This is a genomic window from Burkholderia sp. 9775_39 (assembly GCF_015712225.1).
Taxonomy (GTDB): domain Bacteria; phylum Pseudomonadota; class Gammaproteobacteria; order Burkholderiales; family Burkholderiaceae; genus Burkholderia; species Burkholderia cenocepacia.
Map to the genome: position 1 here is coordinate 227567 of NZ_JACCQC010000001.1, position 420991 is coordinate 648557.

The 420991-nt window shown below is 67.9% G+C and carries 378 protein-coding genes, 6 pseudogenes and 2 riboswitches; of the genes and pseudogenes, 186 read left to right on the plus strand and 198 right to left on the minus strand.

Annotation, left to right across the window (positions count from 1 at the left end; genetic code table 11):
* Positions 1–16: 16 nt before the first annotated feature.
* The 3 genes from H0X90_RS00955 to H0X90_RS00965 are packed head-to-tail and all read right to left on the minus strand — an operon-like array spanning position 17 to position 2866.
* Positions 17–1453 (minus strand): NAD(P)/FAD-dependent oxidoreductase, encoded by a 1437-nt coding sequence (locus tag H0X90_RS00955; protein WP_034203935.1) that lies wholly within the window; start codon positions 1451–1453, stop codon positions 17–19.
* Entirely contained in the window at positions 1450–1749 is a 300-nt protein-coding gene (locus H0X90_RS00960) for a (2Fe-2S)-binding protein (RefSeq protein ID WP_006485198.1), read from the minus strand. Before H0X90_RS00960 ends, H0X90_RS00955 begins: the two co-directional genes overlap by 4 nt.
* Positions 1742–2866 carry an FAD-binding oxidoreductase gene (locus tag H0X90_RS00965; protein ID WP_006497970.1) on the minus strand — a complete coding sequence of 375 codons (1125 nt, stop codon included), beginning with the start codon at positions 2864–2866 and terminating at the stop codon, positions 1742–1744. Before H0X90_RS00965 ends, H0X90_RS00960 begins: the two co-directional genes overlap by 8 nt.
* Before the next feature lie 149 nt (positions 2867–3015).
* On the opposite strand from H0X90_RS00965, the gene H0X90_RS00970 reads away from it, so the two are divergent.
* Positions 3016–3930, plus strand: a complete 915-nt coding sequence (locus H0X90_RS00970) for a LysR substrate-binding domain-containing protein (protein ID WP_006497971.1) — start codon at positions 3016–3018, stop codon at positions 3928–3930.
* Positions 3931–3997: 67 nt separating this feature from the next.
* Here H0X90_RS00970 and shc read toward each other — a convergent pair whose 3' ends face one another.
* Positions 3998–6037, minus strand: coding sequence for a squalene--hopene cyclase (shc, locus tag H0X90_RS00975; protein ID WP_060213216.1), 2040 nt, complete (start codon positions 6035–6037; stop codon positions 3998–4000).
* Positions 6038–6089: 52 nt separating this feature from the next.
* Between shc and H0X90_RS00980 the strand changes: the two genes are divergently transcribed.
* Positions 6090–6776, plus strand: a complete 687-nt coding sequence (locus H0X90_RS00980) for a TetR/AcrR family transcriptional regulator (RefSeq protein WP_077190590.1) — start codon at positions 6090–6092, stop codon at positions 6774–6776.
* A gap of 198 nt (positions 6777–6974) precedes the next feature.
* Here H0X90_RS00980 and H0X90_RS00985 read toward each other — a convergent pair whose 3' ends face one another.
* Entirely contained in the window at positions 6975–7883 is a 909-nt protein-coding gene (locus tag H0X90_RS00985) for a LysR family transcriptional regulator (RefSeq protein WP_006497974.1), read from the minus strand.
* A gap of 130 nt (positions 7884–8013) precedes the next feature.
* On the opposite strand from H0X90_RS00985, the gene H0X90_RS00990 reads away from it, so the two are divergent.
* From H0X90_RS00990 to H0X90_RS36150, 5 genes and pseudogenes are all read left to right on the plus strand, one after another.
* Positions 8014–8424 carry a cupin domain-containing protein gene (locus H0X90_RS00990; protein WP_006497975.1) on the plus strand — a complete coding sequence of 137 codons (411 nt, stop codon included), beginning with the start codon at positions 8014–8016 and terminating at the stop codon, positions 8422–8424.
* A gap of 149 nt (positions 8425–8573) precedes the next feature.
* Complete coding sequence (locus tag H0X90_RS00995) at positions 8574–9347, plus strand: carboxymuconolactone decarboxylase family protein (protein ID WP_338157075.1); 774 nt, start codon at positions 8574–8576, stop codon at positions 9345–9347.
* Positions 9348–9375: 28 nt separating this feature from the next.
* On the plus strand, positions 9376–10113 hold the full coding sequence (locus tag H0X90_RS01000; RefSeq protein ID WP_048988565.1) for an SDR family oxidoreductase: 738 nt from the start codon (positions 9376–9378) through the stop codon (positions 10111–10113).
* 48 nt (positions 10114–10161) lie between these two features.
* Positions 10162–10389, plus strand: coding sequence for a tautomerase family protein (locus H0X90_RS01005; RefSeq protein ID WP_006483372.1), 228 nt, complete (start codon positions 10162–10164; stop codon positions 10387–10389).
* Positions 10390–10489: 100 nt separating this feature from the next.
* Positions 10490–10635: pseudogene (locus H0X90_RS36150) on the plus strand (LysR family transcriptional regulator); the annotation flags it as partial.
* Positions 10636–10676: 41 nt separating this feature from the next.
* Here the strand turns inward: H0X90_RS36150 and H0X90_RS01010 are convergent.
* Genes H0X90_RS01010 through H0X90_RS01020 form a run of 3 tightly spaced genes read right to left on the minus strand, consistent with a single transcriptional unit; the run spans position 10677 to position 12929 of the window.
* Positions 10677–11042, minus strand: coding sequence for a hypothetical protein (locus H0X90_RS01010; RefSeq protein ID WP_077190592.1), 366 nt, complete (start codon positions 11040–11042; stop codon positions 10677–10679).
* Positions 11039–11986 (minus strand): alpha/beta hydrolase, encoded by a 948-nt coding sequence (locus tag H0X90_RS01015; RefSeq protein ID WP_077190594.1) that lies wholly within the window; start codon positions 11984–11986, stop codon positions 11039–11041. Before H0X90_RS01015 ends, H0X90_RS01010 begins: the two co-directional genes overlap by 4 nt.
* A gap of 49 nt (positions 11987–12035) precedes the next feature.
* Positions 12036–12929 carry a LysR substrate-binding domain-containing protein gene (locus tag H0X90_RS01020; protein WP_006491561.1) on the minus strand — a complete coding sequence of 298 codons (894 nt, stop codon included), beginning with the start codon at positions 12927–12929 and terminating at the stop codon, positions 12036–12038.
* A gap of 167 nt (positions 12930–13096) precedes the next feature.
* On the opposite strand from H0X90_RS01020, the gene H0X90_RS01025 reads away from it, so the two are divergent.
* The 5 genes from H0X90_RS01025 to H0X90_RS01045 all read left to right on the plus strand — a co-directional run bounded on the left by H0X90_RS01025 (position 13097) and on the right by H0X90_RS01045 (position 17079).
* Positions 13097–13627 (plus strand): hypothetical protein, encoded by a 531-nt coding sequence (locus tag H0X90_RS01025; RefSeq protein WP_006497978.1) that lies wholly within the window; start codon positions 13097–13099, stop codon positions 13625–13627.
* Entirely contained in the window at positions 13620–13946 is a 327-nt protein-coding gene (locus H0X90_RS01030; RefSeq protein ID WP_077190597.1) for a hypothetical protein, read from the plus strand. The genes H0X90_RS01025 and H0X90_RS01030 overlap by 8 nt, the downstream gene beginning before the upstream one ends.
* A gap of 18 nt (positions 13947–13964) precedes the next feature.
* On the plus strand, positions 13965–14810 hold the full coding sequence (locus tag H0X90_RS01035) for an MBL fold metallo-hydrolase (protein ID WP_048988567.1): 846 nt from the start codon (positions 13965–13967) through the stop codon (positions 14808–14810).
* 257 nt (positions 14811–15067) lie between these two features.
* A complete protein-coding gene (locus H0X90_RS01040) occupies positions 15068–15322 on the plus strand; it encodes a glyoxalase (RefSeq protein ID WP_227739754.1) in 255 nt (84 codons plus the stop codon).
* 191 nt (positions 15323–15513) lie between these two features.
* Positions 15514–17079, plus strand: coding sequence for a methyl-accepting chemotaxis protein (locus H0X90_RS01045; protein WP_034203940.1), 1566 nt, complete (start codon positions 15514–15516; stop codon positions 17077–17079).
* Positions 17080–17088: 9 nt separating this feature from the next.
* Here the strand turns inward: H0X90_RS01045 and H0X90_RS01050 are convergent, their stop codons facing one another.
* A complete protein-coding gene (locus H0X90_RS01050) occupies positions 17089–17496 on the minus strand; it encodes a DUF3224 domain-containing protein (RefSeq protein ID WP_034203941.1) in 408 nt (135 codons plus the stop codon).
* Positions 17497–17735: 239 nt separating this feature from the next.
* On the opposite strand from H0X90_RS01050, the pseudogene H0X90_RS01055 reads away from it, so the two are divergent.
* Both H0X90_RS01055 and H0X90_RS01060 read left to right on the plus strand, forming a co-directional pair.
* A pseudogene (locus tag H0X90_RS01055) lies at positions 17736–18651 on the plus strand (acetoacetate decarboxylase).
* A 43-nt stretch (positions 18652–18694) separates the two neighbouring features.
* On the plus strand, positions 18695–19945 hold the full coding sequence (locus H0X90_RS01060; protein WP_034203942.1) for a trans-acting enoyl reductase family protein: 1251 nt from the start codon (positions 18695–18697) through the stop codon (positions 19943–19945).
* A gap of 82 nt (positions 19946–20027) precedes the next feature.
* Here the strand turns inward: H0X90_RS01060 and H0X90_RS01065 are convergent, their stop codons facing one another.
* Positions 20028–20906, minus strand: coding sequence for a LysR substrate-binding domain-containing protein (locus H0X90_RS01065; protein ID WP_062885954.1), 879 nt, complete (start codon positions 20904–20906; stop codon positions 20028–20030).
* Between the two features lie 132 nt (positions 20907–21038).
* Between H0X90_RS01065 and H0X90_RS01070 the strand changes: the two genes are divergently transcribed.
* Positions 21039–21668 carry an FMN-dependent NADH-azoreductase gene (locus H0X90_RS01070; RefSeq protein ID WP_077190599.1) on the plus strand — a complete coding sequence of 210 codons (630 nt, stop codon included), beginning with the start codon at positions 21039–21041 and terminating at the stop codon, positions 21666–21668.
* A 34-nt stretch (positions 21669–21702) separates the two neighbouring features.
* On the opposite strand, the gene H0X90_RS01075 is transcribed toward H0X90_RS01070, so the two are convergent.
* Positions 21703–22320, minus strand: coding sequence for a LysE family translocator (locus tag H0X90_RS01075; RefSeq protein WP_034203945.1), 618 nt, complete (start codon positions 22318–22320; stop codon positions 21703–21705).
* A 67-nt stretch (positions 22321–22387) separates the two neighbouring features.
* Between H0X90_RS01075 and H0X90_RS01080 the strand changes: the two genes are divergently transcribed.
* Entirely contained in the window at positions 22388–23311 is a 924-nt protein-coding gene (locus H0X90_RS01080) for a LysR family transcriptional regulator (protein ID WP_069352167.1), read from the plus strand.
* Between the two features lie 899 nt (positions 23312–24210).
* Complete coding sequence (locus H0X90_RS01085; protein ID WP_006483368.1) at positions 24211–24543, plus strand: cupin domain-containing protein; 333 nt, start codon at positions 24211–24213, stop codon at positions 24541–24543.
* A gap of 172 nt (positions 24544–24715) precedes the next feature.
* Here the strand turns inward: H0X90_RS01085 and H0X90_RS01090 are convergent, their stop codons facing one another.
* Positions 24716–25015, minus strand: a complete 300-nt coding sequence (locus tag H0X90_RS01090; RefSeq protein ID WP_006483375.1) for an H-NS family nucleoid-associated regulatory protein — start codon at positions 25013–25015, stop codon at positions 24716–24718.
* Positions 25016–25243: 228 nt separating this feature from the next.
* Between H0X90_RS01090 and H0X90_RS01095 the strand changes: the two genes are divergently transcribed.
* Positions 25244–25732 (plus strand): RidA family protein, encoded by a 489-nt coding sequence (locus tag H0X90_RS01095; RefSeq protein WP_006483369.1) that lies wholly within the window; start codon positions 25244–25246, stop codon positions 25730–25732.
* Between the two features lie 41 nt (positions 25733–25773).
* On the opposite strand, the gene H0X90_RS01100 is transcribed toward H0X90_RS01095, so the two are convergent.
* Together H0X90_RS01100 and H0X90_RS01105 are read right to left on the minus strand one after the other, a co-directional pair.
* Positions 25774–26763, minus strand: coding sequence for an AraC family transcriptional regulator (locus H0X90_RS01100; protein WP_058903851.1), 990 nt, complete (start codon positions 26761–26763; stop codon positions 25774–25776).
* Positions 26760–27818 carry an NAD-dependent epimerase/dehydratase family protein gene (locus tag H0X90_RS01105; RefSeq protein ID WP_171984172.1) on the minus strand — a complete coding sequence of 353 codons (1059 nt, stop codon included), beginning with the start codon at positions 27816–27818 and terminating at the stop codon, positions 26760–26762. Before H0X90_RS01105 ends, H0X90_RS01100 begins: the two co-directional genes overlap by 4 nt.
* Before the next feature lie 155 nt (positions 27819–27973).
* On the opposite strand from H0X90_RS01105, the gene H0X90_RS01110 reads away from it, so the two are divergent.
* The 3 genes from H0X90_RS01110 (at position 27974) to H0X90_RS01120 (ending at position 30308) form a co-directional block, all read left to right on the plus strand.
* Positions 27974–28177: a hypothetical protein gene (locus H0X90_RS01110; RefSeq protein WP_077190603.1), complete on the plus strand. Its 204-nt coding sequence runs from the start codon at positions 27974–27976 to the stop codon at positions 28175–28177.
* Between the two features lie 405 nt (positions 28178–28582).
* Complete coding sequence (locus H0X90_RS01115; protein WP_006483379.1) at positions 28583–28834, plus strand: hypothetical protein; 252 nt, start codon at positions 28583–28585, stop codon at positions 28832–28834.
* Positions 28835–29222: 388 nt separating this feature from the next.
* Positions 29223–30308 carry a helix-turn-helix transcriptional regulator gene (locus H0X90_RS01120; protein ID WP_226244988.1) on the plus strand — a complete coding sequence of 362 codons (1086 nt, stop codon included), beginning with the start codon at positions 29223–29225 and terminating at the stop codon, positions 30306–30308.
* Between the two features lie 35 nt (positions 30309–30343).
* Here H0X90_RS01120 and H0X90_RS01125 read toward each other — a convergent pair whose 3' ends face one another.
* Together H0X90_RS01125 and H0X90_RS01130 are read right to left on the minus strand one after the other, a co-directional pair.
* Complete coding sequence (locus H0X90_RS01125; RefSeq protein WP_006483370.1) at positions 30344–30538, minus strand: hypothetical protein; 195 nt, start codon at positions 30536–30538, stop codon at positions 30344–30346.
* A gap of 90 nt (positions 30539–30628) precedes the next feature.
* Positions 30629–32794 carry a glycoside hydrolase family 28 protein gene (locus H0X90_RS01130; RefSeq protein WP_077190607.1) on the minus strand — a complete coding sequence of 722 codons (2166 nt, stop codon included), beginning with the start codon at positions 32792–32794 and terminating at the stop codon, positions 30629–30631.
* A gap of 582 nt (positions 32795–33376) precedes the next feature.
* On the opposite strand from H0X90_RS01130, the gene H0X90_RS01135 reads away from it, so the two are divergent.
* The 3 genes from H0X90_RS01135 to H0X90_RS01145 are packed head-to-tail and all read left to right on the plus strand — an operon-like array spanning position 33377 to position 36289.
* On the plus strand, positions 33377–34363 hold the full coding sequence (locus tag H0X90_RS01135; protein WP_006481984.1) for a TRAP transporter substrate-binding protein: 987 nt from the start codon (positions 33377–33379) through the stop codon (positions 34361–34363).
* Entirely contained in the window at positions 34360–34932 is a 573-nt protein-coding gene (locus H0X90_RS01140) for a TRAP transporter small permease (protein ID WP_012493692.1), read from the plus strand. The genes H0X90_RS01135 and H0X90_RS01140 overlap by 4 nt, the downstream gene beginning before the upstream one ends.
* A gap of 4 nt (positions 34933–34936) precedes the next feature.
* Complete coding sequence (locus H0X90_RS01145; RefSeq protein ID WP_006482542.1) at positions 34937–36289, plus strand: TRAP transporter large permease; 1353 nt, start codon at positions 34937–34939, stop codon at positions 36287–36289.
* Positions 36290–36398: 109 nt separating this feature from the next.
* Here the strand turns inward: H0X90_RS01145 and H0X90_RS01150 are convergent, their stop codons facing one another.
* Genes H0X90_RS01150 through H0X90_RS01260 form a run of 23 tightly spaced genes read right to left on the minus strand, consistent with a single transcriptional unit; the run spans position 36399 to position 60105 of the window.
* The gene (locus H0X90_RS01150; protein WP_006482540.1) at positions 36399–36641 is read right to left on the minus strand and encodes a hypothetical protein; all 243 of its coding nucleotides are present in this window, start codon (positions 36639–36641) and stop codon (positions 36399–36401) included.
* Between the two features lie 32 nt (positions 36642–36673).
* Complete coding sequence (locus tag H0X90_RS01155; protein WP_077056948.1) at positions 36674–38092, minus strand: FAD-binding oxidoreductase; 1419 nt, start codon at positions 38090–38092, stop codon at positions 36674–36676.
* 2 nt (positions 38093–38094) lie between these two features.
* Positions 38095–38637: a hypothetical protein gene (locus H0X90_RS01160; protein WP_006491295.1), complete on the minus strand. Its 543-nt coding sequence runs from the start codon at positions 38635–38637 to the stop codon at positions 38095–38097.
* Between the two features lie 37 nt (positions 38638–38674).
* On the minus strand, positions 38675–39754 hold the full coding sequence (locus H0X90_RS01165; protein ID WP_006497999.1) for an ABC transporter permease: 1080 nt from the start codon (positions 39752–39754) through the stop codon (positions 38675–38677).
* Positions 39747–40760, minus strand: a complete 1014-nt coding sequence (locus tag H0X90_RS01170) for an ATP-binding cassette domain-containing protein (RefSeq protein WP_077190622.1) — start codon at positions 40758–40760, stop codon at positions 39747–39749. The genes H0X90_RS01165 and H0X90_RS01170 overlap by 8 nt, the downstream gene beginning before the upstream one ends.
* 11 nt (positions 40761–40771) lie before the next feature.
* Positions 40772–41845: a TauD/TfdA family dioxygenase gene (locus H0X90_RS01175; RefSeq protein ID WP_006498001.1), complete on the minus strand. Its 1074-nt coding sequence runs from the start codon at positions 41843–41845 to the stop codon at positions 40772–40774.
* 3 nt (positions 41846–41848) lie between these two features.
* Positions 41849–42511, minus strand: coding sequence for a class I SAM-dependent methyltransferase (locus H0X90_RS01180; RefSeq protein ID WP_006490905.1), 663 nt, complete (start codon positions 42509–42511; stop codon positions 41849–41851).
* A gap of 29 nt (positions 42512–42540) precedes the next feature.
* Positions 42541–43785: a citrate/2-methylcitrate synthase gene (locus tag H0X90_RS01185; RefSeq protein ID WP_077190609.1), complete on the minus strand. Its 1245-nt coding sequence runs from the start codon at positions 43783–43785 to the stop codon at positions 42541–42543.
* Between the two features lies 1 nt (position 43786).
* Positions 43787–45637 carry an acyl-CoA dehydrogenase gene (locus H0X90_RS01190; RefSeq protein WP_059721435.1) on the minus strand — a complete coding sequence of 617 codons (1851 nt, stop codon included), beginning with the start codon at positions 45635–45637 and terminating at the stop codon, positions 43787–43789.
* On the minus strand, positions 45637–46728 hold the full coding sequence (locus H0X90_RS01195) for a hypothetical protein (protein WP_077190610.1): 1092 nt from the start codon (positions 46726–46728) through the stop codon (positions 45637–45639). The genes H0X90_RS01190 and H0X90_RS01195 overlap by 1 nt, the downstream gene beginning before the upstream one ends.
* Positions 46725–48308 carry an acyl-CoA ligase (AMP-forming), exosortase A system-associated gene (locus H0X90_RS01200; RefSeq protein WP_062885959.1) on the minus strand — a complete coding sequence of 528 codons (1584 nt, stop codon included), beginning with the start codon at positions 48306–48308 and terminating at the stop codon, positions 46725–46727. Before H0X90_RS01200 ends, H0X90_RS01195 begins: the two co-directional genes overlap by 4 nt.
* 16 nt (positions 48309–48324) lie before the next feature.
* A complete protein-coding gene (locus H0X90_RS01205; protein WP_077190612.1) occupies positions 48325–49500 on the minus strand; it encodes a PLP-dependent decarboxylase in 1176 nt (391 codons plus the stop codon).
* Positions 49490–50473, minus strand: coding sequence for a 3-oxoacyl-ACP synthase (locus tag H0X90_RS01210; protein WP_077190614.1), 984 nt, complete (start codon positions 50471–50473; stop codon positions 49490–49492). The genes H0X90_RS01205 and H0X90_RS01210 overlap by 11 nt, the downstream gene beginning before the upstream one ends.
* A gap of 3 nt (positions 50474–50476) precedes the next feature.
* A complete protein-coding gene (locus tag H0X90_RS01215; protein ID WP_048988596.1) occupies positions 50477–51460 on the minus strand; it encodes a ferritin-like domain-containing protein in 984 nt (327 codons plus the stop codon).
* Between the two features lies 1 nt (position 51461).
* The gene (locus tag H0X90_RS01220; RefSeq protein WP_006498010.1) at positions 51462–52091 is read right to left on the minus strand and encodes a hypothetical protein; all 630 of its coding nucleotides are present in this window, start codon (positions 52089–52091) and stop codon (positions 51462–51464) included.
* A gap of 1 nt (position 52092) precedes the next feature.
* The gene (locus H0X90_RS01225) at positions 52093–52968 is read right to left on the minus strand and encodes a hypothetical protein (RefSeq protein WP_077190615.1); all 876 of its coding nucleotides are present in this window, start codon (positions 52966–52968) and stop codon (positions 52093–52095) included.
* Between the two features lie 7 nt (positions 52969–52975).
* Complete coding sequence (locus tag H0X90_RS01230; RefSeq protein WP_006481176.1) at positions 52976–53230, minus strand: acyl carrier protein; 255 nt, start codon at positions 53228–53230, stop codon at positions 52976–52978.
* 58 nt (positions 53231–53288) lie between these two features.
* Complete coding sequence (locus H0X90_RS01235) at positions 53289–54374, minus strand: hypothetical protein (protein ID WP_077190616.1); 1086 nt, start codon at positions 54372–54374, stop codon at positions 53289–53291.
* A gap of 13 nt (positions 54375–54387) precedes the next feature.
* Positions 54388–55716: a hypothetical protein gene (locus tag H0X90_RS01240; RefSeq protein ID WP_077190617.1), complete on the minus strand. Its 1329-nt coding sequence runs from the start codon at positions 55714–55716 to the stop codon at positions 54388–54390.
* Positions 55706–56449, minus strand: a complete 744-nt coding sequence (locus H0X90_RS01245; RefSeq protein WP_006482245.1) for an outer membrane lipoprotein-sorting protein — start codon at positions 56447–56449, stop codon at positions 55706–55708. Before H0X90_RS01245 ends, H0X90_RS01240 begins: the two co-directional genes overlap by 11 nt.
* Positions 56446–57663, minus strand: coding sequence for an ABC transporter permease (locus H0X90_RS01250; RefSeq protein ID WP_048988606.1), 1218 nt, complete (start codon positions 57661–57663; stop codon positions 56446–56448). The genes H0X90_RS01245 and H0X90_RS01250 overlap by 4 nt, the downstream gene beginning before the upstream one ends.
* Positions 57635–58345 carry an ABC transporter ATP-binding protein gene (locus H0X90_RS01255; protein ID WP_006498016.1) on the minus strand — a complete coding sequence of 237 codons (711 nt, stop codon included), beginning with the start codon at positions 58343–58345 and terminating at the stop codon, positions 57635–57637. Before H0X90_RS01255 ends, H0X90_RS01250 begins: the two co-directional genes overlap by 29 nt.
* Entirely contained in the window at positions 58342–60105 is a 1764-nt protein-coding gene (locus tag H0X90_RS01260; protein ID WP_006498017.1) for a fatty acyl-AMP ligase, read from the minus strand. Before H0X90_RS01260 ends, H0X90_RS01255 begins: the two co-directional genes overlap by 4 nt.
* Before the next feature lie 380 nt (positions 60106–60485).
* On the opposite strand from H0X90_RS01260, the gene H0X90_RS01265 reads away from it, so the two are divergent.
* The 4 genes from H0X90_RS01265 (at position 60486) to H0X90_RS01280 (ending at position 64902) form a co-directional block, all read left to right on the plus strand.
* Positions 60486–61433: a fatty acid desaturase gene (locus tag H0X90_RS01265; protein WP_006498019.1), complete on the plus strand. Its 948-nt coding sequence runs from the start codon at positions 60486–60488 to the stop codon at positions 61431–61433.
* 23 nt (positions 61434–61456) lie between these two features.
* The gene (locus tag H0X90_RS01270) at positions 61457–62317 is read left to right on the plus strand and encodes a diiron oxygenase (RefSeq protein ID WP_034178508.1); all 861 of its coding nucleotides are present in this window, start codon (positions 61457–61459) and stop codon (positions 62315–62317) included.
* Positions 62318–62936: 619 nt separating this feature from the next.
* Positions 62937–63929 (plus strand): LysR substrate-binding domain-containing protein, encoded by a 993-nt coding sequence (locus tag H0X90_RS01275; RefSeq protein WP_006482230.1) that lies wholly within the window; start codon positions 62937–62939, stop codon positions 63927–63929.
* 148 nt (positions 63930–64077) lie between these two features.
* Positions 64078–64902, plus strand: a complete 825-nt coding sequence (locus H0X90_RS01280; RefSeq protein ID WP_034203970.1) for an alpha/beta fold hydrolase — start codon at positions 64078–64080, stop codon at positions 64900–64902.
* A gap of 55 nt (positions 64903–64957) precedes the next feature.
* Here the strand turns inward: H0X90_RS01280 and proP are convergent, their stop codons facing one another.
* The 3 genes from proP to H0X90_RS01295 form a co-directional block, all read right to left on the minus strand.
* Complete coding sequence (gene proP / locus H0X90_RS01285; RefSeq protein ID WP_077189524.1) at positions 64958–66427, minus strand: glycine betaine/L-proline transporter ProP; 1470 nt, start codon at positions 66425–66427, stop codon at positions 64958–64960.
* A 273-nt stretch (positions 66428–66700) separates the two neighbouring features.
* Entirely contained in the window at positions 66701–67729 is a 1029-nt protein-coding gene (locus tag H0X90_RS01290; RefSeq protein ID WP_006498022.1) for a DNA topoisomerase IB, read from the minus strand.
* Positions 67730–67960: 231 nt separating this feature from the next.
* The gene (locus H0X90_RS01295; RefSeq protein WP_006498023.1) at positions 67961–68884 is read right to left on the minus strand and encodes a LysR family transcriptional regulator; all 924 of its coding nucleotides are present in this window, start codon (positions 68882–68884) and stop codon (positions 67961–67963) included.
* Positions 68885–69002: 118 nt separating this feature from the next.
* Here H0X90_RS01295 and H0X90_RS01300 point away from each other — a divergent pair, with 118 nt between their 5' ends.
* From H0X90_RS01300 to H0X90_RS01330, 7 genes are all read left to right on the plus strand, one after another.
* Positions 69003–69608, plus strand: a complete 606-nt coding sequence (locus H0X90_RS01300) for an FMN-dependent NADH-azoreductase (RefSeq protein WP_006498024.1) — start codon at positions 69003–69005, stop codon at positions 69606–69608.
* A gap of 34 nt (positions 69609–69642) precedes the next feature.
* Complete coding sequence (locus H0X90_RS01305) at positions 69643–70494, plus strand: pirin family protein (protein ID WP_077189523.1); 852 nt, start codon at positions 69643–69645, stop codon at positions 70492–70494.
* Positions 70495–70775: 281 nt separating this feature from the next.
* Entirely contained in the window at positions 70776–71738 is a 963-nt protein-coding gene (locus tag H0X90_RS01310) for an ABC transporter substrate-binding protein (protein WP_006482235.1), read from the plus strand.
* A 60-nt stretch (positions 71739–71798) separates the two neighbouring features.
* Positions 71799–73313, plus strand: coding sequence for a sugar ABC transporter ATP-binding protein (locus tag H0X90_RS01315; RefSeq protein ID WP_077189522.1), 1515 nt, complete (start codon positions 71799–71801; stop codon positions 73311–73313).
* A complete protein-coding gene (locus H0X90_RS01320) occupies positions 73310–74353 on the plus strand; it encodes an ABC transporter permease (RefSeq protein ID WP_062911490.1) in 1044 nt (347 codons plus the stop codon). The genes H0X90_RS01315 and H0X90_RS01320 overlap by 4 nt, the downstream gene beginning before the upstream one ends.
* A complete protein-coding gene (yjfF, locus tag H0X90_RS01325) occupies positions 74350–75438 on the plus strand; it encodes a galactofuranose ABC transporter, permease protein YjfF (RefSeq protein ID WP_006498029.1) in 1089 nt (362 codons plus the stop codon). Before H0X90_RS01320 ends, yjfF begins: the two co-directional genes overlap by 4 nt.
* Positions 75439–75472: 34 nt before the next feature.
* Positions 75473–75760, plus strand: a complete 288-nt coding sequence (locus tag H0X90_RS01330) for a hypothetical protein (protein WP_077189521.1) — start codon at positions 75473–75475, stop codon at positions 75758–75760.
* A gap of 19 nt (positions 75761–75779) precedes the next feature.
* Here H0X90_RS01330 and H0X90_RS01335 read toward each other — a convergent pair whose 3' ends face one another.
* Positions 75780–78122, minus strand: a complete 2343-nt coding sequence (locus H0X90_RS01335) for a sensor histidine kinase (RefSeq protein WP_077189520.1) — start codon at positions 78120–78122, stop codon at positions 75780–75782.
* Positions 78115–78948 carry a response regulator gene (locus tag H0X90_RS01340; RefSeq protein WP_077189519.1) on the minus strand — a complete coding sequence of 278 codons (834 nt, stop codon included), beginning with the start codon at positions 78946–78948 and terminating at the stop codon, positions 78115–78117. Before H0X90_RS01340 ends, H0X90_RS01335 begins: the two co-directional genes overlap by 8 nt.
* A 23-nt stretch (positions 78949–78971) precedes the next feature.
* Here H0X90_RS01340 and H0X90_RS01345 point away from each other — a divergent pair, with 23 nt between their 5' ends.
* The 3 genes from H0X90_RS01345 to H0X90_RS01355 all read left to right on the plus strand — a co-directional run bounded on the left by H0X90_RS01345 (position 78972) and on the right by H0X90_RS01355 (position 85442).
* Positions 78972–79259, plus strand: coding sequence for a hypothetical protein (locus H0X90_RS01345; RefSeq protein ID WP_139352400.1), 288 nt, complete (start codon positions 78972–78974; stop codon positions 79257–79259).
* A gap of 1163 nt (positions 79260–80422) precedes the next feature.
* Positions 80423–84655: a YadA-like family protein gene (locus tag H0X90_RS01350; protein WP_077189518.1), complete on the plus strand. Its 4233-nt coding sequence runs from the start codon at positions 80423–80425 to the stop codon at positions 84653–84655.
* A gap of 124 nt (positions 84656–84779) precedes the next feature.
* On the plus strand, positions 84780–85442 hold the full coding sequence (locus tag H0X90_RS01355) for an OmpA family protein (RefSeq protein ID WP_006498034.1): 663 nt from the start codon (positions 84780–84782) through the stop codon (positions 85440–85442).
* Positions 85443–85645: 203 nt separating this feature from the next.
* Here H0X90_RS01355 and H0X90_RS01360 read toward each other — a convergent pair whose 3' ends face one another.
* Positions 85646–85834 carry a hypothetical protein gene (locus tag H0X90_RS01360; protein WP_020980031.1) on the minus strand — a complete coding sequence of 63 codons (189 nt, stop codon included), beginning with the start codon at positions 85832–85834 and terminating at the stop codon, positions 85646–85648.
* A gap of 159 nt (positions 85835–85993) precedes the next feature.
* Between H0X90_RS01360 and H0X90_RS01365 the strand changes: the two genes are divergently transcribed.
* On the plus strand, positions 85994–86209 hold the full coding sequence (locus tag H0X90_RS01365) for a DUF3820 family protein (protein ID WP_012336985.1): 216 nt from the start codon (positions 85994–85996) through the stop codon (positions 86207–86209).
* A 277-nt stretch (positions 86210–86486) separates the two neighbouring features.
* Positions 86487–92381 carry an excinuclease ABC subunit UvrA gene (gene uvrA, locus H0X90_RS01370; RefSeq protein ID WP_077189517.1) on the plus strand — a complete coding sequence of 1965 codons (5895 nt, stop codon included), beginning with the start codon at positions 86487–86489 and terminating at the stop codon, positions 92379–92381.
* An 80-nt stretch (positions 92382–92461) separates the two neighbouring features.
* On the opposite strand, the gene H0X90_RS01375 is transcribed toward uvrA, so the two are convergent.
* From H0X90_RS01375 to H0X90_RS01385, 3 genes are all read right to left on the minus strand, one after another.
* The gene (locus H0X90_RS01375) at positions 92462–93403 is read right to left on the minus strand and encodes an amino acid ABC transporter substrate-binding protein (RefSeq protein ID WP_058903876.1); all 942 of its coding nucleotides are present in this window, start codon (positions 93401–93403) and stop codon (positions 92462–92464) included.
* A gap of 13 nt (positions 93404–93416) precedes the next feature.
* Positions 93417–94724 (minus strand): dicarboxylate/amino acid:cation symporter, encoded by a 1308-nt coding sequence (locus tag H0X90_RS01380; RefSeq protein WP_006485551.1) that lies wholly within the window; start codon positions 94722–94724, stop codon positions 93417–93419.
* A gap of 370 nt (positions 94725–95094) precedes the next feature.
* Entirely contained in the window at positions 95095–95829 is a 735-nt protein-coding gene (locus H0X90_RS01385; RefSeq protein WP_077189516.1) for an ABC transporter substrate-binding protein, read from the minus strand.
* A 245-nt stretch (positions 95830–96074) separates the two neighbouring features.
* On the opposite strand from H0X90_RS01385, the gene H0X90_RS01390 reads away from it, so the two are divergent.
* On the plus strand, positions 96075–96227 hold the full coding sequence (locus H0X90_RS01390) for a hypothetical protein (protein WP_006485535.1): 153 nt from the start codon (positions 96075–96077) through the stop codon (positions 96225–96227).
* Here the strand turns inward: H0X90_RS01390 and H0X90_RS01395 are convergent.
* The 5 genes from H0X90_RS01395 to H0X90_RS01415 all read right to left on the minus strand — a co-directional run bounded on the left by H0X90_RS01395 (position 96211) and on the right by H0X90_RS01415 (position 97761).
* The gene (locus tag H0X90_RS01395; protein WP_077175759.1) at positions 96211–96417 is read right to left on the minus strand and encodes a hypothetical protein; all 207 of its coding nucleotides are present in this window, start codon (positions 96415–96417) and stop codon (positions 96211–96213) included. The two genes, H0X90_RS01390 and H0X90_RS01395, sit on opposite strands and share 17 nt — an antisense overlap.
* A 9-nt stretch (positions 96418–96426) precedes the next feature.
* Entirely contained in the window at positions 96427–96639 is a 213-nt protein-coding gene (gene rpsU, locus H0X90_RS01400) for a 30S ribosomal protein S21 (protein WP_048985949.1), read from the minus strand.
* A gap of 35 nt (positions 96640–96674) precedes the next feature.
* The gene (locus H0X90_RS01405) at positions 96675–96884 is read right to left on the minus strand and encodes a hypothetical protein (RefSeq protein WP_006485579.1); all 210 of its coding nucleotides are present in this window, start codon (positions 96882–96884) and stop codon (positions 96675–96677) included.
* Between the two features lie 47 nt (positions 96885–96931).
* Positions 96932–97216, minus strand: a complete 285-nt coding sequence (locus H0X90_RS01410; RefSeq protein ID WP_034204103.1) for a hypothetical protein — start codon at positions 97214–97216, stop codon at positions 96932–96934.
* 260 nt (positions 97217–97476) lie between these two features.
* The gene (locus H0X90_RS01415; RefSeq protein WP_006485538.1) at positions 97477–97761 is read right to left on the minus strand and encodes a hypothetical protein; all 285 of its coding nucleotides are present in this window, start codon (positions 97759–97761) and stop codon (positions 97477–97479) included.
* Between the two features lie 334 nt (positions 97762–98095).
* On the opposite strand from H0X90_RS01415, the gene H0X90_RS01420 reads away from it, so the two are divergent.
* Genes H0X90_RS01420 through H0X90_RS01430 form a run of 3 tightly spaced genes read left to right on the plus strand, consistent with a single transcriptional unit; the run spans position 98096 to position 100726 of the window.
* Positions 98096–99058: a chromate resistance protein ChrB domain-containing protein gene (locus tag H0X90_RS01420; protein ID WP_077189528.1), complete on the plus strand. Its 963-nt coding sequence runs from the start codon at positions 98096–98098 to the stop codon at positions 99056–99058.
* A 19-nt stretch (positions 99059–99077) separates the two neighbouring features.
* Entirely contained in the window at positions 99078–100250 is a 1173-nt protein-coding gene (locus H0X90_RS01425; protein ID WP_069352188.1) for a chromate transporter, read from the plus strand.
* 14 nt (positions 100251–100264) lie between these two features.
* Positions 100265–100726 (plus strand): chromate resistance protein ChrB domain-containing protein, encoded by a 462-nt coding sequence (locus tag H0X90_RS01430; RefSeq protein ID WP_006485541.1) that lies wholly within the window; start codon positions 100265–100267, stop codon positions 100724–100726.
* A 318-nt stretch (positions 100727–101044) separates the two neighbouring features.
* Here the strand turns inward: H0X90_RS01430 and H0X90_RS01435 are convergent, their stop codons facing one another.
* Complete coding sequence (locus H0X90_RS01435; protein ID WP_077189515.1) at positions 101045–102202, minus strand: DUF4382 domain-containing protein; 1158 nt, start codon at positions 102200–102202, stop codon at positions 101045–101047.
* Between the two features lie 408 nt (positions 102203–102610).
* Between H0X90_RS01435 and H0X90_RS01440 the strand changes: the two genes are divergently transcribed.
* A complete protein-coding gene (locus H0X90_RS01440; protein ID WP_034203983.1) occupies positions 102611–103210 on the plus strand; it encodes a DJ-1/PfpI family protein in 600 nt (199 codons plus the stop codon).
* 135 nt (positions 103211–103345) lie between these two features.
* Here H0X90_RS01440 and H0X90_RS01445 read toward each other — a convergent pair whose 3' ends face one another.
* Together H0X90_RS01445 and H0X90_RS01450 are read right to left on the minus strand one after the other, a co-directional pair.
* A complete protein-coding gene (locus tag H0X90_RS01445) occupies positions 103346–104242 on the minus strand; it encodes an oxidoreductase (protein ID WP_077189514.1) in 897 nt (298 codons plus the stop codon).
* A complete protein-coding gene (locus H0X90_RS01450) occupies positions 104239–105462 on the minus strand; it encodes an MFS transporter (RefSeq protein WP_006498048.1) in 1224 nt (407 codons plus the stop codon). The genes H0X90_RS01445 and H0X90_RS01450 overlap by 4 nt, the downstream gene beginning before the upstream one ends.
* A gap of 138 nt (positions 105463–105600) precedes the next feature.
* Between H0X90_RS01450 and gcvA the strand changes: the two genes are divergently transcribed.
* On the plus strand, positions 105601–106533 hold the full coding sequence (gene gcvA, locus H0X90_RS01455; protein ID WP_006485586.1) for a transcriptional regulator GcvA: 933 nt from the start codon (positions 105601–105603) through the stop codon (positions 106531–106533).
* A gap of 98 nt (positions 106534–106631) precedes the next feature.
* Here the strand turns inward: gcvA and H0X90_RS01460 are convergent, their stop codons facing one another.
* Positions 106632–107798 (minus strand): porin, encoded by a 1167-nt coding sequence (locus H0X90_RS01460; RefSeq protein ID WP_034204104.1) that lies wholly within the window; start codon positions 107796–107798, stop codon positions 106632–106634.
* A gap of 843 nt (positions 107799–108641) precedes the next feature.
* Positions 108642–109106 (minus strand): GNAT family N-acetyltransferase, encoded by a 465-nt coding sequence (locus H0X90_RS01465; protein ID WP_034203986.1) that lies wholly within the window; start codon positions 109104–109106, stop codon positions 108642–108644.
* Between the two features lie 150 nt (positions 109107–109256).
* On the opposite strand from H0X90_RS01465, the gene H0X90_RS01470 reads away from it, so the two are divergent.
* The 6 genes from H0X90_RS01470 to H0X90_RS01495 all read left to right on the plus strand — a co-directional run bounded on the left by H0X90_RS01470 (position 109257) and on the right by H0X90_RS01495 (position 115962).
* Positions 109257–109919 carry a GntR family transcriptional regulator gene (locus tag H0X90_RS01470; protein ID WP_006485559.1) on the plus strand — a complete coding sequence of 221 codons (663 nt, stop codon included), beginning with the start codon at positions 109257–109259 and terminating at the stop codon, positions 109917–109919.
* Complete coding sequence (locus H0X90_RS01475) at positions 109903–111141, plus strand: dicarboxylate/amino acid:cation symporter (RefSeq protein WP_006485544.1); 1239 nt, start codon at positions 109903–109905, stop codon at positions 111139–111141. Before H0X90_RS01470 ends, H0X90_RS01475 begins: the two co-directional genes overlap by 17 nt.
* A 175-nt stretch (positions 111142–111316) precedes the next feature.
* Positions 111317–111721 (plus strand): hypothetical protein, encoded by a 405-nt coding sequence (locus H0X90_RS01480; RefSeq protein WP_006485531.1) that lies wholly within the window; start codon positions 111317–111319, stop codon positions 111719–111721.
* A 400-nt stretch (positions 111722–112121) separates the two neighbouring features.
* Complete coding sequence (locus H0X90_RS01485; RefSeq protein ID WP_059723860.1) at positions 112122–112571, plus strand: GNAT family N-acetyltransferase; 450 nt, start codon at positions 112122–112124, stop codon at positions 112569–112571.
* A gap of 121 nt (positions 112572–112692) precedes the next feature.
* Complete coding sequence (locus H0X90_RS01490) at positions 112693–114105, plus strand: HD domain-containing phosphohydrolase (protein ID WP_006485550.1); 1413 nt, start codon at positions 112693–112695, stop codon at positions 114103–114105.
* A gap of 87 nt (positions 114106–114192) precedes the next feature.
* Positions 114193–115962, plus strand: coding sequence for a histidine kinase (locus H0X90_RS01495; protein WP_077189512.1), 1770 nt, complete (start codon positions 114193–114195; stop codon positions 115960–115962).
* 47 nt (positions 115963–116009) lie between these two features.
* Here the strand turns inward: H0X90_RS01495 and H0X90_RS01500 are convergent, their stop codons facing one another.
* On the minus strand, positions 116010–117125 hold the full coding sequence (locus H0X90_RS01500; protein WP_077189511.1) for a PHB depolymerase family esterase: 1116 nt from the start codon (positions 117123–117125) through the stop codon (positions 116010–116012).
* Between the two features lie 395 nt (positions 117126–117520).
* Between H0X90_RS01500 and H0X90_RS01505 the strand changes: the two genes are divergently transcribed.
* Together H0X90_RS01505 and H0X90_RS01510 are read left to right on the plus strand one after the other, a co-directional pair.
* Positions 117521–118642, plus strand: coding sequence for a sensor histidine kinase (locus H0X90_RS01505; RefSeq protein ID WP_077189527.1), 1122 nt, complete (start codon positions 117521–117523; stop codon positions 118640–118642).
* 268 nt (positions 118643–118910) lie between these two features.
* Positions 118911–119711 (plus strand): phosphodiesterase, encoded by an 801-nt coding sequence (locus H0X90_RS01510; RefSeq protein WP_077189510.1) that lies wholly within the window; start codon positions 118911–118913, stop codon positions 119709–119711.
* Positions 119712–119852: 141 nt separating this feature from the next.
* On the opposite strand, the gene H0X90_RS01515 is transcribed toward H0X90_RS01510, so the two are convergent.
* Complete coding sequence (locus H0X90_RS01515) at positions 119853–120875, minus strand: ABC transporter substrate-binding protein (protein ID WP_006485590.1); 1023 nt, start codon at positions 120873–120875, stop codon at positions 119853–119855.
* A 140-nt stretch (positions 120876–121015) separates the two neighbouring features.
* A riboswitch (guanidine-I (ykkC/yxkD leader) is annotated at positions 121016–121137 on the minus strand.
* A gap of 432 nt (positions 121138–121569) precedes the next feature.
* Positions 121570–121701: riboswitch (guanidine-I (ykkC/yxkD leader) on the plus strand.
* A 56-nt stretch (positions 121702–121757) separates the two neighbouring features.
* Here H0X90_RS01515 and H0X90_RS01520 point away from each other — a divergent pair.
* From H0X90_RS01520 to H0X90_RS01550, 7 genes are all read left to right on the plus strand, one after another.
* Positions 121758–122513, plus strand: a complete 756-nt coding sequence (locus tag H0X90_RS01520; protein WP_077189509.1) for an urea amidolyase associated protein UAAP1 — start codon at positions 121758–121760, stop codon at positions 122511–122513.
* Positions 122514–122524: 11 nt separating this feature from the next.
* Positions 122525–123181, plus strand: a complete 657-nt coding sequence (locus H0X90_RS01525; protein WP_006498062.1) for an urea amidolyase associated protein UAAP2 — start codon at positions 122525–122527, stop codon at positions 123179–123181.
* 88 nt (positions 123182–123269) lie between these two features.
* Positions 123270–126890, plus strand: coding sequence for an urea carboxylase (uca, locus tag H0X90_RS01530; RefSeq protein WP_077189508.1), 3621 nt, complete (start codon positions 123270–123272; stop codon positions 126888–126890).
* Positions 126887–128758 carry an allophanate hydrolase gene (atzF, locus tag H0X90_RS01535; protein ID WP_077189507.1) on the plus strand — a complete coding sequence of 624 codons (1872 nt, stop codon included), beginning with the start codon at positions 126887–126889 and terminating at the stop codon, positions 128756–128758. The genes uca and atzF overlap by 4 nt, the downstream gene beginning before the upstream one ends.
* A gap of 64 nt (positions 128759–128822) precedes the next feature.
* The gene (locus H0X90_RS01540; RefSeq protein WP_006485545.1) at positions 128823–129797 is read left to right on the plus strand and encodes an ABC transporter permease; all 975 of its coding nucleotides are present in this window, start codon (positions 128823–128825) and stop codon (positions 129795–129797) included.
* A 45-nt stretch (positions 129798–129842) separates the two neighbouring features.
* On the plus strand, positions 129843–130754 hold the full coding sequence (locus H0X90_RS01545) for an ABC transporter ATP-binding protein (RefSeq protein ID WP_196438128.1): 912 nt from the start codon (positions 129843–129845) through the stop codon (positions 130752–130754).
* Positions 130755–130962: 208 nt separating this feature from the next.
* Positions 130963–131700, plus strand: coding sequence for a transporter substrate-binding domain-containing protein (locus tag H0X90_RS01550; RefSeq protein ID WP_077189505.1), 738 nt, complete (start codon positions 130963–130965; stop codon positions 131698–131700).
* 225 nt (positions 131701–131925) lie between these two features.
* On the opposite strand, the gene H0X90_RS01555 is transcribed toward H0X90_RS01550, so the two are convergent.
* The 3 genes from H0X90_RS01555 to H0X90_RS01565 all read right to left on the minus strand — a co-directional run bounded on the left by H0X90_RS01555 (position 131926) and on the right by H0X90_RS01565 (position 135698).
* Positions 131926–133374 carry an aldehyde dehydrogenase family protein gene (locus H0X90_RS01555; RefSeq protein ID WP_058903887.1) on the minus strand — a complete coding sequence of 483 codons (1449 nt, stop codon included), beginning with the start codon at positions 133372–133374 and terminating at the stop codon, positions 131926–131928.
* A 3-nt stretch (positions 133375–133377) separates the two neighbouring features.
* Entirely contained in the window at positions 133378–134481 is a 1104-nt protein-coding gene (locus tag H0X90_RS01560) for a tartrate dehydrogenase (RefSeq protein WP_069352199.1), read from the minus strand.
* Positions 134482–134777: 296 nt separating this feature from the next.
* A complete protein-coding gene (locus tag H0X90_RS01565) occupies positions 134778–135698 on the minus strand; it encodes a LysR family transcriptional regulator (protein WP_006498069.1) in 921 nt (306 codons plus the stop codon).
* 365 nt (positions 135699–136063) lie between these two features.
* Between H0X90_RS01565 and H0X90_RS01570 the strand changes: the two genes are divergently transcribed.
* The 3 genes from H0X90_RS01570 to H0X90_RS01580 all read left to right on the plus strand — a co-directional run bounded on the left by H0X90_RS01570 (position 136064) and on the right by H0X90_RS01580 (position 138693).
* A complete protein-coding gene (locus H0X90_RS01570; protein ID WP_077189503.1) occupies positions 136064–137392 on the plus strand; it encodes an MFS transporter in 1329 nt (442 codons plus the stop codon).
* 56 nt (positions 137393–137448) lie between these two features.
* On the plus strand, positions 137449–138351 hold the full coding sequence (locus tag H0X90_RS01575) for an NAD(P)-dependent oxidoreductase (RefSeq protein WP_077189502.1): 903 nt from the start codon (positions 137449–137451) through the stop codon (positions 138349–138351).
* Between the two features lie 108 nt (positions 138352–138459).
* On the plus strand, positions 138460–138693 hold the full coding sequence (locus H0X90_RS01580; RefSeq protein WP_077189501.1) for a hypothetical protein: 234 nt from the start codon (positions 138460–138462) through the stop codon (positions 138691–138693).
* Between the two features lie 150 nt (positions 138694–138843).
* On the opposite strand, the gene H0X90_RS01585 is transcribed toward H0X90_RS01580, so the two are convergent.
* Positions 138844–139737: a LysR substrate-binding domain-containing protein gene (locus H0X90_RS01585; protein ID WP_077189500.1), complete on the minus strand. Its 894-nt coding sequence runs from the start codon at positions 139735–139737 to the stop codon at positions 138844–138846.
* A gap of 95 nt (positions 139738–139832) precedes the next feature.
* Here H0X90_RS01585 and H0X90_RS01590 point away from each other — a divergent pair, with 95 nt between their 5' ends.
* Positions 139833–141029, plus strand: a complete 1197-nt coding sequence (locus H0X90_RS01590; protein ID WP_102898694.1) for an MFS transporter — start codon at positions 139833–139835, stop codon at positions 141027–141029.
* Here H0X90_RS01590 and H0X90_RS01595 read toward each other — a convergent pair.
* Both H0X90_RS01595 and H0X90_RS01600 read right to left on the minus strand, forming a co-directional pair.
* A complete protein-coding gene (locus H0X90_RS01595) occupies positions 141013–142221 on the minus strand; it encodes an acetyl-CoA carboxylase biotin carboxylase subunit family protein (protein ID WP_059723837.1) in 1209 nt (402 codons plus the stop codon). The genes H0X90_RS01590 and H0X90_RS01595 overlap by 17 nt on opposite strands.
* Before the next feature lie 37 nt (positions 142222–142258).
* Positions 142259–143203, minus strand: a complete 945-nt coding sequence (locus H0X90_RS01600; protein WP_006493813.1) for a hypothetical protein — start codon at positions 143201–143203, stop codon at positions 142259–142261.
* Positions 143204–143369: 166 nt separating this feature from the next.
* Here H0X90_RS01600 and H0X90_RS01605 point away from each other — a divergent pair, with 166 nt between their 5' ends.
* Positions 143370–144245 (plus strand): LysR family transcriptional regulator, encoded by an 876-nt coding sequence (locus tag H0X90_RS01605; protein WP_077189498.1) that lies wholly within the window; start codon positions 143370–143372, stop codon positions 144243–144245.
* Between the two features lie 17 nt (positions 144246–144262).
* Here the strand turns inward: H0X90_RS01605 and H0X90_RS01610 are convergent, their stop codons facing one another.
* Entirely contained in the window at positions 144263–145531 is a 1269-nt protein-coding gene (locus H0X90_RS01610) for an ATP-grasp domain-containing protein (RefSeq protein ID WP_048985972.1), read from the minus strand.
* 51 nt (positions 145532–145582) lie between these two features.
* Positions 145583–147025: an MFS transporter gene (locus tag H0X90_RS01615; protein ID WP_058903894.1), complete on the minus strand. Its 1443-nt coding sequence runs from the start codon at positions 147023–147025 to the stop codon at positions 145583–145585.
* A gap of 405 nt (positions 147026–147430) precedes the next feature.
* Here H0X90_RS01615 and H0X90_RS01620 point away from each other — a divergent pair, with 405 nt between their 5' ends.
* Both H0X90_RS01620 and H0X90_RS01625 read left to right on the plus strand, forming a co-directional pair.
* Positions 147431–148552, plus strand: coding sequence for a TauD/TfdA family dioxygenase (locus H0X90_RS01620; RefSeq protein ID WP_006498081.1), 1122 nt, complete (start codon positions 147431–147433; stop codon positions 148550–148552).
* A 96-nt stretch (positions 148553–148648) separates the two neighbouring features.
* Complete coding sequence (locus H0X90_RS01625) at positions 148649–149590, plus strand: ABC transporter substrate-binding protein (RefSeq protein ID WP_058903895.1); 942 nt, start codon at positions 148649–148651, stop codon at positions 149588–149590.
* Between the two features lie 72 nt (positions 149591–149662).
* On the opposite strand, the gene H0X90_RS01630 is transcribed toward H0X90_RS01625, so the two are convergent.
* The 6 genes from H0X90_RS01630 to H0X90_RS01655 form a co-directional block, all read right to left on the minus strand.
* Complete coding sequence (locus H0X90_RS01630; protein WP_058903896.1) at positions 149663–150202, minus strand: AidA/PixA family protein; 540 nt, start codon at positions 150200–150202, stop codon at positions 149663–149665.
* 65 nt (positions 150203–150267) lie between these two features.
* Positions 150268–150771, minus strand: coding sequence for an inclusion body family protein (locus tag H0X90_RS01635; RefSeq protein ID WP_006483191.1), 504 nt, complete (start codon positions 150769–150771; stop codon positions 150268–150270).
* 295 nt (positions 150772–151066) lie between these two features.
* Entirely contained in the window at positions 151067–151450 is a 384-nt protein-coding gene (locus H0X90_RS01640; protein WP_006498083.1) for a GtrA family protein, read from the minus strand.
* Positions 151451–151463: 13 nt separating this feature from the next.
* Positions 151464–152507, minus strand: coding sequence for a glycosyltransferase family 2 protein (locus H0X90_RS01645; RefSeq protein ID WP_006498084.1), 1044 nt, complete (start codon positions 152505–152507; stop codon positions 151464–151466).
* A 24-nt stretch (positions 152508–152531) separates the two neighbouring features.
* Positions 152532–153911, minus strand: coding sequence for a glycosyltransferase family 87 protein (locus H0X90_RS01650; RefSeq protein ID WP_059723830.1), 1380 nt, complete (start codon positions 153909–153911; stop codon positions 152532–152534).
* Positions 153908–155146 carry a glycosyltransferase family 87 protein gene (locus H0X90_RS01655; protein WP_012493711.1) on the minus strand — a complete coding sequence of 413 codons (1239 nt, stop codon included), beginning with the start codon at positions 155144–155146 and terminating at the stop codon, positions 153908–153910. The genes H0X90_RS01650 and H0X90_RS01655 overlap by 4 nt, the downstream gene beginning before the upstream one ends.
* Positions 155147–156198: 1052 nt before the next feature.
* On the opposite strand from H0X90_RS01655, the gene H0X90_RS01660 reads away from it, so the two are divergent.
* The 15 genes from H0X90_RS01660 to H0X90_RS01730 all read left to right on the plus strand — a co-directional run bounded on the left by H0X90_RS01660 (position 156199) and on the right by H0X90_RS01730 (position 169194).
* Positions 156199–156390: a Flp family type IVb pilin gene (locus H0X90_RS01660; RefSeq protein WP_006483618.1), complete on the plus strand. Its 192-nt coding sequence runs from the start codon at positions 156199–156201 to the stop codon at positions 156388–156390.
* A gap of 140 nt (positions 156391–156530) precedes the next feature.
* Entirely contained in the window at positions 156531–156722 is a 192-nt protein-coding gene (locus H0X90_RS01665) for a Flp family type IVb pilin (protein WP_006483622.1), read from the plus strand.
* Between the two features lie 82 nt (positions 156723–156804).
* Positions 156805–157023 carry a Flp family type IVb pilin gene (locus H0X90_RS01670; protein ID WP_006498088.1) on the plus strand — a complete coding sequence of 73 codons (219 nt, stop codon included), beginning with the start codon at positions 156805–156807 and terminating at the stop codon, positions 157021–157023.
* Positions 157024–157051: 28 nt separating this feature from the next.
* Complete coding sequence (locus tag H0X90_RS01675; RefSeq protein WP_077189497.1) at positions 157052–157591, plus strand: prepilin peptidase; 540 nt, start codon at positions 157052–157054, stop codon at positions 157589–157591.
* 43 nt (positions 157592–157634) lie between these two features.
* On the plus strand, positions 157635–159035 hold the full coding sequence (locus H0X90_RS01680; protein WP_077189496.1) for an ATPase: 1401 nt from the start codon (positions 157635–157637) through the stop codon (positions 159033–159035).
* A 35-nt stretch (positions 159036–159070) separates the two neighbouring features.
* Positions 159071–159910, plus strand: a complete 840-nt coding sequence (cpaB, locus tag H0X90_RS01685) for a Flp pilus assembly protein CpaB (protein WP_034204006.1) — start codon at positions 159071–159073, stop codon at positions 159908–159910.
* A gap of 104 nt (positions 159911–160014) precedes the next feature.
* On the plus strand, positions 160015–161949 hold the full coding sequence (locus tag H0X90_RS01690; RefSeq protein ID WP_077189495.1) for a type II and III secretion system protein family protein: 1935 nt from the start codon (positions 160015–160017) through the stop codon (positions 161947–161949).
* A gap of 20 nt (positions 161950–161969) precedes the next feature.
* A complete protein-coding gene (locus H0X90_RS01695; RefSeq protein WP_006486293.1) occupies positions 161970–162266 on the plus strand; it encodes a hypothetical protein in 297 nt (98 codons plus the stop codon).
* Between the two features lie 25 nt (positions 162267–162291).
* Positions 162292–163563 (plus strand): pilus assembly protein TadG-related protein, encoded by a 1272-nt coding sequence (locus H0X90_RS01700; protein ID WP_006498092.1) that lies wholly within the window; start codon positions 162292–162294, stop codon positions 163561–163563.
* A 13-nt stretch (positions 163564–163576) separates the two neighbouring features.
* A complete protein-coding gene (locus H0X90_RS01705) occupies positions 163577–164113 on the plus strand; it encodes a TadE/TadG family type IV pilus assembly protein (protein ID WP_034204008.1) in 537 nt (178 codons plus the stop codon).
* Entirely contained in the window at positions 164110–164553 is a 444-nt protein-coding gene (locus tag H0X90_RS01710; protein WP_006498094.1) for a TadE/TadG family type IV pilus assembly protein, read from the plus strand. Before H0X90_RS01705 ends, H0X90_RS01710 begins: the two co-directional genes overlap by 4 nt.
* 22 nt (positions 164554–164575) lie before the next feature.
* On the plus strand, positions 164576–165784 hold the full coding sequence (locus H0X90_RS01715; protein WP_034204009.1) for an AAA family ATPase: 1209 nt from the start codon (positions 164576–164578) through the stop codon (positions 165782–165784).
* Positions 165785–165802: 18 nt separating this feature from the next.
* Positions 165803–167170, plus strand: a complete 1368-nt coding sequence (locus H0X90_RS01720; protein WP_006486287.1) for a CpaF family protein — start codon at positions 165803–165805, stop codon at positions 167168–167170.
* 35 nt (positions 167171–167205) lie between these two features.
* Positions 167206–168183, plus strand: a complete 978-nt coding sequence (locus H0X90_RS01725) for a type II secretion system F family protein (RefSeq protein ID WP_006498096.1) — start codon at positions 167206–167208, stop codon at positions 168181–168183.
* A gap of 36 nt (positions 168184–168219) precedes the next feature.
* Positions 168220–169194: a type II secretion system F family protein gene (locus H0X90_RS01730; protein ID WP_006486292.1), complete on the plus strand. Its 975-nt coding sequence runs from the start codon at positions 168220–168222 to the stop codon at positions 169192–169194.
* Between the two features lie 249 nt (positions 169195–169443).
* Here the strand turns inward: H0X90_RS01730 and H0X90_RS35660 are convergent, their stop codons facing one another.
* From H0X90_RS35660 to H0X90_RS01745, 3 genes are all read right to left on the minus strand, one after another.
* Positions 169444–169860: a serine hydrolase gene (locus H0X90_RS35660; protein ID WP_306172368.1), complete on the minus strand. Its 417-nt coding sequence runs from the start codon at positions 169858–169860 to the stop codon at positions 169444–169446.
* Positions 169861–170095: 235 nt separating this feature from the next.
* Entirely contained in the window at positions 170096–172591 is a 2496-nt protein-coding gene (locus H0X90_RS01740) for a xanthine dehydrogenase family protein molybdopterin-binding subunit (RefSeq protein WP_077189494.1), read from the minus strand.
* 21 nt (positions 172592–172612) lie between these two features.
* Positions 172613–173071: a (2Fe-2S)-binding protein gene (locus tag H0X90_RS01745; RefSeq protein WP_006498103.1), complete on the minus strand. Its 459-nt coding sequence runs from the start codon at positions 173069–173071 to the stop codon at positions 172613–172615.
* A gap of 737 nt (positions 173072–173808) precedes the next feature.
* Here H0X90_RS01745 and H0X90_RS01750 point away from each other — a divergent pair.
* On the plus strand, positions 173809–186525 hold the full coding sequence (locus H0X90_RS01750; RefSeq protein WP_077215868.1) for an autotransporter-associated beta strand repeat-containing protein: 12717 nt from the start codon (positions 173809–173811) through the stop codon (positions 186523–186525).
* A 297-nt stretch (positions 186526–186822) separates the two neighbouring features.
* A complete protein-coding gene (locus H0X90_RS01755; RefSeq protein WP_102898696.1) occupies positions 186823–190881 on the plus strand; it encodes a hypothetical protein in 4059 nt (1352 codons plus the stop codon).
* A gap of 337 nt (positions 190882–191218) precedes the next feature.
* Here H0X90_RS01755 and H0X90_RS01760 read toward each other — a convergent pair whose 3' ends face one another.
* Positions 191219–192232 carry a LacI family DNA-binding transcriptional regulator gene (locus H0X90_RS01760; RefSeq protein ID WP_006490776.1) on the minus strand — a complete coding sequence of 338 codons (1014 nt, stop codon included), beginning with the start codon at positions 192230–192232 and terminating at the stop codon, positions 191219–191221.
* A 235-nt stretch (positions 192233–192467) separates the two neighbouring features.
* Between H0X90_RS01760 and H0X90_RS01765 the strand changes: the two genes are divergently transcribed.
* The 6 genes from H0X90_RS01765 (at position 192468) to H0X90_RS01790 (ending at position 200095) form a co-directional block, all read left to right on the plus strand.
* Positions 192468–193622, plus strand: coding sequence for an ABC transporter ATP-binding protein (locus H0X90_RS01765; RefSeq protein WP_077188963.1), 1155 nt, complete (start codon positions 192468–192470; stop codon positions 193620–193622).
* A gap of 64 nt (positions 193623–193686) precedes the next feature.
* Complete coding sequence (locus H0X90_RS01770) at positions 193687–194925, plus strand: ABC transporter substrate-binding protein (protein ID WP_077188964.1); 1239 nt, start codon at positions 193687–193689, stop codon at positions 194923–194925.
* 76 nt (positions 194926–195001) lie between these two features.
* Complete coding sequence (locus H0X90_RS01775) at positions 195002–195919, plus strand: carbohydrate ABC transporter permease (protein WP_012493718.1); 918 nt, start codon at positions 195002–195004, stop codon at positions 195917–195919.
* A gap of 23 nt (positions 195920–195942) precedes the next feature.
* Positions 195943–196794 (plus strand): carbohydrate ABC transporter permease, encoded by an 852-nt coding sequence (locus H0X90_RS01780; protein WP_006482010.1) that lies wholly within the window; start codon positions 195943–195945, stop codon positions 196792–196794.
* A gap of 36 nt (positions 196795–196830) precedes the next feature.
* Positions 196831–198801 (plus strand): beta-galactosidase, encoded by a 1971-nt coding sequence (locus H0X90_RS01785; protein WP_077188965.1) that lies wholly within the window; start codon positions 196831–196833, stop codon positions 198799–198801.
* Between the two features lie 4 nt (positions 198802–198805).
* Positions 198806–200095, plus strand: a complete 1290-nt coding sequence (locus H0X90_RS01790) for a sugar efflux transporter (protein WP_077188966.1) — start codon at positions 198806–198808, stop codon at positions 200093–200095.
* Between the two features lie 43 nt (positions 200096–200138).
* On the opposite strand, the gene H0X90_RS01795 is transcribed toward H0X90_RS01790, so the two are convergent.
* From H0X90_RS01795 to H0X90_RS01805, 3 genes are all read right to left on the minus strand, one after another.
* A complete protein-coding gene (locus H0X90_RS01795; protein WP_077189053.1) occupies positions 200139–201302 on the minus strand; it encodes an arabinogalactan endo-1,4-beta-galactosidase in 1164 nt (387 codons plus the stop codon).
* A gap of 301 nt (positions 201303–201603) precedes the next feature.
* Positions 201604–201774 (minus strand): hypothetical protein, encoded by a 171-nt coding sequence (locus H0X90_RS01800; protein ID WP_006397039.1) that lies wholly within the window; start codon positions 201772–201774, stop codon positions 201604–201606.
* Between the two features lie 171 nt (positions 201775–201945).
* Positions 201946–202854, minus strand: coding sequence for a DUF72 domain-containing protein (locus H0X90_RS01805; protein ID WP_077188967.1), 909 nt, complete (start codon positions 202852–202854; stop codon positions 201946–201948).
* Between the two features lie 285 nt (positions 202855–203139).
* On the opposite strand from H0X90_RS01805, the gene H0X90_RS01810 reads away from it, so the two are divergent.
* The gene (locus H0X90_RS01810) at positions 203140–205314 is read left to right on the plus strand and encodes a TonB-dependent siderophore receptor (RefSeq protein ID WP_077188968.1); all 2175 of its coding nucleotides are present in this window, start codon (positions 203140–203142) and stop codon (positions 205312–205314) included.
* Positions 205315–205323: 9 nt separating this feature from the next.
* Here the strand turns inward: H0X90_RS01810 and H0X90_RS01815 are convergent, their stop codons facing one another.
* A complete protein-coding gene (locus H0X90_RS01815) occupies positions 205324–206139 on the minus strand; it encodes a response regulator (protein ID WP_006483332.1) in 816 nt (271 codons plus the stop codon).
* A gap of 1133 nt (positions 206140–207272) precedes the next feature.
* Between H0X90_RS01815 and H0X90_RS01820 the strand changes: the two genes are divergently transcribed.
* A complete protein-coding gene (locus H0X90_RS01820; RefSeq protein WP_077188969.1) occupies positions 207273–210866 on the plus strand; it encodes a YadA family autotransporter adhesin in 3594 nt (1197 codons plus the stop codon).
* A gap of 348 nt (positions 210867–211214) precedes the next feature.
* Positions 211215–211622, plus strand: a complete 408-nt coding sequence (locus tag H0X90_RS01825) for a VOC family protein (RefSeq protein WP_006483322.1) — start codon at positions 211215–211217, stop codon at positions 211620–211622.
* A gap of 22 nt (positions 211623–211644) precedes the next feature.
* On the opposite strand, the gene H0X90_RS01830 is transcribed toward H0X90_RS01825, so the two are convergent.
* Entirely contained in the window at positions 211645–212184 is a 540-nt protein-coding gene (locus H0X90_RS01830) for a toxin (RefSeq protein WP_077188971.1), read from the minus strand.
* A 109-nt stretch (positions 212185–212293) separates the two neighbouring features.
* Positions 212294–212680: a MerR family transcriptional regulator gene (locus H0X90_RS01835; protein WP_006483333.1), complete on the minus strand. Its 387-nt coding sequence runs from the start codon at positions 212678–212680 to the stop codon at positions 212294–212296.
* A gap of 87 nt (positions 212681–212767) precedes the next feature.
* Between H0X90_RS01835 and H0X90_RS01840 the strand changes: the two genes are divergently transcribed.
* The gene (locus tag H0X90_RS01840; RefSeq protein ID WP_006483331.1) at positions 212768–213676 is read left to right on the plus strand and encodes an alpha/beta fold hydrolase; all 909 of its coding nucleotides are present in this window, start codon (positions 212768–212770) and stop codon (positions 213674–213676) included.
* Positions 213677–213686: 10 nt separating this feature from the next.
* Here the strand turns inward: H0X90_RS01840 and H0X90_RS01845 are convergent, their stop codons facing one another.
* From H0X90_RS01845 to H0X90_RS01855, 3 genes are read right to left on the minus strand one after another with little or no spacing between them, the layout of a single operon-like run.
* Positions 213687–214499 (minus strand): ABC transporter ATP-binding protein, encoded by an 813-nt coding sequence (locus tag H0X90_RS01845; protein WP_077188972.1) that lies wholly within the window; start codon positions 214497–214499, stop codon positions 213687–213689.
* Positions 214496–215353 carry an ABC transporter permease gene (locus H0X90_RS01850; protein WP_034204015.1) on the minus strand — a complete coding sequence of 286 codons (858 nt, stop codon included), beginning with the start codon at positions 215351–215353 and terminating at the stop codon, positions 214496–214498. Before H0X90_RS01850 ends, H0X90_RS01845 begins: the two co-directional genes overlap by 4 nt.
* 11 nt (positions 215354–215364) lie before the next feature.
* A complete protein-coding gene (locus H0X90_RS01855) occupies positions 215365–216357 on the minus strand; it encodes an aliphatic sulfonate ABC transporter substrate-binding protein (RefSeq protein WP_077188973.1) in 993 nt (330 codons plus the stop codon).
* A 336-nt stretch (positions 216358–216693) separates the two neighbouring features.
* Between H0X90_RS01855 and H0X90_RS01860 the strand changes: the two genes are divergently transcribed.
* The gene (locus tag H0X90_RS01860; RefSeq protein ID WP_077188974.1) at positions 216694–218121 is read left to right on the plus strand and encodes an MFS transporter; all 1428 of its coding nucleotides are present in this window, start codon (positions 216694–216696) and stop codon (positions 218119–218121) included.
* A gap of 130 nt (positions 218122–218251) precedes the next feature.
* Here H0X90_RS01860 and H0X90_RS01865 read toward each other — a convergent pair whose 3' ends face one another.
* Together H0X90_RS01865 and H0X90_RS01870 are read right to left on the minus strand one after the other, a co-directional pair.
* Entirely contained in the window at positions 218252–219652 is a 1401-nt protein-coding gene (locus H0X90_RS01865) for an LLM class flavin-dependent oxidoreductase (protein ID WP_077188975.1), read from the minus strand.
* Positions 219649–220920 (minus strand): acyl-CoA dehydrogenase family protein, encoded by a 1272-nt coding sequence (locus H0X90_RS01870; RefSeq protein WP_077188976.1) that lies wholly within the window; start codon positions 220918–220920, stop codon positions 219649–219651. The genes H0X90_RS01865 and H0X90_RS01870 overlap by 4 nt, the downstream gene beginning before the upstream one ends.
* Before the next feature lie 296 nt (positions 220921–221216).
* On the opposite strand from H0X90_RS01870, the gene H0X90_RS01875 reads away from it, so the two are divergent.
* A complete protein-coding gene (locus H0X90_RS01875) occupies positions 221217–222455 on the plus strand; it encodes an SfnB family sulfur acquisition oxidoreductase (protein WP_006483330.1) in 1239 nt (412 codons plus the stop codon).
* Positions 222456–222458: 3 nt separating this feature from the next.
* Here H0X90_RS01875 and H0X90_RS01880 read toward each other — a convergent pair whose 3' ends face one another.
* The 6 genes from H0X90_RS01880 to H0X90_RS01905 form a co-directional block, all read right to left on the minus strand.
* Positions 222459–223286, minus strand: coding sequence for an ABC transporter permease (locus H0X90_RS01880; RefSeq protein ID WP_034203484.1), 828 nt, complete (start codon positions 223284–223286; stop codon positions 222459–222461).
* Positions 223279–224469, minus strand: a complete 1191-nt coding sequence (locus H0X90_RS01885; RefSeq protein ID WP_077188977.1) for an ABC transporter substrate-binding protein — start codon at positions 224467–224469, stop codon at positions 223279–223281. Before H0X90_RS01885 ends, H0X90_RS01880 begins: the two co-directional genes overlap by 8 nt.
* An 11-nt stretch (positions 224470–224480) precedes the next feature.
* The gene (locus H0X90_RS01890; RefSeq protein ID WP_077188978.1) at positions 224481–225275 is read right to left on the minus strand and encodes an ABC transporter ATP-binding protein; all 795 of its coding nucleotides are present in this window, start codon (positions 225273–225275) and stop codon (positions 224481–224483) included.
* Complete coding sequence (locus H0X90_RS01895) at positions 225272–226387, minus strand: acyl-CoA dehydrogenase family protein (RefSeq protein ID WP_077188979.1); 1116 nt, start codon at positions 226385–226387, stop codon at positions 225272–225274. The genes H0X90_RS01890 and H0X90_RS01895 overlap by 4 nt, the downstream gene beginning before the upstream one ends.
* A complete protein-coding gene (locus H0X90_RS01900; RefSeq protein ID WP_006489008.1) occupies positions 226360–226926 on the minus strand; it encodes a carboxymuconolactone decarboxylase family protein in 567 nt (188 codons plus the stop codon). The genes H0X90_RS01895 and H0X90_RS01900 overlap by 28 nt, the downstream gene beginning before the upstream one ends.
* 124 nt (positions 226927–227050) lie before the next feature.
* A complete protein-coding gene (locus H0X90_RS01905) occupies positions 227051–228007 on the minus strand; it encodes an AraC family transcriptional regulator (protein WP_077188980.1) in 957 nt (318 codons plus the stop codon).
* 14 nt (positions 228008–228021) lie between these two features.
* Between H0X90_RS01905 and H0X90_RS01910 the strand changes: the two genes are divergently transcribed.
* The 5 genes and pseudogenes from H0X90_RS01910 to H0X90_RS35665 all read left to right on the plus strand — a co-directional run bounded on the left by H0X90_RS01910 (position 228022) and on the right by H0X90_RS35665 (position 230911).
* Positions 228022–228675, plus strand: coding sequence for a hypothetical protein (locus H0X90_RS01910; RefSeq protein ID WP_227739737.1), 654 nt, complete (start codon positions 228022–228024; stop codon positions 228673–228675).
* A gap of 181 nt (positions 228676–228856) precedes the next feature.
* Positions 228857–229330 (plus strand): universal stress protein, encoded by a 474-nt coding sequence (locus H0X90_RS01915; RefSeq protein ID WP_077188982.1) that lies wholly within the window; start codon positions 228857–228859, stop codon positions 229328–229330.
* Between the two features lie 51 nt (positions 229331–229381).
* Positions 229382–229657, plus strand: coding sequence for a DUF1488 domain-containing protein (locus H0X90_RS01920; protein WP_027809191.1), 276 nt, complete (start codon positions 229382–229384; stop codon positions 229655–229657).
* A gap of 309 nt (positions 229658–229966) precedes the next feature.
* Positions 229967–230617, plus strand: a complete 651-nt coding sequence (locus H0X90_RS01925; RefSeq protein ID WP_077189054.1) for a BON domain-containing protein — start codon at positions 229967–229969, stop codon at positions 230615–230617.
* A gap of 55 nt (positions 230618–230672) precedes the next feature.
* A pseudogene (locus H0X90_RS35665) lies at positions 230673–230911 on the plus strand (hypothetical protein).
* Positions 230912–231035: 124 nt separating this feature from the next.
* On the opposite strand, the gene H0X90_RS01930 reads toward H0X90_RS35665, so the two are convergent.
* The 5 genes from H0X90_RS01930 to H0X90_RS01950 all read right to left on the minus strand — a co-directional run bounded on the left by H0X90_RS01930 (position 231036) and on the right by H0X90_RS01950 (position 235673).
* Positions 231036–232802, minus strand: coding sequence for a SulP family inorganic anion transporter (locus H0X90_RS01930; protein WP_077188983.1), 1767 nt, complete (start codon positions 232800–232802; stop codon positions 231036–231038).
* Between the two features lie 109 nt (positions 232803–232911).
* Entirely contained in the window at positions 232912–233136 is a 225-nt protein-coding gene (locus H0X90_RS01935) for a hypothetical protein (RefSeq protein WP_027809187.1), read from the minus strand.
* A 138-nt stretch (positions 233137–233274) separates the two neighbouring features.
* Complete coding sequence (locus H0X90_RS01940) at positions 233275–234264, minus strand: LOG family protein (protein WP_027809186.1); 990 nt, start codon at positions 234262–234264, stop codon at positions 233275–233277.
* Positions 234265–234286: 22 nt separating this feature from the next.
* Positions 234287–234622, minus strand: a complete 336-nt coding sequence (locus H0X90_RS01945; protein ID WP_027809185.1) for a c-type cytochrome — start codon at positions 234620–234622, stop codon at positions 234287–234289.
* 49 nt (positions 234623–234671) lie between these two features.
* The gene (locus H0X90_RS01950; protein WP_077188984.1) at positions 234672–235673 is read right to left on the minus strand and encodes a nitroreductase family protein; all 1002 of its coding nucleotides are present in this window, start codon (positions 235671–235673) and stop codon (positions 234672–234674) included.
* A 172-nt stretch (positions 235674–235845) separates the two neighbouring features.
* Here H0X90_RS01950 and H0X90_RS01955 point away from each other — a divergent pair, with 172 nt between their 5' ends.
* Positions 235846–236835 (plus strand): zinc-dependent alcohol dehydrogenase family protein, encoded by a 990-nt coding sequence (locus H0X90_RS01955; RefSeq protein WP_077188985.1) that lies wholly within the window; start codon positions 235846–235848, stop codon positions 236833–236835.
* 26 nt (positions 236836–236861) lie between these two features.
* On the opposite strand, the gene H0X90_RS01960 is transcribed toward H0X90_RS01955, so the two are convergent.
* Together H0X90_RS01960 and H0X90_RS01965 are read right to left on the minus strand one after the other, a co-directional pair.
* Entirely contained in the window at positions 236862–237635 is a 774-nt protein-coding gene (locus H0X90_RS01960; protein WP_027809182.1) for a helix-turn-helix domain-containing protein, read from the minus strand.
* A 303-nt stretch (positions 237636–237938) separates the two neighbouring features.
* On the minus strand, positions 237939–238586 hold the full coding sequence (locus H0X90_RS01965) for a response regulator transcription factor (protein ID WP_027809181.1): 648 nt from the start codon (positions 238584–238586) through the stop codon (positions 237939–237941).
* 324 nt (positions 238587–238910) lie between these two features.
* Here H0X90_RS01965 and H0X90_RS01970 point away from each other — a divergent pair, with 324 nt between their 5' ends.
* Entirely contained in the window at positions 238911–239381 is a 471-nt protein-coding gene (locus H0X90_RS01970; protein WP_027809180.1) for a universal stress protein, read from the plus strand.
* 51 nt (positions 239382–239432) lie between these two features.
* Here the strand turns inward: H0X90_RS01970 and H0X90_RS01975 are convergent, their stop codons facing one another.
* From H0X90_RS01975 to H0X90_RS01990, 4 genes are all read right to left on the minus strand, one after another.
* The gene (locus H0X90_RS01975; RefSeq protein WP_077188986.1) at positions 239433–240266 is read right to left on the minus strand and encodes a universal stress protein; all 834 of its coding nucleotides are present in this window, start codon (positions 240264–240266) and stop codon (positions 239433–239435) included.
* Positions 240263–240766 carry a universal stress protein gene (locus H0X90_RS01980; RefSeq protein WP_027809178.1) on the minus strand — a complete coding sequence of 168 codons (504 nt, stop codon included), beginning with the start codon at positions 240764–240766 and terminating at the stop codon, positions 240263–240265. The genes H0X90_RS01975 and H0X90_RS01980 overlap by 4 nt, the downstream gene beginning before the upstream one ends.
* A gap of 69 nt (positions 240767–240835) precedes the next feature.
* A complete protein-coding gene (locus tag H0X90_RS01985) occupies positions 240836–241090 on the minus strand; it encodes a hypothetical protein (protein ID WP_077188987.1) in 255 nt (84 codons plus the stop codon).
* Positions 241091–241098: 8 nt separating this feature from the next.
* A complete protein-coding gene (locus tag H0X90_RS01990; RefSeq protein ID WP_077188988.1) occupies positions 241099–241938 on the minus strand; it encodes a universal stress protein in 840 nt (279 codons plus the stop codon).
* A gap of 188 nt (positions 241939–242126) precedes the next feature.
* Here H0X90_RS01990 and H0X90_RS01995 point away from each other — a divergent pair, with 188 nt between their 5' ends.
* The 4 genes from H0X90_RS01995 to H0X90_RS02010 are packed head-to-tail and all read left to right on the plus strand — an operon-like array spanning position 242127 to position 246280.
* Positions 242127–242663, plus strand: coding sequence for a hypothetical protein (locus tag H0X90_RS01995; RefSeq protein WP_077188989.1), 537 nt, complete (start codon positions 242127–242129; stop codon positions 242661–242663).
* Positions 242653–243399, plus strand: a complete 747-nt coding sequence (locus H0X90_RS02000) for a beta-ketoacyl-ACP reductase (protein ID WP_077188990.1) — start codon at positions 242653–242655, stop codon at positions 243397–243399. The genes H0X90_RS01995 and H0X90_RS02000 overlap by 11 nt, the downstream gene beginning before the upstream one ends.
* Positions 243396–245225, plus strand: coding sequence for an alpha/beta hydrolase (locus H0X90_RS02005; RefSeq protein WP_077188991.1), 1830 nt, complete (start codon positions 243396–243398; stop codon positions 245223–245225). Before H0X90_RS02000 ends, H0X90_RS02005 begins: the two co-directional genes overlap by 4 nt.
* Before the next feature lie 14 nt (positions 245226–245239).
* A complete protein-coding gene (locus H0X90_RS02010; protein WP_077188992.1) occupies positions 245240–246280 on the plus strand; it encodes a zinc-dependent alcohol dehydrogenase family protein in 1041 nt (346 codons plus the stop codon).
* A 99-nt stretch (positions 246281–246379) separates the two neighbouring features.
* On the opposite strand, the gene H0X90_RS02015 is transcribed toward H0X90_RS02010, so the two are convergent.
* From H0X90_RS02015 to H0X90_RS02030, 4 genes are all read right to left on the minus strand, one after another.
* Positions 246380–247783: an MBL fold metallo-hydrolase RNA specificity domain-containing protein gene (locus H0X90_RS02015; RefSeq protein WP_077188993.1), complete on the minus strand. Its 1404-nt coding sequence runs from the start codon at positions 247781–247783 to the stop codon at positions 246380–246382.
* 130 nt (positions 247784–247913) lie between these two features.
* Positions 247914–248099 carry a DUF2964 family protein gene (locus H0X90_RS02020; protein ID WP_027809170.1) on the minus strand — a complete coding sequence of 62 codons (186 nt, stop codon included), beginning with the start codon at positions 248097–248099 and terminating at the stop codon, positions 247914–247916.
* A 336-nt stretch (positions 248100–248435) separates the two neighbouring features.
* Positions 248436–248624 (minus strand): DUF2964 family protein, encoded by a 189-nt coding sequence (locus tag H0X90_RS02025; RefSeq protein ID WP_027809169.1) that lies wholly within the window; start codon positions 248622–248624, stop codon positions 248436–248438.
* Positions 248621–248869: a hypothetical protein gene (locus H0X90_RS02030; protein ID WP_125346613.1), complete on the minus strand. Its 249-nt coding sequence runs from the start codon at positions 248867–248869 to the stop codon at positions 248621–248623. Before H0X90_RS02030 ends, H0X90_RS02025 begins: the two co-directional genes overlap by 4 nt.
* Positions 248870–248906: 37 nt before the next feature.
* Here H0X90_RS02030 and H0X90_RS02035 point away from each other — a divergent pair, with 37 nt between their 5' ends.
* From H0X90_RS02035 to H0X90_RS02050, 4 genes are all read left to right on the plus strand, one after another.
* Positions 248907–249554, plus strand: a complete 648-nt coding sequence (locus H0X90_RS02035) for a BON domain-containing protein (RefSeq protein ID WP_077189055.1) — start codon at positions 248907–248909, stop codon at positions 249552–249554.
* Between the two features lie 40 nt (positions 249555–249594).
* The gene (locus H0X90_RS02040) at positions 249595–250104 is read left to right on the plus strand and encodes a BCAM0308 family protein (protein ID WP_077188994.1); all 510 of its coding nucleotides are present in this window, start codon (positions 249595–249597) and stop codon (positions 250102–250104) included.
* 33 nt (positions 250105–250137) lie between these two features.
* Positions 250138–252045, plus strand: a complete 1908-nt coding sequence (gene ftsH / locus H0X90_RS02045) for an ATP-dependent zinc metalloprotease FtsH (RefSeq protein ID WP_077188995.1) — start codon at positions 250138–250140, stop codon at positions 252043–252045.
* Positions 252046–252350: 305 nt separating this feature from the next.
* Positions 252351–253286, plus strand: a complete 936-nt coding sequence (locus H0X90_RS02050) for a 1-phosphofructokinase family hexose kinase (RefSeq protein WP_077188996.1) — start codon at positions 252351–252353, stop codon at positions 253284–253286.
* A gap of 120 nt (positions 253287–253406) precedes the next feature.
* Here the strand turns inward: H0X90_RS02050 and H0X90_RS02055 are convergent, their stop codons facing one another.
* Positions 253407–254495 carry an aldose epimerase family protein gene (locus H0X90_RS02055; protein WP_077188997.1) on the minus strand — a complete coding sequence of 363 codons (1089 nt, stop codon included), beginning with the start codon at positions 254493–254495 and terminating at the stop codon, positions 253407–253409.
* 27 nt (positions 254496–254522) lie between these two features.
* Positions 254523–255716: a DNA-binding transcriptional regulator gene (locus tag H0X90_RS02060; protein WP_006483281.1), complete on the minus strand. Its 1194-nt coding sequence runs from the start codon at positions 255714–255716 to the stop codon at positions 254523–254525.
* A 265-nt stretch (positions 255717–255981) separates the two neighbouring features.
* Here H0X90_RS02060 and xylA point away from each other — a divergent pair, with 265 nt between their 5' ends.
* The 5 genes from xylA (at position 255982) to H0X90_RS02085 (ending at position 261636) form a co-directional block, all read left to right on the plus strand.
* The gene (gene xylA, locus H0X90_RS02065) at positions 255982–257304 is read left to right on the plus strand and encodes a xylose isomerase (protein WP_006483287.1); all 1323 of its coding nucleotides are present in this window, start codon (positions 255982–255984) and stop codon (positions 257302–257304) included.
* Between the two features lie 126 nt (positions 257305–257430).
* Positions 257431–258459: a D-xylose ABC transporter substrate-binding protein gene (gene xylF / locus H0X90_RS02070; protein ID WP_006483304.1), complete on the plus strand. Its 1029-nt coding sequence runs from the start codon at positions 257431–257433 to the stop codon at positions 258457–258459.
* Between the two features lie 63 nt (positions 258460–258522).
* Complete coding sequence (gene xylG, locus H0X90_RS02075) at positions 258523–260082, plus strand: D-xylose ABC transporter ATP-binding protein (protein ID WP_077188998.1); 1560 nt, start codon at positions 258523–258525, stop codon at positions 260080–260082.
* Positions 260079–261278, plus strand: coding sequence for a sugar ABC transporter permease (locus H0X90_RS02080; protein ID WP_034203492.1), 1200 nt, complete (start codon positions 260079–260081; stop codon positions 261276–261278). Before xylG ends, H0X90_RS02080 begins: the two co-directional genes overlap by 4 nt.
* A gap of 40 nt (positions 261279–261318) precedes the next feature.
* A complete protein-coding gene (locus H0X90_RS02085; RefSeq protein ID WP_006483278.1) occupies positions 261319–261636 on the plus strand; it encodes a hypothetical protein in 318 nt (105 codons plus the stop codon).
* A gap of 44 nt (positions 261637–261680) precedes the next feature.
* Here H0X90_RS02085 and H0X90_RS02090 read toward each other — a convergent pair whose 3' ends face one another.
* The gene (locus tag H0X90_RS02090; RefSeq protein WP_077189000.1) at positions 261681–263786 is read right to left on the minus strand and encodes a TonB-dependent siderophore receptor; all 2106 of its coding nucleotides are present in this window, start codon (positions 263784–263786) and stop codon (positions 261681–261683) included.
* Between the two features lie 458 nt (positions 263787–264244).
* Positions 264245–265165, minus strand: a complete 921-nt coding sequence (locus H0X90_RS02095) for a LysR family transcriptional regulator (RefSeq protein WP_006483288.1) — start codon at positions 265163–265165, stop codon at positions 264245–264247.
* A gap of 81 nt (positions 265166–265246) precedes the next feature.
* On the opposite strand from H0X90_RS02095, the gene H0X90_RS02100 reads away from it, so the two are divergent.
* From H0X90_RS02100 to aroE, 5 genes are read left to right on the plus strand one after another with little or no spacing between them, the layout of a single operon-like run.
* Positions 265247–266197 (plus strand): ketopantoate reductase family protein, encoded by a 951-nt coding sequence (locus H0X90_RS02100; RefSeq protein WP_077189001.1) that lies wholly within the window; start codon positions 265247–265249, stop codon positions 266195–266197.
* The gene (locus tag H0X90_RS02105) at positions 266194–266586 is read left to right on the plus strand and encodes a VOC family protein (protein WP_077189002.1); all 393 of its coding nucleotides are present in this window, start codon (positions 266194–266196) and stop codon (positions 266584–266586) included. Before H0X90_RS02100 ends, H0X90_RS02105 begins: the two co-directional genes overlap by 4 nt.
* A 2-nt stretch (positions 266587–266588) precedes the next feature.
* Complete coding sequence (locus H0X90_RS02110; protein ID WP_077189003.1) at positions 266589–267047, plus strand: MaoC family dehydratase; 459 nt, start codon at positions 266589–266591, stop codon at positions 267045–267047.
* Complete coding sequence (locus H0X90_RS02115) at positions 267047–268270, plus strand: CaiB/BaiF CoA-transferase family protein (protein ID WP_077189004.1); 1224 nt, start codon at positions 267047–267049, stop codon at positions 268268–268270. Before H0X90_RS02110 ends, H0X90_RS02115 begins: the two co-directional genes overlap by 1 nt.
* On the plus strand, positions 268267–269100 hold the full coding sequence (aroE, locus tag H0X90_RS02120; protein WP_006483282.1) for a shikimate dehydrogenase: 834 nt from the start codon (positions 268267–268269) through the stop codon (positions 269098–269100). The genes H0X90_RS02115 and aroE overlap by 4 nt, the downstream gene beginning before the upstream one ends.
* A gap of 30 nt (positions 269101–269130) precedes the next feature.
* On the opposite strand, the gene H0X90_RS02125 is transcribed toward aroE, so the two are convergent.
* On the minus strand, positions 269131–269490 hold the full coding sequence (locus tag H0X90_RS02125; RefSeq protein WP_171984126.1) for a cupin domain-containing protein: 360 nt from the start codon (positions 269488–269490) through the stop codon (positions 269131–269133).
* Positions 269491–269619: 129 nt separating this feature from the next.
* The gene (locus H0X90_RS02130) at positions 269620–270084 is read right to left on the minus strand and encodes an SRPBCC family protein (RefSeq protein WP_077189006.1); all 465 of its coding nucleotides are present in this window, start codon (positions 270082–270084) and stop codon (positions 269620–269622) included.
* A 121-nt stretch (positions 270085–270205) separates the two neighbouring features.
* Here H0X90_RS02130 and H0X90_RS02135 point away from each other — a divergent pair, with 121 nt between their 5' ends.
* On the plus strand, positions 270206–270670 hold the full coding sequence (locus H0X90_RS02135) for an Lrp/AsnC family transcriptional regulator (RefSeq protein WP_171984127.1): 465 nt from the start codon (positions 270206–270208) through the stop codon (positions 270668–270670).
* A 59-nt stretch (positions 270671–270729) separates the two neighbouring features.
* On the opposite strand, the gene H0X90_RS02140 is transcribed toward H0X90_RS02135, so the two are convergent.
* From H0X90_RS02140 to H0X90_RS02150, 3 genes are all read right to left on the minus strand, one after another.
* Complete coding sequence (locus H0X90_RS02140; RefSeq protein WP_077189007.1) at positions 270730–271911, minus strand: fumarylacetoacetate hydrolase family protein; 1182 nt, start codon at positions 271909–271911, stop codon at positions 270730–270732.
* Between the two features lie 32 nt (positions 271912–271943).
* Complete coding sequence (locus tag H0X90_RS02145) at positions 271944–273725, minus strand: IlvD/Edd family dehydratase (RefSeq protein WP_006483301.1); 1782 nt, start codon at positions 273723–273725, stop codon at positions 271944–271946.
* A gap of 202 nt (positions 273726–273927) precedes the next feature.
* Positions 273928–274965, minus strand: a complete 1038-nt coding sequence (locus H0X90_RS02150) for a LacI family DNA-binding transcriptional regulator (RefSeq protein ID WP_006483298.1) — start codon at positions 274963–274965, stop codon at positions 273928–273930.
* A 297-nt stretch (positions 274966–275262) separates the two neighbouring features.
* Here H0X90_RS02150 and H0X90_RS02155 point away from each other — a divergent pair, with 297 nt between their 5' ends.
* The gene (locus H0X90_RS02155) at positions 275263–276609 is read left to right on the plus strand and encodes an MFS transporter (protein WP_006498148.1); all 1347 of its coding nucleotides are present in this window, start codon (positions 275263–275265) and stop codon (positions 276607–276609) included.
* Positions 276610–276786: 177 nt separating this feature from the next.
* Here H0X90_RS02155 and H0X90_RS02160 read toward each other — a convergent pair whose 3' ends face one another.
* Entirely contained in the window at positions 276787–277953 is a 1167-nt protein-coding gene (locus tag H0X90_RS02160; RefSeq protein WP_006483280.1) for a pyridoxal phosphate-dependent aminotransferase, read from the minus strand.
* A 54-nt stretch (positions 277954–278007) separates the two neighbouring features.
* Here H0X90_RS02160 and H0X90_RS02165 point away from each other — a divergent pair, with 54 nt between their 5' ends.
* The gene (locus tag H0X90_RS02165) at positions 278008–278658 is read left to right on the plus strand and encodes a GntR family transcriptional regulator (RefSeq protein ID WP_227739738.1); all 651 of its coding nucleotides are present in this window, start codon (positions 278008–278010) and stop codon (positions 278656–278658) included.
* A gap of 164 nt (positions 278659–278822) precedes the next feature.
* Here H0X90_RS02165 and H0X90_RS02170 read toward each other — a convergent pair whose 3' ends face one another.
* On the minus strand, positions 278823–279398 hold the full coding sequence (locus H0X90_RS02170) for a DUF308 domain-containing protein (protein WP_062886118.1): 576 nt from the start codon (positions 279396–279398) through the stop codon (positions 278823–278825).
* A 291-nt stretch (positions 279399–279689) separates the two neighbouring features.
* On the opposite strand from H0X90_RS02170, the gene H0X90_RS02175 reads away from it, so the two are divergent.
* Entirely contained in the window at positions 279690–281165 is a 1476-nt protein-coding gene (locus tag H0X90_RS02175) for an HD domain-containing phosphohydrolase (RefSeq protein WP_077189009.1), read from the plus strand.
* A 205-nt stretch (positions 281166–281370) separates the two neighbouring features.
* On the opposite strand, the gene H0X90_RS02180 is transcribed toward H0X90_RS02175, so the two are convergent.
* The 7 genes from H0X90_RS02180 to H0X90_RS02210 all read right to left on the minus strand — a co-directional run bounded on the left by H0X90_RS02180 (position 281371) and on the right by H0X90_RS02210 (position 289151).
* Complete coding sequence (locus tag H0X90_RS02180; RefSeq protein WP_077189010.1) at positions 281371–282852, minus strand: MFS transporter; 1482 nt, start codon at positions 282850–282852, stop codon at positions 281371–281373.
* Between the two features lie 50 nt (positions 282853–282902).
* Positions 282903–283499, minus strand: coding sequence for a TetR/AcrR family transcriptional regulator (locus H0X90_RS02185; RefSeq protein WP_077189011.1), 597 nt, complete (start codon positions 283497–283499; stop codon positions 282903–282905).
* A gap of 131 nt (positions 283500–283630) precedes the next feature.
* Positions 283631–285103: an NAD-dependent succinate-semialdehyde dehydrogenase gene (locus H0X90_RS02190; RefSeq protein ID WP_069352303.1), complete on the minus strand. Its 1473-nt coding sequence runs from the start codon at positions 285101–285103 to the stop codon at positions 283631–283633.
* A gap of 110 nt (positions 285104–285213) precedes the next feature.
* Positions 285214–285705 carry an Lrp/AsnC family transcriptional regulator gene (locus H0X90_RS02195; RefSeq protein ID WP_034178445.1) on the minus strand — a complete coding sequence of 164 codons (492 nt, stop codon included), beginning with the start codon at positions 285703–285705 and terminating at the stop codon, positions 285214–285216.
* Between the two features lie 85 nt (positions 285706–285790).
* The gene (locus H0X90_RS02200) at positions 285791–287191 is read right to left on the minus strand and encodes an aspartate aminotransferase family protein (protein ID WP_034203509.1); all 1401 of its coding nucleotides are present in this window, start codon (positions 287189–287191) and stop codon (positions 285791–285793) included.
* Between the two features lie 160 nt (positions 287192–287351).
* Positions 287352–288278: a glyoxylate/hydroxypyruvate reductase A gene (locus H0X90_RS02205; RefSeq protein WP_077189012.1), complete on the minus strand. Its 927-nt coding sequence runs from the start codon at positions 288276–288278 to the stop codon at positions 287352–287354.
* 12 nt (positions 288279–288290) lie between these two features.
* Complete coding sequence (locus tag H0X90_RS02210; protein ID WP_006482807.1) at positions 288291–289151, minus strand: GNAT family N-acetyltransferase; 861 nt, start codon at positions 289149–289151, stop codon at positions 288291–288293.
* A 404-nt stretch (positions 289152–289555) separates the two neighbouring features.
* On the opposite strand from H0X90_RS02210, the gene H0X90_RS02215 reads away from it, so the two are divergent.
* From H0X90_RS02215 to H0X90_RS02265, 11 genes are all read left to right on the plus strand, one after another.
* Positions 289556–290224 (plus strand): haloacid dehalogenase type II, encoded by a 669-nt coding sequence (locus tag H0X90_RS02215; RefSeq protein ID WP_034203511.1) that lies wholly within the window; start codon positions 289556–289558, stop codon positions 290222–290224.
* 431 nt (positions 290225–290655) lie between these two features.
* The gene (locus H0X90_RS02220) at positions 290656–292239 is read left to right on the plus strand and encodes an ABC transporter substrate-binding protein (RefSeq protein ID WP_006482802.1); all 1584 of its coding nucleotides are present in this window, start codon (positions 290656–290658) and stop codon (positions 292237–292239) included.
* Positions 292240–292318: 79 nt separating this feature from the next.
* Positions 292319–293272, plus strand: coding sequence for an ABC transporter permease (locus H0X90_RS02225; protein WP_006482806.1), 954 nt, complete (start codon positions 292319–292321; stop codon positions 293270–293272).
* A gap of 30 nt (positions 293273–293302) precedes the next feature.
* Positions 293303–294262: an ABC transporter permease gene (locus H0X90_RS02230; RefSeq protein ID WP_034203512.1), complete on the plus strand. Its 960-nt coding sequence runs from the start codon at positions 293303–293305 to the stop codon at positions 294260–294262.
* Positions 294262–296130, plus strand: coding sequence for an ABC transporter ATP-binding protein (locus H0X90_RS02235; RefSeq protein ID WP_006498164.1), 1869 nt, complete (start codon positions 294262–294264; stop codon positions 296128–296130). Before H0X90_RS02230 ends, H0X90_RS02235 begins: the two co-directional genes overlap by 1 nt.
* A gap of 139 nt (positions 296131–296269) precedes the next feature.
* Complete coding sequence (locus H0X90_RS02240; protein WP_077189013.1) at positions 296270–297604, plus strand: FAD-binding oxidoreductase; 1335 nt, start codon at positions 296270–296272, stop codon at positions 297602–297604.
* Between the two features lie 23 nt (positions 297605–297627).
* Positions 297628–298059 carry a helix-turn-helix domain-containing protein gene (locus H0X90_RS02245; RefSeq protein WP_034203514.1) on the plus strand — a complete coding sequence of 144 codons (432 nt, stop codon included), beginning with the start codon at positions 297628–297630 and terminating at the stop codon, positions 298057–298059.
* A 119-nt stretch (positions 298060–298178) separates the two neighbouring features.
* Positions 298179–298913 (plus strand): cupin domain-containing protein, encoded by a 735-nt coding sequence (locus tag H0X90_RS02250; protein WP_077189014.1) that lies wholly within the window; start codon positions 298179–298181, stop codon positions 298911–298913.
* A gap of 2 nt (positions 298914–298915) precedes the next feature.
* Complete coding sequence (locus H0X90_RS02255) at positions 298916–300241, plus strand: FAD-binding oxidoreductase (RefSeq protein WP_006498167.1); 1326 nt, start codon at positions 298916–298918, stop codon at positions 300239–300241.
* Positions 300242–300334: 93 nt separating this feature from the next.
* Entirely contained in the window at positions 300335–301804 is a 1470-nt protein-coding gene (locus H0X90_RS02260; protein WP_077189015.1) for an aldehyde dehydrogenase family protein, read from the plus strand.
* 69 nt (positions 301805–301873) lie between these two features.
* Complete coding sequence (locus tag H0X90_RS02265; RefSeq protein ID WP_006481894.1) at positions 301874–303061, plus strand: M20 aminoacylase family protein; 1188 nt, start codon at positions 301874–301876, stop codon at positions 303059–303061.
* 105 nt (positions 303062–303166) lie between these two features.
* Here H0X90_RS02265 and H0X90_RS02270 read toward each other — a convergent pair whose 3' ends face one another.
* The gene (locus H0X90_RS02270; RefSeq protein WP_006498170.1) at positions 303167–304687 is read right to left on the minus strand and encodes a diguanylate cyclase; all 1521 of its coding nucleotides are present in this window, start codon (positions 304685–304687) and stop codon (positions 303167–303169) included.
* Between the two features lie 325 nt (positions 304688–305012).
* On the opposite strand from H0X90_RS02270, the gene H0X90_RS02275 reads away from it, so the two are divergent.
* Both H0X90_RS02275 and H0X90_RS02280 read left to right on the plus strand, forming a co-directional pair.
* Positions 305013–306308: an MFS transporter gene (locus tag H0X90_RS02275; RefSeq protein ID WP_006481900.1), complete on the plus strand. Its 1296-nt coding sequence runs from the start codon at positions 305013–305015 to the stop codon at positions 306306–306308.
* 58 nt (positions 306309–306366) lie between these two features.
* A complete protein-coding gene (locus tag H0X90_RS02280; protein WP_062886025.1) occupies positions 306367–307149 on the plus strand; it encodes a substrate-binding domain-containing protein in 783 nt (260 codons plus the stop codon).
* Between the two features lie 24 nt (positions 307150–307173).
* Here H0X90_RS02280 and dctA read toward each other — a convergent pair whose 3' ends face one another.
* From dctA to H0X90_RS02295, 3 genes are all read right to left on the minus strand, one after another.
* Positions 307174–308502, minus strand: coding sequence for a C4-dicarboxylate transporter DctA (gene dctA, locus H0X90_RS02285; RefSeq protein ID WP_077189016.1), 1329 nt, complete (start codon positions 308500–308502; stop codon positions 307174–307176).
* Positions 308503–308536: 34 nt separating this feature from the next.
* Positions 308537–309460 (minus strand): LysR family transcriptional regulator, encoded by a 924-nt coding sequence (locus H0X90_RS02290; protein WP_006498172.1) that lies wholly within the window; start codon positions 309458–309460, stop codon positions 308537–308539.
* Positions 309461–309596: 136 nt separating this feature from the next.
* Complete coding sequence (locus H0X90_RS02295) at positions 309597–309788, minus strand: hypothetical protein (RefSeq protein ID WP_059722993.1); 192 nt, start codon at positions 309786–309788, stop codon at positions 309597–309599.
* Positions 309789–310347: 559 nt separating this feature from the next.
* On the opposite strand from H0X90_RS02295, the gene H0X90_RS02300 reads away from it, so the two are divergent.
* From H0X90_RS02300 to H0X90_RS02310, 3 genes are all read left to right on the plus strand, one after another.
* The gene (locus tag H0X90_RS02300; protein WP_077189017.1) at positions 310348–312486 is read left to right on the plus strand and encodes a polysaccharide deacetylase family protein; all 2139 of its coding nucleotides are present in this window, start codon (positions 310348–310350) and stop codon (positions 312484–312486) included.
* Between the two features lie 33 nt (positions 312487–312519).
* Complete coding sequence (locus H0X90_RS02305) at positions 312520–313755, plus strand: S53 family peptidase (protein ID WP_006498174.1); 1236 nt, start codon at positions 312520–312522, stop codon at positions 313753–313755.
* A 106-nt stretch (positions 313756–313861) separates the two neighbouring features.
* Entirely contained in the window at positions 313862–314875 is a 1014-nt protein-coding gene (locus tag H0X90_RS02310; protein WP_060263493.1) for a hypothetical protein, read from the plus strand.
* 179 nt (positions 314876–315054) lie between these two features.
* On the opposite strand, the gene H0X90_RS02315 is transcribed toward H0X90_RS02310, so the two are convergent.
* Positions 315055–315369, minus strand: a complete 315-nt coding sequence (locus H0X90_RS02315; protein ID WP_006481895.1) for a hypothetical protein — start codon at positions 315367–315369, stop codon at positions 315055–315057.
* A gap of 519 nt (positions 315370–315888) precedes the next feature.
* Here H0X90_RS02315 and H0X90_RS02320 point away from each other — a divergent pair.
* The 3 genes and pseudogenes from H0X90_RS02320 (at position 315889) to H0X90_RS02330 (ending at position 317403) form a co-directional block, all read left to right on the plus strand.
* A pseudogene (locus H0X90_RS02320) lies at positions 315889–316441 on the plus strand (PAAR domain-containing protein).
* Between the two features lie 3 nt (positions 316442–316444).
* Positions 316445–317065 (plus strand): type VI secretion system amidase effector protein Tae4, encoded by a 621-nt coding sequence (locus H0X90_RS02325; RefSeq protein ID WP_077189018.1) that lies wholly within the window; start codon positions 316445–316447, stop codon positions 317063–317065.
* Between the two features lie 44 nt (positions 317066–317109).
* Positions 317110–317403, plus strand: a complete 294-nt coding sequence (locus H0X90_RS02330; RefSeq protein ID WP_227739740.1) for a hypothetical protein — start codon at positions 317110–317112, stop codon at positions 317401–317403.
* A 41-nt stretch (positions 317404–317444) separates the two neighbouring features.
* Here H0X90_RS02330 and H0X90_RS02335 read toward each other — a convergent pair.
* Positions 317445–317696: pseudogene (locus tag H0X90_RS02335) on the minus strand (phage late control D family protein); the annotation flags it as partial.
* Between H0X90_RS02335 and H0X90_RS35670 the strand changes: the two are divergent.
* The 3 genes and pseudogenes from H0X90_RS35670 to H0X90_RS02345 form a co-directional block, all read left to right on the plus strand.
* Positions 317694–317801: pseudogene (locus H0X90_RS35670) on the plus strand (histidine kinase); the annotation flags it as partial. The pseudogenes H0X90_RS02335 and H0X90_RS35670 sit on opposite strands and share 3 nt — an antisense overlap.
* A 1-nt stretch (position 317802) precedes the next feature.
* Positions 317803–318534, plus strand: a complete 732-nt coding sequence (locus H0X90_RS02340) for a LytTR family DNA-binding domain-containing protein (RefSeq protein ID WP_077189021.1) — start codon at positions 317803–317805, stop codon at positions 318532–318534.
* Positions 318535–319140: 606 nt separating this feature from the next.
* The gene (locus H0X90_RS02345; protein WP_077189022.1) at positions 319141–320838 is read left to right on the plus strand and encodes a M4 family metallopeptidase; all 1698 of its coding nucleotides are present in this window, start codon (positions 319141–319143) and stop codon (positions 320836–320838) included.
* 371 nt (positions 320839–321209) lie between these two features.
* Here H0X90_RS02345 and H0X90_RS02350 read toward each other — a convergent pair whose 3' ends face one another.
* Positions 321210–321548 carry a hypothetical protein gene (locus H0X90_RS02350; RefSeq protein ID WP_034203555.1) on the minus strand — a complete coding sequence of 113 codons (339 nt, stop codon included), beginning with the start codon at positions 321546–321548 and terminating at the stop codon, positions 321210–321212.
* Here H0X90_RS02350 and H0X90_RS02355 point away from each other — a divergent pair.
* Genes H0X90_RS02355 through H0X90_RS36155 form a run of 3 tightly spaced genes read left to right on the plus strand, consistent with a single transcriptional unit; the run spans position 321526 to position 323739 of the window.
* The gene (locus tag H0X90_RS02355; RefSeq protein ID WP_049006594.1) at positions 321526–322056 is read left to right on the plus strand and encodes a hypothetical protein; all 531 of its coding nucleotides are present in this window, start codon (positions 321526–321528) and stop codon (positions 322054–322056) included. The two genes, H0X90_RS02350 and H0X90_RS02355, sit on opposite strands and share 23 nt — an antisense overlap.
* A gap of 17 nt (positions 322057–322073) precedes the next feature.
* Entirely contained in the window at positions 322074–322436 is a 363-nt protein-coding gene (locus H0X90_RS02360; protein ID WP_060264581.1) for a hypothetical protein, read from the plus strand.
* Positions 322437–322476: 40 nt separating this feature from the next.
* Positions 322477–323739, plus strand: coding sequence for a glycosyltransferase family 9 protein (locus tag H0X90_RS36155; RefSeq protein WP_077189023.1), 1263 nt, complete (start codon positions 322477–322479; stop codon positions 323737–323739).
* A 53-nt stretch (positions 323740–323792) separates the two neighbouring features.
* On the opposite strand, the gene H0X90_RS02370 is transcribed toward H0X90_RS36155, so the two are convergent.
* The 3 genes from H0X90_RS02370 to H0X90_RS02380 form a co-directional block, all read right to left on the minus strand.
* Positions 323793–325382, minus strand: coding sequence for a tetratricopeptide repeat protein (locus tag H0X90_RS02370; RefSeq protein WP_077189024.1), 1590 nt, complete (start codon positions 325380–325382; stop codon positions 323793–323795).
* 231 nt (positions 325383–325613) lie between these two features.
* Positions 325614–325793 carry a hypothetical protein gene (locus H0X90_RS02375; protein WP_034203558.1) on the minus strand — a complete coding sequence of 60 codons (180 nt, stop codon included), beginning with the start codon at positions 325791–325793 and terminating at the stop codon, positions 325614–325616.
* Between the two features lie 114 nt (positions 325794–325907).
* Positions 325908–326738 (minus strand): FkbM family methyltransferase, encoded by an 831-nt coding sequence (locus H0X90_RS02380; RefSeq protein WP_034203559.1) that lies wholly within the window; start codon positions 326736–326738, stop codon positions 325908–325910.
* A 343-nt stretch (positions 326739–327081) separates the two neighbouring features.
* Here H0X90_RS02380 and H0X90_RS02385 point away from each other — a divergent pair, with 343 nt between their 5' ends.
* The gene (locus tag H0X90_RS02385) at positions 327082–327294 is read left to right on the plus strand and encodes a hypothetical protein (RefSeq protein ID WP_034203560.1); all 213 of its coding nucleotides are present in this window, start codon (positions 327082–327084) and stop codon (positions 327292–327294) included.
* 47 nt (positions 327295–327341) lie between these two features.
* Here H0X90_RS02385 and H0X90_RS02390 read toward each other — a convergent pair whose 3' ends face one another.
* Genes H0X90_RS02390 through H0X90_RS02405 form a run of 4 tightly spaced genes read right to left on the minus strand, consistent with a single transcriptional unit; the run spans position 327342 to position 331668 of the window.
* Complete coding sequence (locus H0X90_RS02390; RefSeq protein ID WP_077189025.1) at positions 327342–327707, minus strand: hypothetical protein; 366 nt, start codon at positions 327705–327707, stop codon at positions 327342–327344.
* Positions 327708–327712: 5 nt separating this feature from the next.
* Positions 327713–329410: a hypothetical protein gene (locus H0X90_RS02395; RefSeq protein WP_125346629.1), complete on the minus strand. Its 1698-nt coding sequence runs from the start codon at positions 329408–329410 to the stop codon at positions 327713–327715.
* A gap of 50 nt (positions 329411–329460) precedes the next feature.
* Positions 329461–331422 carry an RHS repeat protein gene (locus H0X90_RS36160; RefSeq protein WP_077189026.1) on the minus strand — a complete coding sequence of 654 codons (1962 nt, stop codon included), beginning with the start codon at positions 331420–331422 and terminating at the stop codon, positions 329461–329463.
* A gap of 45 nt (positions 331423–331467) precedes the next feature.
* Positions 331468–331668: a hypothetical protein gene (locus tag H0X90_RS02405; RefSeq protein WP_006498202.1), complete on the minus strand. Its 201-nt coding sequence runs from the start codon at positions 331666–331668 to the stop codon at positions 331468–331470.
* 502 nt (positions 331669–332170) lie between these two features.
* Between H0X90_RS02405 and H0X90_RS02410 the strand changes: the two genes are divergently transcribed.
* Complete coding sequence (locus tag H0X90_RS02410) at positions 332171–332491, plus strand: hypothetical protein (protein WP_006498203.1); 321 nt, start codon at positions 332171–332173, stop codon at positions 332489–332491.
* A gap of 71 nt (positions 332492–332562) precedes the next feature.
* Here H0X90_RS02410 and H0X90_RS02415 read toward each other — a convergent pair whose 3' ends face one another.
* Positions 332563–333552, minus strand: a complete 990-nt coding sequence (locus tag H0X90_RS02415; protein WP_077189027.1) for an ABC transporter substrate-binding protein — start codon at positions 333550–333552, stop codon at positions 332563–332565.
* Positions 333553–333603: 51 nt separating this feature from the next.
* Positions 333604–333948, minus strand: a complete 345-nt coding sequence (locus H0X90_RS02420; protein WP_006481897.1) for a DUF3088 domain-containing protein — start codon at positions 333946–333948, stop codon at positions 333604–333606.
* Positions 333949–334442: 494 nt separating this feature from the next.
* Between H0X90_RS02420 and H0X90_RS02425 the strand changes: the two genes are divergently transcribed.
* From H0X90_RS02425 to H0X90_RS02440, 4 genes are all read left to right on the plus strand, one after another.
* Positions 334443–335627, plus strand: a complete 1185-nt coding sequence (locus H0X90_RS02425; RefSeq protein WP_077189057.1) for a porin — start codon at positions 334443–334445, stop codon at positions 335625–335627.
* Positions 335628–335746: 119 nt separating this feature from the next.
* The gene (gene soxC / locus H0X90_RS02430) at positions 335747–337003 is read left to right on the plus strand and encodes a sulfite dehydrogenase (protein ID WP_077189028.1); all 1257 of its coding nucleotides are present in this window, start codon (positions 335747–335749) and stop codon (positions 337001–337003) included.
* A complete protein-coding gene (locus tag H0X90_RS02435; RefSeq protein WP_077189029.1) occupies positions 336996–337520 on the plus strand; it encodes a c-type cytochrome in 525 nt (174 codons plus the stop codon). Before soxC ends, H0X90_RS02435 begins: the two co-directional genes overlap by 8 nt.
* Before the next feature lie 76 nt (positions 337521–337596).
* A complete protein-coding gene (locus H0X90_RS02440; protein WP_006493986.1) occupies positions 337597–338784 on the plus strand; it encodes an LLM class flavin-dependent oxidoreductase in 1188 nt (395 codons plus the stop codon).
* 54 nt (positions 338785–338838) lie between these two features.
* Here the strand turns inward: H0X90_RS02440 and H0X90_RS02445 are convergent, their stop codons facing one another.
* The 7 genes from H0X90_RS02445 to H0X90_RS02475 form a co-directional block, all read right to left on the minus strand.
* The gene (locus tag H0X90_RS02445) at positions 338839–340056 is read right to left on the minus strand and encodes an acyl-CoA dehydrogenase family protein (protein ID WP_006498211.1); all 1218 of its coding nucleotides are present in this window, start codon (positions 340054–340056) and stop codon (positions 338839–338841) included.
* Positions 340057–340218: 162 nt separating this feature from the next.
* Positions 340219–341106 (minus strand): ABC transporter permease, encoded by an 888-nt coding sequence (locus H0X90_RS02450; protein ID WP_006487501.1) that lies wholly within the window; start codon positions 341104–341106, stop codon positions 340219–340221.
* Entirely contained in the window at positions 341103–342092 is a 990-nt protein-coding gene (locus tag H0X90_RS02455; RefSeq protein ID WP_006498212.1) for an ABC transporter ATP-binding protein, read from the minus strand. Before H0X90_RS02455 ends, H0X90_RS02450 begins: the two co-directional genes overlap by 4 nt.
* A 67-nt stretch (positions 342093–342159) precedes the next feature.
* Complete coding sequence (locus tag H0X90_RS02460) at positions 342160–343191, minus strand: ABC transporter substrate-binding protein (RefSeq protein ID WP_006487511.1); 1032 nt, start codon at positions 343189–343191, stop codon at positions 342160–342162.
* A 49-nt stretch (positions 343192–343240) separates the two neighbouring features.
* Positions 343241–344167, minus strand: a complete 927-nt coding sequence (locus H0X90_RS02465; RefSeq protein ID WP_077189030.1) for a TauD/TfdA family dioxygenase — start codon at positions 344165–344167, stop codon at positions 343241–343243.
* Between the two features lie 207 nt (positions 344168–344374).
* Positions 344375–345379 carry an SDR family oxidoreductase gene (locus H0X90_RS02470; RefSeq protein WP_077189031.1) on the minus strand — a complete coding sequence of 335 codons (1005 nt, stop codon included), beginning with the start codon at positions 345377–345379 and terminating at the stop codon, positions 344375–344377.
* A gap of 63 nt (positions 345380–345442) precedes the next feature.
* Positions 345443–345727: a hypothetical protein gene (locus tag H0X90_RS02475; protein ID WP_012493736.1), complete on the minus strand. Its 285-nt coding sequence runs from the start codon at positions 345725–345727 to the stop codon at positions 345443–345445.
* 286 nt (positions 345728–346013) lie between these two features.
* Here H0X90_RS02475 and H0X90_RS36010 point away from each other — a divergent pair, with 286 nt between their 5' ends.
* The gene (locus tag H0X90_RS36010; protein ID WP_256858284.1) at positions 346014–346148 is read left to right on the plus strand and encodes a hypothetical protein; all 135 of its coding nucleotides are present in this window, start codon (positions 346014–346016) and stop codon (positions 346146–346148) included.
* Positions 346149–346209: 61 nt separating this feature from the next.
* On the opposite strand, the gene H0X90_RS02480 is transcribed toward H0X90_RS36010, so the two are convergent.
* The 3 genes from H0X90_RS02480 to H0X90_RS02490 all read right to left on the minus strand — a co-directional run bounded on the left by H0X90_RS02480 (position 346210) and on the right by H0X90_RS02490 (position 347714).
* Positions 346210–346479 carry a DUF2934 domain-containing protein gene (locus H0X90_RS02480; RefSeq protein ID WP_077189058.1) on the minus strand — a complete coding sequence of 90 codons (270 nt, stop codon included), beginning with the start codon at positions 346477–346479 and terminating at the stop codon, positions 346210–346212.
* A gap of 26 nt (positions 346480–346505) precedes the next feature.
* Positions 346506–346931 (minus strand): CBS domain-containing protein, encoded by a 426-nt coding sequence (locus H0X90_RS02485; RefSeq protein ID WP_006489155.1) that lies wholly within the window; start codon positions 346929–346931, stop codon positions 346506–346508.
* A gap of 72 nt (positions 346932–347003) precedes the next feature.
* A complete protein-coding gene (locus tag H0X90_RS02490) occupies positions 347004–347714 on the minus strand; it encodes an MgtC/SapB family protein (protein ID WP_034203575.1) in 711 nt (236 codons plus the stop codon).
* A gap of 484 nt (positions 347715–348198) precedes the next feature.
* Between H0X90_RS02490 and H0X90_RS02495 the strand changes: the two genes are divergently transcribed.
* Positions 348199–348483 (plus strand): helix-turn-helix transcriptional regulator, encoded by a 285-nt coding sequence (locus tag H0X90_RS02495; RefSeq protein ID WP_058903630.1) that lies wholly within the window; start codon positions 348199–348201, stop codon positions 348481–348483.
* A complete protein-coding gene (locus H0X90_RS02500; RefSeq protein ID WP_077189032.1) occupies positions 348473–349777 on the plus strand; it encodes a HipA domain-containing protein in 1305 nt (434 codons plus the stop codon). The genes H0X90_RS02495 and H0X90_RS02500 overlap by 11 nt, the downstream gene beginning before the upstream one ends.
* 69 nt (positions 349778–349846) lie before the next feature.
* Here H0X90_RS02500 and H0X90_RS02505 read toward each other — a convergent pair whose 3' ends face one another.
* Positions 349847–350812, minus strand: a complete 966-nt coding sequence (locus tag H0X90_RS02505) for an SDR family NAD(P)-dependent oxidoreductase (protein WP_102898702.1) — start codon at positions 350810–350812, stop codon at positions 349847–349849.
* 139 nt (positions 350813–350951) lie between these two features.
* Here H0X90_RS02505 and H0X90_RS02510 point away from each other — a divergent pair, with 139 nt between their 5' ends.
* Positions 350952–351872, plus strand: a complete 921-nt coding sequence (locus H0X90_RS02510) for an AraC family transcriptional regulator (RefSeq protein WP_006489183.1) — start codon at positions 350952–350954, stop codon at positions 351870–351872.
* Positions 351873–352015: 143 nt separating this feature from the next.
* Here H0X90_RS02510 and H0X90_RS02515 read toward each other — a convergent pair whose 3' ends face one another.
* The 9 genes from H0X90_RS02515 to H0X90_RS02555 all read right to left on the minus strand — a co-directional run bounded on the left by H0X90_RS02515 (position 352016) and on the right by H0X90_RS02555 (position 361792).
* Complete coding sequence (locus H0X90_RS02515) at positions 352016–352546, minus strand: OsmC family protein (protein WP_077189033.1); 531 nt, start codon at positions 352544–352546, stop codon at positions 352016–352018.
* Between the two features lie 60 nt (positions 352547–352606).
* A complete protein-coding gene (locus tag H0X90_RS02520; RefSeq protein WP_077189034.1) occupies positions 352607–353677 on the minus strand; it encodes a substrate-binding domain-containing protein in 1071 nt (356 codons plus the stop codon).
* 167 nt (positions 353678–353844) lie between these two features.
* Positions 353845–354906: an ABC transporter permease gene (locus H0X90_RS02525; RefSeq protein ID WP_077189035.1), complete on the minus strand. Its 1062-nt coding sequence runs from the start codon at positions 354904–354906 to the stop codon at positions 353845–353847.
* A complete protein-coding gene (locus H0X90_RS02530) occupies positions 354903–356489 on the minus strand; it encodes a sugar ABC transporter ATP-binding protein (RefSeq protein ID WP_077189036.1) in 1587 nt (528 codons plus the stop codon). Before H0X90_RS02530 ends, H0X90_RS02525 begins: the two co-directional genes overlap by 4 nt.
* A 102-nt stretch (positions 356490–356591) precedes the next feature.
* On the minus strand, positions 356592–357974 hold the full coding sequence (locus tag H0X90_RS02535) for an NtaA/DmoA family FMN-dependent monooxygenase (RefSeq protein WP_077189060.1): 1383 nt from the start codon (positions 357972–357974) through the stop codon (positions 356592–356594).
* A gap of 26 nt (positions 357975–358000) precedes the next feature.
* Entirely contained in the window at positions 358001–358768 is a 768-nt protein-coding gene (locus H0X90_RS02540; RefSeq protein ID WP_062886050.1) for an ABC transporter permease, read from the minus strand.
* Positions 358765–359499, minus strand: a complete 735-nt coding sequence (locus H0X90_RS02545) for an ABC transporter permease (protein ID WP_006498235.1) — start codon at positions 359497–359499, stop codon at positions 358765–358767. The genes H0X90_RS02540 and H0X90_RS02545 overlap by 4 nt, the downstream gene beginning before the upstream one ends.
* A gap of 4 nt (positions 359500–359503) precedes the next feature.
* Positions 359504–360307 (minus strand): transporter substrate-binding domain-containing protein, encoded by an 804-nt coding sequence (locus H0X90_RS02550; protein WP_077176926.1) that lies wholly within the window; start codon positions 360305–360307, stop codon positions 359504–359506.
* A 177-nt stretch (positions 360308–360484) separates the two neighbouring features.
* Positions 360485–361792, minus strand: coding sequence for an NtaA/DmoA family FMN-dependent monooxygenase (locus H0X90_RS02555; RefSeq protein WP_077189037.1), 1308 nt, complete (start codon positions 361790–361792; stop codon positions 360485–360487).
* Positions 361793–362126: 334 nt separating this feature from the next.
* On the opposite strand from H0X90_RS02555, the gene H0X90_RS02560 reads away from it, so the two are divergent.
* The 6 genes from H0X90_RS02560 (at position 362127) to H0X90_RS02585 (ending at position 369187) form a co-directional block, all read left to right on the plus strand.
* Positions 362127–363266 carry an MsnO8 family LLM class oxidoreductase gene (locus H0X90_RS02560; protein ID WP_077189038.1) on the plus strand — a complete coding sequence of 380 codons (1140 nt, stop codon included), beginning with the start codon at positions 362127–362129 and terminating at the stop codon, positions 363264–363266.
* Positions 363263–363838: a GNAT family N-acetyltransferase gene (locus H0X90_RS02565; RefSeq protein WP_060264644.1), complete on the plus strand. Its 576-nt coding sequence runs from the start codon at positions 363263–363265 to the stop codon at positions 363836–363838. Before H0X90_RS02560 ends, H0X90_RS02565 begins: the two co-directional genes overlap by 4 nt.
* Positions 363839–363915: 77 nt before the next feature.
* Positions 363916–365556, plus strand: coding sequence for an ABC transporter substrate-binding protein (locus H0X90_RS02570; RefSeq protein WP_077189039.1), 1641 nt, complete (start codon positions 363916–363918; stop codon positions 365554–365556).
* 61 nt (positions 365557–365617) lie between these two features.
* The gene (locus H0X90_RS02575) at positions 365618–366628 is read left to right on the plus strand and encodes an ABC transporter permease (RefSeq protein ID WP_006489154.1); all 1011 of its coding nucleotides are present in this window, start codon (positions 365618–365620) and stop codon (positions 366626–366628) included.
* 13 nt (positions 366629–366641) lie between these two features.
* On the plus strand, positions 366642–367511 hold the full coding sequence (locus tag H0X90_RS02580; RefSeq protein ID WP_077175850.1) for an ABC transporter permease: 870 nt from the start codon (positions 366642–366644) through the stop codon (positions 367509–367511).
* Entirely contained in the window at positions 367508–369187 is a 1680-nt protein-coding gene (locus H0X90_RS02585) for an ABC transporter ATP-binding protein (RefSeq protein ID WP_077189040.1), read from the plus strand. The genes H0X90_RS02580 and H0X90_RS02585 overlap by 4 nt, the downstream gene beginning before the upstream one ends.
* 111 nt (positions 369188–369298) lie before the next feature.
* Here H0X90_RS02585 and H0X90_RS02590 read toward each other — a convergent pair whose 3' ends face one another.
* Positions 369299–369511 (minus strand): twin transmembrane helix small protein, encoded by a 213-nt coding sequence (locus H0X90_RS02590; protein WP_006489184.1) that lies wholly within the window; start codon positions 369509–369511, stop codon positions 369299–369301.
* Positions 369508–369858, minus strand: a complete 351-nt coding sequence (locus H0X90_RS02595) for a hypothetical protein (RefSeq protein WP_006489163.1) — start codon at positions 369856–369858, stop codon at positions 369508–369510. The genes H0X90_RS02590 and H0X90_RS02595 overlap by 4 nt, the downstream gene beginning before the upstream one ends.
* Positions 369859–370100: 242 nt before the next feature.
* Between H0X90_RS02595 and H0X90_RS02600 the strand changes: the two genes are divergently transcribed.
* Complete coding sequence (locus H0X90_RS02600; RefSeq protein ID WP_006489179.1) at positions 370101–370859, plus strand: YoaK family protein; 759 nt, start codon at positions 370101–370103, stop codon at positions 370857–370859.
* An 89-nt stretch (positions 370860–370948) separates the two neighbouring features.
* Entirely contained in the window at positions 370949–371134 is a 186-nt protein-coding gene (locus tag H0X90_RS02605; RefSeq protein ID WP_006489181.1) for a ribbon-helix-helix protein, CopG family, read from the plus strand.
* Positions 371135–371194: 60 nt separating this feature from the next.
* On the opposite strand, the gene H0X90_RS02610 is transcribed toward H0X90_RS02605, so the two are convergent.
* Positions 371195–372031: a spermidine synthase gene (locus H0X90_RS02610; RefSeq protein WP_077189041.1), complete on the minus strand. Its 837-nt coding sequence runs from the start codon at positions 372029–372031 to the stop codon at positions 371195–371197.
* A 67-nt stretch (positions 372032–372098) separates the two neighbouring features.
* Positions 372099–372440, minus strand: coding sequence for a zinc ribbon domain-containing protein YjdM (locus H0X90_RS02615; RefSeq protein ID WP_006489167.1), 342 nt, complete (start codon positions 372438–372440; stop codon positions 372099–372101).
* 363 nt (positions 372441–372803) lie between these two features.
* Here H0X90_RS02615 and H0X90_RS35685 point away from each other — a divergent pair, with 363 nt between their 5' ends.
* A complete protein-coding gene (locus tag H0X90_RS35685; protein ID WP_227739741.1) occupies positions 372804–373067 on the plus strand; it encodes an HPr family phosphocarrier protein in 264 nt (87 codons plus the stop codon).
* Between the two features lie 65 nt (positions 373068–373132).
* On the plus strand, positions 373133–373354 hold the full coding sequence (locus H0X90_RS02625; protein WP_006489160.1) for a hypothetical protein: 222 nt from the start codon (positions 373133–373135) through the stop codon (positions 373352–373354).
* A gap of 19 nt (positions 373355–373373) precedes the next feature.
* Here the strand turns inward: H0X90_RS02625 and H0X90_RS02630 are convergent, their stop codons facing one another.
* The 3 genes from H0X90_RS02630 to H0X90_RS02640 form a co-directional block, all read right to left on the minus strand.
* Positions 373374–374501, minus strand: coding sequence for a porin (locus H0X90_RS02630; RefSeq protein ID WP_077189061.1), 1128 nt, complete (start codon positions 374499–374501; stop codon positions 373374–373376).
* Between the two features lie 175 nt (positions 374502–374676).
* Positions 374677–375558, minus strand: a complete 882-nt coding sequence (locus tag H0X90_RS02635) for an endo alpha-1,4 polygalactosaminidase (RefSeq protein WP_196438129.1) — start codon at positions 375556–375558, stop codon at positions 374677–374679.
* Between the two features lie 125 nt (positions 375559–375683).
* Positions 375684–377819 carry a glycoside hydrolase family 36 protein gene (locus H0X90_RS02640; RefSeq protein WP_077189042.1) on the minus strand — a complete coding sequence of 712 codons (2136 nt, stop codon included), beginning with the start codon at positions 377817–377819 and terminating at the stop codon, positions 375684–375686.
* A gap of 363 nt (positions 377820–378182) precedes the next feature.
* On the opposite strand from H0X90_RS02640, the gene H0X90_RS02645 reads away from it, so the two are divergent.
* Genes H0X90_RS02645 through H0X90_RS02670 form a run of 6 tightly spaced genes read left to right on the plus strand, consistent with a single transcriptional unit; the run spans position 378183 to position 383971 of the window.
* On the plus strand, positions 378183–379085 hold the full coding sequence (locus H0X90_RS02645) for a DMT family transporter (RefSeq protein WP_006498251.1): 903 nt from the start codon (positions 378183–378185) through the stop codon (positions 379083–379085).
* A complete protein-coding gene (locus H0X90_RS02650) occupies positions 379082–380377 on the plus strand; it encodes a D-tagatose-bisphosphate aldolase, class II, non-catalytic subunit (protein WP_006498252.1) in 1296 nt (431 codons plus the stop codon). Before H0X90_RS02645 ends, H0X90_RS02650 begins: the two co-directional genes overlap by 4 nt.
* A 22-nt stretch (positions 380378–380399) precedes the next feature.
* Positions 380400–381581 carry an SIS domain-containing protein gene (locus tag H0X90_RS02655; RefSeq protein ID WP_006483265.1) on the plus strand — a complete coding sequence of 394 codons (1182 nt, stop codon included), beginning with the start codon at positions 380400–380402 and terminating at the stop codon, positions 381579–381581.
* Positions 381578–382552, plus strand: coding sequence for an N-acetylglucosamine kinase (locus H0X90_RS02660; protein WP_012493747.1), 975 nt, complete (start codon positions 381578–381580; stop codon positions 382550–382552). The genes H0X90_RS02655 and H0X90_RS02660 overlap by 4 nt, the downstream gene beginning before the upstream one ends.
* Before the next feature lie 34 nt (positions 382553–382586).
* Positions 382587–383399: a DeoR/GlpR family DNA-binding transcription regulator gene (locus H0X90_RS02665; protein ID WP_012493748.1), complete on the plus strand. Its 813-nt coding sequence runs from the start codon at positions 382587–382589 to the stop codon at positions 383397–383399.
* Positions 383400–383431: 32 nt separating this feature from the next.
* A complete protein-coding gene (locus tag H0X90_RS02670) occupies positions 383432–383971 on the plus strand; it encodes a GNAT family N-acetyltransferase (RefSeq protein WP_006490675.1) in 540 nt (179 codons plus the stop codon).
* A 22-nt stretch (positions 383972–383993) separates the two neighbouring features.
* Here H0X90_RS02670 and H0X90_RS02675 read toward each other — a convergent pair whose 3' ends face one another.
* Both H0X90_RS02675 and H0X90_RS02680 read right to left on the minus strand, forming a co-directional pair.
* Positions 383994–384215, minus strand: a complete 222-nt coding sequence (locus tag H0X90_RS02675; RefSeq protein WP_077189043.1) for a hypothetical protein — start codon at positions 384213–384215, stop codon at positions 383994–383996.
* Positions 384216–384238: 23 nt separating this feature from the next.
* Positions 384239–384571 (minus strand): hypothetical protein, encoded by a 333-nt coding sequence (locus H0X90_RS02680; RefSeq protein ID WP_077189044.1) that lies wholly within the window; start codon positions 384569–384571, stop codon positions 384239–384241.
* A 588-nt stretch (positions 384572–385159) separates the two neighbouring features.
* Between H0X90_RS02680 and H0X90_RS02685 the strand changes: the two genes are divergently transcribed.
* Positions 385160–385870: a response regulator gene (locus H0X90_RS02685; protein ID WP_006498256.1), complete on the plus strand. Its 711-nt coding sequence runs from the start codon at positions 385160–385162 to the stop codon at positions 385868–385870.
* A 66-nt stretch (positions 385871–385936) separates the two neighbouring features.
* Here the strand turns inward: H0X90_RS02685 and H0X90_RS02690 are convergent, their stop codons facing one another.
* The 3 genes from H0X90_RS02690 to H0X90_RS02700 all read right to left on the minus strand — a co-directional run bounded on the left by H0X90_RS02690 (position 385937) and on the right by H0X90_RS02700 (position 390654).
* Positions 385937–387586 (minus strand): efflux transporter outer membrane subunit, encoded by a 1650-nt coding sequence (locus H0X90_RS02690; RefSeq protein ID WP_102898706.1) that lies wholly within the window; start codon positions 387584–387586, stop codon positions 385937–385939.
* Between the two features lies 1 nt (position 387587).
* Positions 387588–389180, minus strand: coding sequence for a DHA2 family efflux MFS transporter permease subunit (locus tag H0X90_RS02695; RefSeq protein WP_034203592.1), 1593 nt, complete (start codon positions 389178–389180; stop codon positions 387588–387590).
* A gap of 85 nt (positions 389181–389265) precedes the next feature.
* Complete coding sequence (locus tag H0X90_RS02700; RefSeq protein WP_034203593.1) at positions 389266–390654, minus strand: HlyD family secretion protein; 1389 nt, start codon at positions 390652–390654, stop codon at positions 389266–389268.
* A 167-nt stretch (positions 390655–390821) separates the two neighbouring features.
* Here H0X90_RS02700 and H0X90_RS02705 point away from each other — a divergent pair, with 167 nt between their 5' ends.
* Complete coding sequence (locus tag H0X90_RS02705) at positions 390822–391025, plus strand: hypothetical protein (RefSeq protein ID WP_034203594.1); 204 nt, start codon at positions 390822–390824, stop codon at positions 391023–391025.
* Positions 391026–391221: 196 nt separating this feature from the next.
* Positions 391222–391695, plus strand: a complete 474-nt coding sequence (locus H0X90_RS02710; RefSeq protein WP_006483465.1) for an NUDIX hydrolase — start codon at positions 391222–391224, stop codon at positions 391693–391695.
* Here H0X90_RS02710 and H0X90_RS02715 read toward each other — a convergent pair.
* From H0X90_RS02715 to H0X90_RS02755, 9 genes are all read right to left on the minus strand, one after another.
* The gene (locus H0X90_RS02715; RefSeq protein ID WP_034203595.1) at positions 391670–392152 is read right to left on the minus strand and encodes a hypothetical protein; all 483 of its coding nucleotides are present in this window, start codon (positions 392150–392152) and stop codon (positions 391670–391672) included. The two genes, H0X90_RS02710 and H0X90_RS02715, sit on opposite strands and share 26 nt — an antisense overlap.
* A gap of 113 nt (positions 392153–392265) precedes the next feature.
* Entirely contained in the window at positions 392266–392745 is a 480-nt protein-coding gene (locus tag H0X90_RS02720; RefSeq protein ID WP_034204031.1) for a BON domain-containing protein, read from the minus strand.
* 165 nt (positions 392746–392910) lie between these two features.
* Positions 392911–393417 carry a low affinity iron permease family protein gene (locus tag H0X90_RS02725; protein ID WP_006483457.1) on the minus strand — a complete coding sequence of 169 codons (507 nt, stop codon included), beginning with the start codon at positions 393415–393417 and terminating at the stop codon, positions 392911–392913.
* Positions 393418–393567: 150 nt separating this feature from the next.
* Entirely contained in the window at positions 393568–394308 is a 741-nt protein-coding gene (locus H0X90_RS02730; protein WP_034203596.1) for an FRG domain-containing protein, read from the minus strand.
* Between the two features lie 126 nt (positions 394309–394434).
* Positions 394435–394818: a DUF305 domain-containing protein gene (locus H0X90_RS02735; RefSeq protein WP_006498267.1), complete on the minus strand. Its 384-nt coding sequence runs from the start codon at positions 394816–394818 to the stop codon at positions 394435–394437.
* Between the two features lie 91 nt (positions 394819–394909).
* On the minus strand, positions 394910–396580 hold the full coding sequence (locus tag H0X90_RS02740; RefSeq protein WP_077189045.1) for a GMC family oxidoreductase: 1671 nt from the start codon (positions 396578–396580) through the stop codon (positions 394910–394912).
* Positions 396567–397232 (minus strand): gluconate 2-dehydrogenase subunit 3 family protein, encoded by a 666-nt coding sequence (locus H0X90_RS02745; protein ID WP_006483455.1) that lies wholly within the window; start codon positions 397230–397232, stop codon positions 396567–396569. The genes H0X90_RS02740 and H0X90_RS02745 overlap by 14 nt, the downstream gene beginning before the upstream one ends.
* Positions 397229–398080, minus strand: coding sequence for a hypothetical protein (locus H0X90_RS02750; protein ID WP_077189046.1), 852 nt, complete (start codon positions 398078–398080; stop codon positions 397229–397231). Before H0X90_RS02750 ends, H0X90_RS02745 begins: the two co-directional genes overlap by 4 nt.
* 19 nt (positions 398081–398099) lie before the next feature.
* Positions 398100–399200 carry an enolase C-terminal domain-like protein gene (locus H0X90_RS02755; protein ID WP_077189047.1) on the minus strand — a complete coding sequence of 367 codons (1101 nt, stop codon included), beginning with the start codon at positions 399198–399200 and terminating at the stop codon, positions 398100–398102.
* Between the two features lie 130 nt (positions 399201–399330).
* Here H0X90_RS02755 and H0X90_RS02760 point away from each other — a divergent pair, with 130 nt between their 5' ends.
* The gene (locus H0X90_RS02760) at positions 399331–401175 is read left to right on the plus strand and encodes a thiamine pyrophosphate-requiring protein (RefSeq protein WP_077189048.1); all 1845 of its coding nucleotides are present in this window, start codon (positions 399331–399333) and stop codon (positions 401173–401175) included.
* A 28-nt stretch (positions 401176–401203) separates the two neighbouring features.
* Here the strand turns inward: H0X90_RS02760 and H0X90_RS02765 are convergent, their stop codons facing one another.
* Both H0X90_RS02765 and H0X90_RS02770 read right to left on the minus strand, forming a co-directional pair.
* On the minus strand, positions 401204–402982 hold the full coding sequence (locus tag H0X90_RS02765; RefSeq protein WP_077189063.1) for a glycoside hydrolase family 15 protein: 1779 nt from the start codon (positions 402980–402982) through the stop codon (positions 401204–401206).
* A 5-nt stretch (positions 402983–402987) separates the two neighbouring features.
* Positions 402988–403971: an SDR family oxidoreductase gene (locus H0X90_RS02770; RefSeq protein WP_062886123.1), complete on the minus strand. Its 984-nt coding sequence runs from the start codon at positions 403969–403971 to the stop codon at positions 402988–402990.
* 292 nt (positions 403972–404263) lie between these two features.
* On the opposite strand from H0X90_RS02770, the gene coxB reads away from it, so the two are divergent.
* The 4 genes from coxB to H0X90_RS02790 are packed head-to-tail and all read left to right on the plus strand — an operon-like array spanning position 404264 to position 409950.
* Entirely contained in the window at positions 404264–405325 is a 1062-nt protein-coding gene (coxB, locus tag H0X90_RS02775) for a cytochrome c oxidase subunit II (RefSeq protein ID WP_077189049.1), read from the plus strand.
* A 13-nt stretch (positions 405326–405338) separates the two neighbouring features.
* Entirely contained in the window at positions 405339–407978 is a 2640-nt protein-coding gene (ctaD, locus tag H0X90_RS02780) for a cytochrome c oxidase subunit I (protein ID WP_077189050.1), read from the plus strand.
* Entirely contained in the window at positions 407975–408376 is a 402-nt protein-coding gene (locus tag H0X90_RS02785; RefSeq protein ID WP_048987230.1) for a hypothetical protein, read from the plus strand. Before ctaD ends, H0X90_RS02785 begins: the two co-directional genes overlap by 4 nt.
* Positions 408367–409950: a cytochrome c gene (locus H0X90_RS02790; RefSeq protein ID WP_034203602.1), complete on the plus strand. Its 1584-nt coding sequence runs from the start codon at positions 408367–408369 to the stop codon at positions 409948–409950. Before H0X90_RS02785 ends, H0X90_RS02790 begins: the two co-directional genes overlap by 10 nt.
* A gap of 109 nt (positions 409951–410059) precedes the next feature.
* Here H0X90_RS02790 and H0X90_RS02795 read toward each other — a convergent pair whose 3' ends face one another.
* The 11 genes from H0X90_RS02795 to H0X90_RS02845 form a co-directional block, all read right to left on the minus strand.
* Complete coding sequence (locus tag H0X90_RS02795; protein WP_048987349.1) at positions 410060–410458, minus strand: RidA family protein; 399 nt, start codon at positions 410456–410458, stop codon at positions 410060–410062.
* Positions 410459–410533: 75 nt separating this feature from the next.
* Complete coding sequence (gene benD, locus H0X90_RS02800; protein ID WP_048987226.1) at positions 410534–411310, minus strand: benzoate diol dehydrogenase BenD; 777 nt, start codon at positions 411308–411310, stop codon at positions 410534–410536.
* The gene (benC, locus tag H0X90_RS02805) at positions 411307–412329 is read right to left on the minus strand and encodes a benzoate 1,2-dioxygenase electron transfer component BenC (protein WP_034203604.1); all 1023 of its coding nucleotides are present in this window, start codon (positions 412327–412329) and stop codon (positions 411307–411309) included. The genes benD and benC overlap by 4 nt, the downstream gene beginning before the upstream one ends.
* A gap of 39 nt (positions 412330–412368) precedes the next feature.
* Positions 412369–412857 carry a benzoate 1,2-dioxygenase small subunit gene (gene benB / locus H0X90_RS02810; protein WP_006485355.1) on the minus strand — a complete coding sequence of 163 codons (489 nt, stop codon included), beginning with the start codon at positions 412855–412857 and terminating at the stop codon, positions 412369–412371.
* The gene (locus H0X90_RS02815) at positions 412854–414212 is read right to left on the minus strand and encodes a Rieske 2Fe-2S domain-containing protein (protein ID WP_196438130.1); all 1359 of its coding nucleotides are present in this window, start codon (positions 414210–414212) and stop codon (positions 412854–412856) included. The genes benB and H0X90_RS02815 overlap by 4 nt, the downstream gene beginning before the upstream one ends.
* Positions 414213–414328: 116 nt before the next feature.
* Positions 414329–415270, minus strand: coding sequence for a catechol 1,2-dioxygenase (catA, locus tag H0X90_RS02820; protein WP_077189051.1), 942 nt, complete (start codon positions 415268–415270; stop codon positions 414329–414331).
* Between the two features lie 51 nt (positions 415271–415321).
* On the minus strand, positions 415322–416458 hold the full coding sequence (locus H0X90_RS02825; protein ID WP_006485404.1) for a muconate/chloromuconate family cycloisomerase: 1137 nt from the start codon (positions 416456–416458) through the stop codon (positions 415322–415324).
* Between the two features lie 548 nt (positions 416459–417006).
* The gene (locus H0X90_RS35690; protein WP_226244863.1) at positions 417007–417549 is read right to left on the minus strand and encodes a putative quinol monooxygenase; all 543 of its coding nucleotides are present in this window, start codon (positions 417547–417549) and stop codon (positions 417007–417009) included.
* On the minus strand, positions 417550–418575 hold the full coding sequence (locus H0X90_RS02835; protein ID WP_077189052.1) for an aldo/keto reductase: 1026 nt from the start codon (positions 418573–418575) through the stop codon (positions 417550–417552).
* 133 nt (positions 418576–418708) lie between these two features.
* Entirely contained in the window at positions 418709–419008 is a 300-nt protein-coding gene (locus H0X90_RS02840) for a hypothetical protein (RefSeq protein ID WP_006498287.1), read from the minus strand.
* Entirely contained in the window at positions 419005–419565 is a 561-nt protein-coding gene (locus tag H0X90_RS02845) for a flavodoxin family protein (RefSeq protein WP_006498288.1), read from the minus strand. Before H0X90_RS02845 ends, H0X90_RS02840 begins: the two co-directional genes overlap by 4 nt.
* A gap of 158 nt (positions 419566–419723) precedes the next feature.
* Here H0X90_RS02845 and H0X90_RS02850 point away from each other — a divergent pair, with 158 nt between their 5' ends.
* The gene (locus H0X90_RS02850) at positions 419724–420680 is read left to right on the plus strand and encodes a LysR family transcriptional regulator (RefSeq protein ID WP_006498289.1); all 957 of its coding nucleotides are present in this window, start codon (positions 419724–419726) and stop codon (positions 420678–420680) included.
* Positions 420681–420991 lie beyond the last annotated feature (311 nt).

The following is a 420991-nucleotide window of genomic DNA, read 5'->3' on the forward strand; positions in this document are numbered from 1 at the left end:
AGAGTGGGCGTGCGCGTCAGCTCGGGAATTCGCCGCGCTGAAAATCGTTCGACAGTTCGAGGGCATCGGCCATCTCGCCGACGGTGACCGGCTTGATCGGCGCGCGGATCCGGTAGTGACCGACGTCGCCGACGCCGCGCTGCTGCACGTCGGCGATCAGTTCGCCGACCGTCGTGCCGCACCAGCGCCCCTGGCACGGACCCATTCCGCAGCGCGTAAACGCCTTCATCTGGTTCGGCCCTTGGCAGCCGAGCGCCGCGAGCTGGCGAATCTCGCCGGCCGTGACTTCCTCGCAGCGGCACACGATCGTGTCGTCGTCGGGGCGGCGCAGCGCGGCGGGCGGCGTATACAGCGCGTCGAGCAGCGGGCGCACCGCGAGATGGCGGCGCCATGCACGCAGCACCGGGCGTTCGCGTGCGGCCTGCCGTTGCGCGTCGAGCGCACCGAGTTGCCGGGCGATGTCGAGCGCCGCCACTTCGCCGGCGAGTGCCGCCGCCTGTGCGCCGCCGATCCCTGCGCCGTCGCCCGCGATCCAGACGTGCGGCACGCTGCTGCGGCCGCGCGCGTCGCGCTGCGGGCGCCAGCATGCCGACGCTTCGTCCCATTCATGCGCGCAGCCGAGCGCGCGCGCGAGCTGCGTCGACGGAATGACGCCCTGATGCAGCAGCACGAGGGACGTGTCGAGCGCTTGTACGACGCCTTCCGCGTCGCGAAAGCGGATGCGTTCGGCGCGATCGTCGCCGTCGATGCGGATGTCGGTCGCGCCGCGATGGACGGGAATCCCGGCGTCGCGCACCGCACGCAGCATGCGCCAGCCCTTGAGCAGATAGTCGACGCCGCGCAGTGCCGGCAGCGCATGGGGAAGCGCGCGGCGCCACGCGTCGCGCGGTGTCGTATCGACCAGCGCGCGCACGCGCCGGCCCGCATTCAGCAATTGCGCGGCGAACAGCCACAGCAGCGGGCCGCTGCCCGCCAGCACGGCGTCGGCCGACGGCGCGAGGCCCGACGCTTTCAGCAGCGTTTGCGCGGCGCCGACGCCCATCACGCCGGGCAACGTCCAGCCGGGCACCGGCCACGGCCGCTCCTGCGCGCCGGTCGCGATCAGCACCGCGCGCGCGCCGATTTCGAGCGTGCCGCGCGACGGGCCGCTCTGCGTGAGCATCGCGACGGGTGTCGGTTCGAATGCGACCTGCCACACGACGCTGCGCGGCAGGTAATGCGCGCCGCTGGCGAGCAGGCCGTCGACGAGCGGCCGGCCGGCCGCATAGTCGGCGCCAAGCCATTGCGCGAGCGGCGCCGGTGCATCGGCCACGTTGCGGTAGATCTGGCCGCCGGGCGCGCGGCCTTCGTCCGCGACGACGACCGACAAGCCGGCCGTGCGCGCGGCGATGGCTGCCGCCATCCCGGCCGGCCCGGCGCCGACGATCAGCAGGTCGCACTGGCGGCGCGTCATGCGAGCCTCGCCTTGCCGTGCATCGCGCGCACCTGCATGCCGTCGGCGACGGGCGTCATGCAGCCTTGCACGTTCGGGACGCCGTCGATTTCGACGAGGCAGTCGAAGCACACGCCCATCATGCAGAACGGGCCGCGCGGCGCGCCGCTCACGGCGCTCGTGCGGCACGCGGCCGAACCGGCGGCGAGCATCGCGGCCGCGACGCTGTATTGCGCGGGCACGTCGTGCGGCGTGCCGTCGATATGGATGCGCACGCGTTCGAGCGTCGCGGCGGCGGGAACGAGGGATTCAAACATGCCGGGCTTCCGTGGGCGCGTCAAAGCGCGCGGTGGTAAAGGCGGACAGGTCGGCCGGCGCGGCGCCGCCGGCGATCCACGGCGCGACGAGATCGGCGTGGGTTGCCGCGAGCGTCACGCCGCTGTGGCAGATCGCGATGAACGCGCCGGGATGCGTGGTCGACGCCTCGTAGACGGGCAGGCCGTCGGGCGTCATGATGCGCAGCGCGCCCCACGCGCGCACGATGCGTGCATGCGCGAGCGCGGGGAAGGCGGTGCGTGCGCGACGCGCGATGTCGACCATCGCCGGGCGCGTCTGGCCGTCGTCGAAGCCGACGTCTTCGGCCGAGTCGCCGAGCAGCACCGAGCCTTCCGGCGTCTGCCGGACGACGAGCGTCGGATAGTCGAGAAACGGCGCGAGCCGTTCGGTGACCATGATCTGGCCGCGCAACGGCGAGATCGGTGCGCGCAGGTCGACCATCGGCGCGAGCCGCGCGTTGTCGAGGCCGGCCGCGAGCACCACGCGCCCGGCTTCGAGCCGCGCGTGGCGCGTGTCGATCTCGAAGCGCCCGGCGTGCGGGCGGATTTCGCTGACCTCGCTGCGCGGCAGATAGACACCGCCGCACCGCTGAAACGCCTGCAGCATCGCGCGCAGCGTATAGAGCGGATTCGCGTGACCGTCGTTCGGCGACCACAGCGCGCCGGCCAGCGACGGCGACGCCGACGGAATGCGCCGGCGCAGCGCCGCCGGATCGAGGACCTCGTACGACAGCGCGGCTTCCTGCCGGCGCAGCGATTCGAGCAGGTCGGTCGCGCCGTCGAGTTCCGCGCGGTGTTCGAACAGCTCGATGCCGCCCGGGCGTTCGAACGCGCAATCCACGCCGGTTTCGCGCTGCAACTGCGCGGCGAACGCATGCCAGCGCTCGGACGATTCGCGCGACCAGCGCGCATACGGCACGCAGCGGCCGCCTTTGCCCTGCACCCACACGAGCCCGAAATTGCCGCGCGCCGCGCGAAACGCGATGTCGTCGCCGTCGCACACCGCGACGCGCTGGCCGAGACGCGCGATGCCCCACGCGATGGCCATGCCGACGAGACCGCCGCCGGCCACGACGACGTCGAAGCGGCGCACGGTCATGCGCGGCTCCGGTGTCGCGGGTGAGGCGGTTGCGTGTTATATCCCATGGCGGCGCGGCTCCTTGCTTTCAGTACGTTGCGGAACCGATGTTCGGACAGGCAAAATGGGCTGTCCAATACAGCTTGATCAACGCTCCATAATCCAGTGTTATGACCACGCCCTCGCTCAGGATTCGTCAGATCGAAGCGTTTCGCGCGGTGATGCAGCGCCATACCGTCACACGCGCGGCACGCGATCTCCATATCTCGCAGCCGGCCGTGAGCCGGCTGATCGCCGATCTCGAGGACCGGATCGGCTTCGTGCTGTTCGAGCGGCAGCAGGGGCGTTTCACGCCGACCGCGCAGGCGCGCGTGCTGTACGAGGAGGTCGAACGCGCGTTCGTCGGGCTCGACCGCGTCGCGCAGGCCGCCGAGCAGATCCGCGCGATGCGGCGCGGCACGCTGCGCGTGGCCGGCTCGCCCGCCGTCGCGCTCGATCTGCTGCCCGAACTCGTCACGCGTTTCTCGCACGCGCATCCGGGTGTCGACATCACGCTGCTCGCGCACAGCGCGTCCACCGTCGTCGACAAGGTCGCGTCCGGGCAATGCGATGTGGGGCTGATCGCGGAACCCGTCCCGCACCCGGCGGTGCGTGGCGAGCGGCTCGCGGAAGCCGCGATGTGCTGCATCGTGCCGCGCGGGCACCGGCTCGCGCGCAAGCGCGTCGTGCAGCCGGCCGACCTGCGCGACGAAGCGTTCATCTCGTTTCCGCCGAGCTTCGAGGCGCGCAGCGCGATCGATCGCGTATTCGTGGAAGCCGGCGTGTCGCGCGTGCTGTCGATCGAGGCGCAACTGTCGCAGACGATCGTCGCGTTCGTCGCGAACGGCGCGGGCGTCGCGCTGATCGATCCGGTGACGGCCGCGTATGCGGGCCAGCGCGTGGCCGTCAAGCCGTTCGAGCCGGCCGTGCCCGATCACTTCTATCTGGTGACGTCCGCGTCGCAGCCGCTGTCGATGATCGGCGACGCGTTCTGCGCGGATTTGCGCGACGCGTTCGCCAGGATGCGGGAGCAGGGGGCCGGGTGATCCGGCCGGGAAGGAATGGCCGCGGCGGTCGCGCCGGGGGCGTCGGCGCACCCCGGCGCGCGACCGCTCAGGCGAGCGCCGTGTCGGCGGCCGCCACCGCGGCCGGGGGTGCCGCGGCAGCACCCGCCAGCCGCCGATAACGCGCGAGCGCCCACAGCGGGAAGTACGCGGTATAGCCGTGATACTTCAGGTAGAAGATGCGCGGGAAGCCCGGCGCATTGTGCGAGCGGTGCCACCAGAAGCCGTCTTCCTGCTGCACCGACTGCAGATACGCGATGCCGCGCTTCACCGAATCGGATTCGCAGTCGCCGAACGCCATCTGCGCGAGCAGCGCCCACGCGGTGCAGTTCGACGTGCTCTCGCCGCCGTTCGTGCCGGCCAGCGTCGGGTCGAGGTAGCTGTCGTTCGTCTCGCCCCAGCCGCCGTCCGCGTGCTGCCGCGCGCGCAGCCAGTCGAGCGCGCGGGCGATATAGGGCTGCGACTTGTCCTCGCCAGCGAGCGCGAGACCGGCCAGCACGCTCCACGTGCCATAGAGGTAGTTCGTGCCCCAGCGCCCCCACCAACTGCCGTCGGGCTGCTGCGTGCGCTTCACGTAGTCGATGCAGCGCGCGAGCGACGCGCGGTCTTCCGCGCGCTTCGTCACGCCGAAGCACAGCAGTACGCGGCCCGATACGTCCTCGGTGGGCGGGTCGAGCAGCGCGCCGTGATCGGCGAACGGGATCGCGTTCAGATACATGCGGTCGCAGTCGGCGTCGAACGCCGCGAAGCCGCCATTGCGCGATTGCAGCCCGCGCATCCAGTCCAGCGCGCGTGCGACGCGCGGCGCGTACGGATTCGTGCCGTCCGCGTGGCGATGCGTGCGGCCGCGGCGATCGAGCATCGCGGTGACGAGCGCGCTGTCGTCGATGTCCGGGTAGTACGGGTTCGCGTACTGGAACGCCCAGCCGCCCGGTTCGACGTCGGCCGGGACGTTCTCGATCCAGTCGCCGCGCAGGTCGTTCACCTGCCGCGCGGCCAGCCAGTCGTACGCGCGTGCGATGCGCTCGTCGAGTTCGCGCAGCGTGCCGGCAGCCGTCTCGCCGGTTTCCGGCGCCGCGACACCGCGCGCCTGCTCGAGCGCCATCGTGCTCCAGGCGGTATCCCAGACCGGCGACAGGCACGGCTGGCAATACACGCTGCCGTCCGGCCGCGTGACCAGCAGCTTTTCCAGCGCGTTTTCGCAATCGCGGCGCAGCGGATGGTCGTCCGGGTAGCCGAGCACCTGCATCATCTGGTAGCTGTAGACGATCGGCGGGAAGATGCCGCCGAGCCCGTCCTCGCCGTTCATCCGTTCCGCGCACCACGCTTGCGCATGCCGGATCGCGCGCTGCCGCAGGCGCTTCGGCATCAGCGGCTCGATATGCCGCACCGCGCGGTCGAGCGCGAGGAACAGCCGGCGCATGCCGCGCGCGGGCGGGAAGTAACGGCGTTCCTGTTCCGGCGGCGTGACGAACAGCTCGCGGATCGAGACGTTGCGCGGATTGCGTGCACGCGCCTTCAGCGAGCACAGCACCAGCAGCGGCACCATCGTCGTGCGCGCCCAGTACGCGACCTTGTACATCGAGATCGGCACCCACTTCGGGAACAGCACGAATTCGATCGGCATGAACGGCGCCGCGCGCCACGGCACCTGGCCGAACGTCGCGAGCAGGATGCGGGTGAACACGTTCGAGCGCGCCGCGCCGCCGAGCTTCAGGATCGCGTCGCGCGCGCGGATCATGTGCGGCGCCTGTTCGCTGTCGCCGGCCGCCTTCAGCGCGAAGTACGCCTTCACGCTGCACGACACGTCCGGCGCGCCGTCGACGTACAGATCCCAGGCGCCGTGCGTGTCGAGTCGCTGGTTCGCACGCAGGTAGCGCGCCATCTTCTCCTGGCGCACGTCGTCGATCCGGTCCATGAAATGCATCATCAGGATGTATTCCGCGGTGATCGTCGCGTCGGATTCGAGTTCGAAACACCAGCTGCCGTCGGGCTGCTGAAGGCGCACGAGTGCGTCGCGTCCACGGGCGATGGCAGTGTCGAGCGTGGACCAGGGAGAGGGGGCCGATTTGTTCATGCGGCGGATCATACCATCCAGCCGGAATGTTTATCTCGAGACGTGCAGTGCTACCATCCGCACCATGAAAAAACGCCTCGAACCCGCGCCGCGCGACGTGTCCGCGCCCGTCGAACCGGCCGGAGCGCCCGATGCACGGGCCCCTGAAGGATCATCGGCGCCGCCGGCTGCCGCCGTGGCCGGCGTGCGGCGAAAAAAAGCGCCGGACCAGGTGCGCGCGCAATTGCTGGCGGCTGCATCGGAGATCGCGACGCATCACGGCGTGGCCGCATTGACGCTCGATGCGGTGGCCGAGCGTGCCGGCGTGACGAAAGGCGCGCTGCAATATCACTTCGCGAACAAGCAGGGGCTGCTGGATGCGCTGTTCGGGCAGGCGACCGAGCGGTTCGGCGCGCAGATGGCCGCGCGGATGGCGGCGGATTCCGGCGGCGACGGCGCGGCGGCGCGTGCGTATCTGCATGCGGTGCTCGATGCGGCCAATCCGGCCGCGAGTACCGACGTGCTGCGCGTGCTCGTCGCGTCGATGATCACCGAGCAGGACACGCGCGCGCGCTGGTCGGTGCCGATGCGAGAATGGACGCGACCCGACCCGGTGCCGCTCGAGCAGGCCGCGACGCTGATGATCTGCCGGCTCGCGGCCGACGGGTTGTGGATTTCCGAACTGCTCGACAGCATCGAGATATCGGCCGAATTGCGCGCGGAAATCGTCCGGCAGCTCGATGCGATGAGCAGGGGCGCGTTTCCGAAGTGATGCGCTGCACGGGATCGATGTCGTCGGGCGAGATTCTGTCGCGCGACGGCGGGGTTCGACGTGCCACGCGTATCGAGGTCGTGATGGCCGATCACGTTTGCCCGGGACTCCACCCCGTTACGTTCGATCCTGCGGCAGCGCGTGCATGGGGCATGGCCTTTCGGAAGCTGCCGGCTACTGAACCACGGGCGTGACCGCTCATCCTTGCCGCGGGTTGCGCTGATACCCGGCCCTGAGCGCGTCGACCACGAGCTCCACCGCCCGCGACGATTTGCGCCGGCTCGGGTAATAGACGTGATGCCCGACGAACGTCGGAAACCAGTCCTCCAGCACCCAGCCGAGCCGGCCGGCTTCGACGTGATGCGCGACCAGATCCTTCGGCACATATGCGAGCCCGAAGCCGGCGAGCGCCGCGTCGACCATCTGATAGACGTTGTTGAACGTCAACTGCCCTTCGACGCGAACCTGCAACTCGCGGCGTCCCTTGCTCAACTCCCACGATAGCAGCGCGTTTCTGGTCGGCAACCGCAGATTGATGCAGTTGTGTTGTGTCAGGTCCTGCGGCGTTTTCGTCGCGGGCCGGGACGCGAGGTAATCGGGAGAACCGATGATCGACATCGTCATGTCCGGCGCGATACGCTGCGCGACCATGTCCTTGGCGACCTGGTCGCCGAGCCGTATGCCGATGTCGTAGCGGCCCGCGATGAGGTCGGTCAGACCATAGTCGTTCACCAGCTCGACCTTGAGCGCCGGATACCGGCGCAGCAGCGGTTGCAGCCGTGGCCACACGTACTCGTTCGCCGCATAGTCGGTCGCGGTGATCCGGACGTTGCCGGCCGGCTGGTCCGTCATCGCGCGCAGCGATTCCAGTTCCACCTCGATTTCCTGAAAGCGTGGGGCGATCGATTCCAGCAACCGCTGGCCGGCCTCGGTCGGCGACACGCTGCGTGTCGTGCGCGTCAGCAGCGGAATGCCCATGCGCCCCTCCAGCGCGCGCACCGTTCGGCTCAACGCCGATTGAGACACGCCGAGTTGCGCGGCCGCCCGCGTGAAATTGCGCTCGCGCGCGACGGTCATGAACGCCGCCAGGTCGTTGAAGTCTTCCATTGATTCATGCACCACAGCATAGGCCTATGCCGATTTTGCCATCTAGTCGCATGAATCGCGAGTCATTAAAGTGGGATGGCTGGCCGCCGGAGCGATCCATGCGGCACCTTTTTCGGTAGAGGACGACATCATGGAACTGAAGCGCGCGGGCTCGCAGCCCTCGATCAAGGGCCCCGACGAATGGTTTACCGGCACGGTCCGGATCGACCCGCTGAACGCACCGCCGCCGCCGGCGCGCGTGTCGTGCGCCAGCGTGACGTTCGAGCCGGGCGCACGCACCGCATGGCACACGCATCCGCTCGGCCAGACGCTGCTCGTGACCGCCGGCTGCGGCTGGACGCAATGCGACGGCGAGCCGCGCGTCGAGATCCGCGCGGGCGACGTGATCTGGTGCCCGCCCGGTCACAAGCACTGGCACGGCGCGACGTCGACCACCGCGATGACCCATATCGCGATTCAGGAAGCGCTCGACGGCAAGAACGTCGACTGGCTGGACAAGGTGACGGACGAGCAATACCTCGGTAGCGGCGAACCGCAATGAACGCGCCCGCTGCCCTGACTCCGATGCCGGCTGGAGGTCGTTGGCCGCGTCGGTTGACGGGGCGAAAAGCGATGGACGCAACGTCAACTGGCCCGAACCCGTCACCGATGTGCAATACGGCGCACGGTGACGATCGCACGCGTCGCCCGTTGCGGTTCGTCGCCGCGACGGGCCTGGCGCTGCTCGCCGCCGCGTGCACTCACATGCAAAGGACCGACACCATGCAGGAACCCTTGTCTTCCCCCGATTTGAAAGCGGTCGCCCCGGCCTTCGAGCGATACACGACGCACACCGTGTTCGACGGCTTGTGGAAGCGGCCGCACCTGTCGCCGCGCGATCGCAGCATCGTGACGCTGTCGGTGCTGATCGCCCGCGGCCAGACCGTCGAGATGCCGCTGCATGTCCGCCTCGCGCTGGATCACGGCGTGAAGCCCGCGGAAATATCGGAAATGATCGCGCACCTGGCCTTTTACGCGGGATGGGCCCACGCGAGCGCCGCGTCGATCGTCGTCAAGCACGTCTATGACGAACGCGGCATCGGGCCCGATCAGCTTGCGCCGGCGGACGCCACGCCGCTGCCGCTGAACGAGGCGGCCGAGGCGCAGCGCGCACGGACGGTCGCGGAAAACTTCGGCGCCGTCGCGCCGGGCGTGGTCGAGTACACGACCGATGCGCTGTTTCGCGACCTGTGGCTTCGCCCGGGGCTCGCGCCGCGCGACCGCAGCCTGGTGACGGTGAGTGCGCTCGTCGCCAACGGCCAGGTGGCGCAGATCCCGTATCACCTGAACCGCGCGATGGACAACGGGCTCACGCAGGCCGAGGCATCCGAGGCGTTGACGCAACTGGCGTTCTACGCGGGATGGCCGAACGTCTTTTCGGCGATGCCCGTGTTCAAGGATGTGTTTTCACGGCGCGCGGCGTGACCTGCGCGCAACTGAAGAGAGGAACATCATGACCGACAACATCGACGGCAAGGTCGTCGTTATTACCGGCGCGAGCAGCGGCCTCGGCGAAGAAACCGCGCGGCATCTGGCGCAACGCGGTGCGAAGCTGGTGCTCGGCGCGCGTCGCGTGGACCGGCTGGAGCGGCTCGCCGACGAAATCGGCGCGGGACGGCAAGCGATGCTCGAAACGGACGTCACCGAACGCGACGCAGTCCAGCGCCTGGTCGACCGCGCGGTCAACCTGCACGGCCGCATCGACGTGATGCTGAACAACGCGGGGCTGATGCCGAGCTCGATGCTCGAACGCCTGCACGTCGACGAATGGGACCGGATGATCGACGTCAACATCAAGGGCGTGCTGTATGGCATCGCCGCCGCGCTGCCGCACATGATCCGGCAGAAGGGCGGGCACATCATCAACGTGTCGTCCGTGGCCGGGCACAAGGTCGGCCCGGGCGGCGCCGTGTACGCGGCGACCAAGCATGCGGTGCGCGCGCTGACCGAAGGCTTGCGGCAGGAGGTCAAGCCGCACAACATCCGCACGACCATCCTGTCGCCGGGGGCGGTGGCGACCGAGCTGACCCGGACCATTACCGACCCGGACGTCGCGAAGGGCATGAGCCAGGTGTATCAGCAGGCCATCCCGGCATCGGCGTTCGCGCGCGCGGTGGAATACGCGATGAGCCAGCCCGACGACGTGGACATCAACGAAGTGCTGTTCCGGCCCACGAATCAGGCCTATTGAGTACGGCCGCGCGCATGCGGCCGTTGTCGAATGTCGGAGAAGAACGCTATGCCCCACATCATCGTCAAAGCGTGGCCCGGGAAAACCGAGGAGCAGAAGCAACGTCTGGCGGACGCCATCACACGCGACGTGATGACGATACTCGGTTATGGTCAGGAGTCCGTGTCAGTCGGCTTCGAGGAAATTCCCTCGGATAGGTGGAAGGAAGAAGTCTATCGTCCGGATATCGAGGCGCGTGCCGCAACGCTGTACAAAAAACCGGGCTACCGGATGTAAGCGCGCATCGCAGGCGCGCCGGCTTTGACACAGATCGCTTTGCAAGTGCAAGTCCCCGTGCCGAAGCCACGATGAAGTGCGGCTGCGCCTATGTCGACGCGGCGCGCTCGTCGAGGTGTTGCCGGGGACTGGCGGCCCGAGCCGCTCGCCGCATCGCTCGCCGTCGCTCATCGGCGCAACCTTTCGCCGTGCGTGCGGGCTTTCATGGACTGGATCGGGGGCGTATTGGCGCCGTATCTGGATTAGCGGGGTAGGGGCGACGTGTCGGGGGATGTGGTCCGTTGGCGTTATGCAAACTTGCCGACATCCGCGGCTTCCTTGACGAATCGTCCGGTCGCCAGCAGCGCCTGTTCGATGTCAGCGACGATGGCCCGATTGTTGACCGGCGCGGTCACGCACCATCCCCAGAGATCGTCGTCGATTTCATAGTGGCCGCGGGCATACGACCAATAGCTGAAATAGCGGTCCTGCGACCCGGCGAGCTGCGGGTCGTCGAGGCCGTCCGGATGCGCGAGCCGGACGGAATGCAGCGCATCCCGGAGCATGGCGGCGACGTCGGGAAAGTCGGCCGCACGATGGTCGTCGAGTATTTCGACCAGCAGATCGCTACCGTGATAAACCGGTCGAACCCGGAATCGAATCGTGTGGATCATCGCTCGGTTTTTTGTTGCGGAAACGCGTGGCGCGCGCACCGATCGTCTGGCGATGCCTGAACGAACGCCGCAATGGCTTCCACCACACCGCTTGCCACAGGGAGATCCGGGTTCGAATACGCGGCAAGATTGTCGTCGAGCGTATCCGTGTGAACGGCCTTGAGCACGTGATTGGCATTCGCGACGATCGTCAGCCGGGCGCCTGGACTCGCGTCCTTCAACCGTTGCGCGTCCTGCACGCCCACCTGAATATCGCGCGCGCCCTGCACGATCAGCACCGGTTTCGCATACCCGGCCAGAAGGGCCGCCGGATCGATGGCCAGTTCGCTCATCAGGAACCGCTGAACCTGCGGCCTGAACAACGGCATCAGTGCAGGATCGATCGTGGCTGCGTCGACCGTCTTCCCGGCTTCGAGCGATTCGAGTATCGACATCGCGTTGCCCAGAACGGCGGCATTCGCGGGGTTCGACCGCAGTTGCTGCGTCAACACCTGTGCGAGCGGCCGCCCCGGCGTGGACACGAGGATCAGGCCGTGGATGTCGGCGGTTTGCCGCGCCGCCGACAACGCGACCCATCCTCCCTCGCTATGCCCCAGCACCCATACGCGGCGCGCACCGGTCCGCGCACGGATGGCCGCCACCCACGCGCGGACGTCTGCCGCGTAGTCGTCGATCGTGACGTCGTCCGCTTCCGCGATCGCCGAAGCGCTACCGTACATGCCGCGCTTGTCGATGCGAACCGACGCGATACCTTGGCCGAGCAATCCTTCGGCGAGCAACCGGTAAGTCGATGCCTGAAGGCCGTTTGGTCCGTTGCCGTTCCGGTCGGTCGGACCCGATCCCGGCACGATCAGCACCACCGGAGCATCGCCCGCCGCTGGAGACGACAGCGTGCCGCTCAGCGGGCCGACAGGCCCCGGTATTTCGATTTCCGTCTGCATCATGTGTGAATGACGTTCCTGATCCGTGTGGTGATGAACTTCGGGCACGGCATCAACGTACCGAATCCCGCGCCTCGCCAAGCACCCATTCCGCAAACGCCTGTACCGGCGCCGCGCTCAATTCGATCGGCTCGGGCAGCACGAGGCAGAAGTTTTTTGTCACCGCTTTGCCGTCCGGCCAGGGCGCGACCAGACGCCCTTGCTCAAGCTCGGCCCCGATGTAAAGGCGCGGCACCAGTGCGACACCGAGGCCGGCCAGCGCGGCCTCGATCAGCATCGAATGGAGATCGTATCGCGGGCCGACCGCCGAATTGGTCAGCACGATGCCGGCCTCCTGCGCATAGATCTGCCACGCATCCGGATTCTGCCGCCGGTGAAGGCGCGGGAGCGCATCCAGCGACGGGTTCGCGCCAGCGTCTTCGAGGAGCGACGGGCTGCAGACGGGCACCAGCACCTCTTCCAGCAGCGGATGCAGATGCATGCCGGCCCACGCCGGATGCGCGAAATGAATGGCTGCGTCGAATCCGCTGCCGGCCAGGAGGAACGGCTCCATCCGTTCAGCGATGTGCACGGTGATGGTCGGATGCCGATCCTGAAAGCGCTTCAGCCGGGGGATCAGCCAGCGGGTCGCGAAGGTCGGAATCGCGGCGATATCGAGACTCGCGCCTTCCACGGGCTGGCCCATCAGATACAGGCTGTCCCGTTCCAGCCGATCCAGAATCTCGCGCACCTGCACCGCGTATCGCGTGCCGTTGGGCGCCAGCCGCACGCGGTTGCCGACGCGCTCGAACAGCGTCACGCCCAGAAATGCCTCCAGCCGGCCGATCTGGCGACTGACGGCGCCCTCGGTGCGGGCCAGTTCGTCGGCGGCGCGGGCGAAACTGCCGTGTCGGGCCGCCGCCTCGAAGGCCAGGAGCGCGGAATTGCTCGGAATCTTGCGTCGCATCGGGATCGAGTTGGTGAGTGCGCTCGACGGCCTGCTTGATCAAATATCACTGAAGGCTGATTTTAAGTCGATATCTGCGCGGAAAACAGCAGATTAGCATTACGTCACTGCACTGAATATCCCGCATTCGAAGCCCAGGATGCACATCCGTCACGAAGGACAATCCGATGATCTACACCGTGGAATGCAGCTTCGCCGACCCTGCCAGCGAAGCCGAATGGAATGACTTCTACAGCGCCGACAAGCTGCCGGCCCTCATCTCGGTGACCGGCTTCCACACGTCGCAGCGTTTCAGGGCGGTAAGCGACGGCTGCCCCGTCTACCTGGCCGTTCACACGATCGACGGCCTCGACGTGCTGACCGGAGACGAATATCGGCAGAAGGGCGGCGGCAATTTCGCGCGCTGGCAGCAACACATCACCGACTGGCACCGCAATCTCTACGGCGATATCGGTCGGGCGCCGGCGGTCGATGCCGGCGAATTGCTCGCGCTGAGTGCCGGCGGGCCCGATCCGCTGATCGGGCTGGGCCTGAAGCCGCTGGCCATGCAAGCCGTGGCGCTGGCGCAGTGCCCGGCGCGTCGCTGGCTCGCGGTCCTGCCGCGCCGCGACGCCGCGCTTGCCGGGAACCTGCCGGCCGGCCTCGACCTGTATGCGCCGATGACGCCGCAACTGACGAAGCAGGCCCGCGATGCCTAACGTGACGTTCCATATCGATGCGGACCGCATGCCGCCCGATGCGCGCCTCGCCGAACTGTCCGCCGACTGCGTCGAACTCTGTACGGCGGTTCTCCAGGCAGAAGTCCGGAACGCCCACGTCATTTACGTGGCGGTCCGGCACGGATGCGGGCATCCGGTTTACGCGGAAATCCAGTATCGCGAGGCGTCGTGTCGCCCGCTCGCGGTCATGAGCGCGTTCATGGAAGCGCTGGATCGCGCGATCGTTCGCCGCACGGGCCTGACGGCGCGCATCCGTTGTTTTGGTCATGCCGCGCCGAACCTTCACGCCCGAAACTAGCCGCTGCGGAGAAGCAGGATGTCCAACGTTACGTTTCCCGGCCGGCGTGTCGGGGATTTCACGATCACCGCGATCAGCGACGGCTACCTCACGGCCAGCCTCGATTTCCTGTCGAATATCGACGTGTCCGACGCTACCGCGATGCAGCGCGCGGCCGGGCAGCACGAGCCGTCCGCCGTGCATATCAACTGCTACGTGGTGCGCGGTGCGGGCCGCACGATTCTCGTCGACGCCGGGGCCGGCGGCATCAGGCAATGGGGCGGCCGCCTGATGGACAATTTGCGGCTGGCCGGCATCGACGCTGCCGCGATCGACACCGTCCTGCTCACCCACGCCCATCCCGACCATGTCGGCGGGCTGCTCAATGCCGCCGGACAGGTTGCGTTTCCGAATGCGGAACTCGTCGCGCATCGGCGCGAAGTCGAATTCTGGCGCGACGACGGCAACCTGAGCCGCGCAAGCGAGCGCGCCCGTGGCAATTTCCGGATCGCGCGTCACGCATTCGATGCTTACGGCGACGCGCTCCGGACCGTCGACGAAGGCGAGGTGCTTCCGGGGATTGCTGCGATATCCCTACCGGGACATACCGACGGACACACCGGCTACCTGCTCGAATCCGGCGATCGGGGCCTGCTCGTGTGGGGCGATATCGTGCATTTTCCGCACATCCAGATCGAACGGCCGGACGTCGCAATCGCATTCGATCAGGATGCGTCGCAAGCGGCGACGACGCGTTCGCGGCTGCTGGATCGGGTCAGCTCGGAAGGGCTGCTGATCGCCGGCATGCATCTGGGCGAACCCGGCTTCGCGCGCATCAGGCGAACGCACGGCGAATACGGGCTGTTTTACGAGACCGACGCATGAGGCGATGCACGCGGACGTGCGTGGTCGATACCCGGTGCCCGTGTTGCAGGCTGCCGCTCGAGGAGGACAATCCAGCCTGGACCCTCGTCGGCGGTCGCACGTCATGGCCCCATTCCAGCCCGATGGACGGCATACCGTCACGCCGCGGATCGTCGTTGCGGATCCGCGCAACCTGATCGTCTTCATCCGCGCGGTGTTCGACGCGGAAGGCGAATTCCGTACCGGTTTGCCTGCCGAGATCCGGATCGGCCGCCGTCGTGGTGATCGGCGGCGCAGACGGCCTGCGCGGTCCGATGCCGGCGTTTTTGCACGTGTATGTCCAGGACACCGATTCGACTTGTGGACGGGCGCTCGCGGCGCAAGCGATCCCGCTGGAAGCGCCCGCCGACATGCCGTACCGCGACCGGCGGCCGATGGTGAAGGCTGCGTGGAGAAACGTCTGGCAGATCGCCACGCACCAGCGCGACCTGTCGATCGACGAGATTCGTTCCAGGCTCGGCGGCTGCCGGTAGCCGCGCTGCTGCCTCCTTCCCTCTGTCGCAATCGTCAAGATTCGCGTCGCGTGCGGATAAAAGCCGCCCGTTCCCCGCGCCGTTAACCCGTTCGCAGCCCCCGCGCCTCGTCTTGCGTCACGGCGCGCGTCGTTCGTGTTCCGGAATTCACATTCGCCGCTGGCCGTGCCCGGCCGGCTCAAGGGAACGTCATGCGAAAACAACTCACTATCCGTGGTGGACTCGTCGCGACCATCGCCGGCTACACTGTGCTGCTCGTGCTGGTGGTCGGCGCAGGCATCGCGGCGCTTTATATGGGCAACGGTTCGCTCGAGGCGATGTACCGCGACGATACCGCGTCGCTGCTGCATCTGAAGACCAGCTCCGAGCGAATGCTGGTGCTGCGCGAACGCATGAGCGACGTCGCGCAGATCATCAGCGCCGGCCAGCCCGCGAAGGCGGAAGTCGCGCAACTCCACACGCTGCTCAAGCAGAGCGACGACGAGCTGGACGCGTACACGCGCCTGCATCCGCGCGACGCCGGCGAGCAGGCGCTGTTCGACACGCTGCAGAATCGCCGGCGCGCGCTGCTCGATCGCGTGTTCCTGAAGGCACTGTCGCAGCTCGACGGCGACGACGCGTTCAACTTCCTCGACACCCAGCGCACCGCGCCGCCGGCATTGTTCGCCGCCTACCAGGAGGCGATCGACGCGCTCGAATCGTTCCAGGTCACGCGTCAGAAGGCGCGCTACGATGCGGCCGGTGCGAATTTCCACCGGATCGTATGGGGGATGGGGGCGGTCGCGGTGCTGGCGCTCGTCGTCGGCTTCGTTGCGCAGCGCGTGCTCGCGAAGGCGATCATCGGGCCGATCAATCTCGCGGTCGACCAGTTCGAAAAGATCTCGAAGGGCGACCTGACCGGCACCGTCGTCGTGCCGGGCGAGAACGAGATGGCGTATCTGCTGAATGCGCTGAAGCGGATGCAGGACGGCCTCGTCGAGACCGTCAGCCAGGTGCGCGCGAGCACCGAGACGATCGTCGGCGACGTGCGCACGATCGCGAGCGGCAACGTCGACCTGTCCGCGCGCACCGAGCAGCAGGCCGTGTCGCTGCAGCAGGCGGCCGCGAGCGTCGAGCAACTGACGGCGGCCGTGCGCCAGAACGCGGACAACGCGCGCGATGCGCGCACCTACGTCGAGGGCGCGGCCGGCATTGCATCGCGCGGCGGCGAAGCGATGCAGCGCGTCGTCGAGACGATGTCGGAAATTTCGCACAGCTCGACACGCATCTCCGGCATCGTCGGCGTGATCGAGAGCATCGCGTTCCAGACCAACATCCTCGCGCTGAACGCCGCCGTCGAAGCCGCGCGCGCGGGTGAGCAAGGCCGCGGTTTCGCGGTCGTCGCGAGCGAGGTGCGCGGGCTCGCGCAACGTTGTGCGGCGGCGGCGAAGGAAATCCGCGATCTGATCGGCCATTCCGCGCGACGCGTCGAAGATGGCAGCGGCCTCGTCGCCCTGGCCGGCTCGGCGATGGCCGAGCTGGTTGCGGCGGTCGAGCGCGTCAACACGATCATGGGCGAAACCAGCCAGGCATTCGACGAGCAGTCGTCGGGCATCGAACAGGTGAACGCCGCGGTGATCCAGATGGAGCAGACGATGCAGCGCAATGCCGCACTGGTCGAGGAGGCGGCGGCCGCGGCGCTGTCGCTCGACGAACAGGGCGCGCGGCTGAGTGCGGCGGTCGCGCAGTTCCGTCTGCGCGAAGCGGCGCTCGCGTGACGGGCGCGCTTATTGCGGTGCGTCCGGCAACGCGTAGTCGAAGCGGTACGCATGCCGGCCGTTGTCGATGTCGATGTGCATCGAACCGGACAGCCCGAGCAACTCGTCCGTGCCGGAATCGGGCACGACCGTGATCGACTGCGCCGGCTGCCCGCGCGTCATGGTGGAGCTGTGCTGCAGGACAAAACTGCCCTTGCGTCCGCCGAGCACGCCTGTGACGGTTTCCATCGCCACGTACCCGGCCGAACCCTGAACGCTGCTGCGAAACGCAAGCATTTCGCCTTGGCTGACGGCTTCCAGATCGCCGTGAAAATGCTTGTCCAGCGACATGCGGCCGAGCCCGCTGGATTCGGCGACGCGACTCAGGGATTCCGGATTCAGCTTCACTTCGAATGGACCGCTGGCCTGCAGTTTCATTGGCATTCTCCTCGTTGAATGGGCACTCCGCACTATAAGCCAAGCGGGTTCCGCCGACGGTGACCGAATGCCGGCCGTGTACGGGACGAGCCGTCGCGCCACCGCAGTCCGACATCTTCCTCTACTCATCGCCTTGACCTTGAAGCTGACTTGAAGCTTAGAGTCCATGCTGACGGCAGTGAATCGGCAGGCCGAGGATTTCGCCTGCCACGGTCGAGCATCGACGAGAGGCGACGAACATGGACAGACGTTTTACACAGGTCGAATTCGGGCCGCACACGGTCGACGTGCCCGAGGGCGGGTACTACGACCGGTTCCGGATGAATCCGGACCTGGACGCGGTGGCGCGCGATCCCGCGGCGGGGAACATCGATTTTTTCCGGCGAATTCCGAAGCGTCAGGTGGCATCACGCGTGGGCCCGACCTGGGCGCCGAACTTCTACTACCGTTCCAGCAGCATTCAACTGCTGTTCCTTGCACCGCTCGACCGCTTGCGGACCATGCTGCCGATCCCGCTCGAACCGCTGCGGGCGCTGCCCGGATACGGGCTCGTCGCGCTGACGTTCTTTTCGTATTCGGTCTGCGACAACGATCCGTATGACGAAGTATCGGTCGCGGTGGTCATTCGCCGGCCCGGCGCGACAGGTTCGCACGCGCTGGAACTGATCGACTCGATGCGGCGCCGGAGTTTCTTCGCGCACGTGCTGGCGCTGCCGGTCACGACGGACATTGCGCGGGTACGTGGCGTACACGGCTATCAGTTGCCGAAGTGGCTCGCCGAGATCGACGTGAACATCGATGCCACCGCGCGCGCGTATCGCCGGCCCGGGCGGGCGGCCGGATCTGAGCCTGAGCGTGCCGCTGCCGACGCTGACCCACGTCCCGTCGCAATCGCACATGGGTACGACGACGATGGTCAATCGCATCGACGGCGAATGGCATCAGTCGTCGGTGCAGACCAACATGCTGCCGTTCGCGCAGCGCTTGTTGCCGCGCAACGTCGAGCTGGTGCGGCACGGCGGGCCGCTGAGCCAGTTGCTCGACGGGCTCGGCGCATCCACAATCATGCGTCTCGACGTGGTCAAGGATGCGCAACTGGTCCTGAATCTGCCGACGCCTTTGAGGGCGTTCGACGAATCCGGAAAGCCACGCTAACGATACGGATGCGTGCGACGTGCGCGCACGGAAGGAGTCGTCCATGCCTCAACCGACCTACGATCTCGTCGTATTTGGCGCCACCAGTTTCGTCGGGCAAATCCTGACCCGCTATCTGTCCGACTACCTGTCGGACGCGGGCGCCGGCGATACGTTGCGCTGGGCGATCGCGGGCCGCTCCGACGCGAAGCTCAGGCAGGTCCGGGATACGCTCGGCGCGGCCGGGCAGTCGGTGCCGATCATCGTCGCCGACGCGGCCGACGAAGCGCAGCTTCAGGCACTGTGCGCGCAAACGCGGGTGGTCGTGTCCACCGTCGGCCCCTACGCGCTGTACGGCGAGCCGCTGGTCAGGGTCTGCGCGCAAACCGGCACCGACTATTGCGATCTCACCGGCGAGACGCAGTGGATCAGGCGGATGATCGACCGGTACGAAGCCGCGGCCCGGCAATCGGGCGCGCGCATCGTGCATTGCTGCGGCTTCGATTCGGTGCCTTCCGACATGGGCGTGTTCTTCCTGCAGCAACAGGCGCGGCAGCAATGGGGCGAGCCGGCCGCTCATGTGAAGATGCGCGTCAAAACGCTGAAGGGCGGTGCGTCGGGCGGCACCGTGGCCAGCGTGATCAACGTCGTGCGCGAGGCGGCGGCGGATCCGGCATTGCGCCGCGAACTGCTCGATCCTTATTCGTTGTGCCCGCAACGGCATGGTTTCACGGTGCGGCAGCACGCGGTGCGATCCGCCGAATTCGATCGCGACTGCGGCGCGTGGATCGCACCGTTCGTGATGGCCGCGATCAACGAGCGCGTCGTGCACCGCTCCAATGCGCTGGCGGGCAATGCGTACGGCAGCCGCTTCACCTATGACGAGGCCGTGATGACGGGCACGGGCCTGAAAGGACGCGTGACCGCGCTGACGATGGTGGCGGGCCTCGGCGCATTCATGGTGGGCGTCCTCATCGGGCCGGTGCGCGGCCTGATGGCGCGCTTCCTGCTGCCGAAACCCGGCGAGGGGCCGAGCGTCGACGCTCAACGGGCCGGCCGCTACGATTTGCGCTTCTTCGGCCGCACCGACGACGGGCGAATCTTGCGCGTGAAAGTCACCGGCGATCGCGATCCCGGCTACGGCTCCACCGGCAAGATGCTCGGTCAGGCCGCGCTCGGCCTCGCGCTCGATTGCCGCCGCGACGGCGTGAAGACCGGCCGCGGCGGCGGTTTCTGGACGCCCGCGACGATGTTCGACGAGCGCTATATCGAGCGCCTGGTTCGCCATGCCGGCTTGCGTTTCGAGGTGATTTGAAGGCAGTCGCCATCCGCTATTCGAGCCGGGCGGGACGCCATGCAGGGGCCGGCGCCGGCGGGACGCCCGCGGGCGCTGCCCGCTACGCCCGGTTGCGCGTGCTTGCTCCGGTGCGGGCGGCCGTTTCGTCCAGGATCATTGCGGCGAATTCGACGGCCGCCGGCATCCGCGCGTCGTGCATCATCACGAATTCCATCTCCGGCAGCGCCGGCAAGCCTTCGGGCAAGCCGAGTTCGCGAAGCGTGTCGTCGATCGCGCTGCGCGGCACCGGTGCGATCGCGATGCCGGCCCGTGCGAAGGTCCGGATGCCGGTCACGCTCGGGCTTTCGCACGCGATCCGGTAACGCATGCCGGCCAGCGCGAGCGCCTTGATGGCGGCGCCGCGATACGGGCATGGATCGGGGAAGCACGCGAGCGGCACGTCGCCTTCCGGCAGCGGCTCATGCCGCGCGAACGCCCAGACGAGCGGCTCTTGCCACAGCGTCGCGCCATGGCCCGAGTGCGAGCACCGGCTGCCGATCACGAGATCGAATTCGCCGTCGGCATGCCGTCGAAACAGGCTGTCGCCGATATCGACGACGAGCTCCAGCCGCAGGCCGCGTCGCGCGGCGCCATGGCGGCGCATCAGGTCCGGCAGCCAGCCGCCTGCGAAATCCTCCGACACGCCGATCCGCAGCTTGACGTCGACCGCGTTACCCGTTCCCAGCCTGGCGCGCGCTTCCGCGCTCAGGTTGAGCATCGCACGCGCGTAGCCGAGCAGCGTTTCGCCGTGTGGGGTGAGCGTCACGCTGCGCGTATTGCGCACGAGCAGTGTCTGGCCGACCTGTTGCTCGAGGCGCACGATCTGCGCGCTGACCGCGGACTGGCTGAGGTTCAGCCGGCGCCCGGCGCCGGTGAAGCTGCGCACGTCGGCGACTGCAACGAACGTATGAAGCAGCGCGGTGTCGAGAGGAGGGTTCATTCATCACCAATCCGGGTCAATTCGATCAATTAATATCGTTTCCGGATTATAGGCCGACCCGCTAGGCTGCGAAGTGCAGTGGGCGAGCGCGCATCCCGCGCGCCGTCGTCACTTCTGGCAAGGACCGGCGTCATGACACGCGTGCTCTATATCGAAGGCTCACCCAACAAGGCATATTCGGCGTCCATCGAGGTATGCGACGCGTTTCTCGACACATACCGGCAAGTGCATCCCGATCACGAGATTCGGAAGCTCGATATCTGGGATCTGCCGATGCCCGAGTTCGATGCCGCCGCGCTGGCCGCGAAATATGCGGGATTGAGCGGCACGGCATTGACGCCGGAGCAGGCGGCAGCGTGGCGGCAGATCGAGCGGCTCGCGGCGCCGTTCCACGCAGCGGACAAGTTCCTGTTCGGCGTGCCGCTGTGGAATTTCAGCATTCCGTACAAACTCAAGCACCTGATCGACGTGATCTCGCAGAAGGATGTGTTGTTCACGTTCGATGCAGCGGGTTTTGCCGGCAAGCTGATCGGCAAAAAGGCGGCGGTGGTCTACGCGCGCGGGCTGGCCTATCAGTCGCCGGGGTCGTTGACGCCGGCTGCCGAGTTCGATCTGCAGCGCCCTTACATGGAAACGTGGCTCAGGTTCGTGGGCGTGACGGACGTCACCGGGATCATCGTCGAGCGCACGTTGTTCCCGGACGGGAAGGTCGACCGCAGCCGCGCGATCGACGAAGCGCGGGCGATTGCGCGCACGTTCTGATGTCGCCGCGCGCTGCATCCGCGCGGGCCGAGGGTCAGCGCCCGCCGCGTGCGATGGCGAGCGCGACGCCGAAGCTCACCAGCAGGCATCCGAACGTGCGATCGATCCAGTGCCGCAGCGACAGCAGGCGATCGCGGACGGCCGTGGCGGAGAAACAGATCGCCACGAGGCTGAACCAGCCGGCATGTGCGGCCGCGATGAATGCGCCGTAACCGATCTGCACGATCAGCGGCGTGTCGGGGCGCACGGCCTGCATGAACAGGCTGACGATGAACACCGTGGTTTTGGGATTCAGCGCGTTGGTCAGAAAGCCCGTGCGCAGCGCGGCGAGATCGGACAGCGGCGCCACGCGGGTGTCGGCTTGCGCGTCGCCGGCTTTCGTCATGAGCATCTTTGCGCCGAGGTAGATCAGGTACATCGCGCCGATCAGCTTGACGGCGTTGAAGAGCCACAGCGATTGTCGGATCAGGAGCCCGACGCCCAGCAGCGTGTAGCTCACGTGGACCGTCACGCCGAGCCCGATTCCGCATGCGGTGAACACGCCGGAACGACGCGACAGCATCAGGCTGTTGCGCGTGACCATCGCGAAGTCAGGCCCCGGGCTGATGACGGCCAGCAGCGTAATGGTGACTACGACTATCAGTTCGGTCATGGTGTTGCTCCAGCGATGAATGGGTTGATGGCACAATCGTATCCATCATGCTTCATCGGGGAAAACGATGTTTTCTGACCAGAATGGTGAGTCTGAATCACAGTCGATTCGGACGAACCTGCCGTCGCTGATGGCGCTGCGTTGTTTCGAGGCGGCGGCGCGTCACGAGAATTTCAGCCGCGCGGCCGACGAGCTGTGCCTGACCCATGGCGCGGTCAGCCGCGCGGTACGTCTGCTCGAGGACGACCTGGGCGTGGCGCTGTTCGAGCGACGCAGTCGTCGCGTGTTCCTGACCGATGCCGGCCGCACGCTCGCCCAGGCCGTCCATGATGGCCTGGGGCTGATGCGTCACGCCGCCCACGCATTGCGCACCGAGGCCGCCCGTGCGCGACGTCCGGTCCTGTCGTGCGAGCCGACGCTCCTGATGCGCTGGCTGATTCCGCGCTGGCCGGATTTCCAGGCGCGGCATGCGGGCGTCGATATCCATCTGGCCGCCGCGGGCGGGCCGTTCTCGTTCGACGACGGTATCGACATGGCGATTCGTCGCAACGATTTCGCGTGGCCGGCCGGGTATCACGCGGAACATCTGTTCGCCGAACGGGTGGGGCCGGTTTGCCGGCCGGACAGGGTCGGCGCGTGGTTTGCATCGCGTCGCGGCGGCCGCGCGTTGAAGCCCGACGCTGCGCTGCTGCATACGCGGACCCGGCCGGACGCATGGCACGCGTGGGCGGCGGCGGCGAAGCAGCCGGCCGCGAACGGGCGCGGGCAGCGGTTCGATCACTTCTACTTCAGTCTGCAGGCGGCCGTCGCGGGGCTTGGGGTGGCGATCGGGCCGTGGCATCTGGTGCGCGACGACATCGAAAGCGGTGTGCTGGTTGCGCCGATGGGGTTCGTCGAGGATGGATCCGATTACTACCTGTTGACGCCGGCGCCGGTGGCGGACGGGAGTGCGCAGGCGGCGTTGCTGGGCTGGTTGAGGGGACGGGTTTGACGGCGGTTGCCAAGCGGGCCTTCAAACAGGCGGCGAAGCGTGTGCCCGAAGCGCCGGGGTGATTCAGGCGATGGCAGGCGTGGCATGCCTCGCCGCTGTCAACGGACCGGCACGGACCGGTCGTCGCGTTGAACCAGGACTCGTGCCGCCCGCACGAGATGGCGATTGATCGTCGGAATCAGCGAGACGGGAATCTCGTGAGGGCCGGCAGTTCGAAAATCGGCTACGTGCATGAGATGAACCAACCCGACGTTGAACTGAACGAATGCTTCGATGTCCGGGTCGTCCCGGATCGCGCTGCCCGAGCGCAAGGAAAGTTCAGTCGACGATATAGCACTCGCGGATTTTTTGGATTGTGGCAAGTTCGTCGAGCGGCTTCAAGGTCGCCTTGGGCAGGAAGCGACGACTGTCTCTGTATCCGGAATGGGCAGTGCAGTGGTTCCGCGCTACGCTCGTCGGCATTGATCGACGCAGATGGCAGACTGGTCTTTGCCGAATTCAATTGCACGCGACGCGGGGTTTTCCCGGGAACAAGCCGTCGCGATCGACATTGCAGGCGACGAACAGAGTTGGCGCAAAGATCGACATCGTCACCATTGCGTGCAAACCTGAGTGTTGCAAGGGCAATACCGGATAGCCGGCCAGACGCACGGGCGTGGCAGATTTCGACCGGCTTTGCCGAAATGGCGCATGATGGCGTGCGCGTCGCTAAAAGATCGTTGCGATGTGCTTTATCGAACCCGTGAATGAGTGTGGATAAAGTTGCACTCATTCTTCATCTTTTTTACAAAACATTTAACGACGCGCGTGCAACCCCGGGCGATGTCGGGCAGCAGCGAACATTTCCCGTCGCCTTTAAACCCGCATCTTTACCCGACCATCCACGACGAGGCGTGGCGATGCTACTTCAAACCGGTAATTTATTCAGCGCCGAAGGGCGGCGCGGCGGCGACGAGCGAATCGACATGCTGGTCACGGGCCCGCACGTGAACGTCGAGCGAATCGTATCGATGGGGCATGCGAGCCCGGACGGGTTTTGGTATGACGACTCGCGCGCCGAATGGGTCGTGCTGCTGTCCGGCGCGGCCGTGCTCGAATTCGAAGCGGATGCAACGCGGCTCGATATGCGCGCGGGAGATTACGTGCTGATCGAGCCGCATTGCCGTCATCGTGTCGCGTGGACGCATGACGAAATGCAAACCGTCTGGCTTGCGATCTATTACGAACGCTGAAGAAAGGATTGGCGTGCGGCACGATCGGTCGATTGACCCGTGCGCGACACGCCGATCGGGCAAAACCTCGTCAACCGGAACGGCCTTGGAAACCCGCCGGTATCGATGCCCGACTCAATGCCCAAATCGCCGGACAGCGCGTTGAATCGCGCGCCGGATCATGCCGGCAATCTTATTCCTGGATCAGGAATCGATTGCGATTCTTCGCATCCTTGATCCATGCGGGCGCGCGACCGCGGCCCGACCAGGTCGCGCCGGTCTTCGGATCGCGATACTTTGCCTGCACGGGAGCGCCCGCTTGTTTGGCCGGCCGACCGCGGCGCGTACCGAAAATGTCTTTTTCGGTAATGCCGTATTCCGCGACTTTGGTGCGGATGTCGTCGACGATCGCCTGGAATTCAGCGACGCGCGCTGCTTCGGCTTTCTCGGCCAAAGCGTCCATTTGAGCTTTCAGTTCCTTGTAAGTTGCCATATATCACTCTTCAGGTTGTGTCCATACATGATAGCGGTTTCAACCGGAAATGATAAAGAAAATTGCGCCGACTACGAATTCCATTGCCGATATGGCAATGCACGACTGCTTCGAACACCTGAGAAGTGGTTTGACTTGAATCGTTTGCGTCCGATCTTCTCCGGCGAGACACGCTGCGGAGACTCAATTATTCTTTATCTTTTTTCAGAGGGATTGGGGAATTCACTGATGAACAGGGATGACACGCTGAAACAGGTTGCAGCCGAATTCGGATTCGATCCGGACGAAACGATCAGGATCGGCGGAAAGTACACGCCCGTGCTGGTCGACGGAAGCACGGCCTACATTGCCGGCCAGGTGCCGCGTATCGGGGAAGTGGTGCATTTCGTCGGCGTCGTGGGCGAATCCGTTTCGCTGGACGATGGCCGCCGCGCGGCCGGCATCTCGGCGCTGCGCGCGCTGTCGCTGATCCGCAAGCATTGCGGCACGCTCGATGCGATCGCGACGGTGCCGCGCATGACCGTGTACGTGCGCAGCGCGCCCGGCTTCACGATGCAAAGCGAAGTGGCCGACGGCGCGTCCGACGTGTTGTACGCGGTGCTCGGCGACGCCGGCGTCCATACGCGTTCGTCGGTCGGCGTGCTGCAATTGCCGAAGGGTGCATCGGTCGAAGCGGATTTCATTTTCGGGCTGAACCGCGGCGGTGCCGCTGGTTGATTCGCCGTGGCTGGGCGACGGAACGCGCCGCCTGGCGTCGATCAGCGCGCCGTGCGCGAACGGGCGGCTTCGGGCGTCATTCCGGTCCATTCACTGAATGCGCGGAAGAACGAATTCGGATCCTGGTAGCCGAGCAGGAAAGCGATCTGACTGTAGGGCAGATCCGAGCGATCGAGGTAATGCCACGCGAGCTTCTCGCGAACTTCCGCGAGCAGCGTTTTGAAGTTCGCGCCTTCGTCGCCGAGCCGCCGCTGCAGCGTCCGCTTGCTGATCGCGAGCGTTCGGGCGACGCCGTCCGTGGTGGCGAGCCCGCCCGGAATCAATTCGAGCAGCGCCGCGCGCACGCGCTCGACGATGCCGGCTTCGGCCGACAACGCGTCGAGGCGGCGGCGCAGGTCGGGCTCGAAAATCTGCCACATCGCATGGTTCGCGGTCACGAACGGACGCCGCGCATCCTGCAGCGCCACGCTGACGGAAGGCGCATCGCCGTACTGTGGCGTCACGCCGAAAAAGCGCGCATAGCCGGGATGCGGGCGAACGTCGCGCGGCAGCGTGACGGCGCGCGCCGGCAACTCGGTGCGGGTCGCGAGCCGTGCCAGTTTCACGAAGAAGCCGAGTTCGGCCGCGACCAGCATGCCGGGCGGCGGCACCTCGCGTTCCAGGAAGTCGACGGCGAGGGTGAGCGCGTCGGCCTCGTGCGACACACGCAACCGGATCGGGCCGATCAGCGGCTTGAACTGGCCGATCCGCCGGATCGCGATCTCCAGGTTGGGGCTGCACAACGCGGCGAACAGCGGCGGATCGAAGGCTTCGACCGAGAGCAGATCGAGGATGCGCAGTGCGACGGCCGGCATGTTCGCCATGTCCTCCATCGCACGCCACATGCGGAAGTACTCGCGGGTCGTCAGCCCGTTCTCCGGCCGCGTGAACAGATCGGCAGGCAATTGCGCGTGCCGCAGCAGTTCGTCGGCGCGCAGGCCGAGGTCAACCATCACGACCTGCCAGCCCGGCGAAATCGCGAAGCGGTTCATCGCCGCAATTGCCCGGTTTCGACGAGTTGCTGAAAGAAATCGTTCATCGACTCGGCGAGCGGGCGATAGCGGATCCCCAGTTCGTTGCGGCTGCGGCTGTTGTCGGCGCGCCAGGGCAGCCCGATGTTGCGGGCGACCACGCGGCGCGTCACGCTTTTGTTCGCGAGCGGGCCGATCAGCCACACCAGCCATTTGGGCAGGATGCGCCGCGGAATCGGGTAGTCGGCGCCATACCGTTCCAGCAGCGTGGCGGCCATCGCCGGCAGGCTCGTGTCGTGCGCCGACACGATGTAGCGGCCGTTGGCGTTCGGCAGGAACGCCGCACGCAGATGCGCGTCGGCCACGTCGCGGACATCCACCGCGCCCAGGCCGAGATCCGGCACGCCGGCCTTCATCGTGCCGTTGCCCATCTGCCGCACGATCTCGAAGCTTTCCGATGTCGCATACGGGTTGATGCCGGGCCCGATCACGAGCGACGGATTGATGGTCACGAGATCCCAGCGTTGCTGCTGGCGGGCGATCTTCCACGCTTCGCGCTCGGCAACCGTCTTCGAATACGAATAGGGCTGATGGGTCAGCGACGAACTGGTGTTCCAGATCGCTTCGGTGAACACACCACCGGGTGTTGCGGCGAGATCGGCGTTGTCGCCGTAGATCGCGGCGCAACTGCTGGTCAGCACGACGCGCCGCACCGACGGCGTGCGGTTGGCCGTCTCGAGCACGTTGCGCGTGCCGAGCAGCGCCGGATCGACCAGCTCCTTCTGCGGATCGGTGACCGTGACGGTGAACGGCGACGCGGTATGGAACACGGTCCCGCAACCGGCCATCGCGTCGGCATATGACCCGGGTTCGAGCAGGTCGGCGCGGAAATAGCGGATCGTGCCGGGCTTGCCGGCCGCGATGCGCTGCAGATGCTCGAGCTTGTCGGGGCTGTCGGGGTCGCGCACGGCCGCATGGACCGTCAGGCCGGCCTCGAGCAGCCGCTGCACGAGCCAGCCCGCGACGTAGCCGGTTGCGCCCGTCACCATGACGGGCAGGTCGGTATCGATATTCATGGACGGGATTCCGTTGCAGAGATGATGCGCCATGATGCCGCCTTTTGCGCGCCACTTCACTCGCAAAGCGCGCCAATCGACATGCAGGGCGCGACAGCGTCGCGACGTACGCAGGCTCATGCGAGCGCCATTCACGCGATCGGATCGACGGCGTCATGCGCATCGGACCGTCACTGCTCGACGCGCTCGCGAGCGACGGCAGGAAATTCCGCGTCGCGCTGTTTCGCGCCAATGCTCGGCCTTCCTATCGAATGGATGACGACTGGAACGATGCCGCGCGCTGGAACATCACGGACATGGTGGTGAATCCGGGCGCCCGGACGGGCGGGAAAGGCTGGAGCCGCGGGACTGACGTGTGACGTGCGCGGCATCGCGTGCGACGAAAAGGCACGTCGCTCCCGGCGGTCGATTCGTCAGATGTGAAAGCGCGCGATTCGTCGTGCGGTAGCGTCCCGCTCCTGTCTTCATCCCCGTCATTTCCGGAAGCCGCGACCTGACCGATATCAACCGGCATCCCCACTTTTGGGGATGCTGGCGCCGCGCGGTACGCCTACGATGATCAACAAGGCACCGGGGACCGGATATCCAGAACAATCGAGCAGGCCTGTCGTTCCGTGTCGATCGCCGTGAACGTCCGCACGGTCGATCGTCACAGTCGTCGCGTACGCTGACGTGCAACGTAGGCGGTGCGTCGTTGGCGCCGCGAACGACGGCGCGTTGATGACGGAAGGCCTGATGTCGTATTTCGGGGAATTTCAATCAATATGCTCGCACGAGACTATGTGGAACGAGAGCTCTCGCATATCCAGCGCATGGTGGCGCTGCTGGACAGCGAGACGGACGTCGACGACGTGTCGATGTCGGGCGCGGGACGCGTCAGGCATCCGAGTTACTGGCGCGGGCGCATCGAGGAACTGCTGTCGACGCCCGACGTGCCGCGTCACGTCAGAAAGCTGAGCGAAGCGGTGCTCGCGAAGATCGACGAGATGGAAGCGCGATTCGCGACGATGAAGTAAGTGCATCGTCGGGAGCAGGCGCCGAACCGCGTGCCATCGCATCACGATCAGCCTCGAACGCCGCCACTTGCGACAACCTTTCGTTCCGCGCCAACCGCGCCAACCGCGCCAACCGCGCCAACCGCGCCAACCGCGCCAACCGCGCCAACCGCGCCAACCGCGCCAACCGCGCCAACCGCGCCACCCGCGCAGGCCGCCATCCGCCGTCTGCGTCAACGCCGATTCCACGGCCGCCGTGTCAAAAACGACCATTACGTCAGACGAGAAACGGTAACAAACGTGGTATTTCGATCAAACCCGCATCGGCAATTTGAACAATGAGGCCGATTGAGTAAGATGCCCGAACGACGTTCGACGAAAACGCACGGCGCGGGGTGGCCAGATGCAGATGAACGGGTTGATTCCATCGGCATGGATCGATGACATCTACGCCGCGGCACTGGGCGATCAACGATGGGAAGCGGTGCTGGACGGGCTGCGCTTGTCGGTCGGCGCACGCATGGCCACATTGCTGTCGTTCGATGATGCGGCGAGGCTGCCGGCGATCGAACAGGCGGCCGGCGACGATCCGTCGTGGGTCGCCGCGTGCCACCACAGCTACAACACCGAGTTCTACCTGTACGACCCGGTCGTGCCGGTTGCCGCCGACTGGCCGGCGGGGCGCTGGTTCGAGGACGTCAAGCACCTGTCGGTGCGCGAGCGCACACATGGCGTGTTCTACCGGGAATTCCTGCAGCCGTTCGGGCTCGGCAGCATCTCGGGCCTGTACATTCATCGCGGCGAAGGCGCCGGCGCGTTCCTGAGCGTACAGGGCGGCCCGGAAGCGCAAGGGCTGTCCGACGCGCAGCGCCGCACCATCGAAATCATGGGCGCCCACATCAGCCGCGCGCTGCGCATCCACGCACGCATCGGCGAGCTCGAAGCGCGCGTGGCCGCCGCGGAGTCGGCGCTCGATGCGGTGCCGGTGCCGGTATTCCTGCTCGGCGCGCAGCGCGAGCTGCGCTATATGAATCGCGCCGCCCAGCAGCTGATCGCCGCTGAACCGGTGCTGCGGATCGTGAACGGCCGGTTCGCGCCGGAAGGCTGCGTCGACGATGCGCAATGGCGGCACGCGTTCGCGCGCGGCGGGCTGTTGCTGCGGCGTACCACCGGCGAACCGCTGCCGCTCGCGCTGATTCCCGTTCCGGAACAGTCGCGCCTCGCGCGCGAACGGCCCGGCGTCGCGGCGCTGATGACGGCCGCCGACCTGCGTTCGCCGGCGGCGCGCGCGCAGCGCTTGCGGGTGTTCTACGGGCTGTCGTCGGCCGAAGCCGATCTCGCCGTGCTGCTGTGCTGCGACGGGCATTCGCCGCAGGAATGCGCGGCGCTGCGCGGCGTGTCGATCGGCACGGTCCGCGCGCAGATCAAGTCGATCTACACGAAGACGGACGTCGCGCGCGCCGCGCAACTGACGTCGCTCGTCATGCAGACCTGAACGATCGATGCACGCGCGCGCGGCGGCGTTTTGACCTATCCGCCGCCGATTCCCTGCAGTATCTTGCCGGTCCCGCCGCAGACGGTGCATGGCTGGCCCTCCACCCGGCCGGTGCCGCGGCAGACGCGGCACGTGTCCTCGCCGATGCCCGGCGCGTCGGCCGGGCCTTCGTCGCCGGCGTTCGGCGAGGCAGCCGGGTCGGGGGTCGCTGATGGCTTCGTGGTCGACATCACAGGCTCCTTTCGTGTTGCGTGATGTCACGGCGAGCATCGCGCGTGCCCGCGAGGCGGCGCGCGCGACGGCGACGGCAGGACCGTGCGTTACAGCGCCGGCGCCCACGTCGACCCGAACGGGTTCGACTGGTCGATGCCCGGGAAGTCGACGAACGCCTTGCTGCAGTCGAGCACGCTGGCCGGATCGATCGCGTGGACCGCACTGCCGTTGACGACCACCCGGTTCGCGGTCGACGGGAACACCGGCAGGTTCACGTTGCGCAGCGTGAGGTTCGCGTCGGACGCGATCGTCGCGATGCCGTCGGGCGTATCGGCCACCACGTCGGTCAGCGACATCACGAGCGGGAACGCCGGCTCGCCGTAGCCGCCGGTATTCGCTTCGAAGCCCTGCAGCTTCACGCCGGCCGCGCCCTCGATCACGACGTTCGCGAGCGAGATGTCGTGGAAGTTCGGATACAGCGGGCCGCTCGCGGGCACGGCCTTGGTACTGTAGTACGGCGTGAACAGCAGCGCGTTCTTCGCATCGCGGATGCAGATATTCGCGTAGTGGATGTTGCTCACTTCGCCGCCGCGCGCATAGTCGGACTTGATGCGCAGTCCTTCTTCCGAATCGCGGAACGCATTGTCGTACACCTGAACGTTGGTCACGCCGCCGTTGGTCTCGCTGCCGATCGAGATGCCGTGCCCCCAGTAGATGTGGTTGTGCGCGATCACGACGCCCCATTTGCGATCGGCGCGCACGTCGCGATTGCCGTCGATGCCGAACAGCCCCGAGCCGGCGGGCGCCGGATTGTTGCTGCCCTTGAGCGCGATGTCGTCGTCGCCGGTGCTCACGTAGTTGTACGCGAACACGAAGTTCTTCAGGTAGCCGTCGAACGAGATCGCGGCGGCGGACGTCGTCGTGCTGCCGGTCGACAGCGCCACCGACGTCGGCTTCGACGCGGAGCCCGGGTCGAACGCGTCGGTGTTCTTCACGTTGTCCGCGTTGAACGTCTGCCCGTTGTACAGCGGGTTGCCGTTGCCGGCCGGGTTCGCGAACGCGGCGAGCGTCGGCGTCTGCACCTTCACGTTCCAGATCGTCAGCCCGTCGACGCCGCTCGGCACCACGTGGAAATTCGGGCTGTTGTTCAGCGTGATGCGGTACAGCGTGAGGTTCTTCGCGTAGTTGAACACCATCAGCCGGAAATTCGACTGCGAGCCGAAGCCGGTCGTGCCGTTCTGCACCATGTTGCCGAGATACGCGAGATCCCACCACGTCATGTTGCGCACGGTCGATTTCGAATCGACGACCGTGCCGCCGTCGTCGCATGCGGTGCCGTCGGGCGCCACGGTGCCGCTCTTGTACGCCGCGTAGGTGTTCGAGCAGGTCAGGTCGACCTTCATCAGCGGGTATTTCGCATCGGACGTCACGAGCTCCGCGTAGCCGCGCCCGTCGATCCGGCCGTCGCCGACCACCGCCGCGTTGACGAGGTTGGTGCCGGTGATCAGCGCGGCGCAGTTCGACGAGCTGCCGGCTTTCGTCGCGCTGACGGCCGTGTTGCCGCAGTACGGCCCGGCGGCGTTCGGCGAATACGCTTTCACGTCGCGCGATGCATACAGCGTGACGCCCTTGTCGATCCACAGCGTGACGCCGGACGGCAGCGTCAGCGGCCCGCTGATGAAGCCGTTACCGGGCCCCGCGTGATTGACGACGAGCCGCACCGCGAACTTGCCCGCGCGGTACTTCGGCTTCGCGAGCTCCTCGCCGGACGCGCCGGCGAGGTTCACGTTCGGCGCGGCGGCCGCCTTTTGCGCGGCGGTGGCTGCGGCGTCCGCCGCCGCGATCGCCGCGCCGACCTCGGCGTCGACCGCCGCGCCGCACGCGTCGAGCGCGGCCTGGATGCGCGCCTGGTCGGGGTTGGCCGTCGCGGCCGGCACGGCCTTGCCGACGCCGGCCGTCGACGGGTCGGCCTCCGGCGGCAGCGAGCCGTCGGGGCGGCTCACGAGCGTATTGGCGGCTTCGAGCGTGCTGCATACCTGCGTATCGGCGGGCAGCACCGGTTCGGCCGGCAGGTTCGGGTCGACGGTCGTCGTGCCGACCTGGAACACGCTGGTGGCGGGCGGTGCGGTGGACGCCGCGCCGCCGCCGGTACTCGCATCGTCGCCGCCGCACGCGGTGAGCGCCGCGGCGGTGGCGAGCAGCGCGGCGAGCAGGCCGAGTGCGCGCGGGCGCCGGTTCGGCCGGGCATTGGGCCGGCAAACAGGGAGTGTCATGACGGAGATCTCCTGAAGAGGCATCGGCTGCGCGATGCCGGGTTGGTATCGGGTCGTTCGGGCGGCGCGTGCTCCGCGACGCGAGCGTGCGGGCTGGAGACGGGCTGCCGGTCAGGCTGAGGCGGAGCGGATGCGGTCGCCGACGCGGGGTCGCCGGGCGGAGCGCCACGGACGCGAAATCGCGTCGCGCGGAAGGCAGGCCGGCGCGCGCTCGTGGCATCGCGATGGCGTGACGATTTCGTGGTCAGTCATCCTATAACGATGGCAAACGAAGCGAAAGACGGCCGCCGAGTGTCAGGAAACCGCGACGACCACGCCCCGTTCGCATGCCGACCCGTTTCCGGAAAACGTTTCGCTGAAAAACCTATGAACAGAGAAATCGATTCCCCGATTTCCGCCAAAAGCCCTTGTTGATGCGGGTTATAGGGGTATGCACCAAGTGAGTTAAACGGTTAACCGACGTACATTCGCTCGACACGTCATACGACGTATGACTCTGCGGTTCAAGGAAGCGTACCGGCGACGCAGGCGCCTGCCGACGGATCGCCGCACAACAACGATCGACCATCAAGGAGACTCACCATGAAGCACCGATTCACCGGCTCCCGTACCGCCCTGGCCGTCGCACTGATGGCCGGCTTCGCGATGTCCGCGCAGGCGCGCGTGTTCCGCTCGGCGGACGTGCACGGCGACACCTTCCCGACCAACATGGCCGTGAAGTTCATGGGCGAGGAGTTGTCGAAGCAGACGGGCGGCAAGGATTCGATCAAGGTGTTCGGCAACAGCGCGCTCGGCTCCGAGAAGGACACGGTCGACCAGGTGCGAATCGGCGCGATCGACATGGCGCGCGTGAACGGCGCGTCGTTCAACGAGATCGTGCCGGAATCGCTGATTCCGTCGTTCCCGTTCCTGTTCCGCGACGTCGCGCACTTCCGCAAGGCGATGTACGGGCCGGCCGGCCAGAAGATCCTCGATGCGTTCACCGCGAAGGGGATGATCGCGCTGACGTTCTACGAGAGCGGCGCGCGCTCGATCTACGCGAAGCGCCCGGTGCGCTCGCCGGCCGACATGAAGGGGCTGAAGGTGCGCGTGCAACCGTCCGACCTGATGGTCGACGAGATCAAGGCGATGGGCGGCACGCCGACGCCGATGCCGTTCGCCGAGGTGTACACGGGCCTGAAGACGGGCCTCGTCGATGCGGCGGAAAACAACCTGCCGTCGTACGAGGAAACCAAGCATTACGAAGTCGCGCCCGATTACTCGGAGACGCAGCACGCGATGACGCCGGAAGTGCTGGTGTTCTCGAAGAAGATCTGGGACACGCTGTCGCCGCAGGAGCAGGCGGCGATCCGCAAGGCGGCGGCTGATTCGGTGCCGTACTACCAGAAGCTGTGGACCGCGCGCGAGGCGTCCGCGCAGCAGCTGGTGACGAAGGGCGGCGCGAAGATCCTGCCGGCCGCGCAGATCGATCGCGCGGCGTTCGTGAAGGCGATGCAGCCGCTGTGGACCAAGTATGAAAAGACGCCGCAGATGAAGCAGATCGTCGACGAGATCGAGGCCACCAAGTGACGCGTCGCACTTCCCTGAACAGCGCGGCGGCCGCGGGCGCGTCGGCCGCCGCCCCCGACGGCGCGGCGCCGGCGCGGCCGCACGCCGCGCCGCTGCTGCGCTGCGTGAACGACGTGCTGTTCCGCGTGCTGGCGGGAATCGCTTCAGCATGCCTCGCGGTACTCACGGTGCTGGTGTTCTATGCGGTCGTGATGCGCTACGTGTTCGAGAATGCGCCGGATTTCGTCGAGCCGATCGCGCTGTTGCTCGTGATCGTGATCGCGATGTTCGGCGCGGCGATGAAGGTGCGCGACGGCGGCCATATCGGCCTCGATTCGCTGGTGCGCCGGCTGTCGCCGAAGGCGCGCACGGTCGTCATCGCGATCCAGCACCTGAGCCTGATCGCGTTCGCGATCATGATCATGATCGGCTGCGGCAGCATGGCCGCCGAGACGATGGGCGACCGCATCCCGATCATCGGGCTGCCCGAAGGCGTGCGCTACCTGATCACGATGCCCGCGGCGGTTGCGATCATCTTCTTCTCGCTCGAGCACCTGCTCGCGCTTCGTCGTACTTCGTCGGGACAATAACGCCATGGAACTCGCGATCCTGTCCGTCAGTTTTCTGATCTTCCTCGTGCTCGGCGTGCCCGTGTCGTTCGCGCTCGGCATTGCGTGCGTGCTCACCTACCTGGTCGAAGGCCTGCCGATCGCGACCGCGATGCAGGCGATGATCTCGGGGATGAACGCGTTCTCGTTCCTCGCGGTGCCGTTCTTCATCTTTTCCGGCGAACTGATGCTGCACGGCGGCATCGCGGACCGGATCCTGCGCTTCGCGCAGGCGACCGTCGGCCACTTCCGCGGCGGCCTCGGGATGGCGAACGTCGTCGCGTGCACGCTGTTCGGCGGCGTGTCGGGCTCGCCGACCGCCGATACGTCGGCGATGGGCGGCGTGGTGATTCCGCTGATGAAGCGCGAAGGCTACAGCGCCGCGTACGCGGTCAACGTGACGACGCATGCGTCGCTCGCCGGCGCGCTGATGCCGACGTCGACCAACATGATCATCTACGCGTTCGCCGCGCAGGGCATCACCGGGATGCTGCACGGCCAGCCGGTGAGCGGCGTGTCGATCGGCGACCTGCTGTTCTCGGGCCTCCTGCCGGTGTTGTGGGTGATGGGCTTCGTGCTCGCCGCCGCGTACTGGCAGGCCGTGCGTCACGGCTATCCGCGCCGCGAGGACGGCTCGTCCGCGCTGCCGCGGTTTCCCGGCTGGTATGCGGTGCTGCGCAGCTTCGTCGGCGCGGTGCCCGGGCTGATGGTGATCGCGATCATCCTCGTGTGCGTCGCGAAGGGCATCGCCACCGCGACCGAGGCGGCCGCGATCGCCGTCGTGTACTCGCTGGTGTTGACCGCGGTGGTCTACCGGACACTGACGGCCGAGAAGCTGCGCCGCGCGCTGTCGCATGCGGCGCGCACGACGGGCGTCGTGCTGCTGCTGATCGCGGTGTCCAACATGCTGCGCTTCCAGATGTCGTACCTGGAGATCCCGGATGCGATCGAAGGGCTGCTGAAGCAGTCGACCGCCGCGCCGTGGCTGATGCTGCTGTACATCAACATCATCCAGGTGTTCCTCGGCACGTTCGTCGACATGGCCGCGCACATCCTGATCACGACGCCGCTGTTCCTGCCGATCGCGATGGCGTGCGGCGTCGGCCCGGTGCAGTTCGGGATCATGCTGCTGCTGAACTGCTCGCTCGGCCTCGTGCATCCGCCGATCGGGTCGGTGCAGTTCGTCGGCTGCGCGATCGGCAACGTATCGATCGGCGAGACCACGAAAATGGCGTGGCCGTACTACCTCGCGATCTTCAGCGCGATCAACATCGTCACGTACATGCCGTTCTTCTCGACGTGGCTGCCGAGCCTGATCAGCGGGCACGCGGTGTTCTGATTGCGTTGCGCGTTGCGCGTTTCGCCCGTCGCGGCGCCGGACGACCGAGGTGGTCCGGCGCCGCGGTTGCATGCGCGGCGCGCTTGCCGCGCCGTCGCGAGCCGGCTGCTCAATCCTGCCGTCCATCCGGTTCGAGGTCGCGAGCGATCGACCGTTCGTCGCGCCAGTCCGCCAGTTCGCGCCACAGCGCCGGGCGCGCATGGTCGCGCGGCGGCAACGGGATCACGCAGGCGACGCCCCGCACGTTGACCACCACGCCCGAGTCGGGCAGCGTGGCCGGGATGCCCGAGGACGAAGGATCGGCGTCGGGTTCGGAAGGCGTGCCCGGGCCGGGCGGGTGTCGAAACATCATGCGAAATCTCCGTGGCGCCGTGAAGCGGCGCATCAGTAACGGACCCGCCCGACCAGCCCGAGCGGATCGATCGCATGCTGGACGGCGCCGGCGAGTTGCCGGTGCGCGGCCGGCACGTGCTTGCGGTAGTACGCGATATTGACCGGCCCGACGCCATGTTCCGCGCTGAAGCAGCCGCCCGCGCGCACGACGCGGTCGTACAGCGCGCCGCGCAACGCCACCTGCTGCAGCGGCCCGTAGCGTTCTGCTTCGGTATGCGGAATCGATACGACGAGATGGCAGCCGCCGTCGCCGAAATGCCCGAACGCATGGCAGCGCAGCGCCGGATGCGCGGCGGCGAGCCATTGCTCGGCGTCGGCGACGAATCCGGCCAGCGCGCCGCGCGGGAACGACACGTCGAACGACAGCGGCACGCCGTCCTGCGCGACCGCGACCGGCAATGCGTCGCGAATCCGCCAGAACCGTTCCGCCGGCGCACACGCCGCGTCGAGCACCCGCCGTTCGCTTGCGAGCGCGTCGAGCGTCGCGACCGTGCGTTCCTCGAGCAGCGCATCGAGCCCCGGCATGCCGGTCGCGATCTCGACGAGCGCGTAGCACGCGGCAGCGCTCGCGTCGAACGGCGCGCGCAACGCGGGAAACGCGGCGGCGACGCAACCGACCGCCGCCGCCGACATGAATTCGAACGCCGACAGCATCTCGCCGAACGCGCGTTCGAATGCGAGCAGGCCGGCGAGCGCCGCGTCGTACGACGCGAACGCGACGAACGCCGCGCACGACGACCGCTCGAGCGGCGCGAGCGCGAACGACACGGCCGTCACGAGCCCGTTCGCGCCATTCGCGCCGATGAAACACTGCGCGACGTCGAAGCCCGCGTTGCGCTTGCGCAGCGGCGCGAGCGCGTCGATCACGGTGCCGGCTTCATCCGCAAGCACCACTTCGATGCCGAGCACGTGACGGCGCACGTCGCCGTACTTGATCAGGCGGCTGCCGCCCGCGTTCGCGCCGACGAGGCCGCCGGCCGCCGGATCGCTGCCGAGATCGATCGGCACGCAGAGCCCGGCTTCGCCCGCCATGCGATTGATGTCGGACAGCCGCATGCCGGCGTCGACGGTGATGCTGCGATTCGAAGGATCGAACCCGCGAACGGCGCGCATCCGCTCGAACGACACCACGCATTGCGTGCCGCTGCGATCGGGCACGGCGGCGCCGACGAGCCCGGTGCGCGCGCCCTGGGCGACGAGCGCGATCCGGTGCGCGACGGCGACGCGGACGAGCGCGCGCACGTCGGCGGTCGACGCCGGCCGCGCGACGCCGAGCGGCACGCCGCCGTATCGCGCGACGTCGGTCGCATACGGCTCGCAGGCCGCGCCGTCGAGCCAGCCGTCGCCGAGTGCCGCGGCGAGCGCGTGCCGCTGCGCGGCGTGGGCTGCGTGTGCGGGCAGCGCGTTCATCGTCAGCTTGCCCGCGCGAGCTGCTTGCGCAGCCGGCCGCGCACGACGACCAGCGCGATCAGCGGCACGACGCCGCCCCACAGCGGGCTGTGGCGCATCGTGATCGACACCGCGAGCGCGACGACGGTGACGGCGAGCAGCACGAGCGACAGCGAACGCGCGCGCGCATGGTCGACGAACGTGCCGTCGACGAAGCCGCCGTCCGACCACGCGGTATGCACGATGCCGACCACCAGCACGCAGACGAGCATCGCGGCCGGCCCGAGTTCCTCGCCCCACAGACGGCTACCTGTCGGCGAGACGAGCGCGAGCACCGCACCGATCACGAGGAACAGGTCGACGCCGAGCGCGATGCTGTTGCGTTCCGCGCGGCGCATCAGCCACGCGCCGTGCACGAGCGCGAGCACGCCGCCGATCAGGAACGCGTGGGTCCAGCGCAGGTCCGGCTGCTCGGGGCCGAGCCGGCCGTAGAACAGGAACACGATCGCCGGCAGGAAATTGCTCGCGTGCAGCAGGTAGCCGGTTATGGGATGGTTCGATTTCATCGATGATTCTCCTTCGTCGAAACAGCGGGGCGACGCGTCAAGCGTCGTGCCAGCGGAACAGCCGCACGGCGGCGAACAGGAACAGCGCGGTGCACGCGGTCATGCCGAGCAGTTGCGGCGCGAGCTGCGCGTACGGCGCGCCGTCGACCAGCGCGCCGCGCAGCGCGACTGCGAACTGGTTGGTCGGCAGGAACGCGAGCCCGGCCTTCAGCCACGCGGGCGCGTCGTGCATCGGGATCGTCAGGTCGCTGAAGAACAGCAGCGGGTAGTAGGTGACGTTGCATGCGAGTTCGGCCGCGGCGAGCGAGCGGGCGCGGCTCGCCAGCAGCACGCCGATGCTCAGCACCATCGCCGCGCCGAGCAGCACGATCGGCAACGCGCGCAGCCCGTCCGGCGTCGCGATCGGCAGCGCGATGCCGAACGCGACGCGCGCGACCGTCAGCAGCACGAGCGCCGACAGCGCCATCATCGCCATCCGCGCGACGATCAGCGCGGCGAGGAACACGCCGCGCGACACCGGAAAGCACACGTACAGCTTGAACGTATTGCGCTCGCGCAGCGCGGCGATCGCGGTGGTCGTCGAATTGAGGCCGATCGCCATGAACGCCATCACGAGGATGCCGGTCGCGAAGAACGCGCCGTAGTCGAACGGCCGGCGCGTCGGCGCGGCATTCTCGAAGCGCGCCTGCGCGGCCGGCAGCCCGAGCCGCTGCGCGGCGCAGCGCGCAAGCGCGATCTCAACGACCCGCGATGCGGCCTTCACCGCGAGCGGGCCGTTGAAGTCGTAGCGGATCGTCGCCGGCGTGCGCTCGTCGGCGCCGAGCACGACGGTCACGCGATCGGCCGGTGCGCCGCGGCCGCCGAAGGTCGCCTTCACCGTGTCGCTGTGCGACAGGCTGGCGACGATCTGCGCTTCGCATGCGCGGCTGTACGGCGTCGCGCCGCCGGGCACGTCGAACGCGATGTCGGCCGTGCCGAGCGAGCCCGAGCCGCCGAACGCGAACAGCATCACGCTCAGCAGGAACACCGGGAACACGAGCGTCCAGAACAGCGACGAGCGGCTGCGCAGATAGCCGAGCAGCTCGTTGCGCACGAGGATCAGGAACACCTTAGTCATGGGTCGGGCCCTCGGTGCACAGGCGCAGCAGGTCGCCCGGCGTGCTCGGCGCGAGCGCCAGATGCTGGATGCCGCGTTCGCCGACGATCCGGTGCACGTTCGGATGCAGCGTCGCGTCGCCGAACGCCTCGACCACGTGCGCGGCCGACACGCGCACGCCGGTCACGCCGGGCAGCGCCGCGAGCCGCTTGCGCAGCGCGCGCGCATCGGCTTCGTCGCGGCAATGCAGCACCGCGCGCGCGTCGCCGACGAGCTCGGCGCGCAGCGTGTCCCGGTCGCCCTGGTAGCGCACGCCGCCGTCGCGCACCCAGACGAGATCGTCGACCACGCTCAGTTCTTCCTCGGAATGGCAGATCATCGCGACGCTCGTGCCGCTTGCGCGGTGGCGCAGCAGGTCGATCACGACGCCCGCATAGCGGCGGTCGAGGCCCGTGAACGGCTCGTCGAGCACGGCCAGCTCGGGCCGGTGCGCGAGCGCGACGTACAGGTCGACGCGCTGGCGCTGCCCCTTCGACAGCGCGCGGCACGGCTTGTCGAGCAGTTCGGCGATGCCGAGCGCGTCGGCGATCGCCGCATCGGTGTGCGCGTACATCGCGCAGTGCAGCGCGACGATTTCGGATACACGCAGATGATCGGGATACTCGACCTTCTGCAATTGCGCGCCGAGCCGCTGTAGCGAGCGCGAATCGCGCATGAAGCGTTCGGCCGGCACGTCGAGCACGCGCACGTCGCTGCCGCCGCGCCGGAAGCCGAGCAGCGTTTCGAGCAGTGTGGTCTTGCCCGAGCCGTTCGGCCCGACGATCGCGGTGATCGCGCCGAGCCGGAAGCGCACGTGGCGCGCGGACAAGCGGAAATCGCCGGCCGCGACGTCGATCGCGCGCGCGCCGAGCGCCGCGCCCGGCGCATGCGCGTCGGGCCGCGGCGGCGTGCCCGCGCGCTGCGGTCGATCGAACGCGGGGGACGGGCCGAACATCGCGCGCACGGACGCAAGAAACGAAACGCTCATCGTCGGCATCCTCAGTCGAACAGCATGACCTGCGTGTCGCGCGCGCCCCGGTACGGGTTGCGGCCGTGCGCGACCAGCATGTTGTCGACGACGAGCACGTCGCCGGCCTGCCACGGGAACGCGAATTCCTCGTCGTCGAGCGCGTCGTAGATCGCCACCAGATCGTCGAACGGCATCGGCGCGCCGTCGCCGTAGCGGATCTCGTACGGGAACGCGGCGCGCGCGCCGTACATGCGCTGCAGGTAGCGATAGCTGAGCTCGCCCATCGAGCGCGGGTTCGGGTGCTGCGCGCTCGCCTGGTTGAACCACACCGTCTCGCCGGTACGCGGATGCGTGCGCAGCGCGCTGCCGACGTGCGACACGGTCACGCTGCCGTCGTCGAGCCAGCGGCAGCCGACGCCGCGTTCCGCGCACAGCCGCTCGACTTCGTCGCGCTCGGTCGTCCCGAATGCGTCGTCCCACGGCCGGTGGTACGCGGCGAACGGCAGGTTCGGGTTCGCGGCGAGACTGTCCACGCGGTCGCCCGGCGCCGCGAAATTGCGCAGGTACATCACGCCGCGTTCGGCGAACCGCTCGCGCAGCGCGGCCGGCACGCGCGCGGTCACGCGCCGCATGTCGCAGATCGGCGTCTCGCCGCCGGCTTCCGCCGGCAGCCGGCAGTAGAACGCGACGAGGCGCGGAAACGCGGGCATGTAGGCCATTTCCTGATGCAGCCCGATCCTGAACGGCGGCGGCATGCGGGTCGACTCGTAGACCTGGCCGTCGATCTGACGGCGCGGCGCGGCGCCGGCCGTGTAGCCGTTCGCGTGCGGCGGATACAGCGCGCCGAGGCGGCCGAACGCGGCGGTGTCGGGCACCGCGAAGCCGCGCCACAGCAGCGCGCCGCATGCGTCGAGCAGCGTGTCGATCGTGCCGAGTCGCGAGCGGTACCACGCGACGAACATCTCCGGCGACGTCGCGAGTTCGGCGCTGCGCGGCGTCACGCACAGCGGCAGCGTCGCGCCGGGCGCGACCGCCGCGCAGTGCACGTCGTCGGCGCCGAGGCGCGCGGCGGCATGCGCGGCGAGGAAGGCGAGATCGGTCATCGCTCAGGCCAGCGCCGGTTTCTTCAGCAGGATTTCGAAGCCGAGCGCGCCGAGCCCCATGCTCGGGCTGTAGATCGACGCAACTTCGGCCAGACCGGCCTCGGCGACGAGCGCATGTGCTTCGTCGAGCGTGATCTTTTCCTCGACGTGGGTCGGCGGATAGTCGGCGGCCGCGCGCATCGCGGTGAAGCGGTCGAGCAGGTGCTGCGGCGCGTCGCGGCGCATGTCGTGCACGAGCGCGATGCCGCCCGGCGCCAGCACGCGGTACATCTCGGTCAGGCTGAGCGCCTTGTCGGGCAGGTGATGCAGCGTCGCGCGGCCGACCGCCATCGTCAGCGTGCCGTCGTCGAACGGCAGCGCGAGCGCGTCGCCGACGCGCATCTCGATCGTGTCGTCGAGCCCGAGTTCGTGGATGCGCGGGCGGCCTTCGTCGAGCATCGCCGGATCGAGGTCGATGCCGACGTAGCGCCAGCCGCGCATCGCCGGATCGGTCGCGAGCCGCACCGGCACGACGCCGGTGGCCGTGCCGATGTCGGCGATCGTGCCGGCCGTCATCCCGCGCGCCAGCTGGCGGATGCGGCTGATGAACAGCAGGTCCCACGGTTCGAGCGTTTCGGTGGCGAAGCGATCGTAGTCGTTCGCCGGGCGCAGGTTCTTGAGCAGCATGACGTTCCTTGTGCAAAAAGGGTGAGGGTTCACAGCCAGCCGACCGGCACGGCGGCCAGGAGCCGCCGCGCGGTCGCGCTGTTGACGCCGAACGCCGGGCGGCGGCGCCGTTCCACCGCATGCGCGGCCATCGCCGCGATGCGCGCGCCGAGTCCGACGCCGACGCCCCACGACGGCGCGGCGACACCGAGTTCGAGCAGCGTCGCGGCGGTCAGGAAATCGATGTTCGGTCGCAGTGCGCGGCGCGCGTCGGCCTGTGCGCAGCACGCGTCGAACAGCGTCACGTAGCCGCCGTCGAAGCCGCATGCGGCGAACCGGCCGCGCATGTGCGGCGGACGCGGATCGGCGACGAACAGCGGATGGCCGAAGCCGTACAGCGTGCGTTTCGCGTCGAGCGCCGTATCGATCGCCGCGCGGCCGGCCGCGTCGAGCGCGGCGGCCGGCGCGCCGGCGCCGCCCGGTATGGATCGCGCGAGTGCCGTGAGCCACTGCATCGCTTCGAGCGCCGCCCCGACGTGCGACGGCCCGCTCGCGAGGAAGCCGGACGCGATCGCCTGCGTCAGCGTGACGCCGGTGCCGATCGCGACGCGCGGCGCGAGCACGGTCGGCGTGATGTAGCCGAAGCCGGCGTGCCACGCGACGAGCAGCATGTCCATCGCCGCTTGCGCCGGCGAGTCGTGGCGTGTCGCGCCGGTCAGCACGAGCATGCGTTGCGCGTGCGTCCGCGCTGCATCGAGCGCCGTGCCGCCGCGGGCGTGCGGGCCGGCGGCGAACGGCCGCCCGTCGATCGCCGCATGCAGCAGGAACGGCGCGGCGGCCGCGCACAGCAGCATCGTGTCGAGATCGGCATCGTCGGGCGCCGGGCCGCGCACGCGGTCGGTCACGTCGTCGAGGCCGCGCAGCAGGCCGGACGCGGCCGCGAACACCGGCGCGACGCCGGCCGCGCCGAGCTCGGCTGCGATCGACTGCGCGACCGAGCCCGGCGCGAGCGCGTCGGCGAGCGCCGCGAGCCGCGCACCGATCGTCGCCTCGTGCGCGCGATGGTCGGTGCTGCCTGGCGCGACGTCGAACCACAGATGTGCGAGCGCGCCTTCGAACGTCGTCGCGCCGATCAGCGCGTTCAGGTCGAGATCGCGCACGCGCAGCGCTTCGGGGTCGAGCGTCGCGCCGTCGATGTCGGTGCCGCGATGGCGCGTCGTCGGCCGGCCGAGCAGGTTGCGCGGCGCATCGCCGGTCTTCGCGGCGAGGACGCTGGAGTCAAGTGTCGTATCCATGTCATTCCACCGCGGCGAGTTCGTCGCTGCTGACGCTGATCGCCGCGTGCGCCATCGCGGCGATCACGGCCGCGTGCTGGTCGACGACGGGCAGCACGTTCGCGAAGTAGTAGCGCGCGCTTTTCAGCTTGCCGCGATAGAACGCGAGTTCGGCCGGTGCATCGGCCGTCTCCGGCGCATCGAGCCGGCGCGCGGCGATCGTCGCCGATTCGAGCAGCACCCACGCCGACGTGACCACGCCGAACATCTCCAGGAAGCGCGTGTAGAACTGGCTGCTGCGATGCGTGTGGCCGTCCTGCACGTCGCGCGCGATGTCGTCGAGCGCGGCGGCGATGCGGTCGGCGCCCGCGCGCAGCGCATCGAACAGCGGCCGCAATTCCGCATGCGTGGCGGTGTGATGCTGCTGCGCGAGGAACGCGTCGAGTTCGTCGCGGTAGTACTGGATCAGCCGCGAATGACGGCCGAAGCCGAGCTTGTCGCGCACGAGATCCTGCGCCTGGATGTAGTTCGTGCCTTCCCAGATCGACAGGATCTTCACGTCGCGCGCGTTCTGCTCGACGGGGCTCGCATCGGTATAGCCGAGCCCGCCGTGCACCTGGATCGCCGTTTCGCAGATGCGCCACGCCTGGTCGGAGATGAACGCCTTGCAGATCGGCGTCAGCAGCAGTTGCAGCTTGCGATGGCGTTCGATCTCCGCCGGGTCGGCGTCGGGCGTCGCCTCGAGCATCGCCGCGCGCGTCGCGGTCGCCGCGAGCTTGCCGAGCAGGCCGCGGCAGCCGTCGACGCGGCTTTTCATGTCGACCAGCATGCGCTGCACGTCCGCGTGCTCGACGATCGCGACGCGCGCGGCATTGGTGTTCGACGCGCGCTCGATCGGCCGGCCCTGCAGCCGGCGGCCCGCATACTCGACCGCGTGCAGGTACGCGCTCGACGCGACGCCGACGCCGAACATCCCGGTGCTCATCCGCGCCTGGTTCATCAGCGGCATCAGCTGCAGCAGGCCGACGTTGCGCCGGCCGCCGAGCAGCCAGCCTTTCGTCGTGCCGTTCGCGCCGAATACCAGATGCGTGTTCGCGCAGCCCTTCAGCCCCATCTTGCGCGGCAGGCCGATGCAGTCGACATGGTTCGGCTGCAGCTCGCCGGTTTCGTCGTCGGGCCAGAAGCGTGGCACGACGAGGCACGACAGCGAGAACGAATCCGGCGACGCGGTATCGATGCGCCCGAGCACGAAATACAGCGTGTTCTCCGTCAGCTCGTGCATGCCGGCCGAGATGTAGACCTTCTCGCCGTCGATCGCGTAGACGTCGCGTTCGATCGGCGTCGCGCGCAGCGCCACGGCGGTGAGGTCGGTGCCGGCCTGCGGTTCGGTCGCGCAGAAGCACGCGTCCCAGCGGTACGCTTCGAGCGGCGCAATCAGCGCCTTCTGGTGCGGCGTGCCGTGCATCTGCAGCAGCTTGATCGCGGGGCGCGTGAAGCCGCCGTAGGTCATGAACGACGGATTCGCGCCCATGAACATCTCGTAGATCATCTGCGTGACGATCGGCGGCAGCCCGTGCGCGGTGCCGAACAGCGTGTTCGACCATTCGTCGCGAAAGCGCGCCCACAGCGCGTGGAAATGCGACGGAATCCGGACCTGGCCGTCGTCGAGCAGCGTGCAGCCCTCGACGTCGGCCTGCTGATAGCTGCGGCCGAGGTCGAGCGCGAAGTCGCGCGCGCGTTCGAGCAGCGCGTCGATCGATGCACGATCGTGCGTGCCGTACAGGCCGTGCTCCGCCAGGAACCGCTTGTCGGCCTCGAACAGTTCCCACAGAAAGAAGCGCAGCTCGCGCAGGCTCACCTTGTATGCGCTCATCATGCGTCTCCTTCGATATCGAGCGCGGCGTCGAGGCCGCCGGCCAGGTCGACGACGGCGGCGGCGGCCCCGCCATGCAGCGCCGCGTCCCAGACGAGCACCGTGCGGCGCTCGCCTTCGTCGAGCGCGCCCGCGAGCCGGATCAGCGCGGCGGCCGATTCGGCCGACGACAGATGGCCCGTGCCGTCGTGCTGGATGCGCGCGGCGACCGGAATCGACGCGGCGTCGGCCACACGCGCCGCGAAACCGGGATCGAAGCCGGGCGGCACGCACCAGTCGATCTGGTTCGCGCGCAAGTTCGCCTGCTCGAGCGCGCGGCGGATCGCGCGGGCCGCGACTGGCGCGAGCGTGTCGCGCAGCGCGGCCGGCGCATCGGCCCACGGATCCGTGACCGACGGCCCGAATTCGAGCGCGACGGCGCGCACGCCGCCCCACGCAGCCGGCTCCGGCGCGGGGCCGGCGCGCGATACGAGCAATGCGGCGGCCGCGTCGCCGTAGCCGACCAGGTCGCCGAACTGGCGGAAGAACGGGTAGAGCCACTTGTCGCTGAGGATCACGAGCGCCTGGTCGCCCTCGTCGAGCAGCCCGTCGAGCAGCATCAGCGCCGAATACCAGCCGAGCGTGCCGTTCTGGCCGAGCGCGAACGGCGTCACGCGCTGCAGCCCGAGTTCGTACTGCATGCGGCCGACGACCGAGTCGCCGATCCCTTCGTTGAGCGCGCAACTCGCGACGATCACGTGCGTCGTGCGCGCCAGCGCGCCGGAGCCGAGCTGGTCGCGCAGGTCGAGCGCCGCATCGGCGGCGAGGTCGGCGAGGCTGCGCCCCGGCGGCGCGACGCGCAGCGCGGGCCGGCCGCCGGGCGCGAGGCGCGTGCCTTCGTCGGGCGTCAGCGCGCCCATGCCGCGCGGCCGCGCAAAGCGCGCCTGCGGCAGCAGCAGGTGCCGGTAGCCGGGGTGGCGCTCCTGCGCCTGGATCGCGCTGAACACGACGGCGGGCGGCAGCACCACGACGCCGCCGGACAACGCGAGCGTGCCGGGCGCGGCGACGCGCGGCGCGCCGATACAGGTTTCATCGAGCGTCGACAGGGTCATGCGGCGGTCTCCTCGAGGTTCGGGCGCGCGAACGCGTCGCGATACTGCGCTTTCAGCGCCGGTCGGTCGATCTTGCCGTTCGGGTTGCGCGGCAACGCCGGCAGCGGCTCGACGACGAGCGGGTTCATGTAGGTGGGCAACGCATCGCGGCACGCGCGGGCGATGTCGGCGCGGCACGCGTCGGCGTCGAGCGTCGATACGACGCATGCGGCGATCGCTTCTCCGAGCCCGGGGTGCGGGACGCCGAATACCGCGGCCTCGCGGATGTGCGGCAGCGCGAACAGCACGTCCTCGACCTCGGTCGGACTCACGCGATAGCCGGAGGTCTTGATCATGTCGTCGCCGCGTGCGACGAAGTACAGGTAGCCGTCCGCGTCGCGCCGCACGATGTCGCCCGACCACACGGCGACGTCCGGGCGCGGAATCTCGCCGTGCCGGCGCGGCAGCGGGCGGAAACGCTGCGCGGTCAGCTCGGGCCGGTTCCAGTAGCCGAGCGTGACGAACGCGCCGCGATGCACGAGTTCGCCGGGTTCGTCGGCCGCGCATTCGCTGCCGTCCGCGCGCAGCACGAGGATCTCCGCGTTCGGCACGGCCTTGCCGATCGACGTCGGGCGCAGCGCCGCATCCGCGGGCGGCAGGTAGGTCGAGCGGAATGCCTCGGTCAGCCCGTACATCAGGTACGGCGAAGCCTGCGTGAACAGCGCCTGCAGGCGGTGCAGCAGCGGCGTCGCGAGATGGCCGCCGGTGTTCGCGAAGCGGCGGACCCGCGTGCGCGCGGTGTCGCTCCAGCCGGCGGACGCGAGCTGCATCCACAGCGGCGGCACGCCGGTGATCGACGTGACGCCGAACGCGTCGCAATGGCGCGGCACCTCGGCCGGCTGCAGGAAGTCGAGCGGCGTGTAGCACGCGCCGGACGCCAGCGCGGTCGTGAGCTGGCTCAGGCCGGCATCGAAGCTGAGCGGCAGCACGCCGAGCACGACGTCGTCGGCGGCGAGCCGCTGGTACGCGGCGACACTGAATGCGCCCGACACCAGGTTGCGGTGCGATACGACGACGCCCTTCGGCTTGCCGGTGGAGCCGGACGTGTAGAGCAGCGCGGCCGGATCGTCGTCGACCGGCCGGCCGGCGGGGGCCGCTGCCGACGCCGGCGTGTCGGTGCCCGGCGAGTCGATCGCATCGGCCAGTTCCTCGATCAGCAGCGTGCGCGCGCCGACGAGCGCGGCGAGCGCCGGCAGGCGCTTGAGCCGTTGCGCGCCGGTCACGAACAGCGCGGCGCCGCTGTCGGCGACGATGTGTTCGATCTGCGCTTCCTTCAACTGCGGATTGACCGGTACGAAGATCGCGCCGAGTGCGTTGGCCGCGAGCATCGCGACCACGGTTTCGACGCGCTTCGGCGCGTAGATCGCGACGCGTTCGCCGGGCTGCACGCCGCGCGCCGCGAGCACGGCGGCGGCGCGCCGGACCGCGCGGGCGAGCTGGTCGTAAGTCAGGGTGCCGCCGCCGTCGGCATACGCCGGATGATGCGGCCAGCGCTCGGCGCCGTGTTCGAGCAGGTCGGCGATGCTGATCAATGCGTTCATGATCGGCTCCTCGGGTTCAGGCCGGCCGCACGTACACGTGCGCGGCTTCGTGGGACAGGAAATGCGCCATCGAGTACGTGCGGTGATACGCGCCGCAGCGTTCGAACACCGCGATGTCGCCGACCTGCGGCGGCGCGCCCGCGTCGTCGCGGCCGATCACGTCCGCGCGGCTGCAGGTGCTGCCGACGTAGAGCGTCGGCACGCCGCGCGACGGCGGCGCGGGCATGCGGCGCACGAGCGACGGCGCGGCCAGGCGGCGCATTACCGATTCGGTCTGCGCGAGCAGGAACGCATGCGACAGCCCGCCGTCGCAGACGGCGATCGTGCGGTCCTGCCACGTCTTGACCGCGACGACGCGCGTCGCGAACACGCCCGCATCGGCGAAGATCGCGCGGCCCGATTCGTGCGCGAGCGAATACCGGCCGGCCAGCGGCGCGAGCGCGGCGGCATAGCGTTCGAACGCGGCATCGCCCGGGTGATCGTCGGCAAACCCGCCGCCGAGGCTCAACGAACCGAGCGGTGCGCCGTTGGCGGGCGCGAGATCGCGGGCCAGCGCCGCGAGCCGCTCGGGCAGCACGAGCGTGTCGGGCTGCGTCGGGTCCTGGCGGATGAACGAATGCGGGCCGGAGAACACGTGCAGCCCGGCCACCAGCAGGCCGGCGGCGGCGAGCGTGCGCACCGCGTCGTGCGCCTCGTTCGGCGTCATCCCGAAGTGGTCGTGCCACTGCGCGCGGGCGAGTTCGCCTGCCAGCGCGCCGGCATTCACGCGCAGCAGGACGGCGCCCGGCGTGCTGCCGCCGGCCGCCGCTTCGCGGGCGAGCGGCACGAAACGGGCGACCGCGTCGGGGTTGTCGAGCACGAAATGGCAGCGCGACGCGAGCCCGGCACGCATGAACATCTCGTCCATCGACGGATTGTTCAGGTAGCGCGCCGTCTTGATCCGGCCGATCACCGCGTCGAGTTCGCCGCGGCTCGCGAGTTCGACGCCGTCCTCGTACGCATGCGCGCAGCGCGCGAGCATGTCCTGGTTCGGGTTCGCCTTCAGCGACACGATCAGCCGCGTGCCGAGGCGCGCCTTCAGCGACCGGTAGCGGGCGATCGCGACCTCCGGCTCGTACACGTAGCACGGCGTGCGCAGATCGGCGATCCACGCGTGATTGCCGGCGGATGGAAGCGGGCGCTCAGGCGTCATGGCGGCCCACCGGATGGAGCGTGGCGGCCGCATACGCGCCGCAGTTCGACTGCATCACGCCGAGCACGCGCTGGCCGTGCGCGACCGCGTCGAGCCCGGCGTCAGCCAGGTTGATCGGAAAATCCGAACAGCACGCGTGGCCGCGCGCATGGATGTTGTCCGCATACAGCCGCTCGGCAGGCACGCGCATCGCGCGGCACAGCGCGTTCCAGCCGGGCAGGTCGGCATTGTGCGGCAGCACGAGGTCGTACGCGTCGAGCGCATGCGGCTCGAGCGCGACGGCCGCGTCGATCGCGCGGCGCGTGTACGGCCACTCCATCATGATCAGGTCGGCCTCGTTCGCGGCGACGGTGTCCGACCCGCGATGCCATTTCGCGTGCGTCTCGATCGCGATGCCGCCGAGCCGGTTCTTCGTGCTGTTGCGCACGATCAGCATCGCGGCCGCGCCGTCGCACTGCACGCCCGTCATCTGCCGCATCCGGTAGTCCTCGCCGTACACGCGATCGGACGACACGACGAGTGCCGCGTCGAGCTGCGGATGGCGGCGTATCAACGCGCGCACGGTTTCGATGCCGGCCGCGACCGACACGCAGTTCAGTTGCGCGACGGAGCCGAGCCACAGCGGCTCGATGCCGAATTGCGCGGCCACTTCGTGCGGCAGGCTGCGCGGCGCGGGCGGCACGCTGAATTGCTGCGTGTGCACGTGCACGATCGCACCGACGTCGGCCGGCTGCACACGCGCGGTGTCGAGCAGCCGGCCGACCGCCGCGATCGCGAGATCGGTCTCGCTCGTGTCGAGCGCCATGTGGAAATAGCGGCTGCCCGACTGCGCGATCGCGGCCGCCCGCTGCGCCGGGTAGTCGCGTTCGGCGGCCCAGGCCTCGATATCGACCGGCAGGCCCGGCAGCTCGTAGGCCACCGCGTCGATGCCGATCCAGAAATCGCGTGACGTTTGGGAGGAGATCGTCGTCATGGTTCAGTTGAGTGGCATCGCCGCGTAGTCGAGGACGTCGAGCTTTTCGAAGGTCGCCTGTACGGTCGGCGTGAGCAGCCCCATCTCGCGGATCGTCGGCACCAGGCGCCGGAAGATCGAGCGGCGGATCGAGCTCGACACCGGCGATTCGCGCACCATCGCGCTGCATTCGCGCCTGGACAGACCCATCGGTTCCCAGATGTCGTCCGCGCACAGGTGGTCGTACAGCACGGCCGCGCCTTCGCTGATGAACTCCTCGCGCTCGCGCAGCTCGTGCGAGCTCATCTCCGCGTACACGCGGCACAGCGTGATCCGGCCGACCGCGAAGTGGCGTGCTTCGTCGCGCTGGATTCGCAGGAACAGGTCCTTGATGAACGGATCGGTGCTGTACGCGACGACGCTCTGGAAGATCGACAGCGCGATGCCCTCGACCAGCACCTGCATCCCGAGGTTCGTCATGTCGAGCGCGCTGCTCGTGATCGTGTCGTGCAGCAGCCCCTTCAGCGAGCGGCTCATCGGGTAGCTGACGTCGAGCTTCTCGTTGACGAGTTTCGCGTAGGCCTCGACGTGGCGCGCTTCGTCCATCATCTGCGCGGCTGCGCACAACCGCGCGCTCAGACCATTCTCGGCCGACGCGAGCTTCGACGCGCAGATCAGCGCGGCCTGCTCGCCGTGCAGGATCTGCGACAACAGCCAGCCCTGCGCGTGATGGCGCACCTCGCGCTTGTCCGCGTCGGCCAGCTTGCCCCACAGCTCGGTGCCGTAGATCAAGAGTGTCGGATCGGGCATGCCGAGCGGGTTCGCCGGGTCGAGGTCGTGGCGCCAGTCGACGTCGGTCGCGACGTCCCACTGCGCGGCCTTCGCCTTCTCGTACAGCCGGTTCAGCGCCTCTTCGCGCAGTGCGTAGTCGTTCGACATCAGCGCGTCGACGGGCATCGACCAGCGGATATCGGCCGTGTCCTGCATCACGGTAAGCGTGTCATTCATGTCAGGGTCTCCCCGGCCGCGCGGCGGCGCCGGAATGATGAGCGGAATCGGTGAACGGGGTGGCGGCGCGCGACGCGCCCGGGTGCGGTTGGACGCGGATCGCGAACGACGGCCACGCGCCGCGCAATTGCGCGTCGAACGCGTCGGCGAGCCGCGCGGGCCAGATCGCGCAGCACACGCGGTTGTCGCCGGCGAACTCCGCGTCGCGCAGGATGCGGTCGCCGATCCACACGACCGGCGCGCCGCGCGATGCGTCGCGCAATGCTTCGTCGTACAGGTGCACGCCGAGCAGTACGTGCGGGGCGAGCAGTTCGGCCGGCAGCGCGCCGAAATACGGTGCGCACACTTCGATGAAGAGCCGCGCATCCGGATGCACGGCGTCGCGAATCCGCGCGGTGATTTCCGCGAGGAACGCGAAATACTGCACGTGATCGAGCAGCACGCGGCGCTCGCCGCCGGCCACGTCGTACGTATTGCCCGCGTCGTACGCATCGCCGGCCGCTTCCGCGAGCGCGGCACGTGCGTAATCGGCCGGCGTGTCGAGCGGCATCCGGTACGCGCTGGCCGCGACCGCCACAGGCTGTCGCGCGTCGCGCTCGATCCGGTACGTGAAGTGAACGGGTCGCACCATGTCACGCCTCGCCGTCGAGAGCGAACGTCGCGTCCGGCGCGAACGCGACGTCGGCGATCGCGTAATAGCCGTTCAGCGCGAGCGAGCAGACGGCCGCGCGGCGCGGCGTGTCGCCGTCGCGGTGCGCGAGCAGCACCGACAGCCACGGGTCGCTGCCGAACGCATGGCCGAATACGCCGTGGCCGTCCGGCAGCAGCGGCGTCTTGCCGACCGACGCGAGCAGCGCGCGGCGCGACGTGGCCGGAAAGAACGGCAGCGCCGCGTGCAGGCCGGGGCGCGCCGCGCAGAATGTGCGGATGTCGCGGCCGAGCCGCACGACTGCGCTCGCCGGCGGCGCGGCGTCGGCGAGCACCGACTGCGCCGGTTCGCGGCCGACGTCGACGAGCAGCGTGCACACGCCGAAGCCCGAGCGCCCCCAGGCGGGGTTGCCGTGCCAGTACGTATAACCGTGCACGTCGAGGTCGACGATCTGCAGCAGCAGCGTGCGCGGCCCGGTTTCGGCCGCGGTCGCGAGCGTGCGGCGCAGCACGTAGCCCCACCCCGCGCATTCGTACGAGCAGGTCATCCAGTCGGGCGTGTAGTCGTTCGCGCCGGCAAGCGCCTGCGCGAACACGCGATGCTGCGGCGAATCGTTCATCAGCAGCATCGACAGGATCGTCGAGCTGACCACGTAGTCGTCCGCGCCGATCGCACCGCACAGCCGCTCGCGTTCGGCGCACGCGAGCGTGCCGATCGCGCGGGCCGTGTCGTCGAGCGGCACGGCCGCGCCGTCGCGCGACGGCGCGACGCGCCGGTACGCGAGCGCCTGCACGGTCAGCGCGGTCGCCGGGACCGGCTGGACGGCGGGGGCCGCCACGGGGGCAAGGGGCGCGAGCATGGTCGGATCAGGCCGCGTGCTGCTGGCTGCGCAGTTGCGCATCGAGCTGCTGCAGCGTCGTGTATTGCGTGATGTTCAGCGCTTCCGGATCGATCGAGCCGTAAAGCTGTTCGCAGAACACGATCAGCTCGACGATGTTCAGCGAATCGATGCCGAGTTCGCCGATGCCGGCGTCGGTGTCGACGGTTTCGACATTGAGGATCTTCGCGACTTCGCGGGACAGGATGTCGAGCGCGTCGGCCGGAACGTTCTGGGTCGTCATGAGGGGAGCTCCTGAAGTTGAGTGGATTGGATCGGGATCGATCGGCCTGTCGCGTGGATCAACTGCCGGCTTCGCAGCGCAGGCTCTTGCGAAGCTCGTGATAACAACGGTACGAACTGCCTTCCATCTTCGAAAACGCCAGCAGGTCGCGCTGGTCGTCGAACAGCGGCACCTTGCCGTCGCGCACGAGCGCGGTCAGGAACTCGTTCGACAGCAGCTTGATCGCGAGCACACGCTGCACCTTGCCGAAGCTGTAGTGCGCGTCGTCGGTCAGGCTGCGCGCGGCGTCCGCGATGAAGCGGTGCACGGCGCGCGCATCGGCGTCGAGCTCGACGCGGCCGGCCCGTTCGAGCCAGCCGACGTGCGCCATCAGCGCGCGGACGAAGTACGGCCGCACGACGGTCAGGTATTTGTTGAACACGGTGGGGCCGCCGATCCGCAGGCGGTCCTCGGCGGCGACGCGCACCTGGCCGCCGACGTTCGCGAGCTGCAGGTTGCCCGCGAGGAACGGCGCGCCGCAGGTCGTGCGGGTCAGCTTCCGGTATTCGTCGGGCCATACGAGATAGGCGGCCGGGAACATCACGCCAGGCAGGCGCGCGGCGACGACGGCCATGCAGTCGCGATGCGCCTCGATGCCCCACACCTTGTCGACGGTCAGCGCGAGGCCGTGGTCGTCGCTGCGCACGACGGTGCGCCACGCGGCGAGCGTCGGGCCGCCGCCGTCGCTCATCAGGAACGCGAAGTTGTGGCCGGCGTCGATGCACTCGCAGGCACGGCGGTTCTGGTCGTCGGAGAAGAACAACCCGAACATGATGCGGATGAACGCGCGCATGAACGGCTTGAACAGGTGATGAAACCCTTCGCGTCCGATCTGTTCGAGCAGCGCTTCGGTGAGCGGCGCTTCGTCGTGCCGCAGCGGGGTCGACGCGGATGCGTCGGGCAGCACGTCCGGTGCCGTGGAGCGCAGCGCGATCACCATCTCGCTGTCGAGCAGCCGCACGGCGGCGGCCTCGACGAGCCGGGCGGCCGCGCGTGGCGGCGTGCCGATCGCGTCGAGGTGGCGCAGCACCGGGAACGCGGCCTGATCGGCCACGCGCAGGCGCAGCGGGGAGGCGACCGGGGCGGGGGCGGAAAGCGTGGACATGGCAGGGTTCCTGTCAGAAACGCACGCGCACGGCGGCGTCGATGCGGGTGCCGAGACCGACCATCCGGTACTCGGACTGGCTGTCGGAGAAGGCGTGGGTGAGCGCGACATCGACGCTCACGCGTGTGTTCACGTCGGCGACGACCTGCGCGATCGCGAGCAGGCCCTTGTCCTGCGGCGAATAGACGCCGCGCAGCGAATACTCGATGCGGCCGATCTTCTTGCCGAGCCGCGCGAACAGGTAGTCGCGCAGGCTGCCGTCGACGCTCACGAAGCTGGCCGTGCCGCCGAGGCCGGCCAGCGCGGCGCCGGGCGCGACGGGCAGCAGCGCGTTGTTCGCCTGCACCGCGCCGACCATCCGGCGCCACTGGCTCGCGTCGTAACGCGCTTCGTCGTGCGACCACTCGACGATCAGCGACAGGTTGCCGGGCAGCGCGCTTTGCATGCCGAGCGCGCTGCGCCACATATATTGGCGATCGTTGCGGCGATCGACGGCGTCGTACGCAGCCGCCGAATCGAGCGGCGTGCCGTTCGCGATGAAGGCGGGCAGCGGCCGCGTCGTGCCGCGTTCGAGCCACGCGCTCGCGTAGACGGTGTCCGAGCGCGCGACGTCGAACGACAGCGTCGCGCCCGCGCCGCCGCGGCCCGCGTGACGGCCGGCGAGCAGCGCGGCGGAGCCGCCCGACCAGTTGTACGCGCCGCGCACCAGCTGCGTCGCGCCTTCGACGTCGCGGTTGTCGACGTCGTTGCGCAGCGTGCGGTTCTCGCCGGCGATGAACTGCAGCGTGGTCTGCTCGCCGGCCCATTTCGCTTCGACGAGCGGTGTGCCTTCGACGTCGCCGTAGCGATCGTAGATGTCGGCCGTCGCGGCCCGTTTCTGGAAGAAGCCGAGCGGGAAGAACGCCTGCGACGTGTCGAGCGTATCGATCCGCTTGCCGGCCGTGAGCGTGATGCCGTTGTCGAACGCGTAGCGCACGCCGGCTTCGTTGAAGCGGCTCGCCTGCGCGCCGAGCGAATGGTTGCTGGCGACCACGCGCGCATTCACGAACAGGTTCTCGCCGTCGATGCGCGCGAGCAGCCCGGCTTCCTGCTGGTTGCGCGGCGAATCGCCGATCAGGCGGCCGAGCAGCGCGTGGCCGTCCATGCTGTCGACGGAGCGCGCGTAGCCGATCCCGTTGAGCGTGCCGAGCTGGTCCATCAGCGATTCTCCGTGCGCGAGCGTGCAGCCGAGCGCGAGCGGGATGGCGAGCGCCACACCGGGCCAGCCGCGACGGGCGCGCTCGGGCGATGAACGGCGGCGGTCACGATGAGCGTCGGCATCGGCGTCGTACTCACTGGCCATCGGCGAGCGTGTCGGGATTGAACCAGCCCGACGGAATCTTGCGCGGCTGGCCGTCGAGGATGTCGACGACGCTCGCGCGCTGCTTCTCGACCTCGTTGCGATACGTGATCTTGCGGATCACCTTGCGGCCGTTCGCGTCGACCGGCGCGGAGAAATCCGCACTGCGAAACAGCAGGCCGCTCGCGAGGAAGAACTGCGCGCGCAGCGGCACGTCGGTATCGGGCGTGACCCACAGCTTGATCGTCGGGTAGACGTTGTCGGGATCGGTCGCGGTCAGGTCGAGCTCGGTGGCCGGCTTGCCGGCGATCGGCGTCGTGCCGGGCGCGACCGTCGCGCGATAGCTGTCGGCCCAGTGCGTGCGCGTGATGTCGCTGATCACGACTTCGCCCTGCAGCCGCTGCATTCCGTTGATGCGCACCGCGCTGCGCGTGTTCGGCACGTAGAACCAGTGCCCGCGCGTCGTCGCGAGGTATTTCTGGCCGTCGTTCTCGCCGCTGCGCGTCAGCGCGAGCGTGTCGCCGTTGCCGCGCGTGTAGACGAGATAGCGCGTCGCGTCGCCGGATTGTCCGCCGACTTCGTTGGTGATCTCGATGTTGGTCTGCGTATCGGCGGCCGTGCTGCGGTAAGCGTCGGCACGGGCGAGCATGGTCTGCGCCGGCGGCGCGTCGGCCGCGTGGGCGGCGAGCGGCACGCACGCGACGAACGCGGCGAACGTAAGACGAATGCGATTCATGGGGCGAGTCCTTCGAGGATGTTGCGTTTCGCGAGCCCGAGCGTCGCGAGCAGCGCCGCGGCCACGCCGAGCACGACGAACGCGGCTTCGACGGCAGCCACGGCGACGGGCGACACGGTGAATTCGAGCAGGATCGGTTTCACGCGGCCGGGCGGCGCGGGCAGGTGGATCTGCGCGTGATTGAGCGCGACCATCGTCAGCAGCGCGAGCGCGATGCCGGCGGCCGCGCCGAGCAGGCCGAGCAGCGCGGTTTCCTGGATCAGTACGCCGCGCACCGTCGCGGCCGGCACGCCGAGCGCGCGCAGCGTCGCGATCTCGCGGCGGCGCTCGACGATGCTCATCAGGATCCAGTTGCTCATCGACAGCAGGATCGTCACGCAGAGGATCGCGCCGAATACCGAGAACTGGTTCTTGTACAGCGCGACGACCTGGTGATAGAGCGATACCAGCTGGTCCCAGGTCCGCACGTCGAGCGTCGGCAGCGCGGCGCGCAGCGTCGCGGCGGCGGCCGGCGTGCCGGCGGTGTCCTTGAGGAACACCGCGATGCGCGACGCGCGGTCGGTGCGCAGCAGCGCCTGCGCGGCCGCGAACGTCACGTTGACGATCCGCTCGTCGACGTCCTTGTTGCCGGTGCTCATCACACCGACGATCTGCGCGTCGGTCGCGTTGATCCCGCCGTGCGCGGTCGACGCCATCAGCTGCACGACCGAGCCGACGTGCACGCCGAGCTTGCGCGCGAGTTCGGCGCCGACGACGACTTCGGTGCCGGCGTTCGTCGGCGACAGGTAGCGGCCCGACAGCACCGTGTGATAGTCGAAGAAGCCGGGCGGTTCGCGGTTCGGCTCGATCCCTTCGCCGACGAACCCGTAACTGAGATCGCCGTTCGACACGAGTCCGTCGAAGTCGATGCCGCGCGCGGTCGTCGCGACGCCGGGCAGCTTTGCAATCGCCTGCGTGGCGGCAGCCTGCTCGTCGGCGCTCAGCCCGTACTGCAGCGGCCGTTCGCCGATCAGGTCGAGATAGCCGTGATGCAGCACCTGCACGTGGCCGACGCCGCTGTCGATCGACCCTTCGCGCACCGCGTCGAACGTCGCGATCACGTAGCCGAGCGCGAGGCTCGACGCGAACGCGGCGACGCCGATCATCGCCATCGTCAGCACGGTGCGGCGCCGGTTGCGCCAGAGGTTACGCCACGCAAACGTCGACCAGTTCACGATTCACTCCCGGTACGCCGTCGCGCATCTCGATGCGGCGCGGCAGGTGCGCGCACAGACGATCGTCGTGCGACGCAATCAGAAAGGCGGTGCCCAGCGTGCGCTGGGTGTCGAGGATCAGCTCGGCGACCGCCCGCGCGTTGGCGCTGTCGAGGCTCGCGGTCGGCTCGTCCGCGATCACGATGGCCGGCTCCTTGGCGAGCGCGCGGGCCAGCGCGACGCGCTGTTGCTCGCCGCCGGACAGCTCGCCGGGGCGGTGCCGTTCGCGCGCGGCGAGGCCCACCGCGTCGAGCATCGCGCGGGCGCGTTCGCGCCGCGTGCGCGGCGTGCCCCACGCGAAGCAGCCGAGCTCGACGTTCTCGAGCGCCGACATCACCGGAATCAGGTTGAATTGCTGGAACACGAAGCCGATGCGCTCGCGGCGAATCCGTTCGAGCGTGTCCGGCGCGTCGTCGATCCGGCGGCCTTCGAGCCAGCGTTCGCCGCTGCTCGGCACGTCGAGAAAACCGGCGAGGTTGAGCAGCGTGCTCTTGCCGCTGCCCGACGGCCCGACGAGCGCGACGACGTCGCGCCGGCCGATCGAGATCGTCGCGCCGCGCACCGCGACGACGCGGCCCGCGCCTTCGTACACGCGGGTGACGTCGCGCAGTTCGAGCACGGAGTCGAGTGGGGCGGCCGTCATGCGAACGCTCCCTGGCCCGCTTCGACGGCGGCCGATGCCGGGATCACCGGCAACGCGCCGTTCGCATAGAGATCGCGGCACTTCAGGCGCTGCAGCTTGCCGCTCGTCGTGCGCGGCAGCGAGCCGGGCTCGACGAAACACAGATCCTGCGCGGCGAAGCCGATGCGCGACGCGAGCAGTTGCTGGCACTCGGTGCGCGTTTGCGGCGTCGCGTCGACCGGCCGCGCCTCGATCGCGACGACCAGCCGCTCGGTGCCGGTTTCGGGATCGGGCAGGCCGAACGCGATGCAGGTGCTCTTGCGCAGCGCGCTGTGCGAGGCCAAAGCTTCCTCGATCTCGTGCGGGAAATAGTTGCTGCCGCGAATGATGATGACTTCCTTCTTGCGGCCGAGGATATGCAACTGGCCGTCCGCGACGTAGCCGATGTCGCCGGTGCGGAACCAGCCGTCGGCCGTCAGCGGCGCGGCGATCGTGCCGTCGTCGGGGTTCAGGTAGCCGAGCATCACCGACGTGCCGCGGATCGCGACTTCGCCGACCGCGCGATTGGCCAGCGCGTGGTCGCCGTCGTCGAGGATGCGGAACGCCATCCCGTCGATCGGCGTGCCCATCGCGAGCACCGTTTCGGTCTCCGTGTCCTGGCCATCGTTCGCGGCGGCCGGCTGCGCGTCGCGGCGCTCGATCAGCGCGCGCCGGTCGAGCGTATCGGCGATCACGTACGGCGCGCCGTCGACCGCGCCTTCGTGCCAAGCACGATGCATCGATACCGCGAGCGTCGATTCGGCCATCCCGTAGCACGGTTGCAGCGCCGACGCCGCGAGGCCGTACGGCGCGAACGTCGCGGCGAAATCGCGCAGCGTCGCGTCGTCGACGCGTTCGCCGCCGATGAAGATGTTGCGGCACGCGGACAGGTCGACGCCATCCATCGCGGCGGCATTGAAGCGGCGCACGCAGTAGCGCAGCGCGAAGGTCGGCACCGACGTCGTCGTCGCGCGCGCCGACGCGATGCGCTTGAGCCAGCCGAGCGGATTCCGGATGAAGCTGTTCGGCTGCATCATCAGCAACGGCGCGCGGTAATGCAGGTTCGACAGCAGCGTGAGCAGCCCCATGTCGTGATAGAGCGGCAGCCACGACGCGGTGCCGTCGCCGGCCGCGATGTCGAAGCGCACCGATCCGCCGATGCCGAGCACGTTCGCGATCACGTTCTCGTGACTGAGCACCGCGGCTTTCGGATGCGACGTCGAACCCGACGTGAGCTGCACATGATGCGGATCGCGGCCGCTCTTCGAACTGATCAGTGCGCGCGCGCCGACGTCCGCCGCGCTCGACAGCGTCGCGAGATCGACGACGCGCGTGGCGGCCGCGGGAAACGCGTCGTCGCGCCAGGCCGCGGCCTGCGCGTCGGCGGCGATGACGAGGCGCGGCCGGTACAGCTCGCACGCGACGTCCGCCACCTGCCGCCCGGCCGCGGCACGCCGCGCGGGAACGGGCACGGTGCACGGCAGCGCGCCCGTCATCACGCACGCCATCATCGCGACCGCATGCTCGACCGACGCCGGCAGCGCAAGCATCACCAGGTCGTTCTCGCGCACCCCGAGCTCGCGCAGCGCGCCGGCCTGGCGAAACACCGCTTCCGCGAAGTGCCGGTACGTGATGCCCGCTTCATGGCCCGCGTCGTCGACGAACGTCATGCGATGCATGGCGCCCGCGACGTCCTCGAGCGATTCGATCAGACGGTGAATGGTGGAAGCGCACTTCGTCACGAGGATTCTCCCCTTGAGGAACACGGCCGCTCGCGCCACGGTGCCGGCGGCGCCGTTCGTCGAGTGAGGAGGATTCTTGCCGGATCGATCGGCGCCGACAAACGGAATCTATGCAGGCTATGCATGAGCAGCGCGCATCCACGAGGTGACTGGTCGGTCTCATTCGACCGGTCGTCTAGTTCACGATGTGGTGCGCTCATGCGCAGGCGTCATGCAATGCGTTCGGAAAATTCGTTTGTCCGAAACATCGACTCACAGAAGAATTGCAACCCGGCAGCGCGTCAGCGTCGCCGCGTCATCGTGCCGGGGCAGTCCGGCTCAAGGAGAGCGTCTTGTCCGTCACCTCATCGCTTGTCGCCCGCCCGAAACCGGTTGCGGACATGAAGAGCCGCCCGAGCGGCGTGGTCTTCTCGCTGAAGCTGGCGGTCTACGTCGCGCTCATCGCGCACGGGATGATGTTCGCGCTGTCGACGCTCGTGATCCTGAAGATCGTCGGCATCCTGCTGATCGGCGCGATGTACGCGCACGGCGTCGAGCTGCAGCATCAGGCGCTGCATTACCAGGGGTTCCGCAGCAAGCGGCTGAACATGGTGTTCGGCGTGCTGCTCGGCATGCCGATGCTCGTGTCGTTTCATGCGTACCAGGACAGCCACCTGCGGCATCACCGGCTGCTCGGCACACCGGAGAACAAGGAGTTCTTCGACTACGGCGACCAGTACGGCGCACGCCCCGTCGTCAACGTCGGGCTGTGGGTGTGGCGGCTGTCGATGGCCGCGCACTATATCCAGTTCGCGAAGAACGTCGCGAAGCTCGTCGTGCCGGGCGCGCGCTTCGGCGACAATGCGCTCGTGTCGCGCGCGATCCGCCGCGACTACCTACTGATGGCCGCCGCGATCGCGCTGCTGGCCGCGCTGTCGTTCGCGTTGCACACGTGGTTCGTCGTCTGGGTGTGGGTCGTGCCGCTCGTATCGGTCGCGGCGCCCGTGCATGCGCTGGTCGAGATGCCCGAACACTACCGCTGCGACCTGACGAGCACCGACCCGTTCCGCAACACGCGGACGATCGAGAGCAACGCGTTCATGACGTGGTTCACGAACGGCAACAACTATCACGTCGAGCATCACATGATGCCGAACCTGCCGATCGAGCGGCTGCACGACCTGCATGGCGCGATCGCGCCGCGCATCCGCTATTACCACCGCACGTATCGGCAGTTCTACTCTGCGTTGCTGCGCGGCCGGCTGTCGCCGCGTGCGGTGGACGACGACCGGGACGATCGCGAGCCCGATGCCGAAGCGGCCGCGCCGGCCTCGACCCAATCGGCATGACCGCGCCACGCGTTGCGACGACGGTGACGACGATGCTCTATCCGGAATTGTTCAGGTCGCTCGAAGCGGTCCGCTGGGACATGGAGAAGGACATTCCGTGGGACAAGTTCGACGCTTCGCTGCTCACCGACGAGCAGGCGAAGACGATCAAGATGAACGCGATCACCGAATGGTCGGCGCTGCCCGCGACGGAAATGTTCCTGCGCGACAACCAGCACGACAGCGACTTTTCCGCGTTCATGAGCGTGTGGTTCTTCGAGGAGCAGAAGCATTCGCTGGTGCTGATGGAATACCTGCGCCGCTTCAAGCCCGAGATGGTGCCGACCGAAGAGGAACTGCACGCGGTGCGCTTCCAGTTCGATCCGGCGCCGCCGCTCGAGACGCTGATGCTGCACTTCTGCGGCGAGATCCGCCTGAACCACTGGTACCGCTGCGCGGCCGACTGGCACACCGAGCCCGTCATCAAGCAGATCTACGAAACGATTTCGCGTGACGAAGCGCGTCATGGCGGCGCGTACCTGCGCTACATGAAGAAGGCGCTGAACAACTGCGGCGACGTCGCCCGTGCCGCATTCGCGAAGATCGGCGTGCTGATGGCGTCGGCGCGCCGCACCGAAAAACCGCTGCACCCGACCAACCTGCACGTGAACCAGGCGCTGTTCCCGCGGGATACCGTGCAGTCGCGTCTGCCGGATCCGGAATGGCTCGAGCGCTGGCTCGACGAGCAGATCCGGTTCGACGGCGAGTGGGAGAAGAAGGTCGTCGAGCGGATCCTGCACAACCTGTCGATCCTGTTCGAGCGCACGTTCGCGACCGCGCAGGAATTGAACCGCTATCGCCGCGAAGTGACCGCGCGCGCGAATGGCGCGGCGGACGGTCCGTAGCGGATTCATCTTGACGGTCGTCGCGCGGCGCGGCCCGAATTCCGCCCGACATGCGCATCGAATGCACACCGACCGGCGCTGCCGGCCGGCGGATTATGCATTTCCGGACATAATCGGCTCGTCAATTTCACGCGGCGGCATGAAAATGCCGGATTTCATCCGTTTAGTATATTTTAATAAACGCTAAATTCCGGATTTGAATGGCATTTTGTATGTATGTTGCAGACTGTTTGTTTTCGCAATCCGGAAAATAAAATGAAAAGTCGGCTGATTGAAATCGATTTGTAGGCATCGGATGATTTCTCTGTCATGACGTCGATATGGATGCGATGACGTCGAATTTTGTCCGCAATCGCCTGTTTTTACGCCAATTTATCAACCCTTTTGGTACGCTCGATTCGTTCGCATATTAATTTACAAAATCACTACTTGATAATGTTTGTGTAAGCGTATCGATGCGATGAAAATTGATAGATAAATACAAGTGTCACGATTGAAAATAAGAATGATATGCATCCATGCTTCAATATAAAATCGTTTCCGAATCCAAATAGGAGAGACGATCCAGGGAGACGAACGGCAACTTGTCTGTCGATGGGTGCAACTTTGAGGCGGCGGTATGGCTAATGTGAGATTGGCAAAGCGATTGAGAAGTCTGCCTTCGCTGGATTTCCTGAGAGGCTTCGAATGCGCGGCGCGCCATTTGAGCTTCACGCGTGCGGGGCAGGAGCTCAACGTCACGCAATCGGCCGTGAGTCGGCAGGTCAAGGCGCTCGAAGAGCAGCTCCGGATCGAGCTGTTTCATCGGCACATTCGTTCGCTCACGCTGACCGACAAGGGGCGCGAGTTGTACGACGCGATCTCGTTCGCGTTGTCCGATCTGGAATCGGTGGTCGGCAAGCTGTCGTCGAGCGTCGGCCAGCGCGCCATTTCGTTGTCGACCACCGTTTCGTTCGCCGCGCTGTGGCTGATTCCGCGCCTCGGTTCGTTCCGCGCCAGCTATCCGGACATCGACGTGCGCGTGTCGGCAACGAGCGAAATTGAAGATCTTAAACGCAAACGTTTGCACCTGGCGGTGCGTTATGCCGGCCCGTATACGTCGACCGACGATACGGACGTGTTGTTTCGCGAGCGTGTCGTGGCGGTGTGCAGCCCGAGCCTGTTGACGGCGATGGGCGACGCCGCATCGATGAAGCCGGCCGATCTCGACAAGCACGTGCTGCTGCATCTCGACGACCCGCGCGGCGAATGGCCGTGGCACGGGTGGAGCCATTTGCTGAAGGAGCTCGGCGTGCCGCGGCTGCGGCCGGCCGGCGCGCTGCACTTCAGCCAGTACGATCAACTGGTCCAGGCCGCGGTCGACGGGCACGGCATCGCGATCGGCAGGCGGCCGCTGGTCGACGGGCTGCTGAAGCAGGGGCGGCTCGTCGAGCTGTTCCCGCATTGCACCGTTGCGTCGGGCAGCTACGTGCTCGTGCAGAACCCCGATGCGTGCAACGAATTCGATATCGCGGTGCTGACCAACTGGCTGCTCGATCAGGCGTGCCCAGCGCTCGCGCCGGAGCAGGACACGGCCGGCAGCAACGTGCTGCCCATGTATCGCGTCGGATAGCGCGGCCCGGCGAATGCGTCGTGCGCGGCGTCATGCGCAATACCTGCAACCTGTGCGATGATGCGCCGCTTCGCGTTCGTCACGGAACGCCGCCGACCGCGACGCCCGGTTCCGGGCCACCGCCGAGTCCTGACCTCCCGGAGACAGCATGCCCGCACACGGCATTCAAGGCAGTACCCTGCATTACCTCGATCACGGCACCGGTTTTCCGGTGCTGCTCGGGCACAGCTATCTGTGGGATGCCACGATGTGGGCGCCGCAGATCGACGCACTGTCGCGCCGGTATCGCGTGATCGTGCCGGACCTCTGGGGGCATGGCGCATCGGGCGCGCTGCCGGACGGCACGCACACGCTCGACGATCTCGCCACGCAGGCGAGCGCGCTGCTCGACGCGCTGGAAATCGAACAGTGCGCGATCGTCGGCCTCAGCGTCGGCGGCATGTGGGGCGCACGGCTCGCGTTGCGCGAGCCGCAGCGCGTGCGCTCGCTGGTGATCATGGACGCGTCGCTCGACGCCGAGCCGGACGCGACGCGCGCCCGCTACTTCGGAATGCTCGATGCGATCGAGGCCGCGGGCCGCATCGCGCCGCCGCTGCTCGACGCGATCGTGCCGCTGTTCTTCCGGCCGGACGTGAATCTGGAAGATCCGGTGCCGACCGCGTTTCGCGATGCGTTGGCGAACCTGCCCGCCGACCGGTTGCGGCAATCTATCGCGCCGCTCGGTCGGCTGATCTTCGGCCGGCCCGACACGCTGTCCGCACTGGCCGAACTCGACGCGGAACGCACGCTGCTGATGTGCGGCGCGGGCGACATGGCGCGGCCGCCGTCGGAAACCGTGAAGATGGCGAGCGTGATCGGCTGCGCGCATGCGCTGGTGCCGGACGCCGGCCATATTTCGAACCTGGAAAATCCCGCGTTCGTCACGCGCACGCTGCTCGACTGGTTCGACGCGCAGCCACTGCACGCGAACTGACGACCGCGCGACCGGCGACATGCGCGCAGGCCGCGCGGCGTCGCGTCGACCTGCGTTACGCGCGCTCGCTGACCGGTGTGAACCTCCGGCCGCGCACATGCGCTTCGTCGGCGCCGCCGCGCACGAGGCTCAACGCTTCCGCGCGGCTCGCCACGCACGGCCCGGAGCCGGGCAGCGGCTGGCGCGCGGTCTCGCGCAGCGCAAGCACCGACACGATGCCGATGAACGACGCGCCCATCAGGTAGTACGCGGGCATCATCAGGTCGCCGGTGCGATCGACGAGCCACGCGGTGACGAGCGGCGTCGTGCCGCCGAACAGCGACACCGACACGTTGAAGCCGATCGCGAGCGCGCCATAGCGGATCCGCGTCGGGAACAGCGCGGGCAGCGCGGACGGCATCACGCCCGTGAACGTCGACAGCAGGATGCCGTAGATCAGCATCCCGCCGAAGATCGGCAGCATGCCGCCGGTGCGGATCAGCATCAGCGCCGGCACCGACAGCGCGAGCAGGCCCACGCAGCCGGCCATCATCACCGGCTTGCGGCCGACCTTGTCCGACAGGTGCCCGGCGTACAGCGTCATCGGCATCATCAGCACCATCACGAGCAGCACCATGAAGAGCCCGTGCGATTCGCGAACGTGCAGCGTCGCCGACAGGTAGCTCGGCAGGTACGACAGCGCCATGTAGTCGGTCACGTTGAAGATCAGCACGAGGCCGACGCATTGCAGCAGCGGCTTCCACTGTTCGACGAGCAGCGTCGCGAAGCGCTGCTTCGGCCGCGCGCGTTCGTCCGCTTCGCGTGCTTCCGCCTCCTTCTTGAATGCCGGCGTTTCCTCGAGCTTGAGCCGCACGTAGAGGCCGACGAGGCCGAGCGGACCGGCGATGAAGAACGGTACGCGCCAGCCCCACGACAGCAGCGCGTCCTGCGACAGCGTGGCCGTCAGCAGCGCGACCGTGGCCGCGCCGAGCGTATAGCCGATCAGCGTGCCGAATTCGAGGAAGCTGCCCATGAAGCCGCGACGCTTGTCGGTCGAGAACTCGGCGATGAAGGTCGCCGCGCCGCCGTATTCGCCGCCGGTCGAGAAGCCCTGCACGAGGCGGGCGACGAGCAACAGGATCGGAGCCATGATGCCGATCGACGCATAGCTCGGAATCAGGCCGATCGCGAAGGTGCCGACGGCCATCATGATCATCGTCGCGGCGAGCACGCGCTGGCGGCCGATGCGGTCGCCGAGCGGGCCGAACACCATGCCGCCGAGCGGGCGCACGAGGAACGCGGCCGCGAACGTGCCGAAGGTCGCGAGCAATTGCGCGGACGGGCTGCTGGACGGGAAGAACACCTTGCCGAGCGTGACGGCGATATAGCTGTAGACGCCGAAGTCGAACCATTCCATCGCATTGCCGAACGCCATCGCGCCGACCGCGCGCTTGAGGACGGCAGGGTCGACGATCGTGATGTCATCCAGCTTGACGGACTTGCGCGAAGACCGGGCTTTCGCGGGGTGCGCTTGCGACGGGCTCAATGAACTCTCCTGGAATGGCCTTGGCAACCGGCCGGCGGGAATGCAGCGGGGTCGTGCGGGCCGGCGGACTGCGAAGGCTGATGTCTCGGGGATGCCTCGATGCCGGTGGCGTGACGCGCGCAGCGGGACGACACCGGGCAGGTGTATTGTGCGAACCAGTTTAGAGAAACGGGCGCGAGCGGCTATCGGTCATGCGCCCGGAAACCGGTGGTAAACGACACGCGGGGACGTCGCCCGGATTGCACCCCGGCGGGCGGGGCGCGGCATGGACGGTCATCTCGCCGCGCGCCGGCTCGCGGACACCAGCAACGCGACGAACGCCGCTTCATCCGCGCGCAGGCCGCGCAGCGAGCGCCGGACCGCCAGCGTGGCGAGCGCGCCCGACTCGAACGCGTCGAGCACGACCGGATGGATGTAGCAGCGCCGGCACACGGCCGGCGTGTTGCGCAGCAGGTCCGCCACCGCGCGCACGGTTTCGACGATCTGCTTGCGGGCATGCGTGACGCCGCGGTGCTCCACGCGCCGCAGCAACCCGAGCGCGTGCACGCTGCCGGCCCACGTCCGGTAATCCTTCGCGGTGAAATCGGCGCCGCCGGCTTCGCGCAGGTAGTCGTTCACGTCGGACGACCCGACCGGATGGCGCACGCCGTCGTCGTCCACATACTGGAACAGCTCGTGACCGGGCAGTTCCGCGCAGCGCCGCACGATCCGCGCGACCCGCGCATCGTCGACCGTCACGTCGTGTTCGATCCCGCTCTTGCCGGTGAAGCGCAGCCGCACCTGGCCGGGCTGGATCTTCAAATGGCGCTTGCGCAGCGTCGTCAGCCCGTACGAGCCGTTTTCGCGTGCGTATTCCGCGTTGCCGATCCGCGCGAGCGTCGTGTCGAGCAAGCGGACGATCGTCGCGACGACCTTGTCGCGCGGCATGCCCGGCAACGCCAGGTCGCGCGTGACGCGCGCGCGGATGCGCGGCAGCGCCCGCGCGAACGCGGCCATTCGTGCGTACTTGTTCGCGTCGCGGGTCGCCCGCCACTGCGGGTGGTAGCGATACTGCTTGCGGCCGCGCGCGTCGCGGCCCGTCGCCTGCAGGTGGCCGAGCGGGTCCGCGCAGATCCACACGTCGGTGTAGGCAGGGGGAATCGCCAGCGCGTCGATGCGGGCGATTTCCGCGGCATCGCGAATCCGCGTGCCGTCTTGCGCGTAATACGCGAAGCCGTTGCGCAGGCGGCGGCGCGTGTAGCCGGGCTGGCGGTCGTCGACGTGGCGCAGCGCCGCGGCCGTGCTCGAAGCGGGCTGCTTCATGCGCGCGTGTGCCGGTTGGCGGCGATGGAGACGGCGATGGCGACGGATGGCGACCCGTGCTCGTGGGCGGCGGTCATGTGTTTGCTCCCTTGTTCGTAATGGGCGCGGACGGCGACCTGCAGCACGGCATGAGCGGTCGTTGCGGAACGGGAGCAAGAATCGTGCGCCGGCTGGCCGTACGACGCGACGGCAGAGCGGCCGGGAAATGCCGTTCGCGGCGACGACGAAACGTCATCGGCCGGCCGTGGGCTCGGGACACCTCGACATCCCCTGGTCGAGCTTCTCCAGCAGAAACTCGGCGACGGCCGTCACCGCGGGCGGCAGCGGCGGGCGGCTCGTATAGACGAGCTGCAGCCCGAGCCCGGCGCCGGAGCGTTGGTAGGCCGGCAGCACGCGCGCCAGCTTGCCTTCGTCGATCGCCGCCGCGGCGAGCACCCGCGGCACCAGCGCGATGCCGAGGCCGGCGAGGCACGCCTGCATGACCACGCGCATGTCGTTGACCGAGAAACGGCTGTCGATCGAAATCTCCTGCGTGCCGCGCGGCCCCTGCAGGCGCCACATGCTGCGTCCCTGGCGGCTCGACACCGTGAGGCAATCGTGGTCGGCCAGCTCGCGCGGCGTGCGGGGCGTGCCGCGTCGTTCGAGATAAGCGGGGCTGGCGGCGAGGATCATCGTGCCCGGCGCGATCCGGCGCACGCGGAAGCTGCCGCCGGTCTCGATGCCGATGCGCAGTGCGAGGTCGATGCGCTCGGCGATCAGGTCGGACGGCGTGTCGTCGAGCAGGAAGTCGATGCTGATGCGCGGATGGCGCGCGTAGAACTCGGCCAGCCATTCCAGCTTGATCACTTCGAACAGGCCGGCCATCGCCGCCACGCGCACGGTTCCGGCCGGTTCCTGCCCGTCCGCATGCTGCCGTTCGATCTCGAAGATCCGGTCGAGTGCCGGCGCGTAGCGCTCGAACAGCGCCAGGCCCTCGGTGCTCGGCGCCAGCTTGCGGGTCGAGCGATGCAGCAGGCGCGTGCCGATGTGCCCTTCGAACTGGTCGATGCGCCGACTCAGCGTATTGGCCGGCATGCGCAGGCGTCGTGCGGCCTCCGAAAAGCTGCCGGCGCGGACGACCTGGACGAACAGCGCGAGATCATTCAGATCGAGCATGGGATTACTCCAGAAATGGATTAATCAAATCCTGTTTATCCATCTAGTGTAAAGCCGAATCGATCTCCATACTGGTCTCACGCTACCGGCGAATCCATCCGTCTCAAGGAGAATCTGCATGAAACTGCTGCACATCGATTCGAGCATCCTCGGCCAGGGCTCGGTCAGCCGCGAACTGTCGGCGGAAATCGTCGCCCGCTTCCGCGCCCGCGATCCCGGCCTCACGGTCACGCACCTCGACCTCGCCGCCACGCCGCTCGGCCATCTGGCCGCCGAACACCTTGCCGCCGCGCAAGGCGCGCCGGTCGACGACGCGCTGAAGGCGGACGTCGAGATCGGCCAGCGCGCGCTTGAGGAATTCCTTGCGGCCGACATCGTTGTCATCGGCGCGCCGATGTACAACTTCGGCATCGCGTCGCAACTGAAGGCGTGGGTCGATCGCATCTCGGTGGCCGGCACGACATTTCGCTACGACGAAAACGGGCCGGTCGGCCTGTGCGGCGGCAAGAAGCTGGTCATCGCGTCGTCACGTGGTGGCGTGTACAGCGTCGGGTCGCCGTTCGCGTCGTTCGATCATCAGGAAACCTATCTGAGAGACGCGTTCGGTTTTCTCGGCATCACCGACATCACGTTCATTCGTGCCGAAGGCGTCGCGATGGGGGCGGACAAGCGCACGGGCGCGATTGCATCGGCGAAGGAAGCGGCAGCGGCCCTCGCGGCCTGACGCAATACGCCGGATACCGGCCACCGGAGAACCGATGTTGAATACCCTCGATTCCGTTCCCTCGACCACCGTCGCCGGCCGTCGTGTCGTGTTCCGCACGCGCGGCAACGCGCACGGGCCGGTCGTCCGCATGGTCAGCCCGTCCGACGTGGGCGAGATGATCAAGCCGTTCGTGTTCCTCGACCTGATCGATACGCGGGCGCCGCTCGGCAAGCCGGCCTTCGGCTGGCATCCGCATTCGGGCATCGCCACGCTGACGCTCATGCTCGACGGGCACGGCACCTATGTGGAATCGACGGGCCACGAAGGCCCGATAGGGGCCGGCGACATCGAATGGATGAGCGCGGGGCGCGGCGTCTGGCATACGGGTTCCGTGGTGCCGCCGGTCAAGGCGTTCCAGCTGTGGGTGGCGTTGCCGCCGGGGCGCGAGCTGGCGCCGGCGTTCAGTCAGCACCTGTCGATCGACGACATCCCGACGGACGGGCCGGCCCGCGTGCTGCTCGGCCGCCACGGCGACGCGGTCAGCCCGGTCGATGCGCCGCCGGGCATCAACTACGTCGTCGTGCAGTTGACGGCGGGCGAGCGCTGGACCTGCCGGCCGCCGCAGGGCCACCGGGTCGGCTGGACCGCCGTGATGGACGGCCGCCTGCGCACGCCGGACCCGGTCGGGCGGGGCGAGCTCGTCGTGTTCGACGCGTCCGACGCGCCGATCGAATTCGAGGCCGTGACCGACGCGCGCTTCGTGGTCGGTACCGCGATTCCGCATCCGCACGATCTTCATCTGGGCGCCTACTCGGTGCACACGAGCGCCGCCGCGCTGGTGGAAGGCGAGCGCGAAATCGGGCGTATCGGCCGTGAACTGCGCGCCAGGGGCGTGATGCGCTGATGCTTTCGTCTCCGTCGATATCCGGCCTCCGTTCAAGGCGGCCGGCGCGCCGAGACGCCGCGCCCGCGGGGTCTCGCGCTTAGGTGTTTATACGTATGCTGATTTCGGCATCGGCCCAATCCAATATTTCATTGGAAGGTTATCGGACTTGTTTCTAGACTGATGCGGGGCATGTATACCGCGCCGGCTGCCCACGCCGGCCGGTGCAGCCCGATCCGCGCCAGCGCCACGCAGAAACACAACAGCGCCGCGGCACACAACGACATCATCGGAGACGGACCATGACATTCATCAGGAAGCTGGCGGCCGGCGCGATCGTCGCCGCGGCGACGGTGCTGGCAGGCGGCGCGCACGCGCAGCAAAAGCCGATCACGCTCGGGTTCTCGCAGGTCGGCGCGGAAAGCGCATGGCGCACCGCGAACACCGTGTCGGTGAAGAGCGCGGCGAAGGACGCCGGCATCAACCTGAAGTTTTCCGACGCGCAGCAGAAACAGGAGAACCAGATTCGCGCGATCCGCTCGTTCATCGCGCAGAAGGTCGACGTGATCGCGTTCTCGCCGGTCGTCGAATCGGGCTGGGAGCCGGTGCTGACCGAAGCGAAGGCCGCGCATATCCCGGTGATCCTGACCGATCGCGGCGTCGACGTGAAGGACCCGTCGCTGTACGTGACGATGATCGGCTCCGACTTCCTCGAGGAAGGGCGGCGCGCCGGCCACTGGCTGGAAGAGCGCTACAAGAACGACGCGGGCCCGATCAACATCGTCGAGCTGCAGGGCACGGTCGGTTCCGCGCCGGCCAACGACCGCCGCGCGGGCCTGCTCGAAGTGATCAAGAACAATCCGAAATTCAAGGTGATCGCGTCGCAGAGCGGCGACTTCACGCTCGCCGGCGGCAAGCAGGTGATGGAAGCGTTCGCGAAGACCTACGGCAAGCAGATCAACGTCGTCTACGCGCACAACGACGACATGGCGCTCGGCGCGATCCAGGCGATGGAAGAGGCCGGCATCAAGCCCGGCAAGGACGTGAGCGTCGTGTCGTTCGACGCGACCAAGGGCGGCTTCCAGGCGATGGTCGCGGGCAAGATCAACGTCGACGTCGAATGCAGCCCGCTGCTCGGCCCGCAGCTGATGACCGCGGTGAAGGACGTCGTCGCCGGCAAGCAGTTGCCCAAGCGCATCGTGACCAACGAAACGGTGTTTCCGATGAACGTCGCGGCGCAGGTGCTGCCGACCCGCAAGTACTGACCTGTCCGCCCGGGCGGCGGCCTGGCGGCCACCGTCCGGCGGCGCTTCGAGGGAGGCTGCATGCAGAGTTCGCCGGTGGTCGAGATGATCGGCATCGACAAGTCGTTTCCGGGCGTCAGCGCGCTGCAGCGCGTCGACTTCCGGCTGTTTCCGGGTGAGATCCACGCGCTGATGGGCCAGAACGGCGCGGGCAAGTCGACGCTGATCAACGTGCTCACCGGCGTGCATGCGCACGATGCGGGCGAGATTCGCGTCGGCGGCGCGCCGGTGAACTTCGCCGCGCCGCGCGAGGCCGAGGCGGCCGGCATCCAGACGCTCTATCAGGAAGTGAACCTGTGCGCGAACCTGTCGGTTGCCGAGAACATCTTCGCGGGCCGGCAGCCGATGCGGCGCGGCGCGATCGACTGGAAGACGATCCATGCGCGCTCGCGCGACGCGCTCGCCGAACTCGACCTGGCGCTCGACGTCACGCGTTCGCTCGATTCATATCCGATCGCGGTGCAGCAGATGGTCGCGATCGCGCGCGCGGTGTCGGTCGACGCACGCGTGCTGATTCTCGACGAGCCGACCTCGAGCCTCGACGACGGCGAGGTCGCGCGGCTGTTCGCCGTGCTGCGCCGGCTGAAGGCGTCGGGCATCGCGATCCTGTTCGTCACGCACTTTCTCGAGCAGACCTATGCGGTGTCCGACCGGATCACCGTGATGCGCAACGGCGAGCGCGAAGGCGAGTATCTCGCGCGCGACCTGCCGGTCGACCTGCTGGTCGCGAAGATGACCGGCCGCGAGCGCATGTCCGAGACGCTGCAGGCGGGCGCCGCGGCGGTCGAGCGTGACACCGCGACCCCCGCGCCGTTCCTGTCGATGCAGCAGGTCGGCCGGCGCGGGATGATGAGCGCGCTCGATCTGGACGTGCGCCCCGGCGAGATCGTCGGGCTGGCCGGGCTGCTCGGCTCGGGCCGCACCGAAACCGCGCAACTGGCGTTCGCCGCCGCGCGCCCCGATACCGGTGCGATCGAGATCGGCGGCGCGCGCACGCGGCTCGCATCGCCGCACGATGCGGTGCGCCACGGCATCGCGTACTGCCCGGAGGACCGCAAGAAGGAGGGCATCGTCGCCGCGCTGTCGATCCGCGAGAACATCGTCCTCGCGCTGCAGGCGCGGCGCGGCTGGTGGCGGCTGATCGGGCGGGCGCGCCAGCGCGAGATCGCCGACACGTACATCGCCCGGCTCGGCATCAAGGCGCGCGACGCGGAGCAGCCGATCGGGCTGCTGTCGGGCGGCAACCAGCAGAAGGTGCTGCTCGCGCGCTGGCTCGCGACGGACCCGAAGCTGCTGATTCTCGACGAGCCGACGCGCGGCATCGACGTCGCCGCGAAATTCGACATCATGGAGCGCGTGCTCGCGCTGTGCGCGCAAGGGCTCGCGATCCTGTTCATCTCGTCGGAGATCGGCGAGGTCGTACGCGTGAGCCACCGGATCGCGGTGCTGCGCGACCGCCGCAAGGTCGCCGAATTGACGGGCGCCGATGCGTCCGAGGAGCAGGTTTACCGGTTGATCGCGGGAGGCCAGTCATGACGCGGTTACGCACGCTGTTTCGTCATCCGCTCGCGTGGCCGGTGCTGACGCTCGCGCTGCTGTTCGCGCTGGACGTCGCGCATCGCCCGGGCTTCCTGTCGATCGCATTGCTCGACGGCCACCTGTTCGGCGCGCCGATCGACATCCTCAATCGCGCGGCGCCGCTCGTGATCGTGTCGCTCGGGATGACGCTCGTGATCGCGACGCGCGGGATCGACATCTCGGTCGGCGCGATCGTCGCGATCGCCGGCGCGGCGGCCGCGATCGTGCTCGAGGCGGATCCGTCGCGGGTCGGCATGGCGCTGGCCGCCGCGCTCGGCGTCGGGCTGCTGGCCGGCGCGTGGAACGGGCTGCTGGTCGCATTCGTCGGGATGCAGCCGATCATCGCGACGCTGATCCTGATGGTCGCGGGGCGCGGCGTCGCGCAACTGCTGACGGGCGGCCAGATCATCCCGATCGGCGCGCCCGGCTATCTCGCGCTCGGCGGCGGCTATCTCGCGACCGTGCCGTGCGCGGTGTGGATCGCGCTCGCGACGATCGGGGCGACCGCGCTGCTGGTGAACCGCACGGCGCTCGGGCTGTTCATTCGCGCGATCGGCGTGAACCCGGTCGCGACGCGGCTCGTCGGGCTGCGTTCGGGCGCGGTCGTGTTCGGCGTGTATCTGTGCTCGGGCGTGATGTCGGCGCTCGCGGGCATCCTCGCCAGTTCGAACGTGCGCAGCGCCGACGGCAACAACGCGGGGCTGCTGCTCGAACTCGACGCGATCCTCGCGGTGACGCTCGGCGGCACGTCGCTGCTCGGCGGCCGCTTCAGTCTCGCGGGCTCGGTGCTCGGCGCGCTGATCATCCAGACGCTCACCTACACGACCTACTCGATCGGTGTGCCGCCGGAGGCGACGCTCGTCGTCAAGGCGGTCGTCGTGATCGTCGTGACGCTGATCCAGTCGGACGCGGCGCGCGCGCTGCTGGTCCGGCACGCGTCGCGACTGCTGCCTTCCGCGCGATCGCGCGCCACCACCACCGGAGCGACGCCGCGATGACCCGTTTCCTTGGCCGCCTCGCCGATCCGCGCACGCTGCCGATCGTCGTGACGATCGTGCTGTTCGTCGCGCTGTTCGGTTTCGGGTCCGTGATGTACACGGGCTTTTTCTCGATGCAGGTGCTGACCGGGCTGCTCGTCGACAACGCGTTCCTGCTGATCGTCGCGATCGGGATGACGTTCGTGATCGTATCCGGCGGCATCGACCTGTCGGTCGGCTCGGTCGTTGCGCTGACAACGATCTTCTGCGCGGTGGGCGCCGAACGGCTGCACTGGCCGGTATGGGTGATCGTGCCGCTCGTGCTCGCATTCGGCGCGCTGTACGGCGCCGCGATGGGCGCGCTGATCCACTATTTCCGGCTGCAGCCGTTCATCGTCACGCTCGCCGGCATGTTTCTCGCGCGCGGCGCCTGCTTCCTGATCACGACGCAGTCGATCACGATCAACCAGCCGGCGTTTCATGCGATCGCCGGCATCAGCGTGCCGGTCGGCGGCGGCACGCTGAGCGCCGGGGCGCTGATCGCGCTCGCGACGCTGGCCGTCGCGATCTACGTCGCGCATTTCACGCGCTTCGGTCGCAACGTGTATGCGGTCGGCGGCAACGAACGCTCGGCGCTGCTGATGGGCTTGCCGGTCGCGCGCACGAAGATCGGCGTCTATGCGCTGAGCGGCTTTTGTTCGGCGCTCGGCGGCGTGGTGTTCACGCTGTACGTGCTGTCGGGGTACGGGTTGCAGGCGCAGGGAATGGAGCTCGACGCGATCGCCGCGACCGTGATCGGCGGCACGCTGCTGACGGGCGGCGTGGGCTACGTGATCGGTTCGGTGTTCGGGGTCGGCATTCTCGGCACGATCCAGGTGCTGATCACGTTCGACGGCACGCTGAGTTCATGGTGGACGCGGATCGTGATCGGCGCGCTGCTGTGCGTGTTCTGCGTGTTGCAGCGGGTCATCGAGCGGCACGCGACGCGGCGGCGCACCGGCGGCACCGGGCTTGGCGCGCAGCGGCCGACGCGCGATACTGCCCCCGCGCGGCCGGCGCCGCCGGAAGAGGACATCGCGCTGGTCTCGACGATGCGGCGGTCGTAGTGCGACCGCGCCCCCTTTGCGCGAGGAGAACGGCATGAAGCGTGATGACATGGCGGCGGGCGTGGCCGATACGCTGGCTATCGAGCACGGCCGCCGGCCGCTGCTTGACCTGGGCGACGCGCGCGACTGCCGGATCGTGGCCGATGCGCTGCGGGTGCTGCTGCGCGAACGTTCCGAAGCGCTGGCGTTCGCGATGCGCGTGGCCGACGAGCATGGTCGCCCGCGCCCGGATGCCGGCGAATTCGGCCTGACCGACATCATTCGGCTGACCCGCGTGGTCGAGCGGGCCGATCGGCAGCGCGAGCGTACCGCGGTGAAATGACGCGTACGGGTTCGCGCCGTCAGGCCGGCCCGGTCGCGTCCGTCTCGGTGTCGAACGACGTATCCGCGACGCGCGTGCGTTTCAGCGAGCCGGCCAGTTTTTCGATCGCGTGCAAGTCCAGTGCGTCGAGGTGCGCGCGCATTTCGTGCACGAACGGCGCGTGATCCGGCTCGTCCACATACTGGCCGAGCCATTCCTCGATATCGGTCAGCCGGCCTTCGCCGGCGAGCGCGATCAGTTCCGCGAGTGCATCGGCGGGCGGGCTGCGCATCGCGGGCGCGGCGCGGGCCGGCGGCGCTTCGTCGGCCGGATGAAACCGCCTGACGAGCCCCGACGCCGGTGCGAGCGCATGGCCGAGGGCCGGCGCGACGACCGCGAACGAGAACGACGTGCCGACGCCCGGCTGGCTCGCGACGGCCAGCTCGCCGCCCATCGCGGCGACGATCCGCTGCGCGATGAACAGGCCGAGCCCGGTGCCGCCGTTCACGGCCTGCACCTGCTGGTACGCGCGGAAGATGTCGGTGGTCGCGGTGATGTCGATGCCGATGCCCGTATCGGCGACCTCGAACAGCAGGCGCCACGCGTCGCCTTCGCGCGACGCGTGAACCGACAGCGTGACCGTGCCGCTGCGCGTGAATTTCGATGCGTTGGACAGCAGGTTCAACAGCACCTGTTGCAGCCGGATGCCGTCGATCAGCACCGTGCGCGGCAGCGCCGTGACCGGTTGGTAGACGAACCGGTTGTCCTGCTGCGCGCACAGCGCGAGCGCGTAGTGGCCGATGTCGTCCAGCAGCCCGGGCAGGTCGGTGCGGTCGGGCGCGACGCCGAGCGGCTGCAGTTCGGCCTTCGTGAACGCGAGCAATTCGTCGATCAGCGCGAGCTGGTAGCGGATGCTGCGGTCGATCGACCGGATCAGCCGCGCCTGGCCGCGCGTCGCGCCTTGCAGCAGCAGCTTCGCATAGCCGTTGATCGTCGACAGCGGCGCGCGCAGGTCGTGGCTGACGTAGCCCAGCGTCTCGATCTTCTGCTGCAGGTGCGTCTTCGACTGTTGCAACGCATCGTTGAGCGCCACCGTGCGCCGCGCGACTTCGTCGCGCAGCCGGTCCTGTTCGGTGAGCTGCCAGTGTTCGAGCCGCTTGCGCGCCTCGGTGCGTTGTTTGCCCACGTGGTGAATCCACGCGGCCAGCACCAGCAGGTGCGTCGCGAGCCCGATGATCGCGATGACCGGGTTCGGAAAGACGTCGGACCGGATCCATGACAGCACGGGCGGCAGCGCATCGCGGCCGTCGAGCATGCGGATCAGCATGTTGAACGTCGCGAACGCGACCGCGATCAGCATCACGCGGCCCGTCGGCGTGCGCCGGATCACCAGCATCAGCGCGAGGCTGATGTTGACGATCGCGAGCACGGTGTTCAGCCACAGGCAGAACCGTGCGAAGGTCCCCAGATCGCCGAACGCCGCGCCGGCGATTCCCGCGCATTCGAGCGCGAGAAACACCACGTACACCGCGCGCATCGGAATCTTCGCCTTCTCGCGATGCGCGACCATCAGGATGAAGACGATGAAGCACGCGACCGACAGGTACGCGAAGATCGTTTCGCCGCGCGTCGACCATTCTCGCGCGGCGGGGGACAGGGCCATCGCGAGATAGCCGCGGTACGCGGCTTCGAACAGCGCGGTGTTCAGGGTCAGCACGGCCAGCACGTGGAACACGCCGCTGCGCGAGAAAAAGCCGATCAGCAGCGCGCACCAGACGAGTGCAAGCAGCCCGCCGAAGAAGCCGAAGTTCCACATCGACGCGTGCAACTCCTGCGCGATCCACGCGTCGCGGGTGAACGCGATCGGCGCGAGCCGCATTTCCTTGCGCGACGTGATGCGGATCAGCACGGGGAGCTGTTCGCCCGCGTGCAGCGTGACGTCGAGGGTCGGGTAGCGCGACGGCGCCTCGCGCGCGTCGCCGCGATCGGCCGGGAAGCTGTGGTCGGGCAGCCAGCGACCGTGCCGCTCGACATAGAAGTCGGCCCGGTCGACGCGCGCATCGCGAATCGCCAGCACCAGCGGACGCGTTTCGCTGTCGCGATTGATCAGTGTCGCGCGGACCCACCACGCCGAGCGCGAAAACGTCACGTTGAACGACGGGCGGGATGCCGTGGCCGCGTCGCGGCGCGCATCGTCGAGCCGGGCGGCCACGTCGGCGACGGACAGCGTCGTGCCGGCGTCTTCGAACACCGCGACGGCTTCGAGTTGCGCGGGATTCGGCGCCGTTGCGGCACGGGCCGTCGCGCACGTGACGGCCAGCGCCGCCAGCAGCAGGAGCAATCCGCGACATCCCGCTGCCCATGCCGCGTATTGCCTACGCATCGCCGTGGTGCCCCCCGGGTGCGGCCGGCGCGCCGACCGCGTGGCGCTGGCGCCGCCAGTCGGACGGCGTGATGCCGAAGCGTTCGCGGAACGCCGTCGCGAAATTGCCGGGCGTGGAGAAGCCGATTTCCTCGGCGATGTCGCCGATCCCCATCGACGTTTCCGACAGGAAGTGCATCGCGGCGCGCAGCCGCGTGTCGCGCAGGTACTCGAACACGGTCTGGCCGAGATAATCGCGGAACACGCGCGACAGCCGCTTTTCGTGCGTGCCGACCTGCCGGGCGAGTTCCTCGAGCGCCGGCGGATGGCGCAGGTCGCGCAGCAGCACGTCGCTCGCGGCGCGCACGAGCGCCGCGTCGGGGTTGTCGGGCAATTCGGGCAGATGCGCGAACGGCTGGCTGCGCCGCCCGCGCTTCAGGTGATTGCGGATGCGCGCGATGACTTCCGCCGGCTCGAACGGCTTGACGATGTAGTCGAGCGCCCCCGTTTCGAGCCCCGCGATGCGATCCTCGAGATCGCCGGCGGCCGTCAGGATGATCACCGGAATGGATTGCGTCGACGGGGTCGACGCCAGCAGCCGGCTCGCGGCGAAGCCGTCCATGCGCGGCATGCGTACGTCCATCAGGATCAGGTCGGGCGCGATGGCCTGCGCGCGGTGATAGGCCTGCAGCCCGTCGAACGCGACGCTGATCCTGCACTGCGCGGCGCGCAGGATTTCGGTCAGGAGCCGCAGGTCGTTCGGGCGATCGTCGACGATGAGGATATGTGCGCCAGCGAGATCCGGCGTGGTGCGTGGCGACGCCGAACTGGACAAGCGGGATGGCATGGTTGCGAACGCGTTGGAAGGGAATGGCCTGTCAGGTCGGAGGCATCGCTATCTGCACGATTGTTGCAAAAAATTATATGCCGACAACAGTATCGCCTGTGAGGATTCCGTGCGGCGCGTGTGGACTTGTCGGGCGGGCGCGGGGACGGCCCGGCGAGGTGGTTCGCTTTCGACGAAATGATTCGGAAAAATGTGCCGAATCGATTTTGATAATTCCGGTCTTTATTTCCGGTCAAATGGACTGGTGGAATCGAAATGGCCCGAATGATGAATTTGTGAGCGTGCTGTCGAAATTCGATGGTGCGATCTGAATTGAATCTGCTAATTCATTGTCGTGGTGATTAAGTTTTCGTTGATGTCGCGGGGATATTCCGCTTCCCGGAAAATCGGATTTCCTGCGAATGTGTATGAATGTAAATGCTGTCCGCTCGGGAAAAGGATTTGTCCGCTGCGGAAAAGGTTTGTTTGAGCGAATGCCGGCACACTAGCCTCGACGCGGCTGGAATCGGTTCTTTCCCCGACTCCGGTTGCCACGAAAATTGCTGTTGCCGTCGCCTCCATGGCAGCCGATATTCAATGTCACATTGAATGATGGCATTCTCAGATGATGAGAGGGCGATGACAAAAGAATAACAGGCACGAGGGTAATGAAAACGTCATGATTCGTGAAATGCTAGATATACAAGGCGAATCGAGAAATGACGGCGTGGGTGTGGGTGAAAGGCATCGAGCGAGAAGAAATCGTCAAGCAAATTCGATCGATTAATTCGATGCCGGGGTCGTTCGTCGAGTAGCCGGTTTTTTTCCGGAAATCCGGAAAAACGGGTCGCCCGCCGGACGGAAAGGGGTGAGTGGTTTCGCGTGGGCCGCCGGGCGGTTTGATCGATCCGAAGGCCGTGCGCGGCGCTCTATCGAATCAGGCGGATACGAAAAATATGAATACGACAAGCATGGCAGGTCAGGGCCTCGGGTCGATCGATCCGGTGCCGGCTGTCAGCGTCAGCGATCCGGCGGCGCATGCTTCAGACCCGGGGACAGCATGGCGCCTTTCGCCGCCTGAATGACACATGACGGGCCGCCCGCGATGCGGGCCGGCCTCCGTTCGTCCAGCGTCCGAGCGACGCTTTTCCGATGAGATTCGAAGTCGCCCGTCGGCGGGTGCGACGGTGGACGCGCGTGCGGTCTCGCAGCGCGGCATGCACCGTGTCGCCGCCGGGCCGGCGACGTCGACTTCCATGAGCCGCTAGCCGGCGATCGTGATCGCGTGTCGTGCCGAACGGGCACGCGCGTCGATCGGCCGTGCCGTTGCGATGGTGTCGAGCGTGTCGAGCAACGCTGTTCGTAGTTTTTATTAGTAATGCGAAGTAGCAAGCGGAGCGTCGCGGGGCAGGCGAAAGCGGAGAGGGTCCGCGCCGCGCCTGATGTCGCGTTCGCTGTTGCGTCATCCAGCACATGAGAACCGAGGGAACACGAGATGAACAAGTCGTTCAAGTCGATCTGGAACGAAGCACTGGGAGCCTGGGTTGCGGCTTCGGAACTTGACCGGGCGCGCGGGAAGCGGGTGGCGTCGTCGAGAAGCGTGGCCGAGCACGTCGCGCAGCCGTGCGCCGCCGTGCGCCCGGGCGCGCATGCAGGGTTGTCGCCGCGGCGTATCGTGATGACGCTGGCGGCCGCGTGTCTCGGGCTGTTTCAGGCCGGCGCGCACGCGCAGTATTCGGCGGGCGGCGGCTCCGCGACCGGCGGCGCCAGTTCGATCGCGGTCGGTAACGGTTCGGTGGCCACGCAGGTGAATTCCACCGCGTTCGGTAACCTGTCCACGGCGGCAGGCACATCAGCCACGGCACTGGGCCCGGGTGCGCACGCGATGGGTGACGGATCGACGGCCATCGGCATCAATGCGCAAGCGACCGGCGTCAACAGTGCATCGCTCGGCGTTCAGGCGATCGGTTCGGGGAACTACTCGGTCGCGATCGGCAACCTGTCGAGTGCGACCCAAAGCGGCGCGGTGGCGATGGGCAGCGGCGCGGCGGCGACCGGTGTTTCCGCTGTCGGGCTGGGCAACAACGCGCTGGCGTCCGGCCAGTATGCGGCCGCGCTGGGTCTCGGGGCGAGTGCGGCCGGGGCGCAGAGCGTGGCGCTCGGCTATGCAACGCATGCAACCGACACCGGTGCGGTCGCCGTCGGCAACCAGGCGACGAGTTCGGGCGCGGCCGGCGTGGCCGTTGGCAGCGGTGCGCTGACGAGCGGTAATTCCGGCGTCGCGATGGGCGTCAACAGCGGGGCGAAGGGCACGTCGTCGATTGCGATCGGCTGGGGCGGCACCGCGGGCGTACCCGGGTCGGGCACGCAGTCGCTCGGTACGAGCTCGATCGCGATGGGCTCGAACACGACGGCCGGCGCGGACAATGCGCTGGCATTCGGCCTGAACGCGAACGCGTCGGGCGTCAGCTCGATCGCGATGGGCGTGCAATCGACCGCGACGGCGCTGTTCGGCGTCGCGCTCGGCAATCTCGCGCTCGCGACCGGCACGTCGGCAACCGCACTAGGCCCCGGCGCGACTGCATCCGCCGTCGGGGCAACCTCGATCGGTATCAACAGCGTGGCGGCGGCGGACTGGACCGTCGCGATCGGTGCGACCAACTCGGTCGCGGCCGGCGCGGGCGCCGGTTCGATCGCCGGCGGCAACAACTCGAAGGTGCTGGGCGGGACCGGCGCCGTGGCGCTCGGCCAGGGCCAGACCGTGAGCGGTGATGGCGCCGTCGCGATCGGCGATCCGAGCAGCGCGATCGGCACCGGTGCGGTCACGATGGGCTCGAACAACACCGCGAACGGCAACGGCGCGGTGGCGATCGGCAATACGAACAATGCGCAGGGCACGGGTTCGCTCGCACTCGGCAACACGTCGACCGCCGCAGCCGCGGGCGCGATCGCGTTCGGCGCGTCGGCCGTCGCGAACAATGCAAACGATGTCGCGCTCGGCTCCGGTTCAGTGACGGACGTGCCGCATCCGACGGCGACCGGTACGCTCGGCGGCGTCACGTACAACTACAACGGTACGAATCCGACGAGCGTCGTCAGCGTCGGCGCGGCGGGCACCGAGCGCCAGATCACCAACGTCGCGGCCGGGCGCGTCAATTCGGCGAGCACGGATGCGATCAACGGTTCGCAGCTTGCCGCGACGAACACGGCGCTCGATTCGCTGTCGACGTCGACGGCGTCGAGCATCACGTCGTTGTCGACCGGGGTTTCGTCGTTGTCGACGGGCCTGAGTTCGACCAACAGCGCGGTGACGTCGCTGTCCACGTCGACGTCGACGGGTATCAATTCGCTGTCCACCGGGTTGAGTTCGACCGACAGCGCGGTCACGTCGCTGTCCACGTCGACGTCCACGGGTATCGGTTCGTTGTCGACGGGCCTGAGTTCGACCAATAGCGCGGTGACGTCGCTGTCCACGTCGACGTCCACGGGCATCGGTTCGTTGTCCACCGGCCTCAGTTCGACCAACAGTTCGGTGACGTCGTTGTCCACGTCGACGTCGACGGGCATCAGCTCGTTGTCGACCGGCCTGAGTTCGACCAACAGCACGGTGACGTCGCTGTCGACGTCGACCTCGACGGGCATCAGCTCGCTGTCCACCGGCCTGTCGAGCACGAACAGTTCGATCACGTCGCTGTCGACCTCGACCTCGACCGTCGTCGGCTCGCTGTCCACCGGCCTCAGTTCGACGAACAGCAACCTGACGTCGCTGTCCACGTCGACGTCGACCGTCGTCGGCTCGTTGTCCACCGGCTTGAGCTCGACCAACAGCTCGATCACGTCGCTGTCCACGTCGACCTCGACGGTCGTCGGCTCGCTGTCGACCGGCCTGAGCTCGACGAACAGCAACCTGACCTCGCTGTCGACCGCCACGTCGACCGGGATCAGTTCGTTGTCGACGGGCCTGAGCTCGATCGCGAACAACAACACGAACCTCGGCAACAGCACGGCCGGCGCGATCGGCGGCGGCGCGACCTACGATCCGACCACCGGCACGATCTCGGCGCCGTCGTACGTGACCTACAACAGCGACGGGTCGACCACGATCAACAACAACGTCGGCTCGGCGATCGACAACATCAACGCGCACGGCATCAAGTATTTCCACGCGAATTCGACCGCGCCGGACAGCCAGGCCGTGGGCGTCGACAGCGTCGCGATCGGACCGAACGCGATTTCCAAGGTCGACGGCAGCATCGCGCTCGGCTCGGGCTCGGTGGCCGACCGCGCGGTAGTGCCGTCGTCGGGCGTCCTGCGCAACGGCAGCGCGTCGATCCCGTTCGACACGACCGACCAGACGCTGCTCGGCGCGGTGTCGGTCGGCGATGCGACGAACAAGACGTACCGCCAAATCACCAACGTCGCGGACGGCACCGGCCAGCAGGACGCGGTGACGGTGCGGCAGCTGACCGGCGCGCTGCAGTCGTTCGCGGTCACGGGCCAGAAGTACTTCCACGCGAATTCGACCGCGGCGGATTCGCTCGCGGCCGGCGCGGAATCGGTCGCGGTGGGGCCGACGACGGTCGTCAACGGCGACCACGGCGTGGGCATCGGCAACGGCGCGATCGTCGACCAGACCGCGCCGGGCGGCGTGGCGATCGGGCAGGCGGCGAGTTCCGCGCAGGCCGACGCGATCGCGCTGGGCAGCGGCGCGACGGCGACCGGCGCGCAGTCGGTCGCGCAGGGCGCCAACGCGGTGGCGGTCAGCGTGGGTAGCGTCGCGCTCGGCTCGGGTGCGCGCAGCACGGCGACCGATGCGCTCGCGCTCGGCGCCGGTGCGTCGGCGACGTTCGCGAACAGCGTCGCGCTGGGCGCCGGTTCGCTGACCACGGTCGGCGCGCTGACGAACTACGTCGCGTACGGGCTGAGCAGCCCGCAGTCGTCGGCCGGCGAAGTGAACGTCGGCAACCGGCAGATCACGGGGCTCGCGGCCGGCAAGAACGGTACGGATGCGGTGAACGTGTCGCAGCTCGATTCGATCGCGAACCAGTTGACGACGCTGATCGACCAGCGCACGACCAACCTCGGCGGGCAGTACACGACGAACCCGAACGGCGCGAACGTGCCGCCGGGCTCGACCGGGGCGAACTCGTCGGCGGGCGGTTCGGGCGCGGTGGCATCGGGCTCGAACAGCACGGCGGTCGGCAACAGTTCGCTCGCATCGGGCAACGGTTCTACGGCGATCGGCGTGGGCTCGACGGCATCGGGCAACAACTCGACCGCGCTCGGCACGGGCAGCAACGACGGCGGCCGCTCGAACGTGGTCGCGGTCGGCTCGGCCGATTCGGCGCGGCAGGTCGTGAACGTCGCGGCGGGCACGCAGGGCACGGACGCTGTGAACGTGAATCAGCTGAATGCGGTATCGAACCAGTTCACGCAGTCGCTGAACACGGTCAACAACCAGCTCACGCAGATGCAGCAGCAGATCCAGCAGACCGATTCGATGGCCCGCGAGGGGATCGCCGCGACCGCCGCGATGGCGTCGATTCCGCACATGGACCGCGATTCGAACTTCGCGATGGGGGTCGGCACGGCGACGTTCCAGGGCCAGAAGGCCATGGCGGTCGGCGTGCAGGCGCGCGTCACGGAGAACCTGAAGGCGACGCTGAACGGCGGTTTCGCCGGCAGCCAGCGCGTCGTCGGCGCGGGCATGCTGTATCAGTGGAAGTGATCGCGCGCAGCGGTTCGTTCCGGCACGCGCTGCCGGAGCGGACCGCGCCGAACGCAAACGTGCGCGGATGCGTCGCGACCTCGCGCCGCACGCGCCGTGCTCATCGCATTCTCGGAGTCATCAAGTGAAAAAACACCATCTTGTCCTGCTGGCGTCCGTCGTTTCCCTCACGGCCTGCTCGAGTGCGTCGGGGCCGACGTACAACGCATACGAACTGCAGTCGCGAAACGGCATCCGGACGTTCCAGGTCGACTGCCACGGCATCCTGTCGACCGCGAAGACCTGCATGAAGGTCGCGACGCGCATGTGCGGCAACGAACCCGTGCGCCTGGTCGACACCACCACGCCGTACCGCGACGGCGCCGATCCGCATTCGATCGTGTTCCAGTGCGGTGCGGCGCCCGCGCCGGCCGCCGCGGCTGTCGCGCCGGCGCCCGCGCCGGTCGAGAAGGTGAGCCTGACCGGCGATGCGTACTTCGCGACCGACTCGGCCGCGCTGACGCCCGCGGCCACCGCCGCGCTCGACAAGCTGCTGAACCAGCAAGGCGACCGCCATTTCGCGCGCGTGGAAGTGGACGGCTATACCGACGCGACCGGCTCGGATGCGCACAATCAGGCGCTGTCGAAGCGCCGGGCGGATGCGGTCGCCGGATATTTGCGCGAGCACGGGCTGAAAGCGGATTCGTTTGCCGCGAACGGTCACGGCGAAGCGAATCCGGCGGCATCGAACGATACGGTCGAAGGACGGGCGCGCAATCGTCGCGTGGAAATCTCGCTGCAGAAGTAGGGCGCTGCGACAAAATTGCCGCAAGCGTGGCCGTCGAAGCCTGGCGGCTCGCTTGCGGCGATGATGCACGACGCAGACGGCGGCGGGAGGGAAGATCCGTCGCTGCGTGTGCATGCGGAGTCCGTCGCCTGGCGACGACGCCCCGCATGCTGCCTTGCGTCCGGCACGTGGATCGCCATTCGCACCGGGCCGTGGATCGACGCTCAGTGCCTGATCACGCAGACGGCCACGATCTCGTAGCCCGGGTCGGCATGCGCGCTCGCGGCCTTCTCCGCTTCGTCATACGAACCAAAGGAGGCGGCATCCTCGATGGCCGGCGCCATGCCGATGTCGCCGTCCTCGGCGGTGCAGAGGAACTGCTCGCCGGTCTTCACGACATAGATGGACATCATGATTCCCTCCAGGGTTTGCAGGGGGAAATTTCAGTCTAGCAGGCCGGGCGCGGGGCGGCGGCCCGCTTTCAGCACGCGCGACGGGGCGGTTTTACGACCGTCGGTCGACCCAGGTCGGCTTGCATGCCATGGCAGCGGAAAGCCGTGCACAATACCCGCATGCGATCCCTCGACCTCGAATGCCTCGTCACCGTCACAATGCCCTTCGGTAAGTACAAGGACCGGCTCCTTGCCGACCTGCCGGGCAACTATCTCAATTGGCTAGCCCGCGAAGGGTTTCCGCGCGGCGAGCTCGGCCGACAGCTCGCGCTGATGCACGAAATCGATCACAACGGCCTGAGAGGCTTGCTGGACCCGCTGCGCAAGCGCGGCTAGCTGCACGGCGGCGCGCCGCTGAAGCCGCACGCCGTTTCGACCCCGCATCGCAGGCAACGCGATTCCGGATGGTCGATGCCGACGGGGATCCCCCGCCGCCTGTCCATGACGCCCGCAGGGTCGTCATGGAAAACTGTATGAATATACAGTATAGTACCCGTCGAACTCGAGCCGCGCAGGTCCAACCCTTGCGGCCCGTGCGCCGCGCCTGCGGGCATCCACCGCAGCGTTCCCGGCACCGTGAACTCTGGCTAACTCATTCAGACGGGCAGGCAAATTGTCATCCAGCAATCTGATCCGCATTCGCGGAGCACGTCAGCACAACCTCAAGAATCTCGATCTCGACCTGCGCACCGGTGAAATGACGGTCGTGACCGGCCCGTCGGGCTCCGGCAAGTCGAGTCTCGTGTTCGACACGCTGTACGCGGAAGGCCAGCGGCGCTACGTCGAAACCTTCAGCGCGTACGCGCGGCAGTTCCTCGACCGGATGGATCGCCCGCAGGTCGAGCGCGTCGACGGCGTGCCGCCCGCGATCGCGATCGACCAGACCAACCCGGTGCGCAGTTCGCGGTCGACCGTCGGCACGATGACCGAGCTGAACGACCACCTGAAGCTGCTGTACGCGCGCGCGGCCGAGCTGTTCGACCGCAAGACCGCGCGGCAGGTGCGGCACGACACGCCGGAGACGATCTACGCGGAGCTCGTCGCGCGCACGCAGGCGGACGATCCGCGCGTCGTCGTCACGTTCCCGGTCGAATTGCCGGAAGCGGTGTCCGACGAGGAAATCGCGCAGTGGCTGTCGGCGAGCGGCTACACGCGCGTGCAGGCGCAGCGCGAAGTCGCGTCGCCCACCGGGCCGCGCAAGATGCTCGACGTGGTGGCCGACCGCTTTCGCGTGCAGCAGGCCGACAAGGCCCGGGTGGTGGAGGCGATCGAGGCGTCGCTGAAGCGCGGCGGCGGCCGCGTGAACGTGTACGTGCTGGCGGCGGAAGCGGAAAACGCGACGGCCGAGCCGTTGATCTGGCGCTTCTCCACCGGGCTCCACGATCCCGACAGCGACTTGCGCTATGCGGAGCCGCAAGCCGCGCTGTTCTCGTTCAACTCGGCGTACGGCGCGTGCGAAACCTGCCGCGGCTTCGGCCGCGTGATCGGCGTCGATCTCGGCCTCGTGATTCCCGACGCGCGCAAGACGCTGCGTGGCGGCGCGATCAAGCCGATGCAGACGCCCGCATGGAAAGAGTGCCAGGACGACCTGATGCGCTACGCGGCGAAGGCCGGCATCCGGCGCGACGTGGCGTGGTCCGAGCTGACGGACGCCGAGCGCGACTGGGTCGTCAACGGGTCGCCGGACTGGAACGGCAAGTGGCAAAGCCAGTGGTACGGCGTGAAGCGCTTCTTCGGTTATCTCGAATCGAAAGCGTACAAGATGCACATCCGCGTGCTGCTGTCGAAATACCGTAGTTATACGCCGTGCGACGTGTGCGGCGGTGCGCGCCTGAAGACGGAATCGCTGCAATGGCGGCTCGGCTCGAAAGAGAACGCGGACGCCGTGCTCGCGCCGGCCGACCGCTTCATGCCGCGCGGCGTCGACTGGAGCCGCGCGCAGCTCGAAGCGCTGCCTGGCCTGACCGTCCACGACCTGATGCTGCTGCCGATCGAGCGCATCCGGCGCTTCTTCGACGACATCGTCCTGCCGAGCGCGCTGCTCGACGACGCATTGAAGCTGTTGCTCGCCGAGGTGCGCACGCGCCTGAAATATCTGTGCGACGTCGGGCTCGGCTACCTGACGCTCGACCGGCAAAGCCGCACGCTGTCGGGCGGCGAGGTGCAGCGGATCAACCTGACGACGGCGCTCGGCACGTCGCTCACGAAAACCCTGTTCGTGCTCGACGAACCGAGCATCGGGCTGCATCCGCGCGACCTCACGCGGATCGTCGAGGCGATGCAGCGGCTGCGCGACGCGGGCAATACGCTGGTCGTGGTCGAGCACGATCCGTCGGTGATGCTCGCGGCCGATCGCTTGATCGACATGGGCCCCGGCCCGGGCGAGCGCGGCGGCACGATCGTCTATGACGGCACGCCGGCCGACATCCGGTCCGCGCACACGCTGACGGGCGAGTATCTCGGCGGCCGCAAGCAGGTCGCGCATGCGTCGAACTGGGCGCGCCGCGTGGTCGACGCCAACACGCCGCGCATCGTGCTCGAAGGCGCGACCGAACACAACCTGCGCGACGTCACGGTCGAGATTCCGCTGCAGCGGCTCGTGTGCGTGACGGGCGTGTCCGGCTCCGGCAAATCCACGCTGCTGCAGGACGTGCTGTATCCGGCGATGGCGCGGCACCACGGCAAGGCGACCGAGTCGCCGGGCGCGTACCGCAGCCTCACGGGCGCCGACCAGGTCGGCGACGTCGTGTTCGTCGACCAGTCGCCGATCGGCAAGACCACACGCTCGAACCCGGCTAGCTACGTCGGCGCATTCGACGAAATCCGCAAGCTGTTCGCGAAGGCGCCGCTCGCGCTGCAGCGCGGCTACGGCGCCGGCACATTCAGCTTCAACTCGGGCGACGGCCGTTGCCCGACCTGCGGCGGCTCGGGCTTCGAACACATCGAAATGCAGTTCCTGAGCGACGTCTACCTGCGTTGCCCGGATTGCGACGGCAGCCGCTACCGCGCCGAGATTCTCGAAGTGCGCATCGAGCGCGACGGCCGCGCGCTGAACATCGCCGACGTGCTCGATCTCACCGTCAGCGAGGCAGCCGCGTTCTTCGCGACCGACGCCGAGGTGCTGCGCGTGCTGCAGCCGATCGTCGACGTCGGCCTCGAGTACGTGAAGCTCGGCCAGCCGGTGCCGACGCTGTCGGGCGGGGAAGCACAGCGCCTGAAGCTCGCCGGCTTCCTCGCCGAATCGGCGGCGGCGGCCAACGGGCGCCGGGTCGCGACGGAAGAAGCGCGCATCGCGCGTGCGAAGCTGTTCATGTTCGACGAGCCGACCACCGGGCTGCACTTCGACGACATCGCGAAGCTGATGCAGGCGTTCGGCAAGCTGCTTGCCGCCGGCCATTCGCTGATCGTGATCGAGCACAACCTCGACGTGATCCGCGCGGCCGACTGGCTGATCGACCTCGGCCCGGAAGGCGGCGACGGCGGCGGCCTCGTGCTGTGCGCCGGCACGCCCGACGACGTGAAGGCCTGCGCCGCATCGCATACCGGCGTGGCGCTGCTGCAGTACGACCGCGAGATGGATGGCGAGGCGGTGCGCGCCGACGAAGGCGTGCCGCTGCAGGCCGTGCTGAACGCGGCGCGCGCGCGCCGGGCGATCGAAGGCGAGGACGTCGTGCGGATCGTCAACGCGCGCGAGCACAACCTGAAGTCGCTCGACGTCGACATCCCGCACGGCAAGTTCAACGTGATCACCGGCGTATCGGGTTCCGGCAAGTCGACGCTCGCGTTCGACATCCTGTTCCACGAAGGCCAGCGCCGCTACCTCGAATCGCTGAACGCGTATGCGCGCTCGATCGTGCAGCCGGCCGGCCGCCCCGAGGTCGACGCGGTGTACGGCATCCCGCCGACCGTCGCGATCGAGCAGCGGCTGTCGCGCGGCGGGCGCAAGAGCACGGTCGCGACCACGTCCGAGGTGTGGCATTTCCTGCGGCTGCTGTATGTGAAGCTCGGCCTGCAGCACTGCATCCACGACGGCACGCCGGTCACGTCGCAATCCGTCGAATCGATCGCCGCGCAACTGCTGCGCGATCATCGCGGCGAGCACGTCGGGCTGCTCGCGCCGCTCGTCGTCAACCGCAAGGGCGTGTATACGGATCTCGCGAAGTGGGCGAAGGCGCGCGGCAGCACGCATCTGCGCGTCGACGGCGAGTTCGTCACGGTCGATCCGTGGCCGAAGCTCGACCGTTTCCGCGAGCACACGATCGAATTGCCGGTGGCCGATATCGTCGTGTCGCCGGACAACGAAACCGAGTTGCGGCGCAGGCTCGACGAGACGCTCGAGCTCGGCAAGGGCGTGATGCACCTGCTCGCGCCGCTCGACGGGCTGCACGATGCGATGCGGAACGATCATTCGACCGCGCAGGTCGGCGCGGTCAAGGTGCTGTCTGTCAAGCGCGCGTGCCCGGTGTGCGGCACGAGCTATCCGGAGCTCGACCCGCGGATGTTCTCGTACAACAGCAAGCACGGCTGGTGCACGACCTGCGTCGGCACCGGCGTCACGCTCACGCGCGAACAGCGCGCCGCGTACGACGACACGGTGCTCGCCGGCGACGATCGCGGCCGCGAGCAAACCTTGCCGTCGGACGAGCAGGAACCGGAAGGCGTCGGCAACGAGCCGTGCCCGGACTGCCACGGCACGCGGCTGAATCCGTCCGCACGCGCGGTCACGTTCGACGCGCATCCGATCGTCGAGGTCGCGCAATGGACTGTATCGGATACGCGCCGCTGGATCGATGCGCTCGAACTCACCGGGCGCGACGCGCAGATCGCGCGCGACATCGTCAGCGAGATCGGCAGCCGCCTCGCGTTTCTCGAGGAGGTCGGGCTCGGCTATCTGAGCCTCGATCGCGCGGCGCCGAGCCTGTCGGGCGGCGAAGCGCAGCGCATCCGGCTCGCCGCGCAGCTCGGCAGCAACCTGCAGGGCGTGTGCTACGTGCTCGACGAGCCCACGATCGGCCTGCATCCGCGCGACAACCAGATCCTGCTCGACGCATTGCGCAAGCTCGGCGACAAGGGCAATACGCTGGTCGTCGTCGAGCATGACGAGGACACGATCCGCCGCGCGGATCACATCATCGACGTCGGCCCGGGCGCCGGCAAGCGCGGCGGCACGCTGGTCGCGCAAGGCGCGGTCGCCGACCTCGCGGCGCAGGCCGATTCGGTGACGGGGCGCCTGCTCGCGCAGCCGATGACGCATCCGTTGCAGCCGCGCCGCAGCGTGAGCCTGCCGGGCAAGAAGGGCGGTGCGGCCGTGCCGGAAGCGTGGCTGACCGTCCATGGCGCCCGGCTGCACAACCTGCGCGACGTCACGGTCGGCATTCCGCTCGCGCGGCTCGTCGCGGTGACGGGCGTCAGCGGGTCGGGCAAGTCGACGCTCGCGCGCGACGTGCTGATGACGAACCTGCTGGATGCGGTCGGCCGCTCGGTGCTGTCGTCGCCGGCCACGCGGCGTGCGCGCAAGGCCGCGCAGCAGGACGCGCCGGCCACCAATCGCCGTTCGAGCGTCCTGGCGCGCAGCGCACCGCGGCCGTCGCTGAACGTCACGCACGCGTGGCAGGGTTGCGAATCGCTGAGCGGCTGGGAGCAGATCGATCGCGTGCTCGAAGTCGACCAGACGCCGATCGGCAAGACGCCGCGTTCGTGTCCGGCGACTTACATCGGTGTATGGGACACGATCCGCAAGCTGTTCGCCGATACACTCGAGGCGCGCGCACGCGGCTATACGGCATCGCGTTTCTCGTTCAATACCGGCGACGGGCGCTGCCCTGCCTGCGAAGGGCAAGGCGTGCGCACGATCGGCATGAGCTTCCTGCCCGACGTCAAGGTGCCGTGCGACGTGTGCCACGGGCAGCGCTTCAATCCGGAAACGCTCGCCGTCACGTGGCGCGGCCGGAACATCGGCGACGTGTTGACGATGGAGATCGACGAGGCGGTGGAGTTCTTCGCGCCGATCTCGAACATCGCGCATCCGTTGCAATTGATGAAGGACGTCGGGCTCGGCTATCTGACGCTCGGTCAGCCGTCGCCGACGCTGTCCGGCGGCGAAGCACAGCGCATCAAGCTCGTCACCGAGCTGACGAAGGTGCGCGACGACATCACGCGGCGCGGCCAGAAGGCGCCGCATACGCTGTACGTGCTCGACGAGCCGACGGTCGGCCTGCATATGGCCGACGTCGCGAAGCTGATCCGTGTGCTGCATCGGCTGGTCGATGCGGGGCATAGCGTCGTCGTGATCGAGCACGACCTCGACGTGATCGCGGAAGCCGACTGGATCATCGATCTTGGGCCGGAAGGCGGCGTGGGCGGCGGCACGATCGTCGCGGCGGCGCCGCCGGAAGCGCTCGCGAAGGTGAGCGCGAGCCATACGGGGCAGGCGTTGAAGCCGGTGCTCGCACGAACGGCCAGCGAAGACGATGAAGCGGAGCAGCAGGGCGCGGCGCGGGTCGGCTGAACGCGTCGTGTCCGGTGAGCGGCCCCGGTGCCTGGCGAGGCATCGGGGCCGCGCGTGTTTCGTCGTTCATGTCGACGCGCTCAACTCCCGTTGACGCCGATCGTCTCGATGATGGTCTCCAGTTGCGGGCTCATCGGCAGGTTCAGACTCAAGCCCGACGGAAGCGGGCGCAGGAACCAGCGCTTGTACTGACGCGCGATCTCGCCGTCGGCTGCCAATTCCTGGAACGTGGTTTTCACGACCTGCGCGAGTTGCGGATCGTCCTTGCGGAACATGATTCCGTACGGGTCGTACGAAAGAAAGTCGCCGACCACGTCGTACTGCCCACCCTTGCCCGCATTCTCGGCAATGAGGCCGTACAGCAGCACGTCGTCCGTCGCGAACGCGTCGGCGCCGCCATTCGCGACGAGCGCGAAACCCTGCGCATGGTCCGGCACCACCTGTAGCTGGATCCCGAGCCGGAACTTGTCGTTCAGGTCGCGCAGCGCCTTCTCGTTGGTCGTACCGGCCGTCACCGCGACTTTCTTGCCCGCGAGGTCGCGGAACGAGCGGATCGGCGCGCCGCGTTTCACCATCACCTTCGTGCCGGCCACGAAGATGATCGGCGAGAACGCCACGCGTTTCTGGCGCTCGAGGTTGCTGGTCGTGGAGCCGCATTCCAGATCGACTTTCCCGCTGACCACCGCGTCGATGCGGGTGTCGGACGTGACCGGCACCCAGCGGATCGTCAGGCTCCGGTTGATCGCATCCTCGATCGACGACACGAGCGCCTTGCATAGCTCGATCGAATAGCCGATCGGCTGGTTGCGCGCGTTCAGGTACGAAAACGGTATCGACGCGTCGCGATAGCCGAGCGCGATCGTCCCGCTGCCGCGCACCTTCGCGAGCGTGCCGGTCAGTTGGGCCGGCGCGAACGGCTCGACGCGCGGCAGCGTCGAAGGCGCATCTTCCGCGCGCGCGGTCGCGCCCGTCGCAAGCAGGCCCGCGAGCGCGAGCGCACGCCAGAATCGCTGCATCTTCATCGCCGGGCCTCCGTCAGACTTCCGTCGGATGTGCGATCGTCGCTTCCTGTTCCGCTTCGATGCGCGCCGCGTTGGCTTCGGCTTCCGCTTCCGACAGGAGCTGGCCTTCCCATTTCGCGACCACCGCGCTCGCGATCGAGTTGCCCACCGCATTGGTGGCCGAGCGGCCCATGTCGAGGAACGTGTCGACGCCGAGAATCAGCAGCAGCCCGGCCTCCGGAAGCCCGAACTGGTGCAGCGTGGCCGCGATCACGACGAGCGATGCGCGCGGCACGCCGGCCATCCCCTTCGACGTGAGCATCAGGACCAGCAGCATCGTGATCTGCGTGCCGAGCGACAGGTGCATGTTGTACGCCTGCGCGATGAACAGCGACGCGAACGTGCAGTACATCATCGAGCCGTCGAGGTTGAACGAATAGCCCATCGGCATCACGAAGCTCGAGATCTTGCGCTTCACGCCGAAGCGGTCGAGCGCGTCGAGGATCTTCGGGTACGCGGCTTCGGAGCTGGCCGTCGCGAACGACAGCATGAACGCTTCCTTGATCAGCACCAGCAGCTTGAACACGCGCGGCCCGAGGAACACGAGCCCCGCACAGACGAGCAGTGCCCAGAGCAGGAACAGGCTCACGTAGAAGTCGCCCATGAACACCGCGAACTTCAGCAGTACCGACAGCCCGTTGACCGCGACGGTCGCGGCCATGGCGGCCATCACCGCGAGCGGCGCGAGCTTCATCACGTAGCCGGTGATCTTGAGCATCACGTGCGACAGCTGGTCGATCGCGGCGATGAGGACCTTGCCGCGGTCGCCGAGTGCGGCGAGCGCGACGCCGAAGAACATCGAGAACACGACGATCTGCAGGATCTCGTTGTTCGCCATCGCCTCGGCGAACGACTTCGGCACCATGTGGCCGACGAAATCCTTCAGCGTGAACTTGGACGTCGCGAGGTTCGCGGAGGCGCCGATGTCCGGCAGCGGCAAGCCGAGATTGTCGCCGGGCCGCAGCAGGTTCGCCATCAGCAGCCCGAGCAGCAGCGAAACCAGCGACGCGGTGATGAACCAGGCGATCGATTTCGCGAACACGCGTCCGACCGACGCCGCGTCGCCCATGTGCGCGATGCCGACGACCAGCGTGGAGAAGACGAGCGGCCCGATCACCATCTTGATCAGGCGCAGGAACACGTCGGAGACGAGCGAGATGTACCCGGCGACTTCGGCGGCGGCCTTCTTGTCCGGAAAGCTCGTGAAGACCATGTAGCCGATCGCGATGCCTGCCACCATCGCGATCAGGATCCAGACGGCTGCAGCATTCTTTTTGCGCATCGTGAGCCTCCCATGCAGCGGTTTCGCAATCGGGGGATGGAAGGACGATACAGGACCAGAATGGCGATGAACAGTGCAACCGGGTTCGGGTTTGCGCTAGCGCCGGGTGATGGCCGGTCCGGGCGACGGCGATTGCACCGGTGGCGCTTCGTGCCCGACGCCGGTGCAACCCGATGCCGGTTTGTGCGGAGCAGCACGTCGCCTGTATGAAGGCCGCCGCATTGCGACGACCGGCGCCGCGCGTTTCGCCCCGGTCATGCGCACGGAGATCCCGCTGCCTCGTGCTGAAATCGCGGGCCTGCGCCACGCACCGGACGATCCCGGCGGTCGGCGAATGCGCGCATTGCGCGCGGCGGCCCACGGTTTTCGATCAGCCGGCCGGCGCGACCGATGCACCCGTGATGCCGTGCCGGCGCAGCGAATCGGCGACGAAGCCGGACGCCTTCATGTCTTCCACGAATGCGTTCAGGGCCGCCGCGGCCGCGTCGCCGCGGCTCTTCGGCACGCCCATCGCCTGCCGGATCACCATGAAGCGCTCGTCGAGCAGGCGCAGGCCGGGTGTTTTCGCGGCGTCGGCTTCGAGCTGCTGCTTCACGCCGGCCGCCACCTCCAGTTGCTGCTCGACGAACGTCGACACGACGGCTTGCGACGTCGGCGCGCGCACGATCCGCGCGGCTTTCAGTTCGCGGGTGAGGAACAGGTCGTACGCGCTGCCGTTGCCGACGGCCACGCGGTTGTGCGGCTGGTCGACGTCCGCGTTGGCGCGGATCGGCGAGGCGTCGGGAACGAGATAGAAGCCTTCGATCAGCACGTACGGCGCGGTGAACGCGACCGTTTCGCCGCGCAGCGGATCGACCGCGAAGAAGCCGAAATCGGCGCGCTCGTCGGTCAGCGCCTGCACCGATTTGCCGGCGGCGTCGAACACCACGAGTTCCAGGTCGGCCGACAGGCGCTCGGCGAAGGCGCGGGCGAGGTCGATCGAGACGCCGAACGGTTCGCCCGTCGCCGGGTCGCGGTTCGCGAGGATCGGGTTGCCGAGGTTGATCGAGGCGCGGAGCTTGCCGGTGGGCGTGAAGGCGGAGACGACAGCGGGAGCGATGGGCATGAGCGGACTCGCGGGAGGCATAGGGTCGGTCGGGTGACGGACGCGCGACGGTGCGTCGATGCCGAGCTTATCACCGGACGTCGTGGATCGCATGTGCGGGCGTGCCTGCGCGGAGACGACGAGACGTCGAGTCGGCCCGCGGCCTTCATGGGCGGTCGCTGCATCCTGTCACCGGGCTGCACACGTATCCGCAGGGGAAGCGGACGCCGGACGGCGAGCAACATGCGATCAACGCAGGCTGCAGCATGATCGGCAACGACAACGAGGCGCTTCTGTCGGCGGCGCGTGTCGGGCTGGGGATTCTCGCGCGCGGCGACTGCCTGATGATGCAGGACATCGACACCGGCAATCCGACGAGCGGGCTGCCGTGCCGGTGCCGGCTCACCCCTGCACGCTGAGCGCCTTCTCGAGCGCGGCAATCAGCTTGAACGCATCGCCGCGCGCGATCAGAAACCCGCGGCTGGTGTACTCGCACCCGAAGGCATAGAAGCTCGGCAGCAGTGTCACCATGTCGTTCTGCCGATCGAAATCGACTTCGCATTTCGTCAACGGGAAGAACGGAAGCGCGTCGGCCGGCATGTTGTACACGATGGGCTCCTAGTACATTTTTCGGGGCGGAAGCAGGCGCTTCGTCTGCAAGCGCTGTCGGGCAACGGCGCTGGCCTTTTTTCGCTTGCGCTCCGTCGTGGGCTTCTCATAGCCCGTGCGACTGCGCAGCTCGCGAATCAGCCCGGTTTTCTCGATGTCGCGCCGGAATCGCCGCAGTGCGACATCGATCGGTTCGTTGAGCTTCGGCGTAATTGTCGTCATGTAGATCCTGTCTGGAAAGCGGTTGGAACGGAAGGCTAGCCGAGCCGTGTCATGACGGCGCTGGCTATCTCGTCGGATTCGAATTCCGAATAGCCTGCTCCGATCGATAGCGCACGTACCGCCATGAACATGTGGAGCTCCGGTTGATGGCACATCGCTGAATCGGCGATTCCGGCGGGCACGGCGGTGTCGAGCCGGGTGACTTCACGCCGTCTGATCAAGCCGAGCAGTTCGTCGATGATCATTTCGATCTCCAAAATACCGAAAAAGTGTATGGCATTGACGAGCCGCGTCAGCTCGCGTTGGCGAAGAATCCCTGTTTGCCGCGATTGTCGTCGATGATGTTCTCGGCATAGCGGACCGACGCACGACGCGCGTCACCGGCGTTGTCGAAGGGGGACGTGTCGCGCAATCTGAAGGTCTGGCTCTGCGTCAGCGTATCGGTGGTGCCGCGCAGGCAAATCTTGACTGCCGCGTCGAACCCGGCGTCGTAGTTGTGCGGGCAGCCATGCGGCGCGGCCACGTGAGGGTAAATCAGTGGATAAATCTCGAATCCACGATAGACGTGCATGCTCATGACGAACTCCTGGCGTTCGGCCACGACGAGTCGCATGGGCGAACACATCCGGCCTGTATTTCCGTTGTGGGACGGGCCAGTGGGTGAAGGGGACAACGTTGCAGCGCGAAGGCGGGGCGATGCAGCAAGCGGGCGGGTGGAGGGGCGAACGGCCAAAGGACGGCTGATCGCGCGGATGGACCCATCATACGCGCATCGTTTGCCGAGCGGTCGATTTATTCGGTGGCCGCAAGTGCGCAGCGGCACGCCCGGCGACGACGTCAGAGCGTCGTCAGCAAATGCAACTGACGTTCGGTTTCGTCGCCCGCGACCAGCGAAAAGAACCCGGTCTCGCGACGTTCGACTACCGTGAGCCCCTCGCTGTCGGAGAAGACGTTCCACGCGCTGTCGTCGACATGCGCGATTGCGCCGCGCGTGCGCGCGAATGCCAGCAATAGCGGACTCGCCTGGCGGCGCAGCACTTGACGATCCGAATTCAGCACATACGGTGGCCAGCCGGCCCGAAGGACGAGATAGTAAGGAATGGAGCCGGGATCGATTGTCATTGGAGCGGTTTCGTAGATGGGCCTGCGTTTGCCGCCCGGCTGCATTCGGAACGGCGGCGGGGAAAGCGTGCGATGGAGTGACGGGCGTTCGCCGTGATGTGTGTTCAGTCTATGCGTTGAACCGCTCGATTCGCAGGATATCGTAACGATCCCGTGCGGGGGCGATTGCGTATCCGGTTTCGGTCGGCGTGCGCGTTGCGGTCCGGCGACGAGGGCGATCCGGTCGTCAGGTGCGGCGCGCGCGCCACGCGTCGAGTGGGGCTTCCGGCTGACGAAACGTTGTAGCGATATCTACTGAATTGCAGTGTTCGTGACGGCCCATTATGCTGCCTTCATGAATCCGGTCCCGACTTCCTGGCTCCTGTTGATCGTCAGTCTGCCGACTGCCGGCGCGACCGCGCGCATGCGCATCTGGCGTACCGTCAAGGCGCTCGGCTGCGGCGCACTGCGGGACGGCGCTTACCTGTTGCCCGCGCATGCCGAGCAGGCGGCGCAGTTGCGTAACCTCGCCGACGAGGCCCGTAACGGCGAAGGGCAGGCGTGGTTGCTGGATGTCCGTGCGGACGACCCCGCGGACGAAGACGCGTACAAGGCGCTGTTCGATCGCGCGGCCGATTACACGGACTGGCTCGCCGAGCTTTCGGAGGCTCGCAAGACGCTGCCAGAACTGGCGGCAGCCGATCTCAATCGCATGCAACGCCGCCACGCTCGCACGTACGAGGCGATTCGACGCATCGATTTCTTTCCGGGTGAAACCTCGCTGCGCGCGCATGCGCAATGGCGGGATTTCACCGCCGCGATCGAAGCGTTGCGCTCGCCCGGCGAGCCGCATGCCGCCCAGCGCGGCATTCCACGCCGCGACCCTGCGCAGTATCAGGGCAGGCTGTGGGCGACGCGCCGTCACCTGTGGGTGGATCGCGTCGCCAGCGCGTGGCTGATTCAGCGTTTCATCGATCCGCATGCACGCTTCGTGTGGCTGGACAACCTCGCCGATTGCCCGCCCGACGCGCTCGGTTTCGATTTCGACGGCGCGCCGTTCACGCACGTGGGCGACCGCGTGTCGTTCGAGGTACTGGTCGCCAGCTTCGGGCTCGGCGACAACGACGGACTCGTCCGGCTGGGCGCCATGGTGCATGCGCTGGATGTGGGCGGCGCGACCGTGCCGGAAGCCGGCGGGTTCGAGGCCATTCTCGCCGGTGCCCGAAAGCGTCTCGCCGACGACGATGCGCTGTTGACGGAGATCGGCGCCGTACTCGATTCGTTGTACGTGCATTTCCGCGGCAACCGCCAACCCTGACCTTGTTGCTCGCCCGAACATGAACACACATCGCGACCGCCCGGCTTATACGTTGTGGCAACTGATCAGGTACTTCGCGTGGCTCGGCGCGACGGGTTTCGGCGGACCGGTCGCGCTCGCCGGCTACATGCATCGCGATCTCGTGGACACGCGTCGATGGATCGCCGACGCGGACTACAAGGAAGGCCTGGCGCTCGCGCAACTCGCGCCGGGCCCGCTTGCCGCGCAACTGGCGATCTATCTCGGCTACGTGCACTACCGCATCGTCGGCGCGACGCTGGTCGGGATCGCGTTCGTGCTGCCGTCGTTCCTGATGGTGGTGGGGCTCGGCTACGCGTACACGCGATTCGGCGGCCTGACGTGGATGCAGTCGGTGTTCTACGGTGTCGGCGCGGCGGTGATCGGCATCATCGCGATCAGCGCGCGCAAGCTGACCGCGAAAAGCATCGGCCACGACAAGCTGCTGTGGGCGATCTATCTCGCGCTGGTCGCCGTGACGGTGATCACCGAATCGGAAGTGGCGTGGCTGTTTCTCGCGGCGGGCCTGCTCGTCTGGTTCACGCGCGCGCCGCCCAGGTGGCTACGCCAACGGCGCGTCAATGCGGCGATGGCGTTGCCCGTCTCTGCCACCGGCGCGTGGCTCGGTATCGTCGACTGGCCGCAGCTCGCGCAACTTGCCGCGTTCTTTGCGAAGGCCGGCGCGTTCGTGTTCGGCTCGGGGCTTGCCATCGTGCCGTTCCTCTATGGCGGCGTCGTCACCGAGCACCATTGGCTCAACGAGAAGCAGTTCGTCGACGCCGTGGCGGTCGCGATGATCACGCCGGGCCCGGTCGTGATCACGGTGGGCTTCATCGGCTATCTGGTGGCCGGGCTGCCCGGTGCGTGCGTGGCGGCTGCCGGCACGTTCCTGCCGTGCTATCTGTTCACGGTGCTGCCGGCCCCGTACTTCAAGAAGTACGGCAGGCTGCCGGCGATTCTGGCGTTCGTCGACGGCGTGACGGCCGCGGCCGTCGGCGCGATCACGGGGTCGGTGATCGTGCTGGCCCGGCGTTCGATCGTCGATGTGCCGACCGCGTTGGTGGCGCTCGCGACGATCGTGTTGCTGGTCAGGTTCAAGAAGCTGTCGGAGCCGGTGGTCGTGGGCGGAGCCGCCGTGCTGGGCCTGATCGTGTATCCGCTGTTGCATCACTGACCGTGGAGGCCGCCATGCAATGGATTACGCGACAACGTCCGAAAATCGACCGGGTGGCGTGTCCCTGGCTCATTGCCCGGTTCATCGACGAGACACCCGAATTTCTGTACGTTGCGCCGGCCGACGTGCTGCGGATCGCCGACGAGACCGGTGCGATTCCGTACGACATTCCCGGGGTGGAGCTGACGCACGTCGGCGAGCAATGCAGCTTCGATGCGTTTCTCGACAAATATGGTCTGGCCGACGATCGCGCGTTGCAGCACATGGCCCGCATCATTCGCGGCGCGGATACGTCGCGACTCGATCTGACGCCGCAGTCCAGCGGGCTTTATGCCATCTCGCTCGGGCTGTCGGACATGTTTTCCGACGATCACGACATGCTCGAACATGGTCTCGTCATGTACGACGCGCTGTATGCGTGGTGCCGGCATTGCCAGGCAGAAGGCCATGCGTGGCCACCGAAGATGGCGGAGTGACGAGCGGGAAAGCGGGGATGCGTGCAGACGACCGGCGTGGCCGCCGGTCGGCTCGCTAGACGGACGAAACAAAGCCCGCGAGGCGCGGGCTTTTCGTCAACAGTTGCCTTTCTTGGCCTGTCCCGGCGGACAGAATCCATTCCCCGGCCCGCCTTGCGGCGCGACCACGACCGGTGGGCCAGGAACATAGGCGACGCACCCGCCGAGCGCGCCCACCATGCTCGCGGCTGCGAGCAATGCGATCACCCCTTTTTTCACTTCGTTCTCCCGTTATTGATGAAAGGGCCCTTCGGCCCTTTCGATGATGCCGTCAGCGCGTCAGAAACTGAAGTTGACGTTGGACTGACTGGTCGTTGCGTTGACGTTTGCCGATTGGGTCGCGCCCGATGCCGCGTCGGCCTCGATCGTATATTGACCCGCGGCGGCCGGCGCCGCGGCCAGCGCGACCGGCAGCGAACCCGAGTAGGTGCCGACGATCGGTGCGGCAGCGGGCACGGACAGCGAATAGGCGCCGGTGTCCATGTTCGCGTTGATCGACGTGATCTCGTACGCGTTCGCATCGATCGTCTGCAGCGCACGCACGAAGGCGTTCGCGCTCGCCGTCACCGTACCGCCGACGGTGCTCATCGTCGAGGCCGGCAGCGTGATCGGCGCGTTCGACGCCGACACCGCCGTGGTCGTGTTCACGACGACCGGAACCGAGCGGACGATGCCCGATGCGAAGTTGTTCTGCACGATCACGACATCGTAATTGCCCTGCGTCGAACTCTGGATCAGCGGCGACAGCACGAACTTGCCGGAACTGTCGGCCACCGTGCCGCGGACGACCTTGCCGCCTTGCTCGGCATAGACGGTCGCGCCGGCTTCGGCCGCTGCGACGTAACCGGAGATCGCGCCGCTCACGACGGTCGGAATCGCGGTGACGACGGGTTTCAGCGCATACGAGCCATTGCCGCGCTGGACGATCGACTTGCAGGCGTTGAAGTCGAGCACGAGATCGACGAGCGTATTGGGCTGAACCGTGAACGGCTGGATGATCTTGTAGCCGCTTTGCGTCGCGCTCGGCGTCGCGAGCGCCTGTTCGGTGCCGCCGGTCGGGACGACCGAGTTCGCGAGCGTGTTGCCCTGGTTCTGCGCGAGCACCAACCGAACTTGCTGATACTGGCCGGCGGGCAGCGCGGTCTGGCCGAGATCGGCGAGCACGCCGTTGGTCAGCGACAGCAGGTCGATCTTCTGCGGCGTCGCGAGGGAAACGGTCGACCAGCCACCGTCGTTGTCGGCGGCGTTCGCGTTGGCGTTGACGCGGACTTGCGAAACGGTGACGTACACATGGTCGAAGCCGCACGATGGCGCATCCGTCATCGCGACGTGCAGCGTACCGGTTTGCGTGCCGCCACCGTCGTCGCCGCCGCCGCAACCTGCAAGGACGAATGGTACGAAGGCGGCGCACAGGGCGCTCTTGATGATGTTGTTCATATGTCACCCCCAAGTGGGATCGTTATTGTGGGTGACGGAAGGATAGCGAGGCGGCAGCCGGCTATTTGGGCATCTTTGAAACCGACGGTAACAATTTGTTCGATCGGTCAATTTTTACCGGGATTGATGTCGCTTCGGATGGCCCGGGCCGGGTGGCGGCGGGCAATTACGTCGTACGGCATGGCCGCACGTTCTTTCGTCGTATGTTTGTATCGCCAGGGGCACGGGGACTCATGGAGCGGCGAGAAATTGCCCGGGCGGCCCGAGTGTGCCCGCCCGGGATGTATCGGGATGAAGTCGACCATCAGGGCAAGCCGGCCGGCTGTAACACTGAGTTGTCGGCAAAGCAGGGCCGTTCGCGGCGGCAATCTGGCAAGATGCGTCGACTGACTGGATACAGGGTGTCCCATGCATATCGCGATCGTGACCTTCCAGGGCTTCAACGAGCTCGACTCCCTCATTGCGCTCGGCGTGCTCAATCGAATCAGGAAGCCGGGCTGGCGGGTAACCCTTTCTTGTCCGGAGCCTGCCGTCACCTCGATGAACGGGGTGACCGTGCACGCGCAGTCGACGTTGGCGGACGCTTGCACGGCCGATGCCGTCCTCATCGGCAGCGGTATGCAAACCCGCCAGGTCGTCAATGACGCGGCACTGATGGCGCAGCTCGAGTTCGACCCTGCCCGGCAGCTCATCGGCGCGCAATGTTCGGGCACGTTGGTCCTGGCGAAGCTCGGCTTGCTCGGCAACATCCCGGCCTGCACCGATCTCACGACCAAACCGTGGGTGCTCGAGGCGGGCGTCGACGTCCTGGATCAGCCATTCTTCGCTCGAGGCAACGTCGCCACGGCGGGTGGCTGCTTTGCTTCGCAGTATCTGGCCGCGTGGCTCATCGCGCGCCTGGAAGGCGAGGACGCCGCGCGCAGCGCGCTGCACTACGTCGCGCCGGTCGGGGAGAAGGACGAGTACGTTTCACGCGCGCTGACGAACATCAAGCCCTACTTGGGGTAGCTCGACGAGCAATGACGCCGCCTCCATCGCAGCAAGCCGGGCGCGGCGGGTTGACGGGCCGCTGTGGTGTTCCTCACGGGAGGCGTCGGCGACGACGATTCGTGCCGGTCAGGCTGGATAGCGGTTGATGCGCGATCAACCCGGCCCGTCGCTCGCTGCCGCGAGCAGCGGCACGACCAGATCGCTGATCGGCGTCGGAATGCCGTGGGTGCGTCCGTACCGCTGCACGACGCCATTCCGGCAGTCCCACTCGAGGGGGCGGTTGCCCTGTCGGTCGGCAAGAATCGACGTACCCAGATCGGGTGGAAAGCCATGGAATCCATCGACGATTTCCTGCGGCACGTCATCGCCCAGCTTCGCGCCCTCCGCACGCGCGACCTCGAGACATTCCCGCAGGTAGGCGAGCGCCAGGGCCGTGATGTCGCTGCGCGAGAACATGCCGGCGCGGCGGCCGGTCAGCACCATGAGTCCCGCCACGGCATTCTGCAAAAGCTTTCGCCACGCGAGCGAGATGAAATCCTCGGCGACCTCGGGCGAGCAGCGCGTGCCGCGTAAAGCCGACACCACCACATCGCTTGCCGGCGTATCGGGCAGCGTGAGCCGGGGCTCGCCCCGCAGCCACACCGACGCGTCCGGTTCGCGTTGCGCCGGAAACCAGACGACCGACGGCACCACCGCGGCGCCGGCCGCATACGGTGCGAACGCGGTCTTTTGCTCGACGCCGTTTTGCAGCACGCAGACGACGGTATTCGCATCGCATAGCGCGGAGATCCAGGGTGCGGCGCTCGCCACCTGCGTCGCCTTGACCGCGACGAAGACAAGATCGACCCGTTCGTTGATCGCGTGCGGATCGGTCAGTACGGGCGCGGGCACGACGATCTCGCCGCCATCGAAGCGCAACGTCAACTGCGCGTGCGCCGAGCGGCCGCAGATCACCGGCGTGCGGCCGGCTTCGTGAAGGGCGGCGGCGACCGTCGTTCCGATCGCGCCCGGACCGACGAGGGCGACGCGCGGGTGGGGGGATGTCGTCATGGTGTTCGTCCTGTCGAGTCGTTTGCCAGATGCGGGCGCAGTGCGAGCGCGAGCGGGAAAATCGCGACGGCGGTCAACGCGGTTGCATACGTGGCGCCGTGCACACCGATCCTGTCGCCCAGAAAACCGTAGAGCACGGGCGATATCGCGCCCGATGCGATCGTTCCCGTATAGAAAATCGCGAATGCGCGCTCGGTGTGCTCGGGCGCGGACATCTCCGGAACGGTGCCGTACAGCACCGACGAGGTGCCGTTCAGCATCATGCCCAGAATCGGCAGCAGCACCATGGTCGGCGCCAGCGGGAGATACATCACCGCGACGATGCACGCCGCCGTACCGCCCTCCGTGAACAGCACCGTACTGACCATACCCATGCGCGCGCCGAGCCAGCCGCACATGAACTTGCCGGCCGCGCCGCCGATGAAAACGAGTGCAAGAGCCGTTCCCAGCAGCTGAGGGGAGACACCCTTTGCGTTGAGCAGGAAAGGCAGGAAGGTGAGGAGTCCCATGCGTACGGCCGTATCGAGCACGCCGATGGAAAACAGCGCGGCGAATCCGCTTGCTCCAGTGCCGCTGCGTTGAGTGGATGCTCGTACCTTGGCTGTCGTCTTCGCGGCGGCGCCGCGTGGCACGGCGGGAAACCACAACGCGATGACGGCAGCCACGACGCAGCCCAGTCCGGCGACGATCCATAGCGCGTGGCGCCACGGCATCAGGGTCACGAGCAGCGAAATGGCGGCCGGCAGCGCGGATTTCCCCAGATCGCCGGAAAAGTTGTAGATGCTCAGCGGGCCCCGCGCGTCGCGCCCGTAGAGGCGCGACACGGCGCCCGACGCGATCGGATGCTGCGTGCTCGATCCGCCGCCCGAAATCGCCAGCGCCACGCCCAATCCGAGCAGGCCGCCCGACAGGCCCGCGATCGCATAGCCGAGCGCGGCGAGCAACGTACCGAGTGCGAGGGTCGTGCGGCTGCCCAGACGCTGGGCAAGCCGCCCGGCAGACAACTGCAGCGTCGCCATCGTGCCGGCGTAGATGCCGCGCAGGATCGCCAGCGCCGCAAAGTCGAGCCCGAATTCCGACTGCCACACGGGTAGCAACGCATAGATCATGTCCGTATAGCCATCGTGCATCGCGTGTGCAATGCAGGATAGCCATAGCACGCGCCGTCGGGATGGCGCGGTTTCCGACATGACGGGTGGGGAAAAAACCGGCAGGCGCATCGTCGTTCGCTCCGTGCGAGCGGGTCATGGAAGCCGCGCGCGGTATCGTTTTCAGGCTCGATGGGTGAATTTTATGGCTGACGGGACAGCCATTTCAATTGAGCTAAAATCGCGTCAATGGAGAGAAAAAGTCACGTCATGAACGAGAGCCGGGATGCTGCGACGCACCGCGGGGAGTTGCCTCCGCTCAATGCGCTGCGCGCGTTCGATGCGGTCGCGCGGCACGGCAGCTTCGCGGGGGCCGCGGCGGAACTGCATGTCACCCACTGGGCCGTCGGCAAGCAGATCCGGTTGCTGGAGGACTGGTTCGGCCTGCCGTTGTTCGACCGGCGTCCGCGCGGTGTCGTGCTGACCGACGAAGGGGCCGCGTTGCTGAACGACGTCAGCCACGCGTTCGAGCGCCTCGGCACCGCGGTGGTGCGGCTGCGCCACAACACGTTCACGCAGCGGATATCGGGGGTCGTGCGCGTGAATGTGCCGATGAGCTTCGCGCTTTGCTGGCTGCTGCCGCGGCTCGCCGATTTTCATGCGCGGTATCCCGACATCGACGTCAGGGTGTCGACGACCTCGCGCAAGCTGCGCTATGTCGCCGACGCTTTCGATATCGGCGTGCGTTCCGGTCCCGAGCAAGGCGCGGGCGTCGTATCGCGCCCGTTGATGCCCGACCTGCGCGTGCCGGCCTGCAATCCGGCCTTGCTGCGTCAGCATCCGATACAGAGCGTGGCCGACCTGCGTCATCACACCCTGCTGCATTCGGCCACGACGCGCTCCGCGTGGTCGCACTGGTTGAAGGAAGCGGGGGCTGCCGATCTGCGGGCGGCGCGCCATGTCGAATTCGATCACGTGAATCTTCAGCTCGGCGCGGCCATCGAGGGGCTCGGCGTCGCGCTGGCGTCGCTGCCGCTGATCGGGCGCGATCTCGCCGAGGGGCGCCTCGTGTGTCCCATCGCAGCGCCCGTATGGCGTGCCGACGACTACATGCTGGTGACGAACGCCGATCGCGCCGACGAGGCGGCGGTGTCCGCGTTCGAGGAATGGATGGAAGGCATGGCGAGCCAGGAGGGTGGCTAGGCTCGCCGGTCAGAGCGGGCGGCAAGGGGCCGACGAAACTGGCGGAGCCTTCGTCGCCGGCGTCGTGCGCCCACTCGTCCGGACCGGCGAATCGGCGATCAAAAGCCGTGGAACATGCCGATGTTGACCTGCACTTGGTTGCCGCCCGACGAGGTGTTGCCAAAGTCGGCAGCCGACGCCTGCGCGCCCTTCGCGTGAACGTAGGCCCCCATCGCGTACAGCGCGGTACTCTTCGACAGCGAGTACGTGGCACCCAGCGACACCTGGTTGATCGAAGCCATCGTGCGACCTTCGGCCGCTTGCTTGGGCGTGGCCGCGGAACCGTACACATACGTGTAGCCGGTCGCCAGCGACAGCGCCGGCGTGACCCGGTACTGCAGCAGCGCACCCAGCACGTTGAAGTGGATCGACGGCTGGCCATCGTTGCCGTGGTACTGGGCGTTCGAGTAGCGCAGGCCGGCCGTGTACGGCCCTACCTGGTATTGCGCGGCGATTTGCGCGATGCCCGCGCTCTTGAACGCATTGCCGCCGTTGTAGCCCGAACTCGGATAGCCGAGCGCACCCCCGAAACTCGGTTGTGCCGTTGCGTTCAACCAGCCGTTCTCGCCCTGGTTGACCGCACGAAAGTAGCCGCCGGCGACCGTCAGGCCGCCTTGAGCGTAGGTCGCGGCCGCCGACCACGATTGACCCGAACCCGTTGCGCCGGCCACGCCGCCGAACGAGTACGCGCCTTCAGCCTGGAAGCCGTGGATGATCGGCGAAATGTACTTCACGGCATTGTTCTGGTTCGTCGTGTTGTCGTTGTTGTCGACGTCGCCCGGGGTCGAGAAGGTCGATGCCGAAATGACGTCGCCCGTCAGGGCCTGAACCATCTCCGTCACGGCGTCGAGCTGGCGCCCCATGCGCAGTGCGCCGTACTGTTCGGACGCGAGGCCGACGTAAGCCTGGCGGTTGAACAGCGAACGCGTGGTGCCGATCGGCCCTTGGCCGCCGATGCCGCCGGTGCCGATGTTGAAACCATTCTCGATCTTGAATACCGCCTGGAGACCGCCCCCGAGATCCTCTTGCCCCCTGAGGCCCCACTTGTTCGAACCGGCGGCGCCGCCATCGAGGCCGAACCGGCTGTGACCGTTGACGTTCGACGTATAGCCGATGCCCGCATCGAGCATGCCATACAGGGTGACCGACGACTGCGCCATTGCTGCCGACGATGCTGCGAAGGCGGCAACCGCGATAACGCTGATGTTGATTTTCTTGTTTTTCATCTGCATTTCACTGTCAGGAGTGGGTTTCGGGATGGGTTGAAACGGCTTTGTTGTATTCGAATGCAGGTGACGCGCACGGCTTGCGCATCGTTTCGGTCGCGACGGTCAGCGTCGTATTCGCCAGAGCGGCGGACCAGATTCACTCATTTCGTGATCCTTACAATCTTGTGTGGAGAACGCCGTATTGCCCGAGCGATCCGGCACCCGCTCGATTGGAACGATCGTGGTGCCACGACGTGAACGAGAGCTGCTGCCTTGCTACGTTGTCGCTTCAGCCGTGCTGCCGCGGCGCGCGCCACGCCCCTGCAACGTGGTCGCACTTTGCAGGTGGAAAAACCATATCAGGAACATAAATTCCCGTCAAAATTAGTTTGATATAAGTTAATCTCGTTTGATGACCTCGCGCCTTACGGAGTTTCCCTTATAGAAACTGCCATCAGGGCGACGTGCTGTCGACGTCCGCGCCATCATGCCGATGATCTCGACAAGGGCAAGCGAATGCGCGCTATGTGGCGGAGGACGATATCCGGCTGAAAGGGTCGGCCGCGACGGGCGACAATCGGGGGCGGAAAGTACCGGTCGGCAGATCTCGCTGATTACGCGGCGCCGGTCGAATGAGGTCCGTTCGAGAAGCCGAAAGCCATCGCGGAAAATCGGTCACCAAGCGTGGTGCTCGGTAACCGGTCCATTTGCGCGTCGATTGCGATAATCGAAACGGAGAAGGAGATTATTGAATGTTGCGCGTTAGTCGCGCGTGAGCTTTCGTGTGTCGCACTGTTTTCGGATCAGCTACCAGTACCTTACAGGTTGCGATTGCGACCGAACGCCAGTCGCAGACGAAACTCAGCATTCGATCTCGCGCTGCATTAGATAGAATTTCATGTCATCGCGGCCCTGCATTGAAATCGGCACCGGATCGCGATTAAAGCCGAGCATTTCGTAGAATCGATACGCCGACTCGCGGGCCGTGCACCACAGCAGCGTGCCATGCTGTTCGCGTACATGGCGAAGGGAGAGATTGACCAGCAGGCGTCCGAACCCCAGCCCGCGTACCGACGGATGGACGGCCATGCCGCGCAGGCGCCAGGCCCCGGCGTTCGAAACGCCGGATTGTGCTTCTTTACACACCGATGCCACGGCAACGATCGTATCGTTATCGCGAACGGCAAAATGCGTGGTCGTGGGGGCGAGATCGCCGTGTAAAGCACTTCCTTCCTCATCTCCCGCCATCAGGATGGCGGCCCTGAGGGGATAGGTTTCTTCCGCACGGACGGCACAGATGGTAAAGCGCACATCTTGTGAAATCATATAATTATCGGCTCTTTTCGTGACGCAGATTTTCTTGCAGTTCTCTTTCGGTATACCCACTCGCAAAATTAGCAGTTGCCGGATATTGCCGGTAAGGGTAATTTCCTATCCGCCACTTCTTTTCCAATCATACGCTAACTGCGATCACAGATGACGTCGAAAGTCTCGACAGATGCAGAGCTTGCCTACGACGAGATCCGATCGAGGATCTTTGACGGCCGCCTTGCGCCTGGACAGAAAGTATCTCACCGCGGCCTGTCCGACGAACTGGGTTTCGGCCAAATGCCGGTGCGCAGCGCATTGCATTTGCTCGAATCCGAAGGGCTGGTCGTCGTCATCGAAAAGAGTGGAACCTATGTTGCCTCGCCCACGACGAGCGATCTCCGCGAAATTTTTGAAATGCGGCTGGCGCTGGAGAGTACCGCGGCGTTTCTTGCCGCGAGATCGGGCGTCACGCCGGGTCTTTGCGAGGCGGCGGGGAAGATGCGGGAACTGATCGACCGGGACGTCGCGGACATCATGCTCGAGCAACGTATCGGCTGGGTGTTTCATCAAGAGCTGTTCGCTGCCGCACGGAACGTTCGAATCTCGTCGGCGTATGGTTTGTTGCGGGCCCAGACGCTCGCCTTGAACGAACTCCCGCGTGGCGACGCCGAAACCGTCCGGCGCGGCACGATCGAGCATCTGCACATCTTTCAGGCAATCGAAGCGAACAACGGCGAGCTGGCGCGTCAGCACATGTGGAACCACATCGTTGACGGTACGCCGGCACGGATAAAACTGCTAAAGGCGCGGCATGAACACGAAAAATAAAGGGCTTTCCCTCCCGATGCAAATGCTTGGCGGACTTGTCCTGGGCGCCGCTTGCGGCGTGCTTGCACCGGGCTTTGCCGCGAAGCTGGGCTTCTTGAGCACGATGTTCGGCCACGCGATCAAGATGGTCGTGATGCCGTTGATCTTCCTGTCGGTCACGGTCGGTGTCTTTCGCGCGGGCAAGCTTCGCGAGCGGCTTGGAAAGGTCGCGCTGTCCAGTATCGCCTTCTTCGTGTTGATGACCGGCCTGGCTGCGTCGCTCGGCCTGCTGCTCAACTTCGCATTTCGACCGGGGCTCGGTGCGAGCATGGCACAGTCGGGATCGATGCCGGCAGCGCTCGCGTCCAGCATCGACTGGACGAAGTTTCTCGTTGACCTGATTCCCGCGAACATCGTTGCGGCGCTCGCCGCGGGGAATTCTCTGCCGGTGCTCGTTTTCGGCGTCATTTTCGGCGCGGCATTGGCGGCTGCACCGGAGCGTGCGGAGCCTGCGATCGCCGTTTTCGAGGCGCTGCTGTCGGGGCTGTTCAAGATGGTCCAGTGGGTGATCGCATGGTCGCCGCTCGCGATCTTCGCCGCGATCGCGCAACTGCTGGCGGCCAAGGGCTTTACCGGCGCGCACTCGCTCATCGAACTGCTGGGCGTGGCCTATCTCGGCATGGCGGTGCTGGCCGTCGTACTCACGATCGTCATTCGCATTGCCGGTCAGTCGCCGGTCGCCGTTCTCAGGAAGGTGAAGGAACCGCTGATCCTCGGTTTCACGACGCGTTCGTCCGAAATTACCTACCCGTTGCACCTGAAGAAGCTGGTTGAACTGGGTGTGCCGTACGGCGTCGCGTCCACGATTTTGCCGCTCGCCTATATTTTCAATCGCGACGGCGCCGTGCTCTATACGGCCCTTGCGGTCGGCTATCTGGCCGACGCGTACCACCTGGCCTGGTCCTGGCCGCTGGTGATCACGATCTTGATCCTGACGATCATCACCATCGACGGAGCGGCCAATGTGCCGTCCGGGGCGATCGTCGCCATCACCATCGTCCTCACGTCGATCGGGTTGCCGGCCGATGCGGTGCTGCTGCTGTTGGGCGTCGACGCCTTTTTCGACATGGGGAGAACCGCGCTCAACGTGTACGGGAGCACGACGGCGGCCGCTGTCGCGGTGAGGCTTTCCGGTTCAGACGACATGGCCGCGGAAACCGTGACGCGTCAGGCAAGCGTGTAGGCGCTTCGGAAGCGACGGGCGGCGGGCGTTTTTCAATGTCGCGCCCGGCGACTGTCACGCATTGGGGTGCGCCCGCTCGGGCATCCAGGCGCCGCGACGAGAACAGGACTGGACGAGCGTGCGTTCTTGGCGAGTTTCAGTGGGTAGGACGACGTATTTTTTTTGCTGGAGAAAGATGATGGTTGGTTCAGCGTCCGCAGATTTTTTCATGCTGCGCTTAGGCACGCCGCATCCGTCGTGGACATTCACCGATGACAGCAACATGCTCGGCATCGGCGATTGCGACGGGGTGATGAGTGCCATGTTCGAACTGGATCGCAACCAGGTCGCACGGATCAGAGGCTTGGGCCAATCGGTGGGGAGAATCAGGTGTACTTGCGAACGCGGTGGCCGGGAGCTGCAGTTTTATCTCCATGGCAAACAGGTGTCGCAAGGCGTGTGGGTCGGGGTCGCGTCGGCTGATCCCGACTATCTTCCGACGGCGGCGACGATCGCAACGTGGGAAGTGCCGAATCGCGACGATGTCTTCGCGTTTCCGGGCGCGCGGGCAGACCTGATCGCCTCTGCCAGCCTGGCCTGAACTGCGATCACAGATTGTTGCGCGGGCGCGGTCCGGGACCGCTCCGATTCTCGGGACGCGGTCGTCTGACGAGCCCGTCCGTCTGTACGCGCAGGCCGTCTAATGCATGTGGTTCTGGCACGCACCAACCTCGGATCGCCAGAACCAATTTGCTGGCCAGTTCACTGGCCAGCGTTTTTTATTCCTCGAGCCGATCTCGTCGGCTCGTTTGCCGGGCGCTTATCCGGACAAAACAAAAGGCCGGTTTGTTCGGGAAGTTCGTTCAGAGCGAGGCGAGCGGTTGCTGCATGACCGCTCGCTTTGCGCGCGATCCTTTATCGGGTAAGGTCAGGCAACGCTGCATCGTCGGTAGCGGCACATCAGACACTGTCCCACGCATCGCGTCAATCGCGCCAGCTCCATGCCCCTGATCTTCGTCCCCGTCACGCACGCCGACGCCGAAGCGCTCGTCGCGATCCGCATCGCCGCGATGCGCGACAGCCTCGAGCGCATCGGCCGTTTCGATCCGCAGCGTGCGCGCGAACGGTTTCTCGCGTCGTTCGATCCGGCGCGATGCCGTTTCGTCGAAGTCGACCATTCGCGTGCGGGGTTCTACACGCTTCGCCCGAGGGCGGATCACTGGTTGCTCGACCATCTGTACATCGTGCCCGCGCATCAGGGGAAGGGCATCGGCGCCGCCGTGCTGCGCGAGATTTTGGCCGAAGCCGACGAACACCGGATGCCCGTTCACGTCGGCGCGCTGCGCGGCAGCGACTCGAACCGCTTCTACGAACGGCATGGCTTCGTGCGAACCGGCGAAGCGGAATGGGACATCTACTACCGGCGCGAACCGGGCACGGCGACGACGTAGCGCTCGCGTGATGGATTCCGAATGAAATCGACACGCACGTATTAGCGTTTCCACCAATGTGGAAAACGCGGGGCCGGCCGATGTCGCAGAGAGGGCGTGAATAATTGATCCGAGGCCGATTATGACGACATCTGCAACAAACGACCTGAATGCCGTGTCGCCCGAAACGTCCGACACCGCGGTGGCATCCGGTGAAGCGGCCCGCGTACCGTCGATCCTGCTCGTCGACGACGAACCGAACGTGCTGTCGGCGCTCAGGCGCGTATTCCGGCCCACCGGCTACGACATCGCGACGGCCGACAGCGGCGAGGCCGCGCTCGAGATCCTGGCGTCGACCGACATCGACCTGATCGTGTCCGACATGCGGATGCCGCACATGAGCGGCGCGGAATTCCTGGCGCGCGCGCGGGCGCTGTACCCTGACACGATGCGCATCCTGCTGACCGGCTATGCGGAGATCGCGTCGGTCGTGCAGGCCGTCAACGAAGGCGGCGTGTATCGCTACCTGAACAAGCCGTGGGACGATCACGACCTGCTGCTGACCATCGAGCAGGCGCTGGAGCAGCGCCGTCTGCGTCGCGAAGCGGCGCGGCTGGCGGCCCTCACCGAAGCGCAGAACGACGCGCTGCGCCGGTTCAATACCGACCTCGAAACGCAGGTTCGCGCGCGCACCGAGGAGCTTGGCCAGACCGTGATGTTTCTCGAAGCGGCGCAGAGCGACCTGAAAAGCAGTTTCACCGCGATGGTTCAGGTGTGCGCGAGCATGATCGAGCTGCGCTGCGGGGCCGCGAGCGGGCATGCGATGCGGGTCGGCGAGATCGCGCGGCGGCTCGCGCTGGCGTCCGGGATGAGCGAACTGCACGCACAGGACGTCTATTTCGCGGGGCTGTTGCACGGCATCGGCAAGCTGTCGCTGCCTGACGAATTGCTGCACAAGCCGCTCGCGCGGATGACGACCGACGAGCACCGCGTGTTCCAGGAGCATCCGCTGCGTGCGCAGATGGTGCTGACGCCGGTCGCCCAGTTGCACAAGGTCGCGTCGATCGTGCTGCACCAGTACGAGCGCTTCAACGGCCGCGGCACGCCGGACGGGCTGGTCGGCGACGCGATCCCGGTCGGGTCGCGGATCGTCGCGATCGCGCGCGATTTCGAAGGGCTGCGCCACGGCGAAATCGGCGCGCCGCATTCGATCGAGCAGGCGATCGACGTGTTGCGTTCGCAGGCGAACGTGCGTTACGACCCGCAACTGGTCGCGCGCTTCATCGAGTTGATGCGGGATCCGGCGAGCCTCGGCATCGCGGCGTCCGTCGCGGAGATCCGGTCGGCGCAACTGCGCGAAGGGATGGAGCTTGCCGACGATCTGCGCACGCATCGCGGCGTGTTGTTGATGACGAAGGGCAGCGTGATGTCCGCGCATCAGATCGAGCTCGTGCGCCGCTTCGAGGCGCGCGAGGGCACGCCGTTCGACATTCTCGTGCTGGCCCGTCCGGCCGGGCAGGCGCACGCACCCAATGGAGGGGCGCCGCCGGCCTGATATCGAACGTCGACCGGATGACGACCGCGGGGCGTGCGACCGCCCGCACCGCGACGCTGCATTCAACTCGTTGCGGGCGCCCCGATCATGCATGGCATCTACAACCTTCCGCTCGTCCTGCTGTCGCTCGCGATCGCGACGCTGGCTTCCTATACGACGCTCGACCTCGCCGCGTTCATTTCGCTGCTCGACAATCCGAAGCTCAAGCGCGCGTGGCTCGGCGGCGGCGCGGCGGCGATGGGCACCGGAATCTGGTCGATGCATTTCGTCGGCATGCTCGCGTTTTCGTTGCCGGTGCCGCTCGGCTATGCGTGGCAGGAAACGGGCGCCTCGCTCGCGATCGCGGTGCTCGTGTCGTATTTCGCGCTGAACGTCGTCACGCGCGCCCGGCTGGGCTGGCGGCGGCTGTGCGCGGGCGGCGTGCTGATGGGCGGCGGGATCGCCGGCATGCACTACACGGGGATGGCCGCGCTGCACATGCAGCCCGGCATTCGCTACGACGCCGCGCTGTTCGCCGCGTCGATCGGCATCGCGGTGGTCGCGTCGACGGCCGCGCTGTGGATCGCGCAGGCGTTGCGCATGCGGCAGGCGCGCCACGCGACCGCGCAGCGCATCGGCGCGGCCGCCATCATGGGCATCGCGATTACCGGCATGCACTACACGGCGATGGCGGCCGCGCATTTCGCACCGGACGCGCGGTGCGGCGCTGCGAACGGCGTCGACGCGCCGTGGCTCGCGACGACCGTCGCGCTGTTTACGATGGCGACGCTGGTCGTCACGCTGCTCGTGTGCCGTTTCGATGCGCGCACCACTTTCCTGCGCGGCATGACCGATACGCTCGAACGGCTCGTGCGGGTGCGAACCAGCGAACTCGAACGCGCGCTGCACAGCTACGAGCAGACGACGCAGATGCTGCAACGCACGCGTGAGAACATGGCGACCGAGATCGACGAGCGCAAGGCCGCGCACGCGCTGCTCGAACAGGAGAAGGACGAGCAGCGACGCCTGCTGCATGCGCTCGAGGAAACGCACGAGCAGTTGCTGCAGTCCGAAAAACTCGCGTCGATCGGCCAGCTCGCGGCCGGCGTCGCGCACGAGATCAACAATCCGATCGGCTTCGTCAGCGCGAACCTCAACACGTTGAAGACGTGGGTGCGCAGCCTGCTCGACGTGGTCGCGGCGCATGAAGCCGCGCTGCCGCAGCTCGATCCGGCCACCCGCGACGCACTGACGGCCGCGCACCGCGCGGCGGATCTCGACTACGTTCGCGACGAGATCGCGACGCTGATCGACGAATCGATCGACGGCGCGCTGCGCGTGCGGCGCATCGTGCAGGACCTGCGCGATTTCTCGCGCCCGGCCAGCGACGAATGGAGCGTGGTCGATCTCCATGCGGGCCTCGAGAGCACGCTCAACGTCGTTCACAACGAGCTCAAGTACAAGGCCGACATCGTGCGCGATTACGGCGACGTCCCGCACGTCGAATGCCTGCCGTCGCAGTTGAACCAGGTGTTCATGAACCTGCTGGTCAACGCCGCGCAGGCGATTCCCGAGCGCGGCGTGATCACGATCCGCACGTCGAGCGACGGCGAACAGGTGTCGATCGCGATCAGCGATACCGGCGCCGGCATGACACCCGACGTCGTCCGGCGGATCTTCGATCCGTTCTTCACCACGAAGCCGGTCGGGCAGGGCACGGGGCTCGGGCTGTCGGTCTCGCACGGCATCGTCGAGCGTCATCGCGGCGCGATCGACGTGACCAGCGAGCCGGGGCGCGGCACGACCTTCCGGATACGGTTGCCGGTTCGGCGTGCCGGCGACCGCGCGGACGCCGCAGCGCTGGAGCAGCGGGTTTGACGTCATGACGGCGGCCGTTCGCGAGCGGCCGCTGCGAGCGTCGCGCGTCACGCCGATCGCTTGCGGCGCTGACGACGAAAGAAATGCCAGAACATCGCGGTCGCGTCCGGCCCCTTGGCGGAATGGAACGGCTCGCTCGGGTCCCCGCCGCTCCACGCATGCGGCAGCCGGCGGACGATGCACACCCTGACGACCAGCCGCCCCCCCTTCAGATAATCGACGTAGTCCGCATCGTCCTGCGCGTAGCTGCGTTGCTCGCCGACGCGGATTGCACTGTGTTCGTCGACGAGCCGGTTGAGCCGCGCGAACGCGATGCCGAGCTGCGTCGCGTTCCGGTCGGTCACGACCGTATCGAGCGCGCCGTGGATGACGAGGGCCGGCATGCCGGGATAGGACGCGACGTCGGCGCACGCGTCGAGCGCGGCGATCGGATCGTCGCGGAGCCCGCGACGCATCAGGCTCATCGCGGCCATCGTCGACGACGGCGGCGCGATGGCCGGGCCGGAGTGCAGGCCGACGGCCGCGAAACGGTCGGGATACCGGAGCGCCAGCACCGCGGCGAGCCCGGCGCCGGCGGACAGGCCGGCCACGTAGATCCGGTCGCGATCGAAGCCGTGGCGCCGCACGATGGCGTCGACCAGCGACGCGACGGCCGCGGCTTCGGACTCGGTCGCATCGCCATGCCAGTGCCAGCAGCGGTGCGCATGGGTTGTCTTGGCCTGTTCGGGAAACAGCACGGCGAACCCCGCTCGCTCGGCCAGACGGCAGATGCGCGTGCCCGCGGCGAACGATTCGGCGGTCTGCTTGCAGCCGTGCAGCATGACGATGGCTGGCATGCCTGCTGTCTTGGCGGGTGCGGCGGGAAGATACAGCGCATACGCAAGATGGTTCACGAGCCGGCCGGCGCTCGGGCCGGCGGAATGAAACGAGCGCAGCCAGGTGCCGGGCAGCTCGACCGACGGCGCGCGTGCGGCGGGCGCGGTGCCCGTCCGTTTGGCGGCAGGGGCGGCGACGGCCGGCTTGATGGTGCGTTGAACGACCTTTTTGGCGGCTTTTTGGGTGGCTGGTCGCGGCTTGCCGGCCCGCTTCTTCGGCCGCGCACCGGTCGCGATGGAAAACAGTTCGAGATGCCGTAACCAGAGGCTGGATTTTTTCCTGGGCATGTGCGGTTTCGTGCCGGCGGCCGGCCGTGGCGGGAAGAGGCGGCCGACTCCACCGTCGGATGGAAGTCGAATGGGCGCGGAGCAAGGTTCGTGCTGCCGATGCCGCGGCAACCGAAAGGCGGCGTCCGGCTGAACGGGGGTGACGCGCATCGATTATCGGCGATGCTAGCCGCCCGACGTGACGAGCGTGCGAATCGAAGCCTCCTTCGGCCCTGAAAAGGACCATCGCGCATCGGGAATCGTTCGGTTCGCCGGGCCCTGGCCGCCGGGCATTCACCGCCCACGCGGCCGGAAATGACGACGGCGGTGATCGAATCGTCGGATAACGCCGTTGTTCAGTGATATCGTGCGGTTCGACAGAAGCGTTCACCGTTCATTCCGTTGTGAGGGGCGACATGCGTCTTGCTGATTTCATCGTACGGAACATGGAACCGATCCTGGTGCAGTGGGAAGCGTTTGCCGCCACGTTGTTACCGGCTGCGAGGCACATGAACTCGCAGGGGCTACGCGACCACGCGCGCGAGATCCTGACCGCCGTCGCCAAGGACATCGCGACGCCGCAAACGAGGGAGGAGCAGCACGAGAAATCGCTGGGGCGCGCGCCCGAGCCGGCGAACGCCAGCGAGACGGCCGCCCAGACGCATGCCGTTCTGCGCGCCCGGCGGGGTTTCAACATCAACCAGCTGGCAGCCGAGTATCGGGCGCTGCGTGCCAGTGTGCTGCGGCTGTGGATCGATGCGTGTCACCCGGCGCCGCCTGATATGGGCGACATGATTCGCTTCAACGAAGCGATCGACCAAGCGCTGGCGGAATCCGTGGCTTTCTTTACCGACCAGGTCGAGCAGGCGCGCAACTTGCTGCTTGGCATGCTGAGCCACGACATGCGCACGCCGCTGCAGACCATCCAGCTCACGGCGTCGTATCTTGCCGCCCTCAATGCAGGCGAGGCCGTATCGGGGGCCGCCGCTCGGCTGATCCGAAGCGGCGGCCGCATGCAGGGCCTTCTCGATGATCTCTGCGATTTCAATCGAACCCAGCTCGGGCTGGGCATCAACGTCGTTCCCCGCAATATCGATCTCGCGCACGTGCTCGTCAATGTGGTGGACGAGTTGCGGGCCGGTCATCCGGATCGCGAAATTACCGTCGATATGCGCGGTGATCTCCGGGGTGAGTGGGACGAGCAGAGAATGCAGCAGTTGCTGAGCAACCTGGTGGGCAATGCCATCAAGTATGGCGCGCGCGATACACCGGTGCGGGTGGTGGCCACGACGACCGGCGATGAAGTGTTCGTCGAGGTCGGCAACAGCGGGCCGGCGATCGATCCGCGCATGCTCGACCGCATTTTCGATCCGCTCGAGCGCGGGGAAGAGCGTCAGGGAAGGACGGGTGACGATGCCGGCCTGGGGCTCGGCTTGTTCATCGCGAGGGAAATCGCCAAGGCGCATCGCGGCCGGATCGACGCGCGCTCCGATCAGACGGAAACCGTGTTCGCGGTGCGGCTGCCGAGAAGTGTATGAAGCGGGGAGCGCGGGCCGGGGGATGATTCCCCGTCGGGCTTGCGGTCGGCGGTGGCGAGAGGCCGCTACCGGCCAGAAGCCGCCTTGCGTGCTTCGCCACCCGGCGTCTGCGTCTGCTTGCCAACCCGAATCAGCCACGCTGACGCACGATTGAGCGCGCGTGGCGCACGACCGTTGTCACCGAAAGCCTCTGTCGATGGGCGAATTTTGTCCGGCCTAAAATCTCCTCGATCGATGTACGGGCAGGTCAAAGCCAACGGAGCGCTGAGTGACGGTCATCGCACAACTTTCCGATATTCATGTCCGGCCTCACGGCGTCCTGTATCAAGACGCCGTGGATTCCAATGTCATGTTTTCGGCAGCCGTCGATTCGCTGAACCGCATTCGACCTGAGCCAGATCTGGTCGTCATCTCCGGCGACCTGACGGACGAGGGCACCGAAGACGAGTATCGAAAACTTCGCGAACTGCTCGTCGAGTTGAGGCGACCGTTCGTGGTTCTGCCGGGTAATCACGACGACCGTGGCAATCTGCGAGCCGCGTTCCCGGATCACGCGTGGCTTCCGGACGAGGGCGCACTCTCGTTCGCGCTGGACGTGGGCGAACTACGCGTCGTGGCGTTGGACACCTCCGTTCCAGGGCTACATCACGGTGAACTGGACGCCGAAACCCTGGCGTGGCTCGACACTGAACTTGCCGAGCATCGCAATCGGACCGTGGTTATCGTCATGCACCATCCACCGTTCATGACCGGCATTCCTTATCTCGACATCTACGGGTTGCGAAATGCGGAGGCATTTGCCGCGGTTCTTGCGCGGCATAGCAACGTAGATCGCATTCTTGCCGGGCACGTCCACCGGTCGATGCAGACGCGTCTTGGGCGCGTTCCGGTACTCACCTGCCCGAGCACGACCACTCAGATTGCGCTGCGCGTTGAAGCGGACGCGCAGCCCGCTTCTTTTCTCGAACCCCCTGCATACATGCTGCATCGCTGGGCAGATCGAGGTCAGCCAGCGGTCTCCCACTTGTGTTACGTGGGGCACTTCGAGGGCCCGTTCCCCTTCGCGTAAGCGTCCCCGTCGAGGACACGGCGGTCGATGACGTACGAGGCATTGGCACGACATGGACAGGCCATGCCGCTTGTTACCCCGGAGCAGGCGATCGACCGGCGTTACCACCGGCGCGTCGCCGCGCCGGCAGGCGCGCCGCCGTCAATGCGCGTCGACGAGCCGCGGATCGATGTACGCGTCGACGTCCTGCGACTGCTTGTACACGGCGTTACGCACGTTGAACGCATTCGCGTTGCGCGTCGAGCCGTAGATCGAATCGAGCCCGTCGCCCTTGCGGAACGCGCGCTTCGCGGCCGCTTCGTCGAGCAGATGCGTGCCCTTCAGCAGCGGAAGGTATTGCGCCGGCGCGAGCCCGACGCGTGCCGACATGATCTTGACCGCATCGGCCTGCGTCTTCGGATCGTTGATGTAGGCGACGCAGCGATACCAGACCTTGACCACCTTCGCCCAGTCGGCCCGGCGCGCGGCGAGGCTCGCCGGCGCGACGGTGATCGCATCGTAGATCAGCCCCGGCGCATCCGCCGACGTGAAGATCGCGCGTGCGCCCGGCGCGCGTTTCAACGCCTCGCCCGCATTCGGTTGCCACGCGGCCACCGCCGCGATGTCGGCCGACGAACCGAGCACCTGCGGCAGCTCGTTGGTTTTCGCATTCACGAGCGTGACGTCGCCGTCCTTGAGCCCGTGCTTCTGCAGCGCGGTTTCGAGCAGCAGGTGATCGACCAGGCCGAGCTCGACGCCGACCTTCTTGCCCTTCAGCGCCTCGACGGTGCGCAAGGGCGGCTTCGCGACGATCATGTCGTTGCCGGCCGAGTAGTCGGTCAGCAGGATCATCACGTTCTTCGCGCCGGACGCGCCTGTTACCAGCGCATCGCCGTTGGTCGCCGCGACCGCATCGAGCTTGCCTGCGGAAAACGCGTCGAGCGACGCCGAATAATCGAACCACTCGAAATCGACGTCGACGCCGGCCTCCTTGAACCAGCCCTTGTCGAGCGCGACCTGGAAGGCGACCCAGCCGGGCCAGTCGCTGTAGCCGATCTTCAGCGGTGCGGCAGCCTGCGCGGCAGGCGCCGCCCATAGCGTGGCGGCCGCAACGGCGGCGCCCAATGCATGACGGATGAAACGGAAGGACGGCAGGCGGCGGAACGCCGGGGCGGGACGGGTCATCGTTGTTCTCCAGGAGACCGGGATCGGGATCGTCGATACGGATCGTGCGTGAGCACACGTTCCGACTGCATGGCCGGTTCCTGCGGATGCGGAACGAACGAGGCGGCCACGGAGAGGCGCGACGGCTGTTGCCATCGCCAATCTCCCGGGCTTTTGTCCCGCCGTGTAGCGCGTGCGCATCCGGTCTCGCGAACGGATGAACCCGCGCCGGGCTGCTCTCGGACCAGACGCTCGATGAACCGGAACCCTAGCACCCCTAAGATGCGACGCCGCCGCACCTCTCGGCGTCATGCCGAGCGAGAAGCGTGCCAATGGCACGCGGCCATCCGATTCAACGTCGGCGCAAGGGGCGCTGAAGTTCGATGAAACGGGCGGCGAACAGCGCGTGCAGTACGCGTCGGAGCAGGTCGAGCTTGTTCATGAAGGATCGTGCGTGAGATGACGGTGCACGGATTCAGCAATAGCCATGCCATCGCGGAGCGCGCAGTGTGCGAGCACGCGACGCGCACTGCGCCGGTGCGCGGTTGCGTGCGCATGGTGCGCCGCACGCCCGCCGCGAGGGCAAGAAAATGCGTCCGCCATTCGGATGCCATGCATCATCGCGCCGCCGAGCCGCGTCGTGTGGTCATTGGGCAGCGCCTGGCACGCAACTCGCTTATTCGACGCTCGAGAGGTGCGAAGCAATTTGCATCATCTTCAGGATCGCTAGGGTTCCGGTCGTGCGGCATGTGCCGTGCGATGTCTGGTCCGAGAGCAATCCGGTCTTGCCTTCGCCTCGATGAGAGGAAACGGCGAGGCTCCACGGAGGGATAAAAGCCCGGGAGGTCGCGATGTCGTTCGGTCGCCCTCTCACGCCTTTTATCAACCGACCCCGGAGCCGCCATGTCGCCGAGCCCTCAAGCCATTCTTGCCCCGCCGCCGCACGTCGCGTGGGAAACGCTGATTCCCGCCGGAACCCACTGGTCCGGCATCCTGCGCCGCGGCCTCGCGCTGCGCATCGTCGACGTCGACGGCGGCGCGAACCTCTCCGCCGTCTTTCATCGCCAGGAAGACCTGCTCGAACGCTACAACATGGCCGACACGCTGAAGGCGCAGCACACCGCGCATCTCACGCGCGGCCATGCGCTGTATACGGACATGGGCCGCGTGATCGCGTCGATCACGGCCGACACGCTCGGCTGGCACGACCCGCTCGGCGGCGTCGGCGATGCGCGGCTGTTCGCGCACAAGTACGGCACGTCGTCGTACCAGGCTGATCGCAACGCGATGATCCGCAACGGCCGCGACAGCCTCGTGCTCGAACTCGCGAAATACGGACTGTCGGCGCGCGACCTCGCCGCGAACGTCAACTTCTTCAGCAAGCTGGACACGCGCGACGACGGCGCGCTCGATTTCGTTTCCGGACATTCGCCGGCCGGCAGCGCGTTCGACCTGCGCTTCGAGATGAATACGCTCGCGGCGTTCTCGACCGCGCCGCATCCGCTCGATCCGCGTCCGGACTATGCGCCCAAAGCCGTGAAGCTGATCGCGTACCGCGCGTATCCGGCCGACGGTGCCGCGCCCGACGACGACCCGTGCCGGCGCGCATGCGCGGAGAACACGCGCGGCTTCGCCAACACCGACCGTCTGTTCGCATGAGGAGCGAGACCATGCCGATCACCGAAAGCCGTCTCGATCCGCGCGACGCGATCCACGACGTCACGCTGAACGCGGGCGACCCGTGGTTGCACGACCTGAAGCGCGGGCAGATCTTCCGCATTCTCGACCTGGAAGGCAACCAGGCCGTCGACACGCTGTTCTACCGCACCGACGATCCCGAAGAGCGCTACAGCGCGCAGGACACGATCCGCGCGCAGCGCAACCTGTACCTGAGCGCGGGCAGCGTGCTCGTGTCGAACCACGGCAACCCGATGGCGACGATCGTCGCCGACACGTGCGGCCGTCACGATACGCTCGGCGGCGCGTGCGCGGCCGAGAGCAACACGGTGCGCTATGCGCTCGACAAGCGCTACATGCACAACTGCCGCGACAGTTTCCTCAACGCGATCGCGCACTGCACGTGCGGCGCCGGCGCGCGGCTCACCAAGCGTGACCTGGTCGGCAACGTCAACTTCTTCATGAACGTGCCCGTCACACCGCTCGGCGGGCTCACGTTCGAGGACGGCATCTCCGCACCCGGCAAGTACGTCGAGATGCGTGCGGAGATGGACGTCACGGTGCTGATCTCGAACTGCCCGCAACTCAACAATCCGTGCAACGGCTACAACCCGACACCCGTGCGCCTGATGGTGTGGGAGGCGGAATGAACGGCCCCCACGCGCACTTGCTTTGCATGGGGCCGGAGTATGCGCTGAAGCGCTACTCCGGGCCGACACGTTCGCTGCGGGAGGCAACATGAGATTCGCCAAAGTCCTCGTCGCGAACCGCGGCGAAATTGCCTGCCGCGTGATCCGCACGCTGAAGCGCCTCGGTATCGCATCGGTCGCGATCTATTCGGATGCCGATCGCGACGCGCGCCACGTGGCGCTCGCCGACGAAGCCGTACGCGTCGGGCCCGCGCCGGCGGCCGACAGCTATCTGAACGTCGCGGCGATCCTCGCCGCCGCGCGCGAGACCGGCGCGCAGGCCGTGCACCCCGGCTACGGCTTCCTGTCCGAGCATGCGGCCTTTGCCGACGCATGCGAAGCGGCAGGCCTGCGCTTCATCGGGCCGCGCGGCGACCACATGCGCGCGTTCGGCCTCAAGCACACCGCCCGCGAACTCGCGGCCGCGCACGGCGTCGCGTTGCTGCCCGGCACCGGACTGCTCGACGACGTCGCGACGGCGCTTGCCGAAGCCGACGCGATCGGCTATCCGGTGATGCTGAAAAGCACCGCGGGCGGCGGCGGCATCGGCATGTCGCTGTGCCGCGATGCCGCGCAGCTCGGCGCGGCGTTCGAATCCGTCGCGCGGCTCGGCGCCACGAACTTCGCGCATGCGGGCGTCTATCTCGAGAAGTTCGTCGAACATGCGCGACACATCGAAGTGCAGATCTTCGGCGACGGTCGCGGCGGGGCGCTCGCGCTCGGCGAACGCGATTGCTCCGTGCAGCGGCGCAACCAGAAGGTGATCGAGGAAACCCCCGCGCCCGACCTGACCGACGCCGAACGCGATGCGCTGCACGCGAGCGCGGTGCGGCTCGCCCGCGCGGTGGGCTACGCGTCGGCCGGCACGGTCGAATTCGTGTTCGACGCGAGCACGCGGCAATTCTATTTCCTCGAAGTGAACACGCGGCTGCAGGTCGAGCATTGCGTGACCGAGGCCGTGACGGGCGTCGATCTCGTGGAATGGATGATCCTGCAGGCCGAGGGCGACCTGCCGCCGCTCGACACGCTCGCCGTCGCACCACGCGGCGCGAGCATCCAGGTGCGGCTGTATGCGGAGGATCCGCACAAGCAGTTCCAGCCGAGCGCCGGGCTGCTCACGCACGTGGCGTTTCCGGACAACGTGCGGGTCGACGGCTGGATCGAGGCAGGCACGGAGATCAGCGCGCATTACGATCCGCTGCTCGCGAAGCTGATCGTGCGCGGCGACACGCGGCGCGACGCGCTGGCCGCGCTGCGTGCCGCGCTCGACCAGACCGAGCTGTACGGGATCGAGACCAACCTCGACTACCTGCGTGCCGTCGTCGGCTCCGACGCGTTCGCGCGCGGCGCGCCGACGACCGCCTTCCTGTCGCGCTTCGCGTTCGCGCCGCATACGATCGACGTGCTCGACGGCGGCGTGCAGACCACCGTTCAGCAGGCCCCCGGGCGGGTCGGCTACTGGAGCGTCGGCGTGCCGCCGTCGGGGCCGATGGACGACCGCGCATTCGACCTTGCTAACGCGCTGCTCGGCAACCCGCGTGACGCGGCCGGGCTGGAATTCACGATGGTCGGCGCGACGCTGCGCTTCAATACCGCGACGCTGTTCGTGCTCGGCGGTGCGCCGCTCGCGGCCACGCTCGATGGCGAAGCGGCGCCGTTCTGGCAGGTCGTGCGCGCACGAGCGGGCGCGGTCCTGAAGCTGGGCGGCGTGACGGGCGCGGGCGTGCGCGCGTGTCTCGCCGTCAAGGGCGGGCTGCAGGTGCCCGACTATCTCGGCAGCAAGGCGACCTTCACGCTCGGCCAGTTCGGCGGCCATGCCGGTCGCGCGCTGCGCAAGGGCGACGTGCTGCATCTGCACGCGCAAGCGGGGCGCGGCGATGCCGGCGCGACGCTGGCCGCGGCCGACATTCCCGCGCTGACGCATGCATGGACGCTCGGCGTGCTCGACGGTCCGCATGGCGCACCGGATTTCTTCACGCCGGACGACATCGCGATGCTGTACGGCACGCAGTGGACCGTCCATTACAACTCCAGCCGCACCGGCGTGCGGCTGATCGGCCCGAAGCCTCGATGGGCGCGTGCGGACGGCGGCGAGGCGGGGCTGCATCCATCGAACATCCACGACAACGCGTATGCGATCGGGGCCGTCGATTTCACCGGCGACATGCCGGTGATCCTTGGCCCCGACGGGCCGAGCCTCGGCGGCTTCGTCTGTCCGGTGACGGTCGTGCGCGACGAGTTGTGGAAGCTCGGGCAGTTGCGGCCGGGCGATACCGTGCAGTTCGTGCGCGCGGGCGTGTCGTCCGGAATATCGTTCGGGAAACCGGCTGCCGCGGTCGTGGAGGCGGCACATGACGTTGCCGCGGCTGCATCCGGCTCGTTCGACGATTGCGTGCTGCATCGCGATCCGTCGGCCGGCGGCGGCATCGGCGTCGTCTACCGGCGCTCGGGCGATCGCAACGTGCTGGTCGAATACGGGCCGCTCGTGCTCGACCTGAACCTGCGTTTTCGCGTGCACGCCCTGATGGGCTGGCTCGACGCGCACCGGTTGCCCGGCATGCTCGACCTGACGCCGGGCATCCGGTCGCTTCAGGTGCAGTTCGACGCGCGGACGCTACCGCTTGCCGCGCTGCTCGCGCATCTGCAGACCGCCGAACGCGAACTCGCCGACGTGGCCGACATGCGCGTGCCGAACCGCATCGTGCATCTGCCGCTGTCGTGGGACGACCCGTCGACGCGCGTCGCGATCGAGCGCTACATGCAGTCGGTGCGGCCCGATGCGCCGTGGTGCCCGAGCAATATCGAATTCATCCGGCGCATCAACGGCCTGGCGAGCATCGACGACGTGAAGCGCATCGTGTTCGATGCGCGTTATCTGGTGATGGGGCTCGGCGACGTCTACCTCGGTGCGCCCGTCGCGACGCCGATCGATCCGCGGCACCGGCTGGTGACGACGAAGTACAACCCCGCGCGCACCTGGACGCCGGAGAACGCGGTCGGCATCGGCGGCGCGTATCTGTGCGTGTACGGGATGGAAGGGCCGGGCGGCTATCAGTTCGTCGGCCGCACCGTGCAGATGTGGAATCGCCACCGCACCACGCGCGAATTCGAGGCCGGCAAGCCGTGGCTGCTGCGCTTCTTCGACGAGATCCGCTTCTACGAAGTCAGCGAGGCCGAGCTGCGTGCGCTGCGAGAGGATTTCATCGCGGGCCGCGCGACGCTGAAGATCGAGGAATCGGTGTTCGACCTGCGCGCCTACAACCGCTTCCTGCACGACGAGGCGGAGTCGATCGCCGCGTTCAAGGCGACGCAGCAGGCCGCGTTCGACGCGGAGCGCGAGCGGTGGCGCGTGGCCGGCCATGCGGAATACGTCGGCGAGGGGGAGCCGGGCGATGCGCAAGCGGAACGGGTAGCGGGCGCCCTCGACGACACGCAGCGGGCGATCGCCGCGGACGTGTCGGGCAGCGTGTGGAAAGTGCTGGTCGAAGCCGGCGAGCGCGTGAGCGCGGGGCAGGTCGTCGCGATCGTCGAATCGATGAAGATGGAGGTGGCGGTGACGGCAACGGAAGACGGCGCGATCGAGACGATCGATTGCGCGCCCGGCATGGCGGTGGTGGCCGGCCAGCGGCTGATGGTGATGAAGGCGGGCGCCGCCGAGGAGGTCGCATGAGCACGACGGAACGCTCGATCCTGCGCGGAGTGCATGCGATTGCCGCGCTGCGCGCCCGCTACGCGGCGGGGGACCTGACGCCGCCTGCGCTCGTCGACGCGATCGCCGCGCACTTCGATGCGGGCGACCCGCACCATGCGTGGATCCGGCCGCTCACGCGCGACGAGATGATGCCGTACGCCGACGCGCTGGCCGGATGCGACATCGCGTCGTTGCCGCTGTACGGCGTGCCGTTCGCGATCAAGGACAACATCGACCTCGCCGGCATCCCGACGACGGCCGGCTGCCCCGCCTACGCGTACACGCCGGCACGCAGCGCGCCCGTCGTCGAGCGGCTGATCGCGGCCGGTGCGATTCCGGTCGGCAAGACGAATCTCGACCAGTTCGCGACCGGGCTCTCGGGGCAGCGCTCGCCTTACGGCGCGTGCCGCAATGCGCTCGACCCGCGCTACGCGTCGGGCGGCTCGAGTTCCGGGTCGGCGGTGGCCGTCGCGCTCGGGGTCGCGACGTTCTCGCTCGGTACCGACACGGCCGGCTCCGGGCGCGTGCCGGCCGCCTTCCACGGGCTCGTCGGGCTCAAGCCGACACGGGGCGTGCTGAGCACGCTCGGCGTGGTGCCGGCCTGCCGGTCGCTCGATTGCGTGTCGGTGTTCGCGCGTTCGGCGGACGACGCGCGCGTCGTGTTCGCCGCTGCGCACGGCGTGACGGAAGGCGATCCGTACGGGCGCGCATGGCAGCCGCTGCTGGGTGCGGACGGGTTGCGCGCGCAGCCGGCGCGGCCGCTCGGGCAAGTGCGGTTCGGCACACCGCGTGCGGACCAGCTCGAATTCTTCGGCGACGCATCGTATCGCGCGGCGTGGGGCGCGGCGCTCGAACGGCTGCGCGCGACCGGCGCGCGGGTCGTCGAGATCGACTTCGCACCGTTCCTGGCCGCCGCGCGGCTGCTGTACGACGGCCCGTGGGTCGCCGAGCGGCTCGCCGCGATCGGCGCATTCGCCGCGCGCGAGCCCGACGCGCTGCATCCGGTGATCCGCGAAATCGTCGGCGGCGCGGCGCGCTTCAGCGCCGCCGATGCGTTCGCCGCATTCGACCGGCTGGCGGCGCTGCGCGTCGACGCAGCCCGCGCGTGGGACGGCCTCGATGCGATCGTGATGCCGACCTCGGCGACGACCGCGACCGTCGATGCGCTCGAAGCCGATCCGATCGCGATCAATTCGCGCTTCGGCTACTACACGAACTTCGTGAACCTGCTCGACCTGTCGGCGATCGCGATGCCGGCGGGCACGTGCCTGACCGGGCCGCATGCGGGCTTGCCGTTCGGGATCACGTTCGTCGGGCGTGCGCACGACGATGCGCGGCTGCTCGATCTCGCACACGCGTGGGGCGACGGCGTTGTCGCTGCCGATGACGGTCGGCCGCCTGCGGCCACAGTGTCGGCGCGTGTCGCAGCCGCGGGTGTCGTGCGGGTGGCTGTCGTCGGCGCGCATCTGCGCGGCGAACCGTTGAACGGGCAGCTCACGCAGCGCGGCGCGCGCTTCGTCACCGCGACCACCACCGCGCCGGCCTATCGCCTCTACGCGCTGTCCGCGGAAGCAAGCGGCGGTGTCGCGAAACCGGGCCTCGTGCGTGTGCCGAACGATGGCGCACCGATCGCGGTCGAGGTCTGGGAGATGCCGGTCGACGCGTACGGCAGCTTCGTCGCCGGTATCGCGGCGCCGCTCGGCATCGGCACGCTGACGCTCGCCGACGGTACGCGCGTGCAGGGCTTCCTGTGCGAAAGCGTGGCGCTCGACGATGCGCAGGACATCACGCGGTTCGGCGGCTGGCGGGCATACCGCGCGCAGGCAGCCAGCGGCGCATTGCAATGAACGCCCGGTCGCGCGATGCCGCGGCATCCGCGCGACCGGCACCCGAAACGATACGGAGATTCCGATGACAACGACCCGCAACACGACCGGCTGGCTCGCGGTGCGCCGCGAGCTGACGACGCGCGGCCAATGGACGCTCGGGCTGGCGTCCTTCCTGCTGCCGTTCGCCGTCTGGTGCCTGATCAGCTACGTCCCGTTCGTCTGGCATCCGCAGATGCGCATCACGAATCCGGGCAGCGTCGACTATTTCCAGACCGGCATGCAGATCGACCGCGACGTGTTCGACGACGAGCTCGCGCATGCGCGTGCGGCGCACGCGGCGGTGCCCGAGGGCGAGCGCGCGAATCCGGTCTACCTGCCGGCGCCGCACCAGGTATTGCGCGCGTTCTACACGGCGTTCACGACGCCGCCCGCGTCGCGCGACGGCGTGTGGCTGCACGAAAGCCTGTGGCACAGCATCCGCATCATCTTCTGGGGCTTCGTGATTTCGTCCGCGATCGGCGTGCCGCTCGGCATCGTCTGCGGCACCTTCAGTGCGCTCGCGCGGCTGCAGGAGCCGTTCCTGGAGTTCTTCCGCTACCTGCCCGCGCCGGCGTTCGGCGCGCTGATGGTCGCGATTCTCGGCATCTACGACGCGCCGAAGATCGCGATCATCGTGATCGGTACGCTGTTCCAGCAGGTGCTGATCATCGCGAACACCACGCGCAAGCTCGAATACGGGCTGTTCGAGGCCGCGATGACGCTCGGCACGAAGAAGCTGAAGCTGCTCACGCACGTCGTGATTCCGGGCGTGCTGCCCGACCTGTATCGCGATCAGCGGATCCTGCTCGGTTGGGCGTGGACTTACCTGATCGTCGCCGAGCTGGTCGGCACGAGCTCGGGCATCACGTGGTACATCAGCCAGCAGGCGCGCTATCAGCATTTCGACAACGTGTATGCGGCGATCCTGATGATCGGGATCATCGGCCTCGGCACCGACATCGTGCTCGGGCTGCTCGGCCGCCGGCTCTTTCCGTGGGACCGCACGCTGAAAGCGTGACGTCCGCTCCCACGTACCCATCGACCGATTTTCGCAGAGGGCATCATGCAGAACCCGCAAGCCGTCCCCGATTACCTGATTCAATCCGATGCGGTGCGCGAGCGCTTCGCGCGGCTGAAGGCCCGCGACGTGATCCTCGACGTGCGACACGTCGGCAAGCGTTTCGCGACGCCGCAGGGCGAGTGCGTCGCGCTCGACGACATCAGTTTCCGCACGCACCGGCGCGAGTTCGTGTGCGTGATCGGCCCGTCCGGCTGCGGCAAGTCGACGTTGATCCGGATCCTCGCCGGGCTCGACACGCAGACGAGCGGCGACGTGCTGCTCGACGGCAAGCCGGTCGACGGGCCGGGCGCCGATCGCGGGATGGTGTTCCAGGGCTATACGCTGTTTCCATGGCTCACGGTGAAGAAGAACGTGATGTTCGGCCTGCGCATGAACGGCAGCAGCAGCGGCGCGGCCGAGCGCGAGGCGCTGCAGTGGCTCGATCTTGTCGGGCTGACGCGTTTTGCCGACGTGTATCCGCACCAGTTGTCGGGCGGCATGAAGCAGCGCGTGGCGATTGCCCGTGCGCTCGCGAACCGTCCGCGCATCCTGCTGATGGACGAACCGTTCGGCGCGCTGGACGCCCAGACGCGGGCAAGGATGCAGACGCACCTGCTCGACATCTGGCGCAACATCGACGTGACGATCCTGTTCATCACGCACGACCTCGACGAGGCGATCCTTCTGGCCGACCGGATCCTGGTGCTGAAGGCGAATCCGGGCGGGGTGCAGGAGTTGATCGAAGTGCCGGTGCCGCGGCCGCGCGATTATTCGCAGGTCAATACGCCCGAGTTCATCGCGACGAAGGCGCGACTCGAAGCGCTGATTCATCCGAAGGAGACCGCGACGGCGGAAGACGACGGCATCAAGCAGCACATGATCCGGATGACGGACGTGACGGATAGCGTCGAATAGCGTGGCGCCGGCTCATGCCGTCACGCCAGAACGCCTGTCGCATCGGGCCTGCGATGTTTCGGGTTGGTGACTGCATCGACGGGCGCGTCAGGAAAATGCCGCCAACTTGCTTACATCCGGATTAATTTTGTCCACGCTGACTGGACCTCGACTTCCCACGGTAAGCTGATGCATTCCTGATCGATTCTTCGGCTTGCGGGAGAAAGCGATGAAGGTGACCATTGCGTACATCGAAGAACCGCCATTCGGCTGGACCGAAGCGGATGGCACCGCGACCGGTGCCGATCTAGAGCTCGCGGCGACGATCCTCCGGCAGATAGGCGTGACCCGGATCGAGTATTGCCCGACGACGTTCGGCGAATTGCTGCCCGGCGTTGCATCAGGTCACTGGGACATGAACGTACCGCTCTTCGTGACGCCGCAGCGCGCCCATACCGTCGCGTTCAGCGTGCCGGTGTGGGGGATCGAAGACGGTTTTCTGGTTCGCCCGGGAAATCCGAAGGCGCTCAGGCGTTATGCGTCGATTGCCGAACGTCCTGACGCGCGCCTCGGCATCATTGCCGGACAGGTCCAGCACGATTCCGCGATCGCGGCGGGCGTGAGCCGGCGGCAAATCGTCGTCTTCGAACAGCAGGCCGACGCGATCGCGGCCGTTCTTTCCGGCGTGGTCGATGCGTATGCGAGCACCGCGTTGGGGAATCGAATCGTGGCGGGCCGGATAGGCAGCGCGCTGATCGAGGCCGTCGCGCACGAGTCGGATGTCGACGGCAGCCCGCGGACGCCTCCGCTGGGCGCGTTTTCATTCAACCGGGAACACGGGGATCTGCTGGCGGCGTTCAATCAGCGACTTCGCTCGTATCTCGGCTCGCCGGACCATCGCGCTCGCATGGCGAGATTCGGGCTGACGGCGCGCGAGATCGATCCGGCCGTCTTGCAGACGGGATAGGTCGGCACTCGGCCGGCAAGCGTCGCGCGACGGATGATGGAACGGTCAGCCGGCGCCGACGAATTCCGCGGCGGCAGCGCGCGCGATGTCGCGATCGTGGATCTGCACCATTCGCGACGATCAGGTTGCCGAACCTCTTGCCGACGCGGCCGGCACCCACGATGGTCAGCCGAGATATCGCGATTTCCCGGCGACGGCCCGAAGGCCGTCGCGCCGTTGTGGCCGTCAATCGTGCCTGATCGCGATGGTCTTGAGCGCGGTAAAGCCGAGCAACGCTTCAAAGCCTTTCTCGCGGCCATATCCGCTTGCCTTCACGCCGCCGAACGGCAGTTCCACGCCGCCGCCCGCGCCATAGTTGTTGATGAAGACCTGTCCGGCCTGCAGCTTGCGCGCGAGGCGCAGCGCACGTGCGCCATCCCGCGTCCAGACGCCGGCGACGAGGCCGTACTGCGTGCCGTTCGCGAGCGCGACCGCCGCGTTCTCGTCGTCGAACGGCATGGCCGCGAGCACGGGGCCGAATACCTCTTCCTGCGCGAGTTCGCTGTCGGGCGGTACGTCGCGGAACAGCACCGCTTCCTGGTAGTACCCCGAACCCGATGCGCCGGCCGCGATGGTGCCGCGCGCCGCCACCCGAATGCCGTCGGCCTGCGCACGCTCGACGATGGCCCGGACCCGCGCATGCTGCCTGGCGTTGACGAGCGGCCCCATCTCCAGATTCATCGACGGCGGCCCGGAACGCAGCCGCGCGAACTGCTGCGCGAGACGATCGAGCACGCGCTCGTAGACGGTGCGCTGGACGAGCAGGCGGCTGCCGGCCGAGCAGGTCTGGCCCGCGTTCTGCACGATTGCATTGACGATGACGGGCAGCGCCTGGTCGAGGTCGGCATCGTCGAACAGCAATTGCGGCGACTTGCCGCCCAGCTCGAGCACCGCGGGGCAGTGACGCTCGGCCGCCGCGCGCCCGACCAGCGCGCCCGTTCCGGTCGACCCGGTAAACGAGATGTGACGAATGCCGGGATGGGCCGACAATGCCGCGCCGGCTTCGCCGCCCAACCCCGTGACGACGTTGACCGCGCCGGCCGGAAAGCCGACCTCCGCCGCGATTTCGGCCAGCCGCAGAATGGACAGGCTCGCATCCTCCGCCGGCTTGACCACGCACGCATTGCCGGCGGCGAGCGACGCACCGACCGAGCGGCCGTAGATCTGCATCGGGTAATTCCACGGAACGATGTGGCCCGTCACGCCGATCGGTTCGCGCACCGTCAATACCGTGAACCCGGCGGTGTAGGGCAACGTGTCGCCGTGCAGCTTGTCGACGCAGCCGGCGTAGTACTGAAGGTAGCGCGCGAGCACCGCCGCGTCGGTACGCGCGGTGTTCAGCGCCTTGCCCGTGTCGCGCGCTTCGAGCTGCGCGAGTTCGTCCGCATGCTGCGTGACGGCCGCGGCGTACGCGAACAGCAGGTTGCTGCGCTCGACCGGCGACAGCTTCGCCCACGGGCCGTCGAGCGTGTCGCCCATCGCGCGCTGGGCGGCGGAAACGGCGCGCTGTACGTCGGTCGCATCGCCGCGCGCGATCGTCGCGAACGCTTCGCCGGTGCTCGGGTCGACGACGTCGATCCGCTCGCCGGTCGTCGGCGCGACGCGGACGTTGTCGATGTAGTGATCACATTGCATGGGTCATTCCTCGATCGATGCGGGATTCGCGATGGTGTGCGCTATCGCGGCGCCCAGTTCCGCGGTGCTGGCCGTGCCGCCCATGTCGCGGGTGCGCGGGCCGGCGACGAGCACGGATTCGATCGCCGCGACGATTGCGGCGGCCGCGGCTTCGTAGCGCGATTCGCCGCGACCGAGGTGCTGGAGCAGCAACGCGGCCGACCAGATCTGCCCGATCGGATTGGCGATGCCGCGGCCGGCGATGTCGGGCGCCGAGCCGTGCACCGGCTCGAACAGCGACGGGAAGCGGCGCTCGGGGTTCAGGTTCGCGGACGGCGCGATGCCGATCGTGCCGGTACAGGCGGGGCCGAGGTCGGACAGGATGTCGCCGAACAGGTTGGAGGCGACGACGACGTCGAAGCGATCCGGATTCTGGACGAAGTGTGCGCACAGTATGTCGATGTGATATTTGCGCGTTTCGATGTCCGGGAACGACCGCGCGATTTCCGCGAGGCGCTCGTCCCAGAACGGCATGGTGATCGAGATGCCGTTGGATTTCGTCGCGGCCGTCAGCTGCTTGCGCGGGCGCGAGCGGGCGAGCTCGAACGCGAACCGGAGCACGCGGTCGACGCCGACACGCGAGAAAACCGACTGCTGCACGGCGATTTCGCGGTCGGTCCCGGTGAACATCCGGCCGCCCACCGACGAATACTCGCCTTCCGTGTTCTCGCGCACGACGATGAAATCGATGTCGCCGGGCCGGCGTCCGGCGAGCGGCGCGGGCACGCCCGGCATCAGGCGCACCGGACGCAGGTTCACGTATTGATCGAACTCGCGCCGGATCTTGATCAGCGATTCCCATACCGCGACGTGATCCGGCACGATGTCGGGCGCGCCGACCGCGCCGAAGAAGATCGCGTCGTGCGCGCCGATCTGCCGCGCCCAGTCGGCCGGCATCATCGTGCCGTGGCGAACGTAGTGATCGGTACACCAGTCGCCGAACTCGTCGAACGCGAGCGGAATGTCGAAACGGTCGGCGGCAGCGCGCAACACGCGCATGCCTTCGGGCATCACTTCCTTGCCGATGCCGTCGCCGGCGATGACGGCGATGCGGTGCGGGTTCTTCATATGGCGGGAAGCCTCCATGACGAAGCTGGCGTCCCGCACGGGAGGGGCTGACACGGGGAGCGGCGTGAACCGCGCAGCGTCGAACGGCCGCGCGACCTGCGATACGCGACGCTGCACCGCTCACGTCGGATCGCGTCGCCGTGTCTCCTGCGTCTCTTCCGTTGCGGTAACCGGCGGACTGTTGAATCGGTCCGTCGAATCTACTTCTTCGCAGGCGCGGGCAGGAAGTGCGGATCCGCGAACGGGACCTTCGAAAATCTGCAACACGCCGGCGAGCGCGGGCGCGGGGCGGCGTATCAGTCGACCGCCTGCCCGGCTTCGCCGGACACGAGCGAAGGCGGCGCGAAGGACGCGAGGAACTCGAACAGCTTGCGCGTCGGCAGCGGCACGGCGCCCGCGCGGATGCCGACCGACATGACGCGGTTGGCCCACGGATCGTTCAGGCGAATGAAGCGCAGGCGCATCGGTTCGCGAAACAGCGCGACCGCGCGCTCGGGCAGGATGCCGATGCCTTGCCCCGCGGCGATCAACCGGCACATCGCCTCGAAGCTCTGCACCTGCACGCGGAAGCGGACCGACTTGCCGAGCAGCGCCGCTTCCCTGACGAGCGAGCGCGTCAGTTCCGAGCGGTCGTCGAGTGCGACCAGATCGTGGTCGAGCAACGCGCTGAAATCGATCGACTCGCCGGTCAGCGGGTAGTCGTCGGGCACGACCACGCTGGCCCGGTCCATGCAGTAGGGCGCGAGATGGATCCCTTCGGTCGCGGTGCGCGACGTGACGATCCCGACGTCCGCGCGGCCTTCGCGCAGCGCCTGCAGGATGTCGGCGCTTCTCAGTTCGCTGATCTGCAGCTTGATGTCGCGATAGCGCTGCGAGAACGCGCGCAACTGATCGGGAAGATCCTGGCTGATCGCCGAGATGTTCGCGAAGACGCGGACGCGGCCGACCGCGCCTTTCGTATAGTCGGACAACTCGCTGTAGATCGCATCGGTGCGCAGCAGCAGGTCGGTCGCGTGACGCAACAGCGCTTCGCCGGCCGGCGTGAGTTCGACGCCCGCCACCGTGCGGTTCAGCAGCACCACGCGAAAGTGATGCTCGAGCAGCGCGATGCGGCGGCTCGCGGTGGAAAGCGACATGTGCGACTGCTGCGCGGCGCGCGACAGGCTGCCCAGCTCGGATGCACGGACGAACAGGGCGAGGGACGTGAGATCGAACAAGCGCGGACTCCGGTTGAAACTGCGGCCAGTATGTCATCCATCGATGCGCTCCATGGTGCCGGGCGAAGTGGTGCTAACCCTGAGCGGCCGCGAATGGTGCGCCGCACACCGCGACGCCGCGATCATCCCGCGGCTGCCCGTGTCGCGCGGGCGATCGGCGCTAGAATCCGTTTTTCCGGTGGCTTGTGCGTTGCACCGTACGATGGCCGGCGCGGGCATGCGTTCGAGATATTCGAAGTGCCGCTTGAAGGATTTCGCATATCGGGCGGCCGGGGCAGCCGGTAGATTCGAACGGTCCCCTGTCGCACACACTTATCTCGACAGCGACTGCACGCGGGGCCATCCATGAACTTTCGGAGACAAACGTGGAAATCGACGCGACCTGCGATCCGGGCGACCTCGCCGCCGCGGCATCGGCGCACGACCTCGCGCAGGAGGACCGGATCTTTCGTCGGCTGGCCGTGCAGATCCTGCCCATCCTGATGTTCGCGTACGTCACTTCGTACATCGACCGCGTGAACGTCAGCTTCGCCAAGCTGCAGATGAGCCAGCACCTGGGCTTTTCGGATGCGGTGTTCGGCTTCGGCGCCGGAATATTCTTTCTGGGCTACGTGATCTTCGAGGTGCCGAGCAACATGCTGCTGGTGCGGGTCGGGCCGCGGCGCTGGATCACGCGGATCGTCGTGTCGTGGGGCATCGTGTCGGGATTGACCGCGTTCGTGTCCACGCCGATGCAGTTCTACGTGATGCGCTTCCTGCTCGGCGTCGCCGAGGCCGGCTTCATCCCGGCCATCGTGCTGTACATGGCGCGTTCGTTCCCGGGGCGGCGGCGCGCGCGGATCCTGTCGATGTTCTACGCGGCGCTGGCGCTGGCCGGCCTGATCGGATCGCCGTTGACCGGCTTCATCCTGCAGTATTTCGACGGGGCGATGCAGATACCGGGCTGGAAATGGATCTTCATTCTCGAGGCGCTGCCGGCATTCCTGGCCGCGCTGTACGTATGGAAAGGCCTCGACGACGACGTCACGCGCAGCGCGCGCTTCTCGCACGCGGAGCGCGCCGTCCTCGCACGCGTACTGGCGGAAGACCGCGCGACGACCGAGTCCGTCGCGCACCGCGGCCTGTTCTCGAGCTGGCTCGTGTGGGCGTTCTGCGTGATCTACTTTCTCGACGTCTTCGCGATTTACGGCTATACGTTCTGGGCGCCGACGATGATCAAGCAGATGGGCATCGGCAGCGATTTCGTGATCGGCCTGCTCGCCGCGCTGCCGAACGCGGTGGCCGTGGTCGTGATGGTCCTGTTCGGGCGCAGCGCGGACCGGCGCGGCGGACGGCGGCTGCACGTCGCCACGCTTTTGCTGATGGGCGCGACGGGGCTCGGGCTGTCGGTCGTCTGGCACGATCAGCTGTGGCTCGGGATGTTCGCGCTTTGCATTGCGAACGCGGGGCTCATCTCGTTTCCGCCGCTGTTCTGGAGCATGCCGACCGCGGCGCTCGGCGCCGCGTCGGTATCGATGGGCATCGCGGTGATCAGCTCGTTCGGCAACCTCGGCGGTTTCTTCGGCCCCTATGCGGTCGGCTACCTGAAGCAGCTGTCCGGCAATCTCGCCGTGCCGCTGTTCCTGATGGTCGGGTGCCTGTTGCTGGGCCTCGTCCTCACGATGCTGCTGCCGGCGCGGCTGGTCGAGCGGTAACGACAATCCGGTTCGCCGCGGCGCAGCGCCGCGGCGCCTTTTTTGACGGGAATGACATGAAACAGCAGATTGGCCTGATCGGCGTGGGTTTGATGGGGCATGGTATTGCGCGCAACGTGCTGAAGCACGGTTATCCGCTCACGGTCGTCGAGCATCCGGGCAACCAGCCGCTCGACGAACTGCTGCAGGGCGGCGTCCGGACCGTGCGGACCGCGCGCGAACTGGCCGCGCAAGCGGACGTCGTCATCCTCTGCGTGACGGGTTCCCCCGAAGTGGAAGCGGTGCTCACCGGCGAGGACGGTGTGTTGGCCGGCCTGAAGGACAACGCGATTGTCGTCGATTGTTCGACCGCGGTTCCCGAGTCGACCGTCCGGATGGCGCGGCTCGTCGAAGCGGCAGGCGGGCGCTTCGTCGATGCGCCGATGACGCGCGGCGCCAGGGAGGCTCACGAGGGCCGGCTGAACCTGCTGGTCGGCGCGACGCCCGGGTTGTTCGCGGAGATCCGGCCGGTGCTCGCGTGCTTCGCCGAAAACATCACGCGCGTCGGCGATGTCGGGGCCGGCCACAGCATGAAGCTTTTGCACAACTATGTTTCGCTCGGGACCATCGCGCTGCTGTCGGAAGCCGTCGCGTGCGCGAAGCGCGCGGGCGTGGACGTCGCGGTGCTCGCCGACGTGCTCGCCAACGGCGGTGGCGGCGGCGCCGCGCTGAACCGGCTGCGTCCGTTCCTGGAGTTCGGCGACACGTCCGCGCTGCCGTTCCATATGGCGAATGCGCTGAAGGATCTGTCGTACTACTCGGCGATGGCCGAAGGCGTCGATGCAGCCCATGCGATCGCGGCGGCCGTCACGGATACGTACCGCGATGCCGTTGCCGGGGCCGGCGCGCATTGTCCGGTGCTGAAACTGACCGATGTGCTGATGGCGGGGCCCACGCGCGACGACGGCGCGTCGCTTTGAGTAGGCGGGCGGTCGTGCGTGCGGGGCAGGATCGCCGGAAAAGATCCGGGAACCCGTTTGTAGCGGGTGCGATGACCGATGACAAAAAGAACGAAATCGATTGCTGCCGTGGTAGCCGTACTGATCTGCGTCGGCCTGTTGCTCATGACCAAGGTGCACCTCGGGTATTACTCGCATGACAAGGCCATTGCCGACGATGCCGAAAAGATCACGATTCAGCGCTTCAACAGCAAGCAGTTCGATGCGATCTACGACAGCTTCGCCGAGAAAGTGAAGCAGGCTATTCCGAGGAAACGGGCCCTGGAAGCCATGCACGCCACCTTTGATCGTTTCGGGACATAGCCCGGTCGATCCGGAAATCGTCCGTGCGCACGCATGCTCCGGCCGCGCGTATGGTGCACCGCTTAGTCGGGTCTCGTAGCGTATGCACATACGTACGACGTCAACGTATGCGTCTCGGATATCGTGGTACGTGCAGCAGGAGCGGGAAGCCTAGTCCGGCGCGACCGACCGGGCGAACTCGACGAATTGCTCGACGCAGGTCGACGAAAACGGTTCGGACCACGTGACGACCAGCTCGAGCACGTGCGGCCTCGCCAGCGGCACGTAAGCGACGCCCGGGCGGTGCAACGTCGACGTGAAGCCGGGCACGATGGCGATGCCGCGTTCCGCCGCCACCAGCGACACCAGTGTCGTGATCTGCGACGCGGTCGGTCCTATCCGCGGCGTCACGCCTTCATGCGCGCACAGATCCTCGAGCGCGGCGTTCAGCGCGGAACCGTACCCGGAAGGGAACGTGACGAAGTTCTCCATCGCGAGTTCGCGGAACGCGATCGTCGCGTTGCCCGCGTATCGGCTCCGGGCCGGCACCGCGGCGACGAGCGGTTCCCGCGACACGACGAGGGAGCGGATGCGCTCGCCGGACGTCGTCGCCGTTGACCAGCCGAAGCCGATGTCCAGCGTGCCGTCGGCGATCTGCTGGCGCTGACTGGCGGTCGATACCTCCCGAAACGCCAACTCGACTTCCGGCATGCTGCGGCTCACGTTGCGGATGATGTCCGAAAACGCGTCGGACATCGGGATGGAGCTTGCATAGCCGATCACGACACGGCCGACCATACCCTGCGCCATCTTGCGCGCGGTCGCCTCCGCCTCGTCGACCGCATGAACGACGGTTCTCGCCTGTTCGAGAAACAGCGCGCCTGCCGGCGTGAGCTGCACCGCGCGCGTGGACCGCTCGAACAGCCGGATGCCGAGGTCGGCTTCCAGCGCGGCGATATGGCGCGTCAAAGGCGGCTGGGCGATACGCAAACGCAACGCCGCGCGTCCGAAGTGCAATTCGTCGGCGACGGTCACGAAATAGCGGAGGCGGCGTAGGTCGAGCATTTTTGTCGTTTCGGTATCAATGGCCACGAAAACAGTATTGGCACGCGTGCCGCCCGCTCGTCAGACTGTCACCCACATCAGAGAGGGCATCACCCGTGGGCAACAGAACCATCCGATTCGCATTTTTCCTGTGCGGGTTCGCGGCATTTATCAATCTTTATTCGACGCAGGGCATCCTGCACGAACTCGCCGCGGCCTTCAACGTGAGCGCCGAACAGGCCGGCCAGGGCATCAGCGCTACTACCTTGGCGGTTGCCATTATCGCTCCGTTCGTCGGTACGCTGGCCGCCCGCTTCGATCGCCGGACGGTCATTTCGTGCGCCGCCGTGGTGTGTGCGCTTCCCGTCCTGTGGTCGGGGCACGCGGCGCACTTTTCATCGTTTCTCGCCGCCCGCTTTGCCGCGGGCATGCTGATGCCGTTCATCTTCGCGATCTCGATCGCCTGTATCGGCGAGATCTTCAGCCACGACGCGGCGACGGAGGTCAGCGCACTGTTCGTCGCCGGTACGACGCTCGGCGGATTCGCCGGGCGCTTCGTGACCAATATCCTGACGTCCGCGTTCGGCTGGCGTCACGCGCTCGATTTCATCGCGTTCCTGTGTCTCGCGACGGGCCTCGCGATCCACGCGTGCCTGCCGAGGTCCGGCGTCGCGCGTCAGGATGGCGATGGCGTGGCGACGCCGCGCCGGAAGCTCTTGACACGCGGCCCGCTGCTGGCGTCGTTTCTGGTCGGCGCATGCGTGCTCGCATCGCAGGTCGCGACGTTCACGTTTGTCGGACTGCGGCTGGCCGGTGCGCCATTTGGCTTCGATACGGTCGAGATCGGCGCGATCTATGCGGTATTTCTCGTCGCGGTGGTCGTCACACCGCTCGCGGGCCGCGTCGCGGCGCAACGCGGCCCGCGCGATCTCGCGCTTGCGGCGACCGGGCTCGCGATCGTCGGTGCATTGCTCACGCTGTCGAGCAGCGTCAGTGCGATCTTGACCGGTCTCGCGCTCAGTTCAACCGCGGTGTTCGTCGAGCAGGCGTCGGCCAATGCGTTCATCTCGCGGGTGGCACGCGGGGCACGATCGACGGCGATCGGCATCTACCTTTCCTTCTATTACCTTGGCGGAAGTCTCGGCTCGGTCCTGCCTGTTCCCGCATGGAATCGCTGGGGCTGGGCGGGCTGCGTCGCGTTCGTCGTTGGCGCACAGGCGATCGCGGGCGCGCTCGTGTTTTTCTTCTGGCGCGGGACGCCGCCTGCCGGCGCAAGCAAATCTCGCTCGCCTGAAGTCAGGCCGACTCGGTAGTCGATTTCAACTCGCCGCGCGCACCCGCCGCTCCCGCGCTGTCCGCGGGATCATACCCGGCCGGCAACGCCACCCGCACATAAAGAAACGCACGCCGCTCCCGATCGGGCAGCACTTGCGGTCCGTAGCTGATCCTGACCGCTCCGTCGTCGATCTCCCCGGCCTGCGCGAAGCGCCACGCGCCGGGATCGCTGTCGAGCAGGAATTCGGCGCGCGCATACGCGTGCGGCTCGAACAGCGCGGGAATCGTCACCGTCCTGCCGTCGAGCTTGTCGAGCAACGCTTCGACCACGTTGAAGCCGTACCCGTCGCGCACGATGTCGCAGATGAAGCTGCCCGCGATACGCGGGTTCAGTTCGATCACGTGCGGCACGCGATCATGCACGATGCAGTCGAGATGCACGGGCCCCCACGTGAGCCCGGCGGCGGCCGTCGCACGCGTGCCGACGTCGATCAGCGCGCGCAGCGTGTCGGCGTCGAGATCGAGTTCGGACGTATAGCCGCGTTCGAGAAAGCCGGCGCCATGCCGCTTCAGCTTGCGCAGCGCGCCGACATAGCGGCCGTCGAAATACTCGACGCAGTATTCGCTGCCGTCCAGGAACTCCTCGATGACGACGCGTTCGGTCGCAAGCGACGGGGCATCGGCCCGCACGGCCGCGAGCGCGTCGAGCTGCGCGCGCACGGCGGCGATGTCCTCGCAGCGGCGCACGCCGTCGCTCGCGGAGCCTTCCGCTGGCTTGACGACGACCGGAAAGCGCAACGGCGCGGCCGCGGCCGCGAGCGCCGCCGGCGCGGCCAGCGTGCCCGCGACGAACTGCGCGGCCGGGATGCCGTGCGCGGCGAGCAGCGCCTTCTGGTTGGACTTCGACACCGCGTGCGCGACGTGCCGTGCATCGGGGCCGGGCAGCCCGAGCGCATCGGCGACCCACGCGGCGGTGCGCGCATAGGTGTCGTGCGCGGTCGTCACGCGCAGCGTGTCGAGTTCGTCCGGATAGCGCGCGCGCAGCCAGCCGGCGAGCTGGCCGGCGTCGGGCGCGAGGTTGACCGTCTCGACGCCGTCCGGAAACACGCCGTCGAGACGATGGCCGGGCGCGGTGACGACGGTCACGGCCACCTGGCGTGCGAGGGCGCCGCGCACCAGCGCGATGCTGCTGCCGGTGGCGCGTGCGCCGATCACGATGAGTCGCTTCATGAGGAATCCTTGATCGAGGGCGGAAGAGGAAAGCCGGCTAGCGTGCGCGCCTGCGCAGGCGCTGGGCTTCGAGGCGCGGCAGCAGATGCTGGACGACGCGCGGCAACGTATAGATCGGCAACTGCGCGCACGCGAACACGAGCGCCATGGTCGGCGTGGCGGCCAGCCCGAGCGCGGCCCACATCAGCCCGACGTTGCGGTTGGCGACGATCAGCGCGACGTTCAGGCGCGTGCGGACGTCGCCGGGCGTGAGCCCGTACGCGACGATCTGGAAACCCGCGTTGACGGCGAACGCAACGGCGATCGCGGCCAGTGCGCGGTGCGGTGCGTCGATGATCGACTGCTGCATGCCGGCCATCGTGCCGAGCGCGAATATCAGCAGCGCGACGACGACGATTGCGTCGATCGGCGTCGCATGGCGTGCGAGCCGCGCGCCGGCAAGGCGGCGCACGAGCAGCGCGACGCCCTCGGCGCTGCCGATCAGCAGCGCGAGCCGCAGCGCGAGGCTCGACGGCGAGATCGACACGGCCGCGTCGTGGCTGAACCACGCGGTCAGCAGCGGTGCGGTCAGCGGCACGAACACCATCGACGCGAGGGTCGCGACGAGCGCGACGCTTGCGTCGAGCGACAGCATCCGTGCGATCGTCGACGTACCGCTCGACGGCGGCGCGCAGTATGCGATCACCAGCGCGACGACCCAGTCGTACGGCAGGCCGGCGAGCCGCGCGGCGATGCCGAGCGCGACCGGGCACGCGATCATCGTCACGGCGGGCAGCAGCAGCGACACGGCCGGCCGCCGCGCGACCGCGCGCACCGCGCTCGGCTCGACCCGCAGCAGCGTGCCGAGCACGAACAGGAACACGGTAACGGGCATCAACGGCCGCGCGAGCGCCGCGAGCGGCGGCACCAGCAGCCCGAGGCCGACGCCGCACGCGAGCACGGTTGGGCCACGCCGCACCAGCGCGGCGATCAGTGCGCGCACGGACGAGCCTCGAGCCGGCGGCGAACGGGGGTGAAGCCGAAGCAGGCAGCGAATGGCATGCGGATTCCTTGAAAAGGGCCGGCCGGCAGGGAATACCCGCTAGGCTAATCCGGATGATTGGCGAAGTAAAATGATATAAACTGAATCAGTAACAAGAGAAACCGATATGAACATCCCTCTGCTCGAAACTTTCCGGGCCGTCGTGCAGGAAGGCAGCGCGTTGCGCGCGGCCGAACGGCTCGGCTGCACGCAATCGAACGTCACGGCGCGGCTGCGCCAGCTCGAAGAGTCGCTCGACGCGCCGCTGTTCGACCGGCACGGCAAGCGGCTGGTGCTGAACGACGCCGGGCGCCGGCTGATGCCGTATTGCGAGCGCATCCTGCGCCTCGTCGACGAAGCGACGCAGGTGGTGCGCGAAACGCCGGTCGCCCGCAGCTTCCGGCTGGGATCGATGGAGAGCACCGCCGCCACGCGGCTGCCGGCGCTGGCCGCCGCGCTGAAGGAGCGCGACCCGGCGCTCGGCCTCGCGGTGCAGATCGGCAGCGAGCCCGATCTGGCCGAGGCGCTGTTGCGCGGCCGGATCGACGCGGCGTTGACCGCCCGCGCGGTTGTCCGGCCCGGGTTGCGTTACGAGCCCGCATTCGCGGAAGACATGGTGCTGGTGAGCGCGGCGACCGTCACGCGCCGGCAGTTGCTGGCCGACAACACGGTGCGCTTGCTCGCGTTTCACGACGGCTGTCCGTATCGCGCGGTCGCGGAACACTGGCTGAAGGCGCGCGGCGTCGCGATCGAGTCGGTGTTGTCGTTCGGCACGTTCGGCGCGATTCTCGGCTGCGTGGCGGCCGGGATGGGTGTCGCGATCCTGCCGAAACGGATCACGACCGAGCACGTGGCGCGCAAGGAACTGCGCACGCACGCGTTCGACGATCTCGACAGCGTGACGACCTATCTCGTCACGCCCGACGAAGCGCCCGCGCTGCCCGAACTCGACGCGTTGCGCGCGGTGCTCGGCCGGCAGGCGGGTGCGCTGCTCGCGCGCTGACGCGGGACGATCCGGCCCTAGGCCGGCGCGACCGCGCGTTCGTCCGCGAAGAAGTCGGCCTCGATTTCGCGAATCCGCCGGCAATCCTCGAGCAGCCGCTCGAAGGTCGGGCTGTACAGGCCGACCGTGCCGAGGGCGGTCTGCAGGTCGGTGGTCACGCGCAGCGTGTCGCCGACCTTGATCCATTGCTTGAGCCCGACGAACGACGGCAGCGCCTGGATCGCCTGCCACGTGAAATCCTGCCGCAGCACGCCGTTGCGCGACGACAGCAGCAGCACGTGCCCGCAGTAGCCGCGAAAATCCGTCGGCGCGGTGATCTCGCCGAACAGCCGTTCCGGATGCAGCACCGCTTCGACGGCGGCCGACACGTGATTCTCGCCGCTGACCGCGCTCGTCAGCCGTGGATCGAGACTGCCGTGCAGCCGCGCGTTCAGCTCGACGATCGTCGGACCGTCGGCCGTATCGAACAGCTCCAGATGGGTCGGCCCGAAGCGCACGTCCAGCGCGTCGAGCACGTCGGCCGCGTAGTCGAGCAGCGGTGCGTAGCGCGGGTCGGCATGGTTCAGCACCAGCATCTTGTCGAGCCGCGGCGCGTGCGTGCGGTCGCGATGCACCTCCCACAAGCTGACCACGCGATGGCGGCCCTCGAACGACACCGAGTCGACGATGTATTCCTGCCCTTCGGAATAGCTCTGGATCACGATGTCGTCGTTCGGCTGGTTGTACAGCGAACGGGTCGCCAGCACGTCGCGCGCGGCGGCCTCGACCTGCGCGAGCGTCCGGCAGATCTTCACGCCGGTCACGCCCGCGCTGCGCGCCGGCTTCACGACGAGCGGCAGCGTGCCCTGCGCGCGCGCCCAAGCGAGCGCTTCGTCGACCGACGTGCTGTGGAAGTGCGCCGGCGCACGCAACCCGGCCGCGCGAATGCGCTCGTTCATCGCGAACTTGTCGCGTCGTGCGGCGGAGGTCGCGAGCGGGTTGCGATAGGGCACGTCGAGCCGCTCGGCGAGCGTGTCGGCCAGCTCGAGCGCCGCGTCGAGGCCGTGCAGCACCGCGCCGATCCGCAGGTCGGCCAGTTGCGCGAGCGTCGCGTCGATGTCGCCGCGATGCTGGACCTGGCGGACGTAGTCGGACGGCACGAACTGGTTCCGGTAGATTGCGGGCAGATCGGGGTCGCTGATCACATGCGCGCAACGGATGCCGTATGCGCGAAACGCGGGGGCCAGATAGGCGGCGGTCGACGCGCCGTCGACGATCAGGACGGTATCGATGAAGCGATGCTGCATGGATTCCTCGCTCGGATGGGGGCGGTTGAAGGACGTCGTGCGGCAGCGCGCTCAGGCCCGCGTGCCGGTAACGGGAGTGTCGCGGGGCCAGCGCACGGCCAGCACGACACAGATCGCGACGAGCACGGCCGCGACGGCGAACGCATGCGCGGCGCCGGCCACGATGGCCGCGCCCTGGCCGGCGACCAGCGCGCCGAGTGCCGCGACGCCGATCGCGGCGCCGACCTGGCGCGCGGTATTGAGAATCGCGGACGCGGTGCCCGAGCGGCCGGCCTCGACGCTGCCGAGCAGCGTCGACGTCAGCGCGGGAATCGCGATGCCGCCGCCGACCGCCATCGCCGCGAGCCCGGGCGCCAGCAGCGCATACGGCGTGTGCGCGGCGAGCGTTTGCCACAGCCACACGTAGCCGGCGAGCGACACGGCGAGCCCGACGATCACGGTCGCGCGAAACCCGTAGCGGACCGCGAGCCGTGCGCTCGCGATATTGGCGAGCATGATGATCGTGAGCGGCGCGAGCGCGAGCCCCGATTCGGTCGCCGTGAAGCCGCGCGCGTTCTGGAAATAGAGGCTGAGCGAGAAGATCAGCCCGTAGAACGCCGCATTCGTGATCGCGCCGATCGCGAGCACGCCCGGCACGCGGGCGATCCGGAAGAACGCGAGCTGCAGCATCGGCGCGGCCACGCGCCGTTCGATCGCGACGAACAGCGCACCGAGTGCGACCGACGCGAGCAGCGCGCCGGCCGCATGCGGGTCGCTTATCCCGTGCGCACCGGCGCGGATGATCCCGCCCGTCAGCAACCCGAGCACGAGTACCGCAACGATCTGGCCGGCCGGATCGAACAGCCGGGTGCGCGCGGCGGCCGAATCCCGCACGTGGCGCAGCGTGAGCCACAGCCCGAGCGCGCAGATCGGCAGGTTGATGAAGAAGATCGCGCGCCAGCCGAGCGAATCGATCAGCAGGCCACCGAGCGTCGGGCCGGCCGCGCTGATCGCGCCGCCCGTCGCGCTCCACCACGCGACGGCTTTCACGCGCGCGGCGGCGTCGTTCGCGCACGCATGCGTGATGAGCGCGAGCGACGTGGGCAGGATCATCGCGGCGCCGACGCCTTGCGCGACCCGCGCGGCGACCAGCGCCGCCAGCGACGGCGCGAGCGCGCAGCCGAGCGACGCGAGCAGGAACAGCGCAAGACCGTACGCGAACAGCCGGCGGCTGCCGAAGCGGTCGGCCAGCGTGCCCGACGTCAGCAGCAGCGCGGCGAACGACAGCGTGTACGCATCGACGATCCACTGCAGCCCATGAACGCTCGATCCGAACGCCTGACCGAGGCTCGGAATCGCGACGTTGACGACGGTCACGTCGAGCTGGACGATCGCGAAGCCCAGGCTCGCGGCCGCGACGGTCGGGAAGATGGCGCGCAGCGACGTACGCGGCGCAGTCGCGGCGGCGGCAGGTGGATGGTCGACGCGGTCGAGCGCCGGGGCGCGATCGTTCATCGCGGCTCCCGGTGCGGGCGGGACGTGTGCGACGTCGGGTGCGGCAGGCGGTATCGATTCATCTGGCGGGTTCCCGTAGGGCGGATAGAGGAAGCCGGCTGCCCGTCGGGCGCCGGCCGCATCGTCGAATCCGACAGAAAACTAGCATCGACCCGTTGGCGAATACAAATAATAAGCAGCGATTTTTTAACAAGTATTCATGTTAAGGGCAGGTGCAAACGACGTGAACCGGTTCCGCCCGGATTGCTGAACTTATATCGATAATTTTCGTTTGCAATCGAATTAATATCATTTCGCAATGCAATGACGGTCTTCTAGTCTTGTCGAGCGCTTCGCCCCGAGGACGGTGGAGCGCGGCGGTGATGCCACGCCGCTCTTCGAACCAGATCTTTATACGAGAGACCTATGACCTATCTCGCAGATGAACGCATCGCTTTGACGGCAGTGGAATCCGCTCATATCCGCACGACGCTCGGCGCGCTCGACTACGACCCGGCCGGCGGCGCCGGTTATATCAGCGCGGTCCGCAAGCTCGCCTACAACGCGTTTCCCGACCGGGTCGTCGACGCATTCGATCGGGCGAAGGCGCCGACCGCCGACGCGCACGGCTCGATCGAGATCGACAACCTGCCGATCGACGACGGCGTGACGGGCAGCCCGCGGTTCGAGGAAACCGGCCGCTCGTTCAAGGCCGGCGTGTTGAGCGAGAACGTGCTGGTCGCGTTGAGCACGCTGGCCGGCGAGCCGTACTCGATCGCGCACGAAGGCCGCGAGCTGGTGAACAACCTGACCCCGCACAAGGCGACCGCGCGCGACTACACGGGCCTGGGGTCCGAGGTCGAGCTCGACTTCCACATCGAGAACGCCGCGCAGGCGCACATGCCGGAAGGCGACACGTCGCCGTTCGCGCTGCTGCTGCTCGGCGTGCGCAGCGAGGCGGGCGGCGGCCCGTACACGCGGCTCGCCGATGCGCGTCGCGCGCTGCAACTGCTGTCGCCGGACGACATTGCGCAACTCTACGGCGAGCACTACATCATCCGCGTGCCGTACCGGTGGCGCGGCGCGGCGCCGACGCCGCGCGACAACACCGACCTGAGCGCCGTGCTGTCGGGGCCGCTCGATGCGCCGCGCGTGACGGTCGCGTTCTATCCGGACATGGTGCTGGCGGTCAACCCGCGCGCGCAGGAAGCGCTGGCCAACCTGTATCGCGCGGTGCGCGAGGTGTCGTTCGGCGTGCAGGTGTCGCCGGGCAAGCTGGTGCTGATCAACAACCACTTCACGCTGCATTCGCGCGACCGCTTCGACCCGCAGTACGACGAGAACGATCGCGCGTTCCGCTGGGTGCAGCGTGTGTTCGTCGCGCGCAGCCTGTGGAATTTCCGTGCGTTCACGCCGCTGCAGGCGCGCGTGTTCGACCCGAAGGCGCTGTATGCGGGCGAGTCGGCGCAGGCGAGGCAGCCGGCGCCCGTCGTGCAACCGGCGCCGCGGCGTGCGGCCGCGGTCGAACTCGAAGCGACGCCTGCATAAAGGAGCCGGGCCGGGCGGCAAGGTACGCGCAACGTCACCGAACCGCCGCCCGCGCGTGCGCCACGCATCATCGAATAAAAAGGGATTCCACCAGACATGAGAAGCCGCGCTTTTCCCGTGACACACGTTGCCCGCTTGCTGGCCGCCGCGCTGATCGCCGGTAGCGCCTTCGCCGCGCAGGCCGCGTCGTTCGACCTGAGCCCCGAGCAGCCGGCCCGGCAGCGCGGCGCCGTGAACCCGGCGGTCGAGCAGGCGTTGCCGGCCGGTTTCCGGTTTGCCGAAGCGAATACGCTGACGATCGGCATCGCACCGAACCTGCCGCCGCTCAGTACCTATGCGACCGACGCGCGCACGGTGGTCGGCTTCGATCCCGATCTCGCGCAACTGATCGCGGACAGCCTCGGCCGCAAGCTGAAGATCGTGCCGCTCGCGTGGGCCGACTGGCCGCTCGCGCTGCAGTCCGGCAAGGTCGACGCGGTGATCTCGAACGTGACGGTCACCGAGCAGCGCAAGGAGAAGTTCGACTTCTCGACCTACCGCAAGGACCAGCTCGGCTTTTACGTGAAAACCGGCAGCAGGCTGGCCGCGATCCGCGAGCCGAAGGATGTCGCCGGGCTGCGCGTCGTGACCGATTCGGGCACGAACCAGGAAAAGATCCTGCTCGAATGGAACCGGCAGAACGTCGCGCGCGGCCTCGCGCCGGTCGAGATCCAGTATTACGCGGATGCGGCCGAGCGGTGGGTCGCGCTGCAGTCGGGCCGGGTCGACACGATCTTCAGCGTGAACTCGATGCTCGCGTACCAGGCGTCGCTGCGCGGCGATGCGAAGCTGATCGGCACCGTCAGCGGCGGCTGGCCGCGCACCGCGGACATCGCGATCACGACCCGCAAGGGCAGCGGCCTGGCCGAGCCGCTGACGCTCGCGATCAATGCGCTGATCGCGAACGGCAGCTACCGGAAAGCGCTCGATCACTGGCGGCTGGATGCCGAGGCGATCGACCGGTCGCAGACCAATCCGCCGGGGTTGCCGCGCACCTGAACACGGCACGCGGCGGCGCTTGCGTGATCGGCCGCCGTTCGGCTGCACCGTGAAACGGCGGTTGCGATCCGGCTACGGTTCGACGCCGGCCTGTTTCGTGTCCGGCCGGCTGCCCGCGATCTCGATCGCCGTTTCCCAGCGGAAGTAGCCCGATACGGCGCCGTCGCGATCGAGCACGGCGAAATCGGCCGTGCACGTGGTGATGCCCGGGGCCAGCACCTCGCTGCGCCAGAAATGGTCTTTCATCGGCCGGCACGACGGATGCAGCAGGTCGTCGCCGTCCGGCACCGGGGTGGCGGCGTCGCGGATTTCCGCTTCGATCGGCGCGACGATGCCGGCGTCCTTCAGCGCGAACCGGATGAACAGCACGGTCACTTCCGCACGCAGCGCCAGCGCGGTTTCGCGCAAATGCAGCTGGTCGCCGGGCGACAGGCCGGCAAAGAGCCGGTTGTCGTTGTGGCCGACCTGCCCGGCGTCGCCGGGGCGCAACACGTAGATGTGCCGGCCGTCGATCACGGTCGGCGCGTCGGCGTCCCGGCTCGCATCGGGGTAGGCCGACAGCAGCGTGACGGCGTCGACGATCGCGAGACCATCGCAACGAACACCAGACATGAGCACGTCCTCCGCAACAAGGGAGCGGCACGGGCGGCCGTCGTGCGGCCGCCCGCGTGCCGCGATCAGTTATGGATCGAGATGAACGGATCCCACGAGAAGCAGCCCTGGCTCTGGCAGTTGCGATCGATGATCTGGAACTGGAAGTGGTAGGTCACGCGGCCGACCTTCAGGCATTCCGACGACCAGTAGTAGTTCGCGACCTTCTGGCACGTCGGCACTTCGGGCTTGCTGGTGTTCGGCACCGGGATCGACGCTTCCGCGACGCGCGGCGTCGGCGTCGAGATCAGGTCGTTGCCGACGTTGCCGATGAACTTGTAGAACACCACCTGGTTTTCGAAGCCCAGCGACAGGCTCGTTTCGCGCCAGCGGATCAGGTCGCCGACCTGCGCCTTCAGGTCGAGCTCGCCGCCCGCCTGCCCGGAAATGACGTTGTCCTGGTTGGTCACCATATAGACATAGCGCCAGTCGATCAGTGTCGGCGCCGCCGGATTCTTGCTGGGATTCGGATATTTTTTGAGAATGGTTTCGGTATCGAACGAAACGAGCACATCGGTAACGCGTGACATAGAAGCTCCCGTTTGAAGTAATGGGAATCATCGTTGCGCGAATTGCTTCGTGCAGCCGCCATCGCCTTGTGAGGCAAGGGTTTGCGCCGGTATCGGCACGTGCGGAGGCGACGGCTAATGCAGATTAGTCCGTTTGGTTAATCATGGAAGCTGTAAAAGTAAACAGGTCGGGAAAATGATTTTTATAGTTAATTTTAAAATCGGAATCAATCGGGTCGATGCGTGACATAAATATCGCGACATTGAATCTGTTAATCGATCGACCGATTATCGGCGTGGGCGGGAAGGCGGCTGCTTACCGGTAGGTCCAGAGCCGGTGCAGCACGAACGTCGTCGGCGGGATCAGCAGTGCGATCGCGACGACGCCCATCGCGCGCGACGCACCCAGCGCCTCGGCGGCACGCGCGAGCAGCATCGTCTCGACGAAGCCGGCCAGCGTGACCGCGAGAAAGCGCAGCGCGTTGCGGGGGCGCACCGTCGACGAGAAGCTCCACAGCGTATTCGCGAGATACGAGAACGCGGTCGCGCAGAGGAACGCGATGGCATTCGCGGTCACCGGCGTCGCGTCGCGCAGCGCGAACAGCGCCGTCGCGACCAGCGTGTGGAGCGCGGTCGAGCCGAGCCCGGACACGCCGAAACGCACGAGCCGCGTGCGCTCGGCCTGCAGCAGCCCGATCATGGCGAGCGCGCGTTCAGCGCGCGCCGATGCGCGCCCGGACCGGCTGCACGCGCCGGCGGGCCGGCTGGCGGCGGGCGTCGCGCGCGACCGGCAGTTCGATCACCTTGCCGTGCGCCTGGTAGCGGCGGCGGATCAGGTAGACGGGCCGTTGCTTCGATTCGTCGTAGATCCGCCCGACGTATTCGCCGACCACGCCGATCCCGATCAGCTCGATGCCGCCGATGAACAGCGTGACCGAGATCAGCGACGCGTAGCCGAGCACCGGATTGCCGAACAGCAGCGTGCGCAGGATGATGAACGAACCGTACACGAACGCGAGCGCCGCGATGCCGACGCCGATGTAGGTCCAGCTGCGCAGCGGCACGGTGCTGAAGCTGGTGATGCCTTCCAGCGCGAAATTCCACAGCTTCCAGCCGGAGAATTTCGAGTGCCCGGCGCTGCGCGGATCGCGCTGGTACTCGACGATCACGGTCTTGTAGCCGACCCACGCGAACAGCCCCTTCATGAAGCGGTGCCGCTCGGGCAGGTTGCGCAGCGCGTTCACGACCTTGCGGTCCATCAGCCGGAAATCGCCGACGTTCTCCGGCAGCTTCACGTCCGACAGCAGGTTGTGCACGCGGTAGTAGATCGCGGCGGCGGTGCGCTTCGCGAACGAATCGCACGCGCGGTTGCTGCGCTTGGCCGCGACGACCTCCGCGCCGTCGCGCCAGTGGTCGATCATCACCGGGATCAGGCTCGGCGGGTCCTGCAGGTCCGCGTCGAGCGGGATCACCGCATCGCCCGCGGCTTCGTCGAGGCCGGCCGTCAGCGCGGCTTCCTTGCCGAAGTTGCGGGTCAGGTCGATGACGCGCACGCGCCGTTCGGCCGCGCCGATCCGGACCAGGCGTTCCAGCGTGTCGTCGCGGCTGCCGTCGTTTACGCAGACGATCTCGAAGCGGATCGCGTCGATCGCGCTCAGCAACGGAATCACGACGTCGAAGAAGCGTTCGACGGCTTCGCCTTCGTTGTAGAACGGCACGACCAGCGAAACGAGCGGCGTGTAGATGGGTTCCCGCATGATGATTCCCCTTGTGATGGCGCTTTACCGGCCGGCGCCGAGCGTCGGGCGGCCGGTGCGGCGCATGCCGTGCGCCGGGCGGTGGTGCGGTCGGAGCGGGTGGGTGAACCCGGTCTCGGTCGAGGTGTCGCGCGCGTCGGGCAGCGACGGCACGTCGCGTCTTTCCCGGGCGATGCGGCTGACGAGCAGCGCGAGCGATGCGAGCGTCACGAGCGGCATGAACTGGAACGACAGGTGCGGCACGATCGCGAGGCCCGCGAGCGGCATCGGCCACAGCAGCATCAGCCATTCGCGATCGAAGTGCCGCCAGCCGTGCGTCCATGCATAGCGCGCGTACCACGCGATCACGATGCCGTACCACGTGAGGTCGTAGTCGTACAGATACGGGCTGACGAGCAGGCACGCGCACGCGAGGGTCGCGGCGCGCAGCGCGTACGAACACGCGCCGCGCCACGCGTAGACGACGGCGCTCGCGGCGGCCGCAGCCGACAGCAGCTGAAGGCCGCGTGCGACGAGCGCGGGCCAGCCGGCCATCGTCGCGAGCGCGAACACGGTCGGCATGCGGGCGAGCTTCGCGTGGCCCGCATCGACGATCGCGTAGACGTTGCCGATCACGTGCATGAACGTGAGCCACGGGCCGATCCCGAACGCGAGCGTCGCGAGCGCGACGCTGACGGCGATCGTCGCGGCCCACGCGGCCAGCGCGCGCCATTGGCCCGCGCACAGCAGCGCGAGCGGGAACAGCACCGCGAGCTGCGGCTTCATCGTCAGCAACCCGAAGCAGATTCCGGCGCAGACGGGCCGCCGGTTCAACGCGAGCAGGCCGAGTGCGGCGAGCGTCGCGGTGAAGAGGCTCGTCTGCCCGACGATCACCGTGAGGAACGCACCGGGAAACGCGAGCGCGCACAGCCAAGCGGCGTCGCGCTGCACCGTGGCGCGCATCGTCGCCGCGAACAGCGCGATCGTGATGCCGAGCCACAGCACGACCGCCAGCGTGTACGGCAGCCAGCCGAGCGGCAGCACGAACAGCAGCATCGTCGGCGGATAGAGCCACGGCAGCGTGCCGTCCGCGAGCGTCATCGTCGGGACCGCGAGCTTCTGGACCGCGAACAGCGCGGGAAAATGCCACGCGTCCGCGCCGTGACCGTGCGCGGCGAGCCACGCGGCGCTCCAGACCGGCGAGAAGTCCTGCGACAGCGGTTCCAGCGCGCCGTGGCGCGACAGGAGGACGCGGGTCAGGTAGATCGCGATGAACAGCAGCTCGGTCAGCAGCACGGCGGCCGCGTAGAGGCGCACGCGATCGCGGTTGAGCCAGTGCGGATGGCGGCGCGGGCCGGCGATCGGGAGTTCCGGATGCACGTCGGCGGCCGAATGCGCGTGGCGGGCGAACGACGGCGCTTTCATCGTGCGCTCCGGGATGCGAGCGCCGTGCGGCGCACGACGACGAACAGCACCGCGAGCAGCACGACCGGCCCGATCTGCGGCAGCTTCATCAGCCGGTTCAGCATTTCGAAGATCGGCAGCAGCCACGCCAGCACGAGAATGCCCTGGTCGCCGGGCAGCCAGCCTTCGTCGAGGCCGTGTGCGATCAGGCAGAAGATCGCGATGCCGAGCCACGTCAGTTCGTAGTTCCACAGATATGGCGTCGTCAGCAGGGTGGCGACCGCCAGTACCGCCCCGCGCAGCCGCATGTCACGCGTGCGGCGCCAGACGTCGACGGCCGCGGCGAGCGCGACGAGCGCGACCGCCGCCTGGGCGGCCAGCGCGGCCGCCACCGGCGCGCCGGCGAGCCGCAACGCGGCGAACGGCGTCGGCGACGCGAGCCAGTACGACGCGAGCATGAAGTGCTGCGCGCGTACCGTCGACAGTGCGTGACTCAAGCCGTGCAGCGCGGCGGGGCCGGCCAGCGCCACGCCGGCCGCCGCGAACAGCGTCGCGCTGATCGCCGCCGCCGCGAAGGTGCGCCACGCACGCGTCGCGATCAGCACGAACGGGAACACGACGGCGAGTTGCGGCTTGATCGCGAGCAGCCCGATCAGCACGCCCGCCAGGACCGGACGCTTGCCGAGCAGATGCAGCGCGAGCGCGGCGAGGCCGGCGGTCAGGATGCTGTTCTGGCCGAACAGCGCGGACATGCACACCGCCGAATACGCGACGACGACGAGCGCCGCGGCGCGCGGCACGGGAAGATGCGCGCGCAGCCCCGACAACCGCGAGACGGCGAGCGCGTAGCATAAAAGACTGCCCGCGAAAAAGAGGAAGTAAGCGGGCAGGAAAGGCACGAGGGCAACCGGCGCGATGAACAGCAGCATCGTCGGCGGATAGAGCCAGGGAAGCGGCCGGTTTTGCAGATACGCACCGAAGTGCGCGAACTCGGCCTGCAGGAATGAGGACGTGTCGTAAGCCGCCGCGGCATGGCCTTGCAACACGAGATGCGATGCGGTCCAGAAGACCGAGAAGTCGGTGCCGGGGCGGGCGGTGGCGTTCGACGTGAAGCCGTCGGTCACGACCGCCCAGACGATCAGCAGCGCAGCGAAGAGCATCAGCATGATGCAGCTGTACGGAATGATCCGGTCGGCCGTCAGCCATTGAGCACAGCGTATTGCGCGATCGCGCGTTCCACGATTGGCTGTGTACATGATGCCCCGTCTGTCGTGTGGCCGCGTGGTCTGTCGCGGCCGTTTGATGTTGTGGTGCCTGCGGATCGAATCGCTCTGAAATGGCGTTGTCCGGTGAATTCATTGTTGAAGAAAAAATCGCGTGATGCAAACCACGCACGGCCGGCCGGCATTTAATGTGTTCAGCGATTCGGGTGAAAACCGCCATTTCTGGTATGAGAAAACGCCGCCGCCGGGATTCGTGTTTCTGGCCTGAAACATTCCGCGATTTTTACCGGCTGTGCGTGCCGCCGAACCCGCAGCGCGCGGGCGGTCTGCCGCGTTCGGGAAAATCCCGAGAAAATTTTTTAGGTCCTTCGTGCAGCGCCACGACGGGCTTTCGTGCCGGCCGCATGCGCCCGAACCGTATATATCAAAGTTGAAACATTTCGGCGGTCGGGCGTTTGGCGGAGGTTTGCATATATCGCTGAAACCCTTGATGCGTCTCGATTCCGACCGGGATGGTCCGCTCTTTGCGTAAGCGTTGGCACGGCAGTCGACGACGTGACGACCGGGCGGTTCCGGCAGGCAGCAGAGGAACCGGCTCGCGAATCACCTGCGGAACAGACAGTCCGGAGCGCGTCGGGGAACACGCAGCTCCAGTCCGATCAACCGCGGCAACCGTCGTCGAACGACCCAAGAGACCCGGTGGATTCAGGGCAATAAGAAATCGGCATGGCAGTACATGGGGAATAAAAATGAAAGACCACAGCACGTCGCGGATCGCAAGCCGCGTTAAAGACACACTGCAGCTTTGCCGGGAGTTCATCTCCCGTTCAACTGGATTCCATGCGTCGAACGGCCGTCGCGCCGTTCCGGTCGATCGACTCGTCCGGTTCATCCGGCCGGTCGAACCGTACACGCGTCTCTCATGCTCCGCCTCGCCGATACCCGTTCGCACGGACAACGCTGGTCCACCCCGTTGCCGCGACTGATCGTCGGCTTCCGATTTTTCGAGTAGTGCCGGTGGTGCCCACCCCCCGACGTCCTGACCGACGAAGGGTATTTCATAGCAGTCCGAAAGGAGAATGCTCATGTCAAGAATCATCGAAAAGATCGCGTGGTTCGTCCAGGATCAGGACGGCGTGACGGCCATCGAGTACGGCCTGATCGCCGCGCTGATCGCGATCGGCATCGTCGCCGCGCTGGCGACGGTCGGTACGGATCTGAAGACCGTGTTCAGCACGATCGCCGCGGATCTGGACTCGGCGGTAGCAGGCATCTGATGGACGGTACGACGAACGGCTCGTTCGAATCGTTCGTCGGCGCCACACGGCATCAACGACATTCCTCGACGTATCGAAGCACGGTCATTCGACCAGCCGGTGCGCGAGGATTTTGAAAGTCACCACGCAAGGAGATCACCATGTCCAAGCTCATTCAACAAGCCAGCCGTTTCGTTCGCGATGAAGATGGCGTGACCGCCATCGAATACGGCCTGATCGCCGCGCTGATCGCAGTCGGCATCATCCTCGCGCTGTCGACCATCGGGAAGGACCTCAAGACCGTGTTCAGCACGATCGCGGCCGACCTCGATTCGGCGGTGGCAGGCATCTGATGGAGCGTGCCGCGGACGGCTCGGCTGGTGCAGCGTTCGAGCCGTCCCCGGCCATCCGACCAACCGGAAACCGGAGACCATCATGCAAGCCATCATGCGTGTCGCACGTTGCTGGATCGCCGACGAACGAGGCGTGACGTCGATCGAATATGCGCTGCTCGCGTCGATGTTCGCCATCGCGGTACTGGGTAGCGTCGTCACGCTGAAGGGCTCGCTCGGCGCTGCGTACGAGATGATCGCCGCGGCCGTGACGGCTGCCGTGACCACCGCCGTGACCACCGCGCTGTCCATGGTTTCCTGATCCACCGATTCGATTCGCGAGGTTCGCCATGTTTCCCGTTGCGCCGCCTTACCCGGTTCCGTTGTGCGTGACGCTGCTCGCGGTCGCCGCGGCCAGCACGGACATCGCGACCCGTCGTATTCCGAATCGTCTCGTCTTGCTCGGCCTGGTCGGCGCATTGATCGCCCAGTGCCTGTTGCACGGCGTGCCGGCGGGCGTGCTCGGCTGGCTCGCCGGGGCGGCAACCGGCTTCGGCCTGCTGCTGCCGTTCTACCTGTTGCGCGGAATGGCGGCGGGCGACGTGAAGCTGATGCTCGCGATCGGCGCGTGGGTCGGCGCGGAAATGACCTTTTACATCGTGCTGGCCACGTTCTTGGCCGGCGGGATCGGCGCCATCGCCTACGCGCTGCTGCGCGGGCGGATGCGCCAGATGTGGGCGAACGTGCGCACGCTGATCGTGCGGCGCTCGCCGGCGGCGCGCGCCGAGGCCGACGACGGCCCCGCCGGGGTCGCTACGGTCGGCACGCTGCCGTACGGTGTGGCGATCGCGGCCGGCACGCTGGGCATGCTGTTCGCGTCGTGCGCATAGCGCGGCGGTTCCGTCACGAAGACGCAACGAGGACGCAACGATCATGAACACGAACCACACCGAACCGAGACGCGACGCGCAGGTGGCACACCTGCCCGATCCGCTGCCGTCGCGGGAGGTCCATACGAAGCTGGGCGCGCAGCTGCCGTCGGCGCCGCGCTCGCTCGCGGAAACCGGGCTGAGCATGGCGTTCGTCGGCGGCCTCGTGCTGAAGTCGACGCTGGTGCTCGGCCGCCCGTCGTACTGCGACCTGGTCGAGCGGCACTGTCTGCCGCTCGCGGTGCTCGACGAGGTCTTCGCGTTCCTGGTGCGCGAGCATCTGGTCGAGTTGACCCATCGCGGCGCGACCGATCTCGACGTGACGTTCCGCCTGACCGATGCGGGCCGCGTGCTCGCGCTCGAGGAACGGGAACGCAGCGGCTACAGCGGGCCCGCGCCGGTAACGCTGGATGCGTACCTCGCGAGCGTGGCCGCGCATTCGGTGCGCAAGCTGCACATTGGCCAGAGCGACGTGTGGGCCGCATTCGAAGGCGTCGTGATCGACACGGCGGTGCTCGATGCGGCGGCCGCCGCGCTGAACGCGGGCCGGCCGCTGCTGATCTACGGCCCGGCCGGCAGCGGCAAGACCTTTCTCGCCGAACGGCTCGGCGCGCTGATGCACGGCCGCGTGCCGGTGCCGTACGCGATCTGCGCGGCCGGCGAAGTGATCCAGGTCTACGACCCGCTCGTGCACGTCGACGCGGAAGCCGCGGGCGCCGGCCAGTCGGTCGATCGCCGGTGGCGCCTGTGCGAACGGCCGGTCGTGATGTCGGGCGGCGAGCTGACGCTCGACGAGCTCGACTTGCGGCGCGACGAAGCGGCCGGCTTCTATCAGGCGCCGCCGCACATGAAGGCGAACATGGGCATGTACGTCGTCGACGATCTCGGTCGCCAGCGCGTCGAGCCGCGCGACCTGCTCAATCGCTGGCTGCGTCCGCTCGATCGCGGCGTCGATTTCATGACGCTCGAATCCGGCAACCGCTTCGTGCTGCCGTTCGACGTGTGGCCGGTGTTCTCGAGCAACCTCGCGCCGGAGCAGTTCTGCGACGACGCGTTCATGCGCCGCCTCGGCTCGAAGCTGCACGTCGGCGCGATGTCGATCGACGACTACCGCGCGGTGTACGACGCCGCTTGCGCAGCGCTCGGGCTCGTGTCGGCGAGCGATGCGTTCGAGTTCCTGCTGCATCGGCTGCATCTGCCGACCGGCAAGGCGTTTCTCGCGTGCTTTCCGGCGGACCTGCTGCGCCTCGTGGCCGCCGGCGCGCGTTACCGCGGCGATCCGCCCGAGGTGACGCACGACGCGCTGTACGACGCGTGGGCGAGTTACTTCGGCGCGGCGCCTGAACGGGACGGCGGCCATCCGCCGCCCGTCGAGCGCGGAGGCCGGACGTTCGTCACCGGTTGAGCGGTTTCTTTCACGATTCGTCGAGGAGCATTGCCATGAAAAACAGTCGAGCGGTCATGATGCTGGTCGTCGCGATGATCGCGGGTCTTGCCGCGGTCGTATTCGCTTCCCACTGGCTGATGCAGACATCCACGAGTTCGGTCACGTCCGTCGCGGTGGCCACCACCGACCTGAACCTGGGCGAGCCGCTCGGGCCGAACCAGATCCACATGGTGAGCTGGCCGTCCGGCAGCGTGCCGACCGGCGCGTTCACCGACACGAAGGCGCTCGAAGGGCGCGTCGTGCGCACCAGCCTGTCGCGCGGCGAGCCGGTGATCGAATCGAAGCTCGCGCCGGTCGGCACGAAGGGCGGGCTGTCCGCGGTGATCGCCGACGGCAGCCGCGCGATCACGGTGCGCGTGAACGACGTGGTCGGCGTCGCGGGCTTCGCGCTGCCGGGCAACTACGTCGACGTGATCGTCAACACGCAGGAACAGCAGGGCAAGACCGACGGGCAGAGCATCTCGAAGATTGTGCTCGAGCACATCCTCGTGCTCGCCGTCGCGCAGCAGGTCAGCCGCGACGACACGGCGCCGAAGGTGGTCAACGCGGTGACGCTGGAAGTCACGCCCGACCAGGCCGAACGGCTCGACCTCGCGCGCAGCGTCGGCACGCTGTCGCTCGTGCTGCGCAACCAGGTCGACCAGAAGACGCTGAACACCGACGGTGCGACCAAGCTCACGCTGCTCGGCAAGGAGCCTGCACCGGCAGCGCCGCCGGCGCCTGTCCACGTACGGCCGGTCCGCGTGCACGTCGCCTCGCACGCGGCGCCGGAAGTGCGGCGCGACTGCGTCGGCGTGCTGACCGGCGTGAAGGGCAGCGTCGAATGTTTCTGAAGCAGATCGAACCAGCCAGACCAACAAACCGGCCGCCGGCAACGCGCGGCGGCCTTGGAAGTCGATAACCGGCACGGCGCCGGTCTCTCGGGGGATCAGACGAAATGAAGATCAAACCGCAACGCACAGGTACCGGCCCACTGCGCACACGCGTCGCACGGGGCACGATGATGACCGCGATCCTCTGTTCGGGATGGCTGACCGTGTATGGCGCGCTCGCGCAGGAAGGCATCGAATCGGCGGTGCTGACGAAGGGCGGCGCCAGCGCGCCGGCCGCGGTCGGCAAGGGGCCGATGCAGATGACGATCAGCATGGCGCCGGTGCCGGCCGCCGCGCCCGCCGCATCGGCGGGGCCGCTGCGCGGGCCGAACTGCGTGGGCGCCGTGCGCGAATCGACCAGCGTCGCCGTGCCGCTCGGCAAGTCGCTGCTGGTGCCGATGCCGGAGCCGGTGCGCAACCGGACGATCGGCAATCCGGCCGTCGCGCAGGCGACGATGGTGTCGCCGCAGACGCTGTACATCCTCGGGCTTGCGGTCGGCACGACCAACATGATCGTGCAGGGCAAGAGCGGTGCGTGCCGCGTGATCGACGTCGCGGTCGGCGCGGATGCCGGCGGCCTGCAGGCGTCGCTGCTGCAGCTGATGCCGAACGAGCGCGACATCCACGTGTCGACCGCGGCCGGCACGATCGTGCTGGCCGGCACCGTGTCGAGCTCGCAGGCCGCGCAGCAGGCCGTGCAGATCGCCCATGCGTACGGCGACAGCGCGGGCGATGCGGCGGGCGGCGGCAAGCAGGGCGGCGGCGTGCTCAACATGCTGAACGTCACGTCGCCGCAGCAGGTGATGCTCGAGGTGAAGGTGGCCGAGGTGTCGAAGACGCTGATCAACCAGATGGGCAGCGCATTCAACATCCAGGGCGGCTTCGGTTCGTGGAGCGGTGCGCTGGTCAGCAACCTGCTCGCGGGCGTCGCGAGCGGCGCGGTGTTCAACAAGGCGAACAACCGGCCGTTCAGCATCGCGGCCGACGCGCAGAACACCGACAACCTCGTCAAGATCCTCGCGGAGCCGAATCTCGTGACGATCAGCGGCCAGGAAGCGACGTTCCTCGCCGGCGGCAAGATCTTCATCCCGATCCCGCAGAGCAGCGGCAACGGCACGTCGTCGATCACGCTGCAGGAAGAGGAATTCGGCGTCGCGCTGAAGTTCACGCCGACCGTGCTGGCCAACGGCCGGATCAGCCTGAAGGTCGCGCCGGAAGTGTCGGAGCTGTCGCAGACGGGCGTCACGCTGAGCGCGACCAACATCGGCGGCACGTCGATCCTGCCGCTGATCACGACGCGTCGCGCATCGACGACGGTGCAGATGAGCGACGGCGAATCGTTCGCGATCGGCGGGCTGATCAAGGACAACGCGACCGGCGCGCTGAAGGCGATCCCGGGTGTCGGCGAAGTGCCGGTGCTCGGCGCGCTGTTCCGCAGCACGTCGTTCCAGCAGGATCGCACCGAGCTGATCTTCCTGATCACGCCGCACCTGGTGAAGCCGCTGCAGACCGCGGACGTCGCGCTGCCGACCGACAGCTTCTCGAAGCCGAACGAAGTCGACGTGTATGCGACCGGCAACATGGAAGGCCGTGGCGGCGTGCGCAAGGCAGGCGCGCAGCCGATGCAACCCGCGAACGGCGCGGCCGCCGCCCCGCAGACCCCGGCCCAGGCCCCGGCGCCCGCGCCGGCGCCGCAATCGGAAGCCCCGGTCGCACCGGCCGCGCTGCCCGCGCCGCGTGCTCCGCAGGACGCCGACGCGCAGCCGCCGGTGCCGGCCGAGCCGCCGAAGGCGCCGGCGCCGGTCGCGGCCGCCGCCCCGCAGCCCGACCCGGCCACCGCGGCGCGTGTCGCGCGCATCGAAGCCGCCGCCGCGCGCCTCGCGGCAGCGGGCGCCGAACCGTCGGCCCAGCCGGCGGCGCGCCAGAAGCACCGGATCGCGGCGGCGCCCAAGGCGCAGATCGCGCGCGCCGGCGCGGAACCCCAGTCCACCGATCGTTGAAGCCATCCAAGGGGAAGCTCATGAAATCCGCCTACCTCGTATTCGTGCGCCGCGCGGCGCTCGCCGTTCCGCTCGCGTTCGCGCTTGCCGGCTGCATGTCGTCGACCCCGGTGTGGGACAGCCGCTTCGGCGACTCGGTCCGCACCGTGATGCAGGCCCAGATCATCGATCCGCATGCCGGCGAGCATCCGGCGTCGGCATCGGGGATCGACGGCAGCGCCGCCGCGGCCGCGCTCGACAACTACGACAAGTCGTTCAAGCAGACCGTGCCGCCCGCCAATGCGTTCGTGATCGGCATCGGCAAGGCTACCCAGTAACGACACCACGCTCAGGGAGAACGCCATGAACAGCGCAGCCCGTCATCCGAAAGTCACGCGTCGCGGCCTGCATCGCCAGCGCGGTGCCGTCGCGATCATCGTCGGCCTTTCGCTGGCGGTGATGATCGGATTCGTCGGGCTCGCGCTGGATCTTGGCAAGCTGTACGTCACGCGCAGCGAACTGCAGAACAGCGCCGATGCCTGCGCGCTGTCCGCCGCGCGCGACCTGACTTCGGCGATCAGCCTGTCGGTGGCCGAGGCCGACGGCATCGCCGCCGGTCACCTGAATTTCGTGTTTTTCCAGAAAACGTCGGTGCAGATGTCGACGAATGCGAACGTCACGTTCAGCGATTCGCTGACCAACCCGTTCCTGACCAAGAGCGCGGTCACGAAGCCGGCGAGCATCAAGTACGTGCAGTGCACCGCGACGCTGAGCAACATCGCGCACTGGTTCATCGAGGTGCTGAACGTGCTGCCGGGCACGAAGCTCGCGAATGCGGCGGAAGTGTCGGCGAGCGCGATCGCGACCGTCGGCGGCGGGCAGACGACCTGCGCGATTCCCGTGTTCGTGTGCCGCGGTCCGTCCGATCCGGCCTACAAGGTCGGCGACTGGATCTCGTCGCCGTCCGGGTCGTCGTCGACCTACGGGCCCGGCAACTTCGGCTGGGCGGCGCTCGACGGCTCGACGAACGAGACGACGCTCGCGAGCGAGCTGTCGGGCAATACCTGCAACATCACGAGCCCGCCGGACCTGAGCACCACCGGCTTGAAGTCGGCGTCGCAGCGGGCCTGGAACACGCGCTTCGGGATCTATACGAACGGCGCGAACGGCTCGAGCGGTCAGCCCGACTTCACCGGCTACGCGTACGTCGGGCCGAACTACGGGCCGCCGGGAACGCCGGGCATCAAGGGTGACGCGTACACGCAGTTCGTGGCCGACCGCGCGAGCTTCAAGCCTTACCAGGGCGACGGCGCACCGCCGTCGGGCAGCGGCATCGCGACCAACGGCACGGCGACGGCGAGCAACTACACGACCTACGGCAGCGATCGGCGCCTCGCGCTCGCGCCGGAAGGCGACTGTTCGACGCTGAAGGGCAACAGCGGCAAGGTGCACGTCACGCAATGGGATTGCGTGCTGATGCTCGATCCGCTGCCGTTCAGCGCCGGCAGCGGTCCCGTGGTGGCGCACCTCGAATACCTCGGCTCGTCGGTTTCCGGCAACAACCCGTGTGCGACGCACGGCTTGCCCGGCAGCGGCAGCGCGTCCGGAACCCAGGTTCCGATGCTCGTTCAATAGCGGAGAGACGATCATGAAGAAGCCGTCGATTCGTCGTTCGCGCACCCGCGGCGCCGTCGCCGTCGAGTTCGCGCTCGTGCTGATGCCGATGATCATGCTGGCGACCGGCGTGGCCGAGTTCGGCCGCGCGATCTACCAGTACGAGACGCTGACCAAGGCGACCCGCGACGCGGCGCGCTACCTGTCGGTCTGGCTGCCGACCGACAGCGCGTATCCGGTGGCGCAGGCGCAGTGCCTGGTCGTGTACGGCAGCACGACGTGCGGCTCGGCCGGCAGCGAGCTGGTGCCCGGGCTCAAGACGTCGATGGTCACGATCTGCGACGCACAGCACACGACCGGCTGCAGCGACGCATCCGATCCGTCGCAGTTCGCGAACCTGCCGACCTACGACGCGAACAACAACAGTTCGTCGAGCGGCTCGGCGGCGGGCGCGATCAACGTCGTCGAAGTGAAGATCAGCGGCTACAAGTACCAGCCGATTCCCGCGTACCCGGGACTGCCGTCGATCACTTTCGGCAACATCGTCACCGTGATGAGGCAAGTGTCATGAACGCACGCCGCTTTCCGCCATCACGCCGGCGCGCCCAGCGCGGCGTCGCGATCGTCGAGTTCGCCCTCATCGCGTCGGTGCTGATCATGCTGCTGATCGGCATCTTCGAATTCGGTCGCGTGCTGTTCTACTGGAATACCGCGAGCGAGGCCGTGCGTCTCGGCGCGCGCACGGCGGTGGTCTGCGACGTGAACGCCGCCGGTGTCGTGAAGCGCGTGCGGTCGCTGCTGCCGCTGCTGTCGGACGCGAACGTGTCGGTCAGCTACACGCCGACGAGTTGCGACATCAACACGTGCTCGTTCGTGACGGTGAGCGTCACGAACGTCACCGTCAAGACCATGATCCCGTTCGTGAACGTCACGGTCAGGATGCCGCCGTTCACGACGACGCTGCCGCGCGAAAGCCTGAGCTCCGCGACGGGCGGCTCCGCCTGCAACTAATCGAACACACGAGGCACACGACATGATCAACATCCTCGTAGCTTCCGACGATACCGCGCGGCTCACGCAGATCGCGCGTCTCGTGGCCGACTGCGGACGCTATCGCACGACCCGTGCGACCGGCCGCCCGTCGCAGATCGAGCATCGCACCGACGGGCTCGACGCGTTCGACATCCTGCTGGTCGACGGCACGTCGCTCGAGCCGTCCGAACTGCCGGCGATCGAGCGCATCTGCCGCGCGCACGCGGGCCTGACCTGCATCCTCGTGACGGCCGACGCGTCGCCGCACGTGCTGCTCGACGCGATGCGCGCCGGCGCACGCGACGTGCTGCAGTGGCCGCTCGACCCGCAGGCGCTCGGCCACGCGCTCGGGCGGGCGGCCGCGCAAAGCACGCGGCGCGATACCGACGACACGCGGATCGTGTCGTTCATGTCGTGCAAGGGCGGGGCCGGCACGAGCTTCGCGGCCGGCAACGTCGCGTTCGAGATCGCCGAGGGCTTCAAGCGCCGCGTGCTGCTGATCGACGTGAACCAGCAGTTCGCCGACGCGGCGTTCCTCGTCAGCGATGAAACCCCGCCGTCGACGCTGCCGCAGCTGTGCGCGCAGATCGAGCGGCTCGACAGCGCGTTTCTCGATGCGAGCGTCGCGCACGTGACGGAAAACTTCCACGTGCTCGCGGGCGCCGGCGACCCGGTCAAGGCCGCCGAGATGCGCGAGGACGCGCTCGAGTGGATTCTCGGCGTCGCCGCGCCGCGCTACGACTTCGTGATCTTCGACGTCGGCGTCGGCATCAACCCGCTGTCGATGGTCGCGCTCGATCGCAGCGACCAGATCCAGATCGTGCTGCAGCCCGCGATGCCGCACGTGCGCGCCGGCCGCCGGCTGCTGGAGATCCTCGTGTCGCTCGGCTACTCGACCGACCAGCTGCGGCTGATCGTGAACCGCGCGACGCGCGCGAGCGAGCGGACCCGCACCGCGCTCGAGGAAGTGCTCGGCCTGCAGGCGGCCTGCACGATTCCCGACGACGCCGAGACCGTGCTCGAAGCGATCAACCAGGGCCATCCGGTGTCGCGGCTCGCGCGCGGCTCGGCGGTCGCGCGTGCGTTGCAGGGCTGCGCGAAGCAACTCGTCGACGGCGACGTGCGCGCGGGACGCAGCGCGACGCACAGCGAACCGTTGATGTCCCGGCTGTTCGGCCGCAAGGCCACGCCGAAGCTCAAGTCGATGTAATTCTTTCGGGGAATCATCATGTCATTGCGCGAACAGATGTCCTTGCACCGGGCCCAGCCGCTGGCGGCAGGCAACGAACCGGCCGGCCCGGCGCATTCGTCGGTGCGCGACGCATACCAGAAGCTGCGTCGCGAAATCCACCTGGCCGTGCTCGAGCGCGTCGAGCTCGAGCGCCTGTCGCGGCTGCACCAGGATCAGGTCCGCATGGAGATCGGCGCGCTGATCGCGCGCATCCTCGACGAGGAGCGGCTGCCGGCGAACGACATCGAGCGGCGCCAGCTCGCGATCGACGTGTACGACGAGATGTTCGGCTTCGGCCCGCTCGAGGCGCTGCTGCGCGACCCCGGCATTTCCGACATCCTCGTGAACACCTACCGGCAGGTCTATGTCGAGCGCTGCGGCCAGCTCGAACTGACCGACGTGACGTTCTACGACGACGCGCACCTGATGAAGGTGATCGAGAAGATCGTGTCGCGCGTCGGGCGCCGCATCGACGAATCGAGCCCGATGGTCGACGCGCGGCTGCCGGACGGTTCGCGCGTGAACGCGATCATCCCGCCGTCCGCGATCGACGGGCCGCTGATGTCGATCCGGCGTTTCGCGGTCAATCCGCTGAAGATGGACGACCTGGTGCGCTTCCACAGCCTGACGCCGCCGATGGCCGAGCTGCTTGACGCGCTGTCGCGCGCGAAGGTGAACGTGCTGGTGTCGGGCGGCACCGGCAGCGGCAAGACGACGCTGCTCAACATCCTGTCCGGCTTCATTCCGCGCAACGAGCGGATCGTGACGATCGAGGACGCCGCCGAGCTGCAACTGCAGCAGCCGCACGTGCTGCGGCTCGAAACGCGTCCGCCGAACATCGAGGGCAAGGGCGAGATCACGCAGCGCACGCTGGTGCGCAACGCGCTGCGGATGCGCCCGGACCGGATCATCCTCGGCGAAGTGCGCGGCGCCGAAGCGCTCGACATGCTCAACGCGATGAACACCGGCCACGAAGGCTCGCTCGCGACGATTCACGCGAACACGCCGCGCGACGCGCTGACGCGGCTCGAGAACATGGTCAGCGTCTCCGGCCTCACGCTGCCGCCGAAGACGATGCGCCAGCAGATCGCGTCGGCGATCTCGGTGGTCGTGCAGGCGGCGCGGCTGACCGACGGCAAGCGCAAGATCATCAGCATCCAGGAGCTGACCGGAATGGAAGGCGACATCATCAACATGCAGGAGATCTTCACGTTCAAGCGCACCGGCGTGGACCGCGACGGCTCGGTGCGCGGCCACTTCTGCGCGACCGGCGTGCGACCGAAGTTCGTCGAGCGGCTGCAGGCGTTCGGCATCAACCTGCCTGATTCGCTGTACGACCCGTCCGTGCGTTACGAGACGGATTGACGCCAGGGCGCCGTGTGCTGCCGGGGAGAGGCCTCATGAATGCGATCTTTTACGGTTTTGTGATTCTCACCTTCGTCGCGGTCGTGCTGTCGATCGAAGGCATCTATCAATGGTGGAACGCGCGGCACGGCACCGCCGCGCGCCGGATCGAATCGCGCATTCGTGCGATGTCGGCCGGCGGCAACGTCCAGCAGGAGCGGCTGTCGATCCTGAAGAAGCGGATGCTCGACGAGTCGAAGCCGTTCGACCGGCTGCTGCTGCGCCTGCCGCGCGTGCATACGCTCGATCTCGTGATCCAGCAGTCGGGCCTCGACTGGACGCTGCCGAAGCTGATCACGCTCAGCGCGACGTTCGCGGCGCTCACGTGGTTCGTGGCGAGTTTCATGCGGTTGCCGCAGCTCGCCGCGGTGCCGCTCGCACTGTTCGCCGGCTGGCTGCCGATGCTGTACGTGCTGCGCTGCCGCGCCCGGCGGATGCGCAAGCTCGAGCGGCAATTGCCGGACATCTGCGACATGATCGCGCGCGCGCTGCGTTCCGGTCATTCGTTCACGAGCACGCTCGGGATGGTCGGCGACGAGTTTTCCGAGCCGATGGGCGGCGAATTCCGCGTCACGTTCGACGAGGTCAACTACGGCGTGTCGTTGCACGACGCACTGATGAATCTCGCGACGCGCGTGCCGGTGCAGGATCTGCGCTACTTCGTGATCGCGGTGCTGATCCAGCGCGAGACGGGCGGCAACCTCGCCGAGTTGCTCGACAGCATCGCCGGGTTGATCCGCGAGCGCTTCAAGCTGTTCGACAAGGTGCGCGTGCTGTCGGCGGAAGGGCGGCTGTCCGCGTGGATTCTCGGGCTGCTGCCGTTCGGCACCGCGGCGGTGATGGCGCTGCTGAACCGCGAATTCCTGTCGGTGCTCTGGGAGGATCCGGCCGGGATCCGGATGGTCGGCACGATGCTGGTGTCGATGCTGTTCGGCCTGTTCTGGATCCGCCGTATCGTCCGCATTCGCGTCTGACGCGCGAGCCGAATAACGAACCGTTGCGAGGTTGTCATGCAAAACCTGAGCGTGGTCCAGGCCGTGATGCTGGGCGGCTTGTTCATCTTCGTGGCCGGCGGCGTGCTCGTCGCGATGCTGCTGTTCGCGCCGCGCAGCATCCAGCGCCGGATCGAGCAGGCGGGCGGCGCCGGGGCGGGCGCCATCGCCGGCCCCGGCGACGGCGACGACCTGGCGTCGCGCTGGGTCGCGAAGCTGGTCGAGTTGTCCACTCCGATCTCGAAGCTGTCGGTGCCGAAGGAGGGCTGGGAGAATTCGCCGCTGCGCATCCGGCTGATGAATGCCGGCTGGCGCAACCCGAGCGCGGCCGCGCTGTACTTCACCGCGAAGACGATGCTCGCGCTCGGCCTGCCGTGCGCGGCGCTGCTGGTGCTGATCACGACGTCGCTCGGCGACGAGCGCGCGCTGCTGTCGGTGATCCTCGTGGCGCTCGCGGGGATCGGCTACTACATCCCGAACGTGGTGCTGTCGCAGCGGGTCAAGGTGCGCCAGCAGAAGATCTTCGAGGATTTCCCGGACGCGCTCGACCTGCTGACGGTGTGCGTCGAAGCGGGGCTCGGGCTCGACGCGGCGCTGATGAAGGTGAGCGAGGAGCTGCGGTTTCGCAGCGAGGTGGTCGCGAGCGAACTCGACCTGCTGCTGCTCGAGATGCGCTCCGGCTTCACGAAGGAGACGGCGCTGCGCAATCTCGCGCTGCGCACCGGCGTGGAGGACATCGAGTCGTTCTGCGCGATGCTGATCCAGGCCGACCGGTTCGGCACGAGCATCAGCGAATCGCTGCGCGTGCTGTCCGACATGCTGCGCACGCGGCGCCGGATGCGCGCGGAGGAACGGGCGGCGAAGATCGCGCTGAAGCTGCTGTTCCCGCTGATCTTCTGCATCTTTCCCGCGCTGATGGTGGTGCTGCTCGGCCCGGCGATGATTCACGTCTATCGCGTGCTGCTGCCGACGTTCGTTGGCATCGCGCAGTGAGCGGCGCGCGGATGCGGCTTCGCGCGCATCGATAAAGGCTGGATGTGCCGGCCCCCGGGCCACCCGCTGGCCATCCGGCGGCCGGCACGGCAACAGGCTTCATGGAGGCTCCCTCCCCAGGCGGCGCCGCGAGACAGGTCGACCATAGCGGCGTCAATGCATCCTGGACCCATGGTCGGCCATGGAACAAGCCGTAGTCCACCGCCTTCACGGCTGCCCCCTACTGCTAACCGCCGCGGCGCCGCCGCGTCACGGCCGCCCTTCGCCCGGCACTTCCGCCGCCTTGCTGAGCTCGCCCATGATGATCTGCGCGATCACGTTGGCCGGTGAGCGTCCGTTGGGCGCGGCGGCCGTGGTGGTCCACGCGACGATCGCCGTTTTCGTTGCCGGGTCGTAGCCCATGAAGGGTTCGAAGCCCGGTATCTCGCCCGTGTGCCCGGAGAACGTACCGAATCGCGCGAGACCCATGCAGTAATCGGCCGAGCTCGGATCGGACGGATCGGTCGGCGTGCAACTGGCGAGGCGTTGCGCCTGCAGGTCGGCGTCGAGGTAGCAGCCGCCGACCATTCGCTGCATGTACGCGGCCAGTTCGGTCACGGTCGAGATGCCGGAGCCGGCCGTCCACGCCCACGACGTATTGACGCCGGTCAGGTCGGTCGGCTGCAGCGTGGCGTTCTTCGCTGCCGCCTAGCGTTCGGGCGACAGCGCGTCGCTATCGATCGTCTCCGCATTGGTGCCCCATTGATAGCCGTGCGGCGCGGGCGCCGGCAGCGCCGTATTTGCTTGCGGCGGCAGCAACGTGGTGCTCAGGCCGAGCGGTGCGAACAGGCGCGCGTTCGTCGTGCGGAGGGGGGAACGCGACGGCGGGAACGAGGTCCCGCCGTCGCGCTGGCCGGGCTGGCTACGTCACCGTGCCTTTCTTCAGATCCTCGATGCACGGAATCCCGGCGCGCCGTTTCGGCCGCAGGAATTTCGGCACCGTGGGCGCCTGGCCGACGCCCGCGTGGCTTTGATCGGCCTTGGGCTTCAACGCGGCCGGCTTGACCTTGTGCGGCAACCGGCAGCCGCCGGCCGGCAGGTCGCCGTACGGATCCTCGTCGGCCGCCGCCGCGGGGGCCGCCGGCATCGCGGGCGCGGCCGCCGCGACCAGCATCGGCGCGAACGGCAACGCATGCACCCGCTCGCCGGTCAGCACGAACGCCCCGTTGGCCACCGCCGGCGCGATCGGCGGCACGCCGACGTCGCTCAGCCCGGTCGGCTGAGCGTCCGACGGAACGAAGAAGACATCCACCGGCGGCGCTTCCTGCATGCGTATCGGCGAATAGTCGGCGAACCCGGCGTTGCGGACCGCGCCATGGTCGACGTCGATCGCGAAGCCCGGCTTCGTCGTCGCGAGACCGAACAGCGCGCCGCCCTGGATCTGCGCTTCCGCACCGGTCGGGTTGACGATGCGCCCCGCATACACGCCGGCCGTCACGCGATGCACGTGCGGTTGTTGCGCTTCGATCGACACTTCCGTCACGTACGCGACGACCGAGCCGGCCGTTTCGTGCATCGCGACCCCCCACGCGTGCCCGGCCGGCAGCGTGCGGATGCCGTAGCCGGACTTGTCGACGGCCAGCGCGAGCGCCTGGCGATGCGCGGTGTGCTCGGGGCCGGCCAGCCGCGCCATCCGGTACGCGACCGGATCCTGCCGCGCCGAGTGCGCGAGCTCGTCGACCAGCGTTTCCATCACGAACGCCGTATGCGTGTTGCCGCCCGAGCGCCAGGTCTGGACCGGCACGTCGGCGTCGGTCTGATGGACCGATACCTGCATCGGGAAGCCGTACGGGCTGTTCGCGACGCCTTCGGTCAGGTTGGGATCGGTGCCGCGCTTGAGCATCGTCGTGCGCTCGAGCGGCGAGCCCTTCAGCACCGACTGGCCGACGACCACATGCTGCCAGTCGCGCACCGCGCCGCTGCCGTCCACGCCGATGTCGACGCGATGCAGCACCATCGGGCGGTAATAGCCGCCGCGCAGATCGTCCTCGCGCGTCCAGATCGTCTTGACCGGGCCGAGATGGCCGGCCGCGAGGTACGCGGCGGACACGTGGGCGGCTTCGACCACGTAGTCCGACGTCGGCGTCGAGCGCCGGCCATAGTCGCCGCCCGACGTCAGCGTGAAGATCTGGACTTTCTCCGGCGCGACGCCGAGCGCCTTCGCGACCGCCGCGCGGTCGCTCGTCTGCAGCGACGAGCCGCCCCAGATCTTGATCCCGCACGCACAGCTCGCCGGCCCGACGTCGACTGTGCAGCTGAGCGGCTCCATCGCCGCATGCGCGAGATACGGAAATTCGTAATCCTTCCGAATGCGCGTGGCCGCCGGCGGCGCGCTGCCCGCGTCGGCCGTGCGCACCACGGTGCCCGGCGTGCCGGCGAGCTGCTTGTACGCCTGCATCTGTTCGGATGACGTGACGGTCGAGCCGGCGTCCTTCCACGTGATCTTCAGCGCATCGCGGCCGAGCTTGGCCGGCCAGTAGCCGTTCGCGATCACGGCCACGCCGGTGCCGCCGCGATCGGTCGGAATCTCGACGACCTCGACCACGCCCTTGACGGCGCGGGCCGCGGCCGCGTCGTAGCTCGCGACCTTGCCGCCGAAGCGCGGCGGGCGCGCGACCACGGCCACCATCGTGTCCGGCAGACGCCAATCCATCCCGTACTTGAGCGTGCCGTCGAGCATCCCGCGCGCGTCGATGCGCGGCGTCGGCTTGCCGATGATGCGGAACTGGTCCGGCGACTTCAACGACACCCGCTGCGGTACCGGCATCGCCATCGCGGCCGGTGCGAGTTCGCCGTAGGTCGCGCGGTAGTTGCCGGACGTCACGACACCGTTCGCCGTCCGGCAGGTGGCGGGATCGACGTTCCAGCGCTGCGCGGCCGCGGCGACGAGCATCGCGCGAGCGGAGGCGCCGAGTTCGCGGTACTGCGCGAACGAGTGATTGACCGACGTCGAGCCGGCCGTCATCTGGATACCCGTCACCGGGTCTTTGTACGGCTCGCCCGCCGGCGCGAGCACGGTGCGCACGTTGCGCCAGTCGGCGTCGAGTTCGTCGGCCAGCGCCATCGGCAGCGCGGTGCTGACGCCCTGGCCGGACTCGGTGCGGTTGACGGCGACGGTCACGGTGTTGTCCGGCGCAATGATCAGGAATGCTTGCGGTGGCGAAGGCTGAGCGGTTCTGCCGGCTTCGGCCCGCGCCCGCGTCGGCGCGATGCCGAGCGCGAGGCAGCCGCTCGCCGCCATCGTCAGCTTCAGGAAGCCGCGCCGGCCGGGCATCGGAGCATCGGCTCCGGTGACGGAGAATGCATCGCGGTGGGGGGCGTCGGCGCTTGCCGGACGCCCGAAAGTGCGGATACGCATGGTCAAAGTCTCCCGGCAGGCTCAGGCAAGCGCGCGAGCCGCATCGTGAATCGCGGCACGGATGCGCTGGTAAGTCGCGCAACGGCACAGGTTGCCGGCCATCGCGCGGTCGATGTCGGCGTCGGTCGGCGCCTTGTTGCCGCGTAGCAGGCCGGCCGCGCTCATCATCTGGCCGCTCTGGCAGTAGCCGCATTGCGCGACGTCGTGCCGGAGCCACGCGTCGAGGACGGCCTTGCCGACCGCATCGTCGGCGAGATGTTCGGACGTCGTGATGCGCGCATTCCCGACCGCCGACAGCGCCAGCGTGCAGCTTCGGGCCGGGCGGCCGTCGACATGCACGGTGCAGGCGCCGCAGTCGCCGGTGCCGCATCCGAACTTGGTGCCGGTCAACCCGAGGTTGTCGCGCAGCACCCAGAGCACCGGCGTCGACGGATCGGCGTCGATCTCGGCCGGCCGGTCGTTGATATTCAACGTCACCATCGTGAAGTTCTCCCTTGGACACCTCGTTATCGCCCGCGGACCAAAAAGACAATGCGGCGGATCTGAATCAATTAAAGCAGATCCGGTAAAAAGTCGGCATCCGGGAATTTGAGTTTTTTGCCTTTCTTAATAATTTGCGTGATTAATTTAATAAGAATCGCTTTCATCCGGAATGCAAAGTAGTTAATGAAGATGAAAGAGTGTTGAGTTTTGCCAAAAAAATGTCGGCCCCATGGAAAACGTTTGCGAGTCGAGCCTATATTTGACTCGCGATCACTCCTGGAGACACGTGGATCGGACGGCAGGCACCGACCAAACGACAGGCGGGGCAAGGGACGCACGGTTGTTCGACGGCACCGGGCCGGCGTTTGATTGTCGGGCGGGAGGCCCCGTCGCTGCAGGATTTCGGCGTGGAGGCCTCGTTGGCCTGTATAGACAGAGGTGCGAGGAAAGCCGCTCGCCGGGGCAATGCCCTGGTTTGATGAAAAACAATCGTTTCTAATTAGTGGAAAATTTACCGGGTGACGAAGGGGGCTTAAAAGTAAAATATGCCGATTCAATAATTCTCGCCGATTGATTCTCGTTTGTTTTTAATCCAGCCATCCGCTTCGGACTGGTGACGGGACGGTGTTTTTCCAAAAAACATCGAATAGCGTATTCCGGTATTTACCTCCGGCATTTTGAATGCGGCGAGGGAATGCCCGGTGTCGTCGATTCTCTTATGGGAAGGTGTGATTATGCGTATGCGCATGGGCTCGAACAAAAAGCGCGCGGAAGCACGTCCGAAACTCCTCGTGCCGACCGGCATGCTGGTCGCGCTGGTCGGCGCCGGGATCGTTCCCGCCGATGCACTGGCCGCCTGCGTCGGAACCACGACCGTCAGTTGTACCGGAGCCACCACCACCTATTCGAACGGCGCGAACAATCTCAACCTGACCGTCGGGTCCGGCGCGACCGTCTCCGTGGTGCCGCTGATCGGCGGCACCGCGCTGTCGCTGACGGGCAGCGGCGTCACGCTGACCAACAACGGCAGGATCGACCCCGCGTTGTCCGGCTTGAGCCTCGTGTCGAACGGCACGGTCGTCGGCAATATCGCGTCGGCGAGCACGGTCAACGTCACGAACGCCAGCACGGGCGTGATGATGGGCTCGACGAGCTCGCTGCTCAACGGGCCCGCGCTGACGGTCTACAACGGTATCGGCGGCACGACGAACATCACGAACGCCGGCACGATCGGAACGACCGGCCTGCTCGGCTTCAGCGCGGGGCCCACCGCGCAGGTCGTGACCACGTCGGGCGGTGCACAGGTCAACTTCACCAACGCGAGCGGCGGCGCGATCAACGGTTCGGTGGTGCTCGCACCCAGCGGGACACCGGGCGCGGGGAACACGTTCACCAACGCCGGCACCGTCACGGGCAACGTGTCGCTGGGCGCGGCGCTCGGCACGTCGAACACGTTCAATGCGCAGACCGGGTCGTCGGTCGGGCTCGGCGTCGATGCGGGCGTGGGCGGCAACAACACGCTGAACCTGCAACTGAACCCGGCCGCCGGCAGCTCCGCGAGCGGCACCCTGGCGGTCGATACGTACGGCAATTTCACGCATCTCGCGGTGCAGGGCGGGACGTGGAACATCACCGGCGCGTCGAGCGCGGCCGACGCGTCGCTGGCGGGCGGCACCGCGATCATCAACAACAGCGCGGGGCTGGGTCTCGGGACGATCGCGGCCGGCGGCGGCACGCTGGAAGCCGGCACGGCCGGTCTCAACCTGCTCAACAACGTGACGCTCGGCGCGGACCTGACGGTGGATGGCGCGACAGGGCTCGCGTTGTCGGGCACGATCGCCGGCGGCGGCGCGCTGAAAGCGAGCGGCACCGGCACGCTGACGCTGAACGGCGCCAATTCGTTCACGGGCGGAACGAACCTGACGGGGGGCGGCGGGCTCGTGGTCGGCACCGACACGGCGCTCGGCGGCGGCGCGCTGAATGTGTCGGGCGCGGGCGGCACGCTTGGCACGAGCGTCGGCGGCACGCTGCTCGGCAACGCGGTCAATATCGATACCGGCGTCACGCTGGGCCTGAACGGCTCGGCCGGTCTCGGGCTGAGCGGCGCGATCGCCGGCAACGGCGGGCTGGCGCAAACCGGCCCGGGCATCACGACGCTGCTCGGCCCGAACACGTTCGCGGGCGGCACGACGCTGAGCGGCGGCGGGATCGTCGCCGGCACGGGCGCGGCGCTCGGCACGGGCGCGCTGCACGTGACCGGCACGGGCGGCTCGCTCGCGACGAACGTCGGCGGCACGCTGCTCGGCAATGCGGTCAATCTCGATGCAGGCGCCACGCTCGGCCTGAACGGGGCGAACGGCCTGAGTCTCGGCGGCACGATCGCCGGTAACGGCGGCCTTGCGCAAAGCGGCACGGGCACGACGACGCTGCTCGGCGCGAACACGTTCTCGGGCGGCACGGCGCTGAGCGGTGGCGGGTTGATCGCCGGCAATGGCGCGGCGCTCGGCACAGGCGCGCTGAACGTATCCGGGACGGGCGGCACGCTCGCCACGAACGTCGGCGGCACCGTGCTCGGCAATGCGGTGAATCTTGGCGCGGGCGCGACGCTCGGCCTGAACGGCGCGGCCGACCTGAGCCTCGGCGGCGTGATCGGCGGGAGTGGCCAACTGGCGCAAACCGGTGCCGGCACGACCACGCTGCTCGGGACGAACGCCTTCACGGGCGGCACGACGCTGAGCGGCGGCGGGCTGATCGCCGGCAACGGCGCGGCGCTCGGCACGGGCGCGCTGAACGTATCCGGCACGGGCGGCACGCTCGCGACGAACGTCGGCGGCACCGTGCTCGGTAATGCGGTCAACCTGGGCGCGGGCGCGACGCTCGGCCTGAACGGCGCAGCCGATCTCGGCCTGAGCGGCGCGATCTCGGGCGCGGGCGGCCTGGCGCTCGGCGGCACCGGCGCCACGACGCTGTCCGGCGCGAACACGTTCACGGGCGGCGCGAGCCTGACGGGCGGCGGCAGCCTGATCGTCGAAGGCGGCAGTGCGCTCGGTATCGGCGGCGCGTTGAACGTGAGCGGCCTCGGCGGTTCGCTGAGCGCGGATCTGGCCGCCGGCGCGGCACTCGCGAACGGCATCAACCTGAACGGCGCATCGCTGACGCTGAACGGCGCGAACGACCTCGGCCTGAGCGGCGCGATCGGCGGCACCGGCGGTCTCGTGCTGAGCGGCACGGGGACGACGACGCTGTCCGGCGCGAACACCTTCGGCGGCGGCACGACGCTGAGCGCCGGCACGCTGCTCGCCGGCAGCAATACGGCGCTCGGCAGCGGCGCGCTGAACGTCGCCGGTACGGGCGGCGCGCTCGGCGCGAGCGTGAACGGCACCGCGCTGGGCAACGCGGTGAATCTCGGCGCAGGCGCGACGCTCGCGTTGACCGGCGCGAACGATCTGGGCCTGAACGGCGTGATCGCCGGGAGTGGCGGTCTCGCGCAAATCGGCTCGGGCATCACGACGTTGAGCGGCGCGAACACGTTCTCGGGCGGCACGACGCTGAGCGGCGGCGGACTCCTCGCCGGCAACGGCGCCGCACTGGGCACGGGGGCGTTGAACGTGACGGGCACGGGCGGCTCGCTCGGCACGACCGTCGGCGGCACCGTGCTCGGCAACGCGATCCAGCTCGGCGCGGGCGCGGCGCTGACGGTTGGCGGCCCGAACGATCTCGGCCTGAGCGGGCTCATCTCCGGCGCCGGCGGCCTGTCCGTGAGCGGCCCGGGCACGACGACGCTCACCGCGGCCGAGACGTTCACCGGCGGCACCACGATCGGCAGCGGCACGCTCGCGATCGGCGCGGGCGGCAGCCTCGCCGCGTCGAGCCCCGTCAACCTGACGGGCGCCGGTGCGCACTTCAACATCGGCGGCGCGACCACGCCGCAGTCGATCGGCACGCTGTCGGGTGTCGCGGGTTCGACGATCGATCTCGGGGCGAACAACCTGACGCTGGCCGGCAGCGGCAGCGGCGTCTTCGCGGGCGACATCGGCGGGGCGGGCGGGCTGACGCTTGCCGGCACCGGCTCGCAGGCGCTCACCGGCAACAACACGTATGCGGGCGGCACCGCGCTGACGGGCGGCAGCCTGGTGGTCGGAAGCGGGACTGCGCTCGGCCTCGGCGCACTCGACGTCAACGGCTCGGCTTCGCTCGGCGCGAGCGTGCCGGGCGTGACGCTCGGCAACGCGGTGAACCTCGGCACCGGCGTCACGCTGGGGCTGAACGGCGCGAACGATCTCGGCCTGAGCGGCACGATCGCCGGGAACGGCGGCCTCGCGCAAACCGGCACCGGCACGACGACGCTGCTCGGCGCGAACACGTTCTCGGGCGGCACCACGCTCACTGGCGGCGGGCTGATCGCCGGCAACGGCGCGGCGCTCGGCACGGGCGCGCTGACGGTCGCGGGCACGGGCGGCACGCTCGCCACGAACGTCGCCGGTACCTTGCTCGGCAACGCGGTGAATCTCGGCGCGGGCGCGACGCTCGGCCTGAACGGCGCGGCCGACCTGAGCCTGGGCGGCGTGATCGCCGGCGACGGCGGGTTCGCGCAAACCGGAAGCGGCACGACGACGCTGCTCGGCGCGAACACGTTCACCGGCGGGACGACGCTGAGCGGCGGCGGGCTCATCGCCGGCAACGGCAGCGCACTCGGTTCCGGCGCGCTGAACGTGACGGGCGCGGGCGGCTCGCTCGGCACGAGCGTCGGCGGCACGGTGCTCGGCAACGCGGTGAATCTGGGCGCGGGCGCGACGCTGACGGTTGGCGGTGCGAACAATCTGGGCCTCGGCGGCGCGATTTCGGGCGGCGGCAATCTGGCGGTGACCGGCCCGTCGATCACGACGCTCACGGGCGCGGGCAGCTACACCGGCAACACGACGATTGGCAACGGCAGCACGCTCGCGGTCGGCGCGGGCGGCGCGCTGTCGGGCGGCAGTGTGTTCGATCTGGCCGGCGCGGGCGCGACGCTCGACCTGAGCGCGGCCACGTCGCCGCAGACGACGGGCGGGCTGGTCGGCGCGGCCGGCTCGGCGGTGAATCTCGGCGGCAACACCCTGACGCTCGGCGGTTCCGGCAACGGCACGTTCGGCGGCACGATCGGCGGTGCCGGCGGGCTGACGATGGCCGGCACCGGCACGGAGACGCTGACCGGCGCGAACACGTACGGCGGCGGCACGACGATCAACAGCGGCACGCTCGCGATCGGCGCGGGCGGCAGCCTGGCCGCGGGCGGTGCAGTGAATCTGGGCGGCGCCGGCGCAACCTTCGACCTGAGCGGCGCAGGGCTGCCGCAGGCGATCGGCGCGCTGTCGGGCGTAGCCGGTTCGACGGTGAATCTCGGCGGCAACGGCCTGACGCTGGGCGGCGCCGGCAGCGGCACGTTCGGCGGCACGATCGCGGGGGCAGGCGGCAGCCTGACGCTGTCGGGCACGGGCAGCGAAACACTGACCGGCATCAACACGTACACGGGCGGCACGAACCTGACGGGCGGCGGCACGCTGATCGCCGGCAACGGCGGGGCGCTCGGTACCGGCGCGTTGAACCTCGCCGGCGCAGGCGGCACGCTGGCCGCGAGCGTCGCCGGCACGACGCTGAACAATGCCGTCAATCTCGGCACGGGTTCGGCGCTGACGCTCGGTGGCACGAACGACCTGGGCCTCGGCGGCATCATCGCCGGCGGCGGCAGCCTCGCGCAAACCGGCAGCGGCACGACCACGCTCACCGGCGCGAACCTCTACACGGGCGGCACGACGCTCGGTGCCGGCGGCTTGTCGGTCGGCAGCAACACGGCGCTCGGCACGGGCACGCTCAACGTCACCGGCAGCGGTGGCGCGCTCAGCGCAAGCACGGCGAACCTGCTGCTGGCGAACGCCGTCGATCTGGGCATCGGTTCGACGCTGAATCTCGGCGGCGCGTTCGACTTCGGCCTGGGCGGCACGATCTCCGGCGCGGGCGGCGTCGTGCAGTCCGGCTCGGGCACGACCACGCTCGGCGGCGCGAACACCTACGGCGGCGGGACGACGTTGAGCAGCGGCGGACTGAGCGTGGGCAACAATACGGCGCTCGGGTCCGGCGCGTTGAACGTGACCGGCAACGGCACGCTGAGCGCGAGCGTAAACGGCACGACGCTCGGCAACGCGGTCACGCTCGGCGGGGGCGCGACGCTCGGGCTGAACGGCGCGAACGATCTCGGCCTGAGCGGCACGATTTCCGGAGGCGGCGCGCTTGCGCAGACCGGCGCGGGCACCACGACGCTCGGCGGCACGAACACGTACGGCGGCGGCACGACGCTGAGCGGCGGCGGGCTCATTGCAGGCAACGGCAGCGCACTCGGTTCCGGCGCGCTGAACGTGACGGGCGCGGGCGGTTCGCTCGGCACGAGCGTCGGCGGCACGACGCTCGGCAATGCAGTGAATCTCGGCGCGGGGGCGACGCTGACCGTTGGGGGTGCGAATGATCTCGGGCTCGGCGGCGGGATCTCGGGCAGCGGCGGCCTGTCGGTCAGCGGCCCGTCGACGACCACGCTCACCGGCGTGAACACCTATACCGGCAACACGACGATCGGCGGCGGCAGCACGCTGGCGGTCGGCGCGGGCGGCAGCCTGTCGGCAGGCAGCGCGCTCGATCTCGCGGGCACGGGCGCGGCGCTCGACATCAGCGCGGCGACCACGCCGCAAACGAGCGGGATGCTGTCCGGCGTGGCGGGCACGAACGTGAATCTCGGCGGCAACACGCTGACGCTGGCCGGTACCGGCAACGGTAACTATGCAGGCACGATCGGCGGCACCGGCGGGTTGACGATGGCAGGCACCGGCACGGAGACGCTGACCGGCACCAACACGTACACGGGCGCGACGACGATCAACAGCGGCACGCTGGCGATCGGCGCGGGCGGCAGCTTGTCGGCCAGCAGCCCGGTGAATCTGGCCGGTGCGGGCGCAACCTTCGATGTGAGCGGCGCGACCACGCCGCAGACGACGGGCACGCTGTCGGGTGTCGCGGGTTCGACGGTGAACCTCGGCGGCAACAACCTGACGCTCGGCGGCGCGGGCAACGGCACGTATGGCGGCACGATCGCGGGGGCCGGCGGCAGCCTCACGCTGTCGGGCACCGGCACCGAGACGCTGACCGGCAACAATACGTACACGGGCGGCACGAACCTCACCGGCGGCGGCACGTTGATCGCGGGCAGCGGTTCGGCGCTCGGCACGGGCGCGCTGAACACGAGCGGCGCAGGCGGCACGCTCGGCACCAGCGTGGCCGGCACGACGCTCGGCAACGCGGTGAATCTCGGCGCGGGGTCGACACTGACGGTTGGCGGTGCGAACAATCTCGGCCTCGGCGGCGCGATCAGCGGCAGCGGCAATCTCGCGGTGAACGGCCCGTCGACGACGACGCTCACGGGGGCCAGCTCGTACACCGGCAACACGACGATCGGCGGCGGCAGCACGCTGGCGGTCGGCGCGGGCGGCAGCCTGTCATCGGGCAGTGCGATCGATCTGGCCGGCGCGGGCTCGACGCTGGACGTGAGCGCGGCCACGTCGCCGCAGACGACCGGCACGTTGTCGGGCGCGGCGGGTTCGGCGGTGAACCTCGGCGGCAACACGCTCACGCTCGGCGGGTCGGGCAACGGCACGTTCGGCGGAACGGTCGGCGGAACGGGCGGGTTGACGCTGTCGGGCACGGGCACCGAAACGCTGACGGGGACCAACACGTACACCGGCGCGACGACGATCAACAGCGGCACGCTTGCGATCGGCGCGGGCGGCAGCCTGTCCGCAAGCAGCCCGGTGAACCTGACCGGTGCGGGCGCAACCTTCGACGTCAGCGGCGCGACCACGCCGCAGACGACGGGCACGCTGTCGGGTGTCGCCGGTTCGACGGTGAACCTCGGCGGCAACAACCTGACGCTCGGCGGCACGGGCAACGGCACGTATGGCGGCACGATCGCCGGCGCGGGCGGCAGCCTCACGTTGTCGGGCACCGGCACCGAGACGTTGACCGGCAACAACACGTACACGGGCGGCACGACCCTGAGCGGCGGCGGCACGTTGATCGCGGGCAGCGGCTCGGCGCTCGGCACCGGTGCGCTGAACACGAGCGGTGCGGGCGGCACGCTGGCCGCGAGCACGCCGGGCACGACGCTCGGCAACGCGGTGAATCTCGGCGCGGGGTCGACGCTGACGGTCGGCGGTGCGAACGATCTCGGCCTCGGCGGCGCGATCTCGGGCGGCGGCAACCTCGCGGTGAACGGTCCGTCGACGACGACGCTGTCGGGCGCGAACACCTACACCGGCAGCACGACGATCGGCGGCGGCAGCACGCTGGCGGTCGGCGCGGGCGGCAGCCTGTCGTCGGGCAGCGCGATCGACCTGTCCGGCACCGGCGCCACGCTCGACCTGAGCGCGGCCACGTCGCCGCAGACGAGCGGCGCGCTGTCCGGCGGCACGGGCACGAACGTCAACCTGGGCGGCAATACGTTGACGCTCGGCGGCGCAGGCAGCGGCACGTATGGCGGCGTGATCGGCGGCACGGGCGGGTTGACGCTGTCGGGCACCGGCACCGAAACGCTGACGGGCACCAACACGTACACCGGCGCGACCACGATCAACAGCGGCACGCTCGCGATCGGCGGCAACGGCAGCCTGTCGTCGAGCAGCCCGGTCAGCCTGACGGCGGCCGGCGCGACGCTCGACCTGAGCGGCGCCGCCTCGCCGCAATCGACCGGCGCGATCTCGGGCGTGGCCGGCTCGACGGTGAACCTGGGCAACAACAACCTGACGCTCGGCGGGTCGGCCAGCGGCACCTACGCGGGCAACATCGCCGGCACCGGTGGCGTGACGATGTCGGGTACCGGCACCGAAACGCTGACGGGCAGCAATACGTACACCGGCGCGACCACGATCAACAGCGGCACGCTGGCGATCGGCGCGGGCGGCAGCCTGTCGGGGACGACGCCGGTGAGCCTGACGGGTGCGGGCGCAACCTTCGACCTGAGCGGCGCGACCACGCCGCAGACGACGGGCACGCTGTCGGGTGTCGCGGGTTCGACGGTGAACCTCGGTGGCAACAACCTGACGCTCGGCGGTTCGGGTAGTGGTACTTACGACGGCACGATCGCGGGTGCGGGCGGCAGCCTGACGCTGGGCGGCACGGGCACCGAGACGCTGAACGGGACGAACACGTACACGGGCGGCACGAGCCTGACGGGCGGCGGCACGCTGATCGCGGGCAACGGTTCGGCGCTTGGCTCGGGCGCGCTGAACACGAGCGGCGCGGGCGGCACGCTCGGCACGAGCGTGGCCGGCACGACGCTCGGCAACGCGGTGAATCTCGGTGCGGGATCGACGCTGACGGTTGGCGGTGCGAACAATCTCGGCCTCGGCGGCGCGATCAGCGGAAGCGGCAACCTCGCGGTGAATGGCCCGTCGACGACGACGCTCACCGGCGCCAGCTCGTACACCGGCAACACGACGATCGGCAACGGCAGCACGCTGGCGGTTGGCGCGAGCGGCAGCCTGTCGGGCGGCAGTGCGGTCGATCTGGCCGGTGCAGGGGCGACGCTCGATCTGAGCGCCGCCACGACGCCGCAGTCGACTAGCGCGTTGTCGGGCGTAGCGGGTTCGACGGTGAACCTCGGCGGCAATGCGCTGACGCTCGGCGGTTCCGCCAACGGGACGTTCGGCGGCACGATCGCCGGCACGGGCGGCAGCCTGACGCTGTCGGGCACGGGCACCGAAACGCTGAACGGGACGAACACGTACACGGGCGGCACGACCCTGAGCGGCGGCGGCACGCTGCTCGCGGGCAACGGTTCGGCGCTCGGCACGGGCGCGCTGACTACGACCGGCGCAGGCGGTTCGCTCGGCACGAGCGTGGCCGGCACGACGCTGACCAACGCGATCGGTCTCGGCGCGGGGTCGACGCTGACGGTGGGTGGTGCGAACAATCTGGGCCTGGGCGGCGCGATCGTCGGCAGCGGCAATCTCGCGGTGAACGGTCCGTCGACGACGACGCTGACCGGCGCCAGCTCGTACACCGGCAACACGACGATCGGCAACGGCAGCACGCTGGCGGTCGGCGCGGGCGGCAGCCTGTCGGCGGGCAGCGCGGTCGATCTGTCGGGTACGGGGGCCACGCTGGACTTGAGCGCCGCGACGACGCCGCAGACCACGGGCGCAGTGTCGGGCGTGTCGGGTTCGACCGTGAACCTGGGCAGCAACACGCTGACGCTGGGCGGCGCCGGTAACGGCACGTACGGCGGCACCGTCGCCGGCACGGGCGGGTTGACGCTGTCGGGCACCGGCACGCAGACGCTGACGGGCACCAACACGTACACCGGCGCGACGACGATCAACAGCGGCACGCTGGCGATCGGCGCGGGCGGCAGCCTGTCCGGCAGCAGCCCGCTGAACCTGACCGGTGCGGGCGCAACCTTCGACGTCAGCGGCGCGACCACGCCGCAAACGACGACCGCGTTGTCGGGTGTCGCCGGTTCGACGGTGAACCTCGGCGGCAACACCCTGACGCTCGGCGGGTCGGGCAGCGGCACGTACGGCGGCACGATCGCCGGCACGGGCGGCAGTCTGACGCTGGGCGGCACGGGCACCGAGACGCTGACCGGTTCGAACACGTATTCGGGCGGCACGAACCTGACCGGTGGCGGCACGCTGGTCGCGGGCAGCAGCACGGCGCTCGGCACCGGCGCGCTGAACACCGGCGGTGCAGGCGGGACGCTGGCGGCCGGCACGCCCGGCACAACGCTCGGCAATGCGGTGAACCTCGGGACGGGTTCGACGCTGACGGTGAGCGGCCCGAACAGCCTCGGCCTGACCGGCGCGATTGCCGGCAACGGCAATCTGTCGATCACCGGCCCGGCGACGACGACGCTGTCGGGTGCCAACACCTACACCGGTGGCACGAGCGTCACCGGCGGCGGCACGCTGGTGGCCGGCACGCCGACCGCACTCGGCAGCGGCACGCTGAGCGTCGGCGGCAACGGCGGCACGCTCGGCACCAGCGTCGCGGGCACGACGCTCGGCAACGCGGTGAATCTTGGCGCGGGTTCGACGCTGACGGTGGGCGGCGCCAACAACCTCGGCCTGAGCGGCCCGATCTCCGGTGGCGGCAACCTGGCGGTGAGCGGCCCGTCGACGACGACTCTCAGCGGCGCGAACGCGTACACGGGCGGCACGACGATCGGCAACGGCAGCACGCTGGCGGTCGGCGGCAGCGGCGGCTTGTCGGCGGGCAGCGCACTGACGCTGGCCGGCAACGGCGCGACGCTCGATGTCAGCGCGGCCACGACACCGCAGACGGCGAGCGCGCTGTCGGGCGCCGCCGGTTCGACCGTGAATCTCGGCGGCAATACGCTGACCGTGGCCGGTCCGACGGGCGGTTCGTTCGGCGGCACGATCGCCGGCACCGGCGGCTTCGCGGTGCAGGGCGGCGGCACGCAGACGCTGACGGGCGCCAACACGTACACCGGCGGCACGACGATCGGCAACGGCAGCATGCTCGCACTTGCCGGCGCAGGCAGCCTTGCGCCGACGAGCCCGGTGATTCTCGCGGGCAGCGGCGCGACGCTGGACCTCACGGGGTCGGCCGCACCGCAGTCGATCGGCACGCTGTCGGGCACGACGGGTTCGAACGTGAACCTCGGTGCGACGCCGCTGACCGTCAATACCGCCGGCACCAGCTCGTTCGCGGGCACGCTGTCGGGTACCGGCCCGCTGACGCTGGCCGGCACGGGTGCACAGGTGCTGAGCGGGACCAACACGCTGTCCGGGCCGACCACCGTGACGGGCGGCACGCTCGCGGTCACCGGTTCGCTGGCCAACTCGCCGGTGACCGTCGGCAGCGGCGCGACCGTCACCGGGACGGGCACGATCGGCGGCCTGGTCGTGTCGGGCGGCGGCACCGCATCGGTCCTCCAGCTCGGGCAGCCGCTGAAGGTCGCGGGCAACGCGACCTTCCAGCCGGGCTCGACGCTGCAGGTCGGCGCCACGCCGCAACAGAGCGGCGGTCTCGACGTGACCGGCTCCGCCACGCTCAACGGTGGATCGGTACAGGTCGTCGCGGCCACCGGGCAATACCAGCCGGGCAAGCTCTACACCATCGTGAATGCCGGTGCGGGCGTGCAAGGGCAGTTCAGCGCGGTGAACTCGACGTATGCGTTCCTCACGCCGACGCTCACGTACAACCCGGCGCAGGTGCTGATGTCGCTGACGCCGAACGGCACGCCGTTCTCGTCGGTCGCGACGACACCCGACGGGCAAGCGGTGGCGGGTGCGGTCGGCACGCTCGGCGCCGGCAACCCGCTGTTCGATACGGTGCTGACGTCGGATGCGCCGACCGCGAACCGCGCGTTCACGCAACTGGCCGGCGATCTGTATCCGAGTACGCGCAGCGTGCTGTTGTCGGATAGCCGCTACGTGCGCGATGCGGTGCTCGATCGTGCGCGGCTCGGTTCGCAGCCGGGCGGGGCGCTGTGCGGATGCGAGGCGCCGGTGTCGGCGGACGATCATTCGGCGGCGCTCGACCGGCGCATGGCCGCGGAGAACGGCTGCACGCCGGCCAAGTCGTACAAGCCCGCGGTGTGGGGCCGGCTGTACGGTTCGCATAGCCGGTTCGACGGCGACGGCGTCGCGTCGATCGATCGCAACCTGTATGGCTTCGTCGTCGGCACGGATGCGGAAGTCAGCAGCCACTGGCGCGTCGGTATCGCGGGCGGTGCGTCGCGCAGCCAGCTCAATACCGACCAGAACGAGTCGGCGAAGGTCAACGGCGAGACGATCGCGCTGTACGCGAGCGGCCGGTACAACGCGTGGAACGTGCGCGGTGGCGTGTCGCAGTCGTGGTACCGCGTGCATAGCGAGCGCAATCCGTCGTTCGGCAGCTTCTCCGATCACGATACCGCCAGCTACGACGCGAACGCGACGCAGGTGTTCACCGAGATCGGCTACTCGACGGCGTTCCGTAACGTCGCGCTCGAACCGTTCGTCGGGCTCGCGTACGCCAGCCTGCACACCGACGGCTTCAAGGAGAACGGCGGCGCGGCGGCGCTGCAGGGCGATTCCGATACGACGGGCCTCGGCTTCTCGACACTTGGCGTGCGGGCCTCGACCGACGTCGCGGTCACGACGAAGGGCAAGGTCACGGCGTTCGGCACCGTCGGCTGGCGGCACGCGTTCGGCAATACGCAGCCGGCGTCGAGGCTGTCGTTCGCGAGCGGCGGCTCGCCGTTCAGCGTCACCGGCGTGCCGGTCGCGCGTGATGCCGCGGTGCTCGAGGTCGGTGTCGATGCGGCCATCACGAAGAACCTGTCGCTCGGGCTGTCCTACAGCGGCCAGATCGGCGGCAGCATCAGCGACCACGCGCTGTACGGCAATCTGTTGTGGAAGTTCTGAGGGGAGGGGCGGCGGCCGCTTGCGATGGAATCGTCGTGAGCGGCCGATCGTTTGACGATCGTTCGATGATCGTCAGATTGTTGATTCGTTTTGCAGAAGTTTCGTGATGAAGATCGATTTTGATGAAGTGCGTCACGCGGTGTCCGGTATCCCGTTGTATCGGCGTGTTTAGACCTGTTTCAACGCTTTGCCATATCGGGCAATCCGCGAACGATTCGCGCCCCCTTCGCCGGCGGCAGGGTCCACGCGTCATCGCTCGAGCTGTTCCGCGGTTGTCCAACCGAAATGAGGTTACTCATGAAAACGAAAGCGAAAGCGAACGTGAAATTGACAGGCATTGCCTTGTCGGTCGCGGCCTTGTTCAGCCTGGCCGCCTCGGCGTCCCAGGCGGGGGTGCTGGCTTCCCCGCTGGGAAGTGTCAGCAAATCCGACGGCGTGATCGTCGCAGGCGGATCTCCCGCGCCCGGGGAACTCGTCGGCACCGTGGCGGGATGGGGGAACGGGGTGGTGACGGTCGGCAGCCCGAATGCAGGCGGTATCTCGATCGGGCTGGCAGGGACGGGGACGGGAAGCGCGACCATCGATATCGGTAGCGGATTGCTCGAGCCGGTCGCAGGCGTGGCCGGTACGGTGACGGGTGCGTTGGGTGGTATCGGCGGTGGTGGTGGCGGGACCGGTGGTCTTGGTGGCGTGGTTGGCACGGTGACGGGTTCGCTGGGCGGCCTTGGCGGAAGTGGTGGCGGGACGGGTGGCCTTGGCGATGTCGTCGGAACGGTGGGCAACGCGGCAAGCGGAGCAGTCGGAACGGTGACGGGCGCCTTGGGCGGTGTCGGCGGTGGCGGCGGGACCGGTGGTCTCGGTGGTGTGGTCGGTACGGTAACCGGTGCACTGGGTGGCATCGGTGGCGGTAACCCGACGGGTGGCCTTGGTGGCGTGGTCGGCACGGTAGCGAACACGGCCACCGGTGCAGTCGGAACGCTGACTGGCGCACTGGGTGGTGTTGGCGGCGGGACCGGCGGTCTCGGCGGTGTTGTCGGGACGGTGGGCAACGCGGCAAGCGGTGCAGTGGGTACGGTGACGGGTGCCTTGGGTGGCGTCGGTGATCCGACCGGTGGTCTCGGTGGCGTGGTCGGTACGGTAACCGGTGCACTGGGTGGCATCGGTGGCGGTAATCCGACGGGCGGCCTTGGTGGCGTCGTTGGCACGGTAGCGAACACGGCCACAGGTGCGGTCGCGACGTTGACTGGCGCACTGGGTGGTGTCGGCGGCGGGACCGGCGGTCTCGGCGGTGTTGTCGGGACGGTGGGCAACGCCGCAAGCGGCGCAGTCGGTACGGTGACGGGCGCTCTGGGTGGCGTCGGCGATCCGACCGGCGGTCTCGGTGGCGTGGTTGGCACGGTAACCGGTGCACTGGGTGGCATCGGTGGTGGTAACCCGACGGGTGGACTTGGTGGCGTTGTCGGCACGGTAGCGAACACGGCCACCGGTGCAGTCGGAACGCTGACTGGCGCACTGGGTGGTGTTGGCGGCGGGACCGGCGGTCTCGGCGGTGTTGTCGGGACGGTGGGCAACGCGGCAAGCGGTGCAGTGGGTACGGTGACGGGTGCCTTGGGTGGCGTCGGCGATCCGACCGGCGGTCTCGGTGGTGTGGTCGGTACGGTAACCGGTGCACTGGGTGGCATCGGTGGCGGCAACCCGACGGGTGGCCTTGGTGGCGTTGTCGGCACGGTCGCGAATACGGCGACGGGCGCAGTCGGAACACTGACCGGGGCACTGGGCGGTGTCGGCGGCGGGACCGGCGGTCTCGGTGGCGTCGTCGGGACGGTGGGCAACGTGGCAAGCGGTGCAGTGGGTACGGTGACGGGTGCCTTGGGTGGCGTCGGCGATCCGACCGGCGGACTTGGTGGCGTGGTTGGCACGGTAACCGGTGCACTGGGTGGCATCGGTGGTGGTAACCCGACGGGTGGCCTTGGTGGCGTTGTCGGCACGGTCGCGAATACGGCGACGGGCGCAGTCGGAACACTGACCGGGGCACTGGGCGGTGTCGGCGGCGGGACCGGCGGTCTCGGTGGCGTCGTCGGGACGGTGGGCAACGTGGCAAGCGGTGCAGTGGGTACGGTGACGGGTGCCTTGGGTGGCGTCGGCGATCCGACCGGCGGACTTGGTGGCGTGGTTGGCACGGTAACCGGTGCACTGGGTGGCATCGGTGGTGGTAACCCGACGGGTGGCCTTGGTGGCGTTGTCGGCACGGTCGCGAATACGGCGACGGGCGCAGTCGGAACACTGACCGGGGCACTGGGCGGTGTCGGCGGCGGGACCGGCGGTCTCGGTGGCGTCGTCGGGACGGTGGGCAACGTGGCAAGCGGTGCAGTGGGTACGGTAACGGGTGCCTTGGGTGGCGTCGGCGATCCGACCGGCGGACTTGGTGGTGTAGTCGGTACGGTAACCGGTGCACTGGGTGGCATCGGTGGCGGGACTGGTGGCCTCGGCGGGGTTGTCGGGACAGTGGGCAACGCGGCAAGCGGTGCAGTCGGTACGGTGACCGGTACACTGGGTGGCATCGGCGGCGGGACCGGCGGTCTCGGCGGTGTTATCGGGACAGTGGGCAACGCGGCAAGCGGCGCAGTCGGCACGGTGATGGGTGCCTTGGGTGGTGTCGGTGATCCGACCGGTGGGCTTGGTGGTGTGGTCGGTACGGTAACCGGCGCACTGGGCGGTGTTGGCGGCGGGACTGGTGGCCTCGGCGGTGTTATCGGGACAGTGGGCAACGCGGCAAGCGGTGCAGTCGGTACGGTGACCGGTGCACTGGGTGGCATCGGCGGCGGGACCGGCGGCCTCGGCGGCGTTGTCGGCACGGTGGCGAACACGGCAACCGGTGCAGTCGGAACGCTGACGGGCGCACTGGGTGGTGCTGGCGGCGCGACCGGCGGTCTCGGTGACATCGTTGGCACGGTGGGTAACACGGCAACGGGTGCAATTGGAACGGTGACGGGTGCCTTGGGCGGTGCCGGTGGTGCGACCGGGGGGCTCGGCGGCATCGTTGGCACGGTCGCCAACTCGGCAACTGGTGCAGTCGCGACGTTGGCCGGTGCAGCGGGTGGTCTCGGTGGTGTCGTGGGCGCGGTCGGCAACTCGGCAACCGGCGCAGTCGGGACGTTGGCCGGCGCAGTCGGCGGTGTCGGCGGGGGCGCGACTGGTGGCCTCGGCAGTCTCGGTGGCGTCGTGGGCACGGTAGCCAACTCGGCAACTGACGCAGCCGGAACGTTGGCCGGTGCGGCGGGTGGTCTCGGTGGTGTCGTGGGCGCGGTCGGCAATACGGCAACCGGCGCAGTCGGAACGTTGGCAGGCGCAGCGGGCGGTGCTGGTGGCGTGGCCGGCGGCCTCGGTGGCATCGTTGGCACGGTAGCCAACTCGGCAACCGGTGCACTCGGAACGTTGGCCGGAGCAGCGGGTGGTGTCGGCGGCGCGACCGGCGGTCTCGGTGGCATCGTGGGCACGGTAGCCAACTCGGCAACCGGCGCAGTCGGAACGTTGGCCGGCGCAGCGGGTGGTGTCGGCGGCGCGACCGGCGGCCTCGGTGGCATCGTCGGCACGGTAGCCAACTCGGCAACGGGTGCGGTGGGAGCGCTGACCGGCGCAGCAGGTGGTGTCGGCGGCGCGACCGGCGGTCTCGGCGGCATCGTCGGCACGGTCGCCAACGCCGGTCCGGGCGTCATCAACGCCGTCACCGGTGTCGCGGGCAACGGCGGCGCGCTGATCACGCCGATCACGAGCATCGTCGGCAATCTCGGCGGCGCGTTGCCGGTCGGTGCAGCCACCGGTGCGATCGGCGCAGCGTCCGGCGCGGTAACCGGCCTCGCCGGCAGCGGCACCGCGGCGATCACGCCGATCGCATCGACCGTCACGTCGCTGATCGGATCCGCCACGGGCGGCGCCGGCAACGTCGTTGGCTCGGGCGCCGGTGCGCTCTCTGGCGCAACCGGTGCGGCGGGCTCGCTCGCGACGGTCGCCACTGGTCTGACGGGCTCGCTCGCGCACACCGTGACCGGCACCGCCGGCGCGGTCGCCGGGACCCTTCCGGCACTGAGCGTCGCGCTCAACGGCGGCACGGCAGCCGGTGCGGTCGGCGGGGTAACGAACGCCGCGGGAGCGCTCATCTCCGGCGGCGCGACGATCGCCAACGCGGCGGTGCAATCGGTCGGTTCGGCCGTCGGGTCGGTGGCCGGCGTCGTTCCCGCGCTGGCGGTCTCGCTGAACGGCAATTCCGCGCAAGGGGGCGGTAGCGCGTCGGGCGGTCTGTTGGCACCCGTGACGTCGCTCGTCACTTCGCTCACCGTTCCGGTGATCAAGAAGTAGGCGACGTCGACACCGCGGCCGCCACATGCTCCGGGCGGCCGCGAATCTTCACGCGTCAGGCGCGTCACCCGTGACGCCCGCGGAACGACGAACCATGTCGAATCGCGCGGCGTTGCCTCGGTGACGCGCCATTTTGCATTTGGGGAGTCGCGACATCGGATGCCGCCGTCCCGGATTTCCCGATCGCTTCCCGCCTGCATCGATTCGCCGTGCCTGGAAGGTGGCGATGTGCCGATTTGCGTCGTGGTCGAACGAGAAACCCGAAACCGCGCGACCGACGCCATGCGATCCATTCCGACGCATACGCCGCATCCGCAAACGTGAGCACACCGAAGCGTCAGTCCGGCGCCGTCCCGGTCGATTCGCGCACGACCAGCTCCGGTGCGCCGATCGTATGCACGGCCGTGCTCGGCTCGATCCCGTCGATCATGTCGAGCGTCAGCGCGATCGCCCGCGCGGCGATCTGCGACGTCGGGAACCTCACCGTCGTCAGCGCGGGGCGGAACTGGTGCGCGAGCTGGATATCGGTCATGCCGACCACCGACAGATCGGCCGGCACGCGCAGCCCGAGATCGGCGGCGGCCTGCATCGCGCCGATCGCCATCAGGTCGTTGGTCGCGAACAGCGCGGTGAGGCCGGGCTTCTCGCGCAACAGCGCGGCGGCCGCTTCGTAGCCGCCTTCGATCGAGTCGTGCGTCGACGCGGTCGTCAGCGCGCCGGCCGGATGGCCGCGCGCCGCGAGTTCGTCGGCGAACCCGCGCAGTCGCACCGACTGCGGACCGCCCGACCCCTTGCCGACCAGCGCGCCGAACGCGCGATGCCGCAGCCCGGACAGATGCGCGGCCGCCAGCGCCCCCGCCGCCGCGAAATCGACGGTCACGCACGGCAGCGTGCGCGACGCATGCACGTGTTCCCACATGCACAGCACGATCGATGCGCCGTGACGCGCGATATCCGCGAGTTCCGCTTCGGCGAGATCGGTGTTCATCACGATCGCACCGGCCGCGAGCGTGCCCGCGATCCGCTCGAGGTAGTTGCGCGTGATCGCCGGATCGTCGTCGGTATTGGATACGAGCAGGTAATGGCCGCGCTTGCGCGCCTCGCGTTCGGCGGCCAGCACGAACTCCGGATAGAACGGGTTCGTGATGTTCGACAGCATCAGCGCGAGCGTCGACGTGCGGCCCTCCGCGAGCGCGCGCGCGGTCAGGTTCGGCCGATAGCCGAGTTCGCGGATCGCGGCCATCACGCGCTCGACGGTGGCGGGCTTCACCTTCTGTGGATTGCGCAGCACGTTCGAGACGGTCGCCGCCGTGACGTTCGCGCGCTGCGCGACTTGCGCGAGCGTCACCATGCGCGGCCTCCGATCGGCCGGTTGGCGGGGTGCACCTGACGTGAAGCGGGGGAGTGTCTGCTCATATTCTGGGAATGCGTCCCACAAGTTGCACAGGGACGGCCGATACGCTAATTTCTCGACACATCAGAGGAAGGAGACGACATGGTACGGCGAACCGGGCGAATCGCGCCACTAAAATTTAAGCGTTTAAATTTTCCGGTCCGATGCGTGTGACCGGCGAGAGGAGAACGCGATGACCGCCATTTCAATGAAGGACGTCTCGAAGCGCTACGGCGACCATGCGCCGGTGCTGCGCGACGTGAACCTCGAGATCGCGTCGCATGAATTCTGCGTGTTTCTCGGTCCGTCGGGCTGCGGAAAATCCACGCTGTTGCGGATGATCGCCGGGCTCGAGGACGTGACCGAGGGCGAGCTGCGGATCGGCGGCGCACGGATGAACGACACGCCGCCCGCGGAGCGTGGCGTCGCGATGGTGTTCCAGAGCTATGCGCTGTTTCCGCACATGACCGTGTTCGACAACATCGGTTTCGGACTGCGAATCGCCGGCACGCCGAAGGACGAAATCCGCCGCCGCGTGACTGAGGCCGCGCGCGTGCTGCAGCTCGAAGCGCTGCTCGATCGCAAGCCGAAGGCGTTGTCTGGCGGGCAGCGCCAGCGCGTCGCGATCGGCCGCGCGATCGTGCGCGAGCCGCGCGTGTTCCTGTTCGACGAGCCGCTGTCGAACCTCGACGCGACGCTGCGCGGCCAGACGCGCGTCGAAATCGCGCGGCTGCACGCGCGCTTCACGCAATCGAGTTCGGTCTACGTCACGCACGACCAGATCGAGGCGATGACGCTCGCCGACCGGATCGTGCTGCTGCATGCGGGCGACGACGTCGCGCGCTTCGGCAGCATCGCGCAGGCCGGTGCGCCGCTCGAGCTGTATCACCGGCCGGCCAACCGCTTCGTCGCGGGCTTCATCGGCTCGCCGCGGATGAATTTTCTGCCGGCCGTCGTCGACGCGGGCGATGCGCACGGCTGCCGGCTGACGCTGGAAGGCACCGGCGAGACGCTGACGCTGCGCGATCGCGCGTTGCCGCGCCACGTCGGCCGCGGCGCGCGCGTGACGCTCGGCGTTCGCCCCGAGCACCTGACGATCGGGGCGGCAAGCGACACCGACCTGCCGGCGCTCGTGCGCGACGTCGCGCTCGTCGAGCAGCTCGGCGAAGCCGCATACGTCCACCTCGACCAGCCCGGCGGCGTGCCGCTGCTCGCGAAACTGCCGGGGCAGGCGGCGTTGCGGCGCGGCGAACGGCATGCGTTCCACGTGCCGCCTTCGCGCTGCCATCTGTTCGACGAAGCCGGCATCGCAGTGCCGGCGCTTCACGCCGAAGCGGCGTTCGCCTAGCGGGCGCGGCGCAGACCGGCCGCGCGCGACGCGGCACCCATCACACCAATACCAGGAGACAACGATGAGACTTCGTGCGAGCCGACTGCTGCTTGCCCTGACGACCGCCGCGGCGTGCGCCGCAGGTATGGCCGACGCGGGCACGCTGAAAGTGAACGTCGCGGCGCGCGGCAACCAGCGCGCGACGTGGCAGGCCGTGTTCGACCAGTTCCACAAGGCGAATCCCGACGTGGACCTGAAGGTCAGCTACGTCGGCGAGGAGGCGTACAAGGTGCAGATGTCCGGCTGGCTCGCGACCGATCCGCCCGACGTGCTGAGCTGGAACAACGGCGAGCGGCTCGCGTATTTCGCGAAGCGCGGGCTGATCGAGGACCTGGGCGCGGACTGGCAGAAGAACGGCTGGAACGACACGTATGCGTCCGTGAAGCAGTCGTCGACGTATGGCGGCAAGGTTTACAGCCTGCCGCTCGGCTACGACGCGTACGGCCTGTTCTACCGCAAGGACCTGTTCGAGAAGGCCGGCATCCACGGCGAGCCGGCCGACTGGCCGCAGTTTCTCGATGCGTGCCGCAAGCTGAAGGCGGCCGGCATCACGCCGATCGCGGTGGCCGCGCGCGATGCGTGGACCCTCGCCGCGTGGTTCGACTATCTCGACCTGCGGATCAACGGCTATGCGTTCCACCAGAAGCTGATGGCCGGCGACGTCGCGTACACCGATCCGCGCGTGCGTGCGGTGTATGCGGCCTGGAAGAAGCTGATCGACGACAAGTATTTCATCGACAACGCGCTGTCCTACGACGTCGATTCGCTGAGCCCGCTGATCGTGAACGGCCAGGCAGCGATGACGCTGATGGGCACCTGGTATTCGGCAGGACTGCTGAGCGCGGCGCGCAACCCGATCGGCTTCTTCCGCTTCCCGGTGATCGATGCATCGGTGCCGCTCGCCGAGGACGGCCCGGTCAACGTGCTGATCGTTCCCGCGAAAGCGCACAACAAGGCCGATGCGCGGCGCTTCCTCGCGTTCATGGGGCAGCCGGCGGTCAACGGCGAGTTCGCGAAGGGGATGGGGCAACTGCCGTCGAACAACAAGGCGCCCGAGCCGCAGGACCCGATCTCGAAGATCGGCTTCCGCACGCTCGCGACGACGCCCGGCGGCATCGCGCAGTTCTACGACCGCGACATGACGAAGGAAATGGCCGACGAGGGGATGAAGGCGATGCAGCAGTTCCTGTCCGACCCGACGCAGCTCGACGCGATCCTGCAGCGCCTCGAACAGACCCGCAAGCGCATCTACCGCAAGTAGCGCGCGGCCGGGCCGGCGTGGGTGCCGGCCCGGTGCGTCGTTGTCACTGTACGTTCGTTTCATCGAAGGCCATCTCATGTCGACCAGCCTGTCCGAAAGCGCCGCGCGCCGCGATGCCGGCCCGCGGCGGCCTGCGCGCGCGTCGCTCGCGCGGCGGCGCAACCGCGCGGCCCTGTGGTTCGTGCTGCCGGGTTTCGCGCTCTTCACCGTGTTCGTGCTGTATCCGATCGTCAGCAGCATCTGGCTGAGCTTCCATCACTGGGACGGGATGACGCCGATGACGTTCGCCGGGCTCGACAACTATCGCGAGCTGCTGCAGTCGGACACGTTCACCGTCGCGCTGAAGAACAACGTGCTGTGGCTCGTGCTGTTTCTCGCCGCGCCGCCGCTCGGCCTCGCGCTCGCGCTGTACCTGAACCAGAACGTGTTCGGCATCCGGCTCGTGAAGTCGCTGTTCTTCGCGCCGTTCGTGCTGCCGGGTGTGGTGGTCGGCCTCGTGTTCTCGTGGTTCTACGACCCGACGTTCGGGCTGCTGAAGCTGATCGTCGGGCACGGAATCCCGGTGCTCGGCGATCCGCGCTATGCGACCTACGGCGTGATCGCCGCCGCGCTGTGGCCGCAGATTCCGTTCTGCATGATCCTGTACCTGACCGGGCTGACCGGCATCAACGGCGAGATCGTCGAGGCGGCGCGAATGGAAGGCGCGCGCGGCTTCACGCTGCTGTGGCACGTGATCCTGCCGCAACTGCGGCCCGCGACGTTCATGGCCGTCGTGCTGACCGTGATCGGCGCGCTGCGCAGCTTCGACCTGATCTCGGTGATGACGGGCGGCGGCCCGTTCGACAGCTCGACCGTGCTCGCGTACTTCATGGTCGACCAGGCGATCAAGTACTACCGCGAAGGCTATTCGGCCGCGATCGCCGTCGTGCTGTTCGCGATCATGCTCGTCTATATCGTGTGGCAGTTGCGCAAGCTGGTGCGCGTCGAGTCGTAAGGACCACAGCAAGGACCACCAACATGTACCCGATGCCCGTGTCCCGCTGGGGACGTCCCGCCCGCCTGCTGTACCGGTTGTCGTTGCCGTGCGCGCTCGCGCTGTGGCTCGTGCCGCTGCTCGCGGTGCTCGTCACGTCGATCCGCTCGACCGACGAGATCGTGGCCGGCGATTACTGGCGCTGGCCGAAGCAGTTCGCGCTCGTCGACAACTACGGTGCCGCGCTCACGCAAACGCCGATGCTCCATTATTTCGCGAACAGCCTCCTGATCACGGTGCCGTCGGTCGCCGCGTCGATCCTGCTGGCGTCGCTCGCCGGGCATGCGCTCGCGAACTACCGGTTCCGCGGCAATCTCGTGCTGCTCGGCCTGTTCGTCGCCGGCAATTTCGTGCCGATCCAGATCCTGATGATTCCGGTGCGGCAGATCATGCTCGGCGTCGGCCTGTACAACACCGTGTGGGCGCTCGTGCTGTTCCACACCGCGTTCCAGACCGGCTTCTGCACGCTGTTCCTGCGCAACTTCATCCGCGAGCTGCCGTTCGAGCTGATCGAGGCCGCGCGCGTCGAAGGCGCGTCCGAGTGGGCGATCTACTGGCGCGTCGTGCTGCCGCTCGTGCGGCCCGCGCTCGCGGCGCTCGCGATCCTCGTGTTCACGTTCGTGTGGAACGACTACTTCTGGGCACTGTGCCTCACGCAAGGCGACGACGCGGCACCGATCACCGTCGGCGTCGCCGCGCTCAAAGGGCAGTGGACGACCGCCTGGAACATCGTGTCGGCCGGCTCCGTGCTCGCGGCGCTGCCGTCGGTCGCGATGTTCTTCGCGATGCAGAGGCACTTCGTCGCGGGGCTCACGTTCGGCGCGACGAAGGGCTGATCCGTCCCATCCTCTTTCTTCAGCAAGGAATCCACGATGCATCTCGGCGTTTGCTATTACCCCGAACACTGGCCGCGCGAACAATGGGCGTACGATGCGCGGCGGATGGCCGAACTCGGCCTGACGCGCGTGCGGATCGCCGAATTCGCGTGGAGCCGGATGGAGCCGGAGCCCGGCCGCTACGACTGGGCGTGGCTCGACGAAGCGATCGACACGCTCGCCGGCCAGCACCTGAAGATCGTGCTCGGCACGCCGACCGCCGCACCGCCGAAATGGCTCGTCGATCGCCATCCGGAGATCCTGCCGGTGGGCGCGGACGGCGCGGTGCGGCAGTTCGGTTCGCGTCGCCATTACGACATCGCGAGCCCGGTGTATCGCGCGCATTGCGTGCGCATCGTCGACGCGATGGCGCGGCGCTACGGCGCGCATCCGGCCGTGATCGCGTGGCAGACGGACAACGAAATCGGCTGTCACAACACGCTGCCGAGCTATACGCGTGCGGCGCTCCACGGCTTTCGTGCGTGGCTTGCCGCGCGTTACGGCGATATCGGCGCGCTGAACCGCGCGTGGGGCAACGTGTTCTGGAGCATGGAGTATCGCGGCTTCGACGAGATCGAGCTGCCGCGCCATACGCCGACCGACGCGAATCCCGCGCATCTGCTCGATTTCCGGCGCTACCAGTCGGACGAGGTCGCGCGGTTCCATGCGGTGCAGGTCGATGCGATCCGCCCGCACGCGCCCGGCCGCGACGTGCTGCACAACTTCATGGGGTTTTTCACCGAATTCGATCATTACGCATTCGCGCGAAGCGGGCTCGACGTCGCCGCGTGGGACAGTTATCCGGTGCCGCGTACCGAAGTGCTGCCGCTCGACGAAGCGGACAAGCAACGCTGGGCCCGCACCGGGCATCCGGACGTCTCCGCGTTCTCGCACGACCTGTATCGTGGCGTCGGCAACGGCCGGATGTGGGTGATGGAGCAGCAGGCGGGGCCGGTCAACTGGGGGCCGTACAACCCGGTGCCGCACGCCGGCGCGGTGCGGCTTTGGACGTGGGAAGCGTTCGCGCATGGCGCGGAGCTCGTGTCGTATTTTCGCTGGCGGCAGTATCCGCATGCGCAGGAGCAACTGCACTCGGGGCTCAACGCGCCGGACGACCGGCTGGCGCCGGGCGGCCACGAAGTGGCGCGCGTCGCACGCGAAATCGCCGCGCTGGATCCCGCGCTCGTCGCCGGCGAGTGTGATGCGGCCCGTGTCGCGCTGCTGTTCGACTACGAGGCCGACTGGATGATCCGGATCCAGCCGCACGGCGCCGATTTCGACTATCAGCAGCATGCGTTCGACTGGTATCGCGCGCTGCGCGAACTGGGCCTCGACGTCGACATCGTCGCGGCCGGCGCCGACGTGTCGCGTTACGCGCTCGTCGTCGCGCCGACGCTGCCGGTCGTCACGGATCGCATCGTCGAGCAGGCCGCGAGCGGACACGCACACTGGCTGTTCGGGCCGCGCACGGGTTCACGCACCGCTGAATTCGCGATCGCGCCGGGTCTCGCACCGGGCAAGCTGCGCGATGTGCTACCGGTGCGGATCGGCCAGGTCGAGTCGCTACGGCCGTCGCTCGCGCCGCGTGTGTCGTTCGACGGCATCGACGGCCATGCGCTGAAATGGCGCGATCACGTCGATATGGAGGCGGCGCGCGGCGCAGACGTGCTGGCCGCCTGCGACGACGGCGTGCCCGCACTCGTGCGGCGCGGTCGCGTGACGATGGCGACGGCCTGTTTCGACCGCACGCTGTTGCGCGCGATCGTCGCCCGCTGTGCGAGCGATGCCGGCCTGTTGGTGCGCGCGATGCCGGACGGTGTGCGGTTGCGCCGACGCGGGCGCGTGACGTTCGCGTTCAACTACGGCGACACGCCGTGCATGCTGCCCGCGCCGGGCGGTGCCACGTTCGTCCTCGGCAATCGCGACCTCGGCGCGGTCGACGTCGCCGCCTGGGTCGAGCCGGACTGACGCGATGCAGTCGTTGCGGCCGCTGCTGTTGCATTTCGCGCGCCTGGCGGGAATCGAGCACTTCGTGCCGCTGTCCGCGGCGGCGCTGATGCTCGGCGTCGCGATGTCGTTTACGGCGCCGTACCTGTCGCTGTTCGGCGTCGAGGCGGCGGGCATGTCGCCGTTTCTGGCCGGCATCTTCATGACGTCGATCGCGGCGAGCGGCGTCGTCGCGAGCACGTGGGCCGGGCGCTGGTCGGATCGACGCGAGCGGCACCGGCCGCTGCTCGTGGTGTCGCTCGGGGCGGCCGCGCTCGGCTTCGCGCTGCTGTGCGTGCTGCGCGCGCATGGGCCGGTGATCGCCGCCGGCACGATCCTGCTCGGCGCGGGCGCCGTGTCGCTGTCGCAGATCTTCTCGTTCGCGCGTGCGGTGCTGCCCGTCGCCGACGATGCACAGCGCGAACTCGCGTCGGCCGCGCTGCGCACGATGCTGTCGATCGCGTGGGTGTTCGGCCCCGCGCTCGGTGCGCTGATTCTCGCGCAGACGGGTTTTACCGGACTCTTTCTGGCGGCTGCCGCGGGCTTCGTCGCGTGCGCGGCGATCGTCGCGCGGATTCCGGAGCCGGCGCGGCGGCCCGTGGCGGCTCACGTGCAAGCCCCGGACCGCGTTGCACCGCCGCCTGACGCTGCGGGTGCAGCGGTCGTCGTCGCCGCAACGCGTGCAAGCGTGCTGCGCACACTCGTCGCGCTGACGCTGATCGGGCTCGCGGCGAACGCGACGATGATCGTGCTGCCGCTCTACATCGTGCACGCGCTCGGCGGCACGCCGGCGAACGTGTCGGCCGCGCTCGGGCTCGCCGCGCTGCTCGAGATTCCGATGATGCTGTGGCTCGGCATCCGTTCGACGCGCCTCGACAAGGCGCGCTGGCTGACCGCGTGCGCGCTCGTGCATGCGGCGTATTTCGTCGGCCTCGCGACGGTGACGCGCGTGAACCTGATCCTGCCGCTGCAACTGCTGAGCGCATGCGTGGTCGCGATCACGTCGTGTCTCGGGATGACGCGCGTGTGCGACCTGATGCCCACGCGCCCTGGCACCGCGACCGCGATGTTCTTCAGCACCGCGCGGGTCGGCTCGATCGCATCCGGTGTGCTGTCGGGCGCGTGCGTCGATCTGTTCGGCTATCGCGCGACGTTCGCCGGATGCGGCGGGCTCGCGCTCGTGGCGTGCGTGCTGCTCGCCGTGGATGCGTACGGCGAGCGGGGCGGCGCACGCCGCACGAGCGGGGCGCGCCACGGCTTCGATTCACCGCACTGACGCGGCATGCGCCGGTGCGGTGAAGCCGCGGCGCGGTGACGCGTCAGCGCTGCCGGAACGCGCCGAGCGACGGCAGCGCGCGACCGTGGAAATCGAACAGCGTGTTGTTGTCCCACTGGTCGCCCGCGCCGAGCTTCCAGCCGACGCCGGGCGTCGGGATCCATTCCGGTTCCCACCAGAACACGCCCTTGCCGCGATTGCCGGGCACGCCTTTCACGATATCGACGACCGCCGCGAGAAATTGCGCCTGGCCGGCCGGCGACGGCGGGAAGGTCGTCGAGCCGGTGTTCGTCATCGCGTTCGGCTCCGAATCGCCGTCGCTCGTGGTCCACGGATAGGCGGTCTCCACGACGATCAGCTCCTTGTCGTAGCGCACCGCGAGATCGTTCGCGTTGTTGCGCAGATCGTCGAGCGCGCCTTGCCATTGAGGGTAGTACGACAGCCCGATCACGTCGAACGCGACGCCGCGCTGCTTCGCGCTGTCGAACCACCAGCGGCTCTTGCCGTTGTCGCCGCCGCTGTCGATATGCAGCATCACCTTGATGCGCGGATCGACCGCCTTCACCGCGTCGTGACCGGTTTTCAGCAACTGCGCGAGGTTGTCCCACTGATCGTAGCGGCCGAGCGGCCACAGCATGCCGCCCGTGATCTCGTTGCCGATCTGCACCCACTCGGGCCGCACGCCGGCGCGCTGCAACTGGCGCAGCACGTCGGTCGTATAGGCCGACAGCAGCGCGCACGTCTCGGCGAGATTCTTGCCGGCCCACGCATGCGGCGGGTATTGCTTGCCGGGGTCGGCCCACCAGTCGCTGTAGTGGAAATCGATCAGGATGCGCATCCCGAGCGCGGCCGCGCGCTGCGCGAGTGCCACGACGTGCGTGGCATTGTTGTAGCCCGCCGCAGCGCTCTGGTTCGCGGGGAAGAAATCCGGATTGCCGGGATCGTTCCACACCTTGATCCGGATCGAATCGACGCCTTGCGCGCGGAGAATCTTCAGGCAGTCGCGCGGCGCGCCGCCGCCGTCGAAGAAGGCCGCGCCATGCGCTTCGAGTTCGGGTAGCGTCGAGATGTCGGCCCCCATCGCGAAGCCGCCGGCCGTCGCACTGCGCGGCGCGGGTCGTGCGAAGGCAGGCAGCGGGCCAGCCAGGTCGAGGCACGCAAGCGCCGCGCTCGAGATGCTCCAGCGCAGCATCGATCGTCTGTTCATCGTCATCCTCCATGTCATGGACCCCGTCGTGCGTGGGGTCGGCTTCGGTGTTTTTAAGCGCTTAAATTTTGGCCTGCGAGACGAGGCCGAATGGAGCGTAGCGCATCTGTCGCCGCCGATGCAAAGAACCCGCGCGTTGCCTACTATCTGGCGAGCGCCGTCACGCGTTGCTCGTCGTCGCAGTGCGGCTCGACGGACGGCACGATTGGCGCGGACGGCGCTCGCGTGGCCGTCGGCGGACTCCGGCGCTGTGTCGCAGTCGGCCGCTCGCGGCGTACGCGCTCGCAGCATGCGCGCCGCGCTAGGACCGGTCGCGATTGCGAGCGCGCGTCGCTCCGGTGATGACCGCGATGCCGAACAGGATGACGGCCACGATCTCGATGATGTGCTGAGAGACGTGCAGCGTCATCAAACCCCAGGCGACGCCGCCGATGAAAATGATCCATCCGACCAGGTAGATGAGCAGGGTCATCGTTCTTCTCCTTGCAGTGTTGGCCCGTGACGCCGATTGCCGGTCGTGCAAAATTTACCGCTCGCGCGGCGAGGCGCGATGAAAGGCGCGATCCGCGCATGCGGGAGCATGTTGCGAGCCTGGCTTGGCCGCGCCGGCGGCATTTCCCGGCTACGCAGCTCGCCGAGTGTTTCACTCCACCGCATCCTGCGCATGCAGCCCCAGCCGCGCCATCAGCCGCCCGGCATCGAACGGCGCTTGCGTTTTCGTATCGTTGTCGAAGTAGCAGTACACGTCGCGCGTCTGCACACGCGGCGGTTGCAGCGCCGGTGCGGCGAGACGCGCATCGGCCGGTTGCGTGCCCCGGCTCCACGCGTCGATTCTTTGCGCCCATCGTTCGAGCGCCGCATCGGCGTATTCGCCCGAATACTTCGTTTCGGTGCCGTGCAGCCTCAGGTAGACGAACCGCGCGCTCAGATCCTCGAACTGCGGCCACGCCTCGGTCGAATCCGACACGACGAGCGCGACCTTGTGGCGGCGCAGCAGCTTCACGAATGCCGGGTCCACGAAGCTGTCGTGCCGCACTTCCACCGCATGACGCAACGGCCGCTTGCGGTCGATCTGCAGATACGGCTCGCGAACCCGCGCATCGTGCCGGCGGGCGAGCGCGAGCGCCGCCTCCGTATCGTGCGGCAGCAGGCTCAGGAAGCGCTCCATGTGCGCCGGGTCGAATCGCAACGACGGCGGAAATTGCCACAGCAGCGGCCCGAGCTTGTCCTTCAGCGCGAACAGCCCCTGGGCGAAAAAATTCGCGCACGCGACCGTGGCCGTTTCGTCACGAAAACGCAGCATGTGCGTCAGGTAACGTGAACCTTTCACGCTGAACACGAACCCCGGCGGCGTGTCGGCGTACCAGCGCCGCCAGCTGTCGGGCGCTTGCAGGCTGTAGTGCGTGCCGTTGATTTCGATCGTCTGCATCCGGCCCGATGCGTATCGCAGCTCGCTGGCCTGCTTCAGGTCGGCGGGGTAGAAGGTTCCCCGCCAGCCCGGGTAGCGCCAGCCTGAAATGCCGATGTGAATCCTGCCCGAAGTGCGTGTCACGTCGATGCCCGGCCGCGCCGGGTTCCTGATGCGGTTCCGGCGACGAGCAATCTGCGTGCCGCGACCGTCGCCGATTTGTTTTCTTAAAGACCGTGCCACGTTCGGCCGGTATGATCGCTGCGCTCGCGAGCGACGCAATCGGCCGGTGCGTACCGATTCATGCGTCACCGGCTGCGCCAGCACGGCAATCAAGACCATGACGACACTACCGGACGGACGCGGCGATGCGCGGTCCGCCGATCCGGCCGAACGGGCCAACCCAGCACGAGACGGAGTATCGACACGATGTGGACGGAGACAGGGACGGGGCGGTGCGCGCGGGCGATCGCGGCCGGCGGGGCAATGTGCGTGGCCGCCGCGGGCGGGGCGTACGCGCAGGCAACGGCGCCGGGCGCCGCGGCAGTCGCGCTGCCGCCGATCGACGTGCGTGGGCCGGCCGACGCTTCGTCCGTCGGGCTCGTCGCGCGGCGCACCGTCACCGGCACCAAGACCGACACGCCGATCGACGAGATTCCGCAAACGATCAACATCGTGACCGCGCAACAGATCGAGATGACCGGCGCGGCCGACCTGAACCAGGCGTTGCGCTACGTGCCGGGTTTCGCGACGTTCGGCGCCGACAGCCGAACCGACTGGTATGCGGCGCTGCGCGGCTTCACGCCGACGCTGTACGTCGACGGCCTGCCGGCTCCGAATACCGCCGTGATCGCGAACTGGCGCGTCGATCCGTACACGATCGACTCGATCGCGGTGCTGCGCGGGCCGACGTCGGTGCTGTATGGCGCGGGCGAGCCCGGTGCGATCGTCGACGCGCACACGAAGCTTGCCGACGGCGAGCGCGTGCGCGAAGCCGGCGTGCAGATCGGCAACGATGCGCGCAAGCAAGCGATGCTCGACGTCGGCGACCGGCTCGATCCGGATGGCAGGTACGCCTACCGCTTCGTCGGCGTCGCGCGCGACGGCAACGCGGTGACCGGCCCGAACGGCGACCGGCGCGTCGCGCTCGCGCCGTCGTTCCGGTGGCGGCCGAACGCGGATACGTCGTTGACATTTTCCGCGACGTTCCTGCAGGACAGCGGCGACATCTCGTCGAACTTCCTGCCCGCGTCGGGTACGGTGCTGCCGAACCCGAACGGCCGTCTGTCGCAGGACCTCTACATGGGCGACCCGTCGTTCAACGACTACCGCAAGAAGCAATGGTCGCTCGGCTACGCGCTGGAACACCGCGTGAATGCGATCTGGACGCTGCGTCAGGACGTGCGCTGGTCGCACCTGTCGCTCGACGACGCGACGGTGTTCGGCAACGGCCTCGCGCCCCGCAGTACGACGAACATGATGCGTTTCGCGGGGCTGTTCCAGCTCAACTACAGCCGGCTCGACATCGACAACCACGCGCAGGCGCGCTTCGGCACCGGGCCGCTCGAACACACGCTGCTGTTCGGCGCGCAATTCGACCGGCAGACGACGACCAACAGCGTATGGCTTGCGCTCGCGCCGTCGCTCGACCTGTACCACCCCGTCTATCGGCCCGTGACGGCCGCGATCTTCTCCGGCCCGACGTCGCTCGGCCACGTCGACCAGTACACGGCGATGAACGCGTTCGGCGTGTATGCGCAGGATCAGATCCGCTGGCGGCGCTGGACGCTGACGCTCGGCGGCCGCGAGGATGTCGTGAATGCGCGGTTCGACGACCGGTCGGCGGGCACGCACGTGCAGCAGGACGTCAGTGCGTTTTCGGGGCGCGTCGGGCTCACCTATCGCGGCGACGCCGGGTGGTCGCCGTACGTCAGCTATTCGACGTCGTTCGATCCCGTCATCGGCGTGCGGATGTTCGGCGGCGGCTTGCCGAAACCGACGCGCGGCGCGCAGACGGAGGTCGGGCTGCGCTGGCAGCCGCCCGGCCGGAACCTGATGCTGAACGCGGCCGTGTATCAGATCGACCAGACCAACGTCGTGACGCCGACGCCGGTGAATCTCGATCCGACCGCCACGACGTCGGTGCAGACCGGCAAGGTGCGCTCGCGCGGCATCGAGCTGAGTGCGGTCGGCAAGGTGACGCGCGAGCTGTCGATCGTCGCGTCGTATCTCTATCAGGACGTCAAGAACGTGCAGGCGAACGACGCGTCGCTGAACCACTGGCCGGTGTCCGTGCCGCTGCCGCGGCAGATGGCGTCGATGTGGGCCGACTGGACCTGGCACACGGGCGCGCTGGCGGGCGTCGGCATCGGCGGCGGCGTGCGCTACCAGAGCGCGTCGGCCGGCGCGCCGGACAATTCGCTGACGGTGCCGAGCGCGACGCTTTACGATCTCGCGATCCATTACGACCTGCCGCGCTGGCGTTTCGCGGTGAACGTGGCGAACCTGTTCGACCGGCGTTATGTCAGCGGCTGCCAGTCGTACGCGGTGTGCGTGTTCGGCAACGAGCGGACCGTGCTGGCCAGCGCGAAATACACCTGGTGAGCATGCGACTTACGCGCGACGTTGCGGCTCGCCGGTCGCGGTGCGCGCACCCGCATGGCCCTGGCGTCGCCATTCGGTCGGCGTGATGCCGAAACGTTCGCGAAAGGCGGTCGCGAAATTGGCCGGCGTCGAAAAGCCGATTTCCTTCGCGATGCTGGCGATGCTGAGCGAGGTCGAATCCAGCAGATCCTGCGCGATCCGCAGCCGCTCGAAGCGCAGATACTCGAACACCGTCTGGCCGAGATTGTCGCGAAACGCGCGCGACAAGCGCTTTTCGTGCGTGCCGACCGCGCGCGCCAGTTCTTCCACCGTCGGCGGATCGTTCAGCGTGCGCGACAGGTGGCGGATCGCCGCGCGCACGATGATGTCGTCGTCGTTGCCGGCCGCGAACGGGTTTTCCGCCGCGTCCGCCTCGGCCGGCCGTTCGCGTTTCGTCCGTGAGAGCTGCACGCGAATCCGTGCGATCACCTCCGCCGGCTCGAACGGTTTCACCACGTAGTCGACGCCGCCGATCTCGAGCCCCTCGAGCCGTTCGTGCAACGCGCCGGCCACGGTCAGGAAGATGACCGGGATCGCGCACGTCAGCGGATCGGCGGCGAGCAGCCGGCACGCGGTGAAGCCATCCATGCGCGGCATGCGCACGTCCATCAGGATCAGGTCGGGTAGCAGCGCCTGCGCGCGCTGGCACGCTTGCGCGCCGTCGGATGCGATGCTGATCCGGCATCCCGTGCCGCGCAGGATGTCGATCAGCAACCGGAGCTGGTCGGGTTGATCGTCGACGATCAGGATATGAGCGTCGCTCAATGCGGAGATCGGTGAAGGCATCGTGCACCTGTTGTGAAAAGGCGGTTGGCTGCGTTTCCGCGGGTGGCCTGCCCGGTGCGGTGGAAACGTCGGAAGCCGCTCTGTGGCGATGCATCCATCGCATCGCACGCCCGCATCGATTCCGGACAGCGCGAAACGGCGCGGCGGGCAACCGCCCGGCGCATCGGACGGCGTGGGTTGTTTTGATCACTGAGCCGGTAAAGATGCGCGGGATTGCCGTGTTTGCGCGAGGAATGACCGCGACTGCCGGAATCGATGCGAGCGGAATTGTAGGAGCATATTTCGAATCCGGCCAGACATGACGACTCCATTCGTGCCATTCCGCGTGCGTGATTATCGAAAATGGCGGTTTGCGACAGGAACGTGAAGCGTCGATATGCGTCGATGCTCGTGGTTTACGCGTATATCCGGTGGAAAAACGCACGGCCGGCCGCGTTTCCCGATTGGCTTTTTCAGACGAAATATTATTTGAATCCGCTTTGGCAAAGTATTTATCCGCTCGATAAAAGATTTTGAATGGCGGCGCCAGCGCGAAATCGTTTGCGGAATGCGTGTATTTTGCGTAAGCCTTTGAATAATATAAATTTTACAATCTATAAAGAATGCCGGCTTTAATAATTCAAGTCCGTGTCTCATAATTCGTCCGAACTTTGAACGACGGGTGGCGCAGGGCAGCGGAAGCACCGCAAGCGGTGACGGACGTTGCCTGACCCGGGCCTCGCGCATCGATTGATGACGGTCCAGGCCGGGGTTCGCTGCACCGAAGTGAAACTCCGGTTGCCGGAGATGAAATAAAAGAAGCGTGGTGGGTCGCGGTCAGCGCGGCGAAAAATCGGGGAAGTACATGACGACGGGTTGAATCTCCGGATTCAGTCGGGGAAAAGCTCGTCCATGACAATCAATACGTATTCCTAAGTCAGTTGTCGAATTAACGAAACGGGACATCGAGCCGACGGCATGCCCCGGGCTTTCGACCGCCCGGTCGAAACGGCTGCTCGATGCGTGCCGTCTCGGCATGGCTTGCCGTGAAGCGCAATCCGTTTCCGAACCGAAGTCGCAATCGAAGTCGAAGCTGTCAATAAAAGTAAGTAGTCCGTATTCAAACCAGACGCTACACAACGGAGCAGAAGACCATGAAGAGGAAGCAGATTTCGGCGCTCGCCGCCGCGATGTTCACGGGCGCGGGTGTGCTGATCGCCGGCGCCGCCCACGCGGACAATTTCGTCGACCGCGGTAACCCCGACAACGCGCTGAACGGCCAGTGTATCGACGGCACCAACCCGCTGTGCGTGGCGACGAAGAACGGCAGCTACGTCGCAGTCAGCACCGCGAACGTGACGCAAGGCACCAATGCGAAGGCCGGCACCAGCGGTATCGCGATCGGCGACCAGTCGAATGCGAGCAGCAAGGGCGGCAGCGGCAGTGGCGGCGCGATTGCGATCGGGGTCGGCTCGCAGGCGCTGGCGAACTCGGCCACCGCGATCGGCACGGTGGCGGTCGCCCAGGGCAATACCTCGCTGGCGATCGGCCGCCAGTCGGCGGCGGTCGGTGATTTCTCGATGGCGCTCGGCAACGTCGCCGATGCGCACGGCACGAGCTCGATCGCGCTCGGTCACTCGGCGCTCGCCAGCGGCGACCGCTCGGTCGCGATCGGCGGCGCGAACCCGACGTCGAGCGATGGCGTATCGGCCGGCGCGTCGTACGACGCGGCCACGCAAACGCGTGCCGGCGGCACGCAGTCGGTGGCGATCGGCGCCGGCGCGCAGACGAGCGACAACAACCAGGTGGCGATCGGCTCGGGCAGCGTCGGCGCGAACAATGGCGGCACGCCGGTATTCGGCGGCACGGCCGCGCCGGTGGGCGGCGCGGTATCGTTCGGCGCGATCGGCAGCGAACGTCAGCTCAAGAACGTCGCGGCGGGCGCGGCCGATACGGACGCCGTCAACGTCCAGCAGCTGAAGAACGTGAACAGCACGCTGAGCACGAGCATCGGCAACGTCGATGCACGCGTGACGTCGGTCGGCAACGCGCTGTCGACCTCGATCTCGAACGTCGACCAGCGTGTGACCAGCGTCGGCAACAGCCTCAGCACGAGCATCGTCACGGCCACGCAGAACGTCGTCAAATACACCGACGACTCGCACGCGGCGATCGCGCTCGACGGCGCTACCGGCACGACGATCGGCGGCGTGGCCGCCGGCGTCGCCGATACCGACGCGGTCAACGTCGGCCAGTTGAAGGGCAGCCTCACGCCGCTGCAGACGTCCATTTCGACGGCGGCTTCGAACATCACGAACCTGCAGAACAGCGTGACGGGCATCAACGGCTCGCTGAGCACGGCGGCATCGAACATCGCCGGCCTGCAGGCGGCCGATACGCGCAACGTCAAGTACGACGGCGCGAGCGGCTTCGACTCGGTGACGTTCGCCGGCCCCAACGGCACGACGCTGCACAACGTCGCGGACGGCAAGGACCCGCACGACGCCGTCAACGTCGGCCAGTTGAACGGCGGCCTCGCGTCGCTCAGCACGAGCGTGACGAACAACCTCAGCACGACGCTCGGCAACCTGAGCACGTCGATCACCAGCCAGATCGGCAACGCGACGAAGAACGCGGTGCAGTACGACGACGATGCGCACGGCGGCGTCACGCTCGGCGGCAAGGGCGCAACGGCGCCGGTCGGCCTGCACAACGTGGCGGACGGCGTGGCGGCGGGCGATGCCGTGAACGTCGGCCAGCTCGGCAAGGCGACCGATACGCTCAACCAGTCGATCACGACGGTCGGCAACCAGGTGACGACGAATACCGGCAACATCGCGGTGCTCCAGCAGGACGCGCTGCAATGGAACCCGGGCCTCGGCGCGTACGATGCGAGCCACGGCGGCCACGGCCCGCAGCTGATCAGCAACGTCGCGGCCGGCAAGAGCGGCACGGATGCGGTCAACGTCGACCAGCTGAACGCGGCGATTCACGACGGCACGAGCCAGCTCGATGCGCTCGCGGTCAAATACGACGATGCGAGCAAGCAGCAGGTGTCGCTCGGCGCGGGCAACGGCGGCAGCCCGGTACGCCTGACCAACGTCGCGGCAGGCAACGTGGCGGCCGGCAGCACGGACGCGGTGAACGGCGCGCAACTGCGCCGCGCGACCGACGGCGCCGCGGCCGCGCTCGGCGGCGGCGCGACGGCGAACCCGGACGGTTCGATCGGCGCACCGAACTACAAGATCGGCGGCAGCGCGTTCAACAACGTCGGCGACGCGCTGACGAACCTCGACGGCCGCGTCGGCAGCAACACGACGACGCTCGCGAATCACGAAACGCGCATCGGCAATGCCGAAACCAATATCGCCGGCAACACGGCGGCGATCGCCGGGCTGCAGCAGGATGCGCTGCAATTCGACCCGACGCTCGGCGCATTCAACGCCGCGCGCGGCGGCGCGCCGACGAAGCTGAGCAACGTGGCCGACGGCAACGTCGCCGCGGGCAGCACGGACGCGGTGAATGGCGGCCAGTTGTCGGGCGTGAAGACCGCGCTCGAGCAGCAGATCACGAACGTGTCGAACCAGGCCGGCGAAGCCGTGAAGAACGTCGTCAAGTACGACGTCGACGCGAGCGGCAACCGGCTGAATTCGGTGTCGCTGGTCGGCGGCGACGCCACGTCGGCGGTCGTGCTGAAGAACGTCGCGGCGGGCACCAGCGATACCGACGCGGTGAACGTGAAGCAGCTGAAGGACGTGCAGTCGAACCTGAACCAGCTCGGCGCGCTCGCGGTGCAGTACGACGACAGTTCGAAGAGCACGATCACGCTCGGCGGCGCGGGCGGCACGCGCATCACCAACGTGCAGGCCGGCACGCTCGGCGCCACCAGCACCGACGCGGTGAACGGCTCGCAGCTCTACGCGACCAACCAGCAGGTGTCGAAGAACACCACCGACATCTCGAACCTGCAAGGGAGCGTGACGAACATCGCGAACGGCAAGGCCGGTCTCGTGCAGCAGCAGGACCCGAACGGCGCGATCACGGTCGGCAAGGATTCGGGCGGCGCGAGCGTGAACTTCTCGGGCACGGCGGGCGACCGCGTGCTGACCGGCGTCGCGGCGGGCGTGAGCGACAACGACGCGGTCAACATGGGCCAGTTCAACAACGCGCTGAAGAACGTGGCGGCCAACGACAAGATCCGCGCGGCCGCGACCGATGCGAACACCACGTGGATCGCGCGTGCCGATGCGGGTTCGATCGGCTCGACGGCGACGGCGACCGGCAAGAACGCGGTGGCGGTCGGCCAGGGCTCCGTCGCCGATCGCGACAACTCGTTCTCGGTCGGCGCGAAGGGCAGCGAGCGCCAGGTCACGAACGTCGCGACCGGAACGGCGCCGACCGACGCGGTGAACGTGCAGCAGTTGAACGACAACCTCGCGACGGCGTCGACGCAGGCGAAGGGCTACACCGACCAGCGCATCGGGCAGGTGTACAACTCGTTCAACGACCTGAAGAAGGACATGTACGGCGGCGTCGCGTCGGCGATGGCGGTGGCCGGCTTGCCGCAGCCGACCGGCGCGGGGCGCTCGATGGTGTCGGCGGCGACGTCGAACTATCACGGCCAGCAGGGCTTCGCGGCCGGCTACTCGTACGTGACGGAGAGCAACCGCTGGGTCGTCAAGGCATCGGTGACGGGCAACACGCGGTCGGACTTCGGCGCGGTGGTCGGCGCGGGTTACCAGTTCTGATGCGGCTCGCGCAGCGTTGAGCGATGCGCGGGTGCCGGGCAACGCATGTCATGCCCGGCGCCCGCGGTCGAGCGGTGGCCCGGGGTTCGTTTGCGAATCCCGGGCCGTCTTCGTTTGGCGTATTCGTTCGACTGGTCATCCCGCATCGACGGCGCCTGTCGCGAATGCGAGTGGCGCTGTCCGCCGCGATCGCCTTCATCGCTCGACGGCCGGCCCCGCAAGGGTTTCGCCCGCGTCCGGCGCAACGTTCAATGCGAGTTGTTGAACGCGAGCCCGCGCTCGTATTCTGAAGTCCTCGGGCGGCACGGCATGGGGCCTCCGCCCACCACCGCATCGGAGAGCGCGACCATGACCGAAACGACAGCCACGATGAAGCTGAACCACCTGAGCTTTCCCTCCGCCGACACGCTGGCCACCGCCCGATTCTTCGAGCGATACCTCGGCTTCACGATAGCGGGAAGCTGGGAAAAATCCTGGATCCTCAAACGCCCGGGCTTCGACGTCGTGATCGATCACGTCGGCGACGGCGTGCCCGCATGGCCCGCCAATTTCCACGTCGGCTTCGAACTGCCGAGTCTCGATGCCGTGCACGCGTTGTTCGCGCGCTTCAAGGAGGAAGGCGTCGCGATGGAGACGGACGTCTTCAACAACGGGCGCGGCTCGCGCTTCTTTTGCCGCGCGCCGGGCGGCGTGATGTTCGAACTGAATACGCGTGCGGATGCCGCGCCGGAATATCAGGGCACCTTCGACGATTGATGCGACGCAGTGCGTGCCACGCTCAATCGCAACGGCTGGCGCGGGCGAGCGTCTCGATGACCGCGCGGGTACGCGACGGCTTGGTGATCTCCGTCCATTGCAGATGCGCGTATTTCGGGTCGTCGCGCAAGCCGGCGAACTTCACGCGGTTTCTCGCGAACGTCGTGTACGACCACAGGAGCACCGAGTCCCGCGAGCAGAACGCCATCCGCAGCGATTCCCGGTTGCCGTGAGAGAGCCGGGTGCGCATGAGCCCGCGGCCGATCGTGCGCCGCAGCACACGGGAAAACACCGTCCATCGCCCGAAGTTGAGCCATACGACCTGCGTGGCCCTCGACCACAGCACGTCACGCACCGCGCTGTAGTTTCCGTCGGCGACCCAGCGGTCGCCGGCCGTCGCCGCCCGCACCGCATGGTCGAACTGCGCGGGCGGCACGGCGGTCCAGCCCGGGCCCCAGTAGAGCCGGTCGAGTTCGATGTACGGGCAGGCCGCGGCGGCGGCCAGTGCGCTGGCAAAGGTGGATTTCCCGGCTCCGCTTGTTCCGACGACGATGACGCGCATGGGTGTGACCACCGGCAAAAAGGTGAGGGCGCGTATTGTGCCCGAAGCGCGCGGGTGGGCCGGTATCCGTAGCGGGAAAAAGCGGACCGCTGGCGAACCCGCGCATCGATCAATCGAGCGGCGGCACCGCACCATCCCGCAACATCTTGACGAGCCTTGCGCGCCGCTTCTCGAGATCGGCGATCTGGCGGTCGATCGCTTCGAGGCGTTCGCGCTGGACGTCGGTGATCTGGTCGCACGAGCGGGCGCCGTCGATCAGCAACATGCAGTCCGGAAAGCCGCGAATGTCGTCGAGGGTGAAACCGGTCGCGATCATGCGCTGAATCTGCTTGACCTGCGTCACAGCCTTGTCGGGAAACAGGCGATAGCCGTTGTCCGCGCGCACCGATGCGAGCAGGCCGTGCTCGTCGTAGTGCCGGATCGAGCGCACGCTCGCGCCGGTGAGCTGCGCGAGTTTGCCGATGGTCAGCAGTGGCTGGGTAGGCGGATTTTTCATGAAGGGCAGGTTAGCACGATCCGCTTGACTCTTACATCAGTGTGAGGGTTGAGACTGGGCGTCCGTTCATGCCTGGAGGAAAACACCATGGATACCCGCGTGCTGATGCGCTGGCTGATTGCCGTGATCTGGTGGGCGATGCCGTTCGCGTGGGCGTACGACGCGGCCGCCGCGCCGCTGAGCTATACCGTGACGTCGACGGACGGCGTGAAGCTGGCCGTTCAGGAAAGCGGCGACCCGGACGGCGTTCCGGTCATCCTGATTCACGGCCTGCTCGGCAGCCGCCTGAACTGGGACGCGCAAGTCCAGAGCGCCGAACTGCGCGGCTTCCGGATCATCACGTACGACCTGCGCGGCCACGGGCTGTCGGACAAGCCGTCCGGCGCGCAGCCGTATCGCGACGGAACCCGCTGGGGCGACGATCTCGCCGCGGTCATCGACGGCACGCATGCGCGCAAACCGGTCGTGGTCGGCTGGTCGCTCGGCGGCGTGGTGATCTCGAACTACCTCGCCCAATACGGCGACCGCGCGATCGCGGGCGCGGTGTACGTCGACGGCGTGGTCGAGCTTGCGCCGGGCCAGATCGTCGATCATCCGGACGTGTACCGCGACATGAATGCGGCGGATCTGAAAACGCATCTCGACGGCGAGCGGACTTTCGTCGGTCTGTGCTTCAACCGCCGGCCGGATGCCGCGACGTTCGAGCGCTTGCTCGCCAACGCCGCGATGGCGTCGTGGGACATGCAAAAGGCCATCCCGACGATGTCGGTATTCGCCGCCGCGGGGCTCGGCCACGCGCGCGTGCCGCTGCTGTTCATCTACGGCGGGCGCGACGCGCTGGTCGACACGCAGGCGACGCTGGCTCGCGCGGCCGCACTGAACTCACGCATCGTCAGCAAGGTGTACGCGGCATCCGGTCACGCGCCGTTCATCGAGGAAGCCGGGCGGTTCAATCGCGATCTGGCCGCGTTCGTCCGGTCGGCGTCTGCGCAATGAAGTGGCGACGTCACGCCGGTGTGACCGGGATGCCTGTGGGGTCGCGCGCCTCACGATCGTGAAAGCGCTGGAACGCATCGATCAGCCGCGCGCGCTGCGCGGCCAGCGACGGATCGCGCCGATCGCGCGGCCGTGCGACGTCGACGTGGAGTTCATCGTCGACGCGGCCCGGGTTCGGCGCGAGCACCAGCACGCGATCGCCGAGATACAGCGCCTCGTCGAGATCGTGCGTGACGACGATCGCGGCCATCCGGTGCCGATGGACGACCTCGAGCAGCAGCGTCTGCAAGCGCATCCGCGTGATCGCGTCGACCGCGCTGAACGGCTCGTCGAGCAGCAGCAGATCCGGCTCGCCGAACAGCCCGCGCGCGATCGCGGCACGCTGCGCCATGCCGCCCGACAGCGTCGCCGGCAGCTGCCGCGCGACGCCGGCCAGGCCGACCTCGTCGAGCAACCGCGCGACGCTCGGATCGCGTCCGCCCCGCGCGCCGGACGCGAAACCGACGTTGTCCGCGATCGACAGCCACGGCAGCAGCCGCGGCTCCTGAAAGATCACGCCGACACGCGCGGACGGCCCGGCCAGCGCGCTGCCATCGAGCGTCACGCTGCCGCGGAAGTCCGGGTCCAGGCCGGCGACGATCCGCAGCAGCGTGCTCTTGCCGCACCCACTCGGGCCGACCACGCAGACGATTTCGCCTCGCGTGACCTGCAACGCGATGTCGGCCAGGATCGTGCGATCGCCATACAGCTTGCGGGCGATCCGCAGGTCGAGCAGCGGCGTGGCGAGGCTGGCGGCCGGACGGATGGAAGTGGAAGCGCTCATTTGCCGCCCTCGCGCGCCGCGCCGTCGAACGCATCGCGCCAGCCGAGCCAGCGCGACTCGATGCGACGCATCGCGCCGTCGGTCAGCTTGCCGAGCAACGCGAGCAGCAGGATCGCGCCGAACACGAGGTCGGGGCGTCCGGTTTCGCGGCCGTCGCTCAGCAGGAAGCCTAGGCCGCGCGTGGCCGCGATCAGCTCCGCGGCGACCATGAACATCCACGCGAGGCTGAGGCCGGTCCGCAGGCCGGTGACGATCTGCGGCAGCGCGGCGGGCAGCAGGATCCGGCGGAACAGCGCGAGCGGGCCGAGCCGGTACACCGCGCCGAGCTCGACGAGCTTGCGGTCGACGTCGCGAATGCCGGCGACCACCGCGAGATGAACGGGAAAGAACGCGCCGATCGCGATCAGCGTGATCTTCGGCGCTTCGTCGATGCCGAGCCACAGCAGCAGCACCGGCACCCACGCAAGCGACGGAATCGCGCGCAGCGCCTGGAACGTCGGTTCGAACAGCGCATCGACTCGGCGGCTCAGGCCCATCGCCGCGCCGACGACGAGCGCGAGGCCGGCGCCCGCCGCAAAGCCGGCCGCGACGCGCAGCGTGCTCGCGCCGACGTGACGCGCAACCCGCGTGACGCCCATTCGCGCGAGCGTATCGAGAATCTCGCTCGGCGCCGGCACGAGATGTTCGGGCAGCCAGCCGCGCCGCACCACGAACTCCAGCAGCACGAGCGCCGCGAACGGCAGCGCGAGTCCCGCGACCCGCCACGCGCGCAGCGGGTCACGTCGGGCCGCACGCGGCGGCGAAGCGGGTTGGCGGGACGCGAGCGCGTCGCCGCGCGCGGTGGTGTCCGTCATCGGCGTCACGCTCAGTGCGACGCCGCGACGATCGGGCGCGCGAACGACGGATCGAGCAGCGTATCGACGATCTTCGCCGGATCGACGCCCGGCTTGGTCAATTGCTCGGCCGTCAGCACCGGCGCGGCGGCCTTCAGCGCCGCGCGCTGCGTGTCGCCCGGCACCGGGTCGCTGAAGTCGTTGCGCTGAAGCTGCAGCTTCGCGACCGGCAGCGACACCTTCGATTCGTCGGCAATGATCTGCGCGGTTTCGGCCGGATGCGCGCCGATCCACTGGCGCGCACGGTCGTAGACCTTCAGCACGCGCGCGACCGCCTGCGGATACTGGCTGGCGAACGCATCGCGCACGTTAAGGAAGCCGTACGTATTGAATGCGACGTTGCGGTACAGCAGGCGTGCGCCGTCGTCGAGCTGCGCGGCGGCCATGTGCGGATCGAGCCCGGCCCACGCATCGACCTGGCCGTTCGCGAGCGCGGTGCGGCCGTCCGGATGCTGCAGGTTGACGATTTCGACGTCGTCGCGGGTCAGGTCGACCGTGTGCAGCGCGCGCAGCGTAAACAGGAACGGATCGGTGCCGCGCGTCGCGGCGATCTTCTTGCCTTTGAGGTCGGCGAGCGAACGGATCGGCGAATCCTTGCGCACCACCAGCGCCGTCCATTCGGGGCGCGAGAACACGTAGACCGTGTGGATCGGGTTGCCGTTCGCGCGCGCCAGCACCGACGCCAGTCCCGCGGCCGAGCCGAAATCGACCGCGCCGCTGTTCAGGTATTCGAGCGCGCGATTGCTGCCGAGGCTCAGCACCCAGCGAATCGCCGTATGGTCGGCCTTGAATTCGTCGTCGAGCCAGCCGAAGTGGCGGATCACGAGACTCTCGGGCGAGTAGTACGCGTAGTCGACGCGGATTTCAGCGGGCGTCGCCGCCTGCGCGTGTATCGACGCGAGGCCGGCAAGCGCGGCAACGACGACGGCCGCGGATTGCCACACGCGGGACCAGAACGACTTCATCGGGGATTCTCCGGAAGAGCGGCAACGCGCCGCGAACAGGCAGGGTAGTGGGCTACTGTAACGAAGCGCAGGCGTTCCGTTAACGAAGAAATCCGCGATTGCACATGCACGCTGCTGCTAAGCGCCTCTGCCGCGCAACTTTATGACGCACGCCGATTAGTTTATCGGTTTATATCGCTTGGGATTGCCGGATCGAGGGAACAGAATTTCCGTTGCCGGAACCCGATGACGACGGGGCCGCATTCGCCCGGCGCCGCGATGGTCGCGAACACACCTGTCCGGTTTCCGGCTCCACGACGACCTTGCCGTGCATTCGGCACAAAACTAAGGAATCCGATGAGTTCGATCGATCTGAGCCCGCTCGCGCCGGCGTCTTCTCCCATCCGCTCGGCCAGCGACGTCGCGCGCCTGATCAATACGGTGGACAGTTCGGTGAGCCACGCACGGATGATCGTGCTGCTGGCGCTCGGCGGCGTGTTTCTCGATGCGTACGACCTGACGACGCTGTCGTACGGCATCGACGACGTGGCGCGCGAATTCGGCCTGACGCCCGCGCTGACCGGGCTGGTCGGGTCGGCGATCATGATCGGCACGATCTTCGGCAGCCTGGTCGGCGGCTGGCTGACGGACCGGATCGGCCGCTATCAGGTGTTCATGGCCGACATGCTGTTCTTCGTGGTCGCGGCGATCGCGGCCGGGCTCGCGCCGAATGTCTGGGTGCTGATCGCCGCGCGCTTCGTGATGGGGCTCGGCGTCGGCATCGACCTGCCCGTCGCGATGGCGTTCCTCGCCGAATTCTCGAAGTTCAACGGCCGCGGCAACAAGGCGTCGCGGCTCGCGGCGTGGTGCCCGATGTGGTACGTCGCGTCGTCGGTGTGCTTCCTGCTGATCTTCGGGCTGTATTTCCTGCTGCCGGCCGAGCACGCGGGCTGGCTGTGGCGCGCGTCGCTGATCTTCGGCGCGGTGCCGGCGCTCGTCATCATCCTGTTCCGCAACCGCTTCATGAACGAGTCGCCGCTGTGGGCCGCGAACCAGGGCGATCTGGCCAATGCCGCGCGGATCCTGCGCGAATCGTACGGCATTCACGCGCACGAAGCGGACGATGCGCGACGCGAGCCGAGCCCGCCGCCGGTGCGGATTCGCGTACTGTTCCAGCGTCCGTATCTGGGGCGCACGATCGTCGCCAGCGTGATGAACCTGTGCATCCCGTTCGAATACACGGCGATCGCGTTCTTCCTGCCGTCGATCCTGTCGCAATTCCTCGGCGCGGGCGTGTTCGAGACGATCGCGGCGTCGCTCGCGTTGAACGTGCTGTTCGCGTTCACCGGGGGCTTGCTCGGCATGCGACTCGCGTATCGCTATCCGTCGCGTCATGTCGCGATCGCGGGGTTTGCGCTGCAAACGGTCGCGCTCGTCGCGCTGGCGCTGGCGGGGCATCCGCACGGCGCATTGGCGGTCGGCGTCGTGCTGCTGATGCTCGGCACGTGGCTGTTCGCCGAAGGGTTCGGGCCGGGTGCGCAGATGATGATCTATCCGACGCTGTCGTATCCGGCCACGATCCGCGGCACCGGCGTCGGCTTCGGGCGGTCGCTGTGCGGCATCGGCCAGGCACTCGCGCTGTTCGTGCTGCCGATCCTGCAGGCGCGTCTCGGCACCGACATGTTCTGGGTCGTCGCGATCAGCGCGGTCACGCCGATCGTGTTCCTGCTGATCATTCGTTATGAGCCGACGGCGAACGACGTCGACGACGAAAGCGTGGCGTAACCATCGACCCTGGGGGCGCTCGTTGTCCCCCGGCAAATACAAACGACTTCGTCAGACTGCACGAAACCGTTTGTACTGAAAGCCGGCCGCCGCGTGAATGCGGACAGACCGGCTTCGACGTCGCCCAACGCTACGCGCTCACCGCTTCCCGCTCGGCCGCGCGCTTGACCTGTTCGATATCGCGAAACTGCGCGGCCGGATGCTCGTCCGGCAGCCGCGCCGAGCCGCCGAAGAGTTTTTCGCGCAGCGTGCCCGGCGCATACGCGGTCGGATACACGCCGCGCCGCTGCAACTCGGGCACGAGATGGCGCACGACGTCCTCGAAGGTTTCATGCGCGATCGCATACGCGAGATTGAAGCCGTCCACGTCGGTCGCGGCCACCCATTCCTGCAGGATGTCCGCGACGGTCGACGCCGACCCGACGAACACCGGGCCCATCCCGCCGATGCCGCCCCATGCCGCCAGCGCTTCGATCGTCCACGCGGTGTCGCCGCCCGACAGGTGCTCGACCGCCGACACGATCGCATTCGTTTCGACGCGCCTGACCGGATCGGTCGGCGCGTACTGGCCGAAGTCGATGCCGGTCCAGCCGGACATGAACACCAGCGAGCCGTCGTACGACACGTAGCGCCGATACTCGTCGAACTTCGCTTGCGCCTTCTCGTCGGTCTCGTCGACGATCACCGTGACGAGGTTGTAGATCAGCACTTTCGCCGGGTCGCGCCCGGCGGCCGCGGCCTGCGCACGTACGTCGGCCACATAGCGCGCAAGCTGGTCGCGGGTCGGCGCGGCGACGAACACGCATTCGGCGTGCTGCGCGGCGAACGCCTTGCCGGGGCCCGACGCGCCGGCCTGGAACAGCACCGGCGTGCGCTGCGGCGACGGCTCGCACAGGTGATAGCCGGGCACGTCGAAGAAGCGGCCCTTGTGGCCGATCTCGTGCACTTTCTCCGGATGCGTGAACACGCGGCCGTCGCGATCGCGCACCACCGCGTCATCCTCCCAGCTGCCTTCGAACAGCTTGTACAGCACCTCGACGTACTCGGCCGCGACCGCGTAGCGGTCGTCGTGCGTGCGCAGCCCGTGATCGCCGACGTTCTTCGCGCCGCTCTCCAGGTACGACGTGACGATGTTCCACGCGAGCCGGCCCTTCGTGTGGTGGTCGGCGGTCGACAGCCGGCGCGCGAACGTGTACGGATGCTCGAACGTCGTCGACGCGGTGATGCCGATGCCGAGATGCTCGGTCGCCATCGCGATCGGCGCGGCGAGCTGCAGCGGATCGTTGACCGGAATCTGCGCGGCCTGGTGCAGCGCGTGATAGTTGCTGCCTTTGTACACGTCGTAGTAGCCGATCACGTCCGCGATGAAGATCGCGTCGAAGATCCCGCGTTCGAGCACGCGGGCGAGGTCGGTCCAGTAGTCGAGATCCTTGTACTGCCACGAGCGGTCGCGCGGATGCGCCCACAGGCCGGGCGACTGATGGCCCACGCAGTTCATCTCGAACGCATTGAAGCGGATGGTCTTGCTCATTGCGCGGCCCCCGTTTCCGCGCCGGCGCCCGCATGGGCGTCCGCACCGTTGCCGACGCGCCACACGAACGGCGGCGTGCGGCCGTTGATGATCCAGTCGCCGACGATGCGCGCCTTGTAGACGAGCGGATTGTGCGACGACACCGTGCGCGCGTTGCGCCAGTGGCGATCGAGCGCGGTCGTGCTGCGGGTCGCCGACGCGCCGAGCGCGTCGAACAGGCGCGTCGCCGCGCGCAGCACGAGTTCGGACACGACGAGCTGGCTCTGCGCGGATTCGATTTCGGCCGCGACGTTCGCGGCCTGCTCGGCCGCTTCGTCGCCGCCGAAGCGCGCTTCGTACGCGTGCTGAAGCGGCTGCGCGGCGCGCAGCGCGAGCGCGTCGGCCGCGTAGGCCCATGACGCGATCTCGCCGATCACCTGCTGCAACTGCGCGTCGTCACCCGCGCGCGGCGCATTGCCGTGGCTGTACACCCGTGTGCGGTTGCGCACGAGTTCGCCCGCGTCGCGCACGATCGCATGGCCGATGCCGGCCAGCGTCGCGACGTGGAACAGCTGATAGAACGCGGTCTGGTACTTGAAGCGGCGCGCGAAATCGATCACGTTGTCCGCATCGACCGCCGCGTCCTCGAAACGCGTCGTACCGCTGCCGGTGGTCGTCTGGCCGAAACCGTCCCAGTCGTCCTCGCGGATCACGCCCGGCTGCGCGGTCGCGACGGCGACGATGACGTCGCTGCCGTCGTGCGCGCGCTGCGCGAACACGTCGATCCAGTCGGCGAACAGGCTGCCGGTGCTGTAGAACTTGCGGCCGTTCAGCACGAGCCGGCCGTTTTGCTCCGACACCTTCGTGACGGTCTGGCCGAGCGGCACGTCGCCGGCTTCCGACCATGCATTGCCGACCAGCTGGCCGCTCGCGAAGCGGTCGAACCAGGTCGTGCGTTGCGGACCGTCCGGTGCGTTCAACCAGTCCTCGACGAACGCGAAATGTCCGCGCAACGCCTGCGGCAAATTGGAATCGGCGGCGGCCAGCTCGGTCAGCAGCCGGAACAACTGCGGCAGCGACGCGCCGGCGCAGCCCGCGCTTGCCGGCAGCCGTATCGCGCCGAAGCCCGCCGATTTCAGCCAGCCGATCGCCTCGTGCGGCAGTTCGCGGCGGCGTTCGCGTTCGGCGGTGCCGGCGGCGATACGCTCGAAGATCGGCCGGAACCGGCTCGCGAGCGCATCGTATTCGGTACCAGTGGAAAGGTCGGGGGCTGCGTGCGACGAAGTCATGCGGGTTTCCTCGAAGGGCGTGCGCCGGGAGCCCAGTATAGGAAGCGCGAAGCGGGCGTTCCAATAACGGATTCTCGGATCGTTATCGTCGCTGCGTATTACCGCGACTGCGACCGCAACCACGCGGGGACGCATCGACGTTCATGCATCCGTTGCGACGTCAAAACGCCGTTCCACCTGCGTCAGGCGCGACGTCGTTTGTTCTCCCAAGGAATATCGTTCCGAGAATCGCTCGGTTTTCCGGCCCGCGCGGCGCTGCTAGATTGAATGCTTTCGCCATTCGACAGGAGAGCCCGATGTCAGACACGAGCGCGACGATTCAGGAGCGGCCGGCCGATGCACACCCGCAGGTGGCCCGCGTGATCGCCGACGACGCGCAAGCGATCGCGGCCGCGCATGCGCTGGCGCAACGCCTCGCGCAAGGCGCCGCCGAGCGCGATCGCGACCGCCGCCTGCCGCGCGAGGAAATCGAATGGTTCTCGCAGTCGGGGCTGTGGGCGATCACGGTGCCGAAGGCATACGGCGGCGCAGGCGTCTCGCACGTGACGCTCACCGAGGTGATCAAGATCGTCGCCGCGGCCGATGCGTCGCTCGGGCAGCTTCCGCAGAATCATTTCGGGTTGATCGACGTGATCACGCTCGTCGGCACCGACGCGCAGAAGCGGCATTTCTTCGCCGAAGTGCTGAGCGGCAAGCGGTTCGGCAACGGGTTCTCGGAGAAGGGCACGAAGCACGTGCTCGACCTGAAGACGCGCGTGCGCCGCGACGGCGACGACTACGTCGTCGACGGCACGAAGTTCTACTCGACCGGCGCGCTGTTCGCGCATTACGTGCCGGTGCTCGGGCTCGACGACGCGCAACAGGCCTGGCTCGCGTACGTGCCGCAACCGACGCCCGGGCTGACCGTGATCGACGACTGGTCGGGCTTCGGCCAGCGCACGACCGCGAGCGGCACGGTCGTGCTCGACGCGGTGCGCATCCCGGCGTCGCACGTGCTGCCCGCGCAGCGCGTGTCGGACGTGCCGACGCTCAACGGCCCGCTGTCGCAGATCATCCAGGCGGCAATCGACGCCGGCATCGCGAAGGCGGCGATCGACGATACGCTCGCGTTCGTGCGAACCCGCACGCGGCCGTGGGTCGACAGCGGCGTCGAGCGGGCCACGGACGATCCGCTGACGATTCGTGAAATCGGCCGGCTGCACATCCAGCTGCATGCGGCCGACGCGTTGCTCGAACGCGCGGCGCGCACGCTCGACGAGATCGCGGCCAAGGGCGACGTGACCGAGGACGACGTCGCGCGGGCGTCGGTGGCGGTCGGCGAAGCGAAGGTGCTGACGACCGAGGTCGCGCTGCTCGCGGGCGAGAAGCTGTTCGAGCTGGCCGGCACGCAAGCGACGCTCGCCGAGCACAACCTCGACCGCCATTGGCGCAATGCGCGCACGCATACGCTGCACGACCCGGTGCGCTGGAAATATCACCTCGTCGGCAACTACTACCTGAACGGCGCGCGCCCGGCGCGCCATGCGTGGAATTGAACGTCAGCGCCCGGACGCCAGCAGCGCGCGGGTCAACCCCCGCGCGATGCCGTCGAGCGCGAAACCCAGCGCGCCGATGACGACGATCACCGCGGTCAGTTCCGCATACGCGAGCCGGTCGCGCGTATCGAGGATCAGGTAGCCGAGGCCCGCGTTGACGCCGAGCATCTCGGCCGGCACCAGCACGATCCACAGGATGCCGATCGCGAGCCGGATGCCGTTGAGCAGCGGCCCCGCGATCGCGGGCAGCACGATATGGACCAGCAGCTCGCGACGGGTGGCCGCGAGGCTTGCGCCGAGCTGCAGCCAGCGCCGGTCGATCTGCTTGACGCCGGCCGCCGTGCTCATCAGCACCGGCCACAACGCGGCGAACCCGAGCAGGAAGTAGATCGCGCGGTCGCCGATGCCGAACGACATGACCGCAAGCGGCATCCACGACAACGGCGACACCATGCGCAGGAACTGGAACGTCGGCGACAGCATCCGCTCGACCCATGGCACGCGGCCGAGCAACAAGCCGAGCGGGACGCCGGCCAGCAGCGCCGCGCCGAGCCCGACGCCGATGCGTCGCAGGCTGACGAGCGCGTGTTCGAGCAGATGATCGTCCGCGCATAGCGAGCGCAGGCTGGCGAACGCGCTGTCCGGCGCGAACTGCCGGCCGAGCGAGCCAGGCTCGGTCAACGCATGGATCGCGGCCCACCAGACCACGACCGTCGCCACGAGCCCGGCCACGCCGAGCCAGCCCGCGGCCGCAGGTGCCCGGGAACGGCCGCCGCCGGTCCGGCGCGTGCCGGGTGCGGACGAGCGGCGGGTAGCAAGCGCATCAGACAACGACGATCTCCTCGCGGCGGAACCCGCCCGATTGACCGAACGCGGTCAGCCCGCCGACCGCGTCGATGCTCTTGCGCACGAACCGGTCGTCGACCAGGTCGCGGGCCGCGAACGCCGGATCGAGCGACGCGAGGAATGCGCTGTCGCCGTCGACCACCGTCCGCTTCAGCCGCTGCACCAGCGCCTCGGTATAGCTCGGGAACGGATACGGCTGGAAGTCGATCCGCTTCGCGTGCCAGTCGGCGTGGCGGATCGCGCCGCTCGCGCGATAGGTGTCGGCCAGCGACGCCGACGGCACCAGCACGCGGTCCAGCGACGCGAGCGTGTGCGGCGAATAGCGGTGCGTGCCGTCCTTCGACAGCAGTTGCGCGGTTTCCTGCGGATGCGAGCGCGCCCACAGCTGCGCCTTCACGATCGCGTTGACGACCTTTTGCGACCACGCGGGGCGCTGCGTCAGATCCTGCTCGTGCATGAACACGACGCAGCACGCATGGTTCTTCCACACATCGCCGGTGAAACGCAGGATCTTGCCGATCTTCATCAATTCCGCGGTCGCGTTGAACGGCTCCGCGACGATATACCCGGCGATCTGGCGCGCGGCGAGCGCGGGCAGCATGTCCGACGGCGCCATGACGACGAGGTTGACCTCGTTCGCCGCGGGCGTGCCGCGCCGCTTGAGCACGGGGACGAGCCCCTGCCCGCGCAGCATGTCCTGCAGCACGACGTTGTGAATCGAGTACCAGAACGGAATCGCGACGGTCTTGCCGCCGAGATCGCGCAGCGAATCGATGTCGGGCGCGACCGTCAGCCCGGAGCCGTTCACGTGATTCCATGCGACCACCTTCGCCGGCGCGCGGCTGCCGTAGCGCGCCCACAGCGTCATCGGCGACAGCAGGTGCACGACGTTGACCTGGCCGGACAGGAACGCCTCGACGAGTTGCGCCCAGCTGCGCAGCAGCTTCGGCTGCTCGACCGTCAGCCCTTCGGACGCGAAATAGCCGTTGTTGTGGGCGACCAGCAGCGGGGCCGCGTCGGTGATCGGCAGATAGCCGATGCGAACCGGCGCATCCGGTTCGGCCGCGGCGTGCGCGTTGGCCATCGACAGCAACGGGGCGGCACCCGTCGCGGTGAACAGGGCCGCGAGCTTCAGCCATTCGCGGCGCGACATCGGAATCTGGCACATGGATAGGGAGGTCAGTTCAAGGGATGGGGTTCGGACGCGTGCGGGTGCTTCATGCCGGCCTGCAACGCCTTCAGGATGTCGATGCGCATCGTGCCGAGTTCGCTGACGAACGCATCGCGCGGATGCGGGTAATCGACCCGCCACGCGTCGATGAAGCGGCCTTGCGTGCCGAGCAGCACGATGCGATCGGCCACCAGCAGCGCCTCGTCGATGTCGTGGGTCACGAGCACCGTCGCGCAGCGCGTCGTCGACACGATGTTCACCAGCAGCCGCTGCATCGCCGCGCGCGTGACTTCGTCGAGCGCCGAGAACGGTTCGTCGAGCAGCAGCGCGTGCGGCCGACGCGCCAATGCGCGCGCCAGCGCCGCACGCTGCGCCATCCCGCCGGAAAGCTGGGCCGGGCGCAGCGACGCAGCGGCGTCGAGCCCGACCGCGCGCAGCGCCGAGCGGACGCGTTCGCGTTGCTGATCGCGCGTGAGGCGCTCCTGATGCGCGAAGGCAAGCCCGAACGCGACGTTCCGTTCGGTCGACAGCCACGGCAGCAGGCACGGGTCCTGGAACGCGATCGCGATCCTCGGGTGCGGGCCGTGCAGCAGCGCGCCGTCGACGGACACGGTGCCGGATTGCGGCCGCTCGAGCCCGGCCAGTGCGCGCAGCAGGCTCGACTTGCCGGTCCCGCTCGGGCCGATCAACGCGACGATTTCGCCGCGCCCGACCGACAGCGACACGTCGGCAAGCACGGTCGTGCGCGGCTCGTCGCCGTAGCTGAGCGTCAGGTGACGGGCGTCCAGCAGCGGGGGCGTCATGCGGCGATGCTCCGCGCCTGCGCGGCGAGTTGCGCCTTCAACTGCACCACGCTCGGCGTGACGATCGGAATGAACGCCGCTTCGCGCCAGCGTCGCTCGAAGCCGAGCCCCGCATCGCGCAGATAGCCGCGGCCGCCGCTCGCCTCGAGTTCGAGGTTCACGGCGGTGGCCACGAGCGTCGCGAGCGCGATGCGCAGCTCGAACAGGCGGTTCGGATGCAGGCGCATGCTGCCGTCGGCGATGCCGGCCGACAACTGCGCGCACGCGGCGGCCAGTTCGGCCGCGCACGATTCGACTTCGGGGCCGAGAATGCCGCGCGTCGTCTCCGCCGCGCGCCGCGCTTCGGCCAGCGAGCGCCGCGCGAGCCCGATCGACAGCCCGCACTGCAAGCCGAGGAATGCCGGTCGCACCGCGGGCAGGAAGGTTTGCGCATCCGGATGGATCAGCCAGGCGGCGTCGCTCGGCACGGCGTCGAGATGCAGCGCGGCGGTGTTGCTGCCGCGCAGCGCGATCAGGTCGAGATCCGTGCTGCGGGCCAGGCCGCGCGCGTCATCCGGAATCGCGACGATCGCGGACGGCCGGCCATCGTCGAACGCGACGGCTGCCGCCACCACGAACCGTTCGGCGCGCAGGTTCGTCACCCACGCCATCCTGCCCGTCAGCCGCCAGTCGTCGGCGCTGTCCGCGTGCCGCGTCGCGTCGATCTGAAGCGACTCGATGCCGCACAGATACTTCATCGCGTTCGACAGCCCGCTGGCGCCGGCGCAACGGCCGTCGAGCAGCGCCGGCAGCCAGCGCGTGCGCAGTGCGGCGTTCGGGCTTTGCAACAGGTATTCGATGAAGCTGCGCTGGCCCCACAGCACGAATGCCGCGGTCAGCGAATGCTCGGCCACCGCGGCGATGCCGGCAATGGCGTCCGCGGTGGTGCCGCCGGTGCCGCCGAGGCCCGCCGGCACGCCGATCCGGAACAGTCCGGCCGTCGCGAGGCGCGGCACGACTTCCGCTTTCAGCGCGGCGCGCGTGTCGAGCGACGTGGCGTTCGCGTCGAGCCAGTCGACCAGCGACGCGTCGAGTTCGGGCGCCGTCAGGCGGCCTGTGTCCTGGGTTCCCATCGGTATGCCGCCAGTTCGGGGTTGAGTTCGTTGCGCGACAGGTTGTTCGCGAAGTTGCACAGCGTCGCGAGGCTCACGCCCAGCACCACTTCGAGCGCGTTCGCCTCGGTGAAGCCGGCGGCCAGGAACGCGTCGAGCGCGTCGTCGGGCACGCCGCCGCGCGTCGCGATCACGGCGCGCGTGAATGCGGCGACGGCGTCGAGCCGCGGATCGGCGACCGGTTCGCCGTCGCGCAATGCATCGACGTCGGCGTGGTCGACGTGGGCCTTTTTCAGCGCCGCCGCGGTGTGTCCGGCCACGCAGAACGCACAGCCGTGAACGGCCGCCGCGGTGATCTGCACGGCTTCGCGCTCGGCGAACGTGAGGCCCGCGCGGCTGTTGATCTCCGCGACGGTCAGATAGGTTTCGAGCGCGACCGGCGCGTTCGCGAGCGAGCGCACGAGGTTCGGCAGGAAACCGTTCGCGCGCTGCGACTTTTCCAGGAATGGCTGGCTGGGCGCGGGGGCGGTTTCGATGGTGGGCAAGGGCAGGCGGCTCACAGGATTCTCCGGAGGGGCAGTGAGATCATTGTCGAGGCGGCGCCCCCGCCGGACAATGCGCGAACATCCGCGATTCCTGTGCGTTCGTCCCGCGCCGCGCGTTCCGCCGTCGCGCCGTCTCCGGCTAGTGCAGGCGCGCCGCCGATGGCGACGCAGGGCCGCCGCGCCGCCATGCGCCGGGCTGCATGCCCATCGTGCGCTTGAACGCATGCGCGAACGCCGATTCCGACTGATAGCCGACCAGTTCACCCGCACGCGAAATCGGCAGGCCTTGCTGCAACAGGTCCGCCGCGAGTCGCATCCGCACCATCGTGACGAACTGCATCGGCGGATGGCCGGACGCTTCGCTGAAGTGCTTGCAGAACGCGGTGCGCGACATGTTCGCGAATGCGGCCATCGAGTCGGTGGTCCACGCGTCGGCGGGCGCATCGATGATCGCGGCGACGAGCGTGGCGAAACCGGTCCGCTGCATCAGCGACGCGAGGCCGCTGGCCACGGTATCGTGCCCGGCGGCATCCCGCACCGCATAGAACAGCAGCAGTTCGACCAGCTTGTCGATCAGCGGGGAGGGGGCGTCGACGCCATGGCGGCCTTCGGCGCGAATCAGGTCGAACAGCCCGTGGATACCGCGATAGGCGTCGTCGCCGCGCCGCACGATCAGGTACTCGGGAAAGAGCGACACGATCGCGCGCGACACGGTGGAGCGGAATTCGATGAAGCCGCAGGCGAGCCCGACGCTGCCGTCAACCGACGAGTCGAGCGGTTGCATCGACCCGCGTCGCTCGAGCGGGCGGCCGCCCGCGACCGCGCAGGCCTGCGGGTCGACCGGGCTCGGCGACAAGCCGTGCGGCACGTCGCGCAGCAGAAAGACGGCTTCACCGGCGGTGACCGGGATGCTGTCGCGCCCGTCGGCGAAATGCAGCCACGCCGATCCGTGCAGGATCACGTGGAAGCTCGCTTTCGCATGGCCGGCGGTGGACGCCTGCCAGTCGCCGCAATACTGGCCGACATGAAAAAGCTGGCTTCTCGGCTCCAGGCTGGACAGCAGCCAATGGACGACCTTGTCTGTTTGCGCGGACATTCCGATGCTGGAGGATGGGTGACGCGCCCATGCTACGGGCTGCGCCGCGCCGCTCAAACCAACGAATCGTAGAAAGCATTTTCTCGTGGCGACGAAGCGAGGCCTGCGATCGGCGACGCATGACGGCGATTGACGCAGGTCAATCGCCTTCGCGCTGCCGGCAATACAGTGGACTGCGGCGCTTGCACGATGCGGCGCCCGATGGCGCGCGCAAGCCGCCGCGTGATGAGGCACGGGCCATGAAACATCTGACGTGGGCGATCGGCGCCGCGCTCGCGCTGGGCGCTTGCGCCGGTACGGGGCAGGGGTCGGCGTTCCGATCGACCGAAACGCAATTGCTGGCGGCACGGGAGGCCGCGGCGCTGCCGTGTTCGACGCCGTCCGAATGCGACCGTGCCTGGCAGCTCGCACGACGCTACGTCGACGCGCATTCATCCACGCGTATCACGCGATTCAGTGCGGATCGGATCGAAACCGCGCAGCCGCATTTCGCCGGAGAAGTCTATCTGTGGGCATCGCGCACCGCATCGGGCGACGGCGGCGCGGTGATCCGGCTCAAGGCGATGTGCAAGGGCATGTACGGCACCGATGGCGGCCCCGGCTGGCAATACGATGCATGCGCGTCGAAGATCCTCGAAATCGAGCGGGGCTTCCGCGCGTACGAGTAGCCATCGCGCGCGACGGACACGTCGACGCCGCCGCCGGTCGATCCTCGATCATCGGGCGCATCCCGCTCAGGGTCACGCCGCTTCAAGCCGTTGACCTCGGTCAACGCCGGTTTCCGGCAAGCGCTGATGATGAGACAACGCCGACCGCCACCGGCGCGTCGAGTCATCCAGCGAGGTGGGTATGTACACGAACATCATGGTCGCCGTGGACGGCAGTCCTTCGTCGAATCGGGCGCTCGAAGAGGGCTTGAAGGTTGCCCGGTCCTGCGGCGCGCGGCTGTTCGCCGTCTTTGTCGTCGACCAATCGCTTCTGATCACGTACGCCGGACGAATGAACCCGGATGCGCTGCTCGACGAGGTCCGGCGCGACGGCGCGGCGGTGCTGCACAGCGCGGAACGGGCGATCTCGCATGCGGCCGTCAACGGCGAGACGGAAATCGTCGAAACCGAACCTGGCCAGAATGTCGCCGAGCGGCTGCAACGCTACGTCGTCGAACGCTCGATCGATCTGGCCGTGATCGGTACGCACGGGCGGCGCGGCGTCCGTCGCTTGTTCCTCGGTAGCGTCGCCGAACGGTTCCTGCGCGGATCGAGTTGCCCGGTCCTGCTCGTACGCAGCGACGATGCCGCGCCGGCCGCCGTCGCGGCAGCCTAGAATCGCCGCGCCCGATACCGGGACGGCCCGCCACCTGCCCAGGGGATCATCATGCAGATATCTTTTCCCTCCGAACCGCCGACGTATTGCGGCGTGGCTCCGGCGCTGGCCTTTCCGGCCGTGGTCGAAGGCCGCCGCGTGCGCTGCGCGATCACCGCGGAAGCGCTGGAAGATCACTTCCGGGCGGTATCGCCGCGCGAGCAGGATCTCGTCGACGCATTCGCGCGCCATCGCCCCGCGATCGAACGCGCGGCGCGCTGCCTGCTCGAGGAAATGGACGGCAGGCCGATCCTGCTTCATAGCGGATTTTTTCGGTTCTGTACGTGATCGCCGTGGGTCATTGACGCGTATCGCATCCATGATCGTACGGGCCGATACGCCGATCTCCGCGGGATCTGCCGCGCGGCATGCGATGTCGCCCCCCGTCCTGTACGCGTCATGATGCTGCGCCGGCGAGACGAAGGCGCCGACCGCGTGCCCACGGTCAAAGCGAATGCGAACCAGGCGACACATGCACGAGCCGCGAAGCGCGGCACAGAATATCCGTTGACCTGCATCAGCAACGCGCGGGCGCGCGTGTGCAAATCTGGCCGTGTACGGCGGACGAGCGCGCCGCGGCTCACGGGAGTGCAGACGATGAAAACCGACAAGCAGTTGAAGCAGGACGTTCAGGACGAACTGGAATCCGACCCGGCGATCGACGCGACAGGGATCGGCGTCGAGGTGTCCGACCGGATCGTGACGCTTTCGGGTCACCCGCCGAGCTACGCGGAGAAACTCGCGATCGAGCGCGCGGCGAATCGCGTGGCTGGCGTCAAGGCGCTCGTCGTCGACATGACCGTCCATCTGCCGAACGACGACGTTCGCACCGACGAGGACATCGCGAATGCGGTGCGCTCGGTGCTGCACTGGACGGTCGGGCTGCATGACGATGCGGTCAAGGTGCAGGTCGAGCACGGCTGGATCACGCTGTCCGGCAGGGTCGAATGGGCGTACCAAAGCCATCTGGCCGTGCGTGCGATCTCGCAGATGCGCAGCGTGACCGTCGTGACCGACCACATCGTCGTGCAGGGGGCGGTCGGCTCGGCCGACATCGGCGGCAACATCAAGCGCGCGATCATGCGCCACGCGGAGCGCGAGGCGAAACACATCGCGATCGAGGTGCGCGACGGCACCGTCCGGTTGTCCGGCAAGGTCGGGTCGTTCTCCGAGCGCAAGGCCGTGCGCGGCGCCGCGTGGTCCGCGCGCGGCGTGCGCGCCGTCGTCGACGACCTGGTCGTCGAGTAAGGCCGGCTGGCTGAAGTTAGGTGCGGCGTCCGCCCGGACGCGGGAGGGAAGCAAGATGACACTGTCAGGCGAGGTACACGACGCCGACTGGTCGGTGGCGATCGAGACGAGCCCCGCCGAACGGGCGGCTATCGTTGCACGATCCACGTGATGCTCATGTCGCCGGACGGCGCGTGCGAACGTGTGTTCGCTCACAGCCGGTTCCACGACACCGAGCGCGAAGCCGCGATCGACGGGTTGCGCGTCGGGATGACCTGGGTCGAGATGAAGAAGTCGAACACCTTTACGGTTTGAACGACGACGGCCACGTATTGCATCGAAACCGGCCGCTCCTCCCGGCCCGATGCGATACGCGTGGCGGCCGCCCGTATTCAAGCGTCTAGGGCCAGCGCAAGCCCGTTATTGGCGTGAACAGGCCCTAGCCTCCCGTCGTTTTCCGCGCGGGCGGTGATGATGCGGAACGCATGCGGTGTTCGCCCGCGCTCGCGTGTTCGCCTTTCCGCTGGACGTGATGCGCAACGGCATCGGTCACGGTCGGAAAGAAGCTGGTCGGGCCGAACACGTCGAACAGCCCGTAGGCGCGCAGGCGATCCTTCACCGGCCCCTTCATTTCAGCGAAGTTCAGCGCGATGCGTTGCTCGCGGAGTTCTTCGCACAGCGCGACGAGCCGGTCCGCCGCGCTGACGTCGATATCGGTGACGGGCTCCGCGGCGACGACGATACGCGAGACCGGGCATGCCGAGCGCGCGATTGCCCCGTGCAGATGCTCGCAGAAGATCTCGACGTTGGCATAGAAGAGCGGGGCGTCCCAGCGGAACAGCACGAGGCCCGGGGTTTGCACGGCGTCCGGATGTCGCGTGATGTCGTGATAACCGCGCACGCCCGACAGCCGGCCAAGCACAGCATCGTACGGGTGCCAGGCTCGCCACACGAACGACAGCAGCGACAGCGCGCTGGCGAGCAGGATGCCGGGGACGACGCCCACGCCGATCACCCCGGCAAAGCACAGGACCGAAATCAGGCATTCGCCGCGGCGCATCCGGTACAGCCGGACGACGCTGCGGACGTCGGCGATGCCGAACGCCGCGTAGATCACGACCGCGGCCAGCGCTGCGCGCGGGACGAGCGTCAGTAGCGTGGGCGCGGCAATGAGCAGTATCGCGATGCATGCGGCCGCGACGAGATTGGTGAGCTGGCTTTGCGCGCCGGCGGCGATCGCCACCGGCGTACGGGACGCGCTGCTGCTGACCGCGCAGCCCTGTGTCACGCCGGCCAGCAAATTTGCCGCGCCCAATGCGATCAGCTCCTGGTTACGGTCCGGCGTGTCGCCCGCGCGCACGGAAAGCGCACGCGAGAGCATGCTGATGTCGGCGAACGACACCAGCGCCACGGCGATCGCACCGGACGCGAGCGCGGTCAGGTCGGCGAGCGAGACGACCGGAAGGTGCGGGGCAGGCGTGCCGGCCGGCAATGCGCCGACCGTCGCGATGCCGTGCAACGGCAACACGCGCGTGGCCAGGGTCGCTGCGAGCACGGCGATCAACACGCCAGGCCAGTGGGGTATCACGCGCTTCATCAAGAAAATGGTCGCGAGCACGCCGACGCCGAGCAGGCAGGCAGCGGGTGAAAACCGGCGGTCGACGAAGGCATGCACGATGTGAGGGACGCTGGCGAACACGTCGCCGCCCGATGCGGTCATGCCGAACAGCTCGGGCAGGCGGCCGATGGCGAGCGTGATCGCAATGCCGTTCAGATACCCGTACTGGATCGGGCGCGACAGCAGGTCGGTGACGAAGCCGAGGCCGAGCGTCCCGAGCAGGATACAGATCGTACCGGCCGACAGCGCCAGTGCGCCGGAGAGCGCGACGGCCCGCTGCGGATCATGGTCCGCGAGCGGCGCGATGGCGCCGGCGATCAGCGCGGCCAACGCCGAATCGGGGCCCAGGACGAGGATGCGGCTCGGGCCGAGTACCGCATAGGCGAGCAATGCCGCGATCGACGCATACAGCCCGGTGACGGCCGGCAGGCCGGCGGCCTGCGCGTAGCTCATGCCGACCGGAACCAGCACGGCGGAAAGCGCGATGCCCGCATAGAGATCGCGCGACAACCATGCGCGCCGGTAGTTCGCGAGCAGCGCCACACCGGGGAACATGCGTGCGATGCGTCCGGAACGGGGCAGGTTCATCGCCGCTTCATCCGCTGGATATCCGCGGCGAAAGGGGCGGACCGATCCGGGAGGTGGAGGTTCATCGGCATGCGGTCAGCGCGCGGCACGGCCCCGACCGCGCCCGGCTTCATGCCGCCTTGAGCACCGAAAGCTGCAGCGCCTGCGCGAAACGAGCCAGCGTGGCGATCGATCCCGTCACGCTTTCGTACCGTTCCCTGCCGATCTGGCCGTCGAGGATCACGAGCATGCCGGCGTCGCGGGCGAGGGCGACCAATGCCAGCGTATCGAGCGCAGCTGCATCGGGCTGACCGGACGGATTGCCCGAATCGACAAGCTGGGTAGCGTGTGACATGGCGTCTCTCCTGATGGCTCGCGATCGGTGTGCCGGGAGCCGTGATCCGTGATTTCAGTATCGTCGGCATGCATGCGCGATTCAATCGGCGTGTCCCGAAGTTGCAGTAGGAATCGAGCGGCGGCCGTCGGCGGATTCCTACACGGCGGACGGCTTCGGCGAAGGGCTTCGCCCGGCCGGCCGTCTGGCGCGACGCCGTGCATACCAGGACCCGATCGCGTGCCAGATCTCGGCGGCCGATTCGCAGTAGGTGAACAGTTCGAGGTCGCGGCGGTCGATCATCCCTTCGTCCGCGAGAAACGCCAAATCGACGGCGCGCCGCCAGTACGCTGCGCCGACCAGGATGACCGGCAGCGGCGCGATCTTGCGCGTCTGCAACAGCGTCAGGACCTCGAACAGCTCGTCGAACGTGCCGTATCCGCCGGGGAAAAACACGGCTGCCTTGGCGCGCTCGAGCAGGTGAAGCTTGCGAATCGCGAAGTAGTGGAACCGGAAGCGCAGATCCGGCGTGATGTACGGATTCGGCGCCTGTTCGCGCGGCAGCTCGATATTGAAGCCGATGCTCGGGGCGCCGCGCTCGTAGGCGCCGCGATTGGCGGCCTCCATGATGCCCGGGCCGCCGCCCGTGACGATCGCGAGGCGCGCGGTACGCGTGCGCCGGTCGGCATCGCCGACGATACGGCCGAATTCGCGTGCGACGCGGTAGTACACGCTGTGCTCGACGAGACGGCTGGCGACCGCGACGGCACGACGGCGGCCCGCGTCATGCGGGCGCAGCGCGAGCAGGCGATTCGCTTCGTCGAGCCGTGCGTTCGCGACGGCGGGCGCGACGATGCGCGTGCTGCCGTAGATCACGACGGCATGGCCGATGCGCTCATGTTGCAAACGCTCCTCGGCTTCCCAGTAGTCGAGTTGGAGCCGGATACCGCGCATGCCCGCCCGTTGCAGCAACGTCGCATCTTCGTCGGCAGGCGTGCAGTTCGGATTGCTGGCGAGATGCCGCGCCCGACGAGACGGCCGCTGGATGTCGTCGAGCGCGGCGGTCGCTTCGGGCCGGGCGCGTATCCGCTTGCCGTTCATGCCGCCGCGCGCGGTGCCGGCACGAGCGCGTTTGACTATCGTGGGCATGAGCGGGAAGGCTGTGGCACGGTCACTGACTCAGCACCCATTGGACGAGCTGATGGGCGTCGTCGGCCGACAGCGGCCCGCCGCGATCGACGGCGGACGGCATCGGCGTGTCGCCCCAATGCGTGGGGCCGCCGACGCGCAACTTGCGCTCCAGCTCGGCGGCCGCGTGAGGATCGCCGCGGTAGCGCGCGGCGATATCGTGGAACGACGGCCCGAGGAACGTCATGTCGAGCGTGTGGCAAAACATGCAGTGCTGCGCGTTGACGAGCTCGGTCGGCTCGGGCACGGCCGTTTGTGCGGACGCCGTGTCGGCGATGGCGGCGATCAGAAGGAAAGCGAAGCAACGCGTGATGTTCATGTTTGTTTTCGTCCGGATCGGCAGGCGCACGGAGCGCCGCCGGTTACGCTCAGGAGATCACTTCGTCGAGCGGGCGACGGGGCGAATGCGGCGTGTGCGGGCCGCGGCCCACCCGCAGCAGCAACTGCGGCTCGCCGCGCAGCCCGAGCGTCCGGCCGAGGTCGGCGCGCAGCGCGGCCGTCTCGATCGGCTGGTTCAGGTACGACGCCGTATAGCCCGCGCGCGCCGCGACGAGCGGGATCCGCTCCAGCGCCTGGCCCGCGGCCAGCCACGCTTCGCGATCGTCGCGCACGGTCGAGATGCAGACGATCAACGGCGACGCGCCGACGAGCTGGTGATGGAGCGCGGCGAGACCGTTGCCGAGATCGAACGTCCGCACCGCCATCGTCACGACAGGCGCCGCGAAGTCCAGCAGCGTCGGCACGCCGGCCGCGAACGCCGGCATGCCGTCGACGCGCCGGCGCGGATCGATCCAGCTCGCCAGTTCGCGCCGGAAGCGCGGATCCGCGAACTGCTGCTGGTCGGCCTGCGCAACCAGTTCGGCAACCCGTGCGCGATGCGTGACCGAGTCGATGCACGCGACCTCAGCCCCTTCCGCGACGCCGGCCGCGATCAGCTCGCGCTGAATCGCGTCGGGCACCTCGGTCGATTCGAACGGTGCGCGTGTCGTGACGCGCTCCTGGATCGCGTCGAACAGCCCGCCGAGAGACGGATCGGAATAGCCGTCGTCGCAGACCCGGACCAGCGCAAGGAGATCGGGGTCGACCTCGGACGGAAACGTGCTGATCGTGTGGGCGAGGCCGGCGTGATCGAGCGCGACGCGCAGATTGAGCAATGCCGCGCCGCAACTGATGATCAGCTCGCGGTCGAATGGATCGACCACGGGCAAGGCGCGGACCCGGTCCGCACAGACTGCGATCGTGGCGCCGTTGACGATGAATCGCCACGGCTGGGAATTGTGGCTGGACGGGGCCAGCACCGCGTACGCCAGCAACGACTTCAATTGATCGTCGACATGGGCGCTTGCGGCAAGCGGGGGAACGGATATCATTCGATCATCTCCTGGCACGCCGCGCGGGCGGCGTCATGCCACTTCATCGTGTCAGCAACCGTCCGGCAGCCGTTGACCCACATCAAGCGCCCGTCATCGCGCCATGCGTGCGCGATGCGTTGGGACTAGCCTTGGACGGCGAAGCACGAAGACGATCGAGCAGGAGGCGAGCATGCTTGCGATGATGTTTGACGGCACGGCGCCGCGTTTGCGCGAGACGCGCGTGCCGGATCCGCTGCCGGCGCCGGGCCAGCTGTTGATCGACGTGCACGCATGCGGTGTCTGTCGAACCGATCTGCACGTCGTCGACGGCGAGCTCGCGCACCCGAAGCTGCCGCTTGTGCCGGGGCACGAAATCGTGGGAACGGTGCGCGTGCTCGGCGCTGGCGTGACGGGGTTCTCCGTCGGCGATCGCATCGGCGTTCCGTGGCTCGGCTCGACATGCGGGCATTGCGCGTATTGCACGTCGGGCCGCGAGAACCTGTGCGACAGCCCTGGTTTCACGGGCTATACGATCGACGGCGGCTATGCCGAGTGCGCGGTCGCCGACCACCGGTATTGCGTGCATTTGCCGCGGCGCTATTCCGATCTCGAAGCCGCGCCGCTCCTGTGCGCCGGTCTGATCGGCTACCGAACCTTGCGGATGGCGGGCGACGCGCGTCGCATCGGCATCTACGGCTTCGGCGCGGCCGCTCATCTCGTCGCGCAGGTCGCACGTTTCGAGGGGCGCAAGGTGTTCGCGCTGACGAAGCCCGGCGATACGGCGGCACAGCAGCTCGCGCTGTCACTCGGCGCCGCGTGGGCCGGCGGCAGCGACGAAACACCGCCGGAAACACTGGACGCCGCGCTCATTTTTGCGCCGGCGGGCGCACTGGTGCCGGCCGCGCTGCGCGCCGTCGGCAAAGGCGGGATCGTCGTGTGCGGCGGCATTCACATGAGCGACATCCCGGGCTTTCCGTACGCGTGGCTGTGGGGCGAGCGCCGGATCGTGTCGGTCGCCAACCTGACGCGCGCGGATGCGGCCGAATTCATGCGGATCGCCGCCGCGACGCCGTTGCGCGTCGAAGCCGTGCGCTACGCGCTGACCGATGCGAATCGCGCACTGGACGACCTGCGCATGGGGCGCGTGTTCGGCGCCGCCGTGCTCGGCGTGCGCGGCTGATCCCGCCCGGTACTCGCGCGATCCGCTCAGATGCGCCCCAGGCCTTCCGGATCCACGATCCGGATCTGCTTGCCTTGCGCGGCGACGAGCCCGTTGCGCTGGAACTTCGACAGCATGCGGCTGACCGTTTCGAGCTTCATCCCGAGATATTCGCCGATCTCGTCGCGCGTCATCCGCAGCACGAACTCGGCGGCCGAGTAACCGCGGGCCTTGAAGCGGGTGGACAGGTTCAGCAGGAAGGCGGCCACGCGCTGCTCGGCGGTCATCGTGCCGAGCAGCACCATCAGCGCGGATTCGCGGACGATTTCGCCGCTCATCATCTGATAGACGTGATGCTGCATCGGCCGCACTTCGCGGCACATCTGCTCGAGCTGGCCAAACGGGATGATGCAGACCGTGCTGTCCTCGAGCGCGATCGCATCGCCGTTGTGCCGCCCGGTGTGCACGCCGTCGAGCCCGAGCGATTCGCCGACGATCTGGAAGCCGGTGATCTGCTCGTTGCCGTCGCGATGCATCATCACGGTCTTGAACGACCCTGTTCTGACCGCGTAGATGCTGTGGAACGTGTCGTCCGCGCGAAACAACGTTTCACCGCGTTTGACGTGGCGCGTCGTGCAGATCATCGCGTCCACCCGCGCGAATTCGTCGGGCGTCATTTCCCGCGGCATGCAGACGGTGCGCAGCGTGCAGGACGAGCAGCGGGACGACGTGCGCTTCGGCTGGTCCATTCGCGTGACGGGATGCAGCGGAATGAACGGGTGCAACGGCACTGTCGTTGGAATTTCGGCATGGCTCTGCATGATCTGCTCCGGTTGGGGCGGCAGCGGGTCGCATGGTCGCGGTTGCGCTGGCCGTCGTACAGGCGGATCGGGACGCCACCGCCTGGTTCATCGAATCGGCGCCGCACCGGATCGGCGGGCCGACGATGCCGTCGCGACGCGAGGGCAAGGCCGGGTAGCTCCGGAAGGCACGCGGGTGTGGTGTTCTTGATCGGAGTATGGACAGCCGGACGCTTGATTGAAATCAGCGGAAATTGAAGATGCGGTAGGTGATGGCGAAGGTTTGTAGGACGATTCCTACAAGGGTGCGGCGGGTTGTCTCGGTCAGAGTTCGTCCGGGTCGTCGAACAGCTTGTGGCGCATCGCGTACCGGACGAGCGCCGTATCGTTGGCCATCTGCATCTTCTCGAGGATCCGCGTCTTGTACGTGCTGACCGTCTTGACGCTGACGCAGAGTGCCTGCGCGATTTCCGAAATCGACTCGCCGGTGGTGACGCGCCGGAACACGTCGAACTCGCGATCGGACAGGCGCTGGTGCGGCAGGAGATCGGTCGGTTCGTTCAGGCTCTGCGCGAATTGCTCGGCCATGGTCAGGCTCACGTAGACGCCGCCGGCCGCGATCTTGGTCAGCGCGGCGACCAGTTCGGCGCTCGCGCTTTCCTTGGTCATGTACCCCGATGCGCCGGCGCGGAACGCGCGCACCGCATATTGCTGCTCGGCGTGCATCGTCAACACCAGGATGTGCAGCGCCGGTTTCTCGTCCTTGATCTGCTTGATGAGCTCGATGCCGTTGCGGCCGGGCATCGACAGGTCCAGCACCAGCACCTCGGCCTCGGTGCCACGAATCAGCGCGATCGTCGACGCACTGTCGTTTGCTTCGCCCGCCACGACGAAATTGTTGGCGTTCTGCAGGATGTGCCGCAGGCCGTCCCGGACGAGCGTGTGATCGTCTGCAATGAGTACGCGGATCATGGCGTGCATCCTTTGCCAGCTCGCGGGGGGCCGGCGCGCGTCGGCGTTCGCCGATCCGGCTCCGACCGGAACGTGGCGATCGTCCGATTCCGAACGGCGGACATGATGGCTGCCGTCGATGACCGGACGATGTCTCTTCAAAGGGTCGCATCAAAAGCGTGTCCGATGCGCGGAGATTGTGCGCGTTTTGCCGGTATTCGCCAATCGGGACCGATGCGCACGGCTGTCGGCGCGCGGGCTTGACCGGCGTCAACCGGCCGATGCGCGTCGCGCCCAGACTGGTCGGGCAGGCCAATCGACACCGAACGGCAACAGGGAGGCTTCATGTATGCACGAATCTTTGCGGCGCTTGACGGCAGCCGCGGTTCGCGGCTCGCGCTCGACGAGGCGATCGCGCTCGCCCGTGAGTCGGGCGGCTTGATCGTCGCCGTGTGCGTGGTATCGGACGCGCCGCGGCCGACGGACGTCGACAGCGGCTATATCGAGCGGCGCGACCCGGCCGGGCTGGATGCGGACAAGGCCGCGATCGCAGTGGCGGACGCCGAGACCGCGTTCCGCCTGTGCGGCGTTCGCGGCACCGCGCAGGCGATCGACGCGTGTGGGGAGGACGTGTCGTCGGCGCTCGCGCGAGCGGCCGCCGAATGCGACGCGGACTTGATCGTGATGGGCACGCACGGCCGTCGCGGCATGCGCCGCGCGTTGCTCGGCAGTGTCGCCGAATCGCTGGTGCGCATCGCCGACCGGCCGGTGCTGGTCGTGCGGGAGGGGCACGGCGCGGGTGCGGCCGTGTTGTGACGATTGTGACGAAAGCGGGCAGCCGCGACCGGCTGCCCGATAGTCGACGGCTCAGTGAGACAGCAGCACCGGCACCGTCATCGTCTCGAGGATCGTGCGCGTCGCGCCGCCCAGCACGCGCTCATGCGCGCGGGTATGGCTGTACAGGCCCATGACGAGCAGGTCCGCATGCAGATCGGTCACACGGTTCAGCAGCGTTCCGCCCACGCCGACCGCCCGCTCGCGCGGCGTCGTCGAGAACGACGCGCGAACGCCGTGCCGTTCGAGATACGCGGCGACGTCGACGCCGGCCGGCGTGCGGTCCGGATCGGAGTGCCCGCGGACGACCGTCTCGACGTTGACGAAGCGGGCGCGGCCGAGCAACGGCAGCGCGTCGGCCATCGCGCGTGCGGCCTCGCGCCCGCCGTCCCAGCCGATCAGCACGTTCTCGCCGAACGTGCGCACGTCGCCCGCATACGGCACGACGATCGCCGGACGGCCGCTGCCGATCACGACGTCCTCGACGAAATGGCGCGCCACGTAGGTCATGCGATCGTCGGGATCTTCCTGGCCGAGCACCAGCAGATCGGCATGGCGTGCATGCAGGATCGCCGCATCGGTCGCATTGCCGGCCGGCGCCTGCCATTCGACGCTGCGCCCGGCGCGTTCGGCGGCCGTCAGGAAGCGTTCTTCCGCCTCCTTGCGCCGCTCGTCGCACAGGCGCTCGTAGACGGCCAGCTTCAGCGGTTCGTCGGGCCGACGCAATGGTTCGAAGAGATCCTGGCAGACCAGGTAGAGGCCGATCAAATGCGCGTTCCAGCGTCCCGCGAGCTGGAGCGCGAGGTCGACGCGCGTCGCGCAGCGATCGCTGTCGTCGAGGTGGACGAGCAGGGTCTTGTAGCTCATGACGGTTCCTTTTCGGTGGAAGCGGCCGTGACGTCGGCGGACGCCTTTGCTGCGCAGCTCGCCGGAATCATCAGGACCGGGCATTTGGCCACACGCAGCACGCGTTCGGCCACGCTGCCGAGGAACATGCGCTGAACGCCGCGCCGGCCGTGCGTGCCCATCACGATCAGATCGGCGCCGATCTCGCCCGCGAGACCGACGATCCGGTGCGGGATGTCTTCGCCTGCCGGCGCGACGTTGGAAATCCGCGGCGTGCCGGCTACGTCGCGCGCCTTCATGCGCCGCGCGGCGTCCTCGGTCACGCGCAATCCTTCTTCACGGAACGAATCGACCAGGATCGACGGATCGTATCCATACATGTCGTAGGCCGGCACCAGGAAATCGACGACGTAGACGGGTGTCAGCCGCGCACCCGTTTGCGCCGCGAGACTCAGCGCGGCGTCGAGTGCACGGGACGACGTGTCGCTGCCGTCGAGTGCGACCAGAATGTTCGAGTACATGGCAGTTCCCTTGAACGGATGTGGATGAAACCATCATCGGCGCGTGCACGCGGACGGCGCTGATCTGGATCAAGCGTCCCGGTTGCCGCGCGGCACGCCCACCGCGGCGCGCGCGGCGAGCCACGCTTCGTCGGTCGGCTCGACGACCGCCGCGACCGCGCTCGATGCGCACGATGCGCACGACACGACATGCGCATCGTCCGAATTCGCACGCACGTCGATGCCGAGGCCGAACCAGCCGAGCGATGCGCGGAACCGCCCGCGCAACACGGCCGAGTGCTCGCCGATGCCTATATTGGCGACGCGCAGCGCGAGCGTGTGCATCGGGCGGCTCAGTGCGACATCAGCACCGGCAGCGTCATCGACGCGAGCACCGTGCGCGTGGCGCCGCCCATCAACAGCTCGCGCCAGCGCGGATGGCCATACGCACCCATGACCAGCAGGTCGGAACCCGTTTCATAGGCGCGAGACAGGAGCGTGTCGCCGACGGACGCGCCGGCGCCGGCATCGATGTCGAGCACGTTCACGTCGTGCACATGGCGCGCCAGCATCAGCGCGGCATCGGCGGCCGGAATCCGTGTGGCCGCGGCCTCCGAATGACCGTCGACCACCGCGACGACCGTCGTGCGCTTCGCGTGCTCGAGAAACGGCAGCGCGTCGTGCGCGGCGCGCGCCGCTTCGCGGCTGCCGTCCCATGCGACGAAAACCCGATCGCCGATCAACGGGAATTCTCCGGTGTACGGCCAGAACAGCACCGGGCGGCCGGCCGACAACACGAGGTTCTCCGGGAACTGGTCGTCGATATACGACTCGGGATCGTTCGGGTCGCTCTGGCCTGCAATCACCAGATCGGCGAGACGGGCGGCGCGCGGTACGGCGACATTCGCCCGCTCGTCGGCGCGAATCCAGGTTGCCGGCACTTTGGCGCGCGCCGTCTCCGCATGGAACAGACGCTCCAGCGCGGCGAGCCGCTCGTCGCGCTGTTCGCGGTGCGCGCGGAAATAGTCGGCGGAACCGGCCATCACGTAGAACGAATGCGGCTCGGGGGTGTAGACCGAGAACAGCCCGGTGAGATGCGCACCGAAGCGCCGGGCGAGACGCAACGCGAACTCGAGACGCGAATGCGCGCGGGTGCTCGTATCGAGGTGCACGACCATGCTCTTGTAGCTCATCGGATTCGCTCCATCGACGGGTGATCCGCCAGTGCAATCCAGTCTACGAAGCAGGGTTTCCACGCGCTTGACTCAGATCAACGGCGGCCGTGCGCGATACCCGCACAGTGAAGCGGTCGAGACGCCGAGGCCGGGCAGGCGGCGCGATGCGGATGCGAACCCATTGATCCGATCGAAAGGGGAAGCCGATGAGTAGCGATGCTTTGACGACACCGAACGGCGCTTGGCGCGCGGGCTGCGATCTCGCGTTGCGCATGGTCGCGCTGAACCGCGACTGGCAACACGAATGGCATGCGCTGGCAGGGCGGCGCATCGAGCGCGACCGCACCGCGGTGCGGCGCCTTCAGCAGGCGCTGGCGGAAACGAACGAGTGGACGGCCTTCGCCGAGGCCGGCCGGCAAGTGACGAGCGACTACGCGATCGCGAGCGTCGAGATCTGGCAGGACGCCGCCGAGCTGTGCATGCGTGCGCAATTCGAGCACGCGAGTGCGTGGCGTACCTGGTTGCGCGAATACGGCTCGGGTGCGCTGACGCGTTATCAGACCGACTGGTTGGCCGACCTCGAGCGGCTCGCGGTGATCAACGAAGCCAGCATGCCGTGGGCCGACTGGATAGCCGCGCTGGAGCGCGGGATCGAGGAGGCGGGCGACGCGACGAACGGGGCGCTCGCGGCGCGCCGCCTGAACGGCATCGCAGGCGAACGGGAGCACGATCATGTCCGCTAAGCGCGTCGCGTTCGTCACGGGCGGAATGGGCGGCCTCGGCGCCGCGATCGGCCGTCGGATGCACGACGCCGGCATGACGGTGGCGGTGTCGTACACGGAGCGCAACGACCACGTCGCGACGTGGCTCGCGCACGAACGCGACGCGGGCCGCACGTTTCATGCGTTCGAAGTGGACGTGGCCGACTACGACTCGTGCCAGCACTGCGCGGCGCGCGTGCTCGCCGAATTCGGGCGCGTCGACGTGCTCGTCAACAACGCCGGCGTCACGCACGACGCCACCTTCGTGAAGATGACGAAGAGCATGTGGGACGCGGTGCTGCGCACCAATCTCGACAGCATGTTCAACATGACGAAGCCGTTCGTGCCCGGCATGATCGACGCGGGTTTCGGGCGCATCGTGAACATCGGCTCCGTCAACGGTTCGCGAGGCGCGTACGGGCAAGCCAACTACGCGGCCGCGAAGGCCGGCATCCACGGCTTCACGAAAACGCTGGCGCTCGAACTCGCGCGGCATGGCGTGACGGTCAACACGGTATCGCCCGGCTATCTGGCGACCGCGATGCTCGAGTCGGTGCCGAAGGAGGTGCTCGACACGAAGATCCTGCCGCAGATTCCGGCCGGGCGGCTCGGCGACCCCGACGAAATCGCCGCGTTCGTCGCGCTCCTGTGCTCCGATGCCGGTGCGTTCGCCACCGGCGCGGAATTCGACGTCAACGGCGGAATGTACTTGCGATGAACGGCTCCGTGCTGCGCGCGCCGCTCGCGCCGCTCGCGCCGGCATCGCCGCCGACGCCAGGCGCCGACGGGCGCGCGCCGGCGGCGACGCGATGCGCGCCTGCCCGGATGAGCGCGGCCGAACAGTGGAACCGTGCCGCGCACGCGCATGTCGCCGCACTGACGTTCGGCTTGTCGCCCGTGTCGCTGGCGCTGGCGATGCTCGACTGGGGGGCGCATCTGGCGGTGGCGCCGGGAAAAGGCTTCGAGCTCGCCACACAGGCGTGGCTGGGCGCCGTGGCGCCGACGGTAAGCGGACGCGACGGCGAGGCTGACGAGGCGGAGTCGCGCGGCCTGGCCGTGCATGCCGGCGACGCCGATCCGCGCTTCGCCGCGCCCGCGTGGGGCGGCTGGCCGTTTCGCGCGTATCGCGACGGTTTCCTGTCGATCCAGCGTTGGTGGCGCGACGCGACACGCGGCGTGCCGGGCGTCGAACGCCATCATGAGGGACTGGTCGGATTCGCCGCGCGACAGTGGCTCGACGCCTGTTCGCCGGGCAATTTCCTGGCGACCAATCCGGTCGTGCTCGACGCGACCATGCGCAGCGGCGGCGCGAACCTCGCGGCGGGTTTCCGGCACTGGCTGGACGACGCGAACGCGTTCGTCGAGCGTGCGAGCGGCACGCAGGCCCGCGATCCGCGCGCGTATCTGCCGGGTCGCGACGTGGCGATCACGCCGGGTCGCGTCGTCTCGCGCAACGCGCTGTGCGAGCTGCTGCAATACGCGCCGACGACGGCCCGCGTGGGGCGCGAGCCGATCCTGATCGTGCCGTCGTGGATCATGAAGTACTACATCCTCGATCTGCAGCCGCACCATTCGCTGATCCGCTTCCTGGTCGACGCGGGCTATACGGTGTTCGCCGTGTCGTGGCGCAACCCCGGTGCGGAATCGCGCGACCTCGGGCTCGACGACTATCTGCGCGACGGCTGCATCGCGGCGCTCGACGCCGCGCGGTCGATCAGCGGCGAAGCGGTCCACGCGGTCGGCTATTGCCTGGGCGGCACGCTGCTGGCGATCGCCGCGGCGGCGCTGGCGCGCGACGGGCGGAAGCACGACGCGCTGCGCTCGATCACGTTGCTGGCGGCCCAGACCGATTTCAGCGAACCCGGCGAGCTCGGGCTGTTCATCGATGCAAGCGAGCTGTCCGCGCTCGACGCGCTGATGTGGCGGCAAGGCTACCTGGACGGTGCGCAGATGTCCGCCGCGTTCGAACTGCTGAACGCGCGCGACCTGATCTGGTCGCGGATGATGAGCGAATACCTGCTCGGCACGCGCACGAAGCCCAACGACCTGATGTCGTGGAATGCGGATACCACGCGCATGCCGTACCGCATGCATTCGGAATACCTGACGCGGCTCTTTCTCGACAACGAGCTGGCAGCCGGCCGGTATTGCGTCGACGGGCGGCCGGTCGCGCTGTCGGATATCGACGTGCCGACGTTCGTGGTCGGCACCGAGCGCGATCACGTGTCGCCGTGGCGATCCGTCTACCAGCTCCATCTGCTCACGCACCATGCGCTGACGTTCGTGCTGACGTCGGGCGGGCACAACGCGGGCATCGTGTCCGAACCGGGCCATCCGGGGCGCCGCTATCGGTGCGCGACGCGCGAACCCGGCGCGGCTTACCGCAGCCCGCACGACTTCGTGCGCGATACGCCGGCGGTCGACGGATCGTGGTGGACCTCCTGGCGCGACTGGTTGCGTGCTCGCTCGTCGGGCGACGTGCCGGCCCGTACGCCGGCCGCCGGCCTCGCGGCGGCGCCCGGCGCCTACGTACTCGAAACATGAACGGAGCAACAGCAATGAAAGCACTCGTCTACCACGGGCCGGGGCGCAAGGCGCTCGAGGAACGGCCCAGGCCGGAACTGCAGTCGCCCACCGACGCTATCGTCCGCGTGACGCGCACGACGATCTGCGGCACCGATCTGCACATCCTCAAGGGCGACGTACCGACCTGCGAGCCCGGCCGCATTCTCGGCCACGAGGGCGTCGGCATCGTCGAGCAGGTCGGCACCGCGGTCGATTCGCTGAAGCCGGGCGATCACGTACTCATTTCGTGCATCTCGTCGTGCGGCCGCTGCGAATACTGCCGCCGCGGACTCTATTCGCACTGCACGACCGGCGGCTGGATTCTCGGTCATCGCATCGACGGCACGCAGGCCGAGTACGTGCGTATCCCGCATGCGGCGACGAGCCTCTACCGGATTCCGTCCGGCGCCGACGAGGACGCGCTCGTGATGCTGTCCGATATCCTGCCGACCGGGTTCGAATGCGGGGTGCTGAACGGCAAGGTGCAGCCGGGGTGCTCGGTCGCGATCGTCGGCGCGGGTCCGATCGGGCTGGCCGCGTTGCTGACCGCGCAGTTCTACTCGCCCGCGCGGATCATCATGATCGACCCGGACAGCAACCGGCTCGAGATCGCGCGTCGCTTCGGCGCGACCGATTGCATCGACGGCCGCACCGGCGATCCGGTCGCGGAAGTGATGAAGCTGACCGACGGCATCGGCGTCGATTGCGCGATCGAGGCGGTCGGCATTCCGGCGACGTTCGAGATGTGCACGGCGCTCGTGGCGCCGGGCGGTGTCGTCGCGAACGTCGGCGTGCACGGCGTGAAGGCCGACCTGCATCTCGAGAAGCTGTGGGATCGCAACATCTCGATCACGACGCGGCTCGTCGACACGGTCAGCACGCCGATGCTGCTGAAGACCGTGCGCGCCGGGCGTCTCGATCCGACACGGCTGATCACCCACCGGTTTTCGCTCGACGACGTCGAGCGTGCGTACGACACGTTCGGCCGCGCCGCGCAAACCCATGCGCTGAAGGTCATCATCGAAGTCGGTTGACGGGCCGGTGGCGTGTGACGGAGGCCGGTACGCAACGTCGTTCGGTTCCCGCCGCGCCGCGCCGGGCCGGTGCCTACCGGTGTTTCGCCGGCGCCGTGGTCAGGACGAAACGGCAGCCGGCTCGCGCGCATCGTCCGATTCGACTGCGTCGAGATCGACGGTCTGCGCGTAGGTCGGGACTTCGCACGGCCAGTGCAATCGCTCCGAAATACGCCGCCGCAGTGCGTCCGCCGATGCAGGTTCGCCATGCGTGATGAAGGTCCGTGCGGGCGCGGGCTGCATCGTGCCGAGCCACCGGAGAATCTCCTCGTAGTCGGCATGCGCGGACAGCGCGGCGATCGACTCGACCTGCGCGCGCACGCGCACGTATTCGCCGTGAATCTTGACGGTCGGTTCGTGCGCGGCCAGCGCCGCGCCGCGTGTACCGGCCGCCTGATAGCCGACCAGCGCGATCGTGTTGCGCGCGTCGGGCGCGTAACGGCTCAGGTGATGGAGCACGCGGCCGCCCGTGGCCATGCCGCTTCCGGCGATGATGACCATCGGGCCGTGGTGTTCCGCAATCGCCTTCGACTGCTCGACCGTCCGGATCATCGTCGCCGCGTGGCCGAGCGCGTTTGCTTCGGAAAGCGTCAGCCGGTGCTCGAGGATATGGTGGCGATAGATTTCAGTCACGTCCGTCGCCATCGGGCTGTCGAGGAACACGGGGACGCGCGCCATGCGGCCGGACGCCTTCAGTCGCGCGATGTAGTGCAGGATCTCCTGCGCGCGGCCGACGGTGAAGCAGGGCATCACGACCACCCCGCCGCGCGCGAAGGTCGTGTCGAACAACGTGGCCAGCTCGTTCTCAGGGTCCGATTCCGGGTGCAGCCGGTCGCCGTACGTCGACTCGACGACCAGGAAATCCGCATGGGCGGGCGGCCGCGGCGGCTGCATGATCGGGTCGCGATAGCGGCCGAGGTCGCCCGAGAACGCGAGCACCTTGTGATCCCAGTGCATCACCACGCTCGCCGCGCCGAGGATGTGCCCGGCCGGCAGCAGGCGGAACGCCAGGCCGTCGCCGAGCGCCGTGCATTCGTCGAAGGCGACGGGCGTCAGCAGGCGCAGCGCGCGCTGTGCATCGTCGAGCGTATAAAGCGGCTGCGCGGGATAATGCTTCGAGTAGCCGTGCCGGTTCGCGAAGTCGGCTTCTTCCTCCTGCAGCCGCGCGCTGTCGCGCAGCATGATGTCGCAGAGTTCGGCCGTGGCCGCCGTGCAGTACACGGGCCCGCGATAGCCTTCGCGCGCCAGCACCGGCAAGTAACCGGTATGGTCGATATGCGCGTGCGTGAGCACGACCGCGTCGAGCGTGTCGGGCGCGAGCGGCAGCGGGCTCCAGTTGCGCAAGCGCAGGTTTTTCGTGCCTTGGAACAGGCCGCAATCGACCAGTACGCGCCGGCCGCCGTGCTCGACCAGATACTTCGAACCGGTCACGGTTTCGGTCGCACCGAGAAAAGTCAGTTTCATCGCTCGCCTCCGTGAAAGTCGAGGGGTTCAGTGCGTCGATTACATCGCGAACCGTCCGGTGGCGATTGACGGAAATCAGGGATTCCCGCATCAAGCGATGAGATCGAATGCGGCGCGTCGGGCTGTTTCGCTATCGCTCTTTCGAAGCGGGATCGAGCTGCGAGACGAACGCGACGATGCCCGACACCAGCGTGACGATCGCGTACGGCAGCACGTGCGCGTCGACCAGCATCGCGTGCACGACCCCCAGCAGCGACGCGAGTGCGATGAACACGCCCAGCGTGGCGAGCGCGGTCCGGTACGAATGGCGAATCATGACGTTCTCCCGTGGGGCGGCCAGCGTTCGTCCTTTCGCACGGGGTCAGCGTGCGACCGCTGCGCGTAGATCTCGATTGTTGGCGAGCGCCTGCCCGATCAACGCGCGCAGACGTCCGTCGACGAAGTAGTCTTGCCAAGCATGGGATGCGTCATCGGATACGGGAATGGGAGCGGGATCGCGGGATGGCGCCGCCCCATGGCGACGCCGCTTCGGGTTCACTTATATCCGACGATTGCCGCGCGCCCCCTTGATCTGCGTCACTGCGGCCGTCATGCGTTTCGAGTGAAGCCTCGCTTGACAGGCATAGGGCCGATCGTCCAGCCGATGGTCGATTTACGGGCGGTCGCCCGGCGCGAGATTCAGCAGCACGACGAACGACAGGATGCTCAGGATCAACGTGACGATCGAATACCTGAATACCTGCTCGTCGAACAGCATCCCATGCACGATGCCGGCCAGCGACGCCAGCGCGATGAATACGCTCAGCGTCGCGAGTGCGACGCGGTACTGCTTTCGGTTCATGACGGTCTCCCGGGAAGCGGCTCGGTCATCTCGCCGCGACATGTTCGCGTCGTCGCGTCGTTCGCGGTGTCTGTCGCCATGATCGAGTCGCGCTCCTGCGGCCCGTTGATCTGCATCAACGGACGAATCGGCCGGTGGCGCACCGGGTCGCCGTTGCCGCAAGCCCGCGGTTGCTTGATCCTCGTCAAGCCGCCGGCGCCGCCATGCGCGATGCTGAATCCGGTACGGCGCACGTCCGGTCGCACGCTTCGCGATCGGCACGCGCCGGGACGGGAGACCGACATGAAGTCCGATGCAGCACTCAAGCAGGATGTCGAGCAGGCGCTGTTCTGGAATCCGGCGATCGATTCGCGCCGGATCGACGTCGACGTACGCGACCGGATCGTGACGCTGCGCGGCACGGTCGACAGCTGGGCGCAGAAGCTCGAAGCGCAGAAAACCGCGCTGCACGTCGCGGATGCGCGCGCGCTGGTGCTCGAACTGAACGTCGAGCCGCCGGAGGATGCCTGTGCCGACCACGAACTGGCGATCGCGATCACGTTCGCGCTCGGCTGGCAGGAGGCATTGCGCGATCACCCGATTCGCGTCGAAGTCGATCACGGCTGCGTGACGCTCGACGGCGACGTCGAGCATGCGTTCCAGAGCCGTGCAGCGGAAAAGATGGTGAGCCGGATGAAGGGCGTCGTCGGCGTCGCGAACCGCATTCGGGTGCGGGCCGACCAGACGGTGCCCGACGTCGGCACGCGGATCGCCGAAGCGCTGGCCCGTCGTGCACAGCGAGAATCCGCCGGGATCGCGATCGATGCGGACGACGGCATCGTCACGCTGACGGGCACGGTTGCGTCGCTGGCGGAAAGGCGTGCCGCGTGCGGCGCGGCGGCGTCGGTCAGGGGCGTGCGCGAGGTCGTCGACCGGCTGATCGTTGCATAAGCGTCGCGCCCGTACCGCCGATCACCACGGAGAATTAGCCATGAATCGTTCGCATTCCGGCCCCGGCCGCAATTATTTGCGCCGCGACAAGCGCATGCAGCCGCATACGAAGGACAGTTATCGCGATCCGAAGCGGCCGGCGGGCGACCGGATCTGCGAAGGATGCGGCGCCGTCTGCGACGCCGGCCGCTGGACCTGGTACGCGACGCCGCTCGACCGGCGGCAACTCGAATGCCCGGCCTGCAAGCGCATGCGGGAAAACGCGCCGGCGGGCGAACTGGTATTGCGCGGCGAATACGTGCGCCGGCATCGCTCGGCGATTCTCGAACTGCTGGAGCGGCAAGCCGATCTGGAGACGAGCGAACACGCGCTCGAACGCATCATGGAGATCGAGCAATCCGGCGACGCACTCGTGATTCGCACCACCGGCGTGCACATGGTGAGGCGCATGGGCGACGCGCTGCTGCATGCGCATCACGGCGCGCTGGCATTCAACTATCGCGACAGCGAGGACATGCTGCGCGCGAACTGGACCCGTGACGCGGCCTGAGCGGTCGCGGGTCCGGCGCACAGCCTCGACGTGATGAAAAAAGCATTCGACTACTCCGGGTTGATGATCCCGATCGCGTTCGCGGTCCTGGTCGCCTATCAATTGCTGTCGGCCCAGCCGGCGACGACATCGATTTCGTACAGCGATTTTCATCGGCTGGTCGACGCGCGGCTCGTCGACGAGCTCGACATCGGTCAGTCGTCGATCTCGGGCGCGCTGCGCATGCCGGGAGCCGGCGCGATGCTGCCGGCGTCCGACGCGGTCGCCGTCAAGAAGGCAGGACCGCCGTGGCGCTTCACGACGAACCGCGTCGGCGACGATCATCTGGTCGCCGCGCTGACGGCCGCCGGCATCCGCTATCGCGGCGTGCCGGATTCGGGCTGGATCGCGATGCTCGCGACGTGGCTGCTGCCGATGATCGTCCTCGTGCTGGCCTGGAACTTCATGATGCGGCGGCCGGGCGGGATGAGGGACCTGAGCGGCATGGGCAAGAGCCAGGCGCGTGTGTATGTGCAGCAGGAAACCGGCATCACGTTCGACGACATCGCGGGGATCGACGAGGCGAAGGCCGAGTTGCAGCAGATCGTCGCGTTCCTGCGCAGCCCCGAACGCTATCAGCGGCTCGGCGGCAAGATCCCGAAGGGCGTGCTGATCGTCGGCGCGCCGGGCACCGGCAAGACGCTGCTGGCACGCGCCGTCGCCGGCGAGGCCGGCGTGCCGTTCTTCACGATCAGCGGGTCGGCATTCGTCGAGATGTTCGTCGGCGTGGGCGCGGCCCGTGTGCGCGATCTGTTCGAGCAGGCGCAGCAGAAGGCGCCCTGCATCGTGTTCATCGACGAACTCGATGCGCTCGGCAAGGCGCGCGGCGTCGGGCTGATGTCCGGCAACGACGAGCGCGAACAGACGCTCAATCAGCTGCTGGTCGAGATGGACGGCTTCCAGGCGAATTCGGGTGTCATCATCATGGCCGCGACCAACCGGCCGGAAATCCTGGATCCCGCGCTGCTGCGCCCCGGACGGTTCGACCGGCACATCGCGATCGACCGGCCGGACCTGACCGGCCGCAAGCAGATCCTGGCCGTCCATACGAAGCGCGTGAAGCTCGCGCCGGAAGTCGACCTCGCGGAACTGGCGCAACGCACGCCGGGCTTCGTCGGCGCCGATCTCGCGAATGTCGTCAACGAAGCCGCGCTGCATGCGGCCGAGCTCGGCAAGTCGGCGATCGCGATGGCCGATTTCGACGAGGCGATCGATCGCGCGCTGACGGGCATGGAGCGCAAAAGCCGCGTGATGAACGAGCAGGAGAAGCGGACCATCGCTTACCACGAAGCGGGCCACGCGCTCGTCGCGCAGAGTCGTACGCACTGCGATCCGGTGAAGAAGGTGTCGATCATCCCGCGCGGGATCGCGGCGCTCGGCTATACGCAGCAGGTGCCGACCGAGGATCGCTACGTGTTGCGCCGGAGCGAACTGCTCGACCGGCTCGATGTGCTGCTCGGCGGGCGGGTGGCGGAGGAAATCGCGTTCGGCGACGTATCGACCGGCGCGCAGAACGATCTCGAACGCGCGACCGCGCTCGCGCGGCACATGGTCATGCAGTACGGGATGAGCGACCGGATCGGGCTGATGACGCTCGACGATGCGGTCTCGCAGGGCGGCGCGCCGGCCGTGTGGACGCCGGGCGACGGCCATTGCAGCGAGCACACCGCGCAGCTGATCGACGAAGAGGTGCGCGCGCTGCTCGACGATGCGCACGCGCGGGTCGCGGCCACGCTCGGCGGGCATCGCGATGCGCTGGAGCGGATCGCGCGCACCCTGCTGCAGCACGAATCGATCGATCACGACAGGCTGATGGCGCTCATCACGCCCGCCGACGATACCGGCGACGCGCGCCGGCCCACGCAGGCCGACACGGAAACGACCACGGACGCCTCCGCCTGAACGAACGAGCGCAGGGCCGGGCCTCGCATAGCGTTCGGCGAACACGGCGGTGCAAGGTCGCTGCTCGTCCATGGCGGGGCTCGGCAACGATGAATGACTCACTGTAGGCGTCCGCCCGGACGCGTCGTCGATCGAGCGCAAGCGGACGCGTCCGCGGCGAGGCTTGACGGCGGTCAACGCGATGGCCGGCATCGAACGTAAGGTGGAGCCACGGCCGGCATGCATCGGTTGTCGGGCATCGCCGCGCCTGCGTCCGTCGCGAGAAGCCGGCGGGGCGTCCAGCCATCGACCGAGAGCCACGAACCATGACCGACATCGTTACCGTCACATTGAATCCCGCCGTCGATGTCGCGACGTCGGTCGAGCGCATCGTCGACACGCACAAGCTGCGCTGCGCGCGGCCGCGGCGCGACCCCGGCGGCGGCGGGATCAACGTCGCCCGGGCCGTTCACCGGCTCGGCGGCGATTGCGTCGCGCTGTACCTGGCCGGCGGGCCGACCGGCGACGTTCTGACGCGGCTGCTCGAAGCCGAGCATCTGCCGAGCGAGCGCATCCGGATCGCCGGCGAGACCCGCGAGAATGTGTGCGTGACCGAGACCGCGACCGGGCGTGAATACCGTTTCCTGATGCCGGGGCCGCTGGTCACGGGGGCGGAGTGGCGCGCCTGCGCGGCGCGCATCGACGCGATGCAACCGGCGCCGCGCTATCTCGTCCTGAGCGGAAGCCTGCCGCCCGGCGCGCCCGACGATCTCTACGCGACGCTCGCGCGCGCGGCGAAGGCAACGGGCAGCCGAGTGGTCGTCGACGCGGCGGGCCGGGCGCTGCAGGCGGCGCTCGAGGCCGGCGTCCATCTCGTCAAGCCCAGTATCGGCGAACTGAGCGCGCTGGCCGGCGAGCCGCTCGACGACACGTCGGCATGCCGGAAGGCGAGCGAACTCGTGGCGCGCGGCCACGCCGACATCGTCGCGTTGACGCTCGGCGCCCGCGGCGCATGGGTCGTCACGCGCGATTGCACGCTGCGCCTGCCCGGCAGGCCGGCAGCGGTATGCAGCACGGTCGGCGCCGGCGACAGCTTCGTCGGCGGCATGGTGTGGGCACTGGCGCGCGGCGTGCCGTTCGACGATGCGTGCCGCTATGCGCTGGCGGCATCGGCGGCGTCGGTCGAACGTCCCGGAACGGCGCTGTGCACGCGCGACGACGTCGAGCGGATTCATGCCGAACTGGTTGCGCAGGCAAGTTGAATAGCAGGCGCGCAGCAGATGCGCGCTTGCCTGAATCTGCACGACGAAAGCCGGATCACGCGGCGACGGTCGATGCCGGCGCGGCCGCCGGTATCGACGCCGCCCGCCTACCCGCCCGCGCTATGCGTGAACCGCGACCCGATACCGCGTGGTCTGCCGATAGACGTCGCCCGGCCGCACGATCACGTCGTCGCGCAGGCCGTCCATGTTCACCTGATCCGGAAACCCGCCCGCCTCGACGCACAGCGCCGCGTGTGGCACGCACCGCGTGCCGCCGCTCACGCGCACGCCGTCGAGATAGTTGCCCGTATAGAGCTGCAGGCCGCGCTGATCGGTCGACACGATCAACTCGCGGCCGCTTTCCGGATCGTAGACGCGTGCGACGGGCCGGACTTCGCGCGCGCCGTTGCCGACGACGAAGCAATGATCGAAGCCGCGCGCCCGCGCGAGTTGCGCATGCGGCCAGTCGAGGCGCGCGCCGAGCGGCGCGCTGTGCCGGAAATCGAACGCCGTGCCCGTCACGTCGGCCGTGCCGGTCGGGATCAGCGCGTCGTCCACTTCGAGGAACGCGTCGGCGTCGATGTGCAGCAGATGGCCGCGCACGTCGCTGCCCGCGCGTCCGTTCAGGTTGAAGTAGCTGTGATTCGTCAGGTTCAGCGGGGTCGGCGCATCGGTCCACCCCGCATAGTCGATCGTCAGCGTGCCGTCGTCGTCGAGCGTGTAGCGCACCTGGACGCTCACGTTGCCGGGGAATCCCGCATCGCCTTCCGGCGAATCGAGCCGCAGCGTCAGGCCGCCGCCGTCGTCGATCACGTCCCACCGCGCGCGATGAAACCCGTTCGCGCCGCCATGCAGCAGGTTGCCGTTCTCGTTGCGGTCGAGCAGGTAGTCGACGCCGTCGAGCGTGAAGCGGGCGCCGGCGATCCGGTTTGCCCATCGGCCGATCGTCGCGCCGAGGTAGACGCCGGATTCGAGGTACTCGGCCGGCGTGTCGTGCGCGAGCACGATATCGGCGAAGCGTCCCGTGCGATCGGGCGCGAGCCACGACACGACGGTCGCGCCGAGGTCGCTGACGACGACACGCATCCCGTGCGCGTTGCGCAGCGTATAGCGCCGCACCGGCTCGCCGTCGGGCAACGTGCCCCACGGCTCGGCGTGCACGCGTGCGACGCCGCGTGTCAGGTAGGAGGAATCGGTATCGATATGCATGAGTGGAGGTCGGATGGGCGGCGGGCGTCAGGGCGTGGCGGCCGCGCGTTCCTGATATTCGCGCGGCGTGCAGCCGAGTTCGCGCCTGAACACCGCATACATGTACTGAAGCGACGTGAACCCGCAACGGATCGCGACTTCGGCGCTGCTGGCCTGCCGGCCGGCAAGCAGCGCCTGCGCGGCTTCGAGCTTGTGGCGCAGGATCTCCTGGTGCACGGTGCGCTGCAGTTCGCGCCGGAAGTGCTCCTCGAGCAGCGAGCGCGACACGCCGACATAGTCGGCGACCTGTTCGGTCTTGATCCCCTGGCACGCGTACTGGCGGATGAAATGCCGCGCACGCATCACGTGCGGGCTCGCCAGCGGCTGGTGGCGCGTCGATTCGAGCACGTTGATGCCGACCGGCGGCACGAGAATGCGCTGCCCGGGAAAGCGCGCGCCGCGCAGCATCCGGTGCAGCAGGTGCGCGGCGGTGCGGCCCATTTCCTCGGTGCCCTGGATCACCGACGACAGCGGAATGCGCGTCAGCGTGCGCGTGAGCGGATCGTTGTCGATGCCGATGATCGCGACCTGTTCCGGCACCGCGAGGCCGGCGATCAGGCACGCCTGCAGCAGGTGCCGCGCGCGCGCATCGGTCACCGCGATCACGCCGACGGGCTTCGGCAGCGCATGCAGCCAGCCGATCAGTTGCTCGATCGCGTGATTCCAGCCCGACGCGCTGGTCGACAGCCCGCGGTAGATCGGCGCGTCGAGCCCGTCCGCGCGCGCGAGCCGGTCGAACGCCAGCTCGCGCTGCTGCGCCCAGCGGTTCTCCTGCGCGACCGGCAGGCTGTACATCGCGAAATGCGCGAGCCCGGCGCCGATCAGGTGCGTGTACGCGAGCGACACGAGCTTCGGGTTGTCCGTCGCAATATATGGGACGCCATCCGGGTACTGCGTCGGGTCCTCGTACGACGATCCGATCGCGACGATCGGCAGCGGCGAGCCGGCGAGCGCGTCGGCCACGGCCGGGTCGTCGAAGTCGGCGATGATGCCGTCGCCGTCGAAGCGCTCGATCCCGGTGAGCCGGCAGCGGAAGTCGTCTTCGAGGAACAGGTCCCACACGACGCGCGTCGTGTGCAGGTACTGGCCGATGCCGCTGATGATCTCGCGGTCGTAGACCTTGTTCGCGTTGAACAGCAGCGCGATGCGGTGCGGTGTCTGGGCGGAAGGGGCGCGTGTCATCTCGGTGTCGGGCGAGCGCGTCGGGGGCGCCGTGCCGTTGTCTCCGGGGCGCGCTCGCGGAGGCGGCGCGCGGTGGTCTGGTGACGGCGATTGTAGGACGGAATGCGTACCGTACGAGCGCCGCTGGCAAGAAACATCAAGCGGGCTGCGCAATTTCGCAATTGCCGGCCGGCAGGCGCGCGGGCACGATCCAGCCAACCGAATTCGGCCGCGCGCGTCGCCGCGACGCGCGTTGCACTGCAACAAGAACCCGCACGGAGACGCCATGTCGTATTTCGAACATATTCCCGCGATTCGCTACGAAGGCCCGCAGTCGGACAACCCGCTCGCGTATCACCATTACGACCCCGACAAGCGCGTGCTGGGCAAGACGCTCGCCGAGCATCTGCGGATCGCGGTCTGCTACTGGCACACGTTCGTGTGGCCCGGTCACGACATCTTCGGGCAGGCCGCGTTCCGGCGGCCGTGGCAGCAGCCGGGCGATGCGCTCGAGCGGGCGCGGATGAAGGCGGATGCGGCGTTCGAATTCTTCACGAAGCTCGGTACGCCGTTCTATACGTTCCACGACACCGACGTCGCGCCGGAAGGCGACAGCCTGCGCGAATACGCGGCCAACTTCGCGCGGATGGTCGACTATCTCGGCGAGCGCCAGCAGGCAAGCGGCGTGCGGCTGCTGTGGGGCACCGCGAACCTGTTCTCGCATCCGCGCTTCGCGGCCGGCGCCGCGACGAACCCGAACCCCGACGTGTTCGCGTGGGCCGCGACCCAGGTATGCCATGCACTCGACGCGACCCATCGCCTCGGCGGCGAAAACTACGTGCTGTGGGGCGGGCGGGAAGGATACGAGACGCTGCTCAATACCGACCTGAAGCGCGAGCGCGACCAGTTCGCCCGCTTCCTGTCGATGGTCGTCGAGCACAAGCACCGGATCGGCTTCAAGGGCGCGCTGCTGATCGAGCCGAAGCCGCAGGAGCCGACCAAGCACCAGTACGACTACGACGTCGCGACCGTGCACGGCTTTCTCGTGCAGTACGGACTGCAGAACGAGATTCGCGTGAACATCGAGGCGAACCACGCGACGCTCGCCGGTCACTCGTTCCATCACGAGATCGCGAACGCGTTCGCGCTCGGCGTGTTCGGCAGCGTCGACGCGAACCGCGGCGACCCGCAGAACGGCTGGGACACCGACCAGTTCCCGAACAGCGTCGAGGAACTGACGCTCGCGTTCTACGAGATCCTGCGTCACGGCGGTTTCACGACCGGCGGGATGAACTTCGACGCGAAGGTGCGCCGCCAGAGCATCGATCCGGAAGACCTGTTCTACGGCCACGTCGGCGCGATCGACGTGCTCGCGCTCGCGCTCGAACGCGCGGCGGTGCTGGTCGAGAACGACCGGCTCGACGCGTTGCGCCGGCAGCGCTATGCGCAATGGGACGACGCGTTCGGCCGCAAGATCCTGGCGGGCGGCTATACGCTGGAGTCGCTCGCGGCCGACGCGCTCGCGCGCGGCGTGGACCCGCAACATGCGAGCGGCGCGCAGGAGCGGCTCGAGAACATCGTGAACCAGGCGATCTACGGGTTGCGCTGACGCGATGCCGCGCAGGTGGCCGGCAACGGTCGCGCTGCCGGGCTTTGCAGTGACTCGATGCGGGCGGCGCATGTCGGCTGCCGCCCGGCGTTCGTGAGGTGGTTCCATAACAAGGAGTTTGGAGACATGAAATCCGTAACGCGTCGTACCGTATTGAGTTCGCTGGCCGGCGCCGCCGCGCTCGCGATCCTCGCGCTGGGCACGCCGCTCGCCCATGCGAGCAAGGACAAGCCCGAGATCGGTTTTTGCATCGACGACCTGCGCGTCGAGCGCTGGTCGCGCGATCGCGACTATTTCGTCGCGGCCGCGACGAAGCTCGGCGCGAAGGTGTCCGTGCAGTCCGCCGATGCGAGCGAGGCGCGGCAGATTTCGCAGATCGAGAACCTGATCTCGCGCGGCGTCGACGTGATCGTGATCGTGCCGTTCAACTCGAAGACGCTCGGCAACGTCGTCGCCGAGGCGCGGAAGGCCGGCATCAAGGTCGTGTCGTACGACCGCCTGATTCTCGATGCGGACGTCGACGCGTACATCTCGTTCGACAACGAGAAGGTCGGCGAGCTGCAGGCGCAGGGCGTCTTCGATGCGAAGCCGAAGGGCAACTATTTCCTGCTGGGCGGCGCGCCGACCGACAACAACGCGAAGATGCTGCGCGAAGGACAACTGAAGGTGCTCAAGCCGGCGATCGACCGCGGCGACATCAAGGTCGTCGGCCAGCAGTGGGTGCCCGAATGGAGCGCATCGACCGCGCTGCGGATCGTCGAGGATGCGCTGACCGCGAACAACAACAAGATCGATGCGATCGTCGCGTCGAACGACGGCACGGCCGGCGGCGCGATCCAGGCGCTCGCCGCGCAGCATCTGGCCGGCAAGGTGCCGGTATCCGGGCAGGACGCGGATCTGGCCGCGGTCAAGCGCGTGATCGCCGGCACGCAGACGATGACCGTCTACAAGCCGTTGAAGCTGATCGCGAGCGAAGCCGCGAAGCTCGCGGTCGATCTCGCGAAGGGCGCGAAGCCCGCGTTCAACGCGCAATACGACAACGGCAGGAAGAAGGTCGATACGGTGCTGCTGCAGCCGACGCTGCTGACCAAGCGCAACGTCGACGTCGTCGTGAAGGACGGCTTCTATACCCAGGCCCAGCTGGCGAGCCAGTAACGGCGCGACGCGCGGGCGGCGCTTCACTAGCGCGCCCGCGCGCATCCTGCGAGGCATGAACGAATGACGGAACCCTTGCTGACGATGCGCGGCATCGTCAAGGCATTCGACGGCGTGAAGGCACTCGACGGCATCGACCTCACCGTGCGGCCCGGCGAATGCGTCGGGCTGTGCGGCGAGAACGGCGCGGGCAAGTCGACGCTGATGAAGGTGCTGTCGGGCGTCTATCCGCACGGCACGTGGGACGGCGAAATCCGCTGGGAAGGCGCGCCGCTCGTGGCCGCCGGCGTGCGCGACACCGAGCGGGCGGGCATCGCGATCATCCATCAGGAGCTGATGCTCGTACCCGAGCTGTCGGTCGCCGAGAACATCTTCCTCGGCAACGAGATCACGTTGCCGGGCGGGCGCATGCACTTCGCGGCGATGGTCCGGCGCGCCGAGGCGTTGCTGCACGAACTGCGGATCGACACGATCAACGTCGCGCAGCCGGTGATGAACTACGGCGGTGGCCACCAGCAGCTGATCGAGATCGCGAAGGCGCTGAACAAGCACGCGAAGCTGCTGATCCTCGACGAACCGTCGTCGTCGCTGAGCGCGGCCGAAACGAAGATCCTGCTCGACATCGTGCGCGACCTGAAGCGGCGCGGCGTCGCATGCGTATACATCTCGCACAAGCTCGACGAGGTGGCGGCCGTGTGCGACACGGTCACCGTGATTCGCGACGGCCGCCATGTCGCGACCGAGCCGATGGCCGCGCTGAGCACCGACCGGATCATCGCGATGATGGTCGGCCGCGAGATCCGCGACCTGTATCCGCGCGAGCCGCACGAGATCGGCGACGTCGTGCTCGACGTGCGCCACGTGACCTGCCGCGACGTGACGAACGCGCGCCGCAAGCGGGTCGACGACGTGTCGTTCAGCGTGCGGCGCGGCGAGATCGTCGGCGTCGCCGGGCTGGTCGGCGCGGGGCGCACCGAGCTGATGCAGGCGATCTTCGGCGCGTATCCGGGCGCGTGCACGGCGAGCGTGACGATGAACGGCCGGCCGCTGTCGATCCGCTCGCCGGCCGACGCGATCCGCGCCGGCATCGCGATGGTGCCGGAGGACCGCAAGCGCCACGGCATCGTGCCGCAGCTCGGCGTCGGCCACAACATCACGCTCGCGGTGCTGCGGCGCTTCGCAGCGCGCGGGCGGATCGACGCGGCCGCCGAGCTCGATACGATCCGCACCGAGATGCAGCGGCTGTCGGTGCGCGCAGCGCACCCGTTCCTGTCGATCGCGAGCCTGTCGGGCGGCAACCAGCAGAAGGCGGTGCTCGCGAAGATGCTGCTGACCGAGCCGCAGGTGCTGATCCTCGACGAACCGACCCGCGGCGTCGACGTGGGCGCGAAGGCGGAGATCTACCGGCTGATCTTCGCGCTGGCCAGGCGGGGCGTCGCGCTGATCGTCGTGTCGTCGGAATTGCCGGAGGTGCTCGGCCTGGCCGATCGCGTGCTGGTGATCGGCGAGGGCGAGCTGCGCGGCGATTTCGTCAACCAGGGCCTCACGCAGGAACAGATCCTCGGCGCCGCGCTGAAGCCCGCGCGCCTGCCCGCCGAACCCACTGCAGCGAGCGCGATATGAATTCCGAACTTTCTTCCTCGACCCCGGCGACGCCGGATGCAGGCGCCGGCCGCGCGCCGCGGCTGCCATTGCGCCATGTCTTCACGCGCTACAAGGTGCTTGCGCTGCTGTTCGCGGTCGTCGCGATCTGGGCGTTCTTCTCGGTGCTGACGGACGGCGCGTTCGTCACGCCGCGCAACGTATCGAACCTGCTGCGGCAGATGTCGATCACCGGCATGCTCGCGTGCGGCATGGTGTTCGTCATCATCGCGGGCGAGATCGACCTGTCGGTCGGCTCGCTGCTCGGGCTGCTCGGCGGCGTCGCCGCGATCCTCGACGTCAACCGTCACTGGCCGGTCGCGGCGACGGTCCCGGCCGTGCTCGCGCTCGGCGTGCTGATCGGGCTCTTCAACGGCTGGTGGTCGACCTATCGGCGCGTGCCGTCGTTCATCGTCGGGCTGGGCGGGATGCTCGCGTTTCGCGGCATCCTGCTCGGCGTGACCGGCGGCTCGACGATCGCGCCGGTATCCGACGGCTTCGTGTTCATCGGGCAGGGCTATCTGCCGCGCGTGGCGGGGGACGGCCTCGCGGTCCTGCTGTTCGCGCTCGTGACGCTGCTGGTGGTGCGGCAGCGCGGCACGCGGCATCGCTACCGGCTCGCGGTCGCGCCGCTGTGGCAGGACGTCGCGAAGATCGTCGGCGCCGGCGCGGTACTGTTCGCGTTCGTCGCGACGCTCGACCGTTACGGCGGCATTCCGGTGCCGGTGCTGTTGCTGCTCGCGTTGCTCGGCGTGTTCTCGTGGATCGCGACGCAGACGGTATTCGGCCGGCGCATCTATGCGGTGGGATCGAACCTGGAGGCGACGCGGCTGTCGGGCGTGGACACCGATCGCGTGAAGCTCGCGATCTTCGCGCTGATGGGATTGATGTGCGCGTTTGCCGGCCTCGTGAACACGGCGCGGCTGGCGGCCGGGTCGCCGTCCGCCGGCACGATGGGCGAACTCGATGCGATCGCCGCGTGCTTCATCGGCGGCACGTCGATGCGCGGCGGATCGGGCACCGTCTACGGCGCGCTGATCGGCGCGCTCGTGATGGCGAGCCTCGACAACGGGATGTCGATGCTGGACGTCGACGCGTACTGGCAGATGATCGTCAAGGGCGCGGTGCTGGTGCTGGCGGTGTGGATCGACGTGGTGTCGCGCTCGAACCGGCGGTGACGGGCCGCTGGTCGGTCGCGAGTCGACAACGAGGAAGGCCATGGAACGAAACACGATGCGCGTGCAGGATGTTTCCGTGCGGGCGGCCGGGCCGCGCGCGATGCCGGATGCCGGCCCGGTGCTGGGCCTCGGTGATCCGCGCGACCGGCAGGTGATCGCGGATGCACTGCGCGCGCTGCTGCACGAGCGGTCCGAAGCGCTGTCGTTCGCGATGCGGATGGCCGACGCGTGCGGCCGATCCCGGCCCGATGCGGCCGATTTCGCGCTGACCGACATCATTCGGCTGGCGCGCATCGTCGAGCGCATCGAGCGGGACGGCGCGGCGGAGCCCGCTGCGTTTTCCGCAGGGGCGCGCTGACGGCGACGCAAGTCGCCGCGCTCGCGCGGTAGCGCGAACGGGCGCTAGAACGAGTAGGCGAGCGACGCGAACAGGCTGCGCGGCGCGCCCGGCGTGACCCACAGGCTGTTGTACGAACTGACGTAGGTCGTGCGGTTGAACAGGTTGTTCAGCACGACCGACGCGCGCAGGTGCTTGTTGACCTGAAGATAGCCGTTCAGCTGCACGGTCGCGTAGGCCGGCAGCTCGAAGCCGTCCTGTGTGTTGGCCGTGTTGCCCGCGCGGCGCCCGACGTAGATCACGCCGGCACCGGCGCCGGCCTTGTCCGCGAACGGCAGCGTGGTTTCGTACATCAGCAGCGCGCTGCCGCTCAGCCGCGGAACGTCGACGAGGCGCGCCCCGGGCGTGAGCACGGCATCGCGCGTGACCTCGGCGTCGACGTACGCGAGGTTGGCGAGCCCGCGCAAGCCGTGACCGAGATCGCCGCTCCATTCGAATTCGACGCCGCGGCTGCGCACTTCGCCGGCCGCGCGCGAGAAGCCCGCATTCGCCGGATCGGCGGTGAGGACGTTGCGCTTGGTCACGTAGAACGCCGAGACGGTCGTGAGCCAGCGCGCGCCCGCCCATTTCGCGCCCGCTTCGTAGCCGTGGCCCTTTTCGGGATCGAACGCGCGGCCGCCGACGTCGGCGCCGTTGTTCGGCCGGAACGAATACGCGGTGTTCGCATACAGCGACCACGCGGGACTCATTTCATACACGACGCCGATACGCGGGCTCAGCGCGGTCTGGAGCTGGCTCGTCGTCACGCCCTTCAGGCGGTTGTCGATCGACTGGTGGAAGCGATCCCAGCGCAGTCCGGCCAGGATTTTCCAGTGCGGCCCGAACGCGAGCGTGTCCTGCGCGTAGACGCCTTGGCCGTCGTCGCGTTCGAGCAGGTTGGTCGCGGTGCGCGGCGTCGGCGCGGGCTGGCCGTAGACCGGATCGAAGATGTCGATCGCATACGGCGCGGCGGCGGTCGGCGTGGAGCGCGTGACGAACTGGTCGTAGTTGAAGCGATACGCATCGACGCCCATCACGAGCGTGTGGCCGATGCCGCCGGTGCGGAACGAGCCGGCCGTCTCGAGGCGGCCTTGCAGGTCGTTCGAGTGAAACGCGACTTGCCGGTAGCGGCGCCACAGCGTGCGGCCGTCCGGCTGCAATGCGAACGCCTCGGACGAGCGCCCCGACAGGTCGGTGTTGCGTTGCGCGACGCCGGCATTGATCGACCAAGCCGAATCGATGCGATGCTCGAGCGTGAACTGGTGGCCCGTGTTGCGCACGTCGTAGTCGCCGTCGCGCGGCTCGCCGAGAAAGCGCGACGCGGGGATCACGCCCAGTTGCCCGTTGACCGCGAGCACGCCGCGATCGAGCGGTGCGCGCTGACGCGCACTTTCGAACTCGTAGTGGAGCGTCGTGTCCGCGCCGATGTCCCACGTGAACGACGGCGAGAACAGGTAGCGTTTGCTCGACACCGTGTCGCGAAAGCTGCCGTTGTTCTCGTTCATCGCGACGAAGCGGTACGCCAGCGATTGCGTGACGGGGCCGGTCGTATCGAGGGTCTGCCGCAATGCGCCGTAGCTGCCGGCCGACACGCCGACGGTGGTCGCGCGGGCAAACTGCGGCTGCTTGGTCGTATAGCTGATGATCCCGCCCGGATCGCCGCGGCCATACAGCGCGGACGCCGGCCCCTTGAGCACTTCCATCCGTTCGAGGTTGACGGTGTCGCGCGGCACGCTCATGCCGCGATTCCACGAAAAGCCGTTGACGAGGTAGTCGGTGCCGGACGTGTTGCCGTCGCCGGCGAAGCCGCGCACCGCGTAGTTGTCCCACAGGCCGCCGAAGTTGTTCTGGCGCGAGACGCCCGCGACCCAGTCGTAGAGATCGTCGCCGCGCGTGGCGGCCACGGTCTGGATCAGCTTCGTGTCGACGCTGCTGACCGCGAACGGAATCTCCATCACGTCCGCCTCGCTGCGCGTCGCGCTCGTCGATTCGCGCGTACGAAACGGCGCCGTCGCGCGTTGGGCGGAGATCTCGATGGTGGGCAGCGCCGTCTCCTGCGCGTCGGCGCTGCCCATGCCGGTCGTGCCGACGACGATGGCCATCGGTGCGGCCGCCCAGTTCCTCCTGCTCATACTCCTCCTTTTTGTGTGTTTCGCGTTCGGGCACGGCGGGCGGCCTCGCGCCGACATCTGTGTTCCAAACAGTACATTTGCGCGGCAATTTAATGCAAATGAGAGGCATTTGCAATCGTAATTTTGAGATTGGGAGGACGAAGCGAAACGGCGGGTCGCACGGCCACGGGCGGGAGGGCGAGCGAAGCCGCGTCCGGTTTCGAGACGGCCGATTTCTTCCCGCCGTCCGGCTGGCGCGTGGCGCCCATGCAGGGCGCGATGGGGCTGCGCGACCTGGAGACCGAGCGGGCCTGCGCCGTGGCTGAGCATGGCCGGCGTGCTCGATATTCTGCGCAACGGTCGCGTGCCGTTGGGGCCGCGGCCCCTCTATTTCTGCGTCTACGTCGGGATGAGGGCGGTGACGTTTGGGTCGCCCACCCCGTTTACGCGTACCGGCACCCCCGCGCCATGGCTACCGGTCAACGCGACGCACCGAACAACTCGGTCACGAGGCCGCGCAGCCACCGGTTGCCCGCCTCGTGGTGATATCGCGCATGCCAATGCTGCCGTACCGCGAATCCGTCGACCGGGATCGGGCAGGCATGAACCGCCAGGTCGTTCGCGTGGGCCAGCGTCTCGCCGATATGGCGGGGAAGCGTCGTGATCAGATCGGTCGTCTGGACGATCGCCCCCAGACCCAGGAAGCCCGGCAATTCCAGCACCACGTCCCGCTCGATGCGCGCCTGCCGCAGCGCCTGTTCGAGCAGCTGCGCGCCGGTTCCCGCCGTGATGGCGACATGTCCTTCGGAACGGTACTGCTTTGCGCCGAGCCGGCCGCGAATTCTCGGGTGATGCCGATTGGCCAGACAAATCCAGTCCTGGTCATACAGCTTCTGCTGGTAAATGCCGCCGCCGAGCCACGGCACATAGCCGATCGCGAGGTCGGCCTCGCCCGATTCGAGCGCGCGTTCCGTATTGCCGTCGATCCGCGCGGCTTCCAGCCGGACGCCGGGCGCCTGCGCCCTGACATGGGCCAGTAGCCGCGGCAGCAGCGTGATGTGGCTCGCGTCGGTCATGCAGATGCGAAAGCGTCGCTGGGCCGTCGACGGATCGAACGCGATCTCCCACGCGGTGAAGCGCCGCAGCGATTCGAGGATTTCCCGGCAGGGCCCGATCAGCGCATCGGCCTGAGGCGTCGGCGCCATGCCGCCGGGCGTCCGGATGAAGAGCGGATCGTGCAGGTGTTCCCGCAAATGCCCGAGCCAGATGCTGACCGTCGGCTGGCTCTGGCCGAGTTGCTCGGCGACGCGCGTGACGCTGCGCACGTCGTACAGGAGATCGAAAAGCTGCAGCAGCTTCAGGTCGGGCAGATCGGCGGGCATCGGCACATTATTGTCCATTGCAATGGCGTCATTGTATCCATTGCATTGCCGGCATGAGCGGCGACTCCTATCGTGAGGCCATACGTCAAGGAGACAGCATTGAAAATTGCAATTCTGGGCGCTGGCGCGCTGGGGTGCGCAATCGGCGCCACCCTTACCGAAGGCGGTCACGAGACCTGGCTGATCGATCGCTCGCCCGTGCACGTCGACGCGATGCGGCGCGACGGACTGCGCGTCGACGACGCCCGCGGCAGCCGCCAGGTACGCGTGCATGCGACGACGCAGGCTGCCGAAGTCGGCACGGCCGACCTGGTCGTGGTGCTGGTCAAGTCGTTCCACACCGACGCGGCGATCCGCGGCGCCCGATCGCTGGTGGACGCGGATACCGTCGTGCTGTCGCTGCAGAACGGCCTCGGCCACGAGGACATCCTGAGCGACGCCGTCGGCCGCGAGCGCGTGCTCGCGGGCAAGACCTACGTCGGCGGCGTGCGGCGCGGCGCGGGCCATATCGAATCCGGCGTGATCGGCAAGTCGACCTACATCGGCGAACTCGACGGCCGCATCACGCCGCGAGTGCAGGCGATCGCCGACGCGTTCGATGGCGCCGGTCTCGCGACGACGATCAGCGACAACATCGTCGGCACGATGTGGGACAAGCTGCTGGTGAACGTCGCGACGGGCGCGCTGACGGGCCTCACGGGGCTCACCTACGGACAGCTTTACGACGAGCCGCTGCTCAAGGCCACGTCGCTCGCGGCCGTGGCCGAGGCGATCGCGGCGGCCCGGGCAGCCGGCGTGAAGTTGTCGATGACCGACCCCGAACAGGCATGGACGCTGGCCGCGGAAGGGCTGCCCGCGACCTTCAAGACCTCGATGCTGCAAAGCCTCGAGAAGGGCTCGATCACCGAGATCGACTTCATCAACGGTTCGGTCGTGCGCTGCGGGCAGCGCTACGGCGTGCCGACGCCGGTCAATGCGACGCTCGTCGCGTGCATCAAGGGGCTGGAGCGCGCGATGGCCGATCGCCAACGCGAGGAGGCTGCCGCATGAGCGCCACGAAAGCCTATCTCGAACACGTCGCGATCTGGGTGAAGGACATCCGCTGGCACATCCGTTTCTTCGAGGACGTGCTCGGCATGACGCTGCGCGAAGTGGACGGCCCGCTCGACGCCCCGCGGCAGTACTGGACGCTCGGCGGCCTGCAGTTCATCCACGCGCCGGAACACGGCGGCCCGGAAGGCCGGCTCGCCCATCTCGGCGTGATGTGCGAGGACCTGGAAGCCGCGCTCGCCGCGGCGCGGCGATTCGACGTGACGGAGATGCCGCAGGGGCGCAACTGGCTTCGCCTGCCCGACGGGCTTGCCGTCGAACTGATTCAGGCCAAGCCGGCTTCCTGCGTCGCGCAGGCGCTGGCGATCGACCCGCGCGCGGAGGCATGACCATGACGATCGTCGAGAAATACTGGGACGACGCCCGCGAGGGCGACGCGTGTACGAGCCCGACTTACGTCGTGACCAAGGCGCGCATTCTCGCGTACGCCGACCTCACCGGCGACCATACGCCCGTGCACGTCGACGAGGATTACGCGAGCGCCAGCCATTTCGGCTGCCTCGTCGCGCACGGGCTGTTCGGGCTGTCCGTTGCCGACGGCCTGAAGACCCAGAGCGACTATCGCTTTGTGCCGGGCATGTCGCTCGGCTGGACCTGGGATTTTCTGCTGCCGATCAAGGTCGGCGACGTGCTGCACGTGACGTTCCGCGTCGGTTCGATGCGGGCCAGCAAGAGCCGCCCGGACTGGGGCATCGTCGTGCTGCCGTCGGAGCTGATCAATCAGGACGGGCAGGTCGTTCAACGCGGCGAACATCGCCTGATGGTGCCGCGCCGGCCGGAGGCAGCGTGATGCAGGCCCGTCCCCTCGAAGGCATGCGCGTCGTCGACTACAGCCATTTTCTTGCCGGCCCGTATGTCGGGCGCTGCCTCGCGGCGCTCGGCGCCGAAGTCATCAAGGTCGAGCGCCCGGGCGCCGGCGACGCCGGACGTCAGCATGCGACCGTGCTCGACGACCAGCAAAGCGGCTATTTCCTGCAGCTCAACATGGGCAAGCGCGGCGTGAGCGTCAACATGAAGGACGCGCGCGGCAAGGCGTTCATGCAGCGACTGTGCGACTCGGCCGACGTCTTCATCGAGAACTATCGGCCGGGCGCGCTGGACAAGCTCGGGCTCGGCTATGAAGAACTGTCGGCGCGCAATCCGGGCCTCGTCTACTGCTCGATTTCGGCGTACGGGCACACCGGTCCCGATGCGCATCGCGCCGGCTTCGGGCTGATCGCCGAAGCGAAGAGCGGGATCATGCAGATGGTCGGCACGCCCGGCGAGCGGCCGCCGCTGCTGCGCATTTCGCTCGGCGACATGTACACCGGGATTCATGCGGTCGCGGCCATCAACGCCGCGCTGCTCGGGCGCGTGAAGAGCGGCCGCGGGCAGCATATCGACATGGCGCTGTACGACACGCTGGTATCGATGCACGAATATGCGGTGCAGTGCTACACGCTGCAGGGCGTGCTGCCCGAGCAGACCGGGCACGACATGCCGACCTCGACGCTCTATGGCGTGTTCCGGGCCGCCGACGGCGATCTCGTGATCGCCGCGCAAGTCGACGACGCATGGAAGCGCTTCGCGCAACTGATCGAAGCGCACGGCGGCCCGGCCGGCTTCGGCGCGGACACACGATTTCACGACAGCACCGGCCGCAACGCGCACCGCGCGGAGATCCTGGCGGTGGTCGAGCCGTGGGTGGCCGCGCGTTCCGTCGCGTCGGTACTGGAACTGCTGGACGGCATCGACGTGCCGTGCGCGAAGGTGCAGCGCATCGACGAGGTGTTGAACGATCCTCAGATCCAGGCCAGAGGCATGGTCGTCGAGCAGCAGCATCCGCGCTACGGGACGCTGCGCCTGCCGAACCTGCCGTTCCGGTTTTCCGATTGCGACACGACCATACGCGACGTCGCTCCCGATCTCGGGCAGCACAACGAGGAGGTCGCGCGCTCCCTCGGGTTCGATTCGGCCGAAATCGATGCGATGCAGGCCGACGGCGTCCTCTATTCAAAAGCGAGCCAACGATGACGGACCAATACGCGGTGATCGGTTATCCGATCGGGCACACGAAATCCCCGCTGATTCACGGTCTGTTCGCGCAACAGACGCGACAGGACATCCGCTATACGGCGATCGAGGGGCCGGTCGAGCCGGCAGGCGCCTTTGCTGCAGCGGTTCGCGCATTTTTCGAGGGGGGCGGCAAGGGTATCAACGTGACCGCGCCATTCAAGCTCGACGCATTCGCGATGTCCGACGAGCGAAGCGCGCGCGCGACGCTGGCGGGCGCAGCCAATGCGCTCAAGTTCGACGGCGACCGCATCTGGGCGGACAACTTCGACGGCATCGGACTGGTTCGCGACATCGAAGTCAATCTCCGGCTCCCGATGGCGGGCAAGCGCATCTTGCTGCTCGGTGCCGGCGGCGCGGCACGCGGCGCGCTGCTGCCGTTCCTCGATGCCGGGCCGGCCGAACTCGTAATCGTGAATCGCGACGTCGACAAGGCGCGCGCACTGGCCCTGGAGGTCGCCGGATGCGGAACGCTCATCGCGGGCGGCTATGCGGACCTCGCCCGGATGGGACGTTTCGACCTGGTGGTCAATGCGACGTCGGCCAGTCTGACCGGCAACCTGCCGCCTGTCCCGCCGAGCGTGTTCAGTCCGACCGGCACGGCCTATGAACTGGCCTACGGCAAGCGCCTGACGCCGTTTCTCCGACTCGCGAAAAATGCCGGCGTGCACGGCATCGCGGATGGCGTCGGCATGCTGGTCGAGCAGGCGGCCGAGGCGTTCGCCTGGTGGCGCGGCGTCCGGCCCGAGACCAGCGCGGTGATCGACCGGCTGGCCGTGCCGTTCGACTGAGTGCGCGACGGCGCGCGGCCCGCGTTCCGGCTACGTCGAGGTATCGGCCGGTCCGTCGCACCATTCGGTCGACGCGTTCGCGGGTTCCACGGTCAGGTTCACGGAGCGCGCGGTTGCGGGGCGTGTGCGGTGAATCGCGCCGCGCGGCACGACCGCAACCTGGCCGCGTGCGAGGCGCACCTGTGCGATCGCGCCCCCTTCGAGCGTTTCGAGCAGCAGCGTGCCGTCGAGACCGACGAACACTTCGTCGGCATCGGGGTGTCGATGCCAGGCGAACGGCTCCGTCATCACGCTCATGCGCACGACCTGCCCGCCGCTTTCGGCGACGACCCGGTTGAAATAGCGCTCGCCCGTCTCATCGGCGAGGCGCAGGATGTCGATGGTCTGCATGGTTCTCCCACGACGCGAATGGATGCGACAAATAACGATTCGCGTCCGAGTCGCAGGTTTCATTCCGCTTCGGCCGACGTCGTTTCATGTGACGGCGGCCGGGAAGGGCAAAGCGGCGGGACGAACGACTCAGCGGAGCGAAGCTGCCAGCAGCCACGCGCGGCGTTCCGCGATCTTGCGCGCCCACTCGTCGATCATGGCGGCGAAGCGCTCGCCCTGGAATTCGTCGAGCGCGCGCTCGCCCATGGCGTTGAGCGCCGTCAGCGTATAGCTGACCCATACCTCGGTGCTCGCTTCGTCGAGCGCGATACAGCGCACCTCGACGACACTGGTGCGCGAGGCCGGCGTGCAACGCACATAACGCGACAGATGCCTGTTTCGGTCGAAGTCGGCCAGCGTCCATATCGTGAATTCGTCGCCCTCGCCGGTGGTGAATACCATCCCCGACTCGGTGCGACCGTCGCCGGGGTGGACGTAGGTTGGCTTCCAGCCGTCGACCCACAGCGTTTCCCCGGCCGGGGTGAAAAACATGAAGGCGCGATCGACCGGCGCGTCTATCACGATCCGGTGGCTGACATGTAATCGGTGCGACATCGGTAGATCTCCTTCCCCGTGCGTGCATGCGGGCATTATCAAATCGCATGCCCGGCTTGCACAGAAGGAAACCGCAACCGAAAATCGATTTCATCTTCGATTTTTCAGGTGGAAGGCGGTCATGACCGAATCGCTGCAACTCGACACCAAGGCATGGGCGTTGCTGACCGCGTTGCAGGAGGATGGCCGCGCGCCATTGAAGACCCTCGCGCTGGCCGCGGGATTGTCGGTGCCGGCCACGGTGGAACGGCTCAAGCGTCTGAAGGACGCCGGCGTGGTGCGTTCGGTGAGCGCCGACCTGGATCCGGCGCTGGCCGGCTACCCGGTACGCGCGATCGTCGGGATCACCGTGCAGCAGCCCGGCAAGAAGGCCTTTCTCGACAAATTGCGACGCGCACCCGAGGTACTGGAATGCCATCATGTGGCCGGCGCGGATTCCTACATCGTGACCGTGGTATCCCCGAGCCTGGAACATCTGGAGCGCTTTCTCGCATCGATCAACGGCTATGGCGAGACGCGCACGTCGATCGTCTTTTCGACGCCGGTGCCGCGCCGCGGCCTGGTGGCGCCGGGTTCGTCACGCTGAACGGTCGATCATGACGTGCGCGGTGCGCGAATGCCGGATTCGCGCTCCATGCCCCGCCTTCACGCAGCAAGCAGCCCGCGCGCGGCCAGGTTCGCATACAGCGCGCGCACGCCGAAGGTCCACGGCGCGATCTCCGTGCAAAGCCGCACGGTATTGACGAGCGCGCCGAGCGCGGGCGTCGAGATCGTGACGCGGTCGCCCAGGTGATGCGTGAAGCCGGCGCCCGGCGCATCGCGATCCTGGATCGGCGAGAACATCGTGCCGAGGAACAGCATGAAGCCGTCCGGGTACTGGTGATGCGCGCCGCAGGTCTGCGCGACGAGGTCGGCCGGGTCGCGGCTGATCTCGCGCATGTGGCTGATGCCGTCGAGCACGAAGCCGTCGTCCGCGCCTTCGACACGCAGCGACACGCTGCATTGCCGCACGCCGTCGAGCGTGAAGCCGTCGTCGAACAGCCGCACGAACGGGCCGATCGCGCACGAGCCGTTGTTGTCCTTGCATTTGCCGAGCAGCAGCGCCGAGCGGCCTTCGATGTCGCGCAGGTTCACGTCGTTGCCGAGCGTCGCGCCCACCGGCCGGCCGTCGCTGGCGACCGCCAGCACGATCTCCGGTTCCGGGTTGTTCCACACCGATACGGGCAGCAGCCCCACGTCCGCGCCGAAGCCGACCGCTGACATCGGCTGCGCCTTGGAGAACACTTCGGCATCCGGGCCGATGCCGACTTCCATGTATTGCGACCACGCGCCACGGCGCTCGAGTTCCGCCTTCAGGCGCAGCGCGGCTTCCGAGCCGGGCACGATCTTCGACAGGTCGGTGCCGATGGTCGCGGCGATGGTGTCGCGTACCTCGCGCGCCCTGGCCGGATCGCCGCCGGCCTGTTCCTCGATCACGCGTTCGATCAGGCTGACGGCGAACGTGACGCCGCACGCCTTGATCGCCTGCACGTCGCACGGTGCGAGCAGGTGCGTCGCACCGGGCGTGCCGTCGAGCGCTGCCTGCAGCAGCGGTTCGACGCGGCCCAGCGATTCGCCGACGGCGGTGCGCGCGATGGCGACTGCATCGGGGCGGTCGAACAGGTCCGCGGTGGTCGGCACGGTGCGCGTGATGTCGAACACTTCGCCGCCGCGCACGGCGACGACGCTCGGGCCCGCGTGGGCGCCGTCGTGCCGCCAGACGCGGCCGATCAGCAGCGCGTGGGCGAGGTCGTGCGGCAGGCAGTCGGAAACGGAAGGAGTACGCATGGTCAGCTCGGCAAGAGTCGTGGACGGTGAAATCAGTGCGAATGGCGCGGATTGCCGCGCTGCTCGATCACCTTCAGGTACAGCGTGGCCGGTTCGAGGCAGCCGCCGGTGGACAGCTGGCCGACGAAGCGGCGATAGAGTTCCTGCCACGGCGTTTGCGCCTGCGGCACGGTGAAGCTTGCGCTCTCGCGGCGTCGGGCGAGTTCGTCCTCGTCGACGAGCACGTCGACGCTGCGGCGATTCAGGTCCACGCGCACGCGGTCGTTCGTGCGCAGCAGCGCGAGGCCGCCGCCGACCGCCGCTTCCGGCGACATGTTCAGGATCGACGGGCTGGCCGACGTGCCGCTCTGGCGCCCGTCGCCCATGCACGGCAGCGACGTCACGCCGCGCTTCACCAATTCGGCGGGCGGCGCCATGTTCACGACTTCCGAACTGCCCGGATAGCCGACCGTGCCGCAGCCGCGGATCACCAGGATGCAGCGCTCGTCGATGTCCAGCGCGGGATCGTCGATGCGCGCGTGATAGTCCTCGGGGCCGTCGAACACGATCGCGCGCGCTTCGAATGTATTCTCCGCGCCCGGTTCGGAAAGATAGGTCCGGCGGAACGCGTCGCCGACCACCGACATCTTCATGATCGCACTGTCGAAGAAGTTGCCCGACAGCACCATGAAGCCGGCGCCATGCTTGAGCGGCGCGTCGGGCGTCCGGATCACGTCGCGGTCGGCGTCCTGCGCGGTGTCGGCGATCGCGCCGATCGCGCGACCGGATACGGTCAGGCAGTCGCGTCGCAGCAGGCCGGCCGCATCGAGCTGGCGCAGCACGGCAGGCACGCCGCCGGCGCGGTGGAAGCTTTCGCCGAGGTAGTCGCCGGCCGGCATGCAGTTGACGAGCAGCGGCACGGCTTCACCGAAGCGCTGCCAGTCGTCCAGGCTCAGCTCGACGCCCATGTGGCGTGCGATCGCGATCAGGTGCGGCGGGCAGTTGGTCGATGCGCCCAGCGCGGACGCGACGACGATCGCATTCTCGAACGCCGCGCGCGTCATGATCGTCGACGGGCGAAGATCTTCGCGAACGAGCTCGACCGCGCGCTTGCCGGTCGCGTAAGCCATCTGGCCGCGCTCGCGATAGGCCGCGGGAATGCTCGCGCAGCCCGGCAGCGACATGCCCAGCGCCTCGGCCAGGCTGTTCATCGACAGCGCGGTGCCCATGGTGTTGCAATGGCCGATCGACGGGGACGAAGCCGTGGTCAGCTGCATGAAGCCTTCGTAGTCGATCTCGCCGGCCGCGAGCAGGTTGCGCGCATGCCAGATCACCGTGCCGGAGCCGACCCGCTTGCCCTCGTGCCAGCCGTCGAGCATCGGCCCGCCCGACAGCACGATCGCGGGCAGGTCGACGGTGGCCGCGGCCATCAGGCACGCGGGCGTGGTCTTGTCGCAGCCGGTCGTCAGCACCACGCCGTCCAGCGGAAAGCCGTGCAGCACTTCCACCAGCCCGAGGTAGGCGAGATTGCGGTCGAGCGCGGCGGTGGGCCGACGGCTTTGCTCGGCCAGCGGATGCACGGGGAATTCCATCGGAATGCCGCCCGCGTCGCGGATGCCGGCCTTGGTCCGCTCGGCCAGCTCGAGGTGGTGGCGGTTGCACGGTGCCAGGTCGCTGCCCGTCTGCGCGATGCCGATGACGGGGCGGCCCGACTGCAGTTCCTCGCGCGTCAACCCGTAGTTCATGAAGCGCTCGACATAGAGCGCGGTCATGTCGGCGTGCGCGGGGTCGTCGAACCATTCCTGGCTGCGCAGGCGGCGAGCGGTGTGTGACATGGCAGGCTGTCTCCTAAGGGGCCTTTCTCATTTTGCGTGCCGGATAGTTACCGGTAACATCGGTGGGATGTTAGCACGGGGTTTTTGCATCGCGGAAGGGATTTCGTGCGCGATTTCGTGCGCGAGTGGCGCAGCAGAGGGCGGCGGAAACCGGTACGGAGCCGCGCATCCCGCGGGTCGGGATGCGCGCGGGCGCCGGCCGTCAGGCGCTTTCCCGCGGGATGATCGTGTAGTCGATACGAATGCTTTTCGATTCGGTCCGCTCGCCGCCGTCGCGCGCCTGCAGCGCCGCCAGCAACGCTTCGCCGGTGCGCAGCCCGATACCGTACGCATCGACCGACACGGTCGTGATGGTCGGATGGCAGCAGGTTGCCACTTCGAAGTTCCCGAAGCCGGCCACCGCGATGTCGGCGGGCACGGCCAGCCCGCGCCGATGACATTCCATGATCGCGCCGAACGCCGACATGTCGCTCACGCACATCACCGCATCGGTATCCGGCCATTGCGCCAGCAGGGCCGCCATCGCCGGGCCGCCGTGGCTCATCGTGATCGGCGATTCGCCCAGCCGCACGACGCGCGGTTCGCCGAGCCCCAGCGCCTTGATCTCCGCCTGGTAGCCCTTGAGCCGGTCCAGGCCGCGGCGATCCAGTTCGCTCGCGCCGACCAGAAAGCCGATGCGCCGATAGCCGCGCTCGGCGAGGTGCCGCACCATCGCACGGGCGGCGCGCACGTTCGAGAAGCCGACGGCGGTGTCGATCGGGCGGGTGGGCAGGTCCCACATCTCGACCACCGGAATCGCCGAGCGTTCCAGCACCTTGCGCGTCGCGTCGGTGTGCTGCGCCCCGGTCAGCGCGATGCAGCGCGGCTGGTGCCGCAGCATCGAGCGCACCAGCCGTTCTTCCCGTTCGAGGTCGTAGTCGGTATCGCCGAGCAGCAACTGCAGGCCATGCGGTTCGAGCGCATCGGTCAGCCCGCGCACGGTGTCCGAGAAGTTCGAACTCGACAGCGACGGCACCAGCACCGCGACGAACTCCGAGCGCCCCGACGACAGCGCGCCGGCGGCCGCGTCGGCCACGTAGCCGAGCTGCTCGATGGCCTCGCAGACCCGTGCGCGCGTCTCGGCGGCCACGCTGTGCCCGGCGAGCACGCGCGACACGGTCATCTTCGAGACGCCGGCGAGGCGCGCTACGTCGGACATGCGGGGCGGCCCGGCAGGCCGGACGGCGGTGGGACTGGGCATCGGAATCGCGATCGTGAGAAGGCCGGAAAGGCTACATCATACCGGTGCGGCGTACCGGGCAGGCCGGCCGACGCTCGCCCGTCGCGGCGACGCCCGTACTAGGGAAACCACGCGTGCGGCGGACCTTGTACGCGCCGGTCGCAGCGTGCTACCTTCCGGTGTGTTACCGGTATCAGTGTGCCGATCGCTCCCGTCGCCTCGCCGGCTTTTTTTTTGCCACGGAATGTTATCGGTAACATCGATGCGTCAGAGGACTCGCCGGTACGAAGAAGACCTACACGAACAGGAGACAGACCGATGCCATCCATCACGCAGGCCGCTGCCGCACCGGCCGCGGCCGATTCGTCCGAAGACGCCCTTTACCGCAAGGTCATGCGGCGCATCCTGCCGTTGCTGTTGCTGTGCTACGTCGTGGCCTATCTGGATCGCGTCAACGTCGGCTTCGCGAAGCTGCAGATGCTCGACGACCTGAGCCTGAGCGACAGCGTCTATGCGCTCGGCGCGAGCATTTTCTTCTGGGGCTATTTCCTGTTCGAGATGCCCAGCAACCTGTTGCTGCACCGCTACGGCGCGCGCTTCTGGATCGCGCGGATCATGATCACGTGGGGCATCGTGTCGTCGTCGATGGCGTTCATCGTGCCGCTCGCGCAGTTCTTCCACGTGCAGACCACCACCATGTTCTACACGCTGCGCTTCCTGCTGGGGCTGTGCGAAGCCGGCTTTTTCCCCGGCGTCATCCTGTACATGAACTACTGGTTCCCGGCGCGCCGCCAGAGCGTGGCGATGTCGGGCTTCCTGGTGGCGATCCCGCTGAGCCTGACGCTGGGCAGCGTGGTGTCGGGCTGGCTGATGGAGCAGACGCACGGCCTGTCGGGCATGAGCGGCTGGCAATGGATGCTGCTGCTCGAAGGGCTGCCGTCGATCGTGGTGGCGTTCATCGTGCTGGCCTGCCTCGGCGACGGCCCGCAGTCGGCGAAATGGTTGTCCGCCGACGAAAAGGCGGTGCTGTCGCGCAACCTCGAATCCGAAGCCGCGCACAAGTCGCACAGCATCGGCGCCGCGCTGCGCAGCCCGCGCGTCTGGCTGCTCACCTTCATCCTGCTGACCTTCAATACCGGCTTCTACGGGCTGGCCTTCTGGCTGCCGTCGATCATTCGCGCGTCGGGGGTGCACAGCCCGCTGCACATCGGTGTACTGACGGCCATTCCGTACCTGACGGCGATCTTCGCGATGGTGTGGAACGCGTCGCACTCGCGCAAGACCGGCGAACGCCGCCTGCATGCGGCGATTCCCGCGCTGATCGGCGGCGTCTTTCTGATCCTGAGCGCGGCGTTTGCCCACAACGTGGCGCTGTCGATCGTATTCCTGACCATCGCCACGTGCGGCATCCTCGCGCTGATGCCGATCTACTGGACCTTTCCGGGGCAGATCCTGTCCGGCACGGCCGCGGCGGCCGGCATCGCGCTGATCAACTCGGTGGGGAACCTGTCCGGCTTCACGGGCTCGATGATCACCGGCGTCGCGAAGCAGATGACCGGCGACATCAACAACGGGACCTATGCGCTGGGCGCCTGCCTGCTGATCAGTTGCGTGCTGATCGCGTCGATTCCGCGCGACATCCTGCGGCCGCCGGCGGGGCGGTAGGGCGTTCGCCCGGCGTCAGGTCCGACCGGGGCCGGGGCATCGCGCCGCCCCGGCGCCGGATGGATCGCGTCACGTGGAGTGATCTCGCGTGAGTGTGCTCGACCATCACGGACGGACTTCCGGACACCTCCAACCGGCGACGCGCTGCGCGCGATTCCGCTTTCTCGTGAGCAGCCGTCAGGCGCCGTCCAGTGCGAAGCGCACCTTGTCCCCGAGCGTGCGCAACCGCTCGACCGGTTCGTTCGCGAACACGAAACGGATATACGCGTCGCCGTGGGCAACGCCCCATCCGGCCATGGCGGTCGCGCATACGCCGTGGCGCAGCAATCGCTCCGACATCTGCGACCCGGTCAGGCCGAAATCGGACACGCGCAGCAGCATCGACCAGCCGCCCGCCGGCATGCCGAACGGGAGCCCCGACAGTTGGGCGGCGACCGTATCCCGCCGCCTCTCGAGTTCGCTCACGTAGCCAGGCAGATCGGATGCGGAATGGTCGAGCGCGACCGCCGCGGCCTCCTGCGCAATGCCGACCGGCACCACGACATTGGCGAGCGACACGGCCACGAGATCCGGAATCAGCCATTGCGGCGCGACGATCCAGCCGACCCGCCAGCCGATCATGCGCAGCTCTTTCGACGCCGCGCCGACCGTGACCGTACGCTCCGCCATGCCGGGCAGGCCGGCGGGATGGATGACCGTGCGTCCATCGAAGAGCAGCCGTTCCATCGCGCTGTCGAGGATCAGCAGCAGATCGTTCTGCACGCACAGGCTCGCGATCAGTTGCCAGTCGGACGCATCGAAGAAGCCGCCCGAAGGCATCGACGGAGACATCAGCAGCATGGCCCGCGTCTGCGGACCGATCGCTGCCCGCAGCGCGGCCTGGTCCAGCTTCCATTCGCCGCCCGGCGTGAAGACGAACGGTACTTGCCGGGGTACGCCGCCCGCAAGGCGGACGCGGTTCAGCAGACCTGCGTAGGTCGGATCGGTGACGATGACTTCGTCGCCGGTCTCGACGGTGGCGAGCAGCGTGTTCAGAATGCCGGAGAGTCCGCCCGCCGACACCACCACCTGGTCGGCCGTGAAGCGCTGCCCCGACAGCGCCGACACGTGGGCGGCAGCGCTCGCGCGTAGCCGATCCTGACCGACGAATGGCAAATAGGAGTTGGCCGAGTCTCGCTGGATGGCCTCTCGGGTGACGGCGAGCGCCTCCGAGGTGGGCGGGATGTCGGTATCGAGATTTTCGAGTCGCAAAAGGTCGACGTCGGCATGATCGGCGATCGAACCCATGCGATCGACGCCGATGCCGGCGATGTGCTGCAGGCGCACAGGACGGTGGTGGCGCATCGGAGCCTCCGGTTTTGTTACAATTTAATAGATAATATATGCATGGTGGTCGGGATGAACTTTGAAGTCAAGGACGATCGCTCGCTGGCCGATCGGATCGCCGTCGCATTGGCGGACCGCATCATCTCCGGCGTCATCGCGCCGGGAGAGTGGCTGCGTCAGGACCACATCGCGGCGGAGTTCGGCGCGAGCCATGTGCCGGTACGCGAGGCGTTCCGACGGCTGGAAGCGCAGGGGCTGGCCGTGGTGGAGCCGCGACGCGGCGTGCGGGCGGCGCCGCTCGAGCCGGCGGACGTGCTCGAAATGGCCAAGATGCGCGCTGCTTTCGAGGCGCTGGCGCTGCGCGAGGCAATGCCCGCGCTCGACGCACGTGCGCTGGAGGAACTCGATGCGATCCTCGATCAGGAGTCGGCGGCGCACGGCATAGCCGTGCTCGGCACGCTGAACCTGGGGTTTCATCGCGCATTGACCGCGCGGTGCGGGATGCCGCGGCTCATCGACGCAATCGGCGACATGCATCGGGCCAGCTCACGGCATCTGTACGCGACGTGGCAGCAACTTGACTGGCAGGATCGCTCGAACGACGAGCATCGAAACATCGTTCGCGCGATACGCGAAGGTGATGTGGATGCAGCGTGCGCGGCTTTGTCCGCGCACATTCTGGCGGCGGGGGATGCGCTGGCGCAGGCGTTGCGGAGGCGGTAAGGACACGGGTCAAACCGGCGTCGACGACCGGTCCGAAAAGCCGGTTCCGGGAATGGCTGGCGTCTTCTCCGGGCGACCTCAGCCAAACGCGTCGGAAGGCATTCGTTGACTGCAAGCACGGCGATGGCGACCCGCAGTGCGACATCTTCACTCTGACCGACGACTCACGACACGCTGCGCCGCATCCCCCGCACCTGCAGCCAAATGGCGGATATCAGGAAATAAAGCGCACCGACTCCCGCGTAGCCCGCGATCTTGACGATCGCGGGTGGCATCGGCGCATGGTTTTGGACAATGAAGAATAGCCCGGCCAACGCCGATTGCGCTCCGCTCAGGATCATCACCCACTGTGCGCCGGCATGCTTCCAGCGCCGCACGGCGGTGCCGAGCTGCAGCGCGCCGGAGACCATCGCCCAGACGCCGAACACCGCAAGTACCGCGGACAGGCCCGCATTCAACGCCGGAAATACGGCCAGTGTCGTGACGGCGCTGATCGCGACGTTGACCGCCTGCGTGCGGTTTGCCGCCATCCCGCCGCTGCGGGACAGGTCGACGAAATTGGCGAGCGCATCCCAGGCCGGATAAACGACCAGCAGCACCGCCGCGCCGGCTGCGCTGTGCCGGCCGACGGAAAACGCCAGCGCGACCCAGATCAGCGAGAACACCGCGCGGGAAAAGTAGTACCGTTTCAGCCAGTGTTCGTCGGCAGGGGGACGGAATTCGGGGTAGCGGCCAATCATTTGCATTCCTTCGTATATTGAATCGTCGTTCCGGCCGGCATGCAGGGCGTCCGCCATGCGGATTCGGATGCGGCGCCGACCGGATCTCCAGTGCGCCGAGTATCGCAATCGCCGGGGCCGGCCGCCATCGGTCAGATGTCCGATGGCCCATTCCACCGGCGGCAGGCTCTGGTCCAGGCGAACATCGCATCGGGGCGGCCCGCGGCGCGGCGCCGACGCGCATGCTCGTGCATGCCGCGACGCCGTCGCGTATGATCGTTTTCCCGCTCCCGCGAATGTCTCCACCGCCCGATGTCCGACGCCGAAGCCCGTCACGCCCCGCTGCGCATCGTCGACGCCGTACGCGCGCTGGCCTTCATCGGCGATCTCAGCATGGGCCAGCCGACCGACCATTCGCCACGCACGAGTTGGTTGGCGGCGCAGCTCGCGCACGCGGCGCGATTCGATGCAGCGGTGTGCGATACGGCCCGCGAGGTGGCGCTGTTGCGCTGGTCGGGCTGCACCGCGAATGCGGCGGGTTTCGCGCAGGTATTCGGCGACGACGTCGCGATCCGCGCCGCGATGCTCGAGAGCCGGCCCGGCATGGCCGAAGCGATCGGCGGCGCGGGCGTCGCGATGATCCCGCTCGCGCAGATTCATTGCGAAGTGTCGGGCGAGGTCGCGCGAATACTCGGTCTGTCCAACGCGACGGAAACCGCGCTGCGGCACATTTTCGAAAGCTGGGACGGCAACGGGCTGCCCGCGCGGCTCGCGCGGGAACAGGTGCCGGCCGCCGTATCGATCGTCGCGCTTGCGGGCGACCTCGACGTGTTCAGCCGCACCTACGGCATCGAACGGGCGCTCCAATTGATCGGCCAACGCGCGGGGGCGCGCTATCCGGCCGTGCTCGTCGAGACGGCCGAGCGTGACGCACCGCGCTGGCTGGCGGCGCTCGAGCACATGGCGCCCGCCGAGCTGGACGCCGCATTGGCCACGCCGGACATGCAGGGCGCGACGTCCGCCGAATTGATCGCGGACGTCATCGATCTGAAACTGCCGTGGATGACGGGTTTTTCGCGTTCGGTCGCCGCGACGGCGGCCGCGTGTTACGGCCGTCTCTCGCCGGACGAGGCCGCGCGCGAACGCGTGTACCGCGCCGGCCTGATTCACGGCATCGGCCGGGCCGCGGTACCGAACGACGTGTGGAACTTGCCGACGCGGCTGCCCGCGAGCGCCTGGGAAAAGGTGCGACTCGTGCCTTACTGGACCGAGCGCGCCGGCAGGCAGACCGGCGCGCTCGGCGAAGCCGCGGTGCTTGCGTCGTATGCCTACGAACGGCAGGACGGCTCGGGTTATTTTCGCGGCGCGCGCGATGCGGCGCTGACGCTGGAAGCGCGCGTGCTCGCGGCGTCGCTGGCGTGGGTCGCGTTGCGCTCGGCGCGTCCGTGGCGCGCGGCGCTGAGCGATGCGGCCGCCGCCGACCAGTTGCAGGAAGAAGCGGCCTGCGGCCGGCTATGCGGCGACGTGGTGGCCGCGCTCGTGACGGGCGGAGCGCCTGTGCCCCGGCGCATCGCGCCGCACGCGTCGGACGCTGGACCGCGCCTGTCCGCGCGGGAAATCGACGTCCTGCGGGCGATCTCCCGCGGCGCGAGCAACAAGCAGGTCGCGCAGGCGCTCGCGATGAGTCCGAGCACGGTGCGCACCCACGTCGAGAAGGCGTTCCGCAAGCTCGAATGTTCGACACGCGCCGCGGCGACCCTCAAGGCGTCGGCGCTGGGGCTGCTCTGACGCCATCCACGACGCGGATTCGCTTGCGTGTGCGCGCGGATGCGCGAGAACACGTGCGTGATGTGCCGATCGGGTTCGATATCGGTGAGCGCATCGATATCGGCCATGACATCTGCCGTCTTCGCGGCAGCGAACGCGGCGTCCAGCGCCGCCCTGTTCGAACGCGGCGTCCAGCGCCGCCCTGTTTACAGGCGACGACGGGCGATTACGGCCGTTTGCGTTCAGGGCCGAAGCCCGGACGGACGACGGCGCGCATCGACGGGTGCGCGGCGGGTGCGCGGGCGAGCGAGATGCCCAGCGCGGCGCCGATGGCGAGGAACAGCGAGATCGACAGGAGTGCGACGATGAACGCGTGCGCGATGGCCGCCGGGTCCTGGCGCGTGCCGAGCGTCGTATAGAAAATGCCGCCGATGATCGCCACGCTGAGCGACGTGCTGACCTGCAGCGTCGAGCTGGCGATGCCGGCGATCATGCCGGACAGCGCCGGTGCGACGCGCCCCGTCACCATGCGCATCAGCGTCGGCAGCGCGAGCCCTTGTCCGAACCCGATGACGAAGAGCGCGGCGGCGAGCGGCACGGCAGCGAGCGGCATCCCGACCGGCGTGGCATCGATCAACCCCGCGAGGCCGACGAGCCCGACGATCTCCAGCCCCATGCCGAACGGATTGACGTAAGCGCCGATGACACGTGTGCAGAACGGCGTCGACAACGGGCCGAGCAGGAACCCGACGCCGAACGGCAAGAACACGAGGCCCGCGCTCAGCGCGTCGACGTGCAACGCATTCTGCAGATACACCGAGAACAGCAGGAAGAACGCGCCGATCGAGTACAGCAGCAGCGCGATCAGCAACGCGCGGCCCAGCCCCGGTGCGCGCAGCGCGGCCGGATCGAGCAGCGGTGCGCCGCCGCGGCGGCCGAGCCGGCGCTCGTAGCGCCAGAAGAACGCGGCGAGGGCGGGCACCGCGAACAGCGACCCCCATGCCCATACCGGCCAGCCTGCTTCGCGCCCCTCGATCAGCGGCACGATCAGCGCGCCCAGCGTCAGCATCGACAGCGCGGTGCCGCCGAGGTCGAGCTTGCGCGCATGCTGCGCCCGCGTTTCCTTCAACAGCGGAATCCCGAACAGGACGACCAGCATCGCCAGCGGCAGGTTGACGAGGAAGATCGTGCGCCAGCCCAGGTTCAACAGATTCAACGAGATCAGGATCCCGCCGAGCGCCTGCCCGACCACGGCCGCGAGGCCGAATACCGCGCCGTACAAGCTGAGCGCGAGCGGCTTTTCCGATTCCGGAAAGATCGCCTGGATCGACGCGAGCGCCTGCGGCGCCATGATCGCGGCCGTCACGCCCTGCAACGCGCGGCCGACGATGAGCGTCCACGGCGAACTCGCGAGGCCGCACAGCGTCGAGGCGATCGCAAAGCCGATCAACCCGAGGAAAAACACGCGGCCGCGGCCGAACAGGTCGCCCAATCGCCCGCCGGTGATCAGCGTCACCGCGTACAGGCCCGCATACGATGAAATGACGAGTTGCTCGGCCGACGACGAGGCGCCCAGTTCCGCGCGGATCGACGGCAGCGCGACATTGACGATGAAGAAATCCAGCGGCGGCAGGAACGCGCCGACGAGCAGGACCGAAAACATCGCCCAGCGACGCGGGTCGGGTGAAACAGGGTCATTCCGTGACATGGGCGGCTCTCCGTATGGAACCAATCGGTTCCAAATAGGGTAAAAAAATATCAGTCGAGAATGCGCATCGTGCGGTCGACCAGTGCGAGCATGTCGGGCTCGGACATACCGGTTTTGCCCAGCACGCGCATGCCCTCGATCTGGCAGACGAGCAAACGCGCCAGCACCTGTTCGTCCTGCTCGGGGATCTCGCCGCTCGCCTGGCCGCGGACGATCGCACCGGCATAGAGCTGCTGCAGCCGCCGGAACATGCGCCCGGTGCGTTCCGCGACATCCGCGTCGCGCGCGGCCAGTTCGGTGGTCATCGCGACCGCGAGACATCCGCGCCGGCCCGCGTCGCCAACGGACAGGCGCGCATAACGCAGCAGCGAATCGCGAATCGCATCCTTCACGGCACCGGGTTGCGACAGGATGTCGGCGGTCGCCTTGAGCCCGTCGGCCATGTACAGGTCGAGCGCCGCCAGCAGCAGCGCCTTCTTGTCGCCGAACGCCTTGTAGAGACTGCCGCGCGACAAGCCGGTGCCGGCGATCAGGTCGGGCAGGGACGCGCCTTCATAGCCGCGATCCCAGAAAACGTCCATCGCGTCGCGCGCGGCATCGCTCAGTTCGAATTCGCGGGGACGGCCCACGCCAGCCGGATTTGCCATTGATCGGTTTCGCCATCGATGCGGTGCCAAAGTTGGATGCATTGTATGGACCGATCGGTTCCGATGTCAATGCGCGTGACTGGACCGGACACGGCGACGGCCGTCCTTGCGGACGGCGCGGGTTCATCCGCTCAGTCGAGCCCGCCCTGGCACAGGTACTTGATGGACAGGTAATCGTCGAGGCCGTAGCGCGAGCCTTCGCGGCCGTAGCCCGATTCCTTCACGCCGCCGAACGGCGCGGCCTCGCTCGCGAGCGCGCCTTCGTTGATGCCGACGATGCCCGTTTCGAGCCGCGCCGACACGCGCGCGATGCGCCGCACGTCCTGCGTGTAGAAATAGGCGGCGAGCCCGAACGGCGTGTCGTTCGCGGCGGCGACCGCTTCGTCCTCGGATGCGAAGCGAAACAGCGCGGCGATCGGGCCGAAGGTTTCCTCGCAGGTAAGCTGCATGTCGGCGGTCGCGTCGACGAGCACCGTCGGCGCGTAATAGTTCGCACCGAGCTCGGTCAGGCGCTTGCCGCCCGTGAGCACGCGCGCGCCGCGTTCGATCGCATCGCCGACGTGGCGTGCGATCTTGTCGACCGCCCGCGCGTTGATCATCGGGCCGATCTGCGCGGCCGGGTCGGTCGCCGGTGCGACCTTCAGCGCGGCGACGCGCGCGGCGAGCTTCGAGGCGAACGCGTCGTAAACACCGGCCTGCACGTACACGCGATTCGGCGACACGCAGGTCTGCCCGCCGTTGCGGAACTTGGCGGCCATCAGCCCGTCGACCGCGGCATCGAGCTCGGCGTCGTCGAACACGATGAACGGCGCATTGCCGCCGAGCTCCAGCGACAATTTCTTCAACGTCGCCGCCGATTCGCGCGCGAGCAGCTTGCCGACCGGCGTCGAGCCGGTGAACGTGATCTTGCGCACGCGGCCGTCGGCGAGCCAGTCGGCGGCCGCGTCGACGCCGCGCTCGCGCGACGCGGCGATCAGGTTCAGCACGCCGGCCGGCACGCCGGCTTCCTGCGCGAGCAACGCGAGCGCGAGCGCGGTCAGCGGCGTGTCCTCCGCCGGCTTCGCGACCACCGTGCAGCCGGCCGCGAGGGCCGGCGCGATCTTGCGCGCGATCATCGCGAGCGGGAAATTCCACGGCGTGATCGCGGCGACGATGCCGATCGGCTCCTTCACCGCGCTCAAGCGCTTGCCGCGCTGCTGCTGCGGGATCAGGTCGCCGTACGTGCGCGTCGCTTCCTCCGCGAACCACAGCACGTACGACGCACCGTACGCGACTTCGCCACGCGCCTCGGCCAGCGGCTTGCCCTGTTCGCGCGACATCAGCTTCGCGAGATCGTCGGTGTGCGCGACGATCGCCGCATGCCAGGCACGCAGGATCGCGGCGCGTTCGCGCGCGGGCGTCGCACGCCACGCGGGCAGTGCGCGGGCTGCCGCGTCGGTCGCCGCGCGTGCGTCGGCGGCGCCGCTGTCGGGTACGTGGGCAACGGTTTCGAGCGTGGCGGGATCGATGACGGCGAAGCGGCGGCCGTCGAGCGCATCGCGCCAGTTGCCGTCGATCAGGTTGGCGGTGCGAACGAGTTCGGTGCGGGACAGCGTAAGCGGCATGACAGATCCTTGAATGAGGCGGTTCGGTGACGCTGGTTGAGCGGTGCGGGCGCGCGGCTACCCCGCGCGGACAGCGGGCTGCCGCGTTCGGGGGGGACGCACGCCGCGTGTCAGTGACGTTCGCCGAACAGCGATTCGAGCGGGTAGTGCCGTTTGACGAACGGCGACTTGATGATCACGTAACTGAAATACTTCTCGATGCCGATGTTCTGCTCGAGCAGCCCTTCGACGATCGTCTGGTAATGGCTCACGCTGCGCGTGATGAACTTCAGCAGATAGTCGTAGCCGCCGCTCGCGAGGTGGCATTCGACGATCTCGTCGACGGTGCGGATCGCCGCGACGAAGCGGTCGAAATCCTCGCGCCGATGATCGGCCAGCGTGACCTCGGTAAATACGACCTGCACGTCGCCGAGTTTCTCGAGCTGGATGTGCGCGCCGTAGCCGCCGATGTAGCCGGCCTTCTCGAGCCGCTTCACGCGGATCAGGCACGGACTGGGCGACAGCCCGACCGCATCGGCCAGCTCGACGTTGGTCATGCGGCCGCGCTTTTGCAACTGGGAGAGGATGCGCAGGTCGATGCGATCCAGCTTGCTGTCCGTCATGTTCACGTGAAAGAGCAAAAATGGAATGTCCGGTTACTTTAGAGACGAACGATGACTGCTACAAGCCCGGCTTTCCCTTGGCCCGTCAGGCCGGTTGCGCATGCGCGGCGTCGAGCGCGCGCTGCACGCCGGAATCCGCCAGCACGTCGTCGAGCGTCTTGCGCACGCGTTCGAACATCAGGTCGAACTCGCCGGCAGTGAAGCTCAGCGCCGGCGCAAAGCCGAGCACGCCGTCGCCGAACGCGCGGAACACCACGCCGTTCGCGTAGGCGGCGGCCGCGATCCGGTCCGGCACGTTCAGCGCCGGGTCGAAGCGCGTCTTGCGTGCCTTGTCGGCGACCAGTTCGAGCGCGCCGAGCAGGCCGACCGAGCGCGCGTCGCCAACGAGCGGATGCGCGCGCAGCGCGTCGAGTCCCGCGGCGAAGCGCGGCGCCAGCGCCTGGCCGTTCGCGAGCAGCCCGCCTTCGTGATAGAGCTTCAGCACTTCGAGGCCGATCGCCGCGCTCACCGGATGCGCGGAATACGTATAGCCGTGGCCGACCGCGGGCGAATCGGCGCGGTGGCCCGCGATCCCTTCGTAGATTTCGTCGGACATCAGCACCGCGCCCATCGGCGCATAGCCGGCGGTCAGCCCCTTCGCGACGGTCATCAGGTCCGGATCGACCTGTTCGGCCTCGCACGCGAACAGCGGGCCGGTGCGGCCGAAGCCGGTGATCACCTCGTCCGCGACGAACAGGATGCCGAGGCGCCGGCACGCGTCGCGCATCGCCTTCAGCCAGCCGGCCGGCGGCACGATCACGCCGCCGGAACCCTGCACCGGCTCGCAGAAGAACGCGGCGACATTGTCCGCGCCCAGTTCGGCGACCTTCGCTTCGAGCGCGGCGACCGACGCGGCGATCAGCGCCTGCGGATCGTCGCCGAGCGGATGGCGGTACGGGTAGGGCGACGGAATATGGTGCTGGTCCGCACGCGGCAGGTCGAAATGACGGTGAAACGCCGGCAGCGCGGTGAGGCCGGCGCCGATCGACGACGAGCCGTGATAACCGCGCTCCAGCGCGATCATCTGCTTTTTCGACGGACGGCCGGTCGCGTTGTAATAGTGCGTGATGAAGCGCACGGCGGAGTCGATCGCGTCCGAGCCGCCGAGCGTGAAGTACACGCGGTTCAGCGACGGCGGCGCGAGCGCGGCGAGCCGTTCGGCGAGCTCGATCGCCGGCTGCGAGCCGAAATGGAAATAGCCGGTCGCGTAGGGCAGCTTGGCCAGTTGGTCGGCGGCGGCTTTCACGATGCTGTCGCGGCCGTAGCCGACGTTGACGCACCACAGGCCCGAGAACGCGTCGAGCAGCGTATGGCCCGCGGCATCGCGCAGGAACACGCCGTCCGCGGATTCCAGCACGGTGACGCCGCGCGCCTCGTGCGCGCGGTAGTTGACGACGGGGTGGATCAGGTGTTGACGATCGGCTTCGATCAGCGCGGCTTGGTTCATGGGAAGGCGGGACTCTCGTCAGGTGTCAGCGGTGAGTTCATGCTAACGGGCAAGCCATCCGCATGCGTCTTCAATTTGCGGTCCGAAACGTATGCGCGCGGCGTTTGCACCGGGCGCTTCGGCATTTTCTGCTGCGCGCCCCGCAGGCCGGGCCCGCACGTCAGTAGCCGCGTGCGCGATCGACGACGCCGATCATCGGTTGTCCCGCGCGATGGCGCGCGAGATTCGCGAGCACCGCGTCGACCGCGGTGTCGGGTCGCGTCGCGCTGGCGATGTGCGGCGTGATGCGAATGCGCGGATGCGTCCAGAACGGATGGCCGGCCGGCAACGGTTCGGGGTCCGTCACGTCCAGGATCGCGCTGTCGAGCCGGCCGCTCGCGAGCGCCGCGAGCAGCGCGGGCGCATCGAGCTGCGGGCCGCGCCCGACCTGCACCAGCGACGCGCCGGCCGGCAGCGCGTCGAACACGCGCGCGCCGAGCAGGCCGCGCGTGCCGTCGGTGAGCGGCAGCAGGCAGATCAGGATGTCGGTACGGGCGAGGAACGCGTCGAGCGCGGCATCGCCTGCATGACAGTCGACGCCGTCGAGCGTGCGCGGCGTGCGGCTCCAGCCCGCGCACGGGAAACCGAAGCGCCGCAGCGTGTCGAGCACGGCCTGGCCGAGCGTGCCGAGCCCGAGCACGCCGATGCGTCGCGACGCGGCCGCGCGCACGGGGCGCTCGCGCCACACCTGATCGCGCTGCTGCGCCGCGTAGTCGAACAGGTCGCGATGGATCGTCAGCACGGCCTGCGTCACGTATTCGACCATTCCTTCGACGATACCCGGCTCGATCATCCGCACGACGGGGATGTGCGGCGGCACGCGCGACAGGTCGAACTGATCGATGCCGGCGCCGACCGAGAACACGACTTCGAGGTTCGGCAACAGCGCGACCGGATCGTCCGGCGGCTGCCATGCGGCGAGATAGCGGACGACGTCGGCGTCGCCGAGGTCCGGCCAGATCCGGAACGGCAGGTCGGGCGCGCGTTGCGCGAAGCGCGCCGCCCACTGCGCGCCGCGCACCGGATCGGCCTTGTAGAGAAAACTCATCGTGCGCCCCGCTCAGCCGAGCGCCTGGTTCACGATCGCGAACGCGCGCAGCGCCGGGTCGCGTGGCGGCGTCGTGCCGCGCGCCATCGCGACGACCGTATCGACGCGCGGCAACCCGAGCCCCTGCAGCCAGTCCGACAGCCCGCTGTCGCCCGGCACGTCGAGCCGCACGAACATGCCCTCGTGCAGCGCGAGCCAATGGCTGATCAGCGCTTGCGCGCGCAGCGCATCCGGCGCGATCACCGGGCCGATCACGTGGCCGCGGCCGAACCGGCGGAACAGCGCGAAACCGAGCAGCTCGCCGTCGCGGTCGAGCGCGATCCCGTTCGCGACGTCGAGCAGCGCATCGATCACCGCACCGCGTTCGTAGCCGGCCGCGCGCGACGCGAGCGCGGCGAGCCGCGGGCCGTCGTTGGTGCCGAGCGGGCGCAGGCGCTCGCCGGGCGGCAGCGAGATCAGCGGCGGCTGGAACGCGGCGCCCTGGTGCTGATCGATCGTATCGATGACGTCGAAGCCGAACTTCGCGTACAGCGGCTCGCCGGCCGGCGTCGCATGCAGAAACACGGTCCGCGTGCCGAAGCTGTCGACCACGCGGGTGAGCAGTTCGCGGCCGATGCCGCAGCCCTGTCGCTCGGGCGACACGATGACCATGCCGAGCGACGCGTGCGATTCGCCGAAGCGCCAGCCGAGCGCGGTGCCGACGATGCCGGTTTCGTCCTCGGCGACGAAGCCGCTGCCGAGCTGGAATACGAAGCGCCAGTCGTCGAGCCGGTGCGGCCACTTGACTGCTTCGGACAGTCGATGGGCGGCGGGCAGGTCGGCTTCGGTGAACGGGCGATAGATGAGCGTGCGGGAAGGATTGAGGTCGGACACGCCGGACTCCGGATGGGTGGAAATGACCTGTTCACTCTGCCAGCGCGGCGGCGGCACGGATAGGACGATTCGCCTGTTTTCCGGCGGCGGCCCGGCGCGCGGGATCGATGCCGATCCGCTCGGTCGGCACGAACGCATCCGCCCGTCGTGCCGATGCGTCACATGAACGCGATCCTTCCTGCCGCGAGCGTGCCGCTACGACGAAAGCGCGGTATCGCGGCCGTTCGCGGCGGGCTGCGGCGGCCGGGCGCCGCATATCGTGCTGCCCGCGCCGCGCAACACGCGACGATTCTGCGTTTCGGACGGCGCCAAACGACGCGCGCGGGGCTTTTTGCCCTGATTCAATTTCGTACAACCCAGCCCGTCCCCGGCCCGCGGGGGCTTCACACCGACAGGACGTCATCATGATCCAGTTTGAACCGAAGTACATCACCTTCGACTGTTACGGCACGCTGACCCATTTCCGGATGGCCGAGACGGCGCGCGAAATCTATGCGGACCGGTTGTCGCCGGCCGCGATGGAGGCATTCGTGCGCGCGTTCGCCGCCTATCGGCTCGACGAGGTGCTCGGTGCGTGGAAGCCGTATCGCGACGTCGTCGTCAACGCGATCCGCCGCACCTGCGCGCGGGTCGGCGTGACGTTCGACGAAGCCGAGGCCGAGCTGTTCTATCGTGCGGTGCCGACCTGGGGCCCGCATCCGGACGTGCCGGCCGGGCTGTCACGGCTGGCGACGAAGTACAAGCTCGTGATCCTGTCGAACGCGATGGACGAGCAGATCATGAGCAACGTCGACAAGCTCGGCGCACCGTTCCACGCGGTGTTCACCGCGCAGCAGGCGCAATCGTACAAGCCGCGGATGCAGGGCTTCGAATACATGTTCGACAAGCTCGGCTGCAAGCCCGAGGACGTGCTGCACGTGTCGTCGAGCCTGCGCTACGACCTGATGACGGCCGAGGATCTGGGAATCAGGCACAAGGCCTTCGTGAATCGCGGCCACGAGCCGGGCACGCCGTTCTACAACTATTACGAAGTGTCGGACATCGGCCAGCTCGCGACGCAGCTCGGGCTGTAAGCGACGCGTTTCCCCGGTGCGGTGCCGCGCACGCCGGGTGCCGCCCGTCGCGATCCCGGGAGAAACACGCGCAATGCGGCAGGCGGCCGGCGGCGCCACGTCGCGCAAGCCTGCACGCATTCGCGTCGCGCCTGCGGGATCAACGCGTGGATGCCGGCGAACAATCCTCTGAACTTTCACGTGCGCGCCGGCATGCGGCCGGCACCCGCCGACGGTCCCCGGCGCACGCAGCAAATCATGCTGCGCAGGCTACCCAAAACGGTCGATTCGTATCGTGAGGGCGGCCCGAATCGGGACAACCGGCATTTTGGCGATGCTTAAATGAATTGCATGTGCACGGCGTCGCGCCCGCCACCAGCAAGCGGGCGCGGCGGGATCGAACAACCACGCTGGACCCTATGACCCACTTTACACAGTCAGGAGCAGTTCGGATGAGCGACGATATCGACAATGGCGGCAAGGGCGGCTTCACGCGCCGCGACATGATGCGGGTCATGGCGGCGAGCGGCATGATGGCCGTCGGCGGCGGCGGATTGCTGACGAGCGCGCAGTCGGCATTCGCCGCGCCCGCGCCGAAGCGCGGCGGCAAGATCCGGGTCGCGAACGAATCCAGCTCGACCGCCGATACGCTCGACCCGGCCAAGGGCTCGACGGGCGCGGACTACATCCGCTTCTTCATGTTCTACAGCGGCCTCACGCAGCTCGACGGGAGCCTCACGCCGCAGATGAATCTCGCCGAGTCGCTGCACACGACCGATGCGAAGACCTGGATCATCAAGCTGCGCAAGGGTGTCACGTTCCACGACGGCAAACCCGTTGGCCCGGCCGACGTGGTGTTCTCGCTGATGCGCCACAAGAACGCGGCCACCGCGTCGAAGGTCAAGCCGCTCGCCGACCAGTTCGCGGACGCGAAGGCGAGCGGCCCGGACGAGGTCACGCTCACGCTCGCCAGCGCGAACGCCGATCTGCCGGTCATCCTCGCGACGCCGCAACTCGTGATCGTCAAGGACGGCACGACCGATTTCGCGACCGGCATCGGCTGCGGCCCGTACAAGCTCAAGTCGTTCAAGCCGGGCGTGTCGACCGTCGGCGTGCGCAACGACAGCTACTTCAAGCCGGGCATGCCGTATCTCGACGAGATCGAACTGATCGGCATCAGCGACAGCGCCGCGCGCCTGAACGCGCTGCTGTCGGGCGACGTGCACCTGATCAACGCGATCGACCCGCGCTCGACGCAACGGGTCGCGTCGACGCCCGGCTATGCGCTGAAGGAAACCAAGTCGGGGCTCTATACCGACCTGATCATGCGCAGCGAAAGCCCGATCACCGCGAATCCCGATTTCGTCGAGGGGATGAAGTACCTGTTCGATCGCGAACAGATCCGCTCGGCGGTATTTCGCGGCTATGCGGTGATCGGCAACGACCAGCCGATCCCGCCGGGGCATCGCTACTTCAACGCGTCGCTGCCGCAGCGGCCGCACGATCCGGACAAGGCGAAATTCCTGTTCCAGAAGGCCGGCGCGCTCGGCACGGCGCTGCCGCCGATCTATGCGACGTCCGATGCGAACGGGTCGATCGAAATGGCCGTGCTGCTGCAGCAGGCCGGCCAGAAGATCGGGCTGAACCTGCAGGTCAACCGCGTGTCGCCCGACGGCTACTGGTCGAACCACTGGATGAAGCATCCGCTCGGTTTCGGCAACATCAACCCGCGCTCGAGCGCCGACGTGCTGTTCACGCAGTTCTTCAAGTCGGACGCCGCGTGGAACGAGTCGGGCTGGAAGAACGCGAAGTTCGATCAGCTGCTGCTCGCCGCGCGCTCGGAGACCGACGATGCGAAGCGCAAGCAGATGTACGGCGAGATGCAGACGCTCGTCGCGCAGCAGGGCCGGGTCGGCATTCCGGCGTTCATCAGCTTCCTCGACGGCTACGACAAGCGGCTCGCGGGCCTCGGGTCGATCCCGACCGGCGGGATGATGGGCTTCATGTTCGCCGAGTACGTGTGGTGGAACGCCTGACGTCGATACGTGACGCCGCCGCGCGGCCGCAGCGGGCCACCGCCCCGGTCGCGCGGGATCTTTCCCGGAGTGCCGTTTCATGAATCGAATCCTGCTTGGGCTGATCGGCCGACGCATCGCGGTCACCGCGCTGACGCTGCTGATCGTGTCCGCGATCATCTTCACGATCACGAACCTGCTGCCGGGCGACGCCGCGCAGGCCGCGCTGGGTCAGTCGGCGACGCCGGAGACGGTCGCCGCGCTGCGTCAGCAGTTCGGGCTCGACATGCCGGCGCACGTGCGTTACGTGCACTGGCTCGGCGGGCTGCTGCACGGCGATTTCGGCCGTTCGCTGTCCGGCGACATGCCGGTGTCGGAGCTGATCGGCGGGCGCCTGCCGAAGTCGCTCGCGCTCGCGGCGATCACGACCGCCGTGTCGGTGCCGATCGCGCTGCTGCTCGGCATCCTCGCCGCGGTCAAACGCGAGTCGGTGGTCGATCGCGTGATCAGCCTCGGCACGCTGTCGCTCGTCGCGACGCCGGAGTTCCTGATCGCGACGGTCGCCGTGCTCGTGTTCGCGGTGAAGCTGCGCTGGTTGTCCGCGCTGTCGTACAGCGGCCCGATCGACAGCCTGCACGATTTCCTGCGGGCGTATGCGATGCCGGTGCTGACGCTGTGCGCGGTCGTGATCGCGCAGATGGCGCGGATGACGCGCGCCGCGGTGATCGAGCAGCTGAGCGCGTCGTACGTCGAGATGGCGATGCTCAAGGGCGCGAGCCCCGCGCGCGTCGTGCTGCGCCACGCGCTGCCGAACGCGATCGGTCCGATCGCCAACGCGATCGCGCTGAGCCTGTCGTATCTGCTCGGCGGCGTGATCGTCGTCGAGACGATCTTCAACTATCCGGGCCTCGCGAGCCTGATGGTCGATGCCGTCGGCAACCGCGATTTCCCGTTGGTCCAGGCATGCACGCTGATTTTCTGCGTCGCGTACCTGATGCTCGTGCTGTTCGCCGATCTGTGCTCGATCGTGTCGAACCCGCGACTGCGGACCTGAGTGTCCCGTTTTTCTTCCGAGATGCCGCCCATGCACCCGACCGAACCCGTTCATCGCAGCAGCGCGCTGCCGCCGTCAGGCGACCCGCGCGCGCCGTGGGGAGGCGCGACGCCGCCCGCCGCGCCGTCCCCCGACCAGCCCCGCAAGCGCCGCGGCGCACGCATCAGACTGACGACCGGCGGCCGCGTCGGCCTGTCGATGGTCGGCCTGATGCTGTTCATCGCGGTGTTCGCGCCGCTGCTCGCGCCGCACGACGTCGGCGCGATCGTCACGCCGGATGTATTCGCGCCGTTCGGTGCGAAGCTGCCGTTCGGTTCCGACTTCCTCGGCCGCGACATGCTGAGCCGCATCCTGTACGGCACGCGGCTGACCGTGCTGCTCGCGCTGGCCGCGGTGCTGCTCGCCGCGCTGACCGGCACGACGCTCGGGCTGCTCGCGACCGTGTCGGGCCGCGCGGTCGACGAGACGATGAGCCGGCTGCTCGACGCGCTCACGTCGATTCCGTCGAAGATGTTCGCGCTGATGTTCGTCGCCGCGTTCGGTTCGTCGCTGCCGCTGCTGGTGCTCACCGCCGCGGTCAGCTACATGCCGGGCTCGTACCGGATCGCGCGCGCGCTGGCCGTCAACATCAGCACGCTCGAATTCGTGCAGGTGGCAAAGGCGCGCGGCGAGAGCGCGCTGTACATCGCGTGCGTCGAGATGCTGCCGAACATGATCCACCCGATGCTGGCGGATACCGGGCTGCGCTTCACGTTCGTCGTGCTGCTGCTGAGCGGCCTCAGCTTTCTCGGCCTCGGCGTGCAGCCGCCGTATGCGGACCTCGGCTCGCTCGTGCGCGAGAACATCGCGAGCCTCGGCGACGGCTCGGCCGTCGCGATCATGCCCGCGGTCGCGATCGCGATCCTGACGGTGGGCGTCAACCTGTTGATCGACGGTCTGCCGCATCGCGGCCGCCGCAAGGGCGCGGCCGGCGCCGCCGGAGGACACTGATGCGACACGAATCGAACCCGCTCGTCGAGGTGCGCGGGCTGCGCGTGGTCGGCGGCCGGCCGGGCGGCGAGGAAACGACGATCGTCCACGGCGTCGACTTCGACATCGGACGCGGCGAGGTGCTCGCGCTGATCGGCGAATCGGGCTCCGGCAAGACGACGATCGCGTTGTCGCTGATGGGCCATGCGCGCGCCGGCTGCCGGATCGCCGGCGGCTCGGTGAAGCTCGACGGCTCCGACGTGTGCACGCTTTCCGCCGCGGAGGTGACCGCGCTGCGCGGCCGCAAGGTCGCGTATATCGCGCAGAGCGCCGCCGCCGCGTTCAATCCGTCGCGCACGATTCTCGACCAGGTGATCGAGAGCGCACTGATCCACAAGACGATGACGAAGCGCGACGCGCAGGCGAAGGCGATCGAGCTGTTTCGCGCGCTCGCGCTGCCGGAGCCGGAGACGATCGGCAAGCGCTATCCGCACCAGGTCTCGGGCGGGCAGTTGCAGCGGCTGATGGCCGCGATGGCGCTGATCACCGATCCGGAACTGGTGATCCTCGACGAGCCGACCACCGCGCTCGACGTGACCACGCAGATCGACGTGCTGCAGGCGTTCAAGCGCGTGATCCGGCGCTACGGGATGAGCGCGGTGTACGTGTCGCACGACCTGGCCGTGGTCGCGCAGATGGCCGACCGGATCGTCGTGCTGAGCGACGGCGTGATCCGCGAGGCGGGTGCGACCGAACAGATCCTGCATGCGCCGACGCATCCGTACACGCAGAGCCTGATCGCGGCGGTCACGCCGAACGATGCCGAACGTGGCGGGGAAGTGCGACGACCGGCCGCGCCGGCGCCGCTGCTCGACGTGCGCGGCGCGATCGCCGGTTACGGCGGCCGCGCGGCGAACGGCTGGCCCGCGAAGGTGATCCTGCATGAAGTCGACCTGCGCATCGGGCGCGGGCAGACCGTCGGCGTGATCGGCGAATCCGGTTCCGGCAAGACGACGCTCGCGAAGGTGATCGCGGGCCTCGTGCCGGCGACCGGCGGCGAGATCCTGCTCGACGGCGTGCCGCTCGCGCGCGATATCGGCAAGCGCACGAAGGAGCAGCATCGCCGCGTGCAGATCGTGTTCCAGAACGCCGATACCGCGCTCAATCCGGTGCATACCGTCGAGCGCACGCTCGCGCGGCCGCTCGCGTTCTATCACGGGATCAAGGGCGCGCGTGCGCGGCAGCGCGTCGCGGAACTGCTCGAACTCGTGCGGCTGCCGCCGGCGGTGGCCGCGCGGCGTACCGGCGAATTGTCCGGCGGGCAGAAGCAGCGCGTGAATCTCGCGCGGGCGCTCGCCGCCGAACCCGACCTGATCCTGTGCGACGAGGTCACGTCGGCGCTCGACACCGTGGTCGGCGCCGCGATCATCGAACTGCTGCGCGACCTGCAGGCGAAGCTCGGCGTGTCGTACGTGTTCATCACGCACGACATCGCGAAGGTGCGCGCGATCAGCGACGACATCGTCGTGCTGTATGCGGGCCGGCGCGTGGAGACGGGCAGTCGCGACGCGCTGTGCGCGCCGCCTTATCACCCGTATTCGCATCTGCTGGTGTCGTCCGCGCCGGAGTTGCGCGCGGGCTGGCTCGACGATGCGGCCGAGCGCTGCCATCGTCCGCTGGTGCCGATCGGCGAGCGCGAGCACGAGGCCGAGCTGTGTCCGTTCCTGTCGCGCTGCGCGATGCGCGTGGACGGCGTGTGCAACCGCACGGCCCCGTCGCTGCGCACGCTCGGGAACGGCGCGCAGGTGCTGTGCCATCGCAGCGAGGAGGATCTCGCGCGCTTCCAGGCGGAGCCGGCGCCCGCGGGTGTCACGCCGGTGCAGCTGTAGTCCGTGGCGCGCGAACCGTGCGTCGCGCGGCGCGGTGAACGGCCCGCCGCATAGTCTGCTGCGGCGGTCGCGCAAAACGGCGATTTGTACGCGTGCCGCGCGCGAATACGCGGCAACTGCGGTTTTTGACGGTGATTAAATGATTCGCATTGAACGGTCGCCGATCGTCGTTGCGGGAATGCTCGAGAAGAATCCGATGAAACTGGAATCGTACTGGCTGGATACCCGTCCCGCGTTTCGCGCGGGCAGCGTCGGGCCCGTCGAAGGGCGGGCCGACGTGGTCGTCATCGGTGGCGGTTTCACCGGCTTGTCGGCGGCGCTCGCGCTCGCGCAGCGCGGCGTCTCGGTGGTCGTGCTCGAAGCCGTGCAGGTCGCGAGCGAAGCGTCCGGCCGCAACGGCGGCCAGTGCAATACGGGCGTCGCGCAGGACTACGCGTCGCTGGCCGCGCGCATCGGCGCCGCGCAGGCGAAGCAGTTTTATCTCGCGTACGAAAGCGCGGTGAAGAGCGTCGAGACGATCGTGACCGAACAGGCGATCGACTGCGATTTCCGGCGAACGGGCAAGCTGAAGCTCGCCGCGAAACCGCAGCATTTCGCGGGGCTCGAAAAGACCTTCAATGCGTTGCGGCGCGACGTCGATCCGGACATCGAGCTGATCGAGCCGTCGCGGATCCGCGATGAAATCGCGTCCGACGGCTTTTACGGAGGGCTCCTGCAGCGCAACGGCGCGCAGATGCACATGGGCAAGTTCGGCGTCGGGCTCGCGCAAGCGGCCGTGCGGGCCGGCGCACGCGTGTACGAGCAAGCGGCCGTCACACGGCTCGACCGGCTGGACGGCGAGCGCCACCGGATCACCTGCACGCGCGGCACGATCGTCGCCGATCGCGTGCTGGTCGCGACCGGCGCGTCGCAGCACGGGCCGTTCGCATGGTTCCGGCGACGCATCGCGCCGGTCGGCAGCTTCATCGTCGTGACCGAGCCGCTGCCCGACGCGCAGTTGAACCGGCTGTTTCCGCAGCGCCGTGCGTACGTGACGTCGCGCCAGATCGGCAACTATTTTCGCGTGACGCCCGACAACCGGCTGCTGTTCGGCGGCCGCGCGCGTTTCGCGATGTCGAGCCCGCGCTCCGACGCGAAGAGCGGCGACATCCTGCGCGCCGGCATGGCCGGCTATTTCCCCGAGCTGGCCGGCGTGCGGCTCGACTATTGCTGGGGCGGGCTGGTCGACATCACCGCCGACCGGCTGCCGCGCGCGGGCCAGCACGACGGGCTCTATTACTCGATGGGCTACAGCGGGCACGGTGTGCAGATGTCGGTGCACATGGGCCGCGTGATGGCCGACGTGCTGTATGGCGCGGCCGCGTCGAACCCGTGGCGCGCACTCGACTGGCCGGCGATACCCGGCCATTTCGGGCACGCGTGGTTCCTGCCGCTCGTCGGCGCGTATTACCGGATGCAGGATTTCCTGCATTGAAGCGAGCGCCGGGAGAATTCGACATGACAGTGCAATTCGTGGGCTCGCCGCGTGTCGCGCGGCCCGTGTCGCCGGCGATCGGCGACGTGCTGCGCACGATCGACGCGGCGTTCGCGCAGCCGCTGAACCTCGACACGCTCGCGGCGGTGGCCGGGTTGAGCGTGTCGCGTTTCACCGCGCGCTTTCGCAGCGAAACCGGTCTGTCGCCGCACCGGTATCTGTGTCTCGTGCGGGTGCGGCGGGCACAGGACCTGTTGCGCGCGGGTCTCGCGCCGTCGATCGTCGCGACCGACGTCGGCTTCTTCGATCAGAGCCACCTGTGCCGGCATTTCCGGCGCGTGCTCGGGATCACGCCGCGCGACTACGTGGTCGCCCGAACGGCCGGCGCGCCGGTGCGAGCGCCATCGACGCGCGTGCGCGGCGAACGCCGCGAAGCGTCGTGTCACGCGGCATAGGCGCACGCATGGACGACATGCGCCGCCGAGGCGTTCCGGCAGGAGCGCCGGCGAGCGACGATTTCCGATATCGCGTGACGGCTTCGAACCAGGTCGCCACGCATTGCACAGGAGCAGAAATGACCGCAGTTTTCGTGTTGCACCGGGCCGACGGCGCACCGTCTTCCACCGCCTTCCGCCAGCAGGGGTTCGGCGCGAGCGATCCGTTCGCGGCGCATCGCGAGATTGCGTGGGAAGGCCCCGACGCGATGGCCGCCGGGCGCATCGCCTTCGTGGGCGCGCTGGACGTGGCGAGCTTTCCGCACGTCGAAACCCTCGTCGTCGTCGAAGGCGAACTGACGCTCGAAGCGGCCGGCGCCGCGCCGCTGGTGCTCGGTCCGCGACAGGGTGCCGTCATCGGCTGCGGCACCGCGCTGCGCATCGCCGCGCAAGCGCCCGTGCGGCTGACGTTCTGCGCGGCGGCGTGCGAGACACCGACGAAGCAAGGTCTCTTCGCGCTGTACGCCGACGCGGACTTCAAGCCGTCCGCGACGCTGCCGGTCGAGGTGCTGCTCGGCCCCGCGCCGCAATGCCGCAGCGACAACGTGTTCACCGACGACGGCGCCGGATACTGCGCGGGCACGTGGGATTCGACGCCGTATCACCGGATCGTCCGGCCGCATCGCGCCAACGAGTTCATGTTCCTGCTGGACGGCGGCGTACGGTTCGCCGCGCCCGACGGCAGCGTGCTGGCACTCGGCGCCGGCGATGCGCTGTTCGTGCCGCGCGGCGCGTCGATCGGCTGGGAAAGCAGCGAACGCGTCGCGAAGTTCTACGTGATGCAGACCGTCAACGCCCCCGTCGAGCGAGACTGAACATGTCCCCTCCGTTGCGTCATATCGAAACCTTGTCCACGCCGCCGGCCGCGGCCGACGTCGTCGTGATCGGCGGCGGCATCATCGGCGTCTTCACCGCCTACTATCTGGCCCGCCGCGGCGTATCGGTCGCGCTCGTCGAGAAGGGCCGCATCGGCGCCGAACAGTCAAGCCGCAACTGGGGCTGGTGCCGGCAGCAGAACCGCGACGCGCGCGAGTTGCCGATGGCCAGCAAGAGCATCGATCTGTGGGAACGATTCGCCGCCGAATCCGGCGAAGACACGGGCTTTCATCGCTGCGGGTTGCTGTATCTGAGCAATGACGACGCCGAGCTGTCCCGCTGGGCCAGCTGGGGCGAATTCGCGAAGACCGCGGGCGTGACCACGTATATGCTCGACAGCAAGCAGGCCGCCGAGCGCGGACGGGCGACCGGGCGGCAGTGGAAGGGCGGCGTGTTCTCGCCGACCGACGGCACGGCCGACCCCGGAAAGGCCGCGCCGGCCGTGGCCGCCGCGCTGATCAAGCTGGGCGGCAGCGTCCACCAGCACTGCGCGGCGCGCGGCATCGAGCTGGAGGGCGGCCGGGTCGCCGGCGTCGTCACCGAGGCCGGCGTCATCAAGACGCGCACGGTCGTGATGGCCGGCGGCGCATGGGCGTCGTCGTTCTGCCGGCAGCTCGGCATCCGGTTTCCGCAGGCGTCGATCCGTCAGTCGATCCTGAGCGTGTCGCCCGTCGAAACGCCGCTGCCGGAGGCGATGTACACGTCCGGCGTGTCCGTGACGCGACGCAGCGACGGACGCTATGCATTGGCGATCAGCGGCCGCGCGCGCGTGGACCTGACGCCGCAGTTCCTGCGCTTCGCGCCGCAATTCGTGCCGATGTTCGCGAAGCGCTGGCGCAACCTGCTGCCGGGCGGCCTCGAAGGCGTGCGGGGCGGCCACGAAACGCTGAAGCGCTGGCGCCTCGACGCGCCGACGCCGATGGAGGCGGTGCGCATCCTGGATCCGAAGCCCGACATGCCGACGGTCGCCGAAACCTACCGCCGCGCGGCCGAACTGTTGCCCGAGCTGCGCGAAGCGAGGATCACGCACGCGTGGGCCGGCTTCGTCGACAGCACGCCGGACGGCGTGCCGGGCATCGGCGAAGTGCCGGGCGTGCCGGGGCTGATCCTCGCGGCCGGGTTTTCGGGGCACGGCTTCGGGATCGGCCCGGGCGCCGGGCACCTGATCGCGGATCTCGCGACCGGTGCGCAACCGCTCGTCGATCCGGCGCCGTATCGGCCCAGCCGGTTCGCCGAATCCGCGTGGGGCAAGGTCGCGGATTTCTAGCGGGCGGCCGCGACGCGTTCCGACCGCTGCTTCGGCTCATCACGGCCTTCGCCGTGCGTCGACGCACGGTATCGACTCAAGGATATTCCTGCCATGCATTCCCCCGTCAATTCACCGGTTCATCGCCTGATGCAAGCCGGAAGGCTGGATCGGTTCTTCATCGACGGCGACTGGGTCATGCCCGACGGCCGTGACAGGTTCGCGGTCGTCAGCCCGTCCACGGAAGACACGCTGTGCGAGATCCCGCTCGGGAACGCACATGACGCCGATCGCGCGGTGCAGGCCGCGCGCCACGCGTTCGAACGCTGGTCCGCGACTTCACCCCAGGAACGCGCCGCGCTGCTCGACCGCATCCATGCGTTGATGCTGGAACGCGCCGAGTTGTTCGCCACGGCACTCGCGCTGGAGATGGGTGCGCCGCTCGGCTATGCTCGCGGCGCGCACGTGCCGCTCGCGGCCGAACATATCCGGGTCGCACGCGACAACCTCGCGCGCTACCCGTTCGTCGAGCGGCGCGGGACGACCGCGGTCGCCCGCGAGCCGATCGGCGTGTGCGCGCTGATCACGCCGTGGAACTGGCCGATCTACCAGATCACCGCGAAGGTCGGGCCGGCGCTCGCAGCCGGCTGCACGGTCGTGCTCAAGCCGAGCGAGCTGTCGCCGCTCAGCGCGCTGCTGTTCGCGGAAGTGATTGCCGATGCGGGCGTGCCCGCCGGCGTCTTCAATCTCGTGAGCGGCAGCGGCGAAACCGTGGGGGCCGCGCTTGCGTCGCACCCGGAGGTCGACATGGTGTCGATCACCGGATCGACGCGGGCCGGCGTGCTGGTGGCGCAGGCGGCCGCCACCACCGTCAAGCGCGTCGCGCAGGAGCTGGGCGGCAAGTCGCCGAATATCGTGTTGCCGGATGCGGACCTGTCGCGCGCGATCCCGCCCGGCGTGGCCGCCGCGTTCCGCAACATGGGGCAGTCGTGCAGCGCGCCGACCCGCATGATCGTGCCGCGCGCCGTGCTCGGCGCGGTGGAGGCGCTGGCCGTCGCGGCGATGCAGGGACTCATCGTCGGCGATCCGTTCGACGACGCAACCACGCACGGGCCGCTGGCCAATCGCGCGCAGTTCGGCCGCGTTGCACAGATGATCGACGTGGGCATCGACGAACGCGCGAAACTGATCGCCGGCGGCCCCGGCCGACCCGCGGGGCTCGACCGCGGCTTTTATGCGCGGCCGACGATTTTCTCCGACGTGCGCACCGACATGGCGATCGCGCAGCAGGAGATCTTCGGCCCGGTGCTCGCGATCCTGCCTTACGACACCGTCGACGAAGCGGTCGCCATCGCGAACGACACGGTTTACGGGCTCGGCGCGCACGTGCAAGGCACCGACAAGGAACACGTCCGCGCGGTGGCCGCCCGCATCCGGGCGGGGCAGGTGCATCTGAACTACCCGGCCTGGGATCCGCAGGCGCCGTTCGGCGGGTACAAGCAGTCGGGCAACGGCCGCGAGTACGGGATCGAAGGGATGGAGGAATACATGGAGATCAAGTCGATCGTCGGCTGTTACGACTGACCCAGCCGCCGCGCGCGACACGCGCCGGCATGACGGCTGCAAGCCCGCTACTTTCCGAAGGTGCCTAAATTGGACAACCCCGTCACTCCCGTCCCGTCGCTGCACGCGCATCACGCGCACTGGGCAAAGCTGCGCCGCGACCTGCATGCGCATCCCGAGTTGCGATTCGAAGAACACCGGACCGCCGACGTCGTCGCCCGCGAGCTGGAGGCGCTCGGCTATGCGGTGTCGCGCGGGCTCGGCGGCACGGGCGTGGTGGCGAGCCTGCCCGGCGCGGACCCGGGCCGCGGCATCGTGCTGCGCGCCGATCTGGACGCATTGCCGATCCACGAAGCCAACGACTTCGCGCATGCATCGTGCACGCACGGAATCATGCACGCGTGCGGCCATGACGGTCATACCGTGATGTTGCTCGGCGCCGCGCGCGTGCTGAAGGCAATGCCGCAGTTGCCCGGCACCGTCCATTTCGTGTTTCAGCCGGGCGAAGAGGGCGGCGCGGGCGCGCGCAGGATGATCGACGACGGGCTGTTCGAGCGATACCCGACGGAAGCGGTATTCGGCATGCACAACTGGCCCGGGTTGCCGGCCGGGCATTTCGGATTGCGTACCGGCCCGATCATGGCTGCCGGCTCGCGCTTCAGGATCACGGTCACGGGCAAGGGCGCGCACGCGGCGCAGCCGCATCTGGGCATCGATCCCGTGCCGCTCGCGTGCTCGATGGTGCTGCAGTGCCAGACCATCGCCGCGCGGCACAAGGACCCGGTGGATCCGGCGGTCATTTCCGTCTGCATGTTCCATGCGGGCACGACCGACAACGTGATTCCCGACACCGCCGAGCTGCGCGGCACGATTCGCACGTTGTCGTCGGCATTGCAGCAGCAGTTGCAGCGCGACGTCCGGCTTGCGTGCGAGGGGTTGGCGCATGCGTATGGTGCGCAGGTCGACGTCGAGTTTTTTCAATACTATCCGGCGACGGTCAATACGCCGGCCGAGACGGCGCTGTGCGAAGCGGTGATTCGCGCGACGTTCGGCGACGAACGCCTGTCCCGCGACGTGCCGCCGAACATGACGTCCGAAGACTTCGGCTTCATGCTGGAGGAGCGGCCGGGCGCGTACGTGCTGATCGGCAATGCGCAGGACGGCGCGACGGCACCGTCGCTGCATCATCCGAAATACGACTTCAACGACGACATCATTCCGGCCGGGGTCCGGTACTGGGTCGAGCTGGCGCAGCATTACTTCATGCGCTCGTCGTGATGCGTCGGGGCGGGGGGAGGACCGGTTGACGGCTGGTCTGTCGGGCGTCGTCTGGTCGCGGCGCACCGCCGGGCGAACGCCACGCGCCGATGCCTTTTCCCCGCTTCACGCCGGCTGCGCGACCGGCTCCGCCTGCGCGCGACACACACGATTCCTTCCTTCGCGCTTCGCTCGGTAGAGCGCCATGTCCGCGTCGTGCGTCAGCGCATGCACCGACACATGCCGTGCGCGCCGGCTGGTCGCGCAGCCGATGCTGACGGTGAAGGGCGGAACCGTTTCCGCAAACCCGTCGAGCCGGTTGCGTTCGACTTCGCGGCGAATCGCGTCGGCGACCCGCGCGGCCCCGTTTTCATCGGTATCCGGCAACACCGCGACGAACTCCTCGCCGCCGTAGCGCGCGGCGAGGTCGCCGCGCCGCCGCGTATGCGCGCGGATGCATTCGGCGAGAAAGCGCAGCGCCGTGTCGCCCAGCGCGTGCCCGTGCCGGTCGTTGTACTGCTTGAAGTGATCGGCGTCGATGAACAGCACCGAGAGGCTGCCGCCGCTGCCGCGCTGCAGCCGTTCCCATTCGTCGGCCAGCGCGGTATCGAGCGCGCGGCGATTGTGCAGCCCGGTCAGCGGATCGGTGCGGGTGAGGTCGGTCAGCAGCGTCTGCTTGCGGAAGTTGTCCCGCAATGCGAAGGCCAGCAGCCAGACCACCGCGCAGAACGATGCGCCGATCACGGATGCCGACACGCCGACCGTCCACGACAGGCGCCGGATGCCGGCCAGCACGTCGCTTTCGGCCGGCGCGACGACCGCGATCAGCGGGGTGCCCGGTATCCGCTGGTAGGTATACAACCGCATGGTGCCGTCGATGCTCGATCGCGCGGGATAGAAGCCCGATTCGCTGTTCACCATCCGCTTGAAGGATGTCGAACGACGCAGGCGGCTCATCTGGCCGTCGTTCAACGACGGGTTTCTCGCGAGGATCGTGCCGTCCGCGCGCACGATCGCGCTGACCCCGTTCGGCCCGACATCGAGGCGGGACAGAAGCTGCTCGAAATAGGCGAGATCGATGGCGACGACCGCGATCCCGTCGAACCCGTGATCCGGCCGCTCGATGCGCCGCGACAGCGCGATGGACTCCTTGTCGCCGCGCGAGCGCGCGCGATAGGGCTGGGAGACGTAGAGACCGAGATTGTCCGCATCGCGATGGACCTTGAAGTAATCGCGATCGCTGAAGTCCCAGCGATGGGTCGCGCTGCAGCAGCCGTCGATCAACCGGCCGTGCCGGTCGGTCACGCCCATGCCGGTCACGTACTGCGCCGCGGTGCGCTCGAACAGCAGGTCGTGCCGCAATCCGGCGTCCATGCGCTGTACGGACGGCTTGCCGAGATCGACGGTCAGCGCGATCAGCGCGTTGTTCGACGTTTCGACCGTCCTCGAGATCTGGCTCGCCAGCACGGCCGCAACGTTGCGCGACGTCTCGTGCGCGTGCTCGACGACCTCGCTGCGCGCGGCCCACAGCGTCACCGCGCTGATCCCGAGCGCCGCGAGCGACATCAGCGTGCCCAACGCACCGACGACGAGCGGGTTGCGTCCGGCCCAGTCGGCGATTTTCTCGATCGAAGTGAATGCGGGCATGCTCGCGCTCGTTTGGGACGCCGGCTGCAATGGCGCCGGCGCCGGTCAAATTCTCGTTAACGGCACGGTTAACAAAAAATCGAGGCCCGCGTGATGGCCCGCCGACGATGGCGGCATCGCACGGCGACGCAAACGTATGCGGCCTCGCAGCGAGATGCCCGAGTGCCGTCCGGACCTGCGCAGCATTTGCCAACTGATAACGACACTGCATCAATCGTTCCAAAAATCGCACTTATCGTTTGAGCGATACCGCGCCAACATGCCGGAAAACGACAATCAGACCAGTCCCTCCCGCGTATTCCAGGATTTTCAGGAGACACCCTCGATGCATCCCTCGTCCAGCCTTCCGGCCGAACGCTCGAAGGCCGCCGCGATCTTTCGCGTCACGGCCGGCAATTTTCTCGAGCAGTTCGACTTCTTCCTGTTCGGCTTCTACGCCACGCAGATCGCCAACGTCTTCTTCCCCGCGCAAAGCGAGTTCGCGTCGTTGATGATGACCTTCGCCGTGTTCGGCGCCGGCTTCCTGATGCGGCCGCTGGGCGCGATCGTGCTCGGCGCGTACATCGACGAGGTCGGCCGCCGCAAGGGCCTGATCGTCACGCTGTCCATCATGGCGAGCGGCACCATCCTGATCGCGTTCGTGCCGGGCTACGCGACGATCGGGCTGCTGGCGCCCGTGCTCGTGCTGATCGGCCGGCTGCTGCAGGGCTTCTCCGCAGGCGCCGAACTGGGCGGCGTCTCGGTCTATCTGGCCGAGCTGGCGACGCCTGGCCGCAAGGGCTTCTTCACGAGCTGGCAATCGGCGAGCCAGCAGGTGGCGATCGTCATCGCGGCGGCCCTCGGTTTCGCGCTCAATCAGTGGCTGAGCGCATCGCAGATCGCCGCCTGGGGATGGCGCGTGCCGTTCTTCGTCGGCTGCATGATCGTGCCGTTCATCTTCATGCTGCGCCGCAACCTGGAGGAAACCCAGGAATTCAAGGCACGCAAGCATCGTCCGGGCATGAAGGAAGTGTTCGGTACGCTGGTCCAGAACTGGGGCGTCGTGGTCGCCGGCATGATGCTGGTCGCGATGACCACCACGAGCTTCTATCTGATCACCGTCTACGCGCCGACCTTCGGCAAGACGGTGCTGCACCTGAGCACCGCCGACAGCCTGCTCGTGACGCTCTGCGTCGGCGTGTCGAACTTCGTGTGGCTGCCGATCGGCGGCGCGCTGTCCGACCGGATCGGCCGCCGGCCGCTGCTGGTCGGCATGACGATGCTCACCGTCGCGACCGCCTACCCGGCGCTGTCGTTCCTTGCGCACGCGCCGTCGTTCGCCCACATGCTGCTCGTGCTGCTCTGGCTCTCGTTCATGTACGGCATCTACAACGGTGCGATGGTCGTCGCGCTCACGGAGGTGATGCCGGTGCAGGTGCGGGTCGCGGGCTTCTCGCTCGCCTACAGCCTCGCGACGGCCGTGTTCGGGGGCTTCACGCCGGCCATCTCGACCGGGCTCATTCACATGACCGGCGACAAGGCCGCACCGGGCTACTGGATGAGCTTCGCCGCGGTGTGCGCGCTGCTGGCGACGTTCGCGCTCTATCGCCGGCACGCCGCGACGTTGACGCCGGCGCATTGATGTCCGGCCCGGCCGGAACGTTCATCCCACCCACGCATTCGTACGACCACGACCAACCATGAGAAATCTGCTCCTGAAATGCTGCGCGACCGCGCTCGTCGCCACCGCGGCGGTGGCGGCCAACGTCCAGGCCGCCGAGCTGCACGTGATGAGCTCGGGCGGCTTCACCGCCGCCTACAAGGTGCTCGGCCCCCGGTTCGCGTCGACGACCGGCAATACGCTCGACACCGCGCTGGGTCCGTCGATGGGCAAGTCGCCCGAAGCGATTCCGAACCGGCTCGCGCGCGGCGAGCCCGCCGACGCCGTCATCATGGTCGGCTACGCGCTGGACGATCTGATCAAGCAGGGCAAGGTGATCCCGGGGTCCCGCGTCGATCTGGCCGACTCGCGCATCGGCATGGTCGTGCGCGACGGCGCGGCCAAGCCCGACATCAGCACGGCCGAAGGCCTCAAGCAGGTGCTGCTGCACGCGAAGTCGATCGCCTATTCGGACAGCGCGAGCGGCGTGTATATCGAGCGCGAACTGTTCAAGAAGCTCGGCATCGACGAGCAGGTGAAGTCGAAGGCGAAGATGATCCCGCGGATTCCGGTGGCGTCGGTGGTCGCGAACGGCGACTACGAAATCGGCTTCCAGCAGGTCAGCGAGCTGCTGCCCGTCAAGGGGGCGTCCTTCGTCGGCAAGATTCCCGAATCGCTGCAATCCGTCACGCGCTTCGCCGCCGGCATCCCGGTCGGCGCGCAGCATCCGCAGGAAGCGAAGGCGTTGCTCGACTATCTCGCATCGCCCGACGTGCAGGGCGACGTGAAATCGACCGGGCTCGATTCGGTTTCGGCTCATTGAGCCGGAGAGACGGGAAGGCTTGGGTCAGCGTGCCTTCCCGTCCCCGCCCGCATGGGCCGCGATACCGTCTTCCTCGACTCCGTTCGGCGAGGCCGGCCCGGCCATCGCGAGCGTCCGCACAAGCCGCGCACGATCGCACGCCCCTTCCCACGACGACACGAAAATCACCGCGCACGCATTGCTGATCACGCTGGTCAGCGCGCGCGCCTCCGACATGAAGCGGTCGATCCCGACCAGCAGCGCCACGCCGGCGACCGGCAGGTCGGGCATCACGGCGAGCGTCGCGACCAGCGCGACGAGCCCGCTGCCGGACACGCCGGCCGCCCCCTTCGACGTGAGGAGCATGATCGCGAGCATCGTCGCGATCTGCGACGCGGAAAGGGGAATGTCGCACGCCTGCGCGATGAACAACGCCGCGAGCGTCAGGTAGATCGCGGTACCGTCCAGATTGAACGAATAGCCGGCCGGCAGCACGAGGCCGACGACGCCCTTGTCGCAGCCGAGCGCTTCCAGCTTGACGATCAGGCGCGGCAGGACCGGCTCCGTGGACGAGGTCGCGAGGACGATGAGCAACTCTTCGCGCAGGTAGCGCAACAGCCGCCACAGCGCGAAGCCGTGCAGTCGCGCGAGCGGTGCGAGCACGCCCGCGACGAACAGCACGCAGGCCACGTAGAAGACCATCATCAGCTTCGCCAGCGAGCCGACCGAGCCGATGCCGAAGCGGCCCACCGTGAAGGCCATCGCACCGAATGCGCCGAGCGGCGCGAGCCGCATGATCATCGCGAGCACGCGAAAGACGACCTCGGCGAAGCCGTCGATCAGCGCGAGAACGGGCCGGCCGGCCCGCGGGTGCGCGTTCAGCGAGAAGCCGAACAACAGCGACAGCAGCAACACCGGCAACACTTCGCCGTTCGCGAACGCGCCGAGCATCGTGTCCGGGATCACGCCGAGCGCGAACGCCACGAGCCCGGGCGGCGCCGCATGCTTCACATACGGGGCGAGGAGGTTCGCATCGAGGTGATGGACATCGATGTGCATGCCGGCGCCCGGTTGCAGCACGTACGCGGTGACGAGCCCGAGCGCGAGCGCGGCGGCGGTCAATAGATAGAAGAGCGCGAGCGCCCGCACGATCGTGCGGCCGATGGCCTGCCCGTTCGACAGCGACGTGATGCCCGACACGATCGTGCAGAAGACGATCGGCGCGATGGTCATCTTCACCAGCGCGACGAACGCGTCGCTGAGCGGCTTGAGCATCGCGCCCGCCGCCGGCCACACGTGGCCGATGCCCATGCCGAGCATCATCGCGAGCAGGACCTGCACGTACAGCGATTTGAGCAGCCGGGCCCGCCTCACGATGCGGTCGTCCTTCGTTTCCGTTCCGGCGCCGTCATGCCGATGTACCGCTGTCGGCGGGGCTGCCGCGCTTCGCGTCGACGACCATCCGGTGAAATGCCTCGGCGGCGGGCGTCAGCGCGCGCCCGCGCCGCTTGACGATGCCCACGCGCCGTTTGACGACCGGTTCGACGAGCGGCACGCTGGTGATGACAGGGTGGTCGTGCCCCGGCATCGCCATCGACGGCACCGCGGCGACGCCGAGCCCCGCCTCGATCAGCCCGAGCAGGGTCGTGACGTGGCGCGTCTCGCAGACGCTCGGCGTGCGCGGCGCGACGGCCGCCAGCGCCTGGTCGAGCAGCAGGCGGTTACCGGACGTCTTGTCCACCGATACGTAATCGTGCGCGTAGAGTTCGTTCCAGGTCACGCGCTTCTTGCGCGCGAGCGGATGGTCGCGGCGGCAGGCGGCGACGAACCGTTCCTGGAGCAACACCTTGAACTCGATCTCCGCCTCCTGGCTGCCGATGAAGCTCACGCCGAAATCCGCCTCGCCGCTGATCACCGCGCCGAGCACCTCGTTCGCGCTGGCGTCGAGCAGTTTCACGCGGATGCGCGGAAAACGCTGATGATAGCGGGCGATGATGGGCGGCAGGAAGTAGTAGGCGACCGACGGCACGCAGGCGATCGTCACATGGCCGAGGCGGCTCGATGACACGTCGCGGATGCCGAGCAGCGCGGCGTCGAGATCGTCGAGCAGTTGTTCGGCGCTCTGGGCGAACACGCGGCCGACGGTGGTGAGGGTCACGCGGCGCGTGGTGCGCTCGAAGAGCCGCACGCCGAGCGCGTCCTCGAGCTTGTCGATCCGGCGGCTCAATGCGGGCTGGGACAGGCTGATCGCATCGGCGGCCTTTCGGAAACTGCCCGTTTCCACGACCGCGCGAAACGCCTGCAAGTCCGTCAAATCGAAATTGATGCCCACGGGGTCACGCTCCGCCACTCGGATTTCAGATGCGGAGCATTTTGCATGATTCCGCCGGTAGCCGGCGTATTGCGTCGTTCGCGCGGCAGCGATGGCGCGGCGCGGTGATCCCGCTGGCCGCGCCGCTTCCGGACACTCAGCGAGCCGGATCGGACGGAGGTTTCGTCTCGGACAGGTCGTCCTCGTGAACCTCCGCCTGGCGCACCGTGGTGCCGTCGTCGCCGGTTTCGGAAATATCGGTTTCGAAGGTCCGCTGCCCGTCGTCGGGCTTCTCCGCGGGCTTCGCGTCGCCGGTTTGCTTGCCTGTCTGTTGCTGTTGACGTGTCATCTCGCTCTCCTGATCGCAACCTGGAATGTTGCGCACCGTTCAGGCGAGCAAGGCGCGGGCCACGCCGGTGTTGCACGGCAGAATCATTTTCCGTTGATGCCCGGCGTGCTTGCCGATGCCCGACGCGGCCGGCAGCGAGCGCGAGCCCCGGCCGACACAGCGCCAAATAGCGTCACATCGTCCATCTTGCCCGCGGCCGCCGGCTTCGCTCCATTACGCGCGACATGCGCCGTATCGACGCTGCAACGTTTTGCGCTCGATTTTCGCGTCCCGGATGCTCGACCTTGCCCATGGCCGGCCCTACGGCGCGGTTGCGAGACTGGCACGTTGTTCGCTTCACCGGTCGTAGTGGGAACGATAGCCGCCGAGCACCCGTGATCGTCCGACCATTCGACGCGCATGCGTCGCGGGGTGTCCGACAACACGGCACGTTCGCGCTTCGCCGCCAGTCGACGGCGCCACCCGACCGACGCAGACCGCCCGTCGACGATGAGCGGGACGCTCGGGCCGTGACGCGTCGAGCATCGGCGGTCGTCCCACCTTCTACGGGGAGATAAAAATGTTGGCCAAGTCAATCCGGACCCTACGAGCCGTGCTGATCGTCTTCTCCGTTTGCCTGATGACGCTGGCACCCGGGCGGGCGAGCGCACTGTCGAACCAGTTGCTGTTGCTGCTGCCGGACAACTTCACGCTGCCGGACCCGCGGGTGTCCGCGTGGCTCGATTCGGCGGCGGAAGAGGGGCTGCAGATCGCGCTGATCAGCGACACGCAATTCAAGCAGGGCGGCACGTCGCTGCAGCAGTACCAGGGCCTCATCCTGCCCGACCAGGTGCATACGGTCGCCGACGATACGCTCGTGAGCGCCATCCAGACCTACGCGTTGAACGGTGGGCGCGTGATGCTCGTCTATGATTTCGGCGTACTGAACGCGGCAGGCTTCTATCCGGCCGGGCAATCGCGCTTCAGCTCGATGGCCGGCGTCAACTACGTGCTCTACGATACGCTCGGCGGGAACATGATCGGCCTCGGCAGCGTGACCGGGATGGGCAGCACGTTGCGCGCGCTGCAGATTCCGCCCGGAAAGTCGATGACATGGCCGGGCACGACGGCGGCCGCGACCGCGTCGGCCACCACCCTGTCGAGTACGTCGACCGGCTCGACGACGAATCCGCCGCTCTACCTGCAGCCGAGCACGTCGAACCCCGGCGGGCTTGCCGGTTACAACCATCAGGCGTACTTCACGTACAAGACGGTGAACGGACGCATGACCGGCGTGCCGGTGAATCTCGGGCGCGTGTCGACCGGCGCAAGGGTCGGCTCCGGATCGTACTGGCCGAGCTCGACGAGGCCGTCGTCGGCATCGACATCGATGTCGATGAGTGGCGCGACGTCGTTCGCGAGCACGTCGCCTGCCGCGACGACCGACGTGCTCGAAGGAATCTCCGGCTACGTCTACGGTTTCCTCACCTATCCGAGCTACGTCACGCAAGGCACGTATACCGGCACGACGCTGCTGACGTCGCCGAACTTCGGGCTCGTCGCCGGCTATCAGGCGTATGGAAACGGCGGCGTGATGTTCGTCAACCTGCCACTTGCGTATCTCGACGGACAAACCGACAGCATGCCGATCCACGGCTTCCTGCGTTACTTCACGACGAACGTCCTGTCGATGCCGCGCCTGTCGCTGCAGCCGCGTGCCCAGGCCGGGATGGTCCTGAACTGGCACTTCTGCGCGGAGGACCAGATCCAGCCGGCGCAGTACCTGAAGAATTACGGTATCTGGAACAGCGGCCCGTATTCGATCGTGATGACGGCCGGCCCTGACGACGTGACGATCGGCGATGGTCTCGGCATCAACCTGACGAACAACACGCAGGCGAAGCAACTGGTCGCGTTCCTGCTCAAGCGCGGTCACAACGTCGGCAGCCACGGCGGCTGGGCGCACGACTACTGGGGGGCGAACGCCAGCGAAACGAACGCGGGCACGTTCACGCAGTACCTGGTGCTGAACCGCAATGCGGTGCAGTCGGTGACGGGCAAGCCGGACATCGAATGGGCGGCGCCGGAAGGCAATACGCCGACGTGGGCGGTGAACTGGCTCGAATCGAACGGTTACTCCGGCTACTACTTCACCGGCCATACCGGCAATGCGCAAACGCGTGCGTATCGCAACGGTTCGCTGCTGAATCCCGGCATCTGGGCGTTTCCGGTGATGCCGTTCGGCAAGTACGCGACGTTCGAGGAGTTCCAGGAGTTCGCGGTACCGACCGCGGACGTGCAGAACTGGTATCTGTCGCTGATGGATTTCGTCGTCGCGAACCGCACGAGCCGGCTGATCTACATGCATCCGCTCGGCGCGTCGTGGTATCCGAACGTCGTCACGACAATCCTGAGCCGTGCCGCGTCGCTCGCGAAGACCGGCCAGTTCAAGTGGTTCACGATGGATCAGCTCACGCAGTTCGACCGGCGCCGTCTGCTCGTGAACTGGACGGCGACCGACACCGGCACCGGCTGGACGTTCAGCGCGACGCACCCGAGCAGCCTGCAGGACATGACCTGGCTGCTGCCGAAGAGCACGTATCAGATGCCGAGCGTGAAAAGCGGAAGCGCAACGATCGTGAGCACCGATCCGGTCAACTGGCTGGTCATCGCGGGCACGGGCAAGTCGCTGTCGTTCACGAGCACGAAGGCGCATTGACGCGCGCCGGCGCCTTGATCAACGGGGAACATCATGAAGCGAGCTTCGTTTGCGCGTGCGCTGCGGATGCTGGTCGTTTCGGCGAGCATCGCGCTCTTGTGCGGCGTGTCGTTCGCCCAGTCCTCACCGCGCGCGCCGCGCGGGTTTGCACGGCCGCCGCTCCATCTGCACGGCGCCGCGAAACGGAATCCGGCCGGCCTGTCACCGCAGCAGATCCGCCGTTTCTACGGGTTCGATCAATTGCCGGCGCGCGGCTACGGTGGCGACGATCAGGTCGTCGCGATCGTCGATGCGTACGACAACCCGAACGTCGAGGCGGATCTGCGAACGTTCAGCCGCACGTTCGGCCTGCCGCCGTGCGCGTCGCCGCGCTGCTTCACGAAGGTGTACGCCACCGCCGACAAGCGTCCGCCGCCGCCCGACGCACTGTGGGCGCTCGAGAGTTCGCTCGACGTGCAGTGGGCGCACGCGATCGCACCGAATGCGCGGATCGTGCTGGTCGAAGCCGCATCGAGCTCGCTCGATGACCTGATGAGCGCGATCGCGCTCGCGACGAGTCCGGCCCCGGGCGGGGTCGGTGCGAAGGTCGTGTCGATCAGTTGGGGGACCGGGGAGTTCCTGGCCGAAACGCAATTCGACGGGCAGTTCGCCAGCGCGAACGGCGTGTCGTTCGTCGCAGCATCCGGCGACGGCGGCAACGGGATCGACTACCCGGCCGCGTCGCCGTACGTGCTGAGCGTCGGCGGCACGTCGATCGCGACCGATGCGAGCGGCGCCTATGCCGGCGAAACGGCATGGGCCGGCAGTGGCGGCGGACAGAGCGCCGTCGAGACGGAGCCGACGTATCAGTCGAACTTCCGGATTCCGTCGGATAGCCTCGGCTTGCGCGGGCTGCCCGACGTCGCCTATGACGCAGATCCGGCATCCGGCTTCGCGGTCTACGATTCGTACGGCTATGCGGGGCAGGGCGGGTGGTTCGTGGTCGGCGGCACGAGCGCGGGCGCACCGCAATGGTCCGCGTTGATCGCGATCGCGAACAGCTTGCGCATCGCGCACGGCAAGACGACGCTGAATGCGGTGAGCGCGCTCCAGACCGTGCTGTACGGGCTCGCCGCCAGCGCCTACGCGGCGAACTTCCGCGACATCGTCAGCGGTTCGAACGGCGCATGCGGCGCGCTTTGCACTGCGACAACCGGATACGACTACGTAACCGGCCTCGGGCGCCCGATGGCCGCCAATCTGGTCCAGGCGTTGATCGCCGCGCCGTGACGCGTACCGCAGCGGAAGAGCGCGGGCTGGCTCCATCCCTCGCGGCCTCCTATAATCGCCATCAGCTTGTCCGGGAAGTCGCGGTTATCAAGGCGAGGGAGGGCAAATGGGACCGTACCGTCGCATCTATTCGCGCGTCATCCTCACGAGTTCGATCGCCGGTCTGGCCATGCTTGCTGGCCCGGGCAACGCGCATGCCGAGGACAGTGCGTCGAGCTTGCCGATCGACTTCAAACCATCGGAAAGAACGATCAACGCCTATGCGGTGTATGGCGACGGACGCGCGACCGAGGGGGGCGACATGCATTGGCGCGCCTACGAAGTCGGCTTCGGCGACGTCCTGAACGACTACCTGTCGGTCTACCTCGCGTATCTGAACGAGGGGCATCCGCTGGATCACCACCGTGACGGCTTCGCCGCGCTGGGCTCGTTTCGTTGGCCGGTCGGCGGTCGCGTGGCGCTCGAACTGTCGGCCGGGCCGTATTTCAGCATGGACACCACGCATGTCGACAATCAGGCGCGCAATGAAAAGCGCTGGGGCGTGCGTGCGTCGGCAGCGGTGCGGTATTACCTCGTGCCCAATCGCTTCTTCCTCAAGCTGCAGTACAACCACGTCCAGATGTTCAGCGGATTCAATTCCGACGCGGTGCTGTTCGGCATCGGCTCGGATTTTGGCGGTGATCCTGGCCCGGCGCTGTCGGACGGCAAGACGCAGGTGAGCGTTTGGGCTGGGACGTCGCAGACGAACCGCCCCCAAGTACCGATCGAAAAGGGCTACATGATCGAAGTCAAACGACCGTTCGGCAATGCGTGGGCCTATTCGGCGAGCTTCGTGTACGAAGGCAACAATGGCGTCGCGGGCCGAAGGGGCGTGGCCGCGCAATTCTGGTACGTCGCGCCGATCAAGAGCAAATGGACGCTTTCGGCCGGTGTCGGTCCGTATCTGTCGCATGACCGGGACGAGGTCTCGCGCAAAACGAGGCTCAATGCGTTGCTCAGCGCGCTGGTGACCTATCAGGTCACGAACGATTGGGCGGCGAGCTTGCGCTTCAATCGCGTCGCAACAGGTAACAACAAGGACCAGGACATGTTCATGGTCGGCCTGGCGCGCAATTTCTGACGGTGTGACGTCCGCGACTTCCTCGGGCCGATCGACGATGCGCGTCCGACGCGAAGACGGCGCGGGTGTGTCGCGACCATCACGCGTGGCGGGCTTTTTCAAACCGCCGTTTTCCGTCAGTGTTATGTCGTCCTGCTTATCACGATCGCTCGAACGTTAACTTCCGTTCCGGCCGCCTTTTACGCGTCTTTCAGCCACGGCATTTCCACGGGCGACACGATCAGTTGCCGGAATTCGCGCTTCAGATCGAAGATGAAGCCGACCAGAATCATGGAATCGGCGTAAGGAATCGGGAAAACATGCGGATTTTCCGGCGTACGCAACGGGCGCTCGGGCGTGTCCGCTGCCGCCGCGGCGTTCTCGCGAACGCTTTCCAGCTCGTCGGCCATGGCCGGGCCGTTGACTTTCAGCACACGGCTGCGCAGCTCGCTCAAGGGCTCGATGCGTGCAGCGTCTTCGTGGTATTCGGGCACTTCGTAAACGAACCAGGACATTTTCGTCTCCTGTGAGAAGGGGCGCTATTCTAACGCTGCGCGCGGATCCGCTGGAAACCGTCCTCGGGCTGGCCGCCGCCACGCCGGGAGCATTACGTTGCACACGACGTGATACTGAAGATGGAGGTTGTCGATTTCGACCCCAATTTGTCGATAATCAGCATTATGTAAAATCTAGTCATTCGCGGCTGGAACGTCGCGGACAAAATCCGCCGAGCCAAGCGCGAAGGCACGTTCACAGCCGCGCTCGCCAAGTGGCGCACGCTCGCGCTGAATCTCCCGCGCTCGTGGCGATCTGGCCCCTCTGGACCGGTATCGGGCCACCTACCTACATCCCCCATAAACGTCGATCAACGTGGAGCGCGGCGAAGGACGAGGCCGACCGCGCCGGACGCCTCTACACGTCGTTGCTACCGGGCGCGAACCGCTCGGCTTGATAGAATCCCGGGCAATCATCCAAACAAAACTGAGAGAGGCCGACGGGCGCCGCGCCGACGCCGTATTTCGAAGAGCACACGTATGTTGCGAAAAATCGCAGTCGTCGGGGACACGTTGTCGAGCGGCGGTAGCGTCCTGCCGCACGGCGGGCCACCCATCACCATGAGCGGGCATCAGGTCGTTGATCGGCGGCCCGGCCTTCTGCGCGGTCTGCAAGGCGACAGGCGTTATCGCGAAGTCTGGCGGGCCGTACCGCATGAGCATGGCAGGCGAATCAGCGCTCGATCAGGACATCGTGCTGTGCGGATGCCCTCGGCCACCAAAAATCATTGCAGCGCTCGGCGGCGAAGCGTGGTGCGACGACATGGTTGAGGGGCACGGCAAGGTTGTATCGAGCCTGACCGCCACGGGCGGCGTTGCAGCGGTCAAGAAAGGCGCGTTCGATGAGCAGGTGAAGGCAACCGAGCATCAAGTCGAAGGCTTGCCGTACTACATCGAAACGGCCGACGGCCGCGTCCATTTCGGGCGCCTGGACGCGAGCGGAACATTGCCGCGCATCTACACCGGAGACGATCCGGGCGCCTATACCGTCCATTGGGGCGACGACGCGCTCGCCAAGCACCACGGGGAATGATCGATGCCGCACACGAAACCAACAAAGATCGACACGAACACGCAAGCAGGCTCGCAGAAAGAAATCCCCGTGAAGGCGATCACGTTCAAAGAGCTTTGGGACGCCTACCCTTCCGGCAACCCGTACGACAATCCGGATTACACGAACCAGTGTGCCATTCGCATGAGCGTGACCTTGCATCGGGTCGGCGTCGGCATGAAGTCGTTTTCGCAGGAAACGGTAAAGCCCATGTCCGGCTCACCGACCATCGGTCGAATAATCCTTGACGGAAAGCCGACGGCAACGCGCGCGGATGAACTCGGGGAATGGTTGCAGCATCAGCCCTTCGCCGGGCTACCGAAGGCCGAAAACATCACCGGCGCCGATTGGGAATCGAAGGTGAAGGGGCGCACCGGCATAATCCAGTTCTCGCGCTACTGGACACGTGACGGCGAAGCCACGGCGAACGCGAGCGGCGGGCACATCGACCTGTGGAACGGTTCGCGCCTGACGGTGAGCAGCGCACCCGATGCAGTCGCGACGTTCAGTCGGGCACTCGGTTTTCAGTCGTTCGCGCCCGGGACATCGTTCGGGTGGTCCGACCTTCGGAATGCGAAGCAGATCCTTTTCTGGGAAATCAAATAATGCGGCGCCTATTGGGAACGATCGGATTTGCGATTGCGGGGCTCGTGAGCGTGATCGCCTGGTCCGCGGTCGATTCTCGCCTATGCACGGTGATCAAAAATTGGTGTACGCCACCGGCCGGGACGTGTGGCGGCGGCGTCGATGCATGCGCTGCAACGACACACGCCACAATCGATCTGTTTGTCTATTTGTTCGGGCCGCCGATTCTGTTCGCCGCGCTTGGATTTTTCGTGTTTGCTCGCCGGCGACCGACCCATATCATTGCCACGTACCTTGTCGGCGCGGTGATCGCTCAATGGGTACTGTGGTTCGTCGGGATACGCATCCTTCACATCTGACGTCAGCCCATCAATAAAGCCCGCGCTTGTGCGGGCTTTTTCTACTTTCCTCCCTTCCGGAAATGCGTCCTGTGCCGATCCGTCGTCGGATCGTCGCGCATCTCCATTTCAAGTATTGACGTGAACCCGCCGTTACCGTCGATCCGGGAGACAACACGTTTCACGAGCCACGGCGTCGAATCGATATCCGGTTTGAAACCCTTCGCGTTCACGGTCATTTCCGGGTACACGTCGGCCCGACCGAGCGCCAGCGTCATATCGAACGTTGCCTGTCCGCGCTGTGTGCGCGCGTAGCCCGAATTATCAGTCTCCATGGCGAGCGCGGCCGCGTGTCGGTCGGCACGAATGCCGAAGCCATGCGGGGCGTAACCGCAACCTTGCAGATTCCGATTGCCTGACATGCCGACAGCCCTGATCGCCGACGACGAACCCAACCTGTCCGCCGAACTTGCCGCGCGCCTCGGTACGCTGTGGCCCGAACTGGAGATCGTCAGGATGCCGCGCAACGGCGTCGACGCGCTCGCGGAGCTCAATGCAAAGCGCCCGGATTTCGCTTTCCTCGACATCCGGATGCCCGGTATCGATGGGCTGAAGATCGCGAGCCTCGTGCCGCACGTGCATGTCGTATTCGTAACGTCCTACGACGAGTACGCGGTTCAGGCATTCGACCAGTCGGCGATCGACTATTTGCTGAAACCCGTGACCGATGATCGCCTCCTCCGCTGCATCGTCAAGCTGCAGCGCGGCGGCCCTGCACCGGCCGACACCGCGCAGTTGGCCGGCGCGCAGGAGCAGCGGGATGCCGCGCCCATTCGATGGTTGACCGTCGGCCTCCGCGACACGACCCGGCTCGTCTCGATCGAGGAGGTGCTGTATTTCCAGGCAGCCGACAAATACACGGAGGTCGTGACTGCGAGCGACCGGCACGTGATCCGCACGCCCCTCAAGGAAATGCTGCAACGGCTCGATACCGAGCGTTTCGCACAGGTGCATCGCGGCGTGATCGTTGCCTATGCGGCGATCGATCACATCGAGCGCGATCTGCTCGGTCGCTTGCGCATCCATTTGCGTGGCAGCTCCGACGTTCTGCCCGTCAGTCGCGCGAGCGCCGGTCTCTTCAAACAGATGTGAAGGCAGTGCACTCGCCGCCGGGCGCTGGAGCGCTCGCATTCACCGCATGCATGCGTTACCTGCTGCTTCGGCAGAAACGAACGGGGCTGCTGGAGTCACTGCAGGGTCCGTGAGGCTGGCCGGTACTGATTTAAATCAAAATGTTCGGGGTCACAATTCAGCGCCCTTACCCCAATCAAGATCAGTCGACGGAAAACTGCACGCAACTTGACGACACCCTCATACATTAAATGACAATAATAAAAAACAATATTTAATGAAACCAATTCCAGTCATTCCGTCAACTCGATCACACGTCACTCGCTCCCCGTCCACTCGACCCGCACCGCGCCCCGCCCATCGCGGCACGTACATCACGGCCCAATCCCCCACACCTCGATGTGCGGCTCCCGACGCGGCTGCCCCACCCGACACGATCATTTCAAATCCCTCACCAAACCCCGACTTGATTAACAGCGGCGACATGAAAAATTAATCCAACAGAAAATATCTTGTAATTATAAAAATCACCTTCTAGCATCCCTCTGCTGTTCGCGACACGTCTTGTTTAAAAGTCATCACTTGATGCATTCCTCGAACAAACCCATTCATAACCTGGGGAATTACATGAAGAAACTGTCTCGACTGCTGCCCATCACCGCGATTACCCTCGCGAGTCTCAGCGCTTTTGCCCAGGCCGGCGACCAGCCGGCCGCGGTCGACAAGGCACTGCAACTGATCCAGCAGAACCCGTCCGCCTTCAGTCTGGCTGCCGGCGGCACGGCACGCACGTTGAAGTTCGCGGGGCCACAAGCAGGCGCACCGACCGACGGCGACCAGTTCCAGGTACGCGACGTGATCGTCGATCCCGACGGCACCGAGCACGTGCGCTTCGACCGCTTCCATGCAGGCCTGCCCGTGATCGGCGGCGACGTGGTCGTCCATTCGAGCAAGGGGCAATTGAAGCAGGCAAGCGTGACCCAGCTCGCGCCGATCAATCTCGCCGGCTCGATCGGCAAGGTCGGAAACCGCGCCGTGATCCGCAACGCACCCGACGTAGGCGCGACGCGCGCCAGGCACATCGCGGCCGCGCGCTTCAACTCCGACGTGCGCCGCGTCGACGACGCGGAACTCGTCGTGTTCGCACGCGACGTCACGCCGACGCTGGCCTATGCGGTGCGCGTCTACGGCAAGGCGACCGAGACCCACGGCGACGCCGTGCTCTACTACGTCGACGCTCGCACCGGCACCCTGCTCGATGCACAGGACCTGATCAAGACCGCCGCCGCGACCGGCACCGGCCGCTCGCTGTACTACGGCAACCTGACGCTCACGACGGACCAGACCGGCACGAACGCGTACCGGACGCTCGATCCGAGCCGCGGCGGCGGCTCGGTCTACGATGGTCGCGGTCTCAGCTCGGACGAGGTCGAGCAAGCGACCGACCTGCCGATCTTCACGAGCAGCACGAACGTGTGGGGCAACAACACGACCACTGACCGGCAGACCGTCGCGGCAGACATCGACTACGGGCTCGCATTGACTTGGGACTACTACAAGACCACGCATAACCGCAACGGCATCTTCAACGACGGCCGCGGTGTGAAGAGCTACGCGCACGTGGTGTTCAATACCGGCAGCGGCACGACGGGCGCGAACGCGGCATGGCTGTCGTCGCGCGTGATGGCGTACGGCGACGGCGAGCCGGGCACGCGCCTGCCGAAACCCGTGGTGTCGGTCGACGTCGCCGGGCACGAGATGAGCCACGGCGTGACCGAGGCCACCGCCAACCTGAACTATTCGGGTGATGCAGGCGGCCTGAACGAATCGACGTCCGACATTTTCGGCACGCTCGTGAAGTTCTACGCGAACAACCCGAACGATCCCGGCAACTACGTGATCGGCGCGCGCGTGGTGAGTGGCGGCCTGCGCAAGATGTACAAGCAGGATCTCGACGGCCGGTCGTTCAGCTGCTACCCGTCCGGCGGCTTCTCGTGGTCGAATCCGCGCCACGATCCGCATTTCACGTCGGGGGTCGGCAACCGCTTCTTCTACCTGCTGTCGGAAGGCCCGTCGGTGCCGCCGACCGACACCGGCCTGTCGAGGACGCAACTGGTCTGCAACGGCGACACGACCTTCAGCGGGCTGGGCCGCGACAAGGCCGGCAAGATCTGGTACCGGACGCTGACCGTGTACCTGAACGCCAACTCGAGCTACCCGAACGCGCGGCGTGCGTCGATCCAGGCCGCGAACGACCTGTATGGCGCGAACTCGGCCGAAAGCGCGACGGTCGCCCGCGCGTGGAGTGCGGTCGGGGTGAATTGACCGTGCGTGTATGAACGCGTCGGACGCCGGCAGTCGCGTGGCGGGATTTCGTTTCGGAGGAAAGCGATTCGGTCGTGGTCACGCGGCGTTCGGGTGAATGACGAGAAGGGGCCGGCCGACCGCCTGCACGAGCAGGCGGTCGAGCGGCAGTTAGTGCGTAATTGCTTCCGCGCTCAACCGACAGCCGAGCCTTTGGTGCTACATCGGTTTCAACACGTTTCTACAAAACCCGCTCGATCGTCGAACCGCTTTGCTACACTGCCTGACATTTACTGCCCGTCATGCGGATTGTTTCCGGAAAATTCGAAATCGGTCGATTTCAAGTGCATTCGTCATAAATAACTTGCACTCCCAAATCGTTCGTACCTCATTCATCCATACCAAAGGATTCCAGATTTATGGCCGTCGATCTGCAGGCGTCTCAATCTCTTCAAGCGCGTCTCGATCGTCTCTTGAGTTTTCTGGATGAGGATTCGCGTAATCTCAGCCTGCTTGCCGATACCGCGGCGGCTGCATTCGACGCCGGCCAGTTTCACCTCTGCAATGAATTGCTGTCGCGTTACGAAGCGATTCAGCCGCTCTCGCCGTCGCTCGTCAATACGAGGGGCCTGTCGGCCATGTCCGAAGGTCGATTTGAAGCCGCACTGGCCGATTTCCGCGCACTCGCCGAACACGATGCGAATCCGGATGGCCGTGCCGGTGGAAGCCATGCGATCCAGCGACGAGGCGGCGCTCCACGCGTTGAACAACGCACTCGAGCGCTGGCCCGACGACTATCGCCTGTGGTTCCTGCGTGGCGCGGTTCATGCCGGATCGCAGCACTACGAGGCTGCAAGAAGCGATTTCGATGCATCGCAGCAACTGACGCCCGATTTCCCGATCGCGGGCTTCATGCTCGACTTTCTCCACTTGACTCACGGTCACGTCGATCGTGCAGTCGAGGCATGGCGGCCGCTCGACGCGCTGCCAGCTAACGATACGCTGCGCGTGCTGAAAACCGGCTTGCTGAATCTCGTGGACGACCGCTTCGCGCTGGCCGGCGAGCAACTGCGTGCGGGCATCGCATCGAATACGAAATACCCGCTGATCAATCGCTATATTGTTGACGTGCTACAGCATGTCGAGTCGATCGTCGGTGCGGCGCCTGCCGGCCACGCACCATCCGAAAAGACAGGTGTCCTTTTGGAAATCGATCCGGCGTATTCCGCGCCCCGCTGACAGGCTTTTCCATCGCCATGATTTCCCGCACCACGCTCGACCAGCTCACCGAGATACTGCGCAGCGAGCTCGACAAGAAGGCCCGTGCGCGGCCGGGCGCCGCAGGCGCGACGTCGGCCGGCAGTACGACACCGAAAGGCGGCCCGCGCCCGTTGGGCGAAACGCTCCGGGCGCATATCGACCAGTTGCTCGCAGCGGGCGTGACCGACGAGTTCCAGTTGACGCGCGCCGCGGTCGAGCATGTGCTGCACCGGCAATTCGGCGACGAGCAGGTCAACGATCCGACGTTTCAGTCGATTGCGAACCGGGTGGCGCAAGCCATCCTGGAAGATGACAGCCTCAAGGACGACCTGATGGCCGCGTTTGCACGCCGCAAGTAATGCTCGTCAAACTGAGCGAACGCACTTCACCGGGGGTAAAGTGACAAGCGACTACACCGTGCTCGACAGCGCATACGAGATCTATCTCCGCGACAAATCCCCGAGCGCCGGACTCGCGCTGTGTCGGGCGCTCAGACTCTCCGGTCACGCGGAAGAAGCCATACGGGTGTTGAAAGAACTCGCGGACAGCGTTGACGATCCGTTTTTTCGCGCGCAGATCGGTATCGACATGAACCTTCTCGGTCTTTTCTCGCAGGCCGAACCTCTATTGAGTCAATCGCTCTCGGTGCTTCACCACGAACCTGATCGGCGAGCCTTGACAGCTGAACTCCTGATCTCGCAGTACGCTCAAGGCCGTTTTCGCGAAGCTCACACGCTTAATCGGCGCTCGCGCGATGCTTGGGGGAGAGCCGGCGTGGTTTCAAATATTTATCCGTCTCATACCAGCGAGTATCAGCGGATTGTCAACAAACTGCTTCGATGCGACGAATCTGTCGCCGGGAAGCGTGTCCTCATCATCCAGGAGGGCGGCCTTGGCGACGTGCTCATGTTCTCCCGGTACCTGTACGCGTTACGGGATGAAGGTGCGGCGGGTATCGTATTGCAGGCGCCAGCCATACTCGCTCCGGTACTCGCCACCTATCACTGGGTCACGCTGGTCGAGAATGCCGGCGATGCAATCGATCAAAGCGATTGCATCATCTGCACCTTCGATCTCTTTGTCCGGTATCAAAAAACGCCGTACTTCCCGAGCTGGGGGGAGCCGTACGTACAAGCGCCGGCTGGACGGGAAATGGCGCCCCTTGCGAGTGCCACTTTCCGCAATCGACGCCATGGCGTTCGCGAGATAGGTTTGATCTGGCGCAGCAATACTGCGGTGCGGCATGAGCCGTATCGATCTATCTCGCTGGAGCAGTTCGCACCGTTGTTCAGTTCGTCGGAATGTCGTTTTCATGCGCTACAGTTCGGCAAGATCACCGACGACGAGCATAGGCTGCTGGATCAACACGGCATCGGCATCCTCGGTCACGAGCTGCGCGATCTCGGCGATACGGCCGTCATTCTCAATGAGCTCGATTTATTGATCACGGTGGATACGGGCCCGGCTCACCTCGCTGGGGCGCTTGGGCGGCCAGTATGGGTGTTGCTGTCGGCGGCATGCGACGAGCGCTGGTACAACAGCCATCGCGATACGCCGTGGTACAGGTCCATGCAGCTATATCGGCAAGCAAGATTGGGCGACTGGAGCAGACCGGTAACAGAGATGGCGGATGCGTTGGCTGGCGATGACGCAATAGGGTGATCGCTGTGCGTGAATCTTTTTGATGTCCCGCCTCGACGATGGCGTGCTGGCCGTCATTCCATGCGACGCAAAACTTCCCGCTCCGATCGCAGTGCGTCACGAACAGCCTCGGTGACGCTCCGCCAGTTTCCGGGCGCCGCCTGACGGAAAATACGGACATTCGGATACCAAGGCCCTACGTCGCCTTTCGCGCCCCAACGCCACTCCGGCGCCCCAAGCATGACCCACGCAGGCAAACCCAAGGCGCCCGCCAGATGCACGGGCGCCGAGCAGATCGAGATGGTTAGATCCAGGGACGTCGCAAATACGGCCGTGTCGTAAAGATCGTTCCATTCACCGGATAGGTTGAGGACCGACAATCCGCTCCGTGCCGCAAAATCCGGCTCGATCGGATGTTTCTGCAGCACGAACCAGTCGACGTTCTCAATTTCGGCCAATGGACGGAGATCTTCCGGTGCAAGGCTGCGCGCCCGTCCCGCAAAATAATTGGGCGACGTGTCCCAGCACAAGCCGATGCGCAGACGGCCCGATGCCCGACGGCGGTCGGCCAGGGCGTTGGCGACATCCCGATCTTTCAGCTTGATATAGCCGTCACGGTAGACCGGCACCTCTCCATCTATCGCCCCCAGTCTCGCGGGCAGCAAGTTTTCGAAGATCCAGTAATCGTAGTTGCCCCAAATCTCGACAGGCCAGGCCCCCAAAAGCTCGTCGACGCCCTCGAGATCACGCAGCAGTTGCATCAGTTCCGGTTTGACGCAGAGCGTGACATGGGCACCCGCTGCCTTCAAGTTCCGGGCGTAACGTGCGTACATCAGGCAATCGCCGAGGCCGAGATGGCTGACCACCAGAAGGCGCTTGCCCTGGAGAGGTTGCCCGCGCCATAAGCGATCGTGATAGGTGGTCATTGCCGGGGGACCGCTACGCAGCGGCTCAATATCCGCGAGCATTTCATAGCGGCGCCACCCTGCTTTCGTGTCGCCCAGCAACAAAAGCAGATTCGCAAGCGGAAAGAGGACATCGCCTCGGTACGGATCGTGTTCGGCGGCTCGATACAGATAGCTGAGACTCTCTTCCGGGCGCCCCAACAGGTAAAGCGAGATCCCGCCTTGCACGAGCGTGCCGACATCTGCAGGGTACTGCTCGAGGATGGCGCGCGCGATCTGGACTGCGCCTTCATGATCGTCGAGAAATCGATGACGTGCCCTCAATACGATCCCCGGATCGCCAAATTCAGCCGCCTTCGCACCATGTTCACGGGACGCATCGAAATCGAGCATTTGAAAACTTGCGTCGGCCAGCATCAGATGCAACTCGGCGTTCGAAGGAAATGCCGCCACCCCTGCTTTCAGGCTTGCGATGGCGGCTGCACGATCATTCAGGTGATTGAAGCAAACAAGCGCCTTGGTACGCCACGGAATGGCCGATTTAGGCGTCGCAGCGATCGCGCGGTCGCAGACCTCCAGCGCTTTTCCAGCACGGCCCGCGCGCAGTAGCACATCGACGCAGGACAGGAGGACTCTGTCGTCATGGGGATGCTTTTCGCAAAAAACCTGAAGAAGATCCGCCGCTTTGTCGAACTGCCCAGCGGCTTCTGCTTCGCGCGCCTGTGCGGCGACGATACTGAATTCGTCATCAAACGACATCTCATGATCCGGTCGGCAGTCGAACTAAAACTAGCCTCGACATCAGGTTATTCTGTAGTTGCCAATTCGTCTGCGACGACGCTACGCGCTCGCCGGTTGTTCCCGCCTTGAATTCTAGATGCCGCAGCCCGCTCGGATCGACACATCCCAGTAAATTATTGTTAAATCCAACTGCTGGTTATCGACAGCGCGTGACTGATCGGCTCCATAAATCCTGGACACAAACGAAGGTTAGTGTTTCGGAGGCAATTTTCCCAACAGGAACGGGAGGTTGACGATGAAGCCCACGCAATAGTCGGTAGAGCAGATCGCAACCGCCCTCGCGCGCGTGCAGACCTTGCGCAGTTCCGTGCGTTGCTCCTCGATAAATCGTTCGGCCGCCCCTTTGAGGATGTCGCGAGGGATATCCATTTTGCGCGCCCATCGTCCATTCATATCGCCTAAGTCGAAAACATGGACGTCACTTCGTCGCTACGCCTGATTTCCCTCTCAACTGCGCCGCTCCTCTACAGTGAGAAACCAACGTCACACAGTAACAAACAGAACGTTTTCCTCATTCACCCAGAAACGTTTGAGTAATTCGCTATCATCGGCTGGTACCGCAAGCATGTTGAGGCCCGCGTCGAAAAAGCGGTAATCGTACTCACCGAGCAGATCTTTGATGCGCTGCGCGTCAGTCTTGAGCGTCTCCACCCAGATCAATGGCCGAAATGTCTTGATGATTAAGCGCGCTCCCATCAATACATCGATCTCCATCGATTCAACATCGATCTTCAGCAGGTCGACCCTCTTCAGATTCAAACCATCGAGGGTGATCTGACGAACCTGTCGTCCCGTCTCCGGTGTGTAATCGACGGATTGCCCAATCGACAACATCGACGTCGCAGGCTCCTTGATCTCTAGGCTGCCGTACGAACCCGGCTGAGAGTAGTTCACACTCGGGATCGTGATGACTTCATCTGCCGCGCCGAGCGCAACTCCGTGCGCCTGAACATTAAAAAGATTGTTTAGGGCAATGTTGCCGGCAAGGGCATAAAAAATGAAGTCTTGCGGCTCGAAGGCGTGCACTGTCCCCCAATGCGTCATCATGCGACCGGCCTCTATTGAAAATACGCCGATATTAGCCCCGCAATCGAGGAATACAACACCGTCGCCTAACCTCTGTCGCTGCACGCGCAGGAGCGACAGTAAGAATTCAACCTCCGATCCGTCGAACGAGCCCGTTTCGAGCAGGTTAAAACCGACGCCATAGCAAGGTCGTCCGTCGACCATCGCATAATCGTTGCGATTGACGATTAGCGGACCGTGGTTGGTCGCAGCAAGAATGAACGCTGTAGGGCGCTGCTCCGAGAACATGGTGGCCTCCTGTCGAATCCGGTGATTTAAACATAGCTCGAGTCGGAGGTGTCGAAGTCTTAGGTGAACGAGCAAGTATGGCTACCTTTTCCCGACTAGCCGCCGCGCACATGCGCGACAGCAAGGTGACACGGTCGTCGGCGCGCGCTCGATGTGGTGCAATCTGCACCATGCCGCAAAGCTCCGTCCGTATTGGCTCAGCGCGATCCGCAGCCGCCGCAGTTCGTTTCTCCGCTCGGGAATGTGGTGCGCCTCAAACCCGCGCCACGCTTGGCTGAGCGCCGTTTCGCACGCGGTTTGGTACGTGCGTCATGTCTGTGCAATTTCCAAGGAGTGGTGCGTTTTGGACCAACACGAGATTTACGCTGCAAACACGGTCGACGACGGCGCGACGGCCGGTACTCGAATTCGGCAATTACCATCCTCGACGACGGCCACCACGAACGAGGAACATCGCGTCATCGCCGACGACTGGCTGCGTCGCGCAATCGACGGAATCCGCGTAATGCACCTCAATGACGACGAGCGCCGGCGCGTCGCGGAGAGGCTTTTCTGACGCATTGAGCTCAGATGCAACAACGCCCGCTTGCGCGGGCGCTTTCTCTACGGCTTGAAGCGATCATAGAAGTTCGCGTCATACCAATTTTCGTCAAATGCGAGCAACTGCTTGCGAAGAACGTGGCGCACCCGTTCACTACGTTCACTATCTAACCAAGCTTGAATAGCCTCACGCACCTCAGGCCATTTCAACTCGTGCATGCAATATTCGACTAACTCCGGCGGCCCTTTCTCCGGGTCGCGGAGCACGTCGAGGAATGCAGTTGCGAACTCGAAACGTTGATCGAGATGGCTCTGCACAAAGCTCAGCACAACCTCCAAAGCTGGCTCAAGTGGTTGGTCCATGGCATTCTCAGCTATGAATTCCGCATGTGCCGCAAGTTTGAAGAATTCGTCAATGGTCGTGTTCATCTGCTTCACTTGAAGGTACGTTCAATGTACAGCCCATCGACATTGAAACCAAGGCTTCTAAACGCCTGCTCCGCAGCACTCTGCGCTGCAGCTCCACTCGGACGATAGTGGCCCGAGAAATTATCAATAAATTTAAGCTGGCCACCATGTACACCAAATTCACCGGCGGCCAAGACTGGCTGACCACCCGCCAGATCGATATGGCCTTGATTGATATTGTTTCGTCCAACGACGAGCGATCCATCCTGAGTAACGACATATGCCAGTCTTCGCTGGCTCATTGTTGCCAGTTGTTCATTCGGAATAATCTTTGCAGCTTGGGGAATGTCTTCAGGGAATAGATTGCTGAATGTTCTAGCGGCAACCGGACCGTCAGGCACAATGCCAAACCTAAGGCCCGGCGTCGCGCGCACAACCAATTGATCAATTTGCGGCCCAAATGCCTCGCCTGCGAATCGCAGCGCACCGGGTGCCTTAGCAGCCAGCGGCGCAGCGCTGAGTGCCACCTCCCACGGCCTCGTCGGCACCGCACCAGAAATCACATCACCCAAAGCACGCTGCGCACCGGCTAAGCCACTGAGCCCAACAGCGTCGAGCCCGTCGGCCATCATCGCGTTGCCGCGTCGAACAGTATCGGCGAGCGCTTGCAGCGGTTGAATTGGGCGATCAAGCCACTGCGCAGCTCGGCTCAGCGTTGAATCGTTGCTCCAGCCACCACGCCCCGGATCAAATCCGCCCGCATCGTCCGACCAGTCGTTCGCTCCGCGACCCAAATCGAACCCAGCCAGACCGCTGCGAGTCGCTGCTGCTTGACGCGCGGCCACCGCGTGTTCGGCTCGCTGCTGAGCCAGGGCCCAGTTCGCCGATCCTGCAAACTCCGATCCGAGTCGCTGCTTGAGCGCTGCATTTTCAGCACGCGAGGCGGCAAGCGCGTCATTGGCCAGTTGACCAAACTGATCTTGCAAACCACCAACGAAGGCCTGTTCCCGGAGCCCTGCATCCAGTTGCAGATTCCAGTTCGCCTGATTCGCAAACTGCTGTTCGGGATCCCCGCCATAGGCGCGGACCGCGTTGGCCGTCATCGCATTGACGTCGCTACCTGGACCATACAACGAGCTTGCGCTCGAAGTCGGCCGGCTCGCCATCTCCTCCGAAACCATATTGCCAACGGTGCTGGCCACCGCGTCTGCGGCGATTGCCCCAATGTTGCGCCCCAGGCTCCCACCACGAACCAGAGTACTTGCAACCCCCGCGCTCAACCCGCCCGCTACACCACTCGCAAACCGGCCCAAGTCAGCACCGACACCTGCCCCGATCACCGTCTTCCCGACCTGCTCGCCTACGCCGTATCCTACACCAGACGCAATCGCACTGGCCGCCACGCCTTTCCAGTCAAATCGTTCCTGCAGCCCCGTTACTACCCCGATGCCCTGCGTCGCAGCTGACCTTACGGCACCTTGAGCCGCTGCACTCCACGCGCTACCCGGCGCACCTGCCGCGGCACCAATGCCCGCAGTGACGCCTGCCGATATAGCACCCAACGTGATGCTTGCAAAATTCAAGCCGTGCTGTTCACCACCGGCGATCATCACGCCCTGGCTTGCCAGCGCACCCGCTGCACCACCAATACCCGCAGCGACCGCCCCGGACGTCGCACCCAGCGTGCCACCGGTCACGCTGCCCGACAACGTCGCCACGCCCAAGCTACCCAATCCACCACCTGCCGTTGCACCGGCCCCGGTTGCCGTCACACCTAGCAATTCGGACGCCGCGCCGGCGGTGTATAGCCGTTGGCGTCGTACGTGTAACGCTCAGTCCGGCCGTCTTTCGCGTACACAGCCAACACCCGTTCACCCGCGGCGTTATAGCCAAGTTGTATGCCGTCTCCGCCGAGCGTTCCCTTCACGATCGAAACGCTCGTATCGTTCGGATCCGTTGCACGCGCACCCGACAGGCTGCCCATCGACACTGTGAATCGGTTCAGCACATCGTATTCGTACCAGTACTCCTGCTCCCGGTCGTGATAGCCGACCATGTCGGTGTACTTCGCGAGCATCCGGCGGCGATTGCCCACCGCGTCGTACTCGTAGTACACCTTGTACGCGTCATCCTCGATCGCAGTCACCCGGTTCAACGCGTCGTACTTCACGCGAGATTGCGCGAACACAAATACATCGCCGAAATTCGAGAAGTACTCGGCCGTGCGATTGCCGTCACCATCGTATTCGTACAGCGATTGCGTCTTCGTCGCGTTATCCTGGATCGAGCGCACCAGCCCGTTCGAGTAGTACGTGTAGTCGACGTCCTGGCCACTCGTTCCCGACTGTTTCGTCAGCAGGCCCGCCCAGTTGTACTGGTACTGGAACACGTGCCCACCGAGGTCCGTGTGCTTCATCAAGCGACCGAACTGGTCGTTCTCGTCGACCGTTGTCATGCCGTTGGCGTTGGTCGTCGTGCGAATCCAGCCGCCCGCGGTCGCCGCTCCGGCCGAGCCCATGCTCGTGGCCCACTTATAGTCATACTTGACTTCGCGACCCGCTGCGCTGATCGTCTTTACCACCCGCCCATCGACGTCGTAGAACGTACGCTCGCGGCCGCCCTGCGCATCGGTATGTGCAATACGCCGATCCAGTGCATCGTATTCGTAGCGGTCGATGCTCCGTTGGCCATCCGCCAGCGCCGGCCGATCGACTTCGATCAGGCGGTTCATTTTGTCGTAACGGTAGTCCGTCCGACGATTCAGCTCATCGATCGTCGTTCGCAGATTGCCGAATACGTCGTACTGCATCACCTTGCTGAACCCCAGTGCATCCCATGTCCGGGCGACCGTGGCCTTGGCAGACCCGTAGTTCCACTGCTGGGTAGTCAGGTTGCCGTTGGCATCCTTCAACCCGACCAGGTTGCCGGTGAGGTCGTAGTAAAAGCGCGTGTCCGGCTCGACTTCGACCTGTGCGCCATTCGCGAGCGTCACGCTGACCTTCGGCTCGTGCTTGAGCGTCAGATACCCCATCGTGTTGTATGACGAGGTCGTCCAGTTGCCGCGGCCGTCACGTTCGGCCGACACCTCGCCGAATGCGTTGTGCTGCTGCAAACGGTCGATCGTCATGTCCTTCGCTGTCTCGTCGATCACGCCGACGATATCAACGTTCGTCACCGGGTTGTTGCGCGTACCCGTCAGGAAATAGCTCTGGCGTTCAGTCAACACTGTGCCGTTCGCATCCTTGGCCAGGTAGCGATATTCGAACTCGGCTCGCGTGGGCAGCGCCGATGCGTCGAACAGGAAGCGCCCCAGTGCGTCGCGCGTCAGCGTCATCTCGGTAAACGGGCGATCGAATGCCTGGTCCTTCGCCGTGGATTGACGGTAGTACAACGTGATCGTGTTGACGTTCGTCAGCGGCTGGCCGTCCGCACCGACCGGCTTGAATTCGAAAATGCTCGGTCGCTCACTACCCGTCAACGTGACCTGCGCATTGCCCACCGTACCGACGGTGATGTCGCCGGCGCCCATCGCCAGCGGTACGCCGGCAGCATCGTAAGCTGTGTACTTGATCGCGTAGCCATACGACTGGCCCGGTTGCGGGATCAGGCCGCCAGCCTGGACATCCCAGGTGAACTCCCCATTACCCATGCGCGTGATGCGCGAATAGCGTGTCGTGCCGTCCTGCACCCACGACACCATGATGTAATCGGTGTCGGCAGGTTGCGAATGGAACACGATCGTCGATTTCAGATCGGCGAGGTAGTTCGTGCTGAACGACGGCTAGCCATTCCCTCCCGGCAATCCGACCGAGCTCAGCACGGCATCGAGCTTCTGACCCGCTGCGCTGTACAGGTCGAGCTCCACGTCGAGGTTGCCCGGCGCGTATCCCGACAGGTCGATCGAGAATGCGCCCGTGGCCGGATCGCGCCAGAGCGTTCGCTCTTCGTTCCATGTGGCGCCGCCCTGTGGACGCATCTTCACGACGATGTGGTCGGCAAGATGTAGCGCGGAATCGCGCGCCGAGTAGAGGTTCAGGGTTTGCGGCGACGTCCAGATGTAACTTCCGGATGCATCGGCCAGGAAACCGGCGCGGCTGCTTTCCTCGTAAGTGGGGATCGGCGACGAAGTTAACGATCGCTACCATGCGCTTGTTCTCCCGTATTCGGTGTGGTTGCCGCGTGGCCGGATGGGCCGGATACGGCTTTCATGCGGGAGTTATCCGAAGCGAGAGAAATTCGTTTAGCGATCCGTCCAAAAAGTTACATTTTGTTACAAACAGGTCGAGTGAAGTCGAAATACGCTCACCGCCGAACATTTGTTAAATAGCTTGAATAACCGCCAACGGACCGACAATTTGCCTTAACATCCGGCCGTCATATCGGTTCGTGTCAAACACGGTCGACCGACCGTCACGTATCGCGCCGATGATTTTTCTGCCGGAGCCCCATCCGGCCACCGATTTCACCCGCCCCCAGGACCGACCATGTTCCAGACTCCGGGAGATTCCTTCGTCAACGGCTCGTTGCTGGGCCTGTGCGTCGAGGTGCCGCTTGCCGCGCTGGTTTCGCTGGCGATGCACGGCGTCGACTGGAACGGCCCGCGCGTCGCGATGCTCATCGCCACGCCCGTGCTGATCGCGTGCATTGCGCTGCTGACGCGTCCGGTCGCACTGAGCACGGTCTGGAAGCACAAGCGCTCGCCGTTCGTGCTCGACGACAACGTTCGCGCATCGATCTACGGCCGGCTCTGCGGGATCGCGCTCGGCGTGGTATTCGGCATCATGGTCGCGACGACGTTCTCCTGATCCGGTCGAGCCTGATCGTCCGACGAAATTTGCATCACCGCTGACCCGCCCGCGCCTTCCGCTTCATCGCATCACCCCGCCGCAACCACCGAATTGAACGACGTGTCCCACAACGGCGCGACATGGGCCGGCCCGTCCAGCACGCCGATGCGGGCAAACACGTCCGCGACCTGCTGGTGCTGCGCGACCACGTCGGGCGTCACCGGCAGCAATGCGTAGTCCTCGCTGCGCTGGTCGAACATCGTGACGAGATCGGCAACCGGCACGCGGGTCTCGCGATTCTGCGCGAGCGCATAGTCGCGGAAATGCCCGTTCGCCCACGCATACGCACGTCGAAACCGCAGCAGCAGATCGCCCGTCGCCGCGCGGCGACGCGCATCGTCGAGTGTGCGCGGATTCGCGTACACCGGAAAATTGCCCGACAGATACCCCTTCCCCGTCTTCAGCACACGGGCGTCGTAGCGATTGCGCGCGAGCTGGCCGTTGTAGCCGTAGATCGCCCACGCATCGATGTCGCCGCGATCGTACGCGGACAGCCCGTCGGTCGGCGACAGGTTGATCGGCTGGATGTCGTCGAAGGTCAGGCCGGCTTCCGCCAGCTGTCGATACAGGAAATAGTGCGACGTCGTCGCGCGCACGTAGCCGACGCGCTTGCCCTTCAGGTCGGCGATGCCGCGGATCGGCGTGTCCTTGCGCGCGAGCGTGACCTGGTTGTTCAGGTCTTCGCGCACACGCGAGATGAATTTCACATTGGCTTTCTGGCGGGCGGCGAACACGGCCGGAATTTCGCTACCCGAACCGATATCGAGCGCATCGGCGTTGAGGGCCTCGATATGCAGCACGCCGTTGTTCAGTTCGCGCCAGTCGATCCGGTACGGCGTATCGGCGAGCCCGGCCGCCTGCAGCAGCGCGCGCCAGCCGCCCTTGTAGGTTGCGACGCGCAACGTCGTGCCGGCCAGATCGGCGTCGGCGGCCGGCGCGGCGAACGCGGCCAATGGGTGCGCCACGACCGCGGCGCCGGCAAGCAGCAGACGGCGACGTGCCGCCGACATTGACGACATCGGATGCTCCTGTCGATCGGATGGAAAGGGATCGGAAGTGGAACCGCTGCGTCAATGCAGCGCCGGAAACCCGTGGCGCTCGGCCAGCAGTTCGAGGATGCGGCGTGCGTCGGTGACGAAGCGCACGTCGCCGAGCGTCTGCGCGTCGTCCGGCGCGGGCCGGTCGCGACCCAGCACGAGCACCGGCAGGCCCTGGTGTGCGTCGTCGAGTGCGTCGATCACCGCGGGCCGCGGCCGCTCGAAACCAACGCGCTTCACGTCGAGACGCGCGGCAAGATCGGGCGCGCTCGCCAGCAGCCCCTCGATCGGCAATCCATGCGGACACACGAAGCGCTGGCCCGGATGCTTCGGATCGGCAAAGCCCGGTTCCAGCAGAAACAGCACATCGCGACTCATGTCAAACGGCTCCTTTTTTCGTCGATCGTCCCGATCGGGAAGCATTCGTACGCCTGTACGCGCTGCTGTTCCCGCGGCATGCCGGCCACCGGCCGGATGCCAGACTCTACCGTCGCACCTCGCACGGCCCTACCAACGTTTTGCGGAATCGATATGCAAACGCGCATAGCGCATCGGCCGGTCGTCGCCTAGCCGGACGTTGCGTAAACGCATCGTCATGCGAACGACGGGCAGTCCGCACATCGAACCATTTCATCGATCGATATGACCGCGCGCAGGCATTTCCAGCGCGCGACGTTCGCAGTCCGCGCGATGCGTTCGCCGCAGCAGGCGCGCCGGACGCGATCGCGGCGCACCTGCCGGGCCCGCGGCAACGCACATTACAAATCGGCCGCACAGCGAATTACAAACCACGGATCGGCCGTTCATCGACGCGCCCGTCGTCAATAGCATCGTGATCCTCACAAATGGACTGATAACAACAGAGGATGGTCATGATCAAAAAAACGGTGGTACTGGGTTTGGTGTCGATCGGTTCGGTCAGTGCGCATGCGCAGAGTTCGGTCACGTTGTACGGCGTGGTCGACGCCGGCATCGCGTATACGAACAACCAGGGCGGCGCGAGCAACATCCAGCAGACGAGCGGCAAGCTGAGCGGCAGCCGCTGGGGCCTGAAAGGCGTGGAGGATCTCGGCGGCGGCCTGCAGGCGGTCTTCACGCTGGAAGGCGGATTCCGGCCGAGCGACGGCGGGCTCGGCCAGGGCGGCCGCCTGTTCGGCCGCTCCGCGTACGTGGGTCTCGGCAAGAAAGGCCTCGGCACGCTGACGTTCGGCCGTCAGTACGAGCCGATCACCGATCTCGTCGCGCAGTACTCGGGATCGGGGATCTGGTCGCCGGCCACGCACGTGGGCGACAACGACAACCTGAACCAGAGCTTCCGCCTGAACAACGCGGTGAAATTCCGTAGCGACACGATCGCCGGCTTCACGGCCGACCTGCTCTATGCATTCAGCAACCAGGCCAATGGCGGCGCGGGCACCGGCTTCTCGAACAACAACGCGTGGGGCGCATCGGCGAACTACGTGAACGGTCCGCTGTCGGTCGGCGGCGGCTATGTGCGGCTCAATCACCCGAATGCGACGTCGAACACGAGCGGCGCGGTGGGCGGCGCGACCTCGACCACCGGCAACGACTACAGCGGCGCATTCTTCTACGGGCTGAACGGCGGCGTACTGAAGCAGCAGATCGGCGCGGTCGGCGCGAACTACTCGCTGGGCCGCACGACGCTCGGCTTCGCATGGAGCCACACGCAGCTCGACTATCTCGACGGCTCGTCGCGCAAGTTCAACAACTACGACGTGAACGCGCGCTACCAGATCACGCCGGCGGCCACGCTGATCGGTGTCTATACGTTTACCGACGGGCGCGCGAGCGGCCTGCCGGGCACGAGCGGCCAGACGCTGAAACCGCGCTGGCACCAGTTCACGCTCGGGTTCGACTACGCGCTGTCGAAGCGCACCGATATCTATGTGTCGGGCATCTACCAGCTCGCGGCCGGTGATGCGAGCACCGCGACGTCGGGCGGTTATCGCAAGATCGCGGCGATCTCGAACATCGGCAGCGCGTCGTCGACGAACCGCCAGCTTGCGTTCGTCAGCGGGCTGCGCGTGAAGTTCTGACGGCACGCGCGGCGGGCGCGGCGCAATCGTCACGATAAGCAAAGCGGGAATCGTTGTTTGCCGCGCCCCGCCCGGTTGCCGAGAATGATCGTTTCCCCGCGCGCCACACGCGTTCGACCATGACCGATTCCCGTTTTCCTCCCCGTGCGCCGCGCCCCGGCCGGCGCGCGGCGCTGCGCCAGTTGGCCGGCGGCTGGGCGGCGACGCTGCTGCCGGCCGGCGGCGCGCTCGCGAGCCCGCCGCTCGATGTGCCGCCGTGGACGCGCGCGCCCGGTGCGCCGCTGCTGTCGCCGCCGTACGGCGTGCCGGGGCCGCACGAACGCGACGTGGTTCGCCGCAGCGCCCGCACGCCGGCGCTGCCCGGTTCCGGCTCGTCGATGACGCCGCTCGCCGACCTGTTCGGCGACATCACGCCGAACGGGCTCGTCTACGAGCGTCATCACGCGGGCGTGCCGGACATCGATGCGCAACGCCATCGCGTCGTCGTGCACGGCCTCGTGCGCGAGCCACGCGTCTTCACGGTCGACGACCTGCTGCGCTTCCCGTCCGAATCGCGAATCCACTTCCTCGAATGCTCGGGCAACACGGGCAGCGAATGGAACGGCCCGAGCGGGCTGCCGGTTCAGTTCACGCACGGGTTGCTGTCGTGCTGCGAATGGACCGGCGTCCGGCTGTCGACGCTGCTCGACGAGACGGGCATCGATCCCGCCGCACGCTGGCTGCTAGCCGAAGGCGCGGACGGCGCGGCGATGACGCGCAGCCTGCCGCTCGACCGGATCCTCGAGCGCGCGCTGGTCGTCTATGCGCAGAACGGCGAACGGCTGCGTCCGGAGAACGGCTACCCGGTGCGGCTGATCGTGCCGGGATTCGAAGGCAACACGAACATCAAGTGGCTGCGACGGCTGAAACTGGTGCGTGCGCCGGAGATGACGCGCGAGGAAACGTCGAAATACACGAATCTGCTGCCGGATGGCTGTGCGCGCCAGTTCGTGTTCGAGATGGATGCGAAGTCGGTCATCACGCGGCCGTCGGCCGGCCATCGGCTCGCCGCGCACGGCTATTACCCGATCAGCGGCTACGCGTGGTCGGGCCGCGGCCGGATTCGTGCCGTCGACGTGTCGACCGACGGCGGTCGCACCTGGCGCCCCGCACGGCTCGCCGGCGACGTCCGCGACCGTGCGTTGACGCGCTTCGAGGCCGACTGGGTATGGCGCGGCGAGCCGGCCGACCTGCAAAGCCGCGCGACCGACGACACCGGCTACGTGCAGCCGACCCGCGACGCGCTCGTCGCCGCGCGCGGGCTGAACTCGCAGTACCACTACAACGGCATCCAGAACTGGCGCATCGGCGCAGACGGCGAGGTGCGCAATGCGTAAGCTGCTTGCTTGCCTGCTTGCGACCGGCGCGATGACATCGGGCGCGTTCGGCGCCGGCTTCGGCCTCGGACAGCCGATCGACCGCGCAGCGCTCGCCGCGTGGGACATCGACGTCGCGCCGGACGGCGGCGGCCTGCCGCCCGGCGCAGGCACGGTCGCACGCGGCGGCCACGTGTTCGCGGACAAATGCGCGATGTGTCACGGCGCCGGCGGCGAAGGCGGCGTCGGCGATCCGCTCGTCGGCGGCGCCGGCTCGCTCGCGAGCGCGAAGCCCAAGAAGACGGTCGGCAGCTACTGGCCCTACGCGACGACGCTGTTCGACTACATTCGCCGGGCGATGCCGTACAACGCGCCGCAATCGCTGAGCGCGGACGACGTCTATGCGGTCACCGCGTACGTCCTGCACCTGAACGGCATCGTGCCTGGCGAAGCCCGGCTCGACGCGCGCACGCTGCCGCGCGTGCAGATGCCGAACCGTGACGGCTTCGTGCCCGATCCGAGGCCGGGCAAGCTATGACGTGTCCCGCTTCGCTTGCCCCATCGAGCAGCCCACCCGCGCGAGTCGCGTCGCGCTTTTCAGCAAGGACCCCGTGATGAGCGATCCTTCCGTCGCCGCCCCGCTCGCATCGTCGCCGTTCGTCGACGTTCGTTCGCCGGCGGACTTCCCCGACAGCCCCGTGTCGCGCACCCTCTCGCAGCCGCTGATGCTCGGGCTGTTCCTGCCGATCCAGGCCGGCGGATGGAGCGCGTCGACGCTGCCGCGCTCGACCGACTGGACGTTCGACTACAACGCCGAGCTGGTCGCGCGCGCCGAGGCGCTCGGTTTCGATCTCGTGTTCGCGCTGTCGCAATGGCTGCCCAAAGGCGGCTACGGCGGCGTGTTCGACGGCCACGCGCTCGACTCGTTCATGACGCTGGCCGCGCTGACGGCGCGCACCGAGCGGATCATCCTCGTCGCGACGAGCCACGTGCTCTACGGGCCGTGGCATCCGCTGCATTTCGCGAAATTCACCGCGACGCTCGACCACATTTCGCGCGGACGCTGGGGCATCAACGTGGTGACCGGCCACCGCGCGATCGAACACGAGATGTTCGGCTGGAACCGGATCGAACACGACCGGCGCTACGAGATGGCCGCGGAATTCCTCGACGCGGTCCAGCAGTTGTGGGCGCAACCGGACAATTTCAGCTATACGCCCGAACTGTCGAGCTGGCGGCTCGGCGGCGCATTCGTGACGCCGAAGCCGCGCTACGGCCGCCCGCTGCTGATCAACGCGACGGGTTCCGACGCCGGTATCGCGTTCGCCGCACGCTATTCGGACATCGTGTTCGTCACGAGCCCGGCCGGCCCCGACGCCGAACGCGCGATCGACGCGCTGCCCGCGCATACCGCCCGCGTGAAGGCGGCCGCCGCCGCGCGCGGTCGCACGATCCGCACGCTGCTCAATCCGCTCGTGATCTGCCGCGAGACGGCGGCCGAAGCACGCGCGTACCGCGACGCGATCGTCGCGCATGCGGACGAAGGCAGCTTCCACCGCTTCGACAGCGACGCGCACGCGTGGCGCGGCGGGTTCGAGCAGCGTGCGCAAGCCGCCGCGCGCGCGATCGGCGGCAACATCTCGATCACCGGCTCGCCGGAGCAAGTCGCCGACACCATCGTGCGGCTGCACCGCGCGGGCATCGACGGCATCCAGTTGAGTTTCTACGACTTCAAGCCCGATCTCGACTTCTTCGGCGAGCGCGTGCTGCCGCTGCTGCGCGAAGCCGGCTTGCGGCGTTGAAGTCGGCGCTGCAACGCGGCGCGACGGCGTAGCAGCAACCGCCCGCGGCCGTCGTCAGAACACGCGCCCTTCGGTCAAGTGCGTCGTCACGCCGTTCAACACGTAATCACCCACCACGCGCGCCTTGTGCAGCAACGGGTTGTGACTGAAGATCGTGCGCAGGTTGCGCCAATGGCGATCGAAGTTGTGCTCGCGCGCCGTTGCCGACGCGCCGCCCACTTCGAACAGCCGCTCGGCCGCATGCAGCGCGAGCTTGCTGACGATCAGTTGCGTGCGTGCGGTCGCGAGGGCGCTGTCGAGCACGAGCGTATCCGCATCGGCGGCGCCCGCCTCGATCGCATCGGCGGAACGGTCGAGCGCACGCGCGTTTTCTCGCACGAGCGCGTCGATCGCATGGCTGTGCGCGGACAGCTCGCCGACGATCTGCTGGATGAAGTGATCGTCGCGCGCGGTCGCCGCCGGGCTGTGCAGCGCGGGACGACCATGCGCGAGCACGTAGCGGCGTGCATCGGCCACCACGTTGCGCACGATGCCCGCGCCGGTCGCGACCAGATGCAACTGCCGCAGCGCGCCGCAATGCCGGCCGACGAGCGTCGACCCGTCGCGTGGGGCGACTTCGTCCGCGAACACCTGCACGTCGTTCAGCACCAGGCTGCCGCTCGCGGTCATGCGCTGGCCCATGCCGTCCCAGTCGTCGAGCACCTGCAGGCCGTCGCGCGCCACCGGAACGATCACGGCGAGCGCGTCGCCCTGCTCGTTCTCCACGTTGATGCGCGCGAAATCGGCAAACGCGGTGCCCGTCGAATAGTATTTGCGACCCGTCACGCGATGGTGATCGCCGTCGCGGCGCAGCACGGTCGTGTTCTCGCCCGGGCGCGACGTGCCGCGTTCGGTCGACGCGCCGCCGAAGATCGCGCCGGCCAGCACACGCTCGAGCTGCACGTCGTTGAACGCCGTACGCGGCGACAGCCGCAGCGTCTCGGTCTGGTCGTAGTGGATGCGCAGCGCATGCGCGAGATTCGAATCGGCGGCCGCCAGCGTCGCGATCGCATCGAACAGGTCGACCAGCGTGCCGCCCAGGCCGCCGCGCGCGACCGGAATCCGCAGCGCACCCAGCGCCGAGCGCCGGAAGAGCGCGAAGCCGTCGAACGGCAGTTCGCGACGCGCCTCGCGCTGGGCGGCATCCTGCCCGATCGCAGTCGCGAGATCGGGCAGCGCGGCAAGCGCGTCGCGCAATGCGTCGCGCGGATCGACGGCATCACGGGCAGTCATTCGGCAGGTCCTTGTTCGGGCAGATCGGGGAATGTCGCGGCAGCGCGCGACGGGGCGTACGTTACACGCCGTCCGCTGAGTATAGGGACGCACCCGGCGCGCGTGAAAAGCCGATTTCAGCTTACGTTATGCCCGCGCCGGGATTGATCGCGGACGGGCGCGTCAGTGCTGAATCCCCCAGCGCCGCACGGTCGCGCGTTCGAGCGTATCGAACACGAGGTTCTCGACCAGCAGCCCGATCACGATGACGGCCGCGAGGCCCGCGAACACGCGGTCCGTGTACAGCTCGTTGCGGTTCTGGAAGATGTACCAGCCGAGGCCGCCCTGCCCCGCGCTCGCGCCGAACACGAGCTCGGCCGCGATCAGCGTGCGCCACGCGAAGGCCCAGCCGACACGCAGGCCCGACAGGATCGACGGCAGCGCGGCCGGCACGAGGATCAGCGCGATCTGGCGCAGGCCCGTGAGCCCGTAGTTGCGGCCGGCCATTTTCAGTGTGGCGGGCACGCCGACGAAACCGGTATAGATGCTGAGCGCGAGCGGCCACAGCACCGCATGCACGAGCACGAACAGCAGGCTGCCGGTGCCGAGCCCGAACCACAGCAGCGCGATCGGCAGCAACGCGATCGACGGCAGCGGATTGAACATCGACGTGAGCATCGTCAGCAGATCGCGGCCGATGCGCGTGGATACCGCCAGCGACGTCAGCGCGAACGCCAGCAGCACGCCCAGCGCATAGCCGCGCAGCAGCACCGACATCGAGATGCCGGTCTTGACCAGCAGTTCGCCCGACTCGATGCCCTGCACGAACGCGGCCAGCGTCGCGCCGAAGGTCGGGACGAGCAGATCGTTCGCGACGATGCGCGCGACGATCTCCCACACGGCGATCAGCACGAGCGCGATGACGCCGCGGCGAAACCACGTGGCACCGGCGATGCGGCGCGACAGCGGCGCCGGCGCCGCGCGTTCGGCGTCGGGCAGCGGGTCGAGCGGACGCGTGTATTCGGCGCGCACGGGCGGCAGCGGCGGCAGGACCGGATCGATCGTACTCATGATGCGGCGTCCTCCGTCGTCGGTACGTGCGGTGCGTCGGTGTCGAACAGCAGGCGGTGGATCCGCGCGACGTGGTCGCGGAAGTCGCCGGTGTCGACGTTGTCGAGCGAATGCTCGTGACTGTTGAGTTCCGCCCGCACGCGGCCCGGATGCGGCGACAGCAGCAGAATCCGGTTGCCGACCACGAGCGCCTCCTCGATCGAGTGCGTGACGAACAGCAGCGTGAAGCGGAATTCGTCCCACAGCCGCAGCAGTTCCTCCTGCATCTTGCGGCGCGTGAGCGCGTCGAGCGCGGCGAACGGCTCGTCCATCAGCAGCACGCGCGGCTGCATCGCCAGTGCCCGTGCAATCGCGACGCGCTGCTTCATGCCGCCCGACAGCGTATGCGGATAGGCATCGGCAAACGCGCTCAGGCCGACCTTGTCGAGATAGTGCAGCGCGCGCTCGCGGGCTTCGGCGCGCGACAGCTTCGCGGCGGCGCGCAACGGAAACGCGACGTTCTCGACGACCGTCTTCCACGGCGGCAACTGGTCGAACTCCTGGAACACGACGACGCGGTCGGGCCCCGGCCCGCGCACGGGCCGGCCGTCGAGCGCGATCGAACCCGAGACGGGCTCGATGAAGCCGGCGATCGCCTTCAGCAACGTCGACTTCCCGCACCCCGACGGGCCGAGCAGCACGAAGCGGTCGCTGCCGTACACGTCGAAGCTCACCTGATGCGTCGCGCGCACGATCCGCGCGCCGCTGCGGTATTCGAGGCTGACCTCGTCGATGGCGAGCAGGCGTTCGCTGTGCGCGCCGGCCTGCGCGGCATGCGCCGCCGGCCGCCCGGCGGCACCTGCATCGGATGCGGCGGACGCGGCCGGCGACGCGCCGCTGCGTGCCGTATACGGCGGAAACCAGGTTCGGGGAGAAGTGGCGTTCACGATCGAATCTCTTGCGGGAAAAGCATCAACATACGGCCAGGCGTCGTGCGGACCAACCATCGATTGCGCATATCGAAACCGCGCCGATGCATAAGCGTCGAACACGGCGTCGCAGCGTCGACGCCGCTCAACTGCCGCCGGCCGTCGCCGGATCGTCGAAGAAGTAGTCGCGCCACGACTTCGGTTCGTTGCGGATCGCACCGGTGCGATGCATGAACTGCGCGAGCGGCAGCGTGTTCTGCGGCGCGGTCTTGAACTGCACCTGCGGATTGCGCAGGATCTTCAGCAGCAGCGCGCGATCGATCTTCGACCCGTTCACGCGAATATAGGTATCGGCCGCGCGCTCCGGGTCGGCCGCGATCTGCCGTGCGGCGTCGGCCAGCGCGGCGACGAACGCGCGGTAGGTCTTCGGGTTGTCGTCGCGGAATTTCTCGGTCGCGTACAGCACCGTCGCGGAGCTCGGGCCGCCCAGCACGTCATAGGAATTCAGCACGATGTGCGCGTTCGGGTTGCCGGCGAGCTCCTGTTCCTGGAACGGCGGATTGCCGAAATGGCCGGTGATCACGTTGCTGTTCGCAAGAATCGCGGCCGTCGCATCGGGGTGCGGGATCGCCTGCGTGAACGCGTCGAGCTTGTCGAACTGCTTGTCGCCCCACTGCTTCGCCGCGGCGTACTGCAGCACGCGCGACTGCACCGACACGCCGACCGCCGGCACCGCGATGCGGTCCTTCGCGCTCAGGTCGGCGATCGTCTTCACGTTCGGGTTGCTGCTGACGAGGTAGTACGGGAAATTGCCGAGCGACGCGACGCCCTTCACGTTCTGCCGGCCGCGCGTGCGGTCCCACACGGTCAACAGCGGCCCGACGCCCGCGCCCGCGACGTCGACCGCGCCGGACAGCAGCGCGTCGTTCACGGCCGCGCCGCCCGACAGCCGCACCCAGTCGACCTTGATGTCGAGGCCGGCCTTGCGCCCTTCCTTCTCGATCAGTTGCTGGTCGCGCGCGACGTTCAGCATCAGGTAGACGACGCCGAACTGCTCGGCGATGCGGATGCGGCCCTCCGCGTGCGCGGCTTGCGGGATGACCGCGCCCGCGAAGGCGAGCGCGGCGGTGAGCGTGGCCGCCAGCGCGCGACGCGCCGGCAAGAACGAGAACGACATCGGAACTCCGGTCAGGAAGGGGCGGAAATGAATGACGGGGGCGTGCGGCTCAGAAAGGCGCGTCGCCTTCGATCGTCGTGCGGTACAGCTTGCGGCGCAGGTGGTCGGGCGTGCCGGCGGCGAGATGCATCAGCGAACGGTTGTCCCAGAACACCAGATCGTGGTCGCGCCATGCGTGCCGATACAGGTGCTCGGCGCGCACGCTGTGCGCGAACAGTTCGTCGAGCAGCGCGCGGCTTTCGTCTTCCGGCAGCCCGACGATGCGCGTCGTGAAATGCTCGCTGACGAACAGCGCCTTGCGGCCGGTTTCCGGATGCGTGCGCACGACCGGATGCACGACCGCGGCGACCTGCGCGATCTGCTCGGGCGACAGGTTGGGCCGCCACGGGCTGCGCGCCTGCAGTTCCGCATAGCGCGCGAGATACGTATGCTCGGCGCGCAGCCCTTCGACCGCGCGGCGCAGGTGGGCCGGCAGCGTGTCCCACGCGAGATGCATGTTCGCGAACAACGTGTCGCCGCCTTCGGCCGGCAGCTCCTGCGCGTGCAGCAGCGAGCCGAGGCTCGGTTTTTCCTTGTACGACAGGTCGGAGTGCCAGAAATGGCCGGCATCGCCGAGCCCGACCGGTTTGCCGTTCTCGACGATGTTCGACACGATCAGCACTTCCGGGTGACCGGCCAGCGCGAACTGGTGCAGCACGTGAATCTGCAGCGGGCCGAAGCGGCGGCTGAATGCGATGTGCTCGTCCGGCGTGATGCGCTGGTCGCGAAACACCAGCACGTGGTGATCGAGATGCGCACGATGGATGCGCGCGAAATCGTCGGCATCAAGCGGTTGCGACAGGTCGAGGCCGATCACCTCGGCGCCGAGCGGCGCGTCGAACGGCACGATGTCGAAATGCTGCGCCGCGCCGTCCGGCCGCAAGGCGGGATGCCCGGCGGAAAGCGTTGCGGCGTCGCGGATGGCGGTAGTCGTCACGGCACGGCCTCTGATTCGGTCAAAACGCGAATCTACGAGTGCGTGCCGGCGTGCGTCAACGAAGCGATTCGGATACGTTTATCTGCTGCGGTGATAAAGATCGCTGCTCGCGCATACGGCGCCGATCGGGGCGGAATCGTCCAGGCGGCCCGATGAACAAAGGTTCCGATCGCGTTCAGCCGCGTCGGCCCACGCACGGCGAGCCGACTATGGCTGCCCTGCACCGCCCGACGCACCATAGATCTGCCCGGTCACGTAGCTTGCGCGCGACGAAAGCAGCTCGACGTAGATCGACGCGATCTCGGCCGGTTGTCCCGGCCGCCCTATCGGCACCTGCTCGCCGAATTTCTCGACGTTGTGCGTCGTCTGTCCGCCGCTGACCTGCAGCGGCGTCCAGAATGGCCCCGGCGCAACGCCATTCACGCGGATGCCGCGCTGGATCATCTGCTTCGCGAGCCCCTTCGTGAAATTCGCGATCGCCGCTTTCGTCATCGCGTAGTCCAGCAGGTTCGCGGACGGATCGTACGCATTGACCGACGTCGTGTTGACGATCGCCGAACCGGCCGGCATGTGCGGAATGGCGGCCCGCGTGATCCAGAACATCGCATAAAGATTGGTGCGCAGCGTCCAGTCGAACTGCTCGGTGCTGATGTCGAGGATCGATTCATGGCTCTGCTGGCGGGCCGCGTTGTTCACGAGGATGTCGAGCCCGCCGAGCGCGGCGACCGCCCGCTCGACGAGCCCGTTGCACGCGCCTTCGCTGCGAATATCGACCGGCAGCGGCACGGCCTTGCGCCCCGCGCTGCGGATCAGATCCACGACTTCGCGCGCATCGGGCTCCTCGTCGGGCAGATAGACGATCGCGACGTCCGCGCCTTCTCGTGCACAGGCGATCGCGACCGCGCGGCCGATGCCCGAGTCGCCACCGGTGATCAGCGCCTTGCGGCCGTCGAGCCGGCCGCTGCCGCGATAGCTGCGCTCGCCGTGATCGGGGCGCGGCGTCATCCGGCCCGCGAGGCCCGGCCACGGCTGGTGCTGCTGCGGAAACGGCGCATGCGGATAAAGCGTGCGCGGATCGCGCGGCGCAGGGTCGCCGGCGTCGGCCGGGCCGCCCGTCTGCGCGATCGTCGGCAGGGCGACGCTGGCGACCAGTCCGGCCGTCGTGCCCTGCACCCATTTGCGACGGGATTCGGAAACTTCGTCTGATGACATGATGGACTCCGGTGCGTGGTTGGCGGTGTGGAACCGGACGCGACCATTCGGCCGACGCGCGCGCTACAGCGGCCGCGGCCGATTTCCAGAATCGTCCGGCGCGTCGTGCTCGTCCGGCCACGGCTGGCCGGCCGGATCGCGCACCTCGGTCTGGCGCGGGTCGTCCGGCACGACCTTGCGTGCCTGATCGTCCGGAATCGTGTCGAGTTCGCCGCCGCCCGGCGCGTGGCCGGGGCGCGCGGTCGATTCGCCGCCGCCGGGGGTCGGGTTGCGCCGCTGCGGCGCGTCGGCCGCCTCACGCGCCGCGTCGGGCGACGCGGGATCCTGCCGTTGACTGTGCTCGGTCATGAATGTCTCCCTGTCCGGATGAGGACTGCGTTGCGCCGCACCACGCCGCGACGGGCGATGCGGCGGCCTGCACCGCTTTCAGCAAGCGGCATGCCGTCATCGGGCTGCGTCTGCGCACCGCCAGCCGGTCGATCCGCTACAGAAATTACAAGCGACGCGTCATCCGGCGCAGTCAGGACAGCGCACGCGGCCGTGCCGATGCGGAAACGAAGCGCGGCACGCACGATGCTCGAAAGCGGCATGCCGGCTGCACGCCGGCGCCCTTTCGATGCCGAGGAGGACGATCATGAGCGCGACGCACGCGACGAACGCGACACCGAACGACGAAGACATGACCGACACGCCGGACATTCCGCCGCCGGAGCCCGACGACGATCTGCCCGACTTGCCGGACCCGACCGAAGTGGGCGAGGACGGCTAACCGATCGCGCGAACCGTGCCGCCTGCCGGATTTTCGACACCGCCGGCCGGCGGCCCGCGCTTCACCGCGTGCGCCGCCTTTCGTGCGCGACCTCGCTGGTCGGCAACGCATCGACGTCCTGCAGCGGCTCGCCCGGAACGCGGCGCTTCGCGGCCTGGTCGGCCGGCAAATCCGCCGTCTGCTCGGCGCGCCCGTCCGCGCTGCTGCCCTGCGCATCGAGTTGCTGCTCGGCCCGCTGCCAGTATTCGTCGGCCCTGCCGTCCGGCGCGCCGTCCGCCTGCCACAGCTGGTACGCCCGCTCGCGAATCTGCGTTTCCCTGTCTTGGTTCATGTCGTTCCCCTGGTGTGCCATGGCGATCACCGATCCGGGCGCGACGGCGCCGATACCGCGCCGAGCGTCGACGACATCGCGCCGTCCGCGGCGGTCGCCAGATCACCCAGCGCGACGATGCCGACCAGCCGCTTCTGCCGGTCGACCACCGGCACGCGACGAATCTGCGCGTCTTCCATCTTCTTTTGCACCGCCGAGATGTCGTCGTCCTCGTAGCACCAGTTCGCGGGCCCGCTGACGACGCCCTCGATCGATTCGTTCGGCGGCACGCCCATCGACACCGCGCGCACGACGATGTCGCGGTCCGTCAGCATGCCGATCAGCCGCGTGCCGTCGCACACGGGCAGCGCGCCGACGTTCAGGTCGCTCATCAGCTTGGCCGCATCGCGCAGGCTCTGCGTCGGGCCGATGGTCGCGGCGTCGCGCGTCATCACTTCCGATACACATGTCATGTTTCGCTCCTTGATAAGCCGCCCACGGCGGCCTGCGCAATGCAGCATCGCGCGTTCCGGCCGCCGCGCGCGTCAGTTCTCCGTCGAGCAGCGCACCGACGTCAGGCCGGCCGACTCGACGATCCGCATCAGTTGCTTCAGCATCACGTCGGCGCCGGCCGCTTCGCGCCACTGCACGAACAGTTCTTCCTGGCGCACCGCGCGCGCGGTCGTTTCGCAGAAGCTTTTCGTCCGGCACGTGAAACCCGCATCGCGCAGCTTCGCGGCCAGTTGTTCGCGTGCAGCCGAGCCGAGCGGATATTCGACCGTCACCAGCGCGGTCCGGACGCCCCGCAAGCGCCGCTCGACGAACCGCAGCGGCCAGACGACCAGCAGCGCGAGCACCAGCCCGAGCGCGCCGAGCGACAACTGGCCGCCGCCGATGCACAGCCCGATGACCGTCACGAACCACAGCGTCGCGGCCGTGGTGACGCCGGACACCAGGCCGTCGCGATGAAGGATCGCGCCGCCGCCGATGAAGCCCATCCCGGTCAGGATGCCGAGCGGCAGCCGCATCAGGTCGAGCACCGAGAACGCGCCCTCCGGCTTGCCCGCCTGCAGCAGCAGCGCATTGACCTGCAGCATCGACAGGCACGCGGCGAGACAGACGAGGATCGTCGTGCGCAGTCCGGCCGTCTTGCCGGATTCGCTGCGATCGAAGCCGATCAGGCCACCCGCGACGAGCGCCAGCCCGATCCTGACGAGAACGTCGTGCCACTGCAGTACGACCGGCATCGGTTCCATGCGCGCCTCCCGTGCAAATCGTCATGTGCGAACGCCGCCGACGACGCTTGCCGGTCGCAAGGCTCGGGCCTGCTTTCCGGGTAGGCGGCGGGTGTAGCAAGTCGGATGGGATTGTAGAAAGGGGCGTTCTGCGCACACTGTGCGTCAGCGGCGAAGGTGCCGGAGCTGTGCGCGGGATCGCCTGCCGCTGCTCGAGGCGCGGAACGGCGGCGGACGGATTGCCGCTGCGGCATCCATCGGAGCCCTGTCCGGCGTGCCCGTCGGACGCGCGCACGCCGGCGCCGACGCCGTCTTTCTCCGTATCCGGTCAGATACGAACCTCGCCTCCACCCTCCTTTTCTCACCGTCCGTTCCCAATCGGGAACGAAATCACGCCGCCGCTTATCGGAACAATCCATTCGTTCCCGCACGAATACGAATCACGGTCCAAGCCGGCGAGTTATGCAATAGTGTTCCCGTTCAGATACGAAGCACGGAGAATGTCATGTCGGAGTCCCAATCCGTCGACACGATCGGCGCGCTCGCCCATTTCATTCGCGCGGCGCGAATCCAGCAGGGGTTCACCCGGGACGAACTCGCGAACGCGACCGGGCTGTCGCCGAAATTCATCAGCCAGGTGGAAGCCGGCAAGCCGACCGCACAAATCGGCAAGGTCATGCTGCTGCTGAGTGAGCTCGGCGTGCGGCTGTACGCCGAGTCGGCGATCGAGATTTCCGAAGCGACCGCGCTGAAGGCCACCCAACGCCGCAGGAGCAGCCATGGCGGCTAGAACGCTGATCGCGTCCGCTAACGGCGTGCGCATGGGCACGCTGGCCGACGACAAGGGGATCTGGTCGTTTGCGTACGACCCGCAATGGCTTGCGTCACCCACCGCGTATCCGCTGTCGCCGGCGTTCCCGCTCCGCGCAGACGTGTTCACCGACACGTCCACCGATCGCCCGGTCCAGTGGTTCTTCGACAATCTGCTGCCCGAGGAAGGCATGCGCACGTCGCTCGCGCGCGAGGCGAAGGTCGATGCGGCCGACGCGTGGGGCCTGCTCGCGTACTTCGGCCGCGAATCGGCCGGCGCGCTGACGCTGCTGACCGACGGCGAGCAGGAAACGCCCGGCGACCTGCAACCGCTGCCGCTCGACGAGCTCGAGCACCGGATCCAGGCGATGCCCGAGCGCGCGCTGACAGCCACCGCGCCCAAGCGCATGTCGGCGGCCGGCGCGCAGCAGAAACTGCTACTGGTGCTGCGCGGCGACGCGCCCGACCACGCGCTGTTCGAGCCGGTCGGCAGCGAACCGTCGATGCACCTGCTCAAACCCGACATGCGCGCGGCCGGCTATCCGCATTCGGCGATCAACGAGTTCTTCTGCATGCGGCTCGCGAAGAAGATGGGGCTCGACGTGCCCGACGTGCATTTCCTGCGCGCGCCGTCCGCCTGCTACGTGATCGACCGGTTCGACCGCGACGTCGCGTCCGAACGGGCCGCACGCGTGCATACGATCGACGCGATGCAGTTGCTCAACTACGACCGCGGTTTCAAGTACCAGCGAGCGAATGCGCAGGAGCTGGCCCGCGCGATCGACCGCACCAGCACGCGCGCGCTCACGCGTCTGTCGGTGTTCCGCTGGACCGTGTTCAACGTGGTGGTCGGCAATGCCGACGCGCACCTGAAGAATCTGTCGTTCTTCGTCGACGCGCGCGGCTACCGGCTCGCACCGTTCTACGACATCGTCAGCACGGTCGTGTATCACACGCCGACGCACCGGCCCGACCACCGCGGCGATCATTGGCCGCACTGCGAGCTGACGATGCCGCTCGGGAATGCGACGCGGTTCGCCGATATCGACACGAATGCGCTGGTCGCATTCGGTCATGCGCTAGGGCTCAGGGAGAAAGCGGCCACCAGCGAACTGCAGCGCTTTCTCGAGCCGCTCGATCGTCACGTCGGAGAGACGCTCGATGAAGTGCGAAACATCGCGCATCCGGACGCCGGGGAAATGCGGTTGCTGAATTCGATCGCCGCGATGCCGATCGCGGCGATGGGGCGCGCGCTGCGGCAGGCGCGCGGATAGGTTGCCGCGCGCGGGTGTCGTACCGCCGCCGATACCCGCGCGCCGCCCGGCCCGGCGAATACCTGGGCGTCAGCCCCGCCCCGCAAAGGCATCGACGCCCGTCGCCGCCGCGGACCACGCCCACAGCCGCGCCGCGTCCTCCGGATCGATCGCATGCGGCCGCACGCCCGATTCCTCGTTGCCGCGCGTCACCGTCGCGACGTCGCAATCCTCGCAATAGACACCGCCGAGACCGGCCAGGCGCGGCGACGTCGCCGCCCATACCTGGGTTGCCGCGCCCTGCGCGGGCGTCTTGAAAGTCGGATCGATCGGCACGCCGTGCTCGTCGATCCAGCCCTGCGCCATCATTTCCTCGCGCGTCAGATGACGCTGCAGCGGCGTCGCGATCTTGCCGGGATGCAGCGAATACGCGCGGACACCGAACGGCGCGCCGAGCACGTCGAGCTGCACCGCGAACAACGCGTTGGCCGTTTTCGACTGCCCGTACGCCAGCCATTTGTCGTACCCGCGCGCGAAATCGATATCGTCCCAGCGGATCGGCGACAGCCGGTGCCCGAGCGACGACACCGCGACCACGCGCGCGCCGTCGCCGTGCGCGATCGCCGGCCACAGCCGGTTGACGAGCGCGTAGTGACCGAGGTGATTGACGGCCAGCTGCGCTTCCCTTCCGTCGCCCAAGCGAGTCTCCGGGCACGCCATGATGCCCGCGCTGTTGATGACGATGTGCACGTCGCGCCGCGCGTCGACGAACCGCGCGGCGAATGCGGCCACGCTCGCGGCGTCCGCGAGATCGAGCGTCGCGATTTCCACGCCGTCGATGTCGCGCGTCGCCTCGCGCGCGGCCGCGACGCTCCGTGCGCCGACGACGACGTGCGCACCGGCCTGCGCCAGCGCCCGCGTGGTTTCGAGGCCGAGACCCGAATGGCCGCCCGTGACGATGGCGGTCTTGCCGTGCAGGTCGAGGCCGGCCAGGACGTCGCTCGCCGTCGAGGCGGCGTCGAATCCGGAATGAAGGGGATGCTGCCTGCTCGTCATCGAAGGCTCCAGGAACGGGGTGCGAAGCTCGAGGCCGCCCATCGGCCGCGTCACTGCACGAACCCATTCTCCGGCCGCGCATCCGGACCGTGAATGCAATAGAATCCGGTTTTTCGTCGAGATCGTCCGGGAATTGCGCGTGGACCCGCTATCGGAAGTGCTGTCGCTGCTGGAAACGCGCGACTCGTTTTTCACCGGCCTGCGGGCCGGCGGCCCGTGGGCGGTCGACCTGCCCCCGCCCGACGGAATCAAGTTCAACGCGGTGGTCGAAGGCAGTTGCTGGCTGACCGTCGACGGTGCGGGGCCACCTGTTCGGCTGCGTACGGGAGACTGCTTCCTGCTCGCCGCGCCGCGGGCATTTTCGCTGGCGAGCGATCCGTCGGTCGCGCCGGTGCCGGCCGCCGACGTGTACCGGCATGTCGAACGCGGTATCGCGCACTATGGCGAGCCGGCCGACTGCTTTCTGATCGGCGGCCGCTTCGCGTACGAGGAACGCATGCCGCTGCTGCTCGGCAGCCTGCCGCCCGTGGTGATCGTGAGCGGGGATTCCGAATCGGCGGCGGTGCTGCGCTGGTCGCTGCAGCAACTCGCACGGGAATTCGGCGCGTCGTCGCCGGGCGGGTCGCTGATGATCCGGCATCTCGGACACATGATGCTGGTGCAGATCCTGCGGCGCTACGTGGACACCGGCGCGAACGGCGATGTCGGGTGGCTGGCCGGGCTCGCGGATGCGCGGGTCCGCGCGGCGCTGGCCGCGATTCACGCGGCGCCCGAGCGGCGCTGGACCGTCGACGCGCTGGCGGCCTGCTGCCACGTATCGCGGTCGACGTTCGCGCTGCATTTCAAGCGGCGGCTCGGGTTCGGGCCGCTCGAATACGTGCTGCGCTGGCGGATCCAGCTGGCGATGCGCGAACTGCGCCGCTCGAACGCGTCGATCTCGACGATCGCGCAACGGCTCGGCTACGACTCGGATAGCGCGTTCGGCCATGCGTTCAAGCGGATCGTGGGCTGCTCGCCGCGCGCCTATCGTCATGACGTGACGAAGGAATCGGGCAACTAGCGTCGTGACTGCCTTCGTCGGGCTCGTGATGGCGCGACTCCGTCAACGCCATGCGTTCGTATCGCGACCGTCGGGATAAGTATTCTTATCACAATACCTCGATTGCACTTCCAAACTCGGCCGTGCAGCAATCCGTCAGCGCATCACGCGCCGGTATGCCGCAATTCCCCGTCGATGTGCTGCGGCAGCCTCAGCAGGTTGAAGATCGGGCACACCGCTTCGACTGCCTGATGCAACGCGCGGATGGTCTCCGGCGGCTCCGGCGACACGATGTCGAGCGTATAGCGGATGTTGTGCGGGAATACCGGAACATGCTCGAACCCCGGCTGCTGCGCGAGCGGATGTTGGTCGCCGGTGACTTCGACTTCGATCGCATCGATCTTCAGGCCCCGCTCCGCGGCCTGGATCAACGTGATGTGCGTGAGGCAACTGCCGAGCACGCCGAGCTGCAGCTCGGGCGACGCGGGCCCGAGGTTGTAGCCCGCGAAATCGGGCGGGCTGTCGCTGATCACCTGGAAGTCGCGGATCCGGATCTCGCGCACACCGCTGCGGCCAAGCGCGCGCACGGTCGCCTTCAGTGGCGTCGCCTTGAAATCGGGATCGTTGCGGGCAGCCTGCTGCTTCGCGTGCCACGCATCGCGCTTGTGGGCGAGATAGTCGTTCAGGGTCGTCATGGTCAAGTCACGGGTAAGCGGCACGCACGCGACCGATCGGTTCGCTGCGTGCCGGGGCGATCAGTCGATCGCCGGAATCCAGGGGGCGGTTGCCGCGTCGCTCGCGCGGAACGCCGGAAACTTCGCGCCGAGTTCGGCCACGGTATGAATGTCGTTCTTCACGAGATCGTCGCGCGTGATCAGCGTCGGCTTGACCGCGATGCGCGCGCCCGGGTTTTGCCCGGCGACCAGCAGCGCCGCGGCCCGCACCGACACGGCGCCGACGACCGCCGGATTGGTCGCGGCCGTCGCGACCCACGCGCTGTTCGGCGCGCGGATGGCCGCGATGTCGGCCGTCGACACGTCCGCGCTGTAGATGCGGATTTTCGACGACAGCCGGGCCTCGTCGGCCGCGAGCTTCGCGCCGCGCGCGAACTCGTCGTACGGGGCGAACACGACGCGAATGTCCGGATTCGCACGGTACGCGGCGGCCGCCTGGTTCGCGACCGACTGCGCGATCGGATTGTCGACGGTGCCCCAGCGCGCCTTTTCCTGCACCTTCGGGTGCGCGCGCTTGAAATCGCGCCACGCGGCGTCGCGCCGGTCGAGCGGCGCGAATCCTGCCACGTACACGTACCCGGCGGAGAACGCGTCGCCGTTGTCCTTCACGGCCTGATCGAGCAGCAGGTTCGCGAGGTCGCGATCGTTCTGCTCGATCTGCGGCACCTTCGGATTGGCGAGATCGACGTCGAACGCGACGACCTTGATCCCCTTGTCCAGCGCACGCTGAACGACGTCCTTCAGCGATTCCGGCAAGCCGTGATTGACGATGATCGCGGACACGCCGATGCTGATCGCCTGCTGGATCTGCTCGCGCTGCTCGGCCGCGTCCTGCCGCCCTTCGTAGATGCGCAGATCGACGCCGAGCGCGCGTGCCTGCTTCTGCGCGCCGGCTTCGTAGGCCTGGAAAAAATCGCCGGTCGACAGGTAGTTGACGAGCGCGATCTTCACGCCGCCCTTGTCGAACGGCGCGGGCGCGCCCTTGAGCGGGCCGGCGTGCGCGGTGGGCACACCGAGCGCGAGTGCGGCGCCCAATACGAGTGCACCGAGTTTCGGTTCGAGGCGCGACTTTCGGCGAAGCAACGAGCGCATGACGTGTCGGTCTCCATACAGGACGATATCGGCTCAATCTATCAGCGCGGCACGCGAACTCAAACCGACCGATTCGGCAATCGATATTACTTTGGATAACAAACGGTTCAGCCCGGGCGTGCTTCGAACCCGTCCATTCCCGAGCCGACGCTTGGCGACCTCGCCCGTCACGCCCGGGCATCCGCCCGGCGACCGATGCCGAACGTAAACGCCAAGGCCAGCACGAGCAGCACGCCCTTGATGAAATCCTGCATATAGTAGGGCGCGTTCAGCATCGTCAGCCCGTTGAGCAGCACGCCGACGAACACCGCGCCGACGACCGTGCCGAACACGTTGGGCCGCTTCGCGCCCCACACCGCGTAACCGATCAGTGCGGCGGCCACCGCGTCGAGCAGCAGCGAGTGTCCCGCGCTGACGTCGCCGCGGCCGACTCGCGCGGCGATCAGCACGCCGCCCAGCGACGCGATCGCGCCCGACACGACATACGCGGCGACACGGTAGCGCGCGGCCGGCGCACCGGCCAGCCGCGCAGCCGTTTCGTTGCCGCCGATCGCATAGATCACGCGGCCCCAGCGCGTCGCTTCCATGGTGATGCAGGCCAGCACCGTCACGGCCGCGAGCACCAGCACCGGCAACGGTACGACGTCGAATACGCGCAGCCGGCCGAGCGCGAGAAACGCGTCGGGGAACACGCCCGTCGCATCCGTGCCGTCGGGCAGCACGGAGCCGGTCGCGAGCGAACGGCCGCCGGTCGGGATCAACTGCAGGCCGGCCAGCAGGAACAGCGTGCCGAGCGTCGCGAGCTGGTCGGGCACGCGCAGCCGCGTAATCAGCAAGCCGTTGAACAACCCGGCGGCCACGCCGAGCACGACGCACGCGATCACGGCCGCCCACGCGCTGCCGTGCCAGACGACCAGCACGTAGCTCGCGGCCATCTGCGCGGTCGCGGCCACGCTGCCGACCGACAGGTCGAAACCGCCGGCCGCGAGCGTGACCGTCACCCCGACGCCGAGCAACGCGACGATCGACACGGCCTGCAGGATGCTGAACAAATTGTCGAGGTTCAGGAACGCAGGCTCCCTGAGCGCGAACACCACCACGAGGACGGCCAGCACGAGCAGGATGCCCGTCCGTTCGAGCGCATCGCGGATGCGCGCCGGCCCCGTGCTCGACGATCGTTCGACGGGGGCGGCCTGACGCACAGCGGAAGAAGAAGTCACGGGTTTCATGAGCGGGCACCCACGATGGAAGAAGTCGGAGACAGGCCATCGAGCGTCGCGCGATCGAACCGCACGATCCGATCGGCGATCTCGGCCGCTTCCTCGAGATCGCTGACGAACACGAGCGTCGCACGTTCATGCGCATGACGCCGCAGCGTATCGACGATATCGGCGCGCGCGCCCGCATCGATGCCCTGGAACGGTTCGTCGAGCAGCAACAGCCGCGCGAGCTCGGCGTGCCAACGCGCGAGCACGACCTTCTGCTGGTTGCCGCCGGACAGGTGCGCGACGCGATCGTCCGGCCCCTCGCAGAGAATGCCGAACCGCGCGATCGCGGCCGCGGCGGCCGTGCGTTCGCGGGCTCGGCGCACCGCGCCGCCCGCGAACCAGCGCGACAGGAACGGAAAGCCGATCGTGCCCGCGATCGAGGCAAACGGCACGCTGTCGGGAAACAACGACGTGCGCCAGCGATCCTCTCCGGCCAGGAAGACGCCGGCGCGAATAGCGTCCGCCGGCGAGCGTGGCCGCCACGGCCGGCCGTCCAGCGTCATCTCGCCGGCCGCCGCCCGCACCGCGCCGAAAATCGTCCGCGCGAAACGCGACTTGCCGCCGCCGACCGGGCCCGCGATCGCGACGATCTCGCCGCGCCGGACCTCGAGGTCGAACGGCGTGCTGGTCGGTGTCAGCCGGATCTGCCGCACGCTGAATCCCGAGCCGGAGCCTGAGCTCGATCCCGAGCCGGCCAGCCCGGCACGCGCCGGCGCGAGTGCCGGCGCCGGTGCACGCGTACGCGGCAACGGCCGGCCGATCATCGTTTCCACCGCGGCGTCGAAATCGATCGGCGCGGCCAGATCCGCGACGATCCGGCCGTCGCGAACGATCGCCGCGCGATCGGCGATGCGACGCAGATCGCCGAGCCGATGCGACACCAGCAGGGTGGCGACGCCATCGCGACGCAACGCGTCCACCAGCTCGAACAGCCGCTCGGCCTCCGTCGCCGACAGGCTGGCGGTCGGCTCGTCGAGAATCAGCAACGACGGCTGCCCGGCCAGCGCACGCGCCAAGGTCACGCGCTGCTGGTCGGCCAGCGACAGCGATGCGAGCGGCGTCGCCAGCTCGACGTCGAGCCCGACCCGCTCGGCAAGCGAACGCGCCGCGGCACGCCGCGCGGCCGGCGGCGCGCGCCACGGCGACGTCGGGTCACACAGCCGGTCCAGCAGCAGGTTGTCGGCGATCGACAGCGTCGGCACGACGGCGTCGGCCACCGACTGGTGCACGGTCGCGACGCCGAGCCGCTTGGCCATGTGCGGCGACGCCGGCCGATACGGTTCGCCGCGCAGCGTCAGCGTGCCGTCGTCCGCTTGCAGCGCACCGCTCAGGATCTTGACGAAAGTCGACTTGCCCGCGCCGTTCGCGCCCATCAGCGCGACGACTTCGCCGGCGCCGATCGACAGGTCGAGCGCCGCCAGCGCGACGGTCGCGTCGAAGCGTTTCGCGATGCCCGTGGCGCTCAGGACGGGCGGCGACACCGATCGACGGGGTCGAGCTTCGCGCCGCGTCGCCTCCATGGTTTCGTTCGTCGCGCCATTCATGCCGGAAGATTCCGGTCGGCACGATGCAGGTGCGGCAGGAACAGTACGTCATCGATCATGTCACGCCACTCCGATGAAAGTCGTTCGGCATTGGTCGGCCGGTCAGCCCGCTTCCGGCACGGGAAACCGGAACGACGCGCCATAGGCCGTGTCCGGCAGGCGGTCGCGGCCGCCCAGCCGTGAACGGAAGGTGCCGCTCGCCGGCGTCGTCCGGTACAGGCCGCGCTTCTTCAGCTCAGGCGCGATCAGTTCGGCGAAATCGTCGAGCGTGCCCGGGCTGATCAGCGGGTTGATCATGTAGCCGCTCGTCGTCGACTGCCGCGCATGCTCGGCGAGCTGGTCCGCGACTTCGTCCGGCGCGCCGACGAGGATCAGGTCGGTGCCGCGCGTGACGCTCGCGAACTTGCGCCGCACGTCGCCGGCGGTGAGCGGCTTGCCGCTGCCGTCCGGCCTCACCACGTAGGACGTCAGGCCTTCCGTCTGCGTCGTCAGCGGTTCGTCGTCCGCATAGCGGTCGATGTCGATGCCGGTGTCGCCCGCATAGCTGACGAGTTGCGCGTGCAGGTGATAGTGCTGCTGCAGCGCGTGATACTTCTCCTTCGCGTCGCTCGACGAGCGCGCCGTGACGATCCGCAGCACCGTCAGCGACTTCACGTCGTCCGCTGCGCGGCCGCGTTCGGCCGCGAGCCGCCGAATCTCGTCGAGGCCCGCGCGAATCTCGTGCGGATCCGATTTCGCGACGAACACCACCTCCGCGTGCTTCGCCGCGAACGCGCGCCCGCGCCCCGACCAGCCGGCCTGGATCAGCACGGGCGAGCGCTGCGGTGACGGCGCGCAGACGTGCGGCCCCTGCACGCGGTAGTGCGTGCCTTCGTGCGCGATCGGCCGCACGCGCTCGCCACGCGCATAGCGCGGCGCGTGCTTGTCGGCGACGACCGCGTCGTCCGCCCAGCTTCCTTCCCAAAGCTTGTACGCGACGTCGAGAAATTCCTCGGCGCGTGCGTAGCGTTCGTCATGACCGATCATCTGGTCGAGCCCGAAGTTGCGCGCCGCGCTCGTCAGGTAGGACGTCACGATGTTCCAGCCGATCCGGCCGTGGCTCAGGTGGTCGAGCGTGCTGAAGCGACGCGCGAGCGCGAACGGGTGCTCGTAGGTCGTGCTCGCCGTCACCCCGAATGCGAGCCGTTCGGTCTGCGCGACGAGCGCCGGAATCAGCATCATCGGATCGTTCGCGGGCGCCTCGACCGCCCACTGCACCGCCGCGTCGGCCGACCCGCCATAGACGTCGTACAGGCCGAGCACGTCCGCGAAGAACAGCATGTCGAGCTCGGCCTGCTCGGCCGTGCGCGCGAGGTTCGACCAGAACGCAAGGGTATTCGCGCGCAGCCGTTCGTCGGCCGGATGGGTCCACAGGCTCGGCGCGCCGCCGCAGCCGACGCTGGCTTGTTCATACAGGGAAAACAGCAAGGGGCGAGGATCGGACATCGTCGACATCGGTACCAAGGCAGGAATCAGTTGGGGGCCGCCCACGCGCCCGACGACGCGCGGCTGCGCCGTGCGGGCACCCGTTCGTCGGGCTGGCGCGTCAGGTAGCGATTGATGCGCTGCTCGACGCGGGCGGCGGGAATGGTCAGCAACGCGACCAGCACGACATAGACGATCGCCGCACCGGCCAGCGGTTCGTACACGCGCAACGTCTCGAAGCGCAGCGTATTGGCCGTGCCCATCACGTCGAACACGGTCACGGTCGACGCGAGGACGGTCGATTTCAGCAGCAGGATCGCCTCGCCGGTGAGCGCGGGCAGCGCAAGCCGCCACGCACGCGGGCCGACGATGCGGCGCAGCACCTGCATGCGCGTCATCCCGTATGCGTGGCCGGCCTCGATCTCACCGGCTGGCACGCCGGCGATCGCGCCGCGCAGGATTGTCGCCACGTACGCGCTCTCGTTCACGCTCAGCGCGACGATCGCGTACCAGAACGCGTCGCGTAGCAGCGGCGACGCCCAGCTGTCGCGCATCCATTCGCGCGGGACGATCTGCCCGAATCCGTAGTACAGCAGATAGAGCTGAACGAGGAGCGGCGTGCCGCGGATCAGCATCAGCCAGCCGTGCGCGGACCAGCGCAGCGGCGCATGGCGCGCACCGGCGGCGAGCGCGAGCGGCACGCCCAGCAGCACGCTGGCCGCACCCGATACGAGCGTCAGCGCGAGCGTGGTCGGCACCGCGGCGAGCAGCTTCGGCATCACCGTGTCGAGCAGGAACGGCAGCGAGAAGATCATGTCGTCGCGCGCGTCGTGCCGCGGTTCGCATGCCGCTCGAGCGCCGCGAAAATGCCCGTCGACGTGATGCTCAGCAGCAGGAACAGCGCGGCCGTGACCAGATAGAAGAAGACGTAGTGCCGCGTCGCACCGGCCGCGAGCTGGCTCGCCTTCAGCAGATCCGTGAACGATCCGAGTACGCTGATGAACGACGCGTCCTTGGTCGCGTTCAGCCACACGTTGCCGACGCCCGGCAGCGCGAGCCGCGCCGCGGCCGGGAGCCGGATACGCGTGAACGTCTGCCAGGGCGTCATCCCGTACGCGTGCGCGGCTTCGATCTGCCCGACCGGCACGTTGACGAGCGCCGCGCGCAAGATGTCGGTGAGATACGCACCCTGGATGAAACCGAGCGACAGCGCGGCGACGACGAACGGGTCGAACGCGAAGTCGCCGGCTACGATGCGGCTGCCGCGCAACGCGTTCTCGATGGCCGGTGCGACCGCGTAGAACGCGAGCAGCAGGCACAACAGCTCCGGCAGCGCGCGCACGAGCATCGTGTAGAGCCGCGCCAGCCACACGAGCGCCGCGTATCGCGACAGCTTGCCGAGCGCGCCGGCGATGCCGAGCAGCACGCCGGTGCAGAACGACGCGGCCGCGACGCCGAACGTCAGCGCGAACGCGCCCGCGAACACGCGGCCATAACCGCCGTCGCCGAAGGCGAGCAACGCGAGCAGCGAATCGTCCGCGGCCATGCGCTCAACGCCCCTTCTCGATCGTGCCCTTCAGGTTCGGATAGCGGGCGGTGATCGCATCCCACGTGCCGTCCTGCTGCAATTGCGCGATCGCGGTCGACAGCTTGCCGCGCAGCGCATCGCCATGGCGCACGCCCGCGCCGATGCCGAGGCCCAGCACCGGATTGTCCGCGCACGTGGCCTTGATCTCGAAGTCCTTGCCGTCGCGCGACGCGAGGAACGCCGTGAACAGCCCCTTGCCTTCCTGCACGTAGTCGACGCGGCCGGACACCAGATCCGCGAGCGCATTGTCGAACTTGTCGAACGCCTTGATCTGCGCGTCCTGCTTGAAGCGGGCATCGAGGAACGCGGAGAAGTTGGTGCCGGCCTCGACGCCGATCACGCTGCCCTTGAAGGTCGCGGGCACCGCGCAGTCGACGCGGCGCCGGTCGCTTTTCGCGCCGACGAACACCGTCGGCGATTCGTAATACGCACGGCTGAAATCGATGGCTTTCTGCCGCTCGCCGGTGATCGTCATCGACGACCAGATCACGTCGATCTTGCGGTTCTGCAACGCAGGAATCAGGCCGTCCCACGCGATGTCGGTGAGCTCGCACCGCACGTTCAGCTTGCCGCACGCGGCATCGAGCACGTCGATTTCCCAGCCCTTCCACTTACCGCCGGCGTCCTTCGAAAAGAACGGCGGGTACGACTCGGCGTCGATGCCGACGCGCAACGTCGGCTGGGCCGCATGGGAAACCGGCGCGAGGCCGAGCACGAACAGCGCGGCCGCGGCACGGCGGACCCTGGAACGCATCAAACGATTCATGTGGCGCATTTCTGAAATAACGTCGGAACGACCGGCGTGGCAGCCGGCAGGAGGCGTGACTGTAATGCGCGCCGAAGCGTGTACCAAATGGTTATTTTTGCGATGGATATCTGATCGCGCGATATGCGCCGAGCCGCGCACCGGCCAACGTCCTCGCCCGGTGCGCGGGTCATCCGTTCACGCCGCCACGGCCTCGCGCCGCAACGCCGGCAGTTCCAGGTTCGCGCGGAAATCGCCGCCCACATAGTCGGTATCGAGCAGGTCGCGCCGACGCAACTCGGGCAGCAAGCCGTTGAGCAACAAGTCCTCCTGGTCCGGCTGGCCGAGCCCGTGCAGCGACAGCACGTCGACGAGCCCCGCGCGATAGCGCGTTTCGATCGCATCGGCGAGCTGCTCCGGCGTACCCGCGACGAACCAGTGCCCGGTCTCCTGCGCACGCACGATCAGCTCGCGCAGCGTCAGCCGCTGGCGCGCATAGCCGACGAAGATCGCCACGCGCCCGCGCCGGCGGTGCACGCTGTCGATCGCCGGCAGCAGCGATGCCGGCAACGGCTGGTCGAGCGGCAGGCCGCGCAGGTCGACACCGCCGCCGAGCATGTCGGCAAGCTTCAGCCTGCCCTGTTCGTAGTCGATGCGCTCATGCTTGTCGCGCAAGCGCCGCGCGACGTCGGCATCGGATTCGCCGATCACCGAATGAAACGAGTTCATCACGAGCGGCGGCCGGTCGCCGCGGCCGAATGCAGTCGCCTGCCGGTGCAGCTCGGCGACGAACGCGCGTGCATCGTCGAGCGTCGGCTGCGACGTGTAGACGACTTCCGCATACCGCGCGCCGAGCGCCACGCCGCCTGCCGACTGCCCCGCCTGAAACAGCACGGGCCGCCGTTGCGCCGAAGGCGGCACGTTCAACGGCCCCTGTACCTGGAAATGCGCGCCGCGATAGTCGATCGCGCCGAGCTTGAGCGGATCGACGGAGATGCCGCCGCCCGGCCCGCGACGCGTCGCACGCGGATCGTTCGCATCGAACAGCGCGTTGACGACCGCGACGAATTCGGCCGCGCGCGCATAACGCTGCTCCGGGTCGGGCAGCGCGGCATCGCCGAAATTCTCCTCGCCGACCGACGACGTGACCGCGTTCCACGCGGCGCGGCCGCCGCTCACGTGATCGAGCGTGCCGATCAGCCGCGCGAGGTTGTACGGATGGTGATACGTCGTCGATACGGTCGCGACGAGCCCGATGGCCGAGGTCGCCTGACTCAGCGCCGCCAGCGCGACGATCGGCTCCTGGCTGCCGGTGGTCCCGGCGAGGCCGGCCGCATCGGCCTGCAGCAGATCGGCGGTAAAGAGGCCGGTGATCTTCTCGGCTTCCGCCTTGCGCGCGAGCGACGCCGCGCGCCGCACGCCCTGTGCGACATCCGCATCGCCGGGCGCGTACAGCACGCTCGCCGCGCCGACGAGCGTCTTGAGCCGTCTGCGTGCGCCGCTCATGACGCGGCTCCGGTCGTCGTGAAGGCCGTACGTCGTTCGCGTTGCTCGTTCATTCGGATTCCTCGTGATTCCGTTCGGTCGGAGAATCGGGGCATGCCTGCGGCCATCGCGACGGCGAGCGTACTCGCGCCGGAGATCGTCGGGCAGGCTCCACGCACGCGCCGCGAGGCGCGCAGCCAACGACCATAACGCAAGCCCCCCGGTCGGCCGGAACGAATATTTTCGGCTTTCGATATTCTTCTTGATTGTTTGACCGTGCGAACGACGACGCAAAATAATTCGGCATGCCAAACCCGCTGATCCGGCCGTTTCGACCCGCGCCGATCGCTTCATCATGACGTTCGACGCCATCCGCTCCCACACCGATTCGTCCGCTTTGTCCGCGTTGCCGTTCCGCTTGAGCGTACTCGACAAGAGCCCCGTCGCGCCCGGAGAAACCGCCGCCGACGCGCTGGCGCGCAGCGTCTCGCTCGCGCGCTTCGCCGATGCGGCCGGTTACCACCGCTACTGGCTCGCCGAGCATCACAACACGGCCGCGCTCGCGTGCCCGTCGCCGGAAATCCTGATCGCGCACGTGCTCGCGCAGACGCGGCGCATTCGGGTCGGATCGGGCGGCGTGATGCTGCAGCACTACAGTCCGTACAAGATCGCGGAAAACTTCAACCTGCTCGCGTCGCTCGCGCCCGGCCGCGTCGATCTCGGCATCGGCAAGGCGCCGGGCGGCCTGCCGCTGTCGACGCGCGCGCTGCAGGACGGCTACGATCCGGCGCGACGCGCGCCCTTCGCCGATCTGGCCCACGCGCTGAATCGCCATCTCCACGGTGACGATGCGACAACCGATGCGACGGGCGAGGACGCGGCCACGCTGCATGCGACGCCGCGACCGCCAACGCCCGCGCAACCGTTCCTGCTCGGCGCGAGCGCGGAAAGCGCGACGCTCGCCGCCCGGCTCGGCTGGGCGTTCGTCTACGCGTCGCACCTGAACGCATCGGCAACGGATCTGGCGCGTACGTTCGATACCTATCGGGAAGCGTCGGGCGGCCGCACGCCGCTGCTGGCCGTCTCCGCGATCGTCGCCGGCACCCGCGACGCGGCCGCGCGGCTCGCGAGCGGCCATCAGGGCTTTCGCGTGCAGGTGGGCGACACGCCGGCCGTCAACGTCGGCAGCGTCGAACAGGCGCATGCGTACATCCGTCAGGCCGGCGGCGGCCCGCACCGGATCGACCCGCGCGAAACGCGCATCGTGCACGGCACGCGCGACGACGTGCTGCGCGAGTTCGACGCGTTGCATCGTCGTCACGGGATTGCCGAATTCGTCGTCGACACGCCACTCGCCGATGCCGCACCGCGGATTGCGTCGCTGCGGTTGCTGGCCGGCGCGCCCGCCGACGATCACGACGCCGCGGCGGTGCGCGACGGGTGGAACGCGCGCACGACCACGCATCAACCGCACTTCGAAGGCACCGCGCCATGACCGATACGATCCGCATCGCCGGCGCGGACGACGTGCCGGCCGTCTATGCGCTGCTGCAGAACGCCTACGCGCCGCTCGCGGCGCAGGGCGTGCACTTCACGATCACGCGCTCGCCGATCGAACGCGTCGCGCAGACCATCGCGCGCGAAACGACGTTCGTGCTCGAACACGCGACACCCGACGGCCGTACCGCCCTCGCGGCCACGTTGACCGTGCGGTTTCCGTGGGTATCCGGCGAACGCCATCGCACGCCCTATCCGTTCCTGCACTGGTTCGCGGTCGCCCCAGCGTTCAAGCGGCTGGGATTCGGACACGCGCTGATCGCGCACGTCGAGACGCAGTTCCTGGCGTCGCAGGTGAAGGCGCCGGCGACGTATCTCGCGACCGCGACCAACCATCCATGGCTGCAGTCGTATTACGAGCGCAGCGGCTATCAGCCGTTCGACCGCTCGACGAATGCGCTCGGCACGCCGCTCGTCTGGCTGAGAAAAATCCTGATCCCGGATCTCTACCCGGCCCCGACAGCGGACGATACCGCCCGGGACCACGAGCGCATCCACGCGAACGCATGACGTGACGTGCCGCGCCGGCCCACATAAACGACGCGAACCGCATCCACCGCTATCCACCTCGTAAAAGGCTTTCTCGCATGACATTCGCATTTCCGGATTCCGCGCCGCACGCGTCGCGCCGCATCGTATCGGCTGCACTGCTGCTCGCGCTCGCGCTGCCGCATGCGGCGTTCGCCCAGGGCGCGCCCGTCGCGGGCGGCACGCTGACCTGGGGCGTCGAAACCGAGCCCCGCACGCTGAACCCGCAACTGAACGGCCAGGACAAGGTCGAGCTGCTGCTGCGCAACGCGTATGAAAGCCTGCTCGCGCAGAGGCCCGACGGCAGCTACGTCCCGTGGCTCGCGACCGGCTACAAGGTCTCCGCCGACGGCAAGACCTACACGTTCACGCTGCGCGACGGCGTGAAGTTCACCGACGGCGCGCCGTTCGACGCGAAGGCCGTCGCCCGCAATTTCCTGAACGCGCGCGAACTGTCGTATGCGGCCGGCAGCCAGCTTGCGCGGCTGATCTCGCACGTCGCCGACGTCAAGACGCCGGACGAGCACACCGTCGTCATCACGCTCGACGCGCCGTATGCGCCGTTCCTGATGTTCGCGGGCCGGCTGCCGCTGCTGTCGCCGAACGCGTTCGACCGGCCCGGCCTGAAATCCGGCGGCCCCGACATCGCCGGCACCGGCCCGTTCATCCTGCGCCGCTACGTGAAGGGCCAGGAAATCGAGTTCGCGAAGAATCCCGACTATCGCTGGGCGCCGACGACCGCGGGCCACCAGGGCCCCGCGTATCTCGACCGGATCGTCTACCGGTTCCTGCCCGAATCTTCGGTTCGCACCGGCGCGCTGCTGTCCGGCCAGGTCGACGTGATCGAGGGCGTGTCCGGCAACGACGCCGCGCTGATCCGCAAGAACGCCGATTTCACCTACCGCCGCGCGCTCAATACCGGCACGCCGTACTCGCTGTTCCTGAACGTCGGCTACGGCCCGACACAGGACGTGAAGGTGCGCCGCGCGCTGCTCGAAGGGCTCGACACGACCGGCATCGTGCAGTCGATCTACCGCGGCGAGCGCACGCGCGCCTGGGGCATCACGTCGCCGATCGATCCGTTCTACGACGCGTCGATCGAAAAGACCTACGGCAACAACCCGAAGCTCGCGAACCAGTTGCTGGATGAAGCCGGCTGGAGCGCGCGCGACAGCGGCGGCTATCGCACGAAGCACGGCGAGCGGCTGACGATCGCGGTCGTCCAGGCGCAGGCGACCGTGCGCGACCAGCGCGACGTGCTGCTGCAGGCGCTGCAGGCACAAGCGCGGCAACGACTGGGCGTGGACCTGAAGATTCAGTACGTTGACGACGGCACGTACGTCGAGGCGCGCAAGAGCGGCAAGTTCGGTTCGATCGCGAACTCGAACACGCCGCCGGACGGCATCGACATCGAAGGCCACTACCTGCCCGTCGACCGCGGCGGCGCGCTGAACTACAGCCGTGCGGCGGCGCCCGAGCTGACGCGCTGGCTGCAGGCGGCTGCGCGCACGCAGAACGTCGCCGAGCGCAAGAAGCTGTACGGTGAGTTGCAGCGCTTCGCGATCAACGAACAGGCGTACGCGCTGCCGCTGTACGAGCCGGAAGACCAGATCGCCGCCGCGAAGGCGGTCCAGGGCTTGCGCTTCCGCTCGTTCGCGCAGATGCCCGAGAACCCGTACGACGTGTGGGTGAAGAAGTAAGCCGACGCGTGCCGGCCTGCTTCGCCTCGCCCATCGCGCCGCCCCGACAGGAGAATCGACCATGAACCGTCCGTCGTCCGCTTTCGTCGCCGTCCCGGACGCGCGGCCTGCCGCTGCGCCGCCGGCTGCGTGGCGCCGCTGGCTGCGTTCGCCGGTCGCGACGCGGCTCGCCACCGGCGCGCTCGTGCTGTGGGCCGCGGTGACGCTGTCGTTCGCCGCCGTGCATCTCGCGCCGGGCGATATCGTCGGCATCCTGATCGGCGAGCAGTTGAGTACGCCGGAGATCGAGGCCGCGATCCGCCAGGAATGGGGGCTCGACGAGCCGCTCGCGCTGCAATACCTGCATTACCTGTGGCGCGTGCTGCACGGCGAGTTCGGCCGCTCGTACATCCTCAACACCGACGTCGCGCCGCTCGTGCTCGGCCAGCTATGGCCGACGCTGAAACTGACGGGCGCGGCGCTGGTGGTGACGATCGTATTCGCGGTCGGCCTCGCGGTACTGACCGCCGGCCGACGCTGGGCCGGCCGCGCCGCATCGGGCGTCGAACTGCTGCTCGCGTCGACGCCGTCGTTCTGGCTCGGCATCATGCTGCTGTTCGTGTTCAGCTTCACGCTGAAGCTGTTCCCGGTGGCCGGCGATCGCGGCTTCGCGTCGCTCGTGCTGCCCGCGCTGTCGCTCGGGCTCGCGCAGGGCGCGGTGATCGGCCGCGTGCTGCGGCAAGGCATCGAGCGCGCGCTCGACGAGCCGTACGCGCTGACGGTGCGTTCGTGGGGCATCGGCGGGCTCGCGCTGCGGGTGCGCCATGCGCTGCGCCACGCGGCGCTGCCGGCCGTCACGCTCGCCGGCTGGCTCGTCGGCGGCTTGCTGAGCGGCGCGGTGATCACCGAGCAGGTGTTCGGCCGGCCGGGCCTCGGCAAGGTGACGGTCGACGCGGTGCTGTCGAAGGACATGCCGGTGATCCTCGCGATCGCGATCCTGTCGGCGGCCATCTACGTCACGCTCAGCACGGCCGTCGACCTGCTGTACCTGCTGATCGATCCCCGCCTGCGCGACCGCCGCGCAGCGCGCTGAACCGGAGACTTCGATGTCCACGCCCATCGACTTCACGTTGCGCACGCCCGCCACATTCGCCGCCGCCGGCTGGCTGCGCCGCCATCCGGGCCTCGCGCTCGCCGCCGTGTATCTGCTGCTGAACGCGATCGCCGTGGTCGCACCGGGCTGGCTCGCGCACTACGACCCGCTGGCGGCCGATCCGCTGTCCGCGCAGCTCGGCAGCAGCGCCGAGCACTGGCTCGGCACCGACCAGCTCGGCCGCGACATCTTCTCGCGGGTCGTGCATGGCGCCCGCTACTCGCTGTCGATCAGCGCGGCCGCGATCGGCGTCGCGACGCTGTTCGGCACCGCGCTCGGGCTGTGCGCCGGCCTCGCGCGCGGCTGGCTCGATGAGCTGATCACGCGCGTGCTCGACGTCGTGTCCGCCTTCCCCGACCTGCTGCTCGCGCTGATGCTGATCTCGTTCACCGGCCCCGGCGCGGTCAACCTCGTGTTCGCGCTCGGCGTCGCGTCGGTACCGCGCTTCGCACGCGTGGTGCGGGCGCAAACCTTCGTCGTCGCGGCGTCCGGCTATGTCGAGCACGCGCGCACCCTCGGCCTCGCGCCGGCGGTACTGGTGTGGCGGCACGTGTTGCCGCATGCGATCGCGCAGGTGCCGGTCCTCGCGACGATCGGGCTGGGCACCGCGATCATCGGCACGTCGGGGTTGAGCTTTCTCGGAATGGGGCCGCAGCCGCCCGCGGCGGAATGGGGGTTGATGCTCGCCGAGGGCCGCAACTATCTGTACAACGCGTGGTGGATCGCGGTGTGGCCCGGCCTCGCGATCACCGCGGCCGTGATCGCCGTGAATGCGCTCGGCGGCTACTGGCAGGCGCGCTTCGAGCACCGGGAGACAGCATGAGCACGCGCGATACCGTTGCGAGCGCAACGACCGACGCCGCCGTGCCGCTGGTCCGCATCGAGCGTCTGACGATCGGGTTTCGCGGCCCGCGAGGCACCCAGGCCGTCGTCGGCCCGCTCGACCTGGCCGTGCATGCCGGCGAATGCGTCGCGCTCGTCGGCGAGTCGGGCTCCGGCAAGTCGGTCACCGCGCGCAGTCTGGTCGGGCTGAACGGCCCGCGCGCCGTGATCGACGCGGCCCGATTCGAGATCGCCGGCACCGACGCGCGCGGCCATCGCGAGCGCGACTGGCGCGCGATACGCGGCCGCCGGATCGGCTACGTGCTGCAGGACGCGCTGGTGTCGCTCGACCCGCTGTGGCGCGTGCGCGACCTCGTCGCGGAGGCGTTGCACGATACGCGCCGGCACGATGTCGCCGCGCGCAGCGCCGACCTGCTGCGCGCGGTCGGCATCGACGATCCCGAGCGGCGGCTGCCGCAGTATCCGCATCAGTTGTCGGGCGGCTTGCGGCAGCGCGTGCTGATCGGCACCGCGATCGCGGGCGGTGCATCGCTGCTGATTGCCGACGAGCCGACCACGGCGCTGGACATGACCGTGCAACGCCAGATCCTGTCGCTGCTGCGTGCGCGCCGGGACGCCGGCGACGCGATCCTGCTGATCAGCCACGACCTCGCGGTCGTTGCCGATCTGGCCGACCGCGTGCTCGTGATGCGCGCGGGCCAGGTCGTCGAACAGGGGCCGGCACGCGACGTGCTGAGCTCACCGGCGCATCCGTACACGCGTGCGTTGCTCGCGGCAATTCCCACCGCCGCGTCGCGCGGATTCCGGCTGGCGAGCGCCGAGCGCGTCCCCCTGCCGCCGAAGCGCATCGACACGCAGGCGCCGGTGCTGGCCGTCGACGCGCTGACGAAACGCTACGGCGAGCGCGATGCGCCTGCCGCCGTCGACGGCGTGTCGTTCTCCCTCGCGCGCGGCGAGACGCTCGGCATCGTCGGTGAATCCGGTTCCGGCAAATCGACGGTCGCGCGCATCGTGCTCGGGCTCGTCGAACCCGACGCCGGCACCGTCACGCTCGACGGCCAGCCATGGAACGGCATCCCCGAAGCCGCGCGGCGCACCCGCCGGGCGCGGCTGCAACTGATCGCCCAGGACCCGTACAGTTCGTTCGATCCGCGCTATTCGGTCGGCCGGATCATCGGCGAAGGGCTCGAGGTGGCCGGACTCCACGGCGACGCGCGCCGCCGCCGCGTACTGCAACTGCTCGACGAAGTGCAGCTCGGCGCGGCGTGCTTCGACCGTTACCCGCGCGAATTGTCCGGCGGCCAGCGCCAGCGCGTCGCGATCGCGCGCGCGTTCGCGTCCAACCCGGCGCTGCTCGTCGCGGACGAACCGGTCAGCGCGCTCGACGTGTCGATCCAGGCGCAGATGCTCGACCTGCTCGCCGATCTGCAGGCCGAACACGGCACCGCGATGCTGTTCATCTCGCACGACCTGGGCGTCGTGCATCACGTGGCCGACCGGATTCTCGTGATGCGGCGGGGCCGCGTGGTCGAAAGCGGCCCGGTTACGCAGGTATTCGACGCGCCGTCGCACCCGTACACCGCATCGCTTCTCGACGCACTGCCCACGCTGCCCGGCAGCGCGGTCACCGCCCCAACGCTCTCCGCGCTCGCATGACGGCTGCCTGCCCCGGTCGAACCGCCGTCACGGGCTGATCGACCACCGGTTCTCGCCGTCAAGTCCACTTCGGTGCGATCACGCGGGATCGAACCGCGCGGCAATCGCGCGTCAGCGCCCGATCGGCAACCCGGTCGGTTCGATCCAGCCGAGCTTGTACGCGATCAGCAGCGACAGGAACAGCGTGACCGACAACCCGACGCGCGCGGCGAGCGACCACGCCATCCGCTTGGACTTGCCGCGATCGTGATTCATGAAGTACAGCGCGAAGATCAAACTCGCGATGATCATCGCGAATGCCACAGAAACCAGCAGGGTTTTCATTGCCGTTGCCTTTGAAGATCCGAATCGGCCTGAATCAGTTCGGCCAGTTTTTGCCGCTCGTCGGCGACGCCGCCGACGCCCGACGCCGGCCAGTCCAGCGCGACGCCGTTGCCCAGCGAATCGCGCACGAGCGCCTGATAGCGCCGGTCGTTGATCGTGCCGTGCTCCATCGTGTCCGAGATCTCGCGCCGGAACGGCAGCGGGAAACTCGCGTACGCGCGCGACAGCGCCGCATATTGTCTCGCATCGATCTCTTTCGACGATGGTATGACAGTCCAGATCACCACGGCGACGATGGCCGTGAACGGGATCGCCGTGTAGCGCAGGATGAACTTGATCGGGGTCATGAAGCGGTGGGCAGAAGGGAATCGCAAGCGCGCGCCGCGCAGCGGCGAAACAGCCAGCCGGCGGCGCCTTCCATCATTGTACTGAAAGCACCATCCGGCCAACAGAGTATGATAATGACATTATCATGTTCATCACATGATTCGACAGCCCCGGTATCCGGTGCAAGCGGCGTGCCCGTCACGGCGTCCGGCACCGGTTTCGGCCTGTGACCGCGAATCCGCGACGATCGAGCGACACCCTTATGCCAGCGCAGTACTTTCGAAACCTGACGGGAAAACACCGCAGCGCGACCGCGAACCGCCAGCTCGGGTTTTCGCTCGCGTTCGTCGCCGGCGCGGCCAATGCCGGCGGCTTTCTCGCGGTCAAGCAGTACACGTCGCACATGAGCGGCATCGTGTCGGCGATCGCCGACCAGACGGCGCTCGGCGACGTGCGGCTCGCGCTCGCCGGCATCAGCTCGCTGGGGTCGTTCCTGATCGGCGCCGCGTGCTCGGCGGTCCTCGTCAACTGGGGGCGCCGCCGCGGGCTGCACAGCCAGTTCATGCTGCCGCTGCTGGTCGAAGCCGCGCTATTGTTGCTGTTCGGGCTGCTCGGCAGCCATCTGGCCCTGTGGGAAACCTTCTTCGTGCCGGTGACCGTGACGCTGCTGTGCTTCATCATGGGGCTGCAGAACGCGACGATCACGAAACTGTCGGGCGCGGAGATCCGCACGACGCACATGACGGGCATCGTGACCGACCTCGGCATCGAGCTCGGCAAGCTGTTCTACTGGAACCGGTCGGCCATCGACGTCGACGCGCACGCGGTGATCGCCAACCGTTCGAAACTGCGGATTCACGCGACGATGCTCTCGTCGTTCTTCGTCGGTGGCCTGGCCGGCGCGATCGGCTTCAAGCGCGTGGGCTACGTGTCGACCGTGCCGCTCGCCGCGGTGCTCGTCACGCTCGCCATCGTGCCGGTGATCGACGACCTGCTCGCGCTGCTGCGCAGCAAACGCTGATCGTGCGCGACAGGCAGCGCTCGCGCGCGGTAACGCCGAAAGCGGATCGATTATAATTTGATTAACATATCGACCACCCTCGCCCCGTCATGGAAACGAAAACCGCCCGCCTGACCGTCCTGATCGATCCCGCGAAGAAGGAAGCCTTCGAGATGCTCTGCGCGGAGCAGGATCTTACGCCGTCGCAAGTCGTACGGCAGTTGATCCGCGAATATCTGGACCGGCACGGCGTCACGTACAAGACCCGGAGCGCGATCGGCAAGCGCGTGAAGTAAGCGCGGCCGCACCAGCCGCGCGCGGCACCGGCCCCGCCGGCCCGGTACCGCCCGGTACTGTTACGCGCCGATCTCCCAACGTTCGTGCGACTGCGCGCGCCAGACCAGCCGCCGCGGATCGATGCCCTCGCCGTGCTTCATGCGCCTCGCGGTGGCAGCCAGCTTCAGTTCGCCGGCCTGCGGGCACGCGAGCGCCCGCTCCAGCAGGATACGCAACGACGGCAGCCGGCTGCCGTCCTTCCATGCGAATGCGACGAAGTTGTTGTCGTCGCCGCACGGCAGCAGCGCATACGACGAACCGAATACCGACCGCAGTTGCTCGAGGTGCTGCGGCAACGCCGGATCGTCGTCCATGAAATTGATCGCTAGCACGCCGGATGCGCTCAGGCGCGCGCGGCACGCGTCGAGGAACGTGCCGCCGGCACAGCGGCCGTGCATACCGTCGGCGACGAACGCATCGTGCAGGATCACGTCGGTCCGGACGTCCGCCCGCTCCAGATGATCCGCGCCGTCCGCGCATACCACGCAGAACCGCGCATCATCGGCAGGAATCCTGAACACGTCGCGCAGCGCGATCACGTCCGGATTGATCTCGACCGCATCGATCGTCGTGCCGGGCAGGTGACGGTAGCAGTACTTCGCGAGCGAACCGCCGCCGAGCCCGAGCATGCAGATGTGTGCAGGCTCGGGCTGCAGCAGCAGGAAACCCATCATCATGCGCGTATAACCCAGCTCCAGCCGCATCGGATCGCGCAGCGACATGAAGCTCTGCGTGCCGAAATGATCGAAGTGCAGCGACACCGCGTGCTGCGTCCGCAGCACGAAAGGCCGGCCGTCGTTCAGCGGCGTCGCCAGGAACCTGACGAACGCGTCATAGGAAGTTCGATCCTCGGCCATGTGCGGGTAGTCGGATGAAAACGCGGCGGATGAAAACGCGAAGGCAACGGTCGCCTGAACCGCGTGCTCAGACCTTCTTCAGGTAGCACGCCTTCAGCATGAAGCCGCCCATGTCGGTCTTGCAGTCGACTTCGTGATCGCCGCCGACGAGCCGGATGCTCTTGACCTTGGTGCCCATCTTCAGCGTGATCGACGAGCCCTTCACACGCAGATCCTTGATCAGCACGACCGAATCGCCGTCCGACAGCACGTTGCCGTTCGCGTCCTTGACGACGTCGCCCGCCGGTTCGTCACCGGCCTCGGCGCCGGCGTCGGCCGACCATTCGTGGCCGCAGTCCGCACAGACGGTCAGCGCACCGTCCGGGTAAGTGTTTTCCATTGCACATTGCGGGCAGGCGGGGGCATTCATTGCGGCTTCCATTCGGGGAGGAGTTCGATGATGCCGGGCGAGCAGGTTGCGCGCCCGGATGCGGGCGACACGCCCGCCGGCAACGCCGCGGGCCGGCATCGGCGCACACCGCATTATAATGCAATTCACATGATCTGGCCGATGCATTATAATCACGCACTTCCCGACAATCCGCGCACTTGAATGCGCCTTCGCAGCGGATGTCGGCATGTTCGCGCCGGATGGCGCGCGCACTCCGCCCGGCCGGTGCCCGCGACCCTGCGGGAGAAATCGTGAATACCGGCCGTCCGATGTCCGCAACACGTGCGCAACCGTGCATGGCGCGCACCGCCCCGCCCACCTGTCCGGAGGCTTTCCAGCATCGTGGCAATCGTTGTGTACGTTCAAATCGGCCCCGCATGGAACCGCAATCGCGGCCGCGCCGCGCGCGACGCGACCGTCGCCGCGGCACGCCGTTTCGACAGCGACATCCAGCTGATCGCGAACGGGCACAGCAGCAACGCAAAAGACGGCGGCGCGATCGCGTCGCTGCAGGTTCACGGCGGCACGTCGGCCCAGGTGCTCGCCACCGGCCCCGACGAGGAGGCCGCGCTGCAGGCGCTGCTGCCGTTGCTGCAGGCAAGCTGACGCCTGCGCCGCCGATCCCGCGGCCATGCGCCGTCCACCCCGACACCCCATTTCCCGAGGAAGCGATGAACGACAATCTCACGTCCAACACCCCCAACCTGTCGGCCTCCGCGATCTGGGCGCTCGAACGGCTCGCCGATGTTCGCTACGGCCGCGACGCGCCGGCGCTCGGCTGGTCGATCGCGCGGGAACTCGTCAGCGCCGGGTTCGTCAGCCATCCCGCGCACGGCCGCTCCGGCGCATCGATCACGGCCGAAGGACGCTCCTTCCTGAAAAGCCGCAAATAACGCGCGCCGGCAACCGGGCTCAGAACCGGTGCCGGATGCCGACGATCGCGAGCAACTGCGAATTCGTGCCGGCATCGACGTTGTACGACCCGATCACGGCCTGGGCCGGCCCGGTTCCGTTGAAGCCGTTCGCGTGCTGGTAGCCGACCGTCGTATAGAGATCGGTGCGCTTGCTCAGCAGATAGTCGACGCCGGCATTGACCTGGTGATAGCGCGCGGACGAATCGCCGCCCGACCACGTGAAGTTGTAGCCGACGATCGTCAGCAGCGACGGCAGCGCCTGCCATTGCGCGAACGCCGAACCGTTCCGGTAGCGCTGCGCGTGCACGAACGTCGACGACGCGTCGGGCCGGTATTCGCTGAAGCTGAACGCCGCGCCGACGGTCACGTTGCCGATCGCATACTGCACCCCGGCGCGCGCGACTTCGATCGACCGCGCCGACGCATACGCGCGGTTCACCGCGCTGTTGAAGAACGAATCGGCCGACGATGCGCCGCGCGTCGAACGAAGCGCGTTGCCGTTGTCGACGTGCAGGTAGCCGGCCGCCGCGCTCAGCGGACCGTCCGCATAGCCGAATGCGCCGGCATACGCGAGCCCCGACCCCGATGCGCCGGCCACGCCGCCGGGCGACACCATCGCCGCAACCGTCACGCCGTGCCACGCCGCGCTCGTCCATTTGACCGCGTTGCTGAACGTCACGCTGCTGTCGTAGTTGTCGACGTCGCCGGGCGGCGCGAAGAGCCCGCTGAACGCGTCGGCCGTGATCGGCTGCACGAGATCCGTCACCGGATCGTTCTGCCGGCCGAGCGTCAGCGTGCCCCACGTCGCGGACGCGACGCCGACGAACGCTTTCGAGTCGAACAGCCGGCCGCCGTCGAGCTGGCCGGTCCCGACGTCGAAATTGTTCTCGAGCGTGAAGATCGCGTTCATGTCGCCGCCGAGCGCCTCGCTGCCGGTCAATCCCCATTCGTTCGCCGACAACGCGCCCGACGACATCGATACGCGCGACTTCCCGCCTTCCGCGTGGTTCAGATACGCGACACCCGTATCGATCGTGCCGTACAGCGTGACCGAACCCTCCGCGCGCGCGGCGACGGAAAGCGCGGCCGCCACGGCAGCGCCTGCAATCAGCATGCAATTTTTCATCGTATTGTTGAATAAGTAGTGCGAATCGATTTGAACGGACGTCGATGCGGCGTCGGCCATGCATCGCGCGCCGGATCGCGGCATCCGATGCGCGCGACGCGCACGCCCGGGCACGGAGCGTGCGCGCGCGGACACCGGTCACACAGGTTCGCCCGTCACGACGGGCGCGGTTCGATCAGGCGCCGTCGCAGCTGAACCGGTAGCTGTCGTCGAGCTTTTTCGCCAGCACGAGCGTGCGCATGTTGAGCGCGCGCGCCGCATTGCACAGCGTGCGTTGCCCGCTCGGCGTCCGGTATTTGCCCGCATACTCGGCGTTCAGCACCGGCTTGTTCTTCGACGTGAACACCGTGTAGCCGTCGCACTCCTTCTGCTCGTTGCATTCTTCGTTCACCGCGAAGTCGAACGACGGTTCGAGCGCCACGAGCTGATCGACGTCGTTCTTCAGCCCGACCGCCAGATTGCGCTTGTGCGCCTCGTTCGCGATGAACACGTTGAACGCGTACTGATCGGTGTCCTGCAACGGGAAACCGGTGTCGTTCGCATAGCCGTCGACGTTGTCCGGCTCGACGCCGTCGCATCCCTTCGCCACCGCGCGGTCGAGGCGGGCCGTCATGATCTCGCGCACGTTGCTCGAACGGATGTCGAGCCAGCGCTCGCCCTCCCAGTCGTCGAGCTTGTTGCCCTGGTCGGACGCCTTGAACTTCGAGAAATCGGGCCGCCAGTTCTCCGAACTGCCCGCGGAGAAATAACAGACGACCTTGCGCCCCGCCTGCTTGAGCGCCGCGATCGTCGCCGCGTCGGTATCGAACAGGTCGATGTCGTAGATGGCCACGTTGTACGACGTATTGAGCTTGCCCTTGAGCTGCCATTGCCACGTATCGCCCACCGCTGGCGTCCAGTGCGACGCGGCGCGCGCGAGCGCCGCCACGGCCGGCGGCGACGCGGCAAAGGCCTTGGCCGACAACGGATCGGACGACCCGTCGCCGCAGGCCTGCAGGATCGAGGCGCACAGCGCGAGCGCCGCGACACCGGAAAGGTTGCGTGCAATTTTTTTCATCGAAGCATCTCCAGTGGAGGGATCGGAATGACGAATGGAACTGCGCGTTGCGGAACTGCCGGTTGCCCGGTGATGCGCGACGACACGTGGCCCGGGCGGTGGTACGCGGTGTTGCGGGGTGACGCTCACGCGTCGAGCGGCTCGGCGCGCAGCAGCGCCGCATGCTCGAAGCGCAATGCGATCGCGTCGTGCCCCGGCGCGATGCGGCCGACCTCGCGATTGCCGTTCGCGTAATCGACGATCCGGTATGACCGGCCGGGCTGCAGGCCGCGCAGCGCGACCGGGCCGCTCCAGCGCTCGGCGTAGAACGCGTAATGCAGCACGCCGTCCTTTTCCACGACGTGAGCCTCGGGCTTGTCGAACGCGATGTCGTACAGCTCGCCGCGATAGCGGCCCTCGGCGAGCCGGTGCGCGTTGTAGATCTCGACCCAGTGCCGCCATGCCTGCTCGTGCTCGGGCGTCAGCAGGAACGAGTCCTTCGGTTTCGGATCGACGGGCCACGTGAACTTCGTCGAGATCACCGCGCCGACGCCCACCGCTGACGCGAAATCGCGGCCGCCGTCGCTCAGTTCGACGTGATCGCCCGCGTACGCGGACGATGCGCCCATCAGCGCCTTCAGTGTCTTGCCCTTGTGGCGCACCTGCCAGCTCGACAGCGGATCGGACGCCGGCGCCTGGTCGATGTAGCGCATGTTGTGGAACGCGTACGCGGTGCCGCACGGGCACACTTCGACGACCGCATCCGGCTTGATCGCATGCGCGGCGTCATGGAACACGCGGTAGAAATCGGCGAGGTACTCGACCGAATCCTCCGGCCGCGCATGCCGGTGCGCGGGGTTGTAGCACGGCGCGACGCCGTTCAGGTGCTGGCCGTCGATCTTCACGCCGTCGAAGCCCCACTCGCCGATCACCTTCTGCATCAGTGCGGCGATGTGCGCCTGCGTCTTCTCGTAGGCCGGGCACAGATAGAAGCTGTTCCACCAGGTGATCGCCTGCGGTGCGCCGTCCGCGTCGAGCAGCAGCATGTCGGTGTGGTCGTGCAGTTCGTCGCTGCCCGGCGCGACCGCGAGCGGCGCGATCCACAGCCGCGCCTTCTGGCCGCGCGCATGGATGTCGTCGACGAGCGCCTTCATGTCCGCGTCGCCGGCCGGGAATTTCGCGCGGTCGGGCACCCAGTCGCCGGTGCGCCGCTGCCAGCCGTCGTCGAGCACCGCCCACTTGAAGCCGAGTTCCTGCACCTTCGGCAGCGTCGCGCGCACGTAGTCGAGGCTGAACTGACGCTCGTAGCCCCACGCGCACCAGATCGGCTCGTACGCGCTCGCCGGCGGCCGCGGCGCATGGAAACCCTGCGCGCCCATCATCTGCCGGTACGTATCGAGCGCGACGAAATAGTCGCCGTCGTGCAGCATCACGAAGGCGGTCGGCGTATCGAGCGTCGCGCCCGGCGCGAGCGTGACCGTCTGCTCGCCGCGCAGGCCGAGCGAGACTTCGTCGCGCACCGCCTTCACCGGCAGCGATACGAGGCGCGGCACGATGTCGAGGTGACCGAGCGCGATGCCCTGGTCGCGCCGCCACACGTCGACGACCGGCGTGCCGCCGCCATAGTCCGACGCGTTCATGCCCATGAAATTGCGCTGATCGAAGCCGGCCTTGACCGGCTGCACCCAGTCGCGCCGGTCCGCGTGGCTCGCGCCCGAATAGGTCCAGTAGCCGCCCGCGCCGGCCGCGGCCGGCAGCAGCCGGTGCGCGGCGACGTTCCATGCGCGGACGTCGGTCGGCTGCATGCCGACGTTGCGGAACTGCGTGTCGATCAGCGCGACGCCCGGCCGCGCGTCGAGCAACGTGATGCGCACCGTCTTCTCGAAGCCGTGCGCCGACCGGCCCACCAGCCGCAGTTGCCGCCCCGCGCCGAAGGCGGTGGAGACGTCCGCATGCACGGCGTCGACGAGCGCGAAGCGATCGATCGTGCGCACCGGCCGCGTGTCGGGCGCGGGGCCGTCCGAGGTCGGCGCCGGCGCCGGGCCGATCAGTTGCTCGAGCGTCTCGCTCGCATCGAAGCGGGTCAGCGCACGCGTGCCGCCGCCGCGACGCACGGCCAGCCGGCTGCGCATCGCCGGATCGAACTCGATCACGAGCCGGTCGTCACGCAGCGCGACGCGCGACGGCTCGCCGCCGCGGGCATCGCGCACGCCGACGCCGACCAGAATCGGGCTCGCCGCGCCGGCGGCCAGCCACTGCACGAACGCGCGCCGGGTGGTCATGGACGCACCTCGCGACGCAACGGCACGCAGCGCGCCGCGCTGCCGGCACGCCGGGCAGGCAGTGGAAATCGAAAGGAAAAGCAAGCGTTCATACGGAATTCCTCGTGAAGAAGGGCCGTGCGCCGACGCATCCGTCTCGCGCAGATCGGCAATCTAGTCGATCTTTCGATTTCTTTCGTTTGTGGTTTACACTAATAACGAAAGAAAACGAAAGATCATAGATTGGCCGCTCCCGACGCACGTTTCTGCCGATTTCTGCTGGAACGTCGTCGGGCTCGCCCGCCGAACGCCTCCGATTTCGCCTTGCACGGCATCAAACGAAAGCATTCGACGGATCAGAACCCACTTCGAAAGACGCGACCGATGCAAAACAACTGGCTCGTTCACGCGCTCGTCACGACCCTGCTCTGGGGCGTGTGGGGCGCATTCACCGGCTTGCCCGCCGAACACGGCTTCCCCGACACGCTGATCTACGTGGTCTGGGCGTTCACGATGATTCCGCCGGCGCTGGTCGCGCTCGGCCGCGCCGGCTGGCGTGTGCGGTGCGATGGCCGTTCGCTGGCGCTCGGGCTCGCGATCGGGCTGCTCGGCGCGGGCGGGCAGATGCTGCTGTTCCGCGCGGTCGAATCGGGGCCGCCGTATCTCGTGTTCCCGATCGTGTCGCTGTCGCCAGCGCTGACGATCGCGCTGTCGTTCCTGCTGCTGCGCGAACGCACCGGCAAGCTCGGCGTGGCCGGCATCGTGCTCGCGCTGTGCTCGCTGCCGCTGTTCGACTTCCAGTCGGGCCAGGGCCCCGCGCGGTTCGGGCTGTGGTTCGCGCTCGCGCTGCTGGTGCTCGTCGCATGGGGGCTGCAGGCGTATTTCATCAAGATCGCGAACGCGACGATGGACGCGGAATCGATCTTCTTCTACATGGCGCTGACGGGCCTGCTGTGCGTGCCGTTCGCGCTGTGGATGACCGACTTCGGCCGCACGATCAACTACGGGATCGGCGGCCCGGGCCTCGCTGCCGTGATCCAGGTGCTGAATGCGATCGGCGCGCTGACGCTCGTCTATGCGTTCCGCTTCGGCAAGGCGATCGTCGTGTCGCCGCTCGTCAACGCGGGCGCGCCGCTGCTGACGTCGGTGATCTCGATGATCGTCACCGGTGCGACGCCGACCGGCAGCAAGCTCACGGGCATCGCGCTGGCGCTGCTGGCCGCGCTGCTGCTCGCGCTGCAGCCGGAAGGCGCCGCGGCAACCCACACGGCGGGGGAATCGGCATGAACCCGCTGCTCGATCTCGTCCGCCGTCACAAGCAGTCGTCGCGTCACGCGCCGGCCGGCACACCCGCGATCGGCATCCCGTCCGTGTGCTCCGCGCATCCGGTCGCGATCGCCGCCGCGCTGCGCGAATGCGCGGCGCGCGAACGCCCCGCGCTGATCGAGGCGACCTGCAACCAGGTCAACCAGGACGGCGGCTATACGGGCATGACGCCGCACGACTTCCGTCGCCACGTATTCGACATCGCCGCGCGCGAACGCGTGAGCCCCGATGCGATCCTGCTCGGCGGCGACCATCTCGGCCCGAACGCATGGCGCCGGCTGCCGGCCGCGCACGCGATGGACAAGGCCGAGACGATGGTCGCGCAGTACGTGGCGGCCGGCTTCCGCAAGCTGCATCTCGACTGCTCGATGTCGTGCGCGGACGATCCGCAGCCGTTGCCCGAAGCCGAGATCGCCGCGCGGGCGGTGCGCCTGTGCCGCGCCGCCGAGGCCGCGTGGGCGGCCGGTGCGCCGCGCGGCGACGCGCCCGTCTACGTGATCGGCACCGAGGTGCCGGTGCCCGGCGGTGCGCACGAGACGCTCGACGCGGTCGCGGTCACCACGCCCGAAGCGGCCGGCTCGACGCTCGCGCTGCACCGCGACGCGTTCGCGCGCGCCGGCCTCGACGATGCGTGGTCGCGCGTGATCGCGATGGTCGTGCAGCCGGGCGTCGAGTTCGATCATCACAAGGTGATCGACTACGACGCCGGCAACGCGCGTGAACTGAGCGCATTCATCGAAACGGAACCCGCGCTCGTGTTCGAAGCGCATTCGACCGATTACCAGACGCCCGACAACCTCGCGCAACTCGTGCGCGACCACTTCGCGATCCTGAAGGTCGGCCCCGGCGTGACCTTCGCGATGCGCGAAACGCTGTGGTCGCTCGCCGCGATCGAGCGCGAATGGCTCGGCGGCGACGACGGGTTCATCGCGACCGTGCTCGGCGTGATGCGCAACGAACCGGCGCACTGGCGCGATTACTACCCGGCCGGCGCACAACTCGAACTCGATCTCGCGTACAGCCTGAGCGACCGCATCCGCTACTACTGGACCCATCCCGTCGTGCAACGCGCGTGCGCCGACCTGCTCGCGCGCCTCGATGCGTCGCCGCCGCCGCTCACGCTCGTCAGCCAGCATCTGCCGCGCCAGTACGAGGCCGTCCGCGAAGGACGGCTCGCGTTGCGCGCCGGCGCCCTGTTGCAAGACGGCACGGCCGCGGCCGTCCGTCCGTATCTCCACGCGTGTGCCGCGTGACCGACTCTCCTCAGATCTGCTCATGGAATTTTTCGACCTCGATCCCGCCGACCTCAGCCGCCGCCACGCCGCCCACACGGCACGCGAAATCGCCCAGCAACCCGACGTCTGGCCCGACGTGCATGCCGTCGTCGACGCGCAGCGCGCGGCGCTCGACGCGTTTCTCGCGCCGCTGCTCGCCGATCCTCGCCTGCGCATCGTCCTGACCGGCGCGGGCAGCTCGGCCTTCATCGGCCAGTGCCTCGCGCCCGCGCTGCGGCACCGCTTCGGCGGCCGCGTCGAAGCGGTGGCCACCACCGACATCGTCGCGAACCCCGGCGACACGCTGCAGCCGGGCGTGCCGACGCTGCTGGTGTCGTTCGCGCGCTCCGGCAACAGCCCCGAAAGCGTCGCGGCCGTCGAGCTGGCGGATCGCCTCGTCGACGGCTGCCGCCACCTCGCGTTCACGTGCGCGGCCGACGGCATGCTGAACCGCCGCCTCGGCACGCATCCGCGCGCGCACGTCGTGCTGTTGCCCGAGGCCACGCACGACCAGGCGTTCGCGATGACGTCCAGTTTCAGCGGCATGCTGCTCGGCGCGGCCTGGGCGTTCGGCGTGGCCGGCATGCCGGTCGGGCCGCTGGCCGACGCCGCGCGCACGCTGCTGCGCGACCACGCGTCGCGGCTCGCCGCGCACGTGCGGCAGTTGCCCGAGCGCGTCGTGTATCTGGGCAGCGGCACGCTGCTCGGGCTCGCGCGCGAAGCCGCGCTGAAACTGCTGGAACTGACCGACGGGCTGATCGTCGCGATGGCCGAATCGCCGCTCGGCTTCCGGCACGGCCCGAAAACGTTCCTCGACGAACGCACGCTCGTCGTCGTGCTGCTGTCCGGCGATCCGCATACGCGCCGCTACGACCTCGACCTGCTGCGCGAACTGCGGCGCGAAAACCGCGCGGCCGGCATACTGTCGGTCGGCGTCGCGCCGGCCGACGACGCGGGCGACACCGGCACGCCGTCACCGTCCGGCGACGACCTGACGGTGCCGCTGCCGCCCGGCCTGCCCGATCTCGCGCTCGCGCCCGTCGCGCTGGTGCTCGCGCAGTGTTTCGCGCTGCTCGCGTCGCTGCGCCTCGGGCTCACGCCCGACAACCCGAGCGCATCCGGCACCGTCAACCGCGTCGTGGCCGGCGTCACCATTCATCCGTACGCGGGGCAGCCCACATGACTCCACTCTTTCTCGGCATCGACGGCGGCGGCACGAAAACCGCGTTCATGGTGATCGACCGTCAAGGCCGCGTGCGGGCGCGCCACGAAACGACCACCAGCTACTACCTCGAGATCGGCATGGACGCGCTGCGCACGCTGCTCGCCGACGGCGTGCATGCGGTGCTGGCCGCGGCGAACGTCGCGCGCGACGACGTCGCGTACGCATTCGCCGGCCTGCCCGCGTACGGCGAGGACAGCCGCCTGCTGCCCGAGCTCGACGGCCTGCTCGCGCCGCTGTTCGCGCGCGAGCGCTACCGGATCGGCAACGACATGGTGTGCAGCTGGGCCGGCACGCTGGCCGGCGGCGACGGCATCAGCATCGTCGCCGGCACCGGATCGATCGCGTACGGGCAACGCGAAGGCCGCGCCGCACGTTGCGGCGGCTGGGGCGAGGTCTTCGGGGACGAAGGCTCGGCCTACTGGCTCGCGCGCGAAGGGCTCGCCGCGTTTTCGCGGATGGCGGACGGCCGCGCCGCGCGCGGGCCGCTGTTCGACATCGTGCGCGCGCACTTCGCGCTGCAACACGATCTCGACCTGTGCGCGGCCGTGAATGCGGGCGCGGTGCGCAGCCGCTTCGCGCAGCTGTCGCGGCTCGTGATCGATGCGGCGCACGCGGGCGACCCCGCAGCGCACGCGCTGATCGACCGCGCGACCGACGAGCTCGCGCAACTCGCGGCAGGCGTCGCGCGCACCCTCGGCTGGCCGCCCGGCGAACCGCTGCCGGTGTCGTATTCCGGCGGCGTGTTCAACGCCGGCGCGCGCGTGCTCGAGCCGCTGCGCGACGCGCTCGCGCGCCGCGTGCCGGATGCGGTGCTCACCGCGCCGCGGCTCGGGCCCCACGTCGGCGCGGCGGTCCACGCGGCCCGGCTGGCGGGCATGCCGCTCGACGCGCCGGCCTTGCATGCGCTCCAGCCCGGCCAGGGGTTTTGATATCATTTCGGCTCCCTGTCTTGCCGAAATGGACATGCCCGCTCACCGAGTGCCTCCGTCGCCTGCCGTCGATCACGCGCCGCTGCTTGTCGAAGAACGTCGCCGCCTGATCTGCGAGCTGGTGCGCGAGCGGGAGAAGGTCACCGTCGAGGAACTGGCCGAGCGGTTCGGCATCTCGCTCGTCACGGTGCGCAGCGACCTGAACGCGCTCGCGGCGGCCGGCGCGGTGCTGCGCACCCACGGCGGCGCGCTGGTGCTGCGCGAAAGCGACGAGGTGCCGATCGCGGTCAAGCAGAAGCTCCGTCACGCGGAGAAGGTGCGGATCGCGGCGGCCGCCGCCGCGCTGATCGGCGACGGCGAAACGATCCTGCTCGACTCCGGCAGCACGACCGAGGAAATCGCGAAGCAGATCCTCGCGATGAAGCTGCAATCGCTGAACGTGATCACCAATGCGCTGAACGTGGCCGTGCTGCTCGCGGCCGCGCCGCACATCAACCTGATCATGCCGGGCGGGCAGCTTCGGCCGAACTCGTATTCGCTGTCGGGGCCGCAGGCCGTCGTCGCGCTGCAGGGGCTGTACGCGGACCGGCTGTTCCTCGGCGTCGACAGCCTCGATCCCGAGATCGGCCTGATGACGCCGCACCTGCTCGAAGCGCAACTGAACGCGCAGATGCTGAAGATCTCGCGCCAGGTGATCGCGGTCGCCGATTCGTCGAAGCTGATGAAGCGCAATCTCTCGGTGATCGCGAGCGTCGAGCAGCTCGACATGCTGATCACCGATACGGGCGCCGACGCAGCCGTGGTCGACGACCTGCGCCAGCGCGGCATCGACGTGCTGACGGTCTAGCCGCCCGACTTTCCCCTCTTTCCGGACACCCGATGCCACCCGTCTCGTCCCCGCCCGTTCTCGACACGCCGCGCCTGGTGCTCGAAGGCCATCCGCTCGGCGACTTCGACGCACTCGCCGCCATGTGGGCGGAACCCGGCGTCGTCGCACACATCTTCAACGGCGAGCCGTCCGCGCCGCGCGACTCGTGGATGCGCATGCTCGCGTATCGCGGGCTGTGGCCGCTGCTCGGCTATGGCTACTGGGCGATTCGCGAAAAGGCGTCGGGCCGCTATGTCGGCGATCTCGGCTTCGCGGATTTCCACCGGAACATCGAACCGCCGATCCGCGGCGTGCCGGAAGCCGGCTGGGCGCTGGCGACGTGGGCGCAGGGCCGCGGCTATGCGACCGAGGCGCTCGCGGCCGCGCTCGCATGGCTCGACGCGCAGCAGCGGTTCGAGCGCAGCGTGTGCCTGATCGCGCCGACCAATGTCGCATCGATCCGGGTCGCGGAGAAAGCCGGTTACGGCGAGCCGCGGCCTATCCGGTTCAACGACGCCGATTCGTTGATGTTTTCGCGCAAGAGCCGATAAGCGCGGCGAGCCGGCGGCCGCGTCAGTCGGCTGCCGGTTCGTAGCAACGCACGAAGAGGCCGTCTTCCATCGGCCAGCAGTTGCCGCCTTCATCGCGCACGATCCAGTCGCCCGGCTTCACCGGCCGCCAGCCTTCCGGCGTCGCGACCGCCCACTTCCCGTCACGGCGCTCTACCCGTTCATGGTCGCCGTCGGCGAACCACCGTGTCGCATCGACGTGACTGGTGCGTTTTCTGAATCTCATCCCGTCACCTGCAGAAACGAATTTCAATGTCGCGTGGCCGCGGCGCCGGCGTCGAGCGATCGCTGCCGCACCCTCAGCGCGTGGGTGGCCAACCGGGTCGCGTGCAACGCCGTCCAGCCCTCCGCGATGAGCGCCTCCAGCGTGTCGCGCGCGACGGTGGAAATCCGGACATCGATTTCCTGCATGCGCATCAACGCCGACACGACCTCGGCCGGTTGATCGGGTGCAAGCGCAAGCACGAACGCCGACCGCATCTCGGCCGCGCGCACGGCTTCGTTCCAGTCGGCGCGCGCGACCGCGGCTTCGATCGCCTGCGTGAGTGCCTCGAGACGCTGGACGACTTGCAACGGCGTCATTTCATTTCCCCGTCAATCGTTCGTACCATCCGCTTGCCCGCCCGTCAGGCGCCGGCGCGGCGTCGCGCCGACCCGCGCGCATCCGGTTCCGCACGCGAGCGACATGGCTCGACGTGTCGTCGAAACCGGCAGTCGATACGATCGGGAAACGATGCCATCGCCGTGCGCGATGCGCGCGAGTCGGCTGCGCAGATTGTAGGGAGCGGCACCCGCCCACGTCGGTAATATTTTGTAATGATATGTCGACTAACCTTGCCTGGCCTGGGTTTGACCGGTGCGAGCGCGGTTCGCGACCGCGGCCTGGCGCAAACGTTTTCGTCTGAAGGATGCGCGGTCGCGCATCGTCGCGAGCGCCGCGCCGGCCCTCGCCCCGAACCGTTTCTGCCCCGCGCGCGACCCCGCCTCGCGCTTCCCGTACCTGCCGCCCGGCGGCGGCGATTGGCCCATAGCTAAGCTCACCGAACGATTCAGATTTCGCCACATTCCACCGGAATGTTGCGCAGTATCATCCACGTCGCTTCGGCTACGACGCGTTCGGACTGGGCCTGACCGCTCGCCACCTTCCCGTTTTGCCCCCTTCGTTTAGCGATGCCCATCCGAATCCTGCTCGTCGAAGACGACGTCCCGCTGTCCGCGCTGATCGCCGACTATCTGCGCCAGCATCATTACCAGGTGGACACGCTGTTCGACGGCGCCGGCGCAGTGCCGGCGATCGTCGCGAACCGCCCCGACCTCGTGCTGCTCGACGTCAACCTGCCGGGCAAGGACGGCTTCGAGATCTGCCGCGAGGCGCGCATGCAGTACGACGGCATCGTGATCATGGTGACCGGCCGCGACGAACCGTTCGACGAATTGCTCGGCCTGGAACTCGGCGCGGACGACTTTCTCCGCAAGCCGGTCGAGCCGCGGCTGCTGCTCGCGCGGATCAAGGCGCAGTTGCGGCGCACGCGCGTACCGGCGGGCGAGCCCGCGCCGGATTCGCCGCAGCGATACGTGTTCGGCAAATTCTCAATCGACCGGGCCGATCGTCGCGTGCATCTTCCCGACGGCAGCATGCCGCGCCTGACGTCGACCGAATTCGACCTGCTGTGGGCGCTCGTGTGCCGCGCGGGCGAGGTGGTCAGCCGCGAAGACCTGACGCTGCTGCTGCGCGGCATCGCGTTCGACGGCCTCGACCGGTCGATCGACGGTCGCATCTCGAAGCTGCGCCGCAAGCTGCGCGACGATGCGGCCGAACCGAAACGGATCAAGACGATCCGCTCCAAGGGCTATCAGTTCAGCAAGCACGCGTGGGATTGACGCCGCGTGCGGCCGGCGAGCGGCGTGGCGCAAGCGGAGCCCGCGATGTCCGGCGTGCGTTCGCGGCTATTGCGCGCGGGCCGTACCGGCATCCGGATTCGCACGCGTGCCCGGCTCCGCCTGCCATCCGCCGCCGAGCGCCTTGTACAGCGCGACGAGATCGGTCGTCGTCTGCAACGCGCCCTGCTGCGCCTGCTGCCGCCCCTCCGACCATTGCCGCTCGGCGTCCAGCACGTCGAGGAACGGCGACAAGCCTTTCCGGTAGCGATCGCGCGCGAGGTCCAGCGCGCCCTGTTCGGCCTTCACCGCATCGTCGAGCGCGGCCGCGCGCGCCTGGTCGGCGCGGTACACGGCCAGTGCATTGTCGACGTCGCGCAGCGCGACGAGCACCGCCTGCCGGTAGGCGAGCGCCGCTTCCGCCTGGCGCGCCTGCGACAGCCGCAGGTTCGACACGAGCTGCCCGCCGGAGAAGATCGGCAGCGAGATGGCCGGCCCGAACGAATAGAACAGGTGCGACCAGTGCGCGAGCTCGCGCACGTGCGACGCACGCAACCCGACTTGCCCGGTCAACGAGATGTCCGGATAGAACTGCGCGACCGCGACGCCGACGTCGGCGGTGGCCGCATGCAGCTCGGCCTCCGCGCGGCGGATGTCGGGACGCCGGCGCGCGAGCGTCGACGGCAGACCGACGGGCACGGCCGGCGGCACGTCCGGCAGCGCGCGCGGGGCGGCAAGCCAGTCGTCGAGCGCGCCCGGCGCGCCGCCGACCAGATACGCGAGACCGTTGCGCAACAACACGATCTGCTGGTCGAACTGCGGCAGTTGCGCGCGGATCTGCGCGAGCCGCGCGTCGGCGCTGCGCACGTCGAGATCGCTCGCGAGACCGTGCGCGGCCTGCTCGCGCGTCAGGTCGAGCAGTTCGCGCTGCGCGCGTTGCAGGTCGTCGGCCAGCGCGCGCTGGGCTTGCGCGCCGCGCAGTTGCAGATAGGTCTGCGCGACCTCCGCCTCGAGCGACAGCAGTGCGTCGTCGCGGCTCGCGATCGCCGCGCTCGTCTGCGCGCCGGCCGCTTCGACCGAGCGGCGCACGCGCCCGAACAGGTCCAGCTCCCACGACGCGTCGAAGCCGGCCTGCCACAGGTTGACCGGCGCCTCGAGCGCATCGATCGCGCTACGCGCGCCCTGCTGCACGCGCGCGCCGGTGCCGGGCCCGAACCGGTCGAGCGGCGAGCCCGGCGCGCCGAGACGATCGACGCGCTGGTCGATGCCCTGTTCCTCGACGATGCCTTTCAGGCCGAGCTGTTCGCGCTGATAGCTGGCGGTCGCCCGCACGTCCGGCAAACCTTGCGCGGCGGCCGCGCGAACCTGCGCGCGTGCCTGCGCGATGCGCAGCACGGCCGCCTGCACGTCGAGGTTGTCGTGCGCCGCGCGCTCGACGAGCCGGTCGAGCAGCGGATCGCCGAACGCGCGCCACCAGCGCGGATCGGGATCGGCGTCGACCGTCGGCGACGACCGTGCGGCCGCGTCCGACGCGGGAGACGCCGCCTGTCCGTCCGCCCGCATCGCATGCCAGGTTTCCGGCACGTCCGCGTGCGGCGACTGGTAGTCGGGCCCGACGGTGCAGCTTGCGACCACCGCGCATCCGGTGAAGATCGTCACCGCGCGGCGCACGAGGCTGCGAATCACGCGGCGATTGCGATTGTCCCGACGTGCGTTCATCTCAATGCCCTCCCGCGGCGCGCGCGGCCTTCGCCGGCGAGAACAGGAACGTCAGCGGAATGCTGAACGCGCAGAACACCGCGAGGATCGCGAACACGTCGATATACGCGAGGATCGTCGCTTGCGCGATGAAGGTCTCGTACAGCCGCCCGCCGGCCGTCTGCAATGCGGCCGACGGCGGCGCGCCCGTCAGCGCGCCGATCGCGCGCGCGTTCTCCTGCAACGCATCCTGGAAGTTCTGCGACAGCGTCGACATGTGCGTGGACAGATGCGCCATGCGCGCCTGCGTGCGTTCGCGGATCAGCGCGGTCGACACCGAGATGCCGATCGAGCCCGCGACGTTGCGGAACATCGTGAACAGCGCGGACGCGTCGTCGTTGAGCCGCTGCGGCACGGTCAGGTACGCGAGCGTCGTGATCGGCACGAACATGAAGCCGATCGCGAGCGACTGCGCGCAGCGAATCATCATGAGGTGCGTGTAATCGATGTTCGGCACCAGCGTGCGCGAATAGATCAGCGCGCCGCACAGCAGCACGAAGCCGAACCCGACGAGATAGCGCGTCTGCACGTGCGGCATCAGCCGGCTCACGAGCGGAATCTCGAGCGTGATCAGCAGCGCGCCGGGCGACAGCACCAGCCCCGCGAGCGTCGCCGTGTAGCCGAGATGCTGCTGCGCGAGCTGCGGCACGATCACCGCGCTGCCGTACAGCACGGCCGCGAACGTCGCGATCGTCACGCAGCCGAGCGCGAAATTGCGGTCGCACAGGCACGACAGGTCGACCACCGGCTTCTTCGTGCGCAGCAGCCACAGCGTCGCGCCGATCAGCCCGAGCGCGGACAGCACCGCGAAGATGCGGATGAAGTTCGAACCGAACCAGTCCTCGTCCTCGCCGCGATCGAGCATCACCTGCAGGCAGCCGAGCCCGATCGCGATCAGCCCGATGCCGATGTAGTCGATGGAGATCCCGCGTTCGGCATCGCGCCGCCACGGCGGATCCTCGACGAGCTGCATCACCGCGAGCACGGTCAGCGCGCCGATCGGCACGTTGAGCAGGAACACCCAGCGCCACGAGAAATGGTCGGTGATCCAGCCGCCGAGCGTCGGCCCGAGCACCGGCGCGACGACGATCGCGATCGCCGAGATCGAGAACGCTCGATTGCGCTGCTCGGGCGGGAACGTATCGAGGATGATCGACTGCTGGTTCGGCTGCAGCCCGCCGCCGAACAGCCCCTGCAGCACGCGGAACACGATCAGTTCGCCGAGGTTGGTCGCGACACCGCACAGGAACGAGCACACGGTGAACGCGGCGATGCACAGCAGGAAGTAGCGCTTGCGGCCGAGCAGGCGCCCGAGGAAGCCCGAAATCGGCAGCACGATGCCGTTCGCGACGAGGTACGACGTGAGTGTCCAGGTCGCCTCGTCGTAGCTCGCCGACATCGTGCCGGCGATGTGCGGCAGCGCGACGTTGACGATCGTGGTGTCGAGCACTTCCATGAACGCGGCGAGCGTGACGACGATCGCGATGAGCCACGGGTTCGCGGCGGGTCGCCATGCGCCGCCGGACGCGCCGTTGCGCTCGGGCGGCCGGTTCATCGGCGGGCCTCGCGAAACGGGAATGACGTGCGGGTATCGGGCATCGGATCGCTCCGGTCGACACCGGCCGCGGCGCGGCGGCCGGTCATTTCAGGTGAACGGTCGGCACGGCCGACAGGCCGAGACCGAGCGGCGGACGGGTCGGCAGCGGGCCGTCGAGCACGATCTTCACCGGCACGCGCTGCACGATCTTCACGAAGTTGCCGGTCGCGTTCTCGGTGGGGAACGCGGAGAAGCGCGAGCCGCTGCCGAGCTGGATGCTGTCGACGTGGCCGTGCAGGTCGAGATCGGGATACGCGTCGACCGACACGTCGACGCGGTCGCCGATGCGCATCCGTTCGAGCTGCGACTCCTTGAAATTCGCGGTGATCCACACGCGCGGCGTGACGATCGAGAAGATCGACGTGCCCGGTTGCAGGAACGAGCCCAGTTGCACGTTGCGCCGCGTGACCCAGCCGTCGGACGGCGCACGCATTTCGCAGTACGACAGGTTCAGGTTGGCCGTCTCGAGCTGCGCGCGCGCCTGCAACACCTGCTGGCGGCGCTCCTCGACGGCCGTCTCGGCCTGCCGGATCTGCTGCGGCACGAGGCTCGCGGTGCGCGCCTGCGCCTGGGCCATCGCGACGTTCGCGTCGGCGGTCGCGCGCTGTGCGTCGGCCGCATCGATCGCCTGCTGCGAGGTTGCGCGCGCATCGACCGCGCGTTGCCGCGCCTGCGCGGCGAGCGCCTGCCGGTACGCGGCTTCCGCCGATTCGATCTGCGCGCGCGCCTGCCGGTACTGGGCCGGATACTGCACGCGTGCGATGTCGAGCTGCACGCGCGCCGCATCCAGCTGGGCCTGGGCGAGACCGAGCTGCGCCTGCGCCGCGTCGACCTGCGCGCGGTAGTCGCGCGGATCGATCTCGACGAGCACGTCGCCGCGCCGCACGAAGGTGTTGTCGTCGACCGCCAGCCGCGTCACGTAGCCGGACACGTGCGGCGCGACCGCGACCGCGTTGCCGTCGGTGTACGCATCGTCGGTGCTTTCCTGGTTGCGCGTCGCGAGCCACCAGACGAGGCCGCCGACGAGCAGCACGATCAGCACCGCGCCGAGGATGATCAGCGTTTTCTTGCCGGGTCGCTTGCGTTCGCCTTCGCCGTCGTTGCCGTCTCCGTCTCCGCCGGTGCGACCGCCGCGATCGTCGTGCGGATGGTCGTCGCCACCGCCGCCGCCCGGCGCGTCGGTCGGGTGCTCGCCGTCGTTGCGGCCCGGCGCGGGGCCCGCGCCGCTGCCGCCACCGGACGGCCCATCGCCTGCGCGCGCGACCACGGTCGGCCAGCGCACGTGCAGCGGCGTCGACAGCGCGGCACCGGCCGCCGCCGACACGAACGCGTCTGGCGCGCCGGTGCCGCGCGGTCCCGGCGTCAGCGCGCGCCGGACCGCGACGCCAAATCGCTCACGAACGGACAACGGGCACAGGATCGCATCGGGCATGAACGGGACTCCGGGCGGCGGCCGCGGGCGTCATTGCCCGCACGGACCTCAAGCGCGCGATCAAGCAAACAGCGGGCCCGGCAACGTGGTTCCGCTTGGTTCCAGCCGCGCGGCACGCCCGATGCGCGACGCGTACGTTTCGACGGCCCCGACAGGACTCGCGAACCATGACACGCTCGACCTCATTCGACACCGACACGCGCGACGAAGATCGCGGCAACAGCACGCCCGGCCCCGAAGGCAAACGCCCCGGCACGGCCACGCCGCCGCCGCGCAGCGCGCACGATCCCGCCGAAGGCATGCCGGACGAGCCGGAAAACGGCACGCCGCAGGATCGCGCACCATCCCGCAAGCGCGAAGACGCGCGATAGCCGCGCATTGCGCCGCACCGCGCGCGCGGTCGGCCGCGACAGGCGGCGGCATAAATGACAAGCCGTTGAAAAATCGCGGACGCCCGCCGGCACGCAGCCCCGAAACGCTCACGCGCCGGCAGGCGCGGCGGCGAAGCAGGAATGCAGGTTGCTGTACCGGGTAATGGATCTTTCATTCACCCGTCGCCTGCCCTGCATGACGCTCCCCGACCCGTCCGATTTCCCTGTTCGCGCGGTGCCGCTGGCGCCGCTGGCGAAAGAACGCGCAACGATCATCTGCCATCGCAACCAGCGCGTGCTGCTGGTTGCCCGACGGCCGTCGTCGCGCTGGACGCTGCCGGGCGGCGTGATTCGGCGCGGCGAATCGGCGCTCGACGCCGCGCATCGCGAGCTTCGGGAGGAAACGGGGCTCGTCGATCTCGAACTCGCGTATTTCTTCTACGTGGACGGCAGCGTGAAACGCCATCACGTGTTCGTCGCGAGCCTGCCGCGCGGCGCGCACGCATGCCCGGGCCGGGAAATCGCGCTGTGCCGCTGGGTCGGCATCGACGCGGTGCCGCACTGGCCGGCGAGCGCACCGACGCAGCGCATCATCCGCCAGTTCGCGGACCTGTGCGCCGCGTGCGGCCTGTCACCGGCGCCGGTCAAGCGTCTTTCGTCGCCTCGTTGAGCCCGGCGACCGGCGGCTGCGCATCACGCGCGAGCCCTTGCGCGAAGACTTTCAGTCCTTCGAGCAGCGGCGTCAATGCCTCCCACAGCGCCTCGTCGTGCAGCAGCCGATAGACGCCGCGCACGCCGAGCGCGACATGCTCATGCTGCGCCGGCTGCCAGGCGCCCACGTGATGCAGCGCGTCGGCCGCCGCGAACGCGGCGCGACCGAACTGTTCCGGCGGAATGCGCGACAGCGCCGTCACGAGCATCGCGAGATTCTGCATGCCGCTCTGCATGCCGGGCTTGTCGAGCACGTCGACGAACGTGTCGGCCAGCCGCGCGTTCGCCGTGACGACCTCGTTCGCGAAACGCAGGAAGCCGTGTCGATGCAGGCTGCCGAGCAGGTGTTCGAGCGCGTCGTGCGCGCCGGGCTCCGGATGCGGAGGCGTCGTATCGGGGGGCTGGCGGTCGGTCATGGGCTTGCTCCGGTTGGGGCGCCAGGCTGCCGTCGTGCCGGCAGCCGTGCGTGCGCCGAATGCGTGTCGTAGTCGTTCACCGGCCCCCGCCGGTGCGGGCAGCCGCGGCCGCGTCAGTGCGAATGGCCGCCGGGCGGCGCCTTGTATTCGCTGCGCGCGCCCATCGCGTCCTCGACGTGATGCACGCCATGCAGCGCGGCGACGCCGTCGATCAGCGCCTGCCTTTCGGCCTCCTCGACCTGTCCGGTCAGGCACACGTTGCCGCGCTCGACGCTCACGTCGATGTCGCGCGGGCGACCGACGAGCCGGCCGAGCGCCGCACGCACGCGCTCGGCGACCTGCACGTCGCTCGCATCGCCCGCGAGCCAGTCCGCCCGCAGGCCGGCGATCGCGCCGCGCGCATGGTCGGCCGCCCGCTTCGCCTGCGTATTCGCATAATCGGCCACGCCGTGCCGGCCCGCAACCGCCTTGTCGCGCAGATACGCGCGCCGGCGCCGGCCGGACGACGGATCGAGGAAGTACATCGCGGCCGCGCCGCAGGCGACGGCCACCGCAAGATTCAACAGCGGATTCGAAGGGGTTCTGGAGTTCATGGAAGCACCGTAGGCAATACCCGGAACGACCGGGCTTCGTTTCGAGTTGCAGCACGTGCCGTTCCCCGCTGCGAGCGTCATGGGCACGCCGGTCTGCCGCGATGCGACGCCGGAAACGACAAGCGTTTGAAAAATCATCGGGCCGCGCATCGCACGATCAGGCGATCAGGATTCGGGCGGCGTATCGGCCGTTTCCGCGCGTGTGCCGCCCGGCTCGTCCTCGCCGCGCTCGGCCGCGCGCTGCGCCATTTCGACGTAGGTCTGCGCCAGCGCGCGCAATTCCTCCTCCGACGCATCCTCGATCCCGATCAGCCGGTCGCTCGCCGCGCGCGTGACCGCGAGCAATTCGTCGAGCTTCAGGTGCAGCGCCACGCTGTCGCGGTTCTGGTTGCGCTGCAGCAGGAACACCATCAGGAACGTGATGATCGTGGTGCCAGTATTGATCACCAACTGCCATGCGTCGGAGTAGTGAAACACGGGCCCGCTCACGAGCCACAGCACGGTGATGGCGACCGCGCTGCCGAACGCGACAGGCGAGCCGGCCCAGGTCGTCACGCCCGACGCGAAACGTTCGAACGCGCGGGTGACCGCGTGCCCGCTCGGCGCGGAACCGGCGCCGGGCTTGCACGCCGTGTCGCGACGGTCGCTCGGTGGTTCGTTGGGTTCGCGCATGACAGCCTCCGGATTCGATGGTTGGTTGGAATGTGCGCATGAACCGCGTCGCCGCCCGCCGCGAACCGGACGCATGCAGGGCCGCTCGGGGGCCGGTCCCGTGTGCGCGCCGTCGAAACAAGCATCGCGCGTGCCCGTGCGGCGGCGGCTTTACCGCGGCGCGTGCGTGTCCTCGTCGTCCGGGAAATAGCGCGTGTCGGTCAGCTGCGCGATGCCGTCGAGATCCGGAAAGATCGTCGCGACGCTCACGCCGACACCGGCGAGTTCCTGCCGGATCGTCGCGAACCGCGCGCCCGGCACGACGATGCGGATGAGGCGGCCGGCAAAATCCGCATGCTCGTCGAGCGGCACGAAGCGCTCGGCGCCGGCGTCGTAGCCGTGAATCGTGAACCAGCCGTCCTGCGCGGTGATCCGCGGCATCACGTGACGCGGCCGGAACACCTTGGTGCGCGTGACCTCCAGCGGGGCGCGCCGCTCGGCGGCGGTCGCGATGTCGTCGGCGTCGTGCGCGAGGCACCACACCACGCCGTCGCCGCCCGCTTCGCCCGCGCGCCTGACCGCGAACCACAGCGCGGCGAGCGCGTTGCCGGACCAGTCGAGCAGCCGTGTGCGCATCCCGTGCTGCTGCGCGAGCGCCAGCCAGTCGCACGCATCGAGGTTCTGTCCGGGTTCGAGGTGCGGCAGCGCGCGCCGCGTGAATTCGTCGAGCATCCGCGCTTCGACGTCGGGCGACGCGCGCTGCCGCGCGATGCCCGGCACGAGCGGCCAGCCGGCATTGCACTGGCCGCGAAAGAGGCGCAGCGCCATCGTCTGCCGCTGCGCGCCGATCGCGGCCATGTAGTCGGCCACGCTGTCGATCGCGCGATCTGCCGCGTCACGTTCACCGTCCATCCATCACCCCTCCTGTCGCGGTTGCCGGTACGCGCCGCCGTCGCGTCGGCACGTGTCCGCTGTCGCCGCTGACCGGATGCGCGGCCGCCGGTACGGCCGACTGCGCATCCCGTCCCGCCCCGCGATTCACGGCGTCTTGCCGTGCTCCTTCTGCCAGCGTTCCATCAGCGCGATCTCGTCGCGCTGCGCGGCGACGATCCGGCTCGCCAGTTGCCGCAGCGTCGGGTCCTTGCCGTATTTCAGCTCGACCTGCGCCATGTCGATCGCGCCCTGGTGATGCGGCGCCATGTGCGAGACGAAATCGCGATCGGCGTCGCCCGTGTACGGGGCGCTTTCCATCGCTTCCATCATCTTGCGGTCGGCACGCTTGAATGCCTGCGTGGATGAATCCGGCACGCTGGCCGGATTGGCGGGACGCAACTGCGCCGCCGCGGGCAGCGCCGACGCGCACACGGCCAGCAGGGTGCAGGCGGCACCGCGGCGCAGGGATGAACGGTTGAATGCAGACATGAGACGAATCCTCGCTAAGAGATTGAACGGTTCGCGTGCGGCTCTCCTCTCGTTCGCACGCATCGCGACGACGGCGGCCGCGCGGCACGCGTCACCGCCATCGCGCACGCGCATGCGCGTCGCCGCGCGCGACCAGCGCGCGGATGCGGTCGGCGGTGCGGCACGCGATCGCCTGGATCGTCAGCGACGGATTCACGCCGCCGACGGTCGGAAACACCGAGCCGTCGCACACCCACAGGTTCGGGATGTCCCAGCTGCGGCAATCGGCATCGACGACGCTCGTCGCCGGGTCGTCGCCCATCCGCACGGTGCCGGCGAGATGGCACGTGTCGTCCTCCTCGTGCCAGACGTCGCGCGCGCCGGCCGCTTCCAGCGAACGGCCCATCTGCGCGAGCGCATGGCGAATCATCCGGCGATCGTTGTCGTCGTACGAATAGGTGACGCGCGCGACCGGCAGCCCGAACGCGTCGCGTTCGTCGGCGAGCGTCACGCGGTTGTCCGCGCGCGGCAGCGTCTCGCCGACGATCTTCAGGCCGGCCTGGAAGTTGTAGCGCGCCATCTCGCGCTTCAGCGCATCGCCCCACAGCCCGCGCGCGGCGACCTTGCGCGCCCATTCGATCGGCAGCGGCCCCTGGCTCATCCAGCAGTAGCCGCCGAAGAAATCCTTGCCTTCGTCCGCGTAGTTCCAGTGCTCGGTGATCGACAGCGACGGCGGGCCCTTGTACCAGCGCACTTCGTCGTCCATCGTCCCCCACGACGCCTGGTTGAGCTGCGCCATCAGATAGCGGCCGACGAGGCCCGAACGGTTCGCGAGCCCCTGCGGATGCCGCCCGTTCGCGGACAGCAGCAGCAGGCGCGGCGTCTCGATCGCGTAACCGGCGACGACGACGTTGCGCGCGCGCTGGAAATGCGTGCGGCCATCGCGCCGGTAGTGCACGCCGGTCGCGCGATCGCCTGCGGCCTCGATCCGCAGCGCCATCGCGAGATCGCGCACCTCGGCGCCGGCCGCGACCGCGCGCGGAATCCACGTGACGAGCGCGCTCTGTTTCGCGTTGGTCGCGCAGCCGGCGATGCAGAAGCCGCGATACACGCACGGATGCGCGCGGCCGCGCGGCGCGGACAGCGTCGCGAGCGGCGTCGGCGTCCAGTCGATGCCCATTGCCTCCGCGCCACGTGCGAGCACGAGCGCGGCCGCGTTCAGTTCATGCGCGCGATACGGATAGCGCGGCCGCGGCGGGCCCCACGGGTAATTCACCGGCCCGCTGATCTTCAACGCCTGTTCGACCTCGCGGTAGTAACGCCACATCTCGCGCCAGTCGAGCGGCCAGTCGACGCCGTAGCCGAGCGCGCTGCGCGAGCGAAACCACTCGGGCCTGAATCGCAGCGACACCATCGCGAAGTGCACCGTGCTGCCGCCGATCGCCCGGCCGCTGTTGTTGGTGCCGAGCGTGAGCGGATCGGCGCCGTCGCAGATCCGCTCGTCGGTCCAGAACAGCTTGTGCTGATGCGTCTCGTCCGACGCGAATTCCTCGAGCGGCCGCCACCATGCACCCGCGTCGAGCGCGACGACCGAAAAGCCGTATTCGGCGAGCTTGCACGCGAGCGTGCCGCCGCCCGCGCCGGTGCCGACGATCACGAAGTCGACCTCATCGTCGTCGCGGAACATCCGCATCGGCGACCAGCCGCCGACCCGAAACGGATCGGGCGCACGGCCGTCGCGGCCGCGCGGCGTCGGGGCGGACAGCGGTTCATCTGCGGCCATCGCGATCGCCCTCCTCCATGCGCATGTCCGCTTCCCACGGGTCGCGGCGGTTGAAGTCCATCCGCACGTAGCCGCGCGGGCTCGCGGGTCCGCCGAAGCCGATCTCGTTCCACGCGAACGGATGGCCGTAGTACGCGCCGCAGACGTCCATCAGCACGCGCTTCGTGAAGAACGTGCGCGGGTCCATGCCGTCCCACGCCGGTTCCAGCTGCCGGTCGACGTCGCCTTGCTGTACCGCGTGCAGCAACGCATCGGCGTCGCGCGCGCCGAGCGCCGCGAACGGGCAACCATGCGCGTGCCGCGCCATCGCGTCGAGCGCGGCGAGACCCGTCTGCCACGCGACGCGCAGCGGCGGAAGGCGCGCATCGCGATAGCCGTCGCCGTCGTCGGCCGCGAGCCGCGCGTCGACCAAGGCGGCGGTCGGGATCGCGCCCGCGCCGCCCGGCTGCTGCGGGACGATGCGCGCGCACAACGCGCCGAGCGTCGCGAATCGTTCGGCATCCAGATAGCGTGGCGCATGGGCCGCGACACGCAGGCGCGCATCGATTGCGCGCCGCGTCGCATCGTTCCACGATGGCGTGTCGCGCTTGGCGAGCACGTCGTAGCCCGGATAGCGCGGCAGCGCGACCGCGTTGCGGTTCGTATCGCTCATGGCGCCTCCCGTTCGGCGAGCGCGGTCGCGGCGAGCCCCGCGATCGCGAGCGCGGTGAAGCTCGGCGGCGCCGGCAGCGGCGGGCCCGACAGCAGGTTCTGCGACCAGTTGCGCCAGCCGCCCATCTGCCGCGCGACGCCGCGCACATGAAACGCGACGCCGACGAACCCGAGCACGGCCGTCGCGCGCAGCCAGCCGCGGCAGAACCGCCGGTCGGCGCGCGGACGCGACAGCGCGAGCTGCGCGGTCGCCAGTGCGGCCACCGGCGGCACGACGAGCGGCGCGAACATCGCGCGATGCTGGAAGGCGCCGCGAAAATGCAGCAGCCCGACTTCACCGAGCGTGCCGACGAGCCCCGCCGCGACGAGCCCGGCCAGCGCGCGCCCGGCCGGCAGTCCGGCGAGCCGCGGCGCGTCGGCCGGGCTCTCGCGCAGCCGCTCGCCCGCCGCCCCCAGCGCGCCCGACAGCAGCAGCGCGAACGGCGCACCGAGCGGCGCGCCATAGAACAGGTTGTGCCAGCTGAACCCGCCCGGTCGCTTCGTCACGTTGTACAGGTGGAACGCGGAACCGGCGACACCGACCGCGGCCGACGCGACGTGCACCGCGTCGCGCAGCCGGTGGCGCACGGGCGTGTCGTCCGCGTGGCCGTGCACGCTCGCGATCACCGACAGCGTCGACATCGCGAGCGGCGCGAGCATCGCGCGATTGTGAAAGGTGCCGCGATAGTGCTCGACGCCGCTGTCCGCGAGCACCGAGCCGGCCAGCAGCAGCGCGCTGCGGTTCAGCAGCCGCGCGGCGTCGGCGAGCAACCTGTCGCGCTCGGCGGCGCGATGTCGGGGGTGTCGCATCGTTCCTCCTCGTCGGGATTCAAAGCGCGAGATCCAGCAGATCGGCGGCGCGCAATTCGAGGCCGAGCCCGGCGCGCGTCGCGTCGATCTCGAGCGCGCCGTCGACGAGCCGCGGCGCGCCGTCGAACAGCATCCGCTCGATGCGCACGTGATCGTGAAACCATTCGATGTGGCGCAGGCGCGGCGCCGCGCATCCGATGTGCCGGTGCAGCGCGGGTGCGCAATGCGCGGACAGGTCGACGTGATGCGCATCGGCAAGCGCGGCGGCCGCGAGAAAGCCGCTGACGCCGCCGCAGCGCGTCGCGTCGGCCTGCAGCACGTCGACCGCGCGGCCTTCCAGCAAGCGCCGGAAATCGTCGGGCGTATACGCGTACTCGCCGGCGGCGATGTCGACCCGCGCGCCGACGTGCTCGCGCACGAACCGCAGCCCGTCGACGTCGTCGCTGCTGACGGGCTCCTCGAACCAGCGGATGTCGCAATCGGCGGCGGCCTGCGCGAACGCGAGCGCGGTGCGCGGCGCATACGCGCCGTTCGCATCGACGAACAGGTCGACGCCCGGCCCGAGCGCATCGCGCGCCGCGCGCACGCGCGACGGATCGCGTGCATCGTCCACGCCGATCTTGATCTTGCACGCGCGCACGTGCCCGGCGCGCCAGCCGTCGAGCTGCGCGGCGAGCGTCGGCGCATCGTAAGTCGTGAAACCGCCGCTGCCGTACACCGGCACGCGCTCACGCAAGCGGCCGAGCAGCAGCGCGAGCGGCACGTCGGCGAGTTTCGCCTTTGCGTCCCACAACGCGGCGTCGAGCGCCGAGATCGCGGTCGCCGCGATTCCGCCGCGGCCGACGTTGCGCACCGCGCGCCACAGCGCGTCGACGGCAGCCGGGATGTCCGCCACCGGCCGGTTGCGCAGCACGCCGGCCAGCAGCGACGTCACGAGCGGCACGGCGCTCGCGTCCGTGTACGTATAGCCGAGCCCCGTCACGGGCCCCGCGTCGATCTCGACGACGACGACCGTCGTCGCGGTCCATGCGTAGGTGCCGTCGGCTTCGGGCCGGTCGGTCGGCACGCGGTACGCGCGGGCGCGCACGTCGTCGATCGCCGGCGCGGCGGAAAGTGCCATCGTTGCGCTCCGGTCAGCTTGCTTGTTGCTTGCGGTGCGGCGTGCAACCGCTGTGCCCGGCTTCTGCGGCGCGGCACGTGCCTTGCGCGGCAGCCTCGCATCGGCTCATCCCGAACCAAGGAGAAACGGCATGGCGACAGTGGCGGATTTCATCGTCGAGCGGCTGTACGACTGGGGCGTGCGCCGCATCTACGGCTACCCGGGCGACGGCATCAACGGCTTTTTCGGCGCGCTGAACCGCGCGGACGGCAAGATCGAATTCATCCAGGCGCGCCACGAGGAGATGGCGGCCTTCATGGCGTCCGCGCATGCAAAATTTACAGGCGAGCTGGGCGTATGCGTCGCGACCTCGGGCCCCGGCGCCGCGCACCTCGTGACCGGCCTGTACGACGCGCGGCTCGACCACATGCCGGTGCTCGCGATCGTCGGCCAGCAGGCGCGCGCGGCGCTCGGCGGCCACTATCAGCAGGAAGTGGATCTACCGGCGCTTTACAAGGACGTTGCGGGTGCATTCGTTCAGCTGGCGACGGTGCCCGGCCAGGTGCGTCACCTGGTCGATCGCGCGGTGCGCACCGCGCTCGGCGCGCGCACGGTCACCGCGCTCGTGCTGCCGAACGACCTGCAGGAGCTCGACTACGCGCCGCCGAAGCGCGCGCACGGCACCGTGCATTCGGGGGTCGGCTACACGGCGCCGAAAGTCGTGCCGTATGCGGACGACCTGCGGCGCGCGGCCGACGTGCTCAACGCGGGGTCGAAAGTCGCGCTGCTGGTCGGCGCCGGTGCGCTGAAGGCGACCGACGAGGTCATCGCGGTGGCCGACCGGCTCGGCGCGGGCGCCGCGAAAGCGCTGCTCGGCAAGGCCGCGCTGCCGGACGACCTGCCGTGGGTCACCGGTTCGATCGGGCTGCTCGGCACCAAGCCGAGCTACGAGCTGATGACCGAATGCGACACGCTGCTGGTGGTCGGCTCGGGTTTTCCGTATTCGGAATTCCTGCCGAAGGAAGGCCAGGCGCGCGGCGTGCAGATCGACCTGAAGGCCGACATGCTGAGCCTGCGCTACCCGATGGAAGTCAACCTCGTCGGCGACAGCGCCGAGACGCTGCGCGCGTTGCTGCCGCTCTTGAACGAGCGTCGCGACACCGCATGGCGCGACCGGATCGCGAAATGGAACCACGACTGGCACGAGACGCTCGCCGCCCGCGCGGCCGCGAAAGCCAGCGCGGGGCGCGGCGTGAACCCGCAGCGCGCGTTTACCGAGCTGTCGCCGCGCCTGCCCGACGACGTGATCCTGACGAGCGATTCGGGCTCCTGCGCGAACTGGTATGCGCGCGACCTGATGATGCGGCGCGGGATGATGGGGTCGTTGTCCGGCGGGCTCGCGTCGATGGGCGCCGCGGTGCCGTACGCGATCGCCGCGAAATTCGCGCACCCGGTGCGCCCGGTGATCGCGATGGTCGGCGACGGCGCGATGCAGATGAACAACATGGCCGAACTGATCACGGTCGCCAAATACTGGCGCCAGTGGCCCGACCCGCGCTGGATCTGCATGGTGCTGAACAACGAGGACCTGAACCAGGTCACGTGGGAGCAGCGTGTGATGGAAGGCGACCCGAAGTTCGACGCGTCGCAGCAGATCCCGAACGTGCCGTACTACCGCTTCGCGACGCTGCTCGGCCTCAAGGGGATCTACGTCGACGATCCGGAACAGCTCGGCGCCGCATGGGACGAGGCGCTCGCGTCCGACCGGCCGGTCGTGCTCGAAGTGAAGAGCGACCCCGAGGTGCCGCCGCTGCCGCCGCACGTGACGCTGCAGCAGGCGAAGCATTTCGCCGAAACGCTGGTGAAAGGCGACGCGCGCGAAGCCAACGTGATCGTCGAGACCGCGCGGCAGGTGCTGTCGGCCGTGCTGCCCGGCAACGGCGAACACAGCGACAAGGCCGGCAAAGGCAGCAAGGGCGGGAAAGGCGAATCGTAGGCAACGCACGCGCGGACGGCGCGTCATCCTAGCCGATGTCGACGTCGTCCCGCCCGTCGCCCTGCAGCGCGAGCGCCGCATTCACGAGCCCGACCTGCGCGAGCGTGAACGGAAAATTCCCGCACAGGCGCCGCGTGTGCACGTCGTATTCCTCGGACAGCAGCCCGACGTCGTTGCGCAAGCCGAGCAGCCGCTCGAACAGCGCGTGCGCGTCGTCGTCGCGCCCCTGCATCCGGTACACCTGCACGAGCCAGAAGCCGGCCGCGAGAAACGCGCCTTCGTCGCCTTCGCAACCGTCCGCGAAACGCGGCGGCCGATAGCGGAACGGCAAGCCGTCGTCGACCAGTTCGCGCTCGATCGCGGCGACCGTCGCGACCACGCGCGGATCGGACGCGTCGAGCATCCCGGTCAGCGGAATCAGCAGCAGGCTCACGTCGATGCCGTCGCCGTCGAAGCGATCGACGAAGCGGCCCAATTGCGCGTGATAACCGTGCTCGAGCACCTCCGCGCGCACCGCGTCGGCCCAGCGCCGCCACACGTCGAGCGGTGCGTGGTGGCCGAATGCGCGCGCGGAACGGTACGCGCTTTCGACCGCGGCCCATACCATCACCTTCGACGACGTGAACGGATGCCGGCCGCTGCGCACCTCCCAGATCCCTTCGTCCGGCTCGCGCCAGATCGTCGCGAGATGTTCGAGCAGGCGCCGCTCGAGCGTCCACGCGTCGTCGTCGGGCGGCAGCCCGTGCCGGCGCGCCTGGTACAGCGCCCCGAGCACCTCGCCGTACACGTCGAGCTGCAACTGGTCGGCTGCCGCGTTGCCGAAGCGCACCGGTTGCGCGCCTTCGTAACCGGCCAGATGCGCGGCTTCCCACTCGGCCGCACGCCGGCCGCCGTCGGCCGCATACAGCACCTGCAGTTGCGACGGATGATCGGCGATCGCGCGCACGAGCCAGTCGCGCCAACGCGCGGCTTCGTCGCGATAGCCGCAGCGCACCAGCGCGCGCAGCGTGAAACTCGCATCGCGCAACCAGCAGAACCGGTAGTCCCAGTTGCGCTTGCCGCCGAAGCGCTCGGGCAACGAACTGGTCGGCGCCGCGACGATGCCGCCGGTGCGCAGGCTCGACAGCAGTTTCACCGTGATCAGTGCGCGCTCGATCGCGTCGCGATGCGGGCCCTCGGCGGCGTTGCAATCCGACCAGACGCGCCAGAACGCCTGCGTGTCGCGCAGCGACGCGTACGCGTCGGGCACGGCCGGCGCCGGGTCGAACGAACGCGCGTAACTGATGCAGAAATCCCCCCGCTCGCCCGCCGCGATCCGTCGCGTGCCGACCAGCCGGTCGCTCTGCACGTCGAGCCGCGCATCCGTGTCGAGCCACATCGCATCGCCGCCCGTCATCATCCGCCAGCGCCGGCCGAAACGCCGGCACCACGGCAGCGCGCTGCCGTAGTCGAAGCGCACGCCGAGGTCGATATCGACGTCGACCGTCCCGCGCTCGCCCTTCACGCTGCGGATCAGGCATGGATCGGGCGCGTTCCAGCTCATCCAGTCGGTGAGCGTGATGCGGCCCGACGAGGTGTCGAACGTCGTTTCGAGTATCGCGGTGCCCGGCAGATAGCGACGCGTGGCGCGGGCATCGTGCTCGCGCGGCGCGATCCGGAACCGGCCGTTGTCCGGCGTACCGACGAGCGCGGCGAAGCACGGCGGCGAATCGAAGTCCGGCCAGCACAGCCAGTCGATGCTGCCGTCGCGCGCGACGAGCGCCGCGCTGCGTCCGTCGCCGACAAGCGCGTAATCCTCGATCCGCATCGCGCTCACCGGTGCCATTTGCGCGCGGCGGAAAAGGCAGCCGCGAGCACCGCGACGGCCGCGCCGAACGCGAGCGCGCGCGACGCGCCGAGCCCTGCCTCGGCGCCGGCGCGGCGCGCTTCGTCGGTGAACGCGCCGCGCGTCGCATGCCGGCCCGGCACCGGCTCCCACAGGTTCGACGGGCGCGGGCCGGCCCGCGCCGCGCGCTGCTGGCCGCGCACGGCCGTCCGCGCGAGATAGCGGTCGAAGCAGCCGGGGGCAAGGCCGTTCGCGACGATCGCCGCGAGCGACGACCAGCCGACCCAGCGCTCGCGGCACGGATGCCGCGCGGCGTGCACGATCGCATCGGCCGCCACCTCCGGCGCATAGACCGGCGCGACCGGACGCGGTGCATGCGGCAGCACGGATTCGGCCCAGTCGAACTGCGGCGTGTCGATCGCGGGCAATTGCACCATCGTCACGCGCACATGACTGTGTGCATGCAGCAGCTCGCAGCGCAGCGCGTCGGTAAAGCCGCGGATCGCGTGTTTCGCGCCGCAGTACGGGGCCTGCAACGGAATCGACCGGTATGCGAGCGCCGAGCCGACCTGCACGATCGTGCCGCGGTTGCGCGGGGCCATCCGTGCGAGCGCGGCACGCGTGCCGTACACGCAGCCGAGGTAGGTGACGGCCGTCACGCGCGCATAGTCTTCCGGCGAGATGGCGTCGAACGGCGCGAACACGGTCACCATCGCGTTGTTGACCCACACGTCGAGTGGCCCGAGTTCGTGTTCGATCCGCTCGGCCGCCGCGTCGAGCGCAGCCGCATCGCTGACGTCGACGGCAATCGGCAGCGCCTGGACGCCATACGCGCGCACTTCGCATGCGGTGTCGTGCAGCGCGCGCGGATCGCGAGCGAGCAGCGCGACGTTCGCGCCGAGTCGCGCGAACGCGTGGGCGGTCGCGCGACCGACGCCCGCGCTTGCACCCGTGATCGCGACGGTCTTCACGGTCGAGTCCTCCCGTTTTTCGATGATGGCAGGCACGCCGTCGAAGCTTTCGCGCCGCAACGTGCCGGAACGCGATCGGCGCAGCAAACGACATGCCGTCGGCCGCCGGGGCCGTATGGCCTCGGCGCGAGCCGTGAACGGTCGCCCAATTTACAAGCCGGCTGTAACGCGCCGGCCGTCGTGCGCGCAATCCCGCCACCTCGCGGCCGCCTCCGCGCCGGCCGCACGCGCACGAAATTTGCTCCGCCGCGAACGGCTGTCGTCATGCCGGTGCGTCCGGCAAGGAGTCTCGTTGCTCGTTCCGCTGTCCCGCAAAACGCGTCATATCGCGCGCGTCGCACCGTTCGCGTGCGCGGTCGCGCCGAGCGTCGCGTACGCGGCCGCCGCGCCTGCGGCGCCCGGCAATCCGGCCGCGCCGTTACCGCTCGCGTACGTCGTGCACGCGGCCGGCCCCGCCGCGCAGCCGGTGTTCGTGCTCGGCTGGGCGCTGCTCGCGCTGTGTACGTTCGTCTGCATCGCGATCGCCGTGCTGCTGCTGATCGCGCTGTTTCGTCGTCGCGCACGGGCAGGCGGCGGCCACGGCAGCGGCCTGACGATCGTGACGGTAGGCTCCGCGATCTCGATCCTGCTGCTGTTCGGCGCACTCGTGTACATGCTGCGCGTGCTGGGCATGGTCGCCGCACCGCCGCGCCCGCCCGCGCTGACGATCACCGTGACCGCACAAGACTGGTGGTGGGCCGTTCGTTATCCGGACGATGCGGGCGGCCCGGCCTTCGTCACCGCGAACGAGATCCATATTCCGGTGGGCGAGCCCGTCGCGATCGAACTGAAGAGCGCCGACGTGATCCACGCGTTCTGGGTGCCGCAACTTGCCGGCAAGACCCAGACGATTCCCGGCCAGACCAACCGCCAATGGCTGCAGGCCGACCGGCCTGGCATCTATCGCGGCCAATGCTCGCAGTATTGCGGCGCGCAACATGCGCACATGGCGTTCGAAGTCGTGGCCGAGCCGCCGGCCGCGTTTCACGCATGGCTCGCCGCGCAGCGCCAACCGGCCCGGGCACCCGCGGCGGGCGCCAACGCCGAACGCCGCGGCCAGCGCGTGTTCGCCGCGCGCTGCGCGGGCTGCCACGCGGTGCGCGGCACCGACGCCGCGGGCGACGCGGGCCCCGATCTCACGCACGTCGGCACGCGCCGGCTGCTCGCGGCCGGCACGCTGGACAACACGCCCGACAACCTGCGCCGCTGGATCGCGCATGCGCAGCAGGTCAAGCCGCAATCGCTGATGCCGTCGATCGCGCTCGCGCCACGCGACGCCGACGATCTCGCCGCGTATCTCGCGACGCTGCACTGAACGGAGGATGCCGATGGCCATTGCCCGCGACACGTCCACCCCGCTCAGCCGCGTACCCGATCTCGGCGACGCGCCGCCCGGTTCCGCGCACGAGCGCGCGCTGGCCGAGCTGTGGGAATCGGCACCCGGCTGGCGCGGCTGGCTCGGCACCGTCGATCACAAGCGCATCGGGCTGCGCTACATCGTCACCGCATTCGTGTTCCTGCTGCTCGGCGGCGTCGAGGCGCTCGTGATGCGCATCCAGCTCGCGCGGCCGAACGCGACCGTGCTGACGCCCGCGCAATACGATTCGCTGTTCACGATGCACGGCGTCACGATGATCTTCCTGTACGCGCTGCCGGTGCTGTCCGGTTTCGCGAACTACCTGTGGCCGCTGATGCTCGGCTCGCGCGACATGGCGTTCCCGCGGCTGAACGCGTTCTCGTACTGGGCGTTCCTGTTCGCCGGGCTGTTCCTGTATGCGAGCTTTCCGCTCGGCGCGGTGCCGGACGGCGGCTGGTTCAACTACGTGCCGCTCACGTCGCTCGACTACAGCGCCGGCGCGAACATCGACATCTATGCGCTCGGGATGATCCTGCTCGGCATCTCGACGACCGGCGGCGCCGCGAACTTCGTCGTCACGCTGCTGCGGATGCGCGCGCACGGGATGTCGATCGACCGGCTGCCGATCATCGTGTGGGGCACGCTGACCGCGTCGGTCGCGAACCTGGTCGCGGTGCCGTCGGTGAGCCTCGCGTTCCTGCTGCTGTGGCTCGACCGCAATGCCGGCACGCACTTCTTCGACGTCGCGCACGGCGGCCGGCCGCTGTTGTGGCAGCACCTGTTCTGGATGTTCGCGCATCCGTGGGTCTACGTGGTCGTGCTGCCGGCGATGGGGATCGTGTCCGACGCGCTGCCGACCTTCTGCCGGCGGCCGCTCGTCGCATACGAGGCCGTCGCGGTGTCGACCGTGGCGACGATGCTGATCGGCTTCGAGGTGTGGGTTCACCACATGTTCGCGACCGGCATCGCGCCGCTCGCGCTCGCGTTCTTCGGCGCCGCGAGCATGCTGATTTCGATTCCGAGCGCGGTCGCGGTGTTCGCGTGGATCGCGACGATCTGGACCGGGCGCCCCGTGTTCCGCACGCCGTTCCTGTATTTCGCGGGCTTCGTGCTGATGTTCGTGGTCGGCGGCGTGTCGGGCGTGATGACCGCGGCCGTGCCGCTCGACTGGCAGCTCACCGATACGTACTTCGTCGTCGCGCACCTGCATTACGTGCTGCTCGGCATCAACGTGTTTCCGGTGCTCGGCGGCGTCGCGTACTGGTTCCCGAAATTCACCGGCCGGATGATGAACGAGCGGTTCGGCCGCTGGACCTTCTGGGTCGTGCTGGTCGGCTTCAACCTCGGCTTCTTCCCGATGCACGTCTCCGGCCTGCTCGGGATGCCGCGCCGCATCTATACCTATCCGTCGGGGATGGGCTGGGACACGTCGAACCTGCTGACCACGATCGGCTCGTTCGTGTTCGGGATCGGCATCGTGATGTTCGTCGTCAACGCGCTGGTGAGCACGCGGCGCGGCGTGCGCGCCGGCGACAACCCGTGGGGCGCGGCCGGCCTCGAATGGTCGGTCGCGTCACCGACGCCCGTGTACAACTTCGCGGTGCTGCCGCTCGTCGCGTCGCGGCATCCGCTGTGGGAAACGCGCGACGATCCGCAACGCACCAGCCTGCGGGTCGGCTACCGGCTCGCGGACGGGCGCGAGGCGCTCGCGGTCACGCCGCTCACCGCGACGCCGAGCGCGATCCTGAAAATGCCCGAGGACAGTTGCGTGCCGTTCGTGCTCGCGCTGCTGACGACCGCCGTGTTCGCGGCGATGCTCGCGCGCTCGCCAACGCTCGTCTGCGTGGCCGTCGCCGGTTGCGCGATCGCCACCGCCGCGTGGCTGTGGCCGCGCCGCACGCTCGGCCAACGCGCGCGGCTGCCGGCTCGCGCCGACACGCAGGCGCCCGCGGCCGCGGCTGGCCCTCGTCCGGACGAACCGCCATCGCCGACGGTGCCGGCCGGCGCGCCGGCCGCGTGCGTCGCGCCGCTGCCGGTGGGCAGTTGCGGCGAACGCGCGGGCGGCTGGTGGGGCGTGCTCACGCTGATCGTCACCGAGGCCGGGCTGTTCGGCTACCTGCTGTTCTGCTACTTCTACCTGCAGTCGCAATGGCCCGCGCCGTGGCCGCCCGAAGGGATGCCGAAGATCGGGCTCGCGGCCGTCAACACGGTCGTGCTGCTGTCGAGCAGCGTGTTCGTGTGGCTCGCCGAGCGCGCGGTGCGGGCCGGCCGCCAGGGGCGCGCGGTCGCGATGCTCGTCGTCGCGCTGGTGCTCGGCATCGCGTTCGCGCTGGTCCAGCTGCACGAATGGCGCGACCATCCGTACGGCCCGACCGCGCATCTGTACGGCAGCCTCTACTTCACGATCACCGGCTTCCACCTCGCGCACGTCGTGGCCGGCCTCGCGATCCTCGCGCTGCTCGCCGGCTGGACCGCCGCCGGTTTCTTCGGCCGCGAACGGCGCGTCGCGCTGACGGTCGGCGGGCTCTACTGGCACTTCGTCGACATCGTGTGGCTGTTCATCTTCACCGCGCTGTACGTGTCGCCGTTCTGGCTGAGGAGCACCGGATGAACGATGCACGACGCACGTGGACACCGCTGCTCGCGATCGCCGCCGGCCTGGTCGGCGCGCCCGCGCTGTGGTTCGCGCAGATGCTGGTGTCCGAGACGCTCGCGTCCACCGCGTGCTATCCGCTCGGCGTCGCGCAGGCCGCGCCGCGCTGGGCGCACGTCGGCGTGTGGCTCGCGCTGATCGCCGCGGGCGCGTTCGCGCTGGCCGCGGCCTGCGCGACGTGGCTCACGCGCGCGTGGCGGCGCCGGCACGATGCCGATGCGCCGGCCGCGACGCGCGACGACAGTACCCGCTTTCTCGCGCGCTGCGGGATGCTCGCCGCGCTCGGCTTCGTGATCGGTCTCGTATTCACGGGGATCGTCACCGCTTTCGTGGGGCCTTGCAGTCCATGGCGCTGATCTCGCTCGCTTCGTTGCCGTTCCGCGTTCCGGGCCGCCGCGCGCGCGTCGCGTTCGCCGTGTGCGTCGCGCTGTGCGGATGCGACATGCAGCGCGACGACAACGCGGCCGCACCCGGCGATGCGGCCGACGCCGCGTCGGCGGCGGAAGCGCCCGAGCCCGCGTCGGGCTGGCGGTTCGTGCGGATCGGTGCGTCGGCGGCCGATGCCGCTGCGTCGATGTCCGCACGCGTGAAGGACGACCGGCGGCTGTCACGCGACCGGGACGCGTCGGTGGCCGATGCGCCATCGTCCGCGGCGTCCCCCCCGCCGCCCGAGGCGGCCTCCACGTCGACCGCCCGCCGCCCGGTGATCGCCGCGGCTGCCGCGAGCGCCGACGCCGCGACGCTCACACGCGGCCGCTACCTCGCGCTCGCCGGCGATTGCGCCGCGTGCCACGACGCGGCCGACCATACGCCGTACGCGGGCGGCCAGCCGGTGAATTCGCCGTTCGGGCCGATCTACGCGCCGAACATCACACCGGACCCGACGCACGGGATCGGCCACTACACGCTGCGCCAGTTCGACGATGCGCTGCGGCGCGGCGTGCGCGCGGACGGCAGCCGGCTGTATCCGGCGATGCCGTACCCGTCGCTCGCGCACCTGACCGACGACGACGTGCGCGCGCTGTATGCGTATTTCATGCGCGGCGTCGCGCCGTCCGCGAACGCGGCCAAACTCACGCAACTGCCGTTTCCGTTCAACCAGCGCTGGGCGCTGGGGCTGTGGAGCCTCGTGTTCGCGAACCGCGACCGGTTCACGCCGCAGCCGTCGCAGTCGGCCGAATGGAATCGCGGCGCGTATCTCGTGCAGGGGCTCGGCCATTGCGGCGCGTGCCATACGCCGCGCGGGCCTGCCTACAACGAACGCGGCTACGACGAGCGCAGCCCCGCGTTCCTGACCGGCGGCATCAACGATCACTGGTTCGCGCCGAACCTGACCGGCGCGAGCCCGGACGGCCTCGGCCGCTGGTCCGCCGACGACATCGCCGCGTTCCTGCGCAGCGGCCATGCGGCGCGCGGCGCGGTGTTCGGCGCGATGGCGCCGGTCGTCGGCGAAAGCACCGCGTTGCTGACCGATGCCGACCGCCATGCGATCGCCGTGTACCTGAAGTCGTTGCCGGCGCAACCGACTGCCGCGACGAATCCGCTGGGCGTCGGCGTGCCGCGGCTGACGGCCGCCGGCCCGCGTCCGGAAGGCGGCCAGCAGGCGCCGGGGGCCGGCGTGTATGCGGGGTTCTGTGCGCGTTGCCACGGTGCGGACGGCACGGGCGTGCGTGATCGGGGGCCGGCGCTCGTAGGCAACTCGGTCGTGCTCGCAGCCGATCCGACCAGCACGATCCGGATCGTGGTCGAAGGCGCCCGGCCCGCGCCCGGCAAGCCGGGGCCGGTGCAACGGATGCCGGCGATGCGCGGCGCGCTGACGAGCGGCGAAATCGCGGCGGTGGTCAGCTACGTGCGCGGCGCGTGGGGGAATCGGGCCGCGCCGGTGTCGGAGCAGGAGGTGCGGCGGTTGCGGGGAGCGATACACAAGTAGCGTGTCGGTGTCGGTGTCGTCGCACGCGCATCGAAACCGTTCAGCGATCGCCGACGATTCGATCTCGGGTGTTCATCCACACGGAGCCTGACTTCATCGACGCACCGGATCAGCGCGCCAGCACCGCCACCGCCTTGATCTCGACGATATAACCCGGCGCGCCGCCGAGCATGTGCGCGCCGACGGCCGTCCACGCAGGCCGCGGATGCGCATCGAAATAGCGGTCGCGCACCTGCATGAACAGCGGCAGGTCGCGCATGTCGGTGTGAAACGTCGTGAGGTCGACCACATCATCGAACGATGCGCCGGCCGCCTCCAGCACCTGCTTCAGGTTCTCGAACGCCTGCACGATCTGCGCTTCGCGATCCTCGACCAGCTGCATCGCCGCGTCGCGGCCGATCTGGCCGGATACGTAAAGCGTATCGCCGACCTTCAGTCCCGGCGCGTAGCCGATCTTCTCGTACACCGCTTCCATTCCCGCCGGAACGATGGCTTTGCGTTCATGCATGATTGTCTCCTTGGCCGGCATCGTCGCGCCGGCCGTCTGCGGTTGTCGATGAAACAATGGCCAGCGATACGCCCTTCAACCCGTATCGCCACCCGCCACCGGCAGCACCGTGCCCGTGATGTAGCTCGCCTCGTCCGACGCGAGGAACAGGATCGGCGCGATCTGCTCGTCGAGGCTGCCGTAGCGCTTGAAGTACGTCGATTCCGTCACCTGCCGCACGGCCTCGCCCATCCACGCCTGCTCCTGCTCGGTGTCGCCGGTCGCATTGCGCGGCACGCGGCGCGGCGGCGCGCTGGTACCGCCCGGCGCGGTGGCGACGACGCGGATGTTGTGTTCCGCATATTCCATCGCGAGCGCCGACGTCAGCGCGTTCACGCCGCCCTTCGCCGCCGAATACGGCACGCGCCGGATGCCGCGCGTCGCGTTCGACGAGATGTTGACGATCGTGCCGCCGCCGCGCGCGAGCAGGTGCGGCAGCACGGCGTGACAGGCATAGAGCGTCGGCATCAGCGAGCGGCGGATTTCCGCGTCGATCTGCGCAGGCTCGAACTCGGCGAACGGCCGCATGCGGATCGCGCCGCCGACGCCGTTGATCAGGATGTCGATGCCGCCGAACCGCTGCACTGCGTACGCGATCGACGCGTGCGCGCCCTCATAGGTTTCGAGATCGGCGACGAAGCCTTCCGCCTCGCCACCGGTCGCCTCGGCCGCCACGTCGGCGACGAAATCCGCGCGATCGACGAACAGCACCTTGCCGCCCTCTGCCGCCGCGCGCAGCGCGACACCGCGGCCGATGCCCTGCGCCGCGCCGGTGACGACGACGACCTTTCCAGAGAATCGTTGCATGGTCATGCCGCCTTTGCCGTGACGTTGGGGGTGAACTTCTCGTAGTGGAAGCTGTTCGGCTTCACGCCTGCGTCGTCGAAGTACTGGCGCACCGCGTCGACCATCGGCGGCGGCCCGCACAGATACACGTCGACGTCGCCGTCGTTCAGCGCGTCGGCCGGGATGTGCTGCGTGACCCAGCCCTTGCGCGGATGGCTCGACGCGGCGTCCGCGACGACCGTCGCGAAGCTGAAGTTCGGCAGCCTCGCCGCCACCGCCTCAAGCGCATCGACCAGCACCAGATCGAGATCGCGCGTCACGCCGTAGACCAGGTGCACCTTCTGCTGCGAGCCGCTGCGCGCGAGCACCTCGAGCATCGACAGGAACGGCGCGAGGCCCGTACCGCCGGCGAGGAACAGCAGCGGCCGCTGCACGTCGCGCAGGTAGAAGCTGCCGAGCGGCCCGTGCAGTTCGAGCGTGTCGCCGGGCTGCGCCGATTCGAGCCACGTGCTCATCACGCCGCCTGGAATCTTCTTGATCAGGAAGCCGACCTTCGCGTCGCCCGGCGCCGACGAGAACGAATACGAGCGATGCTGGCCGCTGCCCGGCACGCCGATGTTCACGTACTGGCCCGGCAGGAACACCGGCGCGCTGGCGCCGACGTCGAGTTCGAGCACGACAGCCGCATCGTTGTGCTGCTCGACCTTCGTGACCGTCGCGGCAAAGGCGCTCTGCCCGGTCTTGCAGGCGACCGACGACGTCGGCACCGCGATCACGCAATCGCTTTGCGGCACCATCTGGCAGGTCAGCACGAGGCCGCCGTCCTTCTCGTCCTCGGTCAGCGCATCGTCGATGTAGTCGTCGCCGAGGTCGTAGCGGCCGCTTTCGGCGCGGCACTTGCAGGTGCCGCACACACCATCGGAGCAATCCATCGGCAGGTTGATCTTCGCGCGAAAGGCTGCATCGAGCACCTTCTCGCCGGCCTTGCAGTCGATGAAGCGGGTCACCCCGTCCTCGAAATTCAGTGCAATCTTGTAGCTGGACATCGCGTCACCTCCACTTCCTTTCATGACAGGCCAACGGCGTCAGACGTGATAGACGTCGAGCACCTGCCGGATGTAGTCGTTCTTCAGCACGATCTTCTTGCGTGAAATCAGCAGCGCGTCGCCCGTGCGTCGCAACGTGACGAACATCGTGCCGAAGAAGTGATCGGTCACGCGATAACGGTGGTTCAGCGTGTGAAAGTTGTAGCGCACGTCGACCTCGTCGTCGCGTTCGGCCAGCACCTCGACGTTCGTCACGTTGTGGCTGGTACGCGGCTCGGGCGTCGATGCGCCGCTGCGCTCGGTCTTGATCCGGAACACGCGATCCTCGAGGCCGCCGCGGTCCGCGTAATACATCAGCGAGATCTGGCTCTGCGGATCGTCGGTCGGCCGATCGTCGTCGTCCCATGCGGGCATCCAGTACGTGACGTCCTCCGTGTAGCAGGTCAGCCACGCGTCCCACTCGCGATCGTCGAGCAGGCGCGCTTCGCGATACAGCGCCGCGCAAATCGTCCGGTAATCGAAGCTCATGCCGCCACCTCCCCGCGTTCCTTCTTCAGCGCATCGCGCATCACGTGCACCCAGTGTTCGTGCTGGCACACGAACAGCCCTTCGTCCTCGCTGCGTTCGCCCGAAATGCGCGGGTTCAGCCCCATCTTTTTCGCGTTCTCGTCCGGCCCGTCGACCCACAGCGGCGCGCCGCGCGACAGGTCGTTCCACATCGCCGTGATGCCCGCATAGCCGGCCTGGCACGCGCGGAACTCCTCGAGATCGTCGGCCGTGCCCATGCCGGTCACGTTGAAGAAATCCTCGTACTGGCGAATCCGCGTCGTGCGATCGGCCTCGCTCTCGCCTTTCGGCGCGAAGCAGAAGATCGTGACTTCGGTCCTGTCGACGCCGAGCGGTCGCACCACGCGGATCTGCGTGCTGAACTGGTCCATCAGGAACACGTTCGGATACACGCACAGGTTGCGCGTCTGGTTCACGATGAAGTCGGCCTGCACGTCGCCGACGCGCGCCCGGATCTCGTCGCGGTGCTGATACACGGGCCGCACCTCCGGGTTCATCGTCAGCGTCCACAGCAGGATGTGGCCGTGGTCGAAGCCGTACACGCCCGCGACCGACTTGCTCCAGCTGTTCGCGTCGACCGCCTTGGTGCCGTCCGCCTTGCGGCGGCCCATCGTCGCCGCATAGTTCCAGTGCACGGTGCTGACGTGATAGCCGTCGCAACCGTTCTCCATCTGCATCTTCCAGTTGCCTTCGTAGATGTAGGACGAGTTGCCGCGCAGCACTTCGAGCCCGTTCGGCGCCTGGTCGACGATCTGGTCGATGATCACGCGCGCTTCGCCGAGGTAGTCCTCGAGCGGCAGCACGTCCGCGTTGAGGCTGCCGAACAGGAAGCCGCGATAGTTCGCGAAGCGCGCGACCTTCTTCAGGTCGTGCGAGCCGTGCGTGTTGAACTGCACCGGGTATTCGGTCGTCTTCTCGTCCTTCACCTTCAGCAGCTTGCCGGTGTTCGAGAAGGTCCAGCCGTGGAACGGGCACGTGAAGCTGCCCTTGTTGCCGTGCTTGCGGCGGCACAGCATCGCGCCCTTGTGCGCACACGCATTGATGACCGCATGCAGCTCGCCGGTCTTGTCGCGCGTGATGACGATCGGCTGGCGGCCGATCCACGTCGTGTAGTAATCGTTGTTGTCGGGAATCTGGCTTTCGTGCGCCAGATACACCCAGTTGCCCTCGAAGATGTGCTTCATCTCGAGCTCGTACAGCGCCGCGTTCGTGAAGATGTCGCGGCGGCAACGGAAGACGCCGGCCGCCTTGTCATCCTGCACGGCGGTTTCCAGCAGGTGATCCAGGTCGTTCGTAGCGTCGATCGTGACGGACATGATGGCTCCTTCCATGCGCGTGCCGCGTCCTGCAAGCACGCTCGCATCGGTATCGGTTGAATCTCGGGGGACCGGCCGGCAGCGGCGGCGCACGCGCGCCGCCGTGCCGCCAGTGGTTATGCCGCGGCGGACGCGCGCAGGCGTTCGACGATCTGGTTGTCCTTGCCCTGCACGCGCGGCGTCAGCACGAAGTTGAACTCGATGTCCTGGTACGCATCGGCCTTCATGCCGAGCGCCGTGCCGCCGGTTCTTTCGGTCACGGGCGGGATCAATTCCTCGCGCGTCGCATACGCGAAGTCGTCCCAGATCAGCGGATCGCCGTCGATGTTGAACTGTGTCGTCAGCTTGCGGTGATCGTCGCTCGTCACGAAGAAGTGCACGTGCGCGGGGCGGTTGCCGTGGCGGCCGAGACGGTTCAGCAGTTGTTGCGTCGCGCCCTGCGGCGGGCAGCCGTAGCCGACCGGCATCAGTGTGCGGAATTCGTACTTGCCGTCGACGCCCGTTTTCACCGCGCCGCGCAGGTTGAAATCGCTCTGCTTGCCGGTCGGGTCGAAGTGCGAATAGAAGCCCTTCGAATTCGCGTGCCAGCATTCGACCACCGCGCCGGCGATCGGCTTGCCGTCGAGACCGGTGACCGTGCCGTGGATCACGAGCGGGCCCGCGCCGTCGTCCGCGTCGAGGTCGATCTTCGCGACGCTGTCGCGCACCGGTGCGCCGGCCACGTACAGCGGCCCTTCGATCGTGCGCGGCGTGCCGCCGTCAAGACCGAGCGCCTCGTCCTCGGCGTCCATCCGGATGTCGAGATACTTCTCGAGACCGAGGCCGGCCGCGAGCAGCGCCGCTTCGCCATCCTGACCGAGCTTGTTCAGGTAGTTGACGCCCGCCCACACTTCGTCGGGCGTGATGTCGAGATCGTCGATCGCCTTGAACAGGTCGCCGAGCAGGCGCAGCACGATCTGCTGCGTGCGTGCGTTGCCGCCGGTGCCGTTTCCTCCCGCGTTCGACGCGGCCTTCAGCAGGTCCTGCACTTCCCGGGTATCGAAAACTTTGACGCTCATGATGCTGTCTCCACGTGTATTTGGGGGATGACGGTCGTTGCCTGACTCGACTTACCGCGCGACTTTCGTCAGCCCGTCGCGGGTGAAGCGCCTGACCTTGTCCTCGTCGAGCGCGATGCCGAGACCGGGGCCGTCCGGCACGGTCAGTTCGAAGTCGCTGTAATCCAGCGGCTGCGTCAGGATTTCTTCGGTGATCAGCAGCGGCCCGAACAGTTCGGTGCCCCACTGCAGGTTCGCGATACTCGCGAACAGGTGCGCGGATGCCACCGTGCTGAACGCGCCTTCGAGCATCGTGCCGCCGTACAGCTCGATGCCGGCCGCATCCGCGATCGCGGCCACGCGCTGCGCGGCGAAGAGGCCGCCGCTCTGTTCGATCTTGATCGCGAACACGTCCGCGCCGTGCTGCTTCGCGATGTCGAATGCGCTGTCGGGGCCCTGCAGGATTTCATCGGCCATCAGCGCGACGGGGAAGCGGCGCATCAGGCGCGCCAGCGCCGCGGCCGATGCGACCGGCTGCTCGACCAGTTCGCAGCCCGCATCGGCGAGCGCCGGAATCGCGCGCGCGGCCTGCGTTTCGCTCCACGCCATGTTCACGTCGACGCGCACCGACGCGCGATCGCCGACCGCCTTCTTGATCTCGGCCACGTGCCGGATATCCGTTTCCGGCGCCTTCGCGCCGATCTTCAGCTTGAATACGTTATGGCGGCGCGCGTCGAGCATGCGCTCGGCTTCGGCGATGTCGGTGGCCGTGTCGCCCGACGCGAGCGTCCATGCAACCGGCAGGCGATCGCGGCGACGGCCGCCGAGCAGTTCGCTGACCGGCACGCCGAGCCGCTTGCCGTGCGCGTCGAGCAGCGCGGTTTCGAGCGCGCTTTTCGCGAAGTGGTTGACCTTCGCAAGCTTGCCGACGAACGCCATCAGCGTCTGGACGCGCGTGGCGTCACGGCCGACGATCGCCGGTGCAAGATACGCGTCGATCGCGAGCTTCATCGCTTCCGGGCTTTCCGGGCCGTAGGCCATGCCGGCGATCGTCGTGCCTTCGCCGATACCGGTCACGCCGTCGCTGCAGAACACCTTCACGAGCATCAGCGTCTGGCCGTGCATCGTGGCCACCGACAGCTTGTGCGGGCGGATCGTCGGCAGGTCGACGAGACGGGTTTCGATGCGTTCGATGGTGGCGGAGGACATGGGGCGCGCTGCGTGGGGGCTGTTCATGGAACGGATTTATACGCGGCGGGGAAATGGGGCGTCCAATACTTTTGGTCGGGATTTTTGATACCTGGTGGGTATTGAAATCCGGCCGTGGGCGCGAAATATTGCGGTGCGCCATACCTGTTTTGGTTAGGTAGGCGGGCTCGGAGGGTTGATGGAACGGGGTTGCGCGGGGGTGGGGAGCGGTTGGGCGGGAGCCTATCGAGGCTGCTTGCGGCAGTGGGAAAATCGGCTGAAAACCGGTGCCCTACGGAGTCGGATCAGGGTTTTCCTGAGGGGAAAAACGGTGGAGCTGGACGTCCGGCCTTCAGGAGCGGCCTCTGCGAACGATCGAAAGGAGGCGGGTCGACGGAGATTGACGTTGTTGTCGATACGCGTCGTCCAACAGACGCTGACGGCCACTATCGGCCAAAACCGTTCGTGGACCAACAACAGCAACCAGACATCCGGTAGGCAGGTCGAGTTCCGACAACGGACACGCACGCTTTCATGGCGATCCATTCTTCCCATCTGGCCGGTGTTTGTTACGACCGACCCCTCAATTTCCTGAAGATGAGCGGCATTGCTTCAGCATCCAGCCCATCCATGTCAACCAGTCGCAGGGACTTCACCATGTCCAGCGTCGAACGCTTGTACTTCTTGAAATGCGGCGACTGGATATGTGCGTCGTACGCATCGTGGCTCGCATAGATTTCCACAATCTTGATGTGCGTCGGGCTATCCTTTTGAGCCATCGGGAAAATGCACACTACCCCCGGCTCGACGCGCATCGACGCCTCAGCCTCCTCGTTCAAGATGCGCCGATATGCTTCGAGATGCTGATTGAATATCTCGATTTCGGAGATACGGACTAACATTTTTGGCTCCTGCGCATGGACGTTACCGTGCTGCCCCAACGGCAGTACCGCACACATCACAACGAGCGCGAAGAGGATAAGACGTCGGCACTCGATGAACGGCCCCTTCATATCTATTTTCGCATTCGATGTTCGTCCAGCGGCGGTACGTTCGACCGCGGCGGCGAGTTCGCAAGCTGCCGCCATTGAACGTACCGCCGCTCGCGACATTCAATTCCGCGGCATTGAAATCGTCGGCGGATGTTCCGGAAGCGGTGGCACGATGCCATCCACCGGATGGGGGACATACGGCGCTTCGAGCGCGGCGATTTCGTCCTGCGTCAGCGAGAAGTCGAGCGCGCCGATGGCGGTTGCCAGATGCTCGGGCTTCGTTGCCCCGATGATCGGCGCGGTGATCGCCGGCTTCGTCAACAGCCACGCCAGTGCGACGTGCGCGCGCGACACATGGTGCGCCTCGGCGATACGCGCGACGACGTCAACCACCTTCCGGTCCTGGATTTCAGCGTTCCGATACATTTGCAGCGCAAAGGCATCGTTCTGCGTGCGGCGCGTGGTTTCGCTCCAGTCGCGCGTCAGCCTGCCGCGCGCCATCGGGCTCCATGGAATGACCCCGACGCCCTGGTCGGCGCAAAGAGGCAACATTTCGCGTTCCTCCTCCCGATAGAGCAGGTTGTACTGCGGTTGCATGGAGATGAAGCGTGTCCAGCCGTTGCGTTCCGCGACGTGCTGCATTTTCGCGAAGCGCCATGCCTCCATCGACGATGCACCGATGTAGCGGGCTTTGCCTGACTTCACTATGTCGTGCAGCGCCTCCATCGTTTCCTCCACAGGCGTGCCGTGGTCGAAACGGTGGATCTGGTAGAGGTCGACGTAATCCATGCCGAGGCGGGTCAGACTGTCGTCGATCGACTGAAGGAGCGCTTTCCGCGAGAGAAACCCGGTATTGGGTGAATTGCGCCACGGAAAGAACGCCTTGGTGGCGACGACGACCTCTTCGCGCCGCGCCATGTCGTTGAGCGCTCGGCCCGTGATCTCCTCGGAGCTTCCGCCCGAATAGATATTGGCAGTGTCGAAGAAGTTGATGCCCGCCTCGAGCGCTTGCCGAAAAAACGGGCGGGAGGCTGCTTCATCGAGGGACCAAGGCTGGGGCAGGCGGGCAGGCTCCCCATAGCTCATGCATCCCAGGCAAAGACGAGATACTTTCAGGCCCGTTCGGCCCAGATTGACATATTCCATGTTCACCTTCAAAGGTCTACGGTCACACAACGCCGATAAGCAGACTGCGGCAGGCCCGTGGTTGACGATTTATCCCGCGTCAGCGCTACACGACAACCACGGACCGACACCGCGATAGACGCTGCCGCAGCAGTCAAGCGTCGCGCGACGCGAACAGCGACTCCCAGCCGACGAACGGGCCGAGCGGAATGATCTCCCAGTCGATCAGGCCGACCTTGGCCAGCGGAAACTCGGCGAGCGCCTGTCTCGCGGCATCGACCGAATCGCTTTCGGCAATGATGGCGACGCCCGGGCGGTCCTGACGGAACGAGATTTCGCGCACGAAGCCCGTTTTATACAGATGCCACGCATGGCGCACTTCTTCGAGAAGATGGGGCTGATAGGCGTCCGGGCTGGCCCCCGGCAGCGGGACGTCGAGACAAAGCAATTTCATCGTGCGGCTCCTGACATGAACTGGCTGGTCACGTGAGCGACGCGCTCGCCCAGATACGCAGCGGTATCGATATCGCTCTCGATGGGGGTGATGTCCGGTGATGCATCATCCGATTGCGCCATCGCGCCCAGCCATCCGCCGACACGATTCTTCTCCTGCGGCGACTTGCCCGGGAAGATATCGAGTCCGACCCAGATCATCCCGTGCTGGGCGGCAAACAGCGCCATCGTGACGAGGGAATTCAGCTTGTCGCCGTGCATGGCGCCCGAATTCGTAAAGCCTGCGGCAACCTTGTTCCGCCACGACTGGGGAATCCACGCGGGCCGCGTCGAGTCCTCCATCACCTTTTTGAGCCTCGCGCTGACGGTGCCGTTGTAGGTCGGCGAACCGAAGATGATCGCGTCGCTCGCGGCGAGTTTTTCCCAGGGCGTATCGCCATCTGCAACGGCGATCAACTGCGCTTCGGCACCCGGCACGCGACGAACGCCGTCTGCAACGGCTTGGGCCTGTTTCGCGGTGTGGCCATAGCCACTGTCATAGAGGATCGTGATGAGCATTGAAGACTCGCAAGCTTCGGACGGAGGGGCGATGTCCGCCATTGTCACCAGCGTCACTCATTACGAGAAGTTCTGGCAGGGTTGAACCACCCTCAACTGAAAGTTTAGAATCCGGCGGCGCGACGACAGGTCGGCGCGATGTCAGTCATGGAGGAAATGTGGATTCTTCGCAGCGTGTTCGAGCCATCGTTTCTCTCGTCCAGGCCGTGGATGCGGGAAGTTTTGCGGCAGCGGCCCGACAATTGGGCGTCACGTCGGCTGCCGTGAGCAAGAACGTGGCGGGCCTCGAAAAAGCATTGGGTGTGCGGCTGATGAACCGGACGACCCGCACACTCAAACTCACAGAGGAAGGCGAGGCGTTTTTGCGCCACGCGCGCATCGCACTTGAAACACTGGATGCCGCGATCGATACGGTTTCCGCCCAGCGGGCCGTGCCGGCCGGGCGCGTGCGGATTTCGACGAGTGCCGCCTTCGGGCATAACCACGTGCTTCCGGCGCTGCCCGCGCTGCTCGCTCGCTACCCGGCGCTGTCGGTCGAGGTCGATTTCGACGATCGGGTCATCGATATTGTCCGGGACGGCTACGACATTGCGGTAAGAGGCGGCAACATCCCGGATTCCGCGCTCGTGACTCGCCCGATTTGTCGCTTGAATACAGTACTGGTAGCGTCTCCCGACTATCTGGCGAACCATGGCGTGCCCGAAACGCCGGATGCGTTGCACGCGCACCGGCTCATTGCACGGCGATTCCTGAGCGGCCAGGTCGCGCCGTGGAACTTCACGGGCGACGACAAAAGCATCACGACGATCGACCCCTCCGGCAAGGCAATGCTGACACTATCCGCACCGGAATCGCTGGTGCAGGCGGCGTGCGATAGCGTTGGCATCGCGGAGGTCGGGGTGCATCTTGCGTGGGATCGGTTGCGTTCCGGTGCGCTGAAGGTCATTCTCCACAGGTTTCACCATCCCGGAAGCTATGAGATGGTGATGCAGTATCCACACCGGGCGCTTGTCGCGCCACGAGTGCAAGTTACCGTCAAACATCTGCTGGAAGCGCTAACGGCGGATAGCAAATTGCATGTGCCTACGGATGCCTTGGATAGCTATAGCGTGTAGCAGTCAGCCATCGTTGTATTACCAAACGTGTGGTTCCGCGTGGAAATTGCGTGTGCAGCATCGCGACGACCGGAAGTATTCATCGAGCGACCGCCGAAGATCGACAAACCGACGTTGCACGTCCGATGCGGTGAAAGGCGACTCTGGGTCGGTAACTGCCACTCGGAAGAAGCGTGAGCGCAGGTCTTGTCGCGTCATCAGATCGCATGCCGCAAAAAACCGCCCCCCCAACTGTCCAATTTCCGCACACCGAATCACAAACGGCCCCCAGTCCACGCGCCTCCCCCACATGGGACTGTCCCTTATACAAA

Excerpts from the sequence above, each read along its gene's own strand:
- H0X90_RS00955 (WP_034203935.1), bottom strand. The coding sequence starts at position 1,453 with ATGACGCGCCGCCAGTGCGACCTGCTGATCGTCGGCGCCGGGCCGGCC.
- H0X90_RS00960 (WP_006485198.1), bottom strand. The coding sequence starts at position 1,749 with ATGTTTGAATCCCTCGTTCCCGCCGCCGCGACGCTCGAACGCGTGCGC.
- H0X90_RS00965 (WP_006497970.1), bottom strand. The coding sequence starts at position 2,866 with ATGACCGTGCGCCGCTTCGACGTCGTCGTGGCCGGCGGCGGTCTCGTC.
- H0X90_RS00970 (WP_006497971.1), top strand. The coding sequence starts at position 3,016 with ATGACCACGCCCTCGCTCAGGATTCGTCAGATCGAAGCGTTTCGCGCG.
- shc (WP_060213216.1), bottom strand. The coding sequence starts at position 6,037 with ATGATCCGCCGCATGAACAAATCGGCCCCCTCTCCCTGGTCCACGCTC.
- H0X90_RS00980 (WP_077190590.1), top strand. The coding sequence starts at position 6,090 with ATGAAAAAACGCCTCGAACCCGCGCCGCGCGACGTGTCCGCGCCCGTC.
- H0X90_RS00985 (WP_006497974.1), bottom strand. The coding sequence starts at position 7,883 with ATGGAAGACTTCAACGACCTGGCGGCGTTCATGACCGTCGCGCGCGAG.
- H0X90_RS00990 (WP_006497975.1), top strand. The coding sequence starts at position 8,014 with ATGGAACTGAAGCGCGCGGGCTCGCAGCCCTCGATCAAGGGCCCCGAC.
- H0X90_RS01000 (WP_048988565.1), top strand. The coding sequence starts at position 9,376 with ATGACCGACAACATCGACGGCAAGGTCGTCGTTATTACCGGCGCGAGC.
- H0X90_RS01005 (WP_006483372.1), top strand. The coding sequence starts at position 10,162 with ATGCCCCACATCATCGTCAAAGCGTGGCCCGGGAAAACCGAGGAGCAG.
- H0X90_RS01010 (WP_077190592.1), bottom strand. The coding sequence starts at position 11,042 with ATGATCCACACGATTCGATTCCGGGTTCGACCGGTTTATCACGGTAGC.
- H0X90_RS01015 (WP_077190594.1), bottom strand. The coding sequence starts at position 11,986 with ATGATGCAGACGGAAATCGAAATACCGGGGCCTGTCGGCCCGCTGAGC.
- H0X90_RS01020 (WP_006491561.1), bottom strand. The coding sequence starts at position 12,929 with ATGCGACGCAAGATTCCGAGCAATTCCGCGCTCCTGGCCTTCGAGGCG.
- H0X90_RS01025 (WP_006497978.1), top strand. The coding sequence starts at position 13,097 with ATGATCTACACCGTGGAATGCAGCTTCGCCGACCCTGCCAGCGAAGCC.
- H0X90_RS01030 (WP_077190597.1), top strand. The coding sequence starts at position 13,620 with ATGCCTAACGTGACGTTCCATATCGATGCGGACCGCATGCCGCCCGAT.
- H0X90_RS01035 (WP_048988567.1), top strand. The coding sequence starts at position 13,965 with ATGTCCAACGTTACGTTTCCCGGCCGGCGTGTCGGGGATTTCACGATC.
- H0X90_RS01045 (WP_034203940.1), top strand. The coding sequence starts at position 15,514 with ATGCGAAAACAACTCACTATCCGTGGTGGACTCGTCGCGACCATCGCC.
- H0X90_RS01050 (WP_034203941.1), bottom strand. The coding sequence starts at position 17,496 with ATGAAACTGCAGGCCAGCGGTCCATTCGAAGTGAAGCTGAATCCGGAA.
- H0X90_RS01060 (WP_034203942.1), top strand. The coding sequence starts at position 18,695 with ATGCCTCAACCGACCTACGATCTCGTCGTATTTGGCGCCACCAGTTTC.
- H0X90_RS01065 (WP_062885954.1), bottom strand. The coding sequence starts at position 20,906 with ATGAACCCTCCTCTCGACACCGCGCTGCTTCATACGTTCGTTGCAGTC.
- H0X90_RS01070 (WP_077190599.1), top strand. The coding sequence starts at position 21,039 with ATGACACGCGTGCTCTATATCGAAGGCTCACCCAACAAGGCATATTCG.
- H0X90_RS01075 (WP_034203945.1), bottom strand. The coding sequence starts at position 22,320 with ATGACCGAACTGATAGTCGTAGTCACCATTACGCTGCTGGCCGTCATC.
- H0X90_RS01080 (WP_069352167.1), top strand. The coding sequence starts at position 22,388 with ATGTTTTCTGACCAGAATGGTGAGTCTGAATCACAGTCGATTCGGACG.
- H0X90_RS01085 (WP_006483368.1), top strand. The coding sequence starts at position 24,211 with ATGCTACTTCAAACCGGTAATTTATTCAGCGCCGAAGGGCGGCGCGGC.
- H0X90_RS01090 (WP_006483375.1), bottom strand. The coding sequence starts at position 25,015 with ATGGCAACTTACAAGGAACTGAAAGCTCAAATGGACGCTTTGGCCGAG.
- H0X90_RS01095 (WP_006483369.1), top strand. The coding sequence starts at position 25,244 with ATGAACAGGGATGACACGCTGAAACAGGTTGCAGCCGAATTCGGATTC.
- H0X90_RS01100 (WP_058903851.1), bottom strand. The coding sequence starts at position 26,763 with ATGAACCGCTTCGCGATTTCGCCGGGCTGGCAGGTCGTGATGGTTGAC.
- H0X90_RS01105 (WP_171984172.1), bottom strand. The coding sequence starts at position 27,818 with ATGAATATCGATACCGACCTGCCCGTCATGGTGACGGGCGCAACCGGC.
- H0X90_RS01110 (WP_077190603.1), top strand. The coding sequence starts at position 27,974 with ATGCGCATCGGACCGTCACTGCTCGACGCGCTCGCGAGCGACGGCAGG.
- H0X90_RS01115 (WP_006483379.1), top strand. The coding sequence starts at position 28,583 with ATGCTCGCACGAGACTATGTGGAACGAGAGCTCTCGCATATCCAGCGC.
- H0X90_RS01120 (WP_226244988.1), top strand. The coding sequence starts at position 29,223 with ATGAACGGGTTGATTCCATCGGCATGGATCGATGACATCTACGCCGCG.
- H0X90_RS01125 (WP_006483370.1), bottom strand. The coding sequence starts at position 30,538 with ATGTCGACCACGAAGCCATCAGCGACCCCCGACCCGGCTGCCTCGCCG.
- H0X90_RS01130 (WP_077190607.1), bottom strand. The coding sequence starts at position 32,794 with ATGACACTCCCTGTTTGCCGGCCCAATGCCCGGCCGAACCGGCGCCCG.
- H0X90_RS01135 (WP_006481984.1), top strand. The coding sequence starts at position 33,377 with ATGAAGCACCGATTCACCGGCTCCCGTACCGCCCTGGCCGTCGCACTG.
- H0X90_RS01145 (WP_006482542.1), top strand. The coding sequence starts at position 34,937 with ATGGAACTCGCGATCCTGTCCGTCAGTTTTCTGATCTTCCTCGTGCTC.
- H0X90_RS01150 (WP_006482540.1), bottom strand. The coding sequence starts at position 36,641 with ATGATGTTTCGACACCCGCCCGGCCCGGGCACGCCTTCCGAACCCGAC.
- H0X90_RS01155 (WP_077056948.1), bottom strand. The coding sequence starts at position 38,092 with ATGAACGCGCTGCCCGCACACGCAGCCCACGCCGCGCAGCGGCACGCG.
- H0X90_RS01160 (WP_006491295.1), bottom strand. The coding sequence starts at position 38,637 with ATGAAATCGAACCATCCCATAACCGGCTACCTGCTGCACGCGAGCAAT.
- H0X90_RS01165 (WP_006497999.1), bottom strand. The coding sequence starts at position 39,754 with ATGACTAAGGTGTTCCTGATCCTCGTGCGCAACGAGCTGCTCGGCTAT.
- H0X90_RS01170 (WP_077190622.1), bottom strand. The coding sequence starts at position 40,760 with ATGAGCGTTTCGTTTCTTGCGTCCGTGCGCGCGATGTTCGGCCCGTCC.
- H0X90_RS01175 (WP_006498001.1), bottom strand. The coding sequence starts at position 41,845 with ATGACCGATCTCGCCTTCCTCGCCGCGCATGCCGCCGCGCGCCTCGGC.
- H0X90_RS01180 (WP_006490905.1), bottom strand. The coding sequence starts at position 42,511 with ATGCTGCTCAAGAACCTGCGCCCGGCGAACGACTACGATCGCTTCGCC.
- H0X90_RS01185 (WP_077190609.1), bottom strand. The coding sequence starts at position 43,785 with ATGGATACGACACTTGACTCCAGCGTCCTCGCCGCGAAGACCGGCGAT.
- H0X90_RS01190 (WP_059721435.1), bottom strand. The coding sequence starts at position 45,637 with ATGAGCGCATACAAGGTGAGCCTGCGCGAGCTGCGCTTCTTTCTGTGG.
- H0X90_RS01195 (WP_077190610.1), bottom strand. The coding sequence starts at position 46,728 with ATGACCCTGTCGACGCTCGATGAAACCTGTATCGGCGCGCCGCGCGTC.
- H0X90_RS01200 (WP_062885959.1), bottom strand. The coding sequence starts at position 48,308 with ATGAACGCATTGATCAGCATCGCCGACCTGCTCGAACACGGCGCCGAG.
- H0X90_RS01205 (WP_077190612.1), bottom strand. The coding sequence starts at position 49,500 with ATGACGCCTGAGCGCCCGCTTCCATCCGCCGGCAATCACGCGTGGATC.
- H0X90_RS01210 (WP_077190614.1), bottom strand. The coding sequence starts at position 50,473 with ATGACGACGATCTCCTCCCAAACGTCACGCGATTTCTGGATCGGCATC.
- H0X90_RS01215 (WP_048988596.1), bottom strand. The coding sequence starts at position 51,460 with ATGAATGACACGCTTACCGTGATGCAGGACACGGCCGATATCCGCTGG.
- H0X90_RS01220 (WP_006498010.1), bottom strand. The coding sequence starts at position 52,091 with ATGGTGCGACCCGTTCACTTCACGTACCGGATCGAGCGCGACGCGCGA.
- H0X90_RS01225 (WP_077190615.1), bottom strand. The coding sequence starts at position 52,968 with ATGCTCGCGCCCCTTGCCCCCGTGGCGGCCCCCGCCGTCCAGCCGGTC.
- H0X90_RS01230 (WP_006481176.1), bottom strand. The coding sequence starts at position 53,230 with ATGACGACCCAGAACGTTCCGGCCGACGCGCTCGACATCCTGTCCCGC.
- H0X90_RS01235 (WP_077190616.1), bottom strand. The coding sequence starts at position 54,374 with ATGTCCACGCTTTCCGCCCCCGCCCCGGTCGCCTCCCCGCTGCGCCTG.
- H0X90_RS01240 (WP_077190617.1), bottom strand. The coding sequence starts at position 55,716 with ATGGCCAGTGAGTACGACGCCGATGCCGACGCTCATCGTGACCGCCGC.
- H0X90_RS01245 (WP_006482245.1), bottom strand. The coding sequence starts at position 56,449 with ATGAATCGCATTCGTCTTACGTTCGCCGCGTTCGTCGCGTGCGTGCCG.
- H0X90_RS01255 (WP_006498016.1), bottom strand. The coding sequence starts at position 58,345 with ATGACGGCCGCCCCACTCGACTCCGTGCTCGAACTGCGCGACGTCACC.
- H0X90_RS01265 (WP_006498019.1), top strand. The coding sequence starts at position 60,486 with ATGAAGAGCCGCCCGAGCGGCGTGGTCTTCTCGCTGAAGCTGGCGGTC.
- H0X90_RS01275 (WP_006482230.1), top strand. The coding sequence starts at position 62,937 with ATGGCTAATGTGAGATTGGCAAAGCGATTGAGAAGTCTGCCTTCGCTG.
- H0X90_RS01280 (WP_034203970.1), top strand. The coding sequence starts at position 64,078 with ATGCCCGCACACGGCATTCAAGGCAGTACCCTGCATTACCTCGATCAC.
- H0X90_RS01290 (WP_006498022.1), bottom strand. The coding sequence starts at position 67,729 with ATGAAGCAGCCCGCTTCGAGCACGGCCGCGGCGCTGCGCCACGTCGAC.
- H0X90_RS01295 (WP_006498023.1), bottom strand. The coding sequence starts at position 68,884 with ATGCTCGATCTGAATGATCTCGCGCTGTTCGTCCAGGTCGTCCGCGCC.
- H0X90_RS01300 (WP_006498024.1), top strand. The coding sequence starts at position 69,003 with ATGAAACTGCTGCACATCGATTCGAGCATCCTCGGCCAGGGCTCGGTC.
- H0X90_RS01305 (WP_077189523.1), top strand. The coding sequence starts at position 69,643 with ATGTTGAATACCCTCGATTCCGTTCCCTCGACCACCGTCGCCGGCCGT.
- H0X90_RS01310 (WP_006482235.1), top strand. The coding sequence starts at position 70,776 with ATGACATTCATCAGGAAGCTGGCGGCCGGCGCGATCGTCGCCGCGGCG.
- H0X90_RS01315 (WP_077189522.1), top strand. The coding sequence starts at position 71,799 with ATGCAGAGTTCGCCGGTGGTCGAGATGATCGGCATCGACAAGTCGTTT.
- H0X90_RS01320 (WP_062911490.1), top strand. The coding sequence starts at position 73,310 with ATGACGCGGTTACGCACGCTGTTTCGTCATCCGCTCGCGTGGCCGGTG.
- yjfF (WP_006498029.1), top strand. The coding sequence starts at position 74,350 with ATGACCCGTTTCCTTGGCCGCCTCGCCGATCCGCGCACGCTGCCGATC.
- H0X90_RS01330 (WP_077189521.1), top strand. The coding sequence starts at position 75,473 with ATGAAGCGTGATGACATGGCGGCGGGCGTGGCCGATACGCTGGCTATC.
- H0X90_RS01335 (WP_077189520.1), bottom strand. The coding sequence starts at position 78,122 with ATGCGTAGGCAATACGCGGCATGGGCAGCGGGATGTCGCGGATTGCTC.
- H0X90_RS01340 (WP_077189519.1), bottom strand. The coding sequence starts at position 78,948 with ATGCCATCCCGCTTGTCCAGTTCGGCGTCGCCACGCACCACGCCGGAT.
- H0X90_RS01345 (WP_139352400.1), top strand. The coding sequence starts at position 78,972 with ATGGCCTGTCAGGTCGGAGGCATCGCTATCTGCACGATTGTTGCAAAA.
- H0X90_RS01350 (WP_077189518.1), top strand. The coding sequence starts at position 80,423 with ATGAACAAGTCGTTCAAGTCGATCTGGAACGAAGCACTGGGAGCCTGG.
- H0X90_RS01360 (WP_020980031.1), bottom strand. The coding sequence starts at position 85,834 with ATGATGTCCATCTATGTCGTGAAGACCGGCGAGCAGTTCCTCTGCACC.
- H0X90_RS01365 (WP_012336985.1), top strand. The coding sequence starts at position 85,994 with ATGCGATCCCTCGACCTCGAATGCCTCGTCACCGTCACAATGCCCTTC.
- H0X90_RS01375 (WP_058903876.1), bottom strand. The coding sequence starts at position 93,403 with ATGAAGATGCAGCGATTCTGGCGTGCGCTCGCGCTCGCGGGCCTGCTT.
- H0X90_RS01380 (WP_006485551.1), bottom strand. The coding sequence starts at position 94,724 with ATGCGCAAAAAGAATGCTGCAGCCGTCTGGATCCTGATCGCGATGGTG.
- H0X90_RS01385 (WP_077189516.1), bottom strand. The coding sequence starts at position 95,829 with ATGCCCATCGCTCCCGCTGTCGTCTCCGCCTTCACGCCCACCGGCAAG.
- H0X90_RS01390 (WP_006485535.1), top strand. The coding sequence starts at position 96,075 with ATGATCGGCAACGACAACGAGGCGCTTCTGTCGGCGGCGCGTGTCGGG.
- rpsU (WP_048985949.1), bottom strand. The coding sequence starts at position 96,639 with ATGACGACAATTACGCCGAAGCTCAACGAACCGATCGATGTCGCACTG.
- H0X90_RS01405 (WP_006485579.1), bottom strand. The coding sequence starts at position 96,884 with ATGATCATCGACGAACTGCTCGGCTTGATCAGACGGCGTGAAGTCACC.
- H0X90_RS01410 (WP_034204103.1), bottom strand. The coding sequence starts at position 97,216 with ATGAGCATGCACGTCTATCGTGGATTCGAGATTTATCCACTGATTTAC.
- H0X90_RS01415 (WP_006485538.1), bottom strand. The coding sequence starts at position 97,761 with ATGACAATCGATCCCGGCTCCATTCCTTACTATCTCGTCCTTCGGGCC.
- H0X90_RS01420 (WP_077189528.1), top strand. The coding sequence starts at position 98,096 with ATGAATCCGGTCCCGACTTCCTGGCTCCTGTTGATCGTCAGTCTGCCG.
- H0X90_RS01425 (WP_069352188.1), top strand. The coding sequence starts at position 99,078 with ATGAACACACATCGCGACCGCCCGGCTTATACGTTGTGGCAACTGATC.
- H0X90_RS01430 (WP_006485541.1), top strand. The coding sequence starts at position 100,265 with ATGCAATGGATTACGCGACAACGTCCGAAAATCGACCGGGTGGCGTGT.
- H0X90_RS01435 (WP_077189515.1), bottom strand. The coding sequence starts at position 102,202 with ATGAACAACATCATCAAGAGCGCCCTGTGCGCCGCCTTCGTACCATTC.
- H0X90_RS01440 (WP_034203983.1), top strand. The coding sequence starts at position 102,611 with ATGCATATCGCGATCGTGACCTTCCAGGGCTTCAACGAGCTCGACTCC.
- H0X90_RS01445 (WP_077189514.1), bottom strand. The coding sequence starts at position 104,242 with ATGACGACATCCCCCCACCCGCGCGTCGCCCTCGTCGGTCCGGGCGCG.
- H0X90_RS01450 (WP_006498048.1), bottom strand. The coding sequence starts at position 105,462 with ATGCGCCTGCCGGTTTTTTCCCCACCCGTCATGTCGGAAACCGCGCCA.
- gcvA (WP_006485586.1), top strand. The coding sequence starts at position 105,601 with ATGAACGAGAGCCGGGATGCTGCGACGCACCGCGGGGAGTTGCCTCCG.
- H0X90_RS01460 (WP_034204104.1), bottom strand. The coding sequence starts at position 107,798 with ATGAAAAACAAGAAAATCAACATCAGCGTTATCGCGGTTGCCGCCTTC.
- H0X90_RS01465 (WP_034203986.1), bottom strand. The coding sequence starts at position 109,106 with ATGATTTCACAAGATGTGCGCTTTACCATCTGTGCCGTCCGTGCGGAA.
- H0X90_RS01470 (WP_006485559.1), top strand. The coding sequence starts at position 109,257 with ATGACGTCGAAAGTCTCGACAGATGCAGAGCTTGCCTACGACGAGATC.
- H0X90_RS01475 (WP_006485544.1), top strand. The coding sequence starts at position 109,903 with ATGAACACGAAAAATAAAGGGCTTTCCCTCCCGATGCAAATGCTTGGC.
- H0X90_RS01480 (WP_006485531.1), top strand. The coding sequence starts at position 111,317 with ATGATGGTTGGTTCAGCGTCCGCAGATTTTTTCATGCTGCGCTTAGGC.
- H0X90_RS01485 (WP_059723860.1), top strand. The coding sequence starts at position 112,122 with ATGCCCCTGATCTTCGTCCCCGTCACGCACGCCGACGCCGAAGCGCTC.
- H0X90_RS01490 (WP_006485550.1), top strand. The coding sequence starts at position 112,693 with ATGACGACATCTGCAACAAACGACCTGAATGCCGTGTCGCCCGAAACG.
- H0X90_RS01495 (WP_077189512.1), top strand. The coding sequence starts at position 114,193 with ATGCATGGCATCTACAACCTTCCGCTCGTCCTGCTGTCGCTCGCGATC.
- H0X90_RS01500 (WP_077189511.1), bottom strand. The coding sequence starts at position 117,125 with ATGCCCAGGAAAAAATCCAGCCTCTGGTTACGGCATCTCGAACTGTTT.
- H0X90_RS01505 (WP_077189527.1), top strand. The coding sequence starts at position 117,521 with ATGCGTCTTGCTGATTTCATCGTACGGAACATGGAACCGATCCTGGTG.
- H0X90_RS01515 (WP_006485590.1), bottom strand. The coding sequence starts at position 120,875 with ATGACCCGTCCCGCCCCGGCGTTCCGCCGCCTGCCGTCCTTCCGTTTC.
- H0X90_RS01520 (WP_077189509.1), top strand. The coding sequence starts at position 121,758 with ATGTCGCCGAGCCCTCAAGCCATTCTTGCCCCGCCGCCGCACGTCGCG.
- H0X90_RS01525 (WP_006498062.1), top strand. The coding sequence starts at position 122,525 with ATGCCGATCACCGAAAGCCGTCTCGATCCGCGCGACGCGATCCACGAC.
- uca (WP_077189508.1), top strand. The coding sequence starts at position 123,270 with ATGAGATTCGCCAAAGTCCTCGTCGCGAACCGCGGCGAAATTGCCTGC.
- atzF (WP_077189507.1), top strand. The coding sequence starts at position 126,887 with ATGAGCACGACGGAACGCTCGATCCTGCGCGGAGTGCATGCGATTGCC.
- H0X90_RS01540 (WP_006485545.1), top strand. The coding sequence starts at position 128,823 with ATGACAACGACCCGCAACACGACCGGCTGGCTCGCGGTGCGCCGCGAG.
- H0X90_RS01545 (WP_196438128.1), top strand. The coding sequence starts at position 129,843 with ATGCAGAACCCGCAAGCCGTCCCCGATTACCTGATTCAATCCGATGCG.
- H0X90_RS01550 (WP_077189505.1), top strand. The coding sequence starts at position 130,963 with ATGAAGGTGACCATTGCGTACATCGAAGAACCGCCATTCGGCTGGACC.
- H0X90_RS01555 (WP_058903887.1), bottom strand. The coding sequence starts at position 133,374 with ATGCAATGTGATCACTACATCGACAACGTCCGCGTCGCGCCGACGACC.
- H0X90_RS01560 (WP_069352199.1), bottom strand. The coding sequence starts at position 134,481 with ATGAAGAACCCGCACCGCATCGCCGTCATCGCCGGCGACGGCATCGGC.
- H0X90_RS01575 (WP_077189502.1), top strand. The coding sequence starts at position 137,449 with ATGAAACAGCAGATTGGCCTGATCGGCGTGGGTTTGATGGGGCATGGT.
- H0X90_RS01585 (WP_077189500.1), bottom strand. The coding sequence starts at position 139,737 with ATGCTCGACCTACGCCGCCTCCGCTATTTCGTGACCGTCGCCGACGAA.
- H0X90_RS01595 (WP_059723837.1), bottom strand. The coding sequence starts at position 142,221 with ATGAAGCGACTCATCGTGATCGGCGCACGCGCCACCGGCAGCAGCATC.
- H0X90_RS01605 (WP_077189498.1), top strand. The coding sequence starts at position 143,370 with ATGAACATCCCTCTGCTCGAAACTTTCCGGGCCGTCGTGCAGGAAGGC.
- H0X90_RS01610 (WP_048985972.1), bottom strand. The coding sequence starts at position 145,531 with ATGCAGCATCGCTTCATCGATACCGTCCTGATCGTCGACGGCGCGTCG.
- H0X90_RS01615 (WP_058903894.1), bottom strand. The coding sequence starts at position 147,025 with ATGAACGATCGCGCCCCGGCGCTCGACCGCGTCGACCATCCACCTGCC.
- H0X90_RS01620 (WP_006498081.1), top strand. The coding sequence starts at position 147,431 with ATGACCTATCTCGCAGATGAACGCATCGCTTTGACGGCAGTGGAATCC.
- H0X90_RS01625 (WP_058903895.1), top strand. The coding sequence starts at position 148,649 with ATGAGAAGCCGCGCTTTTCCCGTGACACACGTTGCCCGCTTGCTGGCC.
- H0X90_RS01630 (WP_058903896.1), bottom strand. The coding sequence starts at position 150,202 with ATGTCTGGTGTTCGTTGCGATGGTCTCGCGATCGTCGACGCCGTCACG.
- H0X90_RS01635 (WP_006483191.1), bottom strand. The coding sequence starts at position 150,771 with ATGTCACGCGTTACCGATGTGCTCGTTTCGTTCGATACCGAAACCATT.
- H0X90_RS01640 (WP_006498083.1), bottom strand. The coding sequence starts at position 151,450 with ATGATCGGGCTGCTGCAGGCCGAGCGCACGCGGCTCGTGCGTTTCGGC.
- H0X90_RS01645 (WP_006498084.1), bottom strand. The coding sequence starts at position 152,507 with ATGCGGGAACCCATCTACACGCCGCTCGTTTCGCTGGTCGTGCCGTTC.
- H0X90_RS01650 (WP_059723830.1), bottom strand. The coding sequence starts at position 153,911 with ATGAAAGCGCCGTCGTTCGCCCGCCACGCGCATTCGGCCGCCGACGTG.
- H0X90_RS01655 (WP_012493711.1), bottom strand. The coding sequence starts at position 155,146 with ATGTACACAGCCAATCGTGGAACGCGCGATCGCGCAATACGCTGTGCT.
- H0X90_RS01660 (WP_006483618.1), top strand. The coding sequence starts at position 156,199 with ATGTCAAGAATCATCGAAAAGATCGCGTGGTTCGTCCAGGATCAGGAC.
- H0X90_RS01665 (WP_006483622.1), top strand. The coding sequence starts at position 156,531 with ATGTCCAAGCTCATTCAACAAGCCAGCCGTTTCGTTCGCGATGAAGAT.
- H0X90_RS01670 (WP_006498088.1), top strand. The coding sequence starts at position 156,805 with ATGCAAGCCATCATGCGTGTCGCACGTTGCTGGATCGCCGACGAACGA.
- H0X90_RS01675 (WP_077189497.1), top strand. The coding sequence starts at position 157,052 with ATGTTTCCCGTTGCGCCGCCTTACCCGGTTCCGTTGTGCGTGACGCTG.
- H0X90_RS01680 (WP_077189496.1), top strand. The coding sequence starts at position 157,635 with ATGAACACGAACCACACCGAACCGAGACGCGACGCGCAGGTGGCACAC.
- cpaB (WP_034204006.1), top strand. The coding sequence starts at position 159,071 with ATGAAAAACAGTCGAGCGGTCATGATGCTGGTCGTCGCGATGATCGCG.
- H0X90_RS01690 (WP_077189495.1), top strand. The coding sequence starts at position 160,015 with ATGAAGATCAAACCGCAACGCACAGGTACCGGCCCACTGCGCACACGC.
- H0X90_RS01695 (WP_006486293.1), top strand. The coding sequence starts at position 161,970 with ATGAAATCCGCCTACCTCGTATTCGTGCGCCGCGCGGCGCTCGCCGTT.
- H0X90_RS01700 (WP_006498092.1), top strand. The coding sequence starts at position 162,292 with ATGAACAGCGCAGCCCGTCATCCGAAAGTCACGCGTCGCGGCCTGCAT.
- H0X90_RS01705 (WP_034204008.1), top strand. The coding sequence starts at position 163,577 with ATGAAGAAGCCGTCGATTCGTCGTTCGCGCACCCGCGGCGCCGTCGCC.
- H0X90_RS01710 (WP_006498094.1), top strand. The coding sequence starts at position 164,110 with ATGAACGCACGCCGCTTTCCGCCATCACGCCGGCGCGCCCAGCGCGGC.
- H0X90_RS01715 (WP_034204009.1), top strand. The coding sequence starts at position 164,576 with ATGATCAACATCCTCGTAGCTTCCGACGATACCGCGCGGCTCACGCAG.
- H0X90_RS01720 (WP_006486287.1), top strand. The coding sequence starts at position 165,803 with ATGTCATTGCGCGAACAGATGTCCTTGCACCGGGCCCAGCCGCTGGCG.
- H0X90_RS01725 (WP_006498096.1), top strand. The coding sequence starts at position 167,206 with ATGAATGCGATCTTTTACGGTTTTGTGATTCTCACCTTCGTCGCGGTC.
- H0X90_RS01730 (WP_006486292.1), top strand. The coding sequence starts at position 168,220 with ATGCAAAACCTGAGCGTGGTCCAGGCCGTGATGCTGGGCGGCTTGTTC.
- H0X90_RS01740 (WP_077189494.1), bottom strand. The coding sequence starts at position 172,591 with ATGCGTATCCGCACTTTCGGGCGTCCGGCAAGCGCCGACGCCCCCCAC.
- H0X90_RS01745 (WP_006498103.1), bottom strand. The coding sequence starts at position 173,071 with ATGGTGACGTTGAATATCAACGACCGGCCGGCCGAGATCGACGCCGAT.
- H0X90_RS01750 (WP_077215868.1), top strand. The coding sequence starts at position 173,809 with ATGCGTATGCGCATGGGCTCGAACAAAAAGCGCGCGGAAGCACGTCCG.
- H0X90_RS01755 (WP_102898696.1), top strand. The coding sequence starts at position 186,823 with ATGAAAACGAAAGCGAAAGCGAACGTGAAATTGACAGGCATTGCCTTG.
- H0X90_RS01760 (WP_006490776.1), bottom strand. The coding sequence starts at position 192,232 with ATGGTGACGCTCGCGCAAGTCGCGCAGCGCGCGAACGTCACGGCGGCG.
- H0X90_RS01765 (WP_077188963.1), top strand. The coding sequence starts at position 192,468 with ATGACCGCCATTTCAATGAAGGACGTCTCGAAGCGCTACGGCGACCAT.
- H0X90_RS01770 (WP_077188964.1), top strand. The coding sequence starts at position 193,687 with ATGAGACTTCGTGCGAGCCGACTGCTGCTTGCCCTGACGACCGCCGCG.
- H0X90_RS01775 (WP_012493718.1), top strand. The coding sequence starts at position 195,002 with ATGTCGACCAGCCTGTCCGAAAGCGCCGCGCGCCGCGATGCCGGCCCG.
- H0X90_RS01780 (WP_006482010.1), top strand. The coding sequence starts at position 195,943 with ATGTACCCGATGCCCGTGTCCCGCTGGGGACGTCCCGCCCGCCTGCTG.
- H0X90_RS01785 (WP_077188965.1), top strand. The coding sequence starts at position 196,831 with ATGCATCTCGGCGTTTGCTATTACCCCGAACACTGGCCGCGCGAACAA.
- H0X90_RS01790 (WP_077188966.1), top strand. The coding sequence starts at position 198,806 with ATGCAGTCGTTGCGGCCGCTGCTGTTGCATTTCGCGCGCCTGGCGGGA.
- H0X90_RS01795 (WP_077189053.1), bottom strand. The coding sequence starts at position 201,302 with ATGAACAGACGATCGATGCTGCGCTGGAGCATCTCGAGCGCGGCGCTT.
- H0X90_RS01800 (WP_006397039.1), bottom strand. The coding sequence starts at position 201,774 with ATGACCCTGCTCATCTACCTGGTCGGATGGATCATTTTCATCGGCGGC.
- H0X90_RS01810 (WP_077188968.1), top strand. The coding sequence starts at position 203,140 with ATGTGGACGGAGACAGGGACGGGGCGGTGCGCGCGGGCGATCGCGGCC.
- H0X90_RS01815 (WP_006483332.1), bottom strand. The coding sequence starts at position 206,139 with ATGCCTTCACCGATCTCCGCATTGAGCGACGCTCATATCCTGATCGTC.
- H0X90_RS01820 (WP_077188969.1), top strand. The coding sequence starts at position 207,273 with ATGAAGAGGAAGCAGATTTCGGCGCTCGCCGCCGCGATGTTCACGGGC.
- H0X90_RS01825 (WP_006483322.1), top strand. The coding sequence starts at position 211,215 with ATGACCGAAACGACAGCCACGATGAAGCTGAACCACCTGAGCTTTCCC.
- H0X90_RS01830 (WP_077188971.1), bottom strand. The coding sequence starts at position 212,184 with ATGCGCGTCATCGTCGTCGGAACAAGCGGAGCCGGGAAATCCACCTTT.
- H0X90_RS01835 (WP_006483333.1), bottom strand. The coding sequence starts at position 212,680 with ATGAAAAATCCGCCTACCCAGCCACTGCTGACCATCGGCAAACTCGCG.
- H0X90_RS01840 (WP_006483331.1), top strand. The coding sequence starts at position 212,768 with ATGGATACCCGCGTGCTGATGCGCTGGCTGATTGCCGTGATCTGGTGG.
- H0X90_RS01845 (WP_077188972.1), bottom strand. The coding sequence starts at position 214,499 with ATGAGCGCTTCCACTTCCATCCGTCCGGCCGCCAGCCTCGCCACGCCG.
- H0X90_RS01850 (WP_034204015.1), bottom strand. The coding sequence starts at position 215,353 with ATGACGGACACCACCGCGCGCGGCGACGCGCTCGCGTCCCGCCAACCC.
- H0X90_RS01855 (WP_077188973.1), bottom strand. The coding sequence starts at position 216,357 with ATGAAGTCGTTCTGGTCCCGCGTGTGGCAATCCGCGGCCGTCGTCGTT.
- H0X90_RS01860 (WP_077188974.1), top strand. The coding sequence starts at position 216,694 with ATGAGTTCGATCGATCTGAGCCCGCTCGCGCCGGCGTCTTCTCCCATC.
- H0X90_RS01865 (WP_077188975.1), bottom strand. The coding sequence starts at position 219,652 with ATGAGCAAGACCATCCGCTTCAATGCGTTCGAGATGAACTGCGTGGGC.
- H0X90_RS01870 (WP_077188976.1), bottom strand. The coding sequence starts at position 220,920 with ATGACTTCGTCGCACGCAGCCCCCGACCTTTCCACTGGTACCGAATAC.
- H0X90_RS01875 (WP_006483330.1), top strand. The coding sequence starts at position 221,217 with ATGTCAGACACGAGCGCGACGATTCAGGAGCGGCCGGCCGATGCACAC.
- H0X90_RS01885 (WP_077188977.1), bottom strand. The coding sequence starts at position 224,469 with ATGTGCCAGATTCCGATGTCGCGCCGCGAATGGCTGAAGCTCGCGGCC.
- H0X90_RS01890 (WP_077188978.1), bottom strand. The coding sequence starts at position 225,275 with ATGACGCCCCCGCTGCTGGACGCCCGTCACCTGACGCTCAGCTACGGC.
- H0X90_RS01895 (WP_077188979.1), bottom strand. The coding sequence starts at position 226,387 with ATGGGAACCCAGGACACAGGCCGCCTGACGGCGCCCGAACTCGACGCG.
- H0X90_RS01905 (WP_077188980.1), bottom strand. The coding sequence starts at position 228,007 with ATGTCCGCGCAAACAGACAAGGTCGTCCATTGGCTGCTGTCCAGCCTG.
- H0X90_RS01910 (WP_227739737.1), top strand. The coding sequence starts at position 228,022 with ATGGGTGACGCGCCCATGCTACGGGCTGCGCCGCGCCGCTCAAACCAA.
- H0X90_RS01915 (WP_077188982.1), top strand. The coding sequence starts at position 228,857 with ATGTACACGAACATCATGGTCGCCGTGGACGGCAGTCCTTCGTCGAAT.
- H0X90_RS01920 (WP_027809191.1), top strand. The coding sequence starts at position 229,382 with ATGCAGATATCTTTTCCCTCCGAACCGCCGACGTATTGCGGCGTGGCT.
- H0X90_RS01925 (WP_077189054.1), top strand. The coding sequence starts at position 229,967 with ATGAAAACCGACAAGCAGTTGAAGCAGGACGTTCAGGACGAACTGGAA.
- H0X90_RS01930 (WP_077188983.1), bottom strand. The coding sequence starts at position 232,802 with ATGAACCTGCCCCGTTCCGGACGCATCGCACGCATGTTCCCCGGTGTG.
- H0X90_RS01935 (WP_027809187.1), bottom strand. The coding sequence starts at position 233,136 with ATGTCACACGCTACCCAGCTTGTCGATTCGGGCAATCCGTCCGGTCAG.
- H0X90_RS01940 (WP_027809186.1), bottom strand. The coding sequence starts at position 234,264 with ATGCCCACGATAGTCAAACGCGCTCGTGCCGGCACCGCGCGCGGCGGC.
- H0X90_RS01945 (WP_027809185.1), bottom strand. The coding sequence starts at position 234,622 with ATGAACATCACGCGTTGCTTCGCTTTCCTTCTGATCGCCGCCATCGCC.
- H0X90_RS01950 (WP_077188984.1), bottom strand. The coding sequence starts at position 235,673 with ATGATATCCGTTCCCCCGCTTGCCGCAAGCGCCCATGTCGACGATCAA.
- H0X90_RS01955 (WP_077188985.1), top strand. The coding sequence starts at position 235,846 with ATGCTTGCGATGATGTTTGACGGCACGGCGCCGCGTTTGCGCGAGACG.
- H0X90_RS01960 (WP_027809182.1), bottom strand. The coding sequence starts at position 237,635 with ATGCAGAGCCATGCCGAAATTCCAACGACAGTGCCGTTGCACCCGTTC.
- H0X90_RS01965 (WP_027809181.1), bottom strand. The coding sequence starts at position 238,586 with ATGATCCGCGTACTCATTGCAGACGATCACACGCTCGTCCGGGACGGC.
- H0X90_RS01970 (WP_027809180.1), top strand. The coding sequence starts at position 238,911 with ATGTATGCACGAATCTTTGCGGCGCTTGACGGCAGCCGCGGTTCGCGG.
- H0X90_RS01975 (WP_077188986.1), bottom strand. The coding sequence starts at position 240,266 with ATGAGCTACAAGACCCTGCTCGTCCACCTCGACGACAGCGATCGCTGC.
- H0X90_RS01980 (WP_027809178.1), bottom strand. The coding sequence starts at position 240,766 with ATGTACTCGAACATTCTGGTCGCACTCGACGGCAGCGACACGTCGTCC.
- H0X90_RS01985 (WP_077188987.1), bottom strand. The coding sequence starts at position 241,090 with ATGCACACGCTCGCGCTGCGCGTCGCCAATATAGGCATCGGCGAGCAC.
- H0X90_RS01990 (WP_077188988.1), bottom strand. The coding sequence starts at position 241,938 with ATGAGCTACAAGAGCATGGTCGTGCACCTCGATACGAGCACCCGCGCG.
- H0X90_RS01995 (WP_077188989.1), top strand. The coding sequence starts at position 242,127 with ATGAGTAGCGATGCTTTGACGACACCGAACGGCGCTTGGCGCGCGGGC.
- H0X90_RS02000 (WP_077188990.1), top strand. The coding sequence starts at position 242,653 with ATGTCCGCTAAGCGCGTCGCGTTCGTCACGGGCGGAATGGGCGGCCTC.
- H0X90_RS02005 (WP_077188991.1), top strand. The coding sequence starts at position 243,396 with ATGAACGGCTCCGTGCTGCGCGCGCCGCTCGCGCCGCTCGCGCCGGCA.
- H0X90_RS02010 (WP_077188992.1), top strand. The coding sequence starts at position 245,240 with ATGAAAGCACTCGTCTACCACGGGCCGGGGCGCAAGGCGCTCGAGGAA.
- H0X90_RS02015 (WP_077188993.1), bottom strand. The coding sequence starts at position 247,783 with ATGAAACTGACTTTTCTCGGTGCGACCGAAACCGTGACCGGTTCGAAG.
- H0X90_RS02020 (WP_027809170.1), bottom strand. The coding sequence starts at position 248,099 with ATGATTCGCCATTCGTACCGGACCGCGCTCGCCACGCTGGGCGTGTTC.
- H0X90_RS02025 (WP_027809169.1), bottom strand. The coding sequence starts at position 248,624 with ATGAACCGAAAGCAGTACCGCGTCGCACTCGCGACGCTGAGCGTATTC.
- H0X90_RS02035 (WP_077189055.1), top strand. The coding sequence starts at position 248,907 with ATGAAGTCCGATGCAGCACTCAAGCAGGATGTCGAGCAGGCGCTGTTC.
- H0X90_RS02040 (WP_077188994.1), top strand. The coding sequence starts at position 249,595 with ATGAATCGTTCGCATTCCGGCCCCGGCCGCAATTATTTGCGCCGCGAC.
- ftsH (WP_077188995.1), top strand. The coding sequence starts at position 250,138 with ATGAAAAAAGCATTCGACTACTCCGGGTTGATGATCCCGATCGCGTTC.
- H0X90_RS02050 (WP_077188996.1), top strand. The coding sequence starts at position 252,351 with ATGACCGACATCGTTACCGTCACATTGAATCCCGCCGTCGATGTCGCG.
- H0X90_RS02055 (WP_077188997.1), bottom strand. The coding sequence starts at position 254,495 with ATGCATATCGATACCGATTCCTCCTACCTGACACGCGGCGTCGCACGC.
- H0X90_RS02060 (WP_006483281.1), bottom strand. The coding sequence starts at position 255,716 with ATGACACGCGCCCCTTCCGCCCAGACACCGCACCGCATCGCGCTGCTG.
- xylA (WP_006483287.1), top strand. The coding sequence starts at position 255,982 with ATGTCGTATTTCGAACATATTCCCGCGATTCGCTACGAAGGCCCGCAG.
- xylF (WP_006483304.1), top strand. The coding sequence starts at position 257,431 with ATGAAATCCGTAACGCGTCGTACCGTATTGAGTTCGCTGGCCGGCGCC.
- xylG (WP_077188998.1), top strand. The coding sequence starts at position 258,523 with ATGACGGAACCCTTGCTGACGATGCGCGGCATCGTCAAGGCATTCGAC.
- H0X90_RS02080 (WP_034203492.1), top strand. The coding sequence starts at position 260,079 with ATGAATTCCGAACTTTCTTCCTCGACCCCGGCGACGCCGGATGCAGGC.
- H0X90_RS02085 (WP_006483278.1), top strand. The coding sequence starts at position 261,319 with ATGGAACGAAACACGATGCGCGTGCAGGATGTTTCCGTGCGGGCGGCC.
- H0X90_RS02090 (WP_077189000.1), bottom strand. The coding sequence starts at position 263,786 with ATGAGCAGGAGGAACTGGGCGGCCGCACCGATGGCCATCGTCGTCGGC.
- H0X90_RS02095 (WP_006483288.1), bottom strand. The coding sequence starts at position 265,165 with ATGGACAATAATGTGCCGATGCCCGCCGATCTGCCCGACCTGAAGCTG.
- H0X90_RS02105 (WP_077189002.1), top strand. The coding sequence starts at position 266,194 with ATGAGCGCCACGAAAGCCTATCTCGAACACGTCGCGATCTGGGTGAAG.
- H0X90_RS02110 (WP_077189003.1), top strand. The coding sequence starts at position 266,589 with ATGACGATCGTCGAGAAATACTGGGACGACGCCCGCGAGGGCGACGCG.
- H0X90_RS02115 (WP_077189004.1), top strand. The coding sequence starts at position 267,047 with ATGCAGGCCCGTCCCCTCGAAGGCATGCGCGTCGTCGACTACAGCCAT.
- aroE (WP_006483282.1), top strand. The coding sequence starts at position 268,267 with ATGACGGACCAATACGCGGTGATCGGTTATCCGATCGGGCACACGAAA.
- H0X90_RS02125 (WP_171984126.1), bottom strand. The coding sequence starts at position 269,490 with ATGCAGACCATCGACATCCTGCGCCTCGCCGATGAGACGGGCGAGCGC.
- H0X90_RS02130 (WP_077189006.1), bottom strand. The coding sequence starts at position 270,084 with ATGTCGCACCGATTACATGTCAGCCACCGGATCGTGATAGACGCGCCG.
- H0X90_RS02135 (WP_171984127.1), top strand. The coding sequence starts at position 270,206 with ATGACCGAATCGCTGCAACTCGACACCAAGGCATGGGCGTTGCTGACC.
- H0X90_RS02140 (WP_077189007.1), bottom strand. The coding sequence starts at position 271,911 with ATGCGTACTCCTTCCGTTTCCGACTGCCTGCCGCACGACCTCGCCCAC.
- H0X90_RS02145 (WP_006483301.1), bottom strand. The coding sequence starts at position 273,725 with ATGTCACACACCGCTCGCCGCCTGCGCAGCCAGGAATGGTTCGACGAC.
- H0X90_RS02150 (WP_006483298.1), bottom strand. The coding sequence starts at position 274,965 with ATGCCCAGTCCCACCGCCGTCCGGCCTGCCGGGCCGCCCCGCATGTCC.
- H0X90_RS02155 (WP_006498148.1), top strand. The coding sequence starts at position 275,263 with ATGCCATCCATCACGCAGGCCGCTGCCGCACCGGCCGCGGCCGATTCG.
- H0X90_RS02160 (WP_006483280.1), bottom strand. The coding sequence starts at position 277,953 with ATGCGCCACCACCGTCCTGTGCGCCTGCAGCACATCGCCGGCATCGGC.
- H0X90_RS02165 (WP_227739738.1), top strand. The coding sequence starts at position 278,008 with ATGAACTTTGAAGTCAAGGACGATCGCTCGCTGGCCGATCGGATCGCC.
- H0X90_RS02170 (WP_062886118.1), bottom strand. The coding sequence starts at position 279,398 with ATGATTGGCCGCTACCCCGAATTCCGTCCCCCTGCCGACGAACACTGG.
- H0X90_RS02175 (WP_077189009.1), top strand. The coding sequence starts at position 279,690 with ATGTCCGACGCCGAAGCCCGTCACGCCCCGCTGCGCATCGTCGACGCC.
- H0X90_RS02180 (WP_077189010.1), bottom strand. The coding sequence starts at position 282,852 with ATGTCACGGAATGACCCTGTTTCACCCGACCCGCGTCGCTGGGCGATG.
- H0X90_RS02185 (WP_077189011.1), bottom strand. The coding sequence starts at position 283,499 with ATGGCAAATCCGGCTGGCGTGGGCCGTCCCCGCGAATTCGAACTGAGC.
- H0X90_RS02190 (WP_069352303.1), bottom strand. The coding sequence starts at position 285,103 with ATGCCGCTTACGCTGTCCCGCACCGAACTCGTTCGCACCGCCAACCTG.
- H0X90_RS02195 (WP_034178445.1), bottom strand. The coding sequence starts at position 285,705 with ATGACGGACAGCAAGCTGGATCGCATCGACCTGCGCATCCTCTCCCAG.
- H0X90_RS02200 (WP_034203509.1), bottom strand. The coding sequence starts at position 287,191 with ATGAACCAAGCCGCGCTGATCGAAGCCGATCGTCAACACCTGATCCAC.
- H0X90_RS02205 (WP_077189012.1), bottom strand. The coding sequence starts at position 288,278 with ATGAGTTTTCTCTACAAGGCCGATCCGGTGCGCGGCGCGCAGTGGGCG.
- H0X90_RS02215 (WP_034203511.1), top strand. The coding sequence starts at position 289,556 with ATGATCCAGTTTGAACCGAAGTACATCACCTTCGACTGTTACGGCACG.
- H0X90_RS02220 (WP_006482802.1), top strand. The coding sequence starts at position 290,656 with ATGAGCGACGATATCGACAATGGCGGCAAGGGCGGCTTCACGCGCCGC.
- H0X90_RS02225 (WP_006482806.1), top strand. The coding sequence starts at position 292,319 with ATGAATCGAATCCTGCTTGGGCTGATCGGCCGACGCATCGCGGTCACC.
- H0X90_RS02230 (WP_034203512.1), top strand. The coding sequence starts at position 293,303 with ATGCACCCGACCGAACCCGTTCATCGCAGCAGCGCGCTGCCGCCGTCA.
- H0X90_RS02235 (WP_006498164.1), top strand. The coding sequence starts at position 294,262 with ATGCGACACGAATCGAACCCGCTCGTCGAGGTGCGCGGGCTGCGCGTG.
- H0X90_RS02240 (WP_077189013.1), top strand. The coding sequence starts at position 296,270 with ATGATTCGCATTGAACGGTCGCCGATCGTCGTTGCGGGAATGCTCGAG.
- H0X90_RS02245 (WP_034203514.1), top strand. The coding sequence starts at position 297,628 with ATGACAGTGCAATTCGTGGGCTCGCCGCGTGTCGCGCGGCCCGTGTCG.
- H0X90_RS02250 (WP_077189014.1), top strand. The coding sequence starts at position 298,179 with ATGACCGCAGTTTTCGTGTTGCACCGGGCCGACGGCGCACCGTCTTCC.
- H0X90_RS02255 (WP_006498167.1), top strand. The coding sequence starts at position 298,916 with ATGTCCCCTCCGTTGCGTCATATCGAAACCTTGTCCACGCCGCCGGCC.
- H0X90_RS02260 (WP_077189015.1), top strand. The coding sequence starts at position 300,335 with ATGCATTCCCCCGTCAATTCACCGGTTCATCGCCTGATGCAAGCCGGA.
- H0X90_RS02270 (WP_006498170.1), bottom strand. The coding sequence starts at position 304,687 with ATGCCCGCATTCACTTCGATCGAGAAAATCGCCGACTGGGCCGGACGC.
- H0X90_RS02275 (WP_006481900.1), top strand. The coding sequence starts at position 305,013 with ATGCATCCCTCGTCCAGCCTTCCGGCCGAACGCTCGAAGGCCGCCGCG.
- H0X90_RS02280 (WP_062886025.1), top strand. The coding sequence starts at position 306,367 with ATGAGAAATCTGCTCCTGAAATGCTGCGCGACCGCGCTCGTCGCCACC.
- H0X90_RS02295 (WP_059722993.1), bottom strand. The coding sequence starts at position 309,788 with ATGACACGTCAACAGCAACAGACAGGCAAGCAAACCGGCGACGCGAAG.
- H0X90_RS02300 (WP_077189017.1), top strand. The coding sequence starts at position 310,348 with ATGTTGGCCAAGTCAATCCGGACCCTACGAGCCGTGCTGATCGTCTTC.
- H0X90_RS02305 (WP_006498174.1), top strand. The coding sequence starts at position 312,520 with ATGAAGCGAGCTTCGTTTGCGCGTGCGCTGCGGATGCTGGTCGTTTCG.
- H0X90_RS02310 (WP_060263493.1), top strand. The coding sequence starts at position 313,862 with ATGGGACCGTACCGTCGCATCTATTCGCGCGTCATCCTCACGAGTTCG.
- H0X90_RS02315 (WP_006481895.1), bottom strand. The coding sequence starts at position 315,369 with ATGTCCTGGTTCGTTTACGAAGTGCCCGAATACCACGAAGACGCTGCA.
- H0X90_RS02325 (WP_077189018.1), top strand. The coding sequence starts at position 316,445 with ATGCCGCACACGAAACCAACAAAGATCGACACGAACACGCAAGCAGGC.
- H0X90_RS02340 (WP_077189021.1), top strand. The coding sequence starts at position 317,803 with ATGCCGACAGCCCTGATCGCCGACGACGAACCCAACCTGTCCGCCGAA.
- H0X90_RS02345 (WP_077189022.1), top strand. The coding sequence starts at position 319,141 with ATGAAGAAACTGTCTCGACTGCTGCCCATCACCGCGATTACCCTCGCG.
- H0X90_RS02355 (WP_049006594.1), top strand. The coding sequence starts at position 321,526 with ATGGCCGTGCCGGTGGAAGCCATGCGATCCAGCGACGAGGCGGCGCTC.
- H0X90_RS02350 (WP_034203555.1), bottom strand. The coding sequence starts at position 321,548 with ATGGCTTCCACCGGCACGGCCATCCGGATTCGCATCGTGTTCGGCGAG.
- H0X90_RS02360 (WP_060264581.1), top strand. The coding sequence starts at position 322,074 with ATGATTTCCCGCACCACGCTCGACCAGCTCACCGAGATACTGCGCAGC.
- H0X90_RS02370 (WP_077189024.1), bottom strand. The coding sequence starts at position 325,382 with ATGTCGTTTGATGACGAATTCAGTATCGTCGCCGCACAGGCGCGCGAA.
- H0X90_RS02375 (WP_034203558.1), bottom strand. The coding sequence starts at position 325,793 with ATGGATATCCCTCGCGACATCCTCAAAGGGGCGGCCGAACGATTTATC.
- H0X90_RS02380 (WP_034203559.1), bottom strand. The coding sequence starts at position 326,738 with ATGTTCTCGGAGCAGCGCCCTACAGCGTTCATTCTTGCTGCGACCAAC.
- H0X90_RS02390 (WP_077189025.1), bottom strand. The coding sequence starts at position 327,707 with ATGAACACGACCATTGACGAATTCTTCAAACTTGCGGCACATGCGGAA.
- H0X90_RS02410 (WP_006498203.1), top strand. The coding sequence starts at position 332,171 with ATGTTCCAGACTCCGGGAGATTCCTTCGTCAACGGCTCGTTGCTGGGC.
- H0X90_RS02415 (WP_077189027.1), bottom strand. The coding sequence starts at position 333,552 with ATGTCGTCAATGTCGGCGGCACGTCGCCGTCTGCTGCTTGCCGGCGCC.
- H0X90_RS02420 (WP_006481897.1), bottom strand. The coding sequence starts at position 333,948 with ATGAGTCGCGATGTGCTGTTTCTGCTGGAACCGGGCTTTGCCGATCCG.
- H0X90_RS02425 (WP_077189057.1), top strand. The coding sequence starts at position 334,443 with ATGATCAAAAAAACGGTGGTACTGGGTTTGGTGTCGATCGGTTCGGTC.
- soxC (WP_077189028.1), top strand. The coding sequence starts at position 335,747 with ATGACCGATTCCCGTTTTCCTCCCCGTGCGCCGCGCCCCGGCCGGCGC.
- H0X90_RS02435 (WP_077189029.1), top strand. The coding sequence starts at position 336,996 with ATGCGTAAGCTGCTTGCTTGCCTGCTTGCGACCGGCGCGATGACATCG.
- H0X90_RS02440 (WP_006493986.1), top strand. The coding sequence starts at position 337,597 with ATGAGCGATCCTTCCGTCGCCGCCCCGCTCGCATCGTCGCCGTTCGTC.
- H0X90_RS02445 (WP_006498211.1), bottom strand. The coding sequence starts at position 340,056 with ATGACTGCCCGTGATGCCGTCGATCCGCGCGACGCATTGCGCGACGCG.
- H0X90_RS02450 (WP_006487501.1), bottom strand. The coding sequence starts at position 341,106 with ATGAGTACGATCGATCCGGTCCTGCCGCCGCTGCCGCCCGTGCGCGCC.
- H0X90_RS02455 (WP_006498212.1), bottom strand. The coding sequence starts at position 342,092 with ATGGTTGGTCCGCACGACGCCTGGCCGTATGTTGATGCTTTTCCCGCA.
- H0X90_RS02460 (WP_006487511.1), bottom strand. The coding sequence starts at position 343,191 with ATGTCGTTCTCGTTCTTGCCGGCGCGTCGCGCGCTGGCGGCCACGCTC.
- H0X90_RS02470 (WP_077189031.1), bottom strand. The coding sequence starts at position 345,379 with ATGTCATCAGACGAAGTTTCCGAATCCCGTCGCAAATGGGTGCAGGGC.
- H0X90_RS02475 (WP_012493736.1), bottom strand. The coding sequence starts at position 345,727 with ATGACCGAGCACAGTCAACGGCAGGATCCCGCGTCGCCCGACGCGGCG.
- H0X90_RS36010 (WP_256858284.1), top strand. The coding sequence starts at position 346,014 with ATGAGCGCGACGCACGCGACGAACGCGACACCGAACGACGAAGACATG.
- H0X90_RS02480 (WP_077189058.1), bottom strand. The coding sequence starts at position 346,479 with ATGAACCAAGACAGGGAAACGCAGATTCGCGAGCGGGCGTACCAGCTG.
- H0X90_RS02485 (WP_006489155.1), bottom strand. The coding sequence starts at position 346,931 with ATGACATGTGTATCGGAAGTGATGACGCGCGACGCCGCGACCATCGGC.
- H0X90_RS02490 (WP_034203575.1), bottom strand. The coding sequence starts at position 347,714 with ATGGAACCGATGCCGGTCGTACTGCAGTGGCACGACGTTCTCGTCAGG.
- H0X90_RS02495 (WP_058903630.1), top strand. The coding sequence starts at position 348,199 with ATGTCGGAGTCCCAATCCGTCGACACGATCGGCGCGCTCGCCCATTTC.
- H0X90_RS02500 (WP_077189032.1), top strand. The coding sequence starts at position 348,473 with ATGGCGGCTAGAACGCTGATCGCGTCCGCTAACGGCGTGCGCATGGGC.
- H0X90_RS02505 (WP_102898702.1), bottom strand. The coding sequence starts at position 350,812 with ATGACGAGCAGGCAGCATCCCCTTCATTCCGGATTCGACGCCGCCTCG.
- H0X90_RS02515 (WP_077189033.1), bottom strand. The coding sequence starts at position 352,546 with ATGACGACCCTGAACGACTATCTCGCCCACAAGCGCGATGCGTGGCAC.
- H0X90_RS02520 (WP_077189034.1), bottom strand. The coding sequence starts at position 353,677 with ATGCGCTCGTTGCTTCGCCGAAAGTCGCGCCTCGAACCGAAACTCGGT.
- H0X90_RS02525 (WP_077189035.1), bottom strand. The coding sequence starts at position 354,906 with ATGAAACCCGTGACTTCTTCTTCCGCTGTGCGTCAGGCCGCCCCCGTC.
- H0X90_RS02530 (WP_077189036.1), bottom strand. The coding sequence starts at position 356,489 with ATGAATGGCGCGACGAACGAAACCATGGAGGCGACGCGGCGCGAAGCT.
- H0X90_RS02535 (WP_077189060.1), bottom strand. The coding sequence starts at position 357,974 with ATGTCCGATCCTCGCCCCTTGCTGTTTTCCCTGTATGAACAAGCCAGC.
- H0X90_RS02540 (WP_062886050.1), bottom strand. The coding sequence starts at position 358,768 with ATGATCTTCTCGCTGCCGTTCCTGCTCGACACGGTGATGCCGAAGCTG.
- H0X90_RS02545 (WP_006498235.1), bottom strand. The coding sequence starts at position 359,499 with ATGGCCGCGGACGATTCGCTGCTCGCGTTGCTCGCCTTCGGCGACGGC.
- H0X90_RS02550 (WP_077176926.1), bottom strand. The coding sequence starts at position 360,307 with ATGAATCGTTTGATGCGTTCCAGGGTCCGCCGTGCCGCGGCCGCGCTG.
- H0X90_RS02555 (WP_077189037.1), bottom strand. The coding sequence starts at position 361,792 with ATGAGCGGCGCACGCAGACGGCTCAAGACGCTCGTCGGCGCGGCGAGC.
- H0X90_RS02560 (WP_077189038.1), top strand. The coding sequence starts at position 362,127 with ATGACGTTCGACGCCATCCGCTCCCACACCGATTCGTCCGCTTTGTCC.
- H0X90_RS02565 (WP_060264644.1), top strand. The coding sequence starts at position 363,263 with ATGACCGATACGATCCGCATCGCCGGCGCGGACGACGTGCCGGCCGTC.
- H0X90_RS02570 (WP_077189039.1), top strand. The coding sequence starts at position 363,916 with ATGACATTCGCATTTCCGGATTCCGCGCCGCACGCGTCGCGCCGCATC.
- H0X90_RS02575 (WP_006489154.1), top strand. The coding sequence starts at position 365,618 with ATGAACCGTCCGTCGTCCGCTTTCGTCGCCGTCCCGGACGCGCGGCCT.
- H0X90_RS02580 (WP_077175850.1), top strand. The coding sequence starts at position 366,642 with ATGTCCACGCCCATCGACTTCACGTTGCGCACGCCCGCCACATTCGCC.
- H0X90_RS02585 (WP_077189040.1), top strand. The coding sequence starts at position 367,508 with ATGAGCACGCGCGATACCGTTGCGAGCGCAACGACCGACGCCGCCGTG.
- H0X90_RS02590 (WP_006489184.1), bottom strand. The coding sequence starts at position 369,511 with ATGAAAACCCTGCTGGTTTCTGTGGCATTCGCGATGATCATCGCGAGT.
- H0X90_RS02595 (WP_006489163.1), bottom strand. The coding sequence starts at position 369,858 with ATGACCCCGATCAAGTTCATCCTGCGCTACACGGCGATCCCGTTCACG.
- H0X90_RS02600 (WP_006489179.1), top strand. The coding sequence starts at position 370,101 with ATGCCAGCGCAGTACTTTCGAAACCTGACGGGAAAACACCGCAGCGCG.
- H0X90_RS02605 (WP_006489181.1), top strand. The coding sequence starts at position 370,949 with ATGGAAACGAAAACCGCCCGCCTGACCGTCCTGATCGATCCCGCGAAG.
- H0X90_RS02610 (WP_077189041.1), bottom strand. The coding sequence starts at position 372,031 with ATGGCCGAGGATCGAACTTCCTATGACGCGTTCGTCAGGTTCCTGGCG.
- H0X90_RS02615 (WP_006489167.1), bottom strand. The coding sequence starts at position 372,440 with ATGAATGCCCCCGCCTGCCCGCAATGTGCAATGGAAAACACTTACCCG.
- H0X90_RS02625 (WP_006489160.1), top strand. The coding sequence starts at position 373,133 with ATGAACGACAATCTCACGTCCAACACCCCCAACCTGTCGGCCTCCGCG.
- H0X90_RS02630 (WP_077189061.1), bottom strand. The coding sequence starts at position 374,501 with ATGAAAAATTGCATGCTGATTGCAGGCGCTGCCGTGGCGGCCGCGCTT.
- H0X90_RS02635 (WP_196438129.1), bottom strand. The coding sequence starts at position 375,558 with ATGAAAAAAATTGCACGCAACCTTTCCGGTGTCGCGGCGCTCGCGCTG.
- H0X90_RS02640 (WP_077189042.1), bottom strand. The coding sequence starts at position 377,819 with ATGACCACCCGGCGCGCGTTCGTGCAGTGGCTGGCCGCCGGCGCGGCG.
- H0X90_RS02645 (WP_006498251.1), top strand. The coding sequence starts at position 378,183 with ATGCAAAACAACTGGCTCGTTCACGCGCTCGTCACGACCCTGCTCTGG.
- H0X90_RS02650 (WP_006498252.1), top strand. The coding sequence starts at position 379,082 with ATGAACCCGCTGCTCGATCTCGTCCGCCGTCACAAGCAGTCGTCGCGT.
- H0X90_RS02655 (WP_006483265.1), top strand. The coding sequence starts at position 380,400 with ATGGAATTTTTCGACCTCGATCCCGCCGACCTCAGCCGCCGCCACGCC.
- H0X90_RS02660 (WP_012493747.1), top strand. The coding sequence starts at position 381,578 with ATGACTCCACTCTTTCTCGGCATCGACGGCGGCGGCACGAAAACCGCG.
- H0X90_RS02665 (WP_012493748.1), top strand. The coding sequence starts at position 382,587 with ATGCCCGCTCACCGAGTGCCTCCGTCGCCTGCCGTCGATCACGCGCCG.
- H0X90_RS02670 (WP_006490675.1), top strand. The coding sequence starts at position 383,432 with ATGCCACCCGTCTCGTCCCCGCCCGTTCTCGACACGCCGCGCCTGGTG.
- H0X90_RS02675 (WP_077189043.1), bottom strand. The coding sequence starts at position 384,215 with ATGAGATTCAGAAAACGCACCAGTCACGTCGATGCGACACGGTGGTTC.
- H0X90_RS02680 (WP_077189044.1), bottom strand. The coding sequence starts at position 384,571 with ATGACGCCGTTGCAAGTCGTCCAGCGTCTCGAGGCACTCACGCAGGCG.
- H0X90_RS02685 (WP_006498256.1), top strand. The coding sequence starts at position 385,160 with ATGCCCATCCGAATCCTGCTCGTCGAAGACGACGTCCCGCTGTCCGCG.
- H0X90_RS02690 (WP_102898706.1), bottom strand. The coding sequence starts at position 387,586 with ATGAACGCACGTCGGGACAATCGCAATCGCCGCGTGATTCGCAGCCTC.
- H0X90_RS02695 (WP_034203592.1), bottom strand. The coding sequence starts at position 389,180 with ATGAACCGGCCGCCCGAGCGCAACGGCGCGTCCGGCGGCGCATGGCGA.
- H0X90_RS02700 (WP_034203593.1), bottom strand. The coding sequence starts at position 390,654 with ATGCCCGATGCGATCCTGTGCCCGTTGTCCGTTCGTGAGCGATTTGGC.
- H0X90_RS02705 (WP_034203594.1), top strand. The coding sequence starts at position 390,822 with ATGACACGCTCGACCTCATTCGACACCGACACGCGCGACGAAGATCGC.
- H0X90_RS02710 (WP_006483465.1), top strand. The coding sequence starts at position 391,222 with ATGACGCTCCCCGACCCGTCCGATTTCCCTGTTCGCGCGGTGCCGCTG.
- H0X90_RS02715 (WP_034203595.1), bottom strand. The coding sequence starts at position 392,152 with ATGACCGACCGCCAGCCCCCCGATACGACGCCTCCGCATCCGGAGCCC.
- H0X90_RS02720 (WP_034204031.1), bottom strand. The coding sequence starts at position 392,745 with ATGAACTCCAGAACCCCTTCGAATCCGCTGTTGAATCTTGCGGTGGCC.
- H0X90_RS02725 (WP_006483457.1), bottom strand. The coding sequence starts at position 393,417 with ATGCGCGAACCCAACGAACCACCGAGCGACCGTCGCGACACGGCGTGC.
- H0X90_RS02730 (WP_034203596.1), bottom strand. The coding sequence starts at position 394,308 with ATGGACGGTGAACGTGACGCGGCAGATCGCGCGATCGACAGCGTGGCC.
- H0X90_RS02735 (WP_006498267.1), bottom strand. The coding sequence starts at position 394,818 with ATGTCTGCATTCAACCGTTCATCCCTGCGCCGCGGTGCCGCCTGCACC.
- H0X90_RS02740 (WP_077189045.1), bottom strand. The coding sequence starts at position 396,580 with ATGGCCGCAGATGAACCGCTGTCCGCCCCGACGCCGCGCGGCCGCGAC.
- H0X90_RS02745 (WP_006483455.1), bottom strand. The coding sequence starts at position 397,232 with ATGAGCGATACGAACCGCAACGCGGTCGCGCTGCCGCGCTATCCGGGC.
- H0X90_RS02750 (WP_077189046.1), bottom strand. The coding sequence starts at position 398,080 with ATGCGACACCCCCGACATCGCGCCGCCGAGCGCGACAGGTTGCTCGCC.
- H0X90_RS02755 (WP_077189047.1), bottom strand. The coding sequence starts at position 399,200 with ATGGCACTTTCCGCCGCGCCGGCGATCGACGACGTGCGCGCCCGCGCG.
- H0X90_RS02760 (WP_077189048.1), top strand. The coding sequence starts at position 399,331 with ATGGCGACAGTGGCGGATTTCATCGTCGAGCGGCTGTACGACTGGGGC.
- H0X90_RS02765 (WP_077189063.1), bottom strand. The coding sequence starts at position 402,982 with ATGCGGATCGAGGATTACGCGCTTGTCGGCGACGGACGCAGCGCGGCG.
- ctaD (WP_077189050.1), top strand. The coding sequence starts at position 405,339 with ATGGCCATTGCCCGCGACACGTCCACCCCGCTCAGCCGCGTACCCGAT.
- H0X90_RS02785 (WP_048987230.1), top strand. The coding sequence starts at position 407,975 with ATGAACGATGCACGACGCACGTGGACACCGCTGCTCGCGATCGCCGCC.
- H0X90_RS02790 (WP_034203602.1), top strand. The coding sequence starts at position 408,367 with ATGGCGCTGATCTCGCTCGCTTCGTTGCCGTTCCGCGTTCCGGGCCGC.
- H0X90_RS02795 (WP_048987349.1), bottom strand. The coding sequence starts at position 410,458 with ATGCATGAACGCAAAGCCATCGTTCCGGCGGGAATGGAAGCGGTGTAC.
- benD (WP_048987226.1), bottom strand. The coding sequence starts at position 411,310 with ATGACCATGCAACGATTCTCTGGAAAGGTCGTCGTCGTCACCGGCGCG.
- benC (WP_034203604.1), bottom strand. The coding sequence starts at position 412,329 with ATGTCCAGCTACAAGATTGCACTGAATTTCGAGGACGGGGTGACCCGC.
- benB (WP_006485355.1), bottom strand. The coding sequence starts at position 412,857 with ATGAGCTTCGATTACCGGACGATTTGCGCGGCGCTGTATCGCGAAGCG.
- H0X90_RS02815 (WP_196438130.1), bottom strand. The coding sequence starts at position 414,212 with ATGTCCGTCACGATCGACGCTACGAACGACCTGGATCACCTGCTGGAA.
- catA (WP_077189051.1), bottom strand. The coding sequence starts at position 415,270 with ATGAGCGTCAAAGTTTTCGATACCCGGGAAGTGCAGGACCTGCTGAAG.
- H0X90_RS02825 (WP_006485404.1), bottom strand. The coding sequence starts at position 416,458 with ATGTCCTCCGCCACCATCGAACGCATCGAAACCCGTCTCGTCGACCTG.
- H0X90_RS35690 (WP_226244863.1), bottom strand. The coding sequence starts at position 417,549 with ATGTCGCGAGCGGCGGTACGTTCAATGGCGGCAGCTTGCGAACTCGCC.
- H0X90_RS02835 (WP_077189052.1), bottom strand. The coding sequence starts at position 418,575 with ATGGAATATGTCAATCTGGGCCGAACGGGCCTGAAAGTATCTCGTCTT.
- H0X90_RS02840 (WP_006498287.1), bottom strand. The coding sequence starts at position 419,008 with ATGAAATTGCTTTGTCTCGACGTCCCGCTGCCGGGGGCCAGCCCGGAC.
- H0X90_RS02845 (WP_006498288.1), bottom strand. The coding sequence starts at position 419,565 with ATGCTCATCACGATCCTCTATGACAGTGGCTATGGCCACACCGCGAAA.